Here is a 461,373-nt window from a genome sequence, read left to right as displayed (position 1 = left end):
CATTTTGCGAAGACCTACGGCGGCCAACGGTTGCGGGTGAGCAGCCCGCAAGGACGGTTCGCGGACGGGGCCCGTCTGATCGACAACCGGGTGCTCGCGGTTGCGGAAGCGCACGGCAAGCACCTCTTCCTCGGTTTCGACTCCGGGGCGTGGCTGCGCGTCCATTTGGGCCTCTACGGTGCCTGGACGTTCGGTGACTCCGAGGGCGAGCACAGTCTCGGTGCGCCCCGGCAGGGGAACAGCGAACCCAAGCGCCTGGAGCGCGGGGCGGACGGGTTCGTCGTCGCCCCGTCGCCGACCGGGGCGGTGCGCGTCCGCTTCGTCGGACGCAGCGGATGGGCGGATCTGCGCGGGCCTGCCGCCTGTGAAGTGATCGACGTTTCGGGCAAGGAGGCCGTCCAGGATCGCCTGGGGCCCGATCCCTTGCGCGACGACGCCGATCCCGAGCGGGCATGGTCGGTGGTCGCCAAGTCGCGGACCACGATCGCCGCCCTCCTGATGCGTCAGGACGTCATCGCCGGGATCGGCAACATCTACCGGGCCGAGTCGCTGTTTCGCTCCGGAATCGAGCCGCATCGTCCCGGACGCGCCGTGGACCTCACCGAGTGGGAGGTGCTGTGGGCGGATCTGACCGCCCTGTTGGAGGACGGCGTCCGGGACGGTCGCATCATCACCACGCGCCCGGAGCACCGTGCCCAACCCACGGCCCGGCCGGTACCCCGCTCCGATGCCTTCTACGTCTGCTACCGAACGGGCGAACCGTGCCGGATCTGTAGTACGCCGATCAAGGCGGAAGAACTAGCCGGCCGGACCCTTTATTGGTGTCCGCAATGTCAGTCTCAGTAGACGGCCACGTGTGATTCGGTTCGTCGGATCAAATTTAGCTGTCCAAGTCGGCAGTGGCGTGCGACTTTATGCCCGGGTTTGGGAGACAAGGTGCGGTGTCGGTAACCGGGTGGTTACGGTGTTCTCCTGCGTCGCGCGTGTCTGATCGGACGCGTCCGGAACCGACCTGGAAAGGCCGCGAAATGGACATCGAGGAGAGAGACGGGGGTCGCCTGCACCTGCTCCAGCCGATCGGCGAACGGTCGGTGCCCCAGGCCGACACCTGGTACATCGATCCGGTGCACTCCAGCGTCGGTTTCGCCGCGGGGATGCAGGGCCTCGCCCGGGTCCGGGGGCGGTTCAACAACCTGTCGGGCGTGGTGTGGGTCGCAGACAAGCCAGAGGAGAGTTCGGCCAGCGTCACCATCGACGCCACGGCCATCGACACCGGAATCACCCGTCGCGACGACCACCTCAAGTCGCCCGAGTTCCTGGACGTGGGGCGCTTCCCGGTCCTGAGCTGGCACGGTCACCGGGTCGAGCCCACGGTCGACGACGGGCTCTGGACGTTTCACGGCGATCTCACGGTCAGGGACGTCACTCTCCCGGTCCCGCTGCGGGGCAGGTTCCTCGGACAGTGTCCCTATCCTTTCGGCGATGCCGAACTTGCCTGCTTCTCCGCGACGGCCACTCTCGACCGGTTCGATTTCGGCCTGGATGTGATGGGCCCCCTGCCCGGGGCCAAACTGTTCATCGGCCGCCGGGTGGAGATCAACCTGGAGGTGGCCATGATCAACACCGACATCAGGTTCTTCACCGAGCGCTTCCTCTCGCCCCGCCGCGCACAACGGAGATAACGACAGCGGGGGCGGGGCACACAAACCGTGCCCCGCCCCCGAACGGTGTCTTCTATTCCGCGGTGCGCAGCGCCACGTACTCCTGCACCTGGTGCTGAACCTCGGCCTTCTGCAGTGCCTCGGCCGTGGTGGCACTGGATGCGCCGAACTGGCGGACCGCCTGGTAGTAGATGTTGGCCACACCCCGGCACACGGAGTTGGAGCCGCAGACCGAGTACAGGTCCGCGCGGAACTTGTCGTCGATGCGCAGGCGGTTGGCCTCGCTGAAACGCGACTGCAGCTTGTAGTTGCGGTAACCGAAGTCGTGGCGGTGGCAGCTACTGGTGAAGTCGTAGCCCAGCGGGGCGTCCGGCGACCACGAGCAGGCGTCGGAACTCCAGTCCAACTGGTCTGCGTAGGGCCGCTGCGCCCGGGTCTGGCTGAACGAGGACAGCGAGGCCTGGAAGAGGTACTGGTCGGTGACGTCGCGCAGTTGCTGCGGGGGGAGCGCGGCGTGGGCGACGCCCATTCCGGCGAGGGTCAGCAGACAGGCCGCGATCATGCTGATCACGGCCTGCGCCAGGCGTCGAGCGGGGAGACGCATGTGCGGTCGGCCTTTCGCTGAGAAGTAAAAGACTTAACTCCTGAGTAATAAACGATGGGGTCGGATTGACGAAAGAGCCTCACTCGAAACAGAGGGTAACGAATTGGTAGCGTTACGGATAGTTCTGCTGCTCCCGGCGGTCCTAGCCGCGGGGGAGCACCGAACCCAGCACCGTGGGGAGATCGGACCAGTCGCTGGTCACGGTGGTCGCCCCGGCCGCTGCCAGCAGTGCCACGCGGTCCGCTGCCTCCTGCTCGCTCGGACCGGTCGCGCTGATCTCCGGTGACACACTGTGTGCGCCCGTCATGACCAGCAAGTAGTTGTTCTCGACGTACCAGCCGGTGTCGATTCCGTTCAGATAGCTGGTCGCGCTGCCGTCGAAGACCACGAACCACGGCCTGAGGTCCTCGGGGTAGCGGGTGCGCGGGTCGCCCGACGCTGCACCCAGGACAGCGGGAAAGGCCGTTGCGGAGCCGAGCGTGCCGTTTTCGGAAAGATCGCGCAGATGCCGCCCGTACTCCTCGTCGGTCCACAGGGTGTCGAAAGGGTTTCTCTGCTCGAAGGTTCCCGGGACCAGTTCGATCAGGAACCGGCCGGCCAGGGAGTCCCAGTCGCCCGATCGGGCCGCGGAATCCAGATCGGGGTGGTCGCCCAGCAGGTCCGCCGGTCGATAGACGGCGTCGCCGAGCGTCGCGGCCACCAGGTCGTCGAATTCGGCGGGACCCAGTCCGCCCCGGCCGTAGAACCCGTCCTTCATCTCGACCTTGACCACGACGGCCTGGTGATCGGGGGTCGCTTCGTGCCAGGTGCGCATGTCGGTCAGGCAGGCCCGCAGATTACCGTTGGCGTTCCCCGAGCGGAGTCCGGCCGGATCGGTGGCGCCGACACAATTGTTCTGCTGGCCCACCAGGTCGTGGTTGACCCGCCACGCGCCGATCAGGTCATCGGTCCATACGTCGATCTCCACCAGTCCCGAGCCGGAGTCCAGTGCGTCGGCGAGGTAGTCGAACTTGGCTTTCTCGTAGGCGTTGTGAAGGCCCACTGTCGTTGTCGCGGAGGCGGCGTCGTCGGCGGAGCCGTCGGCATGAGCGGTCGCACCAGGTGCGAGCAGCGCGGCAACGGTCAGGCCGCCGACGAGGAGGCGTGCAGCGGGGCGCGCGGGCAAGGGGAGCTCCTTGGGGAAGGCCCCGCCGAGCAGCAGGAAAGGGGCAGCCGGCGCGCGGGCGTTGGCCACGGCGTGGTGCTGGGAAGGCGGGGGTGGGAGGATGGCGGTCGAGCACGTAAAGGAATCGTCTGGTAACTCATGGTGCCATCGCTGTCGTGCAGGGGGAAGAGCCCGTACGACTTTCGCCGCTCCGTCACCCGCGTCCCGATCGCTGCGGGCCCGTCAGCGCGGGGAGACCTCGCTGGTGACCTCCCAGGCGATCTCTTCGGCCAACTCCTCGGTCAGCTCGGCCCCGGCCAGACGCTCGGCCAGTCCGGTCGCCTGGTAGACGGCGTGGAGCCCCTTGTACTGGGCGTCCGCGGCGCTCAAGACCGCGTAACCGTCCCAGTAGGCCGGGTCGACGGCCAGGACCGCCATGTCGTCGTTGTGCGGGATCGCGCCCGCCTCGTGCGATTCGTGGAGCTCCCGGATGAGTTCGGCGTCCACTTCGGGGACGTCGCGTTCAGAGAGGTAGACCTCCTCCAGGGCCTCGGCCTGTTCCTCCCCGAGCAGATCCGGGGAGTACCCGAAGTCCTCGGCGTACTCGGTGAGCCGGGCCGCGATCGCGGTGAGCTGTCGCTCCACCGCCTCCGCGCTGGCCGGCCCGTAACTAGCGGCCCGAACCCGGTCGGCCAACTCCTGAACGTCCACGGTCTTGCCTCTCGACTGCCGCCCGGCCGGTGCCGGGCACCGCACCATGCTCCCACCGGTGCGTCAGCGGACCGGACGGTGGGGATGGAGAGCGGGTGGCGTCGTGGACAGAACCGTCCGGGGCGCCCTCTGCGCTGCTCGGCACGGCCGGTCCGCTAACGGCCCTGGAGCGCGTCCAGTGCCACCGCCATGGCGATGGCCAGGCGACGGCCCACGCCTGGGCGGTGGATATCGATGGTGTACCGATCGCGCAACCCCCACCGCTTGTCGACAAAGAACACGGTCTGCCCGTCCAGGGTGAAGGCGAAGCGGTACGGAACGAAGGACAACGCCTCGATGAAGCGGCGCAGTACCCCGATCGCGGCATTGCGCTCCTGGCCGGTGACCCGGCCGAGGTCCGGCTGCTCGACATGCCGGGTCGACCGCAGCAGTGACTGCTTGAAGTCCTTGCGAAACAGGCCGACCGTGGCGCCGGCGTGGTCGGTCACGTCGTAAACGGCACCCAGGTCGATGACACCGTGCGCCTTGAAGCCCAGCACCGGGCACCGCTTGCTGCCGTCGGTGTAGAGGGTGACCTGCTCTTTGAGACCATCCGCTGCTGCTGGGCGAACGCCGGCAGTTGGCCCTCGCTGCCGTCGGGGAGCACGGCGTGGAGCTGGTACTGGTTGACCAACGGGCGGATCGGCTTGGTGCGACGCCCCAACCCGCGCGGGGGTTCTGGAAGAGACCGTATGTATACATTCGGTGCGCTCCCGCCAATAGCATGAGCGGATACGACCGCTCCCATCAGCGTGCTAACGGTTGAGGGGGGCCAGACGGCGGGGAGAGCCGACTTGCGCCAGGGCACGCGGGTGTACGAGACGCTCAAGGAGGAGATCGTCTCCTGGCGGCTCGCCCCCGGATCGCTGCTGACCGAGGTCGAGATCGCCTCAAGGGTCGGCGCCTCCCGCACACCGATCCGGGAGGCGTTGGCCAGGCTGGTCCGGGAGGGGCTGGTGCGCCCGCTGCCGGGGCGCGGACTGGTGGTCACCGAGGTCTCGGTCGAAGGTGTTGCGGAGCTGTTCCAGATGCGTGAGGCGCTGGAGATCTACGCCACCCGGCTCGCCGCGCGCAACGGCTCGCCCGAGGTCTTCACCGACCTCCACGAGCGCCTGCGCGTGGTCGCCGAGACGCCGAGGGAAGAGGTCGGCGACCTCACCGCCTACTACGCGCTCAGCCAGGAGTTCGACGACGCCGTCGCGGAGGCCACCCGCAACTCCTATCTGCGTACCGCGCTACACGAACTCGGTGGACACCAGGTGCGGCTGCGCCGTCTCGTCCGGCGCACCCCCGACCGTGCCTTCGACGCCGCTGCCGAGCACATGGCCATCTGCGCGGCCATCAGGGAACACGACGAGAACGGTGCGGCCCGCGCGGTGGCCGAGCACATCCGGATCAGCTTGGACGCGATCCTGGCCGCACTGGTCGAGGAGGTGGCGGGTTCCGTGCTGCTCGGTGCGGACTCCGCCACCGGTTCACGCGCTGTCGGCGGTTGACCCCCGGTCCGGTGGGGTGCGCACGGCCGCGCCGCCGGCCAGCGCCAGGACCGCGCAGGTGAACCACACGGCCCCGGCGGCACCGCCGGTCCCGGCGATCAGCGCCGCCCCCGCCGGCATCGCCACCAGTCCGAACCGGTTACTGGTCAACCGGATCGCCAGCGCGGTACTGCGGGCTGAGGCGGGGACCGCTCGTACCACGCTGGTCATCGTCAAGGGTTGCCCGAGCCCCAACAGGAAGCCACCGACCAGCAGCGCCGCACCCATGGTCACCGGGTTGGCCTGGGGCAGCGGCACGCAGGCCAGTGCGAGCGCCGCCCCGCCCGCGCTGAGCATGATGAGGGTGCGCCTGGTCCAACGGCGCAACAGCAGGGGAAGGAGCAGGCGCGACGCGATCGCGGCCACCGCGCGCAGGCTCAGCAGCGCCCCCGCGACGACCGGGGCGATCCCGCGCTGTTCGGCGATCAGCGGGAGGTAGGCGACCAGGATGTCCACCGAGGCCAGCAGCGCCATGCTCACCAGGAGCCCGGACGGGATCCCCGGACGGCGCAGGATGGAGGGCAGACTCACCTTGGGCTGGGTGCCCACGGTGCCCACGGTGCCCGCACCCGCAGTGCGGTTCGGCGCGAGCCGCGCGGCGATGCCCAACAGGCAGGGCGCGGCCAGCAGGGCCGTGGCCACGGCGATCCACAGTGCCGCCCGACTGGGGTCGGTGAGCCCGGTGCCGGAGGCGTCTCCCAACAGCAGTCCGGCGACCCCGGGGCCGATCATCTGGCCCACTGCGACGGCCGCGGTGAACCAACCGAAGTCGCGGTCCAGCAGGTGCTCGGGCGATTGCCGGGCGATCAACCCCTGGCCGGCGATGATGAAGACGAGGTGGCCGAGCCCCAGGAGGCTGCCGCCCAACGCCAGCACCCACAGCGAGGGTGCCACGGCCAGGATCGCGGCGGCGGCGGCCAGCAGCGCGATCCCCGCGCCCAGGACCAGGGACGAGCTGGGATAGCGGTCGGTGAAGCGTCCCAGGGGCACCGCTGCCAGGACCGCCACCAGTGAGTAGGCGACGGTGAGCAGTCCGATCGCGACCTCGCCGGCGCCCAGCGAGATCGCCAGGTAGGACATCAACGGTCGCGCGAGGTTGTGCGCGGTCTGGAGGAGGACGACTGCTACCAGCAGCCAAGGGAACCAGTTGCGAGACGTCGGTGAGGCGGGTGGCGGGTGCACGCTGTCCTTTTCGCGACCGCGGGGGTGGGAGAAGCGGTCAAGATCGGTCAATTTTCGTATGCATAAATGTATACACCAAGCTCTTTCCGATGAAATAAGTGTGCTCGTCATGCGCAGGACATTCTGGTGCGGATGGGGGTCTCCGCCCCCTTTTCCTGCCCTGTTCGGCGGCCTCGTGTGCAGAGACGGAGTCAACCTCGGTATACGCAAAGGGATACCGAAGGCGGTGTGCAGGGGAGCCGCGTCGGTTTCCGGGACGGCTGTGCGACGACGCCGGTGGCGGTGGTGGTAGGTGTAGCGGGTGAGTATCCCGAGCCTGCAGGACCTTCTGGCCGATTTCGCCGCCCGGCGCGACTGGGAGCCCTTCCATACGCCCAAGAACCTTGCGATGGCACTGACCGGTGAGGCGGGTGAGCTGGCCGCGGAGTTCCAGTGGCTCACTTCCGAGGAGTCGGCGAGAGTGATGGAGGACCCGGCCAAGGCGACCGCGGTGCGCCACGAGATGGCCGACGTGCTCAGCTATCTGCTGCGCCTGGCCGACGTCCTCGACGTCGATCTCGACGCCGCCCTGCGCGAGAAGGTCGCGATCAACGAGGGGCGCTTCCCCGAGGCGGTCCGGGAGGTGCCGGGGCGGCACTGACCTCTTCGCCCAGGGGGCGGGAAGGTGTTTCACGACCCCGCCGAATCCTTATGGCCGCAGGGGCGGCGGCCTCGGCCGTTGACAATGCGCCATGGCGAAGCTACTTTCGGTCAATATGTAAGGAATGTTTCCTTTTTGGCTGGGGCGTGCGGCCGAGCAGGGCCAACTCGCGTGGTGCGTCCACCGGCCCCCCGCTTCGCCCACCGAAGGAGACCGAGAAAATGCGCAGTCCCCTCCTCCGCGGTGCCGCCCTGCTCGCCACGGCCACCCTGGGGCTCTCCCTGTCCGCGTCCCCGGCCTCGGCCGACGCGGCGAATGCCGCCGCTATCCCGCCCAAGGCCCTCGTGGGCTACCTGCACGCCAGTTTCGCCAACGGGTCCGGTTGGGTCGACATGGCAGACGTCCCCGACGAGTGGGACGTCATCAACCTGGCCTTCGCCGAGCCCACCTCCGCGACCTCCGGCCAACTGGAGTTCGAGCTGTGCCCCGCCAGTGAGTGCCCCGGTGTGCCGGACAAAGCCGAGTTCATCGCCCAGATCCGCGCCAAACAGGACGCGGGCAAGAAGGTCCTGCTGTCCGTCGGCGGCCAGAACGGCCAGGTCTCGTTGGAGACGCCCGCTGCCCGTGACGCCTTTGTCTCCTCGGCCTCCGCCATCATCGACGAGTACGGCCTCGACGGCCTCGACGTCGACTTCGAGGGCCACTCCCTCTTCCTCGACACCGGGGACACCGACTTCCGAGCACCGACCACCCCGGTCATCACCAACCTGATCGCCGCACTCGACGGTCTCGTCGAGCGCTACGGCGACGACTTCGTGTTGACCATGGCTCCCGAGACCTTCTTCGTCCAGGTCGGCCACCAGTTCTACGGCAGCGGCCAATGGGGCGGCGCCGACCCCCGGGCGGGAGCGTATCTCCCCGTCATCCACGCCATGCGCGACGACCTCGCCATGCTGCACGTCCAGCACTACAACTCCGGTCCCGTCATGGGCCTGGACGGCGCCTACCACTCCATGGCCACGGCAGACTTCCACGTGGCCATGGCGGACATGGTGCTGGCAGGGTTCGCCGTCGCGGGCGACCCCGAACGGTTCTTCCCGCCGCTGCGCCCGGACCAGGTGGCCATCGGCCTGCCCGCCAGCATCAACGCGGGCAACGGCCACACCCCGGTTGCGCAGGTGCACACAGCCCTGGACTGCTTGACGCAGGGGGCCGGCTGCGGCGGCTACCAGCCCCAGGAGACCTATCCCGAGCTGCGCGGCCTGATGTCGTGGTCGATCAACTGGGACCGCTTCAACGGCGACGAGTTCGCCAGGGAGCACGGCGCCTACCTTCGCTGAGGACCCTGCGTATTCACGTCCGCAGGTGCGGGCGACCGGGCCGGTCCACTACGGACACGCCCGGCCGCCCACGCCTCAGCGCCGGGTGACCATGCGCACGATGCCCGCCGCGGTACAGCACCCGATCAGCGCGAGCGGCAGCACCAGCGGTACGACCAGGGATTTCACCGGAGGGCGAATAGGGGTGAAGTGCGCCTCGCCATCCTTGACCCGGATGTAGCCGGCGGGCGCCGCCCACGCCCTTCCGCGGGCCCGCCCCCGGTTCGCGGCACCGTCGAACCGGTAACCGGTTCGGGCCACGGGGATCACCGTGACACCCTCGCACTCCACGGGGTCGCCGTACACCGCCGACACCGACGCCCCCGCACCCAACCGGGCGGCGACGGAGTCCAGGACACCGCTCGCGGACGCGATCTCAGCCGGGACAGCGGGGCTGGATTGGCTCATAGGTCGTCCTCGTCTCGTGGAAACGGCGGCCGGACGGCCATCCGTCCCGCTATCGTGCCACTCACCACGTGAGCGGTTCGCCCACCTCCTCCAGCAGGTGTGCGGACCCCGTCGAACAACGGGGTTCACGGTCACCACGGACACGCGACCCACCCCGTTGGTGGATGAGTGGCCGCGAAACGGGCATGATCGTTGCCGTGCCCGCTTCGAGAGCACGCCGAGCGGGCGACCTGCCGACAATGCACAAGCAACGAAACTCTCAGGAGTCCTCATGCCGATCGTCTCCACCGCGCACACCCAGTGGGAAGGCAGCCTCACCGAGGGGAAGGGCACGGTCTCCTTCGACTCCTCGGGGCTGCCCGACCAGCCCATCAACTGGAAGGCCCGCGCGGAGTCCCACGGGGGCCTCACGAGCCCCGAGGAACTCATCGGGGCGGCCCACTCGTCCTGCTTCTCCATGGCCCTCAGCCACGCCCTGTCCCAGGGCGGCACCCCGCCCACCCGTGTCACCACCCAGGCCGAGGTGACCTTCCAGCCCGGTGAGGGCATCAAGGGCATCCACCTGACCGTGCGCGCACAGGTCCCGGGGCTGTCCGCTGACGACTTCGCCAAAGCGGCAGAGAACGCCAAGACCGGTTGCCCGGTCAGTCAGGCTCTCTCCGGTACCACGATCACCCTGGACGCCGCGCTCGACTAGGCTCAGCCTTCCCTGACCGGCGGCCGTCGGAAAGCCACCCTTGCCCGGCGGTCGTCTTCTTCGCCCCGCACCGCGCCGCTCCGGCCGCGCGGTGCGGGAGGTTCACCGCGCGATGCGCCCCGATACGCGTCGGCTGCCGGAATCCTCCACCGCCCGGGATTCACCCTCCGGTCGGCGCCCTGCTGTTTCGGCATCCTATGATCCACTCTGCGAGGGATGTTCCCCGTGATCCGCGCGAGAGAGCGGGCGGCAGAGGAGAAGTCGAGTGGCGTATCAGCGAGGTGACCGACAGCGAGCCGGCGCACGGCTTCTGGCGCTGCTGCTCGTGGCAGGGGGGACGTTCCTGGGCGCTCCGGTCCAGGCCGCCTCTGCCGACGCCGTCCTCGACCAGGCCGTCGCCGCGCTCGACGATCCCGGTCTCTACACGGCGGACGCCACCGAACTCGATCCCGGCATCCGCGAGCTCGCCGCGGCCAGGCTCGCCGATGCCCGGACCCCCGTCCGGGCCGCGCTCCTGGGCCGAGGCGACGCATCCGTCCTCGTCGCCGACCTCGCCGAGAAGATCGGTGATCCCGGGGTGTACGTGGTGACCACCGAGGAGCGGTCCCCGACCGGGGCCACCACGATCCGGACGGCATGGCAGGTGGTCGGCGGCGGGACGGATCCGGACGACCTCGACCACCACTTCACCTTCTACCCCGGTGGTACCGGTGCGCAGCTCATCGCACTGCCCGACGTGCTCGACGACGACCTCCTGCCTGCGGTACGCGAGGCCGCCGACACCGAGACCGTCTACATCCATCCTGCTGTCGCCGCGCTGCCCGGTATCGACGCCGAACGCATCGCCCAGCGCTACAACGGCATCAACAGCGCACGCGTGGCCGTCCTGCCCGCCACGGTCAGGGACAACGACGCGTTCGCCGAGGCGCTGCTGGACCCCCTGGAGCCGAGCGGGACCGCGCTCCTCCTCGTCTGGGAGCACAACGGCTTCCGGCCGGTCCCCGCCAGCGGGAGCACCGGTCCCGACCCCGCAGAACTGGGCTCCGCGCTGTCGGGCGGTTCCGTGCTCGACGCCGACGACGTCGAGCCGTTGCTCACCGAATTCGCCGCGCTCGCCGGCGGCGACGTACTGGACAGTGCGGCCCGGGGGCTCGCGGACTCCCACCTCTACCTGCATCCGCTCGCCGTCCACGACGTGGACGAGGCCGCCCGCGACCGGATCGACACGGCACTCGCCGAGCTCGACGAACCCGTGCGTGTCGCCGTCCTCCCCAGAGGGGCCGCAGGCTTCGAGGCCGGAGCGGTCAACGCCGGAGAACCGGCCGTCGCCGCGGCCGTCGCCCGCGACCTCGACCAGCCGGTAGTGGTCTACGGGGTGGACGGTCTGGGAGAGATCCGTGACGAGTCCGTCCACGGCAGCCTGGTCGGCGGCGCGGGGCCCAGCGGCGCCTATGACTTGGACACCGCGGCCTTCTTCGGCCGCAGCCCCGACGGAACGGCGGCCTCCCTGTCGGGGCTGCTGGAACAACTGGGGGCCGAGCCTGCGCACACCCCGACGGGACAGCAGCCGGCGGACGACCCGCAAACGAGCGGTGCCGGCTGGGTCGTCGCGGCGGTCGTCGCCTCACTGGCCCTGGGGGCCCCGCTACTGCTCCTGAGCGCGCTGCGCCTGCGTCAGGCGCGCCGCCGACGTATCCACGAGCGCCAGGACGAAGCGCTCATGGAGCAGATGCGGGCCGAGGAGGCCCAGCGCGTCACCGCGATCAGGAGCGAGAACGAGAACCTCATCACCAGCCTCGGCGAAGAGCTGGCTGCCGCTGCCCCCGCCGTCGTCGACCCGCCCCGGAAACTCCAGCGGCACCTGCGCGAGTACGAGAAACTCAAGGAACGCAACCGCACCGCCGACGACATCGACACCGTCGTGAGCATCCGCAGCGGCGCGCAGCGCACCCGCGCGGCGGTCGAGGAGTGGAACCGCCGACAGCGGAGCTAGCCCTGCTGTGCTCGCACCGAGCCGGCCGCACCGACACGCGGAGCCGTGTTCCCCCTGGTCGGAGACTTCCGTGCTTACCTGGCGGAAACAGCCGCGCAAGGGGGACTACGTCATGGTGAACTACGAACTCGACGACAAGGTCGCGATCGTCACCGGTGCAGGGTCGGGGATCGGCCTGGAGTGCGCCCGGGTGCTCGCGGCCTCCGGTGCCAGGGTCGTCCTCGCCGACATCGACGCGGACGCCGCCGCGAGCGCGGCCGCCGGCCTTCCCGGGCAGACGCACACCACCCGGGTGGACACCGCCGACCCCGATTCGGTGGACGCCATGGTCGCCGAGGCGGTCCAGCGGTTCGGCGGGCTGCACGTCATCGTCAACAACGCCGGAATCGGGGGAGAGGCCCTCCCCGTGGGCGACTACAGCACCGACAGTTGGCGCAGGGTGCTCGGTGTCAATCTGGACGGGGTCTTCTACTGCACCCGGGCCGCCGTGCGGGTGATGCTCGACAGCGGTGCGGGCGGTTCGATCATCAACATGGCGTCGGTGCTGGGAGCGGTGGGCTTTCCGATGTCCAGTGCCTACGCCGCCGCCAAACACGGGGTCGTGGGGCTCACCCAGAACGCGGCGCTGGAGTACTCGGGGCAGGGCATCCGGGTCAACGCCGTCGGGCCGGGTTTCATCCGGACCCCACTGCTGGACGCCAACCTCGGCCAGGACGCGATGCACGCGCTGATCTCCCAACACCCGATCGGCCGGCTCGGCACCTCCGCCGAGGTGGCGGAACTGGTCGGCTGGCTGGCCAGCGACTCCGCCAGTTTCGTCACCGGCGCCTACTACCCGATCGACGGCGGCTACCTGGCGCGGTAGTCCGGGACAGGAGCCGGCCGGCCCCTGGACACCGGGGCCGGCCGGAGGAAGACGTCAGGTCAACAGGTCGGTGCCGATGACCTCTTCGCGCAGGATGCGGCAGATCTCCTTGCCCTCGGCGTTGTGCCCGGTCTGGCGGCGGACCTCTTTGCGGATGGCGTCGACGACCGCGTCGCTCTGGAGCACCTGTGCCAGCGATCGCCCGGAGGTCGCCGCGCGGGCCTTCCACAGGTCGTCGATCAGTCTGCGCTTGAACGCGTCCTTGCTGAGATAGAACAGCGAATCCACCTTCGAGGCGGCACTGCCCTCCGCAAGCAGGTCCACGTCGAAGACCAGGTCGACCGTCACCGGCAGCCCACCGGTCATGTGGTAGACCTGCCAGACCTGGCCGTTGGTCAGCACCATCCATTCCACGCCCTCGTTCACCGCGTACATCTGTACTTGGCGCAAGTGCCGGACGTTGAGCTTCTGGCTGCAGCGTTTCACCTCGATGAAAGCGACCAGTTGCTTGTCGATGCGGATGCCGTAGTCCGCGAATTCGCCTTTGACCTGGTATTCGGTCGTAAGGTCCTCGTATTTGTCATATCCGAGGCCGTCGCACAGGAAATCGGTGACCAGGAGTCGGGTGTCGCCCTCGTTGGCGTCGCGTGCCACAAGGTCGGCCAGGGGCTTGGAGTAGCGCCTGATCGCGGCCTTGACCCTGTCGCGAGCCGCGGTTTCCCACTTGGGGGTCGCACGAGGCGTGGACGATTTTTTCGTCCCGGGGTTTTCATTCATTTTGACGATGACGCCATTACCGTTCTCGGGGGAATCGCCTGTGGCGCCTGATGTGCTCAACGTCTGTTCGCTCATGCGTCCTCCGGTCGGATATGGCGTCTTTCGGAAGAAACGCTAACCGCTGGGAAAGCTTTTTGGAACAGGAATGGCGAAAAAGGGAAAGAGAATTCCCGAAGTAAACAGTGGGTGTTCTTCGCGTCGCTCAAAGCGATCAGAATTCGTCCTTTATCTGGTTCTATGTGGCCAATCGAGGGCTTTGCTGTTCGAGTGGTGGACGCCGCGCCGGTGGAGTGCCCGCACCCAGACGCAGGACAGGGACGGCGGAGCCCGTCGAGAACAGCAGGTCCTCCCGGCGGGCGGCCCGACGGCCCCCGCTGCGGCCACCGGTCCGGGGTAATAGGATCGTCCTTTCCCCGTTCGCGAAGGAGACAGCACATGCGCCTTGCCGAGGCTCTTTCCCGCCGGGCCCACCTGGCCACCCACATGGCGGAGGTCTCCAAGCGTGCGCTCGCCAACGCCCACTACCAGGAGGGGACCGAACCCGCGGAGGACCCCAACGAACTCCTCGCCGAGCACACGGCCTTGGCACAGGAGTTCGAGACACTGGTGCGCCGGATCAACGCCACCAATCTGGCCACCCGGTTCTCCGACGGTTCCACCCTGACCGACGCCCTGGCCCGGCGCGACGCCCTGCGGCTGCGGCACCGGCTGCGTGTCGAACTGGCCGATGCGGGCACCGCACGGTCCGCCCGCTACGGTCGCAGCGAAATTCGCACGATCTCCGCGATCGACGTCCGCCAACTGCGCGCAGACGCCGACGAGCACGCCCGGGAGCTGCGCGAGCTGGACAACAGGGTGCAGGAAGCCAACTGGGCGACCCAACTCGTCGACTAGGATCGAACCGAGGTGCCGAGCAGGTAGGTACGCACCCTCCCGGGGGCGAGCACAACCCCTACCGTGCCGCAGGGGCAACAGCGGCACCCTCCTGAGGGTCGACGGGCCGACCCATCACCGGATCGACCGGATACGGCGCAGCCCGTCACCGCGCACATGCGCATCACGCACCGTGCACTGTTTCACCACCGCGTGCTGACCCGGGACGCGCACCGAGGGCGGGAACGGGGATTCGGCGCCCCGCCGGTGGGTGCCCCGAGACCTCGGGGCACCCACCGCGCACCCGCTGGGGACGCGCCGTCCCCACCCGCAGGGTCACCATCGCTCGCCCAGCAGGTGCTCCACCACCTGCCCCGCCGTGTAGCCGTCGGGGTGGCGCTCCCGCAGCCGCGCGAGGAAGTCCAGGGTCTGGCCGAGCGTGACCAGCGGAGGCTCGGCGTAGCCGTCGGCGCGGGTCTGGCCCAGGCCGATCGCCGACAGCAGCCCGTTGCACAGGCAGTGCCTGCCCTCGGTGTCCTCGACCGCGCCGCCCTTGCGGACGTAGTCGTCCACCGGCTCGGCCGGGCAGCGGTAGCCGACCGCGCCGTTCCCCTTCAGGTAGGGCGTGCGCAGGTAGCCGAGGTCGCACAGTCGCGGACGCTCCTCCAGGCTCCGCAACGCGGGGCTCCCCGGTCCGTCGGCGACCTTGAACGGGAAGCCCGTCGGCGACGCCAGGGGGTCGTTGCGCACCCGCAGGGAACCATCGGTCGCCTGGGCCAACAGGCGCCGTTTGACGGCCGGCTCCAGACCCGACTCCGCGCACAGCGCGAACACCGTGCCCGCCTGGATCCCGGTCGCGCCCTCCGCCTCGGCGCGGGCCAGGGCCTCCGGGGTCGCGCAGCCGCCCGCGAGCCAGAACGGCAGGCCCAGCGCCGCGATCGTGGCCGAGTCCACCGCGTCACGGACGCCGTAGACCGGCTCGCCGCAGTCGTCCAGGCGCATCCTGCCCCGCGGCGGGGCACTGTGCCCGCCCGCCAACGGGCCTTCGACGACGAAGCCGTCCGGACGTGTCGCGGGGGAGCGGTGCAGGTACTGCGCCAGGACCGAGGCGGAGACGATCGCCAGGAAGCGGGGCCGGTACAACGGCGCGTGCGCTCCGGACAGCAACTCGGCCGGATCAAGGGACGCCGTATGGCGCTGCCCCGCCGCCGAGCCCTCCACGGTCACCGACACCTCGCCGGGCCGGTGCTCGGCCAGCGCGTCCAGCAGCGCCGGGATCTCCGCGGGGATGCCCGCGCCCATCAGCACGTAGTCCACCCCCGCCAGCATCGCGCCGTAGGTCGCGGCCGGTGTGGCCAACTGGATCTTCTCCAGGTAGTTGATCCCCACCGGACCGGTGTGGCCCTCCTTGGCCAGGAACACCTCCACGAAGTTGCCCAGGACGGTCAGCTCCGTCCGCTGTCGGTTGTCCCGCAACCCCAGGCGGGGCACCGGGCGAAAAGGCGTCCCGGCCGTGATGCCGCCGGGAACGAGGTAACGGTCCAGGGCGCGCCGGACCATCCCCTGGTCGGGAAAACGCGACAGGGCCCGACGCAGCGAGCCGTCGGCGTCCCCGCGCTGGAGCCTGCGGGCCAGGAGCAGGTCCAGCGCCACACCGGAGACGACACCGAGCTGACCGGTCCGCGCCACGGCGGCGGCCAACCGGTGGCCGGACACCCCCACCCCCATCCCGCCCTGGATCACACGGGGAAGCACGCCCCGGTCCGCACCGGGCGCGTGCTCGGCGATGGGGTGTTCGGTGACGGTCATCCGTCGGCCTTTCCGGTCGCTTTAGCTGTAGGGGTTCCGCTGCGGGAGCCCGAACCCCAGTCCACACCCCGACGAGGTTCTTACGCGTGGCCGAACGACCCCTCTCGGCCGGAAAAGGTCCCGAGAGGGGATGACTGAACGCGAGGCCGGGCGTTTCCGGTCCGGTCGGGAGGCGGCGCGCACCCCGCCGACGAGGCCCGCGCCGCTGCGCGGTCAGTCCAGCAGCCCCTTGGCCACCACCTCTTCGCGCAGGCCCCGCAGGACGTCCTCGACGTCGCCGGCGTGCCCGGTGTGGCCCGTGCGCCGACGGACCTCCGCGCGCACGGCCTCGACCACCGCCTCGCTGCACACCGCGGCGGCCAGTGGAGCCCCGGTCAGCGCCTCGCGCCACTTGCGCAGGTTCTCCAGCCGACCGTGCTCGACCGCGGCCTTGCTCAGGTGGAACAGGCCGTCCAGCTTCTCGGCCTTCTCGGCGTCGCCGAGCAGGTCCACCTCCAGGACCAGTTCGGTGCCCGCGGCCCCTTCGGCCAAGTGGTGCACCTGCCAGACCCGGCCGTTGGTGAGCACCAGCCACTGCACGCCCTCGTTCTCCGCGCTGAGGCGCACCTGGCGCAGGTTGCGCGCGTCGAGGTTCTGGGCGGCCCGCTTCACCTCGACGAGGGCGAAGACCGAGTCACCGATCTTCAACCCGTAGTCGACCGATTCGCCCTTGGTGCGGTACTCGGTCGTGAGGTCCTCGTACTTGCTGTAGCCGAGGCCGTCGCTGAGGAAATCGGTGACCAGGAAACGGGTGTCGCCCTCGTTGGCGTCGCGTTCCTCCAGGTCGGCGATCGGGCCGGCCAGTCGGTCCACCGTCGCCGACAGCCGGTTGCGTGCGCCCGACTCCCACAGGGGGACGTCGGATTCCCAGGGGTCGACGAATTCGCCCGGCCTGGACAGGATCTGGGTCACGTCCGCGTCCATCGGTTTGGTGAACCCCGTTCTATGCGTTTTTCGGATCACCGCGCACACCGAGAAGAATGCGCCATCGGAGCAAGACGATAACTCCCGGGTGGGTATCTGGCAAAGCCGCGCAAAGCAACCCGGGTGCTGTTTTTCGAGGTCCGAAGGATGCCGAAGCGTTTGCGGATTCACCGGCCGTTCCGAGTAGCCGATCCTCGGTCCGCTCCGCTGCCACAGCCTTCTGCCGGACCTTTCCCGCCGGGGCGTCCGTCGTTCGCGCGCAGACGGCCCGCCCCTCCTCCCCGTCTCCTCGTCTGACTGCGGGGCCGACAGTTCGCGGGGGCCGGTCTGTCCTCTGCGGGGCCTCCGACCGCTGCACCGAGCACGGCCGTCCGGGACGCCTCGTCGGCCACCAGGCCGGTGGCCGACGAGGCGCCCCCGCGCCGGTGCCGTGAGCACGCCGAGCAGCAGTGCCGCGCGGCCCGGGAGCAGCGGGGCCAGGAAGGAGGATCAGGGGCACCTACACCCCGGCCTCCGTCACGGCGGCGAACCCGCGCAGACGCTCCGATTGCTCGCTCTCGTCCTCGCCGTGGGTCTTCGCGTAGAGCTCCAGGGCCTCCCGTGCGAGTTCGTGTACCTCGGCGGCGTATCCGTTGTCGACGAGGTCGTCCAGGGTCTCCAGGGTGCGGTCGAGCCGAGCGGGGGCGCCGCTTGGGCCGCCCTCCTCCGAGAGACCGGGAAGGTGGGCGAGGACCGCGCCGGTCAACAGGTCGCGCGTGTCATCCACCACGGAGTCGAACCCCGCAGCCGCGGCCAGCCTCGCCCGGACCACGGGGTCCTCCTCCGCGATCCGCATCAGCTGCTCCGCCAGCCACTCCGACTCCTGGTCCTCCAGGAAGGCGGTGAGCTCGGCGTCGTTCTCGGGCGGGGGAGCAGGTGAGTTCGTCGATTCAGGGTGGTCGAGTTCGACAGAGGACATCGCGAGGGGTCGCTTTCTGTTGGGGGCGAACGACCGGAATCCGACCGTTAGGGGATGATTCACGTCAATCTGACAACGGGTGGCGGGCTTTCCCGAACATTCCATCTGAAAAAGGCCGCCACCGACGTATTCGGTCACCCCTTTTCTCCTTTACGGTGAACCCGGTGGACTTTCATCGGTGCGCTATGACGATCGCCTGTCGGGCCGCAGACTCCGGTCCTGCCTGTCCGACCTGCGGCGGAACCGTTCGCAGGGAGACATTCGGATAGCGTTCGCGCGAGTCGGCGGAACCCCCGTCCCCGCTTGAGGGACGACCGGACTACCGGCTCGCCAAGAAGCTTTGCGGGCTCTCGGTGAAAGAGACGATGTGACCGCTTCCGGCCGTCCAGCGGAAACGGGGGCGCGGCCAAGAGGGAAGCCGCCGAGCGGTTCGGAGACCGCTCAGGTCCGCGTAGAAGGTCCGTGTCCACCGAGGGGAGCGGTCAGGCGCAGTAGGAGCCGCTCGCGGGCCAGGTTCCGGTCGCGCGGAACACGCGCACCACCGTGGTCCAGGCACAGCGAACCGCATGCGGAACCTCCTCATCGGGCTCCGTCCGCCGCAGTTCCACGGTCCGTGTGTCGACGATGAAGCGGTGCTCCGCAGGGTTCCCGCCGTAGCCGCACGCGTAGGAGACGGTGCCGGGGGTCTCGTCCGTTCTGGCGAAGGCGACGAGGATTGCCACGGGAGATCCTTTCCTCGTGCGGCAGGGGCCGCGAGGGCGGTCGGGACTGGGCTGAGTAAGACGCTGGGTCGGTTCGGAGCAGGGGTGCGCTGTGTTTCCCGCGACGTCGGCGACGTCGATGGCCCGGATGTACCGCTGAAGACACCCCTTTATATGCCGATTCATACGCCGAACGCTTTCGGGGGTTGTTCCCGGATCGGGGGCGCGTCCAGGACCCGTTCACGCCGCGAGATCACCGGTGCTGTACCGGCTCGCAGCGGCCGACGCGAGCGGGACAGAGCATCGTGCGGTAAGGCCGGGCCGCCTCAGGAGTCGCAGGTATCGCAGCGCCGCACCGCGTCGCGGTCGGTGTTCCCCTCGGTGGCACGTGCCGGGTTCGCTTCGCTGATGCGTCGCCGCATGTGCTGGTGGCGGTGTCGGGGTTCTGGTCAGGGTGAACGGAGGGGCAGCGGCCTGCATCCTGTGAATGCCCCTGCCCACAATCTTCCACTTGGCCCATGGCCTTCGCCTGCCCTTTCGCCGCGCCCTCACCGCTGCTTTCGGACGCGGGCGGCCACCGCGTTGGGGCCGAGGCCCACGCTCGCGCCGATGGCGGACAGGGACTCGCCCGCCCGGTAGCGGTCGGCGAGCACGCTGTCGGGCACGCCGATGTCGCGTCCGGCGCGGCTGCCGTTGGGTTTGTCGGCGGGGCGGCGGTCGCGCAGGCGTTGGCGCACCGCGATCACGGTGACGTTCTTGGCCCTCGGCCCTTTCCCGCGCACGTCGTTGCCCCAGGGGCGAGACGGCGTCTCGCCCTCGTGCCACAGCGCGAGGAACGCCTTGCGGGCCCGCGAGACCAGTGAGTAGTAGCTGCCCTGCGTCACGCCCAGGGCAGCGGCGGCCTCGGCTTAGTGGTGGTGTTGGGCGAGGGCGAGCAGGACGCGGCGGTGCTGTTGGGGCAGCGCGGCCCAGATCTGGCCGAGGGCGGTTCGCTCCACGACCAGGTTCTCCGGTCCGGGTGAAGGGCCGGCGGACACGGTCCAGAACCGTGCGAAGTTGGGTGTCGCCCCGCGCCCGTAGCCCCAGGCGCGGCCCCGGAACGAGTTGTCCCGGCGCGCGTGGTCGCCGATGGCGGCCCACCCGGCGACGACGAGGTCCCGCCGCGAGGGGGCCTCGTCGCGTGCGTAGAGGTGTTCGGCGATGGCGGACCACGCCGTCTCGGCCCGGGTGGACCAGTCCAGGTGGCCGGGCCATTGGGCGGTCGACGCGGCCAGCGCGGCGAGGTCGTCGATGTCGTGTCGGCTGAACCCGTGCCGGAGGGGTTCGTGTCGGGCGTCGGCGGAGCCGGAGAAGGGCATGGCGAAGGCGCTTTCGGCGTTCGGTGGCTCTATTGCAAGGGGGCGGGGGAGCGTTTGTCGGAACCCGGTGCCGGGGAACCGGTGGCTCCGCACGGGGCGAGCGGCGGGAGACGGCTGACGCGCTGGTGCGCGTCCGGCCGCAAGTACAAGAAATGCTGTGGTCGACCCTAGGAGTTCTTCCGGGACGGCCCTGCCTCGGCTCTTCGGGGCAGCCGTTCGGGAGCCGGTACCGAGAGGGCTGGAGGGGCGGCTGCGCCCCGTCGCCCTCCACGAGGTCGCCGGGATGCGGGTGCCTTCAGTTTCCCGCGTGCGCAGTGTAGGGGCCAGTGCGCATCGGATTCTTTGGCGTTTTCCGCGTCGATCGAGGCGTGACGCAGATTTCGAGCAGCTTTGTCCTTAATCCGCGCGGGATGGTGAAGCCGGAAAGGATGGGCGGGGCGTTATCGAAGAAGGGATCGACGTCCGACCAATGGGTGGAGCGCAAGAGGCAGGTGCAGCGGGGTGATGATAACCGGAGCGGAGAGCCTTGCTCACGGTCGTGCTCCCCATCGCGTCATTGAGTTTCGGTCGCGCGATATCCGTACCCGAATGGCGTTTTGGGTCATGAGGATGAGAGTCCAGTGCGTTTCCAGATCGATGTCTTGACTCCGAAGAAGACATGACGGCGGAGCTGGGTGCGTCTGTCGTGCGCAATCCTGGATATTCATGAGCGCGGACTCGGTTCGGAAGTCGCTCAGCGTCCTTTTCTTACGCGGTTTCCGTTAGCCTCGTCCAGGTTTCGGGAATGGCATAGGCCCGGGATCGCCACACAACTGAAAAGAGGACCGGATGGAACTCACGATGCTCTTCAAGGACGGCGGGTCGGGCGCCTCGGGGTGCCCAAGCGTCTACCTCGCCGACACCGGTGAGCTGGTCGTCCAGGGGGTCCAGCTCGGCTCGGACGACCTCGCCGCGCTGGAGAACCCGCTGCCCGGTGAGACCGCTGTGCGGATCGCTCCCGAGGTGCTGATCGGGGCCGTCGAGCGCTACCGGGCCCGTCAACAAGGGTAAACAAGGAGAGAGCGGCATTGGCCACCGTATTCGAGTCGCTGGACGATCCTGGTTTCCAGGGACTGTTCGACGATTTCTCGCACACTGCCTATCGCCTCGAAGCCCGGCAGGGGTACGGGGTCTCCTACGAGATGGAGGAGTTCGCCCGGTTCCGCTCCGGCCAGGCGCGCGGCGCGTTTCCCGGAATCGCCGAATGGGCGGAGCGGGTCGAGGCGGCCACCGCCGTCGGCAAACGTTTCCACCGGGTGCACGTCGTCACCGAACCGCTGTCGGACTACGTGCGGTTCGAATGCGCGTGGTGTTACCGGCACACGGCGGCAGCCGGGGAGGACGTACGTGTCGTCGCCGTGCCCGAAGGAACCTGGCCGCAGGGTCTGCCTCGCTTCGACTACTGGCTCTTCGACTCCGCACTCCTGGTGCGCATGGACTACGCCGATGATGATGCGTTCGTCCGGGCCGAGATCGTGGCCGATCCCGCCCAGGTTGTCGCCGCCAACGCCGCGCGCGACCACGCCGTCCACCTGTCCGTTCCCTTCGCCGACTACGCGGCGGGGTTCGACGACCTGATGCGCAGACCGGCGTCCTCCCCTGTCTGAATGCCCGAAGCAGCACCCCATGACCGACAACACGATCCACGGCGACGCTGATGGGACGGTGGTCCAGGCCGGAGTCGTCCACGGTGGGATCCACCTGGGGGCACCGGAATCCGTGGTCGTGGTACCCCGACAGCTTCCACTCGCGACCCGCGGGTTCGTCAACCGCAGTGTTCAGATCGCCCTGCTCGACGCGCTCGTCCGGCAGGAGGGAGAGGGTGGGAACGAGGCGCCACGCGGTTCCGCCATCTCCGCCATCGCGGGCACTCCGGGGGTCGGCAAGACAGCGCTCGCGGTCTCCTGGGCGCACACCGCGCGCTCCCACTTCACCGGCGGCGACCTCTACATCGACATGCGCGGTTACGGTCCCGGGCCACGGGTCGAGGCCGCCCAGGCGTTGGACTCGCTCCTGCGCTGTCTGGACGTGGCACCCGAACGGATACCGGCCGACCTCGGTGGTCGTGCCGCGCTGTACCGGTCGCTCCTGGCCGGGCGCCGCGTTCTCGTTCTCATCGACAACGCGGCCAGCGCCGACCAGGTCCGTCCGCTACTCCCGGCCTCGCCCGGATGTCTGGTGATCGTCACCAGCAGGAGCAGTCTGGCCGGTCTCGTCACACGGGAAGGGGCTCGCCGAATGGTGCTCGACATCCTTTCCCCCGAGGAGTCCCTCGCGTTGCTGCGGCACGTGGCCGGGGCCGATCGAATCGACGCCGATGTGAACGCGGCGCTCCGACTCGCCCGGCACTGCGCGTTCCTGCCCCTGGCACTGCGCATCACCGCCGAGCGACTCACCGCCCGCCCCGGTCGCTCGCTCGCCCGCTTCGCAGCCGAACTCGACGACCAGCGGCGGCGGCTCGACGCACTGCGAACGGAGGACGACGAGTTGAGTGACGTGCGCGCGGTCTTCGCCGCCTCCTACCGCGACCTCGACCCCGACGCGGCGCGGCTGTTCCGCCGGCTCGGCCTCCACCCCGGGCCGGAGGCCGGTGTCCACGCCTGCGCCGCGCTCGCCGAGGTGGACGTGCCCACGGCCGGACGGCTGCTGGACCGGCTGGTGCGGGTGCACCTCGTCACCGAGACCACGGCCGACCGTTACCGGCTGCACGACCTGCTGCGTCTGTACGCGGCCGAGCGCGCCGAACTGGACGAGGAGCCACACGATCGCGAAAGGGCGCTGCGCGCCGTCCTGGTCTGGTATCTGGGCACCGTGGACGGCGGGCACCGCGTCATCCTGCCCGCCTTCCACCGGGTGCCGCTGCCGCAGAACGAGGGGACTTGGTGCCCCCTCGGGTTCGCCGGCGTGGACGAGGCCATGGACTGGTTCGAGACGGAGCGCGAGAACCTCGTGGCCGCCGTTCGCACAGCCCTGGATAACGGGTTCCACGACCTCGCCTGGCGCCTCCCCGCCGTCATGTACGGGTTCTTCGAGATGCGCGGACACTGGACCCAGTGGCGCGACGTCCACCTGCTGGGGGTCACCGCCGCCGAGGCGGTCGGGGACCAGCACGGCCTGGCCTGCAACCGGCTCGGCCTGGGCGACGTCAACTGGCTGCTCACACGTACGGAGGAGGCCCTGGGGGACTACCGGGCGGCTGCCGAGGGCGGCGCGCGTTCGGGGGACCGCTGGGTGGAGGGTTTCGCGCTGCGCCAGACCGCCGTCCTGCTGCACGAGCGCGGGGACCACGCCGAAGCGGCCCATATCGCGCAACGCGCGCTCGACGTGTTCGCGTCGGGCGGGGAGCGTCGGGGCGCGGGCATGGCGCTGCTCACCTTGGGCGACTGCCGTCTCGCGCTCTCGGACACCGGCGGCGCGGTCGCGGGCTACGCGCGCGCCGTCGGGTTGTTCCGCGAGGTCGGCGACGCCTGGAGCGTGGCGTGGGGCGGCTGCGCGATGGCCCGCGCCCTGGCCGCCGACCAACGCTGGGGCGAGGTCCTGGACCACCTCGCCCACTCCCTCTCGGCCTTCCGTTCCTTCGGTGACCGCCGCAACGAGGCCCGCGCGCTCATCGGCACCGCCGAGGCCTGCGCCGGGCTCGGCCGCACCGATGAGGCGCGCGGACACCTGCGGGCGGCCGTGGAACTCCTGGACGACCTCGGCGACGAACAGGGCGCCGACCTCAGGGAGCGCGCGGAGGCGCTCGACGCGGACGTGCGGTAGAGGTGCGGTGCCCTGGCCGGGCGCCGAAGGGCCGGGCGGCCCGATGCGGCCGCGACGGGCCGCACCCGCTTTGCGCCTCTGGTAGGAATGCCCTGGGCGTGCGCCGCGCCCGCGCGGCCCGACGACGCGGTCGCCCCACCGGACCGCAAGGCTGGAGACCATGACCTTCCTCGATCTCGCCCCCGACGATCCGACGGCCATCGGGCGCTTCACGCTGCGGGGCCGGCTCGGAACCGGTGGCATGGGGCAGGTCTACTTCGGGGAGTCGCCCGCCGGGCAGCTGGTGGCGATCAAGGTCATCAGGGACGGTCTCGGCGGGGACAAGATCCGTGCGCGGTTCGCGCAGGAGGTCGAGGCGATGAAGAAGGTCTACGGGCCCAACGTCGCCGGACTGATCGACGCCGATCCGTTGGCCCGGACGCCGTGGCTCGCCATGGCCTACGTCCCCGGAAGGTCCCTGCAACAGCAGGTCGACCGGCGGGGGGTGCTGACGGTCGAGTTGGCGGCCAGTCTCGGCGCGCTTCTCGTGGAAGGGCTGCGGGTGCTGCACCAGGAGAAGATGCTGCACCGCGACCTCAAACCGGCCAACATCATGCTCGCTCCGGACGGCCCGACGATCATCGACTTCGGTCTGGCGGTGCTCGCCGAGCGCAAGGCCAAACTCACCCACACGGGCGCACCGGTGGGAACGCCCATCTGCATGGCCCCCGAGCAGGTCAACGGAGAAAAGCTCACTCCGGCCGCCGACGTCTACGCCCTCGGTGTCTGCCTGCACTTCGCGGTCACCGGACGGTTCCCCTACAGCGCGGCCACCCAGATCGCCCTCATCTACAAGATCGGCACACCGGACACCGCTCCCGACCTCACCGGGGCGCCCGCCGCGCTGCGCCCGCTGCTGGCCCGGATGCTGGACCACGAACCGGCGCGGCGCCCCTCGTTGAGCGAGACGGCCGACGAACTACTGGGGCTCGTCGCCGCGGCCGGACTCACCCCGCAGGAGGCGCGCTACCGGCTCGTCGCCGCCACCGCGACCGACGTCCACACCCCCGGCCAGACCTTCCCCGAGGCGCCGGACGCCGTCGACCGCGAAACCGGAGCAGCCGACGAAGCTGACCCGGACGACACGGAACCCGCCGCGCCCTCCACCATCCTGCCCTGGGACACCGTTCTGCCCTGGGACACCGTGCAGGAGACGCTGCCCCTGGGCGGTCTCCCGCCCGCGCAGGCAACCCTGTCCTTCGCCCACGCCGAGAGCGCCCCGCCCGGCGGGGCGGACCCGGAAGCGGTGTCCGCCGAGGGGACGGGGCGCCCCCGGCAGTCCCACCCCTCGTCGCATCCAGGGGCGGCGGGGGCACGCAACGTCGCCCGCCGGTTGCGCCTGGCCTACGCCCGCGACTCCCGGTTCTGACGGCGCCCGGCTTTCCCCGCTGTTCTCGCCCGATGAGGGCACCGAAGCTGCCAGAATGCGGCCTATTGCTTTTGTGTGTTTTGAGGGGGTTCAGTGAGTCTCGGGCCGGGCGATTTTTGAGCTCAGCGTGAGTGCTTCGTCGCTGATTGACAACTAAACGGAGTGGTGTGAATCAGAACTGGGTCTCATCATCAAATTTGATGAAGGCGGTGTTCGGGAAGAAGCTGACGCCCGTATCCGCGGTCTCCTGCCGCGGCTCCAAGAACGCGACATCGACGCGGTCGGGTCGGCCCGACGGCCCGCTGAACCTGGGACCTGCTCCGACCACGCCATGATGGCGGCTGTGATCGTGCCGCCCGGTCGCAAAAACGGTTCCCCAGGTCACCGATGCCTTGAAGGCCGGCCCGGGCAAGCGGACAACGAGCGGTCGTTCCAGGACGGGCAGGAAACCGGGGCGAGGCCAACGGTCGGGGGAGAGCCGTCCGCCGTCTGCCCGTCACCCCTGCACGGCCGCCTCCACCGCCTCCCGCAGCGGTCCGAGGGCATCGACCCCGGTCGGCAGTACGGCGCACCGCCGCACGAGCCGGTCGAGTCCCGCGTGCAGCGCCCCGTGGTCGGTCACGGGCGGGGTGAGCCGGGCCGTCACCTCCGCGAGATCGTCGAGGGCCAGGCAGGCGTCGCGGTCGCCGTCCGCGGCCAGTCGGCGCAGTGCGTCGCGAACGTGCCCGGCCTGCGTGCGGGCAGCCGTCAGGATCGCGGCCGGATCGCCGGCCGCCTGGTTGACCTGGGTGCTTCCATGCGCGAACGGGTTGTTCTGCACGGCGCCGTTGACGGTGCCGGCCACCACGCCGTGGTTGACGCCGACCCCTCCGAGGTGTCGCTTCACGCGGCCTCTCCCTGCTGGTTGTGCTGGGTGTTGTTGTCGCCCATCGCGTTGTTCTGCACGGGTCCGGTGAATTTGTCGCCGATCACCCCGAAGTTGACGATCGCGTTCGTCGTCGCCTGCCGGTAGTCCTCGACGTCGATGTCGTGCTCCTGAAGGAACCGGTCCACTGACGCGAAGACCCTTCGCTGGAGCGTCGCGGCCTGGAAGTCGGTGTCGTCCTTCATGTGCATGTCCTCGACCCGGCGCTTGCTGTACGCCTCGCGCAGACTCACGGGCCCGGACCCGGAGTCGATCTCCGGGGCGCTGGGCGGTCGCCGGACGACCAGGCCGCCGCCCAGCGCAACCACGTCTCCAATGGCCTGCGCGGCCGCGGTCACCAGCCACGGCAGCCGCGACGGGGAACCGGCGTCCGGGGCGGAGACCTCGTCGACGACAGGCGCCACCACCTGTGGGATCACCACGACGCGCACGTACTCTTCCCGGCGCACGAAACGCACGAGGACCGAGACGGTGAGGGAGCCCGACCAACTGGTGACGCGTGCCCACAGATAGGGGCGGGCCAGCCTGCTGTCGGGGGCGGTGTCTCCGGGGGCGAGCCCTTCCGTCACCGGGGGCATGTCGTCCCAGGCCGTGTCGTCGATGTCCCCCCACGCGGCGTGGGATGTTCCCCAGATGCCGATGACGTCCACGCCCCGATGGTCGGCGGGGTTGTCCGGGGAGGCCACCGTGCGGGCGAGGTCACGGGCCACGTGCTCGTACAGCTCGGTGAGGGTGAAATCCTTGGGCTCCAGCGTCGTGCCGCCGGAGAACCGGTCGAGCAGTGCGGTGAGCGCGGATTCGGTGTACTCGGAGCGGGGGTCGTGCGGGCTGGGGCCCCGGAGCCCTTTCGTGACGTCGACGGCGATGGTCGACGGCCGCCACACCTCCAGGCCGGCGCCGACGAACCGGCTCTCCCGCCGGTAGCCGTTGTCCTTCTTCTCCAGCGCGTAGGGAAGCGCCGACACCCCGTTGTCCGGGGGCGGACCGAGAACCGCCGGAGTACGTGAACCGAAGTCCTTCAGCAGGGTGTGCGCCGCGTACTGGGCCCGGACCCGGTCGGAGAAGAACACGGCCCACAGCAGTACGAGGAGGACGGCACCGGTCCAGGGAAGGGTGAGTGCACCGACGGCCGGGGCAATTGAGCACAGGACCGGAACACACGTGATCAACAGTCGGCGTTGCCGGCCGAGCGCTGCGCCGTGACGGCAGGCGTCGACCACCTCGGCCTGGTCGAACCCGATGACGGGCACCGGGCGATCGGCCCCCGCCACCCGGCGCAGGACCCACCGAGCGTAGGCGTCGCCGATCACGACCCCGGGGTCGCGGGTCCGTTCGTCGCCGACAGAGAATTCCGGTTCCGGTTTGGGGCGCAGGACGGCGAACAGGCGGTACCTGCCGCGCATCCTGTCCCCCACTTTCTCCGCGGCGTGCAGCGCCTGTTCACGCGACCACTTGGCCGCTTTCGAGAGCCGGTCCGGGCGGGCGAAGGCCGTCGCGCACAGCAGCGGCGTCACCTCGTCGTGTCGACGTGTCTGATGGGGGGTGGGAGAACGCCTTGTGGAAAAAAGAGGGGGATTCATCAGTAGCTCGACTTTCTTGGCTTCTTTTCGGTGCTTTATCGTTGCTTGAGTGAGCGTTTCTTTTGCGATCGTTGAGTCTGGTCGGTGGGAGGAAAAAATTGACCGGATCGGGGAGAAGAATCAAGGATGTTCCGGTCCGTTCGAGGGAGCGTTTGCGAAGCGTCCGTCCTGTTCACGGGCGACCGTCCGCCGTCCTGTGCGGCCTTCGGGCGTTTCGTCTGGATTCAGAGATACTTTCGTGCTTCCTGAATGGTGAATATAGAAGGGATGCGTTGATCGAGTCGGAGATTTTCGCGGTTTCCTGTTGGCCATCGACAAGGGTGCGGGAAACCGGTTCGTGCTTCTCCCAATTTCTGTCAACGTGAGACCCGACGGCGTGCGGACCGTTTCCCCGCAACGCGAGCCGCTTCCGAAAGCCATTGCCGTGCCTGAAAGACCGCAGCTTTTCCGACAACGGTTTCACCGGGGCTCTGCTGTTCCACGGGTGTCGTTGGGTGGGAAGGCCCGGGCACGCCGGACCGGCCCCACCGCGGGCAGTCTCGACGAAGAAGAGGAGGGACCGCTGTGTCCCGAGTGTTCATCAACTACCGGACCGGGGACGAGGAGGCCAGCGCCACCCTCATCGACCGGGAGCTTTCCCACCGTTTCGGCACCCGGGAGATCTTTCGCGCCAGCAAGTCGATCCGGCCGGGAGACGATTTCGAGCGTGAGCTCCTGAACGCTGTGCGCCGCAGCGATCTGCTGCTGGCCGTCATCGGTCCGGCCTGGTTCGACGCGGGCGACGGCCGTGGGGGCCGAGCCCTCGACGACCCCGGCGACTGGACGCGACGGGAGATCGTCGAGGCGTTCGCCTACGGGATCCGGGTGGTCCCGGTGTTCATCGGTGCGCAGCAGCGCCTGCCGAGACACGGCCTCCCCGAGGACCTGGAGCCGTTGAGGAAATGCCAGTACGTCAGGTTCAGCCACCGCAACGCCGACGCCGACATCGAACGGCTCGTGGAGAAGGTCGCCGAGGCGGTACCGGGCCTGGTGGACTGCAGTTCTGGCACCGATAGCGGATCCGACGGCCGCGGTGATCGGAACACGATCCGCGACCTGCACGGAAGCGGGAAACAGGGGCGCGACTCGATCGACAACCGCTCGGGCGGCACCGGTGATGTGGGGATCAACCACGGCACCGTCATCGGTACCGCGAACGGCCCCCTGCACACCGGAAGCGGAACGCAGGTGAACGGTCCGCAGTTCACCGGGAGCGGTGGCGTCAACTACGTGGCCGGCGACAACCACGGGGGCATGCACCACGCTTCCGCCCCGCAGCCGCGCGACGGCGGTACGCGGTGAGCACTGAGCAGACCGAAGACGGGACCGGCCCCGACAGGCAGCTCTACGAGAGCGTCATGACCTCCGTCGGGGCGGTCGACGGCCCAGCGCACACCGGCAGCGGCGACCAGTACAACACCTTCCAGCTCCTGGGCCTGAGTGGTTCCTACAGGGAAGTCAATGGTCGGGTACGCAGGAACAAACCTCTGCGTCTGATCACCCAGGATCAGCGTTACCGCAGTAGTACCTACTTCGTCGCACCTGCCGGCTATCTCACAGCGCGCTCGATCCTGTTGAAGAATCGCTTGGTCGTCCTCTCCGGAACACCCGGAAGCGGTCGGCGTACCGCGGCGGTGGTGCTGCTGGAGTCGGTAGGCGATTCCGACGCCGGGTTCCGGGAACTCCCCGAGGACAGCGCCGCAGGATTTGCCGAGCCGGAGCGTGTCCTCGACACGGAGACCCTGCGTCAGGGCGACCGCCTCCTGCTCGATTTGTCAGGCGATCAGCAGGGCGCATTTTCCGGGATCCAGCCGCGGTTGGAGACCTATCGTGACGCTCTGCGGGTCAATGACGCCTACCTCGTCGTCGTGATCCCCCATGATCAGGACTACGAGGTGGCCGACGAGTTCCGTCACCTGGTGGCCCGGTTGGGGCGCCCGGACGGGGTTCGAGTGCTGGAACGCCATCTGCGCAGCCACGGCACCGACTTCGACAGCGGACAGCTGAGATCCCACCCGGTCGCCAAGTGGGCGGTTGAGGCCCGGCTCGGCGAGGTAGCGCACCTGGCGCGCCTCGTTCACGATGCCTGCCTGGCCGCACCAAATGCCGGAACCAAGGGTTGGCTCACCGACGCGTTGGACGCGCTGTCCGAACGCAGAGGGGAGGCAGCAAGGGCGATCGCCGGCCTGGCCAGCAGCTGGGAACGCGCGGTGCTGTTGTCGGCGGCGTTACTCAACGGCGGCAACATCGAGACGGTCTTCGCGGCCGCACACGAGTTGATGGGATTTCTTCGAACACCGGTACCGGACACCCCGCCGCTGGAGCGGCGGCTGTTTCCTGATCAGCTCGTGGCGCTCGACGTACGGATACGGTCGGATCGGACCGTGGAGTTCACCCGGCTCGGTTACGCCGAGGCTGTCCTGGAATGCTTTTGGGACGGTCATCCCGACCTCACACCGGTGTTCCAACGGTGGGTGGATCGGTGTATACGTGTTGCTCGCCTGACACCCACCGATCGTGACGCGGTGGCGGAACGTTTCGCCGGCCAATGTCTGCGTCTCGGATTTCTCGACGACCTCTTCGGTCAAGTAAGGCGTTGGGCCGTCGGCCAGGGACGGGGCCAGTCCCTTGCTCCACAGGCCGCCCACGTATTAGCCAGACTTCTCACCGACTCCGAAGCGGGTTGGGCCGCGCGTCGCCGGGTTTACGCCTGGGCCACAGAGAAAGCACTCGCTCCGGAGCTGGCCCAAGTCCTTATCGGTGTCTCGGCGGACGCGATCGCTTCTCGCTGGCCCGACGAAGCGCTGGTGCGACTTCACCACCTTGCCAGGAACAAAGACCCAAAGGTCCGGGAGTCGGCGGTGTCCGCGCTCCTGGAGCTCACGGAGAAACCGGGCCTGTACCGCCTGCTGCTCAACCGGATCGCCGCCGCGATCGACGGTGCGCACCGGCAGGCCGACCTCGAACTGTTGGTGCCGTTGACCCGGCCCGATCGGATGCTCGCCCGGGGCAGAGGCGGCCCGTTTGCCACCGAGCAGCGGGTCCGCGCCGATGCGGTCAGAGGGATCGCCGCGGCGTTGGGTGACGACGAGGCTTTGCGCCACTACACCGAACGCTTCCTGGAGGCGTGCGCCGCCGACGGCGCGGCGGGCCTTCTCCTCGACGTACTCGTCGAAGCCGGCCAGGAGGCGGAGCGTGTCAACCGCCTCTATGCCGTCGCGCGCCGCTGGGCGCTGGCCTCGGAACACTCGAACAAGGGCGAGCGGGTCCGCGCCGTGGCCGAACTGATCGAGCGCGTCGACAGGGCGCAGGGATTGGCGCCGCTGCCCACGAGCAGCGCGCGCGAGAACGCGGAGGTGGGTTGACATGGAAACGAAGAAAATGGTCGGACTGGTGGTGCTGGCGCTCAGCGCCGTACTCGTCCCTCTGGTCATGGCGTTCTTCCTCGCCTGGTGGACCCTGCTCTGGGCCCCGATCGCCCTGGTCGTGATCGGCCTCACCGTCGTGGCAACCGGGGTTCTCGGCGATCCGGACATGGAACCGCGGAGTCAATTCGATATCGAGCCGGAGCCGGTGGAGGCGGTCCCCGTCGCTGTTTCGCTGCCGGAGCCCGATCCGGTGCACCGGAAGCAGATGAGGGAGATCGGTCTGCCCAGCGCGCAGGAGGACTACGTCTTCGTCTTCTCGGCGACCGTCTGTCACAAGGAACGCATTGCTCCGGGGGATGCCCACCGGAACCTGGCGGCGCTCGCCGCCGAACTGGTCCTCGGCCGCGCCGCGCAGCTCGCGGCCACGCTGTCGCCCGATCTGCCGGAGCTGGCCGAACGTCGCCTCGCCGCCCTGCTCGGTGAGCCGGCGGGCGACTCCCGCGGCCAGTGCGAGGCATGGGCGGAGAATGTCGCTCTCGTCCTTCCGGAGAGGGACGTCGAGCGGCTGCGCTGGTTTGCCGATGTCCGCAAGGAACGCGACGTCTGGAAGCACACGCGCGAGCACGAGCGCGATCAGCGCGCCTACTACGGCGGTGATGTCCTGGCCTCTCAGGAGAACGCGGTCGCGTGGTGGTTCGCCAAGGACCCCTCGAAGGTCGAGGAGACCGTGAAGATGGTCGACATCCTCGGTGAACTCTCGGCTGCCGCGAACAGTTCGGCGCGACTGGAGGAGTTCCGCGCAAACGCGGTGCGGGAGCACCCGGACTGGTCGCCCGCCGACGCGTCGGTCCCCGCGTGGTTGGCGCGGGAGGAGGCGCCCCGGGTGTCCTGGAGCGTTATGGACCACGCCAGCGCGATCGTCGACAAGGTCGGGGCAGACGGGGACGAGATGGACCGGGACGGCTTCACCGACCGGTTCGCCGGTCTGTTGAGCGTCTACGGGCAGCCCGACCTCGCCAGGCAGCTCCGCGAGAAATACCAGGCGGCCGAACTTTCCACCGAACAAGAGCCCGGCCTTTTCGATGCCGTTGACGACGAGGACGACACAGCGGTCGATGCTCCGGACAGCGGGAGCGTTCCGGAGCAACCCGGGCGGGACAATCCCAGGGAACCCGGCCCTTCCGTCTAGCCGCGGACGGTGGGGCGGGGAGCGATCCCCGCCCCACGGCTTCACCTGGGCGACCGGTTCAGGGCCCGCGCCAGGCGTGGCGTGAGCCCCCGCACCGCCGGATCGGTGTGCCAGCGGGCGAGGGTACGGGAGAGCTGCCGCACGTCGTGTGCGACGGTCGCCGAGTCGATCGCGTCCACCCCGTCGAGCAGCCCGTGGGCCAGATCGCAGGCACGGTCGATGCTGCCGCTCCCCGCGTGGGCCAGGGCCAGTCGCATTCCGAACCTGGTCCGTGCGCGTACCGCGCCCATCGGGATCTGGTCCAGGGCCGGTTCCAGTACGGCTGCGGCTTCTGCCGGGCGCCCCACGTCGTACATGCACCAGCCGGTGACGACGGAGAGCCGGTTGCGCACCGTCGATGATCCGAGGACCGGGGCGTCTTCCTCCTCCCCGGTATCCTCTTCTGCGGCCGTGGCCGCGTGGTCCAGTGCACGTCGGCAGCTGTCATAGTCGCCCACCAGTGCGTGGCCCTGCGCTTCTCGTTCGGCGGCTATGGCCCGCACCCGGGGCGATGCTGTGGCGGCGGCCCGCGCGCGCCGCCCCAGTTCGATGGTCGTCAGCCCGTCGTGGGCGTACATGGCGATGCAGGCGCGCCTGATGAGGGCGTAGGCGTGCAGTCGGCCGTCACCCGATGCCGTCGCCATCTCCACCGCCTGGTCGGTCCACCACAGTGCCGCGGGATCGTCGCCCGCCTCCTGGGCCATCCACCCGCTGTACTCGGCGTGCCTGGCGGCGAGCATGAGGGCGGCCGTGCCCAACTCGGGGCCGGAGTTCTTGGCGAGGAGGGAGAGCGCGTGCGTCTGTGCGACGACGCTGGGCAGCACCGTGGCGGGACTGGTCTGCTGGCCGAGGAGCCGAAGGTGGTCGAACATCGTGCGGTACACCCTGAGCGTGTCGGCCGAGTGCAAGGACGGCTCGCGGCCCCTCCCCGTCAGTCCCGTTCCCAGTAGCGCCTGCGCGCCGATGGCAGCCGCGCCCGGAAGGGAGGCCGCCGGGAATCCGTGCGTCGCCGTCCACGGTCCGCCGTGCCCGGGGGGCTCGGGCGAGGACGGGGCGGCCCGCCGCCCGGATGTCTCGACCAGGGCTGTCAACCGCCCTCCGGCGCCCAGTGCCGTGTCACAGGCCCGGGCCAGAGGGCCGGAAGGAGCTTTGCGGCCGGTCTCCACCTTGCTGAGGTGGCTCTTGCTGTAGTGCGTGGCCTCGGCGAGCCCGGAAAGGGACAGCCCCGCCGCGACGCGCTGCCGGCGGAGTTCGGTGCCGAAGGAACTGGTTTCGTCGCTCATTGTCATTCCTCGCCGTGTGGTTTTCCGGTTGAACAGTGAAAAGGCTCCCCGTAAGCAGTTCTTCGCGCCCTTCGCAATCATTGCCGCCCGTGGAGCCCGAATACGCGAAACCGATTATTTTGCTTGGGGCACGAAGTAGACGATGGCAGCCGAGATGCCGGAGACGACCGTCGCCGTCTCGGCGAGGACGGGCAGCGCGGTTCGCCATCCTCCGCCGAAGGACGCCGCGAGTTCCGCCCACCGGTGGCGGTGCGCCAGCATTCCCGCCCTGCGCCACTTGTGGTCCTGGAGGTAGCAGCCGAGCAGGAGCCCCGACGCGTTGTTGCGGCAGCTCTGGCCGGCCTTCCGATTGGGTGCGCCGCAGGGGGTCGGGGCCTGGAAGAGGAAATAGACGGTCGAGACAGCGGCCAGCCCCATGACCACGGCCGGGCCGATCTCGGGGTTGAGCCAGCCCAGCAGTGCACCGGTGAAGGGCAGATATCCCCAATAGCGCCAAAGGGCGCTCTTTTTTCTTTTCTTCGCCATGGAGAAAATTCTTCTCCGTGGACCGGCGGCCGGACAATCGTTGGCCGTTGCCGCTTGATTCTCGTTTTCCTGGTGAATCGACGGCTTTTTGGTGCCGACGGGGCGGGAGTGACTGGTGGGAATGAAAGGGCTGTCCTGGCGGCTCCGGTACGGGGCGGCCGTGTGTCGCCCGTTGTCCGGCCGGGGCAATGCGGCGAGCGGGTCGGTCGACGGTCGGGCACAGCGTGGCCCGACCGTTCGATTCGTGTCAGCCGGCAGGGGCATCGGACGGGGCGGGCGAGCACTTCCACGCGGGAGGCCGGTGACACGGTCGGCCCGCACCGGCGGCTGCTGCTCCCTTCGTGCCGGGCCTGCGCCCGAAGTCCCGTCCCAGCCGCCGAACCGGACGTCCAGGCGGCACCATCGCCCGCCTTCCCGCCTGCTCCGGCGTGACGCAGATCAACCTCCCGGTACGAACCGATAGGGGCCCGTAGGTGCCACAACAGCCTCATGGGGTACAACGGCCAAATGACCGAAACGACCGACACCACGCCCGAGTGGTTCTCCCGTGACGAGCTCGAAGCGGTCCGCGGGCGGCTGCCGATCCTCTATGTCGACGCGGTACCGGTGCGCACCGACGACTCGGGGGCGGTGACCCACGTCGGCCTGCTGTTGCGCGTGGCGCCCGACGGGTCGATCAGCCGTGCGCTGGTCTCGGGCCGGGTGCTCTACCACGAGCGCATCCGGGACGCCCTGCTGCGCCATCTGGAGAAGGACCTCGGTCCGATGGCGCTCCCGCAGATCCCCGTCTCGCCGCAGCCGTTCACCATCGCCGAGTACTTCCCGACGCCGGGGGTGACGAAGTTCCACGATCCCCGCCAGCACGCGGTGTCGCTGGCCTACGTCGTGCCGGTGGCGGGCGACTGCCAGCCCCGTCAGGACGCGCTGGACCTGGTCTGGTTCAGCGTCGAGGAGGCCGCCAGCCCCGAGGTCCAGGCGGAGATGACCGGCGGCCAGGGGGTGCTGTTGCGTCAGGCGTTGGCCTACGTCGGCCAACTGCCCTGAGTGCGGCTCCGTCGACGGTTTCGGCGGGGCCGCTCACGGCCGGTCCGCGGGGGGAGAGTGCGGACCGGCAGCACCGTACCGTGTGGGGTCCGGACACGTGGCCGAGGTGCATACCCGGTGGTGATCCGGGTGATTCGGCGTGGCCGCAACACGGCCGGAGGCGGACAGCCCGGTGCGTTCCACCGCTGTCCTCGGTGATGATCGGGGCGATCCCCGACCACGCTGGAGGCGCACGTGCGAGTGAAGGCGACCAAGGATGAGGAGGGGCGGGCGGGCGCGGCCACCGGGTTGACGCTGCCCCCGCTGGCGCCGCCCAAATGGCGCCGCTACGAGGAGGAGGCGGCCCAGGCCGGTTGGCGGAGCGTGGCCTGGCGGCTTCCCGGCCTGCTGGCCCAGGCCGTCGGCCTGGCGTGGCGGGCGTCCCCCCGCGACCTGCTGGCCACCGCGGTGTTCAACGTGGCCGCCGGTGTCTTCACCGCCGTGGTCCTGGTGGGTACGGCGGGCGTCCTGGAAGAGCTGTTGACCGCGGGCCCGACCACCGACCGGGTCCTGGCCGCGCTGCCCGCCCTGGCGGTGGTGGGTGGGGCCGCGCTCATGCGCGGGGCGCTCTCGGCCGCGGCCGGCTGGGCCCAGGCCAGATTGGAGCCGCAGGTGGAACGGGTCTCGGAGCTGCGCCTGGCCGAACTCGCCACCGGAGTCCGGGTCCTGGCCTTCGACGACAACGACTTCCACGACCGGATGTTTCGCGCCACGATCCGCGGGGCGGACGAGGCCAAGCGGGTCGTCACCTACTCCATCGACATCCTCACCGGGCTGATCGGGATCATCGCCGCAGCTGGTGTGCTGGGCATACTGCACCCGCTGCTCATCCCGCTCCTGTTGCTCACCGTCCTGCCCGAGGGGTGGGCCGCGTCCCTTGCGGCGCGGATGCGCTATGCCTGGATCCTCGCGATCACCGAGAGCCGCCGCCGCAAGGGGATGCTCGACGACCTGATGACCTCGCGCGCCTCCTGCGCCGAGGTCCGTTCCTTCACGATGCGCGGTCCGCTCCTGGCGGAGTTCGACGCGATCGCCGGCCACGAGCGCGACGTGCAGCTCGTCCTCGCCCGCCGCCAGGCGCTGGTGCGCCTGGCCGGGGAGGCCCTGGGCGGCACGGCCACCCTGCTCACCTACGTTGTCCTGGGCCTGCTGCTGGTCAACGACATGATGCCGCTGGCGGTCGCCGGAGCGGCGGTCATCGCGATTCGCACCGGCCAGTCCGCGCTCGCGACCACCCTCATGGCCGTCAACAGCGCTTACGAGTCGGGACTGTACTTCCGTGACTTCCTGGACTTCTGCGACCGCGCGAAGGCGTGGCTGCCACCGAGCGGCCTCGCCGCCCCGCCCGACGCGGTCGAGTCGATCACCGTCGAGGACGTGGTGTTCGGCTACCCGGGCAAGGACGACCACGCCCTGGACGGAGTGAGCCTGCGTGTGGGGCGCGGCGAGACGATCGCGCTGGTCGGGGAGAACGGGTCGGGCAAGACCACCCTGTCCAAGCTCCTGGCCGGCCTCTACACCCCTGTCCGGGGCCGGGTGTGCTGGGACGGGACCGACCTCGCCGGAGTGGACGCCCACGCGCTGCGCGGGCGCATCGCGATCATCGCCCAGGACCACACGCACTGGCCCTTCTCCGCCCGCCGCAACGTCACGATGAGCAGCCCCGACGATCCCGGACGGCTCGACGAGGCGGCGAGGGTCTCCGGCGCCCGGGAGATCGTCGACGAACTGCCGCACGGCTGGGACACCCTCCTGGACCGCCGGTTCGCCGAGGGGCAGGAGCTCTCCGGCGGGCAATGGCAGCGGGTCGCCGCCGCTCGCGGCTTCTACCGGGACGCGCCCCTGTTGATCTGCGACGAGCCGACCGCCGCTCTGGACGCCCGTGCCGAACAGCGGCTCTTCGCCTCGATCCACGAGCACGCCCGGCGCACTCGCAGCGCAGTCGTGCTCATCACCCACCGCCTGGCGAGCGTGCGCATGGCCGACCGCGTCTACGTCCTCGACCGGGGTCGTGTGGTCGAGGAGGGCACCCACGATCAGCTCATGTCCGTGCACGGCCTGTACGCGGAGCTGTACTCGATCCAGGCCGAGGCCTACCGGGGAGGCTCAGGAGAAGTGGAGGAGTCGGCCTCTCTTTGAACAACCTCGTCGGCAGGTTTGCCGCCGCTCTCCGAAATGCCCAGGTCGGCGCGCATCACGGTGCGCATGGCCACCAAGTGCCCCCACGCGCCGCTCAGTCCGTGTTCGACGTCGAGGACTGATTCCCCCGCTGGGTGAGAGCCGGAGTCCAGGCGCTTCACGATTCCGTACACCGAGTTCAAACCGCGGTTGACGCCCCCTGCCGCTCCCAGAACGGTGTCGGGGAGCACCATCTGCGCTTCGGCGTGCTGCGCCCTGTGGTCGACGCGTGCCTCGTCGAGCCGTGACCGGAGCTCCTCGGTCATGAGATCTGCCTGGAGCGCGTGACGACAGTCGGTCAGGACGATGTGGTAATACCTGGCCGCGGTGTTGAGAGCGACATAGCACGATCGCCTTGTGTCGAGCGCGGTCCGCTCGTCGGCGTGCCGACGCTCCTCCGCCCGCATGCGTTCGGCGTGCTCGAGTTCGCGGGCTTTGCTCCGCTCCGCTCCGCGCTGGACCATGAAGGCCGAAGCCAGGGTGCCGGCGATACCGGTGAGTGCTGTCAACAGGCCGAGAACCGCGCCGTCCATGGGGCCTCCGGTTTCGCTCGAATCAACCAAATCCGCACGACTGTAGGCGAACCGGCGCGGTCGCCATGCCTCCTCCCGGTGGACAACGGGCCAGTGGCCCGAACCGGCCACCACTCCCGACAGCCGGGCCGCGCGGACCCGTCCCGCGGATAATGGCCCCATGCCAGAGCATTCCGGCAACTCCCACGCCCCAGAAGCCGCCGACGTCGACTGGGAGGCGCTCGCCCCCGGCTCGGGCGAGCAGATCCCGCGGATGCTGGAGGAGGTCGCCGTCGCCGACGAGGACAGCCATGTCATCGGCGACTTCGAGCTCCTGCTGTCCTTCCCCGGCCCGTATTTCACCGCTGCTCCGGGGCTGGCACCGGTTCTCGCCCGGATGGCCGCCGACCCAGGAGTTCCGGGTCGGTTCGCCGCGCTGCTGTGCCTGCACGAGCTCCTCGACACCGCCCCCGCCGACCACCTTCCGCGGCGGCGCGACCCGCTGTTGTGGCGTGACGAGATGGCGTGGATCGCCCAGGTCGGGGCGGACAGGGCCCGGGAGCACTACCGTGCGTGGCTGGCGGCGGCCCAGGACGAGCAGGCCCGTCGCATCGCACACACCCGGCTGGACGCGTTGGCTCTGGAGCGCGGGCCCGAAATCCTCAGAGCCGAGCTGGCTGCCCACGAGGCGCTGCGGCCGCTACTGCCCGGCTTGTTCCCGCTGCTGGAGGAGCGGGGGGAGTTCGCCGGCCACCGGGTTGCCGACCTGGCCGCCTGGGTTCTGTCGTGGTTCGGTGAGGACGCCGGGACGCTGGTGGGCCCGCTGCGCCGGGTGTGCGAGCCCGGGACGGCCGCCCCTCTGCGCTCCGCGGTCTACGCCCTGGGCAGGGTCGCCCGCCCCGACGACGTCGCCACGGCCCGTCACCTGGTGCTGTTGCTGGACGCCACCGACGATGCGGACTTCGCCGCGGCCCTCGCGCTGGGCTGCATGCGTGGTGCCGAGATTCCCGACAAGGCCCTGCGGGTGATCGGAACCCGCCTGCCGACCGAGGACGCGCGGTTGTGGCGGGGCTGGCCCTCCTTCGCCGACTCCAGCGCCGAGGAACTGGGTTGGCTGGCCCTGTCCGGGATGGGCCCCGCTCTGGATAAGGCACGTATTGCCGCCTGCACCGATTTCTTCGCCCGCAACTGGGACGTCGAACCGGCCGCCGAGAGCCTGTTGGCCGCGGTCTTCGGTCGGCCCGGTGCGACCTCCTGGGCGCCGTCGCCCTACAGCAGTCTCACCGACGACCAGCGAACGGTGCTGTCGGCCATCGCCGGACTGTCCGCTGCGAAGTGGGACTGCGCGCCCGGCCTGCACACGTTGCTGGAGGCCCACCGGCTTCCCGCCCACCGTGGGGAACTACGCGTCTTCACCGGAGCCGAGCTCCCGCTGCGAAGAGGGATGGTGCGCTTCCTGTTCGGGCGCCGTTGACCCGGCGGAGCGCACCCGCCGCAGGCGCGGCGCGGCCAACGACCCGGTCAGCCGGACCGTGGTGGACAGCATCCGGCTGGCCGGTCGTGGACTGCCCGGGGCGGCGCCGATGAGGTCGTCCAGTGCCGCCACCGCCCGCCGGCCGAGGTCGGCCACCGGTACGCCGACCGCGGTCAACGGGGAACCGGGGAGGTCGGCGAAGGCCATGTCGTCGGCGGCGGCCACACTGAGGTCGTCGGGCACCCGTACCCCGCGGCGTCCCAGTTCGAAGACGAGGCCCAGCAGGACCGAGCTGTTGTAGGCCAGGGCTGCTGTGCAGCCGGAGTCCAGGACGGCGTCGGCGTGGGAGGCGCCCTCGCTGAACTCCGGGGGCATGGGCCCCAGGACCCGTACGCTCAGGCCGGGACGGTCGGAGTGCTCGGACAGGACCTGGCGCCGACGCCGGTCCATCCACGAACCCGGCGGTCCCGCGAGATAGGCGACCCGGGTGTGGCCGAGTTCGACCAGCCGGTCGTAGATCCGGGCCAGGCCGCCCGGGGTGTCCACGGTGAACGAGGTCAGGCCGGGCACTTTGCGGTTGATGACGACCACCGGTTTGCGCTCGTGCACCCGCTTCAGTTCCCCTGCCCCGGCGAGCGGCATCAACAGGACGAAGCCGTCCACCTGGCTCTCCAGGTCGCGCAGCGCGGCGGCCTCGCGCTCGGCGCTGCCGTCGGTCACCGCGATGATCAGCCATCGGCCGCTCGCCTCGGCCGCGGCCTGTGCACCGGCGATGCTGCCCGCGTAGAAGGGGTTGTCGATGCTGGGAACGAGCATCGCCAGGAATCCGGTGCGTCCGGTGGTCAGTGCCCGCGCAGCCGGGTTGGCCCGAAACCCCGCCTGTTCCGCGGCGGTGCGCACCCGTTCCAGAGTGGTGGGCGCCACCATGCCGGGCCGGCTCATGGCCCGTGACACCGTCGAGGCCGACACACCGGCGATCCGGGCCACGTCCTCTAGTCCCGCCACTGCGTCTCCGTTCCTCGGTGCCGGATGGCTTCACCGCTTCTTAACACACCCTGTCTGGCCGACATGTCCGAGCAAAGGCTACGATGCTGCAAGCGCTTGCAGAAGCGTTTGCAGGTATTAGACCTGTTCAAAGCCGACATAGTTTGTAATCCTGCGTACCGGCATGGCCGGACGCCGACCTTTCGGGGGTGGAGTTGACCAGCCGCAACACCGTGCGCCTACTGCTGCTCCCCGGTCTGGCCGTGCTGCTGTTCGCCTTCCTCTATCCGGTGGCGGCCACCCTGGCGGCCCCACCGGACGGGGATCCGGCCACAGTCGCCCGTGAGACCGGGGCGCTGCTCACCGACCCCAACCTGCTGCCGGTGATCGCCCGCACCATCCGGGTCTCGGTGCTGACCACACTGATCTGCCTGGTCCTGGGCTTTCCCACGGCCTATCTGATCTCCCGCGCACCCGCCCGATGGTCCGGAAAACTCCTGGCGCTGGCGATCTTTCCGCTCATGCTCAACACCGTTGTGCGCACTTACGGATGGATCGTCGTCCTCGGCGGCAACGGGGTGCTCAGCACCGCTTCCCAGGCGTTGGGCCTGGGCCCCGTCCAACTGCTCTACACCGAGACCGCGATCGTGCTCGGCCTGGTCCAGTTGTTCCTGCCCCTGATGATCCTGTCCAGCTACTCCAGCCTGTCCCAGCAGGACCCCCGCCTGGAGGATGCCGCCCGCGGCCTGGGAGCCGGGCCGTCCAGGGTCTTTCGCCAGGTCGTGTTCCCTCTCGCTCTGCCAGGGGCACTGGTGGGCTGCACCCTGGTCTTCGCCGGAGCCGTCACCGCCTTCACCACCCCCCAACTGCTCGGCGGTTCCCGCGAGCGCATCCTGTCCACCCTGCTCTACAGCCGGGTCAACGTCAGCCTCGACTGGCCCGCGGCCAGCGCCGTCGCCCTGGTCATGACGGTCCTGGTGCTCGTCGTGGCCGCACTGTCGGGCCGGTTGAGCAAGCGAGGGAGCACCACCTCATGATCCTCAGACGCCCCTTGCTGTCCCTGCTCAGCGCGATCGCCTTCGTCATCATGCTCGGTCCGGTGGTGATCCTGCTGGGAGTCGCCTTCACCGCGGGCAGCACGCTGACCTTCCCGCCCGAAGGACTGTCCCTGCGGTGGTTCGCCGCGGCCCTGGAGTACCGGCCCTTCATCGACTCCCTGGGGACCAGCCTCGTCGTCGCGGTGCTCTCCACCGCCGCGGCCCTGGCCCTGGGAATCCCCGCGACGCTGGCGCTGCAACGCGGGGCCGTCCCGGGCAAGGCGTTCATCGAGAACCTGTTCATGACCCCGATCATCGTTCCCGAACTGGTGCTGGGCCTGGCCCTGTTCCAGCAGCTCATGGTGGGCTTCAACATCACGGCCCTGGGGACCCTGGTCATCGGGCACACCGTCCTGCTGCTGCCTTACACGGTGCGCGTCGTGGGGGCCTCGCTCGCCCTGGCCGACCCCCGCCTGGAGGAGGCCGCCCGCGGCCTGGGCGCGGGACCGGTGCGTACCTTCTTCTCGGTGACGGTCCCGGTCATGCGCCCGGGAATCATCTCCGCCACGATCCTGGCCTTCATCACCTCGCTCAACAACGTTCCGCTGTCGCTGCTGCTGACCGGGCCGGGCGTGGCCACCCTCCCGGTGGAGATGCTCAACTACGTGCAGTCCTCGTTCGATCCGGTGGTCGCCGCGGTCAGCGTCGTCCTGTTGGCGCTCAGCGTCGCGGTAGCCCTACTCACCGAGCGCCTCGTCGGATTCAACAAGGTCTTCGGCCGCTAGCGGCCGGGTTCAAGGAGACATCGAGAAATGACACCTGTAGTCCAACTCGACGGGGTGGGCCACCGTTTCGGAAGCGCGGCCAACGGCGTCGCCGCCGTCAGCGACCTCGACCTCGCGGTACGCCGCGGCACCTTCACCACCCTGCTGGGCCCCAGCGGCTGCGGCAAGACCACGACCCTGCGGATGATCGCCGGGTTCATCCGTCCCACGTCCGGGCGCATCCTGCTGGAAGGGACGGACGCCACCGACACCCCGCCCGAGCGCCGCAACATCGGCATGGTCTTCCAGTCCTACGCCCTGTTCCCGCACATGACGCTCACCGACAACGTCGGCTTCGGCCTGCGGGCCCGCAGGCGGCCCGCGGCCGAGGTCAGGAAACGTGCCGGTGAGGCACTGGAACTCGTGGGGCTGTCCCACGCCGCCGACCGCAAGCCCGGCGAGCTGTCGGGCGGTCAGCAGCAGCGGGTGGCCCTGGCCCGCGCCGTCGCCATCGAACCGTCGGTGCTGCTGCTGGACGAACCGCTGTCCAACCTCGACGCCCGCCTGCGCGTGCAGATGCGCCAGGAACTGCTGCGCGTGCAGCGCGAAACCGGACTGACCGCGATCCTGGTCACCCACGACCAGGACGAGGCGCTTCAGCTCTCCGACACGATGGTCATCCTCAACGGCGGACGGCTGGAGCAGCAGGGCGACCCGCGTACGGTCTTTCCCGCGCCCGCCAATCGCTTCGTCGCCCAATTCCTCGGATACGACAACTTCCCCGAGGTTCCCGGCTTCGGACCGGTGACGATCCGCCCCGAGCACGTCCGGCTGACCGCGGCCGTCACCGGTGAGGAGGCCGCCACCGACTCCGTGGAGCTGGCGGGCACCGTCGCCGATGTCACCTACCAGGGCAGCCACTGCCTGATCGGCGTGGACACGGCGGGTGGCCGCCTGAACTGCGTGCACCCCGGCGACGACTTCCGGCCCGGTGAGGCGGTGCGCATACTGCTGCCCCGCCACCGCCTCGTGGAGCTGGCCGACGCGCACACCCCGGCCGGTGCCCGATGAGACGCGCGGTCGCCGCAGCAGCGGGAACCCTGGCCGCGGTCATGGCCCTGACCTCCTGCGCGGCCACCCGGCAGAACGACACCACCACCCTCGTGGTGAGCACCTTCGCCTTCGCCACCGAAGAGTTCATGCAGGTCATCGGTCGACCCTTCGAACAGGAGACCGGAATCAAGGTCGTCCTGGACACGGGGAACAACGCCACCCGGCTCACCAAACTGCGGATCAACAAGGACAACCCCGACACCGACGTCGTCCTCATCTCCGACTACTACGCCGAGATCGGCAAGCAGATGGAGCTGTTCCAACAGGTCGATCCGGCCGCGGTCCCCACCCTGGACCAGATCCGCCCCTGGGCGCTGGACCCCGACGGCTACGGGCCGGCCTACACGTTCCAGCTCCTGGGCATGATGTATCGGACCGACATGGTCACCGAGGAACCCGCCTCGTGGGACGCCCTCTACCAGTCGGATCTGCCCGGCGGGTTCGCGCTGCCCGACATCTCGGTGTCGGCCGGCCCCATGCTCGTCCTGGCCACCGGGGAAGCGTACGGATCGGGCCCCACGGACGCCGACACCGGTTTCGACCGGCTCGCCGAGATCGGGCCCGACGCGCTGCAGTTCTACACGGGGTCCACCGAACTCACCAGTCTTCTGGAGCGTGGCGAGATCGCAATGGCCCCCGGCCTGGACAACTTCGCCATGAACGCGGTCGAGGCGGGGCAGCCCATCGGTTTCGCGGTTCCGGAGGAAGGCCGGGTCATGACGGCCAACACCGCCCAGATCGTCGCGGGAGCCCCCAACCGGGCCGGTGCCGAGAAGTTCGTGGACTTCCTGCTCGACCCGGACGTGCAGTCGGAGGTCGCACGGGTCATCTACGACAAACCGGTCCATCCCGACGCCGAGGTCACCGACCTCATGACCGAGGTTTCCGGGGACGCCGCCGTGGACCCGGCCGGCAACGGCTACCACCAGGGCGACCTCGAACTCATCGCCACCGAGCGCTCGGCCTGGCTGGACCGCTTCGTCGAGCAGGTGGCCAGATGAGCATTCCCGTTGTCATCGACTGCGACCCCGGAGTCGACGACGCCCTCGCCCTGCTCTACGCCCTGGCCTCTCCCGAGCTCGATGTGCGCGGGGTGACCACGGTCGCCGGCAACGCCGGACTGGACCAGGTCACCCGCAACGCCGCCCAGGTGCTGGACCTGGCCGGCGCGCCCGCGGACCTGCCCCTGGTCGCCGGCCTCGCCGGGCCGATCGCCCGCACGGCCCGCATCCCCGACGAGCCGATGCACGGAGCAGGGGGCCTGGGCGGGCTCGACCTGCCCGGCTCCCTACGTGCCCCCGGCCGGGAACACGCCGTCGACTGGCTGGCCGAGCAGATCCTGGCCGCCCCCGGCGAACTGACCCTGGTCGCCCTGGGGCCGCTGTCCAACGTCGCCGCGATGGTGGCCCGGCACCCCGAGGCGGGCCCCGCGCTGCGCGGCATCGTCGTCATGGGCGGGGCCGCCCGCTGCCAGGGCAACGTCACCCCCGCCGCCGAGTTCAACTTCTTCGCCGACCCCGAGGCGGCCCGCCGGGTCCTGGAATCGGGCCTGGCGGTGCGCGTCGTGGGACTGGACGTCACCCGAGCGGCGCTGTTTCCGTTGGAGCCGGCCGAACGACTGGCGGCACTGCCCGGTGCCGCCGGTGCGGCCGGAACCCTGTTGCGCGGTTTCGTGCAGCGCTACCAGGACCGTTTCGGCGTCGCGGCCGTCCCCGTCCACGACGCGCTGGCGGTCGCCGCGGTCACCCACCCCGGGCTTCTCGGCTACGACAGCGGTACGGCCACCGTGGAATGCGCGGGCGAGGTGACGCGCGGCGCCCTCGTCGCCGACCTGCGCACCCCCGGCCGTGCGCGCGACGTGCGCGTCGCCCGCACGGTGGACGCCGACGGTTTCACCCGGCTGCTCACCGAACGGCTCGCCGCCTACGCCCGCACCCGGCCCACCGCCGACCGACCATGACGAACGAGGAACCCCACATGAACCCGTCCGACCCCGTCGACCTGCTCATCAGCGGCGGCAGCGTGGTGTCGGTGCAGACCGGAGAGGTCTGGGCCGCCGACGTCGCCATCACCGGCGACGCGATCCGGGCCGTGCTGGAACCGGGAACCCCGGTCACGGCGGCCGAGGTGATCGACGCGACCGGACTGCTCGTCGCGCCCGGTTACGTCGACGCACACATGCACATCGAGAGCTCGCTGCTGGCCCCCCGTGAATTCGCCCGGGTGACCCTGCCGCGCGGCACCACGACCGTCCTGGCCGACGCCCACGAGATCGTCAACGTCGCCGGACGCGACGCCCAGGCATGGATGATCGAGCAGGGGCGCGACACCGCGCAGACGATGCGCTGGGCCGTCCCGTCCTGCGTTCCCGCCCTCGACGGGTTCGAGACTGCCGGGGCCCGCCTCGACGCCGCCGATATCGCGGAGATGTTGGACTGGGCAGACGTCACCACCCTCGGTGAGGTCATGGACTATCGCGCGGTGGTCTCCGGCGACCCGCGTATGCGCGCCATCGTCGAGGTGGCCCGTACCCGGGGCGTCCGCCTGGACGGGCACTGCCCCAACCTGTCGGGCGTCGACCTCAACGAGTACCTCTGGGCCGGGATCGACTCCGATCACTGCAAGAACACCGCGGAGGTCGCGGTGGAGAAGGCGCGGCTGGGGATGCTCCTGATGCTTCAGGAGAAGTGCCTCACGCCCGAGGTCGTCGACGCCCTTCTCGCCCTTCCGCGCCTGCCCGACCTGTGCCTGGTCACCGATGACGTCGCCGCCGACGCGATCCTGGCCGGCGGACACCTGGACCGGGTCGGCCACGTCGCCCTGGAGCGCGGGATGGCGCCCGTCGAGGTGCTGCGCGCTCTCACCCTCACCCCCGCCCGCCGCCTCGGCCTGCACGACCGGGGCACCGTCACCCCCGGAAAACGGGCCGACCTGGTGGTACTGAACGCCCTCACCGACCTCACTCCGGCCGTGGTCGTGGCCGGGGGAGCGGTGGTGGGACGCAACGGACAACCGCTCCAGGCCGCTGCTGCCCTACCGGCCGACAACCCCTTCGCGGGTACGGTCCACCTGGAGCCCTTGGCCGAGGGGCACCCTCAGTGGCGGGTGGACCTGCCCGACGGGGAACACACCTTCCGGGCCATGCGGGTCAACGAGGTGGACACCTACACCGAGGCCGCCGAAGTGGTGCTCGACGTATGCGACGGCGTCGTGCAGTGGGAAGGGCACACCGCTGTCGTGGCGGTCCTGGAGCGCCACACCGGGGACGCCACCGTGGCGGTCGCACCGGTCGTGGGGCACGACCTCGCAGAGGGGGCCTTCGCCAGCACCTACGCCCACGACAGCCACAACCTCACCGTCATCGCCACTTCGGCCGAGTCGCTGCGAACAGCGGCCAACGCGGTGATCGCCGCGGGCGGGGGAATGTGCGCCGTGGTCGCCGGAGAGGAACCGGCGCTGCTGGAACTGCCGATCGGCGGGGTGATGTCGGACCGGTCCGCCGGAGAGGTCGCGCGCGTATCCGGCCGGGTGCGCGCGGTGCTGCACGCGTGGGGTTGGCGCAACCGCAACGCTTTCATGAGCGTCTCCACCCTCACCCTCGCGGTCTCCCCCCAGGTCAAGATCACCGACCGGGGTCTGGTGCGGGTGGTCGACCGGGCGTGGGAACCCGCGGTCGTCTAGGGAGCGGCGCTCACAGCCCGGCGTCGTCGAGGCGGCGGTCCACCTCGTCGCTGATCTGTTCGCCGTCGTGTCCCGCTGCCGTCCCGGCGCGGTAGATGGCGGCCAGATCGATCCCCGCGGACGCGAAGCGCCGGCTCCATTCGCCGGCCCGGGGACGCCAGTGGGTGATGACCGTGTAGGAAGCCGGTGCCAACCCCAGCCCGTGGCGCAGGTGGCGGCGGATCGCGCGGGTGGCCGCGGCCTCGCCGGCCACCCACACGTACCCGGGCCCGGTCGGAAGCGTTACGTCGATGGCGGTCCCGGCCAGAGTGCTGCCCAGATGCGGGGACGGGTTGTGCGTCCAGACCGGTGGGCCGGGCAGGACCTGCTCGTCCGCGGGGCCGGGGACTTCCAGAAAACTCCGGGTGGGCAGCCGCTCTGGAGTCTGTTCCAGGATTCGGCCGACGGCGGGCAACGCCGTCAGGTCGCCGACCAGGACCTGCCAGCGGGCGTTCTCGGGAGGCCGGTACCAGTGGTGCGGACGGGAGACGCCCACGTGGTCGCCCTTTCGGACGCGGGCGGCCCAGTCGGCGCCCGCGCCGCTCCCGTGCACGACCACGTCCACGGTCAGCGCGCCGCGCCGTTCGTCGCAACGGCGCACGGTGTACCACCGGCCCTCCAACCCCGGGGCGGCCCCCGGACGGGGCCAGGAGCCGGAATCGTCCTGTGGCACCGCCGGCAGGGGCTCTCCCGGTGCGGGCAGGAACAGTTGCACCGCCTCGTCGGGGACCCCCGATCCCGGGAACCAGCCGGTGAGACCGGTGCCGCCCAACACGATCCGCCGCAGGGACGGTGACAGGGCTTCAGCGGACAGCACCCCGGCACGGAAAAAAGCAGGAGAACGCGGACCGCGCATCCCTCTCCTTTCCGATCACCGGGTGCCCCCCGGGCAGGGCACCGTCCAGGTCAACCGTAGCGGCGCCCTGCCCGGGGCGGGGAACCGCTCAGTCCTGCGAGCCGGCCGAACGGGGCGCGCCCGGGCGGGGTTTGCTGCGGACCTTGCGGCTGCTGACGGCCGGCGCGGGAGCCGGTTCTTCTTCGGCCGACGCCACGGGGGAGCCGCTGGGAACGACGGGGGAGGAGAGGGTGGAGCCCGAGTGGATGCCCAGCGCCTCGTTCTCGACGTCGAGCATCTTGCGGATCGCCTCGGGGAGCGCGGGCAGCCGCTCGCCGCGGAAATGCGCCCCCAGGACATCGAGGGCGTGGTCGCACAGCAGGGAGCGTCCGCGCCCCGACCGGACACCGCTGAGCTCCTGGAGCTCGGTGATGCCGCTCTCGCGCAGCAGCCGGATGACGTCCCCGATCCGACCGCGCACCTTGCGGTCGGTGAGGGCGAGGGACACCGCTTCGGCTTCGGCCAGTCGCGACGGCGAGCCGGCCTCGGTTCCGGCGGTGGATGCGTCGCGCTCGGCGATGAAGACGGCGGTCAGCCGGCGGGCCGAGTCGCGCACCGCCGAGCGGTCCTGGGTCTGGCGCGCCTGGCGTCCGAGCAGCCAGGTCACCACCGCGCTGGTCACCAGGCTGATGGCCGCGCCCGTCAGGACGAGCGTCAGTTCGTTCATGGGTAGCGGACTCCGAACGGGTAGGGGGTGAGAAGCCGTCGACCGTGCTGTCGGGCACGTCACGGCCACGGGTCATGGGGGCACGCGATCAGGGCCGACGGGGAGGAATGCGGAGCATCCTCCCATGATCTCCACGCAATGGACATAGCGTCGTGTGCCGGCCGCGGCGGTTCGCGTCGGGGCTCCGGCGCCCCCTGCTGGTATCACTGATCGCGACCCCGTCCGCTGGAACATGGAGCCCGTGCGATGACGATCCACAACTATCTGACCGAGTACGCCGGCCTTCCCGTCGTGGACTTCCCCTCCAAGGACCTTGAGAAGGACCGTCTCGCCCGGCACGAGCGCGTGGCCGCGCCGGCCGGCCGTCCACCGGGACCGCCCGAACCCGACCACGCCCTGGCCGCGGGAACCGCCGACCCCTCCTCCGTGGCGTGGCGGCTACGGGTCGGGTCCTGGGAACCAGAGGAGGTGTACGAGGACTACTTCGCGCGCTTCCTCACCGAGGTGGACACCACGCGGATCACCGCGCTCGTCATCGGGAGCTGGGCCGAACCAGTCGAGAACAGCGCCGAATCCGTCCGTGACCTCCTTGTCGCACACGCCGACCGCTTCCCCGCGTTGCGCGCGCTGTTCTTCGGCGAGATCGTGCTGGAGGAGGCCGAGATCTCGTGGATCCAGCAGTGCGAGGTCTCCTCGTTGCTCGCGGCGTTCCCGCGGCTGCGCGAGTTCACCGTCCGAGGTGGGACCGGGCTCGGATTCTCCGGTGCGGGGCACGCAGGGCTGGAGCGGTTGACCGTGCAGACCGGCGGCCTGCCCCAAGGGGTCGTGACCTGGGTACTGGAGGCCGATCTGCCCGCGCTGACCCATCTTGAGCTGTGGCTGGGAGTGGACGACTACGGACGCACCACCACCCTGCGGGGGCTGGCGCCACTGTTGTCGGGAACGGTGCTGCCTGCCCTGAGCTCGCTGGGGCTGCGCAACGCCGACGACACCGACGCACTGATCGAGGCCCTGTCCCAGGCGCCCGTGCTCGCGCGACTGGGGGCGCTCGACGTGTCGATGGGAACGCTCACCGAGGCCGGAGCCCGAACGATCATCGGGGCGGAGGCGTTTCGTTCCTTGCGCCGTCTCGACCTGCGTGCCCACTTCCTCGATGCCGAGGTCGCCGAAGAGGTCCGGGCAGCCCTGCCCGGTGTGGAGGTCGACCTGCGCGATCCGCGCGAACCCGACACCTACGGGGGCGAGACCTACTACTACCCTGTTGTCACCGAGTGAGCGCTGCCCCGTCGGCTTCTTTCCCAGCAGCGGGCCGCGCACGAGCGGGGCGATGGAGTGTCAGCCGGCGGTGCGGCCGGGAGCGGTGCCCCTGGCCCCGACCGGGCAACGGCCCGCCGGTTTCGGTTCCGGGGGAGCCACGGAGGCGGTCGCGCCGGCGAGCATACTGGCGGCGATCCATTCGTAGACCAGGATCCACGCGGAACTGAACGACGACGACCAGGTGGGGGACAGGTCGTGGACCGCCTCGACCATGGCGCGCCCCACACAGGGGTAGTCCTCGGGGCCCAGCCCCCATTTCTCGTGGTGGTAGCGGCCCAGACGCATGAGGTAGTTCTGCATCTGCGCGGGGCGGTCCAGATGGTTCACCACCTGGATGATCGCCTGGGCCATCCGGGTGGTCTGCCTGCTCATGTCCTCCGGGAACAGCTCCCGGATATGTGGAACCGCTTCGAACAGATGAGTGTAGAAGGACTCGGCCAGGACCTCAGGGCGGTCGAGAAGATCCGCGCAGCTGGCCTGGACCGCTTGGATCGTCGCCGCGTCCGGATGGGGGAGTTCGCCGATGGTTCTGGGGGACATGGTGCGACTTCTTCCTGTTCGCTGGAACGTGCGCCGACGCGCGGAGTCGGTTCCGAGGCGGCGCCTGTTCCAAGCGCCGGGGTCTTCGAGGTACAAGGCCGGTTCGCCACCGTGCCCACAGCACTGCCCCAGGAGGTGTCCGGCGTGCGCGGTCCCCGTTTCGATATGCAGTTTCCGTCGTTTCGCAAAACACCATAATCCGTTCACCAAAGGGGTGTCCGGTGCCTGAGATATCGCGTTTCACGAAGGACTTAAGCCTTTAGGAAATACGGGTATTTCGCCTTTTCCGAAAGGACTTTCGGCCCTGGAGGGGACGGGGCGCGCCGTCGGTGCCGTGCACACGGGAGACGGGTGGGGCACGCGGGTCCTCTGGGATGTGTCATCGCCCACCGATAAGACTGGGGGGCGGTCCATTTCAGTCAGGAGCAGGTATGCCGATCCACGAACACGCCGCCGTGTTCGCCGGGCTCCCCGTCGTGGAGTTCCTCACCACTGAGAGCGAGATCTCCTGGATTCCCCGGTGCGATGTCTCCCCGTTGTCCGGCGCCTCCCCTGCGCTCGACGAATTCACGGTGCGCGGTTCCGCGGGATTGGGGTTCTCCCCGGTCCGCCACGAAACCCTGCGCCGTTCGGCCCTCCAGACCGGCGGCCTGCCCGGTCGGGTGCTGAGGGGGGTGCCGGCCGCCGAACTTCCCGCACCGCACCACCTGGAACTGTGGTTCGGCAGCCGCGAATACGGCGGTGATTCGACGAGAGCCGATCTCGCCCCGCTGCTCGACGGAGCACTCTTCCCCAACCTCACCTCCCTCGTTCTGCGCAACGCCGACCGCACCGACGAACTGGCGGCCGGACGATCCCGCTACCCGGCGGGCACCGAATGACCGCCGATCCGCTGCTGACCGTCGTCGCCGTTCCAGGCGGCCGAAGGCTGCGGCTGTTTACCGACGCGGTACGCGCCCAGGGACTCGCCGACCCCGTTCTGCTGCCCTGGTCGGACCTGGCGGCCGGCCGAGGCACCGTCGCACCGGGCGCCCTGGTGCGGGTGGACTCCCCAGGAGAGGACGTCCGCACCGCCCGGCTGCTCACCGGGCTCGACCACGACCCCGATCCCTACCGGGTCGAGGGCTCGGCGGCCTTCCATCGCGGAATGCGCGCCGCGCTGCGCCGCCTCACCGGGGTCGTGGCCGAGGCTCCCGGAGCGCAACTGCTCCAGGATCCGGCCGACCTCGCCGTCATGTGCGACAAACGCCTTTGCCACGCCCGGTTGTCGGCCGCCGGTGTGCGGGTCCCGCCCGCACTCGGCGGCCGGCCCATCAGCGGCTACACCGACCTGCGCGAACGGATGACCGCGCGGCGCTGGTCCCGGGTGTTCGTCAAACCGGTGCACGGATCCTCGGCATCGGGAGTGGTGGCGCTGACGGCACACGCCGACCGGGTGCTCGCGGTCACCTCCGTGGACCTGGTTCACGGTGCCCAGGGGCCGGAGCTGTACAACAGCCTGGTGATCAAGAAGTACGAGGACGAGTCCGACGTCGCCACGATCGTAGACGCACTGTGCGCCGACGGCGTGCACGTGGAACGGTGGCTGCCCAAGGCCGCACTGGGCCGGGCCTCCGTCGACCTGCGCGTCCTCGTCGTCGCGGGCCGTGCCACCCATGTGGTGGCGCGCACCTCCAGGTCGCCCATGACCAACCTCCACCTGGGCAATGCCCGTGGCGACCTCGTCGCGCTGCGCGGGGCGATGGGACCCCGTGCCTGGGACAGGGCCATGTCGGTCGCCGAGGCGGCCGCAGCGTGCTTCGGTCGCACCCTCCACGCGGGCGTGGACCTGCTCCTTGCCCCCGGCCTGCGCGACACAGCCGTGTGCGAGGTCAACGCCTTCGGCGACCTGATCCCCGGTATCCACCACGAGGGCCGCGACACCTATGCCGAGCAGGTCCACGCCGTTCGGACCGGCCGCCACACGCCGGTTGAACCGTTCGGCCCGGAGCGCGAACCAGAAGGACGCCGATGACCGCGCGCCCGGACATGAACACCGTGGTGGGAACGCACGACATCATCCTGGTCACCCTCGACACGCTGCGCTACGACGTGGCGGCACGGCTGCTCGCCGAGGGGCGTACTCCCAACCTCGGTGCACTGCTGCCCGACGGGTCCTGGGAAAGGCGCCATGCACCGGCGAGTTTCACCTACGCCTCGCATCTGGCGATGCTGGCCGGATTCCTGCCGACCCCGGCCGAACCCGGACCGCACCCTCGGCTGTTCGCCGCCGGTTTTCCGGGCAGCACCACCACCGATGCCCGCACCTGGACGTTCGACGCCCCTGACATCGTCGCCGGACTCGCCGCAACCGGCTACCACACCGCCTGTGTCGGCGGGACCGGATTCTTCAACCGCCTTTCGGCACTCGGATCGGTACTGCCCGACCTGTTCACCGAGAGCCACTGGGAGCCGGAGTTCGGCGTCACCGACCCAGCCTCCTTCGAGAACCAGGTGGCGCGGGTCGCGGCCGTGACCCGCGCGGCTCCCGACGACCGTCCCCTGTTCCTCCTGCTCAACGTTTCCGCTCTCCACCAGCCCAACTGGTTCTACCTGCGCGGAGCGCGACCGGGGACGCCCGACGGCCCCGACAGCCACGCCGCCGCCCTGGAGTACGTGGACGCACACGTTCCCGCCCTCCTGGCCGCCCTGCGCGGCCGGGGCCGCCCCTGCTTCACCATCGTCTGCGCCGACCACGGAACCGCCTACGGCGAGGACGGCCACACCGGTCACCGCATCGGCCACGAGACGGTCTGGACCGTTCCCTACGCGCAGTTCACCATCCCCGCTGCCCGCCCCGAGGAGCACTCGTGACGTCAATCGACATCGAAGCCGCGCCGGCGGCCGACTCGCCCTACCGCTCCTACGTCTACGGCTATCCGCACAAAAGCGCCTACCGGCCGCTCGACGACCCCCCGAGGCTGACCGATGTCTGGCGGGAAGAAGACACCGACGCCCTCTCGCTGTACTTCCACATCCCGTTCTGCGAGATGCGCTGTGGGTTCTGCAACCTCTTCACCCGGTCGACCCCGCCGGCCGAGCAGGTCAGCGCCTACCTCGACGCCCTGGAGCGCGAGGCGTACGCGGTGGCCGAGGCCGTTCCCGACGCACGGTTCGCCCGTGCGGCCTTCGGCGGGGGTACCCCCACCTATCTGACCGCTGCCGAACTGGAACGCCTCTACGACCTCGCCCGGCGGGTACTCGGCGCGGACCTGGCAGCCATCCCCACCTCGGTGGAGACCTCCCCGGCCACGGCCACGCCCGATCGGCTGGCGGTGCTGGCCGAGCGCGGCGCCACCCGGATCAGCATCGGGGTGCAGAGCTTCATCGACTCCGAGGCGCACGCCGCCGGTCGCCCTCAACGCCGCGACGAGGTGGCCCGGGCCCTGCGTGCCATCCGCGACCACACCCGGGCCCGCCTCAACCTGGACCTGATCTACGGAATCGACGGTCAGACCTCGGACACTTGGCGCTACTCCCTGGACACCGCATTGGACCTCGCGCCCGAGGAGATCTACCTCTACCCCCTCTACGTCCGTCCGCTGACCGGTCTGGGGCGCAGGGGGCGTGACTGGGACGACCACCGACTCGCCCTTTACCGACAGGGGCGCGACCACCTTCTCGCCCGGGGCTATCGGCAGGTTTCGATGCGGATGTTCGAGCGGATCGACGCCCCCGGTGGCGACGGCCCGGCCTACTGCTGTCAGACCGACGCGATGGTGGGACTCGGGTGCGGAGCCCGTTCCTACACCCGCGACCTGCACTACTCCTTCGACTACGCGGTAGGGGTGCGTCAGGTGCGCGCGATCATCGACGACTACATCTCCAGGGACCACGCGGGTTTCGAACGTGTCGGTGTGGGTTTTCGTCTGGACACCGACGAGAGGCGCCGCCGTCACCTCCTCCAGTCGCTGCTGCGCGCCGACGGTGTCGACCTCGCCCTCTACACCGAACGGTTCGGTGCCGACCCCCTCGTGCACTTTCCCGCCCAGCTCGCCGAGCTCGCGGGGCGCGGCTGGATCGCCCCTGCCACCCATCCCTTGCAGGAGTTGCGCCTCACACCGGAAGGACTGGCGCACTCCGACGCGATCGGCCCGTTGCTCTTCTCCGCCCCGGTCGCCGATCTGATGGCGGGGTACTCGGCGCGATGAGTCTGCCTCGTTCACTGTCCATCCTGTATCGCGGCCCGCTCGCCAGCTGCGACTACGACTGCCCCTACTGCCCCTTCGCCAAGCGTCGCGACAGCCCCGACCAGTTGCGCGCCGACCGCGCCGCGCTGGAACGGTTCGCCGAATGGGTCGTGGAGCAGGGCGAGGCCAGTCCCGGTACCAGGCTGTCGGTGCTGTTCACCCCGTGGGGGGAGGGCCTCGTCCGGTCCTGGTACCAAAGGGCCATCGCCCGACTCAGCCACCTGCCGCATGTGGAGCGGGTGGCGATCCAGACCAATCTGAGCGGGCGCCTCGACTGGCTGGCCGACTGCGACCACGGGTCCGCAGCCCTCTGGGCCACCTTCCATCCGGGCCAGGTGTCCTACGATCGGTTCCTGGGCAAGTGCCGTCGGCTCACGGAACTGGGGGTGCGTTTCAGCGTCGGCGTGGTCGGGTTCCCCGAACACCTGGAGCAGACCCGCCGACTGCGTTCGGAACTGCCGGAGCAGACCTATCTCTGGGTGAACGCGGCAGAGGGCCGTTCCTACACCGACGCCGAGGCCTCCCTCTGGCAGGAGATCGACCCGCACTTCGCCTACAGTCGTACACCGCACGCCAGTCTGGGCCTGGCGTGTCGCACCGGGGACACCGTCGTATCGGTCGACGGGGACGGGACCGTGCGCCGTTGCCACTTCGTGGCAACCGAACTCGGCAACCTCTACGACGGCTCCTTCGCGGACAACCTGCGTCCCCGAGCCTGCCCGGCGCTGAGCTGCGACTGCCACATCGGCTACGTACACCTCGAACCACTCGACCTCTACCAGGTCTTTCGCGGCGGAGTGCTGGAGAGGATCCCCGCCGCCGACAAGAAGACGGCGATCTGATCAGGACGCCCTGTCGACGACGTGTCCCGCCACCGGCCCGGCCATCAGGTGTCGAGGACCGCGCTCTGCGCCTCGGCCAGGACCTCGCACACGTCGAGCAGCCGCCGCCGCAGTTCCTGGCCTCGCTCGCTGAAGGACCGCTGCATCGCGGTGTACTCCGCCTTGCCTTCGGGGGTCTCGATCGCTATCGGGGTGTAGCCGTGGCCGCTCAGGTCGTAGGGAGAGGCGCGCATGTCGAGTTCGCGCACGTCCCGGGCCAGCGCGAAACAGTCCAGGACCAGTTCGCCGGGCACCGCCGGTGCGAGTTTGTAGGCCCACTTGTAGCAGTCCATGGTTGCGTGCAGGCAGCCCGGCTGCTCAAGGGAGGTCTGGGACTCGCGGGTGGGCTGCAACCGGTTGTGCGGGCGGGCCTCCGGGGTGAAGAAGCGGAAGGCGTCGAAGTGCGAGCACCGGATGCGGTGTGATTCCACGACGCGGTCGGTTCCTTCCGGGCCCAGCCGGAGAGGAAGAGCGGAGTGCCGTAGCTGGTCGGGCGACGATCGGTAGACCATGGCCCACTCATGGAGACCGAAACAGCCGAAATTGGCGCTGCGGCCCGCGGTCGCGGTCAGGAGCGCCGTGACGAACTCCAGGGCCCGTCCTCGGTCGGTCGCGAACGCCGCGGTGTCCAGTTCCACCCCGCTGACGGTTGTGCCGGACGAGTCGGTACCGGTCGAATGCCGGTACCAGCGACCGAAGGCGTCGCCGATCTCTGCGCCTTGCAGGAGTACGCCGGGACCCGGATGCCAACGACGCAGCTGTGCGGGTTTGTGGCTGTAGTAGGTGAAGAGGAAGGTCTCCACCGGACGGGTCGACTCGCGCTGGGCGTTGGTGACGAAGGAGTCGGCCCGCGCCGCGTGCTGCGCCGCCCGCTCACGCCACTCCTGCTCGCTGAGGACGACACGGGGCGCGGGGGGAGTCGGGAATGGGGTGCCGGTCTGCATAACGACTCAAGCGTAGGTGCCCCTGCCTCGGCCAGGGGCACCCGGGCGCGGGTGAACCGATCCCGGCGTGTCAGGCGCCGTTGGCGTGCCAGACCTTGTTCAACTGTGACTGGTAGTAGAGCGGGGTCAGCCCGAAGACGAACATCAACAGGATGCCGATGCCGCCGGAGGCGAGGTCGGAGAGGCCGGCGAGCCCTTGGGCCTTGGCGATGCGTCCACCGGTGTTCAGCACCGATACGAACGGGGGGACCACGATGAAGCTGCCCAGGGTGACGGCGAACAGGCAGACCCCGGGGGAGACCTCGACGGCCTCGGGGGCGAAGTCCCATAGTTCCCGGTCCCCGCTGTAGTGCCAGACGAGGGAGTAGATCCCGAAGGTGATGATCGACAGCAGCCACACGGAAACGGGGCCGCGCACCTTGCCCAGGGGGTGGCGAATGGGCCCGGAGGCCGCTTGCCGCTGGTCACCGGGATGCGGGCCGCTCATGGAGGACCCCTCGGGCGGGGGATGTCCGAAGCCGTGGGCCGGCGACGCAGCTGATCGCAGGGAGGCCATCGCGGGGTTTCAATCACGAAAAAAAGTGATTCGAACCCCGGGTGGAACTCGTCGCCCACTGTGTGGCAACTCGGCATGTGATTGATGTCACGCTAGATTGTTTCGTGGGGCCGAAATGCCGGGTGATAGCGGGAGAGGGCGGACGGAAAGAAGAAAAAGGTGTTGGTCGCCGGGGTTGACAAAACATTCGGATTTAAATAGGGACAACCATTTTTTGGGAGATGTCTTATGGGGGGAAGCCGGGTTCCTAACCTCGGTCCTGTGGCAGGAAGAGAACAGCACAGGCGACGGTGTAGGCAGCGGCGAGTGACCCTGGCATACGCGGGACGGTTCGGGATACCTGATGCCGTTGTGCCGGTCCGTGAGACGCAACGTGCGGTGGGGCGACGCACGGGAATCATCACCTTTCCGCTCGTGGGAGTGCTCCTGCTCGGGGTGTTCGCGCTCGCCACGGTCCTGCTTCCGATCCAGACCCCTGGCGGGGTCACCGCGATCCTTGTGGGGGAGCAGGAGCGTACGGACGAGCCGTCCCCGTCCATTGCGCCCAAGGAGTCCGTCGAGGAGCCGACCGTGTCGGACCCGGTCACGGCCACCGTGCTCTTCCCCCACGACCAGAGCCGGCTCACCCCCCAGGCGATCGCCGGACTGGATGACTTCGTGGCGGCCACCGTGGAGGCGGCGGCAGAAGGCGGCGCCCGTATCCAGGTGGAGGGTTTCGGCGATTCCACGGGGTCGGACCAGGTGAACGACCAGGTCACTCTGGCACGGGCCGAACGCGTGGAGTCCTATCTGCGGACCGCGCTGCCGGTGGAGGGCGCGGACGGGGTGGAATCCGTCGACTACGTGGTCAAGGGGCACGGCGCCCGCAAGCCCGTGGGCGACAACGACACCGAGGAGGGGCGGGCGAAGAACCGCCGCGTCGAACTGGTCGCGGAATTCTCGTTGCCGGGAGAGGCGGACTCCCCGGCAACGGAAGCCGCTGCTTCTCCCGGGCCGGTGGAAGAAGACAAGAAGTCCTGAGCAGATGCGACCTGGGCGGCCGTCCCGGTTTGCCGGTGGGGGCGACCGGGAAGTGAGGAGCCCTGTGGGCGGCTGGTCCAGCCCCGTTCGACGAGCAACGGAGGAGCGCATGCGCAAGCGGACACTCGGCGGTCAGGGGCTGGAAGTCTCCGAACAGGGGCTCGGCTGCATGGGGATGACGTTCGCCTACGGGCAGCGCGACGACGCCGAGTCGGTGCGCGCCGTGCATCGTGCGCTCGACCTCGGGATCGATTTCTTCGACACCGCCGACATGTACGGACCGTGGAGCAATGAGACGCTGCTGGCCAAGGCGCTGAAAGGGCGGCGCGGCGAAGTCGTGATCGCCTCCAAGTTCGGCAACGGGGTGGATGCGGACGGGGCGCTCACCGGCAAGGTCAACGGCCGGCCCGACTACCTCCGCCGGGCGCTGGACGGGTCGCTGAGCAGGCTCGGCACCGACCGGATCGACCTCTACTACCAGCACCGGGTCGATCCGGACGTCCCGGTCGAGGAGACCTGGGGCGCGCTCGCCGACCTCGTTGCCGAGGGGAAGGTGCGCTACCTCGGCATCTCCGAGGCCGCCCCCGGGACCATCCGCCGCGCGCACGCGGTGCACCCGGTCACGGCGCTACAGAGCGAGTACTCCCTCTTCACCCGGGACGTCGAGGACGACGAAGTGCTGGACACCGTCCGCGAGCTGGGGATCGGCTTCGTCGCCTACAGCCCGTTGGGGCGGGGGTTCCTGTCCGGGACGATCCGCAGTCTCGACGACCTCGCCGAGGACGACTGGCGACGCAGGGCCCCGCGGTTCCAAGGGGAGAACTTCGCCAGGAATCTCGACGTCGTGGACCGGGTCAACGAGCTGGCCGCGGCCAAGGCGGTCGCCCCGTCCCAGCTCGCCCTGGCCTGGGTACTGGCCCAGGGGCCCGACATCGTGGCCATCCCCGGCACCAAGCGCGCCGCTTACGTGGAGGAGAACGCGGGAGCCTCCAACGTCACTCTCACCCCCGGTGACCTGGCGGCTATCGAGGAGGTCGCCCCTGCGGGCGTGACCGCGGGGGAGCGCTACGCCCCCCATGCCATGCGCTTCGTCCGTCGCTGAGAGCCGGGCCGAAGACCGTTGCCCGGGGCGCGCCGAGAACAGGGCTGTGCGCGCCCCGGGAGTGTGTGATAGTGTCGTGACCAGTTGTTAGTCGTTAATTTCGCAGTTGATGGTTCTTGTGATCGCCCGCGGAGTTGTTGGCCGGCGGGCGTTTTCTTTTCGGGAAACGGCTCGCGGCAACTTACGGATGCACTTCAGTAGGTATCCGTGTAGTCGATTGCTGAAGGAGAAAACATGGCTCAGGGAACCGTTAAGTGGTTCAACGGCGAAAAGGGCTTCGGCTTCATTTCCCCCGACGACGGTGGGCCCGACGCGTTCGTGCACTACAGCGCGATCTCCGGCTCTGGTTTCCGTAACCTGGAGGAGAACCAGCGCGTGGAGTTCGACATCACCGCTGGCCAGAAGGGCCCGCAGGCGGAGAACGTCTACCCGCTGTAGGTTTCGAACCGGCCACGACTTCTTCGAGTCGCGCGTCGCGGGCCCCATGGACTTCCGAGTCCGTGGGGCTTTTGTCGTTTCCGGACAGCTCCCCGTGTCAGTTGCTGCTGTGCACCGGCAGGTGCCGGCCCAGATAGCCGATGTAGATACGCCCGGTGCGACCCGGTGCGAGATCCGCGTAGTAGTAGAGCCGGGGGCAGATCCCGTACTCCGCGTCGAGCTTGATGTGGGCGAACATCGGAAGCACCCCGTCCGGATGCACCTGGTCGGGGACTTTGAACGTGCGCTTCTCCGCGTACTTGTCCCTGGTCTGCACGGTGTCGCTCTCGTGCGCGGCCAGCCGCTTCACAGGGATTCCATGGAAGCCCTCGGGCGGTTCCCGCAGGTAGTCGTGCAGATTCTTGCCGGCCCCCGGATGAGCCAGCTGGTAGCGGGCGTAGTCGTCGAGGGCTCGCAATGCCTCCCATGCCCGGGTCGCCCACAACCGCTCCTTCTTGTTGCCGCTGAGCTCGCGGACGTCGTCCTGGTTGTCGTCGATCGTGAAGTACAGGTGCGGGAACGCCGAGGCGTCGGTCATGCGCTCCAGCAATTCCTCGAAGTCACCGGGTGGGCGCTCCCCGGGAGCCACGGGAGCCTTCGCCCCGGCCAGGGCGTACAACCCCGCCTCGCGCAGGCACGTTCGCAACCACGCGTTCTCGTTCATTGCCGCGCGCAGCTCCTCATGGCCCAGGTCGCGTTCTTCCATGGTCTCCGCCAGCTCCGCCAGCAGCCGTTCGCGTTCCTTCTCCAATTCGACGATCCGGACGTCGCGATGCTTGATCTCGCGGGCCGGTGCAGGCCCTGCCCCAGACCATGCCGGTGTCCGTGCGCTGCCCCAGGCCGGAACGGGGCCGCGCCCCGGTCGGGCAGGCGAGGCCGCCCGTCCAGGGCGTATCGACAATTCGGCCTCTTCCTCATTGAGCAGGGAGTCGAGACTGCGCAGTTCCTCGGGGAGCGGTTGCTCCCTGATGGCGTCGCGTACCGCACGAATCAGCGCCGACCCCACCCAGGGGCGGACCCCGTTGCCGCTCCGTGCCCCCTCCAACGTTCGCGCGCTCAACCGGGGGTGGCGCAGGGAATCGTTCGAATTGCTCAGGTCGACCCGGGGGAGGAACGTGCGCAGACCCCCGATCGGGACCCGGAACTCCCTGGGGAGGGCGTCCCCCAGGCGTTGCTGCGCCGCGAGGTCCAGGACGTAGCTGGACTGCATGCCCACCGAGCGGTGCAGTACCCCCGCCATCGTCTGCTGCCAGGCGGCGACGGTCAGATCGGCCGGGACCCCCGACACGATGGTCGCCAGCCGTCGCCGGTCGTCGCGGACAGCGGCAAGCAGTCCCGCCACCGCTGCGTCGTCGTGGCCGTGCACGATCGTGGGTTCCGTGCCCAGTGCAGAGGCACCGTCCCTGCACTCCAACGCCTGCAAGAAGAAGAGTGCGACCCCGGGGGCCGCTGCGTCGAACCTCCGGTCCTCCGGGTTCTGGCCGCCGACATCGGCGGACATGTCGATCCACACCAGGCGGTCGGACATCCGGCCCGGATCCGACACGGCCGTCAGTACGGTCCGCCACGTGATCGCGGCGGGAGCCGATTCGGTGATGAGCCGTAGGAAGCTGATGTGCTCATCGGTGTTGTCATGCCGGACGACCGTGGCGGTCGAGTTGCGGTTCAGCTCGTAGTTGCCCGAACGGGTGAAGGTCACGGTCGGACCGTCCGCCCTGTGCCCGGCCAACCAGTGCGACAGTGTGCGTGTGCTCAGTTCGATGATGTCGTGGCCGGCCGCCACCGAGAAGAGCGTGCGGTAGACGAGCGGCATTCACGACCTCCCATCGGTTGTCGCCGGTTCCGCGGCGCAACCGCTGCGCGGTGGTGGCACCACCGCCTCCAAGGAGGCCGAGCGTAGTCCGGGTTCATCTCGTGAAGAGCTGGCCACCGTTTTTCACCCGTATAAGGTAACTGCCGAAAATCCTCCGTCCGCAACCGGACGTTTTGTGGGAATCGTGCCTAACAGGCACGCGCCCAGCTGCATTCCAGCCGGTCGTTCGGCTGCTGCCCGGGGTGGATCTGTCTGATGGTTCGGGAGGCGTCGCCGACGGTGGGGGCGTCCCTGGCGAAGCGTGCAAGCCGTACGGCGATGGCGTCCTGGACCGGGCGCGGCGCGGCGCCTGTGTGCCCGTTGTCCAATACGACGAACAGCAGAGGTTCGCCACGTTTGCCGGTCACATAGCCCGACAGCGCGCTCACCCCGGTCATCGTCCCGGTCTTGGCGCGGACGTTTCCGGCCGCTGGAGTGCCGCGCATCCGGTTGGTCAGGGTGCCGCCCACCATACGGTCGGGGTCACCCGCGATGGGAAACGAATCGGTCCATGTCTCGAACCACGGCTCGTCCGTTGCCTCCTGGAGCAGGTCGGCCAGAAGTGCGGCCGACAACCGGTTGCCACGGGAGAGACCGGAGCCGTCGGTGAGCTCCAGCCCCAGCCCGGGAGTGTCCAGGCCGATCCGGGTAAGGGCGCGCTCCACCTCGGGGAGCCCCGCAGCCCAGCTCCCCTCGCCGCCGGCTCGGCGTCCTATCGTCTTCACCAGGATTTCGGCGTGGGTGTTGTTGCTCAACTTCATGAAGGGCACCAGGAGTTCGCCCAGCTCGGCGGATTCGTGATGGACCAGTCCGATCAGGTCGGCCGGAGCGGTGCCGGAGACCGGGCTCCCCCCTACCCGTACACCGTTGTCGGCCAGTGCGCGGCGAAACACGTCGAGGGCGTAGCCGGTGGGCTCGTGCACGGTGCGCAACTCGGTGACGGCCCGCCCGCCGAGTGGGAGCCCGCCGCTGACCGCGATCGTGTTGCCGCCCAGGCGGCGGGTGACGGCCAGTTTCCCCCGGCCTCCGGTCGTCGCGGTGTTGTCCACCCTGACGTAGTCGGTTGCGGGGCGCAGCGCCACACCTACGGCCCGGCCGCCACGGGTTCCGGGCGACACCTGCACCTCGACCACGCCTGTGTCCAGATCGGAGTTGGCCGCCACGGTCAGCGCCGACACCTGTGCGGCGTAGTAGTAGGGCTGGTCGCCGGCCTCCCAGCCCGCGCCCAGCCGCGCGTCGTCGAACCAGGTGTCATCGGCGATCAGGTCGCCGGTCACCTCGGTGACGCCGGCGTCAGCGACCTTGGCCGCCAACGCGTCGAACGTCTCGGCGGTCAGGGAGGGATCACCCGTGCCGATCAGGTGCATGTCCCCTTCGATCACGCCGTCGCTGGGAGCTGCGGTCGCCGATACCAGGGTGCTGAAGCGGTAGTCCGCACCCAGGACCTCCAGTGCGGCGGCCGATGTCAGGAGTTTGTTGTTGGAGGCGGGCAACAGGGACGTCTGGGGCTGGTGCTCGTAAAGTACTTCGCCGGTGGCGGCGTTGCGCACCACCACTCCCGAGGTCGCACCGGCCAACAACGGGTCCTTCAGGAGGGCGTCCAGGTCGGTACGCAGGTCGCTGAGACCGTCGGCGGCGGTGGCCGGCGCCGCGCCGACCGCGAGCAGTCCCGCTGTCAGTACGCCCACCAGTGCGGTGCCCCCCGTACGGACAAGGAGCGGGCCGTGGGTTCCCAGAATGGCCGACATGGCATCCTTCTCCCTGATCAGGCGTTTTCCCGCTTGGCAACTTATCTCGTTCGACACCCGAAATCCGCTAAGCGTGACCGTATGGTGGCTCTGTGTTTTATCGGATCGTGTGCACTCCCCGGTTCGCGGCTCGAACGGATCGTCCTCCCGGCCCAATGGTCAGGAGGGGGAGTTGTCCGCGGTGGAGTGTTGCCTCTTGTGTCCTGTCCTGGTTGGACAAGGAAAGGGCGGGGGGCGCGCAGTAGCCTCCAGGGCATGTCTACGCGTCCGTTTTGGCTGGCCGGGGTCGCTGCCGCCGGCGATACCGAGCTCACTGTGACCAACCCTTACACCGGGAGGGTCGCGGGTACCGTCGCGGTTCCCACCCCCGCCCAGATCGAGGCGGCCGTCGCCGCCGCGCATGCCGTCCTCGACGAGGCCGCAGCCCTGCCCGCCCATGTGCGGGCCGAGGCGCTCGCCCACACCTCCCGCCGTCTGGACGAGCGTTCCGAGGAGATCGCCCGGGTCATCACCGCGGAGAGCGGCAAGCCGCTGAAGTGGTCACGCGGCGAGGTGAGCCGCGCTGTCTCGGTGTTTCGCTGGGCGGCCGAGGAAGTCCGCCGCGACAGCGGGCAGATGCAGCGTCTGGACACCGACCCCACAGGGGAAGGGCGCGTCGCGCTGATCCGCCGGGTTCCCAAGGGGGCCGTTCTCGGCATCTCGCCGTTCAACTTCCCGCTCAATCTGGTCGCCCACAAGATCGCTCCGGCGATCGCTGTTGGGGCACCCATCGTCCTCAAGCCCGCTCCGGCCACGCCTATGACGGCGCTGCTGCTCGGTGAGATCCTCGCTGAGACGAACCTCCCCGGCGGGATGGTCTCGGTGCTGCCGATGGCCAACGAGTCGGCCGCGTCACTGCTGACCGACGAGCGGCTTCCGGTCATCTCCTTCACCGGAGGCCAGTTCGGCTGGGAGCTCCAGAAGCGTGCCCCGCACAAGCACGTCACCCTTGAGCTGGGCGGGAACGCCGCGGCCGTGGTCCTGGCCGACGCCGACCTGGACTGGGCGGCCCAGCGCATCGCGCTTTTCGGCAACCACCAGGCGGGACAGGTGTGCATCGGCGTGCAGCGGGTCATCGTCGCCGACGCCGTCTATGACGATTTCGTGGCCAAGCTCGTGGCCCGGGTGGAAGAACTCGTCACCGGGGACCCGGCCGATCCGGCCACCGAGGTCGGACCGCTCATCAACGAGGCAGCCGCGATCCGCGTGGTCGAATGGGTTGAGGAGGCGGTGGCCGACGGGGCGAAGCTGCTGACCGGCGGCCGTCGCGACGGCGTCACGGTGTCCCCAGCGGTGCTGGCCGATGCACCCGCGGACTCGAAGGTGGTACGCGAGGAGATCTTCGGTCCGGTACTGGTGCTCCAGCGCGTCTCCGGTGTGGATGAGGCCTTCGCCCAGGTGAACGACAGTGACTTCGGTCTTCAGGCCGGGGTGTTCACCACTGATCTCCGAGTGGCCTTCCGGGCGCACCGCGAGTTGCAGGTGGGCGGGGTGGTCATCGGCGACGTCCCCGCGTTCCGTGCCGACCAGATGCCCTACGGCGGGGTGAAGAAGTCCGGGGTCGGAAAGGAGGGACTGCGGCCGGCGATGGACGACCTCACCTACGAGCGGGTGATGGTGCTCACCGGGGTCCAACTCTGACATCGGGCCGGTCCCGGAACAGCAGTCCCGGGACCGGCCGCCGGCTCACAGGCCCTGGGCGGCGTTGTACAGCCGTTTCGCGTCATCGCCGAGCCGGGGCCCGTACTGGGTCCTGGAGTCGTTGGCGTACTTGAAGCTGACCACGGAGGTCACCGTTCCGGTGCCGGTGGAGGTGGCGAAGTCCTTGAGCCATGGGCCGCCGCTGGAACCCTGGGTCATGGTGCAGCGCATCCCCGCCCCCTCGGTCCCTTTCTGATCGCGCGCGGTCGCGCCCGAGCAGTAGTAGAGGTGGCGTCCCTTGAAGGAACCGGACGAGGGGTAGCCGAACGAGTACACCCGCGACGCCACGCGCTCGCTGAAACCGATGGGCAACGACCCCGTCCGGTCGGCCACGTGCGCCCCGCCCGAGCCGGTGTTGAGTACGGCCATGCCGAAGTCGTAGCTGTCGTCGGCGTTCTTGGACCACTCCGGTGCGACCAGCATTTCGCGCGCGGAGTACCGGCCGTAGGGTTCCTTGCCGTCGTCGTAGCCGGGAACGAAGATCCAGTTCTTGGCCCAGGAACCCTTGCCGTCCTTGAGGCAGTGCGCCGCCGTGATGACGGTGTCCTTGTTGCGCGAATTGACCACTGCGGCCGAGCAGGTGAAGTCCGCGCCGTCCAATGTGAGGTAGACCTTGCCGGTCCGCTTGACGATCGCGCCACCGGAGGTCCAGCGCTCACCGGTGCTGTTGGCACTCGCGGCCTGCGGGGTGGAACCCTCTTCCACGGGGATCGGGAGAGAGAGCGGAAGGGCCCCGACGACGTCCTGGAGCATCAGGGACCGGGGAACGGCAGAGGCCATCCGTTGGGGGGTCCAGTAGTCCAGCACCGCTTCCTGGGCGCCCTCGCCCACCGCCGCCGACTGGCGCACCACCCCATCGGCAGCAGCGCGTGCGGGGGCGGGGCCGGGGGCGTCGCTGGTGGAGCCCGCCCGTGCCTCGGGGGCGTCCGGCGCGGCCGGGGCCGCAGCGACCTGCGGGGCCGGCTCCGGGACGGGGGCGGCCGGGGCCGTGCTGTCGGCCGGGACGCCGACCATGGCGATGGTGAGCCCGGCGAGGGGGCCAAGGATTTTATGGGCGGCCGACGAAGTCATGGCCGCAATTGTTCCATACTCAGAGTATTCATGACGCTACTTTGAGTTTGGATTCGCCGTGTTCCGGGAACGCCGTTCCTCGGCGCAGGCCGGTACGATCCAGGCAAAGTCACCGGCAGAAGGTGTCCCGCTGGTCGAGGCGCTGGGCCACAATGGGGGCGTGCGTACCGCTCAGTCGCCTGATGAGGCGTCTATCCCAGTGACCGTCCCCTCCTCCGCCCCCCGCGATGTCGTCGTCCTCGGCTCGACGGGGTCGATCGGGACCCAGGCCGTCGACATCGCCCTCGGAGCGCCCGAGCGGTTCCGGGTCGTGGGCCTGGCCGCCGGAGGGTCCCGGCTGGACCTGCTGGTGGACCAGGCGTGCGCACTGGACGTGTCGGTCGTCGCCGTTGCCGACACCGCTCGCGCGGCCGAACTCGGTCGACGTCTCGCTGAGCGGGGCAGCGCGGCCGAAGTACTGGCCGGGCCCGAAGGGGTGGCCGAACTCGCGGCCCGCCCCAGCGACGTCGTCCTCAACGGCATCACCGGCGCGCTCGGGTTGGAGTCGACGCTCGCCACGCTGCGAGCCGGACGGCTGCTGGCGCTGGCCAACAAGGAATCACTCATCGTGGGCGGCCCGCTGGTACGCGCGCTGGCCCGCCCCGGCCAGATCGTCCCGGTCGACTCCGAGCATTTCGCGCTGGCCCAGTGCTTCCCCCGCGTACCCGACGGCGAGCTCACCAGCCTCGCCCAGGGACAGGTCGCCGCCCACCGCTCGGACGTGCGCCGGCTGGTCATCACCGCGAGCGGCGGCCCGTTTCGCGGGCGCAGCGCCGCGGAGCTCGCAGACGTCACCCCGCAGCAGGCACTCAACCACCCCACCTGGAGCATGGGGCCGGTCATCACGATCAACTCCGCGACCCTGATGAACAAGGGGCTGGAGGTCATCGAGGCGCATCTGCTCTTCGACGTTCCCTTCGAGCGGATCGAGGTCGTGGTCCATCCGCAGTCGATCGTGCACTCGATGGTGGAGTTCACCGATGGTTCCACTCTCGCCCAGGCCAGCCCTCCGAGCATGCGCATTCCGATCGCCTACGGGATGGCCTGGCCGGAACGGGTCACCGGGGCCGCCGCGCCGATCGATTGGACCAAGGCCCAGACCTGGACCTTCGAGCCCTTGGACGCAGAGGCGTTTCCCGCGGTGGGTCTGGCCTGCGAGGTAGGGGCCGAGGGGGGGACCGCGCCGGCGGTCTACAACGCCGCCAACGAGGAGGCCGTGGACGCCTTCCTCAAAGGACGCCTCGCCTTCCCCGCGATCGTGGAGACGGTGGCGAAGGTAGTCTCGGAGCATCGGGGCGCACCCGCCGGTGCGGACCTCTCGCTCCCCGATGTCTACGCGGCGGACCATTGGGCCCGCGTCCGAGCCGGAGAACTGATCTCCAGGCGGGGTTGAGGAGACTAGATGGTCGTGTTGATGACAGCGCTCGGGATCGTTCTCATGGTCCTTGGCCTGCTGCTCTCGATCGCCTGGCACGAGCTGGGCCACTTGGCCACGGCCAAGATGTTCGGCATCCGCTGCACCCAGTACATGGTCGGATTCGGCAAGACCCTGTGGTCCACCCACCGTGGTGGCACCGAATACGGGGTCAAATTGGTCCCCCTGGGCGGATACGTGCGCATGGTCGGCATGATGCCGCCCGCCAAGCAGCGCCCCGACACCGGCAAGCCGTTGTCGCGCTGGCGTGCCATGGCAGAGGACGCCCGTGAGGCCTCGGTCGGCGACATCGAGCCGGGCGACGAGGACCGACAGTTCTACCAGCGGGCACCGTGGAAGCGTCTGATCGTCATGTTCGCCGGGCCGGCGATGAACCTCGTCCTCGCCCTGGTGCTCTTCGCCGGGCTCCTGATGGGCGTGGGCATCTACCAGAGCACCACCACCGTAGGATCGGTCCACGAGTGCGTGGTCCCCGCCGCGAGCGCGGACGACTCCTGTCCCGCCGATGCCGAGCCCTCCCCGGCTGCCAAAGCCGGTCTCGAACCCGGAGACCGGATCACCGCCGTCAACGGTGTGGCGACCCCCGACTGGCGTGCCGTCCAGGACGCGATCCGGTCCAACATCGGCCCGGGCACCATCGACGTGGAGCGGGACGGCCAGACGCTGTCGCTGTCCACCGACTTCATCGCCAACGAGGTCGCCAAGACCGACGCCGACGGCAACATCGTGGTCCGGACCGACGCACAGGGCGATCCCGTCCTGGACGACCAGGGACGCCAGGTCCCTGAGACCGTCACGGCGGGTTTCGTCGGTTTCGTGCCGACGTATGAGCGCCAGACCCTCAGCGCAGGCGAGTCGGCGGTCTTCTTCGGTGAGACCACCCTGTCCGTGGGCAAGGCCATCATCACCCTGCCCGCCAAGGTCCCCGGGGTCTTCGAGGCGGCCTTCCTCGGGGCTGAGCGCGCGCCGGACTCCCCGGTGGGCGTCGTCGGGGCGTCGCGCATCGGCGGCGAGATCCTGGCCCTGCCCGCTCCCATGCTGGACCGTGCCGCGATGGTGCTCAACCTCCTGGCCGGTATCAACCTGTTCCTGTTCGCCTTCAACATGGTGCCGATCCTGCCCCTGGACGGCGGGCACATCGCCGGCGCACTGTGGGAGTCCGTTCGCAGGCGATTCGCCAAATTCCTGCGCCGGCCCGACCCCGGTCCGGTGGACGTGGCGCAACTCATGCCGGTCGCCTATGTGGTCGTCGCCTGTTTCCTGTGCTTCAGCCTGCTGTTGCTGATCGCCGATATCGTCAACCCTGTTCGGCTGATGCAGTGACCCGGCGCGCGGTGGTGACCAGTGCGGGTAGCCTTTTCATCGCGGGCGTCGGAGGCGAGAACCCTTGTTTCGAGTCCGCTGTGCCGCGCTTGTGTCGCGGCCGCTCCTACTCCTTAAACTCTCAAGTGACGCCGTCGGGACGCACCCGGCGGCCGGCGAGGTGAAATCGCGTGTCCGTCGATCTTGGAATGCCTGTTGCGCCTCCGCGTCCACTGGCGCCACGGCGCAAGTCGCGGCAGATCATGGTCGGCAACGTCGCCGTCGGCGGCGACGCCCCGGTCTCGGTGCAGTCCATGACCACCACGTTGACCTCTGACATCAACTCCACTCTGCAACAGATCGCGGAGCTCACCGCGTCCGGCTGCCAGATCGTCCGGGTCGCGGTGCCCAGCGCGGACGACGCCGAGGCATTGCCGATCATCGCGCGCAAGTCGCAGATCCCGGTGATCGCCGACATCCACTTCCAGCCCAAGTACGTCTTCGCGGCGATCGAGGCCGGATGCGCCGCCGTGCGGGTCAACCCGGGCAACATTCGCAAGTTCGACGACCAGGTGAAGGAGATCGCCCGTGCCGCGGGCGACACCGGCACCCCTATCCGTATCGGTGTCAACGCCGGATCGTTGGACAAGCGACTGCTGGCCAAATACGGAAAGGCCACGCCCGAGGCGCTGGTGGAATCCGCGCTGTGGGAATGCTCCCTGTTCGAGGAGCACGGGTTCCGCGACATCAAGATCTCGGTCAAGCACAACGACCCGGTCGTCATGATCAACGCCTACCGGCTGCTCGCCCAGAAGTGCGACTACCCCCTGCACCTCGGGGTCACCGAGGCCGGGCCGTCTTTCCAGGGCACGATCAAGTCCTCGGTCGCCTTCGGCGCCCTGCTCGCCGAGGGGATCGGTGACACCATTCGGGTGTCGCTGTCGGCCCCGCCCGCCGAGGAGATCAAGGTCGGCAACCAGATCCTTGAGTCCCTGGGCCTGCGCGAGCGCGGGCTGGAGATCGTGTCCTGCCCCAGTTGCGGACGTGCCCAGGTGGACGTCTACACCCTGGCGGAGGAGGTCACCGCCGGCCTGGAAGGCATGGACGTGCCACTGCGGGTGGCCGTCATGGGCTGTGTGGTCAACGGTCCCGGGGAGGCCCGTGAAGCCGACCTCGGCGTTGCCTCGGGCAACGGCAAGGGCCAGATCTTCGTCAAGGGCGAGGTCATCAAGACCGTTCCCGAGTCCAAGATCGTGGAGACCCTGATCGAGGAGGCCATGCGCATCGCCGAAGAGATGCGCGAGGCCGGCGTGGAGTCGGGCGAGCCGTCGGTCGGCGTGGCCGGCTGACCCCGCCCTCGTCCATGGGGATCGGTGCGCGGGAGAGCGGCGGATATCCGCCAGGGGCGTGTGATCCCGTGGACGAGATTCCTGAGCGGTCAGGATCAACCGCGATCGCCGGGGTGCCGTGAGCCGGAATCCCGTGACAGCGGCAGCCGATCCGCTGTCGGGCATCCGCGGACAGGCGCTGCGCTCCGGCGCCCGCCTCCACGGCAAGCCGTTACTCCCCACCACGAGTCGACCGCACCCGGCGCGATGCCGTCGAAGGAGCGCTGGAGAGACTGCGCTCCAGCGCTCGCTACTCGGGCGGAGCAGGTCGTGGGGTGCGTGCTCGAATGAGGCTACGGCGGTCGGCACATCATCGATGGTCGGTGGCCGTAGCCGGATTCGTTTCCGGCGATGATTTGCCGTGGGCGGACAGGCCGTCGTGTCGCTTCACCGAATGAGCGCTGTTTACGGAGAGAATTCGTCTGATCACGAATCACGTGAAAGGCGGAGGGTGTGCGGCGAGGCGCGGGCGGGGCGGTCGGGGCGGTCACGGTGGGGACGCTGCTTGCCGCGGGGTTGGCGGCCGGGCCGGCGGTCGCACAGGAGAAGCTTGAGTGGGCGGTATGTGCCGATCTCGAACCGCGCGGCGACATCCAACCCGAGTGCTCCTCGCTGGCCGTGCCGATGCAGCGCGGCGGTTCCGGGGCCACGGAAACCGTGACACTGGCGCTGTCCAGAGTGCCGGCCCGGGCCGAGCGAGCCGGAACCCTGGTGGTCAACCCCGGTGGACCGGGAAGCCCGGGACGGGACTGGGCGGCCATCGTCGCCCAAGGGCTGCCCGACGATCTGCGCGAGTCCTACGACGTGGTGAGCTTCGACCCCCGCGGTGTGGGAGCCTCCACCCCCGCCGTCCAGTGCGACCCCCGCTATTTCGAGGCGGCGCGCCCCAGTTCGGTGCCTGCCGACGCCTCGGCAGAGAAAACCCTGCTGAACCGGGTCGCCGTGTACGCCGAGGCCTGCCGTGAGCGCAACGGTGCGCTGCTGAGCCACATCCGCACCGTGGACAGCGCCCACGACATCGAGTCGATCCGCACCGCACTGGGAGTCGAACGCATCGACTACCTCGGATACTCCTACGGCACCTACCTGGGCGGCGTCTACGCCACGCTCTACCCCGACAGCGTGCGCCGCATCGTCCTCGACAGCGTGGTCAATCCCGACAACCCCTGGTACGGGAGCAATCTGCTGCAAAGCCGTTCACTGGACGCGGCAGCGCGCAACTTCTTCGGCTGGATCGCCCGGTACGACGCCGACTACCGGTTGGGCACCACTGGCCAGCAGGTCGCCGAACGCTACTACTCGGCCCGCGACGACCTGGCCGCCCAGCCCCTGGACGGGATTGTCGGCGCCACGGAATTTGAGAACATCTTCCTGCCCGCCACCTACGCCAGCACCTACTGGCCCTCCCTTGCACAGACTCTCTCCGCCTACGTCCGCGGCGCAGATGCCAAGCCCCTGCTCTCGATGCACGAGAAACTCGGCGAAGACGCCGATTCCGATCCCAGCCACGGTGCGTACCTGGCCACCCAGTGCTCCGACGCGCGTTGGCCGCGTGACTGGGCGACCTGGCGCACCGATGCCCGACGATTGCACGACGAGGCGCCGTTCATGGCCTGGAACAATACTTGGTACAACGGTCCCTGTATGTTCTGGCCGGTCAAGGGCGGCCCGTGGTTCCAGGTGGACGGCCGGTCCGTCGCGAGTGCACTGATCGTCCAAGCCACGGAGGACGGACCGACTCCCGTCGCGGGCGCATACGCGATGCACGCGCGCTTCCCCTCGTCCCGGTTGATCATCGAACAGGGGGGCGTCACCCACGGCGTCTCCTTCGGGGACAACGCCTGTGTGGACCTGGCCGTGGCCGCCTATCTGCGTGAGGGAACGCTGCCCGCGGCCGGTGGTGGTTCCAACGGGGCCGACCTCACCTGCGCGCCCCCACCCCAGCCCCAGCCGCGTCGTCCCGAGAACGCGCAGGCAGACCCCGACCGGGGGATCCCCGGTCTCGACCACCGCCTCGGGGCATGATCCCCGACGGGCGCGGACTACCCTGGAACGGCCGGGGACAGTTGGCGCGAGTGGACACAGAGGATGGCCGACGCCCAGCCATAAACCGTCAGAAGCGGGCGTTTTCCGACGTCCGGTGGATACGATTGGGTCGAGAGGCGCCGGGATCTCCTGCCGCCTCTGGCGGACGCTCCCAGGTGAGGTGATGCGGGTGCTGCGGACCTCGCCGGTACGTGTGCTCGGTGAAGGCGACAGTGCCGCCGTGCACGCCCTGCTCGATGCCGACCCCGTCGGCAATGTCTTCGTCAGTTCACGACTGCGCGCTGCCGGGCTGAACCCCGGCCGGCTCGGCGGTGAGCTCTGGGGGTACGTCGAGCACGGCTCCATCACCGCATTGTGCTACGCCGGAGCCAACCTCGTCCCGGTCAATGCCGGCCCCGATGCCGTCAGGCACTTTGCCGGCCACGCCCGTTGGCAGGGACGGCGCTGTTCTTCCATCGTCGGACCGGTTGCTGCCGTCACCGACCTGTGGCAGCGCCTCGGCCCGTACTGGGGGCCGGCCCGGGTCATCCGGACCCGCCAGCCGGTGCTCGAGGCGGAGCAGATTCCCGCTGCGGTCGTCCCGGACCCGTTGGTGCGCCGGGTGCGCATGAGCGAGCTCGGCATCCTGCTTCCTGCCTGCGTGGCGATGTTCACCGAGGAGGTCGGGGTCCCTCCCGACTCCGGTGACGGCGGTGCGCTGTACCGTGCACGGGTCGAGGAGCTGGTCCGGATGGGACGCGCGTTCGCCCGGATCGAAGACGGCAGGGTCGTGTTCAAGGCAGAGGTGGGGGCGGCGACACCGCACGTCTGCCAGGTACAGGGCGTCTGGGTCCATCCCGACCTGCGCGGACGCGGACACTCCGTGGCGGGGATGGCCGCGGTCGTCCAGGCGGCGCGTGCCGAGATCGCGCCCCGGGTCACCCTCTACGTCAACGACTTCAACACCCCGGCGCGCGCGGTCTACCAGAAAGTGGGATTCCGCGAGGTCGGGGAGGTCATGTCGATCCTCTTCTGACCCGGACGACGGTTCCTGCCGCACCTGCGGCCGTCCGGGATGACGCGGGTCCCGTCCACTTCTCCCCGCGTCATCCCGGTTCCACCCGCGCCCGTCACCTGCCCGTGCGGACGCGGACGGGGGAGCCGGATCCTGGCCGCGTCCGAGCGGTGGACCGGCCCCCGTCTGGGGGCGCTCAGCCGGCGCTGTCGCCGGTACCGCCGTTGACGGTCACCGTCCCGTAGTTGTAGCGCACGTGGGCCTGGGGGCCGGTGTTGGTGATCCGGGGCGGCCACCAACGCATCTGGTCGGGGGAGAAGTCCTGGTAGGGAGGGGCCGCTTGGACACGGGGGTGTGCGGTGGGCACGTGCACCCAGGCGCGGGTGCGGAAGCGCTTGTCCTCGTCGCTGACCTCGACCGGGGTGAACTCCCTGCTGTAAAGGTCGTAATCCCCCTGGTCAACGACGTCGGTGTAGATGGAGTCGGAGACGGTCAGGACGAAGTCGACTTCGGGGTTGTCGCGCAGCGCACGCTTCGCGGCGGCGGAGTCGCGCAGCCGGCAGACCGAGACCACCGCAGCACCTGCGTAGCCGTTGGCGCCCAGCGATACGTTGCCCTGATCGAAGGCCACCCGTAGCCGCAGCCGGGACTCGTCTTTCAGATCGGCGTTGTGGTGGTAGAGGGCCATGGCGAGCTCGTGGGTGAAGTAGGCGATCACCCGCGCCTCCTCTATCCCCGGTTGGAGCAGCGCGAGTTCGCCGTCGCCCTGTGCCTGCACCTCCCAGCAGGATCGGTCCAGATTGGCGTTTTCGCAGACCAGATCCATGATCCTGATCAGCCATTCCTGAATTTCGCTCTGGGAGCGACGGTTGCGTCCGCTGTATGCTTCGGCGTCCACGGCCAGGCACATCCGACGGATGGCGGGGGTCGGATACTCCATCCGGAACCTCGTTTCTTGCAGGGGTGGTGCGCGGTGGGCAGGCGCGTGGGGGTGCCCGCACCCACCGTCGCGCGAAACGCGAGTTGAGATCCCGTATTGCTACGGTCTTGTCGAAATGTTCTCCGGAGGGTCGGCACACTCCCGTAGCCGGGGGAGGTCGAGCACGATGTAGTTGCGGTAGCCGACGCTGATCACGCCGTGCTTGCGTAGTTCGGCCAGGGCCTTGTGCACTGCCGGTTCGGAGGCGGCCACGATCGCGGCGAGTTCGGGTTGGGTGAGTGGGATCCCGATGGAGACGCCTCCCTGAGCGGGACGCCCGTGGTCGGCGAGGATGCGCAGGAGCGCCCGGGCCACCCGGACCGGCACTTCCTGGCTGCTGAAGTCGACGATCTTGTCGGTGGCCGATCGCAGTTTTCCCGCGATCGAGGCATTGACGATCTTGACCGCGGCCGGGGTGCGTTCAAGGAAAGCCTCGAACTCGGAGAAGCCCAGCACGCGGGTGGAGATGGCGCCGATCGCGACGACACGGGCCATGCGCGGGCTGGCGTCCATGCCGGCGAGTTCGCCCACCAGGTCGCCGCGTGAGCGTACCGCCAGCAGGATGGTGCGTCCGGTGTCGGACTCGCTGATGATCTTCACGTGTCCGTTGGTCAGAACGAACAGGTGGGTGCTGAGCTCTCCCTGGCGCAGCAGGACTTGGCCTGCGGCGAACTCGCGCCGGGTGCCAAGGGAGAGTAGTTCGTCGCGCTGAGGGGCGGTGAGCCTGCCGACGACGCTGTTGTCGGGCCAAGCGCGGGAGCCATCGAGCCGCATCGTCCAGGTTTCCGTGTCGCGGATGCAGAGTGCTGCTGGGAGGGGGACCTCGACGTTGCCGTGTCCCGGAGAGTGGGCCTAGCCATTCCCCGAAAACGGTTGCCCGAAAACGGCGAGGGGTGGAATGAAGGTTACCTTCTTCTCAAGAAGGATAAGGGCGACAAACCTGCCGTTGGTGACAGGGAGGCGTATCGATGGCGATTGGGTGACACGACGCGCAAGGACGGGGCAGGTCGCCCGGCCCGCCCCCGCTTCCACAATCGGCGGGCTTCCGGTCCCTTTGGTGCGACAGTCCCATGAACAGGTCGATTGTTCGCATCCGATGGGCCCGGGTGTCCCCACCTGCGACGGCCGGCTCGCCTGCGCGGCTCGGTCAGAGGAGGGGACTCCCTGCTGTGCTGAAGACCGGGCGATTCGATTCTGCGCACACCCTCCCACGCGACGCGTCGCGATCGCATGTGGTGGCCGGTCCTGTCGCGCCGGCCCGGGGACTCTCGACGGTCGTGGTCCGGACGTCTGCTGGATCGGTCACGCGGATGGGAAACGTGCTGCTCTAGACCTTCCAGCGGTTTTGGGCGGCTGTGTCCAGCAACGGGACCTGGATGGCAGCCCACGGACTGATGGACCAGGGGGCTTCCTCGGCGAGACGGGCCAGGCCGGTCCAGGACACCCAGCGGTACTCGGCTACCTCGTCGGGGTCGGGGAGCGGGTCGTTACCGGCGACTGCTGTGTAGACCGGACAGAACTCGTTTTCCACGATGCCTTCCGCCGACACCGCCCGGTAGCGGAAATCCGGCAGTACCAGTCGAACGGATTCGAGTTCGAGGCCCAGTTCGGTCCGGGCGCGGCGATACACCGCGGCAGTACGGTCCTCACCCGGTGCAGGGTGTCCGCAGAAGCTGTTGGTCCACACGCCGGGCCAGGTCTTCTTGCAGAGGGCTCGCCGGGTGACCAGGATCCGGTCCTGCGCATCCCGTACGTAACAGGAGAAGGCCAGGTGCAGTGGAGTCTGGCCGGTATGCACAGTGGCCTTGTCGGCCTCGCCGATGGGGGACAGGTCTTCGCTCAACAGGACGACCTGCTCGCGTGGTGCGGTTGTGGCGGTCAATCTACTCGTGCCTCTCGCTCGGGTCACTCGGGGGTGGCCGCGTCCTTGTCCTGCGGCCTTCCTCCAATCTCTACCCGACTCACCGGCCCGCCCTCATGACAACGGCCGAACAGGCGGTGTTCAGGGGCAGCCCGTGCTGCGTGAGCGGGAGGGCGGACCTGTTGTCGCCGGTGGCCGCTCTGGGGCCGGGAAGCCCCGGGCGGCCCTCGAATCGGTGCCCCTGCTTGTCTTGAGCCCGGTTCTCGGGCGAACGGCCCAAGGCCGATCGCCCACAGGTTTTTCTGTGGCCGCGCAGGTCCGAGTGGTTTCTCGGGGCCCAGGCCGGGGGCGGCCGGCAGTGGGAAGGGCCGGGGCCGGTTGGCCCGCAATCGCGACACGCCCGGTAGCGGCTTGCCGCGGGCCGATTCGGTGCCAGCGGTCGCGGCGGGAACGCCGATGCCGGACAGGGAGCGGGTGAGCAGCAGCGACGGGGCGTTCTTTCCGCTCCCGTCCTTACCGACGAACGCGTTCTTCCCTAGTAGCCTTTCAGGTGTTACCGAGACGGTTGGTGCCCGAGTGATCCACGAGTCGTGGGTTCTATGACAATGGTTACCGTTCCCGGAATGCATTCGGTCGGCTGTTCGGTCTCGATTGTGTCGCGACAGTGCGTCGTGCAGGCCCCGTCAGTCGGACCCCAGTCGGCAGATGTCCTGAGTTCGCAGTTCACGAGGGAGGATTCGTGGGCGGTAGACGCGTCCTTTGTCTTATTGCGAGAGGACACATGACGGCCTTTTGTGGGGCTGCCGTACCACTGGCGACGTCGATGTGTTGTGCTGTCGGGGTGCCTTTTGCCAAGGAGATCCGCGAGGCGCCCGGGCGGGTGTCCGAGGGCGGGTTGTGATGGGAGTGATATGGGGATGACCGACTCGCAGCGGTTGCGCGCGTGCGACGCTGCCGACCCCTACGACGCGCCCGCCATCGACACCAGCGAGCTCACCGGGTCGGCCACCGACCACACCGTGTGGAGCTGTATCGGCAACCTCACCGCGGTCCGCTCGATCCGGGCACGGGTCCGGGAATTCCTCGAACGCGCCAATTACCCCGAAGCGATCCTGGACGACGCGGAGCTCGCGGTCAGCGAGCTCGCGACCAACGCGCTTCTGCACTCCCGTTCCGGCCAGATCGGCGGAGTGATGACACTGTTCATCCGGGTGAGTCCGGGCTGTGTCCGCATCGCTGTTGCCGACCAGGGGGACAAGGACCCGGATGAGGTCGCGGTCGTCACCCGGGAGGACGAGGGCGAGCACGGCCGGGGCAAGCTCATCATCGAGGACTGCACCTCGCGCAACGGTGAATACCGCACAGAGGCCACCCACGTCTCCTGGTTCGAGATCGACCTCGTCTAGCCGGCCGCAAGCCGTTGAGCGAACCGCTTCCCCGGCCATATCGGGAGCGGCGGCCCCACCGTCCGCGCAGCCGTGGTCCGGCAGGTCCGTGTGGAGATCAGTGGATCCGGCAGGGAAAGGGGTAGCCGCGAATGGTCGCCTCCGCGTGTGCCAGCTCCGCCCCGGTGGCAGCGTTTTCCCCCGGGGCCAGTGCGACCACCGACGCCCCCCGCCACAAAGCCACCGCGGCGAGGACACAACGGTCGAACTCGGTCATCCCGTTCTCGATAGCCACCACGTCCGTCGGGGTCGGGTTCAATTCAGTGCAGAGCCGGCGGAAGTGCCCCATCAGGTCGCGGTACGAATGCGTCACGGTGCGCAGGCGCCCGCCGGGAAGTGCCGCGTACCCCAGCAAGCCGCTGTTGAACAGGCCGTGGGTCGGGTCGTAGGCACTTCGGCTGCGCGTCGGACGCAACAGCTCGTCGAAGGGCGTGGTCTCCTCGGCACTGCCGAACGCCACGACCTGACGGACCCGAGAGCGTTCGGAGAGCACCAGAGCCAGTGATGCCAGCTCCGGACTGACCATGATCATCCGTGCGTCGGTTTCCACCAGCACCTCGGCAAGGGTATCGATGTCGGAGGTGAGTTCGAGCGGAAGTGCGATACCGCCTACTGCCATCGCGGTGTAGATCCCGGTGAGCCGATCGGTGGAGACCGGGGCCAGTACGGCCAGTACGTCGTCCGGGCGCAGTCCGCGACGACTCAACCCGGTCGCAGCCTGCTGGACCGTCTCGGCGAAATCTGTGGCGCTGGTGCTCGTGCCTTCGTGGTCGCTCACCCGGTTGCGGAAGCCGTCGTGACGGAGCCGCTCCAACAGGCCACCGGTCAGCGAGCCGATCGGAGTCGAGCCGCCACACAGGAACTCGGCGGGGTCCATCTGAGACACGTCCTGTAGTCGGTCGACCTCCACGAAATCCCCCGATCGTCCAGATGATGACCGCTGGCCGGGCTCGTCACGCCCCCTCCACGTGGCGAGCCCGGAACGCCGTGGCGGTCAGCGCCGCGGGACCTTCCCCTCAAAAGGCACCCGCGGCCGCTCAAGCCCCAGTCGTGTCCCGTTCGGACCATGGCCGTTCGCTCCGTCGCCCCCGATGAAAACGGAGCGAGGCGCTGGCCGTTAAGCCAGTTCCGGCTGGTTCAAAACAGGGTTTCGCTGGGTTTCCGCGCCTTAGGCGCATGAGTTCGCTCCGAGTCGGACTTCGCTTCGCGAAGCGCCTTGAGGCGAACTCATGGCTATGAGATTAGCGCGCTCAAGCCCGTTTGCACATGCATTCACGTGTGCAGCTGCATATGTAAATTCGGGCCCGTGGCGTATGTAGAAACACTTTTCCCAGTTCACAGGTGCTAAAGCGCGTGTTTGTAGTTTTTCGGTGGCCTGACCGATCATGGATCAGAGCCCCGGATCGCCGTATGGGAAGCGATCCGGGGCCTCAGGCGTGCGGTTGCCGCTCCGTGATCCACGCCGCGATCTGAGTGCGGGAATTGAACCCCAACTTGGTGTGGATATTGGCGACATGGCGAGCCACCGTGGTCGGAGTGATAAACAGGGTTTCGGCAACCGACCGGTTGCTCATCCCCGAACCGATCAGCAGCGCTATCTCATGTTCGCGGGGGGTCAAAACGGTGGAACGGGGCGGTTGCTCCACGGCGGAAGAGCGCGGTGATCTGCCGGTCTCGGCCAAATGCAGTGCAAGTTCCACTGCCTCGTCCACTTCCAGGCCGCGCCCTTTCTCCCAGAGCGCGGCGAGCGGGCCGTCTGAGGGCCGGATCGTCGCCGCGCTGGGGGGATACCCCGAGCGCTCCCGCATCCCGGCTGCCGCCCCGGCCAGTTTCGCCGCATCCTCGACCATGCCCTGACGTTCTGCGATCGTGGCGATGGCGAGCATCCCCCGCGCCACGCCCAGCCGCTGGCCGGTGCTTTGGCACAGGGTGAGACTTTCACTGAGGTAGTCGTACGCCTGGGCCGTGGCGCCCTGAAGAGCGGCGATCCGCCCCACGCCGGCCAGGCAGCGTGCCAGTTCCGGAGCTCCGCCGATGGCACGCTGGATGTCCAGCGCCTCGCGGAAGCAGCGGTCCGCGCCGAACAGGTCGCCGCGTGCCTCCGCCACCATCCCCTGGCCGAGGAGTGTGCGGCCCACGCCCCACCGGTGGTCGATCCCGCGCAGAATGGCCAACGCGGAATCGTAGTGTGCGTTGGCGGAGTCGAAGTCGCCTTCCAGGCCGGCGAGCGCTCCTTGAGTACCGCGGGCGATGCCCTCGTTCCAGGGATCACCGACCGATCGGGTCAACTCGACGACCTCGGCCAGGCGTTCTCTGGCGCTGTCGAAGTCCCTGCCGCGCATGTCGGTCATCGCCAGAATGTTCAGGGCCAGTGCGACCGATGCCGAGTCGTCCGACGCGCGGCAGCGTCGCAACCCCTCCTCGCCGATCCGGGCAGCATGGGCGTGGTCCTGCTGGTCCCAGGCCAATTCGGCCCGGCGCACCATTGCCTGCCCGCGCAGCCCCTCGTCGTCGCTGTCCATGGCCAGGAAGCGGTCGGTCCAATAGGCGCCCTCGGCTCGCTGCCCGGCGGCCATCCAGTACGGGCGCAGCGCCACGCACAGCCGCAGGCCCTCGGCCGCGTTGTCCCGGACGGCCGACCAGCTCAACGCTGCACGCAGATTGTCGTAGTCGGCCATCACCCGATGCCAGACATCGAATCTTTGCGGCCAGGCCATTCCAGAGCCGCGCACGGTGTTGTCGGCCAGTTCCTCGGCCAGCAGCAGCATCTGGTCGCGGTGCCGCAGCCGCAGGACGCGCTCTTCGCCCGACTCGCCCAGTTGAACGGCGGCGTAGTGCCGGATGGTTTCGAGCAGCCGGTAGCGCATGCGCCCTTGGTGTTCGCCGGCCACTGTTACCAGTGAGCGGTCCACCAGCGAGACGATCAGGTCCAGGATCTCCTCACGAGGGAGGGACTCGTCTCCGCAGACCCGTTCGGCCAGTTCGAGGTTCCAGCTGGAGAACACCGAGAGCCGCCGCAGGAGAATCTGCTCCGACTCCCCGAGCATTCCGTGGCTCCAGTCGATGACCGCGCGCAGTGTCTGCTGCCGTACCGGAGCGCCGCGGTGGCCGCTGGTCAAGAATTTGAAGCGATCGCCGAGCCGCTGCGCAATCTGTGCGACCGAAAGCAGTCGGACGCGCGCCGCGGCCAGTTCGATGCCCAACGGAATACCGTCCAGACCGCGGCAGATGTCACTGATGTGCTCCAGGCGTTCCGGAGTCACGGTGAAGTCGTGGGAGCTCGCGCGGGCCCGTTCCACGAAAAGGCGGACCGACTCGGTGCACAGAGGGTCGGCCTCACCGGGGCGGGGGACACCGAGCGGGGGCACCCGCCACACGGTCTCCCCCGGAACGCGAGTCGGCTCACGGCTGGTGACCAGGAAAGACACTTCCGTGCAGATGTCGAGCAGCCCGGAGACGACCGCGGCGACGTCGGTGATCACATGCTCGCAGTTGTCCAGGACGAGCAGCAGCCGGCGTGGTCGCAGCACATCGGCCAGCGTCTGCTCCAGTTCGCGCTCGTTCTCCTCGCTGACGCCAATGGCCGTGGCGATGCGGGTGACGATCTCCTCCCGGGTGGTGACGTCTGCGAGTTCGCACAACCACACCCCGTCCCGGAATTCGGCCGTCGCCTGTGCGGCTATCCGCAGCGCCAGTCGTGTTTTGCCGATTCCTCCGACTCCGCACAGGGTCAGGACCCGATTGGCCTCGATCAGTCGGAGTAGGTCACTTAGGTCACGCTCACGTCCCACGAAGCTGTTGAGTTCCAATGGCAGGTTCTGCCGGGCCGGTGCGGTGTGTGCTGCCATGGCCTCCGCGCGATCGGGCGGTCGGGGCACGCGACCCCTGCTCGGGAACGCGCGATGCGGACGGAAAACGGGCGAAATGGAGAACGGGGCCGGAATTCCTTGAGACCTGTCTTAGTAGCTGTTCCGGGAGTGTGCAACCGGAACGACAGTTTTGGCTGCTAACGATGTCGGCCCGAAATCCTGGGAGCGGTCCGCTCGCTCTCAGAAAAGCGACTGAAATTCGCATTCTTGTCGATGGGTTTTCCAGTGGCCTCACCCCGGCTCGGACGGCGTTTCGCTGAGGGCCAGCCAAGCCCCCAGCTCGGCACGCGAGGAAATGCGCAACTTGTTGAAGATGTTGGCGACGTGGCGGGCCGCGGTCGCCTGGCTGATGACCAGGTCGTCGCCGATCGCACGGTTGGACAGCCCAGCGCCGGCCAGCCGTGCGACCTGCCATTCCCGCCGGGTCAGCGCGCCCTTCGCCTCGGTCGTGCCGGGCAGCGGGAGCACTTCGGCCAGTACCTTCTCCAGTTCCAGCTCGCGTCCCCGCGACCACTCCGCGGAGGCGGCGTTCGCCCCCAGACTCTTCTCCGCGCTTTCTCGCAGCTGCGCGGTCGCACGCGGTTCCCGGCCGAGGCCAAGACGCAACGCCTCGGCCTGGCCGCCCAGCAGCGCGGCCCGCTGGGGCAGCGTTTCGGTCACCGCGAGCCACGCCAGATTCTCCAGTGCACGGGCCACTGCCAGCCGTCGCCCCGACTCCACGCTCATCCGTACCCCCTCGGCGAGGTGCAGCCACGCCTGGCGGGGATTGCCGCGCGCCGCGGCCAGGCGGCCCAGCCCGCCAAGGCAACGGGCGATGTCCAAGGCGGACCCCAGGTCCGTGAACAGGGCAAACGCTCTGTCCAAGTGCTTCTCGGCGGTCGGATGGTCTCCTTGGTGGACGGCCAACAGCCCCAACCCGCTGTTGCACCGTCCCGCGGTCCACTCGTCGCCGGTCTCCCGAGCGATTCGCAGCGCCCCCGTGAGCCACCGTTTTGCGGCCTCCCGGTCTCCGACGGCGTTCGCCAGCAGCGCGCTGGCCCCCATCGCCGTCATCTCCAGGGACCGGTCGCCGAGCCGCCGACCGATCTCCAGGCACTCCGCGGCCTGGGCGGCACCACGTTCGGGCTCTCCCCGGCGCAGCGACACAACGGCCAACGAGGCAAGGCCCAGTCCCCGTACGGCCTCGTCGCCCACCTCACCGGCCAGCCGCACGCCTTCCTCGCTACTGTGCCCCGCGCTGTCGGCGTAGTCCAGATCCAGCGACAATTCGCCGTACAGCACCAGGGCACGTGCGCGCAGTCCCGGCGGGACGCTGTCCCCGGCGGCTTTCAACAGGGCACCCACCAGAGCGGAGCCCTCGGCGCACAGATTGCGCACGAACCAGTAGCTGCGCAGGGCAATGCAGATATTCAGTGCCTGGTCGATCTTGTCGTGCTCCAGGGCCCACAACAGCACCGAACGCATGTTCTCCCGGCCCGCACCGATCCGGCGTAGCAGGCGCAGGCGTTCCTCCCACGGGGCACCCGTGTTCATCCGCGCCGCCGCTTCGGTGAACCAATCGTTCATGTAGTCCAGTACCCGCAGGTGGTAGGACTCTTCCTCGCCGCTGGCCCGCAGCCGCTCCGCTGCATAGACGCGGATCGTGTCCAACATCCGGTATCGGACGACGTCGTCGACCTCCCTGTCCACGACGATCAATGACTTGTCCAGTAGCGAACCGTGCAGCTCCAGTACCTCGTCGGCGGGCCACTCGCCATTGGAGAAGAGGCCCTCGGCCGCGTCCAGTTGCCAGCTGGCGAAGACGGAGAGTCTGCGCAACAGCACTTGCTCGGCATCGGTCAACAGCGCGTGGCTCCACTCGACCACCGAACGAATGGTGCGCTGCCGTGCGGGGAGCTGTTCATCGGCGGAGCTGAGAAGCCGGAAGCGGTCGTCCAGCCGTTCCAGGATCTGTTCGACCGTCAAGACGCGCACCCGTGCAGCGGCCAGTTCGATTGCCAGTGGTACGCCGTCCAAGATCCGGCAGATCGCTACGACGGTGTCGACGTTGTGCGCACTCACCTCGAAATTCGGTCGAGCCCTGCGGGCGCGCACCGAGAATAGCCGGGTCGCTTCGAAGCGCATGGCCTCCTCGACCGCCATCGTCGGACGCGGGGCACGGATGAACGGCCACGGAGTGCTGGGCAGCGTACGCGCCGGCGCCTCGGGATCGGGGACCGACAGCGGCTCGACCCGCCAGATGGTCTCACCCGGGATGCGAAGGGGCTCCCGGCTGGTGGTCAGGATGCGCAGGTGCGGGCAGGTGCTCAACAGCAGGCGGCACAGTTTTGCCAGGGGAGCCACCACCCGTTCGCAAGTGTCCAGCACCAGCAGCAGACGGCGGTCGCGCAGTGCGAGCGGAAGGGCCTCGGAGAGCGTGCGCTCCCTGGTCTCGGTGATGTTCAGCGTATGGGCGATGCAGCGAAGGGCGTGTGTCTCGGTGAGGGCCGCGCTGAAGTCCACGAACGCGGTTCCGTGGGAGAAGGCCTCCGCCTCCTGCTGGGCGACCTGAACGGCCAGTCGGGTCTTGCCGATCCCACCGGCTCCGGTGAGAGTGACGATCTTCGTGTCGCTCAGTAGACGACCGATGTCGGCGACATCCTGCTCCCGGCCGATGAAAGGCGCGTCGAAAGAAAGGGAGAGCTGGCGTTGAGGTGTCATCGCCTCGTCTATTCCGAACTGCTGAGTCGGCGGTGTGGCTGTGCCGCACCGGTTCGACAGCCCGGCGCGAAGATGAGCCCGTGCTGAATTTTTACACGTTAAGTCGGTTGATGTCTGCTCAATGTCCTATATCGGGCGCACTGATGGCACGGTAGCGGTTGTGCGACCGAGAGACACCGACAGAGGAAAACCGGGAGAGCCGGGACGGTTCCGTACTCCCCCGGGCAGGGTCAGCGTGTCCAGACGGTTGGGTCGGCCTCGGCCTGCTCGCCGGTACCCAGGTTCTTCACCTCGTGCGGACGTCCGTCCTCGAAAGGCGGGAACCATACGAACGGGATTCCCTTGCGCGATGCGTACTGGACCTGTTTGCCGATCTTGGCGGCCTGGTGGTAGACCTCGACGTTGAAACCGCGTCCGCGCAGTAGCGCCGCCGTGGTCAACGCAGCCCCGCGTCGCTCGTCGCTGGGGACCGCGACCAGGACGTCGGTCGGGCAGAAACGCCCCTCGCCGATGCGTCCCTCCGCGACCAGCTTGGCGAAGATCCGGGTCAACCCGATGGAGATGCCCACTCCGGGCAGGCTGCGCCGGATGAACTGGCCGGCCAGGTTCTCGTATCGTCCACCGGCGCAGATACTGCCGTAACCGGGATCATCGTCGAAGGCCGCCTCGTAGACGGTGCCGGTGTAGTAGTCCAGGCCGCGCGCGATGGACAGATCCGCCACCACACTGCCCTCGGGGAGGTCGCTCAGCGCGTCCAGGACGTATCCCAGCTCTTCCAGGCCCTCCGACAGCAGCTCGGAGGACACGCCCAGTTTGGCGACCTCCGCCACCACCGATGCGTCGGAGCCGCGGATGAGCGCGAGGTCCAGGCAGGCGCCCGCCTGCTCCGGGGTGAGTCCCGCCTGATCGACCAGGATCGCCCGGACACCATCGGCGCCGATCTTGTGCAGCTTGTCCACGGCGCGGATCACCGCGAGCGGGTCGCCGATGCCCAGTCCCTCGTAGAACCCTTGCAACACCTTGCGGTTGTTGATGCTCAGCGTCCAGGCGGGCAGCTCCAGGCCGGTGAGCACCTCGTGCACGATGCGCGGCAGTTCGGCGTCGAAGTGCATCGGCACACGGTCGATGTTGATCACGTCGATGTCGCACTGGGTGAACTCGCGGAACCGGCCTTCCTGGGGGCGCTCGCCGCGCCAGACACGCTGCATCTGGTAGCGCTTGAACGGGAACACCAGGTCGTTGAAGTGCTGGGCCACGTACCGCGCGAAAGGGACCGTGAGATCGAAGTGCAGCCCCAGCCGCGCATCACTGTCGTCGCGTTCGTCGGCCTGGAGCCTGTTCAGGGTGTAGACCTCCTGGGAGGTCTCTCCCTTCGACATCAGCACGTCGAGTGCCTCGACGGACGGGGTCTCCACCGAGGAGAACCCGTAGCGTTCGAAGCCGGCGCGGATATGGTCCAGCCAGCGCTGCTCCACCGACCGGATCTGAGGCGACCACTCCGGGAAGCCGCTGATGGGTGTTGGACGAACGATGCGCTGATCGGACATGGGTTGGGTCGGCTCCTTGCCAAGGACCTCGAAGTGAAGCGTGCGGTCCAATCGTAGGCCCTGGCGGCGGGCGCGCTCCAACAAGCCGCTACCCCGGTTGCGGTACGGCCGTCCAGGGCACCCGTGGAACGGGCTGCCCGGCCACGGTCGCGCGGCCGACGACTCAGAGGTCCACCGACTCCAGAGGATGAGTGCCGCGAGGACGAATGGCCGGTCGGCGTCGGGAGGGCGCTGCGCGGACCCCGTCCACCGCCGACCGGTAACCGTTGTCTCCCGTGGGTCGCGGGTCAGCCCTCCGGGAGTTTCGGAGCGGCCTCGGCCAGTGCCAGGAGCGCCTGGGCGAAGCACTCCTGCGGCGGGTTGACCAGACCCGCACCCACCTGGCCGGTGCCCGCGACCTTCCCGGCCATTCCGGTGTTGATCTGGGGCAGTATGCCGGTCCGCACCACCCGTGCGACGTCGATCCCGGTGGGTGCGCCACGGAAGTCGAGGACCGGCAGTTGGAAGGCCGGGTTCTCGGCGAGCGTGATCTCGTACATGCTGCGCGAGGTGGCCAGCGCGAACGCCACGTCACCGCCGACGAAGCGGACGATCGCCGGAGCCGTTGCCATCGCCATGCCGCCGATGCCGCAGGTCTCGGTGATGGCGGAGTCCCCGATGTCGGGGTTGGCGTCATCAGGGCCGTATGCACCCAGGAACAACCCCTCGGGGGTCTGTGCGGGGCCGGTGAACCAGGTGTCACCGGTGCCCGAGACCTGGATGCCGAAGTCGGTCCCGTTGCGTGCCATGGCCACGACCAGGGTGGAGCCGGGGACGTCGCGTCCTGCGTCCATCATGAGTTTGCCCGCCGGCATCACGAGGTTGAGGAAGAAGTGGTCGTTGCCACCGACGAAACGGACCGCCTCGGCCAGGTCGGTGGCCGGTGCCCCGGAGGTGATGAGCGCGGGCAGCAGCTCACGCAGCAGCATCAGTGTTCCCGAACGGTTGCGGTTGTGCCCCTCGTCGCCCATCTGCAGCATCTGGGCGATGATCGCGCCGATGTCGATGGCCCCTGCCGCACGCACCGCGTCGCGCAACAGCGGTCCCAGGACCGCCGACATCCAGCGCAGCCGCTCGATCACCTCGGAGCCATAGGCTCCGTAGCGCAGAACCTTCCCCAGCCCCTCGTTGAGGGAGCAGAAGGCGCGGCGCCCGCTGGCCTCGTCGACGAGTTCGAACACCCACATGGACGGGCTGATCACGCCCGCCATCGGCCCCACCGCCGCATGGTGGTGGCAGGAGTCGAGGGCGACGGCCCCCGATGCCAACACCTGCTGGGCTTCCTCGGGAGTGGACGCCACGCCTTCGAAGACCATCGCGCCCATCAGCGCACCGCGCAGTGGCCCGGAGGCACGTTCCCAGGTGATCGGGGGGCCCGCGTGGTAGAAGGTGCCGGGTGCCATCCCCAGTGCCTCCCCGGCCGGTCGCACGTCCACCAGTTGCGGACGCACGGCGAGGACCCGTTCCACGGCGGTGGCGTTGGCCTGGGCCCGCCGTGGGTCGGCCAGCACGCGTACCAGCGCCTCGTCGAGAGCACCATCGCCCATCGGGGGCGCGAACTCCACGGGGGTGACAGGTACGGCCTGGGCGGTCAGTGCGTCGGTGAACAGCCCGGCGCCGACCGAGACGACAGAAGGGTCGGTGGCGAGCAGGGTGGATTCTCCGGACATGAATGGGCCTTTCATCGCGGTGCGCGGCGGTTGTCCACGGGTACGGGCTGTGCGGTCGGAACGGCCGACGCCGGTCGAGTACACGCCGGGGCCGTTCCGGTGCGGGGTGTTCCTCGGCGGGAGGGGCCCGCGCCGGCCGCGGTCACTCCAGCAGCTCCAGTGCCCGGCGGGCCGCCGCGGCATTGGACAGGTACACCTCGGCGCCTGCGTCGGTCAGCACGGTCGCCTGGCGCTCCAGGCCCTGCGGATCGCCACTGCTGCCGCACAGCGTCACCACCACCGGTACCGTGCCGCCTGAATCCCGGACGGCCGCCGCCACCCCGGCCGCGGGGTCGGGGTGCGCACCGTGCCCCAGAACCAGATCCAGCAGTACGACACCGGTGGCGGGATCGGCGAGCTCCGCACGCAGCCGTTCCTCCCGCACCGACGGGTCGATCATCGGGTGCGGACGTCCGGCGGTGAGGGTGTCGTCGCCGAAGTCGATCACCAGGTGGCCGTCGTGGCGCAGGTCGGCCGGCAGGGTCCACGCGTCCTCCCCGGGCCGCAGCGGGATGTTGGAGGCGATCGGGCCCAGCGCGCGAGCCGCCACCAGCATCGCCTCGTCGGCGAGCGTTCCCCCGCAGAACAGGCCGCGCAGTGCCCCGGCACGAGGCGTGACCGCCCCGGCAGGGAACCAGGACGGCCAGGTCGGGGCGGGGGCGCCGAATGCCGTGACCACCTCGGCCGCGGCAGCGCTGATGTCGTCGCCGGTTCCCAGCAGCACAAGATGGACCGGGGTGTCCAGGGCCGCGGACGCGGCCCGCACCGCCGCTGCGACCTCCGGCGCGGGCGGTTTGGAGACCACGACGATCCGCTCGGTTGCCTCGTCGGCGTCGAGCAGCTGCAACGCCTGGAGGGTGGAGCGACCGCCCACCGCCGCGGACAGGTCCCGCCCGCCCACGCCCAGGCAGTGTCCGACGCCTACTCCGGCAGCGTCCAGCAGGCACATCAACTGCTGGGCGCCGGTCCCCGAGGCCGCAACGATTCCGACGGGCCCGGGACGAACGGTGTTGGCGAACCCCAGTCCGGCCCCGCCGACCACTGCCGTGCCGCAGTCGGGCCCCATCACCAGGCGCCCCAGTTCAGCGGCCCGCTCCTTCAGCGCGATCTCGTGCGCAACGGGGACGTTGTCGCTGAAGATCAGCACGTCCAACCCGGTCTCCAACGCCTCGAACGCCTCGGCTGCGGCGTAACGGCCCGGCACCGACACCAGGGCCAGCGCGGGGGGAGTTCCGTTGCCCGCCGCTCGCTCGACGGCGCTGCGCATCGACCGGGGCGGGGCCGCGTCATCGCCGCCGGTGCTGCCGGTACCGCTTCGGCCCATGGCCGCAAGTTCGGTATCGGCCAGCTCCAGGGCAGCCGAGCGGGTCGCCTCGTCGTCGGCACGCACCGCGATGACGAGGTCGTTGGGGCCGGTGCCGGAAGGAACTTCGGCGTCCATCTGGGCCAACAGTTCCAGGTTCAGTTCGGTGGCCATGGCCACCAGCGCCGCGGTCACCCCCTCGAAGCCGGCGACGGTCCTGCTCACGCTCATCAACGCGACCGAGTCCCGGTAGGCGCCTTTGCGGATCTGCACCGTAGTGGCGCTGGCCGCCGTTTTGCTCGTCACGGACGCTCCCTGTCTGCTGGTGGGGATGGAGAAGTCAGTGCCCCGGCTCCGGCGAGGACGCCCAGGGCGAGGTCGGTTCCGGAGGTATGGCCGACCGTGCGCAGCGCCGTCAGCGCGGGGCCCACCGGTGCGTGTCCTGCGACCGCGTCGATCAGGGCGACCGCCTGCGGACAGGCTTCACCGCGCGCGGCGTACTCCAGCAGGGTCGCCGACAGCGACGTGGTCGCGGTGCGGGCACGCCGGAGCGCGGCAGTGGTCAGTGGGGTGGAACGGTTGCCCAGGTGACGTACGGCGAGGACGAATCCGCATACGGCGTCGTCGCCGCTCGGGGTGAGACCGGGGCCCAGGCCGACCAGTGCGTGGGCGGCCCGCCGAGCCGCAGCGGGGTCGTCCAGAGCCGGCGCGAGAAGCGCCAGCAGACCGGAAGAGAGCCCGCCGGTGGTGTCGGCCAGGTTTTTTCCCAGCGCGGCCAGTGCAGCGGCGGCGGGTCCGGGTGGAGCGGCAGGCGGACGGGGACGCGACGGCCGCCACCACCGGCCCACTTGGACGGTGAGTGAGCCGGTGGGGCTGTCGAGAACCACGGAGCATCGACCGATGCGAGCCGACGTGGCCGGGGCCACGTCGGCGAACGGCCAGACGCTCTGAGGTTCGGCGAGGACCACCCCGTTGGGCAACCGAACGGCGTCGTGTGCCAGTACCGCCACCACGGCCGGCCTCGGGGAGTCCTCCAGTTCAAGGTAGACCGCCGAGCGGAATGCTCCCAGTACCCGCGCAGGCCGGAACGGGCCGCTCATAATGTCGTAAAGACCCGACGCCGCGGCCCCGGCCCGGTTGGCCGCGGGAAAAGTCCCGGTCCGCCGGGGGGACCTCGCTCCTCGGTGCGTGGCCCAAGCACAGGTCTGCGTCCGGGGGGAGTACTGCGCCACGTCCTGCTCTGGCCAATAATCGGCCACTGCGTCTCCCCTTCCCGCATCCGGCGGACCTGACCTGGGTGATGACGCTATGCGAGCCGCTATCGTCTCCACATGGAAAACGTTGCCAACGATCACGACGGCACTGGACATAATCTGACTAGCTCGGACCGTGTGCACGCCTCCAGTACGTTGGCGCGCGGGTTGAGCGTCGCCGAGGCAATGGAGTTGTCCAGTCTGGCCGGGACACGGGTCGTCGCCGGTACGGGCGGGATGGATCGGGCCATCCGACGCCTCAACGTCATGGAGGTTCCCGACATCCTGCCGTGGGTCAAACCCGACGAGCTCCTGTTGACCACCGGCTACCCGCTGCGCAACGATCCGCACCAACTGGCCACTCTCGTGCGCGAGCTCGCCGCACGGGGGCTGGCGGCACTCGCCGTCAAGCTCGGCCGCTATGTGGACGAGCTTCCCCCGGAGATGCTGCGCGCTGCCGACGAGGTCGGTCTGCCGCTCCTGCGTCTCCCGGACGGAGTCGCCTTCGACGACGTCCTCAACCAGCTGCTCACCGACATCCTCAACCGTCAGGCGGCAACGCTCGCCCGTGCCGAGGAGGTCCACCGGGTACTGGTCAATGTTGTTCTCGCCGGCGGTGGGCTGGCGGCGATCACCAACGAGCTGCCCGCTCTCCTGGACGGCGGGGTCATGGTGACCACGCCGGACGGACGAGTCCTCGCGAGGTCGGGGCTGTCGGAGGAGACGCTTGCCGACCCCCGCTACTTCGAGCTCACCAGCGGCCGTTTCCAGGTGGAGCGTTGCAAGCACGGCATCCGCGCCCTCGACGACGACAACGCCCGGGTGGTCCAGGTCCCGGTCCTCGCCGGGAACCTCGACCACGGACGCATCGTCCTCATCACCCACGAGCGCTCCATCGATCCCACCGACGTGCACGTTCTGGAACGTGCTGCCGCCACCGCCGCGCTCGTCATCACCAGGGATCTCGCGGTGGCCGCGGTCGAGGGCAAGTACCAGGGCGACTTCCTGCGCGACCTGCTCGCGGGCCGTGCGGGCGACCCCGAGCACGCGGTCCGTCACTGCGCGACGCTGGGATGGGACGTGGACCGGCCCCTCGTCGTGGTGGTCGCCGAGATGGACGCCGAGTCCGACACCAGGGTGCCCGCCGCCGGTGATCTGCGTCCCGCTCACGAACGGTTCGCCAGTGCCTGGACGATGGTGGTGCGCGAACGCGATCCCCGAGCGGCCGTCGCCGGGTACAGCCAGGAGGTCGTGGTGGTCATGGGGGCCGACGACTCCGTCGGTGCACCAGGGCCCGGCCGGCTGGTCCGCACCATGGTCGGTCAGGTCTCGGGTGACGGTGGTGGTGGCCGGCGCTCCTTCGCCACCGGGGTCAGCCGCATCGTGCATAAACCCGAGCAGATTCCCGCGGCCTATGAGCAGGCCCGCCAGGCCGCGCGGGTGGGCCGCCAGATGTACGGGGTAGGGGCCGTCGCAGACTTCGACGACCTCGGCGTCTACCGGCTGATCAGCCTGGTGCCGGACGGGGCCGAGCTCCAGGCGTTCATGACGGAGACACTGGGCGGCCTGGCGGTGCGTGGCGACGCCGAGGTGGACGATCTGCGCACCACCCTGGAAGTGCTGCTGGACAACAACCTCAACGTGGCCGAGACCGCCCGCCTGCTGCACTTTCACTACAACACCCTGCGGTACCGGATCGGCAAGCTCGAACGCATGCTCGGCCCCTTCACCACCGACCCCCACTTGAGGCTCAACCTGATGGTGGCCCTGCGGGTGATCCAGATGCGTGGGCTGACCTAGCGCAGGGCGGGGGCACCCGGCCCGCTCCGTCGCCAGCGCAGCCCGGACCCGCGGTGATTGCCGAAAGATGGGGGCTCCTTCTGTGCACAATCGCTGAAACCACAGGTGGGAAGCCCGACGTGTGGTGAAGTCACATCGTTATCCGCTGCCAGGTAACGCGTGGGAAATTGGGGCGCGACAATTTGGACATTGAGTCGTGCCGAACTGGACCCTGCGTGTTCGCGAGGACCGGACACGCAACTGCGGTACGTGGCAAACCGCGACGGCTCCCTCCGACAGGTCCGCGGCCGTGTTGGGCAGCACTGCACAACTGGGTAGAGGGTATTCAGCAGTTGTCGCTAGTGAAGCGGGTTTCCGCAGGTCCCTAGTGTTGCTCCAATTAGTGAACCAGATCACGTCCGGCTGGTTCGCGGGGACTGCGGATCGGGTCCACCGGGGGGTGCCCAGTCGCGCCAGAAGCGTCATTTTGGAGGCGGGTATGAAGCTCGGCTTGGGCTGGAAGCTCTACGGGGACGGCAGCGCCCCACCCCCGGGAGAGGTCGTCAAGCCCCAGGAACGGCTGTCCTGGGGACGTACAACAGGGCTCGGAGCCCAGCACGTCGTCGCCATGTTCGGCGCGACGTTCGTCTTCCCGATCATCATGGGCCTGGACCCGAACCTGGCCATCATGATGTCGGGTTTCTGCACCATTCTCTTCCTGTTGATCGTCAAGGGCCGGGTCCCCAGCTATCTGGGCACCAGCGCCGCCTTCGTGGGCGCGGCCGTCATCATCTCTCCCAACGGGGAGAACCCGGCTGTCCTCACCGGGGCGATCCTGGTCGCCGGGGTGGTGCTGGCGCTCTGCGGGCTCGCCATCCACCTGCTCGGCCCGGTCGTCGTCCTCAAGGCGTTCCCCCCGCCGGTGACCGGCGCGGTCGTCATGCTCATCGGGTTCAACCTCGCCCCTGTCGTGGCCACCGTCTACTGGCCCGTCGACCAGTGGATCGGCCTGTTGACCATGGCCTTCGTGGTCCTGGCCACGGTCCTGCTCAAGGGCTTCCTCGGACGCATCACCATCCTGCTGGGCCTGGTGTTCGGCTTCCTGATGTCGTGGGTCTTCGACCTCGTCTTCGGTATGCACCAGGTCGTCCAGGACGACGGGACCGTCGCCAGCGCCATGCGCGTCGACCTCTCGGGCGTCGCCGACGCCTCCTGGATCGGCCTGCCGGCCCTGCACGCCCCCGAGTTCCAGACCTCCGCCATCCTGGTCGCCCTGCCCGCCGTCATCGCCCTCATCGCGGAGAACGCCGGCCACGTCAAGGCCGTCCAGGAGATGACCAAGGAGGACCTCGACCCCTACATGGGCCGCGCCATCCTGGCGGACGGCGTCGCCACCGCACTGTCCAGTTCCCTCGGCGGCTCGCCCACGACCACCTACGCCGAGAACATCGGCGTCATGGCGGCGACCCGCGTCTACTCCACGGCCGCCTACTACGTGGCGGCGATCGTCGCGATCCTCTTCGGCTTCTGCCCCAAGTTCGGCGCCCTCGTGGCAGCCACTCCCTCCGGTGTCCTCGGCGGCATCACCGTGGTGCTCTACGGCATGATCGGCCTGCTCGGCGCCAAGATCTGGGTGGAGAGCAGAGTCGACTTCGCAAACCCCCTGGTCCTGGTCCCGATCGCGGCGGGACTCGTCGCCGGAATCGGCAACGTCGAACTCGCCTTCACCGAGAGCTTCGTCATCAACGGCATCGCCCTGGGCACGATCATCACCCTCGTGGGCTACCACCTGTTGAACGCCCTGGCCCCGGCCGAGCTCAAACCCAAGCCGCTCCCGATGAGCGCCTACGACACCCCCTCCTACGACACGCCGGAGGACAGCACCAGAACCTGAGGCGACGCGGGCCCGGCAACGCGCGCCGGGCCCGCGGGCGCTTCGTCTCGACAACCAAGGGGACCCGTGAAGCCACCGCCGTTCTCGTACCACGCTCCAGCATCCCTGCCCCATGCCCTGTCCCTGCTCGCCGAGACCGGCTCCGACGGCAAGGTCCTCGCCGGTGGCCAGAGCCTGATCCCGCTGCTGAACATGCGCCTCGCGGCGCCGGCCCACCTCGTGGACATCAACGGGATCACCGAACTGGACCGCGTGGACACCGACGCCACCGGGGTACGGGTGGGTGCCCTCGCCAGGCATTCCAGAGTCGAAGCCGACCCGGCCGCGGCCGCGGCCGTCCCCCTGCTGGGTCAGGGGCTGCGCCTCGTCGCGCACCCGGTCATCCGCAACCGCGGCACGACCGTGGGCAGCCTCGCCCACGCCGACCCCTCCGCCGAGATGACGGCGGCACTGGCCCTGCTGGGGGGAAGCGTGGTCGCGGCCAGTACCGACGGGGAGCGCACCATCGACGTCGCCGACTTCTTCGTCGGTCCCATGGAGAGCAGTCTGCGCACCGGTGAACTGCTGGTCTCGGCGCACTTCCCCCGTCCACCCGCGGGCAGCGGAACGGCGTTCGCCGAACTGGCCCGCAGGCACGGCGACTACGCGATGTGCGGTGTGGCGGCCCTGGTCACCCTCGACCAGGACCTGCGGGTATGTGCGGCCCGTGCCGCCTACCTCTCGGTCGCCCCGGTCCCGCTCGTGCTCGACCTCACCGAGCCCCTGGCCGGACGTCCTCCCGGTACCGCCGACTTCGCCGCAGCCGGTCGGATGACCCGCGGACGCCTGGAACCGGAGGAGGACATCCACGCCACCGCCGAATACCGCGCGCACCTGGCCGAGGTCCTCACCGCGCGGGCACTGCGCGAGGCCGCCCAGGCCGCGATCCGCACCAGCCTCGATCCGGCCGAGAGCGCCCGGGAAGGAGCCCCCACATGAGCGAGGAACTGCACGAGATCCGGTTGCGGGTCAACGGGGCGGTGCACACCGCCACCGTTCCCGCCCGACGCCTGCTCTCCGACTGCCTGCGCCACGACCTCGGACTCACCGGGACCCACGTGGGTTGCGAACACGGCGTCTGCGGTGCCTGTACGGTCCGCATCGACGGTCGCCCGATGCGGTCCTGCCTGATGTTCGCGGTCACCGCCCAGGCCCACGAGATCACCACCGTCGAGGGGCTGGCCGCCGCAGACGGAACCCTGCACCCGGTGCAGCGCGCCTTCCGCGAGTGCCACGGGCTCCAGTGCGGGTTCTGCACGCCCGGCTTCCTTAACGTCGCCGCCGCCTACCTCGACGACAACCCCGACCCCACCGAAGAGCAGGCCCGCGAGGCCATCGGCGGCAACCTGTGCCGCTGCACCGGCTACCAGAACATCGTGCGGGCGGTCCTGCGCGCCGCCGAACTCCGGCGCGCCGACGGCATGCCGGTTCCCGAGCAGGCCGCACCCGAGGACGCGCGCACCCCAGGAGACCGCTGATGACCACCAAGATGTTCGGCCTTCCGGTCCAGCGCACCGAGGACCAGCGCCTGATCACCGGAAAGGGCGGTTACCTGGACGACCTCGGCGCCGGTGCCTACGCGGCGGCGTTCGTGCGCAGCCCGCACGCCCATGCCCGCGTCCGCGACATCGACGTCATGGCGGCCCTGGAGGTGGACGGCCTTGTCGCCGTCTACACCCACGACGACCTCACCGGCCCCATGGCCGAGCCGCTGCCGCTGCTCATTCCGCACCCCTCGATCCTGGACGGGCGTACCGCCCACGCCCTTGCCAAGGAGTACGTCCACCACGTCGGCGAGCCGGTGGCCATGGTGGTGGCCCGCGACCGCTACATCGCCGAGGACGTCGTGGAGCGCATCGCCGTGGACTACGAAATCCTCGATCCGGTGGTCGGGATCGAGCAGGCACTGCTGGCCGAGCGCGTCGTGCACGCCGGTATGGGCGACAACGTGGCCGCGCACCTGGTGCAGGAGGTCGGTGACGCCCGCGCGGCCATCGCAGCCGCTCCCAACCGCCTCGACGTCGAGTTGGACATCGAGCGTTCGGCCTGCACCCCCATGGAGGGGCGCGGCGTCTACGCGCGTTGGGACGGCCCCGACCAGATGCTGCGGCTGTACAGCTCCACCCAGACCGCCTCGGGGGTGCGCGCGGCGGTCGCTGCCAAGCTCGAACTTCAACTCGGCCAGGTCGAGGTCGTCGTGCCCGATGTCGGCGGCGGGTTCGGCGTCAAGATCATGCACCCCTGGCCCGAAGAGGTCATGGTGCCCTGGGCGGCGCGCGCCCTGGGACACGAGGTGAAGTGGACCGAGGACCGGCGCGAGCACTTCGTGGCGGCCGCCCACGAGCGTGCCCAACACCAACGCGTGACGGTCGGCTTCGACGACGACGGGCGGTTGCTCGGCCTGGACGTCGACATCAGCCACGACAACGGCGCCTACCTGCCATACGGCGTCATCGTGCCCATCATCACCTCGACCCAACTGTTGGGCCCTTACAAGCCGGGCGCCTACCGGGTGGAGTTTCGCAGCCTGTACACCACCACCGCCATCGTCACTCCTTATCGGGGGGCGGGGCGACCCCAGGGCGTGTTCGCGATGGAGCGGACCATGGACGCCATCGCCCAGCACTTGGGCATGGACCGCGCCGAGGTCCGCGCGGTCAACTTCATCCAGCCCGACGAGATGCCCTACGACCAGGGGCTGCTGTTTCAGGACGGTCGCCCGCTGATCTACGACTCCGGGGACTACCCGACCTCTCTGGCCATGATCAAGGACCTCGTCGGCTGGGACGACTTCACCGCCTACCGTGAGGAGGCCCGCGCCCAGGGGCGCACGGTCGGACTCGGACTCGCCTGCTACGTGGAGGGCACCGGCCCCGGCCCCTACGAGGGCGGCCACGTCCAGGTCGAGACCAACGGCAAGGTCCGGGTCGCCACCGGACTGACCAGCCAGGGGCAGGGGCACCAGACGGTCCTGGCCCAGATCGTCGCCGACGAACTGGGCGTTCCCATGTCCGACATCGAGGTGACCACCGGCGACACCCGACGGATGGCCTACTCGGTGGGTACCTACGCCTCCCGCGGCGCGATCATGAGCGGCAGCGCGGTGGCACTGGCCGCGCGCAGACTCAGGGAGAAGGCGTTGCGCATCGCCGCCGACGCGCTGGAGGCCGATTCCGGTGACCTGGAGATCGTGGACGGCCGGATCCGGGTCAAGGGGAGTCCGGCATCGGGTATCGAGCTGGGCACCGTGGCGGTGCTGTCCAACCCGTTGCGCTATGCCTTCGACGAGGCGTCCAAGGCCGCCACCCAGTTCACCGGAGCCGCGGACTTCGCCAAACCCCCGGTAGCCGAGGACGACGAGCCCGGGCTGGAAGGGACCGACTTCTACTCTCCGCTGCGCTGCACCTTCGCCAGCGGCATGCACGCCGTCATCGTCGAGACCGACCCGGAGACCGCCGACATCAAGATCCTGCGGTACTGCGTCGTGCACGACTGCGGCAAGCTCATCAACCCTCTCATCGTCGAAGGGCAGGTCCACGGGGGAGTGGCCCAGGGAGTGGCCGGTGCGCTGTACGAGCGAATGGCCTACGACCCCGGCGGTCAGTTGCTCAACGCCTCCTTCATGGACTTTCTCATGCCCTACGCCAGTGAGGTCCCGACCATCGAGATCGACCACCTGGAGACCCCCAGTCCACTGAATCCCCTGGGGATCAAAGGCGCGGGCGAGGCCGGCGTGATCCCCGGCGCAGCGGTGCTGGCCGCCGCGATCGAGGACGCGGAAGGCTTCGCGATCCAACGCATGCCCATCTCCCCGTCGGAGCTGTTCCACCTGCGCCGCCGCTTCGCCTCGGGAGAGATCGCGCCACTGCCCGGCCGCGCTGCCCCCGCACCCACCAACGAACAGGAGAGCTGAACGCATGAAGGTCACGGGGACCACCACCCTGAGCGCGCCCGCCGAGCAGGTGTGGGCCACCATTCTCGACCCGGCCGTGCTTGCCCGGACCATTCCCGGCTGCGAACAGTTGGAGACGACCGGCCCCGACCGGTACCGGGGGACGATCACCGCCGGAGTGGCCTCCATCAAGGGAACTTTCCTGGGCGACGTGGAGCTCACCGACCTGGAACAGCCGGTGTCCCTGGTGCTGCGTGCCTCAGGCGCCGGCGGCCCCGGAACGGTCAAGGCCGACGTGGCGGTGCGCCTGGTCGACCTGGGTGACGGACGCACCGAACTCAGCTACGACGCCGACGCGGTCGTGGGCGGTATGGTCGGCGGGGTCGGGCAGCGAGTGCTGACCGGAGTCGCCAAGAAGATGGCGGGCGAGTTCTTCGCCGCCATCGACGGCGAACTCAACGGCCGAACCGTCCCGGAGGCGGTGACCGCCGTCTCGATTCCCGACGGGCAGTCCACCGCCGCCGACCGCCCCGTGCCGGCCGTCCCGGGTGTGTTTCCCGGCCGGACCTCAGCGCCTGCGCGGTCCGGTACGGGAGACGAGTTCGCCAAGGGCGCGCTGGTGGGTGCTGCCATCGCGCTTGCCGGAGTGCTGGTCGGAGTCCTCGCGGGGCGCCGATCCAGGAGCTGACGGGCCCTCGGGCCGACGGTTGGGGCGCGGCGCTGGGACCGTGCCCCACACCTGCAAGGTCACCGAGGATGCTACGGAGAGTGCCGCCGCGGTGCTAAGTTCACCTTCAGCACGCCAAAACGATCTTTTGGGCCGGGCTCCTACGGGAGCATTCGATGAAAGCCTTCGGGTCGGTATGTCGGTGTTCGAGCACCCGGCGCGACCCGGATCGCTTCTCCCCACGCGGGGCGCTTGCGCGCATGCCCCTGAAGCGTCTTCGAGGACTGAAGAACATAGTGAACGACTCCCCGAAACTCACCACCAAGATCATCGTTGCCGGCGGCTTCGGCGTCGGTAAGACGACGTTCGTGGGCGCGGTGTCGGAGATTCCCCCGGTCCGCACCGAGGCCGCGGTCACCTCTGCCAGCGCCGGAATCGACGACCTCACCAAGACCCCGGACAAGACGAGTACCACCGTCGCCATGGACTTCGGGCGTATCTCGCTCGACGCCGATCTCGTCCTCTACCTGTTCGGAACCCCTGGCCAGCAGCGGTTCTGGTTCATGTGGGACGACCTGGTGCGCGGAGCGCTGGGCGCGGTCATCCTGGTGGACACCCGCCGTCTGGAGGACTCCTTCCAGGCCATCGAGTACTTCGAGCGGCAGTACCGCCTGCCTTTCCTCATCGCGGTCAACTCCTTCGACGCGGACCACGTCTACACCGTCGACGAACTGCGCGATGCGCTCGCCCTGGCCCCCGACATCCCCATCGTCAGCACGGACGCCCGTGATCGCGAGTCGGTGCTGTCCACACTGGTCACCCTCGTCAAGCACGCGATGGCGGTCGAGGCCCGGAACAATCGACAACTCGTGCACTGAACCGAGCCCCTGCGAGGAGCGCCGAGGGCACGCCGCGAGAAGAGGTCGCCGAAACCGCTCCGCGGTGCGGCCGACGGGGCAGGATAGGCCCACACCCGATGCGGGTTGCGTCCTTCCCACGAGCACGCGGAAAGCAGGCCCATGCGAAAAATCCTGATCGTGGGCGGTGGTCAATCCGGCCTCCAACTCGCCCTCGGCCTCCTCGACGACGACTACGACGTCACCCTGGTCACCGCGCGCACTCCCGACGAGATCCGAGGGGGGCGTGTGTTGTCCACCCAGTGCATGTTCGACACCGCCCTCCAGCACGAACGCGACCTGGAACTCAACCATTGGGAGGACCGGGCCCCCAAGATCGAGCACCTCGGCATCTCGGTGGCAGGTCCCGGCAACGACCGCGTCATCGACTGGGCCGGCCGGACCACGGCCTTCGCCCAGTCGGTCGACCAGCGGATCAAGATGGCCGCCTGGACGGAGGAGTTCGAGGCCAAGGGCGGCCACCTCACCATCGCGGGTGCGACCGTGTCGGACCTGGAGCGCTTCGCCGTCCTCTTCGACCTGGTCGTGGTGGGCGCGGGCAAGGGTGAGATCGCCCAGTTGTTCGACCGCGACGCCAGGCACTCGCCCTACACGGTGCCGCAACGGGCGCTCTCGGCCGCCTATGTCAACGGGATGACCCCCCGCGCCGAGCATGCCCGGAACCAGACGCTGCACTTCAACATCATCCCGGGTGTGGGCGAACTGTTCACCTTCCCCGCCCTCACTCTCGACGGTCCCTGCGACATCCTTTTCCTCGAAGGCGTCCCCGGCGGTCCGCTCGACGTCTTCGACGGACTGGACGACCCCTACGAGCACCTGCGCCGGGCCCTGGAACTCGTCCGCAGCCACGTCCCCTGGGAGTACGAGCGCTGCGCCGCCGTCGAACTCACCGACCCCGGCGCTGTTCTCGCCGGCCGTCTCACACCTGTCGTGCGCAAACCCGTCGGTCGACTGCCCGGCGGCAGGATCGTCCTGGGGATGGCCGACATCGTCGTGGCCAACGACCCCGTCACCGGCCAGGGCGCCAACTCCGCGGCCAAATGCGCCGCCGCCTATCACCTGGCCATCGTCGAGCACGGTGACGAGCCGTTCGACGAGGCGTTCATGCAGGCGGCCTTCGACTCCTACTGGGACAAGGCCCGCCACGTGACGGCGTGGACCAACGCGCTCCTGGCGCCACGACCCCCGCACGTCCTGGAGATCCTGGCCGCTGCCGGGCGGCACCAGGAGATCGCGGACCGTTTCGCCGCGGACTTCGACGACCCCAGCCGGTTCGCCACCTGGTTCCTCGACCCCGTCGGCGCAGGCGCGTACCTCGCCGACGTGGCAGCGCGCGCGGGAGGGAGCCGAGCGGAGCCTCCCCGTTAAGGGGGCGTCCGCAAGATTGCTCGCCTCAGGGGAACCGCTGAGGGTCGGGCGGCGTTACTCTGCTGTGGTGTTCGGACGAATGGCCGAGAGCGTGCGCCGGATCATGGGGAAGCCCGGATCCGTCGCCCTCCAGCCTTATACCAAGCTGCTGAAGTCCATCGAGGAGCGCGAAGAGCGCCTCCGGGAACTGAGCGATGCCGAGATCACCGCGGCCGCCGCGGAACTCGGCAACGCCGAGCTCCCCTACGAACGCGACGACCTCGCGGAGCTGTGTGCGCTGGGGCGCGAGGCCGCGCACCGTGTCCTGGACGAGCGCCCCTTCGACGCCCAGCTGATCGGTGTCATGGCACTGCTGGACGGCCATGTCGCCGAGATGGCCACCGGTGAGGGCAAGACCCTGGCCGGAGCGCTGGCCGCCGCAGGGTTCGCGCTGCGCGGGCAGCGGGTGCACGTCCTCAGCGTCAACGACTACCTCGCCCAACGCGACGCCGAGTGGATGCGCCCCCTCTACACGTTGCTGGGGGTGGAGGCCGGGTGGATCGGCCAGGAGTCCACCACCGAGCAGCGACGCGCTGCCTACGCGGCCGACATCACCTATGCCTCGGTCAGCGAGTTCGGGTTCGACGTCCTCCGCGACCGCCTCGCCACCGACAAGGCCGACCTGGTCGTGCCCAAACCCAACATCGCCCTCATCGACGAGGCCGACTCGGTCCTGGTCGACGAAGCCCGGGTGCCCCTGGTCCTGGCAGGCGCTGCCGAGGCGGCGGAGTCCGACGCCGCGATGGCCGAGCTGGTGCGCGGGTTGCGCCCCAAGATCGACTATCTGGTCGACGACGACGGCCGAAACGCCCATCTCACCGACGCCGGCATCGACGCGGTGGAGAAGGCACTGGACGGTGTGGACCTCTACTCCGCCGACGACACCGCACTGCTTCCCAGGGTGAACCTGGCGCTGCACGCCCACGCCCTGCTCCAGCGCGACGTGCACTACGTGGTGCGTGACGGCCAGGTCCGCCTGATCAACGAGTCACGCGGGCGTATCGCGCTGCTCCAGCGCTGGCCCGACGGGCTCCAGGCCGCGGTCGAGGCCAAGGAGCACGTGGCGGCGAGCGAGACCGGTGAGGTCTTGGACTCGATCACTGTGCAGGCACTGGTTCTGCGTTACCCGACCCGATGCGGGATGACCGGAACCGCCATGGCGGTCGCCGAGCAGCTGCGCGAGTTCTACGAGCTGGAAGTCGCGGTCGTCCCGCCCAACAAGCCCAACGTCCGGCAGGACGAGCCCGACCGCCTCTACGCCACACCGGAGGAGAAGGAGGACGCCCTCCTGGAGGAGGTCGTCTCGGTGCACACGGAGGGGCGTCCGGTGCTCATCGGCACCCAGGACGTCGCCGAGTCCGAGCGTCTCGCCGAACGCCTCGCCAAGAGCAACCTGCCGTGTGTGGTCCTCAACGCGAAGAACGACGCGGACGAGGCGGCGGTGATCGCCGAAGCCGGCACGTACGCTCGCGTGACCGTGTCCACCCAGATGGCCGGGCGCGGGACCGACATCCGCCTGGGCGGCAGCGACATGGCCGACCGCGATCGGGTCGTGGAAGTGGGCGGCCTTTACGTCATCGGCTACGGCCGCTACCCCAGCAGCCGTTTGGACGACCAGTTGCGCGGTCGTGCGGGACGTCAGGGCGACCCGGGCGGCTCGGTGTTCTACGTCAGTGTCGAGGACGACCTGATCGCCAACAACGCCCCCGAGACCCGTGGGTACGACGTCACCTCCGACGGCGCGATCACCGACCCGAGCTGGCGCAGTACCGTGGACCACGCCCAACGCGTGGCAGAGGGCCAACTCCTGGAACTGCACCGCAACACCTGGCGCTACAACCAGCTCATCGACGTGCAGCGCGGGGTCGTGCTGGAGCACCGCGAGGCGGTGCTCACCGACGATCTCGGCAAGCGTCAGCTCGCCGTGGACTGCCCCGCCACCTACGAGGAGTTCATCGACGAGGTCGGCGAGGAGGAGGTCGCGCGGGCCGCGCGCCTCATCACGCTGTACCACCTGGACCGCGGCTGGACCGACCACAGCGAGTTCCTGGCCGATCTGCGCGAGGGAATCCACCTGCGCTTCCTCGGCCGGCGCAACCCGCTCGACGAGTTCAACCGCGACGCGGTCCCCGCCTTCAAGGGCTTCCTCGACAACGCCCGCTCCCGCGCCGCGCAGATGTTCGCCGACGCCAAGGTCGCGAACGGGCGGATCGACGTGGACGCCGCCGGGGTGAAGCGGCCGTCGGCCACCTGGACCTACATGGTGCAGGAGCAGCCCTTCTCCACCGAGTTCGAGAGCATGGTCGGCAAGCTCAAGAACCTGGGCGGGCCGGGACGCGAGTAACCAGCCGGTCCGGGACTGCCCCTGGCAGGCCCGGACCGGGGTATGGCTGTCCCCACCATCGGTTCGGGTACTACAGGGCGGGTGCGCGGACGGGCGCCTGACTAGCGTTGCCGACATGACCGATATTCCTGCTGAGCAACCGCTCCAGGCCATGCGCCGTCGCCGGTACCTCGTCTCGGCGTGGCCGTGGCGAAGCGCCGCCCACGTCGTCACCACACTGATCGTCACCGGGGTCGTCCTGCTGCTCCTGGCGGCCCTCGCCGTACCGGCCACGCTGGCGATCAGCGTGCTCGTCGATCCGCTGAGAGCGCTCGGTCCGGGGGAGGTCCTCCTACTGCCCGTCGGGATCGCCCTGTTCGTCCTGCTGGCGCCGGCGGTGACGATACCGCTGGGCGCGCTGGAGCGCCTCCGGCTGCGCCTCGTCGACGACCGCCCCGTCCGCAGCGGCCACCGCATTCCCGCTACGCCCGGACTGTGGCCCTGGCTGCGGACCCGCTACACCGAGGCCGCCACGTGGTACGAGTTCGCTTACGCCGGCGTACTGATCCTGGTGATGCTTCCGCTCATCGGCCTCCTGGGCATGCTCCTGTTCATGTGCGGGCTCGTCGTGTTCTCCCCGATTTTCCTGTTCGAGCAGGACGACGTCCCCTTCTCGCTGGGCTTCACCGAACTCACCGAACCGCTTCAGGCACTTCCCTGGTCGATCGGAGTCGTCGCCCTGCTCCTGTGCGGTGGCCCCTATCTGCTCGGTCTGCTCACCAGTGGGCACGCGCTCGGCGCCCGCGTCCTGCTCGGGCGGGAATCGACCGATGAACTGCGCGACGAACTGGGGCAGGTGACCGACTCCCGGGCGCGCTTGGTGGACGCCTTCGAGATCGAGCGGCGACGCATCGAGCGCGACCTGCACGACGGTGCCCAGCAGCGGCTGGTCGCGCTCACCATGCAGTTGGGCATGGCCCGCCTGGACGTCCCCGCCGAATCCCCGGCAGCGGCCTCCGTGGAACAGGCGCACGAACAGGCGAAGCTGCTCCTCGCCGAGCTGCGCGAACTGATCCGCGGTATCCATCCCCAAGTGCTCACCGACCGGGGTCTCGCCGCGGCGCTGCCCGAGCTCGCCGATCGCGTCGCCCTCCCGGTACGCGTCAGCGTGGACATCGCCGAACGTCCGCCCGCCCACGTCGAGAGCACGGCCTACTTCGTGGTCGCCGAGGCGTTGACCAACCTCGTCAAGCACAGTGAAGCCACCACGGCCGCGGTCACCGCGGCACTGCACGACGGTGCTCTGGTGGTGGAGGTGCACGACGACGGACAGGGCGGTGCCGAGCCGGGGAAGGGGAGCGGGCTGACCGGGCTGGTCGACCGGGTCTCCGTCATGGACGGCACAATGACCCTGTCCAGCCCGTCAGGCGGGCCCACCCTGATCCGCGTGGAGTTGCCGTGTCCGAAGTAGCGTCGCCTGCCGGAACCGAGCGGGCCCGGGTCGTCCTGGCCGACGACGCCGTGCTGTTGCGGGAGGGGATGGCCGGGTTGTTGGCCCGCTTCGACTTCACAGTGGTTGCCGCGGTGGGAGAGCCCGACCACCTGATCGCCGCGGTCGCCGAGCACGACCCGGACCTGGTGGTCACCGACATCAGGATGCCCCCCGGCTTCACCGACGAGGGGCTGCGCGCGGCGGTGGAGCTGCGGAGGCGGAATCCCGATCTGGCAGTGGTCGCCCTGAGCCAGTACGTCGAGCAGAGCTATGCCGCCGACCTGCTCGACTCCGGAAACGGTGAACGGGTGGGGTACCTGCTCAAGGACCGGGTGGTGGACGTCGAGGAGTTCGCGGAGACCCTGCGCCGGGTCGTGGCCGGTGCGACCATTGTGGATCCTCAGGTGGTGCGCCAGCTGCTGAACCGCCGCCGTGACCCGGTGGAGCGCCTGACCTCTCGCGAGCGCGAGGTCCTGGCACTCGTCGCCGAGGGGTGTTCCAACACCTCTATCGCCCGGGCCCTGGTGGTCACCGAGGCCGCGGTGGGAAAGCACATCGGTGCCATCATGGCCAAACTGGACCTCCCGCCGGAGGACGGAGACGTCAACCGCCGTGTGATGGCAGTCCTCGCCTATCTGCGCACCACCCCTCCCCGCTGACCGGGAGGCTGCCGTTGCCGTCCTCGGGGGTCAGGGGGCAACGGTGCGACCAGCGGTAAAGGGGCGCCAATACCTGCCAACTCTGTTGGCAGGTATTGCCGATTAAACCGTTCATTCGGCGCAGTTGAATCCTTACATCACCGCAGAGAACTGATGTAGGGAGCGGCGCTGATGGCACGGCAACGGCGAGTCCGGATCGGCATCGACACCGGCGGTACCTTCACCGACGTCGTGGCCTTCGACGAGGACACCGGGGAAATCACCACGACCAAGACCCCTTCGACGCCTGCGGACCCCGCGGACGGGTTCATGAACGGCATCGCCAAGGTGGTGGAGCTGCTCGGCGGCGACGTCGAGGTCAGCGCGGTCGCCCACGGGACCACCGTGGCCACCAACCAGCTGCTCGAAGACAAGATCGGCCGCCTGGGTTTCATCACCACCGAGGGCTACGAGTACCTTCTGGAGATCGCCCGCCAGGCCGTCCCCGACGGCTACGGCAACTCCTACTTCTGGGTCAAGCCCGACCGGATCGTCCCCGTCGACCGGGTGCGCACCGTGGGCGGACGCCTCGACCACACCGGCGCCCAGGTGCGCCCCCTCGACGAGGAGCAGGCCGCCGAAGCCGCCCGTTGGTTCCGGGACCAGGGCATCGACACCATCGGGGTCTGCCTGCTGCACTCCTACGCCGACCCCTCCCACGAGGAGCGGGTCCGCGAGATCCTGCGCGCGGAGCACCCGGACGCGGTCGTCTCCATCAGCTCCGAGGTCCTGCGCGAATACCGCGAGTACGAGCGTGCGATGACCACCCTGGTCGACGCGGCGGTCAAGCCGCGTGTCGCCCGCTACGTCGGCGGTATCCGCTCCCGCATCGACGCCGGGCCGCTCACCGCGGAGCAGCGGCGCGTGCCCTTCTCCATCATGAAGTCCAACGGCGGAGTGCTCTCCGCCGAGGAGATCGTGCACCAGCCCATCACCACGGTGCTGTCCGGCCCCGCCGCAGGCGCGCTGGGAGCGGCCCTGATCGCCGCGCGCGCAGGGTTCGACCGCGTCCTCACCCTCGACGGCGGCGGCACCTCCACCGACGTCTCGGTCGTCCTCGGCGGCGAGCCGGGCCTCACCACCGAGGGCAGTATCGGCCGCTACCCCTCCAAGATCCCGATGATCGACATCGTCACGGTCGGGGCCGGCGGCGGGTCGGTGGCGTGGATCTCGCCCGAGGGGGCGCTCAAGGTCGGACCGCACTCGGCCGGTGCCGATCCGGGCCCGATCTGCTACGGCAACGGCGGCACCGAACCCACCATCACCGACGCCCACGTCCTCCTGGGCAGGATCCCCCCGCACCTGCTGGGCGGGGAGATCGGCCTGGACGCAGGATCCGCGAGGGAGGGCATCGCCAAGATCGCCCAGGAACTGGGGATCGGTGTGGAGAAGGCGGCAACCGGAATCCTGGAGATCTCGGCGTGGAACCAGGCCAACGCCCTGCGCCAGATCACCGTGCAGAGGGGCCTGGACGTCCGCGACTTCCACATGGCGACCTTCGGCGGATCCGGGTCACTGCTGTTGTGCAGGCTCATCGACATCCTCGGTCTGGCCGGCGCGATCGTCCCCAGGGACCCCGGCAACGTCTCCGCGTTCGGCCTGCTCACCGTGGACGTCAAGAACGACTACGTTCAGACCCACGTCACCCGGCACACCGAACTCGACCTGGTCGCGGTCGGGTCGATCCTGGCCGAGCTCACCGGCTCCGCGGCCGACGCCCTCGAACGGGAGGGTTTCGCCCGCCCCGACCACCACTACGCGCGCACCGCCGACCTGCGCTATTTCGGTCAGGCGTACGAGGTGCGGGTAGCGGTGCCCGACGGTCCGGTGGACGCGTCGCTGGCCGACGCGGTCGCCGAGGCGTTCCACGACGCCCACCGCTCCCTCTATGGCTACGACTTCCGTGGCGACACCGACCAGCAGGTCGAATGGGTCAACCTGCGCGTCACGGGTGTCGGCCGGATCCGCCGGCCGGAACTGCGCGAACTGCCCAGCGGGGAGGGGGGACCCGAGCGGGCGCTGAGCGGGCACCGCGACGTCCACTTCGACGAGGGTGCCCGGCCCGGCTACCGCACAACCCCCGTCTACCGCCGTGCCGACCTCGCGTCCGGCGACCGGATCGAGGGGCCCGCGATCATCGAGGAGTTCGGCTCCACCATTCCGCTGCACCCCGGGTTCACCGCCCGGATCGACGGCTACGGCAACGTGCTGGTCACCGCCGACGCCGCCACCGCCCCGACCGACCAGGAGCGCTGAGCCATGACCGCCACGAACACCGCCGCACTCGTTGTGGATCCCGTCCTGCTGGAGATCGTCGAGGGCAGCCTGGCCTCGGTCGAGAAAGAAGTCGAGACGGCGATCGCCCGCACCTCCCGGTCGCCCATGATCCGCGACGCACACGATTTCCGCGCAGGGATTCACGACCGCCGGTTGCGCAAGCTCACCGGCCGTTCCTACTCCGCGCTGGTGCACCCCATCGCCCGTGACTTCCCCCTGGAGACGATGAATCCGGGGGACGTCTTCTTCCACAACGACGTCTACGAGTCCGAGGGCGGTATCGGGCACCTGCCGGACCTGTGCGTCACGGTCCCGGTCTTCCACGACGACGGTGACGGACCCGAGGTCGTCGCGTTCGTGCAGGCGTTCGGACATCACGACGACATCGGCGGCGGCTGCCCCGGTTCGATGCCCTCAGGCGCCACCTCGGTGTATGAGGAGGGCCTGATGGTCCCGCCGATCCGCCTGTGGGACCGGGGCGTGCCCAACGAAGCGGCGCTGCGCATCATGACCCGCAACTCACGGATGCCCGACTCGCTGGCAGCCGACCTCGACGCCGAGTGCTCGGCCTGCCTCATGGGCGCGCGTCGCCTGGGCGAGCTGTTCGCCCGTTACGGTCGGGCCACCGTCGAGGCGTGCTTCGACGCGCTACTGGCCAAGACCACCGAGACCTACCGGCGCGAGATCCTGGCCAAGATCCCCGACGGCACCTACGTGTGGGAGGACTACGCCGAGCACGACGGCGTGGACGCCCCCAAACTGCACACCCAGCGCATCACCCTCACCAAGGTCCCCGACAAGATCATCATCGATTTCACCGGGACCTCGGCCCAGGCGAAGGGGCCCATCAACCACTGCGGAGACTACGCCGACGGCAACTTCCTGAAGAAGTGGCTGGCCCCGATCCTGCGCAATCTCGCAGACACTCCCGAACGCATGGCCGAACTCGACGTCAACGAGGGCGTCGTGCCGCTCATCGAGATGCGCTTCCCGCCCAAGGGCACCCTGCTCACCCCGGTCTTCCCAGCCCCCACCAACGCACGCACCTTCGTCATCCTGCGGTTGCTGGGCGTGTTGTCGGGGGTTCTCGCCAAGGCAGTGGACGGACGCATGCCCGCCGACCAGGAGACCATCCGCTACACCGGAGTGCACGGCACGGATGAGCGCGGCGAGCACTACCTGATGCGCGAGGTGCTTGGCGGTGGCTCCGGCGGACGCTACTACGCGGACGGCGAGGACACCATCCACGTCGTGCCCGACTCCCGCAACCTGCCCACCGAGTTCACCGAGTCACGGTTCCCGTTCCTCGTGGAGCGGTTGGGGCTGGCCCGTGACTCCGGGGGAGCGGGGCGCTACCGCGGCGGACTGGGGTACGAGAAGCACATCCGGATGCTGCGCGACGCCTCCTTCATGTCCATCGCCGACCGTTCCATCCTGTCCTGCTGGGGGGTCAAGGGCGGCAAGGCCGGCCGGCCGTTCCAGGTCACCATCGACCCGGGCGGCCCCAACGAGCGGGAGATGGACGGGCTGGTCGACGCCGAGCCGGTGCGTGCAGGAGAGGTGATCCGGATCCGTACCACCGGCGGGGGCGGTTGGGGCGATCCGCTGGAACGGGAAGTCGATTCCGTCCTTTGCGATGTGCTTTGGGGCAAAGTCTCACGGGAGGCGGCCCGGGAGGATTACGGTGTGGTGGTCAACGGACCGGACAGCACCCCCCAGGCCGATCTGGCCGCGACCGAGCGGCTGCGCGACCGACTGCGCGCCGACCGCGACCCCGACCTTCCCTTCTTCGACAGAGGGCCGGGTTACGCGATCCTGTCGGGGGGCGCGACATCCTCGGAGGTGGATCGACTGTGACACAACCACGGGTCCTCGTGACCGGAGCGGCCGGCAAGACCGGGCGTGCCGTCCTGGCCGCGCTCGCCCACAAAGGGGCGCGGGCCCGGGCCTTGGTGCACCGCGAGGACCAGAGCGCCGGGGCGCGCACCTGGGGAGCGGCGGAGACGGTCGTCGGTGACATGCGCGACCGCGCCGTCCTGAAGCAGGCGGCCTCGGGGGTGGACGCGATCTACCACATCGCGCCCAATATGAGTCCCGACGAGGTCGAGATCGGGGAGACGCTGATCTCGGCGGCCAAGGCCGCCGGTGTGTGGCGGGTGGTCTACCACTCGGTCCTGCGGCCCCAGATCCAGGCGATGCCGCACCACTGGGCCAAACTCCTGGTGGAGGAGGCGCTCTTCAGGTCGGGCCTCAACGTCACGGTGCTCCAACCCGGTCCCTACGCGCAGAACCTGTTGGCCGAACTCGACACCGTGCGCGCCACCGGACAGCTACGGGTGCCCTACTCCATCGAGGTGGAGTTCGCGATGGTCGACCTGTGGGACGTCGCCGCGGTGGCGGCGCGCTGCCTCACCGAGCCGGTTCGCGCACCCGAGGCCGACCTGTTCCGCGACGACGCGAGAGTGGGGCTCGCGGCGCTCGACGACCACGGCGCCGACGACGATCACTCCTTCGCCGTCTACGAGCTGGCCGGACCGCGCAACGTGTCGGTCCGTCAGGTCAGTGGCGCTTTCGGTACCGTGCTGGGCAGTCCGGTGACCGCGGTGACGGTCCCGTTGGACGAGTGGCGGTCCCGGGCGGAGGAGGCGGGCATGGCCGAGCCGGTGCGCGCGGGGCTGGCGGCGATGTTCGACTACTACGACGCCCACGGGTTGCGCGGCAACGGCCGGACCCTGCGCACCCTGCTGCGCCGCCCGGGCCTGGACGCCTACGAATGCCTGCGTCGCGAGGCCCGCATGGCCCTCAGCCGTGAGGAGCGCGACGCGTTCGTGCGGACCAGGGCCGCGCGCCGGCGGTAACCGGATCGGGGCCGGTCGCGCAGCCGCGCGACCGGCCCCGCCCTGCCTCGGGCCGCGCGGGGCCTAGCCGGACCATATGGCTACTTGTGACATTCAATCCGACCTTCTTGGGCAACTGTGGACCGGGATGTAGATGGGGTGCTCTTCTAGAGTCGGCAGCACCGCTTTTTGAGGAGCGCTTGCCCGAGGAGCCAGATGTCCCAACCGCGCCGCGTTCTTGTCGCCCTCGGCGGCAACGCCATGACCACCCCCGACGGAAGCGCGCGCCCTGACGACCAGCGCAGGGCCATCGAAGCGGCGATGGGCGACATCGCCGCACTGATCGTCGACGACACCGAGGTCGTTCTGACGCACGGCAATGGACCGCAGGTGGGCAACCTCCTGGTCAAGAACGAGATGGCCGCGCACGTGGTCCCGCCCGTGCCGCTCGACTGGTGCGGGGCCCAGACCCAGGGAACCATCGGTTTCACCATGGCCGGCGCGCTGGAGACGGCACTGGCTGCCCGAGGGACGCCTCGGTGCGTCTCGGCGATCGTGACCCGGACCCTGGTGGATGCCGCGGACCCTGCGTTCACCGCTGCGGACAAACCGATCGGCCGCTACCTGCCTGCCGCCCAGGCCGCCGAGTTCATCGCCCTGGGCCAGAACTGGACCGATTTCGGCGAGCGTGGATGGCGCCGGGTGGTCGCCTCCCCGGAGCCGCACGAGATCCTCGACGCCCCCGCCGTCCACGCGCTGCTGGCCGCGGGGATCGTTCCCGTCGCCGCGGGCGGTGGGGGGATACCGGTGGTGCGGGACGCGTCGGGCGCGCTGCGCGGGGTGGAGGCCGTACTGGACAAGGACCGCACGGCCGCTCTGCTGGCCCGCACGGTCCAGGCCCAGACCCTGGTGATCGCGACCGATGTGCCCAACGCGATCCTGCGCTACGGCTCGCCCGACGCCGTGCCGATCGGTCGGATCAGCGCCACCGAACTCGGCCGCCATGCTGTCGCCGGGCACTTCGCCGGGGGCAGTATGGGGCCCAAGGTCGAGGCCGCGCTGCGGTTCGTCGTCGAAGGGGGAGGCCGGGCGGTGATCACCGCGCTCGACCGGCTGGCCGAGGGGATCGCCGGGGAGGCCGGAACAGTGGTCGAACCCGGCTGACCTCGGGACGCTCGAAACCGGCACGGATCCATGTGTCCGGCAACAAGGAAAGTACCGCTACGAGGAGAGGTGGCCCCACAGTGACCAGGCCTATCGAAGTCCACAAAGTCGCGATCGAGAGCGTGACGGACGCATCCGGTCTCGCTCGGCTGATCGACGACGGAGTGTTCGCCGCCGACGACGTGCTCGCGGTGATCGGCAAGACCGAGGGAAACGGCGGAGTCAACGACTACACCCGCATCCTCGCCGATCGGGCGTTCAGAGAGGTCCTGGTCGCCAAGGGGACTCGCACCGACGACCAGGCACAAGAGGTGCCGCTGGTCTGGTCCGGTGGAACGGACGGGGTGATCTCCCCGCACGCCACGGTCTTCGCCTACGCCCCCCAGGGCCGTTACACGCCCACCGACGAGCCCAGGGTCACCGTCGGCGTCGCCATGAGCGAGCAGATCCTGCCCGAGGACATCGGCCGGCCCGCGATGGTCGCCAAGGTCGCCGAGGGCGTACGCGCCGCGATGAAGACCGCCGGGATCACCGATCCCGCCGATGTGCACTACGTCCAGACCAAGACGCCGCTCCTGGTGCTGGAGACGATCAACGACGCGAAGTCCCGTGGGCACTCGGTGTTCACCGAGGACACCCTCAAGTCCATGGATGTCTCCAACTCCACGACCGCGCTGGGCATCGCGGTGGCGCTCGGGGAGATCGAGGAGCCCGCGGCCGAGCAGATTCACGCCGACCTGTCCCTCTACTCCTCGGTCGCCTCCTGCTCCTCCGGTGTCGAACTGGACCGGGCCCAAATCGTGGTCGTCGGCAACGCACGGGGCATCGGCGGTCGTTTCCGCGTAGGACACAGCGTTATGCGCGACGCCCTCGACGCCGACGGCGTGTGGGGGGCGATCCGCTCGGCGGGCCTCGAACTCCCCGAACGCCCGCACTCCAGCGATCTCGGCAGCGCTCTGGTCAATGTGTTCCTCAAGTGTGAGGCCGATCCCACCGGCCGGGTGCGTGGGCGCCGCAACATCATGCTCGACGACAGCGACGTGCACTGGCACCGCCAGATCAAGGCGACTGTCGGCGGGGTCACCGCTGCGGTCACCGGCGACCCCGCGGTCTTCGTCTCGGTTGCGGCCGTTCACCAGGGCCCCTCCGGTGGTGGGCCCGTTGCAGCGGTTGTGGACCTGGGCGAGTGACCCCCGGTTTACACTGAACTGAATTCACTGCCCTCTGGTGGTCATCACCGGGGGGCAGTCCTATGCGGCGGCGAGCGAAAGAGCACACCGTATCTATGCAATTGCATGGGAGCTGGGTAGTGTCGAGGGAATCCCCGGCTGAATTCACGGAACAGGTATTGCCGTGAATAAACGGCACTACCATGGCTGAGGCTCATCTCAAATGGCAGGGAGAGAGTCCAACGTGGCCCATGAGGTCGGCGCACAGGAGAAAATCACATACGGTCGCAACGACAGGTTCACGGGTGGCCCCGTCGGTGGGGGGCGCTTCTGGATCGATGAAGACGGTCGCGCCACGGCGCGCCTCGGCGGCCCCGGCGAATGGCGGGGAATGATCCAAGTTTGTACGGGAGAGACCTTTACGGTGGGCGGTCAGCTTTGGCGTGTTGAGGACATCGTCGACGCGGACAATCCCGGCGCCTATTTGGTCGTCACGCGTGTGGGCTGATCAGGCCCGATTTCGAGCCCTATCCCGCTTCCGGGACGGGGCTCGTTGTCTTTTCGGTGGGGGCGGTCGGGAGCCGGTGCCGGTGCTGAATGTATGCCGCTCCGTCTTCCCCGTCGACTATCCGGCACAATACGCCCTGAAGCCGAGTGTTTTTCACGTTTCTCTGTCCTTTGCCCCGGCTCGGGCCCGACCCCGATAGGACCCCGTGCAACTCCTGATCGACGTCTTCATGCCCCTGGCGCTCGCTGTCGTCATGTTCGGTCTGGGACTGAGCCTGGCCGTCGACGACTTCCGCCGGGTCGTGCGCTACCCCCGTGCCGTTCTGGTCGCGCTGTTGTGTCAACTGCTCCTCCTGCCCGGCGTCTGCCTGGGCCTGGTACTGCTGTTCGACCTTCCCGGGCCGCTGGCGGTAGGGATGATGCTGTTGGCGGCCTCTCCCGGAGGAACTGCCGCCAACCTCTACAGTCATCTGTTCCGTGGCGATGTCGCCCTCAACGTCACGCTTACCGCGATCAATTCGGTGATATCGGTGATCACGCTGCCCTTCGTGGTCAATCTTTCGCTGGCCTACTTCCTCAGCGATTCCGGTTCGCTGGGGTTGCAGTTCGACAAAGTGGTCCAGGTCTTCGCGGTAGTCCTGGTCCCCGTCGCGGCAGGCATGGCCGTCCGGGCGCGATTCCCCTCCTTTGCCCGAGGGATGGACCGTCCGGTCAAAATCGCCTCGATCGTCGTGCTGGTAACGGTCACTCTCGGCGCCATGCTTGCCGAGGCCGGCAACCTCGCCACCTACTTCGCCTCGGTGGGGGCGGTCGCCGGACTGTTCTGTCTCATCAGTCTCAGCGTCGGCTACCTCGTGCCGCGCCTGTTCAGGATCGCGCCGTCGCAGGCAACCGCGTCGGCCATGGAGATCGGGCTGCACAACAACACGATCGCGATCACCGTGGGCGCTTCGCTGTTGGGGGACATTCAGCTGGCGGTACCCGCCGCCGTCTACGGTGTCCTCGCTTTCGTCATCGCCGCGCTCTTCGGGGCTTTCCTCGCCAGGTCGAGGGGCGGCGAGAGGATCGAAGCCGCGGCGCAGAGCGGTTGATCCGCGCGCTACCCGTGTGGATCAAGCGAACCAGGACCCGGGGCCCGGATGCTTGGGCCCCGGGGCCCAAGTAGGGCCAGGGCCGATTGAGCCCGTTTGGGCCTGTCCAGCCCGAGTGCGTACCAGAAACAATGCTTTGTGTGAGCGGAAGGGCCCCCGGAGTCACCAAGCCGGGGGACTCTCCCCAGCGTCCGTGTGCGCACCCACTCCGCTCCATGTGCGCGCGCTGGACACGGACGCGTCCGGTTGGCGCCTTCGATCGGGCCGCAGCTCCTGCCAGGTGCGATGAGCTGTCGGTTCGGGGGCACCGAAGGCGCCAGCCGGCGCGGGGGAGCGGTCCCGCGCCCGTTTCGCCGCCCAGTGCGAAGCGAGCGGTCGCCGGCATCCCGGCTCGACGGGCGCTTTTCCTGTGTGCAGCGCCTGTGCGCTCATGCCCGGCTCGCCGGGCGTGTCTGCGGGCGACGGCGAAGCGCTGACCGATGGCGCCGCCGATAATCGTCAGCGACGATGTCGGCCTGATCGATGCCCGGCACGTTGAGGAGGCATCCAGCCGTCGCCCCTGATGGGGATGGCTCGCGCGTCCTGGGGTTCGATCTTCAAGCTGAACCCGGAGACGCGGTCCCAGGCACCCGGTTCGGGGCCGATGGCGTTCACGCAGGCTGCGATGTGATCAGAGCGGCTGGTCGAGCGCGAAGGAAAACTCCGTTTCGACGATCGGGATCGTGGCGTCCCACAGGGTCGAGGCGGCCTCCGGCTTGCGCGCGGCCCGTGAGGACGTGCGCACCGTGGGGTAGCCCCGCACACAACGGCTCTGGTGCCTCTGGGAGTGCTCGTCTCCGTTTCGGACATCCCTGAACGAGGGCCGTATTCCACGCGCGGCCGATCGGTTTACCGGATTCGGTAAGAATCTCACCGACGGCCGTAGCCGGACAGCGGACATGTTGCCCCAGTTTGCTGTCGGGTGAATGTGCTTCAATTCGACTGGGCCGCCTCGAGTCCCTTGATCGTGCGCGAAGCTGAGTGCATTCCGTAGCGGAGTTCTGACGGGCCGAATTGAGACATCTTGGTGACCAAAAACCGGAGATCTCTCGCTTTTCTCCCACTATGTTCGGTTCCGGCGAAGTGGTTTCCCCGATTCGCCTACCGCGTACGTCCGGGCTGTGTCGGTTGTGCCGGTCCGTGAGTGCTCCGTCCGGTTCGTCAGACACCGACACCCGCCATGTCATCCCCCTTTTCGGCAGACCTTCGATCCTTCGGCGTCGGTTTTCTCCCCGCTGCGGATCCGAATCGTCCTGCCCCGGTGCCTCGCAGAGGCCACAGAACACTCAAGGAGTGTCCCCAATGGCTCAGTCCACGACTTTCCACCGCGTCCTGCGCGGGGGAGCGGCCTTCGTCGCACTCGGTGCGGTCGGGCTCGCCGCAGCGGCTCCCGCGGCGGCGGAGCCGGAGTGGGAGGGCTACGCTGCCAGCTCCCTGGCAGAGGCGTTCATCAGCGGTGAGACGGGCTACTATTCCGGCATCGTCGGTTTCGTGGAGACCTGGGACGGCAGCGCCAGCTCCGACCAGTCCAATGTTTACGGCTCGCTCACGCCCTTCCTCAAGGTCGCGGGTACCACCACGGTCGACGTCGACGCGTCGACGGCCTCCGCAACCTCGTCGGTGCGCAGCGCGAGACTCACCATGACCGTCGAAGACCTCTTCACACTCCAGGAGCAGGAGCCCGACGAGGCCGACGACGAGGGTGTGCTTGCCGAGGCGGAGCCGCCCCCCGCGCCCTCCACCACTCCGGCCCCAGATGCGCCCCCCGCGCCCGACGACACCGACACCGGTGCCGAGGCCCCGCCCGTCGAGCCCACCGAGGAGGCGACCCCGCCCGCGGAGGAACTCCCCGAGGCAGGCGAAGGCAGCGACGAGGTCCCCGTCGAAGAAGAGACGCCCGAGATCGCCCCCGTGCTCCTGTTGGACTCCGGTAGCACCACCCTGGTCTCCGGGGACGCCAACACCGTTGTCGACATCGCCTTCACCGGGGTGGAGTCCGCGGCCACCGTTACCGCCGGTGGTGACCACGAGGCGACCCTGGAGTACGGGACGGCCACCGCTTTCGGCCAGGAGCCCGGATCCGACGGGGTCGTGACCAGCACTGTCGACGTCGACGGGGAGAAGGTTCCGATCAAGGTCCAGTTCTTCTCCTGGGCCGACAGCGATCAGGAGTGGGCCACCTCGACGCTGGGCGCCGAGATCCACCTCGGCGGCGAGCACGTGGGTGAGCTCTACATCGGCTCCTCGGTGTCGGTGGGAGAGGAGGTCGGCGAGGGCGGTCCCGGTAACGGCAGCACCGGTCCCGGCAAAGGCGGCGGCACGGGCGACAACGAGCAGCTCAGCGGTGCCATCAAGGACAAGGTGGACAAGGGCAAGGTGGACAACGCCCTGCCCACCACCGGATCCTCGCTGGGCGGCCTGATCGCGGCCGGTTCGGCACTGGTGCTCGGCGGCGGCGGTGCCGCGCTGTACTTCGTCCGTCGTAAGAAGTCCACCGCTTCGGTGGAGGCCACCCAGGCGTAGGGCTTCGGCCTTCACGGCCTGAGGCAGCGCCGGTTCCGGGCCCGGGGGACACTCCTCCGGGCCCGTCGCCGTTTTCGCCGATGTGCCGCTCGTACGGCCAGGCCAGACCGTGAGTCGTCGCGAAGCCATTAGGTTCGGGGCATGGGTATTCGGCACATCGCGCTGTTTCGTTGGAACGAGGGCGTCTCGCCAGAGCAGGTCGAGAGGGTGGGGGCCGTACTGGGCACGCTGCCCGGCGTCATTGCGGAGTTGAAGGGGTACGGGTTCGGTCCGGACCTGGGAATAGGGTCGGGGAACTACGATTTCGCCGTGGTCGCCGATGTCGAGACGGAACAGGACTTCCTCGCCTACCAGCGGCATCCCGAGCATCAGGCGGCGCTGGCCGTCATCAGGCCGCTTCTCGCCGACCGCGCTGCCGTGCAGTTCGGTATCGAACTCTAGGCGGGCCGGCCCGGCTTTCCGGGTGGTGCCACCGCTGCTCTTCCGGGCCCTCGATCGGATCGGCGTTCGGCAGGACCGGTGGCATCTGCACAGGAAAAGCGCGGAGAGGACGGCCCCCGGCCCCTGCACCGTTTCGGGACCGGATGAAGACCTGCCCGCTCGACCGCACCATCCAAGGCGTCGTCGGTGGTCGATGTCCACCGGTGGGCGGGGCGGGGACACCCCCACCCGCGCCCACCGTGTTTCGCTAGACGGCTACGCGGCCGGTGTGCGGTTCGGCAGCACTCAGCAGGTGGACGGAGTTGTCACGGCCGTCCTCAAGAAGGTCGTAGGCGTCTTCGGGGATACCGAACCCCATCACCGAGCCGATACCGCCTGCCAGTGCTGCGGTTGCGAGCAGTGCGGCGACGCGGGTGGAGGGAAAACGGTCGAACATCGGTCATCTCCTGGGCGAGGTGGAAACCAGTCTCGTTTGATTACTCTGTGTAGTTTAACTGTAGCCCAGGGTGTCGAATTGGGTGTTGTGCAGATGATGGTCGGCCGGTCCGTGTCAGCATGGAATCGGTGGAACAGGGAAGGTCGGCACCCGTGGGCCGCAAGCCCCTCACCCCTGGCGAACGGGAGCCTGGCATGCCGCAGTCGAACGAATCGAACGATTATCGGACCGGGGAAGTCGGCCGTAGGCGGAGCTGGTACGGAGCCAAGAAACACGTCAAGACGCTGCTGGGCTGGCGACTGCCCAACCTTGCGATGCGTGGAGCGGTCGGTGTTGTCGCCCCGCAACTGCGCGCAACGGGTCGGCTGCCTGCTCCGGCCGCGATCGGCGAGGTCACCGGAAAGGTCGCGGACGCGGAGTACGTGATGCTCGCTCCGGCCCGCTGTGTGATCGCCAAGGAGCTCTACTGGGGGCAGGGGAGGCGACCCCAGCCTGCTGACGACCTCGCCGTCCAGGTGTTCGCGGCGGCCGCCCGAAAAGCAGGAGCGCTGCTCGACGTGGGTGCCTACACCGGGCTGTTCACCCTCGTGGGGACCGCCGTCAACCCCGATCTGCGCGCACACGCCTTCGAGCTCGTGCCCGAGGTCTACCGGGCCCTGTTCGACAATGCTGTGCGCAACCGGGTACTGCACCGTGTCACGCTGCACCACACCGGTGTCGGAGATCCCACCGCCCAGGTCACGATGCCTGCTGCGTCCGGTGACTCTGCCCTGCCCTGTTTCTATTCGAGCGAACTGGAGTTCGCCGACGGCGTCCCGGTGCGGGTGGTCGCCCTCGACGAGTTCACCGACCAGGTGCCCCATGGAAGCCCGGTGCTGATGAAGGTGGACGTCGAAGGGACGGAGACGACAGTCTTCGAGCACGGTGAACGTTTCCTTGCCGCCCACCACCCCGACATCCTGTGCGAGGTGCTCCCCGACGCGGACTGCGCACGGCTGCGCGCCCTACTGGAACCGTACGGCTACCGTTTCCACCTGGTCGGTGAGCGCGCGCTTGCTCCGGCAGGGGAACTGGCGGCGCACCCGAGGTTTCGGGATTGGTACTTCACCACGCGCACACCCGCCGCACTGGCCGAGATCGGTATCCCTGTCGCCGCCGGTGCCGACCGCGTGGCCGGCACCAGTCCGGTCGGCTGAACGGAAGGGTCAGGCCTGCGCAGACTCCAGGTGCTTGAGCGCCTCGCGCAGGGACAGCCCCGACATCCTGTCCCCGTGCTCGGCGGTGAACTTCAGTACCGAGCCGGGGTCGGTTTTGGCGTGCTCACGAAGGGCTCGGCCGATCGCCTTCCTGACGAAGAGATCGGGGTGTCCGATGCTGGGCTCGATGCTCGCGAACAGCAAATCGGTGTCGGTCTGTTCCCGCGATCCCAACTGGCACAGGATCGCGGCGCGACGCAGCCACGGATCGGTTCCCAGGGACCAGCTGCCGACCAGAGGCCGCAATTCCAAGGGGTGGGCGCGCAGAAGCGGTCCCACCCTGCGGGGGGCGATCACGTCCACGTAGTCCCACCACGCGCCCGCCACCACTAGATCCTCGTACAAGTCGACGACGGCCGGGGTCTGGTGGCCCGAGTAGAGCGGATGGCCGGTCAGTTCCACGGCCGCGTAGCGTTCCTCCCGGTGCGAGGCCACGCGCCACAGGGTGCGGACGGTGTCCTCCCAGTTCCCCGCCCCATGGATCGGGTGGGCAGTGAACACGTCCGCGAACACCGACCGTCGTGAAGAGGCGCGCACCCCGTGGAAAGGCAGATCCGACCGTGCGTGCTGTTGCATCGGACCGGCATCGGAGGGGTCGGCCGCCGACCGCAATCGCTCGCGGACGGCGGCGATCAATCCCAAGTGTGCGGTCATACGCCACATTATGTCGGCCCCGCCGCAGGTCACAGGCTGGGCGCGCCCGGTTGCCCGTCCGTGCCGATGCCGTCGAACAGCACCGTCATGAAATGGGCCGCGAGGTCGGACGTGCCGAGTGGGCCATCTGGCCGATACCAACGAACCGTCACCCAGATGGTGTCGCGGATCATCCGGTAGGTCAGCTTGGCGTCCGCGCCTTCGCGGAAGGCGCCACTGGCCCGACCCGCCACGATGACGTCCAGCCAAAGCTCCTCGATCTCCTTCTCGGAGCGGTCCAGATACGCGAAGCGTGGAAACTGCCGGAGGTACTGCCAGTCGTTCTGTACGACGGTGATCGCGGCCCGGTGCGGTTCGATGGAGGCGTAGGCGACCGTGATCAACCGGGCCAGTAACTCGCGAGAGGTGCCGCCCGCAGCGATCGCCGCACGGTAGTCCCGCAGCAACTCCTCCAGGTAGGAGGACAGGATCTCGTCCACAATCGATTCCTTGGAATCGAAGTGGTGGTACAGGCTTCCGGAAAGGATTCCGGCCTTGTCAGCGATTTCGCGTACGGTCGTGGCTTGGAAGCCCTTCCGGGCGAACAGTTCGGCGGCCAGTCGCACGAGTGAGTCGCGACGTTGCGACACGAGCGGTGCCGAACCGCTCTGGCGACGGCCGTGCCCGCGTTGGCCGGTAGCCGCCGGACCCGCCCGATTTTCGTCACCGTGGGTAACGGAAACGTCGTCGCTGCTGGTATTCACGTCCCTCATTACGGGCGACCTGTCCAATCGCTTGTCAGGTTCGGCGGTCCCTGTCCTCGGACATCGGTGCCCCGCGCCCGCTCACTTCAACAGCTGCGACATTTCCTGCACAGTGGGGCAGGGCCAACGCAGCATGCAGCAGTTGCACCGACGCATCGCCGCCGCGGGGGCGCTGGAGATTCCGCCGGCATCACGGGGGCGATGCAGGTCCAACAAGGTCAGACAGAACTCGGCAAGGGCACTGACCTCCTGGCGGGCGCTGGCGTGAAACGAAGTGTCGGTGCGTCGTGTCGGCGCCTCTGTGCCAGAGGGGGAGAAGGGCTCGATGAGCTCGGGTCTCCAGGTGACGGCCGTGGCGGCGCGCTCGCGCACCCCCTCCAGGTACATTCGCAGTCGCTCGTGCTCATCGAGCCGTCCTGTTTCCGACGTGTACATGTCAATGGACATCGATGTGTTTCCCCCGACCGGAACTCTGGGCTACCCCGGACGATAATCGCGATCAAGCGTACACAGAAAGTAGCCGATGATCGTTTTCGGTCGCGGGAGAGAATGCGGTGTGCCGTGAGGTCCCGGCGCGCCGCGAATTGACTCAGGGTAGCGGGTTCTTCTTTCGCGCGAGCCCACCCACGGTTTCGGACCGGCGAACTGGCCGAGCGCGCATTGGCACAAGGGGCCGCCTGAGACCTATCGCCCCAGCAAGCGGCCCCTGCCTGCTGGGGCGATAACCGAACTCGGAAAAAACGCGCGGGTCGTCCCGGGGGCTTGGGACGACCCGCGCTCCACTGCCGGCGGGAAGGGGGCTTCGTCGCTCAGAGTGGTTCTTCGGGGGGTATGCGGTACAGACCTCGGTCAGCAGCCGCCACTACAACTGCACGAGCCACCGCTCTGACAACCGCAACTGCAACCAGAACCGCAACTGCAACCGCTGCGGGCATTCGGGTCGGACGTGGTCATGGTTCCTCCTCGAAATCCTGGTTCCGGTAGCCGCGTGAGCGCCGAGAACGCGTCTGCCCATTACGACAACTGGGTTTCCCAGCGGGCAAGATCACCAATCGCATTGGCCGGATTCGGCAACCCGGTCACGTCGGGGTTTAGGAATTCCGCAGGTGAGAATGCGTGGAACTCAAGCGAAGAAACCGGACACGACAGCAGGGCGGCGCAGCATTCGGTAGAGCCAGATCTGCCCTATCGCCATGACCGGAAGAACGGGTACGACCATCGTCAACGCCTCTGGACCGGCCGCCGGCACGGTCGTTCGATGCCCACCGCAACCAGGAACGGGGGCCGGCCCCAAGGCCAACGCCGACGTGTCTCGACCAGCGTGGCCCCGAAGCCCCCGTCGTCACCGCCAACGCCCCGCTCAGGACGGGCCAGTACGCACAGGGCCGTCCCGGCGCCGCCCACACCCCATCGGGCGTTACCCCGCCCTTGGCCGGACGTATTCCAGCAGCACTCCGCCCAACAGGAGACAGGCGCCCACGGTGCCGATCGGGCTGAGCGTCTCGCCCAGCAGTGCGATCGACAACAGGGTCGCCGTCAACGGCTCCAGCACCGCAGCCAGTGCCGCAGCCGTGGCCGGAGCCTTGCGCAGACCACCGAAGTAGGCCAGGTAGGCCAGCGCGGTGGGGGCCGCCCCCATGTAGAGCAGCACGCCCAGCGACAGCGGAGTCGGGGTGAAGGCCATGCCCGTGACCAGCCCCGCGGGCAGCAGCATCAGGCCCCCGGCCAGGCAGCCCAGCGCGGTGATGCCCAGTGGGTCGAGTCCCGGAACCGGGAGACGGTTGAGCAAGGTCAGCGCGGAGAATCCCGCGCCCGCGGCGAGTGCGAACCCGGCCCCCAAGACGGTATCGGTGCCGCTCCCGGACCCTCCGGGGGACTGGACCAGCAGCGCCAGCCCCACAACCCCGCAGCCCACCGCACCCAGCAGTGCGGGCCCGGGGGCGCGTCGCTCCAGCACCGTGGTCGCCGCCGTGACGAACACAGGCACGCTGCCGATGGTGATCAGCGTGGCCAGGCTCACCGAGGTGAACGAGATCGACATGAAGTACGCGGCTTGGAACAGGGCCAGCAGCACTCCGGCGCCAAGCACCCTGCGCAGGGCGGCTCCTGAGCGTGGCACCTGTCGCAACCGGCCCATGAGCAAGAGCGCGAGGGTGGCCAGCGCGCCGCCGACCAGCAGCCGGTAGGACGCGGTGGCCAGCGGCTGGACATCGGTGAACGCTTGCAGGGTCGCACCCGCGAGACCACCGGTCCCCCAGAGCACTCCTGCCGCTGTCAGAAGAAACAGGCCCTGTTTACCGGCAGCGGTACCAGGCACCGTGGAAACGGAATCGGACATGAAGAAAACACCCGTCGACGGAGGAAAAGAATGTCGTCGTGGGGCGTCGTTGATCGTCGGACCGCCTCGCAGGCGGCCCCCGTACAAGCGCCCCTAGTGGGCGTGCGGCGGGGGAGTGACGAAGCGTCCGGCCTGGTGCGTCATGCCGATGAATTTAGCGCACTGCGCACCCGCTTCTTCCGGCAGGTCCGGTGAACGCCTGGTGCCCGTCCCCGTTCCTCGGGGGCCGCCGATGCGCAACCGGACGGACACCGCACCCGATCAGGTGCGCGGTGTCTTCGTGGAAAGTAGAGACGTGGACCAGCGGCTGTACGGGGCGAAGGGGACGACGACGAGCCGTACGACCGCGCCCCCTCCGATGAGCGGCCCGGGGCGAAGACATGCCTGTCATCGTCGCGCGATACCGTGCGACTCAGGAAAAGCACTGGTCGGCCGGGTTGCGAGTCGGTTCCGGTGAGCCACCGCTAGGGAAGCGACCCAGTACTGATGAACCTGCCGTATCCCGGCCGCCCCTCCGGGCCCAGCGACCACGTGCACGACCAGCTCCTGCACCTCCCCTTCCCTGCCGCCGCACCCCGGCTGAGGATTCTTCTCACCGGTGACGCCACCGCCATGGGGACCGACAAACTGGCCTACTCCGTCAATCCCGAGTTGACCGCACTCCTGGTGTACCGAACCGGCCCCGGCAACTACGCAGGCGTTGTCCTGGACAAGCGGCACGCCCAGGTGTGGGGACGTACCAAACAGGACCTGTGGTTCACCGCGCTGGCCAACATGGCCCACGACCGGTTCCAGGGCTACACCCTGACCAGCGGTGCCGATACCGACGTCCACGTCGTCAGCGGCATCGACTGGCCCGGCACCGCGCACGTGATGCGGCTCCCCGATCTGGTCCGCGCACCCCTGCCCTTCGGTGCGGTGGTGATGCTTCCGGACAGCAACACGATGATCTACGCGGTACTGCGCAGCCGGCGGTCCCTGCCGATGCTCCCCTTCCTGCACCAGACCTTCCGTCCGCTCGCCGCAAGCGCACCGCCGGTCAGCGACCAACTCCTCTGGTGGAGGGACGGCCGGGTCAGCGGGATGTCCGCCCGGCCCACTCCCGACGGGGGCGTGCAGATCAGGCACTCACCCGAATTCAGTCGGCTGATCGACCACGAGCTTTCGCCTTGATCGTGTCCCGTATCCGCTCACCCGGACGCGATCAGCGCCCGCTCGACCGCGGCTGCCACATGCAATCGGGTAGTCGGAAAGACCGGGACCGGGCTGTCCCCGGCGCCGATGAGCAGTTCGATCTCGGTGCACCCCAGGATCGCCCCTTCCGCGCCGTCGGTCACCAACCTCTCGATGACGCCGCGGTACTGCTGTCGTGAGGAGGCCAGGACCCGGCCGACGCACAGTTCCTCGTAGATGATCCGGTGCACCAGGGCCCGGTCCTCGGCGGACGGAACACGGATGTCGAGACCGTGCGAGGCGAGGCGGTCCCGGTAGAAGGACTGCTCCATCGTGAACGCCGTGCCCAGCAGCCCCACGGTGCGCACACCGGCGGCGAGCACGGCTGCCGCCGTCGCGTCGGCCAGGTGGATCAGGGGAATGCCCACCGCCGCCTCGACCTCGGCGGCGACCCGGTGCATGGTGTTGGTGCACAGCAACAGGAGATCGGCCCCCGCTGCCTCGACGCGCTGGGCGGCCTCGGCGAGGAGCAGCCCCGCCTTCGCCCACTCACCCGCCGATTGCAGCCGCTCGACCTCGGCGAAGTCGAGGGACACCAGCACACAGCGAGCCGAATGCAGTCCACCGAGCCGCTCGCGGACCATCTCGTTGGCCAACCGGTAGTACTGGGCGCTGCTCTCCCAGCTCATTCCGCCAAGCATTCCGATCGTGAGCATCCCGTTCCCTATCTGCGCAGTGGCCGCTCAGCGACCGAAGACGTCCTGTGGCGGAGCAGGAGAATCGTGCGCACCCGAATCGTGCACCGGGTGCGCACCCGCGGCGAACCGCTCCAATTCACCGTCGCACAGCAGGCGTGCCATGTCCGGGTCGCGGTGGGCGCGTCGGGTCAGCTCTTCCACCGGTAGGGCACGGTCGGACGCGACCAGGACCAGATTGCCGAACCGGCGGCCGCGCAGCACCGACGGCTCCGCGACCAGCGCGACGTGTGCGAATGCCTCACCGAGGGTGGCGACCTGCGCCCGCGCATGGGAGAGGGAGTGCCCGTCGCCCACGTTCACCGCGTACACGCCGCCTGCGCGCAGCACCCTGGCGGCGTCGGACGCGAACTCCACCGAAGTGAGGTGCGCCGGGGTGCGTGCTCCGGCGAAGACGTCACAGACGACCAGGTCGGCCGACGCGTCACGGCGGGCTGCCAGCCAGGCGCGCGCATCACCTGTGCCTACCCGTAGGTCGGTGCGTCGATCCCATGGGAGATCGCGCCGTACCAATTCGATCAGCGCGGGGTCGATGTCCACGGCGCGCTGACGCGATCCCGGGCGGGTCGCCGACACGTAGCGGGCCAACGTCAGGCCCCCCGCCCCCAGATGGAACGCTTCGATGGGGGTGCGCTCGGGAGCGGCGAGGTCCGCGACATGGCCCAGCCGACGTACGTATTCGAAATCCAAGTACGTGGGATCGGCCAGGTCCACGTGCGACTGAGGAGTGCCTCCGACCACCAGAACCCAGGAGTCGGGACGTTCGTTGTCGCGCAGCAGTTCCATCGCCGGCTGTTCAGCGCTTTCGGTGCCGCGCCTGCCCATCCGTGTTCACCCCGTCGCTCTCGTTGCCTTGGACCGAGCGGCCCAGAGCCACGTTAGACGCACCGTCGCGGCACCGCGGCGGGGGACCTGTCAGTCTCGCGCCACACCGAGGGTGAGATAAGCGAAGCCCAGGGAGTCGCGATGGCCGCGCAGCCATGCATTGCGCAGCAGGTCCGTTTGGGCGCGTACGTGATCGGCCTCGGGACGGTCCCCGTGTTCCAAGAGCCATTCCTCCCGGTCGGAGAGGAACCCCGACTGGAAGTGCTCCCATTCGTCGTCGTCCGCGGTCTCGATCCACAACGGGCGAAACCCCGCTGCGATCGCCTGGTCCACGAGTCCGGGCAGGTCAGTGTACTCGTCGGTGGAAAAGTCGGGCCACAATGCCGCGATCTCCTCGGTGCCGGGCGGGCGGCGCCAGAAGCACTCGCCGAACAGGACCCGTCCTCCTGGGCCGACGGCCCCGCGCAACGCCCGCAACGCTGCCTCGGAGTCGGCACGAGGAGCGGTGTCGTCAGCAAAGGCATGACTGGCCCCGACGGAGACCACGAGGTCCACGGGAGCACGCCGGAAACCGGCCGGCCCTGCGCTGAACACCACCCGGTCGGACAGGCCGCGGGCTGCGGCGTTGGCTCGGCCCCGGCCGAGCAGTTCGGTGTCGGTGTCAATCCCGGTCCCGGTTGCTCCAGGGGTGCGCTCCAGGATCCGCAGGAGCAGTTCGCCCCAGCCGCAGCCCAGGTCGGCCACGGTGGTGGGGGAGCTTTCCGCCAGCCGTCGCGCGATCGCGTCGGCCCGCCGGCCGGACAACGGGGAGTTGAAGTCGAGCCGGGAGAAGCGCCTGGGCGCAGGGAGAGCGGTCATGGCCAGGCAGGCTAATGGTTCGTCCGGCGGAATCCGTCTGGTTTTCTGCGCCGACCCGTCATCGAGGCCCCTGCTGGGCGCCGTCCACGAGCCTCGGTGGAGAGCGCTAGCCTGGGAACACCTTCCGCGACCGTCATATGAGTCGTGGCCCCGAACGCTTTTCAGCGGAGCTTTTCCGCGCCCTATCAAGGAGTGGCCGTGCTACTGCGGATGTCGAACCTGTTCCTGCGCACCCTGCGTGAGAACCCGGCGGACGCCGAGGTGCCCAGCCACCAGCTCCTGGTCCGCGGCGGCTTCGTGCGCCGGGCGGCGCCGGGCGTCTACTCCTGGCTGCCCCTGGGCAAGATCGTCCTGGACAACGTGGCCTCGGTGGTCCGCGAGGAGATGAATCGGATCGGCGGGCAGGAGGTCCTTCTCCCCGCGCTGCTTCCCCGCGAGTACTACGAGGCCACCAACCGCTGGACCGAGTACGGCGACAACCTCTTCCGTCTCGTCGACCGCAAAGGGGCCGACTACCTGCTCGGCCCCACCCACGAGGAACTGTTCACCCTTCTGGTGAAGGGCGAGTACACCTCGTACAAGGACTTCCCGGTCGTGCTCTACCAGATCCAGGAGAAGTTCCGGGACGAGGCCCGGCCCCGCGCCGGAATCCTGCGTGGCCGGGAGTTCCACATGAAGGACTCCTACTCCTTCGACATCGACGACGAGGGGCTCCAGGCTTCCTACGACGCCCACCGCGCCGCCTACATCCGGATCTTCGACCGGCTGGGCCTGGAGTACGTGGTCGTCAAGGCGACCTCCGGCGCAATGGGAGGCTCGGCCTCCGAGGAGTTCCTCGCGGTCGCGCCCAGCGGCGAGGACACGTTCGTGCGCAGCACCGAGTCCGGTTACGCTGCCAACGTCGAGGCCGTCGTCACCCCCGCGCCCCCAGCCCGCGCGATCGAGGGTCTGCCTGAGGCGCAGGTGCACGACACCCCGAACACCCCCACGATCCAAACTCTGGTGGACTTCTTCAACGCGGCGGGCCTGGGCAGGGAGTTCACCGCAGCCGACACCCTCAAGAACGTCCTGCTCAAGATCCGCAGGCCCGGTGAGGCGGAGTGGGAGATCATCGGCGTCGGCATCCCCGGCGACCGCGAGGTCGACATGAAGCGGATCGAGGCGTCCCTGGAGCCCGCCGAGGTCGAACTCCTCGACGCGGCCGACTTCGCAGCCAACCCCTTCCTCGTCAAGGGGTACATCGGTCCCCGCGCCCTGCTCGACAACAAGCTGCGTTACTTCGTCGACCCGCGCGTCGTGTCGGGAAGCTCCTGGGTCACCGGCGCCGACCAGCAGGGGCGCCATGTCGTCGACCTCGTGTGCGGCCGCGACTTCACCCCTGACGCGACCATCGAGGCAGCCGAGGTCCGCGAGGGCGACGCCTCACCCGACGGCCGGGGAACCCTGATCGCTGCGCGCGGCATCGAGATCGGGCATGTCTTCCAGCTGGGGCGCAAGTACGCCGACGCGTTCTCCCTCGACGCGCTGGGACCCGACGGCAAGCCCAAGCGCGTCACCATGGGGTCCTACGGCATCGGGGTCTCCCGTGCGGTGGCCGCGATCGTCGAGCAGTCCCACGACGACAAGGGAATCGTCTGGCCGCGGGCCATCGCGCCCGCCGACGTGCACGTGGTCGGCACCGGCAAGGGGGAGCAGATCGAGGTCGCGCTTCGCCTGGCCGAGGAACTCCAGGCCAGGGGGGTCCGGGTACTCGTGGACGACCGCAAGGGTGTCTCGCCCGGGGTCAAGTTCACCGACGCCGAACTGCTGGGTATCCCCACCTGCGTGATCGTGGGCAAGGGACTGGCTGGGGGAGTGGTCGAGCTCCGCGACCGCGCCACCGGTGAGCGGTCGGAGGTGGCCCTGGACACGGTCGTCGACACGGTCGCCGGCATCGTCGGCGGCGTGTAGCCGGGCATGGATTGCCCACACGTTCGGCGGGTGCGGCGCGATTGCGGTCAGCGCGGCGCACCCGCCACGGTGGTTTCTCCCGCTGCCGGGGCCGGGTCAGAGCTCCTCGCCGGGAAAACCCGGGAAGGGGCCCAGCGGGAGTGCGAGTGCCGCCCTGCTCAGAGCGGTCTGTCGCAGGGAGCGTCCGGCCAGGTCGCGTAGTTCCGGGTCGGTGCACCCCGCCAACTCCAGATATGCCTGGGCGGCGACCTGCTCCAGCAGGTCGGCGTGGTTGACCAGTGAATCCTCGTCGGTGTCGTCGGGCAGCGCGTATGCTGCCGCCCCGGCCACCGGCTCCGCAGCACGCTCCACCAGCGCTGTGCGCACTGCGTCGCGCTGTGCGCGGTGAGCGTTGAACCTTTCCCGGAAGGCTTCCTCGAAGCGCTCCGACGCCTGTGCTCCCAAGTAGGAGTAGCCGTAGACCGCCGCGTGCTCCGCATGCAGCGCGTCCTGTAGGGAGTCGACTCCCGGAAGTTCGCTGCCTGTCGGGTCCGGACTCGGTGGGGTGGTACTCATCGGTTGGGTCCCAGGATCAAGTAGGCGTGGGATGCTTCGCACGCGCCGATGCTGGCCAGCAATTGGGCCAGGGCGGGGTCAAAGACCTCGGTCAGTTGACGCATCCGGTTCGTTGACGCTGCCTGCTCGGCCACACCGATCCGCGTCACGTCCTCGTCGGGTTCGGCTTCTGGGCCGGGTCCACGGCTCGGTTCTGTCGGAAGTACCGTCTCAGCCGACTCGGGCAGTCGTTCCACCAGGGCCGCACGATGCCGCTCGTGGCGCTTCAGGCAGTCGCCGAGAAATCCTGTCTCGTCCTCGTCGAGAGAGCGGATCAACGCCTGATACCGGGCGATGAGTGTTTCCTCCTCAGCGATAGCCGACCGCAGCAGGTGTTCGTCGGGGGAGATCTCATGCGGATACCAGCGCGTGCCCTGGCAGCCGCAGGCACCCAGCGTGGCCACGAGCGCGCCTGCGAAGACCGTTCGGCGGCTGACTGCGTCCTGGCGCAACAGGGGCCTCCTTGATGGTGGTGGGCGGGGATTCGGCCGGCGCTCACCGGCTGGGCCGCACCATCTTTCCACGGTGGGCGCCTCTCCTGCGCGTGTCGGAGGAGGGGCCGACCCGTCCGGTGGCGCCTCCTCGCGCTGCTGATTTGCGCCACCCGGTCCGGGAAACAATGCCGGGATATCCGCTGACTGTGGATACTCTTGGATCAAACCGCCGCTCGTATGGGCGAGTGGACGACTACGTGCACAGCTGGACCGCCCCGCCGTCGCTACCGACGCGGGACGGAATTCGCCGAGGAGGACCACCAATGGGCGCGCAGGCTCGCCATGACCGTCTCGCGCAGCTGCTGGAACCCGTGCTCGCCGAAGTCGGCCTTGACCTGGAGACCTTAGAGGTCACTCCTGTCGGCAAACGGCGCCTGATCCGGGTGGTGGTCGACTCCGACAACGGGGTCGACCTCGATGTCGTCGGCGAAGTCAGCCAGACGATCTCCAGCACGCTTGACGCGACTGATGTCATGGGGCAGGCTCCGTACGTACTTGAGGTGACCTCACCCGGTGTGGACCGGCCGCTCACGGAGCCTCGACACTGGCGGCGCGCACGGGGACGCCTTGTTCATGCTTCCCTCGCAGCCGGTGGAGAGGTACGGGGACGAGTGACGCTCGCCGATGAATCGGGTGTCACCTTGGACGTCGATGGTCAGAGCCAGGAGTACGCCTTCTCTGACCTGGGGCGCGGCAAGGTCCAGGTTGAATTCCGTCACGAGGACGACGACGCGGCGGACTAGAGGGGGAGCCCCGTGGATATCGATATGAGTGTCCTGCGCAGTCTGGAGCGCGAAAAGGACATCTCGGTGGACCTCGTCGTCAAGGCGATCGAGGACGCGCTGTTGATCGCGTACCACCGTCAAGAGGGGCCTGACACCCCTGCCCGAGTGGAGCTGAGCCCCAGCGGTCATGTGACCGTGTGGGCCGAGGAGCGCGACGAGGAGAACCAGTTCGTACGTGAGTACGACGCGACCCCGTCGAACTTCGGCCGGATCGCCACTTCCACCGCGAAGCAGGTCATCCTGCAACGTCTGCGCGACGCCGAGGACGAGCTCACCCTGGGCGAGTTCGCCGGGCGTGAGTACGAGGTGGTCTCCGGCATCATCCAGCAGGGCAAGGACCCGCGCAACGTGCTGGTCGACCTCGGCAAGATCGAGGCGATCCTGCCCCCGCAGGAGCAGGTCCCCAGCGAGACCTATACTCACGGCGACCGGTTGCGCGCCTATGTGGTGCAGGTGCGCAAGGGGCATCGCGGCCCTTCGGTCACACTGTCGCGCACGCACCCCAACCTGGTGCGCAAGCTCTTCCAGCTAGAGGTCCCCGAGATTGCCGACGGCACCGTCGAGATCGCGGCGATCGCACGCGAGGCCGGACACCGTACGAAGATGGCGGTCAAGTCCAACAAGTCCGGCGTCAACGCCAAGGGAGCCTGTATCGGTCCCCTCGGCAGTCGGGTACGCAACGTCATGGCCGAGCTCCACGGCGAGAAGATCGACATCGTCGACTACTCCGACGACCCTGCGCAGTTCGTCGGCAACGCGCTCTCGCCTGCTCGTGTGACGCACGTCGAGGTCCTTGACGCCGCGGCTCGGGTTGCCCGCGTCACGGTGCCCGACTACCAGCAGTCGCTGGCCATCGGCAAGGAAGGGCAGAATGCCCGCCTCGCCGCCCGCCTCACGGGATGGCGCATCGACATCCGCTCCGACGCCGAGCTCGCGGCGAGTTCGGTCGAGGGAGACCGTGCCCTTGCCGACGGAGAGAACGACCGCGCCGCTGGTTCCAGTGACACACCGGCGCGCTAGACTGGAGTCAGTCGATCAGGTGGCCCCCGTGCGCATGTGCGTGGGCTGCCGATCGCGAGCAGCCCAGTCCGATCTCGTTCGGCTGGCCCTGGACGAAGACGTTATCGTCTGCGACCTGGCCAACCGGATGCCTGGCCGAGGCGCCTATTTGCACTCCGACCAGCAGTGTTGGGAGTTGGCGCAGCGGCGCCGGGTGTGGCCGCGGGCCTTCCGTGCCGAGCGTGGCCTCGACACCTCGCGTGTCGCCGCGCACTTCACCGCGGTTTAAATGGTTCGAGCCGGTCGAGGTTCTGGATTATGGTTGGAATGATCACGCCGCCTGTTCGGTTGTAACGACCAGACAGACGGCGGGTCTTGTTGTGTCGGCAGATCCGACCATCACTGACCCATTGTTGTGTAACAGACGAGTCGGAAGCGGGTCGAGATTGCGATGAGCGCTCGATGAGTACGCAGCGATGAGTACGTCAAGCTAGCGACGGTCCGGCACAAGCCCACGTCCCGGACCGAAGTAGAGGAGAGCAGTGGCGAAGGTCCGGGTATACGAGCTCGCTAAAGAGTTCGGTGTGGAGAGCAAGGCCGTGCTGGCCAAGCTCCAAGAAATGGGTGAGTTCGTTCGTTCGGCGTCCTCGACGATAGAGGCACCGGTTGTGCGACGACTCCAAGAAGCTTTCAACAACAACGGCGGCTCCGGCGCGAAGAGCGGCCCCAAGCCGCGTCCGCGTCCCGAGCAGCCCAAGCCGCAGGCATCCGCCGGCGGCGCTCCGCGTTCGGCGGCGCCCAAGCCCGGCCCCAAGCCGGCTCCGCGTCCTGCTGCCAACGCGCCCGGCGGTTTCTCCGCTCCGGAGACCGCGCCGGCCGCCAGCGGCCCGCGTCCCGGCCCGCGTCCCGGACCTCGTCCGGCCGCAGGTTCCGGTAAGCCGAGCCAGCCTGCCGAGCGGGCCGAGCGTCCGGACCGCCCCGAGCGTCCCGAGCGCGCAGCCGGCGGCACCGACCGCCCCGAGCGCGCAGCCGGCGGCACCGAGCGTCCCGAGCGTGCAGCCGGCGGCACCGACCGCCCCGAGCGCGGTCCGCGTCCCGAGCGTTCTTCCGGTGACCGTGGTCCGCGCCCCGAGCGTGGTCCGCGTCCCGAGCGTTCCGAGTCCGGAAAGGGTGGTCCCCGACCGGGGCCGCGTCCTTCCGGTCCCCGTCCGGGCAACAATCCCTTCGCGTCCACCGCGACCGGCATGGGCTCCAAGCCCGCTCCGCGTCCCGGGCCCCGGCCCGGACCGCAGGGCGGTGCTCCTGGCGCTCCCGCCGGCGGTGACCGTGCCCCGCGTCCCGGTGGCGGTGCCGGTGAGCGCGACCGCGCCCCGCGTCCCGGCGGCGGCGCTCCGCGTCCCCAGGCCCCTCGCCCGCAGGGCGGTCCGCCTCGTCCGGGCGGCGCAGGCGGTCCCCGTCCGGGGCCCGGCGCCGGTGGCCCCCCGCGTCCCGGTGGTGGTCCGCGTCCCAGCCCGATGAACATGCCGTCCTCCCGTCCGGCCCCGGCCGGCGGTGGTGGTCGTGGCGGCCCCGGTGGCCGCGGCGGTGGTGGCGGTCGTCCCGGTGGCGGCGGTCGCGGCCCGGTCGGTGCCGGCCCGCGCAGCGGATCCGGCGGCGGCCCGGGCACGGGCGGCCCGCGTCCTGGTGGCTTCGGCGGTCGTCCCGGTGGCGGCGGTCGTGGTCGCGGTGGCGGAACGGCCGGTGCCTTCGGGCGTCCGGGCGGGCGCCCCGGACGGGCTCGCAAGTCCAAGAAGCAGCGGCGCCAAGAGTTCAACGACATGCAGGCGCCGTCGTTCGGCGGCGTGAAGATTCCCGGTGGCAACGGCCAGGTCATCAGGCTGTCCCGCGGGGCGTCCCTGTCGGACTTCGGTGACCGTATCGACGTCAACCCGGCGTCGCTGGTCCAGGTCATGATGCACCTGGGCGAGATGGTGACCGCGACCCAGTCGCTGCCCGACGAGACGCTCCAGCTGCTCGGCGAAGAGCTCAACTACGTCATCCAGGTGGTCAGCCCGGAGGACGAGGACCGCGAGCTGCTGGAGTCCTTCTCCATCGAGTTCGGTGAGGACGAGGGCGGCGACGAGGACCTGCGTGCCCGTCCGCCGGTGGTGACCGTCATGGGTCACGTCGACCACGGTAAGACGCGTCTGCTCGACGCGATCCGCAACACCAACGTGGTCAGCGGCGAGGCCGGCGGAATCACCCAGCACATCGGTGCTTACCAGGTGGCCACCACGGTCGACGGTGAAGAGCGCAGGATCACCTTCATCGACACGCCGGGTCACGAGGCGTTCACCGCCATGCGTGCTCGCGGCGCCCAGGCCACCGACGTCGCGGTCCTGGTCATCGCGGCCGACGACGGCGTCAAGCCGCAGACGGCCGAGGCCATCGACCACGCCAAGGCGGCCGATGTGCCGATCGTCGTCGCGGTCAACAAGATCGACGTCGAAGGCGCGGACCCGCAGAAGGTGCGCGCGCAGCTCACCGAGTACGGCCTGGTGGCCGAGGAGTTCGGTGGCGACGTCCAGTTCGTGGACATCTCCGCCAAGCAGGGCATCAACATCGACGGTCTCCTCGAGGCCGTGGTGCTCACCTCCGACGCCTCGCTGGACCTGCGGGCCAACCCCGACATGCCGGCCCAGGGCCTCGCCATCGAGGCGTACCTGGACCGCGGTCGCGGCTCCATGGCCACCGTCCTCGTGCAGCGTGGAACGCTCAACGTGGGCGACTCGATCGTCTGCGGCGATGCCTATGGCCGTGTGCGGGCGATGCTGGACGAGAACGGCGACCAGGTGCAGTTCGCTGAGCCGTCGCGTCCCGTCCAGGTGCTTGGCCTGACCAACGTGCCCAGCGCCGGTGACAACTTCCTGGTCGTCAAGGACGACCGGGTGGCCCGTCAGATCGCCCAGCAGCGCGAGGCGCGCGAGCGTTTCGCCCAGCAGGCGAAGGCCAGCCGTCGAGTCACTCTCGACAACTGGCAGACCACCCTTGCCGAGGGGGAGCGCAACGAGCTGCTCCTGCTCATCAAGGGCGACATGTCCGGTTCGGTGGAGGCCCTGGAAGAGTCGCTGCTCAAGATCGACGCCGGAGGCGACGAGGTCGGCATCCGTGTCATCGGCCGCGGCGTCGGTGCGATCACGCAGAACGACATCAACCTCGCCTCTTCCGCCGACGCCATCATCATCGGCTTCAACGTTCGGCCCGAGGGCAAGAACAGCGAGCTCGCCGACCGCATGGGCGTCGACATCCGGTACTACTCGGTCATCTACCAGGCCATCGATGAGGTCGAGGCAGCCGTCAAGGGTCTGCTCAAGCCCATCTACGAGGAAGTACAGCTCGGTTCCGCCGAGGTCCGCGAGGTCTTCAAGGTTCCGCGCATCGGCAACATCGCGGGTTCGATCGTGCGCGACGGGATCATCCGCCGCAACACCAAGGCACGACTCATCCGCGAGGGTGTCGTCATCTCCGAGAACCTCAACGTCGAGTCGCTGCGTCGCTTCAAGGACGACGCGACCGAGGTCCGCGAGGGCTTCGAGTGCGGTATCGGTGTCGGTTACAACGACATCCGGATCGCCGACGTCATCGAAACGTACGAGATGCAGGAGAAGCCGCGCGACTAAGGTCGTCGGTTCGTTTCCGGGCCCCAGCCGTCACGGCCGGGGCCCGGTCCCGTGTTCCGGCCGTCCAAGGGGGCGGCAGCCTTTTCCAACCACTTCTTCGAGGTGAGTGTGTGTTCGTTGGGGCACTGACGTTGGACCTACTGTTGGGCGACGTCCATTCCCTGAAGCAGAAGCGTTCGGTTGTCCGGCCCATCGTGGCCGAGCTCCAGCGCAAGTACGCGGTGTCGGCGGCCGAGACGGGCAACCATGATCTGCACCGGCGCTGCGAGATCGGTGTGGCCGTGGCCGCGTCCACCGCGGCGCACTGCACGGATCTACTGGAATCCTGTGAGCGGCTGGTCGCCGGCCGCCCCGAAATCGAGTTGCTGTCGGCCCGGCAGCGGCTCTTCAACGACGAGGACTAGAGACACATGGTTGACGCCGCCCGCGCGCGCAAACTGGCCGACCGGATCCAGCGGATCGTCGCCGAAATGCTGGAGCGCCGGATCAAGGACCCGCGTCTGGGTTTTGTGACGGTGACCGACGCGCGACTCACCAACGACCTTCGCGACGCCACCGTCTACTACACGGTGTTCGGGACCGACGAGGAGAAGGCCGGAACCGCCGCCGCGCTGGAGAGCGCCAAGGGCGTCATCCGCACCGAGGTGGGGCGCCAGACCGGGCTGCGCCACACGCCGAGCCTGGTCTTCGTCTCCGACGAGGTGCAGGAGAACGCCCAGCACATCGAGGAACTGCTGGCCAAGGCCAAGCTCGCCGATGCAGAGGTGGCCAAGTCCGCGGTGGACGCCGAACCTGCCGGCGAAGCCGACCCCTACAAGGTTCCGCGTGAGTACGACGAGGACGAGGACTAGGACCGCCCCAGGTCCGTCCGGCCAGCTTTCCCCGTCCCCACCGCTGGGGACGGGTCCACCCGCTCAGGCGCGCAACGGGTGCGCCTCCGGCGTACAGGAGACCGCCCATGACCGACGGCGTCGTCATCGTCGACAAACCCGCCGACTGGACCTCGCACGACGTCGTCGCGCGGGTCCGGCGCCTGGCGGGGACCCGCAGGGTCGGCCACGCCGGCACTCTCGACCCGATGGCCACCGGTGTACTGGTCCTCGGACTGGGCCGCGCAACCAAGTTGCTGGGTCACCTGACCCTGACCGAGAAGGTCTATGCGGCGACCTTGCGTCTGGGGCAGACGACCAGTACCGACGACGCCGAGGGTGAGCCTCTTGTCCGCGTGGCGGCCGAAAACGTCGACGAGTCCGCGCTGCGTGCGGGGATCGAGGCGCTCACCGGAGTGATCCAGCAGACGCCGCCCCAAGTCAGTGCGATCAAGGTGAACGGTCAGCGAGCCTACAAGAAGGCCCGCGCGGGGGAGACGGTGGAGCTGAAGGCCCGCTCGGTCACGATCGCGGAGTTCACCGTCACCGCAATCCGTCGGCTCGGTGACGCCGAGGGCGGTTTCACCGATGTGGACGCGTTGATCACCTGTTCGAGCGGTACGTACATCCGTTCGCTCGCCAGGGACCTCGGCGAGGGACTGGGGGTGGGGGGACACCTGACCGCGTTGCGCCGGACCAGGGTCGGCCCTTACACGGAAGACGGTTCCCGCACTCTCGACGCATTGGCCACGGACTTCGCGGTCACACCGCTCGCCGATGCGGTCGCGCTGTCCTTTCCCAGCCGGACACTGACCGAGGAGGAAGCCCGCAAGGTCGCGCACGGCAACCGCATCTCCCCGGCGGGGCTCGGCCCCGGCCCGGTCGGGCTGTTCGCCCCGGACGGGACCGTTATCGCGCTGGCCGAGGACGCGACCGGTTACAGCAGGCCCACGGTCGTCTTCGCCCCTGCTTGATGGGCGAACGGCCAGCCCTCCCCCGGGTAGCGCCTGATTACCGGTTACTGGGTAGGCGTGCCGGAGTCGTTGATCCCGGGGGCGGGGCTCGTGGGACCCTGGTTCTGTCAACCACCACCGGGAAGCCCGGTGCGATCGAGGGGAGCGAAGACGTGCGGCGCTGGCACGGGTTGGACGAGGTGCCCGAGGACTGGGGGCGCTGCGTTGTCACGGTGGGAAGCTTCGACGGGGTCCACCTCGGGCACCAGGAGATTGTGCGGCAGGCCGTCGGACACGCCTCCCGGCTGGGGGTGCCCGTTGTGGCCGTCGCCTTCGAGCCGGACTCCGGTCCCGGGACGGAGGGGGTGACCGAGCTGACCGGCCCCGATCACAAGACCGCGTTGTTGGCCGACCGCGGGGTCGATGCACTGTGTCTGCTGTCCCGAAGCCCCGGATTGACCGCGCTGTCGGCGGAGGACTTCGTGCGGGAGGTCCTGGTGGACCGGTTGCACGCCGCAACGCTCGTGGTGAAAGAGGGCTTCCGCTTCGGTCACCGGGCCGAGGGCGACCTCCCGGTTCTGCGGGAACTGGGGACGAAGTACGGGTTCACCGTCGAGAGCGTCGTGCCGTTGGCCGAAAACGGCCGGGTCAGTTCCGCCAGGATCCGCTCGTTGTTGGCCGACGGCGACGTCGAGGCCGCCGCGACTCTGCTGGGGAGGGCGCACCTGGTCGAAGGAGTGGTCGTGCACGGCGCGGCCCGTGGTCGCGCGCTCCTCGGCTTCCCGACCGCCAACCTTGATGTTCCGCCGACCAGTGTCGTACCGGCCGACGGGGTGTACGCGGGATGGTTGTCCCGCACAGGGCCGTGCGAGGGGGAGGCGCGCTGGCCGGCCGCGATCTCGGTGGGGACCAATCCCACCTTCGGTGAAGGTGCGCGTACGGTCGAGGCATACGCACTCGACCGTGACGACCTCGACCTCTACGGCCTCCATATGGCGGTGGAGTTCACCCATCACATCCGCCCGACACTGCGTTTCGACAGCGTCGATGAACTGGTCGAGGCCATGGCGGCCGACGTCCGGCGCTGCCGTGAGCTGCTCGTCGGGTAGTGGTCCCGGGCCCTTGCCGTCCCGGGAACGCCGGGCAGGGTATACGCTGGGTTCGGAAACAGTGCTGATGCCAGCACTTGTCGTGCGTTGAGTTCGCGCCGAGCCTCTGGGCCCGCGACACGCCCGACCGTCATTTCATCCGGCGACTGTGGGTGCGCATGGTTGCCGGCCCCGACGCGGCCCGACAGGGCCGCTTTGTGCGGGGACAAGTAAACGCCAGCGTGCCAAGAGTGTGAGAAGGAGCGTCGCGTGTCCATCGACATCGACACCAAGAACAAGATCATTGCCGAGTACGCCACGAAGGAAGGCGACACCGGTTCCCCCGACGTTCAGGTCGCGCTCCTGTCGCACCGGATCGTTGAGCTCACCGAGCACCTCAAGGAGCACAAGCACGACCACCACAGCCGTCGTGGTCTGCTCCTGATGGTCGGCCGCCGTCGCCGGCTGCTTCAGTACATTGCGAAGAAGGACATCAACCGCTACCGCAAGCTGATCGAGCGCCTCGGTCTGCGCCGCTAGTCGGTTTCTTCGCCAAGGGAGTGGCCACGGCCGCTCCCTTTCTTAGTAGTGTGTTGTTGTTGGGCGTCGTGGCCAGGTCTTACTCGGCCACGTCGTAACCGACTGACAACTCAATCAAGTATTTCCCGCGCCCCTACCCTCGGCTGGAGACAGCCATGGCCAGGATTTCCGTCGGGCGGATGAACGAACCGCCCTACGACGTCGAGGCCGGTCTTCGGTAGTGGTCTTCCGGAACTTCTCCGCTGCGGCGACGAGGGGCGCCGGGGGGCTTCGATCGATGGCCGGCCGTCAGAACCATCGAGCGGCCCGCGCTGGCACGACCATGCGCCGCGCCGCCTGGTCGAGGCGACACTCGACGGCGGAAGTTCGGGTTGCACAGGGCACGGACGCGGGAGTTTCCCTCAAGAGACTCAAGAAATCCGTGTAGGAGGTCGCCCATGGAGGGCGTGTATTCCGCCGAAGCAGTGATCGACAACGGTCGATTCGGCACCCGTACCATCCGCTTCGAGACCGGCCGGCTGGCCCGTCAGGCCGCCGGATCGGCGGTCGCGGTACTCGACGACGAGACCATGGTCCTGTCGGCGACAACCGCATCGAAGCGTCCCAAGGACAATCTCGACTTCTTCCCGTTGACGGTGGACGTCGAGGAGCGCATGTACGCCGCGGGTCGCATCCCGGGCTCGTTCTTCCGGCGTGAGGGCCGTCCCTCCGAGGACGCCATCCTCACCTGCCGCCTGATCGACCGGCCGCTGCGCCCGTCGTTCAAGAAGGGCCTGCGCAACGAGATCCAGGTCGTCGAGACGATCATGGCGCTCAACCCCGACCACCTCTACGACGTCGTGGCCATCAACGCCGCGTCGCTGTCCACGCAGCTGGCGGGGCTGCCGTTCTCCGGCCCGATCGCGGGTGTGCGAGTGGCGCTGATCGACGGCCAGTGGGTGGCGTTCCCGACGCACACCGAGCTCGCCGACGCCACCTTCGACATGGTTGTGGCCGGCCGGGTGCTCGACGACGGCGACGTCGCGATCATGATGGTCGAGGCCGAGTCCACCCCGAACACCCTGCGGCTCGTCGCCGAAGGCGGAGTGGGCCCCAACGAGCAGACCGTCCCCGAGGGTCTCGAGGCCGCCAAGCCCTTCCTCAAGCTCCTGGTCAAGGCCCAGCAGGCAGTTGCCTCCGAGGCGGCCAAGGAGACCGGGGAGTTCCCGATCTTCCTGGACTACCAGGACGACGCCTACGCGGCGGTCGAGGGTGCGATCCGCTCCGAGCTCGCCTCGGCGCTGACCATCGCCGACAAGCAGGACCGCGAAGCCGAACTCGACCGCGTCAAGGCGCTCGCCGCCGAGAAGCTTGCCGAGGACTTTGAAGGTCGGGAGAAAGAGGTCAGTGCCGCGTTCCGCTCGCTGACCAAGCAGGTCGTGCGCGAGCGCGTCATCGGCGAGAAGTTGCGCATCGACGGCCGCGGAGTCAAGGACATCCGTTCCCTGACCGCCGAGGTCGGTGTCATCCCGCGGGTGCACGGTTCAGCGCTGTTCGAGCGCGGCGAGACCCAGATCCTGGGTGTCACCACGCTGAACATGCTGCGTATGGAGCAGATGGTCGACACGCTCAACCCCGAGCGGACCAAGCGCTACATGCACAACTACAACTTCCCGCCCTACTCCACCGGTGAGACCGGTCGGGTGGGCTCGCCCAAGCGTCGCGAGATCGGCCACGGTGCGCTCGCCGAGCGCGCCCTCCTGCCGGTGCTGCCCGCGCGCGAGGAGTTCCCCTACGCCATCCGTCAGGTCTCGGAGGCGCTGGGCTCCAACGGCTCCACGTCCATGGGGTCGGTCTGCGCCTCGACGATGTCACTGATGTCAGCGGGTGTGCCGCTCAAGGAGATGGTCGCCGGAATCGCGATGGGGCTGATCAGCGAAGGCGGCGAGTACGTCACGCTGACCGACATCCTGGGCGCCGAAGACGCCTTCGGCGACATGGACTTCAAGGTCGCCGGTACTCGTGACCTGATCACCGCGCTCCAGTTGGACACCAAGCTCGACGGTATTCCCGCCGGTGTGCTTGCTGCCGCACTGCAGCAGGCCCGTGGTGCCCGTCTGGCCATCCTGGACGTCATGGCCGAGGCCATCGAGCGCCCGGCCGAGATGAGCCCGAATGCGCCGCGCATCCTCACCGTCAAGGTTCCTGTCGACAAGATCGGCGAGGTCATCGGCCCCAAGGGCAAGATGATCAACTCGATCCAGGACGACACCGGCGCCGAGATCACGATCGAGGACGACGGCACCATCTACATCGGTGCCACCGACGGACCCTCCGCCGAGGCCGCGCGCGACACGATCAACGCCATCGCCAACCCGACGATGCCCGAGATCGGTGACCGCTACCTGGGCACGGTCGTCAAGACGACCGCGTTCGGTGCGTTCGTCTCGTTGCTCCCCGGCAAGGACGGTCTGCTGCACATCTCGCAGATCCGCAAGCTGCACGGTGGCAAGCGGATCGAGAACATCGACGATGTGATCAGCATCGGCGAGAAGATTCAGGTCGAGATCCGCGAGATCGACGACCGTGGGAAGCTCTCGCTCGTCCCGGTCGAGGTCGTGGAGGCCGAGGCCGAGACCGCTTCTGCCGCCTCTGGCGACGCCGCTGCTCCGGCCGAGGAGAAGAAGGGCTCGGAGGGCGCCGGCGAGGGTGACCGCCGTCGCCGCCGGACCCGTTCCTCGGGTGGCGCCGGCCGCTCGGGCGAGAACACCTGATCCGGTTGCACAAGAGCGCCCCGGCACGGGCCGGGGCGCTTCGTACCACCTAGGGGGCGGTCGTACCGTGAGGTGCGGCCGCCCCTTGGTGTGTCGCCCGATCACCAACCGCCCCGCCACGTCCCTTCGTCTTCGGGAGAAGAAAATCGCATGAGCAATGTCCCGACAGCTGCCGAGCAGGAGCCCGGCAGCACCGTCACCCTGCTCGACCCCCAAGAGGGGACCGGCCTGGTACGCCGCACCGTCCTGCCCGGTGGTCTGCGGGTCGTCACCGAGAGCATGCCCGGCGTGCGCTCCGCGGCCTTCGGAATCTCCGCGACCACCGGATCACGCGACGAGGACACCGCGCACGCGGGCTCCGCGCACTTCCTGGAACACTTGCTGTTCAAGGGGACCGGCCGGCGCAGCGCGCTGGAGATATCGGCGTTGTTGGACGGGGTGGGTGCCGACCACAACGCCTATACCACCAAGGAACAGACCACCTATTACGCCAAGGTGCTGGACCAGGATCTGCCGCTGGCGATCGATGTGGTCGGCGACATGCTCGCCGGCTCGGTTCTGGACCCCGGCGAGGTGGAAACCGAGCGGGGGGTGATCCTCGAAGAGATCGCCATGTACGAGGACGAGCCCGCCGACCTGGTGGACGACGTGTTCGCCGCCCACTTCTTCGCGGACTCCCCCTTGGGGCGTCCGGTACTGGGCACCAACGAGACCATCAAGGCCCTTCCCCGGGACCGGATCTTCGAGCAGTACCGTGAGGCGTACGTTCCCGCCCGGTTGATTGTGGCCGCGGCCGGCAACCTCGACCACGACGACGTGGTGCGCAAGGTGGCAGCGGTTTTCGCGGAGCAGTCGGCCACCGCCGGCGACGCCCGTCCGGTCGGGCCGCGGCCGGCCGGAAGCCGTCCCGCCACGAGTACCGGGACCGTGCTGGAGAGTCGCGACACCGAGCAGGCCCATCTCATCTTGGGCAGGGAGGGCCTCAAACGCACGGATCCGCGTTGGTACGCCCTGCGGGTGCTCAGCGCAGCGCTGGGCGGCGGCATGTCCTCACGGCTCTTCCAGGAGGTGAGAGAGAAGCGTGGGCTGGCCTACTCGGTGCAGGGCTATTCCTCCAGTTACTGCGACACCGGTTTGTTCCAGGTCTATGTGGGGTGCCTCCCGGACAAGATCGACGAGGTACTCGCGGTGTGCCGGGCGGAGCTCGCCAAGGCCGCGGAGCACGGGATCACCTCGGAGGAACTGACGCGCGCCAAGGGTCAGATCCGGGGTTCGTGGGTGCTGGGGACCGAAGGAACCAGTGCTCGGATGAGCAGGCTGACCACTCACGAGTTGGGTTACCCCCGGCATGTATCGCTCAGCGACGACCTCGCGCTGTTCGACGCCGTCTCCCTCGACGACGTGCACGCCATCGCCGCCGATATTCTTTCCCGTCCGGAGGCGCTGGCGGTGGTCGGTCCTTACGAGGAGGGACGTTCCTTCTGATTCGGGGCTGGCGGACGGACGCCGCCCAGTAGCCGTTGGGCGGCGTCCACCGGTGATTTTGGTACGGTGAGGCCCGTGATCAAGGTAGGAGTTTTCGGCGCCGAAGGGCGTATGGGGTCTGAAGTTGTCAAGGCCGTCGAGGCGGCTCCGGACACCGAATTGGTGGCCGGCGTCGGAGGGCCGGGCGAGCGCGATGCCGTGCTCGGCGCGGACGTGGTCGTGGACTTCACCCACCCCGACGAGGTGATGGGCAATCTCCGCTGGCTCATCGCCAACGGCATTCATGCCGTGGTGGGAACCAGTGGTTTCGACGAGGGCCGTCTTGCCGAGTTGCGCGGCCTTCTCGACGAGGCCCCTGGGGCAAAGGTCCTCATCGCTCCCAACTTCGGTATTGCCGCGGTGCTGATGATGCATTTCGCTGCCAAGGCCGCCCCCTACTTCGAGTCGGCCGAGGTCATCGAGCTCCACCATCCGAACAAGGCCGATGCGCCCAGCGGGACCGCGTACCGTACCGCTGAACTGATCGGTGCCGCTCGTGACCGGGCGGGGCTGGCCCCGGCCCCCGATGCCACGACCTCCGAGATCCAGGGGGCCCGTGGTGCCCAGGTGGCGGGGGTCCACGTGCACGCGCTGCGCATCACCGGAATGATCGCGCATCAGGAGGTCGTGTTCGGCACGCACGGTGAGACGCTGACCATTCGACACGACTCAATGAACCGCGAGTCGTTCATGCCGGGGGTGCTGCTCGGTGTCCGTGAGGTGGCCGGCCTGGCCGGACCGCTCACCCTGGGCCTGGAACCGCTGCTCGGTCTCACCGACTGACCCCGACCGCTGGGCGCTCAGCCTCCGAAACCCGTGAGTTTCCAGACCAGGGCGCCCAGCACTCCACCGACGACGGGGCCGACGACCGGAATCCAGGCGTAGGACCAGTCGGAGTCGCGCTTGCCCGGGATCGGCAGCAGGAAGTGCGCGATACGCGGTCCCAGGTCGCGAGCAGGGTTGATGGCGTACCCGGTGGGACCGCCCAGCGAGAGGCCGATCGCCAGCACCAGCAGCCCGACCAGCAGGGGGGCGATTCCCGTGCTGAACAGTGCCGACAGGTCCACGTTGTCCTGGGTGATGGCGCCTGAGTTCGCCCCGATGCCCAAGATGCCCAGCACCAGCATGAACGTGCCGATGACCTCGGTGGTGAAGTTGGCGGGCGCGTTGCGGACGGCCGGTGCGGTGCTGAAGACGGCGAGTTTTGCGTCGGCGTCCTCGGTGATCCTCCAGTGGGGGAGGTAGGCCAGGTACACCAGTACCGAGCCCATGACGGCGCCGGCCAGTTGGGCGGTGATGTACCCGGGCACCATCGCCCAGGAGAAGTCGCCGATGGAGGCCAGCCCCAGGGTGAGGGCGGGGTTGAGGTGCGCGCCGCTGACCTGGCCGGTGACGTAGGCGGCGACCATCACGGCCATTCCCCAGCCCAGGGTGATGACGATCCAGCCGCCGTTGTTGGCCTTGGACTTGGCCAGTAGGACGCCCGCTACGACACCGTTGCCGAGTAGGACGAGGATGGCGGTTCCGATGAACTCCGCTAGGTATTCCATTTCGGGGACCTTCCACTGAACGGCGGATCCGCCCCGGGTGTTCGGGCATGCCGAGGGGACGCGCGGCGGTGATGGGGATGAGCGGGGTGATGTTCGAGGATGTCCGCACGGTCGGCGAGGAGGGAAACGGGCCGCTCCGACCGTGCGGCCAGCGCACCTGGTCAGTCCTGAGGCTGCTCGTCGTGCTCCACCCAGCCCAGGGTGCGCTGCACGGCCTTGGTCCAGTTGCGGTATTCCCGTTCGCGGACCTTCGGGTCCATTCGGGGGCTCCACTCGGCAGCCTTGTGCCAGTTGGCGCGCAGGCTCTCCATGTCCTTCCAGTAGCCCACGGCGAGGCCGGCCGCGTAGGCCGCTCCCAGACAGGTGGTCTCGGCGACCATCGGCCGCACGACCTCCACATCCAGTACGTCGGCGAGGGTCTGCATCAGCAGGTTGTCGGCGGTCATGCCTCCGTCGACCTTGAGCGAGGTCAAGGGGATGCCGGAATCGGTGTTCATGGCGTCCACGACCTCGCGGGTCTGCCAGGCACTGGCCTCCAGCACGGCGCGCGCGAGGTGGCCTTTGTTGACATAGCCGGTCAGCCCGGTGATGACACCGCGCGCGTCACTGCGCCAATGAGGGGCGAACAGCCCGGAGAACGCCGGGACGATGTAGCAGCCGCCGTTGTCCTCCACGGTCAGAGCCAGTGTCTCGATCTCGGGGGCACTGGCGATCAGGCCCAGGTTGTCGCGCAGCCACTGGACGAGTGAGCCGGTCACGGCGACGGCGCCCTCCAGCGCGTAGACCGCGGGCTGGTCGCCGATCTTGTAACCCAGGGTGGTCAACAGTCCGTTGGCCGACATGACCGGTTCGGTGCCGGTGTTGAGCACGAGGAAGGTGCCGGTTCCGTACGTGCCCTTGACCTCGCCGGGGGAGAAGCAGGTCTGGCCGAACAGTGCGGCGTGCTGGTCGCCCAGAGCGGACGCGACCGGTACCCCCGCGAGAAAACCGGTGGCCTCGCCGTAGACCTCGGCACTGGAGCGGATCTCGGGCAGCACGGCTGCGGGAATGCCGATCGCGTCCAGGATCTCGGGATCCCACTGGAGGGTGTGCAGGTTCATCAGCATGGTGCGGCTGGCGTTGGTGACATCGGTGATGTGCTGTCCGGTCAGTTTCCAGATGATCCAACTGTCCATGGTGCCGAAGAGCACCTCGCCGCGCTCGGCCCGTTCGCGCAGACCGGGGACCTCGTCCAGCAACCACCGAAGCTTCGGGCCGGCGAAGTAGGTGGCCAGCGGCAGACCGCAGCGTTCACGGAAACGTTCCTGGCCGACCACACCACCCAGCCGTCGGATCAGATCGTCGGTTCGGGTGTCCTGCCACACGATGGCGTTGTGAACGGGTTCGCCGGTCTCGCGGTCCCACACGACAGTCGTCTCGCGCTGGTTGGTGATGCCCACCGCGGCGAGTTGGTCGGGCGTGATGTCGCCTTTCTCCAGCGCCTCGTGCACGACCTGCTGCACGCCGTCCCAGATTTCTGCTGCATCGTGTTCGACCCAGCCGGGCTGCGGGAAGATCTGGCGGTGTTCACGCTGGCCGACGGACACGATCCGTCCGTCGCGGTCGAAGATGATGCAACGACTCGACGTGGTTCCCTGGTCGATCGCGGCCACGTACTGCTGGGTCATCGGTGTTCGCCTCCGGTGGGTGTCCGGGGGTGGCAGATGGCCCGTTGTGGAACTGTCCCAGTGCGGTCGCCTGCTATTCCCGAACGTCGTACGTCATTGTCGTACGCAAAGTGTGATGTGCCTCTCCAGATTTTGTCAAGCGTTGGCAATCCGGCTGTGTTACCGACCCGCGGAGCCCCCACTACCAGGGGGTCGCACCGAGGTCCCGGGAGACCGCACGGGCTGCATCGCGGACGTAGGAGACCTGGCCCATGTCGGGTTTCCCGTCCTCGCACAGTCGTTCTACGGCGCCGCGCACCCCGATGGCACCCACGGTCATTCCACGGCGGTCCCGGATCGGAGCGGCGATCGACACCTCGCCCTCCACCAGTTCCTCCACATCGGCCGCCCAGCCGCTGGCCCGCGCCAGTGAAAGCTGCGCCGTCAGGTCGTCGAAAGAGGTGATGGTCCGAGGGGTGTAGGACTCCAGGGCTCCGCCCTCGGCGTAGTACTCAGGAGTGGCGAGCGGGTCGAAGGCCAGCAGGACCTTGCCCAGGGCGGTGGCGTGCAAGGGCAGCAGAGTGCCCACGTCCAAGATCTGGCGGCTGTCGTCGGGCCGGAACACGTGGTGCACGATCAGCACCTGGTGCTTGTGGAGCGTACCGATGCGCACGCTCTCCCCACTGCGGCCCGCCAGGGAGTCCGCCCAGTTGAGGGCGCGAGCCCTCAGTTCGTTGCCGTCCAGGTAGCGGGTGCCCAGGCTGAGTACGCCCCCGCCCAGGCGGTAGTGGCTGGACCCGGAGTCCTGTTCGACGAACCCGACGTGCTGGAGAGTCCGCAGGATGCCCAACGCGGTTCCCTTGGGCAGTTCCAGGGACCGTGAGATCTCGCCCAGGCTCAGCCCGCGGTTCCCGCCGGCAAGCAGCCGAAGGACAGCCGCCGCGCGTTCGATCGACTGAATGCGTCCAGGCATCGGCTACAAACGCTCCTTAATACGACAATGTCACACGCCGATCTTACTCGTGCGTGTGACCTGGGCTACTGATCCGCGCGCCGCAGCCCTGCTCAGCGGACGGGTGCGGGCGCCCGGCGCGGGGAGCAGAAGGACACGAGAGAGGCAGGGCCCGTACGGCGCAGCGCCTCGCCCCTGGGACGGTCGGCGCAGTGGACCTCCGGCATGACCGGGACGGCCGAACCGCGCCCGGCCATGGCGCTACATCGCGCCCACCGCGTCGGTGCGCAGGACCGGCCTCCTCGTGCACGGGGAGCGCGGAGCCGACGCACCCCACCAACCGGGCGCCCGGCCTCGTCGTCGGGGGAAAGGGAGCAGCCGCTCGGGCAGGAAGCAGCCGACAGGCGACGAGTGCACCGGGCGGCAGGTGATGTCCACTGCGCTGATCAGGCTCGTGCGTCGACCCTGACGAAAACCGGTCCGGCGGCCGAGAAGGCCAGTGGTCGTCCAGTGCGGAGCGCGGTCCGGGCCGTTCAGAGCGTCCCCAGCGCCAGCCCGACCGCGTAGAGCACCCCGAAGGCCAACTGGAACTTGCCGGTCTCGCCCAGTCCCAGGACGAGGTCGCCGCCGGATTGGCCGCCGAGGACGCGCTTGGTCGGACGCACCGCGAGTGGGGCCGACAGCACTACCAGGAGTACCCACCAGCTCGCCGGAGCGGTCGCCAGTGCCGCGGCGAAGGCGACCAGCACACAGACAGCGAAGAGCCCACGCGCCTTCGTGTCGCCGAGAAGGACGGCCAGGGTGTGCTTACCGGTCTCGGAGTCCGTGGGGATGTCGCGCACGTTGTTGATCACCAGGACCGCGCAGGACAGGAGCCCGACCGGGACGGCTGCCAGCCAACCCTGCCACGGGACGGAACCCACCTGGACGAACACGGTCCCGGTGACCGCGACCAGGCCGAAGAACACGAACACCGAGACCTCGCCGAACGCCCGATACCCGTAAGGGTTGGCACCACCGGTGTAGAACCAGGCCGCCAGGATCGCGGCCGCGCCCACCAGCAGCAGCCACCAGGAGGAGGTCGCTGCCAGGGCGAGCCCCGCCACCGCCGCGACTGCCAGGGCCCCTAGGGCGGCGGCCAGCACCTGTTCGGGGGCTGCCAGCCCACTGGCGGTCAGACGGAGCGGCCCCACGCGTTTCTCGTCGGTGCCCCGGATCCCGTCGCTGTAGTCGTTGGCGTAGTTCACCCCGACCTGAAGCGCCAGTGCCACCACCATGGCCAGGAGGGCCTTCCACCACACGGCCGCCCCCACTCCGAAGGCGACCCCCGTCCCCACCACAACAGGGACGACCGAGCTGGGCAGGGTCCGCGGGCGTGCGCCCGCCACCCAATCGCTGACCGTGGCCACGCACCGGCCCCATTTCCGCACTCGGCCTGCAGCGTCGAGGGCGTGCCCCGCGAGCAGGCGTTCCACCTGGTTCGGTCCCCAACCGTATCGCCGGGCGGGTCGTCCCCGATCAGCGGCTGATCGAAGCGTGCAGTCGGACCATGGGGATCAGGACGCCCATGTCCAGCTCGCGGCGGGCGCCGTCCGAGCGCCACCCGGCTGCTTCGAGGAAGGCGCGCAACGGGTTGTCGGCCTCCAGAACCCACACGTAGACGGCATGGAAACCGTCGTCGAGCAGGTGGTCCACGAGCGCGTTCAGCAGCCGGCTGCCGTGCCCTCTCCGCAGGTGCCCGGGGTCCACGTGCAGCGCGTAGACCTCCGCGTCGGTGCCCGGCCAGCGATCGGAGTCCTCGGCCGGGCCGATCGCGGCGAACCCCACGACGGTTCGCTCCTCGGTGGCCACCAGCAGACGATGCTTGCCGGTCGGAGGCTTCTCCACCGCGTCCAGCCACTGTTCGGCGAACCGCGCCCCCGCCTCGTCCCCGGTGAGCTCGGCCAATACGTCCGCCGGCAGGACGCTTGCGTACATGTCCCGCCAGGCGGCTACCTGCACGCCCACCACCGGCCCGACGTCCTCGGTACGCGCGGTACGAACAAAACTGGAAAGTTTCTCTGTCGACACGGGAAGCGTCCCCATTCGCTCGGTAGTCAACGCTGACCAGCGACCATCGTCGCAGCCGGACCGGGATCGGTGAAACCGGCGGAGTCGACCGGGGCGACCCGGGTTGGAGCCGGCTGCCGTGGGGAGACCCAACTGACACGCGTTCATCCCGGAGTATCCGGTCGGGGGCGTGGGGCACCTCCCCTGAGATGTCCCTGAAATCGGTGATTCGGCGTTCAGCAGGCGGTAGCGGTCATGGGAGCATCGGCAACGTGAGCATCATTATTCGAGTCATCGTCAACGCGTTCGCACTGTGGGCGGCAGTTCTTCTGGTGGACGGGATCAACGTCGACACCCAGAACGTGGCCACCACGATCCTGGTCTATCTCGGCGTCGGCGCGCTCTTCGGCCTCGTCAACGCCGTTATCAAGCCGATCGTCAAGACGGTCGGCTGTGTCTTCTACGTCCTCACGCTGGGCCTCATCGCCCTGGTCGTCAACGCGCTGCTGCTGCTGCTCACCGAGTGGCTTGCCGGCATCCTCGGAATCCCCTTCGTGATCACCGGTTTCTGGCCGGCCTTCTGGGGGGCGATCATCATCACCGTCGTCAGCTGGCTCCTCAGCCTTTTTGTCGGCGGCAACGACGACGAGTGACCCGGTGCCGGGCGGGCGCGGCACGCCGCAGTCCCCGCTGAACGGGGTCGTTGGCGCCGTCCGTCCGGCTTTCGCGGTACCGTTTGCTGCATGGTAGGCAGTACTACGCCGAACGCGCCCTTCGGCCAGATGTTGACCGCGATGGTCACCCCAATGCACGACGACGGCGACGTCGACTACGACGGCGTTGCCCGGCTCGCGGTGTACCTGGTCGACGAGCAGCGCAACGACGGGATCGTTGTCAGTGGCACGACCGGAGAGTCGCCGACCACGAGCGATGACGAGAAAGACCGTGTCCTGCGCGCCGTTGTAGAGGCCGTCGGCGACCGGGCCACCGTCATCGCCGGGGTGGGAACCAACGACACCCGACACAGCATCGAGTTGGCCAAGGCCGCCGAGCGCGCTGGCGCGCACGGCCTGCTCACGGTCACTCCCTATTACAACAAGCCGCCCCAAGAGGGGCTGCTGCGCCACTTCACCGCGATCGCCGACGCCACCGAGCTTCCGGTGATGCTCTATGACATCCCGCACCGCACCGGGACCCCGATCGCCTCTGAGACCCTGGTCCGCCTCGCCGAGCACCCGCGCATCCTCGCCAACAAGGACGCCAAGGACGACCTGGGCGCGAGCTCCTGGGTCATGGAACGCACCGGCCTGGCCTACTACTGCGGCTCGGACATGTTCAACCTGCCGATGCTCTCCATCGGCGCAGCCGGCTTTGTGAGCGTTGTCAGCCACATCGTCGGCACCGATCTGTACGACATGATCGACGCCTACCACTCCGGCGACGTCACCCGGGCACTCGCCATCCACCGCCGGCTGACCCCGGTCTACACCGGGATGTTTCGCACCCAGGGCGTGATCACGACCAAGGCCGTGCTCAACATGTTCGGGCTGCCCGGCGGCGCGGTGCGCACTCCGCTCGCCGATGCCTCGGCAGAGCTCCAGGCGCTGCTGCGCGAGGACCTTGCCGCGGCCGGTGTGAAGGGGCCCATCGGGCTTGCTCCGCACCAGGCGGTTCCCGGGGGTGCCGTGGGAGTGGAACGGCTGACGGAAGGATCCGCATGAGTCACCCGCATCCCGAGCTTGCTCCGCCTCCGCCCCTGGCCAAAGGGGCGCTGAGGGTCGTCGCCCTCGGCGGACTGGGCGAGATCGGCCGCAACATGACGGTGTTCGAATACGCCGGCAGGTTGCTGATCGTCGACTGCGGGGTGCTCTTCCCCGAAGAGGAGCAGCCCGGTGTCGACCTCATCCTCCCGGATTTCGACTACATCCGGGACCGCCTCGACGACATCGAGGCGATCGTGCTCACGCACGGCCACGAGGACCACATCGGTGCCGTGCCGTTCCTGCTGCGCGAGCGTGCCGACATTCCGTTGGTCGGCTCCCGCCTGACGCTGGCGTTCATCTCGGCCAAGCTCGGCGAGCACCGCATCAAGCCGGAGGTGGTCCAGGTCGAAGAGGGGGAGCGCCGCTCCTTCGGTGACTTCGACCTCGAATTCTTCGCGGTGAACCACTCCATCCCCGATGCCCTGGCCGTGGGGATCCGGACCCCGGCAGGTTCGCTGCTGCACACCGGCGACTTCAAGATGGACCAGCTGCCGCTGGACGGACGCATCACCGACCTCGGCGGATTCGCCCGGTTCGGTGCCGAAGGCGTCGACATGCTGCTGTCGGACTCCACCAACGCAGAGGTGCCGGGCTTCGTCACCAGCGAGCGCGACATCGCGGGAGTCATCGACAACGTTTTCGCCAAGGCAGACAAGCGCATCATCCTGGCCTGTTTCGCCTCGCACATCCACCGTGTCCAGCAGGTCCTGGACGCTGCCCAGGCACACGGCCGCAAGGTCGCGTTCGTCGGGCGCTCCATGGTCCGCAACATGAACATCGCCAGGGACCTGGGTTACCTGAAGATCCCCGGCGGGTTGCTGGTGGACGTCAAGGAGCTCGACGGCCTGCCCGAGAGCGAGGTGCTGATGGTGTGCACCGGCTCCCAGGGCGAGCCGATGGCCGCGCTGAGCCGGATGGCCAACCGCGACCACCAGATCCGCATCGAGAAGGGCGACACGGTCGTCCTGGCCTCTTCGCTCATCCCGGGCAACGAGAACTCGGTCAACCGTGTCATCAACGGCCTGACCCGGTGGGGCGCCAAGGTCGTGCACAAGGGCAACGCCCTGGTGCACGTGTCGGGGCACTCCTCTGCCGGCGAGCTGCTGTACGTCCTCAACATGGTCAAGCCGCGCAACTTCATGCCGGTCCACGGCGAATGGCGCCACCTGCGGGCCCACGCCCGCCTCGCCGAACTCAGCGGTGTTCCCGAGAACCGGGTGGTCATCGCCGAGGACGGCGTCGTCGTCGACCTGTACAAGGGCAAGGCGCGCATCGCCGGAGTGGTCCAGGCCGGGTACGTCTACGTGGACGGCAACTCCGTGGGCGACGTCACCGAGTCCGCGCTCAAGGACCGTCGGATCCTCGGGGACGAAGGCTTCATCTCCGTGGTCATCGCGGTGGACTCCACCAGCGGCAAGTTCATCGGGGAACCCCAGATCCACACGCGCGGTGCCGGTATCGACATTGACGCCTACGACGAGGTCATCCCCAAGATCCAGAGCGCACTGGAGCGGGCGGCCTCCGACGGCATCACCGATCCCGGGCAATTGCGCCAACTGGTGCGCCGCAGCGTCGGTCGTTGGGTCAGTGACACGTACCGTCGTCGCCCCATGATCGTTCCCGTGGTGGTCGAGGTCTAGGCACCGGCACCACCATTACGCGCCCCGGGGGGGCGGCCCGCTGGCCGCCCCCCCGGGGCGCGACACGCCAGGGACCGCTGTTCCGGGAAACCGGTGACTTCCTTAGTAGGCTGCCGGTCATGGCCACCCGCGCGCCCAAGTCCTCCCAGCGTTCCGGCGGTGAAACGTCCCGTGGCGGCGGATCGGGCCGGAAGGCCCCGGCCCGCCGGCCCGCCGCTCCGACGTCTCGTCCCCGGCAGTCCGCAAAGCGGGCCCCGGCCGCCAGGCGGGGCAACGCCTCTGAGGGCCCCATCGCCCTGCTTTTCACCTGGATCGGTCGCGCGATCCTCTTCGCGTGGCGCATGCTCGCCCATACCGTCGGCGGTCTGGCCCGTGCCACCGGGCGCAGCGCACGCGACCTCGACCCCGACCTGCGCCGCGACGGCGCCGGGATGATCCTGCTCGCGCTGGGGCTGCTCATCGCCGCAGCCGTATGGTGGGACACCGAGGGGCCTCTGCTGGATGCCACCCGTATGGTCGTCGTCGGCGGTTTCGGTGCTTTCTCCCCGGTGCTGCCGCTGTTGTGCCTGCCGTTCGCCTGGCGGCTCATGCGCACACCGGGGACCGGACAGACCGATGTCGGCCGCCTGGTCATCGGTTGCGTGGCACTGTTGGTCGGCCTGCTCGGCCTCATCCACATCGGTCACGGCATTCCCTGGCCTTCGGAGGGGCAGGAGGCCATGCGCAGTTCCGGAGGCCTCATCGGGTTCGCCGCCTCCGGCCCTCTCAGCATGCTGATCACCCCGTGGCTCACCGGTGCCCTGCTGTTGATGCTGGTGGTGTTCGGTCTGCTCGTGGTCACCGCCACTCCCGTCCACCGCATTCCCGAGCGGCTCAGCCAGCTCTTCGGCGGCCTCGTGGAGCGGGAGGACGACGGCCCCTCGGCCGGCCTGGAGATCTTCGACGACGAGGGGGAGCAGCAGGCCCCGCCCAAGCGCAAGCGCAAACCGAGGGCGAAGAAGGACGAGGAGCAGCCGGAAACGCATGCGGGGGACCACGAGCGTCCCTACGACACGCCTGTGGTGGAGACCGCCAAGCCGCCGCGCAAGCCTGCCCCCGACCCCACCCCGGCGCCGGCCGCGGTGGAGCAGTTGTCCATCCCCTCCCGGGTGGTGGACGGCGACTACGAACTCCCGCCGCCGATGCTGCTCAAGCCGGGGACTCCGTCCAAACCCCGGACGAAGGCCAACGACATCGTCGTCGAGGCGCTCAGCGGTGTCATGGACCAGTTCAACGTGGACGCCGAGATCACCGGTTTCACCCGTGGTCCTACGGTCACCCGGTACGAGATCGAACTGGGCCCGGCGGTGAAGGTCGAGAAGGTCACCGCGCTCACCAAGAACATCTCCCTCGCGGTCAAGAGCGCCGACGTGCGCATCCTGTCGCCCATCCCGGGAAAGTCCGCGATCGGGGTGGAGATCCCCAACACCGACAAGGACATCGTCAGTCTCGGCGACGTCATGAGCTCCACCGCCGCCACCTCCGACGACCACCCCATGCTGGTGGGCCTGGGCAAGGACGTCGAAGGGTCCGACGTGGTCGCCAACCTCGCGAAGATGCCGCACGTGCTGGTGGCAGGTGCCACCGGTGCCGGTAAGTCGACCTGCATCAACGGACTCATCACCTCGATCATGATGCGGGCGACCCCCGACGAGGTCCGACTCATCCTGGTCGACCCCAAGCGCGTCGAGCTCACCATGTACGAGGGCATCCCGCACCTCATCACGCCGATCATCACCAGCCCGAAGAAGGCTGCCGACGCTTTGCAGTGGGTGGTCGGCGAGATGGACCGCCGCTACGACGACCTCGCGGCGTCGGGCTACCGGCACGTCGACGACTTCAACGCCGCTGTGCGCGCAGGAGAGCTCACCGCACCACTGGGCAGCGAACGGGTCTACGAGCCCTATCCCTACCTGCTGGTGATCGTGGACGAGCTCGCCGACCTCATGATGGTCGCTCCGCGCGACGTCGAGGAGTCGGTCGTGCGCATCACCCAGCTCGCCCGTGCCGCCGGGATCCACCTCGTGCTGGCCACCCAGCGCCCCAGCGTTGACGTCGTCACCGGGCTCATCAAGGCCAACGTGCCGTCGCGTCTGGCCTTCGCCACCTCCAGCCTTTCCGACAGTCGTGTCATCCTGGACCAGCCCGGTGCCGAGAAACTGGTCGGAAAGGGCGACTCGCTCTTCCTGCCGATGGGCTCTTCCAAACCCATCCGGTTGCAGAACGCCTGGGTCTCCGAGAAGGAGATCCGTACGATCGTCGACCATTGCAAAAAGCAGTCCGAACCCGCCTACCGCGAGGACGTCGGAGTAGGCGAGGCGAAGAAGAAGGAGATCGACGAGGAGGTCGGCGACGACCTCGACCTGCTGCTCCAGGCCATCGAACTGGTCGTGACCACCCAATTCGGTTCGACCTCGATGCTGCAGCGCAAGCTGCGCGTCGGTTTCGCCAAGGCCGGGCGGTTGATGGACCTCATGGAGAGCCGCGACATCGTGGGCCCCAGCGAGGGGTCCAAGGCTCGTGACGTACTCGTCACTCCTGAGGGGCTTCCCGAGGTCCTGGCGGGTCTGCGAGTCGACTGAGCGGGGCACGGGAGCACCGGTTTCTCGCCCGGGACACCGACCGTCTCGTGCAGGAAGGGTTTCTGCCGGTCACGTGTCGGGCCCCGTCGCCGCTCCATGACGCCTGCGCGGATGTTGGTCTTTTCTTGACCTTGGGCCTAGGCGTGTTTGCGCATCGTTGCGGCGCCCAGTCGAGACATTGGGAGATTGAAGACGTAACCACACGCGTGTCGATGGGAGTGCGTATGACGACGATCGGCCAGGTCCTCGCCGGCGCCCGTCAGGACGCCGGCCGCTCGGTCGCCGACCTGAGCCGGGCCACCTGCATCACCGAGCAGGTGATCCATGCGATGGAGCGTGACGACTTCGACGCCTGCGGAGGGGACTTCTACACCCGGGGTCACCTCCGGTCCGTCTGCCGGGTGCTGGCGGTCGATCCGGCCCCATTGATCCGCTGGTTCGACGAGGAGTACGCCGACGCCCCTCCTCAGCCGGCGAGTGCGGAGGAGGTCATGGCGCCCGGGCCCCAGGCGTCCGTGGCCGCGCGTGTCCGGGACAGGCGCAGGGTCGTGGCCGGGGCGGCGATCGCGCTGATGCTGGGTGCGCTCACGGTCTGGGCCTGGTCGGACTCCGCGAGCCAGCAGTCCGGCACGGCGGCGCGGATCGCACTGCAAACGGCGGAGGAGCCCTCCCCGGCCCGGAGCGAGGCGTCCGAACAGGAGAAGAGGTCGGTACCGGCCGGAGCAGAAGTACCGGCCAGGGACGCCGAGCCGGCCGCTCCAGCCGCGAGTCCCGACGACACGGGGACGACCGGTGCCGCAGCCGTTCCCGTGGAGGGCCCGGTGACCCTGCGGATCACCGCTCGGGAGCGCACGTGGCTCAGCGTCCACAACGAGGCGGGCGACAACCTCTTCGTCGGTGTGCTCGACGAGGGGACCACCGACGAATGGACCGACGGTCGGGAGCTGCGGCTCCACGTGGGAAACGCCGGAGGTCTCCGTATCGAAGTCAACGGCGAGGACATCGGGGAGCCCGGGTCCGTGGGTGAGGTGACCCGCTTCACTTTCACCCCGGAGGGTGTCGCCGGACGGTGACGGAGACCCGAGGGAAGGCAACCCTGAGGCCGAAGAGCCCCTTGGGACGACCTACCCTTGAAGGACCGCGGCGGTCCCGCCGTATTCCCGTTCTCCCGTACCTTGGAAGCCATGTCATCGCGCCGTACTGTTTCGCTCGTCACCCTGGGGTGCGCGCGAAATGAGGTTGACTCCGAAGAACTAGCCGGTCGGCTCGCCGTCAGCGGCTGGGACCTGGTGGACCCCGACGAAGGCGAAAGCGCCGACGTCGTCGTCGTTAACACCTGCGGTTTCATCGAAGCCGCCAAGCAGGACTCCATCGAGGCCCTGCTCAACGCGGCCGAGGACGGGACCAAAGTCGTCGCCGCCGGCTGCATGGCCGAGCGCTACGGCTCCGAGCTCGCCGAGGCCATGCCCGAGGCGCAGGTCATCAGCTTCGACGACTACGCCGAGATCGGCCAGCGTCTCGACGACGTCGTCGAAGGCAGGTCGCTCGTCCCGCACGAGCCCAGGGACCGGCGGACCCTGTTGCCGATCTCCCCGGTCGAGCGCAGCGCGCAGGCCGGTGTGCACGTCCCGGGCCACGCGCCCTTCGCCGACCCGCTGACCCCGCTGCCCGAGGGCGTCGCCCCGGCCTCCGGCCCGGTCCTGCCGAGGCTGCGCCTGACCGGTGGTCCGGTCGCCAACCTCAAGATCGCTTCCGGCTGCGACCGGCGCTGTACCTTCTGTGCGATCCCTGCCTTCCGCGGCGCCTACGTCTCCCGCACGCCCGACGACGTGGTGCGCGAGGCGGAATGGCTGGCGGGGGAGGGAGTGCGAGAGCTCTTCCTGGTCAGTGAGAACTCCACCTCCTACGGCAAGGACCTGGGCGACCTGCGCGCACTGGAGGGGCTGCTGCCCCGCCTGGCCGCGGTTCCCGGTATCGAGCGGGTGCGGGTGAGCTACCTCCAGCCCGCAGAGGTGCGTCCCGGGTTGATCGATGTGCTCACCCGTACGCCCGGTGTCGTCCCCTACTTCGACCTCTCCTTCCAGCACGCCAGCGGGACACTGCTGCGGCGCATGCGCCGTTTCGGCGACCGGGTGCGTTTCCTCGAACTGTTGGAGACCGTCCGAAAGGCCGTCCCCGAGGCCGGGGCGCGCTCGAACTTCATCGTCGGCTTCCCGGGGGAGACCGAAGAGGAGTTCAACGACCTGGCGGCTTTCCTCCAGGAGGCCCGTCTCGACGCGATCGGGATCTTCGGATACTCCGACGAGGACGGCACCGAGGCCGCCGGCCACGCGGACAAGCTCCCCGAGGAGGTCGTCGCGTCGCGGGTCGAGACACTCAACCAACTGGCCGAGGAGCTCATGGCCCAGCGCGCGGAGGAGCGCGTGGGATCGACCGTGCGGGTCCTCGTGGAGGCCGAGCTCGGCGAGGGCACCTACGAGGGCCGCTCGGAGCACCAGGCGCCAGAGGTGGACGGCAGCACGATCGTGCACGCCGACCGCGAACTGGCAATCGGCGAGATCGTGACCGCAACCGTTATGGCGGCGCTGGGCGTGGACCTCGTGACCGAACTCGACGACGATACGGCCCCGTAATGAGCCGACCCGATCCCGCTGTCCCGGCAGGCCAGCAAGCCCCGGTTCTCAACATCGCCAACGTCTTGACGGTGAGCCGGCTCGTCATGGTGCCGCTCTTCGTCATCTTCATGTTCCAGGACGGCCTGTGGTGGCGCCTGGCGGCATTCTCCGTCTTCGTCATCGCCGCGATCACCGACCGGATCGACGGCGAACTCGCCCGCCGTCGCAACCTCGTCACCGACTTCGGCAAGATCGCCGACCCCATCGCCGACAAGGCACTCACCGGTGCGGCGCTCGTCGTGCTGTCGATGCTGGGGGAGCTGTGGTGGTGGGTCACCATCGTCATCCTGGTGCGCGAGTGGGGGATCACGGCGCTGCGTTTCGCGGTGATCCGCTACGGAGTCATCCCGGCCAGTCGCGGGGGGAAGCTCAAGACGGTCCTGCAGATCGTCGCGATCAGTGTCTACCTTTTCCCGCTGCCCGACTACCTGTTCCTCCAGGCGATCGCGCACGCGATCATGGCCGTCGCTCTCGGCGTCACCCTGTGGACCGGTGGCGACTACATCTTCCAAGCCCTCAAGCTGCGCAAGCAGTCGAGGTCCGCTTCGGACAAGGGCTGATCCGATGGCCGGCCCCGAGACGGTGGCCCTCGCTGCGCAGGCGCACGCCCTGCTCCTCGGCCGCGCGGCCACTGTCGCGACCGCGGAGTCGCTGACCGGTGGTCTGATCGGTGCCGCGATCACCTGTGTTCCAGGTGTATCGGCCACGTTCCGCGGGGGAGTGGTTTCTTATGCCACCGACGCCAAGCGCGACGTCCTGGGAGTGCCGGGTGAACTGCTCGCCGAACACGGCGCGGTGCATCCCGATGTCGCGCTCGCCATGGCGAAGGGGGTTCGCAGAGTGCTTTGGGCCACCTTCGGTCTCGCCGTGACCGGCGTGGCGGGGCCCGACTCCCAGGACGGCCGACCTCCCGGGACGGTGTTCGCGGCGGTGGCCGGTCCCGGCCACTGGTCGACCGTGGTGGAGTTGCGGCTGACAGGAGACCGGGGCGAAATACGCGAAAAAACTGTTGACCAGGCACTTTCCCTCCTTTTGTGCAGCGTGGCCAAAACCACCCTGAAATAGCGGGGCACATCCCGTTCAAGTGACCAGGGGTGGGGAACAAACCCTGACCAAGATCGTGTTACCCCTCCAGCGAACAGGAAGCCATGAGGTGCGACGATCGGGCTTCGGCCAGGTACGGTGTTTCCAAGAAGGTCGCTACCGGTGGGAGGGAGCGCGAATGATGGTCCTGCTTCGTCACCTACTTGGTGACGTGCTACGGCGGCTACGGCAGCGGCAGGGCCGCACTCTCCGTGAGGTTTCGGCCGATGCCCGAGTCTCGCTGGGATACCTGTCGGAAGTTGAACGCGGGCAGAAAGAGGCTTCCTCGGAACTGCTCTCCTCGATCTGCGGTGCACTGGGGGTCCCACTCTCCCAGGTACTGCGTGAGGTCTCCGACCAGCTGGCCCTGGCAGAGCTCCAGGAAGCGGCTCAGCTCGGCGGAGCCGTTCCAGCCGGATCCGGTGCGGGGCGGCTCGGTATCGAGTCGATCCCCGACCGCGTCCCCGACGTTGTCGACATGGTGGGTGTGTAACGGACACCCCGGCCGGTGCCAGTGGTCAATCGGTGATGCCGTCGGTCGCGATGATGCGGCCGGCGCATTGCTGTTCCCCCAGGTTTTCCCGGATGCGTCCTGACTCCCTGCGGCTGACGGCCCGTTTCCCCCGGTCGCCCTCGGGCAGTGGTCCTGGTGCCGTACGCAACACATCAGGGGGATGATCAGCAATGGCGAAGATTCACGGAGCGCTCGGCGAGGACGAACGAAGGATCACGGGTCAGGCGCTGCAAGAAGCCGTCGTCGACTTGATCGATCTGTCGCTGCTGGCCAAGCAGGCGCACTGGAACGTGGTCGGGCGGACCTTCCGCTCCATCCATCTCCAACTCGACGAACTCGTCGAGGCCGCCCGCAACCACACCGATGTACTGGCCGAGCGGGCCATCGCCATCGGGGTCAACCCCGACGGGCGGTCGATCAAGGTCGCGCAGGACTCCCAGATCAACCAGCCCGACCCGGGATATTTGCAGGAGGACAAGGCGATCGCCACGATCGTCGACGTCCTGGGGGACGTGGTCAAGCGTTTCCGCGCGCACGTTCACGCCACCGAGGAGGCCGACCCGGTGACCCAGGACTTCCTCATCAGCGCCTCGCAGGACCTCGAACAGCAGCACTGGATGTTCGAGGCCATGCGCTGACCGCGGAGGCCATCGGTTGACGTTCAAGCGCCGGCGGCGACTCGGGGGAGTCGCCGCCGGCGCTTACGTGTGTGGGCTCAGCTCGCCCACGCTTCCGGGTCTTCGGCGAGTACCCGGACGGCGTCGGGAAGCTTGGCCGTGGAGACGTGTTCCAGCGTCACTGTCTCCAGGATGGCTCGCTCACTGGCGCGCAACGCGATCCACACCTGCTGCAGGCTGCGTGCGGCGCCGTCGTAGTCGACGTGTTCTGGACGTTCGCCGCGGACGTTGGCCAGTGGCCCGTCAACGGCTCGGATGATGTCGGCGAGGGAGATCTCCGACGCCGGCCGGGCGAGCCAGTACCCGCCGACCGGGCCCCGCTGGCTGCGCACCAGGCCGGCGCGGCGCAACTGGGTGAGGATGTTCTCCAGGAATTTTCCGGGTATGGCCTGGGCGCGCGCGAGTTGTTCGGCCGTGACGGGGCCGCCACTGGCGGCTGCGAGTTCGGCCGCGGCGCGCAACGCGTAATCGACCCGGGCGGAAAGGCGCATGCTGCGATTATGCCGTGAATCGAAGGGAGTTCGGGTCAATGGGGCACCCGCGGGGCCGCGCCGAAACGTCGTTGTTCCGCATTACCAGTTCTCCTACCGGGATTGGCGATGACGGGAGCGCGTGAAATCCGATGCCGGTTCGGTACCGGGCCCGCGCGCCGTCTGGCGCTATCAGCGTACCGAGGCCGCGGTCGGCGAGCCCAGGACCTCGGCCGCGCTCTGTCCGTTGACCCGTGCCGCACCGTAGGTGCTGATGTGCGCGCGGCTGTCCGGACGCCACACCGGAAGGCCCATCTCCACCACCACTACGTCCGGACGGGCCTGGCACACGCGGTCCACGAACGCGCGGGTCGTGGGGTAACGATGGGCGTCGCGCACCACGACGACCAGGTCGCGTCCAGAGGCCGAGGCCAGCAGGTCCGCCACATCGGCCTTCTCGGCGTCCAGGCGCACCGTCTGGGGGAACCAGGGGGACAACCCCCACGGGACCTCACCCACCGCGATTCCCGCGGGAGCGTCCACCTCAAGGACGAATGGGGCGTGGAGGCGCTCCAGTTCTCCGGTGACGCGGACGGCGCGCCGCGCCCCGTCCAGTCCGATTCCGACCGCTCCCGTCGCGGGCGTCGACGCCTGCCCGGCCGTCCAGGCACGGACGTCAGCGGTGCGAGCCGCGGCCTCTTCGAGCCGCTCCCCGCTGAGCCGGCCTTCATGTACAGCGGCCACCACGGCCGCCCGGACCGCTGCGACCTCGTCGGCGTAGGCGAACCTCCCCAGGCACAGCAGGTCGCAACCGGCTGCCAGTGCGCGCACCGCAGCCTCCGGAACGCCGATGTCGCCACTCACGCCGTGCATGTCCAGGGCATCGGTGATCACCATCCCGTCGAAGCCCAACTCGTCGCGCAGCAGTCCCGTCACGATCTCGGGCGCCAGCGTGGCCGGTGCGCTCACTCCCAGGCCCGGCAGCTGGATGTGCGCGGTCAGGATGCTGCGCACGCCCGCTTCGATCGCCGAGCGGAAAGGCAGGAGTTCACGCCGGGCCAACAGGTCCGGGGCGGCGTCGATCGAGGGGAGCTCGGTGTGGGAGTCCTGGTGGGTGGCGCCGTGCCCCGGGAAGTGCTTGGCGCAGGCCGCGACTCCGGCGCCCTGGAGCCCGCGTACGGCGGCCATAGCGTGCCGGGCCACGAGTTCGGGGTCGGCCCCGAAGGACCGGGTCCCGATCACCGGGTTGTCGGCAGCGGTGTTGACGTCCACAGAGGGTGCCAGGTCCAGGTTGAAGCCCAGCGTGTGCAACTCCGCGGCCAGCGAGTAGTGGACGGCCTGGGTGAGGTCGGTGTCGTCGATCGCGCCCAGGGCGGCGTTGCCGGGGTACTCGCTGCCGCCGCGCTGTCCGATCCGGGTGACGTCACCACCCTCCTCGTCCAGGGAGATCAGCGGCGCATCTGCGGCGGCGGCGATTCGGGCGTTCACCCGGGTGATCTGTCCGGCGTCTTCGATGTTGTTGTGGAAGACACACACGCCGGCGAACCCGTCGGCCAGGCCCTCCAGGAGCCAACGCGGTGCGTCGTGTGCCTCGAATGGGACGAGCAGCGTGGCGTTGGCAAGACGTTCCAGGCTCCGGTCAGCGGGCATCGCGAACTCCGTTTCGAACAGGGGGAGGCGGTTGACCCCGGTCGCGGGGCCGCGTGGGACATCGTGAAAAGGGCGGGCTCCGCGCGCCCGGACGATCCCTGCCCCGGGCGCGGTACGCAACAGTGGGTCAGCCCTTGACGGCTCCCATGGTGAGACCGGACACCATTCGCCGCTGCACGAACAGGAAGAAGATCATCACCGGGATGGTCAACAGGGTCGAGGCCGCCATGATCGCCCCCCAGTCGGTGCCGTAGCGCCCGAAGAAGTAGGACAGCGTCAACGGCAGTGTGTACGACTCGCTGCTGCGCCCGAGGAAGGTCAGCGCGATGATGAACTCGTTCCAGGCCGTGATGAAGGCGAAGATGCTTGCCGCGACCAGGCCCGGTGCCACCAGCGGCATCAGAATGCGCCAGAAAACCGTCCAGTGGCCGGCGCCGTCGATGGCGGCGGCCTCCTCCAGTTCCTTGGGAACCGCCGCGACGAATCCACGCATCATCATGATGGTGATGGGCAGTTGCACGGCCGTGTAGGCGAAGACCAGACCGGTCAGCGTCCCCAGCATCTGGATGCCGGTGCCGTCCTGGATGTGCCGGAAGTTGATGAAGATCGAGATGATCAGCGCCTCGATCGGCACCATCTGGATCACCATCAGGGTGACGATCAGTGTGGTGCGCAGCCGGAACTTGAACCGGGCCACCGCGATGGCCGCCAGCAGCGCCAGGACCGCGCCGATCGCAACCGACGCCAGCGTCACGAGCAGGCTGTTGACGAGGAACTGCCAGAAGTCCACGCCCGGGATCACGTTGCCGTTGATCACCTGGTCGAAGTTCTTCAGGGTCGGGGACTGGGGAAAGAACGTCGGTTCCTTCGCGAACAGTTCGCCGCCGGGTTTGAAGGCGGTGGAAACCATCCAGTAGACGGGGAACACCGAGAAGACGAAGACGGCCAGGCCCGCGGCGTAGAGACCTGCTCGGCCGGCGAGTCGGCGCGCGCGCAGTACCGGGTCGATCCGGTGCACCGGGCGGGGCGCCGTGGTCGGGGCGCTCATCGGGTCTCCCCCTGACGGATCATGATGCGCAGGTAGTACACGGTGACGCAGAGGACGAGTGCCGTCATGACCACCGCGATCGCCGAGCCGAGGCCGAAGTTGGCCGGGCTGGCGTTGAAACCCTGCTGGTAGATGTAGTACGAGAGCAGGTAGGCGTCCGGATTGGCGAAACTGCTCCCGGTCAAGATGTAGAGCTGGGTGAACACCCGCAGGTCCCAGATGATCTGTAGAACGATGATCAGTGAGAACAGCGGCTTGAGCATCGGGAAGGTGACGGCCCAGAAGGACCGCCAGGCGCTCGCGCCGTCCATACGGGCCGCCTCGTAGAGCTCGCTCGGGATGCTCTTGAGGCCCGCCAGCACGGTCATCGCCACGAACGGGAAGCTCTGCCAGATCACCACGATGACCAACAGGGTGAAAAGCGAGGTCGCGTCCAGGAACCAGTTGTAGCGCAGCCATCCGGTGCCCACCAGCCAGTCGGGAAGGGCCTCCAGCACGTGGTTGGCGAAACCGCGCTCCGGGAAGAAGAGCCAGCGAAAGACCAGCGATGCGCTGATGGCCGGGGTCGCCCAGGCCAGCATCATTCCCACGGCGACGAAAGTGGAGAACGCCTTGGGGAGCTTGTGCAGCAGCAGACCCACCAGAGTGCCCAGGATGATGGTGCCGCTCACCATGAGTACGCAGATCAGGACGGTCTTGCCCAGGACCGACCAGAAGTAGGGATCGGTCAGCAGGGTCTGGTAGTGCGCGAAGTTGTTCCACTTGGGTGCCGGAGCATTGGGCATGAGGTTGCGGATGGTGTAGGAGTGCAGCGAGTTCCACACCATCTGCAGCATCGGCCAGAGCAGCACGACACCGAGGACGATAACGGCGGGGGCGATCAGCGCGTAGGGCGGTAGTCCGCGAAGGAGTCTGCGGCCAAGCGGCGGCTGTGCGGGGCGGTCGCGCCTGCCCTGCCTGCTGGGCCGATCGGGACCAGACGGAGGCTCGGCCGTCATGGTCACCTCGGTGGTGTGTGCCATGGCTTCAGGGTTTCTCGGTCGGGTGACACGGGACCGGTGGCCGGCGGGGCTCGCCCGCCGGCCACCGGTGAGGGGCCGGGGTAGCGGCGGGGCCGCTACTCGACCGGCTTGTTCAGGGTCTCCTGCAGCTGCTCGTTGTACTTGGCCAGGACGTCGTCCACGTCGCCGCCCTGGGCGATCTCCAGGACGACCTTGGGCAGGATCTTCTGGTCCTGGTCGGCCGAGTTCCAGTTCGGGGTGGCCGGGAAGAACTGGGTGCTCTGCATCTGCTCCGCGCCGGCCTTCTTGAGGGGGTCGGAGGTGTACTTGTCCTGGGTGAGGAGCTCGGGGTAGGCCGGGAAGAAGCCCGCGGTCTCGGCGAACTTGTCGCCCCACTCCTTGCCGGCGAGCAGCTGGAGCAGTTCGGTCGCGGCTTCGGGGTTCTCCGTGGTGCTCCACACCGAGAGGTTGGAGCCGCCCGCGAAGGCCGGAGCGGGACCGTCGGCTCCGGGCAGCACCGTGGTGTCGATGTTGTCCAGGACGGCCGGGTCCTCGGCCACGCCCTCCCAGGCGCCGCGCGCCCAGCTGCCGTCGATGTACATGCCGAGGTTGCCGTTGGCCATGTCGTTGAGGCAGCCGTCGTTCTCGTTGGCACCAAGGGCACTCGACGGGGAGACGGTGTCGTCGGCGCTGAGCCCGGCGTAGAACTCGATCGCTTCCTTGGCGGCCGGGTCGGTCAGTTTCGCTTCCCACTGGTCACCGTTTTGCACCGCGATCTCACCGCCGTTGCCCCAGATGAAGCTGGCGATACCGTTGGTGAAGTCGGTCGGCGCGCAGAAGCCGGGGACGTCGTGCTCCTTGTTGATCTTCTCCGCGACGTCGGTGAGCTCGTCCCAGGTCGTGGGGGCCTCGACGCCGAGGTCGCGCAGCCAGTCGGAGCGGTAGTAGAGGGTGCGCACCCCGGAATACCAGGGGATGCCGTAGGTGGCGCCGTCGTAGGCCGCGAACTCCAGGGCGTTCTGGTCGAGGTCCGCGGCCTCGTCCCAGCCGTCGACCGCCTCGGTGATGTCGACCAGCGCGCCCTGGGACGCCCAGTTGGCGCCCTGGTCGTTGCCGATCTCGATGACGTCGGGGCTGTCACCGCCGGCCAGCGCGTTGGTCAGGGTGGTCTGCACGTCCGGCCAGGCGATGAACTCGACGTTGATCCCGCTATCGGGGTAGGACTCCTGCCAGGCTCCTTCTGCCTCGTCGAAGTACTCGACGATGTTGGGCTGGGAGTCGCCCATGATCCAGACGGTCAGTTCCGCGGGTACCTCACCGTCGCCGGTGGACTCGCCGCCGCCTCCGCCACAGGCGGAGGCGAGAAGGAGGAGCGACGAGGTCGCCGCGACCTTAGCGAATGCGAATTTCTTCACTTTGAATCTCCCTTTCACGAGTCGCCTCGCGTGCGGCGAGCCTCGGAAGATGAGGCCCCCGAAAAACATCTCGGTCGGCTACGAACGCTGTGCGGGCTTCGTCGTCGGTGCGGGGGTGTGCTGGGATAGCACTGTGTGTTCGGTCCATCCCAATCGGCTTTCGCCGGTCCGCCCGGAGAGAAATAGAAAGGGCGGTATTGGGAATGTGACCTTTCGTGAGACGACCGCTAAACTAACAGGAAACTTTCCTAATAAATAGAGATGGGGGAGTTACGGTTATGTCTCGACGCCCGGGGACTCCGAGGCTGTTGCGACAGCTCAACGACCGAGCGGCCCTGGAGTTGCTGTTGTCGTCCGGACCGCTCACGCGGACCCAGCTCGGCGAGGCCACCGGCCTGTCCAAAGTGACCGCCTCGCAGCTCCTCTCCCGCCTGGAGGAGCGCGAACTCGTGCACGTGATCGGGGCCCAGGCCGGGGGGCGCGGCCCCAACGCCGCACTGTACGCAGTGGTGCCCTCAAGCGCCTATGTGGCCGCCCTCGACGTCGGCCCGCATCAGGTCGCCGCAGCCATTGCCGATGTCACCGGCCGAATCGTCTCCCAGGTCACCGTCGATCCCACCGAATCCGACGATCCGGTCGCCCTCGTCCACACCGCGGTCATGCGCCTGGTGGAGACCTCCGGTGTTCCGCTGAGCCGGCTCACCGCCTGCGTCATCGGCACCCCGGGAGTGGTCGACCCGCGTACCGGCGACATGCGCTTCTCCTTCGAGTTGGGTTCCTGGCACGAAGGAGTCCTCGACGCGCTGCGCACCGATCTCAAGCGCTCGGTCGCCATCGAGAACGACGTGAACCTCGCGGCATTGGCGGAGCACGCCGAAGGGGCGGCACGGGGAATCCCCGACTTCGTCCTCATGTGGCTCGACAGCTCCGGCGGCGTGGGCATGTCCATCATGCTCGGCGACCGCATCCACCGGGGACGCTCGGGCGGGGCGGGGGAGATCGGTTACCTGCCCGTTCCCGGGGCCCCGCTCCCCGACGACATCGGGCTGCCCGGCGGCTACGAGTCGCTGCGCACCGCCTACGGCAAGCCCTCGCTCGCGCACGGTTTCCAGTCGCTCGTCGGTTCCAGGGAAGTCCTGGAACTGGCGGCCCGGCACGGCCTCGCCGCCGGCACGGTCACCGAGGCGGTGCGCCTGGCGCGGGCGGACCCGGGGAGCAAGGGGCTGTTCCTGGAGGAGCTCGCCGAACGTATCGCGCGTGGGGTCACCGCGGTCTGCGTCGTCCTCGACCCGGGGCTGGTGGTTCTGGGGGGCGACGTCCCACTTGTCGGAGGAGACGACCTCGCGGCGCGAGTGGCCGAGGCGGCCGGGCGTATCGGTCCCAACACCGCAGAGGTCCGGGTGAGCCAGGTGGGGGGGAACCCGGTTCTGCGCGGGGCGATCCTGGCGGCGTTGAAGAAGGCGCGGGAAGAGATGTTCGCCTCCACCGTGGGGTAGTCGAGGCCGCCACCGGGCCCGGAGGCCCAGGGTCCGGTGGTGTCTCAAGCGGTGAGGAGCCGGCGCATCGCGATTCGGCGGGCCACGGCGATTCCGGCCGCTTCCTCGGCCAGCCAGTGGACGGCGAGCTCGGGGCCCCAGGAGCCACGGGGAAACTCGGTGAAGCCGTTCCGGGCGTACCAGGGGGCGTTCCAGGCAAGATCGCCGAAGGTGGTCAAGGTGATCGCGCGGTGCCCCTGGGCGCGGGCCTTCGCGCAGGCCGCTGTCAGCAGGGCGGTCCCGATGCCGCGTCGGCCCAGTGTCGGATGTACCGCGATCTGCTCCAGGTGCGCGTTCCCGTCCAACTCGGTCAGCGCGGCCAGGCCTGCCGCTGGGCGGCCGGCCACCAAAACCAGTGGGCAGTGCGCCAACATGGGCCGCGGATCGTCCGGCGGCAGTTCCAGCCCGGCCCGGGCGAACAGGCCGTCGGCGGCCAGGCTCACCTCGACCAGTCGGTCGAGGTCGGTGTCCTCCATCGGTCGCACCGTGTAGTCCATCGGACCAGTCTGCCCTGCGAAGCGGTCGGTGTGACAGTCCGACGCGGTGGGCCGATACTGGTGTCGATGAGACTCTCCCATTTCTGGCAGCGGATGCACGAGCAGTTCGGCGAGTCCTATGCCGACAGTCTGGCCAGCGACTACGTTATCGAGGCCCTGGGGTCGCGGACCGTGCGTGCCGCGCTCGACGACGGTATGGGCGCCAAGGAGGTGTGGCGGGCGGTGTGCGACACCTTCGACGTCCCCGCCGCCGCGCGCTGAGGTCGCCCGATTCGACACTCCGGCACGCCTTGAGCCAAAAATCGAACAGAGGTTCGGGTACAGTGATGGTGTATCCGGGACGGGAGCGGCGTCGCCTGCTCCCTGGGGCACTCAGTGCCGGGCCCGGGTGGACGGTTGCGCCGTGACCGTCCACAGGAGACGCGCGGGTGGCGCGAAATGTCGTCGCCTCCGCGTAGCGTCGTCTCCATCATGAAAAAGAAAGCATCGACCCAACAGGGGTTTGCCGTGGCAGCTGCCGATCGAGACAAAGCTCTTGAAACCGCACTCGCTCAGATCGAGCGCCAGTTCGGCAAGGGCTCCATCATGCGCTTGGGCGATGATGAGCGACCGCCGATCGAGTCCATCCCCACCGGGGCGATCGCACTGGACGTCGCGCTCGGAATCGGAGGGATTCCGCGCGGCCGCATCGTGGAGGTATACGGTCCCGAGTCGTCGGGAAAGACGACCGTCGCCCTGCACGCCGTCGCCAGCGCGCAGCGTCTGGGCGGGATCGCGGCCTTCGTCGACGCCGAGCACGCGCTCGACCCCGTGTACGCCAAGAAGATCGGTGTGAACACCGACGACCTCCTCCTGTCCCAGCCCGACACCGGCGAGCAGGCGCTGGAGATCGTGGACATGCTGATCCGCTCCGGCGCGGTGTCCATCATCGTCATCGACTCCGTGGCCGCGCTCGTGCCCCGTGCGGAAATCGAGGGTGAGATGGGGGACAGCCACGTCGGTCTTCAGGCCCGGCTGATGTCGCAGGCACTGCGCAAGATCGCCGGTGCCCTGCACCAGACCAACACCACCGCCATCTTCATCAACCAGCTTCGGGAGAAGGTCGGCGTGATGTTCGGCTCTCCCGAGACCACCTCCGGCGGCCGGGCGTTGAAGTTCTACTCTTCGGTCCGCCTGGACGTGCGCCGCATCGAGACCCTCAAGGACGGTACCGACGCGGTCGGCAACCGCACCAGGGTCAAGGTGGTCAAGAACAAGGTCGCTCCGCCCTTCAAGCAGGCCGAGTTCGACATCCTCTACGGCGTAGGGGTCTCCCGCGAGGGCGGCCTGATCGACCTCGGGGTCGAGAACGGCATCGTGCGCAAGTCCGGTGCCTGGTACACCTACGAAGGCACTCAGCTCGGTCAGGGCAAGGAGAACGCGCGCAACTTCCTGCGCGAGAACGCCGACATGTCCAACGAGATCGAGAAGCGGATCAAGGAGAAGCTGGGCGTGCCCACCGGCGGCGACGACAGCGCAACCAGCGAGCCCGTCAAGGACGCCGCGGCCAAGGACGCCGCACCGACACCGCCCAAGCGGGCCGTGAAGAAGCCGGCCGCCGAAGCCAAGGCCGCGTCTCCTTCGGTGCCTGTTGCGGCAGGGGCGGCCGAGGCCGCCAAACCGACTTCCGCGGATGCCTGACCCGCGACCGGACGACGTGGACTCCGAGGCTCCTCCGGCCGCGTCCGCGCGGCCGGAGGAGGACCCCGAAACCAAGGCGCGGGCGATCTGCCTCCGTCTGCTCACCCTGGCGCCACGCACCAGATCGCAACTGGCCCAGGCGCTGCGACGTCGCGAGATCCCGGATGAGGCAGCCGAGGCTGTCCTGAGCCGTTTCAACGAGGCCGGGATCATCGACGACGCCGCTTTTGCAGCTGCCTGGGTGGACTCCCGGCACACCGGCAGGGGACTGGCCCGCCGTGCGCTTGCTGCTGAACTGCGCCAGCGCGGGGTCGATGAGGAAACGGTGCGCGACGCGGTCGAGGAACTCACCCCAGAACAGGAGGAGACAGCCGCCAGAAGCCTCGTGCGCCGCAAGCTCTCCGCCACTCGGGGCAAGGCACCCGAGGTGCGCACCCGCAGGCTCATGGGGATGCTCGCGCGCAAGGGCTATCCGGCAGGACTCGCCTACCGGGTGATCCGTGCCGAACTCGACGCCGAGGGCTACGACATCGACCTTCCCGAGCCCGATCTCGACTGATCGGTCCGTCTCCGTTCCGACCGATCGGCGTCCGATTCGCTTCAACAGGCCCCCAACCTCACAGCGGCCGATGAGTTAGCCGGCTCGCCCCACGGGTAGCTCTAAATCCAACGAAGCACGTACCGCCCGATGGCTTTGTCAGCCGGTCGTACGGCGAACCAGGAGCGGCAGACGGACGCGACGCGGTTTGGGGTGGGGCCATGGACGGTGCAGACGGGTTGTTGAGCGCGATCGTCACGGTTCTCCTCCTGGGAGTGGCGACCGGCGGATTCCTCCTTTCCAAGCGCATCGGGCGTCACCAGGCACGCGCCCTCCTCGAACAGGCGAACACGGATGCGGAGCAGATCCGCAGCAGAGCCGTCGCCGAGCAGGCTGAGGAACGGGCGCTCCTGGACAGCAGACGTAGCGACCTTGAGCACCGTGAACAGCGCATGACCGAGCGCGAGCGCCGCATCGACGAGGAAGCGAATCGACTCTTCGCAGTCCGGGACAAAGGAGACGAGCGTGCAGCACTGCTGGAGCAGCGCGCGGCGGAGCTGGACCGGATGGAGGAAGAGCGGCTGGCGATCCTGGAGGCGACGGCTGCGCTGAGCGCGGACGACGCCAAGGCAGCCTTGGTCGCTGAGGTGCGCAACCAGGCCAAACGCGAGGCGGTGCTGATCGCGCGTGCTATCGAACAGGATGCGCGCAAGAACGGCGAGGCACGCGCTCGCAAAGTCATCACCCTGGCCATCCAACGTCTGGCCAGCCAGCAGACCAGTGAGTCGGTCGTCTCGGCGGTGCATCTGCCCACCGACGACATGAAAGGGCGGATCATCGGCCGGGAAGGCCGCAACATCCGTGCTTTCGAGGCTGTCACCGGGGTCAACCTGATCATCGACGACACGCCCGGGGTGGTGTTGCTGTCGTGTTTCGATCCGGTGCGGCGGGAGGTCGGCCGGCTCACCCTGGAGAAACTTGTCCTGGACGGCCGAATCCATCCCCACCGCATCGAGGAGGTTTTCGACACAAGCCGTTCGGAAGTGGACCAGCTCTGTGTGCGCGCCGGTGAGGACGCAGTGGCAGATGTCGGTGTCACCGACCTCCACCAGGAGCTGGTGATTTTGCTCGGCCAGTTGCGTTACCGCACCTCCTACGGCCAGAACGTCCTCGCGCATCTGGTCGAGTCCGCCCACTTGGCAGGGATCATGGCCGCCGAGCTGGGGATGGACGTGGCCCTGATGAAGCGGTGCGCGCTATTGCACGACATCGGCAAGGCTCTGACCCATGAGATCGAGGGCAGCCATGCGCTGATCGGAGCCGAGATCGCCCGTCGCTACGGTGAGTCCGAGGACGTCGTGCACGCCATCGAGGCACACCACAACGAGGTCGAGGTCCGCACGGTGGAAGCCGTCCTGACCCAGGCGGCCGACGCGATCAGTGGAGGACGGCCGGGCGCACGCAGGGACTCGCTGGAGGCCTATGTCGAGCGGTTGCAGCGGCTTGAGGAGATCGCCCTGGCCAATGAGGGAGTGGAGAAGGTCTTCGCGATGCAGGCCGGGCGCGAGGTACGGGTGATGGTCAAGCCCGAGGAAGTGGATGACGTACAGGCACAGGTGATCGCTCGCGACATCGCCAAGCAGGTGGAGGAGGAACTGACCTACCCGGGGCAGATCCGGGTAACGGTCATTCGCGAGTCGCGGGCGACGGAGACCGCGCGCTGACAGTGGTATCAGACCCGCGCCCGACGAGTTCCTCCCCATCGTTGACCGTTCGGGGAGTGACCGTGGACCTTTCCCGCCGGGAAGCCGACAGGGCAGAGGGCGGACCCGCTGCCTCTTCGTCTGGCGAAAGACAGGCAAACGAGAACCCGTGAGCGGGGCGTGGAGCCGCCGCCCCGCCCCTTGTGCGCAAAATCCGGATCAGGGTAGCGCAGGGTCTCAGCCCCCGGTCAGTGCGATCGGTGGAACCCCCGGCGGAGTGAAACCGAAGAACACCTTGCAGTAGAACGCCAGCTCGGCCTCCAGCGCGGCGCGCACGCTCTCGGCCTTGCGGAAACCGTGCGGCTCCCCTGCGAATTCGATGTGGGCGTGGACGACACCGCGTGCCGTGAGTGCGGACGCCAGCGCGCCGGCTTGTGCGGGCGGGACGATCGGGTCCTGGTCACCCTGGAGCAGCAGCACCGGGACATCGATCTCGTGCACGCGGTTGACCGGTGAGCGTTCCTCGTAGACCGAGGCGTAACCGGGAAGCGGTCCGATGATGGTGTCGAGGTAGCGCGACTCGAAGTCGTGCGTCTCCGCGGCCAGTCGCATCAGGTCGGTCACTCCGTAATAGGAGGTCCCACAGGCGAAGGTGGTGCCGGTCAGGGCGAGGAGGGTCGTCAGCCCGCCTGCGCTGGCGCCCCTGACGGCCAACCGGGTGGGGTCGGCGATACCGCGTTCGACCAGATCGAGGACCGCCGCCGTCGCGTCCTCGACGTCCACGACACCCCAGTTGCGGTGCAGCCGTTCCCGGTAGGAGCGCCCGTACCCGGTGGAGCCGCCGTGGTTGACGTCGAGGATCCCGATTCCGCGGCTGGTGAAGTAGGCCTTGGCCAGGTCCAGGGAACTGTCCGCACAGCCCGTGGGACCGCCGTGCACCCACACCACGTAGGGTGCAGGGCCGTCCGCGCACGCCTCGGGGCTGGTGGGCGGGTAGGCGAAGGCGTGGATTCGCGCGCCGTAGCGTCCGGAGATCTCCTCGGAGCGGGGGACCGGGAGGTAGGAGGCAGGAGGTGGGGACTCCACCGCCGAGCGCAGTGTGCGCACCACTCCGGTTTCCGGATTGACCTGCACGAGCGCGTCGGGTTCGGTCGGGGAAGCAGCCACCCCCACCACGGACTTTCCGTCGGTGGCGAGGGCGCGCCAGGTGGTCAGCGACGATTTCAGCGGTGTCAGCTGCGCGGTTTCGGGGTCATAGATTCCCGCGTTGAGGTCGGCGTGCCCGTACAGGGTCACGACCCGCCCGTCGTCGAGTATCCCGAACGGTGCGGCCCCCAACTGCCACGGGGGAAGGGTGAACTCCGCTTCCTCCGGATACTGGGCCATGGCCTGGCCGTGTGCCTTGACCTCGTAGAGGTTCCACCAACCGGTCCAGTCGGACAGGAAGAGCAGCGTGTTGGCGTCCCTCCAACGAGGGGAGAGCACCGATTCCGTCGTGCCACCCCTGATGGTGCGCGGTGCGGACACGGCTCCTTCGGGGGTGAACGCTCCGACTCGCAGCTCAGTCCCGTCCCAGGGCATGCGGGGATGGTTCCAGGAGATCCAGGCCAGCCGTTCGCCATCAGGGGACGGGGTGGGAGAAGCGAAGAAGTCGGCACCACTGACGAGTTCGCGTACCGCTGTCGGGTCCGAGACCGCTCGTCCGGACAACGGGACGGACACGATCGCGCGGGCGACGGTCGAATCGGAGTGGGTCTCGCGTACGCAGATGACGCGCTTGCCGTCGGGGCTCAGCGCAGGGTCGGCATAGCGCACCGCACCGGGGACGGCCGGCTCGGGGGTGAGGGCGACGGGTTCGCGCGCGCCCTTCTCCAGCAGGTAGAGCCGCTGGTCGCCGGCCTCGGCGAAGACGATGCCATAGCGCGTGATGGCCTTGTCGTCGCGGCGGGGTACGGGGAGATGGGACCGGCCACCTGTCTCGTGCACCCGGGTGGCCGCGCTCCACGGCAGCGGAAGGAGATCGCTGACGGTACCGTCGGCCGCGCGGTGCATGACGGTCGTTCGGCCTCCCTCGTCCGGTCGGGACTCCTCCCACCAGATCTGTTCGCCGATCACCGAAGGGAAGCCCAGCCTGGTCGAGCCGCGAGCGACCTCGACCGCGGTGATGGGGGAGGGCCAGCTTCCGTAGGGCAGAGACACGCGCTCGGTCATAGGGGTCCTGAATCCTGGGGCGAAGGGTGGCGACGGGCGGGGTGCCCTTCAAGTTATCGGCTCCGCGGACCCTGATCCGGCACACCGCAGGACCGCAACCAAAGAGTCCCCGTCGCCCGAGCAATGCTCGGACGACGGGGACCCGTGTCGGTACCGCGGGCGGTGATCAGGAAGGCTCGGTGGGCTTGTTCCTGGTCTCCTGTCCCTGGTCGGGGACGGCGCCCGGCACCGCTGCGTCCGGTGTCGGCTCGGGGGCGACCCCCGGCCCCGCACCGACCTTCGCCGACTGCTTGCCGCGCTGGGCGTTGCGGCGTTCCAACCAGATGGCCACACGGCTCAGCGAGACGTTGATGATGATGTAGATGATCGCGCAGACGATCGCTGCCGGGATGACGTTGCTGTGCCGGGTCGCGATCAAGGTGAAACTGCGCAGCAGCTCGGGGAACGCGATGATGTACCCCAGCGCGGAGTCCTTGAGGAGGACCACCAACTGCGCCACGATCGCCGGCATCATCGAGGTGACGGCCTGCGGGATCAGGATCAGCCACATCGTCTGGGTCTTGTTCATCCCGACCGAGTACGCGGCCTCGGACTGCCCCTTGGGTACGGCCTTGATGCCGGCCCGGAAAACCTCCGCCAGCACCGACCCGTTGTAGAGGGTCAAGCCGGTGACCACAGCCGCCAGTGCGCTGACCTGGAAGGTTCCCGGTGTCATGGGAGGCTGGCCGAAGACCGGCAGCAACTGGTTGATCGCGATGGGCAGCGCCATGGTGAAGAAGATCAGCATCAGCAACGGGATGCCGCGGAAGAACTCCACCACCGCGCTGGAGGGGACGCGGATCCACCAGTGGTCCGACATCCGGCCGATGCCGAAGACCAGACCGAACACGATGGCCAGAACGGAGGCCAGCAGCGCCGCGGTCAGGGTGTTCTGCAGACCGGGGATGACGTAGTCGGTCCAGGTGGCCGGGTCGATGAACGGCAGCCATTTGTTCGCCGTCCACTGCCCCGTGGGGCTGGGGGCCCACGCCTCGCTGCTGAGGATCGAGGGAGCGCCCTCGCCGAGGGTCCGGTTGAACCCGAGGTAGAGCACGGCGAGGCCGGCTATGGCGGCGAGAACCGTGAAGGCGGTGTAGATCCGGTAGCGTGCCCGGGCCTTGGGGCCGGGGACGTCGAACAGGACGTTCTGCGCGCTCATCGGACCACCGCCACTCGCTTGCTGAGCCACCCGAAGAAGTAACCGGTCGGCAGGGTGAGGATCAGGAACCCGATCGCGAAACCGACGAAGGTCGGCAGGACCGGCGCGATGCCCTGGTCGAACATCAACTTCATCTGCCGGGATGCCTCCTGCACGCCGAGCCCCGCTACAGAGGCCACGGTCGTGTTCTTGATCAGCGCGATGAGGACGCTGCCCAGCGGGCCGACGACCGTGCGCAGTGCCTGCGGGATGACGATCAGGCTCAGGTTCTGGGTGAAGGTCAGGCCGAGTGAGCGTGCGGCCTCGACCTGGCCCAGCGGGATGGTGTTGATGCCTGCGCGCAGGGACTCGGAGACGAAGCAGGCGGTGTAGGCCGACAGGCCGATCACGGCCCACCAGAAGACGTCCCACGCCACGCTGTCGGCGAGGCTGAGGCCGAGCGCGCTGTTGAGGCCCAGGCCGCAGAAGAGCAGCACCAGGGTCAGGGGCGTGTTGCGGATGCCCTCGACGTAGCCCGTGGAGAGGGCGCGCAGCAGCGGGATCGGAGATACCCGCATCGCGGTGAGGACGATGCCCAGGATGAATGAGAACAGGGCGCTGAACAGGGTGAGCCGGACGGTCCACGAGAAACCGTCGACGACCTTGTCGATGTTGCTGAGAAAGGCTTCCATGGGTCCCAGCCGGTCATATGCGCGGCCGGTGGCCTACCGAGTAGACCACCGGCCGCGCAAGCGGTCAGTGATTAAGCGCAGCCTTCGACCGCGGGCTGCTCTTCGGCGTACTCGAAGCCGACCTCGCCGAACGCGCTGTCGAGGAATTCGGTGGTCTTGCCTTCGTCCCACATCTTGGTGACAGCGGCGTTGACCTCCTCGCAGCGCTCGGTGTCGCCCTTGGGCAGGCCGATCCCGTACTTCTCCTCGCCGAAGGGGTTGTTCACCATCTTGTAGGCGTCGGGGTTCTGCGCGGCGAACCCGGCCAGGATGGTGTTGTCGGTGGTGACAGCGTCGACGGTGCCGTTGGCCAGCAGCTCGAAGCACTCGGAGTAGTTGCCGGCCTCACGCAGCTCGGCGTCGATCTCCATGTCCTCGACGATGTTGTTGGCCGAGCGCGAGCCCGATGCCGAGCACAGCACCTTGCCGGCGAGGTCGTCGGGGCCCGAGATGTCGGAGTCGTCGGCGGCCACGGCGATGTCCTGCTGGGCGACGTAGTAGGGCCCCGCGAAGTCCACGACGTTCTTGCGCTCGTCGGTGATGGAGTAGGTGGCGATCACCATGTCCACGGTGCCCTGCTGGAGGAACGCCTCGCGGTTCGCGGAGGCCGCCTCGGTCCATTCGATCTGCTCGGGGGTGTAGCCCAGTTCACCGGCGATGAAAGTGGCCACGTCCACGTCGAACCCGACGGGGGCGCTGCCTTCGAGCAGGCCGAGGCCGGGCTGGTCGTACTTGACGCCGATGGTGATGGTGTCACCGCCGCCGCCTTCGCCGCCGCCCTCACTGTCGCCGCCGACCTCGGCGGTGCCGCAGGCGGCGAGGGTCAGGGCCACGGCGGCCGATCCGGCCAGTGCTGCGCTGATGCGACGAACTCGCATAATTGGAATACCTCTTCCTTAGCTTCGTGCGGGGAGCGTGGGGATGCCTAGTGGGTCAGGATCTTGGAGAGGAAGTCGCGGGCTCGTTCGGACTGCGGTTTGGTGAAGAACTCGTCGGGTGTGTTCTCCTCGACGATCTGGCCGTCAGCCATGAACACCACACGATTGGCCGCGCGGCGGGCGAAGCCCATCTCGTGGGTCACCACGACCATGGTCATTCCCTCTTTGGCGAGGTCGGTCATGACGTCCAGGACCTCCTGCACCATTTCGGGGTCCAGAGCCGAGGTGGGTTCGTCGAACAGGAGCACCTTGGGGTTCATCGCCAGGGCGCGCGCGATGGCCACGCGCTGCTGCTGACCGCCCGAGAGCTGCGCCGGGTACTTGTGTGCCTGGTTGCCGATGCGCACCCGGTCCAGCAGTTCCATTCCGCGCTCGGTCGCCTTTGCCTTGGGCTGGCCGAGCACCTTCATGGGGCCCAGGGTGACGTTCTGCAGCACCGTCTTGTGTGCGAAGAGGTTGAACGACTGGAACACCATGCCCACGTCACTGCGCAGCTTCGCCAGACCGCGGCCCTCAGCGGGGAGCGGCTGACCGTCCAGCAGGATGCGGCCGGTGTCGATCGTCTCCAGCCGGTTGATGGTGCGGCAGAGCGTGGACTTGCCTGAACCAGAGGGTCCGATGACGACGACAACCTCGCCGGCGGTGACTGAGAGATCGATGTCGCGGAGCACGTGAAGGTCGCCGAAGTGCTTGTTGACGTTCTCCAGCACGACGAGAGGAGTTGTGGTCATGTGCGGGAACCTAGTAGGCGGATGTTTCCTTGTCATCACCAGAAACACCGTTTGGACATGGAGTAGCAGACTTGTTACGCCTCGATTGGTACAAATGTTATGCAATCTGACTGCTGAAGCTGGGGATGTCCGAAGTGTCCGTTGCGGTGGGGGCCGCCGGCGCAGGCAACCTAGCTGCGCAGACCTGGGATGCCCGACCGTGACGGTCGGGCAGGGTGCGCGCAGCAACTAGCCTGGACGGGTGAGCCAGAGTCGTACCTACGAAGTGCGGACCTACGGCTGCCAGATGAATGTCCACGACTCCGAGCGCCTGTCGGGCCTGCTGGAGGACGCGGGTTACCAGCGGGCAGCACAGGACGCCACGCCGGACATTGTCGTCTTCAACACCTGCGCGGTCCGTGAGAACGCAGACAATCGCCTCTACGGCAACCTCGGACACCTGAGGCCCGTCAAGGACGCCCACCCCGGAATGCAGATCGCGGTGGGCGGCTGTCTCGCGCAGAAGGACCGCGGCGAGATCGTACGTCGGGCCCCCTGGGTGGACGTCGTCTTCGGCACCCACAACATCGGTTCGCTGCCGGTGTTGCTGGAACGTGCCCGGATCCAGCGCGAAGCCCAGGTCGAGATCGCCGAGTCCCTGGAGACCTTCCCCTCCACCTTGCCGACCCGGCGCGAGTCGGTCTACGCAGCCTGGGTCTCGATCTCGGTGGGCTGCAACAACACGTGCACCTTCTGCATCGTCCCCGCCCTGCGCGGCAAGGAGAAGGACCGCCGTCCCGGTGACATCCTCGCCGAGGTGCGGGCCGTTGTCGCCGAGGGTGCCATCGAGGTGACCCTGCTCGGCCAGAACGTCAACGCCTACGGTGCGGAGTTCGGGGACCGCGAGGCGTTCTCCAAGCTGCTGCGCGCATGCGGGGAGATCGAGGGCCTGGAGCGGGTGCGCTTCACCTCCCCCCACCCACGTGACTTCACCGACGACGTGATCGCGGCGATGGCCGAGACACCCAACGTCATGCCGCAACTGCACATGCCGATGCAGTCGGGGTCCGACCGTGTCCTCAAGGCCATGCGTCGCTCCTACCGTCAGGACCGCTTCCTGGGCATCGTGGAGAAGGTGCGCGCTGCCATGCCCGAGGCGGCCATCAGCACCGACATCATCGTCGGCTTCCCCGGTGAGACCGAGGAGGACTTCGCCGAAACGTTGAAGGCCGTCGAGCAGGCACGGTTCTCCCACGCCTACACCTTCCAGTACTCCAAGCGTCCCGGCACCCCGGCCGCGGAGATGGAGGGGCAACTGCCCAAGGAGGTCGTGCAGGAACGCTACATGCGCCTGCTCGAAGTCCAGGAGCGCGTCTCGGGCGAGGAGAACGCCAAGCTCATCGGACGAGAGGTCGAGGTCCTGGTCGCCGAGGGCGAGGGCCGGAAGGACAGCGCCCGGCGCCGCCTCTCCGGAAGGGCCCCGGACAGCCGCCTGGTGCACTTCGCGGTGGACGACGACACCGATCTGCGTCCTGGGGACCTCGCAACCGTCACCGTCACCTACGCCGCCCCCCACCACCTCGTCGCCGACTCCGGGGTGCACGCCGTGCGGCGCACCCGTGCGGGTGACGCGTGGGAAGCCCGCAACGCAGCCCCGGCCGAGGCAGGACCCGGGGTCCTGCTCGGTATGCCCAAGGTGGGGGTCCCCGCCCCTCTCCCGGTGATGTCGAGCGGCTGCGGGTCGGACTGAGCCGATCCACCACACGATCAAGGGGCTCGGGGGCGGTTTCCCGGGCCCCTCTGTTGCTCACCCGACCGCCGCGACGGTGCCGGGCATCCGCATCACCCCTCCAGCCGGACCGGGAGCCGGGCCAGGCGACGATTGCCGGGGAGCGGCATCCACGGCAGGTTTTCGGGTGCCACCGCCAGGGAGAGGGAGGGGAAACGCTCGAACAGCGCGCTCAGGGCGACCTCGCACTCCTGACGGGCCAGGGCAGCACCCAGGCAGTAGTGGGCACCGTACCCGAACCCCACGTGCCCCTCGCCGTGGGCTTCTGGCACACGCGTGATGTCGAAGCGGTCCGGTGAGTCGAACTCGCGCGGGTCGAAGTTGGCGGAGACGATGACCGCCTGAACGGCGTCGCCCCGTTCGATCAGGGTTCCGGCCAACTCCACGTCCTCCGTCGCGTAGCGCAGCCGGGGGAGTTGTACCGGCCCGCACCAGCGCATCAGCTCGTGCACCGCGTGCGGCCAGGCACCGGGGTCCTGCCGGAGCAGTGCGAGCTGTTCGGGGTGGGTGAGCAGCGCTACGGTCCCGTTCCCGATCAGGTGCGCAGTGGTCTCGTGCCCGGCCAGCACCAGGGTGAACACCAGCGTCACCATCTCGACGTCGCTGAGCCGGTCCCCCTCCTCGTCGTGGGTTCGGATGAGGCCGCTGAGCAGGTCGTCGGTCGGGGCCGACCGGCGCTGCCCGATGAGGTCGTGTACGTAGTCCACCATCGAACGCAGCGCGTTCGGCATCACCTTCGGATCCCTTGCCACCAGGGACTTGCCCCAGTCCCGCCACAGCGACCGATCGGCCTCGGGGACCCCCACCATCTCGCAGATGACCGCACTGGGCAGTGGGTAGGCGAAGCCCTCGATCAGATCGGTCACCCCGTTTTCGGCGGAGTCGGGGAGCCGGTCCAGCAGTCCGTCGGTGATCGCGACCACGCGCGGGCGCAATTGCGAGACGCGACGGACGGTGAACGTACGCGAGACCAGTTTGCGCAGCCGGGTGTGATCGGGCGGGTCGGAGTCCAGGATGGTGCCGACCAGGTAGCCGGTGAGTTCTTCGGGGACCCCGAACATCTTCAGCGCGTGGTCGCGGGGACTCTTCTCGGGCGCGTCGGGAACGGAGCGCGGGTCGTTGGCGAACCGGCTGTCGCCGAGCACCGCGCGCACATCGTCGTAACGCGTGACGTACCAGGTGGGGGTGCCTTCCAAGAACCGCCCACGAAGAACGGGGCCCCGCTCGCGCAGGCGTCCGTACCCGCCGTAGGGATCTTCCATGAGCGCGGGGTCGGTCAGGTCGGGGACGTTTCTGTCGGTCATGGCGACTCCTCAGAGCTCGTGGCGGGCGAGGTCGGCGTTGCCCGAACACCTCCCTCCCCGAACAACAAGAGGTCGGACTCCCGGCCGTCCGGCGACGGTGCCGCCCTTGGCCGGACGGAGGTATACCTACCCGTTTGCCGGGGACTCCCCGCGGCAGAAGGGAACGTCCCGATAGCCTCTCCAGCGTGTTGATCGCCGCTGCTGTATGTCCCCATCCGCCGCTGCTCGTGCCCGAGGTCGCAGGCGGAGCGGCCCACGAGCTCGACGAAGTGCGGGCCGCCTGCGATCGTGCGATCGGCACCCTCGTCGAAGCTCGCCCCGACCGCCTGTTCGTTGTCGGAGCGGGGAAGCCGACCCGCCGCCACCCCGCCGATGCGGCCGGCAGCCTGGCCGGATACGGGGCCCCTGTCGAGGTGGGGTCGGGGCCTGCGGTGCTGGGGCTCGCAACGACGATCGGACGCTGGCTGGCCCGCCGTTCCGGTGCTGTTCCCGATGGCTACATCGAGGTCGCCGACGACGCCACGCCCGCCGCGTGCAGTGCGTTGGGCCTCGACTTGGCGGAGGCGTCCCCCCGGGTGGCCGTGCTGGTGATGGGGGACGGCAGCGCCCGTCGTACCGACCGCTCGCCCGGCCGGGTCGACGACCGCGCGGCGGCCTACGACGACGCGGTGGCGTCGGCACTGGGCGCTGCTGATACCGCCGCCCTCGCAGCCCTCGATCCGGTGCTCGCGCGCGACCTGATGGTGGCGGGCAGAGCCGCGTGGCAGGTTCTGGCCGGTGCCGCAGTCGGGGCGGGACTCAAGGGTGAGCTCGTGGCGTACCAGGCGCCTTACGGGGTGGGCTACCTCGTCGCCTCGTGGACCTCCTGACCCACCACGTACTCCGGAGCGACCTCGATCGCGGCGAAATGCGCGCCGAACGGATCCGCCAGCATCGTCCACCGGCCCATAGGGGTGTCCTCGGCAGCGCGCAGTACCGTACCGCCGGCCCGCTCGGCCAGTACCGCGGCGACATCGGAGCTTTCCACCACGAAGTACGGCAACCATGCGCCGTGGCCCTCGCCGGCGCGCTCAGCAGCTCCGCCGTACACACCGCACACCGGGTCGCCGCCGCTGGAGAGGGTGACGAAATCGAAGTCGGGGTACCGTTCGGCCTCGTAGCCGAAGACCGCGGTCAAGAACGCCTCTGTGACGGAGGTTTCGGTGCTGGTGACCTCGGCCCAGATGGGCGCGCCGGAGGTTCCGAACGCTTCCGCGCCGGCCATTCCGTCCGCCTGCCAGAGTGCGAAGACCACGCCGGTGGGATCGCGCACGATCGCGGTGGAGCTGATCCCGGGCATGTCGGTCCGCTCGGTCACGATGGTGCCCCCGGCGTCTCGCACGGCTTCCAGGGAGGCGTCGATGTCGTCGGTCGACAGGTAGACGGTCCAACTCGACGATGCCGGGGGCGGAGCGCTCTCCCAGGGCTCGGTCAGCCCGGCCACACGCCTGCCTCGAACGCTGGCCAGTGCATAGGGGGATTCGTAGAACTCCCACTCCAGCACCTCGGTGTAGAAGTGCTGCGCCGTGCTGAGATCGCGCACGGCCAGGTCGAACCATGCCGGTGCGCCCGGCGGGTACTCGGCTGTTTGGGTCATGGCGCGCCAGTACCCGTACCCGGATCAACAAAATCGGTGCACGGGGTGAAGAGGGGGTAGATCTATCCGCCGGATCCGACCGGGCCCGCCTCCACCAGCGCGACGGCTTTCTCCAGCAGGTCGGGGTCGTCGTAGGGGAGCCACTGCACGCGGGGGTCGCGGCGGAACCAGGAGTCCTGGCGTCGGGCGAAGCGGCGGGTGGCTCGCACGGTCTCCTCCCGGGCCTCGTCCTCGGAACACTCCTCCGCCAGGAAGCGCAGCACCTGGGCGTACCCCAGGGCCCGGGAGGCGGTCAGGCCATCGCGCAGCCCGTTCTTCTCCAGGTTGCGAACCTCGTCGACGAGGCCCGCCTCCCACATGCGTGTGACACGAAGTTCGATGCGTGCGTCCAGTTCGGGGCGGGGCACGGCCAGGCCGATCTGCACGCACGGATAGCGGGACACGTGCTCGGGGAGTGTGGCGGTGAACGGTCCGCCGGTCAGTTCGATGACCTCAAGCGCACGTACGACCCGGCGCCCGTTGGTGGGCAGGATCGCGATGCCCGCAGCCGGGTCGAGCCGGGCCAGACGGGCATGGAGGACGAGCGACCCCCGTTCGGCGAGTTCGGTCTCCAGCCGTGCCCGCACCACGGGATCGGTGCCGGGGAAGTCCAGCGCGTCCAGGGCACCCCGGATGTAGAGTCCCGAGCCGCCCACCAGGATCGGTGTGCGTCCGGAATCGCGCAGGTCGTCGATGACGTCGCGGGAGAGCCGTTGGTAGGCGGCAACGTTTGCGGTCTGAGTGATGTCCCAGATGTCGAGCAGGTGGTGGGGCACATCGTCCCGCTCGGCCACGCTCAGCTTGGCGGTGCCGATGTCCATCCCCCGGTACAACTGCATGGAGTCGGCGTTGATGACCTCACCCGGGGAGTCGCCCGCACCCAGTCGTCGTGCGAGACCGACGCCGAGATCGGATTTGCCCGTTGCGGTCGCCCCGACGACCGCGATCACTGTGCTCACCCCTCCAGTGTGCCAGCGCCTCCCGGCGGGCTGGTCCGGGATGGAGCGGGCCGTTTTCGTATTTTCGGCCGGTCTGGGCGCTCCGGCTCCTAAGATGACCACATGCGTTTCGCCAAAGGCCACGGCACCGAGAACGATTTCGTCATCCTCCCCGACCCCGACGGCACGCTGTCGTTGAGCGCCGCGTCGGTTGCGGCGCTGTGCGACCGCCGTGCGGGTATCGGAGGCGACGGCGTCCTGCGGGTGGTGCGTACGAAGGCATTCGATGAACCGTTGACCGGTCCGGCCGCCTCGTCCGCGGAGTGCGAGTGGTTCATGGACTACCGCAACGCGGACGGCAGTGTCGCCGAGATGTGCGGCAACGGCGTTCGCGTGTTCGCCAGGTACCTGCTGAGCGCCGGCTTGCTGGCCGAGACCTCGTTCGGCGTGGGCACCCGTGCCGGTACCCGGCAGGTAACAGTGCACGAGGACAGCGACATCACCGTGGACATGGGACCGGTGGGGATGCTGGGGAGGGGAACCGCAGTGCTGGGCGGCGCCGAGCTGACCGGTGAGCGCGTCTCGGTCGGCAATCCCCACTTGGCCTGCCGGGTGGCGGGGCCGGTGGCCGGGGTCGATCTGGGGACCGCGCCGGTGTTCGACGCTGCTGAATTCCCCCAAGGGGCCAACCTCGAAGTGTTCTGCGAGTCCGAACCGGGCGTACTGGACATGCGGGTGTACGAGCGCGGGGCGGCCGAGACCCGCTCGTGTGGCACCGGGATCGTCGCTGCCGCTGCCGCAGCCAGCGGACCGGGGACGGACGCGCAATGGACCGTCCGTGTTCCGGGAGGCACGTGCACCGTTGCCCTTGAGTCGGGTTCGGCGCGGTTGCGCGGGCCGGCCGTGATCGTCGCAGAAGGCGACATCCGGCTGCCCGGCTGACCTGGTTTCTCGGCAAGGAGCGCGCGGTGGTCCGTTTTCTGCTGCGTCGCCTGGTGGGCAAGGCGCTGTTGCTCGTCGTGGCGGCGAGTTGCGCCCACCTGCTCGCTGCCACCGCATTGGATCCGCGGGGAAACTACGAGGGGCAACGGCCACCGCCCCCCGCCGAGACGGTGGATGCGCTCCTCGACGAGTACAACCTCAATCCCGACACCCCTCTTGCCGAGCGCTACCTGGTCTGGGCCTCGGGTGTGGTCACCGGGGACTTCGGTCGAAGCTGGGACGGTTCCGACGTCACCGCTCAACTGGTGCGCCGGGTCGGTGTCAGCCTCAGGCTGCTGGCACTCGGCGCGGCCCTGGGCGCGCTTGGCGGGGTACTGCTCGGTGCCTTGGCCGCGAGCCGCCATCGCGGAGGACTGGACCGCACCTCGGTGGCCGTATCGTTGCTCGTCATCTCCACGCCGGCGGTGGTCGTCGCCGTCTCGCTACAGAGTGCGGCGCTGTGGGTCAACCAGGTCACCGGAAGCGAACTGCTGCGTGCAACCGGGGAGTTCACTCCCGGCCTGAACGGGGGGCCGGTGGCGCAGGTGATGGACCGGGCACGCCATCTCCTGCTTCCGACGCTCACCGTGGCGTTGCCGCAGATCGCGTTGTTCAGTCGCTACCAGCGCAACCTCATGCTCGACGAGGCCGGTTCCGACTACGTGCGCACCGCGCGGGCCAAAGGGTTGACCAAGCGCGCCGCTCTGTTCCGGCACGGGTTGCGCACCGCGTTGGGGCCCGCGGTGACCTATTTCGGGTACTCCTCGGCCCTGCTGTTCGCCAGCGCGGTCTTCACCGAAAAGGTGTTCGGGTGGCACGGTGTGGGCGAGTACCTGCTTGATTCGGTTGGGCGGGGGGATGTCCACGCAGTCGCAGCGGTCTGTTGCTTTGGGGCGTTGTGCGTGGTCACCGCGGGTTTGCTTGCCGATATCGGGCGTTTCTTGGTTGATCCGCGGACGCGCGTGCTGTGAGTCCCGTTCCGGGACGGATCGGCGCCAAGGGCGGGGATCCCACCCGGGCCACCATTGGCCTGTCCGGAGCGCAGTATTATTTCCCAATTGTTCCAATGGCGCCGTTAGCCCGGTTGGCTGCCGCGGGTCGGTCCCGCGGGAGGGTCTCCGAAACACCACGGCATTTGGGGGATCAGGTGCGGTTAGCGAAACTACGGGCCGGCGTCGGGGGCGCTGCCTTGATGGCGCTGGTCGTCGCCCTGTCCGGATGCGATTCCCAGGTCCCCGGCCCGCCCTTGGTCGATCCCGCCGCTCTGCCCTCGGCCGAGATCAATCCCGTCGAGCGCGGCCAACTCGCCGATGGCGGCACGCTGCGCTGGGGGATCAACGAACTGCCCGCCCAGTGGAACCCCCACCATCCCGCCGGCAACCTCAGCACGGTCTCCACCGTCCTGCGCGGTCTGCTGCCCGCACCGTTTCACATCGACGAAACGGGTCGTGCCCACCCCGACCCCGACTATGTGACCGACGTCCAGGTCGTCACCGACCCCACCCAGGTCGTGACCCTTACCCTGGAGCCCCGCGCACGGTGGTCCACCGGCGCCCCCATCACCTGGCGCGACTACGCTGCCATGGTCGATGCGCTGTCCGGCTCCGACCCCGACTACCAGGTGCTCGGCGAGGTCGGCTACAGCCGTATCGCCGACGTGCGCGCGGGTGCGGACGACCACGAGGTCGTCATCACCTTCGACGAGCCTTTCGCCGACTACGCGGCCTTGTTCCAGAACCTGCTTCCCGCCGACTACTCCGCGGACCCGGAGGCGTTCAACTCCGGTTACCTGGACCGGATCCCGGTCACGGCGGGCCCGTTCGCCCTCGACGCGATCGACCCCTCTGCCCAGACCGTCACACTCGCGCGGGACGACTCCTGGTGGGGGGAACCTGCCAAGCTCGACCGGATCGTCTTTCGCTCGCTGTCCCCTGACGCGTTGGACGCCGCCTTCCTGGACGGTGGCATCGACGTCTACGCCGTCGCCGTGGACGCCGCGTCCTACCAGCGGGTCAAGACCGCCTCCGGCGGGGAGGTCCGCGCGGCGCTGGCGCCCGACTACCGTCACATCACCCTCAACGGCCAGAGTCCGGCGCTCAGCGACGTTGACGTGCGCCACGCCGTTTTCCTGGGCATCGACCGCGAGGCCATCGCCAATTCGGCGTTCAGCGCGATCGACTGGCCGTCCTCGGTGTTGGGCAACCACTTCCTCGCCCCCAACCAGAAGGGATATGTCGACAACAGCGGGAAGTGGGGCACCTACGACCCCGAGCGGGCAGCCGAACTGCTGGACGGCGCAGGCTGGCGCGCACCCGAGCCGGGAGCGGTGCGCACCCGGCAGGGCCAGTCGCTGACGTTGCGTTTCCTCGTGCCCCAGGGCTTCGCCCCTGCCCAGAACGAGGCAGAACTCGTCCAGGCGATGCTCGCCGAGATCGGGATCGAGGTTCGTATCGAAGCCGTTCCCGGTGACCAGTTGTTCGGTGGTTACGTATTGCCCGGCGATTACGACATGGTCGCCTTCGTCAACTCCGGGGGCGGTTTCCCCGCCTCCGAGTTCCTCTACCAGTGGTCCAACGCCGTCACCACGCCGGACGGCCAGGACAAGTGGGGGTCCAACGTCGCCCGGATCGGTTCGCCCGAGATCGACGGGGCCCTCGCGGGAGCACTGGAAGAACTGGAACCCGACGCCGCGCTGCGCCGCCTCAACGAGGCCGACCGGCTGTTGTGGGAGGCCGGCCATACCCTGCCGCTCTACCAGCGCCCCGAGCTCGTGGCCACCCGCACCGATCTCGCCAACGTCGGCGCTTCCGGGTTCGGTGGCCTCGACTACGCAGACATCGGCTACACCACCGATGACGGGGCGTCGGCCGGAGCGCCGTAGCGGCCGGCTGCGCCCCTGCACCGACGGCTGCCGGACCGGAGCGCTCAGGGCATCTGCTCGTAGGCGGGAAGAGTGAGGAAGTCGGCGTAGTCGTCGTCCAGTGCGACATCGGTGAACAGGGCGCTCGCCCGGTCCAGTAGCGCCGGGTCGAGCCTGTCCGTCGCGCGGATCGCCGTCAGTTCCTCGTGGATCAGACGTTCGACCAGTTCCTTTGTCACCGGTGTGCCGTCGTCCAGAGCGACGTCGTTGTGCAGCCATTGCCAGATCTGGGAGCGCGAGATCTCGGCGGTCGCCGTGTCCTCCATCAGGTTGTGGACGGCCACGGCGCCGTTGCCGCCCAGCCACGCCGCGAGGTACTGCAGGGCCACGTTGACGTTGGAGCGCAGGCCGGCCTCGGTGACCCCGCCTCCGGCGCCGGCCACGTCCAGCAGGTCCGCGCCCGAGACGTGCACGTCGTCGCGCTGTCGGTGGATCTGGTTGGGCTCGTCCCCCAGAACGTCGTCGAAGACCTCTCGCGCGATCGGCACCAGGTCGGGGTGGGCGACCCAGGAGCCGTCGAAGCCGTCGCCGGATTCACGGGACTTGTCCTCGCGGACTTTGGCGAGGGCGACTTTGTTGACCTCTGCGTCGCGGCGACTGGGAATGAACGCTGCCATGCCGCCGATCGCGTGGGCCCCGCGCCGATGGCAGGTCTTGACCAGCAGCTCGGTGTAGGCGCGCATGAACGGCGCGGTCATCGTCACGGCGTTGCGTTCGGGCAGCAGGAAGCGGCTGCCCCGGGTGCGGTGCGTCTTGATGATGCTGAACAGGTAGTCCCAGCGCCCGGCGTTGAGGCCCGCGGAGTGTTCGCGCAGCTCGTAGAGGATCTCCTCCATCTCGAAGGCCGCGGGGATGGTCTCGATCAGGACGGTGGCACGAATGGTTCCGCGCTCGATGCCGAGCTCGGCCTGGGCACGGACGAAGATCTCGTTCCACAGCCGGGCCTCGCGGTGCCCTTGCAGCTTGGGAAGGTAGAAGTAGGGCCCCTTGCCCTTGGCGAGTTGGCGGCGACCGCAGTGGAAGAGGTACAGGGCGAAGTCGACGATGCCTCCGCTGACCCGCCGGCCGTCGACCAGGATGTGCTTCTCGTCGAGGTGCCAGCCACGGGGGCGCACGACGATGGTGGCCAGTTCGGAGTCGTCCTTGAGCGCGTAGGACTTGCCCTGGGGGCTGGTGAAGTCGATCGTGCGATCGAGGGCGTCGCGCAGGTTGAGCTGACCGTCGACCATATTTTCCCACAAAGGGGTGTTGGCGTCCTCGAAGTCGGCCAGCCACACCTTCGCCCCGGAGTTGAGGGCGTTGACGGTCGTCTTCCGGTCGGTCGGGCCGGTGATCTCCACGCGGCGGTCCACGATGCCCGGTGCCGGCGGGGCCACGCGCCAGTCGGAGTCGGCGCGCACGTCCGTGGTCTCGGTGAGAAAGTCAAGGTCGGAGCCGTTTGAGATCTGGTCCTGGCGATGCCTGCGTTCGGCGAGCAGTTCTTGGCGGCGCGCCTCGAACGTGCGGTGCAGACCGGCGATCAGTTCGAGGGCCTCATCGGTGAGGATCTCGTCGTACCGGTCGTGCAGCGGGCCGGTGACCTCGACTCCGGTGGTGGCGCCCATGAAAACCCTGCCTTCCGCAAAGCGAAATTTTATTCTGGGATGCGGAATCCGACGCTACTCTGCCGGCAAGGCGTGGTCAACGCTGTGCCCACCGGGCAAGGTGGCGAAATTTGTTCCCAGCAGCAGGAACCGTGTTCTTTTCGCGCCAAGCGACGGTAAAAACGATGGTCCTTCCGATTCACCCATGCCTCGACGGGCACGCAAGCGGCATGGGGTCACCGGCAAAAATGCAGGTGCCGTTCCCCGAGCCGCATGGGACGATCGGGGAAGAAACCGCGGTACTCCGAGCGTTACTACTTCCTGGATGGATATGACACGCACTGCTCTCAATGACCACGATCCCTTCGACGGCGATGACGCCGAGCGCGACGCGATCGTCATCGACGACGCAGATGCCGATGGAGTGACCTACGCGGAGAGCCGCCGCGGTTCCGACGTTCCCGACCAGGGCCAACTCGAACTCGAGGAGCGCCACGCGCTACGCCGTGTCGCCGGGCTCTCCACCGAGCTTCAGGACGTCACCGAGGTCGAGTACCGGTCGCTGCGCCTTGAGCGCGTCGTCCTCATCGGTGTCTGGACCAGCGGAACCCAGCTGGACGCGGACAACTCACTTGTCGAGCTCAAGCAACTCGCCGAAACCGCCGGGGCGATGGTCCTGGAAGGCGTGACCCAGCGTCGCTCCAAGCCCGACCCCGCGACCTACGTCGGCAGCGGCAAGGCGGTGGAACTCCGCGACATCGTGGAGAGCACCGGCGCCGACACCGTGATCTGCGACGGTGAGCTCACCCCCGGCCAGCTGCGCCAGCTGGAGGAGGTCGTGAAGGTCAAGGTGATCGACCGCACCGCCCTGATCCTCGACATCTTCGCCCAGCACGCGCGGAGTCGCGAGGGCAAGGCCCAGGTCGAGCTCGCCCAGCTCTCCTACCTCCTGCCCCGCCTGCGCGGCTGGGGCGACTCGCTGTCCCGACAGGGCGGTGGTGCCGGTGGAGGCGGTGGCAACGGCGGTGTCGGGCTGCGTGGCCCTGGTGAGACCAAGATCGAGACCGATCGTCGACGGATCAACGCCAAGATGGCCAGGCTGCGCAGGCAACTGCAACACATGTCGGTCGCCCGTGACATCAAGCGCGACAAGCGGCGTACCCGGCAGGTGCCGGCAGTGACAATCGCCGGCTACACCAACGCCGGCAAGTCCAGCCTGCTCAACCGACTCACCGGCGCGGGGGTGTTGGTGGAGAACGCCCTTTTCGCCACGCTGGACCCCACCGTTCGTCAGGCGCGTACCCCCGACGGCCGCGCGTTCACGCTCAGTGACACCGTCGGTTTCGTCCGGCACCTGCCGCACCAATTGGTCGAGGCGTTTCGTTCCACACTGGAAGAAGTCGCCGACGCCGACCTGATCGTGCACGTCGTGGACGGCTCGCACCCCGACCCCGAGCAGCAGCTCGCCTCGGTTCGCGAGGTTCTCGCCGACATCGATGCCTCGGATGTTCCCGAGCTGATCGTCATCAACAAGACCGATGCGGCCGATTCCACCGTGCTCAAACAGCTGCGGACCCGTCTGCCGGGTGCCGTCGAGGTCTCGGCGCGGACGGGGCAGGGCATCGATGAATTGATTGATTCGATCTCGGGTGCGTTGCCCCAGCTTGAGCGCGAGGTTCGGGCTCTGGTGCCTTATCAGCGGGGCGATTTGGTGTCCAGAGTGTACGAAGAGGGACGTATCCTCAGCGAGAAGCACACCGAGTCCGGCACCGCTCTGCACGCATGGGTACCCGAGATGCTGGCCAATCAGCTCGACGAGTACGCTACCGCGCAGATCTAGCGGTCCGGGCCTGCCAGTACGCCTAGCGACGGCGGAACTCCCACGGGTGTTCCGCCATCGCTGTTTGCCGGCAGAGGTGTACATCCGATCTCGCTATGAACTACGGTTGCCTTCACCAACGTGAGGTGGGGCCCTAAGGGCCTTCACCGGCCGCCCGGATTCCTTCCCCTCGAAGCGGCCTGGGCATCACCATAAATCGGCATATGAGGTCGTGTGATAACTGTCCCCGTGCAACCGTGTGGGGCGGGAGGCCGTGACAACGCGGGCGGGCGAGCGGTGAGACGATGACGGTACGACTGCTGACGAATATCGGGCGACTATGGACAGGCACCGACCTGATCAGTAACGCTGCGATCATCGTCCAGCACGACCGGATTGCCTGGGTCGGTCCGGCGTCCGAACTCCCTCAGAGCATCCCCGGTGTGATCGACAACATCGTGGACGCCGACAAGATCGAGAACGCCGGTGGCGGTCTCGTCACCCCCGGTTTGATCGACGCCCACACCCACCCCGTCTACGCGGGCAACCGCTGGGCCGAAGTCATGATGCGCTCCAGCGGCGCCTCGGACGCAGAGATCACTGCCGCGGGCGGCGGCGTGGCGTCCACCGTTACCGTGACCCGTGGCACCGATCCCTGGACCCTGTGCAACGACGTGCGCGACCGGCTCCGGCACTGGTTGTTGTGGGGAACCACCACGGTCGAGGCCAAGACCGGGTACCACCTGACCCGCGACGGCGAGCTCGCCGATGTACGGCTGCTGCGGTCGCTCGAGGAAGAACCGGGCATGCCCCGGCTCCACGTCACCTTCTTCGCCGCCCATGCGGTGCCCCCGGAGTACTTCGGCCGTCCCCGTGATTACGTCCAGGCGGTCGGGTCATGGCTGGGCGACGCGGCCCAGGCCGGCGCCGACGGAGTGGACGTCTACTGCGACAGTCGTCAGTTCACCCCCGAGGACGCGCGCTGGCTGCTGTCCATGGGACGCTCCAACGGACTCCAGACCCGTATGCACGCCTGTGCCAAACCCCGGCACGGCGCGGTCCGCATGGCCGCCGACATGCAGTGCTCCTCGGTGGATCTGCTGCACGAGACCGATGACGACGACCTCCTGGCACTGGCCAAATCCAGTACCCCTGTTGTCATCTGCCCCACGGCCTCCATGTACGAGCGCCGTACCCCGCCGGTGCGTTCCCTGCTCGACCACGGCGTCCCGGTGGCGCTCGGTACCGACCACAACCCCGCGCAGTCGGGATCCACGATGATGTCGCTGGTCATATCCATGGCCATCTCGTTGTACGGGCTCAGCGTCCACGAGGCACTGCGCGCGGCCACCGTCGGCGGTGCCACAGCCCTCAACGCCCACGACCGCGGGCTCATCGCCCCGGGAAGGCTCGCCGACATCGTCCAGTGGGATGCCGATCACGAGGGCGCGTTCGCCTGGGCCCACGGGCTCAAGGCCATGCGGGTGTGGCGCGGCGGGGAGAACATCCGCTAGACGCCCGCCCGGGTCCTTCCGCGTCAGCGACGGGCGCGTCCCGTGGCGATCTCGATGACCGCGCGCTCCAGGGCGTAGGCCGGATCGCGGCCCGCCCCCTTGATCAGCGCATCGGTCTCCGCCACCACGCGCAACGCATACGCCACCCCCTGCGGGGTCCAGCCGCGGGCCTGCTGGCGCAGCGTCTTGAGCTTCCACGGCGGAACCTTGGCCCGCTTGGCGAGTTCGGCCTCCGCCATTCCACGCGGTGGTTGCGCGGCCACCGCGATACCGCGCACCGCGCTGGCAAGCGCGCTGTTGATCAGTACCGGTGCCATTCCCACCGACAACGACCACCGCAGTTGTTCGAGGGCCTCGGGAAGCCGGCCCTCCACCGTGCGGTCGGCCACGGTGAACCCCGATGCCTCGGCCCGACCGCTGTGGTAGCGGGCCACGGCGGCCATGTCCACGCGCCCTTCGGTGTCGGCGACCAGTTGGGTACAGGCGGCGGCCAGCTCGCGCAGATCACTGCCGACCGCGTCCATCAGCGCCTGGGCGGCATCCGGGGCGATCTGACGTTTGGCACGGGAGAACTCGTCCTTGACGAACTTGAGCCGTTCGGTCGCCTTGGTGGGTTTGGCACAGTTGATTCGATGAGCCCCTGCTTTCAAGGCGGAGTCCAGCAATGCCTTGCCCTTGGCACCTCCCGCGTGCACCAGGACCAGGAGGACGTCGTCGGCCGGGTCGGTGACGTACCCGGTGACCTGGCCGGCTGGTTCCTTGGTGAGGTCCTGGGCGGAGCGCAACACCACCACGCGTCGCTCCCCGAACAGCGAGGGGGAGGTCACCTCCACCAGTTTCACCGCGCTGACCTGAGCAGGAACAAGATCGTGGACGTCCACGTCTGGATCATCGGTGCGTGCCGCCGCGACGAGTTCGGCCACCGCACGGTCGACGAGGAGTTCCTCGTCGCCCACGATGACGGACAGCGGAGGCAGGGAAGCGGAGGCCATGCAAGCAGGATGCCATGCCGAGGTGACCACCGGGCCCGCTCGCGTCAACGCCGCCTCTGAAGCGGTCGGGGCGTGGCCAACAGGGAACCGGGGCGCCGGGTTCCGTGTGCGGACCCGTGGGCCGCTACCCGACCGATTCGCTCTCCGGCCGAACCTCGGGGAACCGGGAGACCCCGCTCTGCGGCCGCTGGAGCTCCGCTGCCCGCTGTGCCGCGGCCAGGCCGCGCAAGGTACGTACGTGCCCCTTGGGGCGGTGGTAGAGCCGGTTGCGTGCTGCCCTGCGGCGCATGCTCCGCATGTACAGGTTTTTGGGCGCGGTACGCAGGATCACCGGCAGCCGGGGATAAACGGCCCGTACGAGGGCGAACAAGCGGTCGAACCTGCGCTGGTGCCGCGCGCTCCAGGCCAGGCTGAGTTCTTCGCGCAGCTCCGGGGCGAGCAAACCGGTAGCGATGAACCGCTGTGCGCGTGCAGCCGGACGCAGCAGTGCGTTGTCGGGAAGGAACAGCTCCTGGAGGACCGCCTGGGTTGCGTCCGTGGTGTGCATGTCCTGCATGGTGCGGGTCCAGTAGGCGGCGAACGCCACCCGGTCGGCCGGCCACCGCTCGGCCGGACAGCCCAAGGAGGTGGCGAACACCGCGCCCTGGGCGTACATCTCGTCCTTCTGCGCCTCGGTGAGGGCACCCACACAGAGCTCGTGGGTGCGCAGCGCCGATGCGTAGAGTGTCGCGGCCACCCACAGTTGTAGCTCGGGGTCGAGCGCGTGATACCCGGGGCCGGTGACCTTGTTGTGCATGGCCCGCACGATTCGGCCGATTTGGTCGGCTTCCTCCCTGGTGCCGAAGACCACCCCATAGATGAAGGTGAGGGTCCCACGGAGCCGGTCGAGTGGGCGGGACGCGAAATCGCTGTGGTCGTAGACCCCCTGGCCCACACCGGGATGCGCAACCTGGAGGACGATTGCGTAACCGGCCCCCACCAGGATCGTCGCCTCGCGAAGTACACGGCGCAACTGGTGGTCGTCGGAAAAAGTCGGATCATCCATCCATGGGATTGTAGGTTTCGGTCAGCCTGTTCGCCGCCATTTCGGTGAACGGGCGCCTATCGTTCTCCTCTCATCGGTCCAGAGGGCCGCGCCAGGTCACAGCGGGTGCGCCGGTGCCCGGCAGTACCGCTATGTCGCCGTGCACATCGGTGCGGTACGAGGCGGGAGTCAGACCTTCCAGCAGCGCCCACACCTCGGGGGCGGGGTGTCCGTAACGGTTGCCCGTGCCTACCGAGGTGAGGGTGATCCGAGGACGCGTGGCGGACAGGAATCGCGCGGACTGGCTTCTGGCACCGTGGTGCGGGGTCTTGAGCACGTCCACCGAGCGGGTCGCGGGTTCGGTCAGCAGACCGCGCTGCGCAGACTCCCCGATGTCTCCGGTGAGCAGTACCGAGAACGAGGAGGCGGTTTCCGTCCGGACCGGAGAAACCCAGCGTGCCAGAACCACCAGGCTGCGGTTGTTGGAGTCGCCCCCGGTACCGGTCGAGGGCCACAGCACGGTCAGCTGCCACGGCCCGACAACGAAGCGCTGCCCTGCCGCGACGGTGTGCCGCTCGGTCCCCGCACCGGCCAGCGCCCGGGTGACCGCTGGAGAATCGAACCCGGGCGGGGTGAACACCGAGTGCACGGCTCTGCCCCGAAGTACGCCCGCGGTACCGCCGACGTGGTCGGCGTCGTCATGGGTGAGGACCAACAGCACCACGTCCCGCACGCCAAGAGTCCTCAGACACCGGTCAACCGCACGCGGGTCGACCCCCGCATCGACCACGATCGCCTGATCACCCCCCGCTGCCAGCACGAATGCATCCCCCTGCCCGACGTCGCAGGCCACCAGCACCCACCCCGGCGGAGGCCAGTCCGGAGCCGTGCATGTCACCAGCAACACCGCGCCCGCGACGGAACCCGCCAACGCACCCAGCGCCCGCCGCAACCACCCCCGGGCGGCCAGCAGCACCGCGACCACCCCGGCCAGCAGCAGCGCGCCCACCCCGTCCGCACGCCAGGGCAGGGCAGCAACCGGAACCGCCGCGCCCGTATGCGCCACCGCGGCGATCCAGCCGACCGCCGCTCCCGGGACCTCCACGACGGACTGGGCCACCCGTGGGGCGAACAGGCCCAGTCCGGCCACCGCGAAACCGCCCACCGTCGCCACCGGAACCGCCGGACCGGCGAGCACGTTGGCCGGAACGGAAACCCAGTTGACCTCGGCCGACAGCAGAACCAATACCGGCAGGCAGGCAACCTGCGCTGCCAGGGTCACGGCGATCGCCTCGGCCAGCCACCGGGGCAGGCGCGCCGACCACGTGTCTCGCCATGTCGGGGCGAGCAGCAGGATTCCCCCGGTGGCGAGCACGGACAGCGCGAACCCGTGGGAGGCGGCTAGTTCCGGCGCGAACAACAGCAGACCGATCACCGAGGCCGACAGGGCGGCCAGTCCGATCCGGGGACGGCCGAGGGCGATTCCCAACAGGGCCACCGCCCCCATGAACGCTGCTCGGAGCACGCTCGGCTCGGGACGGGCCAGTAACACGAACACCGCGATCATCCCCGCGCCCATGGCCACCGCGCACCAGTTGGGGAGGCGGAGAAGGCGTGCCGAACCCAGCGCTGCTCCGGTCATGACGGCCAGATTCGCTCCGGAGACCGTCAAAAGGTGCGTCATCCCGGTGGCGCGGAACACCTCGGAGGTTTCCTCGTCGAGCCTGGAGACGTCCCCGACGACCAACGCGGGGAGCAGACCCTGTTCGGGGCGGGGAAGGACCGCACACGTCTCGCGCAGCCGGGCGCGGGCCAGCGCGGCCCAGGCATGCGCAGCCGAGGGCGCCCCCACCTCTGCCGGAGGACCGCGCACCAGCACGAGCCCGGCCATCAGCCCGTCCTCCCCACCGGGGACGATCCTGCCCGAGATCTGCATCCGCTGGCTGGGGACGAGGTCGCGCCACTCTTCCCCGTGCGTCAGCAGTACCACCGGCACCCGGGAAGGCACCCGCGTGCCATCGACCGTCACCCACTCTGTTGTGGCCTCCACGGTGAACTCTGCGCGCCCAGGAACGAGCGTGCTCACCCGCGGGCGCGGATCGCGGGTGAGCCGCACCCCCAGGTGCGCGTGCCGTTCGTCCTGCGCCAGCTGGGCCACCGGACTCCGCTCCAGGGTCGCCGTGCGCCCGGCGACCACCAGGGTGCCGCCCGCCGCGCAGACCACGACGGCTGCCAGAAGCGGTATCCCCGCGGGCGGACGGTGTGCGCGCAGCAGCGGTACGAGGGCCAGCGCGACCACGCCAAGGCCGACACCTGCCCCGAGCGAGGCCCAGGCGGGGAGGCCTAGTGAGACCAGTACGCTCGCCCACAGCCCGACGGCAGGAGCGCACAGCCGTGCGTCCGCCCGGCCGGGGGAGACGGGGGAGTCGGTGCCCAAGTAGCTCACGTCGGCTCCACCGGGACACGATGGTTCATGGCGTTGCGCCGACCCGTACCGCGTCCTTCAGCTCCTCGAACCGACGGTCCCCGATTCCGGTGACGTCGCGGAGCTGCTCCACCGACGTGAACCCGCCGTTGGTGGTGCGGTGGTCGATGATCCGTTGGGCCAGCACCGGCCCCACCCCCGGCAGCGTCTCCAGCTCTGTTGGCCCCGCACTGTTGAGGTCGAGGAGAAGGGGCGGCATGCCCGGGGGGACAGGATCAGGGGGCAAGGGAACGCCGGGAGAGGGCGTGACGGCCACCAGAACCTGTTCGCCGTCGACCAGGGGGCGGGCCAGATTGAGCAGGCCGGGATCGGCGTCGGGTGCGATTCCGCCGGCCGCTTCGATGGCGTCGGCCACCCGGGAACCCGAGGGAAGGGTGAGGACGCCGGGGGATTCGACCTCGCCGCCCACGTGCACCACGACCTCACCCGTCCCCGCCTCGTCGGCCGTCTGCTCCGAAGACGTCTCCTCCGGGGACGGCACGGGGGAACTGTCGGCGCGCAGAACCGGCGCGGGCACGGGGTCGGGGCGGTCGCGGAGCACGAGCCAACAGGTGAGCGCTACCGCCGTCGCGCACACTCCCGCCAATGCTTTGACCCCGGCAGAGGTCAAAACGGGGCGTTCGCCGTCCTCCCCGAGGAAGCGGTCGGTCAGGCCGGCGAGCGCCCCGGTGCGTGCCGTCGGTTCCCGCACCTCCAGGTACCCCGGCGGCGGTTCGGCGGTCCCGGACGGCACGGACCCGGTCGTGTCCCGGCCCTCCGGCGGGGACGCTGCGATCCGCTCGCGCACCCGGGACCGCCTCGGCAGTGCGTCCATGGGCGGAGCCTGCCCCTGCTCGTCGGAGGTCGGGGTGTCGTTTCGCCTGCGACGCCCCGTGCTGCCGGAGGACCCCGGGGAGGAAGGGGCTGGCGAGAGCCGGCGTCGCCTCCCTCCCTGCTGTGCCGGCCGGAGGGCGTAGGGCGGCGCCGGCAGTGCGTCGAGCTCGTGCGGCGGAGGAAACGGCTCGGGGGCAGGAGCCGGTGCGGTGGGGGAGAGGTCGGTGAGGGCGGCCTGCAATCGCAGGGCCGAGGAGGCGTCAGGAGGCGGTGACGATCGGCGAGGGGCAATCATGCCATCAACGCTAGGAACATCCACCGGGACGAGTCGGGAGGGAAAGCGGGCCTGTGGACAGTCACGTACCCCATGGCCCCGTGGAAGACCACCGGTGCTGTCGGGGCGTCGACCGGCCCGGGGGAGCACATCGACGGCAGCCCCTTCGCGGCGTACGACAGAGCCGCCCGCACCGAAAGGGTGCGGGCGGCTCTGTGGATAACCTGCTAGGCGCTCTTCACAGTGTCCAGACGCTTGGCGATCGCGCTCTTGCGGTTCGCGGCCTGGTTCTGGTGGATGACGCCCTTGCTGACAGCCTTGTCGAGCTTGCGCGAGGCGTCGCGCTGCAGCACGGTGGCCTGCTCGACGTTGCCGGACTCGGCGGCCTCGCGGAACTTGCGGATGGCCGTCTTCAGCGACGAGCGCACCGACTTGTTGCGAATCCGGGCCTTCTCGTTCTGCCGGTTGCGCTTCTTCTGCGACTTGATGTTCGCCATGCGAAAACGTGCTCCAGTTAATGTCAGATCATGCGTCGAAAATACGCGCGGATCGCCAGCGTGGGCAGCCGATCCACAAAGGGTCCGCGGCGGATATCGACGTGGTGGGTGAGTCCGAAGGGCTCAAACCGAACGTGGAACGCCCGAGACACGGGTTTCCATTATGCCCCGTGTTCGGGAGTGCTCGCACCGTACCCCGCTCAGGAGGGCGGATTCAGCCAGCCGGTCTCGAATTCCGCCCAGTCGTCGGGGTCGGTGTCGTCCAACACGTACAGCGCCATCCCGAATCCCTCCCGTTCGCCGTGCTCGGTCAGTCCGATGCGCACCGCTCGTGCGGCCCCCGCGACGCTCTCCGCGCCCGAGACCGGCCCCCACCCCTCGTGGTCGAAGGACGGAGCGCCGATATGCACCGTCACCCCCTCCGGCACCGTCTCCAACGCCAGCACCGTCTGACGCACCATGAACCCGCCGTACAGCGACTGCGTCGGCATCCCTGTCCCGTGGCCGCGGATCACGATTCCGTCCACCAGTTCCGCCACCCGGATCAGGTAGCCCTTGGACCAGTACCGTTCGCCGCGGGCGGCGAAGAAGACCGGCAGCCGCATACCGGGGATGAGTTCGAGCTGCTGGACGTCCACCGAGATGAACGCCTCGTCACCGACCGCCTCGCGGGCCCGTTCCAACAGGTCGGGAAAACTCGGATCGTTCACGGTGACCGGTGTGATCGCGTAGTGCACGCCGTCGAACCCGGCCGCCACTACATCGGCCGAGCCCTCGGCTATGCGCGCCCGTGCGTCCTCGGGGAACCGGTCCCTGGTCAGCGAAGAGCCTTCCGCGGTGTGGCTCAGCCAGCCCAGGACCCGCACCTCCGGCAGTTCCTGCCCCATCCAGTCCAGGAACGCCTCCGCGCCGGCGTACCCCCCGGGGTCCACCGTGCCGTCCGGGCCGATCTCACCCACGTGCACGTAGACCTCGGACAACATGCTCAGCCGAGGGGAGAGTTCGGCGAACTCGGCAGGTCCGCGCCCACCGCTCACCCAGACGTTGCCCAACCAGGCGGAGTCCTCGCCGGAGGACGCCGCCCAAGGAGCCTCCTCCCCGGAGAACTGCATCGCCAGCAGGGTCCCAGCGCCGATCGCCACCACCAGAACGGCGGCCAGACCTGCGAGGATACGTTGGAGAAGCCACCGCACCGTTGTCTCCCGGTTGTTGAGCGTCACATAGCCTGGTCGAAGTCGGCCTGTCCCATTCTCGCCCGTGGTATCCCCCAACTTTCGGGGCATGGGACCATGGGGGCACGCCTACCGACGCCGCGCGCCCCACCACGACCGCCGCGTCACGCCCATGCCACCTCGACGAATGTGAACGGACCACGGTGCCAGAGCCAACCCGGACCGATCCCGCGCTGATCCGAAACTTCTGCATCATCGCGCACATCGACCACGGCAAGTCGACCCTGGCCGACCGGATGCTGCAGTTGACCGGTGTCGTCGAAGCCCGCCAGATGCGTGCGCAGTACCTCGACCGCATGGACATCGAGCGCGAGCGCGGTATCACCATCAAGTCGCAGGCCGTCCGGCTGCCCTTCACCGCCACCGACGACGTGAGCTACGTGCTCAACCTGATCGACACCCCCGGACACGTCGACTTCAGTTATGAGGTCTCCCGCTCGCTGGCCGCCTGTGAGGGCGCGATCCTGCTGGTGGACGCGGCCCAGGGCATCGAGGCCCAGACCCTGGCCAACCTGTACATGGCCCTGGAGAACGACCTCGCCATCATCCCGGTGCTCAACAAGATCGACCTCCCGGCCGCACAGCCGGAGAAGTACGCGGCCGAGCTCGCCAACATCATCGGCTGCGAGCCCTCCGACGTACTGAAGGTCAGTGCCAAGACCGGTGTCGGGGTCGACGAGCTGCTCAACGAGATCGTCGCCAAGATCCCGCCGCCCGTCGGCGACGCCGACGCGCCCGCGCGCGCCATGATCTTCGACTCCGTCTACGACACCTACCGGGGCGTGGTCACCTACGTCCGGGTCATCGACGGCCAGCTCGGTACTCGTGAGCGCATTCAGATGATGTCGACCCGCGCCACCCACGAGATGCTGGAGATCGGGGTCAGCTCGCCCGAGCCCACCAAGGTGGCCTCCCTCGGTGTCGGTGAGGTCGGCTACCTGATCACCGGGGTCAAGGACGTACGCCAGTCCAAGGTCGGTGACACCGTCACCTCCGCGACCAAGCCCGCGACCGAGATCCTCTCGGGCTACCGCGAGCCCAAGCCCATGGTCTTCTCGGGGCTGTACCCGATCGACGGCACCGATTACCCGGTGCTGCGTGATGCGCTGGAGAAGCTCCAGCTCAACGATGCGGCACTGGTGTTCGAGCCAGAGACCTCCGCGGCGCTCGGTTTCGGCTTCCGTTGCGGTTTCCTCGGTCTGCTGCACCTGGAGATCACCCGGGACCGCCTGGAGCGCGAGTTCAACCTCGACCTCATCTCCACCGCGCCCAACGTGGTCTACCAGGTCCGCATGGAAGACGCCGTCGAGCACACGGTGACCAACCCCAGCGAATTCCCCGAGGGCAAGATCGCCGAGGTCCGCGAGCCCATGGTCCGGGCCACGCTGCTCTCGCCCTCGGACTTCGTCGGTCCGATCATGGAGCTGTGCCAGAGCCGTCGCGGCAACCTCCAAGGGATGGACTACCTGTCCGAGGACCGGGTGGAGATGCGCTACACGCTTCCGCTCGCCGAGATCGTCTTCGACTTCTTCGACCAGCTCAAGTCGCGCACCAAGGGGTATGCCTCGCTGGACTACGAGCCCTCCGGCGAGCAGATCGCCGACCTGGTCAAGGTGGACATCCTGCTACAGGGTGAGACCGTCGACGCGTTCTCGGCGATCGTCCACAAGGAGAACGCCTATTCCTACGGGCTGGCCATGACCAAGAAGCTGCGCGAACTCATCCCGCGCCAGCAGTTCGAGGTTCCGATCCAGGCGGCCGTCGGTGCCAGGGTCATCGCCCGCGAGAACATCCGTGCGATCCGCAAGGACGTGCTCTCCAAGTGCTACGGCGGCGACATCAGCCGTAAGCGCAAGCTGCTGGAGAAGCAGAAGGAGGGCAAGAAGCGCATGAAGATGGTGGGCCGGGTCGAGGTGCCGCAGGAGGCGTTCATCTCTGCGCTGTCCACCGACTCGGGCGGCGACGGCAAGGACGCGAAGAAGAAGTAGTGCCGTGGGAGGCCAAGGAGCGGGCCGGGTGTCCCGCTCCTTAGCCGCGTTACGGGGCAGTCCTTGACCGATCCGCTGGTCAGACCTTCCACGATGTACCGTTGCAGGAACCAGGACACCGCCAGGGTGGAGACGGCGATGAGGATCGTTCCTGCTGGGAAGACCCAGAAGTCGGCGTTGCGCTCGCCCGAGATCAGCCCGCACCACCCCACCGTCAGGGTCTGGCCCCCCGGGGTCGCGCAGGAAGACACTGGCGGTCAGGAACTCGTTTACGGGGTGTTCTCCGTCGCGACTCTGGGGAGGCGGCGTGCGGCGTTAGCAATTTTTTGCAAATTTTGGAACAAATTTCAATTATTTTCGCAAAACACTGGGGACCGAACGGTTGTTCGGGCCCCAGTGTGCGGCACGGATCAGCGGCGCAGCCACACCGCGGTGTCGGCGGGCAGGACGAGTACGCCCTCGGCGAGCCGTAGGGGACCGCTGCCCAGCAGGACCTCGCCCTCCCAGCGCATCGTCACCGGTTCGGGAGCGAAATTGACCACGCAGGAGAACCCCGGATCGCGGTGGACGACCAGGACCTCCTCGGGGGCGTCGCCCCAGTGCATCGCCCCATCGCCCAGAGCCGGCTCCGACCTGCGCAGGCGCAGCGCCGCGGTGTACAGCGACAGGGTGGAACCGGCGTCGCGTTCCTGGGCCTCCCTTGTCAGGGTCCGCCACTCGGGCGGTACCGGCAGCCAGGCCCGCTCCGCGCTGGAACCGAACCCGAACGGCGCCTCCTCGCCCTCCCACGGCAACGGGACCCGGCAACCGTCCCTGCCACGCTCGGTGTACTGCGAACGCTTCCAGGTCGGATCCTGGAGAACGTCCTCCGGCAGGTCGGTGACCTCGGGCAAGCCCAGTTCCTCGCCCTGGTAGAGGTAGACCGATCCGGGGAGCGCCAGCGTCAGCAGGGCCGCCGCGCGGGCCCTGGCCAGGCCGTGGTCGCCTCCACCGAATCGAGTGACGTGCCTGGTCACATCGTGGTTGGACAGGACCCAGGTAGTGGGTGCGCCCACGGCCGCGTTGGCCGCCAGCGACCGTTGCGCAACCCCGCGCAGGACCGTCGCATCCCAATCGGCGGTCAGGTACTCGAAGTTGAACGCCTGGTGCAGTTCGTCGGGACGCAGGTAGCGCGCGACCCGGTCCGCGTCCTCGACCCACGCCTCGGCCACCAGAGCGCGCTCGCCCGGGTAGGAGTCCGCGATCGCTCGCCACTCGCGGTAGATCTCGTGCACGCCGTCCTGGTCGAAGTAGGGCAGACGGCTGTGGCCGTCCAGCAGGTCGGCCTTCTGTCCTTCGGCGATATCGGGCAGGGCGGGGTCCTTGACCATTCCGTGTGCCACGTCGATGCGGAATCCGTCCACCCCGCGATCGAGCCAGAATCGCAGAACATCCGCAAACTCCGCCCGAACCTCACTGTTCTCCCAGTTCAAGTCCGGTTGTTCGGGGTCGAACAGGTGGAGGTACCACTCCTCGGGTGTGCCGTCGGGCCGCTTGAGCCGGGTCCAGGCCGGACCGCCGAAGATCGAGTTCCAGTTGGTGGGCGGCTCGTCGCCGTCAGGACCTTTGCCCGGACGGAAGACGTAGCGGTCGCGCGCGGGGGACCCCGGCTCGGCTGTCACCGCCGCATCGAACCAGGGGTGGGCCGACGACGTGTGGTTGGGGACGATGTCGATGATCACCCGGATGCCCAACCCGTGCGCCGATGCGCGCAGGTCGTCGAAGTCGGCGAGGGTGCCGAAGCGCGGGTCGACGTCGCGGTAGTCGGCGACGTCGTACCCTCCGTCGGCGAGGGGGGAGACGTAGAACGGCGTCAGCCAGACGGCGTCCACGCCGAGCGCCGCCAGTTTGGGCAGGCGCTCACGGATACCGCGCAGATCACCGTCGCCATCTCCGTCGGAGTCGGCGAAGCTGCGAACGTAGACCTGGTAGATGACCGCTTCACGCCACCAGTCACTGCGGGATGCAGGGGTGGCGGGCGCGCTTTCGGGAGACGACTGCATAGGGGTCCCTTCGTATCGCCGGAACGATGACGACTGGCTGAAATTACTTGCGCAAGATTACCGATCTCTTTCAATCATGAAACCGGTTTGTCCACTAGAGTGCTCGCATGGCCTCACCTCGACTCGCTGACATCGCCCGCCAGGCAGGGGTCAGCGAGGCCACCGTTTCCCGAGTGCTCAACGACAAACCAGGGGTCGGCGCGGAAACCCGCAAGGCCGTTCTCACCGCCTTGGACGTCCTCGGTTACGAGCGCCCGGCCCGGCTGCGCCAGCGCTCCGCCGGGTTGGTCGGAATGGTCGTTCCCGAGCTGGAGAACCCGATCTTCCCCTTGTTCGCCCAGGCGGCCGAGGGTGCGCTGGCCCAGCACGGGTACACCCCGGTGCTGTGCACGCAGACCCCCGGCGGGATAGCCGAGGACGAGTACGTGGAGATGCTGCTGGAACGCAATGTCTCCGGAATCATCTTCATCTCCGGCCTGCACGCCGACACCACGGCCGACCACGACCGATACCGGGCCCTGCTCGCCCGCGGACTCCCCATCGTCCTGGTGAACGGCTTCGTCGACGGCCTTCCTGCGGCTTTCGTCTCGCCCAACGACCGTTACGCGGCGCAGTTGGCGGTGGACCACCTGGCCGCACTCGGTCACACCCGGATCGGGTTCGCCAGCGGCCCGCAACGCTACGTGCCGGTCCGACGCAGGATGGCCGGTTTCAAGGAAGCGATGGCCGCCAAGGGACTGGAGAGCGACGACCTGGTCGAACTCTCCCTCTTCGGGGTGGAGGGCGGGCACGCCGCGGCGTCCAGGTTGTTGGACCGAGGCGTAACCGCCATCGTGTGCGGATCGGACCTGATGGCCCTGGGTGCCGTCCGCGCCGCTCGACAGCGGGGGCTCTCCGTCCCAGGGGACTGCTCCGTCGTGGGTTACGACGACTCCCAGCTCATCGCCTTCACCGATCCCCCGCTGACCACCGTCCGCCAGCCCATCCAGGCAATGGCGCTGGCCGCTGTGCGCGCGCTGTGCGACGAGATCGCCGGCCATGCGGCTTCCCGTACCGAGTACGTCTTCGACCCCGAACTCGTCGTGCGGGGCTCCACCGGAGCCGCTGCCCGTACGCCCGAGCCCACACGGGCCGCTGCCGCGGGGTGAGGAGCGGCGGCATCGGAAACGGCCGCCATTCGCGTAACGTTCTCCCCATGAACAAGGGGATCGTGCAGTCGGTCAATGTCGGCCGAGCCGTGGACGCGGAATGGGCGGGCACACTCAAGCGCACCGCCATCGACAAAAATCCGGTCCAGGGCAGGGTCCGTGCCCAAACCCTGGGCCTCGACGGCGACGAGCAGGCCGACACCGCCAACCACGGTGGTCCCGACCAGGCCGTCTACGCCTACGCTCGTGAAGAGCTCGATCTGTGGCAGGAGCGGCTGGGACGGCCGCTGCGCGACGGTGTCTTCGGGGAAAACCTCACCACGCGAGGGCTGACGGTCAGCAAGGCGCTGATCGGCGAGCGCTGGCGCATCGGAGATGCCCTGTTGGAGGTGGTGCTGCCCCGCACCCCTTGCGCGGTGTTCAGGAACTGGATCGACGCCCAGGCGTGGGTCAAGCGTTTCACCGAGGAGGCCCGAACCGGCGCTTACCTGCGCGTTCTTGAAGAAGGGGAGATCGGCGCCGGTGACGAGGTCCACATCGAGCACCGCCCCGACCACGGCATCGACATCAGTTCCGCCTTTCGGGCCGGCTACGAACGCGACCTCGACCTCTTGCGTCGTGTAATGGCCCTTCCGGGACGCTCTGACACGTGGAAGGAACCACTGGCCCGAGTCGAGAAGCAGTTGGGCCTGCGGTAGCCCTTCGGTGATGCGGCTCGTGCGGGCCGTACCCGTGCGGTTGCGCCCCGCCCGCCCGTGCACCTGGCGCATCAGGTCCCGGGCGTGCTCGACACTGAAGACATGCCTTCAGTTCCCCTCGACGGTGACCCCGTGCCCGATGACGGCGCCCTGCCCGCGACCGCGCTCGACGGGCTCGGTGACCGGCCGTTCGGAATGTACGTCCATGTCCCGTTCTGCGTCACCCGCTGCGGCTACTGCGACTTCAACACCTATACCGCCGCCGAGCTGCGTTCGCGGGACGGATCAGTCACGGCCTCCCGCGACACCTATGCCGACCAGGCCATCGGTGAACTCGACCTCGCCCGTAGGGTCCTGGGGGAGCGCGCCACCCCGGTCAGCACCGTTTTCGTGGGCGGCGGTACCCCGACGCTGCTGCCCGTAGAGGACCTCGGCCGTATTCTGGCCGCGATCGACACCCGCTTCGGTCTTGCCCCCGGCGTCGAAGTCACCACCGAAGCCAACCCGGAGACAGTGGACGCCGACTATCTCAAGCGGTTGCGCGACGCCGGGTTCACCCGGGTCTCCTTCGGTATGCAGAGCGCCCGTCCCCACGTGCTCCAGGTGTTGGAGCGCACCCACACCCCCGGACGTCCGCAACAGTGCGTCGACTGGGCACGAGAGGCCGGGTTCGATCATGTCAACCTGGACCTGATCTACGGCACACCAGGGGAGACGGACGCCGACTGGAAGGAGTCGCTGGACGCGGCCGTCGCAGCGCGCCCCGACCACGTCTCCGCCTACTCGCTCATCGTGGAGGAGGGCACCCGGTTGGCTGCCCGGGTGCGCAGGGGTGAGCTCACCCCGCCCGACGACGACGTCATGGCCGATCGCTACCTGATGGCGGACGAGCGACTGACCGCTGCCGGACTGCACTGGTACGAGGTGTCCAACTGGGCGGCCGGCGAAAACGCCCGCAGTGCGCACAACCTGCTCTACTGGACCGGCGGGGACTGGTGGGGGGTCGGTCCGGGAGCGCACAGCCATATCGGGGGCACCCGGTGGTGGAACGTCAAACACCCCGCCGCCTACGCCGCGCGACTGGCGGAGGGGCGAACCCCGGCCCAGGCGCGAGAGGTCCTCAACGAGGACGACCGGCGCTTCGAGCGCATTCTGCTGGAGCTGCGCATCCTCCAGGGCTGCCCTCTCGACCTGCTCGACGACGACGGCAGGGCCGCCGCCGCCCGGGCCGTGGCCGAGGGCCTGCTCGCCGCCTCCGACCATGCGCGGGGACGCGCGGTCCTCACCACCCGCGGACGCCTGCTGGCCGACGCGCTCGTCCGTGATCTGACCTGAACGCGTATGCCCCCGGCCGCTGGAATTCGCCGGGCGGCCGGGGGCATACACGTCGGACGAAAGGGCTGCCTACTTCACCATTCGGATGTTGAACGGGTAGGTGTACATCTCGCCCTTGTTGGCAGCCATGCCGCCCAGGACGCAGAAGATGATGTTGACGACCCAGACCACGAACGGCAGGAAGCCCAGGATGCCGAAAGTGACGGCTCCCAGGATGATGGAGACCACGTTGGCGATCAGCATCACGATCTGGAAATTGAGCGCCTCAAGCGAATGGTGTCGAAGGTAGGGAGACTCATCCTTCTTGACCAGGTAGAACACCAGCGGGCCGAGGAACGACACCAGGATTCCGCTCAGGTGGATCAGCAGACCGAAGGTGTTCTCGTCGCTGCTGCCGGGACGCTGGCCGTATCCGGGCTGCTGGCCGTATGCGGGCTGCTGGCCGTATGCGGGCGGCGGTTGTGGGGCGTCGTAACCGCCGGGGTAGCCCTGCTGGGGAGGCTGCTGGCCGTAGCCGGCGTGCCCCCCGGAAGGCTGGCCGTATCCGGGCTCCCCTCCGGGGGCCTGCCCGTACCCGGGCGGCGGTTGCTGGCCGTAGCCCGACTGCCCCCCGGTGCTGTAGGGGTCTGATCCATGGCCGCCCTGGCCGTCGGGGCCGTTCGGGGGCGGGTAGGCGTTGCTCATGATCGGTCCTCGTCTTCCGTCCCGTGTGGGGTGCGCAGCACGTGGGCGCTTGGACATCGCGGTCGCCACCGCATGGCCCTGGTGGCGATTCTGAACGGCTTTGCGGCGGCCGTCCAGTAAGGCCGTTCGGTGGGTGGCGAACCATTCCTTCACTCGGACGGGTCCGCCACCATCGGGGTTCCCGCTACTTCACCATCCGCAGCGCGACCGGGTAGCGGTACAGCGCACCCTTGTTGGCCGCGAGTGCCGCGAGGACCCCGAAGATGATCGAGACCAGCCAGACGACCATCAGCAGCCCCGATCCGATCGGTGACAGCCCCGGGTTGTAGATGCCCAGCGCGATGAAGACGATCGTGCTGATGATGTAGGGGATCAGCAGGGTCAGCTGGAAGTTCAGGGCCTCTGTCGCGTGGTGGCGTACGAACGGGGAACTGTCCTTCTTCATCAGGAAGACGACCAGAGCCGGCAACCAGCCGGCGCAGGCGATGATCGCCCCGGAGAGGTGCGGGATCATCGCCCAGGTGGTCTCCCCTTGGTGGTCCGCCCCACCCGCAGGTTGCCCGAACTGGTCGGTTCCGCCCTGCTGATAGTCGGTCTGTCCGTAGCCCTGCTGGACGGCCTCCTGTTGGCCGTATCCGGGGTAGCCGCCCGAGGACTGGCCGTATCCGGGTTGCGCGCTCGGCTGAGGGTAACCGGAGGACTGCTCCCCTTGCTGGGGGTAGCCGGGGTACTGCTGCTGTCCGTAGCCCTGCGGGGACGGCTGGCCGTACCCCTGCTGTCCGCCCGAGGGCTGGCCGTATCCGGGCTGGGCGCCTTGTTGGGGGTATCCGGGCTGTTGGCCGTAGCCGGGGTACTGCTGCTGTCCGTAGCCCTGCGGGGACGGCTGGCCGTACCCCTGCTGTCCGCCCGAGGGCTGGCCGTATCCGGGCTGCGCGTCTTGTTGGGGGTATCCGGGCTGTTGGCCGTAGCCGGGGTACTGCTGCTGTCCGTAGCCGGGAGTTCCCCCGGACGGTTGTCCCTGGTTCTCCGGTGGGCCCTGCGGGTACCCGGGCTGCTGGTGGCCGTACCCCTGCTGTCCGCCCGAGGGCTGGCCGTATCCGGGCTGGGCCTGTCCGTACCCGGGTTGGCCGTATCCCGGATGGGGCTGGGCTTGGCCGTACCCCGGCTGCGCACCGGAGGGTTGCGCGTAGCCGGGCTGTCCGCCCGAGGGCTGGCCGTATCCGGGCCGTCCCCCGGAGGACTGCCCGTGTCCGGCCTGCTCGTCGTGCTGTTCCTGACCGTAGCCCTGCTGGCCGCCGCTGTCGGCCTGGCCGCCGGGCTGTTCGCCGTGGGGAGGCGTGCCGTGGTCCGGCTCACGGCCCGGAGGGCCGTCCTGGGGTGGCGGGTAGTTGGGAGGTGTCTCGCTCATGGTTTCCCTTGGCTATGCCGATTGCGGTGGGCCGTAGAACACGCCGGTCCCTGCTCCTGAGCCTATTGCCGGTCCAGGTGGGGGGCAGTGACGAAGTCGATCAATTCTTCGACGCGTCCGAGCAGCTCAGGTTCCAGGTCCGCGTAGGACCGCACCGAACCGAGGATGCGCTGCCACGCTTCGCCCGGCTCCATCCGCCAGCCGAGTGCGTCCAGTACCCCTTCTTTCCAGGGAATCCCCCGAGGAACATCCGGCCAGCGACGAATTCCCACGGTCGCCGGTTTCACCGCGGCCCACACGTCGATGTAGGGGTGCCCCACGACCAGAACGTGCGGGGAGGTCACCTGGCCGGCGATCCGACTCTCTTTCGACCCGTCCACCAGGTGGTCCACCAGTACACCGAGGCGTCGCTGAGGGGCGGGGGAGAACTCCGCCACGACGTCGGGAAGATGGTCCACACCCTCCAGGTATTCCACAACCACGCCCTCCACCCGCAGGTCGTGGCCCCAGATCTTCTCCACGAGGTCCGCGTCGTGGGCGCCCTCCACGTAGATCCGACTCTCCTTGGCCACCCGCGATCTGACGTCACGAACGGCGACGGAACCCGACGCACTGCGCAGCGGGGCGCTGGAGACGGTCGGGGAGGGGCGTACCAGGGTCACCGGCGCACCGTCGATCAGAAAGGCCGCCGGGGCGAGATCGAACACCCGGGTGCGTCCGGCGCGGTCCTCAAGTGTGACGGTCTGCTTGTCCCAGGCGACGATCGCGCCGCAGAAGCCCTCGTCGGCCGATTCCGCGACGAGGCCCCGTTGGGCCGGAACCTCGGGCACACTGCCCTTACGGGGGCGGCGCCAGTCTCCGGCCAGTACGTCGTTGCCGTATTTCGGGGAGTGAGAAGACACGGCCCCGGATTTTAGCGACCTCCCCCGACCGTTTGGGGGTTCCCCCCGGCCCATGGCGTGTTGGCCGGCCGTGTGGGGATCGTCGCCATCGAGCGCTCCCGCCGGCGGGGCTCGGGGCGGCATCGATTCGAGAAAGTCGTCCAGCTGCAAAAATACTGCGGAACTGCCGGGAAGGAGCCCGTTGGGAGGTGCGCCGGGCCGGACCGATTCAGCGCCGTCCGGAGCAGGCTTGCTCTGCGGCGTAGAATTAGCACTTGAGACCACGGAGTGCCAGCAGGAGGTGAGCGCGTGCTTGACGACCGCAAACTCGCGGTGCTGCGTGCCATCGTCGAGGACTACGTGTCCACGAACGAGCCCGTAGGTTCCAAGGCGCTGGTCGACCGGCACAGCCTTGGAGTCTCCCCGGCGACCATTCGCAACGACATGGTGTCCCTCGAAGAGGAGGGCTACATCGCCCAGCCCCACACCAGTGCGGGGCGGGTCCCCACGGACAAGGGTTACCGGCTCTTCGTCGACCGGCTCTCGACCGTCAAGCCGCTGTCCAGGCCGGAGCGGCGTGCGATCGAGACCTTCCTGTCCGGCGCCGTGGACCTCGACGAGATCGTGGCCCGCACGGTTCGCCTGCTCGCCCAGCTGACCCGCCAGGTGGCGGTCGTGCAGTACCCGTCCCTGACGCGGTCCTGCGTCCAACACATCGAACTCGTCCCACTGGGGCCGCAGCGTGTCATGATGGTGCTCATCACCGACACCGGCCGAGTGGATCAGCGTGTCATCGACGGACTGCTGTCGGTCACCGATGAGGCGGTCGAGAACCTGCGCAGCGTGTTGAACCGTGCCCTCATCGGCAAGTGGCTCACCGACGTCCCGCAGACCGTCTCCACGATTCCCGCCCAGATTCCCGCAGACGACCGCCCCCTCGCCCACGCGGTGCTTTCGGTCCTGATGGAGAGCCTGGTCGAGAAGCGCGAGGAGAAGGTCGTTCTCGGTGGTACCGCCAACCTCGCCGCGAAGGGTTTCTCCACCAGTCTTCGCGACGTCCTGGAGGCGCTGGAAGAAAACGTCGTCCTCATCCGTTTGCTGGGTGAGGCGGCCGACCCGTCGATGCTGACAGTACGCATCGGGGCTGAGAACTCACACGAGGGCTTGCACACCACGTCGATCATTTCCGCCGGCTACGGCATCGGTGACCAGCCGCTTGCCAAGCTCGGGGTCGTCGGCCCGACTCGAATGGACTACCCAGGAACGATGGGAGCGGTACGCGCTGTGGCAAGGTACGTCGGTCAGATCTTGGCGGGACAGTAAGTGGCCAGAGACTATTACGAGATCCTCGGTGTCCGCCGAGACGCCTCCCAGGACGAGATCAAGAAGGCATATCGTCGACTCGCGCGTGAGCTGCACCCGGACGTCAACCCCGACCCGGTGACGCAGGAGCGCTTCAAAGAGGTGGCCCAGGCATACGAGGTCCTCTCCAACACCGAGAAACGCCGCATGTTCGACATGGGTGTCGACCCCTTCGCCCCCGCGGGCGGTGGCGGGCCGGGCGGGTTCGGGGGTGGCGCGGGGGGATTCCCCTTCGACGACATCATGAACGCCTTCTTCGGCGGAGGCGGCCAGCAGGCCGGCCGTTCACCGCGTGATCGTGCACGTCGCGGGCGCAGCGTCAAGGTGCGCATCGAACTCGACCTCGCCGAGACCGCCTTCGGCGTCACCAAGGACGTCACCTTCCCCACCGCCATCGTGTGTGACACCTGCCATGGTGAGGGCACCGCCGCGGGCAGTCACCGTGAGACCTGTGACATGTGCGCCGGCCGCGGTGAGGTCTCCCAGGTCACCCGGTCCTTCCTCGGCCAGGTCATGACGACCCGACCGTGTCCGCAGTGCTCCGGCCAGGGCAGCACCATCAAGAACCCCTGTGCCGACTGCGCCGGCGAGGGTCGGGTGCGCGAGCGCGTCACCCGCAAGGTCCAGATTCCCGCGGGCGTCGAGGACGGTACCCAGATCCAGCTCGCCGGCGAGGGCGAGGTCGGCCCCAACGGCGGTCCGCGCGGTGACATCTTCTTGGAGATCGTGCAGCGTCCGCACCCGATCTTCGAGCGGCGCGGGGACGATCTGCACTGCACCGTCACGGTCCCGATGGCGGCGGCCGCCCTCGGAGCGTCACTGACCATCGAGACCCTCGACGGCAACGAGGAGATCGATCTGCGTCCGGGGACCAACTCCGGTCAGGTCATTACCCTGGAGGCGCGCGGATGCAAGCACCTCAACGAGGCGGGCCGCGGTGACCTGCTGATCCACGTCACCGTCGAGACTCCCGGCCGTCTCGACGACGAACAGGAGGCGCTCTTGCGCAAGTTCGCCGAGCTGCGTGGGGAGGACCACCCGCCCGGCAAGTTCAGCCCGGGGCACGGCAACCTCTTCTCCCGTCTGCGCGACGCGTTCGGGGCCCGGTGACACCTCCGGTCTTCCTCACCGAATCGGGTGATCTCGATGGTGACCGGATGGTGCTTGGCGGTCCTGAGGGCCGCCATGCCGCCACCGTGCGCAGGCTCGCCGTCGGCGAGGTGGTCCACCTCGCCGACGGCGCCGGCACCAGAGCGCGCTGCGAGGTCGTCGCGGTCGGAAAGGACACGGTGACCTTTGCTGTTCACGAGCGAACCGTCGAGGCCCCGCCGGCTCCCCGCCTGGTGGTCGTCCAGGCTCTGCCCAAGGGCGACCGCGGTGAACTCGCCGTCGAGGTGATGACCGAAGCCGGCGTCGATGCCGTCGTCCCCTGGGCTGCAGAGCGCTCCATCACCCGGTGGAAGGCCGACCGTGCGGCGAAGTCGTTGGCCAAGTGGCGCTCAGCGGCCCGCTCCGCCGCAAAGCAGGCCCGCCGCAGCCGGGTGCCGAACGTGAGCGAACCGGTTGCCACCCGGGACGTCGTGGAACTGCTGTCCGCTGCCTCGTTGGGAATCGTGCTCCACGAGGAAGGGGCGATTCGATTGTCCGAAGTCGCACTGCCTTCCGCTCCGACGGACGCGACCGAGATCGTGACCGTCGTGGGACCCGAAGGCGGGTTCACCGACTCCGAGCTCGCGGCCTTCGACTCCGCCGGTGCTGTTCGTGCGCTGCTGGGCCCCACGGTCCTGCGCACCTCGACCGCCGGTGTCGCCGCGCTGGCGGTACTCCAGGCACGCTGCGGGCGCTGGTAGCCGCGCGCGTGGGCGCGCCCCCGGACGCTGATCGTCGTGGTCGGGCAGGAGCGGCCACGACGCGCTCCTGCCCGCCGTAGGTCAGGGAGCCGGCTCCTGGCCGCCGTTGCCGGGCAGCAGGGTGGCCGGGGGATCGGCGGGCTCTGAAGTGTCGTCTTCGTCCGGATCGGGCGAGGGGTCGTCCTGGCCCGGATCGGTTCCGGGTGCGGGGTCCTGCGGACCGGTTTCGGTGGGGCGCCCCGGAGCACAGGGCACGCCTGCGCTGTCGCGTCGTGCGCGGTCCTGGAGGGTGGAGGGCGTCGGAGACGGTGTGGGCGTGCAGGTACCGCTCAGCGTCATGGGGCCCTCGACCGTGCCGGGGCTGCTGGAGGGAGACGGGCGGAGGGATTCGCTGGGGGCGGCCGGAGCCGCCTCGGGGTGCGGTCCCGCTCCGTGGCTGGGCTGTCCGGGAGAGGTCTGTGCCTGCAGGGCCGGCGGAAGTTCGGCCTGCTGCGAGTCGGAAGCAGAGACGAACGACTCGGGCAGCACCCGCTCGCGGATCTGTGGGGTACCGAGCAGCACGGAAGAGGCGATCAGCGCGGTGGCCCCGACCGCGACGGCCGGCCTCAGCCACACCAGGCCGCTCCATGAGAACCGGTTGCGCTCGGTCCGGGAACGGATTCGCTCCAGCGCGTCATGGGACGTGCGCGTAGCGTCGGCTTCCGAGTGCAGGACTGCCCGTAGCCGCTCTTCGAAGCGGTCGTCGAAAGGTTCGGTCATGTCGATTGCTCCAGAACCGTGCGGAGCGCGGAGATTCCGCGTGCCGTGTGGCTCTTGACTGCGCCACGACTGATGCCCATGGCGTCGGCGATCTGAGCTTCGGAGAGGTCTCCGTAATAACGCAGAACAATAGCCTCTCGCTGCCGGGTCGGCAGTGTGCGCAATGCCTCGATCACCGCGGCCCGTTCGAGTTCGCCCATGGCACCGTGCTCCGCGCTGGGAGCATCGGGTAGTGCCTTGGGTGCATGTTTCTCCACCACAGCGCGGTGCCGCAGCACCGACCGCGCCTTGTTCACCACGGACTGGCGCAGGTACGACAACGCCTTGTTGGGGTCGCGCAGGCGCCGCCACGCGGTGTGCATGGAAACGAACGCGTCCTGGACGACCTCTTCGGCGGTGGCGACGTCGCGAACGAGCAGCGTCGCCAGTCGGACCAGGGGACGATAGTGGGCCGAGTAGAGCTGGGTCACCGCCTGGTCGGCGTCCCAACTGACCGCCACCGTCGCCGCTGGCGCTCCGGCCACCATGGTTTCAGTCACGTCGGTAGGACGCGTGCCCTTGGCGTCGGGTTTACGAAAGGGCATGTCGTTCTTCTCGCTTGATGGGGATGTCCGCCGCTTGTTCCAGGAGAAGGCGCCCATGACCTCCCTCGACGTCTGGTCGCGTGATGCTGCAAAGGTTCGTCCCGTCTTTGCCGGTACTTCCGAAGCGCTGCGGAGGCCCCGACAGAAGACGCAAAATCCCAGAATAGACCGATGCGGCGGGGTGCTTGTGGCGCAAACGGTCCGATTGCCGGGCGCCGGAACCACGGGAACGAGCCGGCCCCCTGCTGAGGCGTCGACTTCGGTACTCGCCGAGTTCGCCGACTCCGGCATCATGGAGGGCGCGACGAGGGCGTCCGCCCTCAGCGAGAGGAGAAGCCGGTGGCACCGACCGAGTCCGACTGCCTGTTCTGCGGGATCATCGCCGGCCGGATACCGGCCGACGTCGTGGGAGAGAGTGAGCAGACCCTCGCCTTCCGCGACCTCAACCCCCAGGCCCCCACGCACGTGCTGATCGTGCCCCGCCAGCACTACGCCACGGCCGCACAGGCAGGTGCGGCCGACGCCGGCCTGCTCGACGAGATCGCCCGGGTGGCCGGTGAGGTCGCCACGGCGGAGGGGATCGCCGACACCGGATACCGTCTGGTCTTCAACACCGGTCCTGCCGCCGGACAGACCGTCCTGCACGTACACGGGCACCTGCTGGGCGGGCGCGGGCTGGAGTGGCCTCCGGGATAGCGCGCTTCGGGACCCGCGGCACAGGCAAAACCTCTCGGACCGATTCAGTACCGGGTTGATAGAATCCAGTCCTGGCGCGGACGGTCCGAGAGGCCGCCACGGTGCCAAAGATCCCGGATACGGCGACGAAGGGCAGGGGCGAGACGGCCGCAAGGCCACACCATGGTCGAGTCAACGCAATCAAGCACCCAGGTCAAGATCGTCGTGCCGGAGGACCAGATGATGGTCAGCCTGCTCGGGGCCCGCGACGAACTGCTCCGGGTGGTGGAGAACTCCTTCGACAGCGACATCCATGTCCGGGGCAACGAGATCACCATCAGCGGCAGTCCCGAGGACACCGCCCTGGTCGTCCGCCTTGTCGAGGAATTGCTCGAACTCGTCGAGGGCGGCACCCAGGTGACGCCCGAGGCGATCGAGCACGCACTGAGTATGCTGCGTACCCCCGGCGAGGCGGGCGAGCGTCCCGCCGACGTGCTGACGATGAACATCCTCTCGGCGCGCGGACGCACGATCCGGCCCAAGACACTCAACCAGAAGCACTACGTCGACGCCATCGACAAGCACACCGTCGTCTTCGGCATCGGTCCGGCCGGTACCGGCAAGACCTACCTGGCCATGGCCAAAGCGGTGAAGGCATTGCAGGCCAAGGAGGTCAACCGGATCATCTTGACCCGGCCCGCGGTCGAGGCGGGGGAACGGCTGGGCTTCCTGCCCGGCACCCTCTACGAGAAGATCGACCCCTACCTCCGCCCCCTCTACGACGCGCTGCACGACATGCTCGACCCGGACTCGATCCCCAAGCTGATGGCGGCGGGCACCATCGAGGTCGCCCCGCTGGCCTACATGCGCGGACGCACCCTCAACGACGCCTTCATCATCTTGGACGAGGCCCAGAACACCTCGCCGGAACAGATGAAGATGTTCCTGACCCGTCTGGGGTTCGGTTCCAAGATCGTGGTCACCGGTGACGTCACCCAGGTGGACCTTCCCGGTGGGCAGGCCAGTGGACTGGCCACGATCGAGCGTATCCTCGACGGTATCAAGGACATCGGTTTCTGCCGATTGACCAGCAAGGACGTTGTCCGTCACAAGCTGGTCGGCAAGATCGTCGACGCCTACGGCCGCCACGAGGCGCAGCAACAGCAGGAGGCCACGCAGCACAACGGCGCTCGCAACGGCCGCCCGGTCCGCGCCAACAGCCCGGGCGGCGGCAGCGGCCGGAAATAGGCCGCGGCCGCCGCGCGGGGCGGCCCGCGCCGCGCGGATCTTCATGGAATTTCGAGATAAGGCGCTGTAACAGCTATGAGTATTGACGTCGCGAACGAGTCCGGCGTCCCGGCCGACGAAGAGCGACTGTCCCGTCTGGCCCGCTACGTCCTGGACGCGATGCGGGTGCACCCGCTCGCGGAGCTCTCGGTGGTCCTCGTGGACGAGGAGCCGATGACCGACCTGCACGTGCGGTGGATGGACGAACCCGGCCCCACCGATGTCCTGTCCTTCCCCATGGACGAGTTGCGTCCCGGGGGCCCGGGGCGTACCTCCGACCCCGGGGTCCTGGGCGATGTGATCATCTGCCCGCAGGTGGCCGCCCGTCAGGCCGAGAAGGCCGGACACAGTGAGCAGGCCGAGATCGACCTGCTGTGCACCCACGGCATCTTGCACCTGTTGGGCTACGACCACGCCGAACCCGACGAGCACAAAGAGATGTTCGGCCTCCAGGGCGAACTGCTCGCCGCGTGGCGAGAGAGCCTGGAGCAGACGTCGTGAACGGTGCCGCCGAACTCAGCCTTGCCTTCGGCTGCGCCGTCCTGCTCTCCCTGCTGGCGGCCTTCTTCGTCAGTGCCGAGGTCGCCCTCGGGCGTGCCTCACGCATGGGCGTGGCGGAGCTGATCGGCACCGACCGGGGCAGTTCCGGAGCGCGCAGGCTGGAGTCGATCGCCGCTGAACCCGCCCGCCACCTCAACATGGTGTTGTTGCTGCGGGTCTCTTGCGAGGTCCTCGCAGCGCTGTCGCTGGCGGTCGGCTTCATCGACTGGCTCGGGCTGACCTGGCAGGCGATCGCCCTGTCCGCGGGCATCATGATTCTGGTCAACTACGTCATGATCGGTGTCGCGCCCCGGATCCTGGGCCGACAGTTCCCGGCCCAGGTCGCGGTTGCCAGCGCCAACGTCATCTACCCGGTCACCCTCGTGCTGGGGCCGCTCGCCCAACTCCTGGTCTTCCTCGGGCGGGCCTTCACCCCGCGCGGCAAGGGGGACCGCGAGGGCCCCTTCGCCAGCGAGGACGAACTCCGCCACCTGGTGGACCTCGCCGAGCAGGGGCAGGTCATCGACGCCGAAGAGCGGGAGATGATCCATTCGGTCTTCAAGCTCGACGACACCTCGGTGCGCGAGGTAATGGTCCCCCGTCCCGACATCGTCTTCGTCCCTCACGACGCCTCCGCCGAGGATGCGCTCTCCCTGGCGCTGCGCAGCGGGTTCTCCCGCATTCCCGTTGTGGGCGAGAACGAGGACGACGTAGTGGGAATCGTCTATCTCAAGGACGTCGTGTCCCGGCTGCGCGACGAGCGGATCGACGCGTCCGGCCAGGACGAATTCGCGGCCGACCCCGACCGCACGGTCCGCGACGTGATGCGCGAGGCCACCTACGTACCCGACTCCAAACCCGTCGACGAACTCCTGCGCGAGATGCAGCAGAAGCGCATCCACGTCGCCGTTGTCATCGACGAGTACGGCGGTACCGCCGGCCTGGTCACCATCGAGGACATCGTCGAGGAGATCGTCGGCGAGATCACCGACGAGTACGACGACGAGGTCCCGCCCATCGAGCGCCTAGGCGAGGACCGCGCGCGAGTCACCGCCCGCCTGCCCTTGGGCGATCTCGCGCAGTTGTTCGAGGTGGAGATCGACGCCCCCGACATCGAGACCGTGGGCGGCCTGCTCGCCTACGCCCTGGGACGGGTGCCCATCACCGGCTCCCGGGCCGAACTCTCCGGCCTCCGGCTGATCGCCGAGGACCCTTCCGGCCGCCGCAACCAGACCGCGACGATCCTGGTGCAGAAGCTTCCGGTGCCCGCCGACGACTCCGGTCCCGACCGAGTCGACGCCTGACCTGCCTACCCGCCAAGAGAGGCACCCACGTTGAGTGACACCAGCCCCCCCGTCGAGCTCGGCCCCGAAGACGCCAAGCTCGTGACCCTCGCCCGTTCCTCTCGCGCCCGAAACGGCTCCGCCGAGGGCGCGGCGGTGCGCGACGAGACCGGTCGCACCTACGTGGCCACCACCGTCGCACTGCCGTCCCTGGCGTTGACCGCGCTCCAGGCGGCCGTGGCCGCCGCGGTCTCCAGCGGAGCGGAGTCGCTGGAAGCCGCAGTCGTGGTCACCGCGGCCACCGTGCCCTCCGGGGCCGACACCTCGGTTGCAGCCGACCTCAAGGCCGCGACCTTGATCACGGCGGCTCCCGACGGCACGACCACCAGCATTGTTCGAGCCTGAGCACTGCACTCCACCGGCGAGACTGGACAGATGGACGACCTCGATCTTGAGAAGCTGCGCGTGCCGCTGCCGATGCCCACGTACAAGGAGGGTTTCCGCAGCGGCTTCGCCTGCTTCGTCGGCCGGCCCAATGTGGGCAAGTCGACGCTGATGAATGCCCTTGTCGGGCAGAAGGTGGCGATCACCAGCAACCAGCCGCAGACCACGCGGCGTACTGTGCGTGGCATCGTGCACCGCGACGACGCACAGCTGATCATCGTTGACACTCCCGGGCTGCACAAGCCGCGCACGCTGTTGGGCGAGCGCCTGGACAGCCTGGTGCGCTCCACCCTGGTCGAGGTCGATGTGATCGGCTTCTGCATCCCGGCCAACGAGCCGATCGGCAGGGGCGACGCCTACATCGCCCGTGAACTCGCCGCTCAGCGCGACACGCCGGTGGTGGCGATCGTCACCAAGACCGACACCGCCGACCGCAAGCAGATCACCGACCAGCTGCTGGCGGTCTCCCAACTGGGCGAGTGGGCCGATATCGTCCCGGTCTCGGCCAACGGTTCTTTCCAGTTGGACACGGTCACCGACGTGCTGTGCGGCCACCTGCCGCCCGGACCGCCGCTCTACCACGACGGTGACCTCACCGACGAGCCTGACGAAATGCTGGTGGCCGAGCTGATCCGCGAGGCGTCCCTGGACGGTGTGCGCGACGAGCTTCCGCACTCCATCGCCGTTGTGGTCGAGGAGATGGCGATGCGGGCGAACACCCGGCCCGACCATTCGATGATGGACATCTACGCGTCGCTGTACGTAGAGCGCTCCAGCCAGAAGGCCATCGTGATCGGTTCCAAAGGGGCGCGCCTTCGCGATGTGGGGACCCGCGCGCGCAAGCAGATCGAGGCACTCCTGGGCACCAGGGTCTTTCTCGACCTCCGAGTGCGGGTGGCCAAGGACTGGCAGCGCGACCCCAAGCAGTTGCGTCGCCTTGGTTTTGACCAACAGACCTGATCGGTTGCCGGACACGCACCGTCGACGCGTGGGCTCTCCGCGTCGACGGTTGCGCACCGAGGAAGGGGTGCGCACGCCCTGCGGTGCCGCGACCGAACAGTCGGCCGACCGGGGGCTTCTCGGGCAACCGGTAGCCGTGTGGGCGGAGCGGGTGTCATGAGCCGGGCGGTGCGTACCCAGGGTGCGGGCCCCGCCCGACCACCGACAACCGTCGGGAGCTACCCCCGGTGGTTCAGGTCGGCGGCCAGACTGGACGCGATCCGGCGCACGATAGGGGCGGCCCTCTCCACGAAATCCCAGCTCACACGCGACTCCGGGCCGGAGATGGACATCGCCATCATCGCGGGTCCGCCCCGCACCGGAACGGCCAGGCAGCGCACCCCGACCTCCTGTTCCCCGTCGTCCATCGCATAGCCCTGCAACCGGACCCGATCCAGCTCAGCGGCGAAGTCCTCGGTGTTGGTGATGGTCCGGTCGGTAGCAGCTGGCATTCCGGTGCGGCGTACGGTCGCCAGTGCCTCGGCCTCCGGCATTTGAGCCAGCAATGCCTTTCCGACCCCCGCGGAGTGCGGCAGCACGCGCCGTCCCACCTCGGTGAACATGCGCATCGCATGGGGTGAGGGCACTTGCGCGACGTAAATGACCTTGTCGCCGTCGAGCATCGCGAGGTTGGCGGTCTCGCCGAGTTCTTCCACCAGTTGCGCCAGGTGCGGCCGTGCCCAGGTTCCCAGCATCCGCGATGCGCTCTCGCCCAGGCCGATCAGCCGGGGGCCCAACGCGTAACGACGGGAGGGCAGCTGCCGGACGTAACCGTTGCCGACCAGGGTGCGGATGATCCGGTGGATGGTGGGCAACGGCAGGCCGGAGGACTCGGCCAGCTGGCTGAGCGAGATCTCCCCACCGGCATCGGCCATGATCTCCAGCAGGGTGAACGCGCGGTCCAGCGACTGCACACCACCGGTGCGAGTCCGGTTCCCGAGGCCGTCCGCGCGCTCGTCGCCACCGGTGTTCCCGCCCACTGTGTGTGACGTTGCCAAAGGTCCAGCTCCCATCACCGTGACCAGACGGCTGACTGTTGATCGAGTACGGAGTAGCCATTCTGCGATACGGAAAGCTTTACCCGCTAATCCGCGCTCGGGGCAGTGGGGCGAGTACCGTTCGTCCCATGTTTTTGCATGTTCGGCGGTGACTCCGGTGCCGTCGAACCCGACCACGTTTCCCACCGAGTGATTGCCTGAGGTCGATCCCAGGGGTTAATGTCCGCTGTCGAGAAGCGCGGTCGAGTCCTCCCCGGTCCGGTGGCAGGACACGACGAACCGGGAAGGGGTGCATGCGTGCAGGATTCCCAGGTGGGAGAGGTGGAGGCCGGTCTCGGCCTCACCGCTCTCAACGACGCGCTCGACGCCAGGCTCGCGCAAGCCGATGCGCTTCTCCTGCGGGACTACCCGGGGAACGACGGTCGCCGCCAACCCGTCCACACGGTTTACCTTCCCGCCGACCGGGTCGGCGCCGGTGTCGTCGGTCAGTGGGGGGAACAGGCGTTGGCCTCCCTCGAAGAATTCGCCCCCGATCACGCCGCTCTGGCCGCCGCTACCGGGCTGTCCGAGCAGGCCGTCGCCGAGAACCTGCCCAGAGTCGTGGACAAGCTGCGCCGCGAACCGATCGAGGACCTGCGCGTCGACCTGGAGGACGGCTACGGTTCGCGTCCGGACGCGGAGGAGGACGGGCACGTACTCGGCGCTGCCGATGCGCTGTGTGCCGCTCGTGAGGCGGGGGAGGCCCCACCCTACTTCGGTATCCGCATGAAGGGGATGGAGGCGGCCGGGCGCCGCCGGGGGACGCGCAGCCTTGTGCTGTTCACCCAGACGGTCCTGGAGCGAAGCGGAGGCATCCCGGACGGCTTCACCCTCACCCTGCCCAAGATCACCTCGGTGCAGCAGGTGGAGGCCATGGTCTGGGTGGTCGAAGAGGTGGAGAAGCGGCTCGGACTCGCAGAGGGAGTGCTGACCTTCGAATTGCAGATCGAGACGCCCCAGTCCATTCTCGGCCCCGACGGAAGCGCTGCAGTGGCGCTGATGCTGCGCAGCGGCCAGGGGAGGATCAGCGCGCTGCACTACGGGACCTACGACTACAGTGCGGCCTGCGGCGTGACCGCCGCTTTCCAGAGCATGGCGCACCCGGTCGCCGATCACGCCAAAGCCGTCATGCAGCTTGCTGCTGCCGGGACCGGAGTATGGCTGTCGGACGGGTCGACCAACGTCGTTCCCGTGGGCGGTCCCGACCAGGTACACGCTGCCTGGCGCCTGCACGCCCAACTGGTCAGGCGCTCGCTCGAACGCGCCTACTACCAGGGCTGGGATCTGCATCCGCATCAGCTGCCCACACGCTACCTCGCCACGTACGCCTTCTACCGGGAGGCATTCGCACCAGCCGCGGCCCGCCTCAGGGATTACCTCGGCGTGGTCGGCGGTGGGGTCATGGACGAGCCCGCGACCGCGCAGGCGTTGGCTTCGGCTCTGGTCAGAGGGCTGAATTGCGGGGCGCTGGGTGACGACGAGGTGACAGCAGCCACCGGTGTCGGCCGGTCGACGCTGGAAAGCTTCGCCAACCGCAGGGTCGGTTGACCGTTGCGCGTGCGGGGTGATGGAACCGCAGGACCACTCAGCAGTGAGACGAGGGCGAGGATGACCGAGCGATTCGACCTGGTGGTACGTGCCCGGAGGGCGGTCACGCCAGAGGGAGAGCGTGCGGTCGCGGTCGCGACGAACGGCGGGCGCATCGTCGCGATCGACCCGTTCGACACCCCCCATATGGGCACGCGTACCGTCGAGCTCGCGGAGGACGAGGTGTTGCTGCCCGGCCTGGTGGACAGCCACGTGCACGTCAACGAGCCCGGTCGTACCGAATGGGAGGGCTTCTCCAGCGCCACCCGCGCCGCTGCGGCCGGGGGAGTGACCACGATCGTGGACATGCCGCTCAACAGTGTTCCCCCGACGACCACGATCGCCGGGCTCGACGCCAAACACGCCGCGGCCGACGGCCAGATCGCGGTGGACGTCGGTTTCTGGGGCGGTGCGGTCCCGGACAACACCGCACCGGGTCCCCCCGATGCCCTCGTGGCACTGCACGAACGCGGTGTGTACGGTTTCAAGGCGTTTCTGTCGCCTTCGGGTGTCGAGGAGTTCGGACACCTGGACCCCGAGGCGTTGCGGCGTGCAGCAGTCGCGATCGGCGGCTTCGGAGGGCTGCTCATCGTGCATGCGGAGGATCCCCGCGCGCTGGCCGAGGCCCCGCCCGCCACCGGTCGTGATTACGCGGGCTTTGTCGCATCACGTCCGGAAAGTGCGGAAAACAATGCGATCTCCCTGCTCATCGCCACCGCTCGTGCCACGCGCACCCGCTGCCACATCCTGCACCTGTCCAGCGCCGGAGCTCTGCCCCAGATCGCAGCTGCCCGTGCCGAGGGCGTACCTCTCACGGTGGAGACCTGCCCCCACTACCTGACCATCGCAGCCGAGCAGATACCGCCCGGTGCCACCCAGTTCAAGTGCTGCCCGCCGATCCGGGACTCGGCCAACCGCGACGCCCTGTGGGCCGCGCTGGAAAGGGGGGTGATCGACTGTGTGGTCAGCGACCACTCGCCCAGCACACCGGCGTTGAAGGACCTGGACACCGGGGATTTCGGCACCGCCTGGGGAGGGATCGCCGGTCTTCAGGTAGGCCTGCCCGCGGTATGGACCGAAGCGAGCGCGCGAGGGTTTGCCCTGGCAGACGTGGTGCACTGGATGGGCAGGCGCCCTGCCGAGATCGCCGGCGTGGCAGGAAAGGGGCAGATTGCGATCGGCTGCGACGCGGACTTCGCCGTGTTCGCCCCGGATGCCGTTCTGCGGGTGGACGCCGCCCGCCTGCACCACAAGAACCCCATCAGCGCCTACGACGGTCGTGAGCTCAAGGGGGTGATCCGACAGACCTGGTTGCGCGGCGAGCCAGTGGTCCACGGAGTGCGGAGAGGCCGACTGCTGGAGCGCGGACAGCGGGCCTCGCCCGACCGGCGCAAGCGGGTGGGCACTGAAACCGATCTGCCGGGAGCAGGCCCCTCGACCGGCTCCGCCCCGATCGGTGCCACCGAGGACGACACCTGAGTCATGATCGCCACGGCCACCGGGTCGAGTGGTGCGGGCGGTCGGAGTTAGCGTCGAGGGGCGCAACGACGAGAGGAACTCATGGCCACGATCCGCGCCGGGACCCTTGCCGCATCGGTGACTCCCCAATGGTTGCGCGACGTCCTCGTCGGGATGCACGGGCTCGCCGAGAACGTCCGCCTGGACCCCGAGGGGCGCCCGATCCTGCCTCCGCCGGACGCCTTCCCCGACGTTGTAGGAGTCGGTGGACGAACCAGTAGGCCGGGCAGGGGCGCCGGCCGCAGCGGAAGAGCGGGTGGACGTCCGACTCATCGCGGGGGTGCACCTGCGCCCCGGCGCCCGCTACCGCTTTTGTGTGCGCGATGAGGGCGATCACACGACCGAGGCTGCCGAGTCGACAACCGATGTGACGGTGGCCGAGTGGAACCCATCCGCGACAACGGTCCTGACCGCGAGCGGGAACTTCGTCCAGGGCGAAGATGCCTACTCCTTCGACGGCACTCTCAGCACGCACGCCCAAGAGCTGCCGCCCCGTATCCGTGCCACCGGCGAACTGCGCGTGGCCAACGGGGCCCTGGCCTGGCTGCGCGGCGCCTCCGTCACCGCTGGAGCCGACTTCTCCTCCACGGCCAAGGGCACTGCTCCGGTGACGGTCGAGCTCACCCACCGGCTCGTGCGGGCGAAGTTGGCGCTCACCCCGATCAGTACCTCTGAGGGGGTGAGCCGGGTGACGGTACTGGTCATCGTGCGCGGAAGAAGGTGGGCCCGGCCGCTGGTCGCAGTCGGGGCCTGGTGCATGCGCGGCACGATCGCCAGAGAAGTCGACGCGGCGCTGACCGAAGTGGTGAGCACCGTGTGGAATCCCTTGGTCCAGGAGGCCGACCTGCCGGCCGAGCTGGCCCGGGCCGGAGCGCTCCTGGCCGGGGCGGCGCAAAGTGGGGACCACGGCATCGGGGAAGGAGCCGGCTGAGGGGCTTCTGACGGTACGGGACGATTCGTGTACGTCGACCCCTGAGGGCATCGGTTGTGTCCCGGGCCGCTGTAGAGGGCCGCCCGCCCCCGCTCAGATGAAACCGGGGACGCTTTCCCAGACGCGCCCCGCCGAGGGGGCGTCGTCGCGCTCGACGGTGGTCTCGATCTTGCCGTAGGGGCGGTCCGCGGCGAAGAAGACCTCACCGGGATTGTCCATGTCGAAAGCCGAGAGGTCCACCGCGAAGTGGTGCTTGTTGGGGCAGGAGAACCGGATCTCGGCAACCTCCGGGTGGGCCTCCAGCACGGCCCGTCCGATCTCCCAGAGCGTCTGCTGCAGGGCCAGGCTGTGCTGGACGGCGAAGGTTTCCACGATGATCCGCCGGATCGAGTCATGGCTGGCGTCCCAGTCGACGTCGGTGCCGATGTAGCGCCAGCGCGCGGTGACGTCGGTCGCCAGGATCCGGTCGGTGGTCTCGGCCAGTGTGGTGAACTCGGTCCGGGGAAAGCCGTGGAACTCCGAACCGGTCGATTTCAGCACCGTCAGTCCGGTTACCCCTGAGAGCACCGTTTCGGTGGGCCCGTCCTTGACGACAAGGGTGGTGCGGGTTCCGCCGCCGCCGCGCACGAACGAATGGTCGTGTGCGCCGTCCACCGTGGCGATCCGGTCCCAGGGATACTCTTCGATCTCCATACGGGCACCGTGGACGAAGCCGAACCCGTCCACGTGGTAGCGCGCCAGCAGCAGGGCGAACTCCTCGATCGCGCCGAGGGCGTGCTTGCGGGCAAGTCCGTAGACGGTGTTCTTCTGGGTGTCGGTGGCCACGCAGTTGGTGTTGTCGCCGGTTGTGTGCACGGCCGTGAAGTCGCCGCGCAGTTGCGAGGTGACGTTGAGGTCGCGGATGGTGTGTCTGTCGGTGTCGCGGGTGACGCGCACCAGACGCACCTCTGCCTTGCCGTACTGGTTGTCGCCGAGACGGATCGCCATCGTCGGGTGGCTCCTTCAAGGGTAGGGATTCCCGGCCCCGGCTTCATGAGGGCGGGAGGCAAAGGCAGGGCCGGTGGGAGGGGCTCGCGCCTCAGCTGCCCCGATAGGTGGAGAAGGCGAACGGGCTGAGCAGCAGGGGAACGTGGTAGTGCGCGTCCTCCTCGGTGAGCGCGAAAACCACGCTCACCTCGGGATAGAAGCCGTTCTGCCCGGTGGCGGCGAAGTAGAACGCGGTGTCGAAGGTGATCCGGTACATACCGACGGGCAGTCGTTTCGGGCCCAGGGCCGGGATCCGGCCGTCGACGTCGGTGACACCGGAGGCGACCCGGGTCCAGGACGTGCGTTCCGGGGTGCTCGCCGCCTCCAACAGGACCGGCACGTCGACGGCCGGGCGGCCGAGCGCGGAGTCCAGGACGTGCGTGGTGACGTGGCTGGTGGACATCACGGCTCCAGTAGTAGTTTCCGCACGCGCACCAGCGCGATCTTGCGGAATTCCTCGGCGACGACCCGGGTCTCGGCCGCGGGATCGTTGCTCAGGCGGCTGTTCAGGTCGGCGAGCAGTTCGTCGCCTGACCGACCGTTCGCGCAGACCAGGTAGATGTGCCCGAACCGCTCCTCGTAGTCGGTGTTGCCTCGGGAGAGGGAGGCAGCGGTTCTGGCGTCGGCCAGGGACACCCCGGCTTGCTCGGCGCGCGACCACGCGGACTCGGTGTCCGATCCGGCCGCTTTCTCGCCGATGCGCGGGTGTCGCGCGATCGCCGTACCCACCTCTTCGGGAGTGATGGCCGCGGCGTGGCGGTCGGCGGCCGACACCAGTGCGTCGGCGGAGGCGAAGGGCCGCTCGGCCTCCAGCGCGCGCACCCACCGGTCGATGTCGAGGCACGCGGCGAACACCGCGTGGAATTCTTGCGGGTCCAGTGCGTTGAGCCGCTCGACCGCGTGGTCGAGCGCGGTGCCGTCGTCGTGCATGCGTTCTCCAGTCGTGGCCACGGCGGCGGAATCCACCGGCAGCATGCCGCACCTGTTCGATGGCATTTTCGGAGACGTTTCGAGAAGACCGAGCCCGTGCGGGTGCGCGAGCGTTTGAAACCAACGCCATCGCGCGGTCTCACCGTGCAGAAATCCGTGCACGGACTGTAAACCGCGTGGGCCGTGTGCTGTCAATACCCCGGGGAGGCGTCGGAGGGGAAGTCGATGCGCGGCCGAGCGTCGCACCGTCCTGTGGCCGTACGGCAGGGGAGAAGAGTCGGGCGACCGCCGGCGGGACTGGTCGACCGGCCCCGCGTCTTACGTGTAATCGGCGAGGGGCCGGGCCACCTGGGTGTTGGCCGCACCCCAAGTCCTGCCGGCGGTACCCGGCGGCCGGGCCGGGACGGGGCCCGGAGTCGGGCGCTGTCACCGGCGTGGCCGCCAACCCCCTAGCACTGAAGGGTTTGGGTAAATAGTACAGATGGGCACGATGGGGGCGATCGGTGAGTGCGGAGCGTCCCTGTTCCGCTCGCTGGCCGGCCACCTGGTCACATGGGAGGGGCCAGCGCTTTTTCCGCGACCGTGCCCGTTCCACCGCCGCCCTCGGCGAGGAGATGATGGATTCGTGAGTGACCGGGAGTTCCTCCGTTACCCCGACCTTGCTGGTCGAGCCCTCGGAGGTGCCGTCGTCTACGCCAACGACGAGTCCTTTGCCGAGCGTGAGAACCTCATCAAACCCGCTCCGGCGGTACACGATCCCACCGAGTTCGGACACAAGGGCAAGGTCTATGACGGGTGGGAGACCCGGCGCCGCAGAACACCCGGCCACGACTGGGCGATCGTGCGGCTGGGGGTCCCCGGTGTCGTGCACGGCGTGATCGTGGACACCGCTTTCTTCCGGGGCAACTATCCGCCCGAGATCTCGGTGGAGGCGGCCGGATTCGACGGTTATCCGACACCCGAACAGCTCAACACGGCGCAATGGGCCACGATCGTCCCCAGGGCTTTCGTGGAGGGGCACGCCGCCACCCCCTTCACCGTCGACGACCCCCGGCGCTACACCCACGTTCGTTTGAGCATGTACCCCGACGGGGGGATCGCCCGTTTCAGGGTGCACGGCGAGGCGGTCACCGATCCGCGCCTCCTGGTCACCGGAGGGCTCGACCTCGCTTCACTGGAGAACGGCGGACTGGTCACCGCGTGCAGCAACCAGTTCTACGGCTCGCCCAACCAGCTCATCTCGCCGGGGCTGGCCAAAGCCATGGCGGACGGCTGGGAGAACGCACGCCGCCGCGACGGCGGCAACGACTTCGTGGAATTCGCGCTTGCCGGTTCGGGACGGGTCCAGCTCTTGGAGCTGGACACCAGCTACTTCCTCTTCAACGCACCCGGCGCCGCGAAGGTCACCGGGGTCGACGAGACCAGTGCCGACCCGGCCGACCCTGGTTCCTGGTTCACCCTCCTGGAGCGCACCGACCTGAGCCCGGACACACGTCACCGGTTCGCGGTCCACGATGCTCCCCCTGCCACCCGACTGCGCCTGGACGTCTACCCCGATGGAGGGCTCGCCCGGTTCCACGCGATCGGGCAGTTGTCCACCGAGGGAGCCGACGCGTTGTGGCTGCGCTGGTTCAACACCCTGCCCGACGCGCAATTGCTCGTGGCGCTGACGGGTATGGGCGCCACCGAGGACACGATCGAGCGGCTCCGCGCGATCCGGCCCGCTGCCACCCTGGCCGACCTGCCCGTCGAGGTGGTGGCGCTCCTCGGCTGACCCGGGGCCGTTCAGGCCCTGCCCGATCGAGAAACCCACGGTGGAGGCGAGCGGCGGGGGCCCGCCCTGTGCGGCACCACGGATCTGCTAACGTGAGTGCCGTTATGCTGCGCGAGCTGCTCCTTCTTAGCGGCCGCGGCGGGGGCCGATAGGCCGGCTCCCTCGCCGCGGGGCTTCGACCTGTCTTTTGTCGGCCTTTTCCGCGAGACTTCTTGAGGAGCTTTTCATGGTGCCGCAGCAGCAAAACAGTGGTATGCCCTTCCAGCGCTACCAGCCTTTCCCGCCGGTGAATCTGCCCGATCGCACCTGGCCCGACGCCACCATCACCCAGGCCCCGCGCTGGCTCTCCACCGATCTGCGCGACGGCAACCAGGCCCTGATCGAGCCGATGGACGGCCAACGCAAGCACGAGATCTTCGACCTGCTGGTGCGCATGGGGTACAAGGAGATCGAGGTCGGCTTCCCGGCGGCCAGCCAGACCGACTTCGATTTCGTGCGCTCGCTGATCGAGGGCGACCGCATCCCCGACGACGTGCAGATCTCCGTTCTGACGCAGGCCCGCGAGGAACTGATCGAGCGGACCGTGCAGAGCCTGGTCGGTGCGAAGCGCGCCACCGTGCACCTGTACAACGCCACCGCCCCGGAATTTCGGCGCGTGGTGTTCAATGTGGACCGCGACCAGTGCAAGGGCATCGCGGTCGAGGGCACTCGTCACGTCCTGAAGTTCGCCGAGCAGTATCTGGGCGACACCGAGTACTTCGGCTACGAGTACTCGCCCGAGATCTTCATCGACACCGAACTGGACTTCGTGGTCGAGGTCTGCGAAGCGGTCATGGACGTCTACCAGCCGGGTCCGGGCCGCGAGATCATCCTGAACCTGCCGGCGACGGTCGAGCGCGCCACACCCAACGTCTATGCCGACCAGATCGAATGGATGAGCCGCACCCTGTCCCGGCGCGAGTACGTATGCGTCTCGGTGCACCCCCACAACGACCGCGGCACGGGGGTGGCATCGGCCGAGCTGGCAGTCATGGCCGGCGCGGACCGGGTGGAGGGCTGCCTGTTCGGGCACGGTGAGCGTACCGGCAACGTCTGCCTGGTCACGCTCGGCATGAACCTGTACAGCCAGGGGGTCGACCCCCAGATCGACTTCTCCGACATCGACGAGATCCGCCGGATCGTCGAGCACTGCACCCAGCTGCCCGTCGCCCCTCGCCACCCCTACGGCGGGGACCTGGTCTACACCGCTTTCTCCGGCTCGCACCAGGACGCGATCAAGAAGGGACTGGTCGCGCTGGAGAAAGACGCGGCGGCGGCGGGAGTCCCCGTCGCCGAGTACCCGTGGAAGGTGCCCTACCTGCCCATCGACCCCAAGGAGGTCGGCCGCAACTACGAGGCCGTCATCCGGGTCAACAGCCAGTCCGGCAAGGGCGGTGTCTCCTACATCCTCCAGCGCGACCACGCCGTCGACCTGCCGCGTCGGCTGCAGATCGAGTTCTCCCGGGTCGTCCAGGAGTTCACCGACGTCGAAGGCGGTGAATTCAACGGCGCACGGATCTGGGAGATCTTCTCCGACACCTACCTGGCCGACAACGGCCCCCTGGGCGTCGTGGCGCACCGTTCGCAGACCGCGACCGACGGCGAATACCGCATCAGCGCCGACGTCAAGGTCCGCGGGGAGATCCGTGAGGTGTCCGGAACCGGAAACGGTCCCATTTCGGCCTTCGTGGACGCTCTGTCCGCCGTAGGGGTGCAGGTCCGGGTCGTGGACTACAGCGAGCACGCCATGAGCGCAGGCGGGGACGCGCGTGCTGCCGCCTACGTCGAGGCGGAGGTGGACGGTCAGACGTTCTGGGGAGTGGGCATCAACAGCAGCATCACCACTGCTTCGCTGAAGGCAGTGTGCAGCGCGGTCAACCGCGCGCATCACTGACCGGGAACAACGGCGAAGGCCGGCGGGTCGGGAGGACACTCCCGGCCCGCCGGCCTTCGTACTACCTGTCGTCTTGACGGGTGAGGGCGAGGGCCCTCGGCTACTCGCGACCGAAGAGCTGCGTCCAGGCCCCGTTCGCCTCGCCGACCCCCAACGCCTTGTTGTCGCAATTGAGGATGTTGGCCCGGTGCCCCGGGCTGTTCATCCAGGCGTCCATCACCTGTTCGGCGCTGCGCTGGCCCTTGGCCACGTTCTCGCCGGACCAGGAGTCGTAGCCCTGCGCGCTGGCGCGGTCACCAGGGGAGCTGCCGTTCCGGCCGGTGTGCGACATGTAGTCGTGGCGGTCCATGTCCTCGCTGTGCAGCTGGGCGGCCGAGACCAGGCGGTTGTCCACACGGACCGCTGAGCACCCGGCGTTGGAGCGCTCGGAGTTCACGATGTCGAACACCTGGGAGCTCAGCGTGTTCATGCTGCCGGTGTCCCCGCCCCGCGGAGTGTCGCCGCCGGAGTTCCCCCCGCCACCGCCCCCGCCGGAGCCGCCACCGGAGTTTCCACCGCCGCCTCCGCTGTTGCCGCCCGAGCCCGAACCGCCTCCGCCGTTGGAACCTTCGTCCCCGTCGGATTCGGGGCTCTCGGGTTGTGCACTGGCCTCGACCTCGACGCCGGCCACCTGGTCGGCGGAGGTGTCCCTGCTGGGGCGTGCGGTGGGAGGGCCGGAGGGGCGGGTGCCCGACTGGGCGAAGAAGTCCGTCGGTGCGACCGCGCTGTCATCGGGCAGCATCGCCGAGCCGGGAGCCTGCGCGAGAGGGTCGGACCTCTCGGGCGACATCGAGCTGAGTACCAGCGCGGCGGCCAGCCCCGTGCCCACCGGAACCGCCAGCAGCGCCCCGATCAGTGGGCCGCGCCAGGGCTTGACAGCACCGCTCCTGCGGCGGGGGCGACCGCTGTTGCGCCGTCGGCCCGACCGGGATCTTCGGCGATGGTGATCGTCTCGCGGCATCCGTCGAAACCCCGTTTCGTTGAAGTCGAATGTCCCGTTGGCGGGTGATGCTAGACCAAATCGCGGTAAAAGTGTTATCTCGGGAGAGTTTGCCCTTGTGGAGAGGCTGATGGGAGGCCGTTTGCGTCGAGTGGCCGTGGCATCGGCGAGAATGGGCGGGTGAGCCTCTACCGCGACGAGGGCATAGTCCTTCGCACCCAGAAACTGGGCGAGGCCGACCGCATCGTGACCCTGCTGACCCGGCGTACCGGGTTGGTCCGCGCGGTCGGCAAGGGTGTCCGGCGCACCAAGTCGCGCTTCGGCGCCAGGCTGGAGCCCTTCAGCCACGTCGATCTCCAGCTGCATGTCGGGCGGACCCTGGACGTCGTCACCCAGGCGGACAGCCTGCACGCCTACGGCGGTCTGCTGGTCGTCGACTACGCCCGCTACACAGCGGGCACCGCGATGCTGGAGACCGCGGAGAAGATCGTGGTCGTGGAGAAGGATCCCTCGCTACGGCAGTTCCTGCTGCTGCTGGGCGGCCTGCGCACGCTCGCCGAAGGCGAGCACGATCCGCGGCTGGTACTGGACGCCTACCTCTTGCGCTCGCTCGCCGTGGCCGGCTACGCACCGGCACTGGAAGAATGTGCCCGTTGCGGTTCGCAAGGGGGGCACCGCAACTTCGCGGTGCATGCTGGGGGAATGGTGTGTTCGCTCTGCCGGCCCGCGGGGTCCGCCACCCCCTCGCCCGACTCGATCGCGCTGATGCTGGCGCTGCTGCGCGGCGACTGGGCGGCCGCTGACGCGAGTGCCGACCGCAACCGCAGTGAGTGCAGCGGCCTGGTGGCCGCCTATCTCCAGTGGCACCTGGAGAACGGAATCCGATCTTTGCGCCTTGTGGAGCGTACGTGAGCCTGTACAACGCCTTCTCGTCCAAGCAGGCCCCGCGACAGTTCGTCGCGCCGGTGCCGCATCCCAGTGGCGTTCAGCCGCCGGAGTTGCCCAAGGAGCTGGTGCCCAAGCACGTGGCCATCGTCATGGACGGCAACGGCCGCTGGGCCAAGGAGCGGGGCCTGCCCCGAACGGAAGGGCACAAAGCCGGTGAGAGTTCCCTGTTCGACGTCATAGAGGGGGCCCTGGAACTGGGTGTCTCCTACCTGTCCGCCTACGCCTTCTCCACCGAGAACTGGAAGCGTTCGCCCGAGGAGGTGCGCTTCCTGATGGGCTTCAACCGCCATGTCATCCGCAGCCGTCGTGACGAGTTGCACGCGCGCGGAGTCCGGGTGCGCTGGTCGGGACGGCGTGGACGGCTTTGGAAGAGCGTCATCAGCGAACTCGAGGATGCAGAGGAGCTGACCCGCGACAACACCGCGCTCACCCTGCAGTTCTGTGTGAACTACGGGGGCAGGGCCGAGATCGCCGACGCCGCGGCCGCGATCGCCCGCGACGCCGCAGCAGGAAAACTCAATCCGGACAAGGTCAACGAAGCGACCCTCGCCAAGTACCTGTATAAAACCGACATCCCTGACGTCGACCTTTTCGTGCGCTCCTCGGGCGAACAGCGTTTCTCCAACTTCCTGCTCTGGCAGTCGGCCTACTCGGAGTTCGTCTTCCTCGACACGCTCTGGCCCGACTTCGACCGCCGTCACTTCTGGCACGCCTGTGAGATCTATGCCAGCCGGGATCGCCGCTACGGCGGTGCGATACCCAACCCGGTGGAGCCCGCGGCCTCCGGGGCGGCCCCCGAGAAGGGGGTCTGATGCGCCCGCTGGAACCCGCCGCCCCGGTCGACTATGTTGCGATCGGCGACAGTTTCACCGAAGGCGTGGGGGACTGGTACCCCGATGGCACCGCGCGCGGGTGGGCGGACCGGTTCGCCGGACATCTCGCCGACCAGGGGCGGGAAGTGCGCTACGCCAATCTCGCGGTGCGCGGCAAGCTGCTGCGCCAGGTCATGCGCGATCAGCTGCCGGCCGCGGTCGGGCTACGTCCAACTCTGGTGTCCTTCAGTGCAGGAGGCAACGATCTGCTGCGCCCCAGCGGCAACCCCGATCTCCTGGCCGCGGTCCTGGAGGAGGGGGTGCGCCGGCTTCGGGAGGCGGGAGCCGAAGTGGTTCTGTTCACCGGGGTGAACGTGTCACGCGGCTATATGTCGGGGTTGGTCGGACGGTTCGCCCGGTACTACCTCAACATCCGTTCGATCGCCGACCGCCACGACTGTCACCTGGTCGACCAGTGGTCCATGCCGGTTCTCTCCGCCGCGTCGGTCTGGGACACCGACCGATTGCACATGTCGTCCGAAGGGCATCGTCGCCTGGCGCTGCGGGTCGCGGAAGTCGTGGGGGTGCCCACAGAGCGGTGTTGGGACGAACCGTTGCCCGAGGTGCAGCCCGTGGAGTGGAGGGTCGCGCGTCGGGCGGACGCCCGCTGGGCGCGGGAGTTCCTGGTGCCGTGGGTGGGGCGCCGCCTGACCGGACGATCCTCGGGCGACACGCTCGACGCCAAGCGTCCCGACCTGGAGAAGTTCCTGCCCGGAGGGTAGGTGAGCTCTGCATCACAATGGGCCGCGAACCCAAAACCTACTGTCGCGTAACCATGGACGGTCGGTGCATCATCGTCTACCATGAGCGGTTTTCACAACGGGCATGACATCGTTTCCTATGTCGCCCTCGGTGACAGTTTCACCGAGGGTCTCAGCGACCCCCATCCCGACGGTGGTTTCCGCGGGTGGGCGGACCGGTTCGCCGAGCATCTCGCCGACCAGGGGCGGGAAGTGCGCTACGCCAATCTCGCGGTGCGCGGCAAGCTGTTGCGCCAGATTCTGGCCGATCAGCTTCCGCGCGCCGTCGAGCTCGCTCCGGACCTGGTGACGATCTGCGCTGGCGGCAACGACCTGATCCGGCCGGGTGCGGATCCCGACGTGCTCGCAGAAATCTTCGAGGACGGTATTGGGCAACTGCGTGCCACCGGTGCCGACGTCATCATCTTCACGGGTTTCGACATCGGGTTCCAGCCGGTCATGCGTCACCTGCGCGGACGCATCGCGACCTACAACATGCACCTGCGCGGTATCGCCGATGCCCATGGCTGCCAGGTCGTCGACCTGTGGAGCATGAAGATCTTCCAGGACCGTCAGGCGTGGGACTGGGATCGCCTGCATCTGTCGACCGAGGGGCACCGCAGGCTCGCACTCAAGGTGTGTGCGGCGGTGGGGGCCGAGGCGGGGGAGGACTGGAACGAGCCGTGGCCCGGCGCCGAGCCGATGCACTGGCGTGCGGCCCGCCAGGATGACCTGCACTGGGCGCGGGAGTTCCTGGTGCCCTGGATCCACCGCCGGCTGACCGGACGTTCCTCCGGTGACGGCTTGGGTCCCAAACGGCCCAACCTGGAGCGTCTCGGTCAGCGCCCCGGATAACCGGAGCCGGCGCCCGAGGGGCGCGGGCCGGTCGGATTCAGTTCGGCCGGGCGACGACCTCGCGGAGTTTGCCGGACTCGACCTCGTAGACGAAACCGCGGATGGAGTCCTTGCGCGGGATCGACGGGTCGGCCTCGATTCGCCTGATCGACTGCAGGACATTGGCCTCCACGTCGGTGAACGCCTCGGCGGCCCAGTCGGGTTTGATTCCGGTCTCCTGCTCGATCTCCCGTTTGAAGTCGTCGTCGGTGAAGGTCAGCATCCCGCATGCGGTGTGCTGGATCAGGATGATCTCCTCCGTCCCCAACAGTCGCTGGCTGATCGCGAGGCTGCGTCGTTCGTCGGCGGTGATGACTCCGCCCGCGTTGCGGATGATATGGGCGTCGCCCTCGGCCAGTCCGAGAAGTGCGTAAGGATTGAGCCGCGCGTCCATGCAGGCCACGACGGCGAGTTTCTTTGCCGGGGGCAGGGCGAGGTCTCCCAAGTCGAAGTTCTGCGCGTAGTCTGCCGCGTTGGCGAGTAGTTCGTCGGTCACGCTCATGACGACACCCCATTTCCTTGTCACATGGCTGGTGGTAGTCGAATGAATCCGGAGAGTGTTCATTCGTGGGCTGAGTCTAACCATTAACCGACGAAACAGGTAGGGATATCGAGGGGCGGGGCCTGCGCTACGTTCCCAGCTTGATGGAGGGGAGACGTGAGACGGCCCCTCCGCGGATCGTGCGGAGGGGCCGTCTGCGGCTGTTCGGATGGCGAGGGCCCAGCCCCTAGGCGTGGACCCCGGCCCGTGCGCACTCCGTGCAGGTGCCAAACACCTCGACGGTGTGGGTCAGGTCCACGAACCCGTGTTTGGCGGCCAGGCCCTCGGCCCAGTCCTCCACAGCGGGTCCCTCGATCTCCACGGCCTTGCCGCAGGAACGGCAGACCAGGTGGTGGTGGTGCTCGTCGGTCAGACAGGCGCGGTAGACCGCCTCCCCGTCGTCGGTACGCAGCACATCGACCTCGCCCGCGTCACTGAGCGCCTGGAGCGCCCGGTAGACGGTCGTGAGGCCGATCTTCGATCCTTCGGCTCGTAGTGCCGCGTACAGGTCCTGGGCACTGCGAAAGCCGATGCTGTCGTTCAGTGCCTGCCGCACGGTCTCGCGACGTGTGCTCATGTCGGTACACTCCCCGCTTCTGTCCGGGAAATCGTACCCACGGACACGGTCGGCCGCGCATCGCGGCCGTGCCTGCCGCGCCGGACACGCAGCATCTGCCCCACGCCGATGGCGACGCCGAACACGGCGAGCGCGATCAGCACGATGGAGGCCCCGGGGGCGGTGTCGGTGTAGTAGGCGGTGGACAGTCCGCCCACTGCCGAGAGGACGCCGATCACCATGGCCAGCCCCATGGTCACCCGGAAACTCCTGGTCAGCTGCTGAGCGGCGGCCACCGGCACCACCATCAAGGCGCTCACCAGCAGCACGCCCACCACCCGCATCGAGATGACCACGGTCAGGGCTGCCGTCACCGCGATCACCATGCTCAGGAACCGCACCGGCAGACCGTGGGTGCGCGCCACCTCCTCGTCCTGGCAGAGCACGAACAGTTCACGGCCGAAGTAGGCCATCAAACCGAGTACGAGTACGGCCAACCCGACCATCACGTACACGTCCTGCTCGCTGACGGTGACCACGGAGCCGAACAGGAAACTGGTCAGGTTGCCGACGTTGGAACCCGGCGCCAGTCCGATGAGGAGAACGCCTCCGGCGATCCCGCCGTAGAACAGCAGTGCCAGTGCGACGTCGCCACTGGTGCGGGCGCGCACACGCACCAGTTCGATCAGGATCGCTCCCGCTGAGGAGACGATCAACGCGGTCAGTACTTCGGAGGTCCCGGTCAGGATGCCCAGCGCGACCCCCGTCAGCGCGACATGTCCGATCCCGTCGCCGAGCAGGGCCAGTTTGCGCTGCACCATGAAGGTGCCGATCGCCGGTGCGACCAGGCCGACCAGCGCGGCCGAGATCAACGCGCGGATCATGAAATCGATGGTGAAGAGCTCAATCACGGCGGGGGACCTCAAGGACCGGGACGGCCGGGGCGCTGCGCCCGGCGTCGGCGTGCGGGTGGACGTGGTCATGGCCGGGGCGGGCGCAGTCGCCCTGAGGGCTGAGGGGAAAGCCGTCATGGGCGATCTCGCCGTCGTCCAGCGTGACGGCGCGGTCGATGAGGGAGGCCAGCGGGCCCAGCTCGTGCAGGACCACCACGACGGTCGCCCCGCGCGCGGACAGCTGTCCGATGGTGGTGGCCAGTGCCTCCTGGTTGGTGGCGTCCACTCCGGCCATCGGTTCGTCCATGACGAAGGTGTCGGGCTCGGCTGCCAGGGCGCGTGCGATGAGCACCCGCTGCTGTTGGCCGCCGGAGAGTTCGTGAACCGAGTCCCCCGCGCGCTCGGTCAGTCCCACGGAGGCCAACGCCCGGTTGACGGCCGCGCGGTCGGCGGCGGTGGGCAGACGGAATCGGCGCCTCCGGGCGACCTGCCCGGAGGAGACGACCTCGCGCACGGTGGCGGGCACCCCGCCCCCGGCGGAGAGGCGCTGGGGGACGTAGCCGACCCTGGCCCAATCCCGGAAGCGCCGGAGCGGGCGCCCGTGTACCTCGATCGAACCCGAGCCGAGGTTCACCAAGCCCAGCATCGCGCGCAGCAGGGTGGACTTGCCCGACCCGTTGGCGCCGACGATGGCGACGGTCTCACCCGCGTCGATCGTCAAAGAGACCCCGCGCAACACGGGAACGCGGTCGTACTCGACGACGGCGTCGCGCACCGTGAAGGCGGGGGAGCGCTCGAAGCCGCTCACAGCGGCGAGGTTCTGGGCGGGTAGAGCGTCTGTAGACACTTCACCAGTCTAAGAAAACGAAAACGGTTGTCAAAATAGACCGCTTTGTAGTATGCCCAGACCGAGCAGTGTCGCCGCCACGATGCAGCGCATCGCTCGCTCCGAGCGTTGGAGCCGCGGCCAGCCGAGGAAGGTGAGCCACGCGAAGAACGCCGCGATGAGCCCCAAGAGCAGTGCACCGGCGACTCCGGCCAGCATCAGCCCGGAGAAGAACACCCCGACCATCGCCACGGGCAGTACCCACCTGGGTGCGTTGTGCAGGACCAGGAGCGGCACGGCGCTGCGCTTCTCGATCGCGCGGCGCAGCGGTGAGGCGCCGGGGGTGTAAAGCGTCGTTCCGGGCGGCAACGGCCGTTCGGACGGTCCTTCCCGATCGGGCTTCTCGCGTTTGGGGGACACCCGACTCCTCCAGGGGGTTCGGCGCTAAACGGTCGGTAAAGCCTACTCAAGCGTACGGCGGCGCTTTTGGCCGTCCATCACGGTCGCCTGGTTTCCGGCCGCTGCCATGATGCGCCTGATGCGTTCGGGGGAGTTCATCCGGCGTTCGTACTCCGAGGGTGTTGCGCCGCCGCCCATGGCTACGCGCGGGTTGCGAAAAACTGCCGGGCCCGGGGTGGTGTCCATCCCGGAGAAGTGCAACTCCTCGGCCTTGCTGCGAGCGATGATCGTTGCCGCGTTGTCCTCGTTCACCCCGCTGCCGGGCATGACGACGATCCTGCCCGCGGCCTGCCCGATCAGTTCGGCCAGCAGTTCGACGCCCTCCAGCGCGGTCGCCTCCTGCCCGGAGGTGAGCACCCGCTCCACGCCCAGTTCGATCAGTGTCTCCAGGCCGCCACGGGGGTCAACGGTCATGTCGAAGGCCCGGTGAAAGGTGACGGTCAACGGGCCGGCCGCGTCCAGCAGGCGTGCGGTGACCGGGACATCGATCTCGCCCTCGGGGGTCAGGGCGCCGATCACCACGCCATGGACCCCCTCTCGGCGGAACTCCAGGATGTCCTGCTCCATCGCCGCGACCTCGTGGTCGTCGTAGATGAAGTCCCCGCCCCTGGGGCGGATGATCGGCAGTACGCCGAGGTCGGGAGCTGCAGCCAGTGCCGCACGCACCGTCCCCAGCGTCGGGGTCAACCCGCCCGCCACCAGTGCCGAGCACAGCTCGACCCGGTCGGCTCCGGCCTGTCCGGCGATGACGGTGCCGGCCACACTCTCCGTGCAGACCTCGAAGCGCAATGACATGGGCGGGACTCCTCGAATGGAAGGAAAAGTGGTTCGTACCGGTATAGACCACTGAAGATTTTGGCGGTAGACCGGCTCGGACGCCACCGGTCCGTGCCACGATGGGGGCGTGATCGTCATCACCAGACACACCGTTGCCCCCGAGGACGCAGACGACTTCGTGGCGCGTGCCGCCGCGGCGCTGGATGCGCTCGCCAGGCGACCCGGTTATCAGTCGGGCTCGATGGCGCGTGCCGTCGACGAGCCGGAGCTGTGGACCGTCGTCACCGAGTGGGAAGGGCCCGGCTTCTACCGCAGGGCTCTCTCGAACTTCGATGTCAAGATCGCCGCGGTTCCGCTCCTGTCGACCGCCCACGACGAGGCGAGCGCGTTCGAAGTGGTGTCGCGCAGACCCGCCGACGGTTAATTGCTTTCACGTCGCCGCAACCGGGCGTACCGTCGAAGAGGAGCGCGAGAGGCGGACCCGGACGTATTCCCGTTCGGGCACGTCAACGCCGACAGGTCCAATAGGCTTGGCGCTCACCCTTTTCAATCGAGCATCGCGCCTTCTACGCGATCCGCCGACCGCCAGCCGGATGGAGAGTCAATCAACCATGGCCGCCAAGTCAGAGGCAATGGACACCCTGGTCAATCTCGCCAAACGCCGGGGTCTGGTCTACCCGTCCAGTGAGATCTACGGGGGTCTGCGCGCCTCTTGGGACTACGGCCCGCTGGGCGTGGAGCTGAAGAACAACGTCAAGCGCCAGTGGTGGCGTTCGATGGTCCAGGAGCGCGACGACATCGTGGGCCTCGACTCCAGCGTCATCCTGGCGCGTGAGGTCTGGGAGGCGTCCGGCCACATCACCGCCTTCGTGGACCCGCTGACCGAGTGCCAGTCCTGCCACAAGCGTTTCCGGGCCGACCACCTCGTCGAGGCCTATCAGGAGAAGCACGGCAAGGAGCCCGCGGGCGGCCTCGCCGACCTCAACTGCCCCAACTGCGGTGCCAAGAGCTCCTTCACCGAGCCGAGGATGTTCAACGGCCTGCTGCGCACCTACCTGGGCCCGATCCAGGACGAGAGCGGCCTGGCCTTCCTGCGCCCCGAGACCGCGCAGGGCATCTTCATCAACTACAAGAACGTCGAGCAGTCCGCACGGCGCAAGATCCCGTTCGGGATCGGCCAGGTCGGCAAGTCCTTCCGCAACGAGATCACGCCCGGGAACTTCATCTTCCGCACGCGTGAGTTCGAGCAGATGGAGATGGAGTACTTCGTCAAGCCCGGCTCCGACGAGGAATGGCACCAGTACTGGATCGACACCCGGTTCCAGTGGTACACGGACCTGGGCATCAACAAGGACAACCTGCGGCTCTTCGAGCACCCGCAGGAGAAGTTGTCGCACTACTCCAAGCGGACCGTGGACATCGAGTACCGGTTCAACTTCATCGGCAGCGAGTGGGGAGAACTGGAGGGAATCGCCAACCGCACCGACTACGACCTGAAGACGCACTCCGAGAAGTCGGGCACCGATCTCTCGTTCTTCGACCAGGAGAGCAAGGAGCGCTACATCCCCTACGTGATCGAGCCGGCCGCAGGTGTGGACCGCGCGCTGCTCACGTTCATGCTCGACGCCTACTCCGAGGACGAGGCCCCCAACGCCAAGGGCAAGCTGGAGAAGCGCGCCGTCATGCGGTTGGACCCGCGGTTGTCGCCGGTCAAGGCGGCGGTGCTGCCGCTGTCGCGCAACACCGACCTCTCGCCCAAGGCCCGCGACCTCTCGGCCGCGTTGCGCAAGCGGTGGAACGTGGAATTCGACGATGCCGGCGCGATCGGGCGCCGCTACCGCCGCCAGGACGAGATCGGCACCCCGTTCTGCGTCACGGTCGACTTCGACACCCTTGAGGACGACGCCGTGACCGTTCGCGAGCGCGACACCATGAGCCAGGAGCGCGTCGCCCTGGACCAGGTCGAGCGTTACCTCTGGGAGCGCCTGCCCGGCTGCTGAGGCATCGGTCGGAGACCGCGAAACGGGCCGCGAAGCAACTGCTTCGCGGCCCGTCGTGTTCGGTGTGGAGGCGGCCGGCTCCGGGGGGAATGAGGTGCTCCGGCCGCCTCGCGTGGCCGGTCCGGTGAACGGTCCGACCAGGCACCAACCTAGTGAGATAGCACTCATTCGTTCGGTGTTTTGTCCGTTGAGTCCGACCTCGTAAGTCAATCGTGACTAATGCCGCGAAGCGGTCAGCTCGATGGTGACGTTCCGTGCAGATGACGTCAGCCCACCGTGTAGACCACGAAGGACACCGCGATGTAGTGGCAGACGAAGGCCGCGATCGTCAGTGAATGGAAGATCTCGTGGAAGCCGAACCAGCGCGGCGCCGGGTTGGGCCATTTGAGTCCGTAGACGACCGCTCCAAGGCTGTAGAGGACGCCGCCGACCAGGATCAGGATCCAGGTCGCGGGGTGGGTGCCACCCACCAGTTGCGGGATGAACAGCACCGCGACCCAGCCGATGGCCAGGTAGAGGGCGGTGGACAGCCAGCGCGGGGCGTTCAGCCAGAACATTTTGAACAGCACGCCAGCCGTGGCGCCGCCCCAGATCACGGTCATCATCGCGGTGCGCAGCCCGCCGCCGAGCACCAGAAGCACGAACGGCGTGTAGGTTCCCGCGATGATCAGATAGATGTTGGCGTGGTCCATTCGCCGCAGTACCGCTACGGCCCGGTTGGACCATCGGCCCACGTGGTAGATCGCCGATGTGCTGAACAGCAGTACTGAGCTGATCGCGTAGATGGCGCTGGCCAACCGGGACAACCCAGTGGGGGCCAGCGAGACCAGGACGACTCCTGCCGCCAGGGCAAGGGGTGCGGTGCCCAGGTGCAGCCAGCCGCGCAGTCGGGGTTTGACCGCTTCCAGGAAGTCGGCTGCGGCCGAGCCTGCCTTGGCGACGGGGTCTCCCGTGCTTGCGTCGGAGTCGCTGCGTCCGTGTGGGCGCCGCTCCTCGTTGGCCTGCTCCACTGACACGTTCGTCTCCGTCATTTCGCTGTATGGCGGCCGCCGACGGCGACCGGTGGATGAGCCGGAATGCCCGGCTCTCTGGTGAAACTCTACCTACGCAACCGTAGGTTACTTGAAGGTAGGGATGTGGCGCTCGGCACATTCCGATGTTCGGGGTGCCGTATTGGACCAATGCTGCCGAGGGTGGGGCGGCCGAAAAATCTTTATCCCATTCGAGCAGCGGTTATTGAAGTCCTCGGGGCTGTCGGAGTGCCCGTGGCGGCTGTCCGGGCACGAAAATCACTGGACCATTGGTCTAGTCCAAATTAATGTCGCTGACCTGCAAAAACGCTTAAATTGCGCCGTGGTTAGCTGTGTTGCTCTGCACGCTCGGGTAGAGTCGCGCCAGTTCGAGGTCAAGCGGCCGTGAAAAGGAGCCACCCGTGCCCAAGTACGTCTTCGACTTCACCGAGGGCAACAAGGACCTCAAGGACCTGCTCGGCGGCAAAGGCGCCAACCTGGCGGAGATGACCAACCTCGGGCTGCCCGTGCCCCCGGGATTCACCATCACCACCGAAGCGTGTCGGCACTACCTGAAACACCAGGCCCTGCCCCAGGGCCTCGACGCCCAGATCGACGAGAAGCTCGCTGCGCTGGAAGCCGCGATGGGCAAGCGGCTCGGCCAGACCGACGACCCGCTGTTGGTGAGCGTGCGTTCGGGGGCGAAGTTCTCCATGCCCGGCATGATGGAGACCGTCCTCAACATCGGCCTCAACGACGAGTCGGTCGAGGGGCTGGCAGCGCAGGCCGGCGAAGCCCGGTTCGCCTGGGACTCCTACCGCCGCCTGATCCAGATGTTCGGCAAGACCGTCCAGGACATCGACGGCGAGCTCTTCGAGGACGCCATCGAGGAGGCCAAACAGCACAAGGGCGTCAGCGACGACCTCGACCTCGACGCCGGCGACTTCAAGGCACTCGTGCAGACCTTCAAGAAAATCGTGCGCGACGCGACCGGCAAGGAGTTCCCGGCCGATCCCCGTGAGCAGATGAAGCAGGCCATCCGGGCGGTCTTCGACTCCTGGAACGCGCCGCGCGCCATCCTCTACCGCCGCCAGGAGCGCATCCCCACCGACCTGGGGACCGCGGTCAACATCTGCTCCATGGTCTTCGGCAACCTCGGTATGAGCTCGGGGACCGGTGTGGCCTTCACCCGCGACCCCGCCTCCGGTCAGCAGGGCGTCTACGGCGACTACCTGCAAAACGCCCAGGGCGAGGACGTGGTGGCCGGGATCCGCAACACGGTCCCCCTGGGAGACCTCGAACGGATCGACCCCGCTTCCTACGCCGCACTCATGGACATCATGGAGACGCTGGAGACGCACTACCGCGATCTGTGCGACATCGAATTCACCATCGAGCGCGGCAAGCTGTGGATGCTGCAGACCCGCGTCGGCAAGCGCACCGCCGCCGCGGCCTTCCGCATCGCCAACCAGCTCATCGACCAGGGCCTCATCACCCTGGACGAGGCCGTCTCCCGGGTGACCGGCGACCAACTCGCCCAGTTGATGTTCCCCCGGTTCGATTACGCGGCCAAACGCCACCGGCTGGGCCACGGGATGAACGCCTCCCCGGGGGCGGCCGTCGGCCGGGCCGTCTTCGACTCCTACACCGCGATCAAGTGGTCGCGCAGCGGCGAGGACGTCATCCTGTGCCGCCGCGAGACCAACCCCGACGACCTGGAGGGGATGATCGCCGCCCAAGGCATCCTCACCAGCCGTGGCGGCAAGACCTCCCATGCCGCCGTCGTCGCCCGCGGCATGGGAAAAACCTGTGTCTGCGGTGCCGAGGAACTCGACATCGACACCAAGAACCGCCGCCTGGTCGCCCCCGGGGGAGAGGTCATCGAAGAGGGCGACGTCATCTCGATCGACGGCACCAGCGGCGCTGTCTTCCTCGGCGAGGTCCCGGTCGTCTCCTCACCGGTCGTGCGCTACTTCGACGGCGAGATCGACCCCGCTTCGGACCAGGCCGACGACCTCGTGCGCGCGGTGCACCGGTTCATGCAGTACTCCGACGCCGCTCGTCGGATGAACGTGCGCGCCAACGCCGACACCCCCGAGGACGCCGCGCGCGCCCGCCGGATGGGCGCGCAGGGCATCGGACTGTGCCGCACCGAGCACATGTTCCTGGGCGATCGCCGGGCGCTTGTGGAGCGGCTCATCCTGGCCGATACCGACAAGGAGCGGGAGGAGGCGCTGGCAACCCTGCTGCCGATGCAGCGCGAGGACTTCGTCGGCATCTTCGCAGCAATGGACGGACTGCCCGTCACCGTACGCCTGCTCGACCCGCCCCTGCACGAGTTCCTCCCCGACATCACCGAACTGTCGGTACGTGTGGCCGTCGCCGAGGCCCGCGGGGAAGAGCACGAGGGCGACCTGCGCATGCTCCAGGCGGTTCACCGCCTCCACGAGCAGAACCCGATGCTCGGCCTGCGCGGCGTGCGTCTGGGCCTGGTCGTGCCCGGACTGTTCACCATGCAGGTCCGCGCGATCGCCCAGGCCGCGGCCGAGCGCATCAGGGAGGGAGGGCGGCCGCGACCCGAGATCATGATCCCGCTGGTGGGGACCGTCCAGGAGCTGGAGATCGTCCGAGACGAGTCGATCAAGGTGATGCGGGAGGTCGGAGAGGAAGCCGGAGTCGAGCTGGATTTCCCGGTCGGCACCATGATCGAACTGCCGCGCGCCGCATTGACCGCCGGGCAGATCGCCGAGAGCGCCGCCTTCTTCTCCTTCGGTACCAATGACCTCACCCAGACGGTCTGGGGGTTCTCCCGCGACGACGTCGAAGCGTCGTTCTTCTCCAACTACCTGGAGAAGGGCGTATTCGGGGTCTCTCCGTTCGAATCGTTGGACGTCGACGGAGTCGGACGGCTGATCACGCTGGCGGTCCAGGAGGGGCGGGAGGCACGCCCCGGTATCAAGCTCGGCGTCTGCGGTGAGCACGGTGGCGACCCGGCCTCGGTGCACTTCTTTCACCAAGCCGGTCTGGACTACGTGTCCTGTTCTCCGTTCCGGGTGCCCGTGGCCCGCCTGGAGTCGGGGCGCGCGGCCAGACGCTGACACGGCGTCGGCCGAGCCCGCCCGGGCGACGATTTCGGCGGACCCGGTGCACCACCGGGTCCGCCGCCCGACTGTGGCAGTCAATACAGGACAAACGGGTTATCTCGTTGTGACCTTCTCGTAGTATTGGCAATCGAGGAGCGAAAAACAGCAGACCCGTCCGAGTGCGCCCCGGTTCCGTTTCCCGAGGACCGTGCCGGCTCCGGTGCTCCTTATGCGCTGCGCCTCCGGAGGTCGCTATCGTTTCGCGCAGACAGGGTCCGTTGTCGATCGTTGAGGAGGTCGCGGGTGCGCATGACCGGGGATGGCCGCGAGGGGGAGGGCCGTCAGGCCCCAGGCGCCGCCGCGTCCCATGACGAGGTGACCCAGGTCTTCACCAGGGCCGACAACGACGCCGACGAGTCGGAGGCAGCCGACCCGGGACCAGGATCGGGTTCCGACACCTTCAGCCGGTCGCCAGATCGCGCACACGCGCAGACCTTCACCCGTCCTGCCGGGTTCGGCAGGGCCGCCGATGTGCAGGAACCGCGAGCCCTGACCGAGCCTTTCGGCCATAACGACCGTGCTACCCGCACCATGGACCGTCCGGTCCGAGACGACCCGAGACCGGGGCGGGAACGTTCCGAGGGCGTCACCCAGACCATGCGCCGCGCCTCTGTCGCGGAACCACTGGACGACTTCTTCGACGACGATGACGACGATGACGACGCGGGTGCAAGCACGCGCCGACGCACCCCTGCCCGCCGGCGCCGACGCCGTTCTCCTGCCGCACTGGTGCTGGTCCTGTTGATGCTGACCGCGGTCATGGTTCCGGTCGGTACCTGGGGCTGGGTCTGGTATACCGCACGCCAGGACGACCGCCCGGTCTCCGACGCGATCGTCGTCCTGGGGGCCAGCCAGTACAACGGCACTCCCTCACCCGTCTTCGAGGCCAGGCTCAGCCACGCCGCCGAACTCTACGGAGACGGCGTCGCCCCCGCCATCGTCACTGTCGGCGGCAAGCAGCCCGGCGACAATTTCACCGAGGGCGAGAGCGGCCGAAACTGGCTCATGGAGGCAGGGATCCCCGGCGACCAGATCGTCGCGATCGGCGACGGCAGCGACACCCTGCAGAGCCTCGAACTCGTCTCCGATGTCTTCCGTGAGCGTGGATGGGGCACCGCCGTCATCGTCAGCGACCCGTGGCACTCGCTGCGCTCCCGCAAGATGGCCGAGGACTTCGGCATCGAGTCGGCGACCTCACCGGCCCGTTCCGGTCCCGCCGTGCGCGAGCGCGACACCCAATTGCGCTACATCACCCGGGAAACCGTCTCGCTGTGGCATTACTGGATCTTCGGAGAGAGCGCCACGGTCCGGGTCGACGCCGTCTGACCCCGCCCAGGTCCGCTCGTCCCTGCGATCACCGGCCGGCCGAAGAGCCCGGACATCCTTGCGGCCCAGTGCCCGCCCACGAGCGGGCACGGCGCCGACGCCACGGTGGGGCACGTCATATGCGCTTTCGTTGCCGGAATTGCTTAAAGTCGGATGGACCATGACAGTCAATACCGTCGTCCCCACCAGCGCCTACACCGACTTCGACCGGGAGCGATGGGCTCCCGAACCGCCCAAGAGCCGTTCGCGCAGCACGTTCGAGCGGGATCGGGCCCGAGTCCTGCACAGTTTCGCGCTGCGCAGACTCGCCGCCAAAACCCAGGTCGTCCAGCCCGGCGCCAGCGATTTTCCCCGCACCCGGCTCACCCATTCACTCGAGTGCGCCCAGATCGGCCGTGAACTCGGCCAAGGGCTCGGCTGCGATCCCGACCTCGTAGAGGCGGCATGCCTGGCCCACGACCTCGGTCACCCGCCCTTCGGTCACAACGGGGAGACCGCACTGGACGTGGCGGCCCGTTCCTGCGGCGGATTCGAGGGCAACGCCCAGAGCCTGCGCCTCCTCACCCGGTTGGAGGGCAAGGTCGCTACCGCCGACGGGCGAAGCGCAGGGTTGAACCTGACCCGTGCCACCCTGGACGCGACCCTCAAGTACCCGTGGGAGCGCGGCTGCGGGCCCCGGACCCACAAGTTCAACGCCTATGCCGACGACGCCGACGTCTTCGCCTGGGCGCGCGAGGGCGCGCCGGCGGGCCGCTCCTGCTTCGAGGCGCAGATCATGGACTGGGCCGACGACGTCGCCTACTCCGTGCACGACCTGGAGGACGGTCTCTACGCCGGGCTGATCAGCCTGGACGCCTTGCACAGCCCGGTCGAACGGGTCGAGGTCGTGGCCATGGCCGCGAAACGCTATTGCGACGCCGACCCAGCAGAACTGTCGGAGGTCTTCGAGCACCTGCTCACCCGGTCCTTCTGGCCGGCTTCCTACGACGGCGACCTCACCTCCCTGGCGGCACTGAAGAACCTGACCAGCCAGCTGATCGGTCGCTTCTGCCGTGCCGCGGAGCAGGCGACCCGTGCTGCCTACGGACCGGAGCCGCTGACCCGTTACGCCGCCGAACTGGTGGTGCCCCGCCGCCAGCTCCTGGAGTGCGCCCTGCTCAAGGCCCTTGCCGCCCACTACGTGATGGCGCGCTCGGAGGCCCAGGCCTACCAGGCCCGCGAGCGTGAGGTGATCGCCGAACTGGTGTCGGCGATACGTCTGGGTGCCCCCGCGACGCTGGACACGCCTTTTCGCGCCGACTACGCCGCCGCCCGCGACGACGCCGCGGCCCTGCGAGTCGTCATTGACCAGGTATCCGCCCTGACCGACACCTCAGCCCTCGCCTGGCACGCCCGACTACTGAGCTGAATCCGGCGGCAAGAGACGTGCGCCACTCCCTTGACCCCCCATTGTGTTAGCGCTAACAATGTAGCTCACGTCACAGCAGAGTGCGTGACGTGTCACATGGGGGAGTGGTGGGGCCATGTCGTCGGCCAGCAGCAGGGAGCCGGTCATGGCCGACGTGGCCAGACTCGCGGGGGTCTCGCACCAGACGGTGTCGCGCGTCCTCAACTCCCATCCCAATGTCAAGCCGGCCACTCGGACCCGGGTCCTGGTCGCGATCGAGGAGTTGGGCTACCGCCGCAACTCCTCGGCCCGCGCCCTGGTCACCCGCCGGACCAGCGTCATCGGGGTCGTCGCCTTCGACCTCACCCTTTACGGGCCCGCGCGCACGCTCGCCGGGATCGAGCAGGCGGCCCGCGCACAGGGATATTTCCTCAGCATGGTCGGTCTCCAGGGCGTCACCCGTGAGGCGATGCGCGAGGCCATGGACTATCTCGCCCAGCAGTCCGCCGAAGGGTGCATCGTCATCGCCCCCCAGCGCATCGTCGTCGACGCACTCGCCGAGCTCGCCTTTCCCCTGCCGGTGGTGGCGGTGGAAGGAGGGGAGGCGCCCGGACTTCCCGTGGTCTGCGTCGACCAGCGAGGAGGTGCGCGCGACGTCGTGCGGCACCTGCTGGCGCAAGGGCGCCATCGCACCGTCCACCATCTCGCCGGCCCGCTGGGCTGGCTCGAGGCGGAGGGGCGGGTGCTGGGTTGGCGTCAGGCGCTGGAGGAGGCCGGGCGCCCGGTTCCCGAGCCCGTCTACGGCGACTGGAGTTCACGCTCGGGTTACACGCTCGGTGCGCAACTGGCAGCCGATCCCGACGTCAGCGCGTTGTTCGTCGCCAACGACCAGATGGCGTTGGGAGTCCTGCGGGCGCTTGCCGAAGCGGGGCGGCGGGTGCCCGAGGACGTCAGCGTCGCAGGGTTCGACGACATCCCCGAGGCAGAGTTCTTCACCCCGCCCCTGACCACCGTCTTCCAGGATTTCGCCGAGGTCGGCCGGCGCAGCATCAACCTCCTGCTCGACCGTATCGAGGCGCCCCGTTCCACCGAGCCTCCCGCCTCCGACATCGTTCCCGCCCGGCTGATCGCCCGGGCCAGCGCCCCGTGAATCGCCCCTGACCAGGATGCCCTGACCTTTCGGTGCCCTACCGAGGAGCCAACCGTGAACCTGAATGTTAGCGTTAACATTTCATCTTCCTGCGTGGTGGGAATCGACTTCGGGACGCTCTCGGGCAGGGCCGTCGTCGTGCGCGCCAGTGACGGCACCCACCTGGGCGAGGCCGTCCACGCCTACTCCAACGGAGTCGTCGAGACGACCCTGCCCGGAGCGGTCACCGCCCTGGCACCCGACACTGCCCTCCAAGTCCCCGACGACTACCGCGACGTCCTGCGCAGAGCCGTCCCGGAGGCGTTGGCGACAGCAGGGGTCCCCGCACACAGTGTCGTCGGCATCGGGGTGGACTTCACCGCATGCACCGTGCTTCCCACCACCGCTGACGGCACACCGCTGGCCGAACTCCCCGACCTCGCCGCCCGCCCGCACGCCTACCCCAAGCTCTGGAAGCACCACGCCGCCCAGCCCCAGGCCGACCAGATCACCACCCTGGCCCGCGAACGCGGCGAGCCCTGGCTGGCCCGCTACGGCGGCAAGATCTCCGCGGAATGGCAGTTCGCCAAGGCCCTCCAGGTGCTCCAGGAGGACCCCGAGGTCTACGACCGTGCCGAACGCTGGATCGAGGCCGCCGACTGGATCGTGTGGCAGCTGTGCGGACACGAGACGCGCAACATCAGCACCGCCGGCTACAAGGGCATCCACCAGGACGGTGCCTATCCCGACCGCGACTTCCTGGCCGCGCTGCACCCCCGCTTCGCCGACTTCGCCCGGGACAAGCTCGAACACCCCATCTCCCAACTGGGGGAACGCGCTGGGGGACTCACCGCCCGTGCAGCAGCCTGGACCGGACTTCCCGAAGGGATCGCGGTCGCGGTCGGCAACATCGACGCCCACGCCACGGCTGCCGCCGCCCAGACGGTCGAACCGGGCCGCATGCTCGCGGTCATGGGCACCAGCACCTGCCACCTCGTCAACTCCGAGTCCCTGGCCGAGGTCCCGGGCATGTGCGGTGCCGTGCGCGACGGCATCATCCCCGGTCTGTGGGGCTACGAGGCCGGCCAGAGCGGGGTCGGCGACATCTTCGCCTGGTTCACGCGCACCGGAGTCCCCGGCGACTACGCACAGGAAGCGGCCGCCCAGGGGCTCTCCGCCCACGAACTGCTCGCCGCAAGGGCCGCCGACCAGCCCGTCGGCGGGCACGGACTCGTCGCGCTGGACTGGCACAGCGGCAACCGTTCGGTCCTGGTCGACCACGGCCTCTCCGGGGTGATCGCCGGTCTGACCCTGGCCACCCGCCCGGAGGAGATCTACCGTGCCCTCGTCGAAGCCACGGCGTTCGGTACCCGCACCATCGTGGAGACCTGTGAGCGCAACGGGGTGCCCGTCCACGACATCACCGTCGCCGGCGGCCTGGTCGCCAGCCCCTTCGTCATGGGGATCTACGCAGACGTCCTACGCAGGCCCCTGCACGCCACCGACTCCGACCAAGGGCCCGCCCTGGGCGCGGCCATCCACGCCGCGGTCGCCGCCGGCGCCCACCCCACCATCCAAAAGGCCGCCGTCGCCATGGGCCGGGTCCGCCGCGACGCTTTCACCCCCGACCCCGGCCGCGCCGACGCCTACGACGCCCTCTACGCCGTCTACACCGAACTCCACGACCACTTCGGGCGCGGCGCAAGCGACGCCCTGCACCGGCTGCGCCGCATCCGCAACGCCACTCTGGAAGGGAACCGATGAGCCGCCCAGCCGAGACCCTGCGCCGGGTGCGCGAGGAGGTCAACCGCCTGCACGCCGAACTCCTCCGCTGGGGATTGGTCGCATGGACCAGTGGAAACGTCTCGGCTCGCGTGCCAGACGCCGATCTGATGGTGATCAAACCCAGCGGACTGGGATACGCCGACCTCACCCCCGACACCATGGTCGTCACCGACCTGCACGGCACCGTCGTCGAGGGAGAGCACGCCCCCTCCAGCGACACCGCCTCCCACGCCTACGTCTACCGTGCGATGCCCCACGTCAACGGCATCGTCCACACCCATAGCCCCTACGCCACCGCCTGGGCGGCCCGCAACGAGGCCGTGCCCTGCGCGATAACCGCCATGGCCGACGAGTTCGGCGGGGAGATCCCCTTGGGGCCGTTCGCCCTCATCGGCGGAGACGAGATCGGCCGCGGCATCGTGGCCACCCTCTCCGGGCACCGCTCCCCGGCGGTCATCATGCGCGGCCACGGAGTCTTCACCATCGGCGCCGATGCCCAAGCGGCGGTCAAAGCCGCGGTCATGTGCGAGGACGTGGCCCGCACCGTGCACCTGGCCCGGGTGCACGGCCCCCTCCAACCGTTGCCCGAGCACCATGTCGACGCCCTCTACGAGCGCTACCAGAACGTCTACGGCCAGCACGACGACCCACAAGGAGCACGGCCATGAACCACCGCCAGCCCCGCATCGGCGTTCTCGGCATCATGCAGTCCCTCTACGACCAGATGCTCCCCGAGATCACCGAACGCCAGGCCGGATACGCGGCCGACGTCGCCAGGCGGTTGTCCGCCGTCGCCGATTGCACGGTCGCACCCCCGGCGCGGTCCCGGGCCGACGCCGAACGAGTCGTCCGCGACTTCGAGAACGCCGACCTCGACGGGGTGCTCGTCATCATGCTCACCTACGGCCCGTCGCTGCGCGTCACCCGGCTGTTCAGCCAGATGCGGCTGCCGGTGTGCCTGGCCAACATCCAGCCCGAACCCTCGGTCACCCCCGCCTGGGACATGGCGGACATGACCTACAACCAGGGCATCCACGGCGCACAGGACACCGCTAACGCCATGGTGCGCGCCGGACTCGCCTTCGACGTCGTCACCGAGGAATGGGACACCGATGCGTTCGCCGAGCGCGTGGGCCGCTGGGCACGAGCCGCCCGCGCGCTCACCGCCTGGCGGCGCCTGCGTGTAGGCGTCTTCGGGTACGCGATGAACGGAATGGGCGACGCCCGCTTCGACGAGAGCGCGCTCATCCGTGCGCTCGGCCCCGAGGTGCACGTCATCGCCCCGGGCGAACTGCACCGCACCATGGGCGAACTGCCCGACGACGTCGTCACCGAACTCCTTGACTGGGAGGACGGACGCTTCGAAGTGGACCCCCGCCTGACCAAGGAGGAGCGCCAGGACCACGCCCGCCTCCAACTGGGAATCGAACACCTTCTCACCGCCTACGGCTGTGAGGCCTACTCCACGCACTTCGACGCCATCGGCGAGGACGGCCGCTTCACCCGGCTCCCCATGGCGGCGGCCTCGACCCTCATGGCCAAGGGGTACGGGTTCGCCGGTGAAGGCGATGTGCTCGCCGCATCCGTCGTCCACGCCGGGGCGAGGCTGTGCGGGGACGGCCACTTCACCGAGATGTACGCCATGGACTTCCCCACCGACTCCATCCTCATGAGCCACATGGGGGAGGGGAACTGGAAGGTCGCCCGCGACGACGAACCGGTCCGCCTCATCAAACGGCCGCTGGGAATCGGCGACCTCGACGACCCGCCGACCATCGTGTTCCGCGTCCGGCCCGGACCCGCGACACTCGCCTCCCTCGTCGCGCTGGGCGGTGAGCGCTTCCGCCTGGTCGTCAGCGAGGGCGAGGTCCTGGACAGCCCGCCCCTGCCCGCTTTGGAGATGCCCTACGGGCAGTTCCGGCCCGAAACCGGGGTGCGCGCCTGTATGAACGCCTGGCTGCGCGCCGGGGGCACCCACCACATGGTGATGAACCTGGGCCACCGCGCCGCCGACTGGGAGGTGTTCTGCACCCTGGCCGGCATCGAGTTCCACCGCGTATGACCAGCCAACCGCCCACTCCCGGCAGTACACCCCCTCCTGCCGACTCCTGACTTCTTTGCCCACTCCTCGCTCCGCCCTCCGGAGCCCCCCTTACAGAGGTGCTGACATGAAGAAGACCACGGCTTTCGCGGCCCTGCTGCTGAGCGCCTGCCTGACCCTCTCCTCCTGCGCAGTGGGCGACGCCGCCCGCTCGGAGGGCGAGAACGGTACGGCCGGGATCGCCATGCCGACAAAGTCCTCCGAGCGCTGGGTCAACGACGGCGCCAACATAGTCGCCGAGTTCGAAGAACTGGGCTACGCCGCAGACCTCCAGTACGCCGAGGACGTGGTGGAGAACCAGATCTCCCAGATCGAGAACATGATCACCAAGGGCGTCGACGTCCTCGTCATCGCCCCCATCGACGCCGGGGCCCTCAGCGACGTCCTCGAACAGGCCGACAGCGCCGACATCCCGGTGATCTCCTACGACCGGCTGATCCTCGGCAGCGAGCACGTGGACTACTACGCCACCTTCGACAACTTCCAGGTCGGAGTGCTGCAGGGCACCTACATCGAAGAGCGGCTGAACCTGGCCGGAGAAGAAGGGCCCTTCACCATCGAGCTCTTCGGCGGCTCACCCGACGACAACAACGCCTACTTCTTCTACGACGGTGCCATGTCGGTCCTGCGCCCCTACATCGACGAAGGCGTACTCGAAGTGCGCAGCGGTCAGACCACCATGGAGCAGATCGCCACCCTGCGCTGGGACGGCGCAGCCGCCCAAGCCCGGATGGACAACCTCATCGGCGCCAACTACAGCGAAGACGACCTCGACGCCGTGCTCTCCCCCTACGACGGCATCAGCATCGGCGTCATCTCCGCCCTCAAGAGCTCCGGCTACGGAACCGACGCCAAACCCATGCCGATCATCACCGGCCAGGACGCCGAGGTCGCCTCGGTCAAGTCGATCATCGCCGGCGAGCAGACTCAGACCGTCTTCAAGGACCTCCGCGAACTCGCCGCCACCGCCGCCACCATGGCCGACGCCATCGTCAGCGGAACGGAACCCGAGGTCAACGACACCGAGACCTACGACAACGGCGTCAAGATCGTTCCCTCCTACCTCTTGGAACCGGTGTCGGTGGACACCGACAACTACGAGTCGGTGCTCCTCGACAGCGGCTACTACACCGAGGACGCGCTGGCGGGCTGAACCGCTGCCCGGCGAGGAGACCGACAATGACCGACCACATCCTGCGCATGAGCGCCATCACCAAGGAGTTCCCCGGGGTCATGGCCCTGGCAGACGTGGACCTGGAGGTGGAACGGGGCGAGATCCACGCCCTGATGGGGGAGAACGGCGCCGGCAAGTCCACCCTGATGAAGGTGCTCAGCGGGGTCTACCCGCACGGCTCCTACACCGGCGACATCCTGGTCGACGACAAGGTCTGCGCGTTCGACGGGATCAAGGACAGCGAAGCCGCGGGCATCGTCATCATCCACCAGGAGCTGGCGCTCATCCCGCAGCTCTCGATCGCCGAGAACATCTTTCTCGGCAACGAGCGGGCCCGGCGCGGCGTCATCGACTGGGGGCGCACCACCGGTGAGGCCACCGAACTACTGGCCAGGGTCGGGCTCGACGCCGATCCGTCGATGCCGGTGGCCGCACTCGGGGTCGGCGGCCAGCAACTCGTGGAGATCGCCAAGGCGCTGTCCAAACGGGTGCGTCTGCTGATCCTGGACGAGCCCACCTCCGCGCTCAACGCCCGCGACAGCGACACCCTCCTCGCCCTGCTCGACGGATTGCGCGAGCACGGCATCACCTCCATCCTCATCTCCCACAAACTGGAGGAGATCACCCGAGTCGCCGACTCCATCACCATCCTGCGCGACGGCCGCACCATCGAGACGCTGCGCACCGACTCCGGCGAAGTCACCGAGGACCGCATCATCCGCGGCATGGTGGGACGCGACCTCGACCATCGCTTCCCCGAACGCGAAGGCGACATCGGGGAGGTCCGGTTCCGGGTGAGCGGCTGGACCGTGGACCACCCCACCCAGTCCGGACGACGAGTCGTGGAAGACGTCGGACTGGAGGTGCGCCGCGGCGAGATCGTGGGCATCGCCGGGCTGATGGGGGCCGGCCGCACCGAGTTCGCGATGAGCCTGTTCGGACGCTCCTACGGCCGCTACGTCTCCGGGCGGGTCCACCGCGACGACCAGGAGCTGCGCATCCGCGACGTCGGCGACGCAATCGCCGCCGGTATCGCCTACGTACCCGAGGACCGCAAAGAACTCGGACTCATCCTCGACGACGACATCCGCCGCAACACCACGCTGGCCGCACTGGGCAAGGTCAGCCGGCGCCGCGTCATCGACCCCGGCCAGGAGGTGGTCCTGGCGGAGGAGTCCCGCCGCCGGCTCGGCGTCAAGAGCCGCGACGTCTTCCAGGCGGCCGCCGACCTGTCCGGCGGCAACCAACAGAAGGTCGTGCTGGGCAAATGGGTCTTCACCGACCCCGAACTGCTCATCCTGGACGAGCCCACGCGCGGCATCGACGTCGGCGCCAAGTACGAGATCTACCTCATCATCCGGCGCCTCGCCGCCCAAGGGCGCAGCGTTTTGCTCATCTCCTCCGAACTCCCGGAGCTCCTGGGCATGTGCGACCGCATCTACGTGATGAACCGGGGCCGTATCACCGGACAACTGCCCCGGGAAAGCGCAGCCCAGGAGCCCCTCATGCGACTCATGACCACCGCGAGCACCCCAAGGCGTGATGCCCCGTGATTGCCCTTCGCCGCCTAATGCGCGAGAACGCCCGGCAGTACGGGATGCTGATGGCGCTCGTCGTCATCGTCGTCCTCTTCGAGATCCTCACCGGCGGGCTGCTGCTGCGCCCCCTCAACGTCACCAACCTGATCATGCAGAACAGCTACGTGCTGATCCTGGCGATCGGGATGATGATGGTCATCATCACCGGCCACATCGACCTCTCGGTGGGCTCCATCGTGGCCTTCGTCGGCGCCACCTCCGCCGTCATGCTCACCGGGTGGGGGCTGCCCACCCTCGTGGTGGTGCCACTCGCCCTGCTCATGGGCGCGCTCATCGGCGCCTGGCAGGGCTTCTGGATCGCCTACGTGCGCATCCCCGCCTTCATCGTGACCCTCGCGGGCATGCTCATCTTCCGCGGTGCCACCATGATCGTCCTGGGGGGCGAGTCCATCGGCCCGTTGCCCGACTCACTGCGCGCGCTGGGATCGGGCTACGTCCCCGACATCGTCGACGCGCCGGTGCACGTGCTCACCCTCGTCCTGGGGGTCGCGGCGGCCGCGGTACTCGTGTGGACCCAGTCGCGCAGTCGTGCCCGCTCCCTGCGCCACGGCCTGGGCACCTCGTCGGCACGGGTCTTCGCCCTCAAACAGGCGGCGCTGGTGGCCGTCGTGCTGACCTTCGCCTTCGTTCTGGCCGTCCACCGCGGCATCCCGGTGGTCGGGTTGCTGCTCCTCGCGCTGATCGTCGTCTTCTCGTTCGTCATGAACGCCACCACCATGGGGCGTCACGTCTACGCGGTGGGCGGCAACGAGAAGGCGGCGATGCTGTCGGGCGTCAAGACCAAGGAGACGACCTTCTGGGTCTTCGTGACCATGGGAGCACTCTCGGCCCTGGCCGGCCTGGTCTTCATGGCCCGCCTCAACGCCGCCACCCCGCGGGCCGGGACGATGTTCGAACTGGACGCCATCGCCGCTGCCTTCATCGGCGGGGCGTCGGCGGCCGGCGGCGTCGGTACCGTCATCGGCGCCGTCGTAGGCGCACTGGTCATGGGCGTCATGAACAACGGAATGTCGTTGATCGGCCTCGGAGTGGACTGGCAGCAGGGCATCAAGGGCCTGGTCCTGTTGGCAGCCGTCGCGTTCGACATCTACAACAAGAACCGGGTGGGCACCCGGCGCAGGAAGAACCGCGCACAGCACACCGCCCCCGACAGCGGTGAACCGGTCCCGGCGCAAGAGAAGGGCAGGGCCCCGGCGATGTGACGAGCTTGTTATCGCCCGATCATCCCGGTGAGCACCGGGAGCGGTAGGTTTTGGCCGGTCGTGCCGGGGGTTCGGCGCGACCGGTACCGCGCGGCCGCTCATGGCCCGCCGCTACCCGAACCGAGGAAAGAACCGATGGCCAAACACGCGAAGTTCGTCGTAGCCCTCCACCCGGAGGACGCCCGCCTCATCCTGCAGGAGGTGCTCACCGCCGCACGCTACCGCTACTCCTGGGAGCACCAGCAGCGCGGCCTGGCGGAGAAGGGCAGCAAGACCAAGGCGGCACTGCTCGGGGTCTTCTCCATGTACTACCCCTACTCCCTACAGATCGACCTCAACGGCGACGACACCGTCACCGTCTCGCTGTTCCAGGCCAGCACCGGGATGATGGGCGGCGCCATCGGCATCACCAAGGTGCGCAAAGAACTCGATGCGCTCGTCACCGCCACCCGCCTGGCCTATGAGGCCAAGGGCGTGCTGCGCCACCTCGACATCGGCTGAGGGCACTGAGGTCCGGGGCCGCCCGCCAGGCCCCGACCGCGGACGCCGCGCAAGCGCCCTGTGCTCCACCGTCATCCCGACGAACTACCCTGATCTATCGTGGCCGGTCGAATCAGAGACGAAGACGTCGCACTCGTGCGAGAGCGTTCCCCCATTGCCGACGTGGTGGGTGAGTACCTCCAGCTCCGCAACGCCGGCGGCGGCTCCCTCAAGGGCCTGTGCCCCTTCCACGACGAGAAGTCCCCCTCGTTCAACGTCACCCCCTCGCGCAACCTCTGGTACTGCTTCGGGTGCGGCGAAGGCGGCGACGTCATCGCCTTCGTCCAGCAGATGGAGCACCTGAGCTTCGTCGAGGCGGTGGAGAACCTGGCCCGGGGGGCGGGCATCCAGCTCCGCTACGAACAGGGCGGCTACGTTCCCCGCAACGAGCAGGGGCAGCGCCAGCGCCTCATCGAGGCGCACAAGGCCGCGGCGGAGTTCTACGCCGAGCAACTTCTCAGCCCACAGGCCCAAGAGGCGCGCCGTTTCCTCACCGAGCGGGGGTTCATGCGGGCCGACGCCGAGCACTTCGGAGTGGGGTACGCCCCTCCCGGATGGGAGTCCCTCACCACCCACCTGCGCGGGAAGGGCTTCACCGACAAGGAGATCATCCTCGGTGGCCTCGCCAGCCAGGGGCGGCGCGGCCCCTACGACAAGTTCCGTAACCGCCTGCTGTGGCCGGTACGCGAGGTCACCGGCGAGGTCGTGGGGTTCGGCGCCCGCAAGCTCGACCCCGACGACGACGGCCCCAAGTACCTCAACACCCAAGAGACCCCGCTGTTCAAGAAGAGCACTCTGCTCTACGGCATCGATCTCGCCAAACGCGAGATCGCCAAGCAGCGCCAGGCCGTCGTCGTCGAGGGATACACCGATGTGATGGCCTGCCACCTGGCCGGGGTCACCACCGCCATCGCCACCTGCGGTACTTCCTTCGGCGAGGAGCACGCCAAGATCCTGCGGCGGATGCTTCTCGGCCGCTCGGAGTTCGGGGGCGAGGTCATCTTCACCTTCGACGGCGATGCCGCAGGACAAAAAGCCGCCCTGCGCGCCTTCGAGGAGACGCACGGGTTCAGCTCCGACAGCTTCGTCGCGGTGCAGGCGGATGGACTCGACCCCTGCGACCTGCGTATCCAGCAGGGTGATGCCGCTGTTCGCGACCTGGTCGCAGCGCGTAAACCACTCGTGGAGTTCGTGATCCGCAGCCGGATCATCGAACACAATCTCGACACCAATGAGGGGCGCCTGGCCGCGATCGACGCCGCGGCGCCCGTCATCGCGACCATCCGTGACAGCGGTCTGCGCCGTGAGTACGCCAAGGACCTCGACAAGTGGACCGGCTTCATGGACGAGCAGCAGGTGCTGCGCCGGGTGTCGCAGCACATGAGCGACAAGCGGGCATCGCGCGGCCAGCGGCAGGCACCCGAGCCCGTACGTCCCGTGGCCCCCGCCGAGGCGGCCGTCTACAACCTGCGCGACCCCTCACTGCAGCGCGAGCGTCAGGCCCTCAAGATCGCCATCCAGTTTCCCGGCCTGGCGGCCGGCTTCGACCAACTCGATGACGACACGTTCGGGGTGCCCCAGCACCGGGCCGTCCATCAGCTGATCCGGACGCAGGGCGGTGTGGAGGCGGCAGCAGACCCCGGCCAGTGGGCGGGGCGACTGCGCGAGGCCGCACCCAACGAGGCCCAGCAGGGCCTGGTGACCCAGCTCGCGGTGGAACCGCTCGAGGTCGACGGAGAACTCGACGAACACTTCGCCGGACTAATTATCGGCACGGTAAGAATTCATTCCATTAATCGTCAAGAGTCAAACCTGAAAGCCCGGTTGGGTCGGCTCGACGCGATCGCCGATGCAGAGGAGTGCACCGCGATCCTGACGCAGCTCGGTGCGCTTGGCCAGCGCAAACGAGCGGCCCGGGATCGTTTCTCCGGGGGTGCGTGACGCGAGGGTGACAAAATTAGACCTCTCTATATCGGGGCGATAACGGGCACACTGTAGGTGTGGCTCTTTCGGCGCTGTCCAGTGAAATACCACCGATCCGGCAGGTGGTGGAACTGGTCGCGGGCGAGAAGACCGACGGCGCTGTCCCCCTGGCCGACGTCCTCTCCGTCCTGGACCGGTTGGATGCTCCTGCCGAGGCGCTCGAACATGTCGTTCGCGGCCTGTCCCAACAGGGGGTCGACGTCATCGACCCGGCCGAGGAGGAGCCAACGGCCCTCGGAACGGGCCGCGGTGCTCCGACCAGCGACCTCGTCCGCACCTACCTGCGCGAGATCGGGCGCGTTGCGCTGCTCACGGCGGAAGAAGAAGTGGAGCTCGCCAAGTCGATCGAGGTCGGGCTCTGCGCTCGGCAGAAGCTCTGTGCGGTCGACCTGTCCCGCATCCCGGCACCCGGGCCCGACCCCGACCGGCTCGCCGACCTCCGCGCACTCGAATGGGAGGGCGAACGCGCGAAGAACCGGTTGATCGAGGCCAACCTCCGGTTGGTGGTGTCCATCGCCAAGCGCTACATCGGGCGCGGGCTGATGCTCCTGGACCTCATCCAGGAGGGCAACCTCGGGCTGATCCGCGCGGTGGAGAAGTTCGACTACGCCAGGGGCTACAAGTTCTCCACCTACGCCACGTGGTGGATCCGCCAGGCGATCACCCGCGCGATCGCCGATCAGGCCCGCACCATCCGCATCCCGGTGCACATGGTGGAGACCATCAACAAGCTGATGCGCGTCCAGCGCCAGCTGCACCAGGAACTGGGCCGCGAGCCCACTCCGGACGAGGTCTCGCGCGAGCTCGGTCTCGGCGGGGAGCGGGTAGCCGAGATCCAGCGCATCGCCCAGGAACCGGTCTCGCTCCAGGCCCCGATCGGCGAAGAGGACTCCGACTTCGGTGACTTCATCGAGGACTCCGACGCCGTGGTGCCCGTGGAGGCCGCCGCGTTCATCATGCTCCAGGACCAGTTGATCGGGATGCTGGGCGAACTGTCGGCGCGGGAACAGCGCATTCTCGAACTTCGCTTCGGTATGGCCGACGGCAGTCCACACACCCTTGAGGAGGTCGGACGGGAGTTCGGCGTCACCCGGGAACGTATCCGCCAGATCGAGTCGAAGGCCCTGGCGAAACTGCGCCAGCCCTCCCGTGCACAGATGCTGCGCGACTACTTGAGGTGATGGCGGAGCCGGGCGCACGGCCATCGCTGCCCGCAACCCTGCCGGCGCGGCCGATACCGGCCGCACACGGCATCGACTGGCCCACACGCTGTCGAGTGAACGGCGATCCCGATAGCGTGTGGGGGAGATGTCTGCCCGCAATCGGAACCGGACCCGAAGCCCGGCCACGCGGCGCAGGAGCGCCCTCCGCAAAGCCCTGCCGGTCCTCGTACTCTGCGCCCTCCTCGCCAGTGTCTTCGTCGTGGCCACCGGCCGCCTTCCGCTGCCCGAGCCGGGCCAGCAGCGCATCGCCTACTTCGCGGACTGGAACACCGCCAACCGCGGCTACACGATCAAGGACGTCGCCGACAGCGGCGCAGCCGCACGACTCAACCGACTCATGTGGGCGTTCGGAGACGTCAGCGCGGCGGGTGAATGCCATATCCCCGAGCGCGCCAGCCAGCCCTGGCAGATCTTCCAACGCCGCTACGACGCGAACGACAGCGTGGACGGAGAGGCCGACGAGTACGAGCAGCCGTTGGCGGGCAGCCTGAACCAGTTGCGCAAACTCCAGGACGACTACCCCGGGCTCAACGCCAGTGTCTCCCTGGGCGGATGGAACTGGTCGGTCCACTTCTCCGAGGCGGTGCGCACCCGGGAGTCGCGCGAGCGGTTCGTCGCCTCCTGCGTGGATCTCTGGCTGCGCGGCGACCTGCCGCGGTTCGCGGGCGAACCCCAGGGCGGTGCGGGAGTGGCCGCCGGGATCTTCGACGGGATCGACCTGGATTGGGAGTGGCCGGGCGGCAACGGAAACCCCGACAACACCGAGCACCCCGCGGACAAGCGCAACTTCACCCTCGTGGTTGAGGAGTTCCGCCGCCAGTTGGATGCGCTGGGCGAGGAGACCGGACGCGACTACACCCTCTCGGCCTCGCTCACCCACAGTGAGGAGACGATGCGCGAGGGCTATGAGCCGGAGGTCTTCGGTTACCTCGACTTCGCCACGGTCCAGGGGTACGACTTCACCGGTTCCTGGAGCACCACCACCGGCCACCACTCGCAGCTCTACGCCTCGGAGGAGGCACCCGACGAGGCCAGCGCGGACCGGGCGGTACGGCGCTACCGCGACTACGGGCTGCCCGCGGAGAAGATCGTGCTCGGCTTCCCGGGGTTCGGGCGGGGATGGAACGGCGTGGGAGCAGAAGGAGCCGGTCGCTACGCCGAGGCGCAGGGGCCCGCTGAGGGGGGCTACGGGATGGCCACCGACTCCTACGCCGACCTCGAACAGCGCGCGGGCGAGCGCTTCCTCGACGACAAGAACGGCGCCTACTGGGTCTACGACGGCGACGAGTGGTGGACCTACGACACCCCGGAGGTGGTCGCGCTCAAGGGCGCCTACGCCCGCGACAACGGCCTTGCCGGTCTGATGCTGTGGAACCTGGACATGGACCCCGACGGAGAACTGGTCGAGGCGATGGACGAGTCCTTGGACTGACCGCGGCCGGTGTGCTCACCGTCGCCGCACCCGGCGCACACCGTCGCGGGCCGTCCAGGTGTCGATGGCCAACGCGTCGCCGTCCAGCGACGTCAGGGTCACGTCGGTCAGGTGCAGCAGGAACAGGTGGAAGGGACCGGCCGGAGTTCCCGGTTCCCGGTACGCCTCGATCGCCGCGGGATCCACCACCTCCACCGCCACTCCGGCGACCTTGGCGTCGCCGCCGTCCATGGAGGAGTCGCCGGTGCCCGTGTGGATCGCGAACCGGCCGTCGCGCTGGAGGTCCCGGGCCTTGCGGGCACCGGGCATCGAGCCGATGGCCAGGTCGGGGCCGTGAAAGGAGACCTCGGTGCCGCTCACCCTCGGGGATCCGTCCCTGCGCAGGGTCGCGAGGACGTGGTGTTTGTTGGCCTCGAAGCGGGTGCGGACCCGTGCGGCGAGGTCGGGCGCCTGCGCGGCGAAGGATTGCCAAGTCGTCATGGGAACCGAGTATCACCCTCCTACCTGACATCTCCTGTCAGGCAGGACGGTTTCCTACACGCCCATCTGTGCACGCAGGTGGGCCAGGGCGGTCTCGGCGCGGGAACGTATCCCCGGCGATTCGGGGTCCACGCCGTCGTCGTAGTGCACCCGCCAGACGATGTCCGCGGAGCCGGGAGAGCGTCGGGCGACGAGCCGGGCGCCCCGTGGACCGTCGGGGGTCTCCAGCAGTTCCACGCGGCTGGAGACGACGATGGTGGAGGTGACCCGTTCGAACACGGTCTCGGCGAGTCGTCCCGGCTCGGCCACCGGCAACGAGCGTTCCTGCTCGCCCGCCACGGTGAACAGCAGACCGTCCTCGCCCCAGCGGGCGTGGTCGAGGTTCTCCCAGGGAACGACTTCCCCGTCGGGCAGGTGCAGCGCCGTGGTGGTGGCGACCGCGGCTCCCTCCGGGGTGCCGGCATGGGCCAGGACCCGCTCGCCCCGTTTCAGGGCCAGTTGCTCGCGGACGTGTCTGGGCAGGGGATCGCGGTGTGGCCATCGCATGCTTCCCACGGTAGCCCCCTGCCCGTCGTTCAGCCGCGGGGCGGGGCGCCCGGTGGCCGGCCGTTGAGTTCGGCGTGTTCGATCAGGGCGGCCTCGGCGGCCTCCTCCTCGGTGGGGCGCGACAGGAAATCGCGGACCGAGGTGACGGGAAGCCGCTGGGAGACCTGGGTGTAGACGGTTTTTCCGGCATTGCTGACCTGGGCGCCCACCAGGCCCGCGGTCTCCTGCACGGCCGGGTTCTCGGTGATCCGTCGGGCGGCGCGGGTGATCTGCTCGTAGCGGGCTCGGCCTGCCTTGGTCCCGAGCACGTAGCCGACGGCCAGTCCAGCGACGAAGGTGATCCGGTAGCGCATGTGATCCTCTCGACGTGGCACGGTCGTTACGGTCGTCAGGTTACCCGGTGGTCACCTCGCGTTCGGGGAGGCGCCCGTCGCCGGCGGCGGGCGCATGGCCGAACGGTGGTGCCCGGCAGGAAAACCTGTCACGAACACCCGCCCGAGTGCGCTAATCTATTTCATGTCGCCAGGGGCCAGCCCCAAAGAAACAGGCGGCACAGCGCAATCCCGCGTAGCTCAATTGGCAGAGCAGCCGGCTGTTAACCGGCAGGTTATTGGTTCGAGTCCAATCGCGGGAGCAAGAAGCAGCGAAGCAAGGCCCTCATCCTTCTCGGGTGGGGGCCTTTTCTCGTTGTCGGGGCCTCTCATCGCCATCGTGGGTCGGGCCGAGTACGCCGCTCGGCTATTCGAGGCCAGGGCCGTCGGTGTCGATCGGGAGCTGAGAAACGGTGGCCTCGTGTGTTGACGTCCCGGCCGACACCTGACTGTCGAAGGTGAGGGCGCACCAGACGGTTTTGCCACCGGCAGGGCTCGATGCGGAGCCCCAGCGCTGGCTGAGAGCTTCAACCAGGAGTAGCCCACGGCCGGATTCGGCATCGCCTTCCGGGCGCTGTTTGGGGGGTGGCCACCTTGGGCGTCCCACACCTCGAAACGCAGCAGGTCGTCCTTGACACTGATCCGCAGTCGGACCAGGTGTTGGTGCGAGATCTTTGATCTGGTCGGTGCCCTCATCAGCCCCGAGGCTTCTACGGCGTTGGTCACCAGTGCGGAAACGAGCGATTCGGCGGTATCGATGCTCTCCTGGGGGGGAGCGACAGGCCGCAGGGTGAGCCTAGTGAACTGCCGGGCGAAAGCTACCGCGTTGGGCAGGCTCACCAGCATCAGTTGGTGGTGCATGACTCGCTCACCGCCCACACGCTGACACCCAGGCTCTGGAGGTGGGCGACGACACCTGGCTGCAGGCAGCTGAATCGGGTGAAGTGGTCGAGCGTGGGCACCACCGGTTCGGTGACGCTTTGCTGTTCGAGCACCGCGGGCAAGGCCGATCACGCCGTGAAGTGCGCGGTGAGGAGATCGTTGATCTGCGGCGCACGCTCCCACGAGGCCAGGTGCGCCGCGTCGGCCAGGACCTCGAGGCGGGCCCCGGGAATCATGTCGGCGATCAGTTTCCCCTCCTCCGGGGGGACGGCGAAGTCATGCTCACCGGTGATGACGAGAGTAGGGGCGGAGATCGACCCGAGGTCCCCGCGCAGGTCCATGCACCCGATCGCCTCGCAGCAGCCTGCATAGCCCTCAACGGGGGTTCCCGCGATCATCGAGGTGAGGTCGGCGACGATCTGCGGTTCCCGTTCGAGGAAGGCGGGGGTGAACCAGCGCCCGATCACCGCGTCCGCGACCGCCCCGGTGCCTTTGGCGCGTACCAGCGCCGCCTGCGCCGCCCACCCCTCAGGCGTGCCGAGTTTGGGCGACGTGCAGATCAGGGCGAGTCTTCCCACGCGCTCGGGCGCGTGCGCGCCCAGCCACATACCGGTCATCCCGCCGATGGACAGCCCCGCGAAGTGCGCCCGCCGGGCCTTGAGCCGGTCCAGTAGTCGCAGCACGTCCGAGCCGAGGTCGGCGATGGTCCACGGTGTACGCGGCAGCGGCGACCGTCCATGCCCCCGGATGTCGTAACGCACCACCCGAAAACGTCCCGCGAGTCCGGCCATCTGCGGGTCCCACATCTCCAACGTGCTGCCCAACGAACCGCTCAGCACCACCAAGGGGGCCTCCTCCGGCCCGTCGACGGTGTAGTGCACGTCAATGCTCATCCCTGATCCTCCTTACCGGTTGTATCCGCTGCGGCGCCGGGAATCGACCGGCCTGTCGCGTGTGTTACCCATGACCGTGACCGACTGGACTCTTCGCCATGCCCACCAGACACCGGGCGGGACCGTACGGTGGGACCGCTTCGGCAGTGGCACCCCCGTGGTCCTGCTGCACGGGACCCCTTTCTCCTCCTATGTGTGGCGCGATATCGCTCGCGGATTGGCTGCTACCCACCGTGTCCACGTCTGGGACATGCTGGGCTACGGCTCTTCCGAGCAGCGAGCCGACCAGGACGTCTCGCTCGCCGCGCAGGCGGACGTGTTCGCCGATCTGCTGAGATTGTGGGAACTCCCCGCCCCCGCGGTGGTCGCCCACGACTTCGGCGGTGCGGTGGCGCTGCGAACCCATCTGCTGCACGGGGCACACTACGAGCGGCTGGCGCTGGTCGACCCGGTGGCCGTGGCGCCCTGGGGCTCCTCGTTCTTCCGTCTGGTGGGGGACAACCCCGACGTGTTCGCCGCGCTGCCACCCGCGTTGCACGAAGCCCTCGTCCGCGCGTACATCGCCTCGGCCAGCCACCGAGAACTGCCCACCCTGACCCTGGACGCGCTCACGGCGCCCTGGCTGGGGGAGTACGGGCAACCCGCGTTCTACCGCCAGATCGCCCAGGCCCGACAGCAGCACACCGACGAGGTACAGCCCCGTTACGGCGAAATCGATCTGCCCGTACTCGTGTGCTGGGGTGAGTTCGATACCTGGATCCCCCCGGAGAAGGGGCGGGAACTGGTGGCACTCATCCCCGGTGCGCGCCTGCACATGCTGTCGGGGGCGGGGCATCTCGTGCAGGAGAACGCACCCGCCCAGCTGGCTGCGGCCCTCGCCGGTTTCCTCGCACCGTAGCGAGAAGGAAGCGAGGACCCCGGCCCCGTGCTCCGCCATGTCATTCCCCCTGGTGGTCGCTGTGCCCGGGTTTCCCGTTGTCCTACCCTCCGCCACACCAACGGTTTCGAGACGGGGCCGTCATGGAGCAGGGCGGGCCCGCAGGTCTCGCGCAGGTCCCCTTTGCGTGCCGTGGGGCGCATGGGGGCGATGTCTCTTTTTGCGGGCGACTGTGCGACGCTTGATCGGCTCACCGGAAAAAAGTGAGCGGTTACTCTGGGTGAGAGCATTGCTCTTCTCCCCCTGAGCAGCTGATTTCTCCCCTCGATCACGCCCTGGCCTCCAGTGGAGGTGGTGCGCCGAATCCGGGAAGAAAAGCATCTTTCGTTGCTTTCTTTCCGGTTCGCCTGCGGGGGGGCGTTTTCTTGTGGAACATGGGACCCTATTGGTCGCGTGATGGAGCACGAACGAGTCGTGGTTTCGTGGGAAGCGGGGATCAAGAGTTGAGTCGTAGCGCTGTTGCCGGAGAGCCGACCGAGCGCGTCAGAGCAGCCGCGCCGCAGCCCACGGGCGCCGTGGAGCCGGTGGAGACCGACCCCGGGGAGGCAGAGGAGTTCCTGCGGCTCTTCCACACGGAGCGCTCCGACGCGGGGGACTTCCGCACCCGCTGGAGCCAGGTCCGGGTGGAGATCGCCCGGACCGGCACCTACACCCACACCCCTGAGGAACTGCAGTTCGGGGCCAAGGTCGCCTGGCGCAACTCCAGCCGCTGCATCGGACGCCTCTACTGGAACAGCCTCCAAGTGCGCGACCACCGGTCCCAGCGCACCCCCGCCGGCATCTACCAGGCACTGACCGACCACCTCCGCATCAGCACCAACGGCGGAGCCATCCGCCCCGTCGTCACCGTCCTTCCCCCACTCAAACCCAACGGTGAAGGCGTACGCGTCCACAACGAGCAGCTGATCCGCTACGCCGGCTGGAGCCGCCCCGACGGTTCCGTCGTCGGCGACCCCGGTCAGGCCCAGTTCACCGCCATGGCCCGCCGTATGGGCTGGACCGGCGGAAGCGGAAGCGACTTCGACCTCCTGCCGCTGGTCATCGAAGCCCCCGGACATCAGCCACTACTCGGCGACGTCCCCGAGGAACTGGTCCTCGAAGTCCTCATCACCCACCCGGAGCTTCCCTGGTTCGCCGAGCTCGGCATGCGCTGGCACGCCGTCCCCGTCATCTCCAACATGCTCCTCAGCATCGGCGGCATCAGCTACCCCGCCCCGTTCAACGGCTGGTACATGGGAACCGAGATCGGCGCCCGCAACTTCGCCGACGAGGACCGCTACAACCTCATCCCCGAGGTAGCCAAACGCCTGGGTCTGGACACCTCCCGCGAAGAAACCCTCTGGCGCGACCGCGTGCTCCTCGAACTCAACCGCGCGGTCCTGCACTCCTTCGGCGAAGCCGGGGTGACCATCACCGACCACCACACCGAGTCCCGACGCTTCCTGCTGCACCTGAAGAAGGAAGAGCGCGCAGGCCGGATCGTGCCCGCCGACTGGACCTGGATCGTTCCCCCGATGTCCAGCGGGATCACCCCCGTCTACCACCGCTACTACGACGAGGCGGACCTGCTCCCCAACTACCTCCCCGACCCCCGCGTGACGGCCCGCCAGGCCGGCTGCCCCTTCGGACACGGCGGCTGAGAGCCACCGCTGCCGACAGCCGACGCCGGGCCACCGTCCCGGTCCGGCTGTCCACCCACGCCCGCACGGTGCGCCGTCCTTGCCACCCGCCCCCGTTCGAGGGGCGCAGCCCGGCCCGACGCTAGCCTGACGGACATGGATCCGCTCCGCCCACACGTCGTACTCAGCTGCGCCATGTCCCTCGACGGCTACATCGACGATGCCTCCCCCGACCGACTGCGCCTGTCCAACGAGGCCGACTTCGACGAGGTCGACGAACTGCGCGCCCGCTGCGACGCGATCCTCGTCGGCGCGGGAACCGTGCGGGCCGACAACCCACGGCTCCTGGTGCGCTCCCCCCAACGCCAACAGCGAAGAATCGACCAAGGAACAACCGCCCACCTGGTCAAAGTCGTCCTCAGCGCCAGCGGCGAACTCGATCCCACAGCGCGCATCTTCACCACGGGAGACGCCGGCACCCTCGTCTACGTCCCCGACCCCGTGCACGCCGCCACCGCCGACCGCTTCGCCGACCGCCCCGACACCCGCATCATCGCCGTCGGAGAGCCCCTGGACCTGGCCACCGTGCTCTCCGACCTCGCCGAGCGCGGTATCGAGCGCCTCATGGTGGAGGGCGGGGGAGCGGTACACACCGCCTTCCTCACCCACGGCCTCGCCGACGAGCTACGGCTCGCCGTCGCCCCGTTCCTCATCGGCGACCCCGACGCCCCGCGCTTCGTCCACCCGGGCACCTTCACCAACCCGCCCGCCCGGCCCATGCGCCTCGTACGGACCCGATCCCTCGGCGACATCGCCGTCCTGCACTACGCGACCGACGGGAGCACCCCATGAGCGGCCCCACCGAAAACGACCTGCGCCACCTGCACGCCGCCATCGAACTGTCCCGCTCCTGCCCACCGTCCGCGACGGCCTTCTCCGTCGGCGCCCTCATCGTGGACGCCCGGGACAAGGTCATCGCCGACGGCTACTCCCGGCGCGACGACCCCCACGAGCACGCCGAAGAGGCAGCCCTGCGCTCATTGGCGGCCCGCGATCCCCGGCTCGCCGGCGCCACCCTCTACAGCTCCCTGGAACCCTGTAGCACCCGCGCCTCGCGTCCGGTCCCGTGCGCTCAGCTCATCCTGGCCACCCCCGTGACCAGGATCGTCTTCGCCTGGCGCGAACCCGCGCTGTTCGTGGACTGCGAGGGCGCCGAACTCCTCCGTGCCGCAGGCCGCACGGTCGTCGAGGCCCCCGACCTCGCTCCACTCGTGCGCGAGGTCAACGCCCACCTCCTCGGCCCCTAGCCGAGCCGGTCCACCTCGACCACGTGCACGACCGCGCGCCCCTCCTCGTCGGAGGCCGCCAGATCCACCTCCGCGGTGATCCCCCAGTCGTGATCCCCGGCCGGATCGTCGAAGACCTGACGGACCTCCCACAGGCCCGGCTTCTCCTCGATCAACAGCAGCTGCGGGCCGCGCGCGTCCGGACCGGTGCCCAGCGAGTCGTGGTCGGCGTAGTACTCCGCCATGGCTTCCTCCCACGCCTCGGTGTTCCAGCCGTCCTCGGCATCCAAAGCCCCCAGCTCCCAGTACCGGCGCAACGCCGCGAGCTCCACCCGACGAAACAGCTCGTTGCGCACCAGAACCCGGAAAGCCCGCGCGTTGCCCGTGACCGGCCTGGGCTTGGCCTCCACCGGGGCCGCCCCCGGCTCGTCGACCGGATTGGTCAACTGCTCCCACTCGTCCAACAGGCTGGAGTCCACCTGCCGCACCAACTCGCCCAGCCACTCGATCAGATCGAGCAGCTCCTCGGTCTTTGCGTCCTCGGGAACCGTCTGGTTCAACGCCTTGTAGGCACTGGCCAGATAACGCAGCACCAGCCCCTCAGAACGCGCCAACTCGTAATAGCCGACATAGTCGGTGAAGGTCATCGCGCGCTCGAACATGTCGCGCGCCACCGACTTCAACTGCAACGGGTGGTCGCCCACCCACGGGTGACCCCGTCGATAGACGTCATAGGCATGATCGAGCAGTTCCTGCATCGGCTTGGGGTAGGAGATCTCCTCCAACCGCTCCATCCGCTCGTCGTACTCGATCCCATCGGCCTTCATCTGCTGGACCGCTTCGCCACGCGCCTTGTTGAGCTGGGCGGCGAGGATCTGGCGCGGATCGTCGAGAGTGGACTCCACCACCGTGAGCACGTCGAGCGGATAGGTCGGCGCGGACTTGTCCAACAGATCGAACGCCGCCAGAGCGAACGTGGACAACGGCTGATTGAGTGCGAAGTCGGGCTGGAGGTCCACGGTCAGCCGCGCCGTGCGCCCCTGCGCATCGGGTTCGGGCAGTTGCTCCACGATCCCCCCGTCCAGCAACGAACGGTAGATCGCGATCGCCTCGCGGATATGGCGGCGCTGGTTGCGGCGCTCGTCATGGTTGTCGGTGAGCAAGTGCTTCATCGCCGCGAAGCAGTCACCGGGCCGCGCGATAATGCTGAGCAACATCGCGTTGCTGACCCTGAACCGCGACACCAGCGGCTCCGGATCGGCCCCGATCAGCTTCTCGAAGGTGGCCTCGTCCCAACTCACGAATCCTTCAGGGGCCTTCTTGCGCACCACCTTGCGGCGCTTCTTGACATCGTCACCCGCCTTGGCCAGGGCCTTCTCGTTCTCCACCACGTGCTCGGGAGCCTGTGCCACCACATTGCCCACCGTGTCGAACCCGGCCCGCCCGGCCCGCCCGGCGATCTGGTGGAACTCCCGGGCCCGCAACCGGCGCACCCGCGAACCGTCGTACTTGGACAGTGCGGTGAACAGCACCGTACGAATCGGCACGTTGACCCCCACCCCCAACGTGTCGGTACCACAGATGACCTTCAACAGCCCCGACTGGGCCAGACGCTCCACCAACCGGCGGTACTTGGGCAACATGCCGGCGTGGTGCACACCGATCCCGTGCCGCACGTAACGGGAGAGGTTGCGGCCGAACTTGGTCGTGAAGCGGAACGCCCCGATCTCGGCCGCGATCGCCTCCTTCTCCGCCTTGCTGCACATGTTGATGCTCATCAGCGACTGCGCCCGCTCCACCGCCGCGGCCTGGGTGAAGTGCACGATGTAGATGGGCGCCTCACGCGTGGTGAGCAACTCCTCCAACGTCTCGTGCAAAGGCGTGGTCTTGTAGGAGTAGTACAAGGGGACCGGGCGAACCGCCGACGACACCACGCTCGTGGTCCGACCGGTGCGCCGCACCAGGTCCTCCTCGAACCGGGTCACGTCGCCCAACGTCGCCGACATCAGCACGAACTGCGCCTGCGACAGCTCCAGCAACGGGATCTGCCAGGCCCAGCCCCGGTCCGGTTCGGCATAGAAATGGAACTCGTCCATCACGACGGTGCCGATGTCGGCCGACGAACCGTCGCGCAACGCAATGTTGGCCAGCACCTCCGCGGTGCAGCACACGATCGGCGCATCGGCGTTGACACTGGCGTCACCGGTCATCATGCCGACGTTGTCGGTACCGAAGATCGCGCACAGCTCGAAGAACTTCTCCGACACCAACGCCTTGATCGGCGCGGTGTAGAAAGCGCACTCGTCCCGCGCGAGCGCCGCGAACAACGCCCCAGCGGCAACCAGACTCTTACCGGAGCCCGTGGGCGTGCTCAGGATGACGTTGGACCCCGACACCACCTCGATCAGGGCCTCTTCCTGGTGCGGGTACAGCGTGAGCCCCCGCTCCGAGGCCCATGTCTCGAACGCGTCGAAAAGGGAGTCGGGTTCGGCGCCGCCGCTGGGGAGAAGATCGATGAGGCTCACCCCTCCATAGTGCCCGCTCCCCGACGTCCCCCGTCCCGACCGCGCCGCCGCGCACCCCTCAACCGAGCACCTTGCCCGGATTGAGGATGCCCTTGGGGTCGAACACCCGCTTGACCTCGCGGTGCAGCCGCATCGCCACCGGACCGAGCTCGGTCGCCAACCACGGGCGTTTGAGCAGGCCCACACCGTGCTCACCGGTGATGGTCCCGCCCAGGGCCAGGCCCAGGTCCATGATGGCGGCGAACACCTCCCGCGCCCGCTCCACCTGGCCGGGGTCGGCCGCGTCGAAGATGACGCACGGGTGCATGTTGCCGTCACCGGCATGACCCGAACACGCCGTCACCAGGCCGCTCGTCGCGCCCAGCGCGGCCACCCCCTCGACCAGCTCCGCCATTCGCCCCCGCGGCACACACACGTCGTCCACCAATACCGACCCCAGGTCCCCCAGGGCCGGCAGCAGCAGGCGACGGGCCTCCAAGAGCATGTCCGACTCCGCCGCGTCGTCAGCGGTCGCCACCTCCTGGGCGCCATGGCCGCCGAACACCTTCGCGTAGGCGGCGATGTCCCCGGACGCCAACGGTCCGCGATCGGACTGGACCAGAAGCATCGCCGCAGCCTCCTCGGGCAGTCCCATCGGGCGATGGGCGTTGACCGCGCGGATCGTCGGCGCGTCGAGCAGCTCCAGGAGCGAGGGACGGTGACCCGCCGCCATGACCCCCGCGACCGCGCGCGCCGCATCCTGCACCGAACCGAACGTGGCCACCGCGGTCAGCGCAGTCTCCGGCTCCGGGACCAACGCCAGGGTGACCTCGGTGATGACGGCCAACGTGCCCTCGGAACCGCACAGCAACCGGGTGAGGTCGTACCCGGCCACGCCCTTGGCGGTACTGCGACCGGTACGCACCACCTCCCCGCCCGGCAGGACCGCCTCCAGACCTCGCACGAAGTCGGCCGTGACCCCGTACTTGACGCAGCACATCCCGCCGGCGTTCGTGGCGACGTTGCCGCCGATCGTCGACGTCTCCCAGGAGCCGGGGTCGGGCGGATAGTACAGACCCTCGGCCCGTACCGCCCGTGAGAGGTCGGCGTTGCGCACCCCGGGGCGCACCACGGCGATCTGCTCGACCGGATCGATGCGTTCGATCGTGTTCATCCGCTCGGTGCTCAACAGCACGCAGCCGTCGACCGCGTTGGCCCCGCCCGACAGGCCGGTACGCGCCCCCTGGGGCACCACCGGGACCCCCAGTTCCTGGGCGACTCCCAGCACGTGCCGCACGTGCCCCAGTTCACCCGCGCGCACCAGCGCCGCGGGCACACCCACGGGGCTCAGCGGTGCCGCATCCTCGCGATGGCCGGCGAGAACGTCGGGATCGCTGCTCAAGACGGTGTCGGGGAGGCCGGCGCGCAGCCGGTCCAGCAGTGTCGAGTGGACGTGAGTCGTCATGTCTTCGCACGTTACTCCCGCCCCTACTCCCCGCCGCTGTTCGGTGACACGGTGTGTCACCGCGGCGCCGGGACCGCCCGGGCCAGAGGTGGCCGAATCCGGCCTCCGGGCTACTGCGCGATCGAGAAAAAATGAGCCCTGTCCCCGCAGATCACCCGTGAGACGGTCCGGTCGTTACGGTGACCTCGAGAAACCCCTTGCCGGCGCTGCGGGTCGGGTTTCCCATGCCGGACCGACAATCGCGCCCGTGGCCGAGAAGACCGGTACTGCTAGAATCGCGGGCACCCCGTCGACCTGTGACTGGTTCGAAAGTATGGAGCGTCTTCGAGGTTCCAGGGTGTGGGGCCGGTAGCTCAGCTGGTCAGAGCAGGGGACTCATAATCCCTGGGTCGCGGGTTCGAGCCCCGCCCGGCCTACTCGCCGTACACATGGGAAAAGCGCCGCCGACCTGCGAGTACAGGCCAGCGGCGCTTTCTTCGTCATCCGGCCGCGTACGGACGGCTACGACTTCGTCCGGCCGCCTGCGGGGAATACACGGTGAAGTTCCCCGGGCTCAGAACCCCTCGAAACCGCCCTCCATGCGCCGGCGCGACTCCTCCTCGCTCCCGTCCAGGATCCGGGCGTAGATCCTGAGAAGGACGTCCAGCCCGTGGCCGGCCCACTCCGCCACCTGACGGGGCTGCGTCCCGTTGGTCAACCAGGCCGACACACAGGCGCTGCGCAGGTCGTAGGGACGCTGGGCCAGCGGACTCTCGAACTCCTGCGGCGCCAGGGCCCGCCCGCGGGCCCTGCGCCACACCTTCGAGTACGTGCTCGTCGCGAGCTGGCGCCCCTTCTCCCCGAAGAACACCAACCCGTCCGGCCCCTGCTCCGGAACGGCCCGGTGGTCCCGCAGGATGCGGCTGAGCAACGGGACGCACGGAACAGGGCGGCTCTCGCCCTCCGCGCGCCCCTTCGGCGGCCTCGTGTCGCGTTGCCGGCCGCTGTCGGTCCACCGGCGCCCCACGTCCGGTGCGACCTCCCGGACGTTGATCTCACCCCATTCCGAGCCGGGAACGATCCACTCGCCGCGTCCGGCGTCCCACACGTATCCGGGGAGCGTCACGTCCCGCCAGCGCAGGTTCACCGCCTCCTCGGGGCGCAGGGCGGCGAAGTACATCACGGCGAAGAAGGGGCGCAGCAGATGCCCGCTGCGCCCTTCCTCGCCCACCGCGTCCAACAGCCTCCGGGCCTGCCGCGGGTTGGGCACCGACCGCTTGTCGACCTGGTTGTTGACCTTGGGCGGCTTCCACTTGATGGCCCCGGCGGGGTTGCGGTGGTAGCTCACCGGGTTCGCCGCCAGGTGCCCGCGCTCCACCGCGAAGTCCAGGCAGTGGGACAGAATGCGTTTGGACTTGGTGGCGGCCTTGGCCCCGAGGCTGCCGCCGCCGCTCTCATCGAACTTGCTGGTGGCCAGCGTCAGCACCCGGCGGGCGACCACGGGGTCTTCCAGACGCTTCACCGGCAGGGTGTGGCGCTCCAACCACTCCAGGGCCGCCTCGACCTCAGCGGGGCTCTCCCGCTCCCGGTGCGTCTTGTTGAGCCACCAGTTGCGCAGCGCGGCCCGTAGGACCTGGTCTCCGGGCCTGCCCGGAGCCCTCTCGTCCAGCATCGCCATGGACGCCTTGGCCAGGTACTTCGCCCTGTCCAGCCGGTGCCCGGCCGAGACCCCGCTCCAATGGGCGTCGATGTAGCCGCGGACGAAGGAGAACCAGGACACGGCCTCCTCCTCCGCCCGGGCCCAGGAGGCAGGCCGTCCCGTGGTGACGCCGAACGCCTCACCACGGTTGGTGGCCGCCACCAGACTCGACCGGAAGGAGTCGGCCATCGCGGCCGTGCTGTGCGGCTCGCGGAACTCCTGGCTCCCCACCCGCCACCGCACGGTGTGCGTGGTCTTCCTCTTGCCCCTGTAGACCTCGATCTTCTTCCAGATCCGCACGTCGTATGTGGTGTCGTCCATCAGGAGGCGTCCTCCAGCGCGGCCATGTACTTCTCGGCCTCGCTGCGTCGGATACGCAGCTTGCCGCTGGGCAGCTTCGCGCACTTCGGGCCACGCCCCTTGGCCCGCCAGTCGTTGAACGTCGACCGGGCGATCCCGATGTCCTCGCAGAACTCCTCGACGGTCAGCCAGTTCCGATAGCGCGGGGCCGGGACCAGGGTCTTAGGGGTGCTCATTCGGGGTGACCTCCAGGTAGACGCGGACGTGGCCGGAGTCGTGGCGACTGGGGTAGGGCCGCGACGGGGCAGCGGAAGGCAGGGCGTCGGTGATGGCGTCGACCACCTGGTCGACGACCTCGGGCGGCCCGGTCACCCGAACCTTGGCCAGAGCCAGGCGTGGTTTGCACCGGTCGGTCATGATGGTTGTGCCTCTTCCTTCTCGAGGGTTTTGGGGTGCGGTCCCGGCGGTGCTTGGCGGTACAGGCCGGGGCCGCTTTGTCGTGTCCGGGGTCGTGCGGGTGGGGCTCACCGGGTGAGCCGGCGGTCGGGGCCGGTGATCTCGATGCGGGTGGTCATCTGGATGAGGCGTGAGGCGATGCGGTCTCCCAGCACGCCGGGCAGCGCCGCGGGGGCGTGGTTGGTGGTGATCAGGGTGGGGAGCTGCTGGTTGTAGCGGTGGTTGATGACGCGGTACAGGATTTCGCCGGTCCACTCGGATTCGCGGGCGGTTCCCAGGTCGTCCAGGACGAGCAGGGGAGTGGCCAGCAGCCGCCGCATGGTGCGTTCGCGTTCGCCGTCGTCGTGGCCGCCCGGGCGCAGTGCCGAGTACAGGTCGGGGTGGGTGGTGAAGGTCAGGGCGAAGCGCGGCGGGCCGGCCTGGGCGATGCGGTGGGTGGCGGCGAAGGCGTGGTGGGTCTTGCCGGTTCCGGTGGGGCCCCACAGCAGCAGTGAGGGCGCGGTGCGCTGGTCGGCGGCCACGCTGTCGGCCCACGCGCTCACCCCGGGGTGGGTGGTGCGGGCGTGGGTGTAGCGGGGCGGGGTTAGGCGCTGCCAGCGTTCCAGGGCGACCTCTACGCGTTGTTGGTGGTGCCAGGCGGGGTCGCCGGGTTCGCCGGGGCCGCCGCGGTGGGCGTAGGAGCCGCGCGGCAGGGGCGCGGCGGGTGGGGTGTCGAGGGTGAGGCCGCGGCGGTGCAGGGCGGTGGTGATGCGGGCTAGCGCGGTGTCGGCGCTCATGGGTGTCACGGGTGGTTCCCTTCTAGGCCCAGGGGTCGGGGTCGGCGTAGTGGCGGGCGGGGTCGGTGTTGCGCCAAGGCTGGTAGCGGTTGGCGCGCTGGGGCTGGTTGTGGGTGCGTTGGGAGGTCCACTTGGTCTGGTTGCGCATCCATTGGCGCCAGGCGGCGGTCCAGTCGCGGCGGGGGGTGCCGCGTGAGGCCCAGTAGTCGACGAACTGTTCGGTCTCGAAGTCGACGTCGACACCGGGGGCGTTGTCGGTGGCCCAGTCGCGCATGCGCTGTGTGACGGCGAAGTCCGGTGGGATCGGGGTGTCGTCGCCGTGCTTGGCCGCGCGTGCTTTCTCAATAGAGATGACTGGGGGTTCTACTAAGGGTTCATGTCCGGCCAGATTGGCCGGTAGTGACTGCAAATCTGACCGGTGGTCAATTTGGCCGGTAGTGAAAACCGCAGGTGGCAGCCTGTGGTCATTTTGACCGGCGGCCAATTTGGCCGGTAGTACTTGCGGCCAATCTGACCGGTGGTCAATTTGGCCGGTGGTGCTGACCAGGGGTTCCAGCAACCGGTCATTTTGGCCGGTAGTCGAGTCCGGCCTCTGAAGGAGCCGGTAGCGGTCCGAGGTTCGCTTGCCACTGCTCCCATATCGGTGACAGCGAGTGATGAAGCCTTGTTCCTCCAACCATTCGAGCGAGCGCCGTACCGACCTCTCTCCCATGCCGGTCATGCGGGCGATCTTCTTCTGGCCGGGGAAGCACTCCCAGGACTCGTCGGCGAAGTCGGCGAGTACGACCAGGACGAACTTGGCGGAGCTGTTGGCGATGTCCTGCTTGAAGGCCCAGGTGATGGCCTCGTTGGACACGGTGTCTTCTCTCTAGCCCGGGCAGGCCGAAGGCCGGCCCGGGCGGTTTCACGGGATGGTGCGGGTCAGGCGGGGATGAACGGCCAGTCGCGCTCCACCACGGCTTCGGGGTCGGTGCGGCGCAGGTACTCCTCCAGGGAGGCCGCCTGGTGGGCGCGCCAGTGCTTCTGCGCGGTGTGCAGGTCCTCCAAGTCCATGGCGGCCAGGTGAGGGGTGGTGTGGGCGAGCTTCCAGGCCAGACGCGCGGCCGCCAGAGCATCGGCGGTGGCCCCGTGGGCGGCGCCGGTGAACACCACGCCGTGGTGGGCGCACACGTCCACGAGCTTGCGGCCGCCACGGCGGTAGGGATCGGCCTGCTTGTCCAGGACCATGGGGTCGATGACCCGCAACCCCGTGAGGTCGACCTGGTGGCCGTGGCGGCGCGCCTCCCGGTCCAACAGGGTCAGGTCGAAAGCGGCGTTGTAGGCCACCACCGGGGTGTCGGCGGCGGCCACGCTGGCCAAGGCCGCGACGATCTCACCCACCGCCTCGGCGGCGGGGCGGCCGTGGGCCCGGGCGTGCTCGGTGGTGATGCCGTGGATCTGGGTGGCCTCCTCGGGGATGTCGATGCCGGGGTCGATCAACCAGGAGAGTTCTTCGACACCACCGGTGGTGCCGTTGACGCGCAGCAGGGCGGCGGTCACGATGCGGTCGGAATCGGTGTCCACGCCGGTGGTCTCGGTGTCCAGGGCCACCAAGCGGTTCAGGTGCCAGTTCGTCACGGGGTCCTCGTTCTCCTAGGGGGTCAGGGGGAATCGGTGTCGGGCGCGGAGGTCTTTTCGTTGGTTGGTCGTGGTTGCGGCCCATACCCCGCGTGGCGGGCTGGATAGGTCCAGGGCGTAGGCCAGGCACGACGCGCTGACGGGACAGCGCGCGCAGACCTCGCGCGCGGCCGCGGTCTGGGCGGGGGTCTCGCGGTCGGGGAACCACGCCCGGTTGTCGGCCAGGCGTCCGCACAGCCCTTGGGTCATCCAGGCCCGGCCGGGGGTGGGATCGGTGCGGTTCAGGACGTTCTCCTTGTCGGTGTCGGGATATGCCGGTGGGTCGCCCCCGCTCCCCGGGGGCACGCCGACATTGAGGCGTGTACCGGGGAGGAGGGCCGCCTGCCGGGAGGTCGAGGGTCAGCGGCAGTTCTTGTGGGCTTCCCACTGGACGGGGTCGCTGCGGTCGACCATCGCTCCGCAGGCGCAGGGCAGGGCGATTCCGCGGACGGTTCGGGCCAGGCGCTGGATGAGGGTCATGGCGCGCCTACCAGCGGATGGTGCCGCAGCGGGTGCAGCTGGTCGTGCTTCCCACGGTCGCCCACACGTGGGCGCACGCGCCGATGGCACTGAGGAACAGGGTCGTGAGGCCCTGTCGGGGGGCGGTGGTGTGGTCCATACTGGTCTCGCCTCTTTCAGTTCGTTCTGCTTGGGGTCGCGGGGCCTCACCTGGTGCTTGGCTGTACTGGTGGGGTCTCGCTGTGCGTCGGGGGCGGTTTTACTTGCGGGGCGGGCGGTTGTTCCCGGGGTTCACCTCCTTGTCCTTGGTGGACGGTGTCCAGGGCAGGGCCAGGCCGTCTCTTGCTTCGCGGGGCACGATGTGGATGTGCAGGTGGGCGATGGTCTGGGTGGCGTCGGGCCCGATCGAGGTGATGAGGTTGGCCTGGTCGTCGGTGTGGGCCAGGACTTCGGCGGCGCGGCGCATCACCGCCGCACTCACCGACGGGTCGGCGGCGGCGTGGGGGACGTGCAGGCGCGGGATGACCAGCCAGTGCCCGGCCACCACGGGATTGAGGGGCACGATCGCGATGGCGTCGCACCACGTGGCCATGACCGTGGCGTCGCGTGTGCCGGCCACGATCTGACAGAACACGCAGGAAGGGTTCACGGCTGCACCACGCCGCGGAAGATGTGGCGGTGTTCGACTTCGACGCCGATACCCAGCGCGCGCAGGTGGGCGGCGGTTTCTTCGGCGACCCACACCGATCGGTGGCGTCCGCCCTGGCAGTAGACATGCACCTCGGTGAGTTCGCCGTGGCCGTCGTGGTAGGCCATCGCGGCCAGGACCCGGTCCACGGTGCGCTCGACCACGGCGCGTGAGCCGGGGGTGGTCTCCATGTGGCGGCGCACCGCGTGGTCCAGGCCGGTGAGGGTGCGCATCTTCGGATCGGTGTGTGGGTTGTGCAGGGCTTTGGTGAGGTCCACGGTGATCGCGTCACCGCTTGGCGGGTCTTGGTGCAGGGCACCGAAGGAGGTGATGAGGACCTTGATGGCGCCGCGGTCGGTCAGACCGGACAGGTCCTCGGGGAGGGTGTTCATCGCTGCTCCTCGAAGAGGTGAAGGGGGATGGACCGGACGGTCCCCCCGCATCCACCCCATTCGGGGTGGATGGGAGGCACGGCGTCCGGGCTCAGAGGCCCAGTGCGGCGGCCGCGCTGGGGTGCAGGTCGACGGTGGTGACGTAGAAGTCCTCACCGCCTCGTATCCGGTTGCAGGCGTCGGCGTAGAGCTCGGCCTGGTCGGCGTCGTCGAACGCCGCCGCGACTCGGGTGTCCTCGTAGTCGTGCTTGACGACCAGGTGGACGTTTGTCGGTGCGGGCATGGGAATCCTTCCAAAAATGAAACTTTGTTTCGCAACAAAGATGACGCTAGGGCGTCGATCCTGATCTGTCAATCGAGTTGCGAATCCTTGTTTCGCACTTTGGTTGTGTGATCATGAGGGCATGGTTGAACGAGAGGTTCCGCGGCTGCGGGCACTGCGCACCGATTACGACAAGGCACGAGCGGCGTTGATGCAGGGCATCCGTGAGGAACTCGAAGCCCGTGGCGGGCAGGGGTTGAACGTCATCGCCCGTTCGGTGGACTGGAGCCCGCAGTACATCGGCAAGATCCGTGACGGAAAGGTCGGGGACTGACCGACCGTCAGCATCGGGGGAGAGGGCGTCTGAAGAGGAGCCCAGAAGAGAGTCAGAAGCCGGCGGCGATCTGGTCCAAGCCGCCCACGATCCCCGCGAGGAAGCCGTAGAGGCTGGCGAAGGGCCCGCCGGCGGCGACCCAGATGGCGGGCAGCGTCAGAGCGATCCATGGCGTTGCCGTCCGACCGCCGCCCTCTTTGATCTCGTAGCCGATCCACGCGCTCGCGGCCACGGCCACGATCAGCGACACCGCGATGCCCACGGCGTTGCCGGTGGCCGACATCGCGGTGGCGATGTGGCTGGCGATCCAGGGCGTGAGGGCCAGTCCCGCGATGAGGGCGGAGATGGTCAGCAGACGGCCCCGCCTGCCCAGGATGTAGAGCACGATGGTGAGCCCGATGGCGCCCACGGCGACGATGCCCATGTGTGTCTCCAGTTCTGAAAGCCCCATGCGGGGCGCAAGAACCATCACCGAAAGTGACGGATTGCGGTGTGGGGGTGTGGGTGCCGTCCCACCTGGGACAGCACCCATACCAGTGGGGGTTGGCCCCTGGAAAAGAGCGGAGAACGGGGGGCGTCCCCGGTGGCTGTCCCAGCTGGGACAGCCTGTTCACAAGGGTGGGACGGGCCTGGGACAGGGGTGGGACAGCTCGAACTGTCCCACCCCTGTCCCAGCGTTGTCCCAGACGCGTCCCAGGTGCTGTCCCACTTCTGGGACAGCACCTGGGACAGCGCTACCGGTCACACAGCGTCGCGGAACTCGGGTGGGACTTGGACGTCTCCGAGCTGGATCCCGACAGCGGTTGAGTCCAGATCCGCGCGGGTGTAGCCGCGCGCCTTGGGGCTCTCCGCGCCCGGATGCATCCGGAAGGTCGCCTCAGCGGGGGTGAGCCCGATAAGCGCGAACAGTTCGCGAATGCGGGCGGCGTCCAGACCGGACGCCTCTTCTACGACCTTGGTGTGCACGCCCTTGTCACTGGCGTGGGCCAAGGCCACCTGAAGGAGCCGGGGCAAGGGCTGCTGGCCCAGACCTTTGAGGCCGCGCACGATGGCCTCGAACCCGTCATCCCCACCGCCGGTTCCGGCTTGCGGCCGGGAACCGCGCCGGCGGTTGCGTTCCTCCAGTTCCCGACGCTTGGCCCGGGCCCGCTCCACCGCGCCCTCCAGGTCGATGTCGGCCAGCGCCGGACGGATCTCCTTCCCAGCGGCGGTGTCCTGGCGGGATGCGGCGGGCCGGGTTGGGGCAACCGGGGGTTTGGCACCCAGCCACCCGGCCGCGTGCGCCCGTTCCCACCGCTGTAGGTAGGACGTGCGGTTGACGTTGATGGTCACGTCGTCCATGAGCGGCCGGTGTTCGTCGGTGGCCACCACGGTGTTGTCGGCGTCGTCGGGCTTGACCAGCAATCCCTTGAAAATGCGGGGAATGGTGCTGGGTTTGGGCTGGACCAGGCCGTATCCGGGATCGGGCATCTCCCCGGCCTTGGGCAGGCCCCGCGAGTACCCGTACATGTGGGTCAACTCCGAGTCCTCGTTGACGCGCATGGCGGTGCGCACCCCCGCCTGGGCCAGCAACGGTTTGGGCATCTGCTCGCCCCCGGCCGAAACCGCGCGCAACGCGCACGTCAACGGCCGGATGGACGCGCCCCGAGAACGGTTGGACAGCTCCACCAGCTTGTTCTTGATCTCCTTGGGCAGGTCCGCGGTCTCATCAGTGATGATCTGGATGTGGGGGATCGCGGTGGAGGCCGGCACCTTGTCGTCGTTGATCTGGGCCATGAGGTCGGAGTAACCCGAGGAGCGGGCGGGGATCGCCCCCAGCGCGAAGTCGAGCATGGCGTGGGCCTCCTTCGCCGTGGTGGCCACCCAGTCCACGCCCGGCTTGGACGCCCGCCCCTCCAACCACGGCCTGATCCACGGTTTGAAGGCTTTTCCGCCGTTGAAGTCGATACCGAAGACCAGCGCGTCGGGACAGCGCAGAATCTGGCGCATGATGAGCGCCAGATGCGCGCTCTTGCCCGATCCGGTCGCCCCGATCAGCGCCATCGCCGACCACTTGAGGTTGATCTTGACGTAGGAGCCGTCGCGGTACATCCCCACCAGCAGGTCGTCGTAGATGCTCATCGGGGAGAAGTCGTCCCCCACCGGGATGTCGTCGGCCAGCGCGTTGACGGTGCTCACCAGCAGCAGAACCCGGCGCCGCGACCCGTGCGAGGCGACCTCGATCCCGCACTCATCGGGCAGATCGGCGTCGGAGGCCAGATCCTCGGCCCGGGCCCGGATCGTCTTCCACGAACTCGCCCCCTTGGGCAGCTCCACGACGATGGACATGCCTGTCTCGCGCGTCTGGCCCGGCTGGTTCGGGTCGGGCATCATCCACTCGGCGATGTCGGTGACGCGCACGCCGGGACGGTCGACGCGGCAGATCCGGTTGATGCGCGCCTCCCACTCACCGGCCAGGCCCGCGCGCTGACGGATACGCTCCTCGGCGGCCTGGCGGTCCTCGGCAGCCACCTCGAAGCTGCGGGAGGCGGGTTGGAGGACGGCCGCGGCCACCGTTCCCACCCCCAGCGCGGCCAGGCCCGCGCTATCCCAAGGGCCGCCCGCGGCCAGGGCCCAGGAGCACCACCCCGTGTAACCCGCCCACCGCACGCCCCGGTAGAGGCGCGACACCCACGGCCCGCCCGTGGCCACCGACCGGGTGACGGCGGCGGTGGCGCCCACGGCCCCGGTGGCCAAAGGCCACCACCAGTCCAGGCCCACCTCAGGCAGCGACCCCACCGACGCCACCGCCAACGCCGCACTCGCGGCGTTGGCGGCTCCGAGAAACGGGCCCTGCTGGTGCGACCAGCGCTTGCGCGCCCGCTCTTTCTGCTGCTTCTTCGACTTCCTGGATTTGGTCTTGGTGCTACTGGCGGCCACGGGCCTGCTCCTCGATCAGGGTGTGAACATGGAGCGGGGCAGGACCGTCCTGGCCCCGCCCCGCGGTACGCGCGTGTTCAGTTCTGGTGAGATCAGTCCTGGTGGGAGACGTCCCAGCGCTCCTCGTGCGTGCGCGGTGCCTCCAGGCGCCCCAACTCCACCTCGTGGGCCGCGCGAAACAGCCCAGGCAGTTCGCTGGCGACCTCGGCCGACCCGCGCGCGGCATCACTGATCACGGTGAAGAACTCGGTCACAGCCGGGTCCAGCGGCTGCTCGTCCTCGGCCATGGTCCCCATCTCCGTCAGCCCGTCGGCCACGGTCGACAGCGTGGGCTCCAACTCCTTGAGGCCCTGCTCGTAGGTGAGCATCCCGACCTGGGACCCGCCCAACGCCTGAAGCGCGGCACGCAGCTCCTCGGCCGCATCACGGACTCTTTGCACCTCGGGTGCCACTGGCTTGTCTCCTTCGTCGTCACTGGTCAGGGCGAATATCAACCGCCCGGCGATGGACAGCGGCCCCTCCCCGCCCGGCACGGGCGCGCAGGTGCCGATGATGCGCCCGGTGAGCACACGGGGCGCAGACTTCTTCGGACCGGCCCCGATCGCGCCGATCGCGGCGGCGGCCACACCCAGCTGCCATCCGCGCAACCGCCCGTACCGCGGGTCCGAGGCACGGCGACGCAAGGTGTTCCACCAACGACCCCACAGGTCGCCGATGCCCTGCCACCATCCGCGCATACGCAACGCCCACCGGCGCCGCCGCAGGTACCCACTCACCCGCTGCGCCTGGGTACGCATACCGCGCCACCGGGCACGAGCCCGCCGGCGTGTGCGCACGGCACGCGGATTGCGCCAGATCTTGCCCAACCGGCGCACCAGGCGCCGGGCCTCGCGCCTGCGAACCGCCCGGGACGCCGGATCAGTGACGGACCGGCGAACGCCCGACCGGTGACCAGGGCGAGTACGCCCCATCAACCGCCCCAGCATCGCGCCCGGCCCACGCCGCGACGCCCCGCCGGCACGACCACCAGGGCGCACAGCGCGAGAAGGACCCGAGCTCCCGACCCCGCCTCGCCCGCGGCCCAACAGGCCACCGCCAGCGCGTCCCCCGCCCCCACCGGGGCGGGTAGGTCCCGAGAAGCCGCTGCGCCCCCCAAACGAGGAACGGGGCCCACCGAACCGGCCACCACCAGCAGCCGGACGGCCATTAGCGCCGGTAACGCGCCCGGAGGTGGAGCGCGACGGGCCGGGACGCGCGCTGCCAGAACGGCCCGTGGAACCGGTCCCGCCGCTGCGCTGGGTTGAAGCACGGTGGCGTCCAGCCCGGCCTGCACCGCCAGTTCCCGTCCCCGCACGGCCGGCGGTCCCACCGAGCAACCCTCGAAGACCACGCCCCCAGCCGGTCGCGGCGCGCCCGGCAGCGGTTCTCGCCGAAGCTCTCCGGCCCGCGCGGACCTGGCGCGCCTGGTGGGCCCGATGAGTGGCATAAGCGGCTCCGGCTACCCCTGCCACTCCGGCCGCCGCGATCAACCCCACCGGCCCCGCCGCCGCATAAACACCCGAAACGGCCGTGGCCAGACTGCTGGCCCCGGTCTCCAACAACGGGGGCAGCGGCGGTGGGTCACCGTCTTCCTGCTCCGCTGCCGGATCGGCTTGGGCTCCCTCAGCGGCCCGTACCGTCTCGGGTTCAGGGGCAGGGTCGGGCCGGGCGTCGTCGATCTCGGGCGGGTCCTCAACCTCTGTGGCCACCGGTTCCTCCTCTCTTCTGTGTCATCACGTTCGCCAGTCCCGGGATCAGGGTCTGGACGGGCGCCGTGGTCGCAGTGGTGTGCGCGGCCACCCACGCGGCGGCCTCGCTGCGCTGGTAGGAGCGCCTGTTCTGCCCGCACGGGCAGCGGGCGGTATGGACCCAGCCCTCGCCCTCTCCCAGGTCGGCGACCTCAGGGGTGGGGGCGAGACGGGCACGGTGGATCACGAGAGGACCTCCTCGAAGCGGTGGGGTGTGCTGGCATGCGGGCGTCATCGGCGTCCGACTCGTCCGGGAACTCCCGGCGGCATCGGCCATCGCGTCGCGCCCGCGTCTCGGAGTGGTGAGTGGACCCACCCACCAGGACGGGGTGGGTGGGTCCACTCACCCGCCGAAGCGGGGAGGCGGAGGGGGCACCCGCAGGTCAAGGCGGGGACCCCCTCATGTCTCACCGGGTGGAGTACAGGGCGCTCATGTCGTGGTCGAGGGCCAGGTCGTCGCGGTACCGGCGCACGGTGCGCGGGTCCACTCCCAGCTCACGGGCAGCGCCCTTCACCGTCGAACCCGCCCCGTTGTCGGCGACGTAGCGCAGCAGCCGATCCGACACGGGCAGGTCCTCCTCCTGGGGGGAGGCGCAAGGGGAGGCATCGGGGCAGGCGTGGGGAGGCACCCCCAGGCCAGTGGGGGAGGCACCCCCCACGCGCGCCCGTGGCTGCGCGAACCCGAACCCGGCGCTCGCGGCCGCGGCGACCTCCTTGCGCGGGGCCGCCTCCACCCGCGACCGGTCCTTGGCGGCCACCTCGGTGACCTCCATCCCCGGCAGGTCGGGAAGGAACTGCGCCAACACCGTGAGCGGCAACCCCCCGCCGATCTGCGCGGCCAGCTCGTAGCGGGCCTTGAGCCGGTCGGCTTCGGCCTGGTCGGTGGCCATGTCCACGGTCTTCTCCGCGTGGATCTTGGCCGTGGCCTCCTCCGCCTCGGCCTCGGCCTTGGCCCGCGCGAACGCCGCCGCGCGCTTGAGGTCGGCGATTTCGCGGCGCTGCTCCACCGTCAGGGAACAGTCATCGGCACCGGCTTCGGCGGCCTGGCGGGCGGCACCGGCCTCAGCGGCCAAGCGCTGCTCCTGGGCGTGGGCCTTGGCCCGGGCGACTTCGGCTTCGCGCTCCTGGCGCTCGGCCTCGACCCGGGCCCGCACGTCCTGGTCGCGGCGCGCCTCCCACGCGGTGCGAGCCATCAGGGCCACGTGCCACAGGAACTTCGAGCCGACCGGCAGCAGGGAGAACGCGACCGCCTCGGTGCCCCAGTGGTGCCACCCCAGCAGCGCGCTGGCCGCGATGGCAGCGGCCCACCCGCCGATACCGGCCATGCGACGCACGTCGGGGGCGAACCACGCGATGGCCACGGTCGAGACGATCACCACGTCCGCGAAGACGCCCGCGGCCCACCCGCTGGGGCCGCCGGTGATCTGCGCGACGGTGCTGGCCAGCCAGACCAGCGAGAGCAGCGATGGGAGAGCGGCCGCGCCCACGACCACGCGGGTCGGGGTGAGCCAGGACCAACCGTCCACGGCGGCCAACGCGGGCGGCTCCGGCGCGGGGGCGGTGGGCGGTTCGGCGGCGGGCGGTTTGGGCGGGGAGGCCGGCGCAGGCGGCACGGGGGCGGTGGGCGGTTTCGGAACGGTGGCGCGACCGCGGTTGAAGAACTGCATGGTGACTCCTCGTGGGATCATGGAAGAGACGCGGCGCCTGCCTACCGGTAATGGGCAGGGGCCGCGTCTCGTCTGTGTAAGGGGTGATCAGGCGTAGGCGCACATCGCCGTGGTGGTCACATAGACCGCCACGGTCGGGCACAGAATCAGGGGGCTGACCAGTTCGGCATTCATCGCGTGTCCACCTCGCCAGTGGCGTAGGTCCACACCCGCACGGTCACCCCGTTGACGGTGAAGACCACGTGGGGCCACTGGCCGCCAAGCCGGTTCCAGTCCACGGCGGCGTTGAAGGCGGTGGCCCACGTGGCGAGGTCTGCCCGGGCCTGTTCAAGGGATCGCATGGAGCGTGAGATCTGGCCGTCGAGCTTGTCGGGGTAGACGGTGCTGATCGACCATTCCGCTTCGGGCAGGCGCATCGACAGCAGGGTGTCGAGCACGCGCGCGCTGCGCTGCTGTGCGGTGAGGTAGTCGGTGTGCGACATTGGGAATCGCTCCTTTGGAGTGCGGCCCTGGCGGGGCTTGTCGGCTTGTGTGCCGGGGCCGCTTGGTTGATTGCGTGGCTCCACCCGTGCTTGCCGGCTTGGGTGGGGCCGCGTTCATGTCAGGGGTTGGGGTGTTCGTCGCGCCTGCGCTGCCAGTCCTCAGCGGCGTCGCGGACCTCTTGGGGCTCCCCTTCGGGCCAATCAGCCATCAGGCCGCCCACCTGGTCAGCTCCTCATCGCAGACGTCCCAGACGGGGGCGGTGCGAACGATGCTCAACACCAGGTCGGCGGGGCCGCCGTCGTCGGAGTCGGTCCCGCAGCCCAGGTAGTGGGCGGCGATGTCGGCGGCGGCGGCGCGGCGCGCGGCCAGCTCGGCGTCGTCCTCGTTGTCGAGAGCGATGGCGAACAGGTCGGGGTCGACCAAGAGCTCGGCGGGGATTCCCGGCAGCAAAGGGGGCTGGTGCATCTGCGGTTGCTCCTGCTTTCTCGTAGATGTGCCAGAGCCCCACCCGGGTGTGGTCCGGTGTGGGGCTCTCTGGGTGGGCGGGGGCGGGTCAGAGGGTGTCGGGCGCCAGGTCGAAGAAGATCGTGCTCGGGGGTCCGGCCGGCCCCTGCCGGTGGGCCTGGTTGATCATGCTCTGGCGGATCTCCTGGTAGACGACGTGGCGGCTGTGTCCCGTCGGCACGTCGAGGATGCCGGTGGCCTCGGAGATGAAGTGGTTCATGCCGCCCATCGGGAACTGGAGCGTCAGCACGTAAGCGAAGCGCTGGGTCGTGGTCTCAGCAGCCATCGGGTTCTCCCGTTCGTCGAGCTGTAGAGCCACCCGGCAGGACAGGCCGGGCGGGTGGTGTGGACCCGGGTGGTCCCCGCCCGCCCCCGCTCTCCTAGTGGTCCAGGAGACCGGGGGCGGACAGGCACCCCAGGGGTGCGGTGCGCGGCCATTCCGTGCGGCCCCGGGACCACCGGGGCGGCGCACCTCAAGGGGGTGCCGTGGCTGCGTCTTCCCTTCGCCGCCCCTTGTCTGCTCGGGGTGGGGTCAGGGCGTGCTCGCTATGTGCCGCGTGGGCTTGTCAACGCTCGTGCGCTCCGAGATTCCACGCGGTGAACAGGGCTTCGCCCTGGTCACCGGAGTCCTCCTCCGGGCTGCGGCTTGAGGCCGTGCAACTGTTATAGCACGCGATCGTTTAGTGTTCTAATACAGATGGAATTCTTCTTGGGCATGTATGCGTTGAAAGCGGCAGAGTTGCAGCTCACATGCCTGAACATTTATGCGTACTAGTACACTGACCATGTTCACCACGAAGGAGCCGAACATGTCCCCTCAGGTCCAGCGCACCGACCCGCCCTACATGCAGGTCGTGAAGCACATCAAGGCAGACATCGAGTCCGGCGTCCTCCAGGACGGCCAGAAGATCGATTCAGTGCGCGCTATCGCCGCGAAGTGGAAGATCTCGCCAGCGACCGCGAACAAGGTTGTCGGAACACTCAAGGCCGAGGGCCTCGTTCGCAGCGAGCCGGGCAGGGGCAGCATCGTCACCCGTGACCAGGTAGGGGCAAGCGCCAAAGACCGCGTGATCCGCAGCCTTGAGGGACGGATCTACGCCACGAACGAGCGCGCCGAGATCCGCGCCGCCGAACTCGTGCCCGCGCCCGAAGAGGTCGCGGACGCCTTGGGGATTCCCGTGGGGACGAACGTCATCCGGCGCCAACGGGTGACTCTTCGCGATGACGTCCCCTCTTCCGCCAGCACGTCCTGGTACAGCGGGGAGTTCGCCGAATCGGCTCCACTGCTGCTGGAAGCAGAACGATTGCGCCAGGGCACCCCGAAGTACGTGGAGGACCAGACCGGGCTCGTTCCCGCTGCCGGGAAGGACCAGCTCCGCGCCGACATCGCTTCGGAAGAAGACTCAGCAGCACTCGGCATCCCTCTTGGTTCCCCGGTCCTGCGCAAACAGAACTGGGTCCTCAGCGCTGAGGGAGACGTGATCGAGTTCGGCCAGTCCGTCTCCGTGCCCCGCCGGTGGGCCACCTACAACTACGAGATCTCCAGGTAGGAACACATGGAACTGCTGCACTCAGGCAAGGTGCGCGACGTCTACGCCGACGGCGACGACCTGATCCTGGTCACCTCCGACCGGGTGAGCGTCTACGACGTCATCCTGCCCACCCCGATCCCCGACAAGGGCAAGATCCTCACCCAGCTCTCGCTGTGGTGGTTCGAGCAGCTCGCCGACGTGGTGCCCAACCACGTCATCTCCTCCACCGACGTACCCGCAGAGTGGGCCGGGCGAGCGATCCGCTGCCAGCGCCTGGAGATGCTGCCCGTGGAGTTCATCGCCCGCGGCTACCTCGCCGGTCTGGGCCTGAAGGAGTACGAGAAGAACGGCACCGTCTCCGGCGAGCGGTTGCCAGCCGGTCTCGTCGAGGCGTCCAAGCTTCCCGAACCCGTGTTCACCCCCACCACCAAGGCCACCGAGGGCCACGACGAGTTCATCACCTTCGCCGACGTCGTCAACGAGATCGGCGCCGAGACCGCCGAGAAGCTGCGCGACGTCACGCTGAAGCTCTACACCCGCGGTGCGGAACTGGCCGCTGAGCGCGGCATCGTCATCGCCGACACCAAAGTCGAGTTCGGGCGCGCCCCCGACGGCACGCTGGTCCTGGGAGATGAGGTGCTGACCTCAGACTCCTCCCGTTTCTGGCCCGCCGACGACTGGACCCCGGGGCGTCCCCAGCACTCCATGGACAAGCAGTTCGTCCGCGACTGGTCCAGCACCATCACCGACTGGGACCGGACCCCGCCCGGCCCGGAGATCCCCACCGAGATCGTCGAAGCCACCCGCGCGCGCTACATCGACGTCTACGAGCGCATCACCGGCCGCCGCTGGGAGGGGTGAGCATGCAGACCTACGACCTGCACAAATTCCTGGGCGAAGTACGCGACATCCTGGAGCGCGACGGAATCCGACCCCAGCGCGGCGACGACCAGCCGCTACCGGAAGTCGCGGCCGGCATGCTGCTACGCGCGTACGGGGTCGAACCAGTCATGAACCCCGTCGACGGATTGCGGAACTCGATGGACAAACCATGGGTCGATGAAGACGAATCACGATCCTCGGGGACCGACACCAGCAGATAGATGGTCAATGCAGAGAGTGCCCCAGCAACCACTGGGGCACTCTCTGCATTTGCTGGTTGCTCTGGCTACTAAGCTTTTTGGCGGGGAGATAAGGCCCCAGAATCACTCGGGGCAAGTACGGCAGGCTCTGCCGGTTGCTACTCCTAGTAGGGGCGATGAGGACGGAGAGATGGTCCACTACGCGCCCATCCCCGACCCGTTGCTACCCCTCGTAGGGGCGATGAGGACCCGCGGCTACTACGCGTTGGACGAGATCAAGTTGTTGTTGCTACCCCTCGTAGGGGCGATGAGGACTCCCCACCAGCGCCGGGTACTCGAACCTGGCTGCGTTGCTACCCCTCGTAGGGGCGATGAGGACGGTGGTGTCGCCGGCCTTGCCGTCGACGATCTCCAGTTGCTACCCCTCGTAGGGGCGATGAGGACCCCTGCTGAAGCGCGCCGAACGGCTGTCCGCACTGTGTTGCTACCCCTCGTAGGGGCGATGAGGACGTAGACGGTGGTGGTCTCTCCATCCCACACGATCTGTTGCTACCCCTCGTAGGGGCGATGAGGACTCGTGCGTCACTAGGTTCAGGGGCACGTAGGACAGCTGTTGCTACCCCTCGTAGGGGCGATGAGGACCCAGTTCCATCCACGTGTACAGCTGCGGGCAGTGCGGTTGCTACCCCTCGTAGGGGCGATGAGGACCGGTCCTCTGAGCTTCACGCACGTTCACGTCCACCTCGTTGCTACCCCTCGTAGGGGCGATGAGGACCCGTCGTGGCCGCCCGGTATCTACCGGCTCGACGTGTTGCTACCCCTCGTAGGGGCGATGAGGACTCCACTCCGTGCACGGCCGCGTGCAGGTCCTGGCGTTGCTACCCCTCGTAGGGGCGATGAGGACATGACGTGCAGGGGCAGGAACGGGACGACGTTGGGTTGCTACCCCTCGTAGGGGCGATGAGGACCATGTCCGGGCTCCAGGTAGGCGTGGCGATTATCGCGTTGCTACCCCTCGTAGGGGCGATGAGGACCTGGAAATTGGACGAAGCCCAGGCCGGCACCTTCTCGTTGCTACCCCTCGTAGGGGAGATGAGGACCCTGAGCGTCTGGCAGCTCTGGCAGCGCCCTACCCGTTGCTACCCCTCGTAGGGGCGATGAGGACCGCGCGGTACCTGCCGCGCGCGAAGGTCACCGGCTTGTTGCTACCCCTCGTAGGGGCGATGAGGACTGGTGCCGGTCTGCCACGCGCCCAACGCCAGGCCGTGTTGCTACCCCTCGTAGGGGCGATGAGGACCTCGGGCAAAGGCGCAGGTGGACGCGCTGAGTGTCGGTTGCTACCCCTCGTAGGGGCGATGAGGACAGCACGCCGACGGAGTGAGCGCAGTGGTGGGGGTGTTGCTACCCCTCGTAGGGGCGATGAGGACCCCTCGCCGGTCCCCCCGTCGCTCTCACCGGATCCGCGTTGCTACCCCTCGTAGGGGCGATGAGGACAGGACAGTGCCGTGCTGGTGGGCTGGCTCAGCAGCAGGTTGCTACCCCTCGTAGGGGCGATGAGGACGCCCATACCCGCCAGGCCCCGGCGCTGGGTCTCGGGTTGCTACCCCTCGTAGGGGCGATGAGGACGCGTGATCGTCCTGTTTCTGGCCGTCGCGCTGTGGGCGTTGCTACCCCTCGTAGGGGCGATGAGGACCTCCTGGAACGCGGAGTGCACGGTGCCGTCCTCATGTTGCTACCCCTCGTAGGGGCGATGAGGACGCCTCGCTGCCCGTGTCACCCAGCTGGAGCAGCAGCTGTTGCTACCCCTCGTAGGGGCGATGAGGACGCGCTCGTCGCAGACGTTCATTGTTCCGCACAAGCGGTTGCTACCCCTCGTAGGGGCGATGAGGACCCGCACCTCCAGGCCCCGCGTGTCGCCGTGTTCGTGTTGCTACCCCTCGTAGGGGCGATGAGGACGAAACCGCACGGCAGCCCGGCCGCCAACGCGGGATGTTGCTACCCCTCGTAGGGGCGATGAGGACTCTCGACGATCTGGCGGCTGCCCGGGTGGTTTGGGTGTTGCTACCCCTCGTAGGGGCGATGAGGACCATCACCGACGCCGTGACCGTGGACTGCCTGCTGCCGTTGCTACCCCTCGTAGGGGCGATGAGGACTCAGCGCCACCAGGGCGCTGCCGCCCAGGATCCCGCGTTGCTACCCCTCGTAGGGGCGATGAGGACCCATAAGTGGCCGTGCCACGCACGCAAAAGCGCAAGGTTGCTACCCCTCGTAGGGGCGATGAGGACCCGCACTCGCCCGCCACCACGCGTGGGGCGCTTTCGCGTTGCTACCCCTCGTAGGGGCGATGAGGACGCCTCAGGGTGGTCGGCGTCGCCGTCGGACATGTCGTTGCTACCCCTCGTAGGGGCGATGAGGACGATCAACCCCTACGAGGGGCAAATGTTCGGCATGTCGTTGCTACCCCTCGTAGGGGCGATGAGGACGTGATGCGGTCAATGTCCACCCACGTGTCGCCGTGTTGTTGCTACCCCTCGTAGGGGCGATGAGGACCAAAAAAATGCCACATCTCACCACCCCATCTCTCGTTGCTACCCCTCGTAGGGGCGATGAGGACCCCACGGTAAAGCCGCAGGCCAAAACAGGTGAACAAGGCTGGTTTTCGCGACGTTTTGCAGCGGACCTCCGGTTGTGCAACCGAGCCCGGCGAGTCGCTGAAAAACGGCTTCGGCGCGTTTCACAGGATATCGCTGGGCGCAGGTTTGTCGCTGCCGAGAGTGTGGCGTACGAGCTGGGTGCCAGGAGGGAGCGTGTAGACGATTACGTGGTCGCTTGAGTGGTCGATGAGCTCGTTGACGTCGGCTTGGAAGCGGCGAAGCTGTGCGGGGCTGAGCTGGCCTTCGAAGACGCTTCGTTGTACATGGTGCAAATAGCGGCGGCAGGTGCGCAGGATACGGGGGTTGCGTTCTTGGGCCGTGTCATAGACGACGACAACGTGCACGGGTCACCACCAGATCCGGAAGGGCTTGTAGGAGTCGCCTTCCAGACAGGTGTGGGTCAGGCGCAGCGCTTCGAGGTAGAGCAGTTCGTCGTAGGCCACGCTGCGCTTGAGCTGGCGGTGGGTGATGGTGGTGGCGAACTCGTCGCGGATGGTCTGGACGACGAGTTTGCGTCCGGTGTCGCTCAGCATGGCCTGGTTGGAGTCGCTGTGGAAGTGGTGCGGTTTGAGCTGGTTGCGATTGGCCATTCGCAGTAGGACACGCTCGGCGAACAGTGGCTTGAAGACTTCGGCCAGGTCCAGGGCCAGGGAGTGGCGCTGACGTTCCATTGTGCTGTGCAAGAACGCGATTCCGCTGTGCAGGGGTGTCAACCGGATTGCTGTCAGCGTGCGGGCGTAGATGATGCCGTTGACGTAGCTGATGAAGGCGTTTCCCGCGTTGCGTGGCGGCCGGCGGCTGCGTCCGTGGAGTTGCAACCAGTCGGGGAGTTTGGTGTCGAGGACTTCCCAGGATGAGCGGCGGAAGGTGCCTTCGGCACCCATGAGGGCTTCGGTGCTGGTGGCGGTGGAAATACTTTTCTTGAGGGTCGTGTAAGGGGCTTCGAGCAAGGCCCGGTCGACGACGCGGCGCACGTTGAACGCGGTGGCGTGCACGATGTCGCGCGCGATGGCCAGTTTGCGTTCCTCGTCCATGGCCAGGCGGGCTTGGGCAAGTACCGTCTCGCCTGAGGTCGCGGTGTCGGCGGCGGCCAGGGATCCCTCGTAATCGCCGTAGTAGCCGAGCAGGTGGACGTTGATGTGGTGCTTGTTGAGCAATCCCAGAACAGAGGTGTTGACGTCCACGGGTTTGCAGCAGATCAGATCACGCACATCCGTGATGGGGATGCGCACGTGGTCGCCCTCGACGCGCTCGATGACCAGTGACTGGTCCTTGCGTCGGATACGGCAACTGGAGGTGAGCCAGTAGGTGCGGGTGGCGGCAGGCATGTCAGATGCTCCAGCAGTAGTCCTGGTAACTGCATCCGCGGCATGCGGTACGCGCCAGGCGTTGAGGGGAGACGGGAGAGGTCACAGTGGCCAGAACATCGGCGATGTCGGTTTGTGCTTGGGTTTCGTGTTCAGGGACGTAGGGGATGCGCTGGGTACGCCGGGTCTTGGGGTAGTGCAGCACCGCGCCCTTGGCCTCCACCCCCACGGCCCGCAACCGGTAGCAGTAATGGATGGCTTGGGCCTCGTCGGCTGGTGAGGGCTTGGAAGAGGACTTGATTTCGTGGACCCACAGGTCGCCGTCGAGGTCGTCCAGGCGTGCCGATCCCAGGTCCACAGGGGACGCCCGCCGGTAGGAGGTTTCGTGCACGGCCTCACCCATCTGCACCGAGCTGCTCAGGGATTCGGGGCGAAACCCTCGTGCGTAGAGCCATAACTGGCGGTGGCAGTGGTGCAGGTACTTCACGTGGACTCCGCCCACGTCTTCAGCGCTGATCACAGAATTTCTCCAGGCTGGTAGACAGAGCGGCCGTCACGCTGGATCGGTTCCAGGCCGGTTTCGGTGCTGTAGCCGTCTTCTTCCGTCGCGTCGACCACGAGTAGTCCGAGGCGGTGGTCCCAGCGTGCGAGACCACGGGCGTAGTTCGGAAGCGGAAGGAGGTAGCCGGCGGCCAGGAGTTTTCCTGCTCCGCGGTTCTTTCTGTCCACACCTTCTTTGAGGGCTTCTCGATAGACCTGAACATCCCCGGAGAGGATGCCTTCGATTCCGTCGAACATCTTGTCGAAAGCCTTTTCGAGGTCTCTGGAATCGTCGAAGGGCGGGTCGAATCCGAGGAAGCTTTCAGAGAATTCGGTGGACTTTTCTTGTACGGCTTCACGCCAGGCATCTCCCCAGGGGCTGGCGTAGATCTCGTTGAGCCAACCGGTGAACAGCTGCTCGTCGAGGGTGTGGCCGTCGTGGCGTTCAAGGAGTTCCCAGCCCTGGCGGGTCGGTGCGGCCTCGTACACCTTGTCGGCGTATTCGTCCTTGTCGCCGGTGCGCGGGGCGTAACAGGGGCGGTGCACGGTGACCGGCGCGGGAGCGGCGCGTTTGCCCAGCCGGTTGACGCGTCCGAAACGCTGGATGAGGGCTTCCAAAGGCGCGGCGGAGGTGTGCAGCACGTCGAAGTCCAGGTCCAGGGACACTTCCACGACCTGGGTGGTCACCACCAGACCGGGACGGTGCTCCTTGCCCGACGCGTAACGGCCGAGAATGCGTTTCTCGATCGCGGCCCGGTCCCGGTTTCTGAAACGCGCGTGCAGCAGGATCGCCGCATCTTCGCCGTGCAGGTTCAGTGCGGTGGCCTTGAGAGCCGCATAGATGCTTTGCGCGTCTGCGACGTTGTTGGCAACCACGAGCACGCTGCGGCCTTCTTCGAGGCTGCGGGTGATGGCTTTGGCGGTGGTCTCGCAGGTGAGGTGGGAGTCGTCCAGGTGCAGGCGGTGGCGTACCGGCCATGCCCGGCCTTGGGGCGGTGCGACCTCGGTGAGTGGCGCGTCGATGGCGTTTTCGATCAGGCGGGCCAACGCGTCGGGCAGCGTCGCCGAGACCACGCCGATGCGCCCGCCCAGGCGTACCCACAGCCCCATCATCGCCAGCATGATGCCCAGACGTCGGGAGTCGTAGGCGTGCAGTTCGTCGAAGACGAACACCGAATTCGCCGAGTCGATGAGGGTTGAGGAGTGGGTGGTTCCTGCCAGGGCCGCGCGCATCAGTTGGTAAGGGGTGGTCACGCGCAGCAGTTCGCGAAAGAGACGGCTGGCGTTGGCTTTGGCGACCGCGCGTTCGGCGTGCTCGATCGGAGTGCTCTCATCGTCCTGCTCGTCGCTCAGGGCGCGGTTGAGGTGGTAGCCGGCGGCCTTGGAGTGGGTGACGCCGATGCGTTCAAGGCCGGGGTCGTCGAGTCCTTCGCCCAGCCGCTCGGCCATGGCGTTGATGGAGGCGAGGTAGGGCAGCGTGTAGAACAGGCGCGGCTGTCCGCCGACGGTGGCGTTGAGTTGTCGGATCTGGGTGAGCGCCCACAGCAGGGACGCTTCTGTCTTGCCTTTGCCGGTTGGTGCGCGCAACAGCAGGTGGCCTTCGACCCGCTGTGCGGCGTTTTGGTGGGCGAACAGCGGTCCGGGCAGGGAGTCGCGTAGGCGCGTGGGGTACTGGCCGGTCAGGGCGTGTTCGGTGAGCAAAGGAACGTGGGCGGAGGCGACGTGGTCGCTCAGGGTGACCGCTCCTTGGAGCAGTACCGCGTGCAGCCCCGCGTCGTCATCGGGGCTTTCCTTGGCCCACTCGTTCATGATGTCGGTGAGGAGCCGGTGGGTGGCGCGGGCCAGGACCGTCTCGTCCACTGGGTCAGGGGCGGGTGCTTGGGCGCGGTGGGCCAACCACACGGCCAAGGCGTCGGCCGTGTGTGCGTCTACCGGCCCGAAGCTCTCGACTATCGCGGCCGGGTCGGGCAGGGCTTTCCTCTGCATGGCGATGGAATGGCCTGGTCGGCACTCTGCGCCGGTCAAGGGGCGGTGGTGGGTCACCACGCCCAGACCGATCCAGCGGCGGTCGTCCTCGTCCAGGTGGGACAGCACGTGGTCGACGAAGCCGAGGGAGTAGATCTCGTGGCGTTGTCCCCAGGCGTGGGAGCGTGAGGGGTTGGCGACCATGCGTTGGAACCCTTGAGGGACCTTGCCGGCGTCGTGGAACAGGCAGGCGAGCGCCGCCCACTCCCAGAAGCGCTCCGGGAGCAGTTCCACGTGTCCCACCCGCAGACGCAGCGTTTCCAGAGCATGGGTGATGGCGTCCAGGTGCTCAGTGAGCAGTTCGCCTCGGGGCTGGCCCGGGTCTGGGCTTTTGGCCCAGACCCGTTCGAGTGGATTCACTACGCTGCCTCGGCAACCAGGTCGGGGTGGACGCGGCCCAGACCGATCACGGCCTGCCCTTCAGGAGTGGAGTGCCCGGTGCTCAGGGGGTGGCTGCTGCCGGAGGCGGCGTAGCGGTACCCGGCCCAGGCGGTGCGGGCCCGATCTCTGCTGAAAGCGGTCGGCAGACGCAGCCGGGTGCCGGCAACGGACGCCTCCTCCGGGACCAGGGCGTGGCCCTGCCGCCCGGGGGCGGCGTGCAAGTGAATGCGTCGGGCGCGGGCGCACGCCAGATCCTGGCTGCGTCCCAGGCGTAGCGGCCACACCGGGCGGCGTACCGCCCGTTCCCACAGTTCGAGTCCGTTATGGAGCCACACCGTCAAGGTGGCGTCGGCCAAAAACGGCCGGTCCTGGGGTTGAGGGGTGAGGCGGGCTCCTTTGGCGTCCAGGCGATGATAGGTCTCCAGGTCGGTTCCCGAACCGTTGGCGCTGAAGGCCATCGCGAACACCGTGTCGGTGGGGACCGCGTCCCACCCCCCGGCCATGGACGCCAGCATGCCGGCCACCGTGGCCGGGGGAGGGCACGGCAACCCATACTGCACCCCGGCGTACAAGGGGTTGCGAAACGACACGATCGGTGCGGCGACCGTGACTTCCAGGACCTCGCTCACCGGGCGGCGTCCTCGAACCACGCGTCGTGCTCGCCTGCCTCGACGCGCTTGGCCAGTCCTTGTAGGACCACGCGCGGGTGGTCGATGACGACCTGGCCTTCATCGAGTTCGGTCTTGAGTTCTTTGCGTGCCTTCTCGCGCTGATCGCCCAGGAAACCGGGTGCCCAGCCGATGAGAATGGGACCGTCCAGTTCGTCCTCCCAGGCGGCCTTTTCCTCTTTGAAGGTTTCGGTGTCGAAGACGACATCGCCGTTCTGGGCGGCCAGCACTCGTGTGAAGGGGTTGTTGCCGCCCTTGAGGGGGGCCAACAGCACCAGGGAAGGGGCGCGGTCGCCGTAGTGCAGGGACTGCTTGGCGCCGCCGCGCACCTCGGCCATCGTGCGCAGCACCAACGCGGCCCGACGACGCCGCTCCTGGATGTCCAGACGCAGCGAGCCCACTCCGCGAAACTCCAGTTCCTGGGCGCCCGCGGCCAGCGCCTCGACTGCGGCCGCCGGTGACAGCGCCCGGCGCAGGCCACCGCCCTCCTGCTCGAACACGCCGACGCGGGCCAGGTCCAGCAGCACGTCCCCGGCCACCTGGGCCGTGTAGTGCTCGTGCTCGTGGATCACGGGGTTGGCGTCAGCGGGAAATCCGCGGCTCATCGTCCCGAAGTCCTTGGTGACGCCGGCCGGGAGCACAGAGACCAGTGTGCCGGTGGCCAGTACGGTGTCGCGCTGGTAGTTCTCCTTCTTCACCGCCACCATGTAGCCGAACAGGTCGTCGTCCAGGTGCAGGTCGGGGCGTCCGGCGGTGTGGGCCTGCTGCTTGGTCCCCGATCCTGAGCGCGTGACCGGCGAGCGCGATTCCGACGCGGGAAGGGAGTCGCGCAGCCACCGGCGAAACGCCTGGGCCGACACGTACGGGTAGGCCTTCTTGTTGATCCACAACTTCTTGGTGACGGCGACGTTGTCCTCACCGCGACCGTTGTTGGGCGCACCAGCGGTGATGTCCAGGGCAATCTTGCCCACCAGGTAGGTCACGGTTCCTAGTCCTCTTCCTTCTCGTCGACGTCGTCGTTGACGCCGGACTCTTCTTCCAAAGCACTGCGCTGCTCGGGATCGTCCCGCCAGGCCGGAGCCAGCTCGTGCAGTTCGGCCAGCATTCCCACGAACAGCAGGTCCCGGTGCAGGTAGTTGCGTTCTTCCGAATCGAACAGCAGCAGCCACTGCTGTTCGGTCACGAACGGCTCGGGCGAGCTCGAGCGCAGCATGTGCTGCGTGGACTTGTTTCGCAGCCACGCCCGAAGACCTTTGGGCGACCTGTGCGCCTGGAAGTACTTCTTCAGTTCGCCGGCGTCCTCGGTGTCCACCGTTTCGGCGATACGCCGCGCGAGTTGGCGAATCGCCGCGGCATCTGTCTCAGTCGTCATCAGAACCCTCGTGGAATAGGAGAAACACGCCTGCGCCAGTGCCGGGCCCTCACCCGGCACCCCCGTCTTCTTCTCGGTCAGGTCACGCAGGTAGGACGAAGCCGAGGACACCACCCACAAAGGGCGGTCGAAGAGATTGCGCGCCAGCATCGACGCACCAGGCACCTTCGGCGAGTGGTGCGCCCTGGCCAGAAAAACCCACCCCTGCTTGTGCCGGTCATAGGCCGAGGCGCTGATCCACTCCGCCGCAGGCTGGTCGATCGCGTGGACGGTGAGTTCCTGCTCCTTGTTGCTGTTGGAGAACACCATCAGTTCCACACCGTCGACGAGGTCGCCCTCGTAGGCGCGCAGCGCCTCGACGACCCGGCGCTGGCGCGAGTAAGCCATCGACTTGGCCGCCGGCACCGCCGACGATCCGGGGGAGAAGACCGAGCGCTTGAGCATGCGCCGCGCCTGGACCCCTACTGTCTCGGAGAGGAACTCGTCGTCCCAGCTGTGGATCAAAGCCGCCCGCCCGCCGCTGACCACGCACGCATACGGCAGCGCATAGAAGCTCAACAGGCATCCCCGACACAACGCCATGCCCTCATGGCCGGGCACGGTGGTGTTGCGGTAGGAAACACTGGCGGCCAACGGCACATCGACCTTGCCGAACCACCCGCACGCCGCCACCCCGCACAGCACGCACGGCGCATCAAGCACAGCGTCGACCTCGGGAACGTCGCGCCACTTCAACAACTCCTCCCGGCGCTCCTCCACCGACATCTTCTTGCGGTTGGTGGTGTTGAGCGGGCAGTTGGGCCAGAAAAGGTAGCTGGCCCCCAACCAGAAACCACCTGGCTGCTTGGAGTCGACCAGCTCCACCGTTGCTTCCAGGTGTCCCGTCATCAAAGTGTTGGCCGCCCGCAGCTCTTCATCTGTGAGCTCCTGCGGGTGTTTCATGCGACGCAGCTTGTGGCCAGGAGCCGCAAGCAGCGCCAACGCGAACGCCCCAGCCCGCTGTAACGGATGCGACGTCAACCGCACCGACAACGACCCCGTGGTCGTCACAACGCCGCTCACGCCGCCACCCAACCAAACCCCGCAGAGTTGGCCTGGCCCAAACCCCAGCTCCAAATCCCCTGCAACACCTCCGGAGCGCCCACGAGCTCCACCTCCACCGGAGCCCCCGGCTTCAAACCGCCCCCGACCGCGAACGAACGTTTAGGCCCCACCCAGGTGACTGCCTCAACCGACACCTCCTCGTCCAAACCCAACGTCACCGCTTTGCGCCGCAGGTTCTGCGCGAAGTACTGGGCGAACTCCGCTTCCTCGGGCAGCACCCACGCCTCCCGCTTGGCGCGCACACCCTCGTCGTCACGCCCAGACCCCTTCATCACCACCGGGGTGGAGGTGCGCAGCCGTGCCCGACCCGACGCGAACGCCGGCGCCTCCAGCACCGAAACCGACTCGATCCTGAAAGCCGTGCCGCCCCAGTCCACGACCTCGCGCCCCACCAAGCCCTTGGCCAGGCCGTGCACTACGTCGGGAAGCGGACTTCCCAGCTCCACACACCCCGATCCGCCGACCGCGTACACCCCGCGCTTGCGCCGCGCCGAAGCGAACATCGGCGCCCCGTGACCGAAAGGCACCATCCCGAACGGACCCGTGCCCTCCTCGTGCAGGCGCGCCCCCACTTCCGGGGCGCCGTGCGCAAGAAGGTCGTACACCAACCCCCGCCCCGGCTTGAGCACCTGCGCCCACGGCAACGACGTCGCCGACGTACGCACCCCCACCCGCAACCGCACGACTCACACCCGCTTCCACCAGCACACCCGATACGTCTGCGGCACAAGTTAAGGCAGAGGTGCGGCATAGGTGAGCCGAATTACGAAAATTCCGCCAATCACAAAGGCGATGGCCGAACCCGGCCAAATTCCCTCACTCTTAGTGCCTTGACGATCGCTTTTCCGTGAGAAAGCGCATTGTTCCGAGTCGTCTCCACCCCAGAACACACGCCAACCACGTTGTGCGAAAATCGGGGACAAGACACCCGTAGCCACGAAGTCGCCGAAGAACGATTTTTCAGCGACTCACCGTGCTCGGTTGCACAACCGGAGGTCCGCTGCAAAACGTCGCGAAAACCAGCCTTGTGCACCTGTTTTGGCCTGCGGCTTTACCGTGGGGTCCTCATCGCCCCTACGAGGGGTAGCAACGTGTAGGGGGCGGGCCGATCACGAACATCGTTGGCGTCCTCATCGCCCCTACGAGGGGTAGCAACTTGTTCTGCGTCCCCGGCTAGCGGGGAGATTCGCAACGTCCTCATCGCCCCTACGAGGGGTAGCAACCTCTTATTCTTTTGGCTCTCACGCAGTATCGGAAAAGTCCTCATCGCCCCTACGAGGGGTAGCAACATGGGGTGCACGGGGTGCCCGGTGTCGTCGTCTCGTCCTCATCGCCCCTACGAGGGGTAGCAACCGCACAGCAGGGGGTACTGCCGTCTGGAAGGAAACGTCCTCATCGCCCCTACGAGGGGTAGCAACATGCGGATGCGGAGCTCCCCGAGCCTGTCACCCCGGTCCTCATCGCCCCTACGAGGGGTAGCAACTCATCTTCGGGGCCGTCATCCTCAGGTGAGGGTGCGTCCTCATCGCCCCTACGAGGGGTAGCAACCACGCCCCGTTCAGCGGCGCATAGACGGGAGACACGTCCTCATCGCCCCTACGAGGGGTAGCAACATGATCAGGTATGCACCATCGAGGCCGTCAGAGCCCGGGTCCTCATCGCCCCTACGAGGGGTAGCAACCGCCGGGTAGGTGCGCATGACAGCGGACATTCTCGTCCTCATCGCCCCTACGAGGGGTAGCAACAGACCGGCCGGGGGGACAAATAAAAACCAGGACCGGTCCTCATCGCCCCTACGAGGGGTAGCAACGCCAGGCCCTCAGCGGTGAGCTGGTGGCGGGTCGGAGTCCTCATCGCCCCTACGAGGGGTAGCAACTGTGCGGACCGCGTGGCTGCTGATACGGAACCGGCGGTCCTCATCGCCCCTACGAGGGGTAGCAACAGGAGAGCGTGCAGCAGGCGCTGGCCCTGGCCACCGGTCCTCATCGCCCCTACGAGGGGTAGCAACGTCCAGATGTTGTCGCGGCCGCCGAACGCTCCGATGGTCCTCATCGCCCCTACGAGGGGTAGCAACGGCACCTGCTGGGCAAGTTCGGCCCGGACAAGGACGTCCTCATCGCCCCTACGAGGGGTAGCAACCGGTGACGGCGAGTTGCCCGCCGGCGTCCGGGCCGGTCCTCATCGCCCCTACGAGGGGTAGCAACACGTGCACGTGGACCTCGTGCCCGACGGCGAACTCGGTCCTCATCGCCCCTACGAGGGGTAGCAACCTGAGCGTGGCCTCCTGGAGGCAGCCGTGGGCGGTGGTCCTCATCGCCCCTACGAGGGGTAGCAACACGACGGCCGGGACGGACGCCACGGCGGAAGCGAGTCCTCATCGCCCCTACGAGGGGTAGCAACGAGATGGCGCAGGAGCAGATGACCCGGCGGGGCTGGTCCTCATCGCCCCTACGAGGGGTAGCAACACATTGACTCCCATGAGCGTCCCGGCGGTGTGCCCAGTCCTCATCGCCCCTACGAGGGGTAGCAACATGGACAGATGGTTTTTCGGCGGGATCTCCGTCGTGTCCTCATCGCCCCTACGAGGGGTAGCAACCGGAACTGCGCGAATTCCTGCCACGCCCACACCAGTCCTCATCGCCCCTACGAGGGGTAGCAACTAATGGCGAGTCAGGGGGTAGGCGCACGTCTGGAGGGTCCTCATCGCCCCTACGAGGGGTAGCAACATCAGCCACGCACCCCACCACCACGACGAGAACACCCCGTCCTCATCGCCCCTACGAGGGGTAGCAACGGGTGGCCACGCTCTACCTCGCTGAGGAAGACACGTCCTCATCGCCCCTACGAGGGGTAGCAACACCCCCAGATCCCCGGCGCGCGGCCCCGGTCCCCCGGGTCCTCATCGCCCCTACGAGGGGTAGCAACAGGTCGCCGCCGTGCTGCTGCCAGGCGGCCTCCAGTCCTCATCGCCCCTACGAGGGGTAGCAACAGGCGAAAGTGAAGCGCATCGAGACGCGGAAAATCCTGTCCTCATCGCCCCTACGAGGGGTAATGACATGTGGTTGCAGACCACCCCACGGGGAATGCACGTTGAAGTTCCGGGAGGGGCCTGCCCCGGTGAGATCGCGACGCAGGTCAGACAGGGCGTACGGCCGCTGCTGCCGGTGGACTCATAATCCCTGGGTCGCGGGTTCGAGCCCCGCCCGGCCTACTCGCCGTACACATGGGAAAAGCGCCGCCGACCTGCGAGTACAGGCCAGCGGCGCTTGGTGTTTCGGCCCGGCTTCCCATGGTTCGCATCGGCCCGACGGCAGGCGGGACGACGGGGCACAAGCTGTAGGAGGCGGTGGTCGCCAGAGCGGTTACCGCGTGTTGGCCTTGCGCACCCACTGGTGCGTGCGCAACCGGTCCGCGTGGCGCCGTCTGCGGTTGGCGGTCCTGTTGTAGGCCTGCCACTCCGCGGTGCAGCCGCGCTTGTGGCACCCCGAACAGCATTCGTGTCCCATCAACAGCGCCTCGGGGGATTCCCACCGGCACCGCGTCGAGGCATCCTCCCGTAGCGGTTGCGGCGGCAGGTCGCAGGTTCCGAAACGGTGGTCGTGCACCGGCACCGCGCCGTGCTCGCGCTGGCGCACCCACAGCGGTTTGCTCTTGTCCGTGCGGGACATCTCGTTCCTTCCGGGACCCACCGTCCGTGCTCCGGACCCTCCTGGCGGACGGCTGGGGCGCCGTTTTCACCGGGACCACCTCCTACTGCGATCCGAACCGGAGAAGCATTGTAGGCACTCCTCAGCGGACCACAAGGGATGGAAGCCGATCCGGGGCGGGGACACGGGCCGGGGCGGCTGGTCGGGTCCCTCGCACAGCACCAGCGCGCTCGAAGGGCATCACCCGTGTCACCCCATTGAAAGAAAGCGAATTTGCAGGTCACGGCATATGTCGTTGGGTTACGCTGGCCAGCGTTCGCCGTCCTGTTTCTCATAGGCGGGGATCGGTTTCGGCGGCTGTTCTTGTGCGGATGGGTTGTCGAGTCGGGCTGTGACGTAACAACACTCGGCAGGGCCGACGGGGAGGATCCGGCATGGCAGAGGCAACGAACACGAGTACCGAGGCCGCGGTACGCGGCGGACTCGTCCGATTGATGTTCGGGACCATGGCGGCCCAGGTCGTCGGTTCGGCCACCCGGTTCGGGCTGCCCGACGCCCTCGGGGACGGGGTGCGTTCCGCTCCCGACCTCGCCGCCGAGAACGAGTTGTCCGTGCAGTCGATGAGGCGTCTGCTGCGTGCCCTCGCGGCCCTCGACATTCTCGTGGAGGAGAGCCCCGACCACTTCCGGCTCGCCCCTGCCGGCGCGCTGTTGCGCACCGATCGTCCGGACTCCATGCACGCACTGGTGCGGGTGTTCACCGCACCCCTGATGTGTCGGGGCTGGGAGCACCTGGACACCAGCCTGCGCACGGGCGAGACCAGTTTCGACGCGGTGTTCGGCACGGATTTCTTCGGCTACCTCAAGGACAAGCCCGAGCTCTCCGCTCTGTTCAACGCCGCGATGAGCCAGGGCACCCAAGGGCTGGCCGCGGCCGTCTCCCAGCAGTTCGACTTCGGCAGTTTCACCACCGTCGCCGACATCGGGGGCGGGGACGGCACCTTGGTGTCCGCGGTACTGCGCGCCTATCCCCACCTGAGCGGCATCGTGTTCGACACTGTCGAGGGCTCGGCCCAGGCAGTGGGCACCCTCGAAAAGGCCGGTGTGGCCGACCGTTGCCGTGTCGTCACCGGCGACTTCTTCGCGGCTGTCCCCGAGGGGGCCGACCTCTATCTGCTCAAGAGCATCCTGCACGACTGGGACGACGACCGTGCCGCGACGATCCTCGGTCACTGTCGCCGGGTCGTCCCCGAGACGGGGCGGCTTCTCATCGTCGAACCGGTGCTCCCCGAAACAGTCGAGCCCAAGCAGCAGCCGGTCTCCTATCTCAGTGATCTCAACATGCTGGTGAACGTCGGCGGCCTGGAGCGGACACGGAGCGATTTCGTCCGTCTGTGCGAGAGGGCGGGGTTCACCCTCACCGCGATCAGCCAGGCGGGCCCGGGCGCAGGACTCTGTCTCATCGAGGCCGCCCCGGCGTGAGCTGTCCGGGGCCGCCCTGTGTCCATACGTCCTCGGGCGGGTGCCTTCCCACGCCCGTGGTTGCGGGCGGGGGCGAGACGCCGGCGGGTTGGTTCCGGGCGTCGATCCGGTTGTGGGGCACGATCGCGCCGTCGTCGGTCACCGTCGGGGCCCGCTCCGTCGAAGCTGCGGTAGCGCACCGGGGTGCGGACCTCCCCGGCCGGAGGGTTCACCCTCAGGCCGGGGAGGTCGGTGCTTGGTGTCCGCGTGTCCGATCCACCCGTGGGGCCGTCGGTAACCATGGTGGGGAGGGAACGGCTGACGGATGGAGCCGGAGTCTTCTCAGTGCTGCTTGCGTCCCGCCGTCCCCGAGCGGTCGCCGCACCGGTCCGCCTGGTTCAGCGCCGCCTGTGCGGTCTCCACGATGGGGTAGACGTCGATGCTGCGTGCGACGTCGTGCAACTCCAGGAGGGTGGCGGTGATCCCGCGGGGTTCGGCGAACACACACTCCACCCCCTGCCTTGCCAGGGTGTCGTGGGCCATGCACAGTGAGCGCAGTCCCGCGGAGTCGAGGAAGGCCACGTGCGAGAGGTCGATGATGACGGGGCGGGGCAGGGCCTGACTGGATCCGCTGCGCCGGATCAATTCGCCCAGAGCCGGTCCGGTGGCCATGTCGATCTCGCCGGACAGGCGTATCACGAGGGCTTCGCTGGGATCATCTGACACAGGACCATCTCTTTTCCTGTACGACGTGCGCGGCGTGCTCCGTTGTGCGCGAGAGCGCCGTCTGCCGAAGTGTTCCGGGGCGTGGCAGGTGTTTCGCCGAGATCGGCACCGGGCCCCCTTGACAGGGTGGACCTGACCGCTGAGCAGGTCCGTTGTCGCGCTGGCGACGTGACAAGGGGGCCGGTGCCGCCGCAGCCCGGGTATGCCGTCCGCATTCCGGGCCGCCGGAGGACGACGTCCCACCGGAAGCGGGAGAAACCTACCGGACACACTCAACTTACTGAGGTTTTCGTTTTCTGGCTACTAGGACTCTGGACGGCGCGCTAAACGGACATGTCGCGGTGGGTTGAGATTGGTTGGAAAAGGCTAGTTATGACGTGTTATGCGTTAATCGCTCCCCCTATAGGGACGCGCAGCGGCCCCGTCCGGTGGACGCGGTGGCATCCGGAAAACGACCTCTCAGAAAGGCGAGTGAGCAATGACGCTCCGCCAAGACTTCCAACTGGGCCTGTTCTCCCCGAACACGGCCTCGGGGCTGTCCATCACCAAGGTCCCCGAGCGCTGGTCGGGCGACTGGGAAGACAATCTGCGTCTTGCCCTGATCGCCGAGGAGGTCGGCATCGACTTCATCCTTCCTGTCGCCCGCTGGACGGACTGGGGTCCTGATACCGGTTTTCACGAGAGCGCCCTGGAGACCCTGACCTGGGCGACGGGACTGCTGGCCGCAACGGAGCGGATCAGGGTCTTCGCGACCGTCCACACGGCCTTCCACCATCCGGTCGTCGCGGCCAAGCAGCTGGCCACCATCGACCACATCAGCCGGGGCAGGGTCGGGCTCAACATCGTCGCCGGCTGGCACGCCCCCGAGTACGAGATGTTCGGGCTGGCGCTGCCCACCGAACACGACGACCGCTATGCCCTGGCCCAGGAGTGGTGGGAGGTCGTCCACCGGATCTGGTCCGAGGACAAGCCCTTCGACCATGAAGGACGGTTCTTCGATCTCAAGCGGGTCGTGGGGCGCCCCAAGCCGTTCAACGGTTCGGCCATCCCGGTGATCAATGCCGGGTCCTCCACCCAGGGGCGCGCCTTTGCTGCCCGCAACGCCAACCACGCCTTCACTTCGGTGGGGGGACCGGAGGACGGGGCGGGAGTGGTCGAGGCGATCCGCGCGCAGGCCGGGGACAACGGCAGGGACGTCGGGGTGTTCACCTTCGGGCACGTGACCTGCCGGCCCACCCAGGCCGAAGCGGAGGAGCAGTTGCGTTACTACGCCGACGAGAACGCCGACTGGCCGGCGGTCGAGGAGGTCATGCGCATGCAGGGCCTGCACGCGAAGTCCTTCACCCCCGAGATGTTGAGCACCTTCCGCGATCGCTTCGCCGCAGGCCACGGCGGATACCCTCTGGTCGGGGACCCCGACCGGGTCGCGAGTCAGATCGTCGCGTTCGCCGAGGCCGGGTTCACCGGGATGACGCTGTCGTTCCTCGACTACGCCGGTGAGCTTCCCTACTTCGCTCAGGAAGTGCTGCCCCGGCTCGAACGCGCAGGTGTTCGCGCTGTGCACCCCCCGCAGGAGTAACCATGAGGTAAGGATTCCCTTGCAGCGGCGGGATCGGGCTCTAGTATTACTTCTCGTGAGCGCGGAGAAATCAACCCTGTCCGAACCGCCGCTGCTGACGAACTACCACCGGGCCAGCAGCACGAGGATCGAAGACCTGCACGCCGCGGTCGAACCGCTTGCGGTCGGCCATGACCTCAGGGCACTCAGCCCCGGGCACCCCCTCGACGGGGTGGTCAACGGGGCGCAATTGGGTCTGCTCAGTCTCGTGTGGGTGCGCTACGGCGGGTCCGGCGTCGTGGTGGAGACGCCGCCCACCGAGGGACACTTCGCGATGTGTGCGCCGCAGGCCCCCATGGGGGTCCGCTACCAGCGCGCAGGGTCGGCCGGCAGTACCGCCGGCAGCCTGGTGCTGTCCCAGGACGAGAAGATGTGGATGAGCCCCGACCCCGTGGCCGGGTGCATGGTCCTCGCGTCGTCCATGGGCACGCTCGAGGACCACCTGGAACTGATGACCGGCGAGCCCTCGTCCACGTCGCTTCGTTTTCTGGGGGCGGGCAATCCCACGGTGCACGGTGCGGAGGTCATCGACCAGACCTGGCGTTACGTGGTCCGGATGCTCGACGAGGTCTCCACCGGGGCCATGCATCCGATGGCGGTACGCGCCCTTGAACAGTCGCTGCTGACCACGGTTCTGCTGGGACTGCCCCACACCTCCACCGATGTTCTGCTCGCCGGACGGGGTGAGAGCCGTGGCCGGGCCGACGGCATGGCCGGGTTGCTGGACTGGTTGGAGGCCAACCACCGCAGACCCATCGGGGTCGCCGACCTCGCCCGGGCGATGGGAATGAGCATTCGCGGCCTCCAGGGAGCATGCCGCCGCACCTACGGCACCACTCCCATGGCACTGCTGCGCCAGGTCCGCCTCGACCATGCGCGTCGGGCCCTGCGTCATGCCGAGCCCACGCATGCCTCGGTCGCTGCCATCGCCCACCAGGCAGGGTTCACCCATTTGGGCCGCTTCGCCGCGCTCTACCGGCGCAGGTTCGGCGAGATGCCCTCCCAGACGATGGAGGCCACGCCCATCGCGAGCTGACCGATGCCACGCATTCCGCACCGGGGCCTTGACCTCAACCTTCCTTGAGGTTTTACCGTCGTGCTTGTCGTACCGCCCGCACATGATGGCGGTACCGAGCCAGCAGACGAGCCCGCCCCCAGGAACCGGTGATGTGCGATGAGCATGGAAGTGACCGCGTGGAACTCCCTTTACAACGCGATGCATGCACGGGAGGACCGGCGGCCCTTCTCCCGGGCCGTGCTGCGGCGCATCGGCCGGTTCGCGGGTCCGCATCGTCGCCGCCTCGCGTGGTTCCTCCTCCTCAGCGTCCTGGGAGCGGTGTTGGCGGTGGCCACACCCCTGCTCGCGGGCCGGGTCGTCGATGAGATCATCGCGGCCTCCCGAATGGACGTCGTCCTGTGGATCGCCCTTCTCATAGCGGTCATCGCGCTGGCCGAGGCCGGGCTCGGACTGGTCACCCGGTGGCTGTCGGCGACGATCGGCGAGGGTCTCATCCTGGATCTGCGCACCGCCGTCTTCGACCACGTCCAGCGCATGCCGGTGGCGTTCTTCACCCGCACCCGGACCGGTGCGCTGGTCAGCCGGCTGAACAACGACGTCATCGGCGCGCAGCGGGCGTTCAGCGACACGCTCTCCGGTGTCGTCGGCAACGTCGTCACACTGGCGCTCACCCTCGCCGTGATGGTCGGCCTCTCCTGGCAGATCACGCTGGTCGCCCTGGTGCTGCTCCCGTTCTTCGTGCTGCCGGCGCGGCGCCTGGGCGTGCGGTTGGCCCGGTTGGAGCGCGAGGCCGCCAATCACGACGCCGTGATGAGTACGCAGATGACCGAGCGGTTCTCCGCGCCCGGGGCCACACTGGTGAAGTTGTTCGGGCGGCCCGCGGAGGAGTCCGCCGCGTTCGCCACCCGGGCCCGGCGCGTCCGTGACATCGGCGTACGCACCGCGATGGTCCAGTCGGTGTTCGTCACCGCGCTTACCCTCATGTCGGCGCTGGCCCTGGCCGTTGTCTATGGTCTCGGCGGGTTCTATGCGCTCACCGGCCGGTTGGAGGCCGGAGCCGTGGTGGCGCTTGCCCTGTTGATCACCCGCCTCTACGCCCCGTTGACCGCTCTGGCCAGTGCGCGGGTGGAGGTGATGAGTGCGTTGGTGAGCTTCGAGCGGGTGTTCGAGATCCTCGACCTCAAGCCCTTGATCACCGATCGTCCCGATGCCAGGACGGTTCCCGACGGGCCGGTGGACGTCGAGTTCGATCGGGTGAGCTTCGGGTACCCCTCGGCGGACCGGGTCTCGTTGGCGTCCCTGGAGGAGGTCGCGGTCCTGGACTCCCGGGAGGGTGTCGAGGTCCTGCACGACGTCTCGTTCCGCGCCGAGCCGGGGCAGATGGTGGCGCTCGTGGGATCGTCCGGGGCCGGAAAGTCCACGATCGCGCAGCTCGTGCCGCGTCTCTACGACGCCGACTCCGGCGCGGTGCGCCTGGCCGGGGTGGACGTGCGCGACCTCTCGGCCGACTCGATCCGCCAGACGCTGGGGATGGTGACGCAGGACGGGCACCTCTTCCACGAGTCGATCCGCGCGAACCTGTTGCTGGTACGTCCGGAAGCGGGGGAGAAGGAGTTGTGGGACGTGCTGGGGCGGGCCAGGTTGTCCGACCTCATCGCGTCACTGCCCGAGGGGTTGGACACCATCGTCGGGGAGCGCGGCTACCGGCTCTCCGGCGGTGAGCGTCAGCGGCTCACCATCGCTCGGCTTCTCCTGGCACAACCGCGGGTGGTGATCCTGGACGAGGCGACCGCCCATCTCGATTCCACGTCGGAAGCCGCGGTGCAGGAGGCGTTGGGCGAGGCACTGGTCGGTCGCACCGCCCTGGTGATCGCCCATCGGCTCTCCACGGTGCGCGCCGCCGATCTGATCCTCGTGGTGGAGGAGGGGCGGGTCGTGGAACGCGGGACCCACGCCGACCTGCTGGCCGCGGGCGGCCGCTACGAAGAGCTCCACCGCACCCAGTTCGACCAGGATTTTGTGGAGCGCCCTGTCGGGTGAGCGTGCGGTTCGGCGGGGACGTTCAGGCGCGGCGGCAGGTCAGGAACAGTTGGGTCTCGGACGGAGCCTCGGCGGTGACGGGGGCATAGGTCAGTACGGTCTCCTTCTCGATGTGGAAGCCTGCCGTGCCCAGCACGACCCGGAGTTCCTCCCGGGGGTAGCCGGTGACCCTGATCCGGTTGCCGAGAAAGGGGATCGCGACGTCGTCGAGGTCGGCCTCCACCATCGACAGGCACAGCCGTCCTCCGGGCACCAGGGCGTGTCGGACGGTGGTCAACATGCGGGGAATGCGCGCCCTGGTCAGCTGGAGCAGGGAGAAGAAGGCCACGACGGCGTCGTAGCTGCCGGGTTCGGGGGAGAAGGCGGTCATGTCGGCCTGTACGAGGTGCGCGCGGGGGGCATTGGCGCGTGCGAGGTCGAGCATGACGGGCGACAGTTCCACGCCGGTGACCCGGCAGCCCGCCTCGACCAGTCGGCGGGTGGTGGGCAGGCCGGTTCCGCAGCCGAGGTCCAGGACGTTCGCGCCGGGCGCCAATGTGGTCAGCAGGGCCTCGACGCACTCGATCTGCCCGGACTTGTGGGGGAAGGCTTCGTCGTAGCGGTGCCCGATGCGGTCGAAGGCAAGGGCCTGCTCCTCCTGGCGCGCCGACCACGCTGCGTCGTTGAGGTCGTGTCCCGCCGCGTCGGTGTCACTCATGGTCGACCTGTCCTCGTCGCCGTCAGCCCGGCCCCGCGGCCGTGCGCGCGTGGCAGCGATCCTACGTGAGCGCCGTGTGCCGGCGCGGCGAAAACTTCACGAATCCGTGACCGGGTCCGGCGGTCAGAGGAGTGGTGCGGCGGGCGGTGGGATCGGCGGTCGCGGTACGCGGTACGCGGTACGCGGTGTCTAGGGCAGGTCCACCTGGATTTCGCCACCGAGGCGGTAGCCGTCGGCCAGCGGCAGGTCGTCACCGCTCCAGAAGCGGCCGGGGTCGTACCAGTTGGGGCGCCGGTCGTCGGGCAGCAGTCCCATCGCCTCGTAGGTCAGGGCCACGACCTCCGCGCAGTAGGCGGTTTCCAGCGCGCTCTCTTGTTCCCGGGGGGCCTTTCGCAGTCGGGGGAGGCGTCCGCGCAGCCAGCGGCCGGCCATTCGGCTGGTGGAGGGGAAGGGGGTGCCGTCCAGACGGGCCACGGTGCGCAGCACGGCGTCTTCGACCTCCCGGCCGCCGGCGGGGTCGAGCTGGCGCAGCCAGCCCCGCTGACCGTAGCGCCGGCCCCAGACGGTGACCGCGTCACGCAGGTCGTGCAACTGCACTCCGCGCTGGTGCGTCCCCGACCACATGTCGGGCAGGGAGCGGCCGAGTTCGGCGTGCCACATGAGCGGGGGAAGGTCGTCGATGACAACGGACATGCCCACGTGGTTGATCGGGCTGTTCGTGGTCATCTGGATGGCCCGGTCGGGGACACTCCTCCCGCGAAACAACCAGATGTCGCCGGTGCGGGTGAGTTCTACGGCCTGATCGAGGGTGATGCGCGTACCAGTCACGGCGCTAGCCTAGGCACATGCGTTGGTGGAAGGTAGTCGGGCTGGCCGGTATTGCGGGCGTCGCAGCGACCGGAGTGGTGATCGCTCGGGCGGAGCGTCGCAGGCGCGCCTACACGCCGGAGGAGATCCGGGACCGGTTGCGCGCCCGAGTGGCCGAGAGTGCAGTGGACGGGGTGCAGCCGTCGGAGGCCGCTACCGGCTTCGCGGTCCCTGGGGCCGGGCGCGGCACGTGGCGCGAGCGGCTCGCGGAGGCCCCGGGACGGGTGCGGGGGATGGTTTCGCGTACGGTCCGTCGCGGACCCGCGGCCAGGGCGGCCCGTGTCGTCAGGGCGAAGGCTCGCCATCGTGGTCGCGGATGAGCTGTTCCACGCCGTCCAGAACGCAGCCGAGGCCGAACGAGAAGTCGGCGTCGGTGTAGCCGGTCGCCGTGCCGTTGTCGGTGAACACGCCCGCGGTGACCGCTGCGTGCAGCGCCGGGTAGCGCTGAGGGGTGACGAACCGCCGCAAGAGCTGTCCGTAGCTGAAGCGGGCCTGTTCTTCGGGATCGGCCGACGCCTGGCTCAGTCCGGCGGCGGTTTTCGCCTCTCCGCACACGAAGTTGTTGAGCAGCATCAGGATGCCGACCTTGGTCTCCTCGGGCAGCGTCGTGGGCGACAGTGCGCGCAGCAGGCTGTCCATCCAGTCCAACTGGTTGGGGCCGAGGGGCGGTCCTTCGACCGCGATCTCCAGCATCCACGGGTGGGCGGTCAGCACGGCCAGGTAGCGCCGTGACCACGTCTCCAGGCCGATACGCCAGCCCTTGGCCGGATCGGCTGGTTCGGGGGCGTTGCCGGACACGGCGTCCGACATCAGCAGCAGCAGGTCGTCCTTGCTCCGGACATAGCGGTAGAGCGCCATCGGCGTGACGCCGACCCGTTCGGCCACGCGGTTCATGGATACCGCTGCCAGGCCGTGGGCGTCGGCCAACTCGATCGCGGCGCCCACGATCCGTTCCAGGCTCAACCCCGGTCTCGGTCCTCGGCGCGAGGGCGGTCGATTCCCCCACAAGAGCTCGATGACGGTGGGCAGTGCGCTGTTCTGGGCCTCGTCGTGCATCGTCATCTTGCGTTCCCGGCTTTGTGGTCGACGGCCATCGTGCGACTGTATATAGCATAGACGGTAAATATATAGAATATACATTTTGGAGCCGGCGGACGTTGGGGCTGCCATTGCCGCCGATGGCGTGACCGGGTCTTTTCGTCGGCCCATGGTCGGGTGGGAGAGCGCCCTGTCCTTGGGTGGCGCCGGTCGCACCGGTGGCTGTGCCCTGGGTTTCGTCCAGCGGTGCGGCCGGGTGCTTGTCGTGCCGGTCCGGGGTCTGCTCCGCCTCGCTGTCGTCGCGGCCGGGAGAGCGCGCGACCGGGCGAGTCGCCGTCGTCCCGGCGTTCGACGGAACGGCTTCCTTGTGTGGGCTGCTGATCGGACGCCCCGATCTTGCCGGCGCCTGCGTGGGCCGCGGCTTCGTGGACGCCGCCGAGGTCGGGGTCGGCCGCGCCGATCGGATCCTGGGGCGTGCGGTCGGTCATCCGCCGCCGGCAAGCGGTTCGCCGTCCGGGGTTGTTCTGGGGGCCGGTTTGCGATTAGCTAATTACTGACCGAATGTTCGGTAAGAAAGGGTGGCGGCGATGGCTATGGAACCGGCGGCGGTACGTGACCGCCCCACCGGTCAGGAGCTGACAGCGGACTTCGACGCGCGCATTGCCGCACACCAGCGGATCGAGCCGCGGGACTGGATGCCCGAGGGCTATCGCAGCACCCTGGTGCGCCAGATCGCCCAGCACGCGCATTCGGAGATCATCGGCATGCAGCCCGAAGGCGACTGGCTCACCCGCGCGCCCTCGCTGCGGCGCAAGGCCATCCTGTTGGCCAAGGTCCAGGACGAGGCCGGCCACGGGCTGTACCTGTACGCCGCGGCCGAGACCTTGGGAGTGGATCGCGCCGACCTCACCCAGCGGCTCATCGAAGGCCGCCAGAAGTACTCCTCGATCTTCAACTACCCCACCCTGACCTTCGCCGACGTCGGAGTGATCGGGTGGTTGGTCGACGGCGCGGCCATCTGCAACCAGGTGCCCCTGTGCCGCAGCTCCTTCGGCCCCTACGCCCGTGCCATGGTGCGCGTCTGCAAGGAGGAGTCGTTCCATCAGCGCCAGGGCTACGAGCTCCTGCTCCAGATGATGGCGGGCACCCCCGCCCAGCGCACCATGGTCCAGGACGCGGTCGACCGGTGGTGGTGGCCCTCGCTCATGATGTTCGGACCGCCCGACGCGGACTCGCCCAATACACGTCAGTCCATGGCCTGGGGGATCAAGCGCGACACCAACGACGAGCTGCGGCAGAAGTTCGTGGACATGAGCGTGCCCCAGGCAGTCGCACTGGGGGTGACCCTGCCCGACCCCGACCTGGCGTGGAACGCCGAGCGCGGACACCACGACTTCGGCGCGGTGGACTGGGCGGAGTTCAAGCGGGTCGTCTCCGGGGGCGGCCAGTGCAACGCCGAGCGTGTCAGCCGGCGCCGCGCCGCCCACGAGGAAGGGGCGTGGGTGCGGGAAGCGGCCGCCGCCTACGCGGCCAAACACCAGGGGACCGGACAAGGGGACGATCGATGAGTGACTCCGCACCCGCTGATGAGTGGCCGTTGTTCGAGGTCTTCGTGCGCGGCAAGCGCGGCCTCAACCATGTGCACGTGGGTTCGCTGCATGCTCCGGACGAGGAGATGGCCCTGCACAGCGCCCGCAACCTCTACACCCGACGCAACGAGGGAGTGAGTATCTGGGTGGTGCGCGCCTCGGCGATCACCGCCTCCAGTCCCGACGAGAAGGACCCGTTCTTCGCGCCCAGCGGGGACAAGGTCTATCGCCACCCCACCTTCTACCCGATCCCCGACGACGTCCCGCACATCTGACAGGAGGCCGCGCGATGACGAACACCGACAACCCCTACGGCGGACTCGCCGAGGACGACGCGCACGCAGGCGACCAGTGGGCCTTCGGTACCGGGTTCACCGCGGCGCTGGCCGGGGTCGACACCGCGCTACCGGTCGGGATCGACCAGGACGATCTGGCGCTGTACTGCCAGATGTTGGGCGACGACGCCCTCGTGGCCGCACAACGGCTGATCCAGTGGTCCACCGCGGCGCCCGAGCTGGAAGAGGAGATGGCGCTGGCCAACATCGCTCTCGACCTGCTCGGACAGGCCCGGCTGCTGCTGGCCCGCGCAGGCCAGGTCGACGGTTCGGGGCGCGACGAGGACGCGTTCGCCTACCTGCGCGACGCCCGGGAGTTTCGCAACGTGTGCCTGGCCGAGACCCCCAACGGCGACTTCGCCCATGCTGTGGTCCGCCTGCTCGTGCTGTCCGCCTGGCGGCTGGCGCTCTTCACCCGGCTCGCCGACACGGCCGACCCGGTACTGGCCGCCGTCGCCGCAAAGGGGAGCAAGGAACTCGCCTACCACCGCGAGTATGCCGTGCGGTGGACGCTGCGCCTGGGCGACGGGACCCCCGAATCCAGAGATCGGATGACCGCGGCACTGGACCAGGTCTGGCCGCTGACCGGCGAGCTGTTCGCCACCCACCCGGTCGAGGCCCGCCTGGCCGATCAGGGGGCCGCCGTCGATCCGGCGGGCGTGCGCGCCGAAGTCGGTGAAGTCGTGGCCCGGGTGCTCGTCGCAGCCACTCTGGAGGTCCCACCTGCGGTGCCGGTGCCGGAGCCGACCGGCCGTGCAGGACTGCACGGGCCCGAACTCGCCGCCATGCTGCACGAAATGCAGTCGGTGGCCCGCGCCCACCCGGAGGCGACATGGTGACCGACGGCCTGGACCGGGCGCGCCGCGCGGCAGAGACGGTGACCGACCCCGAACTCCCCATGCTCACCCTCGCCGACCTCGGAATCCTGCGCGAGGTGGCGACCGAGGAGGACGGGACCGTCACCGTGGCCATCACCCCCACCTACTCCGGCTGTCCCGCGCTGGTGGAGATGCGCGCCGATGTGCGCAGGGCCCTGCACAACGCGGGATATCCCCGGGTCCAGGTGCGCACCGTGCTCGCCCCGCCCTGGAGCACCGACTGGATCACCGAGGAGGGGCGGCGCAAGCTCACCGAACACGGCATCTCCCCACCCGGCCCTGCCCCCGCGCGGGTGTCCGGTCCGGTTCCGCTGGACCTGGCACCCTCGCGCAGGGCCGTGCGCTGCCCCCGGTGCGCAGCCTCCGACACCGAGGAACTGTCGAGGTTCGGGGCCACCTCCTGCAGGGCGCTGTGGCGCTGCCGCGTGTGCCGCGAACCCTTCGAGCACGTCAAGGAGATCTGAGCCGTGACCGCTTCCGCCCTCGAGCCCACCGCGTCCGAAGGAGGCCGCGCTGCCTTCCATCCCTTGCACGTGGCGGCCGTCGAACACCTCTGCGCCGACGCCGTCGCTGTCACCTTCGACGTGCCCGAGCACCTGGCCCGGGCGTACGATTTCCTTCCCGGCCAGTTCCTGACGCTGCGGCGGACCGTCCAGGGGCGCGAGGAACGGCGCAGCTACTCCATCTGCGCACCGGCCGGGCAGGCGCCGCGCATCGGCGTGCGACTGGTCCCCGGAGGGGTGTTCTCTTCCTGGCTCGTCCACGAGGTCCGCCCCGGAGACCGCATCGAGGTCGCCCTACCCAGCGGCCGCTTTACCCCCGGTCCGCAGAACAGGCCCCACCACGTCCTGATCGCGGCCGGCTCGGGAATCACCCCGGTGCTCTCCATCGCCGCCTCCCTACTGGAGAGCACCGATGCGCGGGTCACCCTGCTCTACGGCAACCGGCGCAGCGACACGGTCATGTTCACCGACGATCTGGCCGACCTCAAGGACGTCCACGGGGCACGCCTGCACCTGGTGCACGTGCTCTCCCGCGAGCAGCGGGCCGCGGAGCTGCTGACCGGCCGGTTGGACGCCGATCGGCTCGACCGGCTGCTGGATGCCCTGGTCCCAACCGACCGCGTCGGGGACTGGTGGCTGTGCGGCCCGCTGGGAATGGTGCGCGACGCCCAGCGCGTGCTGCAAAAACGCGGTGTCGCCCCCCAGAGGGTGCACCAGGAGCTGTTCTTCGTCGACGAGGCCCCGCCCGAACCGGTACGCGGGGCCCAACCGGAGCCCGAAGCGGGGACCAGCGAGGTCACCGTCGTTTTGGACGGCCGTGCCACCACGCTCTTCCTGCCGCGCGACGTCCCTGTGCTTGACTCCGCCCAGCGCGTGCGCGCGGACCTGCCGTTCGCCTGCAAGGGCGGGGTGTGCGGAACCTGCCGGGTCCGGGTCGGCGACGGTGCGGTGCGGATGCTGCGCAACTATGCCTTGGACGAGACCGAGGTGGCCGCCGGCTACGCGCTGTCGTGCCAGTCCCTTCCCGTCACCGACTCCGTGACCGTCGACTTCGACGCCTGACCGCCGCCACGAGGGGGCGGCGGCCGGGCCCGTCGTCCGCGGACGCCTTGCTAGCCCAGACGACGGATCTCGCCTCGGGTTCGGTAGAAGCCACCGTTGGACTCGATGACCTCGTCCACCACGTAGCGCACGCCGGGGCTGCGGATCTCCTTGGGGAACTGCACCCGCCAGGTCGGGTCGAAACCGGGGGAGTCCACCCGGACTCGCAGGCGAGAGCCCTCCTGTACGCACTCCACGACCACGCCACCGCTTCCGGCCGCGGCGACCATGGGCAGGCTCTCCACGCTCCGGGAGGGGGCGACTGCCGCCACATGCGTGGCTTTGATGTCCACGGCCTCGGGCACGTTCCCCTGCTCGGCTGCCCGAACCGCCGTCTCGCTCGCGTCGATGCAGGCCAGTGAGCCGTCGGTGGTGACGATGTAGAGACGGTCGTCGAGGAACTGCATGGAGTAGGCCGAACCGCACCCGCTTCCCAGCTTCCACAGTCGCTCGCCCTCGCGGGTGAAGCAGTAGATCGAGGAGTTGCTGTCGCCGGCGAACACATAACGGCCGTCCAGGGAGGTGGCGCAGGAGAACACCGGGCCGTCGCAACGGTAGGAGGAGCGCAGCGTGCCGTCTTTGCCGATCCGGTCGACCCGGTTCTGGGTGGTGCCCGCGAACACCTCGTCGCCTTCCTGCCAGCCGAACAGCACCGCGCCGTTGGTTCGCACGTTCCACAGGGAGTCGCCCGACCGCGGGTCGTACTTGGTCACTCCGCCGGAGTGACCGTGGTAGACGCCCTCGGAGTCGCAGCGCACCATCCAACCGGAGCGGCCCCCGCTCTTGCGCGACCACTGGAACTCGTCCTCGTGGTCGATGCTGGTGATCTGGCCGGCCTCGTCGGAGACCCCCAGCACCCCTTCGTGGATGTCCAGCCAGAAGATGTCGACGTCACTGGAGATCTCGTAGGCCACGTGCGGGATCTTGGCGCCCAGGTCGTAGACCTTGCCGTCGTCGCAGCCCGCGTAGATCCAGAAGTCGTCGGCGACGATGCACTTGACGCCGTCGGGGAGCGCGTAGCGTGCCGTCACCGTTCCGTCGTGGGAAAGGGTGTAGACGTCGCCGCGCTCGTTGCCGACCCAGCAGCGCTCGTCGTCGACGAAGATTCCGAACGCCGGACCACCGGACCTGAACCGCCACAGCACCGGGGCCTGGCGCGCGGTGGAGCGGGTGCTGTTGATGACCCGCCGGGTTACGGGGCGGCGCTGGCGACCGCCGGCCACCGCCGGGGCGTACCCCTTGCGGATCTTCTCGCCGATCTTCTTCGCGGCCACCGCGCCGGCCTTCTCCCGGGTCGGGTGGGTGGAGGACCGGACCTGTCCGGCGTCACCGATGCGCCCGTAGCGGATGGTGACCTCGGTCCCCTCGACCTTCACCTCATAGAACTTGTGCGCGCTGCCGCTGTCCTCGGAGAGTTCGAGGTAGGTGATCTGGTCGCCCGACTGCTGTGCCACGAATCCGCCCTTCACCGCAGGTGACGCGCAGCCCGGTCGGCGTGCGGTCCCATCCAATGCCCCACAATTTAGAACAGTGCTGTGACAATCGGGCGCCCCGCGGTCCCGTAGACCGCACCACCATCGGGTAACGGTGAGCCGGATCTCTTGTGCCGCAGTGTGTGCGGCACCCACTCTGGGATACGTGAGCGACTACGACTACGACCTCGTGGTGATCGGCAGCGGCCCCGGCGGGCAGAAGGCTGCGATAGCCGCCGCCAAACTCGGCAAGCGCGTCGCCATCGTCGACCGCCTGGAGATGGTGGGCGGATCCTGCCTGCATACCGGGACGATCCCCTCCAAGACGCTGCGAGAGGCCGTCCTCTACCTCACCGGGATGAGCCAGCGCGAGCTGTACGGCGCCAGTTACCGGGTCAAGCAGGAGATCACGGTCGCGGACCTGCTGTCCCGGACCCGGCACGTGATCGACCGCGAGGTCCAGGTCGTACGCGCTCAGCTGCAACGCAACCACGTCACGTTGATCGCGGGCACCGCCCGCTTCGTCGAGCCGCACGTCATTGCGGTGAAAGGCAGCGGCCAGAGCGAGCAGGCCCGGGTGAGCGCGGGTGCCGTCGTGGTCGCCACCGGCAGCCGTCCGGCGCGTCCGGCCCAGGTGGACTTCGACGAGGCCCGGGTACTGGACTCCGACGAGATCCTGCAGTTGGAGGAAATCCCCTCCTCACTGGTCGTCGTCGGTGCCGGAGTCATCGGCATCGAGTACGCCTCGGTGTTCGCTGCGTTGGGCACCCGGGTGACGGTGGTGGAGCAGAGGGACCGGATGCTGGAGTTCTGCGATCCCGAGATCGTGGAGTCGCTCAAGTTCCACCTGCGTGATCTCGCGGTGACCTTCCGGTTCGGGGAAAAGGTCGTGGATGTCGTAGTCTCCGATCGCGCCACGGTGACCACGCTGGTCAGCGGTAAGCGCATCCTGGCCGACGCCGTCATGTACTCGGCCGGACGCCAGGGCCTCACCGACGATCTCGGGTTGGAGAACGCCGGACTCGCCGCTGATGAGCGGGGCCGGCTCCAGGTGGACGAGCACTACCGGACCGACGTGGACCACATCTACGCGGTGGGCGACGTGATCGGTTTCCCCGCACTCGCCGCGACCTCGATGGATCAGGGGCGCCTCGCCGCCTATCACGCGTTCGGCGAACCGGTCAGAGAACTGGCGGAACTACGGCCCATCGGCATCTACACCATTCCCGAGATCTCCTACTGCGGGGCGACCGAGGCGGAGCTGACCTCCGCAGCAGTCCCCTACGAGGTGGGCACGGCCCGGTACCGGGAACTGGCCCGCGGCCAGATCGCCGGCGACTCCCACGGAATGCTCAAACTGCTGGTGTCCACCGTCGACCGGAGGCTCCTGGGGGTCCACCTGTTCGGAACCGGGGCGACCGACCTCGTGCACATCGGCCAGGCCGTGATGGGCTGCGGCGGGTCCGTGGACTACCTGGTGGACGCGGTGTTCAACCATCCGACGCTGTCGGAGGTGTACAAGATCGCGGCACTGGACGCCACCAACAAGATCCGTGCCTTGGAGCGCTTCGGCGATTGACCGCCAGTGAGCGTCCCTGACCTGCCTTCTTGCGATGTCAAAGGATGTCTTCGCAGTTCAGTGTGGTTTTTCGCTGTGTCCGGAGGGATTGCGGAGTGTGCACACTTAACTTTACTTAACCGGTTGTGTGGCCTTCATCACTATGCCTATGGTGGCGTCGGCGCCTCAGGAGAACTCGCGTGGGGGGCGTTCCCAGCCACCCGATTCCCCTTGCCCGAGGGGGCCTCCTTTGAGGAAGGTCATGAGAAAACGTCTCGCATTGGCTGCAACCGCGGTACTCGCCCTGTTGGCCTCACTGTTCGTGCTCGCCCAACCCGCTCACGCCCAGACCGGTTTCACCGTCGAGGAGGGCCGTCTCCTCGACGCCAACGGCAACGACTTCGTCATGCGCGGCGTCAGCCACGCCCACACCTGGTACGCCCAGGAAACCGACTCCTTCGCCGGGATCAAGTCGCACGGAGCCAACACCGTGCGGGTCGTGCTGAGCAACGGCGGACAGTGGACCCGTAACGACGCCTCCGACGTCGCCAACGTCATCAGCATCTGCAAGGCCAACCGGCTCATCTGCATGCTGGAGGTCCACGACACCACCGGCTACGGGGAGGCCGGCGCGGCCGTCACACTCGACGAGGCGGTGGACTACTGGATCAGTATCCAGAGCGTGCTGAGTGGTGAGGAGGACTACATCCTCATCAACATCGGCAACGAGCCCTACGGCAACAACGCCTCCGTCAACGCGGGTTGGGCCTCCGCTACCTCCGGGGCCATCACCCGGTTGCGGGACGCGGGTTTCGACCACACGCTGGTGGTGGACGCACCCAACTGGGGCCAGGACTGGGCGCACATCATGCGCGACAACGCCCCGGACGTCTACGCGGCCGACCCGACCGGTAACACCCTCTTCTCCATCCACATGTACGGCGTGTACGCACAGGCGGCCACGGTCACCGCCTACCTGGAGCACTTCGTGGACGCGGGCCTTCCCCTGGTGGTCGGCGAGTTCGGTCACGACCACTCCGACGGCAATCCCGACGAGGACACCATCATGGCCGAGGCGGAACGGCTCGGCCTGGGCTATATCGGCTGGTCCTGGAGCGGAAACAGCGGCGGGGTGGACTATCTCGATATGACCGAGGGGTTCGACGCCGACAACCTCACCTCCTGGGGTGAGCGGATCTTCTACGGTTCCAACGGCATCGACGCCACTGCGGAGGAGGCCTCCGTATTCGGTGGAAGCAACCCCGGTCCCGGTCCCGGCCCGTCTCCCGACCCCGGCGGCAACACCGGTTGCACGGCGGTCTACACCACCGTCGGACAGTGGCAGGGCGGCTTCCAGGGCCAGGTAACGGTGACCGCCGGTGCAGCTGCGCTCGCCGGTTGGCAGGTCAAGTGGACCTTCGGCGGCGGGCAGAGCGTGAGCCAGTCGTGGAGCACCTCGCTCAGCACCAGCGGGGCCGCTGTCACGGCCGCCAACGCCTCCTACAACGGCACGCTTGCCGCAAGCGGTTCCACGACCTTCGGGTTTCTCGGTTCGGGGGCGACTCCGTCCTCCCTCGCGCTGACCTGTACCGCGCTCTGACACCGGTCCAACAGGGGCGGGGCGGGTGCGAACCGATCGGTTCGCACCCGCCCCGCCTTCATGGGACCAAGCCGGTGGTCAGGGGGTTACGCCCCGGCTCGGATCTGGTCGCGGATCCACACGCCGGACTCCTTCAGCCGGGAGGTCCCGGCCCAGGGCCCGCCCGCCGTGCAGGTGCCTTCGGTGAACACCGCGCCAGAACGGTGGTCGTCGGAGAAGTTCCAGTTGACCCAGCTGATCTTCTGTCGTTCCAGCAGGTCCAGGTAGCGCTTGGCCGCGACGAAGTCGTTGGCGCCCTCTCCCGAGTAGTCCTGGGTGCCGAACTCGGTCACGAAGATCGGCAGGACGTTGGAGGCGCGCTCCAGTTCGCTCAGGTAGCTGTTGCCGTGCGAGGCCGCGTAGAAGTGGAAGGTGTACATGATGTTGTCGGCGTTCACCGGGTTGGCGGTGATCTCGGTGTGCGACGAACCTTCGGAGACGCCCAGCGAGGACCAGGCGCGGGTGCCCACCAGGATGACGGAGTCGGGGTCCTCGGCCCGGATGACCGGGATGACCTGCTCGGAGTAGCTCTTGATGGAGTTCCAGGAGACGCCGTTGGGCTCGTTGGCGATCTCGTAGATCACGTTGTCCTTGTCGGCGTGCCGTTCCGCGATCTCGGCGAAGAAGGTCTTGGCGCGCTCGGTGTTGTGGTTGGGGTCGCCGGGGCTCAGCATGTGCCAGTCGACGATGACGTACATGCCGCGCGCCGTGGACTCCTCGATCAGGTCGTGCATCCGGTCGGTGAACCTACGCGGGTTGGTCTCGTAGCCGCCCTCCTGGATGTACATCGACAGCCGGACGATGTCGGCCTTCCAGTCGTCGGCGAGGGCGCTGAGGGAGCCGCCGGTGAGGCAGTGGTCGAACCACTGGATGCCGTGCGTGCTCATGCCGCGCAGCTGGACCGGTCTGCCGTCCTCGTCGCACAGGTTCACGCCGCAGACGTAGACCTTGCCGTGCTCCTGGACGGGGGAGGCGTTGGGGTTGGTGGGCGGAACGGTCGGATCCGGACCGGGGCCAAGATCGCCGCCGGAGCAGGCGGATCCGTTGACCGTGCACGCGGTCGGTTCACCGGTGCCGTTGACGGTGAAGCCGAAACTGGTGCTCGCCCCGGGGGCCAGGGCGGCGTTCCAGCCGACGTTGGTGAAGGTCTGCTTGGCGCCGTTGGCGGAGCGTTCGGCGTTCCAGTGACTGCCGACGCTGGAGCCCGCGGGCAGGGTCAGCTCGACCTTCCAGCCGTTGACCGTGCTGCCGGTGGCGTTTTTGACGGTGACGGACGCGGTGTAGCCGCTGTCCCAGGTGGAGTCCTTGGCCACCGTTGCGGTGACGCTGGCCGCGTGCGCGGTACCTGGGGAGATCATTATGCCGGCCAGGACGAGGAGCCCGGCGAGTGCTGCGGCCACCAGGGCCGTGGTTCTGGAGCGGAGGGGAAACGTATTGGGGGACTGCGCCACTGGATGCCTCCGTGGGGGGTGGTCGGGTCAGGCGCTGGAGCGGGCGGCCTCGACCTGGGAGCGTTCCCAGGCGCGCTGGGCGCCGGCCCTCCCCGCGCGATGGGACAGGGGAGGGGGCGATTGGTGAAGAGGTTTCCAAACGCAACCGGAACGTAATCAAACAGCCGCGCAAAGTCAACGGTTGACATTCCGGTATCCGCCTGTGCCCTGCACGCGGACCATCACCGAACTGAGGGCCGCAGTGCTGCGGTTGGATAACGGCCGTCGGGCGAGTGCCCCGGCACCGTTGCCTTCTTCGCGTCGTGGGGAGCAGCCCGCCACCTGCGTGATTTCGCTTCGGGACCGTGGGGGCGCAGTCGCAGTGGGGGAGACGTCGACACCACGTGCGCCCTCGTCGGCGGTATTCTCGGCATCCGGGTCCCGGACACCGGCCTGCCCCGGAGCCGGGTGCAGCAGGTGGAACCTCTTCCCCGGTGGGCCTTCGCCGCCGATGTGCGAGCCCACCGGACACCGGACCCACTGCCCGATTTCTCCGGTTCGCCCGCCGCATTCCGCGTCGGTGCGCCATAGTGGTCGCGCGGTGGTGCACATCAACGAAAGACGGGGACGGCCATGGGCGACCGCTGGACCGCGATCGACTTCGAGACGGCCAATCACGACCGGGGCAGTGTCTGCTCGGTGGGGTTGGTCCGGGTCGAGGAAGGGCGTATCGCGGAGCGCTACACCACCCTGATCAAGCCCCCTCCGCAAGCGGGACGGTTCGCGCGCTTCAACATCGACTTCCACGGGATCGGGCCCGAGCAGGTGGCCGACGCCCCCGAGTGGCCCGAGGCGTTTCGGGCCATTGTGGACTTCGCCGACGGCGGCCCCCTCGTCGCGCACAACGCCGCCTTCGACATGGGCGTGATCCACGCGGCCTGCGCGCACACGGGCCTGGCCTGGGAGGCCACCGATTACGCGTGTTCGCTGTATACCGCACGGCGCACCTGGCCTGCGCTGGACAACCACAAATTGCCGACGGTCTGCGCCGAGATCGGCCACGACCTGCTGCGCCACCACGCAGCCGATGCCGATGCCGAGGCAGCGGCCCACATCATGATCGCCGCACTGCGTGTGCACGGCGTGCACACGCTCTTCGACCTGTGCCTGAAAACCCGCCGCCCGCTGCTGCGCACGAGCGGGCTCGCAGCCCGGGTCGACCCGGCTCCGCTGCCCGCGCCCGTCCAGGAACCGGCGCCGACGCTCTGGGACGCCGAGCCGTCACGTGCCCGACCGCCCATGAGCGCCCGTTACCAGCAGTGGCAGGACATCGCCAGAGAGCCGCTGCCCGAACCCGACCCGAACGCCGACCCGGCAGGGGCGCTGTTCGGTCGGGTCGTGTGTGTCAGCGGTGACCTGGCGGGGATGTCCAAGATCGAGGCGTGGAAGCGCATCGCGGCAGCCGGCGGTGTCCCCGCCAAGAACGTCACCAAGAAGACCAACGTGCTGGTGACCGGCGCGGTCGATGGGGCCAAGACGGCCAAGCATCGTCAGGCCGAGGCGTACGCGGCCAAGGGGCAGCGCATCGAGGTCGTCTCCGAGGCGGAGTTCACCCGCAGGCTGGGGTAGCCGAGGGCCCGGTGGTGCGCGGTGCGCCCCGGGCCCAAGGTACGGTGCTACGCCTCGTCCACGCTCTTGTCGCGGCGCCAGTAGCCGCAGAAGGAGATGTCCTTCTTGGCGACGCCCCGGTCGTTGACCAGGTGGCGACGGACCGAGGTCACGACGGAGGACTCGCCCGCGAGCCAGGTATGCCCGAGGTCGGCGGGGAGTTCGGCGCGGCGGATGGCGTCCAGCACACCGTTCTCGGGTCCTTCGGACCGGTGGATCCAGTGGACTCGTACGCCCGGCGGCGCTGCCAGTTCCTGCTCCTCGGCGGCGTCGGCAACCTCGATGTAGACCTCGGCCCGGTCGTCGTGTTCCAGGCTCGCCATGATTCCGGCGATCGCGGGCAGCGCTGTCTCGTCACCGGCGATGAGTGGTCGGCCGGGGTGCGCGGCGCGATCGAACATGATCCCTTGTTCCAGCAGGCCGGCACGGTCGCCCGGTTGCGCCCGGCTCGCCCAGCGCGTCGCAGGTCCGGTGTCGCCGTGCAGGACGAAGTCCACGTCGATCTCACCGGCCCGGGGCCGGTGCTGCCGGACGGTGTAGTTGCGAATCACCGGACGCACGTTCTCCGGCATCGCCTTCCACTCGTTCCACCAGTCCTCGGTGGCCGGGAGTACCGGGTCCTGCTGGTCGTTGAGGGGCAGGAAAAACCGGAACCAGTGGTCGTAGCCGCGTGCGGGAAGCCCGGTGACGCCGGGGCCGGTGAAGGTGACACGGGCCATCTGGGGGCTGACCCGGCGGACAGCCGACACTTCGACGAGCGCGGCGCGGGCACTGGGGCGTGCAGGCACGAGACCAACTCCCTGGTGGAGATCGCGGCGGAGAACAGGGATCGCGGAACGCGAGAACGCACCACAATTTCAGGTAAGCCTAACCTGATTTGTGCTTCGCCTGCTCGGCGGGGAGGACCGTTCCGCCCGAGGCCCTGTGATGGGTAGAAGATGAAAAGGGCGAGACGCCCCGCCCACGGGAGCTCTCGACCGAGAGGCCCGCACTTTTGACCAGGAGCGTTCGATGAGTGAACTGACCGTAGTCGATGTGCCCGAGAGCAAGCGGTTCGAGGCGCACCAGGACGGTGCGCTCGCCGGTTTCGCCGACTACATCCGCACCGCCGAACTGATCACCTTCACCCATACCGAGGTGGATCCGGCCTTCGAGGGCAAGGGGGTAGGCAGCGCGCTGGTCCGGGCCTCGCTGGACGCGGCCCGCGCGGAAGGGCTGCCGGTGCTCCCGGTGTGCCCGTTCTACCAGGGATGGATCGCCCGGCATCGGGAGTATGCCGACGTCCTCTACGGCACCACGGCCGACTAGCCCGCGCGATTGCTCGCAGTTGATCCGTCGGCGCGGGGGATTCGCGCCGACGGATCAACTGAAGAACCGGGTCCCGAGTACCGGTGCCCGAGCGTAGGGGCACACGGCAGGAAGCCGACCGGGTGCGGTCAGGTCACATGTCGCCCGGGCGGAGACGGAACGCCTGCAAGCGCAGTTCGTAGTACTTGTCGGTCTCGCCGACCCACTCCATTCCCAGCCGGCGTGCGGTCTGGATCGCGCGCTGGTTACTCGGCCGGGCCACCGCGAACAGCTCCTCCAGGCCCTGGCTGAACGCCCAGCTGATGAGTGCGCGGCTCGCCTCGGTGGCGTAGCCCTGGCCCCATGCGTCGGGGCGCAGCTGCCAGTTGAGCTCGAAGTCCTCCTCGAACGGAGGCAGCAACCGCAGGGACAGCCCACCGATCACCTGGCCGTCGGTCTCGCGGACCACCGCCCACCGCCCGGCCGGCGGAATCAGGTTGGGTTGAGCCTCCACCCATGCCTCCAGGACCGAGCGCATCGCCGATACGTCGTCCACGGTGCGCATCACCGGCGTCAGCCAGCGTGCCACCTCGGGAGAGCCGTAGACCGCGAAGGCGGCCTCGGCGTCGTCAGTGCCCCAGTCCCGGATCAGTAGTCGCTCGGTGCGCAAGGGTGCCGTCATATGACGATCGTAGTCGCCGTAAAGCGGTGCGATCTGATCACCTCGTAAGGTTTTCTCATTTTTAGCGACGTAGTCGCGCATTTTTGCGCGAGCTATATCTTTCCGGTAAATCAAGGAACCTGTGCGTCGCTCCGGACGCCGTACCCAACGAAACCGAGTATCCGAGCGCTCAACAGAGCAGGTCCTGCCTCTCCTCGAGGTGTGGAGCGCGCCGCCGACGACGGAGGACTGATGACCGCCACCGCACCGCTGCTCGACAGCGACCCCCAGCGGGTGGGCGCCTATACGTTGACCGCCCGGCTGGGAGAAGGCGGGCAGGGCGTTGTCTACCTGGGGACCGACGCCCGGGGCGGACTGGCCGCGGTCAAGCTGCTGCACACCGACCTCCTGCACGATTTTGCGCTACGCGCCCAATTGGTCAAGGAGGTCGAGACCGCGCGCCGGGTAGCCCGGTTCTGCACCGCCCAGGTCCTGGACGCCGACGTCACCGGCGATCCGCCGTACGTGGTCAGCGAGTTCATCGACGGTCCCTCCCTGCACGCCGTCATCCGCGACGAGGGACCACTGACCGGCTCCCGCCTGGAGCGTTTGGCGGTGGGCACCATCACCGCGCTGGCCGCGATCCACCGCGCCGGTATCGTGCACCGCGACTTCAAGCCGGGCAACGTACTGTTGGGGCCGGACGGCCCGCGCGTCATCGATTTCGGCATCGCCCGCGCGCTGGACCGTTCCATCCACACCGACACCATCGCGGGCACCCCTTCCTACATGGCCCCCGAGCAGGTCGCGGGTGGGACGCTGGGCCCCGAAGCCGACGTCTTCGCCTGGGGGGCGACCATCGTGTTCGCGGCGACGGCCACCCCGCCCCACGGCCAGGACTCGCTGCCCAGCGTCATCCACCGGGTCACCACTCTGCCCCCCGATCTGGGCGGGCTCACCGGTCCACTGCGCGCCCTCGTCGAACAGTGCCTCGCCAAGGATCCCGCGGCCAGGCCCACCGCTGCGGCGGTCCTCATGAGCGTGCTCAGCGGTGGAACCCCGCCGTCCCCCGAAAGCCCGGCAGAGGGAACGGCACGCCCGGTCCCTGTGCCGGCAGAGCTTCCCACCCCCACCCTTCAGGCGGGGGCGATGGTCGCGGCGGGCAACCGGCCGCCGGCGGTCGCCCGCCGGCCGGAGCCGTCCCGTCCCGCGACCGCCGGCCCCTCGACGCCGTTCCCGCCAGGTGCGTACGCTCCGGTGGCCCACCCGGCCACCGGAGGGAACGGTGCACCGCCCGGCGGGCCGGGGACCTATCCGCCCGGCGGCCCGGTCGCATATCCGCCGCGCTTTGCACCGCTGAGGTCGGGGCCGCCCACCGTGCCTCCGGCGGGGCAGACGAACCATCCGCCCTCCACGGGGTTCGCGCGGCCGCGGCAGGCAGGAGCCGGCCGCTCCTCAGGTGTGCTGCTGTTCCTGGGAATCCTGCTGCTGGTGGGCACGGTGGTGGCGGCGGGAGTGGCGTTCTACCTCTCCCAGCAGGGCGGTCAGAGTGCTCCGCGCAGTACCCTCGACCCCGGCATGTACGGCATCGGGCTGGCGTTTTCGGGCCGGGGCGGTGCGACCGGCTGAGCCGCGGTTCAGCGTGGTGCCAGACGTACCGTGATCCCGTCGAGGGCGACCACCAGTCTCTTGGCGAACCACTCGCGGAGAACGGCGTTGATCATGGCGTGGGACACGGCTCGGAGCTCCGGGGCGAGCTCGGGCAGCAACTCGTTCTGGAAACGGGAGCGCCGGCCGGCGGACTCCTCCTGTTCCTGGTCCAACGCCCTCCCAGCCGCGATGGCTGTCACAGGCCATGTCGATGACGATGTCGCAGGCCGGCATGGCGTCAGCGGGGGTGAAGTCCATGTTCACCAGGCTGCTGCCGGTCGGCAGCCAGCAGTGCGTCCAACTGTCGGCCCAGCGGTACTGCTCCTTCGTTGTTGTCCACCTCCCAGTGCGGGGCGGCTGGCGGCTCGTCCGGGCGGATCCGCGCGACGAAGGCATCGAATTCCGCGAGCTTGCCGGCATCGTTGTGCCGGCCGCGTGCGGTCAGTCGCTGCCTGAGGGTGGCCGGTGCGCAGCGCACCCAGAGCAGCCGCACCGGTTCCCCGCCCAGCTCGGCGACCCAGGAACGCCACCGTGCACGATCGCGGATCTGACCGGTGAAGGGTGCGTCCAGCAGTACCGGGCACCCGGCCCCGCGGACCTGGCGGGTCGCTGCCGTCAGACCTCCGTACTCATGGACTTTCACATGTTCGTCGTACCAGGGCCCCTCTCGTTCTCCGTAGGGCCGGCCATGGGCGTGCAGTACCGCCGCGGCGAAACCTCCGTAAAGGGTGTCCTTGTCCAGTAGGGCGGGCACCGGACGGAGTCTCTCCAGTAGCAGTGCGCCCACCGTCGACTTGCCCGCGCCCGGCGCGCCCGACACGATCCACACGGGTGCCGGCCCCTCGAATCCACTCATCCCCCCAGCCTGGCAGCCCCGAGCCGGTACGGCTTCACCTGTGCCGCGGTCCGACGCATGCCATCAGGCATTCTGGGCAGCTGGGCGCCATCCCGGGGAAAGGCAGAGGCATGAGCAGCACGCGCTGGTCGATGAGGCACCGGCATCCGATGGACGAGGCCGGAACCTCCGAGACGACCTGGCGTGGGTGGCGTGCGCTGCGCGAGTTCCCCGCGCTGCACCTGGCCGGCATCACCAGCGCGGTCGTCGTCACCCCGCATCCCGGTGACGAGGTGCTCGCTGTCGGCGGGACGATCGCGATGTTGGCTGCGGCGGGTGTGCGGCTGCGGGTGATCGTGGTGACCGACGAGGACCTCCCGGGACCGGTGACGACCCGTTCCGCGCGGTGCCGTCTTGACGAGGAGATCGAGGCGCTGCGCACCCTGGGTGCGCTGGATGCCCATGTGCTCCGTCTGGGACTGCTCGGGGGCGCGGTGCGCTCCGGCGCGGACTCGGAGCTGGCCGGCGCGTTGGCAGACGCCTGTTCCGGGTTTGAACTGTGCGTGGCGCCGTGGGAGGGCGACCCGCACTCCGACCACGAGGCGACCGCCCACGCCGCAGATATCGCCGCCCGAAAGGTCGGAGCGTCCCTGCTGAGTTATCCGGTGTGGATGTGGCATTGGGCCAGTCCCGGGGACGATCGGGTGCCATGGGCAAGTGCCTACCGAATCGTTCTATCCGAGCAGATTCGGCGCCGTAAAACCGCCGCCATATCCTGTTTTGCTACACGTATCGGTATCTATGGGCGGACGCCGTCCGGGGCGGCGCTTCTGCCGCCCGAGCAGATCGCGCACTTCGCCCGCGAGGCCGAGCTGGTGTTCCCGGACGCCTGACCCAGCTTTTTCCCGGGTTTTCCGGCGAGGGGAGAGGGTGCGAACTATCGTCGGGCGCTATGACTGACTCGCGCTTCGGTACACCCACGCCTCCCTCCTCACCCGCCAACGGCTGCCCGTTGAGCAGCCAGCCCGAGGCCGTCCCGCTGCACGGCGACACCCTTCAGGGCGATACGCGCGAGCTGTGGGAGCTGATGCGCAAACGGTTCGGCGGGATCGCTCCCGTTGAGGTGGAACCCGGTGTACGCGCATGGCTGATGCTCGGCTACAGCGAGCACCTCGAAGTTCTGCGCGACCCCCACCTCTTCCCCCATGACGCCCGGAATTGGCGGGAACTGCGTGAGGGACGCATGACACCGAACCACGGCACCTATCCGGTGTTCGAGTACCGCCCCAACGCCCTGCACACCGACGGCGTCGAGCATCAGCGCCTGCGCGGGGCCCTGGTGGACGCCTACGAGGCCTTCACCACCAACAGGCTGCGCACCGACATCGAAGAGGTCGCCGGAGCGCTGATCGACAGTTTCGCCCCTTACGGCGAGGCCGACCTGATCGACGACTTCGCCTACCGGATCCCGCTGCTGGTGATCAACCGGATGCTGGGCCAGAACGACGACCACGGCTATTTCCTCTGCGACCTCATGATGGACCTGTGGGACGGCGACGCCGAGGCCGCCAACGCCGCCAACGTCAAGATGGTGGGGTTCCTGATGGACCTGGTGGCGCGCAAGCGCGTCAAGCCCGGCGACGACATCACCTCGCGGCTCTTGGCGCACGAGGCGCAGCTGACCGATGAGGAGATCGCCCAGCAGATCATGCTCACGATCGCGGCCGCGCATGATCCGACCACCAACCTGATCGGAAATGCACTGCGGTTGCTTCTCCTCGAACAGGAGATGCGAGTGGCGGTTTCGGGCTCCCAGTTGCTCATCCACGACGCTATCGAGCAGGTTCTCTGGCGAGAGCCCCCGTTTCAGACCTTGGCCGGGCGCTACGCGCGACGCGACACCGAGGTCGCCGGTTACCGGATCGCTGAAGGGGACTGCCTGATCTCGGGTTATGCCGCAGCCAATAATGACCCGATTCTTTACGACGCCGATGGGGTCCATGCGTCGGCCCGGAGCTCCGGTAACCGCTCTCACCTGGCATGGGGTGCCGGGCCGCACCGCTGCCCTGCGCAGAAGATCGGCCAGCACATGGCAGCCTCCAGCATTCAGACCCTGGTCTTCCGCTTGTCGGATATGCAACTCTCGGTACCTGAGCGTGACCTTCGCTGGCGTCCGTCCCTATTCATCCGGGGGCTTGAGCGCCTTCCCGTCGTGTTCACGCCACAGGAGGTGTCCACTGCCCAGAGCGGAGACCAGACATGCGTGAACCAGTCGTCCTCGACCCCTACGCCAGAGACACCCAGGCCCAGGCCGCACGACTCAGAGAACTCGGGCCCGTGGTCCAGGTTGAGCTCCCTGGTCCGGTCGTTGTTTGGGCGGTGACCCGTCACGCCGAGGCCCAGGAGGTCATGGCGGGCAAGGACTTCGTGAAGAACTACCGGAACTGGAAGGCGTGGCAGGACGGTGAGATCGCCGAGGACTGGCCACTGATCGGCATGATCCACCTGGACAACATGCTGCACTCCGACGGTGACGCCCACACGCGCATCCGAGGGTTGGTGGCCAAGGCGTTCACCCCGCGTCGGGTCGAGTTGCTCCGGCCGGCCATCGAGGAGCTCACCGAGAACCTGCTCGACCAGATGGAACGCGGGAACGGCGCCGCCGACCTCCGCTCGGCACTCGCCGTCCCGCTTCCGATGGGGGTGATCTGCCGATTGTTCGGTATCCCCGACGAGGATCGACCCACCATCCAACGGCTCGTCTCCAGCGTCTTCAGTACCGTCGCTCCGGTCGAAGAGGTGCTGGCCACTCAGGCGACGGTCACCGAGTACTTCACCGACCTCGTCCAGCGACGCCGCGCCACCCCCGGGGAGGACCTCACCAGCGCCCTCATCCAGGCTCGCGACGAAGGCGACCAGTTGTCCGACCGGGAGCTGATCGACTCTCTCTGGCTGTTCATGGCGGCCGGCTTCGAGACAACGGTCGGCGTCTTCACAAACGCCGTCAAGGCGTTGCTCACCCACCCCGACCAGCTCGGCCTGCTCCGAGACGGCGCGGTGCCCTGGAGCGCCGCGGTGGAGGAGACCTTGCGCTGGGACACCAGCGTCGCCATCCTGCCCTTCCGCTACCCCGTCCGCGACGTCGAACTGGGCGGCCGGTTGCTCAAGCGCGGCGACCCCGTTCTCGTCTCCTTCGCCTCGGCCAACCGTGATTGCGCCCAGCATGGTGCGCAAGCACACGTTTTCGACATCACCCGCGAGCAGAAGCGGCACGTGGCCTTCGGGCACGGTCCGCACTTCTGCCTGGGCGCCCCGCTGGCCCGGTTGGAGCTGGGGGTGGCACTTCCCGCTCTGTTCCGCCGTTTCGGCGATCTCGACCTCGCCGTGGACCCTGCCGAGCTCACCCCCGTGCCCTCGATCTTCACCAACGCACCGGAGCGACTGCCGGTGCGTTGGAATCCGGACGAGGACCGGCTGGTGCCCTCCTCGGTGCGTGGCGCTACGTCCGCTGCGCGCCGAGGAGGTGGTGAATGACCAGGTCGACGTAGACGTCGCTGAGCTGGTCGATCGTCAGCTCTCCGTCGGGGTCGTACCAGTTCAGTATCCCTTCCAGGGTTTCGAGGACGGTGGCTCCCGTGACGGGCTCGCGACTGGTCCGGGCGAACAGCTGCAGATCGCGCCCTTGTTCGATCAGTCCCTGTATCCGTGCGCGGTAACCGCGCAGCAGTCCGGACAGCTCCCGGTGCCGGTCGGGGTAGATGGTGCGCAGGACCGGTAGAAGCGCACGACGCAACTCCTGCTCCGTGCGGTGCTCCCAACTGAATGTGATGTGGCGGCGGATCATGGTGCACAGCCGATCCAGGGGGGAGTGCGCTGCGGAGACGGCGTCGTCCTCCGTGCTCACCAGCCGTCGGGTGCAGCGCAGGGCGACGGCGTAGCTGAGATCGAGTTTCGTGGGGAAAGCGCGCCGAAAATCAATCGCGTCGATATCTGCTGCCAGTGCGACCGTGTGCATGTCGACGTTCTCTGAGCCGTGTGCCGAGAAAAGCCGGGTTGCGGCGTCGAGTGCGCGGTTCGTATGGATGCTGCCCAAAGGAGAGGAGTTGGCCGTCATGGTCATTTCTAGCCTGCACCGTCGTTGGAGTCCGTACGTGCTCTGGGGTATTTCGCGCTATTGGTATCTGGAAAGTTCCATATGAGGGGATCGGGGGTGGCTCAGGAATACGAAGCGATTTCGAGGATAGCGGCGTTCTAGCCGGGATTGGCCGGAAAACGGCTTCAGGCATCGAAATGAAATGCCGACGCTTTCGGCGCGGACGGCCAGCCGTAGGGGAATTACGAAATAAAATTGATTCAGTAAAATATTTGCCGCGAGTGTCGGGCGGGCGGTGGGAGGGGCGCGGCCCGATTCAACCGCGGCGCGGGGGGCGAGACGCCAGCAACCGGGTCAGGTCGGCGGGCTGATCCGTGCTGATCGCGTCCACTCCCATCTCGATCAGCCGGACCATCTGCGACACGTCGTTGACCGTCCAAGCCGAGACCGCGCACCCGTATCGGTGGACCCGTGCGACGACGTCGGGGTCCAGCAGCGGCCAGTAGGCGTCGTAGAAGGTCGGTTGGACGGCCTGCCACAGTGCGGCCGGCGGGAGTCCCTGCTCGGCCCAGGTCAGCATGAGTCGCGCGTGCGGCCGGCGTGCTCGCAGCGCGCGCATCGCGTCGATGGAACCGTTGTAGAGGACCTGGTCGAGCATGCCGTGCGTCCGGACCACGTCGTCGGCGGTCAAGGCCACCTGGATCGAAGGAACGTTCAGTACCAGCTGGGGCATCTGCGGCCAGACGAACTCGGCGAGAACCTCCATCAGGGTGGGGATGCGCCGGTCCCTCCCGTCGCCCAGGCCCGCTAGTTCCGCCAGGGTCAGCTCCGAACCCGTGTACGGCATCCGCCAGAAGCGCTCCAGCGTCTCGTCGTGCATGAGCACCACGTGCCCGTCCTGCGTCAACCTGAGGTCGATGCCGACCAGGTCCACGCCGTCGCGGGCGGCAGCACGTAGGGCAGGCAGGGTATTCTCCCGAAACCGAGCGGGATCCCCCCGGTGAGCGATCGTCAGCGTCATATGGGTTCTCCAGTGCGCGCGACGTGGAGCCGGACGGCTTGGTGACCAGAGTGCCAAAAACCACGCCGGACCGCACGTGACGCGGCCAAAAACCCCGAAGAAGACAGTTTGCGCATCGTGCGAGACGCATCACCCCAGGGGCGCAACGCGTGGCCTGCCGCGAACTGGGAAACTTCTAGAGAACCAGATGCGTCGATCACAGTGACGCACGCCCACCACGACGACCGATCGCGAAGGCCAGAGATGATCCCCGACCAGCGCCGCGAACACATCCTCAAGCTCTTGCAGGAACGTCACGTTCTCAGCATCAACGAGCTGACGTCGATGCTGTCCGTATCCCACATGACGGTGCGGCGCGACATCCAGGCACTGGAGAACGAGGGCAAGGTGCTCTCGGTCACCGGAGGGGTGCGCCTGGCAGCCCGGCTCAAGAGCGAGCCCTCCTACCTGGCCAAAGCCCAGTTGGAGGTTCCCGCAAAGCGCGCCGTCGCGCGCGCTGCCGCCGAGTTGGTCAGGGAGAACTTCACGATCTTCCTGGACGCGGGCACCACCATGCTCCAGATGGTCCCGATGCTCACCGACAAGGTGGGCCTGACGGTGGTCACCAACGACTTCAACGTCGTCGGCCACCTCATGGAGTATCCCAACATCGAGCTGATCCACACCGGTGGTGTGGTCTCGCATGCCGACCACTCGTCGGTGGGGCAGTTCACCGCCGATTTCCTCGGCAAGGTGAACGTGGACATCGCGTTCATCGCCAGCAGTTCCTGGGACGTCGAACGCGGGACCACGACCCCCTCCGAGGCCAAGGTGGTGGCCAAACAGCAGCTCATGCGGATCGCCTCCAAGCGCGTCCTGGCCGTGGACAGCACCAAGTACGGCAAGTTCGGCACATTCCGGGTGGCCAGCCTGGACGACTTCGACCTCATCATCACCGACGACAGGTTGCCCCAGACCGCGGTGCAGGAGGTGCGCGAACGCGAGATCCGTCTGGACCTCGTGGCCGCGGAGTAGTCGATGCCCCCGGCCGCCCCGGTCAGCCGGGGCGGCCTAGTCGTCGTCCGCTTCGGTGGGGCAGTGCAGTTCCAGTTGGAAACCGTCGGGGTCCTCGAAGGACAACAGGGAACCCGAGGAGCAGTGCACGATGGGGGAGTGTTCCACGTCGAACGAGGTCAGGCGCTCTTCCCAACTCTCCAGGGCGACCAGGTCGACAACCTCGAACCCGATGTGGTCCACCCCGGCGTGCCGGTAGTCGAAGCGCGCGTTGAAATGGTCCCGGTGCTGGGTCAGGCACAGCAGCAGGCCGGAGGAGTGGCGGCACGTGGTGCGGAGCCAGCGGGCCTCGTCCTTGGTCTCGAACTCGCGGAAACCGAGCACGTCACGGTAGAACTCGACGCTGTCGTTGCGATCGCGAACGGACAGGGTGATGTGTGAGATCCCGGTCAGTTGGGGCACGGAGACCTCTCGGTGGCGACGGTGCAACCGAAGCCTGCGGTGGGTGAACAACGTGGGCACGATTGCCCAGCTTACGCCGCTGCCAACAGGTTTCAAGACGTTTTAGTTCACTGTTAAGAAATGTTCGGCCATGCCGTTGAACGGTATTCTTGAACACGATTTTCAGTGCTCTGACCAGCGACGATGTCGGGGGGTTCGGAAAATGGGCGGCGCCGGCCGGCCCATTGCCCGACCGGCCGGCGCCAAATGCGTTCCTAGCGCCCCGAGCGCCAGTTGCCGGTGGCGACATCCGGCACGAAATCGGTCAGGTCCGTGGAGTCCAGGTCGATACGGCGGCCTTCCTGCGCGGACAGGTAGGAGGCCATCAGCACCTTGGTCACCAGCAGACCGTCGTGCAGGTCCTCGGCGGGCGGGGTGCCCTGAAGGAAACTCGTCACCATGTGCCGGTTCTCTTCGGTGTAGCCGTACGCGCCCGCCTCATCGGACAGGATCGGCATCAACCCGCCCTCGGCGTTCTGCTTCTCCACCAGGTCCTCGCCGGGCTTGCCCGAGATCTCCCGGCTGAGGAACACCTTGGCCTCGGTGTCCAGGGAGTTCACCGCCATCGCGTACTCCGGGCCCAGCAGCTCGAAGGTCAGCCGCAGACCGGCGCCCACGTAGCTCCACGACGTCGTGCCCTCCGAGACCACCTCGTCGCCGTCGCCGTTTCGGTAGACGACCGTGGAGCGCGCGTAGTCCTCCGAAGGCGCACGCTGGTAGTCCACCTCCGGGCCGAAACGCTCCCGCAGCTGCTCGGAATAGGCGGGACGCGCCCACTTCAAGCAGGCGATGGTGGCGTCCACGCTGACCGGCGTCAGCCACTCGGACTTGCGCACCCCGGGCGGAGTGAGCAGGAACCGGCCCGCCTCCACGCTGTGGCACATCATGTCGTTGAGGACGCCGCCGCCCTGCTTGTCGCCCTGCCAGAACCAGGCACTGTGCGGGCCGCTGTGCTCCTCGGCGCACCTGGCCAGGTAGGGGGCCCCCGCTGCGGATGCCCCACGTGCCCACACCAGCTCGTGGGCACGGGTCACGCCGGGGGCGAACACCTGGTTCTCCAGGTAGCCGTGGGACAGACCCACACTCTCCACCAGTGCCAGAACCTCGGCAGCCTCGGCGACCGTGCGCCCGAGGGGCTTCTCGATGGCGATACCGCGCAGGGAGGCCCGGCCCGAACCGACCTCCTCCACGATCGCGCGCACGGTCTCCAACCGGACGTGGTTGGGGGTGGTGAGCCACACCGCGTCCACGGCCGGATCACGCACCATGTCCCGGACATCGGAGTAGCCGGTGGGGTCGCCCACCTGGATCTTGCGGGCCAGGTCGCACACGCCGCGCACGGTCTCGGCGTTGCGTCCGCTTACCGCGACGACGTCGGCATCGCGCACGCCCCGGAAGGACCGGGTGTGAAACTCCGCGATGAACCCGCTGCCGACGATGCCGACGCCCAGACGCTCACTCATGTGTCATCTCCAATCGTTCGAGGTCCTACGACTCATTGCCGCAGGCGTCTTTGCCGCCCGTACGCCGAGAGCACCACCAGCAGCACCAGGCCGTAGATGATCTGCCGGGGCGCGTCGCCGGCTCCGCCGCCCAGTTGCAGGATGCGCAGGAAGGAGTCCAGGACGGTCAGCAGGATCGCGCCGATGATGGTGCCCAGGTAGCCCCCGACGCCTCCGATCAGCGCGGTGCCGCCGACCACGGTGGCCGCCACGCTGGGCAGCATGTAGGGATCCGCCAGCCGCAGGAACACGGTCTGGGTGTAGCCCAGGAGCAGGAGGCCGCCCACGCCCGCGAATACCGAGGACAGCACGTAGGCGCTGAGCTTGACCGCCTTGGTGTTCACCCCCGACAGGTAGGCCGCGTTGGGGTTGCCGCCCACCGCGTAGAGACGCCAGCCGTAGGAGGTGCGCCGCAGCAACCAGATCACCAGGACCGACAGGGCCAGCCACAGCCACAGCACACCCGGGATGCCGGCCACGGTGTCGCCCGTGACCAGGGTCCGAAGGGCCGGCGCGGCCGACCCAGCCGGACGACCGCCCGTGTAGAGCCGGATGAACCCGTACACCACCGCGATCATGCCCAATGTCATGACCAGGGGCGGGACCCTGAACATCAGGATCCCCACGCCGTTGATCACTCCCACGATCGCCGCGGCCCCGAGGGCCAGGACGACCGCGAGCAGGAGGTTCTCGTTGGAGCCGTCCATGTAGCGCGAGCCGATGATGGCCGCCAAGGTGGCAACCGCCCCCACGGACAGGTCGATGCCCTCTCCGCCGGCGATGATCACCAGGGTCTGCCCGATGGCGATCACACCGAGGAAGGAGGCGAGCATCAACAGGGTCAGGATCTGGCTCCATGACGCGAACGCCGGTGAGACGATCGCGGCCACCACCCATAGGGCCAGGGCGGCGATCCCGGAGACCACCACCGGATCGCGTGCGGCGCGTCGCAGGCGGTCAGCGATCGGACTGGAGGTCGGAGTGGATGTCTGCGGAGCGCTCACGCGGTCCTCCCTTCGCTGCGCCCGGCGCGTTCGCTCCGGGCGGTGAGCAGGCCGGCCAGCGCGATCGCGATGATGATGATCGCGCCGTTGACGAGTTCGCGGGCGTTGGTGGGCACACCCGCGAAGAACACCAGGTTCTGGATCAGGGTCAGGATGATCGCGCCCAGGATGGAACCGCCGGCCCCGCCCGCGCCTCCGCGCAGCCGGGTGCCACCGATCACCAGGGCGGCGATCGATCCGAGGGTCAGTTCGTTGCCGATGAAGGGGTCGCCCGAGCCGGAGTTGGCCAACAGGGCCACGCCCGCCAGTGCCGCCACGGTGCCGCCCGCCGTGTAGGCGAAGACGCGGACCCAGGTGACGGGAACCGCCGAGGCGTAGGAGGCCCCCGCGTTACCGCCCACGGCGTAGAGGTACTGGCCGATGCGCTGCGCACGCAGCAGCCGCCACGCCAGCCAAAGAACGAGCAGCAGCAGGGCCGGAACCGGAACGAGGTAGGCGAACACCTGCCGGTAGCCACCGGTGAGCACGGCCGGCACCGTTCCTCCGGGGGAGGACAGCACCAACAGCGCGACGCCGCCGAACACGAAGCTCGTGGCGAAAGTTGCCACGATCGGCTGCAGCCGCAGTACCGCGACGAGCAGGCCGTTGAAGAGTCCGCACGCGGCCCCGGTGGCCAGTCCCGCGGCCAGGGCCAGCGGTACTTGGGAGGGGTCGCCGCCGTCCATCAGCCGCACGGTCACCACCGAGGACAGTGTGACGATGGTGCCGATGGACAGGTCGATACCGCCCGACAGCACGATGATCGTCTGGGCGACGGCGACCGTGGCGATGGGCAGGATCGTCGCGAAGTTGGCGGTCATCCCATAGGGCGTGAAGAAGTTGCCCTGAAGGGTCGCCGCGGCGGTGACGGTGACGATGAGCAGCACCGTGGTGGCGACCATCGGCATTCGAGCCCGCGTCAGGTTCGAGACGCTGGTGCCGGCCCGGGCGGTGAGCGTGTTCACGAGTCCTCCCGCTCAGGGGCGGCCGGGTCGGTGTCCGCGGTCGCCGTGGTTGCGACGGCCCGGTCGGCCTCGGTGATGTGCATGGCGCTGGAGACCAGGGTCTCCTCGGTGAGCCGGTCGCCCTCGACCTCGTCAACGATCCGTCCCTCGAACAGGACCAGGACCCGGTCGCACAGCTCCACCAGTTCCCGGTCGTCGCTGGCCGATATCAGCACCGCGGCCCCCGACGCGGCCAGTTCCCTGACCACGTGGAAGAGTTCGGCCTTGGCGCGGACGTCGATGCCCTTGGCCGGGTCGTCCATCAGCACCACCCGTGGTTCGGTGGGGAACCACTTGCCGACCACGATCTTCTGCTGGTTGCCGCCCGAGAGGGTCGAGACCGGGTCGTCCAAAGAGCCGTAACGGGTGGAGATGCGCTCGGCGACGGCCCGGGCGGCGGCCAGTTCGCGCTTGCGGGACAGCCCGATCCCCAACCACGCGCGCCGCCCCGCTGAGGGCAGTGCGAAGTTCTCCAGGATCGGTCGACCCAACGCGAGCCCTTGCGAGCCCCGGTCACCCGGGACATAGGCAATTTTGGCCCGAACGGCCTGCTTCGGCGAGCGCGACTGCACGGTTTCGCCGTCCAGCGTGATCGTTCCGGCGCGGGGCTTGAGCGCACCGAACAGTGCAGAGAGCAGGTGGGACTGGCCCTGGCCCTGAAGGCCGCCCAGGCCCAGGACCTCTCCGGCGCGAACCTGGAAGGTGGCGTCGTGCAGACGGCCCGCGGACAGTCCGTCCACGTCCAGGCGAACCTCGTCGGTGGCGCTGGACTCGGTGCTTTCCGCAGCGGCGAGCTCACCCACCATCAACTCGACCAGGTCGCGCTCAGGGACTTCCGCGATCGTCACGGTGCGGATATCGGAGCCGTTGCGCATGATCGTGGCGCGGTCGCACACCGCGAGGATCTCGGCGAGCCGGTGCGTGATGAACAGGACGAGGACACCCGACTCCCGCAGTTCGCGGACCACGTCGAACAGGACCTCCACCTGCCTCCGACGCAGGGAGGCGGTCGCTTCGTCCAGAACGAGCACCCGCGGTTGGCGAACCAGTGCCTTGCACACCTCCACCACCTGGCGCTCGCCCGGGTCGAGGTCGGCCACTCGCTCGTCCACGGGAACCCGGCCGCCGAATGCCTCGGCGAAGCGCTCCAGCCAGGGAAGGGCCAGGCGCCGCGCGGCGGCACGATCGCGCACCCCCCGTTTGCGCGGCTCCACACCGAGGACCAGGTTGTCCAGGACGCTGAAGTCGTCGATCAGCGACAGCTCCTGGTAGACGGCGCTGATGCCCGCCTCGGCGGTGTCGCGGGGGCCGCGCGGGCGCAGAGCCCGCCCGTTCAGCCGTACCTCCCCCTCATCGGGGGCCACGACCCCGGTGAGGACTTTGAGCAGCGTGCTCTTACCGGAACCGTTGGGGCCCAGCACGGCGTGCACCGTACCGGCCTCGGCTGCGAAGTCGGCTCCGTCCAGTGCGGTCACGCCGCCGTAGCGCTTGCGCACCCCGGTCATTTCCAGGAAGGCGGTCGATGCCACCGGGCTCGCTCCTTCGGGTCGAGTCGTCATTGGGTCACCGCGGGCCCTTGCGTACGGCGGACCCGGGACGGGCCCGCCGTACGCAAGGTGGGACGGCTACTGGAAGTAGGCGTCGGCCTCTTCGGGGGTGAGGCTGCCGTCCACCGCATAGGTGTCGGGCTCGCCTTCAACGGCGCCGAACTGCTCGTCGAAGTTGTCGTCGGTGACGGTCTCGGGGATCGGCAGGTAGAGGGTGTTGCCGTCGAGGGCGTCGGAGGTGAACTCCTGGCCCTGCAACATCCGGACCGCCACGTGCAGCGCGGAGACCGAGCCGGCGGGCGGGTTGGGCACGCCGATGCTGGAGTACTCGGCGTCCTCCTCGCGCTGCTCGGCCCAGCGCTTCATGAAGCCGACACGAGCCTCGCCGGTGATGGCGACGTCGCCGACCTTGCCTTCGGACTCCAGTGCCTGGAACGCGCCCAGCGCCATACCGTCCTGGACGAAGATGCCGTCCACGTCCGGGTGGCTGGCCAGGAGGTTCTGGGTCACCTGCTGGCCGGTGGCCTGGTCCCACTGGGCGAAGTCGTTGGCCACGACCTCGACGCCGGCGGAGTCGAAGACCTCGGTCGCACCGGCCCAACGGGCCTCGTTGGCGGGGTGACCGTCGATGCCGTTCACCGCGATGATCGTGCCGCCCTCACCGACCTCGTCGGCCAGCCACTGGGCGTTTGCCGCTGCCCACTCGCCCTGGTCGATCACGACGTTGGTGACGCTCTCGGAGGTGACTGCCTGGTCGATCGCCAGGACGAGGATTCCCTGGTCGTCGGCCTCTGCGAAGACCTGGTCCAAGGCAGTGGGGGAGTTGGGGTTGACGATGATGGCGTCCACCCCCGAGTTGATCAGGTTGCGGATCTGCTGGATCTGGCCGTTGACATCCACGTCGGCGCTCTCGACGACGAGTTCGTCCACGATGTCCTGGGCCTGGTACTCCCCGACCGCCTCTTCCAAGGTGGCGAGCATCTGCTCGCGCCATTCGCTGCCGATGAAGCCGTTGCTCAGGCCGATGGTGAAGGGGCCCTCGGCCGCACCGTCGGCGCCGTCGCCGCCGCCGGAGTCGGGAGTGCTACAGGCGGTCGCGCCGATCAGGAGCGCGCCCGCGGCCAGGGCGGAGAAGTCGTGCCATCGCGGTCGTGAACTCATCGTGGCCTCCAGGGGTGCCGATACTGTCCGGGTCGCGGGGGAGGCGACCCAGGGGATTGTGGTCAGGCCGCGCCCTGTCCGGTGGACAGCGCACGGTTGATGTAGTCGGGGGCGAGGATGTGGTCGATCGCCAGACGCCCCGCGCCGAGCGAACCGCCCTCTTCCCCCGACCTGCTGGGAACAACGGTGAGGCGGTGGGTCGCCAGTGGCAGGGAGCGCTGGTAGATCACTTCGCGCATTCCGGCCAGCAGCGGTTCGTGGACCTGGGCCATCACGCCTCCCACGACGATGGCCTCGGGATTGAAGAAGTTGACGAGGCCGGCGAGCACGTCGCCGATGACCCGGCCGCCCTCGCGGACCAGTCGCAGTGCGGCGGCGTCTCCCTGGTTCACCAGGGTGACGACGTCGTGTCCGGTCCGCGCGGGCGTGCCCGCCGCGCTGAGCCGGGCAGCCAGTGCCGCACCGCCGGCGACCGCCTCCAGGCAGCCGGTGTTGCCGCACCGGCACACCGCGTGGGGGGCGTCGGGGACCCGGATGTGCCCTATGTCGCCGGCGCTGCCCTGTGCGCCTCGGTGGAGTCGGCCGTCGGCGACGATGCCGCAGCCGATTCCGGTGCCGATCTTGACGAAGAGCAAGTGGGCTGAGCCCGGGTAGGCGAAGCGTCGTTCGCCCAGTGCGAGGACGTTCACGTCGTTGTCCACGAGGACTTCGACGTTGTATCGGCTGGTGAAGAAGTCGGGGATCGGGTATTCGTGCCAGCCGGGCATGATCGGTGGGTTGACGGGGCGCCCGGTCGCGAACTCCACCGGGCCGGGGACGCCGATGCCGATGGCCTTGACCGATTCCAGCGGCCGGTTGGCCCGGGTCAGGAGCTCGTGCATGCGGGCGTCGACGTGTGCCAGGACTTCGTGCGGGCCCTGGGTGATCTGGATAGGGGTCTCGCAGCTGGCCAACGGCTTTCCGCCGATGTCCAGCAGAGCGACGCGGCAGTGGGTTGCGCCGAGGTCGACTCCGAGTACGCAGTTGTGGGCCGTGTTGAGGCGGAGCAGGCGGGGCGGCCTGCCCCCGGTGGATTCCCCGGGTTCGGTCTCTTCCACCAGGCCGAAACCGATCAGCGCGTCGACTCGCTGGGCCACGGTGGAACGTGCCATTCCGGTCTGCCGGGCGAGGTCCGTCCGGGTCTCGGCGGCCCCGCGGCTGATGAGGTCTAGCACGTCTCCTGGTGAGTTCAACACGGTCTCCGGATTCCCATGTGTGGTGTGCGACACAAATTAAGATGACTTAGGACTGATCGTCAACACTACTTACGTCGATCATCGAACGAAGTTATCGAAACGAGTTCTGCCGAAGGGGCGGCAAAAGCCCCTCTTTTGCCTGTTCGTCGGGGCGGAATGAGTGGCCCTGGTGCAAGGGGAGCGCAGGTCAAGACAGAGTCGCGGTGTTTCGGGTCACCGTTTCGGGCCACCATGTGGTGCGGCCGTGGCGCCCGGCGTGTTCACGCGCAGGGTGTGACCGCGATGATGCTGCTGTTGTGCGGCGCGACGGCAGAGGCGGCCAAGAGGACCGCCCTGCCCCGGAGGAGCGGGCGGCCTTAAGCGGACGGCCCGTCCGGGGCCGGCCGAGCGGTGGTCAGGACGTGTGAACCGGTTCGACGGGAGCGGGAGGCCCGGGAACAGGGCGCGGGGCGTACCAGCGTGAGCGCACGAGCGCCACCGACCCGATCAGGGCGATTGCCGCTGCGGCGGTGGTCAGCGCGAACGCACCCTGAGGGCCGAATCGTTCGGCCAGAGTCCCGGCCACCGAGGACCCCGCGGACTGGCCGAGAATCAGGAAACTCAGCATGACGGTCATCGCCTGGGCCAGTCGTGCGGCCGGGGCGGCGCGTTCGATCAACGAGAAGATCGTGACCACGTGTGGTCCGATGGCGCACCCCAGCAGCAGCATCGCCGCGAGGAGGCCCCAAGTTCCCGACGCGACGATCAGTCCAGCCGAAAGCAGGGTCAGTGCGCCGGCGGCCATCCGCAGCCGGCTCGCGAGCCCCACGGATGGCGGAACCGATGCCATCAGGAGCCCGGCGACGGCACTGGTCACACCCATCACCGCGTACATCAGGCCGGCCAGGTCGGGGCGTCCGAGCTGTTGACTGAAAGCGGTCACCCCCGCTGTCGCCCCACCGAAGAACGCGCCCTGGCACAGCATCGGCACGGCCAGTACCAGCAGCCCCACGCGCCATAGCCGGTCGCTGTGCGGGTCGGGTCGCGTCCCGGGCAGTGCGCTGCGGTGCACGGCGAAGGCTGTCCCGAACACTCCGACCAGGACGGCGGCACCGACGACTCCGGCCGCGGGACTCGCCACGACGGCGAGTACGCCGACCACGGCCGGACCCACCACGAAACCGGTCTCGTCCAGTACGCCGTCCACGCTCAACGCGGCAGAGACCGAGCGGTCCCGGTCGGGGGAACGGGTGGCGATGGAGATCCACCGGGCCCTGGCCAGCGGCCCGATCTGTGGCATGGCCAGGCCGGCCAGGGCGCACAGTCCGATCAGTGGTGCCGTCGCCCATCCGGCGGTGACCGCCGCGACGAGGGCTCCCAGCAGTACGGCCTCCACCAACGAGGCCAGCAGTACCACTGGCCGCTGTCCGAGTCGGTCGGCGAACCGTGCGATGACCGGCCCGCCGAGTGCCTCGCCCAGAGCGAGCGCACCTGAGGCGAGTCCGCCGGCGGCGACGCTGCCCGTCTCGGTGGTGACCAGCGTGAGGACGCCGATCAGTGCCATGGACATGGGGAGTCGGGCCAGGAACGAGGCGATGAGCAGGGGGGCACCGGCGATTTCGTGCATGCGACGCAGCGCGGCGAGAGGGGACACGGCTGAAGAGTGCTCCTTACAACTCTCCAGGCGGCGCCTTCCCGGAGCATGGGGCTCGTATGCCGGTCGCGGCGGGCGCTGTCAGCTTTGGGGAGTGGCTGGACGAGCCCGGGGGTGCGGTAGGCCACCAAAATACATCCCACCTATCGTTCGTCAAGTTCCGGACTGGGTAGGCCCTTGGCAGACTCCGTCGGCCGGGCAGGTCATCACGTATTGTCGATGGGGTGAATTGACGGCCTGAGAAGTAATACGATGCGCAGCGAATGCAGAAGTCCGTCAATTTCCGGTTGTCGATGGTGAACCGGTTCACTGAACGAGCGGGGAGATGGTATGAGGCGCCCGACGATCGTCGACATCGCCAAGGCGGCCGGTGTCTCCAAGGGGGCTGTCTCCTATGCCCTCAACGGTCGCCCCGGCGTCTCCGACGCGACTCGTCAGCGGATCCTGGACATCGCCGAGCAGTTGGGGTGGGCGCCCAGCAGTGCGGCCCGCGCCCTTTCCGACGGGCGTGCCGGGGTGATCGGCCTTGTGGTCGACCGTCCGGCGCGAGCGCTCTCGGCCGAGCCCTTCTTCATGCGGCTGATCGGCGGTATCCAGGAGGAACTCGCCGGTGGCGGTACCGCGCTGATGCTCCAGGCCGCCGACGACCGCGAGTTGGAGCTGGCGACCTATCAGCGGTGGCACGCGGAGCGCAGGGTCGACGGGGTCCTGCTGGTCGACCTGCGCCGCAACGATTCCCGGCTGCCGGTCCTGGCCGAGATGGGCCTGCCCGCCGTCGTCATCGGGGGGCCGGAGTACACCGACGGTTTCTCCTGCGCCTGGACCGATGACGCCGAGGCGATGAACGAGGTCGTCGAGTATCTCGCGGCGCTCGGCCACCGCCGGATCACCCGGGTGGCCGGCCCTGCTGAGTTCGTGCACACCGAGGTCCGGTCGATCGCCTTCGACCGGACCGCGCGTGAGGTCGGGCTCGACGCCGCCGAGGTGGTGTACGCCGACTACACCAGTGCAAAGGCCGCCGAGGTCACGCGTGCCCTGCTGGGCTCCGAGGCGCCGCCCAGTGCGCTCATCTTCGACAACGACCTCATGGCGGTGGCCGCGCTGGGTGTCGCCCAGGAGCTGGGGGTCTCTGTGCCCGAGCAGCTGTCGATCGTGGCATGGGACGACTCTGTGATCTGCGGTGCCATCCGGCCCGCGCTGACCGCGGTGGGGCGCGACGTCAACCAGCACGGGCGATTGGCGGTCTCCCTGCTCATGGAGCGGATCGCCGGGGCCGCGGTCAAGGCGGTGCCTACGCTGCCCAGCAGGCTGCTTCCGCGTGCCAGTACCGGCCCGGCCGGGCGCTGAACTCCACCGCCCGCACCCGTTGCCGGAGGTTTCCCTCCATTGCGGATGCGGTACTTTCGGCCTCTTTCCGAAGATAAGAGAATTTTTCTCGATTAACCGGTTTAGTTTCTATAACGCATCTTGACGCTGAACCGGTTTAGTGATGTTCTTTCGTTCACCCCTCCACGTGACCTGGGTCACTGGTCCGGGGTGAGGCATCCGCATCAGGACCAAGAACGCGTGAGCGGGCGGTCGGCTACGGGGGGACCACGGCCTGGGCGCGCTCTGAGGACTGCCGCGCGGGGACATCCCCGATGCGGTGGATGAAGGAGACTAACACGATGCGAAACCGGTTCAGGTTTCTGACCCCCCTCGTGCTGGCCGCGCTGGTGGCCACCTCCTGCTCGGGCGGCGGAGGTGATCCGGCGGACGCCCCCGCCGGCAACTACCCGCGCGAGCAGACGCTCTACACCGGCGGCAGTCAGTGGGGGCCGCCCATCAGCTGGAACCCGTTGAGTCTTGGCAATTACGCGACCGGCACCGTCGGCCTGGTCTACGAGACGCTGTTCCTGTTCGAGCCGGAGACCGGCGAGTACCTTCCGTGGCTGGCGCAGAGCGGCGACTGGACCGACGACGCCACTTACGAACTGAAGCTGCGCCAGGGCGTCGAGTGGTCCGACGGCGAGGCGTTCACCGCCGACGACGTGGTCTTCACCGTCGAACTGGGCAAGCTGGAGACCAGCTCCTACAGCAACCTGTGGGAGTGGCTGGAGAGCGTCGAGGCCACCGACGAGCACACGGTCGAATTCACCTTCTCCAAGGCCAACTACGCCCAGTGGGCCAACTGGCTCTACTTCAACGCCATCGTGCCCGAGCATTTGTGGGCTGATCGCTCCGAAGAGGAAACCGTCACCGGAGCCAACGAGGAGCCGGTCGGTACCGGCGCCTACGTCTACGAGACCCACGACCAGGACCGTCAGGTCTGGAAGAAGAGCGACTCCTGGTGGGCCACCGAGGCCCTGGGGCACGAGGTCGCCCCCACCTACATCGTCGACATCGTCAACACCAGCAACGAGGCGGCGCTGGGGCAGGTCCTGCAGGGCGGGGTGGACCTGAGCAACAACTTCCTACCGGGGATCGCCCAACTGGTCGAGGGCGGTTACGGGGTCACGACCTACTACCCCGAGGCGCCCTACATGATCGCGGCCAACACCGCGTGGCTGGTGCCCAACACCACCAGGGAGCCGATGGACGACGCCGAGTTCCGCAAGGCGCTCGCCGCGTCCGTGGACATCAACGAGATCGTGGACGGTGTCTACGGCGGAATCGTCACTCCTTCCGATCCCACCGGTCTTCTCCCGGCCTGGGACCAGTACATCGACACCGAGGTCGTGGACGAGTACGCCACTCCCTTCAGTTCCACCGAGGCCGCGAAACTCCTGGAGGATGCCGGCTACACCGACGGCGACGGCGACGGCTTCGTCGAGACCCCCGATGGCGACCCGATCGAGCTGTCCCTGATCGTGCCCAGCGGGTGGACCGACTGGATGGAGGCCGCCCGGGTGATCAGCGAGAGCGCCCAGGCCGCCGGTATCAACGTCACCGCGGACTTCCCCGAGTTCAACGCGCTTGTCGACCAGCGCAGCAGCGGCGACTTCGATCTGCTCATCAACAATGAGCGCCAGATCAGCAACACCCCCTGGACCTACTACGACTACATCTTCCGCCTGCCGGTCCAGGAGTCGCAGTCCACGGTCAACTTCGGTCGCTACGAGAACGAAGATGCCTGGGACCTGGTCGACCAGCTCGACCAGGTGCCGGTCGACGACCCCGAGGCCATCAGCGAGGTGACCGGGAAGATCCAGCAGATCCAGCTGGAAGAGATGCCCATCATCCCCCTCTGGTACAACGGCCTGTGGTCCCAGGCCAACGAGTCCGTCTGGACGAACTGGCCCTCCAGCGAGACCGACAACCACTATCTGCCCTCGACCTGGCGCGGCTACTTCCAGTTGGGCGCCATCCTGGCGCTGACCGAACTCGAACCGGTGGCCGAAGAAGAAGCAGAGTAGGGAACCAGTCGAGCGCCCGGTGAATGCCCCGGTCCCCGTCCGCCGCCTCCCGTACGGGCCGGTGTCCGGGGACCGGCCACCGGCCGCAAGGGCCAGGAGGGCCGGTTGCGTAAATACTTCGCCAGAAAGATCTTCGTCTACGCGCTGACGTTCTTCGTCGCCGTGACGATCAACTGGATGATCCCGCGCTTCATGCCGGGCGACCCCGTCCAGAGCAGACTCGCACGCGCCTCACTGAACAACCCCGAGGCGTCCCAGGCCATGCGCGACTACTACACCAGTGTTTTCGGATTCGACCTGCCCATCTGGCAGCAGTACCTCAACTTCTGGGGGGCGCTGTTCAAAGGGGACCTCGGGATCAGTGTCTGGTTGTTCCCCACCCCGGTGACCGACGTCATCCTGCGGGCCGTCCCCTTCAGCCTCGGCCTCCTGCTGCCGGCCATCCTGCTCAGCTGGGTGGTGGGCAACCGGTTCGGTGCCTACGCCGCCCGCAGCAAATGGCTGGACAACACGGTACTGCCGGTGGGCTACGTGCTCACGGCCACTCCCTACATGTGGCTGGCCCTGCTGCTGGCCTGGGGGCTGGGGATCGTCGCCGGGTGGTTCCCGGTCGCCGGCGCCTACAGTTTCGCCCTGCGTCCCGACTTCTCCTGGATGTTCGTCTCCAGCCTCGTCCAGCACTGGTTCCTGCCGTTCCTGTCCATGTTCCTGGTGGCGCTGGGCGGTTGGGCGATCGGTATGCGCAACATGATCATCTACGAGTTGGAGTCCGAGTACTCCAACTACCTCCAGGCGCTCGGGGCCCCGCGCAGGTTGATCCGCAAGTACGCCTTCCGCAACGCCATGCTGCCCCAGATCACCGGTCTCGCCGTGCAGTTGGGCACCGTTGTGGCGGGCTCCCTGCTCACCGAGATCGTCTTCTCCTATCCGGGTCTCGGCTTCCTGATCCTCCAGGCCATCCAGAACCAGGACTTCTTCCTGCTCCAGGGCGCGTTCCTGTTCATCGTGGCGGGGGTCCTGATCGCCAACTTCATCATCGACATCGTCTACGTCCTGGTCGATCCGCGGACCCGGATCCAACTGCAAGGGGGAGTCAAGTGACCGCCGCGCAACCGCTGCCCGATCCCTTGGCCGGCCCTGAGGGGACCGCTGCCGCACTCCCCGAGGCACCCCGACGCGAAGCGCTGTACTTCGCGCTGCGCAACAAGAAACTGCTCATCGGTTCTGCGATCGTCGGGAGCCTGCTTCTGCTCGGCATCCTCGCGCCTTTTTTCTTCCAGAACGGCCCCAACGAGCGCATCGCGCCGCCCGGCCTGGAGCCCTCGGCACAGTACTGGTTCGGTACCACCCAGTTCGGTCAGGACATCTTCGTCCAGTTCGCGCACGGTGTCCGCTCCACGTTCCTGGTCGGGGTGCTCGGCGGTGGCATCGGCGCGGTGATCGGAATGACCGTCGGGTTCGTCGCCGGGTACAAGGGCGGCTGGATCGACGAGATCCTCAACATGATCACCAACGTCGTCCTCGTGCTGCCGACCCTGGCGGTGCTGCTCATCATCGCCGCCTACCTGGAGTCGCGCGGCATAGTCATGCAGTCGCTGTTCATCGGTCTCACCACCTGGCCGTGGGCCGCGCGTGCGATCCGCTCCCAGGCACTGTCGCTGAGTTCACGCGACTACGTGGACCTCGCCCGGCTCAGCGGGTTTCGCACCCACAAGATCATCCTGCGCGACATCGCACCCAACATGAGCTCCTACCTGTTCATGACCTTCATCCTGCTGTTCGGCGGCTCGGTCCTGGCCGCCGCCGGGCTGGACTTCGTGGGACTCGGGCCCACCGACGGGATGTCGCTGGGCCTGATGATGCACCAGGCGGTCAAGTGGGGCGCCCTCCAATTGGGCGTGTGGTGGTGGTTCGTGCCGCCGGGCCTGGGGATCACCGCGATCGTGGGTTCCCTCTACATCATGAACGTCGGACTGGACGAGGTCTTCAATCCCAAGCTGAGGGAGATGTAACGGTGAGCCTCAAGGTCTCGGACCTGCGGGTCTACTACCGGACGCTGCGCGGCGACGTGCACGCGTTGGACGGGCCCACCTTCACCCTGGCCGACGGCGAGATCATGGGTCTGGCGGGGGAGTCGGGCAGCGGCAAGTCCACGCTCAGCAAGAGCCTGATCCGCCTCGACGGCCGGATGAGATATGTCGGCGGCTCCGTCGAACTCGACGGGACCGAGGTTCCGATCTGGGACGACGCCGCCATGAACCGTTTCCGGTTCAAGGAGATCTCGATCATCCCGCAGTACTCGATGAGCGCGATGAACCCCACCCGCAAGATCGGCGTGATGATCGCCGAACTGCTGGAGTCCCGGGGGGTGCGCTTCAAGACGGTGCGCGAGGAGCTGCACCGCCGCCTGGAGTTGGTGGGGCTGGACACCGAGGTGCTCAAGCGCTACCCCATCGAGCTGTCGGGCGGGATGAAACAGCGCGTCGTGATGGTGCTGTCCACGATCCTCGACCCGTCCCTGTTGATCGCCGACGAGGTGACCTCGGCACTGGACGTGTCCACCCAGCGCGCGGTCGCCGAGATGCTGGTGGAGTTCCGCGACCGCCGGTTCGTCAAGAGCATGGTCGTGGTCACCCACGACATCTCGCTGGTCTACCAGATCGCCGACAGCATCATGGTGATGTACGCCGGACGTCTCGCCGAGAAGGCTCCGGCCCGCACGATCATCGAGGCGCCCCGCCACCCCTATACCCGGATGCTGATCTCGGCACTGCCCGAAGTAGGGGTCACGTACGCCGAGCAGCGCCTGACCGGCATCCCCGGCAGTCCGCCCGGGCTGCTGGACCCGCCGAAAGGATGTCGGTTCCGGGCACGCTGCCCCCTGGCCTCCGACGAGTGCGCGACCGAACCCCCCTTCGTGGAGGTCACCCCCGACCACCACGTCGCCTGCTGGAAGGCCGAGTGACCACAAATGCTGAGATTCGACCGGGTTTCCAAGGTCTACAACGTCGGTTCCTTCGGCTCCGACCGCCTCACCGCGGTACGCGAGGCCGACTTCGAGGTGCGTCGCGGTGAGGTCGTCGCCCTGATCGGGGAGAGCGGGTCGGGCAAGAGCACGCTGGGCAAGATGGCGCTGCGCATCGCCTCGGTCAGTCAGGGGACGATCACCTGCGACGGCACCGACATCTCCACCCTGCGCGGCAACCGCCGGCTCAAGGATTACTACCGCCGGGTCCAGGGAGTGTTCCAGGACCCGTTCAGCAGCTACAACCCGGTGTTCAAGGCTGACCGTGTCTTCGCGATGGTGCGCGGTGAGTACTACCGCGACGTCCCCGATGCCCAGTGGCGTGCCAAGGTGCATGCCGCGCTCGAGACGGTTCGCCTGGACCCCCAGCAGATTCTGGGCAAGTACCCCCATCAGCTCAGCGGCGGTCAGTTGCAGCGGCTGCTGATCGCCCGGGCACTGCTGCTGGACATCGACTACCTGGTGGCCGACGAGATCATCAGTATGCTCGATGCCTCCACCCGTATTGACGTGCTCAACCTGCTGGGCGACCTCAAGGCGCGCGGCCTGGGGATCCTCTTCATCACCCACGACCTGGCGCTGGGCAACTACATCAGCGACGAGACGGTGATCGTGCACAAGGGGTCGATCGTGGAACGGGGGCGCACCGAGAAGGTGTTCGGCGATCCGCTGCACCCCTACACCAAGAAGCTGCTCTCCTCGGTGCCCCAGTTCCACAAGAAGTGGGAGGAGGTCGAAGCCGAGCTGAAGGCACGCGAGGCCGCCGACACCAGGATCCGCGATTATCATCTCCCCGTCGGACAGGAACCTCCCGCCCAGTTGTTCGAGGCGGACGAAGGCCATTTCGTACAGCCGTTTCCGCACGGGGCGAGAGCGTCGGCCTGAACGGTCGGTGCCGCGGGCTCCTGTTGCGGGAGCCGGTGGTCGGGTGTCAGGACGCCTGGGCGAGGCCGATTCCGTCGGTGGGCCCCAAAAGATCCACCGACGCTTTCCCATGCCCGGAGTGCGCTATTCAAAGCGTCGGAAATGAAAAGCCCGGAACATCCGTTTTCCTTTATGAGCCTTGACACTGAACCGGTTTAGCGTTTTGCTTGAACAAGCGGCGGACACCGTTGAACGCCGACAAGGAGCTGGGTGCGGCCCGGCGCCGGAGCACGCACCCTTCCTCCCTCCGGTTTTCGGGTCGCACTCGTCCGCGTCGCCATTTCCACCCCGGCTCACGTGCGGAGATCACATGGCAGTGCGCATCGACCTGTGCGACGACTGGACCCTGCGAAGCCTGGGTGGCCCCGCCGTTCCCGGTGAGGTGGTAGCCGCGCAGGTGCCGGCAGTCGTTCCCGGCTGTGTGCACACCGACCTGCTCGCGGCAGGACTCGTCCCCGATCCCTATGTCGGAACCAACGAGAACGAGCTCGCCTGGATCGGGCGGGCCGCGTGGCGCTACACCACTGCCTTCGACGCCGTCGAGGCAACTGGGGCCGAGCGCGTGGACCTGGAGTGCGAGGGACTGGACACCGTCGCCACCCTCACGGTCAACGGCACGGAACTCGGGCGCACCCGCAACATGCACCGCGCCTATCGGTTCGACGTCACCTCCGCCCTGCGCGCGGGCGACAACGAGCTCACCGTCGACTTCGCCTCGCCCTACGCGGAGGCCGAAGCGGTGCGCGAGGCGCTCGGGGACCGCCCCAACGCCTATCCCGAGCCCTTCCAGTTCATCCGCAAGATGGCCTGCAATTTCGGGTGGGACTGGGGGCCAACCCTGGTCACCTCCGGGATCTGGCGTCCCATCCGGCTGCACGCCTGGAGCACCGCGCGCCTGGCCCGGGTGGTCCCCCAGGTCGCCGTAGTCCGCGACCGTGACGGTTCCACCCGCGGACAGGTCCTGATCAGAGCGGAGATCGAGCGCACCGAGAACGGCGCCGACACCGCGCTGCTGGTGCGCGCCCGTGTCGCCGGCCGGGAAGCCGTCGTGGAGGTGGCACCCGGCGCCGATTCCGCGGAGGTCGAGGTCACCGTGGCCGACCCCCAGTTGTGGTGGCCGCGCGGCTACGGAGAACAGCCGCTGTACGACCTGGTCGTCGAACTCGACCCGGCCGGTGGACAGGGCGGGCTGCTGGAGCAGTGGCGGCGCCGGATCGGCTTTCGCACGGTGGGGCTGGACACCGCTGCCGACGAAGGGGGCCGGAGGTTCGCCATTCTCGTCAACGGCACGCCGATCCTGGTCAAGGGAGCCAACTGGATTCCTGACGACTGTTTCGTCACGCGGGTCGGACGCGACCGCTACGCCGAGCGCATCGACCAGGCCACCGCGGCGGGGATGAACCTGCTGCGGATCTGGGGCGGGGGCCGCTACGAGAGCGAGGACTTCTACGAGCTGTGCGACGAGCGGGGCGTCCTGGTCTGGCAGGACTTCCTCTTCGCCTGCGCCGCCTACCCGGAGGAGTCCCCGTTGGCCGAAGAGGTCGAGGCGGAGGCGCGCGAGGCGGTGGTCCGGCTCGCCCCCTATCCCAGCCTGGTGTTGTGGAACGGCAACAACGAGAACATCTGGGGCTACTGGGACTGGGACTGGAAGGAGCCGCTGGCCGGGCGCACCTGGGGGGAGAAGTACTACCTCGAACTCCTGCCGCGCGTGGTCGCCGAACTCGACCCGACCCGGCCCTATTGGCCGGGCAGTCCCTACTCGGGCACGCCCGACCTCCATCCCAACGATCCCAGGCATGCCTCCTCCCACATCTGGGACGTCTGGAACCAGGTCGACTACACCGTCTACCGCGACTACCGGCCCCGCTTCGTCGCGGAGTTCGGGTTCCAGGCGCCGCCCGCCTATGCCACGCTGCGCGCGGTTCTGGAGGAGTCCGAGCTCGCCCCCGATTCACCGGGGATGCTGCACCGCCAGAAGGCCCAGGACGGCAACGGCAAGCTGGCCCGCGGCCTCGCCCCGCACTTCGGCGTGCCAGAAGGCTTCGACGACTGGCACTACCTCACCCAGGTCAACCAGGCGCGTGCGATCACCCTGGGAATCGAGCACTTCCGCGCCCAGTGGCCCGACTGCACCGGCTCGGTCGTATGGCAGCTCAACGACTGCTGGCCGGTCACCTCGTGGGCGGCAGTAGACGGCCAGGGGCGGCACAAGCCGCTGTGGTACGCGCTGCGCGCGGTCTACGCGGACCGGTTGGCCACGGTCCAGCCGGAGGGCGACGGTCTGGTCCTGGTGGTGGCCAACGACACCGACCAGGAGTGGTCGGGAACCGCGATGCTCGCTCGCAGGGCGTTGGACGGCACCGTCCTGGCCGAGGCAGCTGAGCCCTTCGCCGTGCCGCCGCGCGGCCTGGTGCGAGTGCCGGTCCCGGTCGAGGTCGCCTCTCCGGTGTCAGCCGCCGCAGAACTGCTCACCGCTGAAACCGGAGCCCGCCGGGCCTGGTGGTTCTTTGCCGAGGACATCGACATCGCCTATCCTCGGCCGGAGTTCGAGGCCAAGGCGGCCCCCGAGGGCGCCGACCTGAAGGTGACCGTTCTGGCGCGTACCCTGCTGCGCGATCTCGCGCTGTTCGCCGACCGTCTCGATCCTGCGGCCGAAGCCGACGAGATGCTGGTTACGCTGCTTCCGGGGGAATCGCACACCTTCACGGTCCGAAACGGCGCGGCCCTGGACGTCGACGCGGTGGTGCGGGCTCCGGTGCTGCGCACGGTCAACGACGCGCTGATCCCCGGTGGTGGGGGAGAAGCCTGACAGGGGGTCCCATGACGGGTCCCGGAGGGAAATAGCGGGCTCTCCGGGGCCGCAGGCGAGTGGCGCGCGACCGTACCGGTCGCGCGCCACTCGCGTTTCGCAACGATGTTTCCACGGTCGGTTCCCTTCCGGGAAGGACAAACCGTCTGCCCTGCGGGTAGGAGCTGGCGAGGTCGGGGGTTTCTCAACGCGGAGCGCCCAGAGCAGGCACTATTGACGGGGAGAGGGAGGAACATCGAAGATGTCGCCACACTGGCCGGACCTGTCCGACGCTTGGAGTGCCCTCGCCGGAACGGGCAGCGAGGCGGCCGCGGTGGGCGCGGAACTGCTCGCCCGCTGGGCCGAACCCCATCGCAGCTATCACACCCTTGATCATCTGTGCGCGGTCCTGGCCGCCGTCGACGAGTTGGCCGAGGAAGCGCACGACACCGCCTCCGTGCGTTACGCTGCCTGGTTCCACGATGCGGTCTACCAGGGCGAACCCGGAAAGGACGAGGAGGCCAGCGCCCGGTTGGCCGAGCTCCTTCTCCCCACCTGCGGCCTCACCGCCGAACGCGCTGGAGAGGTGGCCCGGTTGGTCCGCGTCACCGCCGGCCACGCCCCCGACCCCGGCGACCTCGACGCCGAGGTCCTGTGCGATGCCGATCTTGCGATCCTGGCGGCCGAGCCCGCCGAATACGCCGAGTATGCCGCTGCTGTACGGGAAGAGTACGCACACGTGGCCGACAGCGATTTCCGGTCCGGGCGGGCCAGGGTCCTGGGTGCACTCCTGGCGTCGCCCCGCCTCTACCACACCCCCCTCGCGCTGGACCGCTGGGAGGAGCGGGCCCAGGCCAACGTCTCCGCCGAAATCGCCTGGCTGATCGGGGACGGGCCGGCCCCGACCGCCCAAGAGCCCACCGCAGCGGGTTCGCCCCGCGACTGAACAGGCCGGCGTGCGGGGTGGATCAGTTCCCGTCCGGGCCGGGGATCGCGACTCGGGGCTGGGCGTTCTTGCGCCGACGCAGCCCGGCCGCGTGCAGCCGGGCCACGATCGTGCGGGCCGGCACCGGTGCTGCGCCCAGGTGCAGGGCGCGGGAGTACAGGGTCTCGGGTACGTCGTAGTGGTCCCGCTCGAACGCCCGCTCGGAAACCCCCAGCGCCCTGGCGAAGGCGTGCAGTTCTGCGTAGGAGGCGTCGCTGATCAGGTGGGACCACAGCAGCCCGCGTGGACCGGGCCACGCGGGCGGGTCGATGAAAACGCTCACCGTTGCGACAATAGTGGGCTTCTCCGGCAGCGGTTCCGCTGCCTGCTCAGCGCACCCAGCGGTAACGGTGCTCCGGACGCCCGGTGGAGCCGTAGCGCATCCGCAGTTCGGCTCTGCCATCGGCACACAGGTGTTCCAGGTAGCGACGAGCCGTCACCCGGGCGACGCCTGTCCGCTCGGCGACCTCGGCGGCCGACAGGTCGGTGCCCGCCTCGCGCAACGCGCCGCCCACCAGTTCGGCGGTGGCCGGGGTCAACCCCTTGGGTAGCGCCTGCGGGGGCGCCGGGCGAAGCAGCCCGAACAGCCGGTCGACCTCGCTCTGGGTGGCCTCCTCGCTGCGGCTCAGCCGGCGCCGGGCGGTGGAGTAGCGTTCGAGCTGGTCGCGCAGCGCCGCCATCGAGAAGGGCTTGAGCAGGTAGTGCACCGCCCCGCCATGCAGTGCCGCGCGCACCTGCTCCATGTCGCGTACCGCGGTGACCACCAGCACATCTACCGGGTGGGCATCGGCAGGGACAGCGGGAGCGCGCAGCGTGCGCAACACCGACATCCCCGACCCGTCTGGCAGGTACAGGTCCAGCAGGACCAGGTCGGGACGCTTGCGCTGCACCGCCGACAGTGCCGCGGCAGCCGAGTGCGCAATCTCCACCACGGTGAACCCCTCCAGGGAATCCACCAGGTCGCGGTGATTGTGCGCCACCCGCACGTCGTCGTCCACGATCAGTACTTTGATCACCGTCGCCCCGTCTCCGCGTCCTCGTTGTGGTCAAGGGCCTCGCCGTCGGCCAACGGCAGATAGGCGGTGAAAGCGGACCCGCCCGCATCCCCGGGGGCGTCCACGGTGACCTCGCCCCCGCGGCCGGCGCATGCCTGGTGCACCAGGGCCAGGCCCAGGCCGCGTGCGCCGCCGTCCTGGGCGACCTTCGTGGTGAACCCGAGGGAGAAGATCTCCTCGGCCAGGGCCGGATCCACCCCAGGGCCCGAGTCCAGCACCCGGACCTCCACCAGGTCGCGCGGTGCCCCGTCCGCTGAGCGTCGGTGGGCCAGGACCAGTAGTTCGACCCAGCCGTCGGGATCGTCGGCGGTCACCGAGTCCAGTGCGTTGTCCACCAGGTTGCCCACCACCAACAGCAGGTCGGCGCGCAGGGAGTGCGCCAATGGCCCCGGTACCGCGGTCAGGGGTGACAACCGCAGCCGTGCTCCGCGTTCGGTGGCCTGGGCGGACTTGGCCAGTACCAGCGCGGCCAGTGCGGTGTCACCGACCCGTTCGGTGACCTCAGCGCTGACCTCGGCGTGGGCCGCCGAGAGTTCGGCGAGGAAGGAGCGTGCCTCCTCGTTGGCGCCCAACTCCAGCATGCCGGCGACGGTGTGGATGCGGTTGGCGAACTCGTGGCTCTGGGCACGCAGCCCCCGGGTGAGGGTGCGGGCACCGTCCAGTTCGCCGGTCAGGCGTTCCAGCTCGGTGCGGTCGCGCAGGGTCACCACCGCGCCGCCGTCCTGGCCGCCCACGCGCACAGGCATCCTGTTGCACACCAGGACCCGCGAACCCGCGAGCACGATGCCGTCGGCACCGGGGTCGGCCCCGGACAGGACGTCGTGGATCCGGCCGCTGAGCCCGAGTTCTGCCAGGGAGCGGCCCTCGCAGTCGGTGTCCAGGCCCAGCATCGCGCGCGCCGGTGTGTTGACCAGGGTCAACCGGTTGGCGGCGTCCAGGCCCAGGACGCCCTCGCGCACCGCGTACAGGAGTGCCTCGCGGCCTTCCAGCAAGGCGGTGATCTCACTGGGCTCCAGTCCGTGCGTCTTGGCCCGGACCCGCCGGGAGATGAGGAACGCCCCGATCGCCCCAAGGGCCAGCGCCGCCGCGACCGTCGAGGCGATGGCCGGGACCACGCCGGCGCTGACCTCGTCGATGTCGGACTCCAGAATGCCCACCGACACATATCCCACCACCGGCCCCGCTGCGTCGCGCACCGGCACCTTGGCCCGGGTGGTGCGCCCTTGGGTGCCGACCTCCGTGCCGGTCCACTCCTGGCCGTCCAATACCGAGCCTGGCGGAGTGGACACCTTCTGCCCGATCAGCGAGGGGTCCACGTGGGAGTAACGGGTGCCGTCGAGGTCGGCGACCACGATGTACTGTGCCTCGGCCGATCTGGTCAGGCCGGCGGCGATCGGCGCGATCACCCGGGCCGGGTCCTCGGAGTCGAAGGCCGTCCGGATCTCGGGCAGGGTCGCCGTCATCCGGGCGATCCCGAGCACGCGCTCGGTGTAGAGCTCGTCGATCTCACGATCCAGGAACGTGAACCACAAAAGGCCGGTCGCCCCCAGCGCGAGGGCGAGCAGGAGCAGGTGCGAGAAGAACAGGTAGCCGGTGAGTGACAACCGGCTGCGGTTGCGTGGGGCGGACACGGCGGGTGACCTTCGGCTTTGGAGAGGCGTGCTGAGCGGAGTCCACTGTCGCATACCGATCGGTCTGCGGCTGCGACCAATATGACCAGTATGGCGACAGTGCCCACAAGTCTCGGACCACCGTGTGACCGCCCGCACAATGTGATCCAGGACGCACGTGAAAAAACGGGGTGAACATCTCTTTTCCTCCCGGTTTCTCGTGCCCTGATTCCTCCTCTGTACAGCCGTAGGACGGCATGAAGGGAAGAGCGCGTATGGCAGGGCCGAACGGTCGCTTGCTGGGTGCGGTGGGCGGAGCGGTCGCCGTCGTACTCCTGGCGACCGCAGTGGTGGACGTGCGCGAGAGCGCCGCGTCGGGAACCGGCGCCGGTGCCAAGGTCATCCTGGTCGCGCCCGCCGCGCCCGGCGGGGGCTGGGACATGCTCGCCCGCGAGCTGCAAAACGGCCTCCGTGACGAGGAGCTGCGCTACAACGTGCAGGTCACGAACGTCGCCGGCGCCGGTGGCACGATCGGGCTGCGTCAGACCGCCAACCGCGAGGGCCAGGCCAACGTCCTCACGATGACCGGCCTGGGCATGGTCGGCGCGGTTGAGACCACCAACTCCACCGCCACCATGGACGACGTCACCCCCATCGCCCAGCTCGCCTCCGAGTACGGAGTCGTGGTCGTGCCGGCCGATTCCCCCTACGAGACGGTGGACGACTTCGTCCAGGCGTGGCGCGAGCAGGAGGAAACCCTCCCGGTCGCCGGGGGGTCGATGGGCGGCGTCGACCAGATCTTCGCCGGCCTCACCGCAGCCGAGGCGGGCGTCGATCCGGGGTCCATGAACTACCTCCCCTACTCGGGCGGCGGTGAGGTCCTGACCTCGCTGCTCTCCAACACCTCCCAGGCCGGTTTCGGCACCCTGGGCGACTTCCGGGACCAGCTCGACGGCGGGCCCATCCGTGCGCTCGGCGTCTCTGCCCCCGAGCGCATCGAGGGCTTCGAGGACATCCCCACTCTCACGGAGCAGGGCTACGACGTGGAGCTCGCCAACTGGCGCGGCGTCATCGCCCCGCCCGGCCTCGCCGAGGAGGAGATCGACGAGCTGAGCGCCCTGGTCGCCGAGATCGTGGAGTCGCCCTCCTGGGCCGACACCCTGGAGCGCAACCGCTGGACCGACACCTACCAGCCGCGTGCGGAGTTCGAGAGTTTCCTCGACGAGGAGATCGTCCTGACCCGCGAGATCGTTAAGGAGCTGGGGTTCTAAAGATGAGCACCCGAGAACCGCTGAACACCTGGCTCGTGGGCGACGACGCTCCCGAACGGGAGCCGGACTCCCAGGCGCAGGGCACCGTCGCCACCGGGACCGCGCCCGGACAGGATGCGTCCGGAGCAGTCGCCGACGCCCCGGTGGAAGAGGCAGTCCTGCCCGCTGCCGCGCCGGATCCCGAAACCACCCCCTGGACCGGTCCGGGCGCGTGGGTCTTCCCCGCGGTCGTTCTGGCTTTCGGCCTGGTGGCCCTGTGGGGTGCGGCCACCATCACCGCCCCCGACCCCACCCCGCCCGGTCCCGGGTTCTTCCCCGGAGTGATCGGCGGACTGCTGGTGGCGGTCGCCGTCGGTATGGGCGTCGTCAACGTGCGCACGGCCCGGCGCGAGAAGCAGGCCCTGGCGGAGGGGCGTCCCGGCGTGTCCGCCAAAATCCCGGCCACCGAGTGGTCGCCGGTGCTCATCATCGCCCTCACCCTGGCCGCGCACATCGCGCTGCTGGACTTCCTCGGCTGGATCCTGGCCGGGAGCATGCTGTTCTGGGGTGTCGCCTACGCCTTCGGAGCTCGCCACTACCTGCGCGACGCGATCGTCGCCCTGGCCATGGCCAGCGCGATCCAGGTGGGCTTCTCGATGGGGCTCGGGCTGACCCTGCCCGGTGGACTCGTGGAGTTGATCTTCTAGATGGAATCCCTGTCGCTGCTTCTCGACGGGTTCGCCGGTGCGCTGACCTTCGAGAACCTCATGTGGGCGCTGCTGGGCGTCCTGCTGGGTACCGCCGTGGGCGTCCTGCCCGGAATGGGCTCGGCAATGGCTGTCGCGCTGCTGCTGCCCGTCACCTTCCGGATGGACCCCACCAGCGCGTTCATTCTGTTCGCGGGTGTCTACTACGGCGGGATGTTCGGTGGATCGACCACCTCCATCCTGCTCAACACGCCGGGTCAGGCGTCCTCCATCGCCACCACCTATGAGGGCCACAAGATGGCTCTCAACGGACGCGGTCCGCAGGCATTGGGAACCGCGGCCATCGGCTCGTTCGTGGGCGGCATCATCGCCACCTTCCTGGTGGCGATGTTCGCTCCCGCGATGGTGCGCCTGGCCCTGCAGTTCGGACCCGGCGAATACTTCGCGCTCACCGTGTTCTCCTTCGTGGCCGTCGCAGCGGTCGTATCCAACTCGGTGCTGCGCGGGATCTCCTCGCTGCTGATCGGTCTGGCCATCGGCCTGGTGGGAATCGACTCCCAGAGCGGGGCACAGCGCTTCGACTTCGGCATCCCCAACATGCTCGACGGCATCGACATCGTCGTCATCACCGTCGGGCTGCTCGCACTGGGCGAGGTCCTCTACGTCGCCTCGCGCCGCAGCTCCGGCCCGGACCTCTCGGCGATCCGCTCCGGTACGCCCTGGCTGGGCAGGCGCGACTTCGCCCGGTCCTGGAAACCGTGGCTGCGCGGGACCGCCATGGGATCGGCCTTCGGCCCGATCCCCGGAAGCGGCGCGGAGATCCCCACCTTCCTTTCGCTGGGGTTGGAGCGACGCCTCGCCAAGCGCAGGGCAGCGCGGGGCAAGGGGGTCGACGAGTTCGGCTCGGGTGCGATCGAGGGTGTCGCCGGTCCGGAATCCGCCAACAACAGCAGCGCGGCCGGAACGCTGGTCCCGCTTCTGGGACTGGGTCTGCCCACCTCCGCGACCGCGGCCATCATGCTCGCGGCGTTCCAGCAGTACGGAATGCAGCCGGGGCCGGTGCTCTTCGAGCGCAATGCCGACCTGGTCTGGACGCTGCTGGCCAGCCTGATGATCGGCACCGTCCTGCTGCTCGTCATCAACCTGCCCTTCGCGCCGCTGTGGGCGAAGCTCCTGCGCCTGCCCAAGCCCTACCTCTACGCGGGCATCACGATGTGCTCGGTGCTCGCGGTCTACGCGATCAACGCCTCGGTGTTCCATCTGGTGCTGCTTTTGCTGGTCAGCGCATTGGGCTTCGCGATGCGCAAGTTCGGGGTGCCGGTCGCGCCGGCACTGATCGGTGTCGTGCTGGGGCCGATCGCGGAGACCGAGCTGCGCCGGGCGCTTGCCGCCTCCTCCGGGGACCCCTCGATCCTCGTGGGCAGCGGCATCTCGATCGCCCTGTACACCCTGGTCGTGCTGTCGGTCGTGGTTCCCCTGGGGATCAGGATCTGGCGGGGGAGGCGTGCCGTGCAGGCCGCACCGATCCGCACCGATGAGCAGGTGAACGGCTAGGAAGGGTTTTTCCTGTCGGCTTCGGGCCCGCGCCCGCCACGGCGGACGCGGGCCCGAAGCATCGGCGCACCGTCCCGCCGTGCCGCGGGGCGGTGCTCACCGCAGCCGCGCGCGGTGCGCCGCCACGTTGACCCGGTTGGCACACGACACCGAGCAGAAACGGCGCCGGCCATTGCGTGAGGTGTCCACGAACACCAGCTCGCAGCCTTCCCGGACACAGCAGCCGAGCCGGTTGCCTCCCGCTCCGCAGACAGCGACCGCGAGTGCGCCCGCCATGGTTGCGCTGACCCTCTGCACGGTCTCCAGTTCCTGGCTCACGTAGTGCAGGTGCGGGGTGGTGCCGCCGTCGTGGGTGGAGACCCGTACCCCGGTCGCGGTATCGGCGAGTAGTTCGTTGACCACGGTGATCTGGTGTTGGAGGTCCTGCTCGCCGAAGACCGGGCGCAGGCGTTCGGTCCAGAGGGCCAGCCGTTCGGCCTGTTCGTCGTCGATCACCGGGTTGCTGATCCCGTGGGCGGCCAGGATCACACTCAGCGCAGAGGCACGGCGATCGGTGGAGTTGAGCAGTTGCGCGGAGAGGAACGCCCCGACCCCACCGTAAGTGTTGAACTGCATAAGGCCATTACATCAGGCTGGAGGCATGAGCAACGAGTCATGTTCGGCCTGTGGCCGTGCCGCTGTGGCGGCCCGGGTGGAGTCCTCGCACTACACATCCGAGGGGATCGTCCGCTATCGCTGCTGCCCATGTGGGCGGCGCTGGGTGGACATGGCGCGTTTCGACACGGTCGCCGGGGTCGGGGCGGTTCCGTGGAGCACTGCAAACTGAGACCTGCATCACCATTTGGCGTGCTCTTGGGGAGTGCGTGGGGCGCAGTATGGCTGTCAGTGCGCGGAAATCATCGCCATATGCGGCTAGCTGGGCTTATCGCAAAGAGTAACGCAAAGGATGCTCTCGGTGGTTTTAGCGATTTATAATCCGTTTTTGCTTTTTCGTGAGTTAGAGTCCTTTGTGATCGGTTCGTGATCTGCCTCGTGGCCACGAACAGACCGGCCGATGTCGAGCCCCGGGTGGTTCCCGATCCAGGGACACCCAACCTGTCTCGCGCGGTGCGGAGCATTTCTTTGCTCCACCGGCCCCCTCAAGGCCCCGCACTCCAAGCGGTAACCGCGTCAGTCGTCTGACGACCCAGTCATGACACGCCCCGGGCAACCGGGTTACCCTCCCTTGCCTCTTTCGTGGTCGCAAGGATGAGGGTCCGGACGGGAACGGCTCGACCCCTGTCGTCAACCCCTCCTTCTTCTCATGAACCCTTCCACTGGAAAAAGCGACGCCGATGTGCTCCTGCACGGCGAAGTCAAGGCGTCCTACTTCTGGGACGACGGATCCGGAATCAACGGCGACACCGGCGCGCCCGCGTCCGGCGAGCCCATGCAAGAGGGCCTGTTCGCGGCACCCAGCTGGCCGCTGGGCACCGAGGGCTACGTCACCTACAACGGTGAGCGCGCCGATTTCTTCATCGGTGACCGGGGGCCCGGCGTCCCGTCCAACGACTGTCACGTCATGCTCGACCTCGACGGCAAGACGTTCGCCAACCTGACCGGTGAGTCCTGGGACGATTCCAGCCTCACCGTGAGCGGCGGCAACGGCCACATCGACGTCGAGTACTACATCACCAAGTGGGGTGACGGTAACGGCACCGAAGGCACACCCCACCCCTTCCAGGACTCCTCCACCAAGTGCGACAGTGCGGTCTCCGAACTGCCCAAGGCGGAGAAGACCGAAGAGACGCCCAAGGAGGAGTCCAAGGCCGAGGACTCCGGCGGCGAGGAGTCCACCGATCAGGCGGCGGCCGGCAACGGGACGGAGGGGTCCGAGGACTCCCAGGACCAGTCCGGTGCCGCAGGCGGCGGTGACCAGGCTCCTCCCGGAGGAGGGGACGCCCAGCAGGCGGCTCCCGGCTCCGGAGGTGCGACCGACACCACCGCCGGTACCGAGGCCGGAACCGGCAACTCCTTCGACCTGGCGTCCAACGACCTTCCGATGGCCTCCAGCGGAGTCACCCTGGCCATCGTGGCCGCGGCCGCGGCCACGGTCTTCGTGGTCAAACAGCGCAATGCCGCGGTCCACGGCGACTCGTCCGGGCGGCACCGCAAGCCCGGCCTGATGGCCAGGGTCGCCCGCAAGGTCGCACCCGTCTAGGCGGACGCAGGATGTCAGACTGATCGGTATGCGATTGCGGTCTGATGACATCACCACGCCCTGCCTACTGGTCGACGCCGAGCGTCTCGACGCCAACGTGGCGGCGATGGCCGCTCGGACCGTGGACCGCGCGATCCGGTTGCGTCCGCACGCCAAGACGCACAAGAGCGTCGAGGTCGCCCGCCGCCAGCTGGCGGCGGGCGCCCACGGCCTGACCGTCGCCACGGTCGCCGAGGCCGAGGTGTTCGCCGACGCCGGAGTCGACGACCTGTTCATCGCCTACCCGCTGTGGGTGGACGCAGCCCGGGGCGCGCGCCTGCGCGCCGTCGCCGAGCGCGTCCGCCTGCGGGTGGGCATCGACTCGGGGGAAGGCGCCCGGGCGCTGGCCCGCCATGCCGGTGGCACGCACCCGATCGAGGTTCTCGTGGAGGTCGACAGCGGCCACCACCGAACCGGTGTGCTTCCGCAGGAGGCCGGCCGCGTCGCAGAACAGGCCGCACGCGCCGGGCTCGACGTCCGGGGCGTCTTCACCTTCCCCGGTCACAGTTATGGGCCGGGGCACGCTGTCCCGGCCGCCGACGACGAGGCCCGTGCGCTGCACCTCGCGGCGGACGCCCTACGTGCCAGAGGCGTGCAGTGTCCGGTTGTCAGCGGAGGTTCCACACCCACAGCCGCCCATGACACGGATTCGGGCCTGACCGAGTTGCGTCCTGGCGTGTACGTTTTCGGTGATGCCCAGCAATGGGAGCTGGGCACCTGCACAGCCGCCGATATCGCACTGACCGCAGCCGCGACCGTCGTCTCCCGCTCCGGCGGGCGCGTCGTACTGGACGCGGGGAGCAAGGTCCTGGGTGCGGACCGCCCGGCCTGGGCGTCGGGGTTCGGCCGGTTGCCCGACCATCCCGATGCCCGCATCAGTGCTCTTTCCGAACACCACGCGACCGTGGACTGGCCGCACGACACCCCGCTTCCCGACCTCGGAACGTTGCTGCGGGTCGCTCCCAACCACGTCTGCACCGCGGTGAACCTCGCCGACCACCTGCTGGTCGTCGCCGACGGCGCGGTGGTCGATCGCTGGGAGGTCGCCGCCCGCGGCGCCAACACCTGACGCCTGGGACCGCCCGGAGCGCGTCGCTTTCCAGGCGGCCGAGCGCGTTCCCCGCGTCCCCGACCGCTTCATCGGGCCCCGCGAGCGCCCGATGCGCCATCCGCGGATAACCGTCTCCCCCCGTCGTGGTCTCCCCACGGGGGGACCACGACGGCAGGGAGAGGGTTTCAGACCTCGCCCAACAGCAGTTCGGGGCGCTCGACGCAGTCGGCGACGAAGCGCAGGAAGCCGCCGGCCTCCTCACCGTCGCAGACCCGGTGGTCGAAGGCCAGGGTCAGTTCGGTGACCGGGCGCACCGCGAGTGAGCCGTCCACCACCCAGGGCCGTTCCATGATCCGCCCCATGCCGAGAATCGCGGCTTCGGGGTGGTTGATGATGGCGGCAGAACCGTCCACGCCGAACACGCCGTAGTTGTTCACCGTGAACGTTCCGCCGTTCAGCTGGCCCGGGGTCAGCGTCCCCGAGCGGGCGGCGCCGGTCAGGCCGCCCAGCGCCGCCGACAGGTCCCGCGTGGTCAGGTCGTGCGCTCCGTGCAGCACCGGTACGGCCAGGCCGCGCGGTGTCCGTGCCGCGAAACCCAGGTTGATCTGGGAGAACCGTAGAATCTCGGAACGCTCGCCGTCCACCCGAGCGTTCAACGCGGGGAACCGGCGCAACCCGGCCACACAGAAGCGGGCCAACAGCGCCAGCAGGCTCACCGGTCGCTCGGGGGCGGCCGCGTTCAGGCTCGCGCGTGCTGCGAGCAGGCCGCCGGCGTCCACGTCCACCCACACGGTCGCCTCGGGAATCTCGCGCCGGGACCGCGACAACCGGTCGGCCATCACCCGGCGCGTGCCCCTGATCGGGATGCGCTCGGGCTCGGGGCGTTTTGCATACGCCTGGGACCGCGACGAACCCGGAGAGCGTTCCGCATCGGCCGCGCCCCGACGGTAGGCCAGTACGGCCTCCACGTCGCGTCGCAGCACCAGGCCGTTGGGGCCGCTCCCGTCCAGGCCGGCCACATCCACCCCCTGCTCGCGGGCGATCCGCCGCACCAGCGGCGACACCACCGGCCGGCGGGTGCGCGGCCCGGCCGGTGGGGCGGACGATGCCTTGGACGCCGTTGTCCGAGGCTCGTCCGCGACGAAGGCGCGGGCAGCCCGCCGACTGCGCCGTCCGCCCTCGCTCGTGCCGTATCCGACCAGGACCGCGCCGGAGCCGGAAGCACCGGGGGCGGCATCGTCGCCGTCCCCGCCGGGCTCCGCCGAACCACCCGACCGGGCTTCCGGCACGACGACACCGGGCTCGCCGAAACCGGCAGGAGCCGCCGATGCCGTGGTATCGATACTGATCAACGAGGCGCCGACGTCAACGGTCGCCCCTTCAGCGCCGTGCAGTTCGGCCACCCGGCCCGCATAGGGGCAGGGAACCTCCACCACGGCCTTGGCCGTCTCCACCTCCGCGACCGGCTGGTCGATCGTCACCGTGTCCCCGGGGGACACCAGCCAGCGCACGATCTCGGCCTCGGTCAACCCCTCGCCGAGGTCGGGCAGCGCGAACGCCCGCACCGCGCCGGCGCTCACGCGTTCACCCGCGTGTCGTGCGCGGGAAGAACGAGCCCGTTCGGTGCCACGGCAGAGGGCGCGGACCGTTCCGGCTCCACCCAACGCGACTCCCACTGCAACCGTGCCAGCGTGTCCAGGATCCGATCGACTCCGGGCAGGTGGTGCTCTTCCAGTTTCGGCGGGGGATAAGGAATGTCGAACCCGCCCACGCGCAGAACCGGGGCGTCCAGGTAGTGGAAGCAGCGTTCGGTCACCCGCGCCACCACCTCCGCGCCGTAACCCCCGAACGTCGACGCCTCGTGCACCACCACCGCCCGCCCGGTCTTGCGCACGGAGGCCGTGACGGTGGCATCGTCGAAGGGCGCCAGGCTGCGAAGGTCGACCACCTCGATGTCCAGTCCCTCGGCAGAGGCTGCCGCCGCGGTGTCCAGGGCCGTGGTGACCATCGGACCGTAGGCGATCAGGGTGGCGTCGGTGCCGACGCGGCGCACCACGGCCCGGTCCATCGGCTCGGTGCGGGCGCCCGGCTCCACCTCGCCCTTGGACCAGTAACGTCGCTTGGGTTCCAGGAACACCACGGGATCAGGGCTCTCGATCGCCTCGCGCAGCATCGAGTAGGCGTCGGCGGGGGTCGCCGGCGTCACCACGCGCAGCCCCGGGGTGTGGGCGTAGTAGGCCTCGGAGGAGTCGCTGTGGTGTTCCACGCCCCCGATGCCGCCGCCGTAGGGGATCCGGATCACCAATGGCAGGCGCAGCCCGCCCCGGGTCCGGTTCCCCATCTTCGCCACATGCGAGACGACCTGTTCGAACGCCGGGTAACCGAAGGCGTCGAACTGCATCTCCACGACGGGACGCTGCCCGTACATCGCCATTCCCACGGCGGTGCCCACGATCCCGGACTCTGCCAGAGGGGAGTCGAAGCAGCGGTCCTCGCCGAATGCTTCGGTCAGTCCGTCGGTCACCCGGAAGACGCCGCCCAACGGGCCCACGTCCTCGCCGTAGACCAGCACGCGCTCGTCCTCGGCCAAGGCGTCGCGCAGCGCCAGGTTCAGGGCCTGGGCCATGGTCAGCTCGGTCACGTCACGCCTCCCGGAGTTCGTCGCGCAGCGCCTGGCGCTGCTCCAGCAGTTGGGCGGTCGGACTGGCGAAGACGTGCGCGAACAGCTCGTCGGGGTCGAGGGTGTCCTCGCCGGCCATCCGCTCCCGCACCCGCGTCGCCAGGGCCTCGCCCTCGGCCGCCATCGCGGCCAGCGCGTCGTCGTCGAGCAGCCCTTCGGCGCGGAGCAGGGCTTCGAGCCGGTTCAACGGATCGCGCCCGCGCCAGCGGTCGACCTCGGTCGCGTCGCGGTAGCGCTGGGGTGCGTCGGCGTTGGTGTGCGGATCGATCCGGTAGGTCTGGGCCTCGATGATCGCGGGCCCCTTGCCCGCCCGGGCGTCGGCCAGCGCCCCGGAGACCACGGAGTGCACCGCCGCGGCGTCGTTGCCGTCCACATGGTGACCCCGGATGCCGTAGCCGATTGCCTTGTGCGCCAGGGTGGGTGCCTTGGACTGCTTGTGGACCGGGACGCTGATCGCCCACTGGTTGTTCTGGATCAAAAAGACCACCGGGGCGTTCCACACGGCGGCGAAGTTGTAGGCCTCGTGCGCGTCGCCCTCGCTGGTCGCGCCGTCCCCCATGAGCACCAGCGCGGCCACGTTCTCGCCCTTGCGCCGAGCGGCGTAGGTGAGTCCCACCGCGTGCGAGGCGTTGGTGGCCAGAGGAGTGCACTGCGGTGCACAGCGGTAGCGGTTGGAGTCGTAGCCGCTGTGCCAGTTGCCGCGCAGCAGGGTCAGCACCTCGACCGGGTCGACGCCGCGGGTGACCAGCGCGACGCTGTCGCGGTAGGTCGGGAAGAGCCAGTCACCCTCGTCCAAGGCCAGGGCCCCGCCCACCTGGCAGGCCTCCTGGCCATGGGAAGAGGGGTAGACCGCCAGACGGCCCTGCCGGGTCAGTGCGCCGGCCTGTTGATCGAAGCGGCGCCCCACCACCATCCCGCGCAGCAGTTCCAGCAGTACGGCGTTGCCGGGCGATTGGTAGAGGGGGGTGTCCACGCGTCGTCCATGCCGGTCCACGAGGCGGACCGGCTCAAGGGAGGGCAGCCCCGGGGGAGCCGGCGCGGGTCGCTCATCGATGCGCTTCATGTCTTGAATATGAGCTGAATCACCCCATAGTGTCCATGATGCGCGGGGAAGAATAGACAAATGGGTGTTCTGGGCGGTGTCGGCGGCAAATTGTTTGCGGCGTCCGGCACGGGGACGACATGGGGTGAGACGCATGGCAGTCAACCTCGACGAAGTGGACCGCCACATCATCGCCCTGCTGCGCGCTGACGGTCGGATGTCCATCAGGTCGGTCGCCGAGCAGGCGCACATCTCCCGCGCCAACGCCTACGCCCGACTGGACCGCCTGCGCACCGAAGGCGTGATCCGCGGATTCACCGCGGTCGTCGACCCCGAGAAGTGCGGATTCGGGCTCGCGGCCTACGTCTCCGTGCGCATCGAGCAGCACTCCTGGGAGCTCTTCCGCGACCATCTGCGCGACATCCCCGAAGTGGACCACGCCGCCCTGGTCTCCGGCGACGTCGACCTCCTGCTGTTGGTCCGCGTCGCCGACGCCGCGGCCCTGCGCGTCTTCGTCCTGGAACGGCTGCAGCGTATTCCCGAGGTCCGCTCCACCCAGACCATGTTCATCCTCGACGAGCCGCGTCTGCGGGAGCCGGGTTAGCGGCACGGCACCCACTCGATGAAGGGAAACAGGCAGTCGGGACTGGTGCCCCCGGCGGGCCGACACCCCGTCGATGGGACACCCCCGCCGTCCGGGATGATGGCACTCCGGCAGCGACGGGCGCACCGGGGCGGAGAACGGGGACCCCATGAGCTGGGACGTGCAGTGGGCAGAGCGGTACCGGTCGCGGGTCCGGGGGTGCCTGCTGGGCGGCGCGGTCGGTGACGCCCTGGGTGCACCGGTGGAGTTCATGTCGCTCGGCGGCATCCTCGCCGAGCACGGTCCGAAAGGGGTGCGCGAGTACGTCGTGGACTACGCCCACGCAACACCGCGCCACGGTCTCATCACCGATGACACCCAGATGACGCTGTGGACCGTGGAGGGTCTCATCCGGGCCCGTACCCGACAGGGCGGGAAGGACGGGCTCGATCCGATCGCCCCGGTCCACGCCGCCTACCTGCGCTGGTACGACACCCAACGCCATCGCGCCCCCGACGGTCGCCACACCGGCCGGCTCCAGACCCGCGCCTGGCTCTACGCCCGGCGCGCGCCCGGTAACACCTGCCTGAGCGCCCTTGCCCCCGCTCCCGGTCCGCTGAAACCCGGAGTTCCCGCCCGCAACGATTCCAAGGGCTGCGGAGGCGTGATGCGCGCCGCGCCCTTCGGGTTGCTCCCCCGGGCAAGCGCGTCCGACGACGACGTGTTCACCTGGGCCGACCAGGCCGCCGGCCTCACCCATGGCCATCCCACCGGGCGGCTTGCCTCCGGTGCCCTCGCCCTGCTCGTCCGCCGCATCGTCGAGGGCGACGCGCTCGACGATGCGCTGGACACCGTCCTGACCGTGCTCCACCGCCACCCCGGCCACGAGGAGACCTCCGCCGCACTCCTCACCGCTCGCCGTGCCGCCCGACAGTCAGAGGCATCCCCCGCGACCGTCGAGAGCCTGGGCGGTGGCTGGATCGCCGAGGAGGCCCTGGCCATCGCGGTCTACGCGGCGCTGGTCCACCCGGAGCCGCACCGGTTCACCGACGCGCTGGCGCTGTCGGTCACCCACTCCGGTGACTCCGACTCCACCGGCGCCATCTGCGGCAACATCCTGGGTGCCCTGCACGGTGAGACCGCGTTGCCCCCGGAATTGGCCTACGAGGTGGAAGGGCGCGGCGACCTCATGGAGCTGGCCGACGACTTCTCCCTGGCCTTCGGTCCCGGCGCCGCCGCACTCCTCGCCGGGCCGCGCTGGCAGGAGCGCTTCCCGCCCGACTAGCGCCGACCATGGCGGTGATCATGCCGAAAGGGCAGCTGGCGGATGGGTATCGTCAAGATCAACGACCACGGGGGAGGACGCACATGACGGGACGGCAGAACTGGCGGGACCGCGGCGGCACACGGCGGGGCCACTCCGACCGGCCCGCTCCCGAACCGTTGCGGGGGAGTCGCGACGCCGAACACCTCGGAGCCGAACTGGCGCGCATGGACGGTGCCTCCTACGGCCGCTACAAATCCCTGTCCGGCGAATGGGACCTCGGTGACGCCACGCTCACCGTGGAGAAGGTGCAGGCCGACCCTTTCGCGCCACCCTCCCGGCTGCTGGTGCGGCTGCCCGTCGCGACCGCCGGCCTGCCTCCGGCGGCGCTGCGCTCACCCGAGCGCCGTCGCGCCACCGCCGACTACCTGGCCAGGGTCGCCCGCCGAACGCTCAAGGGTTCCCGGCTGCGCGTGGACTCCGGCGGCCAGGAAGTCATCGACCGCGCGGCCTGCCAGATCCACGACGGTGAGGTGCTGATGCGCTTGGGCGTCGAACTTCCCGGACACGGTCGGCGTATCGACGGTCGGGGAGCCCGCCGCGAACTCCTCGACGTCCTCCCCGCACTGGTGCGCGCCCTGCGCTGGGCGGAACTGGACACCGCGGCCGCCACCGACTTCGCCGACACGGTCGAAGACGCCACGGCCCTGCGTGCGGCGCTGCCCGGTCTCGGTCTGGTCGCCTTCGTCGCGGACGGCGCGGTCCTGCCCCGCGCCAGTGGCGTCAGCGACCTCCCCATGCGCGACGCGGTCCCCTTCGTGTCCCCTGAGACGATGCGCGTGGCCGTCGACCTCCCGCAGCGGGGCACCGTTACCGGGATGGGGGTGTTCGAAGGCGTCACGCTCATCGTCGGCGGCGGCTTCCACGGCAAGTCCACCCTGTTGCACGCCCTGGAGCGCGGGGTCTACGACCATGTCCCCGGTGACGGCCGTGAACTCGTCGTCACCCGCGCGGACGCCGTCAAGATCCGCGCGGAGGAGGGACGCCGGGTCGAGCGCGTCGATGTCGGCGCGTTCGTGCGCGACCTGCCCACCGGTGCCGATACCCGCGACTTCGCCACCGACAACGCCTCGGGTTCCACCTCCCAGGCCGCCAATACCGTCGAAGCGCTGGAAGCCGGAACAACCGTCCTGCTCGTGGACGAGGACACCACCGCCACCAACCTGATGGTGCGGGACGCCCGAATGCAGGAGCTGGTCAGCGGGGACCGCGAACCCCTGACCCCGTTCGTGGACCTCGTGGGATCACTGCACCGGGACCACGAGGTCTCCACCGTCCTGGTCATGGGGGCCAGCGGTGACTACTTCGACGTCGCCGACCGCGTCGTCCTGCTCGACGCCTACCGCGCCCACGACGTCACCGAGCGCGCCCGGGCCCTTGCCCGCCCCCGCATCGGTGACGCCTTCGCCGCGCCGGCCCGCCGCGTCATCGATCCCGGTTCGGTGGACGACTCCTCGCGCGGCCGAACCCGGATCAAACGTCGGGACACCGACGTGTTGACCTTCGGGGAGACCGACATCGACCTGCGTTTCCTCGCCCAGGTCGTGGATCCCTCCCAAGTCATCGGGTTGGGCCTGGCGTTGCGGGTGCTCGCCGCTGAGAACATCCTGGACGGCCGCCGCACGTTGGCAGAGGCACTGGACACACTGGACGGTCTTCTCGAACACGACGGGGTGACCCGCCTCGGCGGTGGGTACCCCGGCGATTACGCCCTGCCCCGTCGCCAGGAGGTCGCCGCAACCCTCAACCGGTTGCGCACGCTGCGGGTTCGATGCCAGGAGTGAGGTGTCCCCCGCGAAAGGGAAGAAACCGTCGGGCACCGGAGTTGGACGAAAACGGGGCCACGGCACCGCCGACCGCGGCGTCGGCCATCTCACGCCTTGGTCCCAAGTCGTGCATTACGGTCATGTCGGCCCAGGTCGGTATCCTTGACGACATCACAACCGTCCCCCAGGTAGTGCGCCCGCGATGCGACGTCCACCCACGATCCAGCCCGCCGCAGGCACGCATGGCGTTGAGAATGGAGACCCGCCCAGGTGCGAGATCCCGCTGATCTCTACGAACTTCACCCCGACCCTCCAGAACTGGCCGACCCCGTACTCCTGGTCGCCCTGGACGGTTTCATGGACGCGGGCTCGACCGCCAAACAGGTGGTGGCCACACTCTTCGACGAGTTCGAGGCCACGGAGCTGGCGACCTTCGATGTCGACGACCTCTTGGACTACCGCTCCCGCCGGCCCGTCATGACCTTCGACGAGTCGTCCTGGACGGGTTATGCCGCCCCCAAGCTCGCGCTGTATCTCATGCACGACACCGAGGGGACACCGTTCCTGCTGCTCAACGGTCTTGAGCCCGATCGGCTCTGGGAGGGCTTCGTCGTGGCCGTGCGTCAGCTCATCGAGCGCTTCTCGGTGAGTCTCACGGTGTGCTTCTACGGCGTCCCCATGGCGGTGCCGCACACCCGCCCCTCCACGGTCACCGCCCACGCCACCCGCTCCGACCTCGTCACCGGGCACACCCCGTGGATGGGGCGCATCCAGGTCCCGGGCAACGCCATGAGCCTGCTGGAATACCGTCTGGGGGAGACCGGGCACGACGCCATCGGCTATGCCGTGCACGTGCCCAGCTACCTCGCCCAGTCGGAGTACCCGCGCGCCGCAATCGCGGCCCTGGACTATGTAGCCGGGGCCACCGGTTTGGCGCTGCCGACCGTGAAGCTCACCGAAGAGGCCCAGACCACCGACATCGAGATCGAACAGCAGGTGGAGGCGTCGGAGGAGGTGCAGCGCGTCGTGCGCAACCTGGAAGAGCAGTACGACGACTTCATGTCGTCCAGGAGCGGTCTCTCCGACACCGATCCGCTGCTGGCGGGAGACGACTCCGGTCTGCCCACCGCCGATGAACTCGGCGCCGAACTCGAACGCTACCTCGCCGAACGCGATCGTGGCTCAGAAGGATGACGACCGACGTGCTCTACCAGCTCTTCTTCCACGCTGTACTCCGTCGCACCGATGCCGAACAGATCCATCGGCTGAGTTTCGCGGGGCTGCGCGCCGTAGCCGCGGTACCCGGTGCGACCGCGGCCATGAACCGGGTTCTCGCCCCTCGTGCCCCGGAGCTCGCGGTGCGGGCCCTGGGACGCGACTTCGCCGGTCCGCTGGGCATGGCCGCCGGCTTCGACAAGAACGCCGAAGGCGCACAGGGACTCAGCGCGTTGGGTTTCAGCCACGTCGAGATCGGTACGGTCACCGCTCGTCCCCAGCCGGGCAACCCGGCCCCACGACTGTTCCGCCTGGTCGCCGATCGCGCCATCGTCAACCGCATGGGCTTCAACAACGACGGTTCGGAGGCGGTGGCCGCCCGGCTGCGCGTCCAGCGCGCCGGCGGCGCCCGCGGCCTCATCATCGGGGCCAACATCGGCAAGACCAAGATCGTGCCCGAGTCCGAGGCCGTCGCCGATTACGTGGCCAGTGCGCGCCGGTTCGCCGACATCGCCGACTACGTAGCGGTGAACGTCAGTTCGCCCAACACGCCCGGGCTGCGCGACCTCCAAGCCGTCGAGCACCTGCGTCCGCTGCTGGCAGCAGTGCGCGCCACCCTCGACGAGCAGGGCCGCCCCGAGCTTCCGCTGCTGGTCAAGATCGCCCCCGACCTCGCCGACACCGATATCGACGCGGTGGCCGATCTCGCGCTCGAACTCGGCCTGCACGGCATCATCGCCACCAACACCACCATCTCGCGGGCCGACCTGGCCACGCCGGAGGAAGAAGTGGAGGCGGTCGGCGCAGGTGGCCTCTCGGGCGCTCCGCTCAAAGCCCGCTCGCTGCAGGTGCTGCGTCGACTGCGCGCCCGGGTCGGCGACCGCCTGTTGCTGGTCGCCGTCGGCGGGATCGAGACGCCGGAAGACGCGTGGGCGCGGATCCGTTCCGGGGCGACGCTCGTCCAGGGCTACACCGGCCTGATCTACGGCGGGCCGCTGTGGCCCAGTCGGATCCACCGGGGCCTGGTGCGTCTGGCCCGCAAGGACGGCTATGCCCGCGTCGCCGATGCCATCGGTGTGGACGTCGACGACGTTTCCGTGCAGCCGGTCGCCGTCCACTGACCTGTCAGAGCAGTGGGCGGGGCGCACTCCGCTCGGGATCCGAGCCGGACCGCGCCCCGCCCACTGCAACTGGCGAGCGGGTCAGTGCGCGGCCAGAGGAGCCGCTCCGGTGAGCTCTGCCCCCAGGAGCGGGCCGGCCAGATGACCAGGCCGTACACGGACTCCGGTGACCCGTTCGGCCAGTGCCAGTGCGGCTGCACCGGGGTCGGCCTCCTCCGGGTCGATCTCAGTGGTCAGACCGAGGGACGCCATGTCCTCGGCCAGGGCGTCAGGTGTCGCTCCCCGTCGCCTGAGCGGGAAACGGGCGTCGAAGCAGGTTCGCAGGACGCCGTCCACTACCCAACGGAACTCGTAGCGTTGTTCCATCACCACGCGTACCGACACCAGTTCGGTCTCGGCCGACAGTGATCGGTACACCTCCGGGCGGGTTGCGCGGCACCCGGTGGGTTCCACGATCACCGCCCATCCTTCGATACACAGGGCATGTGCGGTCAAGGGGGGCATCCCCTCGCTGCACAAGCCGGCTTCCAGCGCTTCAGCGATGGGCAACGAGCGGAGACTGCGCTCGTCGACCCCCAAGCGGCGCAGCGCCTCGGCCTTGGGCAGTCCCCGGATGTAACTGAGGCAGTAGGCCTCCGCCAGATCCGGCTGGCTTTCCCGTAGCCAGGCGTAGTCGCGGGCGTACGCAATGGACATCTGCCCGTCCCTTCCCAAGGGTTGGTTTCCCCGAAGCCGGAGTTGATTGTTCATAAAGGTTGGGCGCCGGCTTCTACCTGACGGTTCCCGGGAAAAAGGTGATCAATCGGGCCGTTACAGGTCGCGGGCCGGTGGTTGGGAGAACGCATGGGCGGGTACCGGCTTCCACCAGCCCAGAAAGTGCTGATTGGCGCCCGCTCCCAGGAACCGCGACGTCCCACCTTACGCGCGTGAAAGGGCCGCCGTGCACACACGGCGGCCCTGGTCCGCGCCGACTTACGCCTCGGGGGAAGGGGACGGGCTCTCGGCGGCCGGATAACCGTCGAAATAGGACTGACCAGGCTCGGTCTCGCCCAGGAGTTGCCCCACGGTGACCATGGTGTAGCCACGCTCGGTCAACTTCTTCAGGGTTTTCTCCACCGAGTCGATGGTGGTGGAGTGAATGTCGTGCATCAGCACGATCGAGCCCGGCTTCACCCCCTTGATCGTGCGGCTGGTGACCACCCCGGCGTTGCGGTCCTTCCAGTCGTTGGTGTCCAGGCTCCAGATGATCTCGGCCAGGCCGTGCTCTTCGGCGGCCTCGGCGACCTTGTCGTTGGTCGCCCCGTAGGGCGGGCGCATCAGGTCCATGGTGTAGCCCGTCTCGCGGCGGACCAGAGCGTTCACCGTGCTGAGTTCCTCTGCCAACCGCTTGTCCGACACCTTGCGGAGGTCGGGGTGGTTCACCGTGTGGTTGGCCAGTTCGTGGCCTTCGGCGTACTCCCGGCGCACCGTCGTCGGGTGCTCGCGGACCGGGCCGCCGGTGAGGAAGAAGGTCGCCTTGGCGTCGTACTCTGCGAGGACGTCCAGTAGTTCCTCGGTCCGATCACCAGGGCCGTCGTCAAAAGTCAACGCGACGCACTTGGCCTCCGCCGTCGAGCAGTCCACCGGCGGTTCGAGTTGGGAGAACACTCCGGGGATCGCGACCGGTTCCGCGGCTGCCGCCGCGGAGGGCTCCGTGGAGGGCTCCGCGGCGGGGGAGGGGTCGACGGCGAAATCGGGTGTCACCCGGGTGGAGGTGTCTCTGGCTCTGGTGCCGAAGTCGGACAGCAGAGGAGCGGCCTCGTCCCGTTTCACCACTGTGTGCACCCGTCCCTCCGAGACCGATGCGACTTCCCCCGCGTCGAACTCGACTACCAGGTCGCCGGCAGGGTTGAAGCCCATCGAGTCATAGAGCCGCAGGATCGGGTGGATGGCTGAGACGTCCACCTTGTCGTTGGCCGACAGATGTTCCTTCACGATGCCGTTCAACTCCACCAACTGCTCCTGCCCGGCCAGTAGTTCGGTCGAGTAGGCCGGGTGTTTCGTGGCTGCGTCGTACCAGTAGGTGGCGTACCCGGTCCGCGGCCCGTCGGAATCCTCCTCGTCCCTGGTGAAGCGGACTCCCACGACGTCGTCGCCGGCGGCGGTCAGCTCCCAGGAAAGCCCGAAAGCCTTCGCACCGGGGTTGGCGGCCTTGAAGTCGGCCAACTCCTGGGCGGTGAGTTCGGCCAGACGTTCGTTCAGCGGCTCGGCGCCGTCGATCGTGGGATGGGACACGTCGGACCGAACGCCGCCCTCGTCGCCGGAATCGGACTCCTCGCCCAAGCCGACGACGAGTGCCCGGTCGACCACGGTCAGCTGGTCCGGTTCCCCGCTGGCCTGCTCGCGGGTGTCTTCGGCCTCATCCGAGCCGGAATCCGCATCGCTTCCCGGAGAGCAGGCTCCTAGAACCAGGGCGGTCGCGACGGCGACAGCGAAAGCCCGAAGCCCGGCGCCGCCCGGAGCGTCGCTGCCAGTGGTCGTTGGTGCGGAATCAGCTGGGTTTTTCACGGAGAGGACTGTCTTTCCGACTCGTAAAGACTGGGGGCGGTCTATATGTCGCCGCCCGAAGCAGGTTTGGTTCTGATTTTTCTGGCTTATCTGACGACGGAGGGCCGGACTCTCCCATCGAGGCTAGGTCCGCGCCTCGGACACCACGGCGCCCAATCGGGTAATGCCAATTGCAGCAGTCGGTATTTTTCGAGTAAACGACCAGGGCAAGGGGGGTTGGCGGGGGAATCGCCCCAGCGGATGTCCGTGCATCGCGCTCGGATAAGCCGACCACATGTGGTCACTCTGTGCAGATGCGTCCGCCCACCGACCGCAGGCCGATAACGAAGCGGCATACACCCAGGTCCTATACTCCCACTTGCGATCGGTTCACGTTCGACCTGGGGTCGGACGTGTCGCAAGAGGGAACCCGGTGCGAGTCCGGGACTGCCCCGCAGCGGTGAGTGGGAACGAACGCCGTCATCAGCACTGGGCGCCATCCGGCGTCTGGGAAGCGACGGCCGGTAGGGGGCGCGACGAGCCTGTCGCGCCGTGCCCGCGAGTCCGAAGACCTGCCAGTCGCCCGTAGGCGCGCCACGCGCCGGCGGTGGTCCGCGGTTCCGAGGGAGAACCGGGCGACGACGGGGCGGTCCTTGCCGTGCCCGCGTGTCCGGGTGGTCTCCTTCGCGTGCCTCGGCCCAAGGCATTCGACGAGGGAGAGAAAGCTGACGATGAACACCGCCGCCCCCACCCCCAAGCCCGTCCTCGTGGCCGGTGAGAGCCGATGACCACCACTGTTCTGGGGTACCCCCGTATCGGCGCCAAACGCGAGCTCAAGCGCGCCAGCGAGTCCTACTGGGCCGGCGACTCCACCGCCGCCGAGCTGGACGCCGTGGGAGCCAAGCTGCGCCGCTCCGCCTGGGAGGCCCTGAAGGAGGCCGGGGTCGACCAGATCCCCTCCAACACCTTCTCCTTCTACGACCAGATCCTCGACACCACGGTCCTGTTCGGCCTCGTCCCGCCGCGCTTCGCCGGGATCGCGGCCGGGCGTGACGACCGCGACAGCGAGCTGGAGACCTACTTCGCCATGGCCCGTGGGCGCAGTGACGCCCAGGCCATGGAGATGACCAAGTGGTTCGACACCAACTACCACTACCTGGTCCCCGAGCTCTCGCCCACGACCCGGCCGCGACTGGTCGGGCGCAAGCCGCTCTCCGAGTACACCCAGGCCCGTGGGCTGGGCATCGAGACGCGGCCGGTCCTCGTCGGTCCGCTGACCTACCTCATGCTCGCCAAGAACGCCTCCGACGCGCCTGAGGGCTGGGACCGCCTGGAGCTGCTCGACGAGCTCGTCGAGGGCTACGCCGAACTTCTCGGCGAACTCGCGGCAGCAGGAACCGAGTGGGTCCAGTTCGACGAGCCGATCCTGGCCACCGACGCGGGTTCGAGCGTTCTCGCCGAACTGGAGCGCGTCTACCAGCGGCTCGGCGCGCTCTCCCCGCGCCCCAAGCTGTTGGTACAGACCTATTTCGAGGCGCCCGACCCCGAGTCCCTGGAAGCGCTCAAGCGCACCCCGATCGAGGCCGTGGGCCTGGACTTCACCGCCCAGCGCACCCTTGGCACCCTCAGCGCCGTTGCCGGCCTGGGCGACAAGATCCTGTACGCCGGTGTCGTGGACGGCCGAAACGTCTGGCGTACCGACATCGGTGCGGCCCTGGCCACCCTCACCTCGGTCCTCGGTTTGGCTTCCGAGGTCGTCGTCAGCACGAGCTGCTCGCTCCTCCACGTGCCCATCGACCTCGACCTGGAGACCGAACTCGACCCCGAGCTGCGCGCCCGTCTGGCCTTCGCCAAGCAGAAGGCCGCAGAGGTGGTTCTGCTGGGTCGCGCCCTCACCGACGGCGGGGAGTCGGTGAGCGCGGAGCTGGAGCGCGCCCGCGCCGCCGACGCGGTCAAGATCCCCGCGGCCTTCGTCAACCAGCGGGTGCGCGCCCGTCTCGACGCCTTGGGCGCCGACCCCTCGCGCACCGACTACGACCAGCGTCTCAAGGCCCGTCAGGGCGCCACGGGTGCGCAACTGCTGCCCACCACCACGATCGGCTCTTTCCCCCAGACCGCCGACGTGCGCGCCGCCCGCGCGGGCTACCGCGCCGGGCGCCTGGACCAGGCGGAGTACGAGACCCGCATGCGTGCGGAGATCGACCGGGTCATCGCGTTGCAGGAGGACATCGGCCTGGACGTGCTCGTGCACGGAGAGCCCGAGCGCAACGACATGGTCCAGTACTTCGCCGAGCAGCTGGAGGGCTACGCCGCCACCAAACAGGGGTGGGTGCAGTCCTACGGGTCGCGCTACGTTCGTCCGCCGATCCTCTTCGGCGACGTGTCGCGGCCCGAGCCGATGACCGTCGAGTGGATCACCTACGCCCAGTCCCGCACCGACAAGCCGGTCAAGGGGATGCTCACCGGCCCGGTCACCATGCTGGCGTGGTCGTTCGTGCGTGTCGACCAGCCGCTGGCCGACACCGCCCGCCAGGTGGCGCTTGCCCTGCGCGACGAGATCGCCGACCTGGAGAAGGCCGGCATCCGGCACATCCAGGTGGACGAGGCCGCCCTGCGCGAGCTGCTGCCCCTGCGCGAGGCGGACCGCAAGGCCTACTTCGACTGGGCGATCGGTTCCTTCCGGCTCGCCTCCTCGGGCGTCGCGGACACCACCCAGATCCACTCGCACATGTGCTACTCGGAGTTCGGCCAGATCGTCGCGGCCATCGACGAGCTCGACGCCGACGTCACCAGCGTCGAAGCGGCCCGGTCGCACATGGAACTCGTGGACGACCTCGACTCCATCGGCTACCGCCGGGGGATCGGTCCGGGTGTCTACGACATCCACTCGCCGCGGGTGCCCTCCGCCGACGAGATCGAGGCTTCCTTGCGCGCGGCCCTGCGCGCTGTGGAGCCGGCGAAGCTGTGGGTGAACCCCGACTGCGGTTTGAAGACGCGCGGTTACGTCGAGACCGAGGCCGCACTGCGCAACATGGTCGAGGCGGCCCACCGGGTCCGCGCCGACATCGCCCAGGGGGAGTAGGACCGGGGCCCCGACCGTGTCCCGTGCGTCGGAGCGCGGGGCGGTCGGGGCCGTCCACCTGCTGAGGTCGCGCCGTGCCCCCGTGCGGCCTCGTTCGACCCGCGATGTCCTGGGTGCTCTTGCCGGGCGGGCGTAGAACGTCCAGGGCATCGCGGCCGCCGTCTCGGGAGTACGGCTCGAAGGATCAGAACTTCAGCGGTTCCAGGTCCAGTTCGCCGGGGTCCGAACCCACTCGCGCGCACGTGCGCGCGGCGACCAGGTGGGCGTGCTCCACGCACGTGACCAGGGTGGAAGCCGGGAGCGCCGTCAGCCGCTCGCGGCCGCCTCCGCCCAGGGCACCGGCCTGGCCCAGCGCGTCCAGCAGACCCGCGCAGAACGCGTCGCCGGCTCCCACTGTGTCCACGACCTCCACCGGAGCCGGAACCACGAAGAGGGGATCGTCCTCGTGACCGCGGCGGACCAGCATGGTCCGTTCGCCTCCGCAGGTGATCGCCACCAGGACGGGCCCTTCGGCCAGCCAGCCGGCTGCGGCCTCCAGGAGAAGGGCCTCGGAGCCGGGGCCGGGTTCACGCTCCAGCAGCCAGTGCACGTCCTCGTCGCTGACCTTCATGATGTCGGCAAGCGCGGCCTGACGTGCCACCCGCTCGCGTGCCTGCGCAGGTTCCCCCGCAAGTGCGGGACGGATGTTGGGGTCATAGCTGACCACTGTCCGGCCCCGCTGCCGTGCCGTCCATTCCTCCAGGACGGCCGCGCCGGGCGCCATCGTCATGGCCAGTGATCCCACATGCAGCGCGACGACGTCGTCGGCCACCTGGTCGGGGAGTTCGTCGAGGGTCCATTGCCAGTCGGCCGTGCCCTTGACGTAGAAGTCGTAGCTCGCGTGTCCGTAGTCGTCGAGGTTGGCGATGGCCAGCGTGCTCGGTTGTTCGGCGGCCACCATGTCGCGGGTGCTCACCCCGCGCGAGGCCACATAGGCGCGCAGTTGCCGACCGAACCGGTCGGAGCCGATCCTGGCCAGCAGGGAGGATTCCACGCCCAGCCGGGCCAGGGCCACAGCGGTGTTGGCGGGCGCGCCTCCGGGGGCCGAACGGTACGTGCCGCTCTCGGAACTGATGAGGTCGATCAGTGCTTCGCCCACGACGGTGATCAAAAGGGTGGTCCTTTCCTGGCGCAAGCGGGAGGGTCGGGCGACCCAGGGGGAGTATGGCCTCTGTCGTGCGCGGTTGACAACGCTTCCGCGCGATACGACAAGGGCGCGCGGGCCGGCAACACCGGTCCGCGCGCCCCATGTCAACTGTCGACCATCCGGGCCTTGTTAGAACAGGGCCAGGGAGTCCTCGGCGATTCCGGTCATGACACTCTCGACATCGGAGAAGCTCTGGGGGGCGTCGTCGGAGTCGCCGCTGAAGCTGCCGCTGACACTCCACTCCGCCTTGATGTTCATGTTGTCCTGGCGGATCAGCACCGTCGTGCGGTTCCCGACACCGATGATCTCCTCTTCGGCGAAGATCATCGCCGACTGGTCACCGAGGCCCAGGTCCTTGTTCTCCAGGACCTTGGTGTCGAAGACGGAGCCGTCCTCGTCGGTGGCGTACTCGTAGTTGTACTCGTAGTCGCTCGTTGCGCTCTCGACCGAGTCCGATGCGCTGTAGGGAACCTTGTACTCGACGCGCAGCGTGCCGTAGTTGTCGTTCACGACCGTGCTCCAACTGCACGAGGAGGAGTAGTCGCTGATGTTCTTGGTTCCTCCCCCGTCCACGCCGAGGTCGGCCAGCGTGCTCTCGGGGATCCCCGCGCAGGGGTCCTCGGGAACGGAGAAGGGCGGCTCGCCCTGGGCGGTGGTGGTGCCCCCGGACCCCTGCTCGGGCTCAGCGGGATCGCTGGGTGCCGCGGCCTCGCTGCTCTCCTGAGCCACGGGCGGGGTCTCGGAGTTGTTGTTCCCGGTGAACAGAACCACGACCACGGCGACGATCAGCAGCACGATCACCAGGCCGCCGGCGAGCACGACCCACAGGCCGACGTTGCTCTTGCGCGGCCCGGGCGGCGGCTGGGGCGGGGGGTACCCGATTCCGCCGGGCCCATAGGGAGGCTGGCCGCCCTGGTGGAACATCTGCTGCTGGTCGTGGGGCTGCTGGAACTGCGGCCCGCCCTGGCCGGGGTAGGGGCCGGACCCGTAACCGCCAGGGGGTTGCTGCCCCTGGTAGGGCTGCTGTCCACCGGTTCCCTGGTCACCGTAGGGAGCCTGGTAGGGGCCGCTGGGGTAGTTGCCCTGGCCGGCATTGGGGTCCGGCTGGCCAGGAGCCTGGCCACCCTGTCCGTATGCACCGCCGTAGGGACCGGGCTGTCCGCCCGAGTTGCCCTCGCCACCGGGGTACTGCGGTGGCTGTGTGTAAGGTCCGTTATCGCTCATGACTCCCCTCGCGCCAGCTGCGTTGTGATCAGACCTCGGACGCGCGTGGACGCGTACACGGTTCCATTTGGTGATCCTGCCTTTGCAGGGCCGTCGTTGTCGGGTGGCGCGAACCCAAAGAGACCGACCGCGTCGTCGCGCGGGCGCGGCGTGCGGCCAAGGCAGGCCCCTGCGCTCCGGACCGGACCCCGACCGAGGTCGGGGCCGTGCGGTAGCCGCACAGCACAGAGCGCGAGGGCTGCGATCCTATCCAGCCGAGGTCACGTATCGACAGTCATCTTGCGGCGAAAGATTGCTTAATGCGTCATTTGGTACTTCACGCGTAAATTGCGACTCATGGTCGCGATAGGGACTATAGGTACTCAATCGGCTTTCCCGGGGGCGGATTTTGGGGGATCAACCCTTCGAAAAAGGACATGACCGCCGCAACCGGATCGTTGCCGGATCGCAACTGGCCCCCTTCCGCGAGGAGTTGTCGCAGGCTCGGAGGGTCCGTTGCGCGATCGGGGAAATCCCGGTCCGGTGCATCCGATCCGGCCTAGAGTTGACTGCGGCCTACGCCACAGGGGGCCGCAGCACGTCGACTCCGTCGAGAGGGACGCCCATGCCCACCTCGCCCTCCCCCGGCCCCCCGGGCGGCTACGGTTTCACCGCCTGGTTCGTTTTCGTCGTCGCGGTCGCGGCCGTGCTCACCCTGAGCGTCGGATGTATGACGACCCTCTACGCCCCGATATTCACCGGCGGCGCCGGCTGAGCCAGGCCGTCCCGTCGTGGCCGGTCGTCCGTGCGGAGAAACGGAACCGGCCGTCGACCGCCCCGGCCGCGCACGACTAGAACATCGAGATGTGCACGTGGTCGAAGTGATTCTCGGTGATACTGCCGCGGTCCGACATCTGGCGCCAGCCCTCGTTGCGGCGGATGTCCCAGATCTCCTGCTTCCAGATGATGTACATGATCCCGAGCCGGTCGGCGTTCTCCTGGGCCCAGTCGGCGATCTGCTGGCCGTGCTCCTGCTGCTTCGCCGTGGGCATCTGGCCGTTCTTGTTGACCATGAAGTCGCAGGCGCGACCCTTGGGGTGCTCGCCCACCACGAAACCGCCGTCGGGCCGGTAACAGCCCACTCCGCCGTTGGCGTTGTTGCGGCCGAACTCGTCGATGATCACATCGCGCATCTGCCGGGTCCGCGGGGTCAGGCTGTCGGGCGGCCCCATCTCCTGGACGGGGTAGTCGGCGATGAGCCCCTGGACTTCGTTGCGGCGGTCCTCCAGTTCCGCGAGGTCCGCCTCGACCTGGTCGACCTTCTCCTGGGAGTTCTCCTGCGCCTTCTCGTCGCGTTGCTGCGCCTGCCGCAGATGGTCGATCTTGTCGTTGTTGGTGTTGGCCAGGTGGGCGATCAACGCGGCGCGGTCGATGATGTCCTGGGGTTCGCCCTCGACGAACAGGCTCAGTGACGGATCCAGGCCACCGGAGGTATAGGTGGCCACTGCCAGATGCTGGACCTGCTTGCGGGACTCCTCTACCTCGGAGCGGGTCTTCTTCGCGCGTTCCTCGGCCTTCTCCGCGTCGGCGATCACGCCCTCCATGTCGCGCAGCTCGCCGTTGTACTCCTCGCTGAGGGAATCGGCCCGTGAGAGCAAGGAGTCCAGGCTCTCGGCGGGGGCCGGTGCGGCAGGCGCCGCCGACCCGGTGGCGACCGGGCTCATGACAAGGGTGAGTGTTACCGCAGCGGCAAGCGCGCCGGTCCGGCGGCGGATGCCGGTGGGAACAGCGACCACGGCGGCCAGCAGCTCGCGCCAGGTGCGCTCGGGCGGGTCGGGCGCCCAGAAGTCGGCGTGGTCATCCGGACCGTCACCGGTCGAACGAATGGACAGCACTCTTAATCCAGCTCCTCAATCGGCGCGGGCATCCCAGTGGTGGCAGCGGACGCCGCCTGTGGGTGAGGACCCGCATCGCTCGGTTGGGCCACGCCGGGCTTTGGCGCCGGGACAGGGCATCGCGTAGGGGATGGAGGGTGCCGCGGCCTGACTGTCCCGCTGGGGCCGGTCACGAGTCTAGGCGGATGCGGCGGCCAAAGCGGAAAACAGTGATGAAGCACGTCACATCGCTGTCCGTTTCATTGGACTTTGGTGCCGTCCGGGTAGCCTCGAAGGTCGGGCTGGCGGATTGCGTGTGCCCCATCGTGTTACGCGTGCATGTCTGCGAGATTTCAGCCACATTTTCCTACTGATATGGTGGGTTATAGGTTTTCGCGAGACAGACCCTGATCCCCGCCAGAGCGGTCACCTTTCGCGATGCGCCCGGCTAAGACGGGCACGCACCGTCCGGCCCGATGAAGGCCCGGACGTGCGAACCACGGCCGGCACGCCCATCCCGCGGGCCGGCAGGCGGGTGTTTCGACAGGGAAATCCAAGACCCAGTACCGAGGAAGCCAGTGATCAACGCTGAGGGCCTGCGAAAGGTCTACCGGCTGAAGAACCGGGAGGTCGTCGCCCTCGACGCAGTCGACCTCAATGTCCGGCAGGGCGAGGTCTACGGCGTCGTGGGGCAGAGCGGTGCCGGCAAGAGCACGCTGCTGCGCTGCGTCAACCTTCTCGAGCGCCCCGACGCAGGACGGGTCGTGGTCGACGGTGCCGACCTCACCGCTCTCAGCCGGCCGCGGCTGCGTGCTGCCAGACACGGCATCGGTATGGTCCACCAGCACTTCGCCCTGCTCTCCTCGCGCACCGTGGCCGCCAATATCGCCTTTCCCCTGGAGATCGCCGGGGTGGGTGCGGCCCAGCGCCGTCGCCGAGTAGCCGAACTTCTTGAGCTGGTGGGCCTGACCGACAAGGCCAAGGCCTACCCGGCCCAGCTTTCCGGAGGCCAGAAGCAGCGGGTGGGCATCGCCCGCGCTCTGGCGCCCAACCCCAAGGTACTGCTGTCGGACGAGGCCACTTCGGCGCTGGATCCGCAGACGACCGCCTCCATTCTGGGGCTGTTGCGCGACCTCAACCGCGAACTCGGCCTCACCGTTCTGCTCATCACCCACGAGATGGATGTGATCAAGCAGATCTGCGACTCGGCGGCGATCATGGAGAACGGTTCCTTCACCGAGTCCGGCCAGGTACTGGAGCTGTTGGAGACCCCGGGTTCGCTGCTGGCGCGCTCGCTGTTCCCGCTCCCGGCTTCTTCGCCGCCCGACACCGTGACCCTCACCTACACCCGCCAGTCCGACGAGCCGCTCATGTCGCAGATCACCCGGGAGTTCGACGTGGACGTCAACATCATCGGCGGAGCGGTCGAGGAGGTGGCCGGGCACTCGGTCGGCCGACTCAACGTCCGTGTCACCGGCCCCCGGCGCCAGGCTGCGCTCGACCACCTGGCCGGCCACGGCCTGATCGTGGAGGAGGTCCGATGATCGAGTGGATCGCCGAACTCGGCCAGCGCTGGCCCGACATGTGGCCGGTGCTGTGGCTGGGCACCCTGGACACCCTGTACATGGTGCTCTGGTCCACCCTGTTCACCATTCTGTTCGGCCTTCCGCTGGGCGTCCTGCTGGTCGCCACGGACCGCGGCGGCCTCACCCCGGCTCCCGCGGTCAAGGCGGTCCTGGGCACGGTGGTCAACATCGGCCGTTCGCTGCCCTTCATCGTGCTGATGGTGGCGGTGCTCTCGCTCACCCGTCTCATCACCGGAACGACCCTCGGCCCGACCGCGGCGATCGTCCCGCTGAGTATCGGCGCCATCCCTTTCTTCGCCCGCCTGGTGGAGACGTCGCTGCGCGAGGTCGACCGCGGGGTCGTCGAGGCGTCGCTCGCGATGGGTGCGCGCAGACTGACCATCGTGGGCAAGGTCCTGCTGCCCGAGGCCCTCCCCGGCCTCATCGCGGGACTGGTCATGACGATCGTGGCCCTCATCTCCTACTCGGCGATGGCCGGGGCGATCGGCGGCGGCGGACTGGGCGACATCGCCATCCGCTACGGCTACCAGCGGTTCGACGATTACTACCTCTGGGCCACCGTCGTCTTCCTGGTGCTGGTCGTGCAGGCAGCCCAGAGTGTGGGCGATTTCCTCGTGCGCCGGGTTTCCCACCGGTAATCCGGCCTACTGCGGCTCCCTGTCCGGGACCGTTCGATTCATCATTCAGCCCAAGGAGGGCCAACGTGCGCAAGGTATTTGGAGCCGTCGGGGTAGTGACGCTGGCCGTGGCGCTGTCGGCGTGCGGCGCCCCCAGCGAGAACGCAGGCGGAGGGGCCGAGGACAGCGACCTGACGACCCTCAAGATCGGGGTCAGTCCTGTTCCCCACGGCGAGATCCTGAACTTCGTCCAGGACACCCTCGCCGCCGACGCCGGCCTCAACCTCGAACTCGTCGAGATCGCCGACTACAACCAGCCCAACCCGCAGCTCGCCCAAGGGGAGCTGGACGCCAACTTCTTCCAGCACCGCACCTTCCTCGCTGAGTGGCAGGACGCCAACCCCGAGGACGAGTTGACCTACGTCAGCGACGTCCACGTCGAGCGTCTTGGCCTGTACTCCGACAAGCACGAGAGCGCCGAGGACATCCCCGACGGTGCGGAGATCGCCGTTCCCAACGATGCGGCCAATCTGGACCGGGCCCTCGCCACCCTGGAGGCGGAGGGGCTGATCACGGTCGCTGCCGACGCCGGTGCCCTGGCCACCGAGGCCGACATCGAGGACAACCCCAAGGACATCGTGGTCACCCCCTTGGAGGCCGCGCAGCTTCCCCGCTCGCTGCCCGACGTGGACGCCGCGGTCGTCAACGGCAACTACGCCATCGAGACCAACCTCGCCGAGGAGTCCAACGAGCTCGCCTGGGAGCCCAGCGACGGCCCGGACTACATCAAGGACTACGCCAACGGGCTGGTGGTGCGGGCCGAGGACTCCGAGGACCCCGACATCGCCACGCTGGTGACGCTTCTGCACAGCGACGAGGTCAAGAACTACATCGAGGAGACCTGGCAGGGCGTCGTCTACCCGGTCGACGACCAGGCTTGATCTGTTCTGCGGGGTGCTGCACGCGCCCCGCACCTCCCTGAGGCCGGGCTGCCGCGCGTGTATCGCGTAGGCAGCCCGGCTTTTTGTCGCCCGGGACCGTGCAGGCCGAAGTAACGGTTACGTTTCGCAATCATGTCCGGGTATTGACGTTGTGCGGTGATCTGGGCCACTCTCGTGGGAGCGCTCCCATATCCGGGGGGACAGGGACGCGGCCTGGTCATCTTTCACCTCGATCGAGGGGTCGCACATGCGAACTTACAAGCGTCGTTACTGGCAGGCGGCCGTTGCGGCAGCTGGAGCCGGAGTTCTGCTCACCACCACCGCGTGCGGCGGCGGTTCCAACGACGACGGCACCATCACGCTCGTCATCGACACCTTCGGTGTCTTCGGCTACGAAGAGCTCTTCGAGAAGTACGAAGCCGACAACCCCAACATCACGATCGAGGAGCGCAACCTCACCGATCTCAACGCCACCTATGTCCCCCAGTTGCAGCAGAACATCGCTGCGGGTGACGGCGCCGGCGACATCGTCGCCATCGAAGAGGGCATCCTCCAGCAGTACTACCTCGGCCAGGGCGACGCCTTCGTGGACCTCGCCGAGTACGGCGCCGCCGACCAGGAGCAGAACTACCTGCCCTGGAAGTGGGAGCTGGGCAAGGATCCCGACGGCCGCCTCCTGGGCCTGGGAACCGACATCGGCGGCATGAGCATGTGCTACAACGTCGACCTGTTCGAGGACGCCGGCCTGCCCACCGACCGCGACGAGGTCGGCGCCAGCTGGGAGACCTGGGACGACTTCATCAAGGTCGGACAGGAGTTCCGTGACGCCGACACCGGCGCCTCCTTCGTCTCCACCGTCACCCCCTACTTCAACACCATGAACGCCCAGGGGGGCACCCACACCTTCTTCGACCCCGACAACAACCTGGTCGCCGACAGCAACCCGGTCGTGACCGACAGCTGGAAGCTCGCCGAGACCCTGTCCGAAGAGGGCCTCTCCGCCAACCTCGCGATGTGGAGCGACGAGTGGAACGCCGGCATCCAGGGCAACGTCTTCGCGACCCTGCCCTGCCCGGCCTGGATGCTCGGCCACGTCGAAAGCACCGCCGGCGACGCCGGCCGTGACAAGTGGGACATCGCTTCCGTCCCCGGTGAGGGCGGCAACTGGGGCGGTTCCTGGCTCTCGGTGACCACCCAGAGCGAGCACCCCGAAGAGGCGGCCAAGCTCGCCATCTTCCTGAGTAGCCCCGAGGGCCAGCTCGGTGCCTGGAACGCGGCCAACAACCTGCCTTCCTCCCCCGAGGTCCTGGACGACCCCGCCGTCTCCGAGTTCGAGCGCGACTACTTCAACAACGCGCCCGTCGGCCAGATCTACGGCGAGACCGCCAAGGAGCTTGAGCCCGTCTACTACGGCATCAACAACGCCCAGGTCGCCGAGGAGTTCCGCAAGGCGATGGAGGCCATGGAGCAAGGGCAGCTCTCGCCGGACGAGGCGTGGGGCCAGGCCAACGACGGTGCCAAGCGCGCCGCCGGCGAGTAATCACCAGTAGTTGATCAGAACGTGCGGCGGCTCCCTCCGGAAGCCCTCCAACAGGACGGCCCCTCTCCGTCCGGGGCGGGGCCGCCGCACCCGCGGTTCGCCGACGGCGACGCCGCGTCCCCGCCCCCGAGGTGCTCATACCCCGGGCCCGGGGTGCGGCCGTCTCGGCCTCCCGCATACCACTACCCCGATCCACGAACCCACGACGAGGAGCGCTCGACGTGACTCTGCTCAGGCGCGGAGGCGCCCCGCCCAGCGGTCCGGAACCCTCCGGTCCTGGTTCAAGGCCGCCGGTAGGCGCCGACCAGGAGCGGCTGGAGCGCCGACAGACCCGCTTCAACCACTTTGACCTCAAGGTCTCGCCCTACCTGTTCATCAGCCCGTTCTTCTTGCTGTTCGCCGTCTTCGGGCTGTTTCCGCTGCTGTACACCGTCTGGGTCTCGCTGCACGACTGGACCCTGCTCGGCGGCAACCAGGGTTTCGTCGGTATCGCCAACTACGTGAAACTCGTCCAGGACGGCAAGTTCTGGAACGCGCTCTACAACACCCTCGGTATCTTCGCCATCGCGACGGTGCCCCAATTGCTGCTGGCACTACTGCTCGCCGACACGCTGAGCCGCCGCATCCGGGCCGCCAACTTCTGGCGAATGGGCCTGCTGCTGCCCTACCTGACCTCGGTCGCGGCCGTCGCCATCGTCTTCTCTCAGCTGTTCGGCACCCAGTTCGGGCTCATCAACTACGGTCTGGGCTTCTTCGGTATCGACCCGGTGAACTGGAAGGGCGGGACCTACACGTCCTGGGCTGCCATCGCCGTGATGGTCGACTGGCGCTGGACCGGCTACAACGCGCTCATCTACCTCGCCGCGATGCAGGCGGTGCCCAAGGACCTCTACGAGGCGGCCTCCATCGACGGGGCCTCGCGGATGCGCCAGTTCTGGCAGATCACCATCCCCATGCTGCGCCCCACGATCATCTTCACGGTCATCATCTCCACCATCGGCCAGATGCAGCTGTTCACCGAGCCGGTCATCTTCAACGGCGGCGGAATGTCCGGCGGAACCTCCGGGCAGTCCCAGACGGTGATGATGTTGATCTTTGAGGAGGCGTTCCGCTTCAACAACTACGGATACGGGTCGGCGATCGCCTGGACCCTGTTCGTGCTCATCGTGCTGTTCGGGCTGGTCAACACCCTGCTCAGCAGTCGGATCAAGGGGGCGCAGTGACCACCACCCTGACCCCGCCGCCCGCGCAGCGGGCCGGACGGGCGGCCAAGCCGGCCAAAGCGCCCAAGGGCGAGACCGGTGTGCGCGAAGCGACGCCACTGACCTACATCGGCCTCAGCCTGGCCCTGCTGTTCTCGGCGTTCCCATTGTGGTGGATGTTCGTCATCGCCAGCCGCGACTCCGCAGCCGCTGCCGCGCGGCCCCCCTTCCTCCTCCCGGGCGGGAACTTCCTCGCCAACATGGAGCGGCTGTTCGCCAACAGCAGCGCCAACTTCACGCTGGGGCTCATCAACTCCGCTCTCTCGTCCACCATCCTGGCGTTCTCGGTGGTGTTCTTCTCCTCGCTGGCCGGGTTCGCCCTGGCCAAGCTGAAGTTCCGTGGGCGCGACGCCGCCGCGGTCGGCGTCGTCATCACCATGGCCGTCCCGGTCCAGATGGGCATCATCCCCCTGCTCATGCTGATGGGGTGGTTGGGCTGGCGCGGCGACATCACCGCGATCATCGTGCCGTTCATGGTCAGTGGTTTCGGCGTGTTCCTGATGCGTCAGTACTGTGTCCAGGCCATTCCCGACGAACTCCTGGAAGCCGCGCGCATGGACGGCTGCTCCACCTTCCGTATCTACTGGAGTGTGGTCCTGCCCGCACTGCGTCCCGCAGCGGTCGTCCTGGGGTTGTTGACCTTCATGACCCAGTGGAATGAGTTCGTGTGGGCCCTCGCGGTCCTCACCCCGAGCAACCCCACCGTCCAACTCGCCATCAACCAGCTGAACGAATCGGCGTTCTCGCGTGACTTCTCCCTCATGTTCACCGGTTCGGTCGTCGCCACCCTGCCGTTGCTGATTCTGTTCTTCGTACTCGGCCGCCAACTGATCGGCCGGATCATGGAAGGTGCCATCAAATCGTGACTTCGCAGAACGTGACCTCACCCGTACTGGCAACCGATCAGGAAGGGGCCGGGATCCGGTTCCCCGAGGGATTCGTCTGGGGCGCGGCGACCGCCTCATTCCAGATCGAGGGGGCGACCACCGCCGACGGTCGCGGCCCCAGCATCTGGGACACCTTCTGCGCCACCCCGGGCAAGGTCAACAACGGGGACACCGGCGATCCCGCGTGCGATCACTACAACCGCTTCCGCGAGGACGTCGCACTCGTGCGCGACCTCGGTCTGGGCGCCTACCGGTTCTCGATCGGCTGGCCGCGCATCCAGCCCGATGGCAAGGGACAGATCCTCCAGGCCGGGCTCGACTTCTACGACAAGCTCGTGGACGCCTTGCTCGAAGCCGGGATCGAGCCGTGGCCGACGCTCTACCACTGGGACCTTCCCCAGGCGTTGGAGGACGACGGAGGCTGGACCAACCGCGACACCTCCTACCGCTTCGCCGAGTACGCCGGCGTGATGCACAAGCTGCTCGGTGACCGCGTCACCAACTGGAGCACGCTGAACGAGCCGTGGTGCTCGTCCTTCCTCGGGTACGCCTCGGGTGTCCACGCCCCCGGCCGCCGCGAGCCCGCCTCTGCTCTGGCAGCAGTGCACCACCTGCTCCTGGGACACGGCCTGGCGGCCGCCACCATTCGCGAGCAGGCCGTGGGCTCCGCGCGCAAGCCGCTCGTGGGCATCGTGCACAACCAGACCACGATCCGGCCCAACACCGAATCCGAGGCCGACCTCGACGCGGCTCGCCGTATGGACGCCCTGCGCAACCGGATCTTCACCGAGCCGCTGTTGAACGGCACCTACCCCGAGGACCTGCGTGCGGACGTCGCCGAGATCAGCGACTTCGGCTTCGTGCAGGAGGGCGACCTGGAGATCATCTCCGCCCCGTTGGACATGATGGGGGTCAACTTCTACAACCCGACCTGGGTCGCTGGTTCCACCGACGGTCTCGACCCGGCCGACTTCGACGTCGAGGGCGAGTACTCGCCCTCGGTGGGCAGCGAGCACGTCATCACGGTGCGGCGTGGCCTGCCCGTCACCGCAATGGGCTGGGAGATCGACTCCACCGGTCTCTACGACACCCTGGCCAGGCTCGCCACCGACTACCCGGGGCTCTCCCTCTACATCACCGAGAACGGCGCCGCTTTCGACGACCAGGTCACCGGGGACGCCGTCCACGACGAGAACCGCCGCGCCTACCTCGAATCGCACCTGCGCGCCGCGCACGCCGCGATCGAGGCCGGAGTTCCGCTCAAGGGCTACTTCGCGTGGTCGCTGCTGGACAACTTCGAGTGGGCGCTGGGCTACGACAAGCGCTTCGGAATCGTGCACGTGGACTACGAGACCCAGCGCCGCACCGTCAAGGACAGCGGCCGTTGGTACGGCAGGGTCGTCCAGGAGGGCGGCATTGGCGGCGCGCCCTAACGAGGGCGACTGGCGGGCGTCGCCCCAGCGTGCCCCAAGATTGTGGGGAGGCGCCGGGGCGGCGCGGCCATGGTTGGGGGAGTTCGATGGAGCGTCGGCAGCGTCCGACATTGGAGATGGTGGCGGCACGGGCCGGTGTCGGCCGGGGGACCGTGTCGCGAGTGATCAACGGGTCGGAGCAAGTGAGCCCGGCCACCCGGGAAGCGGTCCAGTTGGCCGTGCGCGAGTTGGGTTACGTGCCCAACCGGGCGGCCCGCACCCTTGTGACCCGGCGCACCGACACGGTGGCATTGGTGGTCTCGGAAACCAATGAACGCCTTTTCTCCGAGCCCTTCTACGCGGGCATCGTGCGCGGGGTGGGAGGAGCGCTGTCCGAGCGCGGCTTCCAACTCCTGCTCGCGATGGGCCGCTCGGGCCCGGAGCACGAGAGGCTCGGCGACTACCTGACCGGGCAGCACGTGGACGGTGTCCTCCTGCTTTCCCTGCACCGCAACGACCCGCTTCCGGGGGTCCTCGCCGCTGCGGGAGTGCCCTTCGTCTACGGCGGACGGCCCCTGGGGGTCGCGGAGGACCAGATGTCCTACGTGGACATCGACAACTTCGGTGGTGGTCGCACCGCCACCCAGCGCCTGGTCCAGATCGGACGCCGTCGCATCGCCACCATCACCGGCCCGCAGGACATGGTCGCCGGTGTCGAACGCCTCCAAGGCTACCGGGAGGCCCTCGCCGAAGCAGGGATCCCCGAGGACGAAGAGCTCGTCTACTACGGGGATTTCAGCTACGACAGTGGCGCGGCCGGGATCCAGGCGCTCCTGGACGCGGCTCCCGACCTCGACGCGATCTTCGCCGCCTCGGACCTCATGGGGTTGGCCGCACTGCGCGGATTGCGCCTGGCCGGCCGAGAGGTCCCCGACGACGTCGCCGTGATCGGCTATGACGACTCCGACGTCTCGATGCACGCCGAACCCCCGATGACCACGGTCAACCAGTCCACCGAGCTCATGGGCCGCGAGATGGCGCGGGTACTCGTCGACCGCATCACCGGACACCGGGACACCCCGGCCAGGGTCGTCCTGGACACCCATCTGGTGGTCCGGGAATCGGCCTAGCCCCGCGGTGGCCTTGACGGACCCGGTGGACGACGCTCCGCACGCTGTGCAACGCTTGTGTGCATTGCCTGGTCCGGGCAGCCGTCTCCATGGCAGCCTCGAAGGCTCTGGGGGCGTTGACACTGTGAGGGGTCGCAGCAGATGCGGTTGGAGCGGCAGGAGACCTACTGCGCGCTGGAAGGATGCCAGTGGTGTGCGCGCGTAGACTGGCCGTGTCGGTTCTGCGCCGGCGCCGGCCGCTGGCACCCGGAGAGGCCGCAGCGCGACGCCGATGGCTTGATCGTCTGGGCCAGGGTCGATGAACCCTGCCGGATGTGTGCGGGCACCGGCAAGGAGCACAATCCGCTCCCTGCCGCGCCTTCTCGCCCCTGATTCTCCGCGTGCGCGGTGCTCCGGCAGCTTGACGCCCGCGTGGGTCGACGCAAGGTATCTTTCCTTCGAGGAAGCCGCGCCAGAGCCGATCCGGCTCTATCGGCGGCGGTGGGGAGGGATGGAAAATGCGCTGGGTCACCTACCTTTCGCCCAGTGGAGGAGCGCAACGGCCAGGTGTCGTCGACGACGGGTGCGTGTTCGGGTATCCCGGTTCCGAGAGCGTCCCCGAACTGTTGGCCGACAGCAACGACGCCCTTGCCGACGCCTACCAGCGGGCGCTGACCGTGCCGGTGGAGATCATCGTCGAGTTCGAGACCCGACTGTGCGCGCCGTTGAAGCCTGCCCGCCCTGTCGCACTGCGCACCGCTGACGCCCGCGAACTCACGATCGTCCCGGGGCTGGTCCGCGGAACCGACGATGGGATCGCTCTTCCCGCCGGCGCCGACGTTCTGTTCGCCGACGTCGGCGTCGCCGCAGTTTTCGGCTGTAGGGGCAGGCACGCCGGATACACCCTCGCGTGCCTGTGGCATACCGTCGAGGGGGAGCCCGCGGGGTTGACGCTGGGGCCGGCAATCACGACCCACGACGAGTTCGACGGTACGGAAGTCACCGTGAGCGCCACGGTAGAGGACATCCTCGTCGCCGAGGCGAGTCTCGCCGACCAGTGGTCGATCTCCGGAGGATCGGCCGGTGACGTGGCCGCGGTACTGCCCGGGCGAACCCGCCTCCTGGAGCGAGGCGAGGAGCTGTTCGTGGACGGTGGACCGCTGGGCGAATTCGAGCTCAGAATCGGGTCGGCCAACGCCTGAGAACGCGGAGACGCTCCCTGTAGCTCTTCCTCGTGGCCGTTGTGCACGACAGGACGGCCGGGGGAGCGGTCAGCCGAACTCCCAGTGCCACGGCTCGAAGCCGTCGCGGGCCCATTCGGGGTTGGTCCAGCCGAAGTCGGGCGCGTTGGCCAGCATCCATTCGTGCTGGGGGGAACGGTGTGCGTTCACTCCTCCGCACAGGTCCACCGCGATGCCCAGGCCGTGCGTGCTGTTACCCGGTCGAGCGGCCATCCCGGTGGGCATCTCCCGGAACAAGCGGGCTTGTTCGCTGACGGGACGGTAGGAGTCGGTCACACACATGGCCTGGCCGAAACGTTCGCGGTAGGCGCCGTCGAGTTCGATGAAAGCCACGGCCGCATCCGCGCGCAGCATTTCCCCGGTCTGGGGGAGAGGGCACAGCGCAGACTCCGGAACGGCTCCGTTGCCGTAGCGGGCGAGGGCTCCCCCCTCGCAGACCGCCACGGGGGCCGTGTCCGAGCGGTCGCCCGGAGCGGCCGGGCTCTGCCCCACCCGGTCCTTTTCGCCTGCCCGAGGATTCTCGGTGGCGGTTGCCCGAGCCGTCTCCCGGAGGTGCTCCGGGGCGGATCGGCCCTGTCGTCCTGCGGAAAGGTCCCCTTGGCGGTGTGGATCGCGCAGGGGGTCGACCTCGGGCAGTGCCACCGGTGCGCTCGCCGTCCTGGCCCGTTCCAGCGCACGCTCGCGCTCGGCTTCCAATTCGGCGGTGTTGTCCTGCGCAGCGGCCAGCGCAGCCTCCACCTCGCTCTGTTCGGCCAGGATGGACTCCATCTGCGATTCCTGTTCGCGTACCGCCTCCAGAGCGATGTCCTTCGCCTCGGCCGCGTCCTCGGCGGCCTGCTCGCGCTCCTGCTCGGCTTTCCTCGCGCGATCGCGCATGGTCTCTCCTACAAGGCCGGCCGCCCTGGTGCGATCGAGGTCGACCTTGCGGCGATCGGCCAGCAGGCGGACGTATCCGCCGCGGTCCACGACCTCCTGCGGGCCCTCTGCGCCCATCCAGACGTCGATCTGGCCGAGGTCGGCGCCACGGTAGGCGGCAGCCGCGTAACGCGCCACCTCGCGCCGGGATGCCGCGTGATCGGCCGAGGCCGTGTCGGAGGACTCCTTGGCGTCGCTGTAGGCGGCTTCCGCCTCATCCAGGAGTTCTTGCTGTTCGTCGTAGGCCAGGATCGCCGCGTCGGCGTCCGCGTGCAGGTCGTCCAGTCGGGAGCGGACCAACGCGAGGTCGGTTTTGAGTGATTCGATCGACTCGGTGTGCCGCGCCTCGTCCTGACGACTGCGTTCGACATCGTTGAGCGCCGGTACCGAGGCTGATGCAGGCAGGCCGGGCACTGCTGCCAGCCAGATCCCAAGAATCGCCGCCACCGTTGTCCGACCGGTTTGGTGCGCGCGATTGCGGTGACTCACGGCCGCTCCCCCCGAAACGTGCTGATGCGGCCTCACCATGCCACGTTGACCAGCATGTTCCCAGTCTGTGTGACGCGTGTTCAAAAAGTTATCAATGTGATGAGAAGAGGGTAAGAAGCCCTTTCAGCGTGCAGAAGTCCCACGCCAGGACCGGATGGGACTAGACCAGGCGCCGCAAAACGTATAAACCGGTCCTAGACGGCTCTGTTGATTAGGGATAATCGGGGTATGCGGGGTGTCTAGCCGGATTGGTACGCTATCGACCTCACGCACACCGTTTCGGTTTAATGGTGCGCGACGCCTCCCTCCCAATGAGGTGAATCCTGGCCGTGGCAAGCACCCCCTTCTCAATGCCGGGCCGCTAGAAAAACATCTCAAACGGTCGTCCACGGTGTCCTGAAACAGGCATCCGGGGTCCTGCGTACGACCGCCAGACTCCCGGTGCCACACCATGGGGTTCCTGATCCAGTGCCCGAGGCGGTAACACGAAAGGTTGCGAGGGTCCGTGCCGACACGAGCGACGAACAATGGCGCTGACGCCAACGACGATCAGCTGCTTGACCAGGCCGAAGAGGCCGGGGGCGGTGCCTCGTCCAGGCGTTCCGCCCGATGGTGGGCCCCCCGGAACTGGCGTGTCCGTTCCCGGCTGGTTGCGCTCATCGTCATTCCCACCGCCGCAGCCCTGCTTCTGGGCGGTCTGCGCATCTCCGAGAACGTGCTCGTCACGCTCACCCATGAGCGGATCGAGAGCATGGCCGACCTCGGAGCGGACGTCGTGACGTTGGCCAACGAGCTGGGCACCGAACGCCTGCTCACCGCGGCCTACATTGCCGACAATCCCAATCCTCAGCAGCGCGACGCCACTCGGTTGGCCGCGCTGGAAGAACAGCAGCAGGTGGTGAACCAGGCAGTAAACACCCTGAAGAACGGCACCAACGAGCTGGGTGATCCGGGCAGCGAGCTCGCCCGCAGCCGTCTTGAGGCGATGCTGAACAACCTCGACGGACTCGACGCGCTGCGCTCGGAGGTCACCGGCACCCGCGTCACCATGCTCCCCGCGGTGACCAAGTACCGCCAGATCGTCAGCTCGCTCAGCTCCTTCAACGAGACGATCGCCAACGAGACCGACGACACCGCACTGCGCGAGAGCGTGCGCGCGATGACCTCGCTGGGCAAGGCGCGCGACTTCCTCTCCTACGAGTCCGCGTTGATGTTGCACTCCTTGATGCGCGGATCGATGTCCGGGGGCAGCCAGGAGGCGATCGAGAACACCCGGGCCCGCTACGAGAACGAGCTCTCCAACTTCGCCGCCACCGTCACCCCCGAACAGCGCGCGTTCTATGACGAGAACTTCACCGGCCTCGAAGTCAGCCGCATGGGCACCATGCGACTGCGCGTCATGATGCGTGTGGGCGAGAACGAGGAGCTCACCGGGATCTCCCAGGGCGACGGCCCCGAGGACTACGCCAAGGTGGCCGACGTCACCCTGGAGCGCATGCAGATCGTCGAGACCGAGATGGCCGACTCCGTCAAGGCGGAGGCCAGCTCTCTCAAGGGCGCTGCGCTCAGCCGTACGGTCCTCGACTCGCTGATGGTTCTGGGCATCATCATCGCGGTCTTCATCGTCACCATGCTGGTGGCCCGTTCCATGGTGCGCCCGCTGCGCGCTCTGCGCGACGGTGCGATGGGCATCGCGGCCAAGGACCTGCCCGAGGCCATCAGCCGGATGCGCGAGACCAACTCCGGTGCCGGTGAAGTCCGGGTCACGCCCATCGATGTCGCCTCCGGCGACGAGATCGGCGAGGTCGCCCGTTCCTTCGACGAGGTCCACCGGGTGGCGCTGCGACTGGCCTCCGACGAAGCCGCGCTGCGAAGCAACGTCAACTCGATGTTCGTCAACCTCTCCCGTCGAAGCCAGACCCTGGTGGAACGGCAGTTGCGCCTCATCGACGGCCTTGAGCAGAGCGAGCAGGACTCCGACCGTCTGGGTGACCTCTTCCAGCTCGACCACCTCGCGACCCGTATGCGCCGCAACAACGAGAACCTCCTGGTCCTCTCCGGTCAGGACAACACCCGCAAGTGGGCCCAGCCGGTTCCGCTGGTGGACGTCCTGCGCGGTGCGATCTCCGAGGTCGAGCAGTACGAGCGGGTGAACGTCCGGGCGCCTTCGCACATCTCGGTGTTGGGCCGCCCCGTCAACGACGTCATCCACCTGGTCGCCGAGTTGGTGGAGAACGCCACCGCGTTCTCCTCCCACGACACCCAGGTCTCGGTCAACGCCCGGGCCCTGGACGGCGGAGAGGTCATGGTCGAGGTCACCGACTCCGGAATCGGGATGGCGCCCGAGGAGATCGACGCCACCAACACCCGTCTGGCCGAGCCGCCCGTCATCGACGTCGCGATCTCGCGCCGAATGGGTCTGTTCGTGGTCAGCCGCCTGGCTGCCCGTCACGGTATCCAGGTGCGTCTGCGTGCCGCGCACAATGGCGGAATCACCGCTCTCGTGGTGTTCCCCGCCGACCTCCTCATCACGCCGGTGGACTCCACCCCGCCCGCGCTCGCTGCGCCGCGCGGACCGGTTCCCGACACCTATGCCGAGGCCACCGCGGCCTTTGCGTCCAGTCCGGCCCCGGCCGACCCCGCCGACGACGTCTGGAAGACCCGGAGCTCCTCGGAGCGTTCGGTCTGGGAGCGCGACGAGCCGGCCTCGCTGCCCAAGCGCCCCGAATCCGCCGCCCCGCGGTCCACCCAGGGCAGCGGGCAGACCGCCGAGCACCCGCCCAGCGGTCAGGACCTGTGGGCCGACACCGGATGGGCCAAGCCCGCCGAGCCGGCTCCTGTCAAGGAGCCCGAGCCGTACTACCCGGACGCAGCCCCGCATTCTCCGGCAGAGTCCGCCGAGCCCGTGTACGGATACTCGGTCGAGCCTCGTTCCCCGGAGCCTCCCCAGCCGGTCAAGGACACCCGTCCGGTCGAGGAGACGAGGGCCTGGCAGGAGCCGGCGACCCAGCCCTACTCCGGGTCGTCCCACGGGAACGGCGGCATTCGCCCGGGAGAGCCCCAGATCCGGGAGGGCTACGGCTCCACCGCCTACCTCTCCAAGCGTTATGGATCGGGGAGCAACAACAACGGGACCGTTGTCCCGCCGTCCCCGGAGAACTCGATCGACGGCGGCGAGCCGCTGCCCATTTTCGACTCAATAGAGTCCAACTGGTTCCGTCGCCGCACCGTGAACCCCGCGGTCACCGTTGCGGAGACCGGACCCATCAGCGCCGTCAACGACACCGATGACGGTTTCGCGGCCTTCGGCTCGGCGCCGGCGCCGGAACCGGCCCCCGCCCCCCGCCCGGAGGACGAGTGGCGCTCCGACGCCGACTCCAGTTGGAAGACGGCCGCGCGCACGGCCAGCGAGCCGGTCGCCGGCGGTCTCACCACCTCCGGGCTGCCCAAGCGTGTCCCGAAGGCGAACCTGGTCCCCGGCACCGCGCCGGCCCCGGAGAACTTCAAGCAGATCACTTCTCGGTCCGCCGACAAGGTCCGCAGCCGGTTCTCCAACTTCCAGCAAGGCGTACGCCAGGGCCGGGACGCCCTCGGCGACCAGCCGTCCAAGGAGAGGTGAGTTGCTCAGCCTCAGAGGTACTAACGGCCGGGCCCGCGAGGGCCCGGCGCGCAGCCCCAGCTCACGGGCAGGGGTAGATCACGGATGAGGAATGAAATAGCATCATCCGCACTTCTTGGACATGAAGACGCAATAAAGTCGCTAATGACGACCTCCTGGCCGTCGGCGGTCGCCATGACCGACCGACAAGGACGCTGGGACCGACAGGAGAGCAGATGAATCAACCGGTGAAAGAACTCAACTGGCTGATCACTGATTTCGCCAATCGTGTGCCGGATGTCGCGCACGCGATCGTGGTGTCCTCGGACGGCTTGCCGCTGGCCGCTTCGGCGGGGTTCCCCACCGACCGCGCAGACCAGCTGGCGGCCATCGCCTCTGGTCTGTCCAGCCTCACCCAGGGTGCGGCTCGCGTGTTCGAGGGCGGAGCAGTAGCCCAGACCGTGGTTGAGATGGAGCGAGGGCTGCTCCTTATCATGGCCATCAGCGATGGATCGTGCCTCGCGGTGCTCGCCTCCGCCGAATGTGATTTGGGCTTGGTCGGTTATGAGATGACACTGCTCGTCGAGCGTGCCGGCCGTGCCCTGACACCGGCTGCGCGTACCTCGGGTATCCACTGATCCACCACCGACAGGAGGAAGTGGTGGCACCACCTCACGGTAGAGATGCCGGGAGTCCCTCGTGGTTCGGGCAGCAGCCCGCCGGCGCCCCCAGGGCGCTGGCGGACGGTTCGCTCGGAGCCGATGCTCCACGCCAAGGCCAGCAATCAACCGACCAACAGCAATGGTCACCTACCAATAACGCGTCGGCTAATAGCGCTCCCAGTTCGCTGGTGCGCCCGTACGCTGTTACACGGGGCCGGACCAAGCCGCGGACTCAGTTGCCGCTTGAGGCACTGATCTCCACGACCGCTACGGCGCGCAACGAATTCGGAACCCTGACTCCCGAGTGTCAGGCAATCAGCGATCTGTGCCGGGAATGGCGGTCCGTAGCGGAGATCTCCGCTCTGTGCCGTATCCCGCTCGGAGTCGCGCGGGTACTCGTTGCGGACATGTCGGAGCAGGGCCTCGTTCAAATCAGATCGTCGCTCAACACCGACAACCGGCCCAACGCCAACCTGCTTGAAAGGGTGCTCAGTGGACTTCGCAAGCTCTAGCGCGGCCGACGAAGGCGGTGCTGTGGCGAACGCGATGACGTCGGTCAAGATCGTCGTCGCCGGGGGCTTCGGCGTCGGAAAGACGACGTTTGTGGGATCGGTCTCCGAGATCGTGCCGCTGACTACCGAAGCCGTCATGACCAGTGCCAGCGTCGGCGTGGACGACCTCGCCAAGACGCCGGACAAGCAGACCACCACGGTTGCCATGGACTTCGGCCGCGTTTCCCTTGACTCCGACCTCATCCTGTACCTGTTCGGTACCCCGGGCCAGCACCGTTTCTGGTTCATGTGGGACGACCTGGTCAAGGGTGCCATCGGTGCCGTCGTCCTCGTGGACACCCGCCGCCTCGCCGATTGCTTCCCGGCGATCGATTACTTCGAGGAGGCGCGGCTGCCTTTCATCGTGGCAATCAATGGTTTTGACGCCTACTACCCGCACGCCGCCAACGAAGTGCGTGACGCCCTGACCCTCAGCGAGGACATCCCGATCGTGCAGTGCGACGCGCGCGACCGGACCTCTACGAAGTCCACGCTGATCCGTCTGGTCGAGCACGCCATCACCGTGGGTGACGCCTCCACCGCGGGGCAGACGACCTCCACCGGCAGCCAGACTTCCTGGCGTTAGCCGGACCGGGGCCACACCAGTGCCAGGGGGCACCGTGCTGATGCGCGGTGCCCCCTGGCGTTGTCGGTTCCGATGCTGTCGGCAGGTTGCACTGGACGAAGGCGGGTCCCGCGGGTGACCATGTCCCAATGACGCTCCATGACGAACGCAGGGACTTCTGGGAACAACGCCTGGAAGCGGACTGGACGCAGACCGGCGTCGGCTACCGCGCGCTTGGCCGGTCGTTCAACACCTGGATGTACCGGGTGCGCCGCGAGGTGTTCCTGCGCGAGGCGGCGGCACTCGACCTCGACTGGCCCACGGCGCAGATTCTCGACGTGGGTTCGGGGACGGGGTTCTACGTGCGAGGGTGGCAGGCACTGGGCGCCGGCGCCGTCACCGGTTCCGACCTCACCGAGGCCGCCGTACATCGCCTGCGCGATCGCTATCCCGGTGTCGGCTTCCACCGCCTGGACATCGCCGAGCCGGGGGACACACTGGGCGAGAAGACCTTCGACGCCGTCTCGTGCATGGATGTGCTCTTCCACGTCACCGATGATGCCCGCTACGTCGCCGCCATCGAGTCCATCGCCCGCATCGTGCGGCCCGGGGGATACTTCGTCATGTCCGAGAACTTCCTGCACGGTTCCGTCCAACGCGGTGCCAACCAGGTCAACCGCAGGCTCGACTGGATCACCGCGCTGCTCGAACGATCCGGATTCGACGTCGTGCGTCGAACGCCGATGCTGGTGCTGATGAACGCCCAGGTCGACGCCGGCCCTCTCTGGCGCAAGCTGTGGGGAGGAACGCTACGCGCGGCCACCGTCACGGAACCGACCGGGTGGCTCGCCGGAGCCGCGCTCTATCCCCTGGAGCGCCGTCTGACGCGCTCCAGGAGCGAAAGCCCCACCACCGAACTCATGATCTGCCGCCGTCGCTAGCCCATTGAGCGGCCCGCCCCGACGGAGTACGGGCGCGGGCGGGCCGCTCGCCCGAAGAACGAGCCGCCCGCGCAGGGAATCAGGCCGGGAGACCCAATTCGCGCGCGATGAGCATCCGCTGTACCTCGCTGGTGCCCTCGCCGATCTCCAAGATCTTGGCATCGCGGTAGAAGCGTCCCACCGGGTACTCGTTCATGAACCCGTAGCCGCCGAAGATCTGGGTGGCGTCGCGGGCGTTGTCCATGGCGGCGTTGGAGGACACCAGCTTGGCGATCGCCGCCTGCCTCTTGAACGGTTCCCCCGCCAGCATCCGCGCGGCCGCGTCGTAATAGGCCAGACGTGCGGTGTACGCGCGGGCCTCCATGTCGGCGATCTTGAACTGGATGGCCTGATAGCCGCCGATGTGCCTCCCGAATGCCTCCCGCTCGTTCGCGTAGCGCAGGCTCTCGTCCACGCACCCCTGGGCCAGCCCCACCGACAACGCGGCGATGGCGATGCGGCCCTCGTCCAAGATGCGCAGGAACTGGGCGTAGCCACGACCCTGTTCGCCCACCAGGTTCGCCTTGGGGACCCGGCAGTCCTCGAAGACCAGTTCGTTGGTGTCGGAGGCGCGCCATCCGACCTTGGAGTACTTCTGTCCGATGGAGAACCCGGGTGTTCCCGAGGGCACCAGGATCGCTGAGATCTCCGGGCGACCGTCGGGGCGCTGCCCCGTTACCGCGGTCACGGTCACCAGTGCCGTGATGTCGGTCCCGGAATTGGTGATGAAGGACTTGGTGCCGTTGATGACCCACTCGTCGCCCTCCAACCGTGCGGTGGTGCGGGTACCGCCCGCGTCGGAGCCCGCGCCGGGTTCGGTGAGCCCGAACGCGCCCAACGAGGTCCCCGCACACAGGCGGGGCAGCCAGTTCTTCTTCTGTTCGTCGCTGCCGAACCGGTGGATGGGCATCGCCCCGAGCGACACTCCCGCCTCAAGGGTGATCGCCACCGAGGAGTCCACCCTGGCCAGCTCCTCCAACGCCAGACACAGCGCGAAGTAGTCGCCGCCCATTCCGCCCGACTCTTCGGGGAAGGGAAGCCCGAACAGACCCATCTTCCCCATCTTGGCCACGATGTCGTAGGGGAATTCGCCCCGTTCGTAGTAGTCGCCGATGACCGGGGCCACCGTGTCGCGGGCGAATTCCTCGACGCTGCGGCGCAGGTCTTCGTAGTCGGGGTCCAGGCGATGCGACACGCGATTCACTCCTTGGTGGTCGTGACGGGGGAGGAGCCTTCCGGGATTTCCGAAGGCCCCGCGGTGATGACGGCCAGGACGGTGTCCATGGCCACGGACTGTCCGGGGTGCACGCTCAGGGAGGTGACGAGCCCATCAATCGGTGCGGTCACCGAGTGCTCCATCTTCATGGCCTCCACCACGACGACGGCGTCCCCTGCGTGCACGGTCGCCCCCTGCGCGACGGGGACGGCCAGGACGGTCCCGGGCATCGGACTGCGCACGGTTCCGTCGATTCCGACTGCTGCCGAGCGCATCGGAGCCAGCAGGGTCTCGCGTCGCAACTGCCATGACGCGCCGTCCAGCCCCAGCCACACGGTGTCCGCTTCGACGGCTCGCGCATAGTGTGCGATTCGCCCTGAGTGTGCCACCACCAGGGTGCGTCCGCTGTCGCGTCGCCGGGCTGTGGCGGGGTGCGCCACGGCATCCCCCACGGCGACCTCGAATCCGTCGCCTGAGCGGCGGACCCGGACCGTCTGCGCCTCCTGGCCGGGCGCGCGCAGCCGCCAGGAGGTCCAGGCGTGTTCGCCCACCCGCCAGCCGTCGGGGACGTCGAAGCGGTCGGCGAGCGCGTCGGTGGGTTCCAGCCCCAACTGGTGGTCCAGGGCGACGGCGGCGAGCACGGCATCGGGGACCCGGTCGGTGCCGGCCGTCAACTCCGGGCGCAGGCGTTCGGTCAGGTCGGTGCTCAGGCGGCCCGCGACCACCTCCGGATGGGAAAGCAGGGCCCGGAGGAACGCCACGTTCACCCCGCAGCCCAGAACGGTGTAGCCCGACAGTGCCGTGCCCGCCCTGCGCAGCGCGCCCGCGCGGTCGGTGTCCCAGACGACGACCTTGGCCAGCATCGGGTCGTAGGCCGAGGTGATCGCGGAGCCCTCGTCCAGGCCGGAGTCCACGCGCACGTCGGGGCCCGTGGGCTCGGCCAGGAGCAGGACCTGCCCTCCGGTGGGCAGGAAATCGCGTGCGGGGTCCTCGGCGTAGACGCGGCATTCCACAGCGTGTCCGATCACACCCACGTCCTCCTGGGCGAACGGCAATTGCTCGCCCAGGGCGACGCGCAGTTGCAACTCCACGAGGTCGATTCCCCGTGTGCCGCCGATCGTGGTCACGGCCTCGGTGACCGGGTGCTCCACCTGGAGCCGGGTGTTCATTTCCAGGAAGGAGTAGTCGAGCGTGCCGGGGGGTTCATCAGCCGACGCAGTCCCGCGCACGATGAACTCCACCGTTCCCGCTCCCACGTAGCCGCATGCCCGCGCGGCGGCCACCGCTGCCGCACCCATGGCGCTGCGCTGGGTGGGCGAGAGAAGGGGGGAGGGCGCCTCCTCCACGATTTTTTGATGCCGGCGTTGGAGGCTGCACTCGCGCTCGCCCAGGTGGACGACGTTGCCGTGTGCGTCGGCCAGGACCTGCACCTCGATGTGACGCGGGCGTTCGACGAATCGCTCCACCAGCAGGGTGGCGTCGCCGAAGGCGGCACGCGCCTCGCGTCGGGCTGTGGCCGCAGCCCCGGCCAGTTCGCCCTCCTCGCGTACCAGCCGCATTCCCTTCCCGCCGCCACCCGCGGAGGGCTTGATCAGCAGTGGGTAGCCCACAACCGCCGCTGCTTCCAGGAGTTCGGTGTCGGTCATGGGCTGTTCGTTCTTCTCGGCGAAGCCGGGAAGGAGCGGCACACCCGCCTGCTCGACGGTTGCCTTGGCCCTGATCTTGTCGCCCATCGCCTCGATGGCCTCGGCGGGCGGGCCGACGAAGACGAGTCCGGCCTCTGCACAGGACCGGGCGAAACCGGCGTTCTCGGAGAGGAAACCGTAGCCGGGGTGGACCAGGGTCGCACCCGTGGCGACGGCCGCGTCGACGATGGCTGCGCCGTTGAGGTAGCTGTCGGACAGGGTGGCTCCGCCGATGCGGACCGCGGTGTCGGCCGCGCGTACGTGCGGTGCCTCGGGATCGGCGTCGCTGTAGACGGCCACCGATCGCATTCCGAGCCGGCGCAGCGTGCGGATGACACGCACCGCGATCTCGCCGCGATTGGCCACCAGGACGGTGGGGGCGGCCGCTGTCCGGGGGGCCTCGCCTCCGGGAACGGGGTCGGTCATCGGGCGGCTCCGATTCCTTCTGGGTCGCAGGACGTAACTGGGCGGGAGGAGACGATCACATGCGAAAGACCCCGTAGCCGACGGGGTCCAGCGGGGCGTTGCGGGCCGCAGCCAGGCCCAGGCCGAGCACGGTGCGGGTGTCGGCAGGGTCGATCACCCCGTCGTCCCACAGCCGTGCGGTCGAGTAGTAAGGGCTGCCCTGTTCTTCGTACTGTGCGCGGATGGGGTCCTTGAATGCCTCTTCGGCGGAGCGCGGCCACTCCTCGCCGCGGGCGTCCATCTGGTCGCGGCGCACCGTCGCGAGCACGGAGGCGGCCTGCTCGCCGCCCATCACCGAGATCCGGGCGTTGGGCCACATCCACATGAACCGCGGCGAGTAGGCCCGGCCGCACATGCTGTAGTTGCCCGCTCCGAACGAGCCGCCGATGACCACGGTGAACTTGGGGACGCGCGCGCACGCCACGGCCGTGACCATCTTCGCGCCGTGCTTGGCGATGCCTCCGGCCTCGTAGTCGCGTCCCACCATGAAACCGGAGATGTTCTGCAGGAACACCAAGGGGATGCTGCGCCGGTCGCACAGTTCGATGAAGTGCGCCCCTTTCATCGCCGACTCCGCGAACAGGATGCCGTTGTTGGCGATGATCCCGACCGGATGGCCGTGCACATGTGCGAAACCGGTGACCAGGGTGGTGCCGTACTCGGCCTTGAACTCGGTGAACTCGCTGGCGTCGACCACGCGGGCGATCACCTCGCGCACGTCATAAGGGGTGCGGGTGTCTGCGGGCACCACGCCGTAGAGTTCGCCTGGGTCCGCGGACGGCGGCCGGGGCTCGCGGCGTTCCCAGGCGGGGGCTGCGCGTGGACCCAGCGTGTCGACGATCTGGCGCACGATCCCCAGCGCGTGTGCGTCGTCCTCTGCGAGGTGGTCGGTGACGCCCGAGACGCGCGAGTGCACGTCCCCCCCGCCCAGGTCCTCGGCTGTCACGATCTCGCCGGTGGCCGCCTTGACCAGGGGAGGGCCGCCGAGGAAGATCGTGCCCTGCTCGCGCACGATGACCGCCTCGTCGCTCATGGCGGGAACGTAGGCGCCACCGGCGGTGCACGAACCGAGTACGGCCGCGATCTGCGCGATGCCCTGTCGGGACATGGTCGCCTGGTTGTAGAAGATCCGGCCGAAGTGCTCGCGGTCGGGAAAGACGTCGTCCTGCATCGGCAGGAACGCTCCGCCCGAGTCGGCGAGGTAGACGCACGGCAGGCGGTTGTGCAGAGCGACCTCCTGGGCACGGAGGTGCTTCTTCACCGTCATCGGATAGTAACTGCCGCCTTTGACGGTGGCGTCGTTGGCGACCACCACGACCTCTCGGCCGGCGACCCGCCCCACCCCGGTGATGATGCCGCCGGCCGGGGCGTCCTGACCGTCGGCACCGTACATGCCGTAAGCCGCCAAGGGGGACAGTTCGAGGAAGGGCGACCCTGGATCGAGCAGGGCGTCCACCCGGTCGCGCGGCAGGAGCTTGCCACGCTGGACGTGGCGGGCACGGGTCTTTTCCGGACCCCCCAGTGCGGCGGTCGCGACGCGCTCGCGCAGTTGCGCGGTGAGTGCCAGGTTCGCCTCGGCGTTGGCCGTGAAGGCAGCGCTTGCAGTGTCGGCCGTCGAGACGAGAACGGGTGCCCTGCTCAATGCCACTCCAGGTGCGTTAATGAACACTAACATCGCTGATGTTAGTGTTCATTAACATCGGTGTCCAGGGCAGTGAGCGGATCGAGGGGCCATGGCTGAGCGAAGACCGGGAGCCCGGCGAGAGGTCATTCTGCGAGCAGCGGCCGAACTCTTCGCCGTGCGCGGATTCCACGGTGTCTCCATCGAGGACCTGGGGCGCGCCGTAGGCACCAGCGGCCCTGCGCTGTATCGCCATTTCGCGGGGAAGGAAGCGTTGTTGGCCGCCATCCTCCTGGAGGTCAGTGAACGTCTGGCGACAGCCGGCAGGTCCAGGGCGCAGGCCGCCGAAGGGCCGGAGCAGGCGTTGGCGGCGTTGCTCCGCGGGCACATCGATTTCGCTCTCGACGAGCCGGCACTCATCACGGTCCAGGATCGCGAACTGGAGAACGTTCCCGAGGCCGAGCGCCGCCGTATCCGCCGGCTCCAGCGCGGTTACGTCGAACAATGGGTCGCCGTATTGGCCCTGCTGCGTCCGGGGACGGCCGAGGAGATTTTGCGCGCGGCGCTGCATGCCGTCTTCGGGCTGCTCAACTCCACGCCGCACAGTGCGGGTGAGCTCGCCCGCGACGAGATGGCCGCGCTCCTGTTCTCCATGGCGCACGCGGCCCTCCTGCCATCCATGGGCGACTGATCCGCAGATCGCGGGCCCGTACGGGACGGGCCCGGGCCGACCCTGCGGTCGACGCGGGCCCGTCCGAATGATGCGGCTACGGAAGTACCCCGCCGAGACCGCCCGCGCCACCGAGTGCGCCGGTCGCGCTTCCTGCGGTGTCGGTCACCCCACCTACCGCGTCGGTGGGGTCGGCGCCGGTCACCCCGCCGATGGCGTCGGTGGGTGCCAGGTCGGTCAGCGCGCCGAGCGCGTCGGTGTCACCCAGGACCTTGAGGACGTCCGGTTCGCCCAGGAGGGCGACGACGTCGGGGTTGCCCAGGATGGTGACGACGTCCGGATCGGCCAGCAGGGCTGCGACATCGGGGTTCTGTAGTAGTTCTGCCGGATCGGCGGGGGCCTCGGCGGGGATTTGCGCGGGAAGTTCCGCGCCCGGCTGCGCCGGGTTCTCCGCAGTCGCTGCGCCGCCGGGCCGGTCGGGAAGGGGCTCGACGGGCTGTGGTGCGGCCAGCGCCACCCCTGCCAGTCCGGTCGACAACGCCCCCGCCGCAACCGCGACCGCCGCGGTCCTGCCGAGAATCCGCATGTTCGTCCTCCTCATCGGTGACCCTTCATTGCCTGGGTGGTTACCGAGTGTCTCTCGATAACTTCACTCAGTAACGAAACGTAGCTGTGTGTGGTTGTCACAAAGTCAATGGCGAGTGAAGCCAAGGTATGAAAATCCCGGCAAAGGTCATAGGGAGACCAAAGTCCGAGGTGAGGCGGTCGGCTGGGTATTCAACCAATCCGCTGACGTTCCACGTTTGGCAATCGGGGGGTGCGGGCAGCGTGAACCACGACCTGACACGCACGCCGCGGCGGTCGGTTCCGTTTGCACAACGACCGCCGGGAACGCGACAAGTGGGAGTGGTTCGACCATGGCACAGCCGCGCATCGTGGTGGTTGGCGCAGGATTCGCGGGGCTGAGCGCACTGCGCCGGCTGGAACGCAAGATCCCCAAGGGTGCCGCCGAGTTGGTGCTCATCACGCCCAACGACTACATGCTCTACCAGCCGCTGCTCCCTCAGGTCGCCTCGGGGCTGATCACGCCGCAGTCCATTGCAGCCTCGCTGCACCGCACACTGAGCCGGACCCGGATGGTCCCCGGCGCGGCCATCGGGGTGGATACCGAGTCCCGTACGGTCGTGGTGCGCAAGATCTCCGGTGAGACGTCCTTCGAGCGCTACGACCGGCTGCTCCTTGCGCCGGGCAGTAACACCCGGGTCTTCGACATCCCCGGCCTCGTGGAGTACGGCCGCGGAAACAAGAACCTTGCCGAAGCGGTGTACCTGCGCGACCACGTCCTGGCCCAGTTGGAGCTGGCCAACGCCAGTACCGATCCTGCCGAGCGCGACGAGCGCTGCACCTTCATCGTGGTCGGCGGTGGTTACACCGGTGTGGAGACCGCAGCCTCGCTCAGACTGTTGTGCGACGAGGCATGCCGGCGCTATCCGGCGTTGCGCGAGCACGTGCAGTGGCACCTGGTGGACATCGCGCCGGCTCTGATGCCCGAACTGGGGGAGTCCCTCGGCAAGAGCGCCCTGCGGCTGCTGCGACAGAGAGGGGTCGAGGTCAGCCTGGAGGTCAGCGTCCGCGAGGTCACCGCGGACAAGGTGACGCTCACCGACGACAGGGTCCTGCCCTCCCGCACGCTGATCTGGACGGCCGGGACCGCGCCGAGCCCACTCATGGTCGCCACGGGCCTGAAGACCGATCGCGGCAAGCTGGTGGTCACCCCGGAGTTGCACGCTCCCGATGCGCCTGAGGTCTTCGCCATCGGGGACTCCGCCGCGGTGCCCGACCTCAGCAAGGGGGAGGGGGCGCTGTGCCCGCCGACCGCCCAGCACGCCTCCCGGCAGGGGCCGACGGCGGCCGACAACATCATCGCCTCGCTGATTGGGGGACGCGCAGGCCGGTACCACCACAAGGACCTCGGTCTGCTCGTCGACCTCAGCGGGAAGGACGCGCTGGCCCGGCCGTTGGGGTACGAGGTCACCGGTCTTCCCGCGCTGGCGATCACCCGCGCCTACCACCTGCTGGCGCTGCACTCGGGACCGGGGCGCGCCAGGGTCGCCGCCAACTGGGCGATCCGCTCCCTTCTGGGGGGCGAGGTGTCGCGGCTGGGTTTCCTCGACCGGCGCGTGGACACCCTGGTCGACACCGAAGAGGCAGCCCAGTACCTCGATCCGGACCAGGCCAGGCAGCGGGTGGCTTCCGCCCCGCCCCGCCCGTGACGATTCCGGGCCGGGTGTCCGGTCCGGAGCGGGGCGAGTGCGCCAGGACGCGTGCGGCCGGGGCGGCGCAACAGCCGCCCCGGCCCGCCGCCCCGGTCAGGCGACGATGGTGTAGCCGGCCTCGCTGACGGCATCCTTGAGCTGGATGTCGGTGAGCGGTTCGGCGCTCTCCACCTGAACGCGCCCGCTCGTCAGATCGACGTCCACGGTGGTGACGCCGGGCAGTTCGCCGATTTCCTCCTTGACCGAGCTCACGCAGTGTCCGCAGGTCATACCGCTGACGGTGATGGTGGTGCTGGCCATGACGGCCCTCGCTTCCGTTGACGTGCTCATGGGATCAGGAGCGGACCAGCCGGGCGATCGCCTCGGACGCCTCGCGCACCTTCTCCTCGGCTTCCGTCCCGCCGTTGGCGACGGCGTGCGCCACGCAGTGCTTGAGGTGCTCGTCCAGGAGTGACAGGGCGAACGAGCGCAGCGCTTTGTTCACGGCGGACGTCTGGGTGAGGATGTCGATGCAGTAGGAGTCCTCCTCGACCATGCGCTGAAGCCCACGGACCTGGCCTTCGATCCGCCGCAGCCGGTTGAGGTGCTGCTGCTTGTCGTGGTGGTAGCCGTAGGTGGCCATCTCGGCGCTCTCCTGGTCACTAGTCGCTTCCTCGGCCAATGATACCCCCTGTGGGTATATCCGGACCTGGTGGTCGGATGGGGCGGGCGTGGCGGCGCCGGGTCGGGCGCGGTCCGGGTTCCGGATGCTTTCGGACAACGGGGACAAGCCGATGATCGCTGATCCGGCGACCGCGCCGTGCCGCCAGTGCCGGCTTCGGGACGGCGGGCCCGTTCCCGAGAGGCCGTGGCGAATCCCGTGTCCTGGATCTCCCTTGCGGTTCCGTGCGGTGATGCCCTTCGGCTGTTCGGGTATGACAGGCCCGCCGTCGTCCCTGCCCGCCGCTGAAGGTCTCCGTTGCGGAACAAGTGCGAAACAGGAATATATGCGTTGTGCACACCACTCTTTCCTATTCGATAATTTTTATGGCGATAAGCCGGAAATCGGGGGTTTCGGGTGCTGTGCAGTGCCCGGCCGAATGGCGGTTCGTGCAGCGTGCCTGACGGGTGCTCCGCGCAAGCCGCCCGACGCAGTGTCGAGGGGGCAGCGTGGCAGCGTCAGGTCTGCGGCGGGGCCTCCCATGGTGGGTGGTGCTCGCGGTTGCCTTCGGAGCGGTCGGGACGGGGCCGCCCGCTTTCGCCGGTGACGGGTTTCCCCTGTTGGCCGCAAGCCGACTCGTCGCCCTTGAGACGACGGCGGTATCGGGAGACTGGGGAGTGGTGATCACCCGCGAGGAGTACGGCGGTCACTACCCTTCGGCCGATTTCACCGACGACCCCGACTCGGTGCGCGCCCGCCTCGACATCGGTGCGGTCCCGGAGTCGTTGGCCAACACCACCCAGGGCGGGGCGGGGCGCGCTGACGCGCGCAGTACGATCTCCGGCGGGTTCCGGCTCAATCTGCCCGGCCACACGGTCCCCGCGGTCGCCTTCGACGCCCTGAGGCACTCTGTCGCCTGCGACCTCAGCGGCAGCGTCACGTGGGAGAACAAGCTCAACGGAGGTCCTGGCTACGACGACCGCACGGTTACCGTCTTCGGTACGGACTTCGCCGTTCCCTTGGCCGGGGCGGTCTCCGCAGCCCTCGACCTTCCCGGTACCGGCGAACCGGCCATGGTCGAGATCGTCGCGGACGTCCCCGACGACGCTCCCGGTACCGGTCGTGTCGCGACCACCATCAGTGTGTCCACCGCCCGGACCGAGATCTTCACCCTGGTGCTCGGCGACGTCGCCGTGGACTGCGGGCCGTCCGCCCGCGCGGGCGACGCCCCCGCCCCCGCTCGCCCCGTCAACGTCATGGCGGTGCCCGGCCCCGGGCGCGACCCCAAGGGGATCTCCGGGCTACCGGTCACCACAACCGCCCTGGGCAGTCTCGTGATGGCAGGGGCGGGGACGCTCGGTGGCGCCGCCCTGCTGCGGTTCGGGCGGACACGGTCCTCCCCGGGCGCTAGCGGCGCAGCCCCAACCGCCTGAGCTCCAGTGCGGCTAGCCGGTCCACCGCCTCGGGGTCGCCTCTGCGCCACGCGTCCACCGGGTCCCCGTGCACCTTGGTCAGCGCCCGCACCGGCGCTGACGCCAGTGCGCGAAGAGCGAGCAGTTCGGAACTGGCCTCGGGCGACATCCTGCGCAGCCGTCTGGCTCCCGACGCCTGGCGAATCCACCGGGCACGCAAAGGCAGCCACAGGACCAGGATCATCATGACGGGCAGTACGGCGGTCAGCACCGACAGCAGCAGTGCCATCTCCGTCACGCTCTCCTGGAACCGGGTTCCTGCCTCGCTCAGACTGTCCCCGGCTTCGCCCATGCTCTGGAACGGCACGGCCAGTTGTTCGCCGACGAGCGGGACGCCCCCGGCCACTTCGGCGGCCTCGTTCATGTGCGAGGTCAGTCCGCCGCCCGACTCCTCCATCAGCTCGCCCGGTCGGGTCAGCGTCATCAGGGTCGCGTGGAGGGACTGTCCCGCCCGTACCCATAGCCAGATCCACACGATGGCGAACGCATCGCTGAGGAACTGCAGGGTGAAGCGGAGGGGGCGATCGGCGTAGATCTTCATCAGGCGCTCCAAGCCGGCGAGAGGGTGGAAGGGGCCGAGCGGATCGATCCCCGGGCGAAAGCGTCACCGACGCGCTGAGGCTTTCCCGGACCGGGACCCGACTAACCCGTCCTGTCCGACATATCCGTCGATGTGCCCCTGGGCTGCCGTTATACGGGTGCCCAGAAGCTTGATTCGGCATCCGGTGAGGTCGAACATGGTTTCCATGAGCGATGCGAAGAGTCACGAAGCAGAGATCATCCAGCGGATCGGCGAGCTGGTGAACGAAGAGCGCGACCTGCGCGAACAGTACGAGCACCGACTCACGCCCCAGGAACGCGAACGCGTCTCGGGGCTGGAACGGGCCCTCGACCAGTGCTGGGACCTGCTGCGTCAGCGCAGGGCCCGCGAGGAGTTCGGGGAGAGCCCTGACGAGGCCCGGGTGCGCCCCGCACCGGAGGTCGAGGACTACCGCCAGTAACGGGCAGGTTCCGTGACGGGTGGAACGCCGGGGAGAAAGGGGAAACCAGCCGCGCGTCCGGCGCATCCTAGAGGGGAGACCTCTGACCGAGCCTGCAGTGAGGATCCCCAGTGGAGCTGCTGACCGGGTTGGGGCTGGCGTCGTCGGCCGGCCTCAACGCCTACATTCCCCTGTTGATGGCCGGCGTGCTGGCCCGCTACACCGACTGGTTCCCCTTGGGGGCCGGCTGGGAGTGGTTGGCCAACCCCGCCGTCCTGATCGTGCTCGGAGTGCTCCTGGCCGTCGAGTTCCTGGCCGACAAGATTCCCGGGGTCGACAGCGTCAACGATGTGCTCCAGACCGTCATCCGTCCCACCGCGGGCGGGATCACCTTCGGAGCCGGAGCGAGCACCCTTACCGCAGCGGACCCGGTGACCACCGACACCGTCACCGCAGCCGCCGCCGGCGGGGGCGAGGGCACGATGACGTGGGTGTTCGTCATCGTCGGCGCGATCGTCGCGCTGCTCTTCCACACACTCAAGGCACTGGTCCGACCGCTCGTCAACACGGTCACGGTCGGGATCGGCGCCCCGGTCGCCAGCGTGGTCGAGGACGTGGCCAGCTTTTTCATGGCGGCTCTCGCCATCCTGCTGCCACTGCTCATCGTGCTCCTGATCCCGCTGATCGCGATGGGCGGCGTACTGCTGCTGCGCAGGGGCAGGCGCAGGCGCGCGGAGCGGGCGGCGACCGCCTGACACCCGCCTCCGTGCGGCTTCGTCAACGGCTCGTACAGTTGTCAGAGTGGCAATCAATACAACGTTCCCCCCGACCGGCGTCCAGCACATCGTCTGGGACTGGAACGGAACGCTTCTCGACGACAACCACGCCAACCTCGCAGCGGTCAACCGGATCTGCGCCGACTTCGGGCGTGCGCCGATCGATCTGGACTTCTGGCGGTCCAGTTTTCGCCGACCCCTCATCCCCTGCTACGAGGAACTGATCGGACGGGCCTTCCGCGAAGGGGAGTGGGAGCGCGTCAACACGATGTACGACCGCTTCTACCTGGAGCACCTGGAGAGCTGCGAGCTGGCGGAAGGCGTCGTCGACACCCTGCTGGCCTGGTCGACCGGTGGACGCACCCAGTCGCTGCTGTCGATGGCCTCACACGACCACCTCGTGCCGCTCATCGACCAACGCGGCCTGACCGTCCATTTCACCCGGGTGGACGGCCGCCGCTACGACACCGAGGGCGACTCCAAAGCAGCCCACCTCATCGAACACCTGGTCGCCCAGGACATCGATCCGGCCACGACAGTGCTCATCGGGGACATCGACGACGACGCCCGTGCGGCCCAGGAGGCCGGTGCGCACTCCGTCCTGGTCGCCACCGGGCTCATGACCCGCGAGCGACTGGAAGCCACCGGTAGCCCGGTCGCGAGTTCGGTCGCCCAGGCGGTCCGCCTGCTGGGCGGCTGACCTCCACGACACGACGCGGGCGGCGCCTCCTGCATGGAGGCGCCGCCCGCGGTTTCCGGGTGCTTCGGGACTAGCCCAGCGCGACCTTGCTGGCCGCGGTGAAGCGCTGCTGAACGTCGGCCCAGTTGACGACGTTCCAGAACGCCTTCACGTAGTCGGCCTTGACGTTCTTGTACTGCAGGTAGAACGCGTGCTCCCACATGTCCAGGAGCAGCAGCGGGTAGGAGCCCGCGGCGAGGTTGCCCTGGTGGTCGTAGAGCTGCTCGATGATGAGGCGCTGGCCGAGGATGTCCCAGGCCAGGATCGCCCAGCCGGATCCCTGGATGCCGGTGGCGGCGGCGTTGAAGTGCGCGCGGAAGGCATCGAAGGAGCCGAAGGCGTCATCAATGGCCGCGGCCAGTTCGCCTTCGGGCTTGTCCCCGCCGTCGGGGGACAGGTTCGGCCAGAACACGCTGTGGTTCACGTGGCCGGCCAGGTTGAAGGCCAGGTTCTTCTGCAGCAGGTTGACGGAGCCCAGGCTCTCCTTGTCCCGAGCCTCCGCCAGCTGCTCCAGGGCGTCGTTGGTGCCCTTCACGTAAGCAGCGTGGTGCTTGTCGTGGTGGAGCTCCATGATCTGGCCGGAGATCCACGGCTCAAGGGCCGCGTAGTCGTAGGGCAGTTCAGGAAGCGAGTACGGCGCGGACATATGCGCACCTTCCGATCTCGAAAAGACTGTTGTGGAAAACCTGCGAGTGATCGCTGGAAAAAAGCTATCAGCAGCAGAGGGGCCCGATCAGTGCCGCCCTGATTACAGGTCCGGCCGGGAATAACCCGGCCCCTCGATCGCACTACCCGGCGCAGGGCGGCCTAAGCGCACCACCGCGGGTGCGCCGGCCTTACGCCGCCGCATCGAATCCGCTGCCGTTCCAGGTGGTGCGCGCGCACGCCACCCCCCACGCGCCCTTGCGCTTCAAGATGTCGTAGATGTGCATACGCGGAATCCTGGAAGAGACCCCGTACCCCGAGGGCCAGGTGATCGCCCAGTCCATGTCCAGGTCGACCAGAAGTTCCAGGAGGCGGGCGATCGTCGGGTCGTCCAGGCGCTCGAACGCCTCGTCCAGCAGCACCAGACGCAACGTGCCGTCGATGTCTGCTTCGAGCGCGTCGTAGAAGGCGGCACTCGCCGCGAACAGCGTCACGTAGGACACCAGCCGGGTCTCGCCCGAGGACAGCTGGCGCATGCGCCGGTCACGGGCCTGGCCGTCCGGACCGATGTCGTGCACCCGGACCCGGTAGGCGTACCACGCGCGGTAGTCCAACGCTCCGGTCAGCACCTCGGCGTATCCGGAGCTGCGGCCCTCGTCGCGAGTGGTGCGGATGCGGTCCATCAACGCGCGCCGCAGCCGCTCGTTCTCCTCGGGAGAGCGTTGGGCCGCGGACTTCTTCGCCAAGGCGAACGCCGACCGCTCGGCGGGGTCCAGATGGGTAGCCGGCTCCCACGTCAGCTCGACGCGTACTCCCTGGCTGGAGTGCGCGCTGGTCAGCACCGTGTTCATCCGCCGGGTGAGGCTCTCCGCAGCCGCGATCTGACGGCGCAGTTCCTCGGCGATATCGCTGAGCAGGTAGTCCTCGAAGATCTGCTCCTCGCGGCCGGTCAGGTTCGACTCCGCCTCCTCCAGCCGTGCGAGCGTCAGGCGCGCGGTGGCCGCCACGGGTGCGGTTCCCGACTCCTCGCTGACGGTCACCGTCAGGATCCCGTGCCGGGGATGGCGATCCGCCTGCACGTCGTGGGTGCCGCTGAGCGCCGACTGCAGGGTGTGGATCCGGGTGAGCAGGTCGCGCTCCAGAGCCGCGGGGTCGCCGGGCGGCTCACCCTCCGACAGGGCGTCGGTCAGCGCCGTGCGCAGCTCCGCACGCTCGAACGGGGGGTCGACCTGTTCGGTGGCGGCCTCCCAGACGCCGGCGACCCCTGCCGCGTCGGTGAGGGCGTCCTCGGCGTCGGACACCTTGCCCAGTAGGCCGTCTGCCCCCTCGATCCGCATCCGGGCGGCCTCCAGCCGCCCCTCCAGTTCCTTGGAGGTGTCGCGCAGCGTGTCGTAGTGGTCGAAGACCTTCGGGGACTCGTCCTTGAGCCGGTCGCGCTCCTCGGCCAGTGCGCGCACCCGCAGGGCGACCTCCTCGGCGTCGTGGCCCAGGGTGGAGCGGAGCGTCTCCAGGGCCGCGTGCGCCTCCGAATGGCGCCGGTGCGCCTCCAGCGCGGCCGTCTCCGCGTCACGACGCCCCGAACAGGTGGTCGCGTGGTCCTCGCGCGCCGCGCGCACCCCCTCCAGCGCCTCGGGGTAGTCACGTGCAAGCAGACCGGAACACTGCTCCAATGCGCTCGTGGCGGTGCGGGCCTCCTCGCACAGCGCGGCCAGTGTCTCGGCGTCCTCGGCGACACCCAGGTCGCCGCAGGAGCGCCGATGGGCGGCACGGTCCGCCGTGAACTCCGCCCGCTCGCGGGCGTGCTCCGCCTCGGCCCTCTCGGCGTCCGCGGCCGCGCGTCGGGCCGCGGAGCGGGCGGTACGGGCCTCCACGTGCGCCGTGAGCAGCGTGCCGGTGCCGGGGAACGCCGTCAGCCAGGACTCCCACGCACGTTCCAGCGCCTCGGCGTGTGCGAGGTGGGCCGCGTGTTCCTCCACCAGGCCCGCGGCCTCGGCAACCCGTTCCTGCAACGCCGCGATCCGGCGGCGGCGCACCGCCTCCCGCGCACCCGCCCCGATGTGCTCGGCCTCGTCCTTCGCGTGCCGCCCGTGCAGTACCCCCGCACGCCACCGGCCGTCACCGTCGGCCGAGAGGGTGAGGCCGCCTGCTCCGTCGCCGCTCAACGGGATCGAGCGCAGCAGTGCGCGCACCGTCTCCTCGGAGACGACCGGTTCGTCGCCACCGGCCGGGCGCAGCAGATCGGCCAGGGACGGGCCCGACACCGGTTCCCCGGGGACCGCCCAGGTGTCGAGGTCGTCATCGGGAAGTCCTGCGCGGGGGACCCACGCGTTCAGCAGGCCGCTGGCCTGGAGGGCGGCCTCCAGTGCTGCCCTCCGCTCAGCGGGGAGGTCCGCTGCGAAGTCCACCGCTCGGTAGAACGGAAGCCCCTCCCCGGCCGCGCGCCGTGCCCTGGTCAGTTCGGGGTCGGGCAGTGCGACCTCCACGGCCGAGCGCAACTCGACGAGCTCGGCCTCCAGCGCCGCGTGTACGTCGTGTGCGTCGGCGCGGCGCTGCTGTGCGGCCAGTACCGACTGCTGGACCGCGCGCGCAGCCGGTTGCAGCGTCGCGCGGGCCCTACGCTCGGCGTCACCGAAGGACTCGGGATCGGCGGCCACGGCGGCGGTCTCCGGAGCCTGGTCCAGCTCCGGTGCGTCCGTTCCAGGGGCGGGGGCCGGGCGCTTGCCGCGCCACTCGCGCACGGCGTCGGTCCATTCCCCGGCGGCCGTGTCCACCTGCTCCTGGGTCTGGCGGGACCGTTGCGCCGCGTCAGCGGACTCCTCGGCCGCCCGCTCCGCTGCCGCACCGAGTTGCCGTACACGGTCGGCATGCTCGGTGAGGCGCTGCGCCCGGGCGCGCAGCCCCGTCAGCAATGGACCGCGTTCGCCGACAGCCCGTGCAGCGGCCTCGATCCGTCCGGCGACCCGTCCGGCCTCCTCGACCAGTGAGGGAACGTCCACCGCCGGGGGCAACGGACGTCGCACCTCCTCCGCCGGTGCGCCAGGGTCGGCACACAGCAGTACCCGGGCGGTCTCTCCGCGCGGCGAGGTCTTTGGCACCAGCGCCGATGTGTCGCCCAGAGGCGCCCCGAGGCCCACTGACGACAGTGATTCGCGGGCCGCTCCCGCTGCGCCGCGCACCGACTCCCCGGCACGGCGGACCGTGGCCGCCGCGCGGTGCAGGGCCGCCACCGACTGTTCCTCTGCCGTGCGCAACTCGGCCGCGTGGCGCAGCGCCCCCTCGGCATTGCGGCGCTGGGAGGCCACCGTCTCCGCCTTGTCGTCGAGGTCCCCCAGCGCCCGGTAGGCGTCAGAGGACTTCAACGCGTCCAGTTCCGCCTGCACGACCTCGCGCCGCTCCGTCAGGGCGTCGCGGTCGGCGCGGGCCTTCTCGCTGTGCTCCTCGGCCTCGGCGTGTTCGCTCTCCTGCTTGGCATAGGCCCGGCGGGCCCGCTCCAGATCCTTCTCCGCCTTGGTCAGCACAGAGGCCCGGTCGGCGAGCACGCCGCGGGCGTATCCCCGGTACCCGGACAGGAACTCCTGCAGCGCGGTGTCGGCGACGCGCAGCCGGGCGACGTTGCGGCGCACCCCCTCCAGGTTGTCCAGGCCGTTGGCGGTGCGTACGACTACGCCGGAGTCGATGGGCGGCAGCGCGTCGGACAGCAGCTGCTCCAGCTGTCCCTGGAGGACCTTGAGGCCGATGTCGGGGTTGCGCAGGGTGCGTTGCAGATGCAGCAGGTCGGTGTAGCGCCCGCCGCCCTTGATGCCGTACACGGCCGCTGCCACCCGCTCCTGGAACGCCGCGGCCTCGTCCACCACCGCGTCCGCGCCGATATGTTCGCGCAGTCGTGCCGGGGTGATCGGCCGGTCCTGTTCCATCAGGGCGAAGTCGATGTTCACCCGCAGTGGGGTGATGAACCGCCACGAGTCGCTGACCTGACGACTCGACGCCGTGGCCTTCACCCCCACGCCGGTGGTCAGGAACTCCTCGCTGCCGTCCGCGGCCTCCCTGCGCAGTTCGACCCAGGCGTAGCCCAGCCGTGACGAGCCCTGGGTGTAGTCGTCGAGCATGAGGCGGCCCATGCTGACGGTGTCGAAGCCCTTGCAGCCCATGGTGCGCAGATCGCCGTCCAGGCACAACGGCAGCAGTAGTTCCAGGGTGCGCGATTTGCCCGAACCGTTGGTCCCCTTGAAGATGACCCGCCCGCCGGACAGGTCGAAGACCTCCTCGGTGTACTGCCAGATGTTCACCACGCCGCCCCGGTGCAGCCGCCATCGGGTGCGCGGGGTCGCCTCGCCGTCCACGTCGTCGATCCTCACTCGTATACGCCTACGTCTTGATAAGGGGTCAGAAGGAGAACAGGGATTCCTGGCCGTCGTCCAGGGGGGCGGGGGACGGGTCCTGTTCGGCCGGTGATCCCTCTTCCTCCGGAGCGTCCAGGACCGGCAGGTAGCGGCCTGCGGCCGGACTGATGGCCACGAGAGACCCGGGCAGCACCCGGGCCAGTCCCGACTCCGACAGCGCCCGCAGTACCGACCGGGCCAGTTGGCCGGGATCGCGCACGGCCTCCCGTGACCATGCCTGGGGATACCGCTGCGCGATGACCGTCACGGCCGCGGTGAAACGCGCGGTGTCGACCACCGTGGCCCCCGGGGCCCGGGCCGCCGGCTCTTTCGCGCTCGGCTCGGTACCCACCGCGGGAGTGCCGGGTGCGTCGTCGAAGAGCTCGGCCAGCGTCAAGAGCGCGACGCGCTCCACGGTGCCCGGCCCGGGGAAGGCACGGTCGGTCAGATAACCGTCGGGATCCACCGCCAGTACTCCGTCGGCGCGCGCCTCCAAGCGCAGGCCGGTGACGTCTTCCAGTAGTTCTGCCTCGCGTCCCAGGTTGCGGCGCAGCCAGTCGTGTTGGCCGGGGCTCAGATCGGCGTGGGCCACGACCGGGTCCTCGACCAGCCGCCGCCGCACGACGTGCCGGTCGTCGCCGAGCCCGGGGGAAGCGGTGACCAGTTCGCCGGGGGAATCGGCCCGCCCCAGCGGTGCGGCCACCAGATGGCCCAGCAGCTCGGGGTCCACGTCCAGCAAAGCCTCCCGGCCGGAGTCGTCGGCCCACGCGGCGACACTTCCGTCGGTTTCGGCCAGTACCCCGAGCTCGATGAGATGGCGCAGGGCGGCGGTGAGTGCACGCCGGTCCACGATTCCCGTACCCACCTCCAGGCCGGCCTCGGCGCCGGCGGCCCGCACCTCCGAGACCAGCCGCGAGAGCAGCAACTGCGTTCCGCCACCGGTCAGCACGGCCAGCACCAGCGCGAGGTAGGCGTAACCGCGCGGGGTGAACGCCGCTCCGCTGCGTTTGTGCGCGCCGCGCACACCGCCGCCCGGTCGGGGGGTCTTGTACAACCGGGCGAACGTCGGTTCCACAACGAGGCGGTAGCCCAGGTAGGCCACGAACAGGGACTGAAGCCGGTCGGCGTTGCGCCGTACACCGCTCAGCGCCTCGCCGCCGGGGCCGCCGGGGCGCAGCAGCGGGTGCCGCAGGAGGACCCGCACGTAGCGGCGCAGTTGCGCGGTCTCCAGATCGTCCAATCCGGTGAACGCGGCGCGCTCGTTTAGCCCCAGGGGACGTTCCCGGCGGTTCATCGCATCGGCTCCGTCAGTTCCAGGCGCACCTCTGTGTCGCGCAGTTCCAGGGTGCCCAGTACCGAGCCCACCCGGGCGGAGTGTCCGCGCCGCTGCTCGACGGACAGGGTCAGACCGCTGATGGGGTCGGCCGCGATCCCCCCTTCCGCAGGGGTGTCCCGGGAGGCACCGGCCAGAGCCAGCAGCTCGCAGAAGATCTCCAGGGCGTCGCCCGACAGCCGGGCCGAGGCCAGGTCCTGCGCGGAGGCCGCCAACTCGCCCACCGCGGTGTCGCGCCGGCGGCGTCGCTGCTCCTGCTCCTGGAGCAACGCGGCCCGGCCCAGCGGATCCTCGGTGACGGGGTGGATCCGCCCCGTCGCCGCGCGCTCCCCGCGGTTGCCGACGTTGACGTCCACCCGCACGCGCGCGCCCTCGGCCCAGGACCGGTCCGGCGCGGCTGCGTCGTCCTCGTTGCACAGTGCCAGGTGGCGGGCGGAGAACAGGCCGAACGCGCTCGTGTAGAGGTCGTGCGCGGCCTCGGGCGATGCCTCGTCGAACCACGAGGCCAGAGTCAACAGGTCGCGTCGGCGGCCAGGGTCCACCCCGCCCACCCCGCTGACCCGTTTGACATTGGTCAGCAGCGCGGTGATCGCCCTGCTGGTGGCGTCGCGCAACGCGCTCACCTCGGAGGGGCGCCCCGGACGGCCGACGAACCAGTCGGCCAGGCCGTCCCAGTCCGAGGCACGCCGCCCGGGAGCCCGTTCCATCAGCTCGGGTTGGACAGCGGGCCCGGGCCGCGTCGCGAAGCGGGGGAGGGCCGACGAGGAGGAGAGGTCGTCGCCACGCGCGCCCAGCAGGTCCAGCAGGTCCGTACGGCAGCGCTCCAGCGCGCCCAGGCGGTCCACGATCGGTTCGGAGTGGCGCAGCACGTCTTTGGCGATCAGCTCCACGTATTCCAAAAGCATGTGCTTGAAGCCCGACATCTCGGCCGGGGCGAGGTCGTAGCGTGCGATGACCGAGCCGAGGTAGGCGTAGAAGTCGCGGACGGCTGCGGCGAACTCGTCGTGTTGCAGGAACAAGGTGGTGACGTGACGGGCGAGGTCCTCGCGCAGCCGTCGCGCGGTGCCGTCGGCGCCGCTGCGTTCCACGGTGCGGATCTCGCCGACCGTGTGCTGGATCGCCGCCAGGCCCTGTTCGATGGCCGGCAGCAGTTCCCGGGAGACTTCGCGAGCGCCCTCGGCCACCGCGAGGACCCCGTCGACCTCGCGCTGCACCCGCGTTGCGAGTTTGGACACCTGGTAGCGCATCCGGCTCTGGGTGAACTCCGCGATCGTGGCGACCGGCTCGCGCCGACCGGGAACCAGGTTGCCCCACTTGGCCAGCTGCTCCAGGCGGTCGACGACCGTCTCCAACCGGGACTCGCCCGGCTCCACCTCACCACGCCTCTCGGCCTCGGCGAGTGCGGCGGCGACTTCACCCGCGCCGAGGTCGGCCAGCAGGGTGGACGTGAACAGTCGCATGATCGCGATGTAACCGCGCCGCTCGCGCGCGGTCAGGTAGCTGTAGAGTCCCAGCCGGGTGAGCGGGTCGTCGGATCCGCGGAAACCGGTCTCGGCAGGACCGTCCGACAGGTCGTCCTCTGTGCGGGGGGTGTGGTCGGCTTGACTAGGCATGACCCGCCCCAACTTAGTCCCTCCGGCGACTGTTTCCTGCTGCTTCTGCCGACGGACTACGGCAAGGCCTCACCCTTGGACGAGCTGTTCCAGGCGCTGGGCCGACAACCCCAGGTAGTTGGAGATGTCGTTGGCGCTCAGTCCCGCGTCCGTCAGGCCGTACACGGCCTCCTTGGTTTTCGCGGCTGCGCCCCGCATCGCCTCGTCGGCGGTGTGCAGCGCCCGTCTCGCCTCCACCGCGAGCTGGTCGAGGTCGTCACTGACGTGGGGGACCAGGTCCAAGTGGATCGTGCGCTCGTCCCGCTCCAACTGGGTGGCGATGAACTCCCGGGCCCGCGACTCGGCGTCGCCCAGGGACGGCGACCAGGTGACCCCGACGTCGGTGACGCGGAGTTCCCAGCCGTTCTCCCACTTGCGGGCCTGCACCTCGTACAGCGCCACGGGTTCCCTCCTTCAGGGGTTTGTGTCGAACGCCAATCATCCCGGACGTCCGACCGGCCAAGCAAGGCCACCGATAAGAGATTGCAAGAAAGCAATCACGCAATGTGTTCTCTTGTGAATTATGGGCCCGTTCACTCGTGGGCGACGACCGCTGCGGTGAGCTCGTCCACGGTGATACGGCCTGTGTAGGAGGCGGTCGCCGACGTCTCTACCAGGTAGAGACGCTCCACCGCCACCGGTTGGGACAATGCGGCCGGAATGGGAATTTCGGCCTGTTGCCAGCCGGACCAGGTGACGCGCGGGCCGTACAGTGTGCGCTGTTGACCGTCCTCGTCCGACACCGTGACCGCGAGCCGTGCGCCCTGCCCGTCGCCCGACACCCACAGTCGAAGCATCGAAGCCGTCGACCCGACCCGCAGTGGTGCCGGCGGGTGGGCGTAGGCGGCTCGCGTGGCATCCGACCCGGAGAAGTCGTACGACAACGCCAACCCCAGCCCCGTGCGGCCGGCCGTCGGCTCGGTGCGTGCCTGTCCGCGGGCCGCACGCGCGGTCCAGTCGGCCGCGTCCTCGAAGTCGGCCAGGACACGATCGACCGAGCCGATGCTCACCGGTATCCGTACGCTCGCCGGTCCCGTGCTCAGCCGGATCGCGCCCGAACCGTTCCCGGCCACGGCCGTCACCCGCAGTACTCCGGCTTCCTCGGGCGTCACCCGGACCAGCTCCGGGTCGTGGTCCACGGTGATGTCGTCCGTCTCGATCGGCGCCCGGGTCCCGTCCGGCGCCACCCCCGACAGCACGAGCACGACCGAGGACGCCGCATCCGCCAGCCCGATCTCCTCCCTGCTGGGCTCCAGCCGCTCGGGTCCTTTCAGGACCTCCAACTGGAGCCCGCCCCGTGCCCGCCCCATATCGGCGCCGACCGTCACCCGGCCGGGGGCGCCGGCCCGCAGGACTCCGTCCGCGACCGTCCCCGAATCGGCTGCCCACACCACCGGGTGCCCGCTCGGCCCGGCCGGGCCGAACCCCTCGTCGTAGGGGTCCGCAGCCAGCCGTCGGGTCAGCCCGGTGAACACCCGGTGCGGGTCGGCCTGCTCGGGCAGGGCGGACCCCGGTGCGGGGCGCTGCTCCACGGCCGGACGCACCCACAGCCCGCGCGCCGTCCCGCTGCCCTGCGGGGCGTACACCGCCAGACTGTTGGGTACGGCGCGCTCGCCCTCACCGGTGCGGTTCTCCACCCGGATCGGTCCACCAGGGGTCCGCGCGGCCAGGGTCGCCGAACCCCCGCCGTCGAGTTCCAGGCCCGACCACGCCCCCGACTCCAGCAGCCGCTCGCCCATCTCGCGCAATGTCGCGCCCCGTGTACCGGGACGGCGGCCGTCGGCGGTGATCCACCACATCTGCCGCCCGTCGGCGGAGAAGCCCACCGCGGTGCGGGGGTGGCGGACCGTGGCGTCCACGTCGGCGATCCGGCCCTCGCGCACCAGGACGTGGCGCCCACCGATCGCGGTGTGGACGACGCCGCCTCCGGCTCGGATGTCCCACTCCACGGTCACCGGGTCGCCCGTGCGCAACCGGGCCAGCCGGTCGGCCCCCGCTTCCCTGCCCAGCAGGACGGTCGTACCGGCAGGGATCGGGGCGTTCCCTGCGTGCTGGTTCGCCTCGGCCACCCGCCCTTGAGTCACCGTCACTTCGTAGACCCGGCCCGCGTCCCGTACCGCCCGTGCCCGCGGGGAGTCGCCCCACAGTTCGGTGAACGCCCCGATCCCGTTCTCCGGTACTTCGTGGCTGTTCAGCCGGTCCAGGGCCACGTTTCCCCCGGGAAGCCCGATCGTGCCGGTGAAGTCCAGTTCGGCGATCCGGCCGGTGCCGTCGGCGTCGAACACGGCAGCGCTCCGCCAGTGCGTCGCGGGAGACTTCACCACCGTTGCGTCCCTCACAGCCCCACCCAGCGGGGCCGATGACCCGCCCAGGTCGAAGAAGTCGCCGTTGACGGCGGCCACCGCCCCCGCGGCCCGGGCCCGCTGCGCGACCGGTTCGGCGTGGGCGACCACTCCCGAGTCCAGGTAGCCCACCCGGACGTCGCCGGACAACTCCACACCGAGTTCGGTGAAGCGCTGGGCGCTCCCGATCCCGGCGGAGTCGACAACGGTGAGGACCACGCCGGGGGCGACCGGATGGGAGCGTTGCTCGGCTACCGGGCTCCGACCCGCTCCGCACAGCCCCGCGACGAGTACCGGAACCAGCAGGGCGACAGCGAAGCGCGTGGGCATGGCGGGGTCCTCGGGTTGTGTCCGGACCGGCGAACCCGATCGACCGTCACGCAAAGTAACAGAAGTGGCGCGCTGGGTCGTCGGAAATTCGTGTGGCGGATGTGCGCTGTGTGTTTGACACGTTGCGCGATGTAAAGAAAAACCCGTCATCACAACGTTGCGAAACAGTTCTGTCACACGCGTTGACAGTCCTGAAACCGATCGTTTCTAGGGTCACACCAATCGCTGTGGTCGATCCGGGCTCGCAGAGCCGGAGAAGGACCCGGTGAGGGTGCGAAGACGAGAAAAAGGGGGCCGGTCGATGCGCGAGACCCCGACGCATCACACCCTTCGGCACCGGCGCGGCCCCCCGACAGACGCGGATCAGCGGGGCTCGGCGCCAGACGGTGCGGACCGCCTCGAAACCGCGCCCCCGCAGGGTCGCGGCAACCAGCACTCGTCGCGTCCGCGCCGGGTGTTCGACAGCTGAGGAGCACCATGACCCGCTCGGCCAAGGCGACCGTGCGCCCCTTCAAGGTCCCCGTCATCGACATCACCCGCTGGGAGATGGGGTCGGCCCGCTACCGGGCCGCCATCGCAGCCCAAGTGGACGCTGCCGCAAGCAACATCGGGTTCATGCAGTTCACCGGGCACGGGGTTCCCGAATCCGCCATTCACGGCCTCGGTCTGGCCCTCGACTCCTTCTTCGACCAACCGCTCCCCGCCAAGCGTGCCGCCCAAGGGCCCTCGGCAGGAATCGCCCGTGGTTACAGTCCGCCCAGCACCGAACGGCCCGCCTACAGCCTCGGTGCCCGATCCCCGGGCGACCTGTTCGAGGCGTTCACCGTCGGAACCCAAGCCAGCGACCACCGCGACCGCGCCCTCCCCGCTACGGACTACCCCGAGAACATCTGGCCGGTCGGACTCCCGCGATTCCGTCCCCAGGTGATGACCTGGTTCGAAGCCGCGCAGAACGTGGCACGCCGCCTCACCCGGATCTTTGCCGTCTCCCTCGACCTTCCCGAAGGCTTCTTCCACACCTATACAGGCCATTCCCTGGACGCCCTGCGACTCAGCAGCGGTCCGGTCGTACCCGACGACCCGGCCGAGCCGGACCGTCCCGCCATGGGGGCGCACACCGATTTCGGCATCCTCACCGTGCTGTGGAGCGATCCGGTCAACGCCCTGCAGATCATGGACCACGAGGGGCGTTGGCAGAACGTGCTACCGGAGCCGGGGGCGCTGGTGGTCAATCTCGGCGACCTGATGGCCAGATGGACCAACGACCGCTGGGTCTCTGCCGTCCACCGGGTCGCCAGTCCCACGGATACCCGTGGCCACGCGGCTCGGCGCCGCTCCGCGGCGTTCTTTCACGGCGGTAATTTCGACGCCCTGGTCACCGCATTGCCCAGTTGCGTCGACTCCGCCCATCCCGCCAAGTACCCCCCGGTCACGATCGCCGGCCACATCAGCCAGAGCCGAGGCGGCCTCGACGCGGCGGGTCCAAAGATCAGTCGGTCCCGTCGCTGGTGAGCGAGGTCGAGCGCACCGCCATCCCCCACACGGCACGCTCGTCCACCTCATAGCCGAGCCCGGGCTGGGTGAGAGGAATCGCCGCGATGCCGTCGTGGGGACGCACTGAGGGCGTCACCAGGTCGCGGGTGAAACGGGCCCCTGCCCCCGGCATCTCGCAGGGCAGATCTATTCCGGGCAGGGAAGCGAGCGCCACGATCGATGCCCTGCCCACTCCCGTTTCCAGATCGGAACCGCACCACACCCGCCATCCGGCGTCCGCCGCACGATCGTGTGCACGCCGTGCCGGTGTGAGCCCACCCATCCGGGCGACCCGCAGATTCAGCACCGAGCCCGCCTCCAAGCGGATCGCCTCGTCCAGGCGCTCCAACGAGTCGATCGAGCCGTCCAGCGCCACCGGGGTCCGCAGCTCCTGCCGGAGCCGGGCGTGCGCGTGCAGGTCGGGGGCCGCGAACGGCTGCTCGATGGCCAACAGGCCGTACTCGTCCAATGCGCGCAGTGCGGCCAGGTGCTCGGGCGCCTCGGTGTAGCGTCCGCGCCCGTCCACCTGGAGCACCAGATACGGGAACACCTCCTGCACGGCGCGCACCACGTCCACGTCCCAGCCCGGTTCGACCTCCAGCCGGATCCGTTTGCAGCCGCTTCCGATCTGCCGGTTCACCTCGTGCACCAGCGACTCCAGCGAGGGCTGGCGGCCCAGTGTCACGCCGGTGGTCACCGCGGTACGCGAGCCGCCAAGAGCGTGCGCCAGGGGTGTCCCGCGCTGTCTGCTCCACAGATCCCAGCACGCGGTGTCCAAAGCCGACTCCACCGCCGCAAACGGCGCCAGGGACCGCCAGGCGAGAGAGACCTCGGTGGGGCGGTGCCAGTTGTGCTCCAGCAGCGCGGGCGCGAAACGTTCGGTCAGCGCGTGCCAGGCGGCGTCGTCGGCCCCGGGGGCCTCACCCCAGCCGATCACCCCCGAACCGTCGCGCACCCGCACCAGGATGTGGCGGGCGAATCGTCCGCGCTCACGTTCGGCACGGTGGCGCGGACGGGGATGAGCCAGGGGCAGCCGCACCAGGGCTGCCTCGACGGCGACGACCCGGGTGAGCGTGGTCGGCTCCGTGCGTGCCACTGGGCCATCGCCTCCAAGGGATTGCGAATAGGGGGCCGAAACGCCCCGGCCCTATTCGACGGTATCCCCTCCACCCCGACCCGACTACCGGCCCGGGCACACCGATATCGCGGGGAACACCACATTATCGCGCTGCTTTTGGTGCCGATTGTGGGACTTTCCCGATAATTCGGGTGCTATTACGCGGTAAGGCGTTCCGGGCGGCCCAGGACGTCCAGGACATCGAGGCCGTGCGCCCGGGCGACAGCCTCGTTGGTCACGGCACCGTCGTGGGTGTTGAGACCCAGAGCCAGCGACCGGTCCTCCGACAGCGCCTGCCGCCAGCCCTTGTCGGCCAACGCCACCACGTAACGCAAGGTGTCCTTGGTCAGCGCGTGCGTAGAAGTGTTGGCGACCGCGCCCGGCATGTTGGCCACGCAGTAGAACACCGTCTCGTGCACGGCGAACGTGGGGTCGGCGTGCGTGGTGGGGCGAGTGTCGGCGAAGCAGCCGCCCTGGTCCACCGCGATATCCACCAGCACGGCTCCCGGCTTCATCCGCGCGACCAATTCGTTGCTGATCAGCTTGGGAGCCTTGGCTCCGGGGATCAGTACCGCGCCGATCACCAGGTCCGCCTCCAGAGCGGCCTGCTCGACCTCGAAGGCGTTGGAAGCGACCGTCTTGACCCGCCCCTGGTAGACCGCGTCCACCTGGCGCAGCTTGTTGACGTTGAGGTCGAGAACGGTGACGTCCGCCCCCATGCCGACGGCGATCTGAGCGGCGTTCAAGCCGGACACGCCGGCCCCCAACACCGCGACCTTCGCAGGACGAACACCTGGGACACCGCCCATCAGGACGCCGCGTCCACCGTTGGGTCGTTGCAGGGTGGTGGCCCCTACCTGTGCCGCGAGCCGGCCGGCGACCTCGGACATCGGTGCCAGCAGCGGTAGCGATCCGTCGGGCAGCTGCACGGTTTCGTAGGCGATCCCGGTGACCTTGCGCTCCAGCAGGGCGTCGGTGCACGCACGTGACGCAGCCAGGTGCAGGTAGGTGAAAAGGGCCTGGCCCTCGCGCATCCGGTGGTACTCCTCGGCGACGGGCTCCTTGACCTTCAGGATGAGGTCGCCCTGCTCCCAAACCTGGTCCGCATCGTCAAGGATCCGGGCACCGGCGGTGGTGTACTCGTCATCGGTGATCGAGGAGCCGAGTCCGGCGCCGCGCTCGACGGCCACCTCGTGGCCGCGGCGGACCAGTTCGTGCACGCCCGCGGGAGTGATTGCCACTCGGTACTCGTGGTTCTTGACTTCGCGGGGGACCCCGACGCGCACTGTGTTCCTCCGATGGATCGCCGCTGGGACTGCCACTCCACTCTGAACCGGATACCCCAGACCGAGCTACCGGCACTTTGCCTGAGAAATCGCATCTCTGTTGACGAAGTGTAAAGAGTCCCCGGCCGGACCGTGAGGAACCGGTTCGCGCCCGTTGCTTGGGTACGCCCACCCCGATGCCTCGGGGGAACCCCGGCGAGCCACCCGCGCCGGTCGTCCCTCCCCGATTCGGCCCGCCTACTCAGAGCCGAATCGGGAGCAGCGGACCTCCGTGCGTCCCGCGCCCCGCGGTCGCGATGGAGTCGGAGCTGGTGGGTACCGCCATCCCCCGCAGCCAGGTACCCAGGACCCTGCCCTGCAAGCGTCGGGTGGCGTAGGGGCCGCCCTCGGTGACCGGAACCACCTGCGCGGAATCGGGATCGAAGGCCACCAGGTCGGCGTCGTAGCCGGCCTGGATGCGCCCCTTGCCGGTCAACCCGATCACCTCGGCCGGTCGTTGGGCCGTCCACAGGCTCAACCGGGCGAGGTCGAGATTGCGTCGCCGGGCCGCGGTCCACAGAGCGGGAAGCGTCCAGGGGATGGCTGCCACGCCCGTTCCGGGGCGATGACCGGAGGAAACCGAACCGACGATGTCGCCGGCGCTGTCCAGCAGGGCGCTCCACAGGGCGCCCCGATTGGCGTCGGAGCGGATCGGTGGACGGCAGCGGTAGGAAGGGTCCGTGTCGGGCACGTGCTCGGCGGGCAGGCACAGATAGTGCGGACAGGTCTGGGCGCTGATGGGGACCCCGATCGCCCGTGCAGCAGCGAGGACCGCTGCGCACTCGGCTGCGACAAAAGGTGCCACGTGTGCCCGCGTTCCGCTCACCCGGGCCGCCGCGATCACCCGTTCCAGGCCACGTCGTTCGGCCCGCGGGGGCCGAGCCGCCAGCAGCGCTGCGTTGCCCTCCCGCTCGGGGGTGTTCAACTCCCCGGAGTCTTCGGCGTGGACCAACAGGGGAACGTCCATCATCGCCAGTTCGGCCATGATCTTGCGCAATTGGATGTCGCCCAGCGGGGCGAGGTCGGGTTCGCCCCCGTCGGACAACGAGCAAGCGAACCCCAGTACTCCGTTGGCGCGCAGATCGGCGAGTTCGGCAGGGCTGCTGCGCGGGGTGATGCCACCGAGAAAGGCCACGTGCGTCGCCGACACTCCAGCTGATGCGTGCAGATGGGCGCGCAGCGCGGCGGTGGAGGTGATGGCCGGGCGAGCCGGTGCCGGGGCCACGACGATGGTGGTGACACCACCGGCAGCAGCGGCCCTGGTGGTGCGGGCATAACCCTGGGACAGCGACTGGCCCGGAGCCTGGACGGCGACGTCGATGTCCACACATCCCGGCATAAGGGCGATCTGGCCGAGATCGGTCTCGGCGGCGGCGGGGAGGTCGGCCGAGTAGTCGCCGACCGCAGCGATCCGCCCTCCGAAGACCGCGACCGCCGCGGGCCCCACCCCCATGGGGGTGACCGTGCACTGGGATCGGATGACGAGATCGAACTGGCGCATCTAGTCCCCTTTAATGGTGATCGGCCGATGCGGCGACGTGTTCCCGGGGCGCTCGGCCACGGGAGCCTTTCCGGGGCACGAACGGTTGGCGAATACCCGTTTTCGGTTTGGCGACCGTATCGCGATCCCGGTTGGCATTGCGCTAATGTCGGCAGCGCCGTCAGGCGGTGTCCTGCGGGTTTCCTATTTTTCCCAGTTGCCCTCCGGTTCGCTGGCGTTTTGTTCAAATATCTATTTGATATTTCCCAAAGCCGGTAGCTGGACCGGGGTCAGGCCCCCGCTGGAGGACCGAATATGAGAATTCCTCGCACTCGCTTGTGGGCGCCTCCCGTCCTCGCGGTTGCCGTCGGAGCGGTTGCCGCAGCCGTCTTGGCGGTGAGCGGCACACTCGCTGTCGCAGACGCCGTCCAACTGGTTCTGCTCGTCGGAATCGGTGCAGGTGTGGCCCTGCTCCTGGTGACCGTGCGGCGTGCGTTGCGCCGCCTGGACCGGCTGGCCCGCTCCGACCGTGCTGCCCAGGACAAACAATTGGCGCGGGCACGAACGGAGCTCGGACACGAGATCACCGGGGCCCTGGAGATGCTGCGCACCGACGCAAGGGAACGCGATCAACGACACGCCGAGCAGCGTTCCGCGGAGATCAAGGCACTCAAAGAACACGTCACCGTACAGGGCCGTCGCGACTACGAGCAGCATGTCGCCTGGCTGCAACTGCGGGACTTCGTTGCCCCGGGATCTTTCATGCCGCCGCTGCGCGGCTGGGCCGCGTCCCCCGACGTGCTGGGTCTGATCGCCGCCACCATCGCCGAGCGCCGCCCCGGACTGGTGGTCGAGTGCGGCAGCGGTTCCTCAAGCGTCTGGCTGGGATACGCGCTGCGCAAGGCAGGGAAGGGACGCTTGATCGCCCTGGAGCACGACGAGCGGTACGCCGAACTGTCACGCGCGCTCATCGACGCCCACGGGCTCACCGACATCGTCGAGATCCGCCATGCGCCCCTCCGAGACTGGACTCCCGGAGGCGGGCCCGAAGCACACTCCCAGCCCTGGTACGACACCGACGGGCTCGACGGTGTCGACGGGATCGGCCTGCTCTTCGTGGACGGCCCGCCGGCCGCGACCGGTCCCCAGGCACGCTACCCGGCGCTCCCCGCTCTGGTCGCACGTTGCGCGCCCGACGCGGTCGTCGTCCTCGACGACACCATCCGCGCCGAGGAGCGCGCCATCAGCGACCGCTGGCTGGCCGAATACCCCGACCTGCGCCGAGAGGTCGTGGACACGGAGAAGGGCGCACATGTTCTGATTCGCGGATCTGTGTCCTGACCTGCTTTTTTCTCGTAATGTGCGCTGCGGCGGGGGCGAAATCGTAGAAGATGGTCCCTCGTCTACTCTTGGTCGAGGCGGTGTCCGCACTGGACGTTATGGGCTTGCTTTTCGGTGACGCGGCCGACGTGATCGCCCCGTGGCTGTGGGGAGGTCTCGGCGTGGTCGTAGGAGTCGGGATCGCTGGGCTGGTGATCAGACACCTCCGCAGACAGCAGTAATCCCGACGACGACGGAGCGGCAGGCGTGGCATCCCCTGGGACCCCGGACACCAAGAGAAACGGTCGGCGCGCCCGTGAGGACGCCGTACTGGTCGCAGCTGCCGCAGCTGTGGCGTCCCTCATCGCACTGGCCACCGCGCTGGTGCTCGGCGGAGCGGGGGTCGCCCAGGTCATCCCCGGCCTTCCTGACGCGGGCATGGTCACCCGCTGGGGGCTGCCCATCGCCAAGAACACGATGGGTCTGGCCGGGGCACTGACCGTCGGTCTGCTCGTCATGGCGGTGTTCCTGCTGCCCCTGCGCAAGGGGGAGCTCGGCGAGCAGGCGCAGTCCTATCTGCGCGCCTCCTCCTGGGCCGCGTTGACCTGGGCGGTAGCCGCCTGCGCCACGCTCGTCTTCCAGCTCTCCGACATTCTCGGTCTGCCCCCCATGGCGGTCCTGGATGATCAGATCACCAGCTATGCCGGCTCGGTTCCCCAGGGCATCGCCCTGATGACGGTCATCCTCATCACCACCGGGGTCGCCCTGATCGGGCGAACAGCCGCAACCCCGGCCGGCGTGATAGGTCTGCTCGGCCTGGCCCTGGTCGGACTGGTGCCTCCCGCTCTCACGGGTCACGCGGCCTCCGCCCCCAGCCATGAACTCGCGGTCACGGGTGTCGCGCTGCACCTCATCACCATCTCGCTCTGGGTCGGCGGCCTCGCGGCGCTCGCTTTCCACGCGCTGCGTGCCAACAGCGAACACCTGTCCGTGGCCGTGAGCCGGTTCAGCCGGCTCGCGCTGTGGGCCTGGATCGGCGTCGGAGTCAGCGGTCTGGCCAGCGCCGCCGGCCGTCTCTACACCCCGACCGAGCTGTTCACCACCTCCTATGGGCTGATCATGCTCGCCAAGATCATGCTGTTCGCGGTTGCGGGCTTCATCGGCTGGCTGCACCGGCGCCACATCGTCGCGAACCTCACCGAGACCAGTGGCCGGGCAGGGTTCACCCGGCTCGCCGTGGTCGAGGTCCTGCTCCTGTCGGCGACGATGGGACTTGCCGCCGCACTGAGCCGCACCGCACCGCCGCAGTCACCGATCGACTTCGACGCCGCCGTCGACCCCGTGCGCGAGCTCCTGGGCTTCTCGATGCCGCCCCCCATGAGCGCCACCACCCTGCTCACCCTGTGGCGTCTCGACCTGTTCTTCATCCTGCTGGTGGTCGTGCTGGGCGGGCTCTACGCGGCAGGCGTCGTCCGGCTGGTGCGCCGCGGGGACGGTTGGCCGGTCGGGCGCGTCATCGCGTGGTTCCTGGGACTGCTCACCATCGTCATCACCCAGCTCAGCGGCTTGGCGACCTACTCGATGGTCCTGTTCAGCACGCACATGATCCAGCACATGACACTGTCCATGCTGACCCCGATCCTGCTGGTCCTGGGTGCCCCGGTCACGCTGGCGCTGCGCGCTCTCAAACCGGCCCGTCAACGCGGGGACAAAGGCCCGCGCGAGTGGCTGACCGCCTTCCTCAACAGCCGTTTCTCCCACTTCGTCACCCATCCGGGCTTCGCGGTGCCGATGTTCGTGGGCAGTACCTACGTGCTCTACTTCAGCCCGCTGTTCAGCTACCTCATGCTCAACCACCTGGGACACCTGGTGATGGGTGTGCACTTCCTGCTCACCGGGTTCCTGTTCTACTGGGTCATCATCGGCGTGGACCCCGCGCCGCGGAAGGTGCCCCACCTGCTGCGGATCGTGCTCCTGCTGCTGGTCATGGGGTTCCATGCGTTCTTCGGCATCGCCATCATGATGCAGACCGAGCCCTTGGCGGCCGACTACTACAGCAGACTCCAGGTACCGTGGCTGACCAGCCTGGCCGACGACCAGTACGCCGGCGGGGGAGTGGCCTGGGCCCTCGGGGAGATCCCGACACTGCTGGTGCTGCTCGTGCTCGTGGTGCAGTGGATCCGTGACGACGAACGCATGGAGCGCCGCCGCGAGCGCCACAGTCGGCGCGGGGGGTCCGACGACGCCGACATGGACGAGTACAACGCCTACCTCGCCTCACTGGAGCGTCGCGCGAAGAAGAACAGCTGACCCCCGCGCCGTAGAGGAGGGGATCAGGCGAGCAACGTCGCAAGGCCGGCGCCGGCCGCGCCCAGGAGCACACACGCCGCGAGGCCGCCCAGTACCGGCGGCTGAGCGGGTGCGCTGCGGGCCGTTGGAAGCCGGCGCAGGAACAGCGCGGTGAACGCCAGGTTCGAGCAGTAGACCAGTAGGGCCACGCACAGGGCCGACGCGAGCGCGGCCCATGGTCCCCCGTCCGGTGCGCGCCTCAGCAGGTCGAAAGCGGCCAGTGCCGGAAGCAGCGCCAGCACCGCGAAGGCCGCGACACCGAGCACGCGGCGCGGACCGGTGCCGGACCCGTTTCCGGAGAGGACGAGCAGCAACCCTTGGAGCGCGGCGTTGATCAGGACACCGCCGGCCCCGAAGGCCACGATATTGATGAGCAGCGAATTCACCGGACGATTGTCCCACCGGGCGCGCAGGCCCCGCGTCCGCCCCCATACCGCTTCACAGTGTCGTGAGGAGGGCGGCGCTGCTGTAGACCTGCGGGCAGGTCAGGACCCGTGCGGCCGGGCCGTATGACGACCGGCCGGCCGCTGGCCTCGCCCCGAACACGATTCTGCGCAGCCCCGAGGCGCGGACCCGGTTCAGTACCACCACCGAATGGGACCCCGGCAGTGTGGAGGCGCCGGCGCAGGCGTCGATCAGCGCACGCCAGCGTCGCTCGTGCGTGCGAAAGCTGCGCGCTGTGATGACCCGGCCGCGGGTGATCTGCCCCTGTCTGGCTTCGCGGGGGTCGGCGTCGATCAGGAGGACGTGCATCTGGACCCCGGCAGCCCGGCAGCACAGGCCGATCAGTCGGCGGATGATCCCCCGTGTGGCGGCCTCGTGCACGATGACAGGGCCGCCACCGCGCAGCGCGGCCACGACCCGGACATAGTGCAGTACGTGTACGACCCAGCGCCAGCTCGGGTAGGGCACTCCTCGAAGAATCGGGGTGAGGCGATTGCGCGACTGTAGGGAATCCACGATCCACACCCCGTCGGAGGTGCGCACAGTGCTGGTCTCGGTGCCGGTGAGACCGTAGAGCCGGTTGATCAGAGTGCTCTTTCCGGCGCCGGGAATACCGCCGAGCAGCACCAACGAGCGTCGGGGATAGCGCAACGTGTGGCTTTTGGGCGGTTTGGCGGGTAGCGGATGAGTGGAGACGCGAATGGTATTCATCGTCGGGTATGTCACCGTTACGGGTAAGCCGCGATTAAAAGCTTCGATCAAAATCGGATAGAGGGCAGTTCAAAAAACACTTGACGGTGGTGAGACGAAATGCCGCGAGAACCCGACCCCGTCCGCGACGCCGGGTGCACCATTGTCGATTTCCGGTCACGAGGTCTGCTCGATCGTGGACCCCGACGCGGTCTTGGAAACCCTCAGCTGGGTGGGGATGCGATTACGCAGGTCGGCGACGTGACTGACCACACCGACCGCGCGCCCTCCATCCCGCAGCTCGTCCAGGACCTCCAGCACTTCCTCCAGGGTGTCCTCGTCCAGGGTGCCGAACCCCTCGTCGACGAACAGGGTGTTGATGTCGGCTGCACCGGCCGAGGCACCGGCGACGTCCCCCAGCCCCAAGGCCAGTGCCAGGGAACTGATGAACGTCTCCCCGCCGGAGAGGGTTGCGGGGTCGCGCTCCTGACCGGTCCAGGAGTCCAACACCCGAAGCCCCAGACCGCCACCCGAACGTTTACGATCGCCCGCGGCCTTGTCCACGGTGTGGCGCAGGAGATAGCGCCCACCCGACATGGAGGCGAGCCGGTCGTTGGCCGCACCGGCCACCTGCTCCAGGCGGGCCGCCAGCACGTAGGACGACAGTTGGACCCCGTCCCGGTTGTCCTTGGCGGTCCCCGCCGCCAACTGGGACAGGCCGTAGGCCAGCGCGTGGCGTTCCCGGGCCGGCAGTGAGTCCGCCAGCCGCGAGGTGAGGTCTGCGCGCAGCCGCTCCAGGCGCCGCGCACGCTCGTCCAGGCGGTCCCGCCACGCCCCGGCCTGCTCGCGCATCCGTTCGGCCTCCGCCGCGGCGTCCGCCAAGGCGGCGAGATCGGGTGGGGCGGCCATCCCGGCGGCAACCAGGTCGGGATCGTCGAGCTCGGTGTCCACCCGAACCCTTTCGTGGTCGTACTCCTCGCCCTGCCTGCGCAGTTCCCGTAGCTGAACCGCTGTCCGTGCCGCGTGATTGGCCGCCTCGACGCCGTCGAACCCGGACTCGGCCAGGCCCCGGCGCAGTTCCCGACGGGCTTCCACCACCTGTTCGGCAGCGGTCAACCGGTCGCCCAGGGTCTCGGCGGCGAACTGCAGAAGGTCGGCCTCGGTTGTCAGCCGGGCTTCGCGCGCGGCGAGATCGGCATCGTCGCCGCGCGCCTCGTCCAGGCGTTCGGTGAGCCGCGCCTCCTGTCGGCCGAGCTCCGCCACCTCGGCCTGCGCCGTGGCGCGCTCGGTGCCGATCCGTGTCGCCTCGCTCCGCGCCCGCTCCAAGGCGTCGTCCAGTGCAACAAGACGCTCGTCCAACCTGACGACCTCTGCTTCGGCCGCATCGGACACGGTGAGTTCGGCCTGTGCCGTCTCCACCGCCTCCGCGGCTGCGGAGGCGTCGCATCCTTGAGTCGCGGCCTGTGCCGCGGCCAGTCGTTCGGTCAGGGCGTCCACGATGCTCTTCGCGGCCTCGCGCCGCTCCCGGGCGGTCGTCGCGGCGCGCCGTGCAGCTGCCTGGTCGTCCCTGGTGGGACGGCCCTCATCACCCAGGGCGGGTGCGGGGTGCTCGGCTGAGCCGCACACCGGGCAGGCCGAGCCGGCGGCGAGCGTGTCGGCGAGCTCGGCGGCCATCCCGGCGATACGCGCCTCGTCCAGTGCAACGGCCCTCTCCTCGGCGGCCACAGCGCTCTCCCGCGCACTCAGGTGGGCCTCCTGGGCGCTGCCCAGCTCGGCTCTCAGCCGCTCCGACTCCCGGACGGCATCGTGCACGGTCCGTGCCGCACTGAGCCGCAGTTCGAGGGCCTCACGTGCTCCCGTGCGCGAGCGCGCCTGCTCCAGTGCCGACAGGACCGGGGCCCGCCGATCGGGGAGGTCGGCCAGCTCGGTGGCGGTGGTTTCGTGGGCCGTTGTCAACTGCTCGATCCGGGCGGCCAGCCGATCGAGCTCACGGCGGACGCGGTCGCGTTCCACCGCCGACTTGTGCAGCTCCGTCAGCCGGGCGATCTCGTCGCGACGCAGGCGCTCGGCCGCCCGGAGCTCACCGCGGGCCAAGGCGTCGTCGCCGGCCGGGACGTCGGCAGGATCATCGGGGGTCAGGACGAGGTCGGGAAGGTCCAGGAGCGCGTCGGTGAACGACAGTGCGTCGATCGCCCGCCGATGGGCCTTCTCCAACCGGGCTCGTGCCTGGTCGGTCCCGCTGATCAGCTGGACCACCGGCATGGCGCGGTCGGCGGCCTCGACCTGTGCGCGCAGTCCGGCCCGCCAGTCGGCACGCCCGGCCAGCTCCTGGGATCTTGCCCTGGCCTTCGCCAGCCGGTTACGGCTGATGGCGAGCTCGCGTCCGGCGCGCAGGGCCGTTGCGGCACGACGGTCGTGGTCGGCGAGTTCTGCGGCGGCCTCGGCGGCGTCGAAGGCGGTTCCCCGGGCGACACAGGCCAGCTCGGCGGCCCACGGTGTGAGGTCGTCCAGTCCGGTGTCGATCGGACGGGGACTGCCGGAGCGATCGGCGATCAGGTCGGCGACCCTGGAGACCTCCTGCTCGGCCGCGTCGGCCGCGTGCTTGAGACCCAGTGCGTGCTCGGCCAGCCATTTCTCGACCTTGGCGAACACGCCTGTGTCGAAGATGCGTTCCAGGGACTTGCGGCGTTCGTCCGCGCCGGAACGAAGAAAACGCGCGAAGTCGCCCTGGGGCAGCAGCACCAGCTGGCAGAACTGCTCCCGGTTCAGGCCCAGCAGGTCGCCGATGAACTCGTCGGCCTCGCCGGGGCGGGTGCTGATCGGGGTCGGATCGCCCCCGGCCGGCAGCTCCTGGACCAGCACCGAGGCGTTCTCCACCCGGGTCCCGCTCCCGCGCAGTTTGGGGCGCTCCCACTTGGGCGAGCGCACGACGCGGATCCGTCGTCCCCGAATGGTGGTCTCCAGCGTGACCTCGGGTTTGACGCTGGGGCCCGCGTGATCGCTGTGCAGGGACTTGGCTGCCTCCCGTGCTCCGGGGACCTTTCCGTACAGCGCGAAGCACACGGCGTCCAGCACCGAGGTCTTTCCCGCCCCGGTGGGTCCGTGGATGAGGAACAGCCCCCCGGCGCCCAGCGACTCGAAGTCCACGGTCTCGGTGCCGCCGAACGGGCCGAACGCCGTGACGGTCAGGGTGTGCAGGCGCATCAGTTGCGTCCTTCCGCGACTCGGATCTCCTCGAACGCGCGGTCGATGAGGGCGCGTTCGGCGTCGTTGGCCGGGGCCGTGCGAGCCCATTCCACGAAGTCCAGCACCAGTTCCGGGGCAGGGCGCCCGGAGGTGCGCCGTACCCAGTCGAGTTCCCGCGCCGGGAGGTCGCCCTCCGGTGCGAATTCCAGGACCAGGGTGTGCGGGAAGCGCTCGCGCAGCTGTTCCATGGGGCCCCGAGGCCGGACCGCGTCGGTCAGCGTCACCTGCACCCAGTGGTCCTCGTGGCGGGCCAGCGCGGGGTCGCTCAACAGGTCGTCCAGCCGGCCGCTGAGCCTGGACAGGGGGCGCGGGACCGGTGCCTCGACGAAGTCGGCGGAGGCCACCCCGGAAGAGTCCAGGTCGATCAGCCAGGAGCCCTTGACGTGGTGGTGCTCGGAGAAGGAGTAGGCCAGCGGGGAACCGGAGTACCGCACCGTCTCGGTGATGCGCTTGCGGCCGTGCAGGTGGCCCAGGGCCACGTAGTCCACGCCGTCGTACAGCGAAGCCGCGACGTTGGCGCTGCCGCCGACGCTGATGTCGCGTTCGCTGTCGCTGGGTTCGCCGCCGGTGACGAACGCGTGGGAGAGAACCACCGACCGGGTGTCGGTACGGGTGGCGAGGTCGGCACGCACCAGGTCCATGGCGCGGGAGATCGCCGCGGTGTGTCCGCGCTCGGCAAGGCCCCAGGGTTGGCGTACGAGTTCGGGCTCCAGATAGGGGATGCCGTAGAAGGCCACGGGGCCGCTGCGCTCGTGGTCGATGACCACCGGGGTGGCGACGGCGGTCTGTTCGACGGAGCTGCGCAGGTGGATGCCGGAGACGTCGATGAGCCCGGTGGCGTAGTCCATGCGCACCAGGGAGTCGTGGTTGCCGCTGATCAACACCGCCCTGGCCCCGGTGCCCTGGATGCGGGCCAGTGCGTCGCCGAACAGTCGGACCGCGTCGACCGGTGGCAGCGCGCGGTCGTAGAGGTCGCCGGAGACGCACACGACGTCCACGCGTTCGGCCCGGATGGTCGCGATGAGGTGGTCGATGAACGCCGCCTGGGCGTCCAGGAGGTTCTCCCGGTGGAAGGAGCGCCCCAGGTGCCAGTCGGAGGTGTGCAGCAGACGCATAACCCCGGAGGTTATCGGTGAACCGGAGGAGGCAGGGGAGGCCGAGGAGAAATCTGTGGATCGGATCGGCCCCCGCGCGGCTTGTTACTTCTTACGAGCCAGGGTGAGGCCGTCCCCGATGGGGAGCATGACCAGATCGACCCGGGAGTCGGCCAGGGCGTGGTCGTTGAAGTCGCGGATGCCCTGGACCGCCGATCCGTTCTCGGCGGGGTCGATCACCCGGCCATGGGAGAGGACGTTGTCCACCAGAAGTGCGCCGCCCGGGCGGATCCGCGGTACGAGTTCTTCCCAGTAGCCGATGTAGCCCTCCTTGTCGGCGTCGATGAAGGCGAGGTCGAACTGCGGTTGCCCGGCCAGCGCGCGCAGGGTCTCCAGCGCGGGGGCCAGCTTCAGTTCGATCCGGTCCGCCACGCCGGCCCGCCTCCAGTAGTCGTGCGCGACCGAGGTCCATTCCTCGCTGATATCGCAGGCCAGCAGGCGGCCGTCCGCGGGCAGTCCCCTGGCCAGGCAGATGGAGGAGTAGCCGGTGAAGGTACCCACCTCCACGGCGTCACGGGCGCCGCTCAATCGCGTCAGGGCGGTCATGAACAACCCCTGTTCGGCACCGATCTGCATCCCCGCGCGGTCGGGGAAGCGCCGCTCGGTCTCGGCGGCCAGGTCCAGCAGGACCTGGTCCACCGGTGAACTGTGCTCGACCAGATAGTCGTGCAGCTGTGGACTGAGACTCTCCGAGATGCGTGTCACGCCATCAGCGTAGGACAAGCCGGCGGCCCTCCTCGAAGGAACCGCCGGCTTCGCGGGAATGGTGGAACCGGAGGATCCGCCCGGTCTGCCCGGGAGGGCGCCCGCCTCGTTTTGGTCCTACGCGTCGGGCATGAGTTCGAGCCAGGGGAACAGGTACACCGACAACAGGACGATCGCCAGGGTCAGTACCGGGGTGATGACATTGCGCTCCACCTTGCCGTCGGTCTTGAACCCCATGAACTTCAGACCGAAACGGTACTTCCACACCGGCCAGAACAGGGGGACGCCCGCCTCTGTGAGCATGTCTCCGATGAAGTGCAGGATGCAGCCGAAGGCGACCGCGATACCGATCCAGTTGTAGTTGACCCCGGAGGTGTAGAGCGCCAGCGTGATACCGGCCGTCGCTAACGCGTTGATGATCTCGGCCGCGACCTTGTTCTTGCTCATGCCGTAGCCCAGGCCGTTGAAGGCGATGCCGATGAGGAGGAACACGAAGATCTGTACGGCGAGGTCCGACCACAGCGCCAGCGCCTGGGTCATGCCGCCCATGAGGAGGACGAACAATATGGAGTGGGTCCCGTTGCGATGACCGCCGAACGCCCAGTTGAACAGGGCGCCCAGGGTACGGGTGAACACCCCGTAGGTGTTGGTGATGGTGGCGCTCTTGTGGTCGAGGTCGGGGATCAGCGCGGCGCCCGCGCAGACCAGTGCGCCGGCGATGATCTCACCCGGCCCCAGATCGAACCTGACGCCCATGACCTCGGTCCCGTTGAGAAACGGAACGACTGCCATCCAACCGACCACGCCGCTCAGTGCGTGAGAGTGCCCCATCATGGCGGGAACCGTAGCGGCTGGCGGCTTTTCTGGCGAATTGCCGAAAAGACCATAATTACTGGCCAGGAGGTGACAATCACGTTGCGCTTCCGATTCGCGACCCCGTGCAGCCGGAACTATATACGCGTTGTAATCATTCGGTTGTGAAATGTCGATGTCGATCGTTGACGCTGTCGTCACCGCGCTGGTAGACAACCAGCAACGAGACACCCCGTCACATCCTCTTGCCCCGATGTCTTAGAGGGATCGACACCATGGCCGTGCCGCAGTCTCCCGCCCGACGATGGTTCCCCTACCGGACGGCTGCACTTTCCGCGGCCCTCGTCCTCACCGCCCCGGCGCTCGCCCCCGCCGCGTCGGCCCAGGACGCCCCCGATGCCCCCGAGGGCCAAACCCTCACGATCGCGGTGTCCCAGCCGGTCGACACCTTCAACCCCTTCCAGGCCCAACTCGCCAGCAGCACCAACGTGCTGCGGCTGATCTACCCCATGCTCACCGTCCCCTCGGCCGAGGACAACACCCCGGGGGGAGAGCTCGCCGAGAGCTGGCAGACCTCCGACGACGGTCTCACCTGGACCTTTCGGATCCGGGACGGGCTCACCTGGAGCGACGGCGAGCCCCTGGACGCAACCGACGCGGCCTGGACGCTCACCACGATGATGGAGGACGAGGGCGCGGCCACCGCCAACGGCAGCTTCGTCGCCAACTTCGAGAGCGCGACCGCTCCCGACCCCGGCAGCCTCGTCATCGAACTGTCCGAGCCCCAGGCGACCATGCTCGCCCTGGACGTCCCGATCCTGCCCGAACACCTCTGGTCCGACGTCGACGACTACGTCGGCTTCCCCAACGACGACTACCCCGTGGTCGGTTCGGGCCCCTTCATCCTCACCGACTACGCCGCGGGGGAGTCCATCACCCTGGACGCCAACCCCGACTTCTGGCGCGGCCCCCCCGGCTTCGACCGTCTCGTCCTGCGCTACTACACCGACCAGGACGCCATGGTCGAGGCCCTGCGCAGAGGCGAGGTGTCGGTCGTGCACAACCTGACCCCGGCCCAGGCCGACGCCCTCGAAAGCACCGACGGCATCACCGTCAACGCCGCGGACGGCAAACGATTCACCGCCTTCACCGTCAACCCCGGCGCCCGCACCAGCGGGGGCGACCCCATCGGAGACGGCCATCCCGCGCTGGGCGACCGGGCCGTGCGCCAGGCGATCATGCTCGGCATCGACAAGGACGTCCTGGTCGATCGGGTCTACGGCGGGTACGCAACCGCGGCGGGCGGCTACATACCGGCCCGCTACCCCGACTACCACTGGGAACCGGCGGGGGACGAGCGCCTCGGCTTCGACACCGGTCGAGCCCGGGAGGTGCTCGACGACGCCGGCTACGAGGAGGGGGACGACGGTGTCAGGGTCTCCCCGGACGGCGACCGTCTCTCCTTCCGGATGGCGGTGCACAACGACCGGCCCGACTACGTCCAGATCGGCCAGTTCATGGAGGAGTGGCTGGCCGACATCGGCATCGAGGTGCAGGGTCAGTACATCGACTCCGGACAGATCGGCGACCGGCTCAACGACGGCGAGTACGACCTGATCTTCACCGGCTGGACCGTCAATCCCGACCCCGACTACGTCCTGGGCCTGCACACCTGCGACGCACTGCCGGACCGGCCCGGCACGATGCGCAGCGACTCCTATTTCTGCAACGAGGACTACGACCGGCTCTACTCCCGACAGCTCGCCGAGTACGAACCGGGTGCCCGCGCCGACATCGTGCACGATATGCAGCGCGTGCTCCACGACGAGGCCGTCGTCAACGTCCTCGTCTACGCCGACATGCTGGAGGCCTACCGCTCCGACCAGATCGCCTCCATCCAGCCCCAGCCCGACCCCGGGGGCAACCTCTGGGGCCAGGACGGCTACTGGAGCTGGTGGTCGGCGCAGCCGGCCGCGTCCGACACCGACCCGGGGCCCTCCCCGTTCCTGATCGGCGGGATCGTGCTGGCCGTTGTGGTCGTGGGCGGCGCCGTCGTCCTCCTCGTCCTGCGCCGCCGCGGCGCGAGCGCCGACGACCGGGAGTGAGCGTGGCCCAAGCGACGACCGAGAAAGCCGCGCCGCAGCGCGTGAAGAGGGGCGACCCGGGCCCGATGCTCCGGCTCGTCGCCACGCGCCTGGCCGGGGCCGCGGTCTCGCTGATCGCGGTGATGCTCACCGCGTTCTTCCTGTTCCGTGTCCTGCCCGGTGACCCGGTCCGTGCCATGACCCAGGGCCGTCCGGTCAGTGTCGAGCAACTGGCCGAGCTGCGTCGGCAGTACGGCCTGGACAAGCCCCTGCATCAGCAGTTCCTGGACTACTGCGCGGGACTGGCCCGCTTCGATCTCGGCACCTCCTACCAGTACCGGCTCCCCGTCACCGAACTCATCGCCGACCGGCTGTGGCCGACCCTGCTCCTGGTGGGCACCGGGACCCTCCTCGCGGCGGCCCTGGGCCTGTGGTTGGGCACCAGGGCGGCCTGGAGACGGGGCCGCGTCACCGACCAGGTCACCACCGGGATCGCGCTGACCCTGTGGTCGGTGCCGACGTTCTGGCTCGGTCTCGTCCTGATCGTGGTGTTCGCGGGCGGGGCCGGAGGTGTCCTGCCCCAGCTGTTCCCCACCGGAGGGATGTCCACCCCGGGGGTCACCGGAACGGCGGCGATCCTGGACACCGCCCACCACCTTGTTCTTCCGGTCACCACGATGGTCGCAGTCCTGTACGCCCAGTACCTGATGGTCATGCGCTCCTCGCTGCTGGACGAGATGGGCTCCGACTACCTCATGACCGCGCGCGCCAAAGGACTGCGCGATGCCCTCGTACTGCGCCGCCACGCCGTGCCCAACGCGCTGCTGCCCACGGTGACCCTCATCTTCCTCAACCTCGGCCAGGTCGTGGCCGGGGCGATCCTCGTCGAGGCGGTGTTCTCCTGGCCGGGGCTGGGCCAGCTCTTCTACCAGGGGCTCCGCCTGCCCGACCTTCCCCTGGTCCAGGGGATGTTCATCTTCTTCTCCGCGTCGGTGATCCTCATGAACCTGCTCGCTGACCTGGTGTACCCGCTCCTGGACCCGCGAGTGCGCCCGTGAGCGCCACCACCCCGGCCGACTCGCCGCGCGCCCTCGCCTGGCGGCGCCGCCGCCAGGCCCTCGTCGACGTCTGGCGCGCCTACCGCACCACCCCGGCCGGACTCGTCGGCCTCGCCGGACTCGTGCTGTTCGTGCTCGTGGCACTCACGTCACCGCTGCTGGTCACCGCCGACGACCTCAGCGTGATCCGGGCCCCCTACGAGCCGTACCAGCCTCCGGCAGCCGCCTATCCCCTGGGCACCGACAACTTCGGACGCTCGCTGCTCGACCTGGTCATCTGGGGATCGCGTATTTCGTTGACGGTCGGTTTCCTCGCCACCCTGGTCTCGGTCGCGCTGGGGTCGCTCGTGGGGATCGTCGCCGGGCACTTCCGGGGGTGGGCCGGGGTCGTGCTGATGCGCGTCACCGACTGGTTCCTGGTCCTGCCAACCCTGGTGCTGGCGGTCGCACTGGCCGCTGTCCTGGACCGCAGCACGTTCACCATCGTCCTCGCCATCGGCGTCACCGCGTGGCCCACCACCGCCCGGCTCGTCCGTGCCCAGACCCTGGCGGTGGAGGCGCGCCCCTACATCGAGCGCGCCCGCGCACTCGGCGGCGGCCACGTACACGTCATGGTGCGCCACGTCCTGCCCAACGTGATGCCCCTGGTCCTGGCGCAGACCACGTTGCTGGTCGCCAGCGCCATCATCGCCGAGTCGACGCTGGCCTTCCTGGGACTGGGCGACCCCACCACCGTGTCCTGGGGGGCGATCCTGCAGGACGCGCGCCGGGCAGGGGCGGTCAGTTCCGGGGTGTGGTGGTACCTGCTTCCCCCCGGGTTGGCGATCGCCCTGGTGGCCATGGCCTTCACCCTGTGCGGGCGCGCCCTGGAAGTCGTCCTCAATCCCCGACTGCGGGAGCGCCGGTGAACCACCTGCAGATCAGCGACCTCACTGTCGCCTACCGGGTGGGTGGGCACACCGTCCCGGCCGTCCGCGGAGTGGACCTCACCGTGCCGGCCGGCGGCAAGCTCGGCGTGGCCGGTGAGTCGGGGTGCGGCAAGTCCACCGTGGCACTGGCCGTCCTGCGGCTGCTGCCGGCCAATGCGACCGTCACCGGCCGGGTGCTCCTGGACGGCGAGGACGTTCTCACCATGAGATGGGGTCGGCTGCGCGCCGTGCGCTGGGCCGGTGCCTCCATCGTCTTCCAGGGCGCGATGCACTCGCTCAACGCCGTGCACCGGGTGGGTGACCAGATCACCGAGCCCATCCTGCTGCACGGCAAGGGGGCGATCACTCCGGCCGTCGCCGAACGTCGGGCGGGCGATCTGCTGGAGCAGGTCGGCCTGCCCGCGCACCAGGCCGCCGCCTACCCGCACGAACTCTCGGGCGGGCAGCGCCAGCGGGTCATGATCGCCATGGCTCTGGCCTGCGAACCGCGGCTGATCATCGCCGACGAGCCCACCACCGCACTGGACGTCATGATCCAGGCGCAGATCTTGCGGCTGATCGACGGCCTGGTCACCGAGCACGGCATCGCCCTGATGATGATCAGTCACGACCTGTCGGTGCTGGCCGATACCTGTGACCGTCTCGCCGTGATGTACGCGGGGCGGGTGGTGGAGGAAGGACCGGCGCGGACGGTCTTCGCCACCGCTGTCCACCCGTACGCCGCCGCGTTGGGCGCGGCCTTCCCCACTGTCGGGGACCCTGCCGCACGACGCGCCCCGCGGGGCCTGGCCGGCGATCCTCCCGACCCGGCGCAGCTGGAAGGGGGATGCTCCTTTTGCCCCCGGTGCCCGCGTGCGGTGGCCGAGTGCGCGCGTGTCGATCCGGCACTGCGCCCGGCCGGCCCCGATCGCGCGGCGGCCTGCATCCTGGTTCCGCCAGGGGGGCCTTCACCGAGGTCCCTCCGTGCCTCGGCGGCTGAAGTTCCCGCTGCTCCCGAGGGAAGGCGACGATGACGATCCCCGATCGGACGGTGTCCGACACGCGCACGGTGCTGTCGGCGTCGGGGCTGGGCGTGCATTTTCCGGCCAGGCGCGGCCGTGCGGTGGCACGCGCGGTCGACGGGGTGGATCTGGACCTGGGGTCGGGGGAGATCGTCGCGTTGGTGGGGGAGTCGGGGTGCGGCAAGTCCACCCTGGCGCGCACCCTGCTCGGCCTTGAGCGCCCTACACATGGATCGGTGCTGTTCAACGGTGTCCCTTTGGGCTACCGTGCGCGCGACCTCAAGGCGTACCGCCGCCGGGTGCAGTTGGTGCTCCAGGACCCGAGCGGTTCCCTCAACCCTCGCCACAGCGTCTACGAGGCGGTCGCGGAGGGTTTGCGCATCCACTACGGTGTGCGAGCAGACGAGCGCGCGCTCGTCGCCGGCGCCCTGTCCCGCGCGGGGCTGCGCCCAGCCGAGCGGTTCTTCCTGCGCTACCCGCACGAACTCTCGGGCGGGCAGCGCCAGCGCGTGGTCATCGCGGGCGCACTCGTGCTCGAACCCGAGGTCATCGTCGCCGACGAACCGGTCGCCTCCCTGGACGCCTCCGTGCGCGGCGAGATCCTGGCGCTGCTGATGGGGCTGCGCGACGACCTCGGCCTGTCCGCCCTGGTCGTCACGCACGACCTCGGTCTGGCATGGAACATCGCTGACCGGGTCGCGGTGATGTACCTGGGCCGGATCGTGGAGGCGGGCCCGGTGGAGGAGGTCCTGACCGCGCCCCGTCACCCCTACACCCGGGCGTTGCTCTCGGTGCTTCCGGAGTCGCAGGTCAAACCGGCCACCGTTCTCGCCGGGGAGCCACCCGACCCCGCCCGAATCCCGGGCGGCTGCCGGTTCCACCCGCGCTGTCCGGTCCTCTCCTCGGGCGACGCGGCCCGGGCGGGTGTGGCACAGGCGTGCCGGACCCTCGACCCGGTGCCGGCCCCGATTCCCGGCGGGGCCGCGACCAGAACAGGCGGGGACGTGTTCCCGGACGGGAGCGGAGCCGCCGGTGCGGTTCCAGGGACCACGGCACAGCAGCACACCGCTGCCTGCCATGCGCAGGCCCTGTTCCGCTGATCCAGGAGACCGGCCTAAACGATTCCCGGATCGTTCACGGGGGCGGGAACCTCCTGCACACGGCGAAGGGCGCCCGGGGTCGGTCTGCGAAGACCGACCCCGACGCCTTCCTCGCCGCACCCCGCGTCCAGCCGGACGACCGTGTGCTCCCCTCGACGGTCCTGAGCCGGGCCGTCACGATCGGGGACGCCCACTCCCACGGCCGTCGTGGACACTCGACCCAGGAAGGCTCGCCAGCAGGGCGCGACGGCTCTCCCGCACATGCTCCCTCATGACCCGCTCGGCACTGTCACTGTCCTTCGACCGCACCAGTTCCAGCACCAGGTGGTGTTCGCGTTCGGACTGGAGCGGACGTCCGGGCTGGTTCAGCGACGTCATCACGAGGCGGGGGTAGGCGAGCTGGTTCATGAGCGTCCGGTAATGCGCCTCCAACTTGTGGTTGTCGGCTCCCCGGACGACGAGGTCGTGGAACTCGTGCACCAGATCGGCGTAGCGCTTCCGGTCGTCCCGTGCGACCGCCTCGTCGGATTCCCGAAGGTTGCGTTCCAGCTGATCGATCTCCGGCACCCGTCCCCGGAGCGCGAGGAGCCTGGCCGCCGCGCCTTCGAGCAGCTCCTTCATCTCGAAGAGCTCCGTGATCTCCCGTCTGGACGGAGCCGTGACGAAGGTGCCGACCCTGGGCCGGATTTCGACCAGGCCCTCGGTCTGCAACTGCTTGAGCGCTTCACGGACCGGTGTGCGGCTGACCCCGTATTCCTCGGCCAGGGCGAGCTCCGAGAGAGGGCTGCCCGGTTCGATGCTGCCGCTGATGATGCGTCCGCGCATCTCCTTGATGACGGTGGCCTGAATGGATGTGGAGCTCAAATCGCGCGTGCCTCGCGCCACTGGGACGCCTCCTTCTCCATGAGTGAAACGCGTGGTCGATTATCCCAGGGGAGGAAGTGCCGCACCGTCGAAGAACCGACCGGCGCTGTAGACCATGGGAGCGGTGTCCGTGACCTCGGCGTGTACCACGCGGCAGATGAACACCGTGTGCGTGCTGGCTTGGAGCCGCTCCCGGATCAGCACCTCCATCCGGGCGCTGCTGCGGGCGATCAGCGGGCTTCCGTGGGGGCCCGGAGCCCAGTCGAGGCCCGCGAACTTGTCGTCGGACTTGCCCGCGAAACGGGTGACGACTTCGAGCTGCTCGGTCGACAGGATGTTGACGGCCAGGTGTTCGGTCCGGAACAGGCAGTCGTGGGTGGAGGAGGTGTGCTGGACGCACACCATCACCACGGCCGGGTCCAGCGAGATGCTGGAGAAGGCGTTGACGGCCAGGCCCTTGGGCGTGTCGCCGTCCATCGCCGTCACGACCGTGACTCCGGTGACGAACTGCTTGTTGACCTGCTTCATGAGGTCGGTGTCGATTTTCGCGGGGAGGGTGTCCACGGGTGTGCTCCTCGGTGTTGTGGGTGGGACTAGTCCTGGCCGACGCTGATGATTCCGAGCGCGGTGAGCAGCGTGCGGGGGTCCCAGGTCACGACCTCTTCCGTGATCCGCCCGTCCTCGAACCGGGCGAAGGTAGCCCCGCTCACCCGCACGAGGCGTCGTGTGGCGGGTACACCCAGGAGCGCGCCCTGGTGCGTCCCGGAGCTGTGCCAGCGGATCGCGGCGCGGTCGCCCTCGATGACGATCTCGTCGACCGTTGTCGTCAGGTCGGGGAAGGCGGAGCGGGTGGCGAGGATCGACGCCTTGAACGCGTCGAGGTCCAGGGGATGGGACTCCGCGTTGCGGCGCAGGTAGCCGGGACCGTGCAGTTCGTCGAGCGCGTCGACCTCGCCGTGGTTCCAGGCCTTCTCCCAGGTCCTTTGGATACTCGTCCGGCGGGACTCAGCGTGCGGCATCGGTTTTCTCCTTCGTGTGGGAGTTCGTGGCGTGGTGGTCGGCCGTGATCTCCCGGCCCAGGGCGATGGTCAGGCCGGCGATGATCACGAGGAAGGGCAGTGAGGTCACGATGACCGTGTTCTGGAGGGCGCCGAGGCCGCCCGCGAGCATGAGTACCATCGCGGTGAGTCCGGTGAGCACACCCCAGAGGACGAGTACCGGGCGGCTCGGGTTGAGCGAGCCGTGGGAGGTCAGCGTGCCCAGCACGTAGGTGTTGGAGTCCGCGCTGGTGACGAAGAAGATCACCGCGAGCAGGACCGCGACCACGGACGTCACCGTGGAGAGCGGGAGGTGGTCGAGCGTCGCGAAGAAGGCGTTGCCGAAGTCGGCGGCGGTCTGTTCCGCGATGTCCCCGCCTTGGAACAGGTCCACGTGGATGGCTGTTCCTCCGAAGACCGCGAACCAGGTGAAGAAGGCGATGCTCGGTACCGTCAGCACGCCGCCGATGAATCCGCGGATCGTGCGTCCCCGGGAGATCCGGGCGAGGAAGATCCCGACGAACGCCCCCCAGGAGACCCACCACGCGAGCATGAAGTAGGTCCATCCCTGCATCCACTCCAGGTCGCCGAAGGCGGCGCCCTGCAGGCTCATCCGGAAGAAGTCGCTCGCCCACAGGCCGAGCGACTCGATGTAGAGGTTGGCCAGGAAGACGGTGGGGCCGACGGCCAGCACGAAGACGAACATGCCGATCGCCATGGCACCGCTGACGTAGCTCAGCATCTTGATGCCCTTGTTGATGCCGGTGACGGCCGACATGGTGAAGATGGCCGTGATCACCGCGATGACGAGGACCTGGAAGACGGAGTTGACGGGGATTGTGAACAGGCGCCCCATCCCGTTGCTGATCTGAAGCGCTCCGAGGCCCAGGGACGTGGCGGTGCCGAAGAGCGTGGCGAAGACGGAGAGGACGTCGATGGCCTTGCCGATCGGGCCGTTGACCCGGTCTCCCAGGAACGGGGTGAAGAGCTGGCTGACGAGCGGCCGGCGCCCCTTGCGGTAGGTCGAATAGGCGATCGCGAGCCCGAACACGGCGAAGACCGCCCAGGCGTGTAGCCCCCAGTCGAAGTAGGAGTACTGGAGGGCGCGGACAGCGGCCTCCGGGGTGTTGGGCTCGGCGAGCCCGTGGGGCGGGACCGCGAGGTGCGAGATGGGCTCTGCGACGCCGTAGGAGACGAGGCCGATGCCCATCACCGCGCCGAGGAGCATGGCGAACCAGGTGAGGTTGGAGAACTCCGGGCGGTCGGTGTCCTTGCCGAGCCGGGTCCGGCCCACGGGGCTGAACGCCAGGAAGACCAGAAAGACCAGGATGCCCAGCGTCGCGAACAGATAGCCCCATCCGAACGACGCGGTGACCCAGTTCAATGAGGTCGCTGTGACCCTGTTGAGGTTTTCGGTGAACAGCGCCGCCCAGGCGACGAAGACCACGGCCACGGCGATGGAGATCCAGAAGACCGAACCGAGTTGTCGGACTCCCCGGCCCGTGGGCGGCTTCCCCACGCCGTCGAGGCCGCGGGAGAGTCCTGCCCCCGGCGCACCGTCCGGCCCGGGCATACCGACTTCCGCCGGCACGGGCTTCTCCTGCGCCGTTGCGCGGGGAGTTTCCCTACCCGCGGGAGGCTGCTCAGACATGGGACTCCTCGGTTCGACGAGCCGCTTCACCGACTCTGGCATGCAAGAGATCGTAAGCCATGTCACAGTGCGCATGTCAAGACTTGGGTTCGCGGTCATCCTCCCGCACGTGAAAGATTGCAAATAATTGCAGTTGGGGGCTTGTTGGGAAGAAGTCCGCCGGAGTGCTGGCCGGCTGTTGCGCCTGGACGCGCTCACTCTTGACCTTGCATACATGAACGATCTAATGTCTGTGCCATGCAAGAGATCGCCTCCCATTCCACCGCCGAGCGGATCGCTCTGCGCAAGCTGGTGACCTATCGGGACGTCGTCGTCACAGAGGCGGGAGTGCGTCCGGTTCACCCCGCGCGGCGGGCCAGCGTGGCTGCGGTGGTGCGCAACCCCTGGGCGGGAAGGGAGCCGCTCGCGGACCTGTCCGAAGAGCAGGGGCGCGTCGCGCCGGTGCTTGCCGGCATCCTCACGGACCACCTCATCGCGGCCCTGGGCGGAGCGGACGAGATCGAGGCGTTCGGGAAAGCCGCGATCGTCGGCACCGCCGGGGAGATCGAGCACGCGGGGGCCCTCATCCACACGCCCTACTTCGGCAACCTCGTGCGCGAGTTCCTGCGGGGCGAGTCCATCATCTGTTTCTCCGACGCACGCGCCGGAGCCGGTGAGGACCTGATCGTGCCGATGTGGCACAAGACCCACGCCGCGACGCGCAGCCACTACCAGACCATCAGCGCGCGGGTCGGAGACGCGCCGCGGGCCGACGAGATCGTCGTTATCGCCGCGGCATCGACCGGACCGCGCCCGCACCCGCGCATCGGTGACCGCACCACCGACCGCGCCGTAACCGCGCAGAACCTGGAGGACGTCCTGTCATGAACATCCGCAAGATCGTCACCTACGTCGAGGTGACCACCGCCGAGGGCGGCCGTCCTGTCGACCCCGCAGCCCGCATCGCCGTCGTGGCGGCCGTCATCGACAACCCCTGGGCAGGTCAGGGTTTCGTCCAGGACCTGGGCCCCGGCATCGACGCCACCGCCTCCGACCTTGGCAAGCTCCTCGCGCCGGAGGTCCTCGAAGCGCTCGGCGAACCTGCCGAGGCCTACGGCAAGGCGGCCATCGTCGGCTTGGACGGGGAGGTGGAGCATGGCTCGGCCCTGATCCACACGCTGAAGTTCGGCAACCACTTCCGCGAGGCGGCCAACGCGACCACCCTGTTGCCCGCCGTGGAAAAACGCGGCGGGGTCGGAGCGGTGTTCGACATCCCGCTGAAGCACATCACCGACGCCACGATCCGCTCCCACCACCAGACCGTGGAGATGCGCGTCGCCGACGCGCCGCACCCGGACGAGATCGTCATCGCGCTCGCCGCCGCCTCCCGTGGACGCCCGCAGCAACGACTGGCCGACCTTTCGACGGAACAGTAGACACCCATGACCAAACCGACCCTCGTGCTGCTCCACGGTGTCGGGCTCGACCACACCATGTGGGAACCCGTGGCCGAGCTGCTGGCCGACCGTTTCACCGTCGTGACGCCCGATCTGCTCGGTCACCGCCCGGGCTCCCCGGCGCCCGCGGGAACGACCCTGGCGGACCTCGCCGAGGACGTGGCGACAAAAATCCCCGCGCGATCCCACGTGGTGGGCTTCTCGCTCGGAGCGCTCGTCGCCCAGCACCTGGCCCTGCACCGGACCGACCTGGTCGCGACGCTCACCTCGGTCAGCTCGGTGTGCCGACGCACGCCGGGAGAGCGCGAGGACGTGCTGCGACGCCTTGAGACCGCGCGCGTCGACTTCGGGGCGGCTGCGGCCGCTTCGCTGCGGCGGTGGTACGAGGGCACCGACGTCAGCCCGGACCGGGTGGCGCTCACCGAACGCACCCTGCTCGCCAACGACGTCGACTCCTTCCTCCACTGCTATCAGGTGTTCGCGACCGCGGACGCCGAACTGGGGCCGGACCTGGGACGGATTTTTGTGCCGTCCCTGGCCGTTACCGGTGAGGAGGACCCGGGGTCGACGCCCGCGATGACCCTCCGGCTCGCCGCCGCGATCCCGAACTGTCTCGCGACCACCGTGCCCGGAGCCCGCCACATGCTCCCTGTGCAACAGCCGCAGGCGCTCGTCGAGAGCATCACCGCCTTCATCGGAGACCACGCCCATGTCTGAACTCAGGAAGCTGAACCACCTCATCGGCGGCGAGCCGGTCGAGCCGGCCTCCGGACGCTACTTCGAGAGCACGAACCCGGCCACCCGCCACCCCCTTTACGAAGCGGCGCGGGGGGACGCCGCCGACGTCGAACGCGCGATGGTCTCCGCACGCCAGGCATTCGAGGACCCACGCTGGCGGGACCTGAGCCAGACCAAGCGGGGGCGGCTGCTGCGGCGACTGGGCGACCTGATCGCCGAGAACGCCGAAGAGCTCGCCCGCATGGAGACCCTGGACAACGGCAAGCTCCTGCGTGAGATGCGCGGTCAGCTCGCGGGGCTGCCCGAGTACTACTATTACTACGCGGGTCTGGCGGACAAGATCCAAGGCGACGTGATCCCCGCGTCGGACCGGCGGGTGCTGAACTACACCGCCCGGGAACCGCTCGGCGTCGTCGGGGCGATCACCCCGTGGAACTCGCCGCTGACGCTGACCACCAGCAAGCTGGCCCCCGCGCTCTGCGCCGGGAACACCGTCGTGGTCAAGCCCTCCGAGTACACCTCGGCGACCGTCGTCCGGCTGGCCGAGCTGGTGGTGGAGGCCGGTTTCCCCCCGGGGGCCGTCAACGTGGTCACCGGCTTCGGTGCCGAGGCCGGACAGGCCCTGGTCGACCACCGTGGAATCGCCAAGATCTCCTTCACCGGCAGCACCTCGACCGGATCGCGCATCGCCTCCGCCACGGCCGGCCGCTTCGTCGGCTCCACCCTGGAACTCGGCGGCAAGTCGCCCAACATCGTGTTCGAGGACGCCAACATCCCGAACGCGGCCATGGGCGTCGTCGCGGGGATCTTCGCGGCCGCGGGGCAGACCTGCATCGCGGGCAGCAGGGTCCTTGCGCACAGGTCCGTCTACGACGAACTGCTCGAACTCGTCTCCGCACGGGCAGAGCGCATCCGCATGGGCGACCCGCTCGACGAGACTACCGAGATCGGTCCGCTGGCCTTCGAGGACCAGCGGGACAAGGTCGCCGGGTATGTGGACCTTGGCCGGAGCGAGGGAGCCCGGGTCCTGATCGGAGGCCGCTCCTCGGACGGCGGCCTCGGCGGGTACTTCTACGAACCCACCGTGCTGGTCGACGTGCACAACGACATGCGCGTGGTGCGGGAGGAGATCTTCGGACCCGTCCTGGCGGTCATGCCCTTCGACACCGAAGAGGAGGCCGTGCGCCTGGCCAACGACACCGAGTTCGGACTCGCGGCGGGTGTGTGGACCTCCGGTCTGGCGCGGGCCCACCGCGTCGCCACCCGCCTGGAGGCGGGGACCGTATGGGTCAACACCTACCGTGCGATGTCCCCGATGTCGCCGCGCCAGGGGTTCAAGAGCAGCGGGGTGGGTGTCGAACACGGCACCGAGACCATCAAGGAGTACACGCGGCTCAAGAGCGTCTGGATCAACACCAGCGAGGAACCGGTGTCCGACCCGTTCGTCCTCCGGAGCTGAGATGCCCCAGATCGACATCACCCTTTCCGAGGGCCGTTCCCCCGAGCAGATCCGCGACCTGATCCACGAGGTGCACGCCTCGGTGCTGCGCACCGTGAACACCAGACCGGAGTACATCCGGGTCGTCGTCCACGAGGTACCCAGGACGCACTGGGCGACCGGCGACGTGACCCTCGCGGAGATGGACACCGCGCACAGCACCGGGACAAAACCGCCCCCTCGGACCGACGACAACGGCGGCGGCCGGCCCGCCGACACCGAAGACCAGGAGTAGCAGTGAGATTTTCCCTGTTCGCGCACATGGAGCGATGGGACGAGAGCGAAGGTCCCCAGCAGCAGTTCGAGAACCTGACGGAGCTCACGCAGATCGCGGAGCAAGGCGGATTCTCCACAGTGTGGGTCGGCGAGCACCACTCCATGGAGTTCGTCAGCTCGCCCAGCCCGATCCCGCAGCTCGCCTACCTGGCGGCGCGCACCACCACCATCCGCCTCGGCGCGGGCACCATCATCGCTCCCTTCTGGAACCCGATCCGGGCCGCGGGCGAAGCCGCCCTGCTCGACGTGATCAGCGGCGGGCGAGCGGAGATCGGCATCGCGCGGGGGGCCCACCAGTTCGAGTTCGACCGCCTCGCCGGCGGACTGCCCGCGGCGGACGGGGGAACGCACCTGCGAGAACTGGTCCCGGCGGTCCGGGCCCTCTGGCAGGGTGACTACGCGCACGACGGTCAGATCTGGCAGTTCCCCACGTCCACCAGCGTGCCCAAGCCCCTACAGCAGCCGCACCCTCCGCTGTGGGTCGCCGCGCGCGACCCCGCCTCGCACGACTTCGCCGTCGCCAACGGGTGCAACGTGATGGTCACCCCGCTGATGAAGGGCATCGAGGAGGTCGAGAACCTGGTCGACAAGTTCGAGACCGCTGTCCGCAACCACCCGGAGGTGGCCAAGCCGGAGATCATGGTCCTGCGCCACACCCACGTGCACAGCCCCTCGGACCCGGACGGCTGGCGTCCGGCGGCCGAGGCGATCCAGCGCTACTACCGCACCTTCGACGCCTGGTTCGGGAACAAGCAGACCCCCGAGAACGGGTTCCTGGAGCCCAGCCCGGTCGCGAAGTTCGCCGAGCGCCCGGAATTCGAGCCCGAGTCCCTGCGCCGGACCGCGATGATCGGCACCCCGGAAGAGGTCGTCGAACGGCTGCGCCGGTACGAGGAACTGGGGATCGACGAGTACAGCTTCTGGATCGACAACAGCCTGCCCCACAAGGAGAAGCGCGTGTCCCTCGAACTGTTCATCAACGAGGTCATGCCCGCTTTCCGGTAGGCACCGGGCTCCACACGGCACATGCGCGTACGAGAGGGCGCTCTCCTCGACCCGGGAGGCCCCTCTCGTCGTGTGTCCTCCTCCCCGGCGGGGCGTCTCCGTGGCCACCGTCTCCACTCGCCCCGCACCGACGTCTGGCTGCGGGTCCTGGACCACGGCGACGCCGTGCCCCTGCCCGAAGGTGCCCGCGTCCTGATGAGCCGCACCGTCGTGTGCGGCGCCGACTGACCGTCTCTCCACTCAGCCGACCGTCGGACCGCGCCCGACGAACGGAAAAGATCACGATCGGTGGAGCGGAGGGCTAGCCGCGTTCTTTGACCGGCCGCCCGGCGTCTTCACACCGGAAGCGCCCACGACGGCCCGTTGGGGCCCCGACATCCGCTGTTCGCCCGGGGGCGCGGTCAGCCCGAAGGCGTCGATGCCGGAAGCCTCTTGAGCTTTTGAACACGACGTTTCCCTTGGCCTGCGCCGCCGCATCAGGCGGGCGGAGTCGGGGGCGTTTTCGCTGCTTGCCCAAGAGGGTGTCGTTCCTGGCAGTGGTGATGGACGCGCGCTGTTTCGTACCGGGAAAGGACGGCGCGCCGTTCCCGCGGTGTCCGGCGGGGCCGCTAGACCTCTGAATACCCCTCCGGCTCCTGCGCCACCTGCTCGATGTCGTACTCATCGATGATCAACACCCGATTCGCCGGCCACGAGGATTCCGAGATCTCCAGCAGGCTCCCGTCCTCGGCCCGCGCCACGTGGGTCACATGCATCACGTGGTTCGGGTGCGGGACAGACAGGATCTCCGACTCCTCCTCGGTTGCGGGGCGAGACAGCCAGTAGTCACGCGCGTGGGCGTACCGCTTGCCGCTCAGGTCCTCGACACACAGAAATAGTGCCTTCGGAACGACATCGGGCTCTTCGAGGAAGGTCCCGGCGGCTATGCCCATCGGGATGTAGCTGGCCCCGACCTCTTCGGCGCGGCCCGTCTCCTTGTCGTAGAGGTTCCGGCGTCGGATGACCACCTCCGCGCCCGGCGCGAGACCGGCATAGTCGGCTATGTGGTCCGGCAGAGGGCCTCTGCCGGCGAAGACGATCTCGTGGCGCAGGTGAGAGGTGAGGAGCTTGTTGTCTGAGCGAGCGCGTCCGTAGCGATGCCTGGACTTGCGGTGGAGTCGCGAACTGGCCAGGGCAAACGTCCCTCGACCGTGCCGGGACTCCAGCAGGCTTTCGGCTCGAAGAACGGAGACGGCCTGTCGGATCGTCGGGACACTGACCCGGAACTCCTGCGCCAGAGCCGTCTCGGCGGGGATGGCCTCATCCGGGGGATAAGTCCCATCATGAACGCGTTTGCGCAGCTCGTTGGCGATTCGATGGTACTTCGGAACTCCGGGGCTCATGACCGCTTCCTCTTCTTCGCCTCTGGTCAGCCTCAAGACCGGACCTCTTTAAGAGTACTCCTGTCCAGAAAAAACACGAGCAAGTCCTAAGGAGGAGTTGATGAATGGCGTGGATCGAGTATCCTCAACTCATCAATAGGAGTTCTCGTAAAAATGACATGAGTGTTCTGGTGGATGTTGTGCTCTGTTCTGGGGACATGCCGCTTCCCGAGCAGTCGGGGCGGCTCGTACTCCTGCTCTGCGCTTTCCGGCTTGGCGATGAGGTTGCCGTAGTTGCGGTTCCGGAGTGCGCAAAAGCCCCGGCAGGTGTCGTAGCGCAGCCGGAGCACGGCCGGTATCGAAACCCCTTCACCGATCAAGGAGTTTTGGCATGACCATCACCCTCCCCGACGGGGTCGTCGTCTCGGTGAGCACCGTGCAGGTGGTCAAGGGCGGTGAGGTCGACGAGGACACCGGTATCTCGCTGGCCGGTAAGCGCTCGCCCCGCTATGCCGGGCTTAACCAGCACTGCGCCTGCTACTGCGCTCCGCTGCCCCACGACCTGTGGGAGGCCATCGAACGCCACGACCTCTACTCGCCCCGCACCGACATCTGGCTGCGCGTGCTGGACCACGGCGACACCGCACCCCTACCTGAGGGCGCCCGCGTCCTGATGAGCCGCACCGTCGTGTGCGGCGCCGACTGACCACCCCGCCCCTTGGGGGCCGATGGGGTGGCTGGGTTCCTTTCAGTGCTGTGCGACGTTCCCTGCATCGAGGTGTGGTCAGGACGCGGGCCACTCGTAGTGAAGAACCCATTGGGTGGTGGGCATGACGTGCACGCAGATTTCCACGGCGCGTCCTTCTGCGGTCCAAGCGGTATGGAGCACGTCGTAGACGGGTTGGTCTTCGTCGAGCCGCAGGAAGTCCGCTTCTTCCGGAGTGGGCATCCGTGAACGGATCGTTTCGGTGAAGCGTTCCACGGTGTGTCCCGCTTCCGCGAGGCGCGAGTAGGTGCCGCCGCTTCCGGTGTCCTGTTCGGCGATGGCGGTGCCTTTGGCCAGTTCCCACGGAACGTATGAGGTCGCGATCTGTACGGGTACGTCGTCGGCGTGCATGTGGCGTTTGCGGATCGCGACCTTCGCCCCGGCTGTCAGGTCCAGGGCATCCGAGGCCACCTGAGGGGCGACCGTCTCTCCCCATTGGACGAGTTCGGTCCGGGACTCGTGTCCTCGCTGTGCCATCTCCGCGTCGAAGGCTCCCCGCGCGGTACCACTCTCCCGGACGGCTTCGGCATAGCGCGTCACGGCGTATCGACTGATCGGTGGGATCTCCCGCACGTAGGCTCCCTTGCCTTTGATCACCCGAACCAGCCCTTCCCTGCGGAGCAGGGCGATCGCCTTCCCGATGCTGGTCTGATTGATTCCGTACTTGCCGGCAAGGGTGGGTTGGCTGGGAAGAGCCGATCCGGGTGCATAGTCCCCACGCTGGATCGCTTCGCGGATGAGGTCCGCGACCTGCTGATAACGGGATCGAGGCGCATCGATCATGACTGACTCCCTTCTCCTAACTCCTGACTCCTAAGTTCGGCAGCAGTCTAACTCTCCCAAAGCGGCCCCTTCCGCGACTCGTTTTATCCTAGGCGTTGACACCTAACACCTAAGTATATATTTTCGAGAGTGTCCAGGAACAGTTCCGACGCCTCGGATCGGTTCCGTCCAGGCTCGCATGTTCTTTCCCCGCTGGGGTGGGATGCGCCCCGCTCCGCCGACCGGTTGACCTTTCCCAATGAGGTTCGTCTTCGTGTGGTGCTTCGTCGTGTGCTTGTGGCCGTGCGCCCTTTCCTCTTCCGGAAACGATGGCGTCCGGAGCATTCAGAAGCCCTGGCAAGCGTCGAACTCTCCCCGGGCACGGCCGGTATCGAAACCCCTTCACCGATCAAGGAGTTTTGGCATGACCATCACCCTCCCCGACGGGGTCGTCGTCTCGGTGAGCACCGTGCAGGTGGTCAAGGGCGGTGAGGTCGACGAGGACACCGGTATCTCGCTGGCCGGTAAGCGCTCGCCCCGCTATGCCGGGCTTAACCAGCACTGCGCCTGCTACTGCGCTCCGCTGCCCCACGACCTGTGGGAGGCCATCGAACGCCACGACCTCTACTCGCCCCGCACCGACATCTGGCTGCGCGTGCTGGACCACGGCGACACCGCACCCCTACCTGAGGGCGCCCGCGTCCTGATGAGCCGCACCGTCGTGTGCGGCAGCGACTGACCACCCGCCGACCGTCCGGCCGCACACCGCCAAACGTCGATCGAAGGGGGAGGCGGTCGGGGTCAGCGGTGATCGAGGGCAGAAACGCGAGCCCGTTCGGTGAACCAGGCGAGCAGGCGGGGGTCCGCCCCCATCTCCGGGTGCCATTGCACCCCCAGGACGTCGGGGCGGTCGGTGTACTCCACCGCTTCCACGGTGCCGTCGTCGCACCAGGCCGTGGCGATGACGTCTCGGCCCAACCGGTCCACCGCCTGGTGGTGGTAACTGGGCACGGACAGTGCGGTCTCGCCCAACGCCCGGGCGGTGAGCGAGTCCGGCGCGACCTTGACGTCGTGCGGCCCGAAGACCGCGACCTCGCTCCGGTGACCGGAGTGGCCGACCACGTCGGGCAGGTGCTGGTGCAGTGTGCCGCCACGGGCGACGTTCAGCAGTTGCATGCCCCGGCAGATCCCCAGCACCGGGGTACCG

General features: G+C 68.6%; 412 protein-coding genes, 3 tRNA genes, 1 pseudogene, 2 CRISPR repeat arrays and 1 riboswitch (2 of these 419 only partly in view). Of the genes and pseudogenes, 227 read left to right on the top strand and 189 right to left on the bottom strand.

What is annotated here, in order from left to right; genetic code table 11:
- Positions 1-846: the 3' portion of an Fpg/Nei family DNA glycosylase gene (locus QSJ59_RS04505; protein WP_285757403.1), read on the top strand. It extends 36 nt beyond the left edge of the window; only the last 846 of its 882 coding nucleotides appear in the window; its start codon lies beyond the left edge, outside the window; it ends in the stop codon at positions 844-846.
- Between the two features lie 182 nt (positions 847-1,028).
- Positions 1,029-1,682, top strand: a complete 654-nt coding sequence (locus QSJ59_RS04500) for a YceI family protein (protein WP_285757402.1) — start codon at positions 1,029-1,031, stop codon at positions 1,680-1,682.
- A 52-nt stretch (positions 1,683-1,734) separates the two neighbouring features.
- Here QSJ59_RS04500 and QSJ59_RS04495 read toward each other — a convergent pair whose 3' ends face one another.
- The 4 genes from QSJ59_RS04495 to QSJ59_RS04480 all read right to left on the bottom strand — a co-directional run bounded on the left by QSJ59_RS04495 (position 1,735) and on the right by QSJ59_RS04480 (position 4,659).
- On the bottom strand, positions 1,735-2,265 hold the full coding sequence (locus QSJ59_RS04495; RefSeq protein WP_285757401.1) for a phospholipase: 531 nt from the start codon (positions 2,263-2,265) through the stop codon (positions 1,735-1,737).
- Between the two features lie 142 nt (positions 2,266-2,407).
- Positions 2,408-3,499 carry a PI-PLC domain-containing protein gene (locus QSJ59_RS04490; protein WP_285757400.1) on the bottom strand — a complete coding sequence of 364 codons (1,092 nt, stop codon included), beginning with the start codon at positions 3,497-3,499 and terminating at the stop codon, positions 2,408-2,410.
- Positions 3,500-3,652: 153 nt separating this feature from the next.
- The gene (locus QSJ59_RS04485; RefSeq protein ID WP_285757399.1) at positions 3,653-4,120 is read right to left on the bottom strand and encodes a hypothetical protein; all 468 of its coding nucleotides are present in this window, start codon (positions 4,118-4,120) and stop codon (positions 3,653-3,655) included.
- 155 nt (positions 4,121-4,275) lie between these two features.
- Positions 4,276-4,659, bottom strand: coding sequence for an LURP-one-related/scramblase family protein (locus tag QSJ59_RS04480; RefSeq protein WP_285757398.1), 384 nt, complete (start codon positions 4,657-4,659; stop codon positions 4,276-4,278).
- A 294-nt stretch (positions 4,660-4,953) separates the two neighbouring features.
- Here QSJ59_RS04480 and QSJ59_RS04475 point away from each other — a divergent pair, with 294 nt between their 5' ends.
- Entirely contained in the window at positions 4,954-5,655 is a 702-nt protein-coding gene (locus QSJ59_RS04475) for a GntR family transcriptional regulator (protein ID WP_285757397.1), read from the top strand.
- Here the strand turns inward: QSJ59_RS04475 and QSJ59_RS04470 are convergent.
- Entirely contained in the window at positions 5,635-6,876 is a 1,242-nt protein-coding gene (locus QSJ59_RS04470; protein WP_285757396.1) for an MFS transporter, read from the bottom strand. The genes QSJ59_RS04475 and QSJ59_RS04470 overlap by 21 nt on opposite strands.
- Positions 6,877-7,177: 301 nt before the next feature.
- On the opposite strand from QSJ59_RS04470, the gene QSJ59_RS04465 reads away from it, so the two are divergent.
- Both QSJ59_RS04465 and QSJ59_RS04460 read left to right on the top strand, forming a co-directional pair.
- Complete coding sequence (locus tag QSJ59_RS04465) at positions 7,178-7,516, top strand: nucleotide pyrophosphohydrolase (protein ID WP_285757395.1); 339 nt, start codon at positions 7,178-7,180, stop codon at positions 7,514-7,516.
- Between the two features lie 221 nt (positions 7,517-7,737).
- The gene (locus QSJ59_RS04460) at positions 7,738-8,856 is read left to right on the top strand and encodes a chitinase (RefSeq protein WP_285757394.1); all 1,119 of its coding nucleotides are present in this window, start codon (positions 7,738-7,740) and stop codon (positions 8,854-8,856) included.
- A gap of 75 nt (positions 8,857-8,931) precedes the next feature.
- On the opposite strand, the gene QSJ59_RS04455 is transcribed toward QSJ59_RS04460, so the two are convergent.
- Positions 8,932-9,303, bottom strand: a complete 372-nt coding sequence (locus QSJ59_RS04455) for a hypothetical protein (RefSeq protein ID WP_285757393.1) — start codon at positions 9,301-9,303, stop codon at positions 8,932-8,934.
- Positions 9,304-9,574: 271 nt separating this feature from the next.
- Here QSJ59_RS04455 and QSJ59_RS04450 point away from each other — a divergent pair, with 271 nt between their 5' ends.
- The 3 genes from QSJ59_RS04450 (at position 9,575) to QSJ59_RS04440 (ending at position 12,858) form a co-directional block, all read left to right on the top strand.
- On the top strand, positions 9,575-10,000 hold the full coding sequence (locus QSJ59_RS04450) for an OsmC family protein (RefSeq protein WP_285757392.1): 426 nt from the start codon (positions 9,575-9,577) through the stop codon (positions 9,998-10,000).
- A gap of 265 nt (positions 10,001-10,265) precedes the next feature.
- A complete protein-coding gene (locus QSJ59_RS04445) occupies positions 10,266-11,993 on the top strand; it encodes a hypothetical protein (RefSeq protein WP_285757391.1) in 1,728 nt (575 codons plus the stop codon).
- A gap of 70 nt (positions 11,994-12,063) precedes the next feature.
- Positions 12,064-12,858: an SDR family NAD(P)-dependent oxidoreductase gene (locus QSJ59_RS04440; RefSeq protein ID WP_285757390.1), complete on the top strand. Its 795-nt coding sequence runs from the start codon at positions 12,064-12,066 to the stop codon at positions 12,856-12,858.
- Positions 12,859-12,912: 54 nt separating this feature from the next.
- Here QSJ59_RS04440 and QSJ59_RS04435 read toward each other — a convergent pair whose 3' ends face one another.
- Positions 12,913-13,710, bottom strand: coding sequence for a type I restriction enzyme HsdR N-terminal domain-containing protein (locus QSJ59_RS04435; RefSeq protein WP_285757389.1), 798 nt, complete (start codon positions 13,708-13,710; stop codon positions 12,913-12,915).
- Between the two features lie 360 nt (positions 13,711-14,070).
- On the opposite strand from QSJ59_RS04435, the gene QSJ59_RS04430 reads away from it, so the two are divergent.
- The gene (locus QSJ59_RS04430; protein ID WP_285757388.1) at positions 14,071-14,529 is read left to right on the top strand and encodes a DIP1984 family protein; all 459 of its coding nucleotides are present in this window, start codon (positions 14,071-14,073) and stop codon (positions 14,527-14,529) included.
- Positions 14,530-14,844: 315 nt separating this feature from the next.
- Here QSJ59_RS04430 and QSJ59_RS04425 read toward each other — a convergent pair whose 3' ends face one another.
- The 6 genes from QSJ59_RS04425 to QSJ59_RS04400 all read right to left on the bottom strand — a co-directional run bounded on the left by QSJ59_RS04425 (position 14,845) and on the right by QSJ59_RS04400 (position 20,297).
- The gene (locus tag QSJ59_RS04425; RefSeq protein ID WP_285757387.1) at positions 14,845-16,317 is read right to left on the bottom strand and encodes a nitronate monooxygenase; all 1,473 of its coding nucleotides are present in this window, start codon (positions 16,315-16,317) and stop codon (positions 14,845-14,847) included.
- A gap of 213 nt (positions 16,318-16,530) precedes the next feature.
- Complete coding sequence (locus tag QSJ59_RS04420; RefSeq protein ID WP_285757386.1) at positions 16,531-17,280, bottom strand: hypothetical protein; 750 nt, start codon at positions 17,278-17,280, stop codon at positions 16,531-16,533.
- Positions 17,281-17,779: 499 nt separating this feature from the next.
- A complete protein-coding gene (locus QSJ59_RS04415; protein WP_285757385.1) occupies positions 17,780-18,238 on the bottom strand; it encodes a hypothetical protein in 459 nt (152 codons plus the stop codon).
- A gap of 482 nt (positions 18,239-18,720) precedes the next feature.
- Positions 18,721-18,960, bottom strand: a complete 240-nt coding sequence (locus tag QSJ59_RS04410) for a hypothetical protein (protein WP_285757384.1) — start codon at positions 18,958-18,960, stop codon at positions 18,721-18,723.
- A 527-nt stretch (positions 18,961-19,487) separates the two neighbouring features.
- Positions 19,488-19,823 carry a hypothetical protein gene (locus tag QSJ59_RS04405; protein ID WP_285757383.1) on the bottom strand — a complete coding sequence of 112 codons (336 nt, stop codon included), beginning with the start codon at positions 19,821-19,823 and terminating at the stop codon, positions 19,488-19,490.
- Between the two features lie 24 nt (positions 19,824-19,847).
- Positions 19,848-20,297 (bottom strand): hypothetical protein, encoded by a 450-nt coding sequence (locus QSJ59_RS04400; RefSeq protein WP_285757382.1) that lies wholly within the window; start codon positions 20,295-20,297, stop codon positions 19,848-19,850.
- Between QSJ59_RS04400 and QSJ59_RS24355 the strand changes: the two genes are divergently transcribed.
- The 5 genes from QSJ59_RS24355 (at position 20,181) to QSJ59_RS04380 (ending at position 25,506) form a co-directional block, all read left to right on the top strand.
- Entirely contained in the window at positions 20,181-20,468 is a 288-nt protein-coding gene (locus tag QSJ59_RS24355; RefSeq protein ID WP_432707415.1) for an SEC-C metal-binding domain-containing protein, read from the top strand. The genes QSJ59_RS04400 and QSJ59_RS24355 overlap by 117 nt on opposite strands.
- A 657-nt stretch (positions 20,469-21,125) precedes the next feature.
- The gene (locus QSJ59_RS04395; RefSeq protein ID WP_285757381.1) at positions 21,126-21,347 is read left to right on the top strand and encodes a hypothetical protein; all 222 of its coding nucleotides are present in this window, start codon (positions 21,126-21,128) and stop codon (positions 21,345-21,347) included.
- A gap of 17 nt (positions 21,348-21,364) precedes the next feature.
- Positions 21,365-21,943 carry a DUF6879 family protein gene (locus tag QSJ59_RS04390; RefSeq protein WP_285757380.1) on the top strand — a complete coding sequence of 193 codons (579 nt, stop codon included), beginning with the start codon at positions 21,365-21,367 and terminating at the stop codon, positions 21,941-21,943.
- Positions 21,944-21,962: 19 nt separating this feature from the next.
- Positions 21,963-24,098: an ATP-binding protein gene (locus QSJ59_RS04385; protein ID WP_285757379.1), complete on the top strand. Its 2,136-nt coding sequence runs from the start codon at positions 21,963-21,965 to the stop codon at positions 24,096-24,098.
- A gap of 160 nt (positions 24,099-24,258) precedes the next feature.
- Positions 24,259-25,506 carry a serine/threonine-protein kinase gene (locus QSJ59_RS04380; RefSeq protein ID WP_285757378.1) on the top strand — a complete coding sequence of 416 codons (1,248 nt, stop codon included), beginning with the start codon at positions 24,259-24,261 and terminating at the stop codon, positions 25,504-25,506.
- Between the two features lie 496 nt (positions 25,507-26,002).
- Here the strand turns inward: QSJ59_RS04380 and QSJ59_RS04375 are convergent, their stop codons facing one another.
- Positions 26,003-26,392, bottom strand: a complete 390-nt coding sequence (locus tag QSJ59_RS04375) for a hypothetical protein (protein WP_285757377.1) — start codon at positions 26,390-26,392, stop codon at positions 26,003-26,005.
- On the bottom strand, positions 26,389-27,945 hold the full coding sequence (locus QSJ59_RS04370; protein WP_285757376.1) for an AbeC-like domain-containing protein: 1,557 nt from the start codon (positions 27,943-27,945) through the stop codon (positions 26,389-26,391). Before QSJ59_RS04370 ends, QSJ59_RS04375 begins: the two co-directional genes overlap by 4 nt.
- A gap of 630 nt (positions 27,946-28,575) precedes the next feature.
- Between QSJ59_RS04370 and QSJ59_RS04365 the strand changes: the two genes are divergently transcribed.
- Genes QSJ59_RS04365 through QSJ59_RS04355 form a run of 3 tightly spaced genes read left to right on the top strand, consistent with a single transcriptional unit; the run spans position 28,576 to position 32,607 of the window.
- Positions 28,576-29,352 carry a toll/interleukin-1 receptor domain-containing protein gene (locus tag QSJ59_RS04365; protein WP_285757375.1) on the top strand — a complete coding sequence of 259 codons (777 nt, stop codon included), beginning with the start codon at positions 28,576-28,578 and terminating at the stop codon, positions 29,350-29,352.
- Positions 29,349-31,415: a hypothetical protein gene (locus QSJ59_RS04360; protein ID WP_285757374.1), complete on the top strand. Its 2,067-nt coding sequence runs from the start codon at positions 29,349-29,351 to the stop codon at positions 31,413-31,415. The genes QSJ59_RS04365 and QSJ59_RS04360 overlap by 4 nt, the downstream gene beginning before the upstream one ends.
- 1 nt (position 31,416) lies before the next feature.
- Entirely contained in the window at positions 31,417-32,607 is a 1,191-nt protein-coding gene (locus QSJ59_RS04355; RefSeq protein WP_285757373.1) for a hypothetical protein, read from the top strand.
- A gap of 41 nt (positions 32,608-32,648) precedes the next feature.
- On the opposite strand, the gene QSJ59_RS04350 is transcribed toward QSJ59_RS04355, so the two are convergent.
- The gene (locus QSJ59_RS04350) at positions 32,649-33,929 is read right to left on the bottom strand and encodes a helix-turn-helix domain-containing protein (RefSeq protein ID WP_285757372.1); all 1,281 of its coding nucleotides are present in this window, start codon (positions 33,927-33,929) and stop codon (positions 32,649-32,651) included.
- Positions 33,930-34,043: 114 nt separating this feature from the next.
- Complete coding sequence (locus QSJ59_RS04345) at positions 34,044-34,454, bottom strand: hypothetical protein (protein ID WP_285757371.1); 411 nt, start codon at positions 34,452-34,454, stop codon at positions 34,044-34,046.
- 507 nt (positions 34,455-34,961) lie between these two features.
- Here QSJ59_RS04345 and QSJ59_RS04340 point away from each other — a divergent pair.
- Both QSJ59_RS04340 and QSJ59_RS04335 read left to right on the top strand, forming a co-directional pair.
- Positions 34,962-35,498, top strand: a complete 537-nt coding sequence (locus QSJ59_RS04340; RefSeq protein WP_285757370.1) for an NUDIX hydrolase family protein — start codon at positions 34,962-34,964, stop codon at positions 35,496-35,498.
- 234 nt (positions 35,499-35,732) lie between these two features.
- Positions 35,733-37,676: an ABC transporter ATP-binding protein gene (locus QSJ59_RS04335; protein ID WP_285757369.1), complete on the top strand. Its 1,944-nt coding sequence runs from the start codon at positions 35,733-35,735 to the stop codon at positions 37,674-37,676.
- Here the strand turns inward: QSJ59_RS04335 and QSJ59_RS04330 are convergent.
- Positions 37,631-38,410, bottom strand: a complete 780-nt coding sequence (locus tag QSJ59_RS04330; RefSeq protein WP_285757368.1) for a hypothetical protein — start codon at positions 38,408-38,410, stop codon at positions 37,631-37,633. The genes QSJ59_RS04335 and QSJ59_RS04330 overlap by 46 nt on opposite strands.
- On the opposite strand from QSJ59_RS04330, the gene QSJ59_RS04325 reads away from it, so the two are divergent.
- Entirely contained in the window at positions 38,409-39,701 is a 1,293-nt protein-coding gene (locus QSJ59_RS04325; protein ID WP_285757367.1) for a hypothetical protein, read from the top strand. The genes QSJ59_RS04330 and QSJ59_RS04325 overlap by 2 nt on opposite strands.
- On the opposite strand, the gene QSJ59_RS04320 is transcribed toward QSJ59_RS04325, so the two are convergent.
- Positions 39,630-40,706 (bottom strand): LacI family DNA-binding transcriptional regulator, encoded by a 1,077-nt coding sequence (locus QSJ59_RS04320; protein ID WP_285757366.1) that lies wholly within the window; start codon positions 40,704-40,706, stop codon positions 39,630-39,632. The two genes, QSJ59_RS04325 and QSJ59_RS04320, sit on opposite strands and share 72 nt — an antisense overlap.
- Before the next feature lie 188 nt (positions 40,707-40,894).
- On the opposite strand from QSJ59_RS04320, the gene QSJ59_RS04315 reads away from it, so the two are divergent.
- Genes QSJ59_RS04315 through QSJ59_RS04290 form a run of 6 tightly spaced genes read left to right on the top strand, consistent with a single transcriptional unit; the run spans position 40,895 to position 47,280 of the window.
- Positions 40,895-41,722: an ABC transporter permease gene (locus QSJ59_RS04315; protein ID WP_285757365.1), complete on the top strand. Its 828-nt coding sequence runs from the start codon at positions 40,895-40,897 to the stop codon at positions 41,720-41,722.
- Entirely contained in the window at positions 41,719-42,507 is a 789-nt protein-coding gene (locus tag QSJ59_RS04310) for an ABC transporter permease (protein ID WP_285757364.1), read from the top strand. The genes QSJ59_RS04315 and QSJ59_RS04310 overlap by 4 nt, the downstream gene beginning before the upstream one ends.
- Before the next feature lie 27 nt (positions 42,508-42,534).
- Positions 42,535-43,557, top strand: a complete 1,023-nt coding sequence (locus QSJ59_RS04305; RefSeq protein ID WP_285757363.1) for an ABC transporter ATP-binding protein — start codon at positions 42,535-42,537, stop codon at positions 43,555-43,557.
- Positions 43,554-44,600, top strand: coding sequence for an ABC transporter substrate-binding protein (locus QSJ59_RS04300; protein ID WP_285757362.1), 1,047 nt, complete (start codon positions 43,554-43,556; stop codon positions 44,598-44,600). The genes QSJ59_RS04305 and QSJ59_RS04300 overlap by 4 nt, the downstream gene beginning before the upstream one ends.
- Positions 44,597-45,559 (top strand): nucleoside hydrolase, encoded by a 963-nt coding sequence (locus QSJ59_RS04295; protein ID WP_285757361.1) that lies wholly within the window; start codon positions 44,597-44,599, stop codon positions 45,557-45,559. The genes QSJ59_RS04300 and QSJ59_RS04295 overlap by 4 nt, the downstream gene beginning before the upstream one ends.
- Before the next feature lie 17 nt (positions 45,560-45,576).
- Positions 45,577-47,280: an adenine deaminase C-terminal domain-containing protein gene (locus QSJ59_RS04290; protein ID WP_285757360.1), complete on the top strand. Its 1,704-nt coding sequence runs from the start codon at positions 45,577-45,579 to the stop codon at positions 47,278-47,280.
- 10 nt (positions 47,281-47,290) lie between these two features.
- Here the strand turns inward: QSJ59_RS04290 and QSJ59_RS04285 are convergent, their stop codons facing one another.
- On the bottom strand, positions 47,291-48,175 hold the full coding sequence (locus QSJ59_RS04285; protein WP_285757359.1) for a siderophore-interacting protein: 885 nt from the start codon (positions 48,173-48,175) through the stop codon (positions 47,291-47,293).
- A gap of 88 nt (positions 48,176-48,263) precedes the next feature.
- Entirely contained in the window at positions 48,264-48,881 is a 618-nt protein-coding gene (locus QSJ59_RS04280) for a hypothetical protein (RefSeq protein WP_285757358.1), read from the bottom strand.
- Between the two features lie 246 nt (positions 48,882-49,127).
- Here QSJ59_RS04280 and QSJ59_RS04275 point away from each other — a divergent pair, with 246 nt between their 5' ends.
- Positions 49,128-50,156 (top strand): STM4015 family protein, encoded by a 1,029-nt coding sequence (locus QSJ59_RS04275; protein ID WP_285757357.1) that lies wholly within the window; start codon positions 49,128-49,130, stop codon positions 50,154-50,156.
- A 60-nt stretch (positions 50,157-50,216) separates the two neighbouring features.
- Here QSJ59_RS04275 and QSJ59_RS04270 read toward each other — a convergent pair whose 3' ends face one another.
- Positions 50,217-50,738: a globin domain-containing protein gene (locus QSJ59_RS04270; protein ID WP_285757356.1), complete on the bottom strand. Its 522-nt coding sequence runs from the start codon at positions 50,736-50,738 to the stop codon at positions 50,217-50,219.
- Between the two features lie 431 nt (positions 50,739-51,169).
- Between QSJ59_RS04270 and QSJ59_RS04265 the strand changes: the two genes are divergently transcribed.
- Genes QSJ59_RS04265 through QSJ59_RS04245 form a run of 5 tightly spaced genes read left to right on the top strand, consistent with a single transcriptional unit; the run spans position 51,170 to position 55,809 of the window.
- Positions 51,170-51,619 (top strand): hypothetical protein, encoded by a 450-nt coding sequence (locus QSJ59_RS04265; protein ID WP_285757355.1) that lies wholly within the window; start codon positions 51,170-51,172, stop codon positions 51,617-51,619.
- Entirely contained in the window at positions 51,616-52,752 is a 1,137-nt protein-coding gene (locus QSJ59_RS04260; RefSeq protein ID WP_285757354.1) for an STM4014 family protein, read from the top strand. Before QSJ59_RS04265 ends, QSJ59_RS04260 begins: the two co-directional genes overlap by 4 nt.
- Positions 52,749-53,591 (top strand): STM4013/SEN3800 family hydrolase, encoded by an 843-nt coding sequence (locus QSJ59_RS04255; RefSeq protein ID WP_285757353.1) that lies wholly within the window; start codon positions 52,749-52,751, stop codon positions 53,589-53,591. The genes QSJ59_RS04260 and QSJ59_RS04255 overlap by 4 nt, the downstream gene beginning before the upstream one ends.
- On the top strand, positions 53,588-54,928 hold the full coding sequence (locus QSJ59_RS04250) for an STM4012 family radical SAM protein (RefSeq protein WP_285757352.1): 1,341 nt from the start codon (positions 53,588-53,590) through the stop codon (positions 54,926-54,928). Before QSJ59_RS04255 ends, QSJ59_RS04250 begins: the two co-directional genes overlap by 4 nt.
- The gene (locus tag QSJ59_RS04245; protein ID WP_285757351.1) at positions 54,925-55,809 is read left to right on the top strand and encodes an STM4011 family radical SAM protein; all 885 of its coding nucleotides are present in this window, start codon (positions 54,925-54,927) and stop codon (positions 55,807-55,809) included. Before QSJ59_RS04250 ends, QSJ59_RS04245 begins: the two co-directional genes overlap by 4 nt.
- A gap of 44 nt (positions 55,810-55,853) precedes the next feature.
- Here QSJ59_RS04245 and QSJ59_RS04240 read toward each other — a convergent pair whose 3' ends face one another.
- Entirely contained in the window at positions 55,854-56,792 is a 939-nt protein-coding gene (locus QSJ59_RS04240; RefSeq protein WP_285757350.1) for a 3-methyladenine DNA glycosylase, read from the bottom strand.
- A 70-nt stretch (positions 56,793-56,862) separates the two neighbouring features.
- Entirely contained in the window at positions 56,863-57,279 is a 417-nt protein-coding gene (locus tag QSJ59_RS04235) for a DUF4234 domain-containing protein (protein WP_285757349.1), read from the bottom strand.
- A 375-nt stretch (positions 57,280-57,654) separates the two neighbouring features.
- Between QSJ59_RS04235 and QSJ59_RS04230 the strand changes: the two genes are divergently transcribed.
- The 3 genes from QSJ59_RS04230 to QSJ59_RS04220 all read left to right on the top strand — a co-directional run bounded on the left by QSJ59_RS04230 (position 57,655) and on the right by QSJ59_RS04220 (position 59,908).
- Positions 57,655-58,368, top strand: coding sequence for an OmpA family protein (locus QSJ59_RS04230; RefSeq protein WP_285757348.1), 714 nt, complete (start codon positions 57,655-57,657; stop codon positions 58,366-58,368).
- A gap of 109 nt (positions 58,369-58,477) precedes the next feature.
- Entirely contained in the window at positions 58,478-59,470 is a 993-nt protein-coding gene (locus QSJ59_RS04225; protein ID WP_285757347.1) for an aldo/keto reductase, read from the top strand.
- A gap of 234 nt (positions 59,471-59,704) precedes the next feature.
- The gene (locus QSJ59_RS04220; RefSeq protein ID WP_285757346.1) at positions 59,705-59,908 is read left to right on the top strand and encodes a cold-shock protein; all 204 of its coding nucleotides are present in this window, start codon (positions 59,705-59,707) and stop codon (positions 59,906-59,908) included.
- 97 nt (positions 59,909-60,005) lie between these two features.
- On the opposite strand, the gene QSJ59_RS04215 is transcribed toward QSJ59_RS04220, so the two are convergent.
- Positions 60,006-61,760: a hypothetical protein gene (locus tag QSJ59_RS04215; RefSeq protein WP_285757345.1), complete on the bottom strand. Its 1,755-nt coding sequence runs from the start codon at positions 61,758-61,760 to the stop codon at positions 60,006-60,008.
- Positions 61,761-61,948: 188 nt separating this feature from the next.
- On the bottom strand, positions 61,949-63,547 hold the full coding sequence (gene dacB, locus QSJ59_RS04210; protein WP_285757344.1) for a D-alanyl-D-alanine carboxypeptidase/D-alanyl-D-alanine endopeptidase: 1,599 nt from the start codon (positions 63,545-63,547) through the stop codon (positions 61,949-61,951).
- A 255-nt stretch (positions 63,548-63,802) separates the two neighbouring features.
- Here dacB and QSJ59_RS04205 point away from each other — a divergent pair, with 255 nt between their 5' ends.
- Entirely contained in the window at positions 63,803-65,227 is a 1,425-nt protein-coding gene (locus QSJ59_RS04205; protein ID WP_285757343.1) for an aldehyde dehydrogenase family protein, read from the top strand.
- A 45-nt stretch (positions 65,228-65,272) separates the two neighbouring features.
- On the opposite strand, the gene QSJ59_RS04200 is transcribed toward QSJ59_RS04205, so the two are convergent.
- Positions 65,273-66,358, bottom strand: coding sequence for a trypsin-like serine peptidase (locus QSJ59_RS04200; RefSeq protein ID WP_285757342.1), 1,086 nt, complete (start codon positions 66,356-66,358; stop codon positions 65,273-65,275).
- A gap of 193 nt (positions 66,359-66,551) precedes the next feature.
- Here QSJ59_RS04200 and dxr point away from each other — a divergent pair, with 193 nt between their 5' ends.
- The 5 genes from dxr to QSJ59_RS04175 all read left to right on the top strand — a co-directional run bounded on the left by dxr (position 66,552) and on the right by QSJ59_RS04175 (position 73,583).
- Positions 66,552-67,790: a 1-deoxy-D-xylulose-5-phosphate reductoisomerase gene (gene dxr / locus QSJ59_RS04195; RefSeq protein WP_432707434.1), complete on the top strand. Its 1,239-nt coding sequence runs from the start codon at positions 66,552-66,554 to the stop codon at positions 67,788-67,790.
- Positions 67,791-67,799: 9 nt separating this feature from the next.
- Complete coding sequence (locus tag QSJ59_RS04190) at positions 67,800-69,155, top strand: M50 family metallopeptidase (protein WP_285757340.1); 1,356 nt, start codon at positions 67,800-67,802, stop codon at positions 69,153-69,155.
- Between the two features lie 170 nt (positions 69,156-69,325).
- Complete coding sequence (gene ispG / locus QSJ59_RS04185; protein ID WP_285757339.1) at positions 69,326-70,483, top strand: flavodoxin-dependent (E)-4-hydroxy-3-methylbut-2-enyl-diphosphate synthase; 1,158 nt, start codon at positions 69,326-69,328, stop codon at positions 70,481-70,483.
- 492 nt (positions 70,484-70,975) lie between these two features.
- The gene (locus tag QSJ59_RS04180) at positions 70,976-72,547 is read left to right on the top strand and encodes an alpha/beta hydrolase (RefSeq protein ID WP_285757338.1); all 1,572 of its coding nucleotides are present in this window, start codon (positions 70,976-70,978) and stop codon (positions 72,545-72,547) included.
- 190 nt (positions 72,548-72,737) lie between these two features.
- Entirely contained in the window at positions 72,738-73,583 is an 846-nt protein-coding gene (locus tag QSJ59_RS04175) for a GNAT family N-acetyltransferase (protein ID WP_285757896.1), read from the top strand.
- A 175-nt stretch (positions 73,584-73,758) separates the two neighbouring features.
- On the opposite strand, the gene QSJ59_RS04170 is transcribed toward QSJ59_RS04175, so the two are convergent.
- From QSJ59_RS04170 to idi, 3 genes are all read right to left on the bottom strand, one after another.
- Complete coding sequence (locus QSJ59_RS04170; protein ID WP_285757337.1) at positions 73,759-74,502, bottom strand: hypothetical protein; 744 nt, start codon at positions 74,500-74,502, stop codon at positions 73,759-73,761.
- Between the two features lie 99 nt (positions 74,503-74,601).
- Positions 74,602-75,315 (bottom strand): Crp/Fnr family transcriptional regulator, encoded by a 714-nt coding sequence (locus tag QSJ59_RS04165; protein ID WP_285757336.1) that lies wholly within the window; start codon positions 75,313-75,315, stop codon positions 74,602-74,604.
- Positions 75,316-75,868: 553 nt separating this feature from the next.
- Positions 75,869-76,423, bottom strand: a complete 555-nt coding sequence (gene idi / locus QSJ59_RS04160; RefSeq protein ID WP_285757335.1) for an isopentenyl-diphosphate Delta-isomerase — start codon at positions 76,421-76,423, stop codon at positions 75,869-75,871.
- Positions 76,424-77,319: 896 nt separating this feature from the next.
- Between idi and QSJ59_RS04155 the strand changes: the two genes are divergently transcribed.
- Complete coding sequence (locus QSJ59_RS04155; RefSeq protein WP_285757334.1) at positions 77,320-77,808, top strand: ATP-binding protein; 489 nt, start codon at positions 77,320-77,322, stop codon at positions 77,806-77,808.
- 97 nt (positions 77,809-77,905) lie between these two features.
- On the opposite strand, the gene QSJ59_RS04150 is transcribed toward QSJ59_RS04155, so the two are convergent.
- The 7 genes from QSJ59_RS04150 to QSJ59_RS04120 all read right to left on the bottom strand — a co-directional run bounded on the left by QSJ59_RS04150 (position 77,906) and on the right by QSJ59_RS04120 (position 90,114).
- Complete coding sequence (locus tag QSJ59_RS04150; RefSeq protein ID WP_285757895.1) at positions 77,906-78,724, bottom strand: AMP-binding protein; 819 nt, start codon at positions 78,722-78,724, stop codon at positions 77,906-77,908.
- A 553-nt stretch (positions 78,725-79,277) separates the two neighbouring features.
- Entirely contained in the window at positions 79,278-81,695 is a 2,418-nt protein-coding gene (locus QSJ59_RS04145) for a tetratricopeptide repeat protein (RefSeq protein WP_285757333.1), read from the bottom strand.
- A gap of 252 nt (positions 81,696-81,947) precedes the next feature.
- Positions 81,948-84,416, bottom strand: a complete 2,469-nt coding sequence (locus QSJ59_RS04140) for an ATP-binding protein (RefSeq protein WP_285757332.1) — start codon at positions 84,414-84,416, stop codon at positions 81,948-81,950.
- Between the two features lie 230 nt (positions 84,417-84,646).
- Positions 84,647-85,963, bottom strand: coding sequence for a histidine--tRNA ligase (gene hisS / locus QSJ59_RS04135; protein WP_285757331.1), 1,317 nt, complete (start codon positions 85,961-85,963; stop codon positions 84,647-84,649).
- Between the two features lie 287 nt (positions 85,964-86,250).
- Positions 86,251-87,672: a YlbE family protein gene (locus QSJ59_RS04130; RefSeq protein ID WP_285757330.1), complete on the bottom strand. Its 1,422-nt coding sequence runs from the start codon at positions 87,670-87,672 to the stop codon at positions 86,251-86,253.
- A gap of 142 nt (positions 87,673-87,814) precedes the next feature.
- On the bottom strand, positions 87,815-89,320 hold the full coding sequence (locus QSJ59_RS04125; RefSeq protein WP_285757329.1) for an AllF/FdrA family protein: 1,506 nt from the start codon (positions 89,318-89,320) through the stop codon (positions 87,815-87,817).
- Entirely contained in the window at positions 89,317-90,114 is a 798-nt protein-coding gene (locus tag QSJ59_RS04120) for an oxamate carbamoyltransferase subunit AllH family protein (protein ID WP_285757328.1), read from the bottom strand. The genes QSJ59_RS04125 and QSJ59_RS04120 overlap by 4 nt, the downstream gene beginning before the upstream one ends.
- 231 nt (positions 90,115-90,345) lie before the next feature.
- On the opposite strand from QSJ59_RS04120, the gene QSJ59_RS04115 reads away from it, so the two are divergent.
- From QSJ59_RS04115 to QSJ59_RS04030, 18 genes are all read left to right on the top strand, one after another.
- A complete protein-coding gene (locus tag QSJ59_RS04115; RefSeq protein ID WP_285757327.1) occupies positions 90,346-92,067 on the top strand; it encodes a PucR family transcriptional regulator in 1,722 nt (573 codons plus the stop codon).
- A 478-nt stretch (positions 92,068-92,545) separates the two neighbouring features.
- On the top strand, positions 92,546-93,940 hold the full coding sequence (locus QSJ59_RS04110) for a uracil-xanthine permease family protein (protein WP_285757326.1): 1,395 nt from the start codon (positions 92,546-92,548) through the stop codon (positions 93,938-93,940).
- 66 nt (positions 93,941-94,006) lie between these two features.
- Positions 94,007-94,918, top strand: coding sequence for an FAD binding domain-containing protein (locus tag QSJ59_RS04105; protein WP_285757325.1), 912 nt, complete (start codon positions 94,007-94,009; stop codon positions 94,916-94,918).
- Positions 94,915-95,457, top strand: a complete 543-nt coding sequence (locus QSJ59_RS04100) for a (2Fe-2S)-binding protein (protein ID WP_285757324.1) — start codon at positions 94,915-94,917, stop codon at positions 95,455-95,457. Before QSJ59_RS04105 ends, QSJ59_RS04100 begins: the two co-directional genes overlap by 4 nt.
- Positions 95,457-97,892, top strand: coding sequence for an aerobic carbon-monoxide dehydrogenase large subunit (gene cutA, locus QSJ59_RS04095; RefSeq protein WP_285757323.1), 2,436 nt, complete (start codon positions 95,457-95,459; stop codon positions 97,890-97,892). Before QSJ59_RS04100 ends, cutA begins: the two co-directional genes overlap by 1 nt.
- Positions 97,893-97,896: 4 nt before the next feature.
- Positions 97,897-98,559 (top strand): SRPBCC family protein, encoded by a 663-nt coding sequence (locus QSJ59_RS04090; RefSeq protein WP_285757322.1) that lies wholly within the window; start codon positions 97,897-97,899, stop codon positions 98,557-98,559.
- Positions 98,560-98,834: 275 nt separating this feature from the next.
- Positions 98,835-99,416 carry a GTP-binding protein gene (locus QSJ59_RS04085; protein WP_285757321.1) on the top strand — a complete coding sequence of 194 codons (582 nt, stop codon included), beginning with the start codon at positions 98,835-98,837 and terminating at the stop codon, positions 99,414-99,416.
- A gap of 141 nt (positions 99,417-99,557) precedes the next feature.
- Entirely contained in the window at positions 99,558-100,823 is a 1,266-nt protein-coding gene (locus QSJ59_RS04080) for a styrene monooxygenase/indole monooxygenase family protein (protein WP_285757320.1), read from the top strand.
- A 79-nt stretch (positions 100,824-100,902) separates the two neighbouring features.
- Complete coding sequence (gene secA2 / locus QSJ59_RS04075; protein WP_285757892.1) at positions 100,903-103,206, top strand: accessory Sec system translocase SecA2; 2,304 nt, start codon at positions 100,903-100,905, stop codon at positions 103,204-103,206.
- Positions 103,207-103,321: 115 nt separating this feature from the next.
- Positions 103,322-104,656, top strand: a complete 1,335-nt coding sequence (locus QSJ59_RS04070) for a sensor histidine kinase (protein ID WP_285757319.1) — start codon at positions 103,322-103,324, stop codon at positions 104,654-104,656.
- Positions 104,644-105,336 (top strand): response regulator transcription factor, encoded by a 693-nt coding sequence (locus tag QSJ59_RS04065; protein WP_285757318.1) that lies wholly within the window; start codon positions 104,644-104,646, stop codon positions 105,334-105,336. The genes QSJ59_RS04070 and QSJ59_RS04065 overlap by 13 nt, the downstream gene beginning before the upstream one ends.
- A gap of 171 nt (positions 105,337-105,507) precedes the next feature.
- Positions 105,508-107,631, top strand: a complete 2,124-nt coding sequence (locus QSJ59_RS04060; protein ID WP_285757317.1) for a hydantoinase/oxoprolinase family protein — start codon at positions 105,508-105,510, stop codon at positions 107,629-107,631.
- Positions 107,632-107,634: 3 nt separating this feature from the next.
- Complete coding sequence (locus QSJ59_RS04055; protein ID WP_285757316.1) at positions 107,635-109,509, top strand: hydantoinase B/oxoprolinase family protein; 1,875 nt, start codon at positions 107,635-107,637, stop codon at positions 109,507-109,509.
- Positions 109,506-110,510 (top strand): NmrA family NAD(P)-binding protein, encoded by a 1,005-nt coding sequence (locus QSJ59_RS04050; RefSeq protein ID WP_285757315.1) that lies wholly within the window; start codon positions 109,506-109,508, stop codon positions 110,508-110,510. Before QSJ59_RS04055 ends, QSJ59_RS04050 begins: the two co-directional genes overlap by 4 nt.
- Positions 110,511-110,705: 195 nt before the next feature.
- Complete coding sequence (locus QSJ59_RS04045) at positions 110,706-111,653, top strand: carbamate kinase (protein ID WP_285757314.1); 948 nt, start codon at positions 110,706-110,708, stop codon at positions 111,651-111,653.
- An 80-nt stretch (positions 111,654-111,733) separates the two neighbouring features.
- Complete coding sequence (bar, locus tag QSJ59_RS04040; RefSeq protein WP_285757313.1) at positions 111,734-112,843, top strand: barbiturase; 1,110 nt, start codon at positions 111,734-111,736, stop codon at positions 112,841-112,843.
- Positions 112,844-113,066: 223 nt separating this feature from the next.
- Complete coding sequence (locus QSJ59_RS04035; protein ID WP_285757312.1) at positions 113,067-113,330, top strand: DUF6406 domain-containing protein; 264 nt, start codon at positions 113,067-113,069, stop codon at positions 113,328-113,330.
- A 205-nt stretch (positions 113,331-113,535) separates the two neighbouring features.
- Complete coding sequence (locus QSJ59_RS04030) at positions 113,536-114,420, top strand: bile acid:sodium symporter family protein (RefSeq protein ID WP_285757311.1); 885 nt, start codon at positions 113,536-113,538, stop codon at positions 114,418-114,420.
- A 670-nt stretch (positions 114,421-115,090) separates the two neighbouring features.
- Here QSJ59_RS04030 and QSJ59_RS04025 read toward each other — a convergent pair.
- A complete protein-coding gene (locus QSJ59_RS04025; protein ID WP_285757310.1) occupies positions 115,091-115,222 on the bottom strand; it encodes a hypothetical protein in 132 nt (43 codons plus the stop codon).
- A gap of 539 nt (positions 115,223-115,761) precedes the next feature.
- On the opposite strand from QSJ59_RS04025, the gene QSJ59_RS04020 reads away from it, so the two are divergent.
- Positions 115,762-116,982 (top strand): LPXTG cell wall anchor domain-containing protein, encoded by a 1,221-nt coding sequence (locus QSJ59_RS04020; RefSeq protein ID WP_285757309.1) that lies wholly within the window; start codon positions 115,762-115,764, stop codon positions 116,980-116,982.
- Positions 116,983-117,123: 141 nt separating this feature from the next.
- Positions 117,124-117,423 (top strand): Dabb family protein, encoded by a 300-nt coding sequence (locus QSJ59_RS04015; RefSeq protein WP_285757308.1) that lies wholly within the window; start codon positions 117,124-117,126, stop codon positions 117,421-117,423.
- A gap of 247 nt (positions 117,424-117,670) precedes the next feature.
- Here the strand turns inward: QSJ59_RS04015 and QSJ59_RS04010 are convergent, their stop codons facing one another.
- Positions 117,671-117,859, bottom strand: a complete 189-nt coding sequence (locus QSJ59_RS04010; RefSeq protein ID WP_285757307.1) for a hypothetical protein — start codon at positions 117,857-117,859, stop codon at positions 117,671-117,673.
- A gap of 194 nt (positions 117,860-118,053) precedes the next feature.
- Between QSJ59_RS04010 and QSJ59_RS04005 the strand changes: the two genes are divergently transcribed.
- Positions 118,054-119,055, top strand: coding sequence for an FkbM family methyltransferase (locus QSJ59_RS04005; protein WP_285757306.1), 1,002 nt, complete (start codon positions 118,054-118,056; stop codon positions 119,053-119,055).
- A 9-nt stretch (positions 119,056-119,064) separates the two neighbouring features.
- On the opposite strand, the gene QSJ59_RS04000 is transcribed toward QSJ59_RS04005, so the two are convergent.
- The 4 genes from QSJ59_RS04000 to QSJ59_RS03985 form a co-directional block, all read right to left on the bottom strand.
- On the bottom strand, positions 119,065-119,769 hold the full coding sequence (locus tag QSJ59_RS04000) for a DNA alkylation repair protein (RefSeq protein WP_285757305.1): 705 nt from the start codon (positions 119,767-119,769) through the stop codon (positions 119,065-119,067).
- A 29-nt stretch (positions 119,770-119,798) separates the two neighbouring features.
- Complete coding sequence (locus tag QSJ59_RS03995; protein ID WP_432707414.1) at positions 119,799-120,398, bottom strand: TetR/AcrR family transcriptional regulator; 600 nt, start codon at positions 120,396-120,398, stop codon at positions 119,799-119,801.
- Positions 120,399-120,593: 195 nt separating this feature from the next.
- The gene (locus QSJ59_RS03990) at positions 120,594-120,959 is read right to left on the bottom strand and encodes a hypothetical protein (RefSeq protein WP_285757303.1); all 366 of its coding nucleotides are present in this window, start codon (positions 120,957-120,959) and stop codon (positions 120,594-120,596) included.
- Positions 120,960-121,929: 970 nt separating this feature from the next.
- Positions 121,930-122,850, bottom strand: a complete 921-nt coding sequence (locus QSJ59_RS03985; RefSeq protein WP_285757302.1) for a DMT family transporter — start codon at positions 122,848-122,850, stop codon at positions 121,930-121,932.
- Positions 122,851-123,336: 486 nt separating this feature from the next.
- Between QSJ59_RS03985 and QSJ59_RS03980 the strand changes: the two genes are divergently transcribed.
- The gene (locus QSJ59_RS03980; protein ID WP_285757301.1) at positions 123,337-124,023 is read left to right on the top strand and encodes a hypothetical protein; all 687 of its coding nucleotides are present in this window, start codon (positions 123,337-123,339) and stop codon (positions 124,021-124,023) included.
- A gap of 17 nt (positions 124,024-124,040) precedes the next feature.
- On the opposite strand, the gene QSJ59_RS03975 is transcribed toward QSJ59_RS03980, so the two are convergent.
- From QSJ59_RS03975 to QSJ59_RS03965, 3 genes are all read right to left on the bottom strand, one after another.
- The gene (locus tag QSJ59_RS03975; RefSeq protein WP_285757300.1) at positions 124,041-124,739 is read right to left on the bottom strand and encodes an aspartate/glutamate racemase family protein; all 699 of its coding nucleotides are present in this window, start codon (positions 124,737-124,739) and stop codon (positions 124,041-124,043) included.
- A 27-nt stretch (positions 124,740-124,766) separates the two neighbouring features.
- Positions 124,767-125,603, bottom strand: coding sequence for a spermidine synthase (locus tag QSJ59_RS03970; RefSeq protein WP_285757299.1), 837 nt, complete (start codon positions 125,601-125,603; stop codon positions 124,767-124,769).
- A gap of 90 nt (positions 125,604-125,693) precedes the next feature.
- Complete coding sequence (locus QSJ59_RS03965; protein ID WP_285757298.1) at positions 125,694-126,461, bottom strand: SAM-dependent methyltransferase; 768 nt, start codon at positions 126,459-126,461, stop codon at positions 125,694-125,696.
- A 198-nt stretch (positions 126,462-126,659) separates the two neighbouring features.
- Here QSJ59_RS03965 and QSJ59_RS03960 point away from each other — a divergent pair, with 198 nt between their 5' ends.
- Complete coding sequence (locus QSJ59_RS03960; protein WP_285757297.1) at positions 126,660-128,411, top strand: proline--tRNA ligase; 1,752 nt, start codon at positions 126,660-126,662, stop codon at positions 128,409-128,411.
- 96 nt (positions 128,412-128,507) lie between these two features.
- Here the strand turns inward: QSJ59_RS03960 and QSJ59_RS03955 are convergent, their stop codons facing one another.
- Together QSJ59_RS03955 and QSJ59_RS03950 are read right to left on the bottom strand one after the other, a co-directional pair.
- A complete protein-coding gene (locus tag QSJ59_RS03955) occupies positions 128,508-128,966 on the bottom strand; it encodes a ferritin-like domain-containing protein (RefSeq protein ID WP_285757296.1) in 459 nt (152 codons plus the stop codon).
- The gene (locus tag QSJ59_RS03950) at positions 128,963-129,457 is read right to left on the bottom strand and encodes a hypothetical protein (protein ID WP_285757295.1); all 495 of its coding nucleotides are present in this window, start codon (positions 129,455-129,457) and stop codon (positions 128,963-128,965) included. The genes QSJ59_RS03955 and QSJ59_RS03950 overlap by 4 nt, the downstream gene beginning before the upstream one ends.
- 305 nt (positions 129,458-129,762) lie before the next feature.
- On the opposite strand from QSJ59_RS03950, the gene rimP reads away from it, so the two are divergent.
- The 12 genes from rimP to dapB all read left to right on the top strand — a co-directional run bounded on the left by rimP (position 129,763) and on the right by dapB (position 143,452).
- Positions 129,763-130,242 carry a ribosome maturation factor RimP gene (gene rimP, locus QSJ59_RS03945; protein WP_285757294.1) on the top strand — a complete coding sequence of 160 codons (480 nt, stop codon included), beginning with the start codon at positions 129,763-129,765 and terminating at the stop codon, positions 130,240-130,242.
- A gap of 24 nt (positions 130,243-130,266) precedes the next feature.
- Positions 130,267-131,304: a transcription termination factor NusA gene (gene nusA, locus QSJ59_RS03940; RefSeq protein WP_285757891.1), complete on the top strand. Its 1,038-nt coding sequence runs from the start codon at positions 130,267-130,269 to the stop codon at positions 131,302-131,304.
- A 34-nt stretch (positions 131,305-131,338) separates the two neighbouring features.
- Positions 131,339-131,572, top strand: coding sequence for a YlxR family protein (locus QSJ59_RS03935; protein ID WP_285757890.1), 234 nt, complete (start codon positions 131,339-131,341; stop codon positions 131,570-131,572).
- Positions 131,573-131,825: 253 nt separating this feature from the next.
- The gene (infB, locus tag QSJ59_RS03930) at positions 131,826-134,942 is read left to right on the top strand and encodes a translation initiation factor IF-2 (RefSeq protein ID WP_285757293.1); all 3,117 of its coding nucleotides are present in this window, start codon (positions 131,826-131,828) and stop codon (positions 134,940-134,942) included.
- A gap of 110 nt (positions 134,943-135,052) precedes the next feature.
- The gene (locus tag QSJ59_RS03925; RefSeq protein ID WP_285757292.1) at positions 135,053-135,346 is read left to right on the top strand and encodes a DUF503 domain-containing protein; all 294 of its coding nucleotides are present in this window, start codon (positions 135,053-135,055) and stop codon (positions 135,344-135,346) included.
- A 6-nt stretch (positions 135,347-135,352) separates the two neighbouring features.
- A complete protein-coding gene (gene rbfA / locus QSJ59_RS03920) occupies positions 135,353-135,793 on the top strand; it encodes a 30S ribosome-binding factor RbfA (RefSeq protein WP_285757291.1) in 441 nt (146 codons plus the stop codon).
- 107 nt (positions 135,794-135,900) lie between these two features.
- Positions 135,901-136,785: a tRNA pseudouridine(55) synthase TruB gene (gene truB, locus QSJ59_RS03915; RefSeq protein WP_285757290.1), complete on the top strand. Its 885-nt coding sequence runs from the start codon at positions 135,901-135,903 to the stop codon at positions 136,783-136,785.
- A gap of 152 nt (positions 136,786-136,937) precedes the next feature.
- A complete protein-coding gene (locus QSJ59_RS03910; protein ID WP_285757289.1) occupies positions 136,938-137,873 on the top strand; it encodes a bifunctional riboflavin kinase/FAD synthetase in 936 nt (311 codons plus the stop codon).
- 249 nt (positions 137,874-138,122) lie between these two features.
- Entirely contained in the window at positions 138,123-138,392 is a 270-nt protein-coding gene (gene rpsO / locus QSJ59_RS03905; protein ID WP_285757288.1) for a 30S ribosomal protein S15, read from the top strand.
- Between the two features lie 437 nt (positions 138,393-138,829).
- Positions 138,830-141,145 carry a polyribonucleotide nucleotidyltransferase gene (locus tag QSJ59_RS03900; protein ID WP_285757287.1) on the top strand — a complete coding sequence of 772 codons (2,316 nt, stop codon included), beginning with the start codon at positions 138,830-138,832 and terminating at the stop codon, positions 141,143-141,145.
- A gap of 150 nt (positions 141,146-141,295) precedes the next feature.
- Positions 141,296-142,630, top strand: a complete 1,335-nt coding sequence (locus tag QSJ59_RS03895; RefSeq protein ID WP_285757286.1) for a M16 family metallopeptidase — start codon at positions 141,296-141,298, stop codon at positions 142,628-142,630.
- Positions 142,631-142,705: 75 nt separating this feature from the next.
- Complete coding sequence (gene dapB, locus QSJ59_RS03890) at positions 142,706-143,452, top strand: 4-hydroxy-tetrahydrodipicolinate reductase (protein ID WP_285757285.1); 747 nt, start codon at positions 142,706-142,708, stop codon at positions 143,450-143,452.
- Positions 143,453-143,469: 17 nt separating this feature from the next.
- On the opposite strand, the gene QSJ59_RS03885 is transcribed toward dapB, so the two are convergent.
- From QSJ59_RS03885 to QSJ59_RS03865, 5 genes are all read right to left on the bottom strand, one after another.
- Positions 143,470-144,219, bottom strand: coding sequence for an MIP/aquaporin family protein (locus QSJ59_RS03885; RefSeq protein ID WP_285757284.1), 750 nt, complete (start codon positions 144,217-144,219; stop codon positions 143,470-143,472).
- A 161-nt stretch (positions 144,220-144,380) separates the two neighbouring features.
- Positions 144,381-145,886: a glycerol kinase GlpK gene (gene glpK / locus QSJ59_RS03880; RefSeq protein ID WP_285757283.1), complete on the bottom strand. Its 1,506-nt coding sequence runs from the start codon at positions 145,884-145,886 to the stop codon at positions 144,381-144,383.
- A gap of 181 nt (positions 145,887-146,067) precedes the next feature.
- Complete coding sequence (locus tag QSJ59_RS03875) at positions 146,068-146,838, bottom strand: IclR family transcriptional regulator (protein ID WP_285757282.1); 771 nt, start codon at positions 146,836-146,838, stop codon at positions 146,068-146,070.
- 512 nt (positions 146,839-147,350) lie between these two features.
- Positions 147,351-148,226, bottom strand: coding sequence for a 1,4-dihydroxy-2-naphthoate polyprenyltransferase (locus QSJ59_RS03870; protein WP_285757281.1), 876 nt, complete (start codon positions 148,224-148,226; stop codon positions 147,351-147,353).
- A 109-nt stretch (positions 148,227-148,335) separates the two neighbouring features.
- The gene (locus QSJ59_RS03865; RefSeq protein ID WP_285757280.1) at positions 148,336-148,902 is read right to left on the bottom strand and encodes a GNAT family N-acetyltransferase; all 567 of its coding nucleotides are present in this window, start codon (positions 148,900-148,902) and stop codon (positions 148,336-148,338) included.
- Positions 148,903-149,138: 236 nt separating this feature from the next.
- On the opposite strand from QSJ59_RS03865, the gene QSJ59_RS03860 reads away from it, so the two are divergent.
- The 10 genes from QSJ59_RS03860 to QSJ59_RS03815 all read left to right on the top strand — a co-directional run bounded on the left by QSJ59_RS03860 (position 149,139) and on the right by QSJ59_RS03815 (position 159,800).
- Positions 149,139-149,519 (top strand): phage holin family protein, encoded by a 381-nt coding sequence (locus QSJ59_RS03860; RefSeq protein ID WP_285757279.1) that lies wholly within the window; start codon positions 149,139-149,141, stop codon positions 149,517-149,519.
- Between the two features lie 90 nt (positions 149,520-149,609).
- Entirely contained in the window at positions 149,610-150,587 is a 978-nt protein-coding gene (gene dapA / locus QSJ59_RS03855; RefSeq protein WP_285757278.1) for a 4-hydroxy-tetrahydrodipicolinate synthase, read from the top strand.
- Entirely contained in the window at positions 150,584-152,269 is a 1,686-nt protein-coding gene (locus QSJ59_RS03850) for a ribonuclease J (RefSeq protein WP_285757277.1), read from the top strand. Before dapA ends, QSJ59_RS03850 begins: the two co-directional genes overlap by 4 nt.
- A gap of 119 nt (positions 152,270-152,388) precedes the next feature.
- On the top strand, positions 152,389-154,890 hold the full coding sequence (locus tag QSJ59_RS03845; protein ID WP_285757276.1) for a DNA translocase FtsK: 2,502 nt from the start codon (positions 152,389-152,391) through the stop codon (positions 154,888-154,890).
- 224 nt (positions 154,891-155,114) lie between these two features.
- Entirely contained in the window at positions 155,115-155,963 is an 849-nt protein-coding gene (locus QSJ59_RS03840) for a helix-turn-helix domain-containing protein (RefSeq protein WP_285757275.1), read from the top strand.
- 111 nt (positions 155,964-156,074) lie between these two features.
- Positions 156,075-157,523 carry a 30S ribosomal protein S12 methylthiotransferase RimO gene (gene rimO / locus QSJ59_RS03835; protein ID WP_285757274.1) on the top strand — a complete coding sequence of 483 codons (1,449 nt, stop codon included), beginning with the start codon at positions 156,075-156,077 and terminating at the stop codon, positions 157,521-157,523.
- Positions 157,523-158,125, top strand: a complete 603-nt coding sequence (pgsA, locus tag QSJ59_RS03830; RefSeq protein ID WP_285757273.1) for a CDP-diacylglycerol--glycerol-3-phosphate 3-phosphatidyltransferase — start codon at positions 157,523-157,525, stop codon at positions 158,123-158,125. Before rimO ends, pgsA begins: the two co-directional genes overlap by 1 nt.
- A gap of 4 nt (positions 158,126-158,129) precedes the next feature.
- Positions 158,130-158,630 (top strand): CinA family protein, encoded by a 501-nt coding sequence (locus tag QSJ59_RS03825; RefSeq protein WP_285757272.1) that lies wholly within the window; start codon positions 158,130-158,132, stop codon positions 158,628-158,630.
- Between the two features lie 157 nt (positions 158,631-158,787).
- On the top strand, positions 158,788-159,141 hold the full coding sequence (locus tag QSJ59_RS03820) for a helix-turn-helix domain-containing protein (RefSeq protein ID WP_285757271.1): 354 nt from the start codon (positions 158,788-158,790) through the stop codon (positions 159,139-159,141).
- 191 nt (positions 159,142-159,332) lie between these two features.
- Positions 159,333-159,800, top strand: coding sequence for a Dps family protein (locus tag QSJ59_RS03815; protein WP_285757270.1), 468 nt, complete (start codon positions 159,333-159,335; stop codon positions 159,798-159,800).
- A gap of 77 nt (positions 159,801-159,877) precedes the next feature.
- On the opposite strand, the gene QSJ59_RS03810 is transcribed toward QSJ59_RS03815, so the two are convergent.
- The 5 genes from QSJ59_RS03810 to QSJ59_RS03790 form a co-directional block, all read right to left on the bottom strand.
- A complete protein-coding gene (locus QSJ59_RS03810; protein ID WP_285757269.1) occupies positions 159,878-160,330 on the bottom strand; it encodes an RrF2 family transcriptional regulator in 453 nt (150 codons plus the stop codon).
- 171 nt (positions 160,331-160,501) lie between these two features.
- Entirely contained in the window at positions 160,502-161,959 is a 1,458-nt protein-coding gene (locus QSJ59_RS03805; RefSeq protein WP_285757268.1) for a glycoside hydrolase family 3 protein, read from the bottom strand.
- A gap of 127 nt (positions 161,960-162,086) precedes the next feature.
- Positions 162,087-163,007 (bottom strand): carbohydrate ABC transporter permease, encoded by a 921-nt coding sequence (locus QSJ59_RS03800; protein WP_285757267.1) that lies wholly within the window; start codon positions 163,005-163,007, stop codon positions 162,087-162,089.
- The gene (locus QSJ59_RS03795; RefSeq protein WP_285757266.1) at positions 163,004-164,029 is read right to left on the bottom strand and encodes a carbohydrate ABC transporter permease; all 1,026 of its coding nucleotides are present in this window, start codon (positions 164,027-164,029) and stop codon (positions 163,004-163,006) included. Before QSJ59_RS03795 ends, QSJ59_RS03800 begins: the two co-directional genes overlap by 4 nt.
- Positions 164,030-164,124: 95 nt before the next feature.
- Positions 164,125-165,423 (bottom strand): extracellular solute-binding protein, encoded by a 1,299-nt coding sequence (locus tag QSJ59_RS03790; RefSeq protein ID WP_285757265.1) that lies wholly within the window; start codon positions 165,421-165,423, stop codon positions 164,125-164,127.
- A gap of 278 nt (positions 165,424-165,701) precedes the next feature.
- Between QSJ59_RS03790 and QSJ59_RS03785 the strand changes: the two genes are divergently transcribed.
- Entirely contained in the window at positions 165,702-166,919 is a 1,218-nt protein-coding gene (locus tag QSJ59_RS03785; protein ID WP_285757264.1) for an ROK family transcriptional regulator, read from the top strand.
- Between the two features lie 44 nt (positions 166,920-166,963).
- Here QSJ59_RS03785 and QSJ59_RS03780 read toward each other — a convergent pair whose 3' ends face one another.
- The gene (locus QSJ59_RS03780) at positions 166,964-167,455 is read right to left on the bottom strand and encodes a GNAT family N-acetyltransferase (protein ID WP_285757263.1); all 492 of its coding nucleotides are present in this window, start codon (positions 167,453-167,455) and stop codon (positions 166,964-166,966) included.
- A 66-nt stretch (positions 167,456-167,521) separates the two neighbouring features.
- Between QSJ59_RS03780 and QSJ59_RS03775 the strand changes: the two genes are divergently transcribed.
- The 4 genes from QSJ59_RS03775 (at position 167,522) to rny (ending at position 171,397) form a co-directional block, all read left to right on the top strand.
- Positions 167,522-167,716 (top strand): DUF3046 domain-containing protein, encoded by a 195-nt coding sequence (locus tag QSJ59_RS03775; protein WP_285757262.1) that lies wholly within the window; start codon positions 167,522-167,524, stop codon positions 167,714-167,716.
- Positions 167,717-167,962: 246 nt separating this feature from the next.
- Entirely contained in the window at positions 167,963-169,135 is a 1,173-nt protein-coding gene (gene recA, locus QSJ59_RS03770; protein WP_285757889.1) for a recombinase RecA, read from the top strand.
- Positions 169,128-169,694, top strand: a complete 567-nt coding sequence (gene recX, locus QSJ59_RS03765; RefSeq protein WP_285757261.1) for a recombination regulator RecX — start codon at positions 169,128-169,130, stop codon at positions 169,692-169,694. Before recA ends, recX begins: the two co-directional genes overlap by 8 nt.
- 200 nt (positions 169,695-169,894) lie before the next feature.
- Entirely contained in the window at positions 169,895-171,397 is a 1,503-nt protein-coding gene (gene rny / locus QSJ59_RS03760; RefSeq protein WP_285757260.1) for a ribonuclease Y, read from the top strand.
- 216 nt (positions 171,398-171,613) lie between these two features.
- Here the strand turns inward: rny and QSJ59_RS03755 are convergent, their stop codons facing one another.
- The 5 genes from QSJ59_RS03755 to QSJ59_RS03735 all read right to left on the bottom strand — a co-directional run bounded on the left by QSJ59_RS03755 (position 171,614) and on the right by QSJ59_RS03735 (position 177,164).
- A complete protein-coding gene (locus QSJ59_RS03755) occupies positions 171,614-173,587 on the bottom strand; it encodes a S9 family peptidase (protein ID WP_285757259.1) in 1,974 nt (657 codons plus the stop codon).
- 166 nt (positions 173,588-173,753) lie between these two features.
- Positions 173,754-174,785 (bottom strand): amino acid ABC transporter permease, encoded by a 1,032-nt coding sequence (locus tag QSJ59_RS03750; RefSeq protein ID WP_285757258.1) that lies wholly within the window; start codon positions 174,783-174,785, stop codon positions 173,754-173,756.
- Positions 174,782-175,456 (bottom strand): amino acid ABC transporter permease, encoded by a 675-nt coding sequence (locus QSJ59_RS03745; RefSeq protein ID WP_285757257.1) that lies wholly within the window; start codon positions 175,454-175,456, stop codon positions 174,782-174,784. Before QSJ59_RS03745 ends, QSJ59_RS03750 begins: the two co-directional genes overlap by 4 nt.
- A gap of 71 nt (positions 175,457-175,527) precedes the next feature.
- A complete protein-coding gene (locus QSJ59_RS03740) occupies positions 175,528-176,373 on the bottom strand; it encodes a glutamate ABC transporter substrate-binding protein (RefSeq protein WP_285757256.1) in 846 nt (281 codons plus the stop codon).
- Positions 176,374-176,420: 47 nt separating this feature from the next.
- Complete coding sequence (locus tag QSJ59_RS03735) at positions 176,421-177,164, bottom strand: amino acid ABC transporter ATP-binding protein (RefSeq protein ID WP_285757255.1); 744 nt, start codon at positions 177,162-177,164, stop codon at positions 176,421-176,423.
- A 265-nt stretch (positions 177,165-177,429) separates the two neighbouring features.
- Here QSJ59_RS03735 and miaB point away from each other — a divergent pair, with 265 nt between their 5' ends.
- A complete protein-coding gene (gene miaB / locus QSJ59_RS03730) occupies positions 177,430-178,893 on the top strand; it encodes a tRNA (N6-isopentenyl adenosine(37)-C2)-methylthiotransferase MiaB (RefSeq protein WP_285757888.1) in 1,464 nt (487 codons plus the stop codon).
- Positions 178,894-178,985: 92 nt separating this feature from the next.
- Here the strand turns inward: miaB and QSJ59_RS03725 are convergent, their stop codons facing one another.
- On the bottom strand, positions 178,986-180,236 hold the full coding sequence (locus QSJ59_RS03725) for a cytochrome P450 family protein (protein WP_285757254.1): 1,251 nt from the start codon (positions 180,234-180,236) through the stop codon (positions 178,986-178,988).
- Between the two features lie 185 nt (positions 180,237-180,421).
- On the opposite strand from QSJ59_RS03725, the gene QSJ59_RS03720 reads away from it, so the two are divergent.
- On the top strand, positions 180,422-181,105 hold the full coding sequence (locus QSJ59_RS03720) for a class III extradiol ring-cleavage dioxygenase family protein (protein ID WP_285757253.1): 684 nt from the start codon (positions 180,422-180,424) through the stop codon (positions 181,103-181,105).
- Here the strand turns inward: QSJ59_RS03720 and QSJ59_RS03715 are convergent.
- Entirely contained in the window at positions 181,078-181,872 is a 795-nt protein-coding gene (locus QSJ59_RS03715; protein ID WP_285757252.1) for a VOC family protein, read from the bottom strand. The two genes, QSJ59_RS03720 and QSJ59_RS03715, sit on opposite strands and share 28 nt — an antisense overlap.
- A 62-nt stretch (positions 181,873-181,934) precedes the next feature.
- On the bottom strand, positions 181,935-182,861 hold the full coding sequence (miaA, locus tag QSJ59_RS03710) for a tRNA (adenosine(37)-N6)-dimethylallyltransferase MiaA (protein ID WP_285757887.1): 927 nt from the start codon (positions 182,859-182,861) through the stop codon (positions 181,935-181,937).
- Positions 182,862-182,972: 111 nt separating this feature from the next.
- Between miaA and dapF the strand changes: the two genes are divergently transcribed.
- The 3 genes from dapF (at position 182,973) to QSJ59_RS03695 (ending at position 186,711) form a co-directional block, all read left to right on the top strand.
- Positions 182,973-183,791 (top strand): diaminopimelate epimerase, encoded by an 819-nt coding sequence (dapF, locus tag QSJ59_RS03705; RefSeq protein ID WP_285757251.1) that lies wholly within the window; start codon positions 182,973-182,975, stop codon positions 183,789-183,791.
- A gap of 26 nt (positions 183,792-183,817) precedes the next feature.
- Positions 183,818-184,801, top strand: a complete 984-nt coding sequence (locus QSJ59_RS03700; protein WP_285757250.1) for an ABC transporter permease — start codon at positions 183,818-183,820, stop codon at positions 184,799-184,801.
- Between the two features lie 221 nt (positions 184,802-185,022).
- On the top strand, positions 185,023-186,711 hold the full coding sequence (locus tag QSJ59_RS03695) for an ABC transporter family substrate-binding protein (RefSeq protein WP_285757249.1): 1,689 nt from the start codon (positions 185,023-185,025) through the stop codon (positions 186,709-186,711).
- Positions 186,712-186,755: 44 nt separating this feature from the next.
- Here QSJ59_RS03695 and aceB read toward each other — a convergent pair whose 3' ends face one another.
- Positions 186,756-188,354 (bottom strand): malate synthase A, encoded by a 1,599-nt coding sequence (gene aceB, locus QSJ59_RS03690; RefSeq protein WP_285757248.1) that lies wholly within the window; start codon positions 188,352-188,354, stop codon positions 186,756-186,758.
- Positions 188,355-188,658: 304 nt separating this feature from the next.
- On the opposite strand from aceB, the gene hflX reads away from it, so the two are divergent.
- On the top strand, positions 188,659-190,173 hold the full coding sequence (gene hflX / locus QSJ59_RS03685) for a GTPase HflX (RefSeq protein ID WP_285757247.1): 1,515 nt from the start codon (positions 188,659-188,661) through the stop codon (positions 190,171-190,173).
- A gap of 284 nt (positions 190,174-190,457) precedes the next feature.
- Entirely contained in the window at positions 190,458-191,666 is a 1,209-nt protein-coding gene (locus QSJ59_RS03680) for an amidohydrolase family protein (RefSeq protein ID WP_285757246.1), read from the top strand.
- 23 nt (positions 191,667-191,689) lie between these two features.
- Here the strand turns inward: QSJ59_RS03680 and holA are convergent, their stop codons facing one another.
- The 6 genes from holA to QSJ59_RS03650 form a co-directional block, all read right to left on the bottom strand.
- Complete coding sequence (gene holA, locus QSJ59_RS03675; protein ID WP_285757245.1) at positions 191,690-192,658, bottom strand: DNA polymerase III subunit delta; 969 nt, start codon at positions 192,656-192,658, stop codon at positions 191,690-191,692.
- Between the two features lie 124 nt (positions 192,659-192,782).
- The gene (locus tag QSJ59_RS03670; protein WP_285757244.1) at positions 192,783-193,703 is read right to left on the bottom strand and encodes an oxygenase MpaB family protein; all 921 of its coding nucleotides are present in this window, start codon (positions 193,701-193,703) and stop codon (positions 192,783-192,785) included.
- 70 nt (positions 193,704-193,773) lie between these two features.
- On the bottom strand, positions 193,774-196,128 hold the full coding sequence (locus tag QSJ59_RS03665) for a ComEC/Rec2 family competence protein (RefSeq protein WP_285757243.1): 2,355 nt from the start codon (positions 196,126-196,128) through the stop codon (positions 193,774-193,776).
- Between the two features lie 25 nt (positions 196,129-196,153).
- A complete protein-coding gene (locus QSJ59_RS03660) occupies positions 196,154-197,275 on the bottom strand; it encodes a ComEA family DNA-binding protein (RefSeq protein ID WP_285757242.1) in 1,122 nt (373 codons plus the stop codon).
- Between the two features lie 206 nt (positions 197,276-197,481).
- Positions 197,482-197,751, bottom strand: coding sequence for a 30S ribosomal protein S20 (gene rpsT / locus QSJ59_RS03655; protein WP_285757241.1), 270 nt, complete (start codon positions 197,749-197,751; stop codon positions 197,482-197,484).
- A gap of 200 nt (positions 197,752-197,951) precedes the next feature.
- Positions 197,952-198,971 (bottom strand): hypothetical protein, encoded by a 1,020-nt coding sequence (locus QSJ59_RS03650; RefSeq protein ID WP_285757240.1) that lies wholly within the window; start codon positions 198,969-198,971, stop codon positions 197,952-197,954.
- Between the two features lie 155 nt (positions 198,972-199,126).
- On the opposite strand from QSJ59_RS03650, the gene lepA reads away from it, so the two are divergent.
- Positions 199,127-200,971: a translation elongation factor 4 gene (lepA, locus tag QSJ59_RS03645; protein ID WP_285757239.1), complete on the top strand. Its 1,845-nt coding sequence runs from the start codon at positions 199,127-199,129 to the stop codon at positions 200,969-200,971.
- 410 nt (positions 200,972-201,381) lie between these two features.
- Here lepA and QSJ59_RS03640 read toward each other — a convergent pair whose 3' ends face one another.
- Positions 201,382-203,013: a glycoside hydrolase family 13 protein gene (locus QSJ59_RS03640; RefSeq protein ID WP_285757238.1), complete on the bottom strand. Its 1,632-nt coding sequence runs from the start codon at positions 203,011-203,013 to the stop codon at positions 201,382-201,384.
- Between the two features lie 107 nt (positions 203,014-203,120).
- Between QSJ59_RS03640 and QSJ59_RS03635 the strand changes: the two genes are divergently transcribed.
- The 3 genes from QSJ59_RS03635 (at position 203,121) to hemW (ending at position 206,194) form a co-directional block, all read left to right on the top strand.
- Entirely contained in the window at positions 203,121-204,161 is a 1,041-nt protein-coding gene (locus QSJ59_RS03635) for a LacI family DNA-binding transcriptional regulator (RefSeq protein ID WP_285757237.1), read from the top strand.
- Positions 204,162-204,208: 47 nt separating this feature from the next.
- On the top strand, positions 204,209-204,859 hold the full coding sequence (locus QSJ59_RS03630) for an MOSC domain-containing protein (protein ID WP_285757236.1): 651 nt from the start codon (positions 204,209-204,211) through the stop codon (positions 204,857-204,859).
- Positions 204,860-204,961: 102 nt separating this feature from the next.
- Positions 204,962-206,194: a radical SAM family heme chaperone HemW gene (gene hemW, locus QSJ59_RS03625; protein WP_285757235.1), complete on the top strand. Its 1,233-nt coding sequence runs from the start codon at positions 204,962-204,964 to the stop codon at positions 206,192-206,194.
- A 69-nt stretch (positions 206,195-206,263) separates the two neighbouring features.
- On the opposite strand, the gene QSJ59_RS03620 is transcribed toward hemW, so the two are convergent.
- The 3 genes from QSJ59_RS03620 to QSJ59_RS03610 form a co-directional block, all read right to left on the bottom strand.
- Entirely contained in the window at positions 206,264-206,878 is a 615-nt protein-coding gene (locus tag QSJ59_RS03620; protein WP_285757234.1) for a magnetosome magnetite crystal formation protein family, read from the bottom strand.
- 184 nt (positions 206,879-207,062) lie between these two features.
- Positions 207,063-208,286, bottom strand: a complete 1,224-nt coding sequence (locus tag QSJ59_RS03615; protein ID WP_285757233.1) for a DUF4870 domain-containing protein — start codon at positions 208,284-208,286, stop codon at positions 207,063-207,065.
- A gap of 62 nt (positions 208,287-208,348) precedes the next feature.
- Positions 208,349-209,188 carry a DUF3097 domain-containing protein gene (locus tag QSJ59_RS03610; protein WP_285757232.1) on the bottom strand — a complete coding sequence of 280 codons (840 nt, stop codon included), beginning with the start codon at positions 209,186-209,188 and terminating at the stop codon, positions 208,349-208,351.
- 288 nt (positions 209,189-209,476) lie between these two features.
- Here QSJ59_RS03610 and hrcA point away from each other — a divergent pair, with 288 nt between their 5' ends.
- From hrcA to QSJ59_RS03595, 3 genes are read left to right on the top strand one after another with little or no spacing between them, the layout of a single operon-like run.
- Complete coding sequence (gene hrcA / locus QSJ59_RS03605; protein ID WP_285757231.1) at positions 209,477-210,490, top strand: heat-inducible transcriptional repressor HrcA; 1,014 nt, start codon at positions 209,477-209,479, stop codon at positions 210,488-210,490.
- A complete protein-coding gene (dnaJ, locus tag QSJ59_RS03600) occupies positions 210,491-211,639 on the top strand; it encodes a molecular chaperone DnaJ (RefSeq protein WP_285757230.1) in 1,149 nt (382 codons plus the stop codon).
- Positions 211,636-212,379, top strand: a complete 744-nt coding sequence (locus tag QSJ59_RS03595; protein WP_285757229.1) for a 16S rRNA (uracil(1498)-N(3))-methyltransferase — start codon at positions 211,636-211,638, stop codon at positions 212,377-212,379. Before dnaJ ends, QSJ59_RS03595 begins: the two co-directional genes overlap by 4 nt.
- 81 nt (positions 212,380-212,460) lie before the next feature.
- Here QSJ59_RS03595 and QSJ59_RS03590 read toward each other — a convergent pair whose 3' ends face one another.
- Together QSJ59_RS03590 and QSJ59_RS03585 are read right to left on the bottom strand one after the other, a co-directional pair.
- Positions 212,461-213,138 carry a hypothetical protein gene (locus tag QSJ59_RS03590; RefSeq protein WP_285757228.1) on the bottom strand — a complete coding sequence of 226 codons (678 nt, stop codon included), beginning with the start codon at positions 213,136-213,138 and terminating at the stop codon, positions 212,461-212,463.
- On the bottom strand, positions 213,135-213,665 hold the full coding sequence (locus QSJ59_RS03585; protein ID WP_285757885.1) for a SigE family RNA polymerase sigma factor: 531 nt from the start codon (positions 213,663-213,665) through the stop codon (positions 213,135-213,137). Before QSJ59_RS03585 ends, QSJ59_RS03590 begins: the two co-directional genes overlap by 4 nt.
- Before the next feature lie 396 nt (positions 213,666-214,061).
- On the opposite strand from QSJ59_RS03585, the gene QSJ59_RS03580 reads away from it, so the two are divergent.
- The 6 genes from QSJ59_RS03580 to era all read left to right on the top strand — a co-directional run bounded on the left by QSJ59_RS03580 (position 214,062) and on the right by era (position 218,911).
- Positions 214,062-214,418: a histidine triad nucleotide-binding protein gene (locus QSJ59_RS03580; RefSeq protein WP_285757227.1), complete on the top strand. Its 357-nt coding sequence runs from the start codon at positions 214,062-214,064 to the stop codon at positions 214,416-214,418.
- Between the two features lie 162 nt (positions 214,419-214,580).
- Positions 214,581-215,645, top strand: coding sequence for a PhoH family protein (locus QSJ59_RS03575; protein WP_285757226.1), 1,065 nt, complete (start codon positions 214,581-214,583; stop codon positions 215,643-215,645).
- Between the two features lie 75 nt (positions 215,646-215,720).
- Positions 215,721-216,185, top strand: coding sequence for an rRNA maturation RNase YbeY (ybeY, locus tag QSJ59_RS03570; RefSeq protein ID WP_285757225.1), 465 nt, complete (start codon positions 215,721-215,723; stop codon positions 216,183-216,185).
- The gene (locus QSJ59_RS03565) at positions 216,182-217,528 is read left to right on the top strand and encodes a hemolysin family protein (protein ID WP_285757224.1); all 1,347 of its coding nucleotides are present in this window, start codon (positions 216,182-216,184) and stop codon (positions 217,526-217,528) included. Before ybeY ends, QSJ59_RS03565 begins: the two co-directional genes overlap by 4 nt.
- 30 nt (positions 217,529-217,558) lie before the next feature.
- Positions 217,559-217,912 (top strand): cytidine deaminase, encoded by a 354-nt coding sequence (locus QSJ59_RS03560; RefSeq protein WP_285757223.1) that lies wholly within the window; start codon positions 217,559-217,561, stop codon positions 217,910-217,912.
- A gap of 30 nt (positions 217,913-217,942) precedes the next feature.
- Positions 217,943-218,911: a GTPase Era gene (gene era / locus QSJ59_RS03555; protein WP_285757222.1), complete on the top strand. Its 969-nt coding sequence runs from the start codon at positions 217,943-217,945 to the stop codon at positions 218,909-218,911.
- A gap of 218 nt (positions 218,912-219,129) precedes the next feature.
- Here the strand turns inward: era and QSJ59_RS03550 are convergent, their stop codons facing one another.
- On the bottom strand, positions 219,130-219,864 hold the full coding sequence (locus QSJ59_RS03550) for an IclR family transcriptional regulator (RefSeq protein ID WP_432707433.1): 735 nt from the start codon (positions 219,862-219,864) through the stop codon (positions 219,130-219,132).
- A gap of 381 nt (positions 219,865-220,245) precedes the next feature.
- Here QSJ59_RS03550 and QSJ59_RS03545 point away from each other — a divergent pair, with 381 nt between their 5' ends.
- The 3 genes from QSJ59_RS03545 to QSJ59_RS03535 all read left to right on the top strand — a co-directional run bounded on the left by QSJ59_RS03545 (position 220,246) and on the right by QSJ59_RS03535 (position 224,023).
- Positions 220,246-221,535: a DUF6986 family protein gene (locus QSJ59_RS03545; RefSeq protein WP_432707413.1), complete on the top strand. Its 1,290-nt coding sequence runs from the start codon at positions 220,246-220,248 to the stop codon at positions 221,533-221,535.
- Between the two features lie 60 nt (positions 221,536-221,595).
- Positions 221,596-223,053 (top strand): allantoinase AllB, encoded by a 1,458-nt coding sequence (gene allB / locus QSJ59_RS03540; RefSeq protein ID WP_285757221.1) that lies wholly within the window; start codon positions 221,596-221,598, stop codon positions 223,051-223,053.
- Positions 223,054-223,297: 244 nt separating this feature from the next.
- A complete protein-coding gene (locus QSJ59_RS03535) occupies positions 223,298-224,023 on the top strand; it encodes a hypothetical protein (RefSeq protein WP_285757220.1) in 726 nt (241 codons plus the stop codon).
- Positions 224,024-224,116: 93 nt separating this feature from the next.
- On the opposite strand, the gene pucL is transcribed toward QSJ59_RS03535, so the two are convergent.
- From pucL to uraD, 3 genes are all read right to left on the bottom strand, one after another.
- Positions 224,117-225,010 carry a factor-independent urate hydroxylase gene (pucL, locus tag QSJ59_RS03530; protein ID WP_285757219.1) on the bottom strand — a complete coding sequence of 298 codons (894 nt, stop codon included), beginning with the start codon at positions 225,008-225,010 and terminating at the stop codon, positions 224,117-224,119.
- Between the two features lie 91 nt (positions 225,011-225,101).
- Positions 225,102-225,452: a hydroxyisourate hydrolase gene (uraH, locus tag QSJ59_RS03525; RefSeq protein ID WP_285757218.1), complete on the bottom strand. Its 351-nt coding sequence runs from the start codon at positions 225,450-225,452 to the stop codon at positions 225,102-225,104.
- On the bottom strand, positions 225,452-225,979 hold the full coding sequence (gene uraD / locus QSJ59_RS03520) for a 2-oxo-4-hydroxy-4-carboxy-5-ureidoimidazoline decarboxylase (protein WP_285757882.1): 528 nt from the start codon (positions 225,977-225,979) through the stop codon (positions 225,452-225,454). Before uraD ends, uraH begins: the two co-directional genes overlap by 1 nt.
- Positions 225,980-226,604: 625 nt before the next feature.
- Here uraD and alc point away from each other — a divergent pair.
- Entirely contained in the window at positions 226,605-227,753 is a 1,149-nt protein-coding gene (gene alc, locus QSJ59_RS03515; RefSeq protein ID WP_285757217.1) for an allantoicase, read from the top strand.
- A gap of 226 nt (positions 227,754-227,979) precedes the next feature.
- Positions 227,980-229,686, top strand: a complete 1,707-nt coding sequence (gene leuA / locus QSJ59_RS03510; RefSeq protein ID WP_285757216.1) for a 2-isopropylmalate synthase — start codon at positions 227,980-227,982, stop codon at positions 229,684-229,686.
- 100 nt (positions 229,687-229,786) lie between these two features.
- On the opposite strand, the gene QSJ59_RS03505 is transcribed toward leuA, so the two are convergent.
- Complete coding sequence (locus tag QSJ59_RS03505; RefSeq protein ID WP_285757215.1) at positions 229,787-230,686, bottom strand: CAP domain-containing protein; 900 nt, start codon at positions 230,684-230,686, stop codon at positions 229,787-229,789.
- 159 nt (positions 230,687-230,845) lie between these two features.
- Here QSJ59_RS03505 and recO point away from each other — a divergent pair, with 159 nt between their 5' ends.
- From recO to QSJ59_RS03485, 4 genes are all read left to right on the top strand, one after another.
- Complete coding sequence (gene recO / locus QSJ59_RS03500) at positions 230,846-231,577, top strand: DNA repair protein RecO (protein ID WP_285757214.1); 732 nt, start codon at positions 230,846-230,848, stop codon at positions 231,575-231,577.
- Entirely contained in the window at positions 231,574-232,425 is an 852-nt protein-coding gene (locus QSJ59_RS03495; protein WP_285757213.1) for an isoprenyl transferase, read from the top strand. The genes recO and QSJ59_RS03495 overlap by 4 nt, the downstream gene beginning before the upstream one ends.
- Positions 232,425-233,207, top strand: a complete 783-nt coding sequence (locus QSJ59_RS03490; RefSeq protein ID WP_285757212.1) for an SGNH/GDSL hydrolase family protein — start codon at positions 232,425-232,427, stop codon at positions 233,205-233,207. Before QSJ59_RS03495 ends, QSJ59_RS03490 begins: the two co-directional genes overlap by 1 nt.
- Positions 233,208-233,288: 81 nt before the next feature.
- Positions 233,289-234,080, top strand: a complete 792-nt coding sequence (locus QSJ59_RS03485; protein ID WP_285757211.1) for an SGNH/GDSL hydrolase family protein — start codon at positions 233,289-233,291, stop codon at positions 234,078-234,080.
- Positions 234,081-234,117: 37 nt separating this feature from the next.
- Here QSJ59_RS03485 and QSJ59_RS03480 read toward each other — a convergent pair whose 3' ends face one another.
- The 6 genes from QSJ59_RS03480 to QSJ59_RS03455 form a co-directional block, all read right to left on the bottom strand.
- Positions 234,118-234,621, bottom strand: coding sequence for a beta-class carbonic anhydrase (locus QSJ59_RS03480; RefSeq protein WP_285757210.1), 504 nt, complete (start codon positions 234,619-234,621; stop codon positions 234,118-234,120).
- Positions 234,622-234,847: 226 nt separating this feature from the next.
- The gene (locus tag QSJ59_RS03475) at positions 234,848-235,237 is read right to left on the bottom strand and encodes a Fur family transcriptional regulator (RefSeq protein WP_285757209.1); all 390 of its coding nucleotides are present in this window, start codon (positions 235,235-235,237) and stop codon (positions 234,848-234,850) included.
- Entirely contained in the window at positions 235,234-236,127 is an 894-nt protein-coding gene (locus QSJ59_RS03470; RefSeq protein ID WP_432707412.1) for a metal ABC transporter permease, read from the bottom strand. The genes QSJ59_RS03475 and QSJ59_RS03470 overlap by 4 nt, the downstream gene beginning before the upstream one ends.
- Positions 236,120-236,956, bottom strand: a complete 837-nt coding sequence (locus QSJ59_RS03465; protein WP_285757208.1) for a metal ABC transporter ATP-binding protein — start codon at positions 236,954-236,956, stop codon at positions 236,120-236,122. Before QSJ59_RS03465 ends, QSJ59_RS03470 begins: the two co-directional genes overlap by 8 nt.
- Positions 236,957-236,986: 30 nt before the next feature.
- Positions 236,987-237,355 carry a DUF6703 family protein gene (locus QSJ59_RS03460; RefSeq protein WP_285757207.1) on the bottom strand — a complete coding sequence of 123 codons (369 nt, stop codon included), beginning with the start codon at positions 237,353-237,355 and terminating at the stop codon, positions 236,987-236,989.
- A 42-nt stretch (positions 237,356-237,397) separates the two neighbouring features.
- Positions 237,398-238,189 (bottom strand): copper homeostasis protein CutC, encoded by a 792-nt coding sequence (locus QSJ59_RS03455; RefSeq protein WP_285757206.1) that lies wholly within the window; start codon positions 238,187-238,189, stop codon positions 237,398-237,400.
- A gap of 109 nt (positions 238,190-238,298) precedes the next feature.
- On the opposite strand from QSJ59_RS03455, the gene QSJ59_RS03450 reads away from it, so the two are divergent.
- Positions 238,299-238,595, top strand: coding sequence for an antibiotic biosynthesis monooxygenase family protein (locus QSJ59_RS03450; RefSeq protein ID WP_285757205.1), 297 nt, complete (start codon positions 238,299-238,301; stop codon positions 238,593-238,595).
- 187 nt (positions 238,596-238,782) lie between these two features.
- Entirely contained in the window at positions 238,783-240,171 is a 1,389-nt protein-coding gene (locus QSJ59_RS03445) for a glycine--tRNA ligase (protein ID WP_285757204.1), read from the top strand.
- Between the two features lie 266 nt (positions 240,172-240,437).
- Here the strand turns inward: QSJ59_RS03445 and trhA are convergent, their stop codons facing one another.
- On the bottom strand, positions 240,438-241,202 hold the full coding sequence (gene trhA, locus QSJ59_RS03440; protein WP_285757202.1) for a PAQR family membrane homeostasis protein TrhA: 765 nt from the start codon (positions 241,200-241,202) through the stop codon (positions 240,438-240,440).
- 401 nt (positions 241,203-241,603) lie between these two features.
- Between trhA and ppdK the strand changes: the two genes are divergently transcribed.
- The 14 genes from ppdK (at position 241,604) to QSJ59_RS03370 (ending at position 261,204) form a co-directional block, all read left to right on the top strand.
- Entirely contained in the window at positions 241,604-244,279 is a 2,676-nt protein-coding gene (gene ppdK / locus QSJ59_RS03435; RefSeq protein ID WP_285757201.1) for a pyruvate, phosphate dikinase, read from the top strand.
- A gap of 294 nt (positions 244,280-244,573) precedes the next feature.
- A complete protein-coding gene (locus QSJ59_RS03430) occupies positions 244,574-245,650 on the top strand; it encodes a YdcF family protein (protein ID WP_285757200.1) in 1,077 nt (358 codons plus the stop codon).
- Between the two features lie 160 nt (positions 245,651-245,810).
- Complete coding sequence (locus QSJ59_RS03425; RefSeq protein ID WP_285757199.1) at positions 245,811-247,058, top strand: deoxyguanosinetriphosphate triphosphohydrolase; 1,248 nt, start codon at positions 245,811-245,813, stop codon at positions 247,056-247,058.
- Between the two features lie 115 nt (positions 247,059-247,173).
- Positions 247,174-248,187, top strand: coding sequence for a LacI family DNA-binding transcriptional regulator (locus QSJ59_RS03420; RefSeq protein WP_285757198.1), 1,014 nt, complete (start codon positions 247,174-247,176; stop codon positions 248,185-248,187).
- 93 nt (positions 248,188-248,280) lie between these two features.
- Entirely contained in the window at positions 248,281-249,930 is a 1,650-nt protein-coding gene (gene araB, locus QSJ59_RS03415) for a ribulokinase (protein ID WP_285757197.1), read from the top strand.
- On the top strand, positions 249,927-250,619 hold the full coding sequence (locus QSJ59_RS03410) for an L-ribulose-5-phosphate 4-epimerase (protein ID WP_285757196.1): 693 nt from the start codon (positions 249,927-249,929) through the stop codon (positions 250,617-250,619). The genes araB and QSJ59_RS03410 overlap by 4 nt, the downstream gene beginning before the upstream one ends.
- Positions 250,616-252,013, top strand: a complete 1,398-nt coding sequence (locus QSJ59_RS03405; protein ID WP_285757195.1) for an L-fucose/L-arabinose isomerase family protein — start codon at positions 250,616-250,618, stop codon at positions 252,011-252,013. The genes QSJ59_RS03410 and QSJ59_RS03405 overlap by 4 nt, the downstream gene beginning before the upstream one ends.
- A gap of 106 nt (positions 252,014-252,119) precedes the next feature.
- Complete coding sequence (gene chvE / locus QSJ59_RS03400; RefSeq protein WP_285757194.1) at positions 252,120-253,205, top strand: multiple monosaccharide ABC transporter substrate-binding protein; 1,086 nt, start codon at positions 252,120-252,122, stop codon at positions 253,203-253,205.
- Between the two features lie 26 nt (positions 253,206-253,231).
- On the top strand, positions 253,232-254,779 hold the full coding sequence (gene mmsA / locus QSJ59_RS03395) for a multiple monosaccharide ABC transporter ATP-binding protein (RefSeq protein WP_285757193.1): 1,548 nt from the start codon (positions 253,232-253,234) through the stop codon (positions 254,777-254,779).
- Between the two features lie 17 nt (positions 254,780-254,796).
- Positions 254,797-256,026, top strand: coding sequence for a multiple monosaccharide ABC transporter permease (gene mmsB / locus QSJ59_RS03390; RefSeq protein WP_285757192.1), 1,230 nt, complete (start codon positions 254,797-254,799; stop codon positions 256,024-256,026).
- Between the two features lie 135 nt (positions 256,027-256,161).
- Positions 256,162-256,527, top strand: coding sequence for a hypothetical protein (locus QSJ59_RS03385; RefSeq protein WP_285757191.1), 366 nt, complete (start codon positions 256,162-256,164; stop codon positions 256,525-256,527).
- A 99-nt stretch (positions 256,528-256,626) separates the two neighbouring features.
- A complete protein-coding gene (gene dnaG / locus QSJ59_RS03380; protein WP_285757190.1) occupies positions 256,627-258,507 on the top strand; it encodes a DNA primase in 1,881 nt (626 codons plus the stop codon).
- A gap of 59 nt (positions 258,508-258,566) precedes the next feature.
- The gene (gene rpoD / locus QSJ59_RS03375) at positions 258,567-259,730 is read left to right on the top strand and encodes an RNA polymerase sigma factor RpoD (RefSeq protein ID WP_285757189.1); all 1,164 of its coding nucleotides are present in this window, start codon (positions 258,567-258,569) and stop codon (positions 259,728-259,730) included.
- A 127-nt stretch (positions 259,731-259,857) separates the two neighbouring features.
- Positions 259,858-261,204 (top strand): glycoside hydrolase family 18 protein, encoded by a 1,347-nt coding sequence (locus tag QSJ59_RS03370; RefSeq protein ID WP_285757188.1) that lies wholly within the window; start codon positions 259,858-259,860, stop codon positions 261,202-261,204.
- Between the two features lie 15 nt (positions 261,205-261,219).
- On the opposite strand, the gene QSJ59_RS03365 is transcribed toward QSJ59_RS03370, so the two are convergent.
- Genes QSJ59_RS03365 through QSJ59_RS03355 form a run of 3 tightly spaced genes read right to left on the bottom strand, consistent with a single transcriptional unit; the run spans position 261,220 to position 262,583 of the window.
- Positions 261,220-261,684 (bottom strand): pyridoxamine 5'-phosphate oxidase family protein, encoded by a 465-nt coding sequence (locus QSJ59_RS03365; RefSeq protein WP_285757187.1) that lies wholly within the window; start codon positions 261,682-261,684, stop codon positions 261,220-261,222.
- Positions 261,685-261,738: 54 nt separating this feature from the next.
- On the bottom strand, positions 261,739-262,230 hold the full coding sequence (locus tag QSJ59_RS03360; protein WP_285757186.1) for a hypothetical protein: 492 nt from the start codon (positions 262,228-262,230) through the stop codon (positions 261,739-261,741).
- Positions 262,231-262,259: 29 nt separating this feature from the next.
- Positions 262,260-262,583: a hypothetical protein gene (locus QSJ59_RS03355; protein WP_285757880.1), complete on the bottom strand. Its 324-nt coding sequence runs from the start codon at positions 262,581-262,583 to the stop codon at positions 262,260-262,262.
- Between the two features lie 208 nt (positions 262,584-262,791).
- Between QSJ59_RS03355 and QSJ59_RS03350 the strand changes: the two genes are divergently transcribed.
- Positions 262,792-262,864, top strand: a tRNA-Asn gene (locus QSJ59_RS03350).
- Positions 262,865-263,446: 582 nt separating this feature from the next.
- Here the strand turns inward: QSJ59_RS03350 and QSJ59_RS03345 are convergent.
- Positions 263,447-263,596 carry a hypothetical protein gene (locus QSJ59_RS03345; RefSeq protein WP_285757185.1) on the bottom strand — a complete coding sequence of 50 codons (150 nt, stop codon included), beginning with the start codon at positions 263,594-263,596 and terminating at the stop codon, positions 263,447-263,449.
- A 15-nt stretch (positions 263,597-263,611) separates the two neighbouring features.
- Entirely contained in the window at positions 263,612-264,376 is a 765-nt protein-coding gene (pcaD, locus tag QSJ59_RS03340; RefSeq protein ID WP_285757184.1) for a 3-oxoadipate enol-lactonase, read from the bottom strand.
- Positions 264,377-264,446: 70 nt separating this feature from the next.
- Between pcaD and QSJ59_RS03335 the strand changes: the two genes are divergently transcribed.
- The 4 genes from QSJ59_RS03335 (at position 264,447) to QSJ59_RS03320 (ending at position 268,239) form a co-directional block, all read left to right on the top strand.
- Entirely contained in the window at positions 264,447-265,274 is an 828-nt protein-coding gene (locus QSJ59_RS03335; protein WP_285757182.1) for an alpha/beta fold hydrolase, read from the top strand.
- Between the two features lie 482 nt (positions 265,275-265,756).
- Complete coding sequence (locus QSJ59_RS03330; RefSeq protein WP_285757181.1) at positions 265,757-266,953, top strand: nitric oxide synthase oxygenase; 1,197 nt, start codon at positions 265,757-265,759, stop codon at positions 266,951-266,953.
- A 135-nt stretch (positions 266,954-267,088) separates the two neighbouring features.
- Positions 267,089-267,784 carry a RibD family protein gene (locus QSJ59_RS03325; RefSeq protein WP_285757179.1) on the top strand — a complete coding sequence of 232 codons (696 nt, stop codon included), beginning with the start codon at positions 267,089-267,091 and terminating at the stop codon, positions 267,782-267,784.
- Positions 267,781-268,239, top strand: a complete 459-nt coding sequence (locus QSJ59_RS03320; RefSeq protein WP_285757177.1) for a cytidine/deoxycytidylate deaminase family protein — start codon at positions 267,781-267,783, stop codon at positions 268,237-268,239. Before QSJ59_RS03325 ends, QSJ59_RS03320 begins: the two co-directional genes overlap by 4 nt.
- On the opposite strand, the gene QSJ59_RS03315 is transcribed toward QSJ59_RS03320, so the two are convergent.
- Together QSJ59_RS03315 and QSJ59_RS03310 are read right to left on the bottom strand one after the other, a co-directional pair.
- The gene (locus tag QSJ59_RS03315; protein ID WP_285757176.1) at positions 268,236-270,743 is read right to left on the bottom strand and encodes a DEAD/DEAH box helicase; all 2,508 of its coding nucleotides are present in this window, start codon (positions 270,741-270,743) and stop codon (positions 268,236-268,238) included. The two genes, QSJ59_RS03320 and QSJ59_RS03315, sit on opposite strands and share 4 nt — an antisense overlap.
- A gap of 58 nt (positions 270,744-270,801) precedes the next feature.
- Entirely contained in the window at positions 270,802-272,187 is a 1,386-nt protein-coding gene (locus QSJ59_RS03310) for an FAD-binding oxidoreductase (RefSeq protein ID WP_285757174.1), read from the bottom strand.
- Positions 272,188-272,529: 342 nt separating this feature from the next.
- On the opposite strand from QSJ59_RS03310, the gene QSJ59_RS03305 reads away from it, so the two are divergent.
- A tRNA-Ile gene (locus QSJ59_RS03305) sits at positions 272,530-272,603 on the top strand.
- A 137-nt stretch (positions 272,604-272,740) separates the two neighbouring features.
- Here QSJ59_RS03305 and QSJ59_RS03300 read toward each other — a convergent pair.
- From QSJ59_RS03300 to QSJ59_RS03250, 11 genes are all read right to left on the bottom strand, one after another.
- Positions 272,741-274,186 (bottom strand): site-specific integrase, encoded by a 1,446-nt coding sequence (locus tag QSJ59_RS03300; protein ID WP_285757173.1) that lies wholly within the window; start codon positions 274,184-274,186, stop codon positions 272,741-272,743.
- Complete coding sequence (locus tag QSJ59_RS03295; protein WP_285757172.1) at positions 274,186-274,401, bottom strand: helix-turn-helix transcriptional regulator; 216 nt, start codon at positions 274,399-274,401, stop codon at positions 274,186-274,188. Before QSJ59_RS03295 ends, QSJ59_RS03300 begins: the two co-directional genes overlap by 1 nt.
- The gene (locus QSJ59_RS03290) at positions 274,388-274,582 is read right to left on the bottom strand and encodes a hypothetical protein (protein WP_285757170.1); all 195 of its coding nucleotides are present in this window, start codon (positions 274,580-274,582) and stop codon (positions 274,388-274,390) included. Before QSJ59_RS03290 ends, QSJ59_RS03295 begins: the two co-directional genes overlap by 14 nt.
- A 107-nt stretch (positions 274,583-274,689) precedes the next feature.
- The gene (locus QSJ59_RS03285; protein WP_285757879.1) at positions 274,690-275,397 is read right to left on the bottom strand and encodes an ATP-binding protein; all 708 of its coding nucleotides are present in this window, start codon (positions 275,395-275,397) and stop codon (positions 274,690-274,692) included.
- A 22-nt stretch (positions 275,398-275,419) separates the two neighbouring features.
- Positions 275,420-276,253 (bottom strand): helix-turn-helix domain-containing protein, encoded by an 834-nt coding sequence (locus tag QSJ59_RS03280; RefSeq protein WP_285757168.1) that lies wholly within the window; start codon positions 276,251-276,253, stop codon positions 275,420-275,422.
- A 65-nt stretch (positions 276,254-276,318) separates the two neighbouring features.
- Entirely contained in the window at positions 276,319-277,014 is a 696-nt protein-coding gene (locus tag QSJ59_RS03275; protein ID WP_285757167.1) for an exonuclease domain-containing protein, read from the bottom strand.
- A gap of 15 nt (positions 277,015-277,029) precedes the next feature.
- A complete protein-coding gene (locus tag QSJ59_RS03270) occupies positions 277,030-277,359 on the bottom strand; it encodes a WhiB family transcriptional regulator (RefSeq protein WP_285757165.1) in 330 nt (109 codons plus the stop codon).
- Positions 277,360-277,540: 181 nt separating this feature from the next.
- Positions 277,541-277,672, bottom strand: a complete 132-nt coding sequence (locus QSJ59_RS03265) for a hypothetical protein (RefSeq protein WP_285757163.1) — start codon at positions 277,670-277,672, stop codon at positions 277,541-277,543.
- A gap of 99 nt (positions 277,673-277,771) precedes the next feature.
- The gene (locus QSJ59_RS03260; RefSeq protein ID WP_285757161.1) at positions 277,772-278,146 is read right to left on the bottom strand and encodes an HIT family protein; all 375 of its coding nucleotides are present in this window, start codon (positions 278,144-278,146) and stop codon (positions 277,772-277,774) included.
- Between the two features lie 11 nt (positions 278,147-278,157).
- Complete coding sequence (locus QSJ59_RS03255; RefSeq protein WP_285757160.1) at positions 278,158-278,592, bottom strand: RapZ C-terminal domain-containing protein; 435 nt, start codon at positions 278,590-278,592, stop codon at positions 278,158-278,160.
- A 91-nt stretch (positions 278,593-278,683) separates the two neighbouring features.
- Positions 278,684-278,875, bottom strand: coding sequence for a hypothetical protein (locus tag QSJ59_RS03250; protein WP_285757158.1), 192 nt, complete (start codon positions 278,873-278,875; stop codon positions 278,684-278,686).
- Positions 278,876-278,996: 121 nt separating this feature from the next.
- On the opposite strand from QSJ59_RS03250, the gene QSJ59_RS03245 reads away from it, so the two are divergent.
- Positions 278,997-279,188 (top strand): hypothetical protein, encoded by a 192-nt coding sequence (locus QSJ59_RS03245; protein WP_285757157.1) that lies wholly within the window; start codon positions 278,997-278,999, stop codon positions 279,186-279,188.
- A gap of 52 nt (positions 279,189-279,240) precedes the next feature.
- Here QSJ59_RS03245 and QSJ59_RS03240 read toward each other — a convergent pair whose 3' ends face one another.
- The 8 genes from QSJ59_RS03240 to QSJ59_RS03205 form a co-directional block, all read right to left on the bottom strand.
- Positions 279,241-279,612 carry a hypothetical protein gene (locus QSJ59_RS03240; protein WP_285757155.1) on the bottom strand — a complete coding sequence of 124 codons (372 nt, stop codon included), beginning with the start codon at positions 279,610-279,612 and terminating at the stop codon, positions 279,241-279,243.
- Between the two features lie 317 nt (positions 279,613-279,929).
- On the bottom strand, positions 279,930-282,107 hold the full coding sequence (locus QSJ59_RS03235) for a hypothetical protein (protein ID WP_285757153.1): 2,178 nt from the start codon (positions 282,105-282,107) through the stop codon (positions 279,930-279,932).
- 92 nt (positions 282,108-282,199) lie between these two features.
- Positions 282,200-282,904 (bottom strand): hypothetical protein, encoded by a 705-nt coding sequence (locus QSJ59_RS03230; RefSeq protein WP_285757152.1) that lies wholly within the window; start codon positions 282,902-282,904, stop codon positions 282,200-282,202.
- Between the two features lie 934 nt (positions 282,905-283,838).
- On the bottom strand, positions 283,839-284,081 hold the full coding sequence (locus QSJ59_RS03225) for a hypothetical protein (protein ID WP_285757151.1): 243 nt from the start codon (positions 284,079-284,081) through the stop codon (positions 283,839-283,841).
- A gap of 220 nt (positions 284,082-284,301) precedes the next feature.
- Positions 284,302-285,561: a hypothetical protein gene (locus tag QSJ59_RS03220; RefSeq protein ID WP_285757150.1), complete on the bottom strand. Its 1,260-nt coding sequence runs from the start codon at positions 285,559-285,561 to the stop codon at positions 284,302-284,304.
- Between the two features lie 170 nt (positions 285,562-285,731).
- Positions 285,732-286,043: a hypothetical protein gene (locus QSJ59_RS03215; protein ID WP_285757149.1), complete on the bottom strand. Its 312-nt coding sequence runs from the start codon at positions 286,041-286,043 to the stop codon at positions 285,732-285,734.
- 208 nt (positions 286,044-286,251) lie between these two features.
- Positions 286,252-286,509 carry a hypothetical protein gene (locus QSJ59_RS03210; RefSeq protein WP_285757148.1) on the bottom strand — a complete coding sequence of 86 codons (258 nt, stop codon included), beginning with the start codon at positions 286,507-286,509 and terminating at the stop codon, positions 286,252-286,254.
- Between the two features lie 88 nt (positions 286,510-286,597).
- Positions 286,598-286,834 carry a hypothetical protein gene (locus QSJ59_RS03205; RefSeq protein WP_285757147.1) on the bottom strand — a complete coding sequence of 79 codons (237 nt, stop codon included), beginning with the start codon at positions 286,832-286,834 and terminating at the stop codon, positions 286,598-286,600.
- 523 nt (positions 286,835-287,357) lie between these two features.
- On the opposite strand from QSJ59_RS03205, the gene QSJ59_RS03200 reads away from it, so the two are divergent.
- From QSJ59_RS03200 to QSJ59_RS03190, 3 genes are read left to right on the top strand one after another with little or no spacing between them, the layout of a single operon-like run.
- The gene (locus QSJ59_RS03200) at positions 287,358-288,098 is read left to right on the top strand and encodes a GntR family transcriptional regulator (RefSeq protein ID WP_285757146.1); all 741 of its coding nucleotides are present in this window, start codon (positions 287,358-287,360) and stop codon (positions 288,096-288,098) included.
- Between the two features lie 6 nt (positions 288,099-288,104).
- Positions 288,105-288,941, top strand: a complete 837-nt coding sequence (locus QSJ59_RS03195) for a phosphoribosylaminoimidazolesuccinocarboxamide synthase (protein ID WP_285757145.1) — start codon at positions 288,105-288,107, stop codon at positions 288,939-288,941.
- A 2-nt stretch (positions 288,942-288,943) separates the two neighbouring features.
- Positions 288,944-289,183, top strand: coding sequence for a hypothetical protein (locus tag QSJ59_RS03190; RefSeq protein WP_285757144.1), 240 nt, complete (start codon positions 288,944-288,946; stop codon positions 289,181-289,183).
- A gap of 133 nt (positions 289,184-289,316) precedes the next feature.
- Positions 289,317-291,776: a CRISPR direct-repeat array (repeat unit 30 nt; unit sequence GTTGCTACCCCTCGTAGGGGCGATGAGGAC).
- Between the two features lie 120 nt (positions 291,777-291,896).
- On the opposite strand, the gene cas2 is transcribed toward QSJ59_RS03190, so the two are convergent.
- From cas2 to QSJ59_RS03150, 8 genes are all read right to left on the bottom strand, one after another.
- Positions 291,897-292,160, bottom strand: a complete 264-nt coding sequence (gene cas2, locus QSJ59_RS03185; protein ID WP_285757142.1) for a CRISPR-associated endonuclease Cas2 — start codon at positions 292,158-292,160, stop codon at positions 291,897-291,899.
- A 3-nt stretch (positions 292,161-292,163) separates the two neighbouring features.
- The gene (gene cas1b, locus QSJ59_RS03180) at positions 292,164-293,144 is read right to left on the bottom strand and encodes a type I-B CRISPR-associated endonuclease Cas1b (RefSeq protein WP_285757141.1); all 981 of its coding nucleotides are present in this window, start codon (positions 293,142-293,144) and stop codon (positions 292,164-292,166) included.
- A 1-nt stretch (position 293,145) separates the two neighbouring features.
- Positions 293,146-293,643: a CRISPR-associated protein Cas4 gene (locus QSJ59_RS03175; protein ID WP_285757140.1), complete on the bottom strand. Its 498-nt coding sequence runs from the start codon at positions 293,641-293,643 to the stop codon at positions 293,146-293,148.
- A complete protein-coding gene (cas3, locus tag QSJ59_RS03170; RefSeq protein WP_285757139.1) occupies positions 293,640-296,048 on the bottom strand; it encodes a CRISPR-associated helicase Cas3' in 2,409 nt (802 codons plus the stop codon). The genes QSJ59_RS03175 and cas3 overlap by 4 nt, the downstream gene beginning before the upstream one ends.
- The gene (gene cas5 / locus QSJ59_RS03165) at positions 296,048-296,698 is read right to left on the bottom strand and encodes a CRISPR-associated protein Cas5 (RefSeq protein ID WP_285757138.1); all 651 of its coding nucleotides are present in this window, start codon (positions 296,696-296,698) and stop codon (positions 296,048-296,050) included. Before cas5 ends, cas3 begins: the two co-directional genes overlap by 1 nt.
- Complete coding sequence (gene cas7i, locus QSJ59_RS03160) at positions 296,695-297,720, bottom strand: type I-B CRISPR-associated protein Cas7/Cst2/DevR (protein ID WP_285757137.1); 1,026 nt, start codon at positions 297,718-297,720, stop codon at positions 296,695-296,697. Before cas7i ends, cas5 begins: the two co-directional genes overlap by 4 nt.
- 5 nt (positions 297,721-297,725) lie before the next feature.
- Positions 297,726-299,051, bottom strand: a complete 1,326-nt coding sequence (locus tag QSJ59_RS03155) for a hypothetical protein (RefSeq protein ID WP_285757136.1) — start codon at positions 299,049-299,051, stop codon at positions 297,726-297,728.
- Positions 299,052-299,167: 116 nt separating this feature from the next.
- Positions 299,168-299,896, bottom strand: coding sequence for a CRISPR-associated endoribonuclease Cas6 (locus QSJ59_RS03150; RefSeq protein WP_285757135.1), 729 nt, complete (start codon positions 299,894-299,896; stop codon positions 299,168-299,170).
- 378 nt (positions 299,897-300,274) lie between these two features.
- Positions 300,275-302,269: a CRISPR direct-repeat array (repeat unit 30 nt; unit sequence GTCCTCATCGCCCCTACGAGGGGTAGCAAC).
- A gap of 86 nt (positions 302,270-302,355) precedes the next feature.
- Between QSJ59_RS03150 and QSJ59_RS03145 the strand changes: the two genes are divergently transcribed.
- A tRNA-Met gene (locus tag QSJ59_RS03145) sits at positions 302,356-302,424 on the top strand.
- A 151-nt stretch (positions 302,425-302,575) separates the two neighbouring features.
- On the opposite strand, the gene QSJ59_RS03140 is transcribed toward QSJ59_RS03145, so the two are convergent.
- On the bottom strand, positions 302,576-302,881 hold the full coding sequence (locus QSJ59_RS03140) for a hypothetical protein (protein ID WP_285757134.1): 306 nt from the start codon (positions 302,879-302,881) through the stop codon (positions 302,576-302,578).
- Between the two features lie 413 nt (positions 302,882-303,294).
- On the opposite strand from QSJ59_RS03140, the gene QSJ59_RS03135 reads away from it, so the two are divergent.
- Positions 303,295-304,341: a methyltransferase gene (locus tag QSJ59_RS03135; RefSeq protein ID WP_285757133.1), complete on the top strand. Its 1,047-nt coding sequence runs from the start codon at positions 303,295-303,297 to the stop codon at positions 304,339-304,341.
- Between the two features lie 321 nt (positions 304,342-304,662).
- On the opposite strand, the gene QSJ59_RS03130 is transcribed toward QSJ59_RS03135, so the two are convergent.
- Positions 304,663-305,046 carry an STAS domain-containing protein gene (locus QSJ59_RS03130; protein WP_285757132.1) on the bottom strand — a complete coding sequence of 128 codons (384 nt, stop codon included), beginning with the start codon at positions 305,044-305,046 and terminating at the stop codon, positions 304,663-304,665.
- Between the two features lie 478 nt (positions 305,047-305,524).
- Here QSJ59_RS03130 and QSJ59_RS03125 point away from each other — a divergent pair, with 478 nt between their 5' ends.
- From QSJ59_RS03125 to QSJ59_RS03115, 3 genes are all read left to right on the top strand, one after another.
- Positions 305,525-306,625 carry an LLM class flavin-dependent oxidoreductase gene (locus QSJ59_RS03125; protein WP_285757131.1) on the top strand — a complete coding sequence of 367 codons (1,101 nt, stop codon included), beginning with the start codon at positions 305,525-305,527 and terminating at the stop codon, positions 306,623-306,625.
- A gap of 55 nt (positions 306,626-306,680) precedes the next feature.
- Complete coding sequence (locus tag QSJ59_RS03120; RefSeq protein ID WP_285757130.1) at positions 306,681-307,700, top strand: helix-turn-helix transcriptional regulator; 1,020 nt, start codon at positions 306,681-306,683, stop codon at positions 307,698-307,700.
- A 138-nt stretch (positions 307,701-307,838) separates the two neighbouring features.
- Positions 307,839-309,722 (top strand): ABC transporter ATP-binding protein, encoded by a 1,884-nt coding sequence (locus QSJ59_RS03115; RefSeq protein ID WP_285757129.1) that lies wholly within the window; start codon positions 307,839-307,841, stop codon positions 309,720-309,722.
- A 22-nt stretch (positions 309,723-309,744) separates the two neighbouring features.
- Here QSJ59_RS03115 and QSJ59_RS03110 read toward each other — a convergent pair whose 3' ends face one another.
- Both QSJ59_RS03110 and QSJ59_RS03105 read right to left on the bottom strand, forming a co-directional pair.
- A complete protein-coding gene (locus QSJ59_RS03110) occupies positions 309,745-310,419 on the bottom strand; it encodes a class I SAM-dependent DNA methyltransferase (RefSeq protein WP_285757128.1) in 675 nt (224 codons plus the stop codon).
- Positions 310,420-310,608: 189 nt separating this feature from the next.
- Positions 310,609-311,247 carry a hypothetical protein gene (locus QSJ59_RS03105; protein WP_285757127.1) on the bottom strand — a complete coding sequence of 213 codons (639 nt, stop codon included), beginning with the start codon at positions 311,245-311,247 and terminating at the stop codon, positions 310,609-310,611.
- Between the two features lie 17 nt (positions 311,248-311,264).
- On the opposite strand from QSJ59_RS03105, the gene QSJ59_RS03100 reads away from it, so the two are divergent.
- Positions 311,265-311,606 (top strand): hypothetical protein, encoded by a 342-nt coding sequence (locus QSJ59_RS03100; protein WP_285757126.1) that lies wholly within the window; start codon positions 311,265-311,267, stop codon positions 311,604-311,606.
- Here the strand turns inward: QSJ59_RS03100 and QSJ59_RS03095 are convergent.
- Positions 311,572-312,348: a TetR/AcrR family transcriptional regulator gene (locus QSJ59_RS03095; protein ID WP_285757125.1), complete on the bottom strand. Its 777-nt coding sequence runs from the start codon at positions 312,346-312,348 to the stop codon at positions 311,572-311,574. The two genes, QSJ59_RS03100 and QSJ59_RS03095, sit on opposite strands and share 35 nt — an antisense overlap.
- A gap of 569 nt (positions 312,349-312,917) precedes the next feature.
- Here QSJ59_RS03095 and paaA point away from each other — a divergent pair.
- The 5 genes from paaA to paaE are packed head-to-tail and all read left to right on the top strand — an operon-like array spanning position 312,918 to position 316,691.
- Positions 312,918-313,892 (top strand): 1,2-phenylacetyl-CoA epoxidase subunit PaaA, encoded by a 975-nt coding sequence (gene paaA / locus QSJ59_RS03090; RefSeq protein WP_285757878.1) that lies wholly within the window; start codon positions 312,918-312,920, stop codon positions 313,890-313,892.
- On the top strand, positions 313,889-314,188 hold the full coding sequence (gene paaB, locus QSJ59_RS03085) for a 1,2-phenylacetyl-CoA epoxidase subunit PaaB (protein ID WP_285757124.1): 300 nt from the start codon (positions 313,889-313,891) through the stop codon (positions 314,186-314,188). Before paaA ends, paaB begins: the two co-directional genes overlap by 4 nt.
- A gap of 14 nt (positions 314,189-314,202) precedes the next feature.
- Positions 314,203-315,087 (top strand): 1,2-phenylacetyl-CoA epoxidase subunit PaaC, encoded by an 885-nt coding sequence (paaC, locus tag QSJ59_RS03080; RefSeq protein WP_285757123.1) that lies wholly within the window; start codon positions 314,203-314,205, stop codon positions 315,085-315,087.
- Positions 315,081-315,590, top strand: a complete 510-nt coding sequence (gene paaD / locus QSJ59_RS03075) for a 1,2-phenylacetyl-CoA epoxidase subunit PaaD (RefSeq protein ID WP_285757122.1) — start codon at positions 315,081-315,083, stop codon at positions 315,588-315,590. The genes paaC and paaD overlap by 7 nt, the downstream gene beginning before the upstream one ends.
- Before the next feature lie 3 nt (positions 315,591-315,593).
- The gene (paaE, locus tag QSJ59_RS03070) at positions 315,594-316,691 is read left to right on the top strand and encodes a 1,2-phenylacetyl-CoA epoxidase subunit PaaE (RefSeq protein ID WP_285757121.1); all 1,098 of its coding nucleotides are present in this window, start codon (positions 315,594-315,596) and stop codon (positions 316,689-316,691) included.
- 50 nt (positions 316,692-316,741) lie between these two features.
- On the opposite strand, the gene QSJ59_RS03065 is transcribed toward paaE, so the two are convergent.
- Positions 316,742-318,184, bottom strand: coding sequence for a WGR domain-containing protein (locus QSJ59_RS03065; RefSeq protein ID WP_285757120.1), 1,443 nt, complete (start codon positions 318,182-318,184; stop codon positions 316,742-316,744).
- Between the two features lie 184 nt (positions 318,185-318,368).
- Here QSJ59_RS03065 and sthA point away from each other — a divergent pair, with 184 nt between their 5' ends.
- Together sthA and QSJ59_RS03055 are read left to right on the top strand one after the other, a co-directional pair.
- A complete protein-coding gene (sthA, locus tag QSJ59_RS03060) occupies positions 318,369-319,781 on the top strand; it encodes a Si-specific NAD(P)(+) transhydrogenase (protein ID WP_285757119.1) in 1,413 nt (470 codons plus the stop codon).
- 241 nt (positions 319,782-320,022) lie between these two features.
- Complete coding sequence (locus QSJ59_RS03055; RefSeq protein ID WP_285757118.1) at positions 320,023-321,360, top strand: cellulase family glycosylhydrolase; 1,338 nt, start codon at positions 320,023-320,025, stop codon at positions 321,358-321,360.
- An 86-nt stretch (positions 321,361-321,446) separates the two neighbouring features.
- On the opposite strand, the gene QSJ59_RS03050 is transcribed toward QSJ59_RS03055, so the two are convergent.
- Positions 321,447-322,850, bottom strand: a complete 1,404-nt coding sequence (locus QSJ59_RS03050; RefSeq protein WP_285757116.1) for a cellulase family glycosylhydrolase — start codon at positions 322,848-322,850, stop codon at positions 321,447-321,449.
- A 306-nt stretch (positions 322,851-323,156) separates the two neighbouring features.
- Between QSJ59_RS03050 and QSJ59_RS24415 the strand changes: the two are divergent.
- Positions 323,157-323,420, top strand: a pseudogene (locus QSJ59_RS24415) (hypothetical protein); the annotation flags it as partial.
- 42 nt (positions 323,421-323,462) lie between these two features.
- On the top strand, positions 323,463-324,458 hold the full coding sequence (locus QSJ59_RS03045) for an exonuclease domain-containing protein (RefSeq protein ID WP_285757115.1): 996 nt from the start codon (positions 323,463-323,465) through the stop codon (positions 324,456-324,458).
- A 47-nt stretch (positions 324,459-324,505) separates the two neighbouring features.
- Here QSJ59_RS03045 and QSJ59_RS03040 read toward each other — a convergent pair whose 3' ends face one another.
- Positions 324,506-325,285, bottom strand: a complete 780-nt coding sequence (locus tag QSJ59_RS03040; RefSeq protein ID WP_285757113.1) for a siderophore-interacting protein — start codon at positions 325,283-325,285, stop codon at positions 324,506-324,508.
- A gap of 223 nt (positions 325,286-325,508) precedes the next feature.
- On the opposite strand from QSJ59_RS03040, the gene QSJ59_RS03035 reads away from it, so the two are divergent.
- Positions 325,509-325,805: a GNAT family N-acetyltransferase gene (locus QSJ59_RS03035; RefSeq protein WP_285757112.1), complete on the top strand. Its 297-nt coding sequence runs from the start codon at positions 325,509-325,511 to the stop codon at positions 325,803-325,805.
- 133 nt (positions 325,806-325,938) lie between these two features.
- On the opposite strand, the gene QSJ59_RS03030 is transcribed toward QSJ59_RS03035, so the two are convergent.
- On the bottom strand, positions 325,939-326,466 hold the full coding sequence (locus QSJ59_RS03030; RefSeq protein ID WP_285757111.1) for a GNAT family N-acetyltransferase: 528 nt from the start codon (positions 326,464-326,466) through the stop codon (positions 325,939-325,941).
- A gap of 231 nt (positions 326,467-326,697) precedes the next feature.
- Here QSJ59_RS03030 and QSJ59_RS03025 point away from each other — a divergent pair, with 231 nt between their 5' ends.
- Complete coding sequence (locus tag QSJ59_RS03025; RefSeq protein ID WP_285757110.1) at positions 326,698-328,074, top strand: serine/threonine-protein kinase; 1,377 nt, start codon at positions 326,698-326,700, stop codon at positions 328,072-328,074.
- Positions 328,075-328,082: 8 nt separating this feature from the next.
- On the opposite strand, the gene QSJ59_RS03020 is transcribed toward QSJ59_RS03025, so the two are convergent.
- On the bottom strand, positions 328,083-328,295 hold the full coding sequence (locus QSJ59_RS03020) for a hypothetical protein (RefSeq protein ID WP_285757109.1): 213 nt from the start codon (positions 328,293-328,295) through the stop codon (positions 328,083-328,085).
- A gap of 38 nt (positions 328,296-328,333) precedes the next feature.
- Positions 328,334-328,951 (bottom strand): P-loop nucleotide/nucleoside kinase family protein, encoded by a 618-nt coding sequence (locus tag QSJ59_RS03015; protein WP_285757108.1) that lies wholly within the window; start codon positions 328,949-328,951, stop codon positions 328,334-328,336.
- A 110-nt stretch (positions 328,952-329,061) separates the two neighbouring features.
- Here QSJ59_RS03015 and QSJ59_RS03010 point away from each other — a divergent pair, with 110 nt between their 5' ends.
- From QSJ59_RS03010 to QSJ59_RS03000, 3 genes are read left to right on the top strand one after another with little or no spacing between them, the layout of a single operon-like run.
- Entirely contained in the window at positions 329,062-329,823 is a 762-nt protein-coding gene (locus QSJ59_RS03010; RefSeq protein ID WP_285757107.1) for a PIG-L deacetylase family protein, read from the top strand.
- A 59-nt stretch (positions 329,824-329,882) separates the two neighbouring features.
- Positions 329,883-331,313: a cytochrome P450 gene (locus QSJ59_RS03005; RefSeq protein ID WP_285757106.1), complete on the top strand. Its 1,431-nt coding sequence runs from the start codon at positions 329,883-329,885 to the stop codon at positions 331,311-331,313.
- Entirely contained in the window at positions 331,310-332,464 is a 1,155-nt protein-coding gene (locus QSJ59_RS03000) for a cytochrome P450 family protein (RefSeq protein WP_285757104.1), read from the top strand. The genes QSJ59_RS03005 and QSJ59_RS03000 overlap by 4 nt, the downstream gene beginning before the upstream one ends.
- On the opposite strand, the gene QSJ59_RS02995 is transcribed toward QSJ59_RS03000, so the two are convergent.
- Together QSJ59_RS02995 and QSJ59_RS02990 are read right to left on the bottom strand one after the other, a co-directional pair.
- Positions 332,430-333,050 (bottom strand): TetR/AcrR family transcriptional regulator, encoded by a 621-nt coding sequence (locus QSJ59_RS02995; RefSeq protein WP_285757103.1) that lies wholly within the window; start codon positions 333,048-333,050, stop codon positions 332,430-332,432. The two genes, QSJ59_RS03000 and QSJ59_RS02995, sit on opposite strands and share 35 nt — an antisense overlap.
- A gap of 289 nt (positions 333,051-333,339) precedes the next feature.
- Positions 333,340-334,044, bottom strand: coding sequence for a glycerophosphodiester phosphodiesterase (locus QSJ59_RS02990; RefSeq protein WP_285757102.1), 705 nt, complete (start codon positions 334,042-334,044; stop codon positions 333,340-333,342).
- Between the two features lie 243 nt (positions 334,045-334,287).
- Between QSJ59_RS02990 and QSJ59_RS02985 the strand changes: the two genes are divergently transcribed.
- Positions 334,288-335,058 carry a DeoR/GlpR family DNA-binding transcription regulator gene (locus QSJ59_RS02985; protein ID WP_285757101.1) on the top strand — a complete coding sequence of 257 codons (771 nt, stop codon included), beginning with the start codon at positions 334,288-334,290 and terminating at the stop codon, positions 335,056-335,058.
- Between the two features lie 36 nt (positions 335,059-335,094).
- Here the strand turns inward: QSJ59_RS02985 and QSJ59_RS02980 are convergent, their stop codons facing one another.
- The 8 genes from QSJ59_RS02980 to QSJ59_RS02945 all read right to left on the bottom strand — a co-directional run bounded on the left by QSJ59_RS02980 (position 335,095) and on the right by QSJ59_RS02945 (position 344,663).
- Positions 335,095-335,559 (bottom strand): VOC family protein, encoded by a 465-nt coding sequence (locus QSJ59_RS02980; protein ID WP_432707411.1) that lies wholly within the window; start codon positions 335,557-335,559, stop codon positions 335,095-335,097.
- A gap of 194 nt (positions 335,560-335,753) precedes the next feature.
- Positions 335,754-337,001, bottom strand: a complete 1,248-nt coding sequence (locus tag QSJ59_RS02975; RefSeq protein WP_285757100.1) for a Gfo/Idh/MocA family protein — start codon at positions 336,999-337,001, stop codon at positions 335,754-335,756.
- Between the two features lie 32 nt (positions 337,002-337,033).
- Complete coding sequence (locus tag QSJ59_RS02970; protein WP_285757099.1) at positions 337,034-338,044, bottom strand: ABC transporter permease; 1,011 nt, start codon at positions 338,042-338,044, stop codon at positions 337,034-337,036.
- Positions 338,041-339,048, bottom strand: a complete 1,008-nt coding sequence (locus QSJ59_RS02965; RefSeq protein ID WP_285757098.1) for an ABC transporter permease — start codon at positions 339,046-339,048, stop codon at positions 338,041-338,043. The genes QSJ59_RS02970 and QSJ59_RS02965 overlap by 4 nt, the downstream gene beginning before the upstream one ends.
- Positions 339,045-340,616: a sugar ABC transporter ATP-binding protein gene (locus QSJ59_RS02960; RefSeq protein ID WP_285757097.1), complete on the bottom strand. Its 1,572-nt coding sequence runs from the start codon at positions 340,614-340,616 to the stop codon at positions 339,045-339,047. Before QSJ59_RS02960 ends, QSJ59_RS02965 begins: the two co-directional genes overlap by 4 nt.
- Before the next feature lie 96 nt (positions 340,617-340,712).
- Positions 340,713-341,795 carry an ABC transporter substrate-binding protein gene (locus QSJ59_RS02955; protein WP_285757096.1) on the bottom strand — a complete coding sequence of 361 codons (1,083 nt, stop codon included), beginning with the start codon at positions 341,793-341,795 and terminating at the stop codon, positions 340,713-340,715.
- 62 nt (positions 341,796-341,857) lie between these two features.
- A complete protein-coding gene (locus QSJ59_RS02950; RefSeq protein WP_285757095.1) occupies positions 341,858-343,009 on the bottom strand; it encodes an ROK family transcriptional regulator in 1,152 nt (383 codons plus the stop codon).
- A gap of 415 nt (positions 343,010-343,424) precedes the next feature.
- Positions 343,425-344,663: an MFS transporter gene (locus QSJ59_RS02945; protein WP_285757094.1), complete on the bottom strand. Its 1,239-nt coding sequence runs from the start codon at positions 344,661-344,663 to the stop codon at positions 343,425-343,427.
- A gap of 330 nt (positions 344,664-344,993) precedes the next feature.
- Between QSJ59_RS02945 and QSJ59_RS02940 the strand changes: the two genes are divergently transcribed.
- The 8 genes from QSJ59_RS02940 to QSJ59_RS02905 all read left to right on the top strand — a co-directional run bounded on the left by QSJ59_RS02940 (position 344,994) and on the right by QSJ59_RS02905 (position 355,741).
- The gene (locus QSJ59_RS02940) at positions 344,994-346,010 is read left to right on the top strand and encodes a LacI family DNA-binding transcriptional regulator (protein WP_285757093.1); all 1,017 of its coding nucleotides are present in this window, start codon (positions 344,994-344,996) and stop codon (positions 346,008-346,010) included.
- A gap of 320 nt (positions 346,011-346,330) precedes the next feature.
- On the top strand, positions 346,331-348,058 hold the full coding sequence (locus QSJ59_RS02935; protein ID WP_285757092.1) for an ABC transporter substrate-binding protein: 1,728 nt from the start codon (positions 346,331-346,333) through the stop codon (positions 348,056-348,058).
- Between the two features lie 105 nt (positions 348,059-348,163).
- Positions 348,164-349,159 carry an ABC transporter permease gene (locus QSJ59_RS02930; protein ID WP_285757091.1) on the top strand — a complete coding sequence of 332 codons (996 nt, stop codon included), beginning with the start codon at positions 348,164-348,166 and terminating at the stop codon, positions 349,157-349,159.
- Complete coding sequence (locus QSJ59_RS02925) at positions 349,156-350,070, top strand: ABC transporter permease (protein WP_432707410.1); 915 nt, start codon at positions 349,156-349,158, stop codon at positions 350,068-350,070. Before QSJ59_RS02930 ends, QSJ59_RS02925 begins: the two co-directional genes overlap by 4 nt.
- Before the next feature lie 2 nt (positions 350,071-350,072).
- Positions 350,073-351,023, top strand: a complete 951-nt coding sequence (locus QSJ59_RS02920; protein ID WP_285757090.1) for an ABC transporter ATP-binding protein — start codon at positions 350,073-350,075, stop codon at positions 351,021-351,023.
- 6 nt (positions 351,024-351,029) lie between these two features.
- Positions 351,030-351,968, top strand: a complete 939-nt coding sequence (locus QSJ59_RS02915; protein ID WP_285757089.1) for an ABC transporter ATP-binding protein — start codon at positions 351,030-351,032, stop codon at positions 351,966-351,968.
- Between the two features lie 349 nt (positions 351,969-352,317).
- Positions 352,318-354,816, top strand: a complete 2,499-nt coding sequence (locus QSJ59_RS02910) for a glycoside hydrolase family 2 protein (protein WP_285757088.1) — start codon at positions 352,318-352,320, stop codon at positions 354,814-354,816.
- Between the two features lie 241 nt (positions 354,817-355,057).
- Positions 355,058-355,741 carry an HD domain-containing protein gene (locus QSJ59_RS02905; RefSeq protein WP_285757087.1) on the top strand — a complete coding sequence of 228 codons (684 nt, stop codon included), beginning with the start codon at positions 355,058-355,060 and terminating at the stop codon, positions 355,739-355,741.
- A 22-nt stretch (positions 355,742-355,763) separates the two neighbouring features.
- Here the strand turns inward: QSJ59_RS02905 and QSJ59_RS02900 are convergent, their stop codons facing one another.
- The 3 genes from QSJ59_RS02900 to QSJ59_RS02890 are packed head-to-tail and all read right to left on the bottom strand — an operon-like array spanning position 355,764 to position 358,466.
- Positions 355,764-356,063, bottom strand: coding sequence for a DUF4031 domain-containing protein (locus QSJ59_RS02900; RefSeq protein ID WP_285757085.1), 300 nt, complete (start codon positions 356,061-356,063; stop codon positions 355,764-355,766).
- 46 nt (positions 356,064-356,109) lie between these two features.
- Positions 356,110-356,796 carry a response regulator gene (locus QSJ59_RS02895; protein ID WP_285757084.1) on the bottom strand — a complete coding sequence of 229 codons (687 nt, stop codon included), beginning with the start codon at positions 356,794-356,796 and terminating at the stop codon, positions 356,110-356,112.
- On the bottom strand, positions 356,793-358,466 hold the full coding sequence (locus QSJ59_RS02890; protein ID WP_285757083.1) for a sensor histidine kinase: 1,674 nt from the start codon (positions 358,464-358,466) through the stop codon (positions 356,793-356,795). Before QSJ59_RS02890 ends, QSJ59_RS02895 begins: the two co-directional genes overlap by 4 nt.
- Positions 358,467-358,720: 254 nt before the next feature.
- On the opposite strand from QSJ59_RS02890, the gene QSJ59_RS02885 reads away from it, so the two are divergent.
- From QSJ59_RS02885 to QSJ59_RS02875, 3 genes are read left to right on the top strand one after another with little or no spacing between them, the layout of a single operon-like run.
- Positions 358,721-359,716, top strand: a complete 996-nt coding sequence (locus QSJ59_RS02885; protein WP_285757081.1) for a Bug family tripartite tricarboxylate transporter substrate binding protein — start codon at positions 358,721-358,723, stop codon at positions 359,714-359,716.
- 2 nt (positions 359,717-359,718) lie between these two features.
- Entirely contained in the window at positions 359,719-360,402 is a 684-nt protein-coding gene (locus tag QSJ59_RS02880) for a tripartite tricarboxylate transporter TctB family protein (RefSeq protein WP_285757080.1), read from the top strand.
- Positions 360,403-361,956 (top strand): tripartite tricarboxylate transporter permease, encoded by a 1,554-nt coding sequence (locus QSJ59_RS02875; protein WP_285757079.1) that lies wholly within the window; start codon positions 360,403-360,405, stop codon positions 361,954-361,956. It abuts the gene before it with no gap.
- 96 nt (positions 361,957-362,052) lie between these two features.
- Here QSJ59_RS02875 and QSJ59_RS02870 read toward each other — a convergent pair whose 3' ends face one another.
- Complete coding sequence (locus QSJ59_RS02870; RefSeq protein WP_285757078.1) at positions 362,053-362,571, bottom strand: CGNR zinc finger domain-containing protein; 519 nt, start codon at positions 362,569-362,571, stop codon at positions 362,053-362,055.
- A 25-nt stretch (positions 362,572-362,596) separates the two neighbouring features.
- On the opposite strand from QSJ59_RS02870, the gene QSJ59_RS02865 reads away from it, so the two are divergent.
- The 3 genes from QSJ59_RS02865 (at position 362,597) to QSJ59_RS02855 (ending at position 365,264) form a co-directional block, all read left to right on the top strand.
- A complete protein-coding gene (locus QSJ59_RS02865) occupies positions 362,597-362,782 on the top strand; it encodes a hypothetical protein (RefSeq protein WP_285757076.1) in 186 nt (61 codons plus the stop codon).
- A gap of 477 nt (positions 362,783-363,259) precedes the next feature.
- Entirely contained in the window at positions 363,260-364,156 is an 897-nt protein-coding gene (locus tag QSJ59_RS02860; protein ID WP_285757075.1) for a hypothetical protein, read from the top strand.
- A 28-nt stretch (positions 364,157-364,184) separates the two neighbouring features.
- Positions 364,185-365,264: an alanine racemase gene (locus QSJ59_RS02855; protein ID WP_285757074.1), complete on the top strand. Its 1,080-nt coding sequence runs from the start codon at positions 364,185-364,187 to the stop codon at positions 365,262-365,264.
- Between the two features lie 167 nt (positions 365,265-365,431).
- Here QSJ59_RS02855 and QSJ59_RS02850 read toward each other — a convergent pair whose 3' ends face one another.
- Genes QSJ59_RS02850 through QSJ59_RS02840 form a run of 3 tightly spaced genes read right to left on the bottom strand, consistent with a single transcriptional unit; the run spans position 365,432 to position 368,989 of the window.
- Entirely contained in the window at positions 365,432-366,826 is a 1,395-nt protein-coding gene (locus QSJ59_RS02850) for a dihydrolipoamide acetyltransferase family protein (RefSeq protein WP_285757073.1), read from the bottom strand.
- Positions 366,823-367,872, bottom strand: a complete 1,050-nt coding sequence (locus QSJ59_RS02845; protein ID WP_285757874.1) for an alpha-ketoacid dehydrogenase subunit beta — start codon at positions 367,870-367,872, stop codon at positions 366,823-366,825. The genes QSJ59_RS02850 and QSJ59_RS02845 overlap by 4 nt, the downstream gene beginning before the upstream one ends.
- Before the next feature lie 16 nt (positions 367,873-367,888).
- Positions 367,889-368,989: a thiamine pyrophosphate-dependent enzyme gene (locus QSJ59_RS02840; protein ID WP_285757072.1), complete on the bottom strand. Its 1,101-nt coding sequence runs from the start codon at positions 368,987-368,989 to the stop codon at positions 367,889-367,891.
- A 133-nt stretch (positions 368,990-369,122) separates the two neighbouring features.
- Here QSJ59_RS02840 and QSJ59_RS02835 point away from each other — a divergent pair, with 133 nt between their 5' ends.
- From QSJ59_RS02835 to QSJ59_RS02815, 5 genes are all read left to right on the top strand, one after another.
- Positions 369,123-369,572, top strand: a complete 450-nt coding sequence (locus QSJ59_RS02835) for an Lrp/AsnC family transcriptional regulator (RefSeq protein WP_285757071.1) — start codon at positions 369,123-369,125, stop codon at positions 369,570-369,572.
- Between the two features lie 148 nt (positions 369,573-369,720).
- On the top strand, positions 369,721-370,836 hold the full coding sequence (locus QSJ59_RS02830; RefSeq protein ID WP_285757070.1) for an ADP-ribosylglycohydrolase family protein: 1,116 nt from the start codon (positions 369,721-369,723) through the stop codon (positions 370,834-370,836).
- A gap of 83 nt (positions 370,837-370,919) precedes the next feature.
- Positions 370,920-372,659, top strand: coding sequence for an ABC-ATPase domain-containing protein (locus QSJ59_RS02825; RefSeq protein WP_285757069.1), 1,740 nt, complete (start codon positions 370,920-370,922; stop codon positions 372,657-372,659).
- Positions 372,660-372,911: 252 nt separating this feature from the next.
- On the top strand, positions 372,912-373,835 hold the full coding sequence (locus QSJ59_RS02820; protein ID WP_285757068.1) for a proteasome assembly chaperone family protein: 924 nt from the start codon (positions 372,912-372,914) through the stop codon (positions 373,833-373,835).
- Positions 373,836-373,843: 8 nt separating this feature from the next.
- Positions 373,844-374,977: a quinone-dependent dihydroorotate dehydrogenase gene (locus QSJ59_RS02815; protein WP_285757873.1), complete on the top strand. Its 1,134-nt coding sequence runs from the start codon at positions 373,844-373,846 to the stop codon at positions 374,975-374,977.
- Between the two features lie 81 nt (positions 374,978-375,058).
- Here the strand turns inward: QSJ59_RS02815 and QSJ59_RS02810 are convergent, their stop codons facing one another.
- Together QSJ59_RS02810 and QSJ59_RS02805 are read right to left on the bottom strand one after the other, a co-directional pair.
- Positions 375,059-375,673, bottom strand: a complete 615-nt coding sequence (locus QSJ59_RS02810; protein WP_285757067.1) for a DUF6461 domain-containing protein — start codon at positions 375,671-375,673, stop codon at positions 375,059-375,061.
- Between the two features lie 276 nt (positions 375,674-375,949).
- Positions 375,950-377,524 carry a polysaccharide deacetylase family protein gene (locus QSJ59_RS02805; RefSeq protein ID WP_285757066.1) on the bottom strand — a complete coding sequence of 525 codons (1,575 nt, stop codon included), beginning with the start codon at positions 377,522-377,524 and terminating at the stop codon, positions 375,950-375,952.
- Positions 377,525-377,872: 348 nt separating this feature from the next.
- A riboswitch (cobalamin riboswitch) is annotated at positions 377,873-378,097 on the top strand.
- 190 nt (positions 378,098-378,287) lie between these two features.
- Between QSJ59_RS02805 and metE the strand changes: the two genes are divergently transcribed.
- Positions 378,288-380,585, top strand: a complete 2,298-nt coding sequence (gene metE / locus QSJ59_RS02800; RefSeq protein ID WP_285757065.1) for a 5-methyltetrahydropteroyltriglutamate--homocysteine S-methyltransferase — start codon at positions 378,288-378,290, stop codon at positions 380,583-380,585.
- 184 nt (positions 380,586-380,769) lie between these two features.
- Here metE and QSJ59_RS02795 read toward each other — a convergent pair whose 3' ends face one another.
- Both QSJ59_RS02795 and QSJ59_RS02790 read right to left on the bottom strand, forming a co-directional pair.
- A complete protein-coding gene (locus QSJ59_RS02795) occupies positions 380,770-381,735 on the bottom strand; it encodes a carbohydrate kinase family protein (protein ID WP_285757064.1) in 966 nt (321 codons plus the stop codon).
- Between the two features lie 165 nt (positions 381,736-381,900).
- Complete coding sequence (locus QSJ59_RS02790) at positions 381,901-382,995, bottom strand: hypothetical protein (protein ID WP_285757063.1); 1,095 nt, start codon at positions 382,993-382,995, stop codon at positions 381,901-381,903.
- 604 nt (positions 382,996-383,599) lie between these two features.
- Here QSJ59_RS02790 and QSJ59_RS02785 point away from each other — a divergent pair.
- On the top strand, positions 383,600-383,749 hold the full coding sequence (locus tag QSJ59_RS02785) for a hypothetical protein (RefSeq protein ID WP_285757062.1): 150 nt from the start codon (positions 383,600-383,602) through the stop codon (positions 383,747-383,749).
- A 76-nt stretch (positions 383,750-383,825) separates the two neighbouring features.
- Here the strand turns inward: QSJ59_RS02785 and QSJ59_RS02780 are convergent, their stop codons facing one another.
- Positions 383,826-384,866 (bottom strand): coiled-coil domain-containing protein, encoded by a 1,041-nt coding sequence (locus tag QSJ59_RS02780; protein WP_432707432.1) that lies wholly within the window; start codon positions 384,864-384,866, stop codon positions 383,826-383,828.
- Between the two features lie 560 nt (positions 384,867-385,426).
- On the opposite strand from QSJ59_RS02780, the gene QSJ59_RS02775 reads away from it, so the two are divergent.
- The 9 genes from QSJ59_RS02775 (at position 385,427) to QSJ59_RS02730 (ending at position 395,404) form a co-directional block, all read left to right on the top strand.
- A complete protein-coding gene (locus QSJ59_RS02775; protein WP_285757059.1) occupies positions 385,427-386,392 on the top strand; it encodes a methionine ABC transporter ATP-binding protein in 966 nt (321 codons plus the stop codon).
- On the top strand, positions 386,389-387,072 hold the full coding sequence (locus QSJ59_RS02770) for a methionine ABC transporter permease (RefSeq protein ID WP_285757058.1): 684 nt from the start codon (positions 386,389-386,391) through the stop codon (positions 387,070-387,072). Before QSJ59_RS02775 ends, QSJ59_RS02770 begins: the two co-directional genes overlap by 4 nt.
- A 65-nt stretch (positions 387,073-387,137) precedes the next feature.
- Positions 387,138-387,992 carry a MetQ/NlpA family ABC transporter substrate-binding protein gene (locus QSJ59_RS02765; RefSeq protein WP_285757057.1) on the top strand — a complete coding sequence of 285 codons (855 nt, stop codon included), beginning with the start codon at positions 387,138-387,140 and terminating at the stop codon, positions 387,990-387,992.
- Positions 387,993-388,239: 247 nt separating this feature from the next.
- Positions 388,240-389,532 carry an extracellular solute-binding protein gene (locus QSJ59_RS02760; RefSeq protein WP_285757056.1) on the top strand — a complete coding sequence of 431 codons (1,293 nt, stop codon included), beginning with the start codon at positions 388,240-388,242 and terminating at the stop codon, positions 389,530-389,532.
- Between the two features lie 221 nt (positions 389,533-389,753).
- The gene (locus QSJ59_RS02755) at positions 389,754-390,755 is read left to right on the top strand and encodes a carbohydrate ABC transporter permease (RefSeq protein WP_432707409.1); all 1,002 of its coding nucleotides are present in this window, start codon (positions 389,754-389,756) and stop codon (positions 390,753-390,755) included.
- On the top strand, positions 390,752-391,660 hold the full coding sequence (locus QSJ59_RS02750) for a carbohydrate ABC transporter permease (protein WP_432707408.1): 909 nt from the start codon (positions 390,752-390,754) through the stop codon (positions 391,658-391,660). Before QSJ59_RS02755 ends, QSJ59_RS02750 begins: the two co-directional genes overlap by 4 nt.
- 53 nt (positions 391,661-391,713) lie before the next feature.
- Positions 391,714-393,114 (top strand): GH1 family beta-glucosidase, encoded by a 1,401-nt coding sequence (locus QSJ59_RS02745; RefSeq protein WP_285757867.1) that lies wholly within the window; start codon positions 391,714-391,716, stop codon positions 393,112-393,114.
- An 86-nt stretch (positions 393,115-393,200) separates the two neighbouring features.
- Positions 393,201-394,223 carry a LacI family DNA-binding transcriptional regulator gene (locus tag QSJ59_RS02740; RefSeq protein WP_285757055.1) on the top strand — a complete coding sequence of 341 codons (1,023 nt, stop codon included), beginning with the start codon at positions 393,201-393,203 and terminating at the stop codon, positions 394,221-394,223.
- A 497-nt stretch (positions 394,224-394,720) separates the two neighbouring features.
- Entirely contained in the window at positions 394,721-395,404 is a 684-nt protein-coding gene (locus QSJ59_RS02730; RefSeq protein ID WP_285757053.1) for a hypothetical protein, read from the top strand.
- 69 nt (positions 395,405-395,473) lie between these two features.
- On the opposite strand, the gene QSJ59_RS02725 is transcribed toward QSJ59_RS02730, so the two are convergent.
- Positions 395,474-396,847, bottom strand: a complete 1,374-nt coding sequence (locus QSJ59_RS02725; RefSeq protein ID WP_285757052.1) for a M15 family metallopeptidase — start codon at positions 396,845-396,847, stop codon at positions 395,474-395,476.
- A gap of 505 nt (positions 396,848-397,352) precedes the next feature.
- On the opposite strand from QSJ59_RS02725, the gene QSJ59_RS02720 reads away from it, so the two are divergent.
- From QSJ59_RS02720 to QSJ59_RS02700, 5 genes are all read left to right on the top strand, one after another.
- Positions 397,353-400,466 carry a sensor histidine kinase gene (locus tag QSJ59_RS02720; protein WP_285757051.1) on the top strand — a complete coding sequence of 1,038 codons (3,114 nt, stop codon included), beginning with the start codon at positions 397,353-397,355 and terminating at the stop codon, positions 400,464-400,466.
- Between the two features lie 215 nt (positions 400,467-400,681).
- Positions 400,682-401,083: a roadblock/LC7 domain-containing protein gene (locus QSJ59_RS02715; protein WP_285757050.1), complete on the top strand. Its 402-nt coding sequence runs from the start codon at positions 400,682-400,684 to the stop codon at positions 401,081-401,083.
- Between the two features lie 20 nt (positions 401,084-401,103).
- Positions 401,104-401,619: a DUF742 domain-containing protein gene (locus tag QSJ59_RS02710; RefSeq protein ID WP_285757049.1), complete on the top strand. Its 516-nt coding sequence runs from the start codon at positions 401,104-401,106 to the stop codon at positions 401,617-401,619.
- Between the two features lie 34 nt (positions 401,620-401,653).
- A complete protein-coding gene (locus QSJ59_RS02705) occupies positions 401,654-402,244 on the top strand; it encodes a GTP-binding protein (RefSeq protein WP_285757866.1) in 591 nt (196 codons plus the stop codon).
- 128 nt (positions 402,245-402,372) lie between these two features.
- A complete protein-coding gene (locus QSJ59_RS02700; RefSeq protein ID WP_285757047.1) occupies positions 402,373-403,164 on the top strand; it encodes a class I SAM-dependent methyltransferase in 792 nt (263 codons plus the stop codon).
- A 79-nt stretch (positions 403,165-403,243) separates the two neighbouring features.
- Here QSJ59_RS02700 and QSJ59_RS02695 read toward each other — a convergent pair whose 3' ends face one another.
- From QSJ59_RS02695 to QSJ59_RS02685, 3 genes are read right to left on the bottom strand one after another with little or no spacing between them, the layout of a single operon-like run.
- Positions 403,244-404,398 carry an acyl-CoA dehydrogenase family protein gene (locus QSJ59_RS02695; protein ID WP_432707407.1) on the bottom strand — a complete coding sequence of 385 codons (1,155 nt, stop codon included), beginning with the start codon at positions 404,396-404,398 and terminating at the stop codon, positions 403,244-403,246.
- 5 nt (positions 404,399-404,403) lie between these two features.
- Positions 404,404-406,530, bottom strand: coding sequence for an acetyl/propionyl/methylcrotonyl-CoA carboxylase subunit alpha (locus tag QSJ59_RS02690; RefSeq protein ID WP_285757045.1), 2,127 nt, complete (start codon positions 406,528-406,530; stop codon positions 404,404-404,406).
- A gap of 55 nt (positions 406,531-406,585) precedes the next feature.
- The gene (locus QSJ59_RS02685) at positions 406,586-408,244 is read right to left on the bottom strand and encodes a carboxyl transferase domain-containing protein (protein ID WP_285757044.1); all 1,659 of its coding nucleotides are present in this window, start codon (positions 408,242-408,244) and stop codon (positions 406,586-406,588) included.
- Positions 408,245-408,302: 58 nt separating this feature from the next.
- Between QSJ59_RS02685 and QSJ59_RS02680 the strand changes: the two genes are divergently transcribed.
- Positions 408,303-408,881: an SACE_7040 family transcriptional regulator gene (locus QSJ59_RS02680; RefSeq protein ID WP_285757043.1), complete on the top strand. Its 579-nt coding sequence runs from the start codon at positions 408,303-408,305 to the stop codon at positions 408,879-408,881.
- A 76-nt stretch (positions 408,882-408,957) separates the two neighbouring features.
- On the opposite strand, the gene QSJ59_RS02675 is transcribed toward QSJ59_RS02680, so the two are convergent.
- Positions 408,958-409,446 (bottom strand): hypothetical protein, encoded by a 489-nt coding sequence (locus QSJ59_RS02675; RefSeq protein ID WP_285757042.1) that lies wholly within the window; start codon positions 409,444-409,446, stop codon positions 408,958-408,960.
- 331 nt (positions 409,447-409,777) lie between these two features.
- Here QSJ59_RS02675 and QSJ59_RS02670 point away from each other — a divergent pair, with 331 nt between their 5' ends.
- Positions 409,778-411,133 (top strand): NAD(P)/FAD-dependent oxidoreductase, encoded by a 1,356-nt coding sequence (locus tag QSJ59_RS02670; RefSeq protein WP_285757041.1) that lies wholly within the window; start codon positions 409,778-409,780, stop codon positions 411,131-411,133.
- 96 nt (positions 411,134-411,229) lie between these two features.
- Here the strand turns inward: QSJ59_RS02670 and QSJ59_RS02665 are convergent, their stop codons facing one another.
- Together QSJ59_RS02665 and QSJ59_RS02660 are read right to left on the bottom strand one after the other, a co-directional pair.
- Positions 411,230-411,436 carry a heavy-metal-associated domain-containing protein gene (locus tag QSJ59_RS02665; protein ID WP_285757865.1) on the bottom strand — a complete coding sequence of 69 codons (207 nt, stop codon included), beginning with the start codon at positions 411,434-411,436 and terminating at the stop codon, positions 411,230-411,232.
- 34 nt (positions 411,437-411,470) lie between these two features.
- Positions 411,471-411,758 carry a metal-sensitive transcriptional regulator gene (locus QSJ59_RS02660; protein ID WP_285757864.1) on the bottom strand — a complete coding sequence of 96 codons (288 nt, stop codon included), beginning with the start codon at positions 411,756-411,758 and terminating at the stop codon, positions 411,471-411,473.
- A gap of 527 nt (positions 411,759-412,285) precedes the next feature.
- Here QSJ59_RS02660 and QSJ59_RS02655 point away from each other — a divergent pair.
- Positions 412,286-413,209, top strand: a complete 924-nt coding sequence (locus QSJ59_RS02655; RefSeq protein ID WP_285757040.1) for a hypothetical protein — start codon at positions 412,286-412,288, stop codon at positions 413,207-413,209.
- Here the strand turns inward: QSJ59_RS02655 and QSJ59_RS02650 are convergent.
- Complete coding sequence (locus QSJ59_RS02650) at positions 413,184-413,789, bottom strand: hypothetical protein (RefSeq protein WP_285757039.1); 606 nt, start codon at positions 413,787-413,789, stop codon at positions 413,184-413,186. The two genes, QSJ59_RS02655 and QSJ59_RS02650, sit on opposite strands and share 26 nt — an antisense overlap.
- A gap of 205 nt (positions 413,790-413,994) precedes the next feature.
- Between QSJ59_RS02650 and QSJ59_RS02645 the strand changes: the two genes are divergently transcribed.
- From QSJ59_RS02645 to QSJ59_RS02635, 3 genes are all read left to right on the top strand, one after another.
- On the top strand, positions 413,995-414,249 hold the full coding sequence (locus tag QSJ59_RS02645; protein WP_285757038.1) for a DUF2630 family protein: 255 nt from the start codon (positions 413,995-413,997) through the stop codon (positions 414,247-414,249).
- 110 nt (positions 414,250-414,359) lie between these two features.
- Positions 414,360-414,983 (top strand): DUF4126 domain-containing protein, encoded by a 624-nt coding sequence (locus QSJ59_RS02640; protein WP_285757037.1) that lies wholly within the window; start codon positions 414,360-414,362, stop codon positions 414,981-414,983.
- Positions 414,984-415,029: 46 nt separating this feature from the next.
- Positions 415,030-415,704, top strand: coding sequence for an HAD family hydrolase (locus QSJ59_RS02635; RefSeq protein ID WP_432707406.1), 675 nt, complete (start codon positions 415,030-415,032; stop codon positions 415,702-415,704).
- A gap of 70 nt (positions 415,705-415,774) precedes the next feature.
- Here QSJ59_RS02635 and QSJ59_RS02630 read toward each other — a convergent pair whose 3' ends face one another.
- From QSJ59_RS02630 to QSJ59_RS02605, 6 genes are all read right to left on the bottom strand, one after another.
- On the bottom strand, positions 415,775-416,389 hold the full coding sequence (locus tag QSJ59_RS02630) for a superoxide dismutase (RefSeq protein ID WP_285757036.1): 615 nt from the start codon (positions 416,387-416,389) through the stop codon (positions 415,775-415,777).
- 190 nt (positions 416,390-416,579) lie between these two features.
- On the bottom strand, positions 416,580-420,743 hold the full coding sequence (locus QSJ59_RS02625; protein WP_285757035.1) for a TIGR02680 family protein: 4,164 nt from the start codon (positions 420,741-420,743) through the stop codon (positions 416,580-416,582).
- A gap of 28 nt (positions 420,744-420,771) precedes the next feature.
- Positions 420,772-422,061, bottom strand: a complete 1,290-nt coding sequence (locus tag QSJ59_RS02620) for a TIGR02678 family protein (RefSeq protein ID WP_285757034.1) — start codon at positions 422,059-422,061, stop codon at positions 420,772-420,774.
- Entirely contained in the window at positions 422,058-423,713 is a 1,656-nt protein-coding gene (locus QSJ59_RS02615) for a DUF2397 domain-containing protein (protein WP_285757033.1), read from the bottom strand. Before QSJ59_RS02615 ends, QSJ59_RS02620 begins: the two co-directional genes overlap by 4 nt.
- A gap of 69 nt (positions 423,714-423,782) precedes the next feature.
- Complete coding sequence (locus QSJ59_RS02610) at positions 423,783-424,154, bottom strand: hypothetical protein (RefSeq protein ID WP_285757032.1); 372 nt, start codon at positions 424,152-424,154, stop codon at positions 423,783-423,785.
- A gap of 131 nt (positions 424,155-424,285) precedes the next feature.
- Positions 424,286-426,424 carry a phosphodiester glycosidase family protein gene (locus QSJ59_RS02605; protein ID WP_285757031.1) on the bottom strand — a complete coding sequence of 713 codons (2,139 nt, stop codon included), beginning with the start codon at positions 426,422-426,424 and terminating at the stop codon, positions 424,286-424,288.
- A gap of 477 nt (positions 426,425-426,901) precedes the next feature.
- Here QSJ59_RS02605 and QSJ59_RS02600 point away from each other — a divergent pair, with 477 nt between their 5' ends.
- Positions 426,902-427,936, top strand: coding sequence for an isopenicillin N synthase family dioxygenase (locus QSJ59_RS02600; protein ID WP_285757030.1), 1,035 nt, complete (start codon positions 426,902-426,904; stop codon positions 427,934-427,936).
- Here the strand turns inward: QSJ59_RS02600 and menC are convergent.
- From menC to QSJ59_RS02585, 3 genes are all read right to left on the bottom strand, one after another.
- On the bottom strand, positions 427,914-429,053 hold the full coding sequence (gene menC / locus QSJ59_RS02595; RefSeq protein ID WP_285757029.1) for an o-succinylbenzoate synthase: 1,140 nt from the start codon (positions 429,051-429,053) through the stop codon (positions 427,914-427,916). The two genes, QSJ59_RS02600 and menC, sit on opposite strands and share 23 nt — an antisense overlap.
- Positions 429,054-429,232: 179 nt before the next feature.
- On the bottom strand, positions 429,233-430,360 hold the full coding sequence (gene ald, locus QSJ59_RS02590) for an alanine dehydrogenase (protein WP_285757028.1): 1,128 nt from the start codon (positions 430,358-430,360) through the stop codon (positions 429,233-429,235).
- A gap of 241 nt (positions 430,361-430,601) precedes the next feature.
- Positions 430,602-431,900 (bottom strand): amidohydrolase family protein, encoded by a 1,299-nt coding sequence (locus QSJ59_RS02585; protein WP_285757027.1) that lies wholly within the window; start codon positions 431,898-431,900, stop codon positions 430,602-430,604.
- A gap of 294 nt (positions 431,901-432,194) precedes the next feature.
- Between QSJ59_RS02585 and QSJ59_RS02580 the strand changes: the two genes are divergently transcribed.
- Together QSJ59_RS02580 and QSJ59_RS02575 are read left to right on the top strand one after the other, a co-directional pair.
- Positions 432,195-433,220: a class I SAM-dependent methyltransferase gene (locus tag QSJ59_RS02580; protein WP_285757026.1), complete on the top strand. Its 1,026-nt coding sequence runs from the start codon at positions 432,195-432,197 to the stop codon at positions 433,218-433,220.
- A 246-nt stretch (positions 433,221-433,466) separates the two neighbouring features.
- The gene (locus QSJ59_RS02575) at positions 433,467-435,509 is read left to right on the top strand and encodes a bifunctional copper resistance protein CopD/cytochrome c oxidase assembly protein (protein WP_285757025.1); all 2,043 of its coding nucleotides are present in this window, start codon (positions 433,467-433,469) and stop codon (positions 435,507-435,509) included.
- A 23-nt stretch (positions 435,510-435,532) separates the two neighbouring features.
- Here QSJ59_RS02575 and QSJ59_RS02570 read toward each other — a convergent pair whose 3' ends face one another.
- The 6 genes from QSJ59_RS02570 to QSJ59_RS02545 form a co-directional block, all read right to left on the bottom strand.
- Positions 435,533-435,934, bottom strand: a complete 402-nt coding sequence (locus QSJ59_RS02570) for a hypothetical protein (RefSeq protein WP_285757024.1) — start codon at positions 435,932-435,934, stop codon at positions 435,533-435,535.
- 52 nt (positions 435,935-435,986) lie between these two features.
- Positions 435,987-436,703, bottom strand: coding sequence for an AAA family ATPase (locus tag QSJ59_RS02565; RefSeq protein ID WP_285757023.1), 717 nt, complete (start codon positions 436,701-436,703; stop codon positions 435,987-435,989).
- Between the two features lie 156 nt (positions 436,704-436,859).
- Positions 436,860-439,886 carry an AAA family ATPase gene (locus QSJ59_RS02560; RefSeq protein ID WP_285757022.1) on the bottom strand — a complete coding sequence of 1,009 codons (3,027 nt, stop codon included), beginning with the start codon at positions 439,884-439,886 and terminating at the stop codon, positions 436,860-436,862.
- Positions 439,886-441,043 carry an exonuclease SbcCD subunit D gene (locus tag QSJ59_RS02555; RefSeq protein ID WP_285757021.1) on the bottom strand — a complete coding sequence of 386 codons (1,158 nt, stop codon included), beginning with the start codon at positions 441,041-441,043 and terminating at the stop codon, positions 439,886-439,888. The genes QSJ59_RS02560 and QSJ59_RS02555 overlap by 1 nt, the downstream gene beginning before the upstream one ends.
- Positions 441,044-441,127: 84 nt before the next feature.
- Positions 441,128-441,787, bottom strand: a complete 660-nt coding sequence (locus QSJ59_RS02550; protein WP_285757020.1) for an O-methyltransferase — start codon at positions 441,785-441,787, stop codon at positions 441,128-441,130.
- A 117-nt stretch (positions 441,788-441,904) separates the two neighbouring features.
- The gene (locus tag QSJ59_RS02545; protein WP_285757019.1) at positions 441,905-442,621 is read right to left on the bottom strand and encodes a metal-dependent hydrolase; all 717 of its coding nucleotides are present in this window, start codon (positions 442,619-442,621) and stop codon (positions 441,905-441,907) included.
- A 254-nt stretch (positions 442,622-442,875) separates the two neighbouring features.
- Between QSJ59_RS02545 and QSJ59_RS02540 the strand changes: the two genes are divergently transcribed.
- Genes QSJ59_RS02540 through QSJ59_RS02520 form a run of 5 tightly spaced genes read left to right on the top strand, consistent with a single transcriptional unit; the run spans position 442,876 to position 448,772 of the window.
- The gene (locus QSJ59_RS02540; RefSeq protein WP_285757018.1) at positions 442,876-444,705 is read left to right on the top strand and encodes an ABC transporter substrate-binding protein; all 1,830 of its coding nucleotides are present in this window, start codon (positions 442,876-442,878) and stop codon (positions 444,703-444,705) included.
- A gap of 2 nt (positions 444,706-444,707) precedes the next feature.
- Positions 444,708-445,742 (top strand): ABC transporter permease, encoded by a 1,035-nt coding sequence (locus QSJ59_RS02535; RefSeq protein WP_432707405.1) that lies wholly within the window; start codon positions 444,708-444,710, stop codon positions 445,740-445,742.
- A complete protein-coding gene (locus tag QSJ59_RS02530) occupies positions 445,739-446,650 on the top strand; it encodes an ABC transporter permease (RefSeq protein ID WP_285757017.1) in 912 nt (303 codons plus the stop codon). The genes QSJ59_RS02535 and QSJ59_RS02530 overlap by 4 nt, the downstream gene beginning before the upstream one ends.
- Positions 446,647-447,684, top strand: coding sequence for an ABC transporter ATP-binding protein (locus tag QSJ59_RS02525; RefSeq protein ID WP_285757016.1), 1,038 nt, complete (start codon positions 446,647-446,649; stop codon positions 447,682-447,684). Before QSJ59_RS02530 ends, QSJ59_RS02525 begins: the two co-directional genes overlap by 4 nt.
- Complete coding sequence (locus QSJ59_RS02520; protein ID WP_285757015.1) at positions 447,681-448,772, top strand: ABC transporter ATP-binding protein; 1,092 nt, start codon at positions 447,681-447,683, stop codon at positions 448,770-448,772. The genes QSJ59_RS02525 and QSJ59_RS02520 overlap by 4 nt, the downstream gene beginning before the upstream one ends.
- 174 nt (positions 448,773-448,946) lie before the next feature.
- On the opposite strand, the gene QSJ59_RS02515 is transcribed toward QSJ59_RS02520, so the two are convergent.
- The 4 genes from QSJ59_RS02515 to QSJ59_RS02500 are packed head-to-tail and all read right to left on the bottom strand — an operon-like array spanning position 448,947 to position 452,324.
- Positions 448,947-449,657 carry a GntR family transcriptional regulator gene (locus QSJ59_RS02515; protein ID WP_285757014.1) on the bottom strand — a complete coding sequence of 237 codons (711 nt, stop codon included), beginning with the start codon at positions 449,655-449,657 and terminating at the stop codon, positions 448,947-448,949.
- 39 nt (positions 449,658-449,696) lie between these two features.
- Positions 449,697-450,200 carry a flavin reductase family protein gene (locus QSJ59_RS02510; protein ID WP_285757013.1) on the bottom strand — a complete coding sequence of 168 codons (504 nt, stop codon included), beginning with the start codon at positions 450,198-450,200 and terminating at the stop codon, positions 449,697-449,699.
- Positions 450,201-450,229: 29 nt separating this feature from the next.
- Positions 450,230-450,655: an ester cyclase gene (locus tag QSJ59_RS02505; RefSeq protein ID WP_285757012.1), complete on the bottom strand. Its 426-nt coding sequence runs from the start codon at positions 450,653-450,655 to the stop codon at positions 450,230-450,232.
- A complete protein-coding gene (locus tag QSJ59_RS02500) occupies positions 450,642-452,324 on the bottom strand; it encodes a BCCT family transporter (protein WP_285757011.1) in 1,683 nt (560 codons plus the stop codon). The genes QSJ59_RS02505 and QSJ59_RS02500 overlap by 14 nt, the downstream gene beginning before the upstream one ends.
- A gap of 237 nt (positions 452,325-452,561) precedes the next feature.
- Here QSJ59_RS02500 and QSJ59_RS02495 point away from each other — a divergent pair, with 237 nt between their 5' ends.
- The 7 genes from QSJ59_RS02495 to QSJ59_RS02465 are packed head-to-tail and all read left to right on the top strand — an operon-like array spanning position 452,562 to position 457,505.
- A complete protein-coding gene (locus QSJ59_RS02495) occupies positions 452,562-453,191 on the top strand; it encodes an amino acid synthesis family protein (protein ID WP_285757010.1) in 630 nt (209 codons plus the stop codon).
- Positions 453,188-453,739 carry an amino acid synthesis family protein gene (locus tag QSJ59_RS02490; RefSeq protein WP_285757009.1) on the top strand — a complete coding sequence of 184 codons (552 nt, stop codon included), beginning with the start codon at positions 453,188-453,190 and terminating at the stop codon, positions 453,737-453,739. The genes QSJ59_RS02495 and QSJ59_RS02490 overlap by 4 nt, the downstream gene beginning before the upstream one ends.
- A gap of 6 nt (positions 453,740-453,745) precedes the next feature.
- Positions 453,746-454,477: an alpha/beta fold hydrolase gene (locus QSJ59_RS02485; RefSeq protein WP_285757008.1), complete on the top strand. Its 732-nt coding sequence runs from the start codon at positions 453,746-453,748 to the stop codon at positions 454,475-454,477.
- Entirely contained in the window at positions 454,470-455,957 is a 1,488-nt protein-coding gene (locus QSJ59_RS02480; protein WP_285757007.1) for an aldehyde dehydrogenase, read from the top strand. Before QSJ59_RS02485 ends, QSJ59_RS02480 begins: the two co-directional genes overlap by 8 nt.
- Before the next feature lies 1 nt (position 455,958).
- On the top strand, positions 455,959-456,231 hold the full coding sequence (locus QSJ59_RS02475) for a tautomerase family protein (protein WP_285757006.1): 273 nt from the start codon (positions 455,959-455,961) through the stop codon (positions 456,229-456,231).
- A 2-nt stretch (positions 456,232-456,233) separates the two neighbouring features.
- Positions 456,234-457,277 carry an LLM class flavin-dependent oxidoreductase gene (locus tag QSJ59_RS02470; RefSeq protein WP_285757005.1) on the top strand — a complete coding sequence of 348 codons (1,044 nt, stop codon included), beginning with the start codon at positions 456,234-456,236 and terminating at the stop codon, positions 457,275-457,277.
- A gap of 21 nt (positions 457,278-457,298) precedes the next feature.
- Entirely contained in the window at positions 457,299-457,505 is a 207-nt protein-coding gene (locus QSJ59_RS02465; RefSeq protein WP_285757004.1) for a hypothetical protein, read from the top strand.
- Between the two features lie 380 nt (positions 457,506-457,885).
- Here the strand turns inward: QSJ59_RS02465 and QSJ59_RS02460 are convergent, their stop codons facing one another.
- Entirely contained in the window at positions 457,886-458,659 is a 774-nt protein-coding gene (locus QSJ59_RS02460) for a GntR family transcriptional regulator (protein WP_285757003.1), read from the bottom strand.
- A 104-nt stretch (positions 458,660-458,763) separates the two neighbouring features.
- On the opposite strand from QSJ59_RS02460, the gene QSJ59_RS02455 reads away from it, so the two are divergent.
- Positions 458,764-459,033 carry a hypothetical protein gene (locus tag QSJ59_RS02455; RefSeq protein ID WP_285757002.1) on the top strand — a complete coding sequence of 90 codons (270 nt, stop codon included), beginning with the start codon at positions 458,764-458,766 and terminating at the stop codon, positions 459,031-459,033.
- Positions 459,030-459,344 carry a hypothetical protein gene (locus tag QSJ59_RS02450; RefSeq protein WP_285757001.1) on the top strand — a complete coding sequence of 105 codons (315 nt, stop codon included), beginning with the start codon at positions 459,030-459,032 and terminating at the stop codon, positions 459,342-459,344. The genes QSJ59_RS02455 and QSJ59_RS02450 overlap by 4 nt, the downstream gene beginning before the upstream one ends.
- A 78-nt stretch (positions 459,345-459,422) precedes the next feature.
- Here the strand turns inward: QSJ59_RS02450 and QSJ59_RS02445 are convergent, their stop codons facing one another.
- On the bottom strand, positions 459,423-460,187 hold the full coding sequence (locus tag QSJ59_RS02445) for a GntR family transcriptional regulator (protein WP_285757000.1): 765 nt from the start codon (positions 460,185-460,187) through the stop codon (positions 459,423-459,425).
- A gap of 403 nt (positions 460,188-460,590) precedes the next feature.
- Here QSJ59_RS02445 and QSJ59_RS02440 point away from each other — a divergent pair, with 403 nt between their 5' ends.
- A complete protein-coding gene (locus QSJ59_RS02440) occupies positions 460,591-460,905 on the top strand; it encodes a hypothetical protein (protein WP_285756999.1) in 315 nt (104 codons plus the stop codon).
- Positions 460,906-460,967: 62 nt separating this feature from the next.
- On the opposite strand, the gene QSJ59_RS02435 is transcribed toward QSJ59_RS02440, so the two are convergent.
- Positions 460,968-461,373: the 3' portion of a gamma-glutamyl-gamma-aminobutyrate hydrolase family protein gene (locus tag QSJ59_RS02435; RefSeq protein ID WP_285756998.1), read on the bottom strand. The gene runs 317 nt beyond the window's last position; only the last 406 of its 723 coding nucleotides appear in the window; the start codon falls outside the window, past its right edge — the gene reads right to left on this strand; it ends in the stop codon at positions 460,968-460,970.

It is taken from the genome of Nocardiopsis ansamitocini (assembly GCF_030268225.1).
GTDB classification, from domain to species: domain Bacteria; phylum Actinomycetota; class Actinomycetes; order Streptosporangiales; family Streptosporangiaceae; genus Nocardiopsis_D; species Nocardiopsis_D ansamitocini.
Note: the sequence above shows the minus strand (reverse complement) of the source record. Positions and strands in the feature narration are given on the sequence as shown.

Bases quoted from the DNA above. Each gene is read 5' to 3' on its own strand.
- QSJ59_RS04500 (WP_285757402.1), top strand. From the start codon at position 1,029: ATGGACATCGAGGAGAGAGACGGGGGTCGCCTGCACCTGCTCCAGCCG.
- QSJ59_RS04495 (WP_285757401.1), bottom strand. From the start codon at position 2,265: ATGCGTCTCCCCGCTCGACGCCTGGCGCAGGCCGTGATCAGCATGATC.
- QSJ59_RS04460 (WP_285757394.1), top strand. From the start codon at position 7,738: ATGCGCAGTCCCCTCCTCCGCGGTGCCGCCCTGCTCGCCACGGCCACC.
- QSJ59_RS04455 (WP_285757393.1), bottom strand. From the start codon at position 9,303: ATGAGCCAATCCAGCCCCGCTGTCCCGGCTGAGATCGCGTCCGCGAGC.
- QSJ59_RS04450 (WP_285757392.1), top strand. From the start codon at position 9,575: ATGCCGATCGTCTCCACCGCGCACACCCAGTGGGAAGGCAGCCTCACC.
- QSJ59_RS04435 (WP_285757389.1), bottom strand. From the start codon at position 13,710: ATGAGCGAACAGACGTTGAGCACATCAGGCGCCACAGGCGATTCCCCC.
- QSJ59_RS04430 (WP_285757388.1), top strand. From the start codon at position 14,071: ATGCGCCTTGCCGAGGCTCTTTCCCGCCGGGCCCACCTGGCCACCCAC.
- QSJ59_RS04425 (WP_285757387.1), bottom strand. From the start codon at position 16,317: ATGACCGTCACCGAACACCCCATCGCCGAGCACGCGCCCGGTGCGGAC.
- QSJ59_RS04420 (WP_285757386.1), bottom strand. From the start codon at position 17,280: ATGGACGCGGACGTGACCCAGATCCTGTCCAGGCCGGGCGAATTCGTC.
- QSJ59_RS04415 (WP_285757385.1), bottom strand. From the start codon at position 18,238: ATGTCCTCTGTCGAACTCGACCACCCTGAATCGACGAACTCACCTGCT.
- QSJ59_RS04400 (WP_285757382.1), bottom strand. From the start codon at position 20,297: ATGCCCTTCTCCGGCTCCGCCGACGCCCGACACGAACCCCTCCGGCAC.
- QSJ59_RS04395 (WP_285757381.1), top strand. From the start codon at position 21,126: ATGGAACTCACGATGCTCTTCAAGGACGGCGGGTCGGGCGCCTCGGGG.
- QSJ59_RS04385 (WP_285757379.1), top strand. From the start codon at position 21,963: ATGACCGACAACACGATCCACGGCGACGCTGATGGGACGGTGGTCCAG.
- QSJ59_RS04380 (WP_285757378.1), top strand. From the start codon at position 24,259: ATGACCTTCCTCGATCTCGCCCCCGACGATCCGACGGCCATCGGGCGC.
- QSJ59_RS04355 (WP_285757373.1), top strand. From the start codon at position 31,417: ATGGAAACGAAGAAAATGGTCGGACTGGTGGTGCTGGCGCTCAGCGCC.
- QSJ59_RS04350 (WP_285757372.1), bottom strand. From the start codon at position 33,929: ATGAGCGACGAAACCAGTTCCTTCGGCACCGAACTCCGCCGGCAGCGC.
- QSJ59_RS04345 (WP_285757371.1), bottom strand. From the start codon at position 34,454: ATGGCGAAGAAAAGAAAAAAGAGCGCCCTTTGGCGCTATTGGGGATAT.
- QSJ59_RS04340 (WP_285757370.1), top strand. From the start codon at position 34,962: ATGACCGAAACGACCGACACCACGCCCGAGTGGTTCTCCCGTGACGAG.
- QSJ59_RS04325 (WP_285757367.1), top strand. From the start codon at position 38,409: ATGCCAGAGCATTCCGGCAACTCCCACGCCCCAGAAGCCGCCGACGTC.
- QSJ59_RS04330 (WP_285757368.1), bottom strand. From the start codon at position 38,410: ATGGGGCCATTATCCGCGGGACGGGTCCGCGCGGCCCGGCTGTCGGGA.
- QSJ59_RS04310 (WP_285757364.1), top strand. From the start codon at position 41,719: ATGATCCTCAGACGCCCCTTGCTGTCCCTGCTCAGCGCGATCGCCTTC.
- QSJ59_RS04305 (WP_285757363.1), top strand. From the start codon at position 42,535: ATGACACCTGTAGTCCAACTCGACGGGGTGGGCCACCGTTTCGGAAGC.
- QSJ59_RS04300 (WP_285757362.1), top strand. From the start codon at position 43,554: ATGAGACGCGCGGTCGCCGCAGCAGCGGGAACCCTGGCCGCGGTCATG.
- QSJ59_RS04295 (WP_285757361.1), top strand. From the start codon at position 44,597: ATGAGCATTCCCGTTGTCATCGACTGCGACCCCGGAGTCGACGACGCC.
- QSJ59_RS04290 (WP_285757360.1), top strand. From the start codon at position 45,577: ATGAACCCGTCCGACCCCGTCGACCTGCTCATCAGCGGCGGCAGCGTG.
- QSJ59_RS04285 (WP_285757359.1), bottom strand. From the start codon at position 48,175: ATGCGCGGTCCGCGTTCTCCTGCTTTTTTCCGTGCCGGGGTGCTGTCC.
- QSJ59_RS04280 (WP_285757358.1), bottom strand. From the start codon at position 48,881: ATGAACGAACTGACGCTCGTCCTGACGGGCGCGGCCATCAGCCTGGTG.
- QSJ59_RS04275 (WP_285757357.1), top strand. From the start codon at position 49,128: ATGACGATCCACAACTATCTGACCGAGTACGCCGGCCTTCCCGTCGTG.
- QSJ59_RS04270 (WP_285757356.1), bottom strand. From the start codon at position 50,738: ATGTCCCCCAGAACCATCGGCGAACTCCCCCATCCGGACGCGGCGACG.
- QSJ59_RS04265 (WP_285757355.1), top strand. From the start codon at position 51,170: ATGCCGATCCACGAACACGCCGCCGTGTTCGCCGGGCTCCCCGTCGTG.
- QSJ59_RS04260 (WP_285757354.1), top strand. From the start codon at position 51,616: ATGACCGCCGATCCGCTGCTGACCGTCGTCGCCGTTCCAGGCGGCCGA.
- QSJ59_RS04255 (WP_285757353.1), top strand. From the start codon at position 52,749: ATGACCGCGCGCCCGGACATGAACACCGTGGTGGGAACGCACGACATC.
- QSJ59_RS04245 (WP_285757351.1), top strand. From the start codon at position 54,925: ATGAGTCTGCCTCGTTCACTGTCCATCCTGTATCGCGGCCCGCTCGCC.
- QSJ59_RS04240 (WP_285757350.1), bottom strand. From the start codon at position 56,792: ATGCAGACCGGCACCCCATTCCCGACTCCCCCCGCGCCCCGTGTCGTC.
- QSJ59_RS04235 (WP_285757349.1), bottom strand. From the start codon at position 57,279: ATGAGCGGCCCGCATCCCGGTGACCAGCGGCAAGCGGCCTCCGGGCCC.
- QSJ59_RS04225 (WP_285757347.1), top strand. From the start codon at position 58,478: ATGCGCAAGCGGACACTCGGCGGTCAGGGGCTGGAAGTCTCCGAACAG.
- QSJ59_RS04220 (WP_285757346.1), top strand. From the start codon at position 59,705: ATGGCTCAGGGAACCGTTAAGTGGTTCAACGGCGAAAAGGGCTTCGGC.
- QSJ59_RS04215 (WP_285757345.1), bottom strand. From the start codon at position 61,760: ATGCCGCTCGTCTACCGCACGCTCTTCTCGGTGGCGGCCGGCCACGAC.
- dacB (WP_285757344.1), bottom strand. From the start codon at position 63,547: ATGTCGGCCATTCTGGGAACCCACGGCCCGCTCCTTGTCCGTACGGGG.
- QSJ59_RS04205 (WP_285757343.1), top strand. From the start codon at position 63,803: ATGTCTACGCGTCCGTTTTGGCTGGCCGGGGTCGCTGCCGCCGGCGAT.
- QSJ59_RS04200 (WP_285757342.1), bottom strand. From the start codon at position 66,358: ATGACTTCGTCGGCCGCCCATAAAATCCTTGGCCCCCTCGCCGGGCTC.
- QSJ59_RS04190 (WP_285757340.1), top strand. From the start codon at position 67,800: ATGGTCGTGTTGATGACAGCGCTCGGGATCGTTCTCATGGTCCTTGGC.
- QSJ59_RS04170 (WP_285757337.1), bottom strand. From the start codon at position 74,502: ATGGAGTATCCGACCCCCGCCATCCGTCGGATGTGCCTGGCCGTGGAC.
- QSJ59_RS04165 (WP_285757336.1), bottom strand. From the start codon at position 75,315: ATGCGGCTCGATGGCTCCCGCGCTTGGCCCGACAACAGCGTCGTCGGC.
- QSJ59_RS04155 (WP_285757334.1), top strand. From the start codon at position 77,320: ATGACCGACTCGCAGCGGTTGCGCGCGTGCGACGCTGCCGACCCCTAC.
- QSJ59_RS04150 (WP_285757895.1), bottom strand. From the start codon at position 78,724: ATGGACCCCGCCGAGTTCCTGTGTGGCGGCTCGACTCCGATCGGCTCG.
- QSJ59_RS04145 (WP_285757333.1), bottom strand. From the start codon at position 81,695: ATGGCAGCACACACCGCACCGGCCCGGCAGAACCTGCCATTGGAACTC.
- QSJ59_RS04140 (WP_285757332.1), bottom strand. From the start codon at position 84,416: ATGACACCTCAACGCCAGCTCTCCCTTTCTTTCGACGCGCCTTTCATC.
- hisS (WP_285757331.1), bottom strand. From the start codon at position 85,963: ATGTCCGATCAGCGCATCGTTCGTCCAACACCCATCAGCGGCTTCCCG.
- QSJ59_RS04130 (WP_285757330.1), bottom strand. From the start codon at position 87,672: ATGTCCGGAGAATCCACCCTGCTCGCCACCGACCCTTCTGTCGTCTCG.
- QSJ59_RS04120 (WP_285757328.1), bottom strand. From the start codon at position 90,114: ATGAGCGGCCCGTTCCGGCCTGCGCGGGTACTGGGAGCATTCCGCTCG.
- QSJ59_RS04115 (WP_285757327.1), top strand. From the start codon at position 90,346: ATGGAAAACGTTGCCAACGATCACGACGGCACTGGACATAATCTGACT.
- QSJ59_RS04110 (WP_285757326.1), top strand. From the start codon at position 92,546: ATGAAGCTCGGCTTGGGCTGGAAGCTCTACGGGGACGGCAGCGCCCCA.
- QSJ59_RS04100 (WP_285757324.1), top strand. From the start codon at position 94,915: ATGAGCGAGGAACTGCACGAGATCCGGTTGCGGGTCAACGGGGCGGTG.
- cutA (WP_285757323.1), top strand. From the start codon at position 95,457: ATGACCACCAAGATGTTCGGCCTTCCGGTCCAGCGCACCGAGGACCAG.
- QSJ59_RS04090 (WP_285757322.1), top strand. From the start codon at position 97,897: ATGAAGGTCACGGGGACCACCACCCTGAGCGCGCCCGCCGAGCAGGTG.
- QSJ59_RS04080 (WP_285757320.1), top strand. From the start codon at position 99,558: ATGCGAAAAATCCTGATCGTGGGCGGTGGTCAATCCGGCCTCCAACTC.
- secA2 (WP_285757892.1), top strand. From the start codon at position 100,903: ATGGCCGAGAGCGTGCGCCGGATCATGGGGAAGCCCGGATCCGTCGCC.
- QSJ59_RS04070 (WP_285757319.1), top strand. From the start codon at position 103,322: ATGACCGATATTCCTGCTGAGCAACCGCTCCAGGCCATGCGCCGTCGC.
- QSJ59_RS04060 (WP_285757317.1), top strand. From the start codon at position 105,508: ATGGCACGGCAACGGCGAGTCCGGATCGGCATCGACACCGGCGGTACC.
- QSJ59_RS04055 (WP_285757316.1), top strand. From the start codon at position 107,635: ATGACCGCCACGAACACCGCCGCACTCGTTGTGGATCCCGTCCTGCTG.
- QSJ59_RS04045 (WP_285757314.1), top strand. From the start codon at position 110,706: ATGTCCCAACCGCGCCGCGTTCTTGTCGCCCTCGGCGGCAACGCCATG.
- QSJ59_RS04020 (WP_285757309.1), top strand. From the start codon at position 115,762: ATGGCTCAGTCCACGACTTTCCACCGCGTCCTGCGCGGGGGAGCGGCC.
- QSJ59_RS04015 (WP_285757308.1), top strand. From the start codon at position 117,124: ATGGGTATTCGGCACATCGCGCTGTTTCGTTGGAACGAGGGCGTCTCG.
- QSJ59_RS04010 (WP_285757307.1), bottom strand. From the start codon at position 117,859: ATGTTCGACCGTTTTCCCTCCACCCGCGTCGCCGCACTGCTCGCAACC.
- QSJ59_RS04005 (WP_285757306.1), top strand. From the start codon at position 118,054: ATGCCGCAGTCGAACGAATCGAACGATTATCGGACCGGGGAAGTCGGC.
- QSJ59_RS04000 (WP_285757305.1), bottom strand. From the start codon at position 119,769: ATGACCGCACACTTGGGATTGATCGCCGCCGTCCGCGAGCGATTGCGG.
- QSJ59_RS03990 (WP_285757303.1), bottom strand. From the start codon at position 120,959: ATGTCCATTGACATGTACACGTCGGAAACAGGACGGCTCGATGAGCAC.
- QSJ59_RS03985 (WP_285757302.1), bottom strand. From the start codon at position 122,850: ATGTCCGATTCCGTTTCCACGGTGCCTGGTACCGCTGCCGGTAAACAG.
- QSJ59_RS03980 (WP_285757301.1), top strand. From the start codon at position 123,337: ATGAACCTGCCGTATCCCGGCCGCCCCTCCGGGCCCAGCGACCACGTG.
- QSJ59_RS03975 (WP_285757300.1), bottom strand. From the start codon at position 124,739: ATGCTCACGATCGGAATGCTTGGCGGAATGAGCTGGGAGAGCAGCGCC.
- QSJ59_RS03970 (WP_285757299.1), bottom strand. From the start codon at position 125,603: ATGGGCAGGCGCGGCACCGAAAGCGCTGAACAGCCGGCGATGGAACTG.
- QSJ59_RS03965 (WP_285757298.1), bottom strand. From the start codon at position 126,461: ATGACCGCTCTCCCTGCGCCCAGGCGCTTCTCCCGGCTCGACTTCAAC.
- QSJ59_RS03955 (WP_285757296.1), bottom strand. From the start codon at position 128,966: ATGAGTACCACCCCACCGAGTCCGGACCCGACAGGCAGCGAACTTCCG.
- rimP (WP_285757294.1), top strand. From the start codon at position 129,763: ATGGGCGCGCAGGCTCGCCATGACCGTCTCGCGCAGCTGCTGGAACCC.
- nusA (WP_285757891.1), top strand. From the start codon at position 130,267: ATGAGTGTCCTGCGCAGTCTGGAGCGCGAAAAGGACATCTCGGTGGAC.
- QSJ59_RS03935 (WP_285757890.1), top strand. From the start codon at position 131,339: ATGTGCGTGGGCTGCCGATCGCGAGCAGCCCAGTCCGATCTCGTTCGG.
- rbfA (WP_285757291.1), top strand. From the start codon at position 135,353: ATGGTTGACGCCGCCCGCGCGCGCAAACTGGCCGACCGGATCCAGCGG.
- truB (WP_285757290.1), top strand. From the start codon at position 135,901: ATGACCGACGGCGTCGTCATCGTCGACAAACCCGCCGACTGGACCTCG.
- QSJ59_RS03900 (WP_285757287.1), top strand. From the start codon at position 138,830: ATGGAGGGCGTGTATTCCGCCGAAGCAGTGATCGACAACGGTCGATTC.
- QSJ59_RS03895 (WP_285757286.1), top strand. From the start codon at position 141,296: ATGAGCAATGTCCCGACAGCTGCCGAGCAGGAGCCCGGCAGCACCGTC.
- QSJ59_RS03885 (WP_285757284.1), bottom strand. From the start codon at position 144,219: ATGGAATACCTAGCGGAGTTCATCGGAACCGCCATCCTCGTCCTACTC.
- glpK (WP_285757283.1), bottom strand. From the start codon at position 145,886: ATGACCCAGCAGTACGTGGCCGCGATCGACCAGGGAACCACGTCGAGT.
- QSJ59_RS03875 (WP_285757282.1), bottom strand. From the start codon at position 146,838: ATGCCTGGACGCATTCAGTCGATCGAACGCGCGGCGGCTGTCCTTCGG.
- QSJ59_RS03865 (WP_285757280.1), bottom strand. From the start codon at position 148,902: ATGGGGACGCTTCCCGTGTCGACAGAGAAACTTTCCAGTTTTGTTCGT.
- dapA (WP_285757278.1), top strand. From the start codon at position 149,610: ATGGTAGGCAGTACTACGCCGAACGCGCCCTTCGGCCAGATGTTGACC.
- QSJ59_RS03850 (WP_285757277.1), top strand. From the start codon at position 150,584: ATGAGTCACCCGCATCCCGAGCTTGCTCCGCCTCCGCCCCTGGCCAAA.
- QSJ59_RS03845 (WP_285757276.1), top strand. From the start codon at position 152,389: ATGGCCACCCGCGCGCCCAAGTCCTCCCAGCGTTCCGGCGGTGAAACG.
- QSJ59_RS03840 (WP_285757275.1), top strand. From the start codon at position 155,115: ATGACGACGATCGGCCAGGTCCTCGCCGGCGCCCGTCAGGACGCCGGC.
- rimO (WP_285757274.1), top strand. From the start codon at position 156,075: ATGTCATCGCGCCGTACTGTTTCGCTCGTCACCCTGGGGTGCGCGCGA.
- pgsA (WP_285757273.1), top strand. From the start codon at position 157,523: ATGAGCCGACCCGATCCCGCTGTCCCGGCAGGCCAGCAAGCCCCGGTT.
- QSJ59_RS03825 (WP_285757272.1), top strand. From the start codon at position 158,130: ATGGCCGGCCCCGAGACGGTGGCCCTCGCTGCGCAGGCGCACGCCCTG.
- QSJ59_RS03820 (WP_285757271.1), top strand. From the start codon at position 158,788: ATGATGGTCCTGCTTCGTCACCTACTTGGTGACGTGCTACGGCGGCTA.
- QSJ59_RS03815 (WP_285757270.1), top strand. From the start codon at position 159,333: ATGGCGAAGATTCACGGAGCGCTCGGCGAGGACGAACGAAGGATCACG.
- QSJ59_RS03810 (WP_285757269.1), bottom strand. From the start codon at position 160,330: ATGCGCCTTTCCGCCCGGGTCGATTACGCGTTGCGCGCCGCGGCCGAA.
- QSJ59_RS03805 (WP_285757268.1), bottom strand. From the start codon at position 161,959: ATGCCCGCTGACCGGAGCCTGGAACGTCTTGCCAACGCCACGCTGCTC.
- QSJ59_RS03800 (WP_285757267.1), bottom strand. From the start codon at position 163,007: ATGAGCGCCCCGACCACGGCGCCCCGCCCGGTGCACCGGATCGACCCG.
- QSJ59_RS03795 (WP_285757266.1), bottom strand. From the start codon at position 164,029: ATGGCACACACCACCGAGGTGACCATGACGGCCGAGCCTCCGTCTGGT.
- QSJ59_RS03785 (WP_285757264.1), top strand. From the start codon at position 165,702: ATGTCTCGACGCCCGGGGACTCCGAGGCTGTTGCGACAGCTCAACGAC.
- QSJ59_RS03780 (WP_285757263.1), bottom strand. From the start codon at position 167,455: ATGGACTACACGGTGCGACCGATGGAGGACACCGACCTCGACCGACTG.
- QSJ59_RS03775 (WP_285757262.1), top strand. From the start codon at position 167,522: ATGAGACTCTCCCATTTCTGGCAGCGGATGCACGAGCAGTTCGGCGAG.
- recX (WP_285757261.1), top strand. From the start codon at position 169,128: ATGCCTGACCCGCGACCGGACGACGTGGACTCCGAGGCTCCTCCGGCC.
- rny (WP_285757260.1), top strand. From the start codon at position 169,895: ATGGACGGTGCAGACGGGTTGTTGAGCGCGATCGTCACGGTTCTCCTC.
- QSJ59_RS03755 (WP_285757259.1), bottom strand. From the start codon at position 173,587: ATGACCGAGCGCGTGTCTCTGCCCTACGGAAGCTGGCCCTCCCCCATC.
- QSJ59_RS03750 (WP_285757258.1), bottom strand. From the start codon at position 174,785: ATGAGCGCGCAGAACGTCCTGTTCGACGTCCCCGGCCCCAAGGCCCGG.
- QSJ59_RS03745 (WP_285757257.1), bottom strand. From the start codon at position 175,456: ATGGAAGCCTTTCTCAGCAACATCGACAAGGTCGTCGACGGTTTCTCG.
- QSJ59_RS03740 (WP_285757256.1), bottom strand. From the start codon at position 176,373: ATGCGAGTTCGTCGCATCAGCGCAGCACTGGCCGGATCGGCCGCCGTG.
- QSJ59_RS03735 (WP_285757255.1), bottom strand. From the start codon at position 177,164: ATGACCACAACTCCTCTCGTCGTGCTGGAGAACGTCAACAAGCACTTC.
- QSJ59_RS03725 (WP_285757254.1), bottom strand. From the start codon at position 180,236: ATGACCGACAGAAACGTCCCCGACCTGACCGACCCCGCGCTCATGGAA.
- QSJ59_RS03715 (WP_285757252.1), bottom strand. From the start codon at position 181,872: ATGACCCAAACAGCCGAGTACCCGCCGGGCGCACCGGCATGGTTCGAC.
- dapF (WP_285757251.1), top strand. From the start codon at position 182,973: ATGCGTTTCGCCAAAGGCCACGGCACCGAGAACGATTTCGTCATCCTC.
- QSJ59_RS03695 (WP_285757249.1), top strand. From the start codon at position 185,023: ATGGCGCTGGTCGTCGCCCTGTCCGGATGCGATTCCCAGGTCCCCGGC.
- aceB (WP_285757248.1), bottom strand. From the start codon at position 188,354: ATGGGCGCCACCACCGGAGTCGAGGTCACCGGCCCGCTGCACGACCGG.
- hflX (WP_285757247.1), top strand. From the start codon at position 188,659: ATGGATATGACACGCACTGCTCTCAATGACCACGATCCCTTCGACGGC.
- QSJ59_RS03680 (WP_285757246.1), top strand. From the start codon at position 190,458: ATGACGGTACGACTGCTGACGAATATCGGGCGACTATGGACAGGCACC.
- holA (WP_285757245.1), bottom strand. From the start codon at position 192,658: ATGGCCTCCGCTTCCCTGCCTCCGCTGTCCGTCATCGTGGGCGACGAG.
- QSJ59_RS03670 (WP_285757244.1), bottom strand. From the start codon at position 193,703: ATGGATGATCCGACTTTTTCCGACGACCACCAGTTGCGCCGTGTACTT.
- QSJ59_RS03660 (WP_285757242.1), bottom strand. From the start codon at position 197,275: ATGATTGCCCCTCGCCGATCGTCACCGCCTCCTGACGCCTCCTCGGCC.
- rpsT (WP_285757241.1), bottom strand. From the start codon at position 197,751: ATGGCGAACATCAAGTCGCAGAAGAAGCGCAACCGGCAGAACGAGAAG.
- QSJ59_RS03640 (WP_285757238.1), bottom strand. From the start codon at position 203,013: ATGCAGTCGTCTCCCGAAAGCGCGCCCGCCACCCCTGCATCCCGCAGT.
- QSJ59_RS03635 (WP_285757237.1), top strand. From the start codon at position 203,121: ATGGCCTCACCTCGACTCGCTGACATCGCCCGCCAGGCAGGGGTCAGC.
- QSJ59_RS03630 (WP_285757236.1), top strand. From the start codon at position 204,209: ATGAACAAGGGGATCGTGCAGTCGGTCAATGTCGGCCGAGCCGTGGAC.
- hemW (WP_285757235.1), top strand. From the start codon at position 204,962: ATGCCTTCAGTTCCCCTCGACGGTGACCCCGTGCCCGATGACGGCGCC.
- QSJ59_RS03620 (WP_285757234.1), bottom strand. From the start codon at position 206,878: ATGAGCAACGCCTACCCGCCCCCGAACGGCCCCGACGGCCAGGGCGGC.
- QSJ59_RS03615 (WP_285757233.1), bottom strand. From the start codon at position 208,286: ATGAGCGAGACACCTCCCAACTACCCGCCACCCCAGGACGGCCCTCCG.
- QSJ59_RS03590 (WP_285757228.1), bottom strand. From the start codon at position 213,138: ATGACCGAACCTTTCGACGACCGCTTCGAAGAGCGGCTACGGGCAGTC.
- QSJ59_RS03585 (WP_285757885.1), bottom strand. From the start codon at position 213,665: ATGGTGGCCGGAGCGCCAGCGGCGACGGTGGCGGTCAGTTGGGACGCC.
- QSJ59_RS03575 (WP_285757226.1), top strand. From the start codon at position 214,581: ATGGTCGAGTCAACGCAATCAAGCACCCAGGTCAAGATCGTCGTGCCG.
- ybeY (WP_285757225.1), top strand. From the start codon at position 215,721: ATGAGTATTGACGTCGCGAACGAGTCCGGCGTCCCGGCCGACGAAGAG.
- era (WP_285757222.1), top strand. From the start codon at position 217,943: ATGGACGACCTCGATCTTGAGAAGCTGCGCGTGCCGCTGCCGATGCCC.
- allB (WP_285757221.1), top strand. From the start codon at position 221,596: ATGACCGAGCGATTCGACCTGGTGGTACGTGCCCGGAGGGCGGTCACG.
- pucL (WP_285757219.1), bottom strand. From the start codon at position 225,010: ATGGCGATCCGTCTCGGCGACAACCAGTACGGCAAGGCAGAGGTGCGT.
- uraH (WP_285757218.1), bottom strand. From the start codon at position 225,452: ATGTCCACCAGCCACGTCACCACGCACGTCCTGGACTCCGCGCTCGGC.
- uraD (WP_285757882.1), bottom strand. From the start codon at position 225,979: ATGCACGACGACGGCACCGCGCTCGACCACGCGGTCGAGCGGCTCAAC.
- leuA (WP_285757216.1), top strand. From the start codon at position 227,980: ATGGTGCCGCAGCAGCAAAACAGTGGTATGCCCTTCCAGCGCTACCAG.
- QSJ59_RS03505 (WP_285757215.1), bottom strand. From the start codon at position 230,686: ATGCCGCGAGACGATCACCATCGCCGAAGATCCCGGTCGGGCCGACGG.
- QSJ59_RS03490 (WP_285757212.1), top strand. From the start codon at position 232,425: ATGCGCCCGCTGGAACCCGCCGCCCCGGTCGACTATGTTGCGATCGGC.
- QSJ59_RS03485 (WP_285757211.1), top strand. From the start codon at position 233,289: ATGAGCGGTTTTCACAACGGGCATGACATCGTTTCCTATGTCGCCCTC.
- QSJ59_RS03480 (WP_285757210.1), bottom strand. From the start codon at position 234,621: ATGAGCGTGACCGACGAACTACTCGCCAACGCGGCAGACTACGCGCAG.
- QSJ59_RS03475 (WP_285757209.1), bottom strand. From the start codon at position 235,237: ATGAGCACACGTCGCGAGACCGTGCGGCAGGCACTGAACGACAGCATC.
- QSJ59_RS03455 (WP_285757206.1), bottom strand. From the start codon at position 238,189: ATGTCATTGCGCTTCGAGGTCTGCACGGAGAGTGTGGCCGGCACCGTC.
- QSJ59_RS03445 (WP_285757204.1), top strand. From the start codon at position 238,783: ATGGCCGCCAAGTCAGAGGCAATGGACACCCTGGTCAATCTCGCCAAA.
- trhA (WP_285757202.1), bottom strand. From the start codon at position 241,202: ATGACGGAGACGAACGTGTCAGTGGAGCAGGCCAACGAGGAGCGGCGC.
- QSJ59_RS03430 (WP_285757200.1), top strand. From the start codon at position 244,574: ATGACCGGGGATGGCCGCGAGGGGGAGGGCCGTCAGGCCCCAGGCGCC.
- QSJ59_RS03425 (WP_285757199.1), top strand. From the start codon at position 245,811: ATGACAGTCAATACCGTCGTCCCCACCAGCGCCTACACCGACTTCGAC.
- QSJ59_RS03420 (WP_285757198.1), top strand. From the start codon at position 247,174: ATGTCGTCGGCCAGCAGCAGGGAGCCGGTCATGGCCGACGTGGCCAGA.
- QSJ59_RS03410 (WP_285757196.1), top strand. From the start codon at position 249,927: ATGAGCCGCCCAGCCGAGACCCTGCGCCGGGTGCGCGAGGAGGTCAAC.
- QSJ59_RS03405 (WP_285757195.1), top strand. From the start codon at position 250,616: ATGAACCACCGCCAGCCCCGCATCGGCGTTCTCGGCATCATGCAGTCC.
- chvE (WP_285757194.1), top strand. From the start codon at position 252,120: ATGAAGAAGACCACGGCTTTCGCGGCCCTGCTGCTGAGCGCCTGCCTG.
- mmsA (WP_285757193.1), top strand. From the start codon at position 253,232: ATGACCGACCACATCCTGCGCATGAGCGCCATCACCAAGGAGTTCCCC.
- mmsB (WP_285757192.1), top strand. From the start codon at position 254,797: ATGCGCGAGAACGCCCGGCAGTACGGGATGCTGATGGCGCTCGTCGTC.
- QSJ59_RS03385 (WP_285757191.1), top strand. From the start codon at position 256,162: ATGGCCAAACACGCGAAGTTCGTCGTAGCCCTCCACCCGGAGGACGCC.
- QSJ59_RS03370 (WP_285757188.1), top strand. From the start codon at position 259,858: ATGTCTGCCCGCAATCGGAACCGGACCCGAAGCCCGGCCACGCGGCGC.
- QSJ59_RS03365 (WP_285757187.1), bottom strand. From the start codon at position 261,684: ATGACGACTTGGCAATCCTTCGCCGCGCAGGCGCCCGACCTCGCCGCA.
- QSJ59_RS03360 (WP_285757186.1), bottom strand. From the start codon at position 262,230: ATGCGATGGCCACACCGCGATCCCCTGCCCAGACACGTCCGCGAGCAA.
- QSJ59_RS03355 (WP_285757880.1), bottom strand. From the start codon at position 262,583: ATGCGCTACCGGATCACCTTCGTCGCTGGACTGGCCGTCGGCTACGTG.
- pcaD (WP_285757184.1), bottom strand. From the start codon at position 264,376: ATGAGCATTGACGTGCACTACACCGTCGACGGGCCGGAGGAGGCCCCC.
- QSJ59_RS03335 (WP_285757182.1), top strand. From the start codon at position 264,447: ATGACCGTGACCGACTGGACTCTTCGCCATGCCCACCAGACACCGGGC.
- QSJ59_RS03325 (WP_285757179.1), top strand. From the start codon at position 267,089: ATGGATCCGCTCCGCCCACACGTCGTACTCAGCTGCGCCATGTCCCTC.
- QSJ59_RS03320 (WP_285757177.1), top strand. From the start codon at position 267,781: ATGAGCGGCCCCACCGAAAACGACCTGCGCCACCTGCACGCCGCCATC.
- QSJ59_RS03310 (WP_285757174.1), bottom strand. From the start codon at position 272,187: ATGACGACTCACGTCCACTCGACACTGCTGGACCGGCTGCGCGCCGGC.
- QSJ59_RS03300 (WP_285757173.1), bottom strand. From the start codon at position 274,186: ATGGACGACACCACATACGACGTGCGGATCTGGAAGAAGATCGAGGTC.
- QSJ59_RS03295 (WP_285757172.1), bottom strand. From the start codon at position 274,401: ATGAGCACCCCTAAGACCCTGGTCCCGGCCCCGCGCTATCGGAACTGG.
- QSJ59_RS03290 (WP_285757170.1), bottom strand. From the start codon at position 274,582: ATGACCGACCGGTGCAAACCACGCCTGGCTCTGGCCAAGGTTCGGGTG.
- QSJ59_RS03285 (WP_285757879.1), bottom strand. From the start codon at position 275,397: ATGAGCGCCGACACCGCGCTAGCCCGCATCACCACCGCCCTGCACCGC.
- QSJ59_RS03265 (WP_285757163.1), bottom strand. From the start codon at position 277,672: ATGGACCACACCACCGCCCCCCGACAGGGCCTCACGACCCTGTTCCTC.
- QSJ59_RS03255 (WP_285757160.1), bottom strand. From the start codon at position 278,592: ATGAACACCCTCCCCGAGGACCTGTCCGGTCTGACCGACCGCGGCGCC.
- QSJ59_RS03250 (WP_285757158.1), bottom strand. From the start codon at position 278,875: ATGCCCGCACCGACAAACGTCCACCTGGTCGTCAAGCACGACTACGAG.
- QSJ59_RS03245 (WP_285757157.1), top strand. From the start codon at position 278,997: ATGGTTGAACGAGAGGTTCCGCGGCTGCGGGCACTGCGCACCGATTAC.
- QSJ59_RS03240 (WP_285757155.1), bottom strand. From the start codon at position 279,612: ATGGGCATCGTCGCCGTGGGCGCCATCGGGCTCACCATCGTGCTCTAC.
- QSJ59_RS03230 (WP_285757152.1), bottom strand. From the start codon at position 282,904: ATGCGTACCCAGGCGCAGCGGGTGAGTGGGTACCTGCGGCGGCGCCGG.
- QSJ59_RS03220 (WP_285757150.1), bottom strand. From the start codon at position 285,561: ATGCAGTTCTTCAACCGCGGTCGCGCCACCGTTCCGAAACCGCCCACC.
- QSJ59_RS03215 (WP_285757149.1), bottom strand. From the start codon at position 286,043: ATGTCGCACACCGACTACCTCACCGCACAGCAGCGCAGCGCGCGCGTG.
- QSJ59_RS03210 (WP_285757148.1), bottom strand. From the start codon at position 286,509: ATGCACCAGCCCCCTTTGCTGCCGGGAATCCCCGCCGAGCTCTTGGTC.
- QSJ59_RS03205 (WP_285757147.1), bottom strand. From the start codon at position 286,834: ATGGCTGCTGAGACCACGACCCAGCGCTTCGCTTACGTGCTGACGCTC.
- QSJ59_RS03200 (WP_285757146.1), top strand. From the start codon at position 287,358: ATGTCCCCTCAGGTCCAGCGCACCGACCCGCCCTACATGCAGGTCGTG.
- QSJ59_RS03195 (WP_285757145.1), top strand. From the start codon at position 288,105: ATGGAACTGCTGCACTCAGGCAAGGTGCGCGACGTCTACGCCGACGGC.
- QSJ59_RS03190 (WP_285757144.1), top strand. From the start codon at position 288,944: ATGCAGACCTACGACCTGCACAAATTCCTGGGCGAAGTACGCGACATC.
- cas1b (WP_285757141.1), bottom strand. From the start codon at position 293,144: ATGCCTGCCGCCACCCGCACCTACTGGCTCACCTCCAGTTGCCGTATC.
- QSJ59_RS03155 (WP_285757136.1), bottom strand. From the start codon at position 299,051: ATGAAACACCCGCAGGAGCTCACAGATGAAGAGCTGCGGGCGGCCAAC.
- QSJ59_RS03140 (WP_285757134.1), bottom strand. From the start codon at position 302,881: ATGTCCCGCACGGACAAGAGCAAACCGCTGTGGGTGCGCCAGCGCGAG.
- QSJ59_RS03135 (WP_285757133.1), top strand. From the start codon at position 303,295: ATGGCAGAGGCAACGAACACGAGTACCGAGGCCGCGGTACGCGGCGGA.
- QSJ59_RS03125 (WP_285757131.1), top strand. From the start codon at position 305,525: ATGACGCTCCGCCAAGACTTCCAACTGGGCCTGTTCTCCCCGAACACG.
- QSJ59_RS03115 (WP_285757129.1), top strand. From the start codon at position 307,839: ATGAGCATGGAAGTGACCGCGTGGAACTCCCTTTACAACGCGATGCAT.
- QSJ59_RS03110 (WP_285757128.1), bottom strand. From the start codon at position 310,419: ATGAGTGACACCGACGCGGCGGGACACGACCTCAACGACGCAGCGTGG.
- QSJ59_RS03100 (WP_285757126.1), top strand. From the start codon at position 311,265: ATGCGTTGGTGGAAGGTAGTCGGGCTGGCCGGTATTGCGGGCGTCGCA.
- QSJ59_RS03095 (WP_285757125.1), bottom strand. From the start codon at position 312,348: ATGACGATGCACGACGAGGCCCAGAACAGCGCACTGCCCACCGTCATC.
- paaA (WP_285757878.1), top strand. From the start codon at position 312,918: ATGGAACCGGCGGCGGTACGTGACCGCCCCACCGGTCAGGAGCTGACA.
- paaB (WP_285757124.1), top strand. From the start codon at position 313,889: ATGAGTGACTCCGCACCCGCTGATGAGTGGCCGTTGTTCGAGGTCTTC.
- paaC (WP_285757123.1), top strand. From the start codon at position 314,203: ATGACGAACACCGACAACCCCTACGGCGGACTCGCCGAGGACGACGCG.
- paaD (WP_285757122.1), top strand. From the start codon at position 315,081: ATGGTGACCGACGGCCTGGACCGGGCGCGCCGCGCGGCAGAGACGGTG.
- QSJ59_RS03055 (WP_285757118.1), top strand. From the start codon at position 320,023: ATGAGAAAACGTCTCGCATTGGCTGCAACCGCGGTACTCGCCCTGTTG.
- QSJ59_RS03045 (WP_285757115.1), top strand. From the start codon at position 323,463: ATGGGCGACCGCTGGACCGCGATCGACTTCGAGACGGCCAATCACGAC.
- QSJ59_RS03035 (WP_285757112.1), top strand. From the start codon at position 325,509: ATGAGTGAACTGACCGTAGTCGATGTGCCCGAGAGCAAGCGGTTCGAG.
- QSJ59_RS03030 (WP_285757111.1), bottom strand. From the start codon at position 326,466: ATGACGGCACCCTTGCGCACCGAGCGACTACTGATCCGGGACTGGGGC.
- QSJ59_RS03025 (WP_285757110.1), top strand. From the start codon at position 326,698: ATGACCGCCACCGCACCGCTGCTCGACAGCGACCCCCAGCGGGTGGGC.
- QSJ59_RS03015 (WP_285757108.1), bottom strand. From the start codon at position 328,951: ATGAGTGGATTCGAGGGGCCGGCACCCGTGTGGATCGTGTCGGGCGCG.
- QSJ59_RS03010 (WP_285757107.1), top strand. From the start codon at position 329,062: ATGAGCAGCACGCGCTGGTCGATGAGGCACCGGCATCCGATGGACGAG.
- QSJ59_RS03005 (WP_285757106.1), top strand. From the start codon at position 329,883: ATGACTGACTCGCGCTTCGGTACACCCACGCCTCCCTCCTCACCCGCC.
- QSJ59_RS02995 (WP_285757103.1), bottom strand. From the start codon at position 333,050: ATGACCATGACGGCCAACTCCTCTCCTTTGGGCAGCATCCATACGAAC.
- QSJ59_RS02990 (WP_285757102.1), bottom strand. From the start codon at position 334,044: ATGACGCTGACGATCGCTCACCGGGGGGATCCCGCTCGGTTTCGGGAG.
- QSJ59_RS02985 (WP_285757101.1), top strand. From the start codon at position 334,288: ATGATCCCCGACCAGCGCCGCGAACACATCCTCAAGCTCTTGCAGGAA.
- QSJ59_RS02975 (WP_285757100.1), bottom strand. From the start codon at position 337,001: ATGAGTGAGCGTCTGGGCGTCGGCATCGTCGGCAGCGGGTTCATCGCG.
- QSJ59_RS02955 (WP_285757096.1), bottom strand. From the start codon at position 341,795: ATGAGTTCACGACCGCGATGGCACGACTTCTCCGCCCTGGCCGCGGGC.
- QSJ59_RS02940 (WP_285757093.1), top strand. From the start codon at position 344,994: ATGAGGCGCCCGACGATCGTCGACATCGCCAAGGCGGCCGGTGTCTCC.
- QSJ59_RS02935 (WP_285757092.1), top strand. From the start codon at position 346,331: ATGCGAAACCGGTTCAGGTTTCTGACCCCCCTCGTGCTGGCCGCGCTG.
- QSJ59_RS02915 (WP_285757089.1), top strand. From the start codon at position 351,030: ATGCTGAGATTCGACCGGGTTTCCAAGGTCTACAACGTCGGTTCCTTC.
- QSJ59_RS02910 (WP_285757088.1), top strand. From the start codon at position 352,318: ATGGCAGTGCGCATCGACCTGTGCGACGACTGGACCCTGCGAAGCCTG.
- QSJ59_RS02905 (WP_285757087.1), top strand. From the start codon at position 355,058: ATGTCGCCACACTGGCCGGACCTGTCCGACGCTTGGAGTGCCCTCGCC.
- QSJ59_RS02885 (WP_285757081.1), top strand. From the start codon at position 358,721: ATGGCAGGGCCGAACGGTCGCTTGCTGGGTGCGGTGGGCGGAGCGGTC.
- QSJ59_RS02880 (WP_285757080.1), top strand. From the start codon at position 359,719: ATGAGCACCCGAGAACCGCTGAACACCTGGCTCGTGGGCGACGACGCT.
- QSJ59_RS02875 (WP_285757079.1), top strand. From the start codon at position 360,403: ATGGAATCCCTGTCGCTGCTTCTCGACGGGTTCGCCGGTGCGCTGACC.
- QSJ59_RS02870 (WP_285757078.1), bottom strand. From the start codon at position 362,571: ATGCAGTTCAACACTTACGGTGGGGTCGGGGCGTTCCTCTCCGCGCAA.
- QSJ59_RS02865 (WP_285757076.1), top strand. From the start codon at position 362,597: ATGAGCAACGAGTCATGTTCGGCCTGTGGCCGTGCCGCTGTGGCGGCC.
- QSJ59_RS02860 (WP_285757075.1), top strand. From the start codon at position 363,260: ATGAACCCTTCCACTGGAAAAAGCGACGCCGATGTGCTCCTGCACGGC.
- QSJ59_RS02855 (WP_285757074.1), top strand. From the start codon at position 364,185: ATGCGATTGCGGTCTGATGACATCACCACGCCCTGCCTACTGGTCGAC.
- QSJ59_RS02845 (WP_285757874.1), bottom strand. From the start codon at position 367,872: ATGGCCCAGGCCCTGAACCTGGCGCTGCGCGACGCCTTGGCCGAGGAC.
- QSJ59_RS02840 (WP_285757072.1), bottom strand. From the start codon at position 368,989: ATGAAGCGCATCGATGAGCGACCCGCGCCGGCTCCCCCGGGGCTGCCC.
- QSJ59_RS02835 (WP_285757071.1), top strand. From the start codon at position 369,123: ATGGCAGTCAACCTCGACGAAGTGGACCGCCACATCATCGCCCTGCTG.
- QSJ59_RS02830 (WP_285757070.1), top strand. From the start codon at position 369,721: ATGAGCTGGGACGTGCAGTGGGCAGAGCGGTACCGGTCGCGGGTCCGG.
- QSJ59_RS02825 (WP_285757069.1), top strand. From the start codon at position 370,920: ATGACGGGACGGCAGAACTGGCGGGACCGCGGCGGCACACGGCGGGGC.
- QSJ59_RS02810 (WP_285757067.1), bottom strand. From the start codon at position 375,673: ATGTCCATTGCGTACGCCCGCGACTACGCCTGGCTACGGGAAAGCCAG.
- metE (WP_285757065.1), top strand. From the start codon at position 378,288: ATGACCACCACTGTTCTGGGGTACCCCCGTATCGGCGCCAAACGCGAG.
- QSJ59_RS02790 (WP_285757063.1), bottom strand. From the start codon at position 382,995: ATGAGCGATAACGGACCTTACACACAGCCACCGCAGTACCCCGGTGGC.
- QSJ59_RS02785 (WP_285757062.1), top strand. From the start codon at position 383,600: ATGCCCACCTCGCCCTCCCCCGGCCCCCCGGGCGGCTACGGTTTCACC.
- QSJ59_RS02770 (WP_285757058.1), top strand. From the start codon at position 386,389: ATGATCGAGTGGATCGCCGAACTCGGCCAGCGCTGGCCCGACATGTGG.
- QSJ59_RS02760 (WP_285757056.1), top strand. From the start codon at position 388,240: ATGCGAACTTACAAGCGTCGTTACTGGCAGGCGGCCGTTGCGGCAGCT.
- QSJ59_RS02740 (WP_285757055.1), top strand. From the start codon at position 393,201: ATGGAGCGTCGGCAGCGTCCGACATTGGAGATGGTGGCGGCACGGGCC.
- QSJ59_RS02730 (WP_285757053.1), top strand. From the start codon at position 394,721: ATGCGCTGGGTCACCTACCTTTCGCCCAGTGGAGGAGCGCAACGGCCA.
- QSJ59_RS02715 (WP_285757050.1), top strand. From the start codon at position 400,682: ATGAATCAACCGGTGAAAGAACTCAACTGGCTGATCACTGATTTCGCC.
- QSJ59_RS02705 (WP_285757866.1), top strand. From the start codon at position 401,654: ATGACGTCGGTCAAGATCGTCGTCGCCGGGGGCTTCGGCGTCGGAAAG.
- QSJ59_RS02700 (WP_285757047.1), top strand. From the start codon at position 402,373: ATGACGCTCCATGACGAACGCAGGGACTTCTGGGAACAACGCCTGGAA.
- QSJ59_RS02690 (WP_285757045.1), bottom strand. From the start codon at position 406,530: ATGACCGACCCCGTTCCCGGAGGCGAGGCCCCCCGGACAGCGGCCGCC.
- QSJ59_RS02685 (WP_285757044.1), bottom strand. From the start codon at position 408,244: ATGTTAGTGTTCATTAACGCACCTGGAGTGGCATTGAGCAGGGCACCC.
- QSJ59_RS02680 (WP_285757043.1), top strand. From the start codon at position 408,303: ATGGCTGAGCGAAGACCGGGAGCCCGGCGAGAGGTCATTCTGCGAGCA.
- QSJ59_RS02675 (WP_285757042.1), bottom strand. From the start codon at position 409,446: ATGCGGATTCTCGGCAGGACCGCGGCGGTCGCGGTTGCGGCGGGGGCG.
- QSJ59_RS02670 (WP_285757041.1), top strand. From the start codon at position 409,778: ATGGCACAGCCGCGCATCGTGGTGGTTGGCGCAGGATTCGCGGGGCTG.
- QSJ59_RS02665 (WP_285757865.1), bottom strand. From the start codon at position 411,436: ATGGCCAGCACCACCATCACCGTCAGCGGTATGACCTGCGGACACTGC.
- QSJ59_RS02660 (WP_285757864.1), bottom strand. From the start codon at position 411,758: ATGGCCACCTACGGCTACCACCACGACAAGCAGCAGCACCTCAACCGG.
- QSJ59_RS02650 (WP_285757039.1), bottom strand. From the start codon at position 413,789: ATGAAGATCTACGCCGATCGCCCCCTCCGCTTCACCCTGCAGTTCCTC.
- QSJ59_RS02645 (WP_285757038.1), top strand. From the start codon at position 413,995: ATGAGCGATGCGAAGAGTCACGAAGCAGAGATCATCCAGCGGATCGGC.
- QSJ59_RS02630 (WP_285757036.1), bottom strand. From the start codon at position 416,389: ATGTCCGCGCCGTACTCGCTTCCTGAACTGCCCTACGACTACGCGGCC.
- QSJ59_RS02620 (WP_285757034.1), bottom strand. From the start codon at position 422,061: ATGAACCGCCGGGAACGTCCCCTGGGGCTAAACGAGCGCGCCGCGTTC.
- QSJ59_RS02615 (WP_285757033.1), bottom strand. From the start codon at position 423,713: ATGCCTAGTCAAGCCGACCACACCCCCCGCACAGAGGACGACCTGTCG.
- QSJ59_RS02605 (WP_285757031.1), bottom strand. From the start codon at position 426,424: ATGCCCACGCGCTTCGCTGTCGCCCTGCTGGTTCCGGTACTCGTCGCG.
- QSJ59_RS02600 (WP_285757030.1), top strand. From the start codon at position 426,902: ATGACCCGCTCGGCCAAGGCGACCGTGCGCCCCTTCAAGGTCCCCGTC.
- QSJ59_RS02585 (WP_285757027.1), bottom strand. From the start codon at position 431,900: ATGCGCCAGTTCGATCTCGTCATCCGATCCCAGTGCACGGTCACCCCC.
- QSJ59_RS02580 (WP_285757026.1), top strand. From the start codon at position 432,195: ATGAGAATTCCTCGCACTCGCTTGTGGGCGCCTCCCGTCCTCGCGGTT.
- QSJ59_RS02565 (WP_285757023.1), bottom strand. From the start codon at position 436,703: ATGAATACCATTCGCGTCTCCACTCATCCGCTACCCGCCAAACCGCCC.
- QSJ59_RS02560 (WP_285757022.1), bottom strand. From the start codon at position 439,886: ATGCGCCTGCACACCCTGACCGTCACGGCGTTCGGCCCGTTCGGCGGC.
- QSJ59_RS02555 (WP_285757021.1), bottom strand. From the start codon at position 441,043: ATGCGTCTGCTGCACACCTCCGACTGGCACCTGGGGCGCTCCTTCCAC.
- QSJ59_RS02545 (WP_285757019.1), bottom strand. From the start codon at position 442,621: ATGATGGGGCACTCTCACGCACTGAGCGGCGTGGTCGGTTGGATGGCA.
- QSJ59_RS02540 (WP_285757018.1), top strand. From the start codon at position 442,876: ATGGCCGTGCCGCAGTCTCCCGCCCGACGATGGTTCCCCTACCGGACG.
- QSJ59_RS02520 (WP_285757015.1), top strand. From the start codon at position 447,681: ATGACGATCCCCGATCGGACGGTGTCCGACACGCGCACGGTGCTGTCG.
- QSJ59_RS02505 (WP_285757012.1), bottom strand. From the start codon at position 450,655: ATGCCGCACGCTGAGTCCCGCCGGACGAGTATCCAAAGGACCTGGGAG.
- QSJ59_RS02500 (WP_285757011.1), bottom strand. From the start codon at position 452,324: ATGTCTGAGCAGCCTCCCGCGGGTAGGGAAACTCCCCGCGCAACGGCG.
- QSJ59_RS02495 (WP_285757010.1), top strand. From the start codon at position 452,562: ATGCAAGAGATCGCCTCCCATTCCACCGCCGAGCGGATCGCTCTGCGC.
- QSJ59_RS02490 (WP_285757009.1), top strand. From the start codon at position 453,188: ATGAACATCCGCAAGATCGTCACCTACGTCGAGGTGACCACCGCCGAG.
- QSJ59_RS02485 (WP_285757008.1), top strand. From the start codon at position 453,746: ATGACCAAACCGACCCTCGTGCTGCTCCACGGTGTCGGGCTCGACCAC.
- QSJ59_RS02480 (WP_285757007.1), top strand. From the start codon at position 454,470: ATGTCTGAACTCAGGAAGCTGAACCACCTCATCGGCGGCGAGCCGGTC.
- QSJ59_RS02475 (WP_285757006.1), top strand. From the start codon at position 455,959: ATGCCCCAGATCGACATCACCCTTTCCGAGGGCCGTTCCCCCGAGCAG.
- QSJ59_RS02465 (WP_285757004.1), top strand. From the start codon at position 457,299: ATGCGCGTACGAGAGGGCGCTCTCCTCGACCCGGGAGGCCCCTCTCGT.
- QSJ59_RS02460 (WP_285757003.1), bottom strand. From the start codon at position 458,659: ATGAGCCCCGGAGTTCCGAAGTACCATCGAATCGCCAACGAGCTGCGC.
- QSJ59_RS02455 (WP_285757002.1), top strand. From the start codon at position 458,764: ATGGCGTGGATCGAGTATCCTCAACTCATCAATAGGAGTTCTCGTAAA.
- QSJ59_RS02450 (WP_285757001.1), top strand. From the start codon at position 459,030: ATGACCATCACCCTCCCCGACGGGGTCGTCGTCTCGGTGAGCACCGTG.
- QSJ59_RS02445 (WP_285757000.1), bottom strand. From the start codon at position 460,187: ATGATCGATGCGCCTCGATCCCGTTATCAGCAGGTCGCGGACCTCATC.
- QSJ59_RS02440 (WP_285756999.1), top strand. From the start codon at position 460,591: ATGACCATCACCCTCCCCGACGGGGTCGTCGTCTCGGTGAGCACCGTG.